Source organism: Streptomyces sp. NBC_00873 (assembly GCF_045207415.1).
GTDB lineage: Bacteria > Actinomycetota > Actinomycetes > Streptomycetales > Streptomycetaceae > Streptomyces.
The window spans coordinates 1,030,025-1,491,397 of the sequence record NZ_CP108803.1 but is presented as its reverse complement, the minus strand read 5'-3'; the positions used below and the strand labels follow the sequence as shown (position 1 = coordinate 1,491,397).

The window sequence follows — 461,373 nt, the reverse complement described above, 5'->3', positions numbered from 1 at the left end:
TGCTCACCATGTCCGGCATCACCAAGTCGTTCCCCGGCGTGCGCGCCCTCGACGGCGTGGACCTGGAGGTCCAGGCCGGCGAAGTCCACTGTCTGCTCGGGCAGAACGGCGCCGGCAAGTCCACCCTCATCAAGGTGCTCGCCGGGGCCCACCAGCCCGACGGCGGCGAGATCACCTGGCGCGGCGCACCCGTCTCGCTCAAGTCGCCGATCGCCGCCATGCGTCTCGGCATCGCCACCATCTACCAGGAACTCGACCTGGTCGAAGGCCTCTCGGTCGCCGAGAACATCTTCCTCGGCCACGAACCCACCGCCGCCCGCTTCGTCGTCCGCACCCGCGAAGGACGCGCGGCTGCCGCCGCACTGCTGAAGCGCCTCGGCCACCCCGAGATCGATCCCGCCCGTCCTGTCGGCGCGCTCTCCGCCGCCCAGCAGCAGATCGTCTCCATGGCGCGGGCGCTCTCCCACGACGTACGGCTCATCGTCATGGACGAGCCGTCCGCCGCCCTCGACCCCGACGAGGTCGCCAACCTCTTCCGTATCGTCGCCGGGCTCACCGCCGACGGGGTCGCCGTCGTCTACATCTCCCACCGTCTGGAGGAGATCCGCCGGATCGGCGACCGGGTGACCGTGCTCAAGGACGGGCGGGCCGTCGCCGTCGGGCTGCCCGCCGAGTCCACCCCTACGCCCGACATCGTTGCCATGATGACCGGCCGCAATGTCGAGTACGTCTTCCCGCAGCGCCCCGGGGCTCCCGCGGAGGACACCCGGCAGGACCCCGTGCTCACCGTCGAAGGACTCGCCAGGGAAGGTGAGTTCGCCCCCGTCGACCTGGAACTGCGGCCCGGCGAGATCGTCGGGCTCGCCGGACTCGTCGGATCGGGTCGCTCCGAGATCCTGGAGACGATCTACGGAGCCCGCCGGCCGAGCGCGGGCCGGGTCCTCGTCGGCGGGCGGCCGCTGCGCCCCGGCAGCGTCCGCGCCGCCGTCGCCGCGGGCATCGGACTCGCCCCCGAGGAACGCAAGGCGCAGGCCCTGCTGATGCTCGAATCCGTCACCCGTAACGTGTCGGTCTCCTCCATGTCACGCTTCTCCCGGGCCGGTTGGCTCGACCGCGGAGCCGAGCGCCGGGCGGCCCGCGCCGCCACCCGCGAACTCTCGCTGCGCCCCGACAACCCGGACACCCCCGTCCGCACCCTCTCCGGCGGCAACCAGCAGAAGGCCGTCCTGGCCCGCTGGCTGCTGCGCGGCTGCCGGGTGCTGCTGCTCGACGAACCGACCCGCGGTGTCGACGTCGGCGCCCGCGCCGAGCTCTACGCCGTGATCCGCCGGCTGGCCGACGAAGGCCTGGCCGTTCTGCTGGTCTCCAGCGAAGTGCCCGAAGTGCTGGGCCTCGCCGACCGGGTGCTGGTGCTCCGCGAGGGCCGCGTCGTGCATACGGCGGACGCCCGGGAGCTCGACGAGCACCGCGTACTCGACCTCGTGATGCAAGGGAGCCCGACGTCATGACTCAGCCCGTCTCCTCGGCGCAGCACGGTGGGCCGGACAAGGCGGCCCCGCCCGCCCCCGCCGCGCTGCCGCCCTCGAAGGGCGGCGGACTGCGCGCCCTCGGGGTGCGCGCGGACGTCCGCAACCTGTCGCTGCTCGGCGTCCTCGCGGTACTGATCGCCGTCGGCGGCATCACCGAGCCCGACGCCTTCCTGGACACCGGGAATCTGCAGCTGATCCTGACCCAGTCGTCCGTCATCGGCGTCGTCACCGTCGGCATGACGTTCGTCATCACCAGCGGCGGCATCGATCTGTCGGTCGGCGCGATGGTCGCGCTCGCCTCGGTATGGGCGACCACCCTCGCCACCCAGGAGTACGGCTTCGCGGGGATCCTCTTCACCGCTGTGCTCGTCGGCCTGGGCGCCGGACTCGTCAACGGGCTGCTGATCGCGTACGGGAGGCTGGTGCCGTTCATCGCGACGCTGGCCATGCTCGCCTCGGCCCGCGGTCTCGCCCTGCTGATCACCGACGGCAAGACACAGATCGTCACCGTCCAGTCGGTCCTCGACCTGGGGCTGCCCGACTCGTACGTCCTCGGCATCCCGCCACTGGTCATGGTCTTCGCCGCGGTCACCGGCATCGGCTGGCTGGTGCTGAACCGGACGACGTTCGGACGCCGCACGGTCGCGGTCGGAGGCAACGCGGAAGCGGCCCGCCTGGCGGGGATCGATGTACGGCGGCAGCGGCTCTACCTGTATCTGCTCTCCGGGCTCTGCTGCGGCATCGCCGCCTTCATGCTGATCATCCTGTCCGGCTCGGGACAGAACACCAACGGCAACCTGTACGAACTCGACGCCATCGCCGCCGCGATCATCGGTGGCACCCTGCTCAGTGGTGGACGCGGCACCATCGTCGGCTCCGTCCTCGGTGTCCTCGTCTTCACCACCATCACCAATATCTTCGCGCTCAACAATCTGCAGAGCGATGTCCAGCAGATCGCCAAGGGCGCGATCATCGTCGCCGCCGTCCTGGTTCAGCGCCGCACCTCGGCCCACGGGGAGACCTAGGGGTTGTCCAGCCCACGGGCTCTCCCCACTCCACTCCACCCCACCCCATCTCACCCGCAGTTCCGCATGCCACCCACGCACCGGATGAAGGGTTCGACAGCCATGCCAGAAACCAGCCGCAGAGGACTGCTCTTCGGCACCGCAGCCGTCTCCGCGGGCGCTCTCCTCACCGCTTGCACCAGCAATGAGCCCAAGAATTCGCAGACCGCGCAGAGCAATCAGCCGGCTGCCGACGACAAGCCCGGCAAGCCCATCACCATCGGCTTCGCCGGACCACAGGCCGACCATGGATGGCTCAATGCCATCAACGAGAACGCCAAGTCGCGGGCGGAGAAGTACTCCGAGGTGACCCTGGAGATCACCGAGGGATCCAACGACACCGCCGCCCAGATCGGCCAGGTCAAGACCCTCATCAACAAGAAGGTCGACGTCCTCGTCATCCTCCCCGCCGACGGCAAGGCGCTCACCCAGGTCGGTCTGGAGGCGATGAAGGCGGGCATCCCCGTCATCAACCTGGACCGCATCTTCGCCTCACCGCAGGCCTACCGCTGCTGGATTGGCGGCGACAACTACGGTATGGGTCTCAATGCCGGCACGTACATCGGCGAAAAGCTCAAGGACAAGCCGAACGCCAAGGTGGTCGAGCTCGCGGGCATCGACAACCTGGAGCTCACCAAGCAGCGCAGCCAGGGCTTCGCCGACGCCCTCAAGAATTACTCCAACATCAAGCTGGTGGCCCGTCAGGCCGCTGATTTCACGGTCGAGTCGGGCCAGGCGAAGATGGCTCAACTCCTGCAGGCACAGAAGAAGTTCGACGCCCTGTGGAACCATGACGACGACCAGGGAGTCGGCGCGCTGCGCGCCATCCAGCAGGCGGGCCGGGACGAGTTCCTGATGGTCGGAGGCGCGGGCGCGAAGTCCGCGATGGACGCCATCAAGGCCGACAACAGTGTCCTGAAGGCCACGGTTCTCTACCCGCCGACGATGGCCGCGTCCGCCATCGACCTGGCGCGTGCCCTGGGGCAGGGCAAGGGCATCGGCGGGCTCTCCGAACTGGAGATCCCGACCAGCCTCACCCTCTACTCGGCCGTCGTCACCAAGGACAACATCGACCAGTACCTGCCGACGGGCTTCAGCTGATCCGCCGTCCAGGAGGGTGCTGACCCTCCTGCCGTGCGCCCACCGAACGACCGAAGAGGAGGAAGCCCGTATGGCCCGTAGGGAAGAGACGGAGCAGGAGGCCGCAGCGCCGCCGACGACCGTGCCGAAGGCGACGCTCGGGGTCGGCATGGTCGGATACGCGTTCATGGGCGCCGCCCACTCACAGGGGTGGCGCACCGCCGGACACGTCTTCGACCTGCCGATGCAGCCGGCTCTCGCCGCGATCTGCGGACGCGACCGTACGGCGGTCGGCGCCGCCGCCGAACGGCACGGCTGGGCGGCGGCGGAGACCGACTGGCGCGCCCTGATCACCCGGGACGACGTCCAGCTCGTCGACATCTGCACGCCCGGCGACAGCCATGCGGAGATCGCCATCGCCGCCCTGGAGGCGGGCAAGCACGTGCTGTGCGAGAAGCCGCTCGCCAACACGGTCGCCGAGGCGGAAGCCATGACGGAGGCCGCGGAACGGGCCAGGGCCCGCGGCCAGGTGGCGATGGTCGGCTTCAACTACCGCAAGGTGCCCGCGATCGCGTACGCACGGACGCTGATCGCCGACGGCAGGCTCGGCGTCCTGCGGCACGTACGGGCCACCTACCTCCAGGACTGGCTGGTCGACCCGGAGTCGCCGCTCACCTGGCGGCTCAAGCGCGAGCATGCGGGATCCGGTGCGCTCGGCGACCTCGGGGCGCACATCGTCGACCTCGCCCAGTATCTGGCGGGGGAGCTCCTGGTGGGGGTGTCGGCGGTCGCCGAGACCTTCGTACGGGAACGACCGCTGCTCGCCGGCGCGTCGGCCGGGCTCTCGGGCACCGCGGACAGCGGAGCACGCGGGGTGGTCACCGTCGACGACGCCGCCCTGTTCACCGGCAGGCTCGCCTCCGGAGCACTGGCCTCGTTCGAGGCGACCCGGATGGCGGCGGGCCGCAAGAACGCGCTGCGGCTTGAGATCAACGGCGAGCGCGGCTCGCTCGCCTTCGATCTGGAACGCCTCAACGAACTGTCCTTCCATGACCACACCGAGCAGGCCACCACCGCCGGGTTCCGCCGCATCCTCGTCACCGAGCCCGCGCACCCGTACCTGGAGGCGTGGTGGCCGCCGGGCCACGCACTCGGCTACGAGCACACCTTCATCCACCAGGCCCGCGACCTGGTCATGACGATCGCCGAAGGGGCTGACCCCGTTCCGTCGTTCGCCGACGGACTTCAGGTGCAGCGGGTGCTCGCAGCGGTGGAGGAAAGCGCCGACAAGAGCTCCGTACACACCCCCGTACCGTCCTAGGAGGTTCCGCGCATGCCCCGTCCCTTCACGCTCTTCACCGGTCAGTGGGCCGACCTGCCGCTGGAGGAGGTCTGCCGGCTTGCCCGGGACTTCGGTTACGACGGGCTCGAACTCGCCTGCTGGGGCGATCACTTCGAGGTCGACAAGGCTCTCGCCGACCCCGGCTATCTCGACGGGCGGCGGCAGCTGCTCGACAAGTACGGTCTGAAGTGCTGGGCGATCTCCAACCACCTCGTCGGCCAGGCGGTCTGCGACAACCCGATCGACGAACGTCACCAGGGCATCCTGCCCGCCCGGATCTGGGGCGACGGCGAGCCCGAAGGGGTACGGCAGCGGGCCGCCGAGGAGATCAAGAACACCGCCCGCGCGGCCGCCGCCTTCGGGGTCCGTACCGTCATCGGCTTCACCGGCTCGTCGATCTGGCACCTGGTGGCGATGTTCCCGCCGGTGCCGCCGCGGATGATCGAGCGCGGTTACGAGGACTTCGCCGAGCGCTGGAACCCGATCCTCGACGTGTTCGACGCGGAGGGCGTGCGGTTCGCCCACGAGGTGCACCCCAGCGAGATCGCGTACGACTACTGGACCACGCACCGGGCCCTGGAGGCCGTCGGCCACCGGGCCGCGTTCGGGCTGAACTTCGACCCCAGCCATTTCGTCTGGCAGGACCTCGATCCGGTCGGCTTCCTCTACGACTTCCGGGACCGGATCTACCACGTCGACTGCAAGGAGGCCCGCAAGCGTCTCGACGGGCGCAACGGCCGTCTCGGCTCGCACCTTCCCTGGGGCGATCCGCGGCGCGGCTGGGACTTCGTCTCCGCCGGGCACGGTGACGTGCCGTGGGAGGACGTGTTCCGGATGCTTCGCTCGATCGACTACGAAGGCCCTATCTCGGTGGAGTGGGAGGACGCCGGGATGGACCGGCTGGCGGGCGCACCGGAAGCGCTTGCCACACTGAAGCGGTACGACTTCGACCCGCCCGCTGCGTCGTTCGACGCGGCATTCGGGGGCGGCGACTGACGGCCCCTCCCGGGGGCTCCACCCCCGGACCTGCGCTCCTCGATCGCGCCCTTTGAGCACGTCCGGCGTCTGAGGGCCGGGGTCCGGGGGCGGAGCCCCGGCGGGGCGGGGCGGGTAGCGGACAGGTCTGCGCAGCCCGGCGACACACGCGCCGCCGGGACGGTCCCCGCTGCTCAGAACCCCCTTTGTCCTGGCCCGGGAAAAAGTTCAACTTATCTCCTGCGCATGGGCTTTCCACCCCGGACGAACCCGTCTACCGTCCCCTTGGTGTACACGACATGACTCGCGTCACCGGAGCCCCACCAGGCCCTCGGTGACCTGCGCGGCAGTCCCCGCGCGGAACGGCACGGCAGCACTCGCCCGTACAACCGGCACTCTCCGGAGGACATTCGTGCACGGAACCAGAACCCGCCCCCGACTCCGTTCATCCCTCGCCCTGCTCACCGGTGGCCTGCTCACCGCGGCCACCCTCGCCCTGGGCGCCCCGCCCGGTGCGGCCGCATCGGGCCCGACCTCGCCGGCCGCGTCCGACGCGGCGGCGACCGAGGACTTCCAGCAGGTCACCCTCGCCAAGGGCGCCGCCGAGACCGGCGAACCCATGTCCTTGGCCGTGCTCCCCGACCGCAGCGTCCTGCACACCTCGCGCAACGGCGAGCTGCGGATCACCGACAGCGCCGGCAACACCAAGGTCTCCGGCGCCATCCCCGTCTACTCGCACGACGAGGAAGGCCTCCAGGGCGTCGGTATCGACCCGGACTTCGACAAGAACCGGGCGATCTATCTCTACTACGCGCCCCCGCTGGACACCCCGTCGGGCGACGCCCCGGAGAACGGCACCGCCGCCGACTTCGCCAAGTTCGACGGCGTCAACCGGCTCTCCCGCTTCGTCCTCAAGGAGGACGGCACCCTCGACCTGAGCAGCGAGAAGAAGGTTCTCGACGTCAAGGCGTCGCGCGGCATCTGCTGCCACGTCGGCGGCGACATCGACTTCGACGCGCAGGGCAACCTGTATCTGTCGACCGGCGACGACTCCAACCCGTTCGCCTCCGACGGCTACACGCCGATCGACGAACGCCCGGGCCGCAACCCGGCGTTCGACGCCCGGCGCACCTCGGGCAACACCAACGACCTGCGCGGCAAGCTCCTCCGGATCAAGGTCGCCGACGACGGCTCGTACACCATCCCCGAGGGCAACCTCTTCGCCCCGGGCACGGACAAGACCCGGCCCGAGATCTACGCGATGGGCTTCCGCAACCCGTTCCGCTTCAGCGTCGACAAGGCCACCGGCATTGCGTACGTCGGTGACTACGGTCCCGACGCGGGCGCGGCCGACCCGAAGCGCGGACCGGGCGGACAGGTCGAGTTCGCCCGGGTGACCAAGGCGGGCAACTTCGGCTGGCCGTTCTGCACCGGGAAGAACGACCCCTTCGTCGACTACGACTTCGCGACGAAGACGTCCGGCGCGACCTTCGACTGCGCCGCACCGAAGAACACCTCGCCGCACAACACCGGCCTGGTCGACCTGCCCCCGGCACAGCCCGCCTGGATCCCGTACGACGGCGGTTCCGTGCCCGAGTTCGGCAACGGATCCGAGTCGCCGATGGGCGGCCCCGTCTACCACTACGACCCGAACCTCGACTCGCCTGTGAAGTTTCCCGAGGCGTACGACGGTGACTTCTTCGCCGGCGAGTTCGGCCGGCGCTGGATCAAGCGCATCGAGCATGACGGCGACGGCACCGTCCAGTCCATCAACAACCTCCCGTGGTCCGGGACCCAGGTGATGGACATGGCCTTCGGCCCGGACGGGGCGCTGTACGTCCTGGACTACGGCCTCTCCTGGTTCGGCGGCGACGAGCACTCCGCGCTCTACCGCATCGAGAACGCCACCGGCGGCCACTCGCCCGTAGCCGAAGCCGCCTCCGACAAGACGTCCGGCACCACACCGCTGAAGGTGCAGTTCTCCTCGGCCGGCACCACGGACTCCGACGGCGACGCACTCACGTACGCCTGGAACTTCGGCGACGGCGGCACGTCGACCGCCGCGAACCCCACGTACACGTACCGGAAGAACGGCACCTACACCGCGACCGTCACCGCCAAGGACCCCACCGGACGCACCGGATTGGCGAGCGTCCATGTGACCGTCGGCAACACGGCACCCACGGTGAAGCTGGAACTCCCGGGTGACGGGCAGCTGTTCAGCTTCGGGGACAAGATCCCGTTCAAGGTGACCGTCACCGACCCCGAGGACGGCACGATCGACTGCTCCAAGGTCGAGGTCCGCTTCGTGCTCGGCCATGACAGCCACGGCCACCCGATCACCACGGCCAACGGCTGCACCGGCACCATCAGCACCCAGATCGACGGCGGACACGACCCGAACGCCAACATCTTCGGAGTCATCGACGCCTCGTACACCGACGGCGGGGGCGGCGGCCAGGCCGCGCTCTCCGGCCACGACCAGTCGCAGCTTCAGCCCCGCCACCGCCAGGCCGAGCACTTCACCGAGTCGTCCGGCATCAGGACGTACAACAAGGCGGCCGCGCACGGCGGCAAGACGGTCGGCGACATCAACAACGGCGACTGGATCGCCTTCAAGCCGTACCTCCTCGGTGACTCCACCAAGCTCACCGCTCGGATCTCGTCCGGCGGCGCGGGCGGCTTCCTCGAAGTACGGTCCGGCTCCGCGACCGGCAAGATCCTCGGCTCCGCACCGGTGCCGGTGACCGGTGGCTGGGAAAACTTCCAGGACATCGACGTACCGCTGCGCGGCGTCCCGGGCAACGCCACCGAACTCTTCCTGGTCTTCAAGGGCGGCGACGGGGCGCTCTACGACGTCGACGACTTCGAGCTCTCCAACAGCGCCCCCGACCGGACCGCCAAGCGGGTCCTGGTCTTCTCGAAGACGGCCGGCTTCCGCCACGACGCGATCCCCGCGGGCATCGCGGCACTGAAGGAACTCGGCGCGACCAGCAACATCACCGTCGACTCCACCGAGGAAGCAGGCCAGTTCACCAGCACCAACCTGGCCCGCTACGACGCCGTCGTCTTCCTCTCCACGACCGGTGACGTCCTCAATGCCGACCAGCAGAAGGCGTTCGAGAACTACATCGCCACCGGTGGCGGCTACATGGGCGTGCACGCCGCCGCGGACACCGAGTACGACTGGTCGTTCTACGGCGGACTCGTCGGCTCGTACTTCGCCGGACACCCCGCGATCCAGCCCGTCACCGTCCGCGTCGAGGACCACAAGCACCCGGCGACCGCCCACCTCGACGACGCCTGGAACCGAACCGACGAGCTGTACAACTACCGCACCAACCCGCGCGACAAGGTGAAGGTTCTCGCCACGCTCGACGAGACGACCTACACCGGCGGCACCATGAAGGGCGATCACCCGATCACCTGGTGCCAGGCCTACCAGGGCGGCCGCTCCTTCTACACCGGCCTCGGCCACACCAAGGAGTCGTACGCCGAACCTGCCTTCCGCCAGCTCCTCCTCGGCGGCGTCCGCTACGCGGCCGGACAGGTGAATGCCGACTGCAAGCCGGACACCGGCTACCGGTCGATCTTCAACGGCAAGACGCTCGAGGGCTGGAAGCAGGCGGGCCCCGGGAAGTTCAACGTCGTCGACGGTGAACTCCGGTCCGAGGGCGGCATGGGTCTCCTCACCTACCAGGCCAAGGAGCTGGGGTCGTACTCGCTGAAGCTCGACTGGAAGCTGGCGGGCGACGACAACTCCGGTGTCTTCGTCGGATTCCCGGAGTCCGACGACCCCTGGTCCGCGGTGAACAACGGCTACGAGGTCCAGATCGACGCCACCGACGCCCCCGACCGCACCACGGGATCCATCTACACCTTCAAGGCGGCGAACATCGAGGCCCGTGACGAGGTCCTGCGGCCGCCAGGCCAGTGGAACAGCTACGAGATCAAGGTCCAGGGCGAACGGCTCCAGGTCTTCCTCAACGGAGTCAAGATCAACGACTTCACCAACACCGATCCCGTCCGCAGCCTGAAGAACGGCTACATCGGCCTCCAGAACCACGGAGCCGACGACCATGTGTCCTTCCGCAACATCGAGTTGAAGGAGCTGCCCGCCGCCTAGGCGACAGCCGCAGTCCGACGGCGGGCGGGGCAAAGGCCCTACCTCGCCCGCCGTCACCCCTCACCCTCACCCTCACCCTTGTCCGCCTCGATTCGATCAGCGCCGCTCACTTTGTACTGCCCAGCCAGGATCCCCAGCCAGGGAGGCAGCCCGTGTCAGCACATCCCGTTCGTACCGGAGTCTGGTTCATCGGAGCACGCGGCTCCGTCGCCACCACCGCCACGGCGGGCTGCGCGGCCGTCGCGGCGGGGCTCCACCCGGCGGCAGGCATGGTCACCGAGACCGCGCCGTTCGCCGGCAGCGGGCTGCCGGCGCTGACCTCCCTGGTCTTCGGCGGACACGACACCATCGGCTGTCCGCTCCCCAAACGGGCGGAGGCACTGGCCGCCGGGGGAGTGCTTCCACATGGGCTGCCCTCCGCCGTACGGACCGAACTCGCGGCCGCCGACGCCGAGATACGCCCGGGTGGCCCGCTGCCCGGTGACACCCGCACCGACGAGGAACTCATCGCCGCGTTCGCCGCAGACCTCACCGACTTCGGCCGCCGGGGCGGCCTGACCCGCACGGTCGTCGTCAACGTCGCGTCGACGGAACCCGTCCCGGAACCCGGCGAGAACCGGCTGCCCGCCAGCTCGCTCTACGCCGCCGCCGCGCTCCGGGCCGGCTGCCCCTACATCAACTTCACCCCCTCCACCGGACTGCGCGCTCCCGCGCTCCAGGACGCCGTCGCGGACTGCGGACTTCCTCACGCAGGCCGCGACGGCAAGACGGGCCAGACGCTGCTCCGCTCCGTACTCGCCCCGATGTTCGTGCAACGCGCCCTGCCCGTGCGGGCCTGGTCCGGCACGAACCTGCTGGGCGGCGGGGACGGAGCGGCGCTTGCCGACCCGGGCGCGGCAGCGGCCAAGAACGCGGGCAAGGAGCGCGTCCTCGCCGACACGCTCGGCGCCGCGCCCGAGGGGGAGGTGCACATCGACGACGTGCCCGCGCTCGGCGACTGGAAGACGGCCTGGGACCACATCGCGTTCGACGGATTCCTCGGCGCCCGCATGGTCCTCCAGACGACCTGGCAGGGCTGCGACTCGGCGCTGGCCGCCCCCCTGGTCCTCGACCTGGCGCGGCTGCTCGCCCGCGCCCAGGAGGTGGGCCTGACCGGCCCGCGGCCCGAACTCGGCTTCTACTTCAAGGACCCGGACGGCGGCCCCGCCGCACTGTTCGAGCAGTACATGGCGCTGCTGGCCTTCGCCGAGCGGCTGCGGGGGGAGAAGTGACAGCCACCGTACGGGCCTGGGCCGAGCTGCTGCGGATCTCGGCGCTGTTCACCGTCCCCGGGGACGCACTCGCCGGGGCGGCGGCCATCGGACGGCGTCCCGGCCGCGGCACCGCGCTGGCCGTCGGCGCCTCCCTCTGCCTCTACGAGGCGGGCATGGCCCTCAACGACTGGGCCGACCGCGACGAGGACGCCATCGACCGCCCGCACCGCCCGATCCCCTCGGGCCGGATCACCCCGGGCGCGGCCCTCACGGCAGCAGGCGCGCTGACGGCCGCGGGCCTGACCCTCGCCGCCCGCGCCGGCCGCCCGGCCCTGACGGTGGCCACCGGCCTGGCCGCAACGGTCTGGGCCTACGACCTCCACCTGAAACACACCCAGGCGGGCCCGGCCGCGATGGCCACGGCGCGTGCCCTGGACCTGCTGCTGGGCGCCACCGCGACATGGGGGGCAGGCGCGAAGCCGGGGCACTCCGGTGCCGGGGCACTGCCCGAGCCGCAATCGACAGGATCTGGATCCGGTACGCGCATGGGCACCGCGCCCGCCGCAGCGGCCGGCCCCGTCCGGGCACCCGCGCCCATGCCGGGACCCGCGGGGAAGCGGCGCCGCGGACCGATCGCCCGGCTCGTCGGCAGGGGCGGCCGCGCCATGGCGAAAGCAGCCGGGGATGCGCAGCCGCGCCAAGGAGAGCCGTCCCGGCAAGCAGCCCTCCCGCTGCGCGCCGCACTCCCCGCCGCCGCCCTGCTCGGGGCGCACACCTACGCCGTCACCGCCGTCTCGCGCCACGAGGCGCAGGGCGGTTCCACCGTCGCGCCCCTCTCCGCGCTCGCGGCGGTCCTCGCGCTCGGCGCAACCGCGGCGCGCGAGCAGCGAGGGTCCGCGGACGTGACCCCGGTCCCGGGAAGAGGCGCGTCGGGCGGCAGCCACCGTCCCGTACCCGGAGCATCCGCACCCGCGGCCACCCCCGCCTCGCCCCGCATCCTCCTCACCGCACTCACCGGCGCCTACCTCCGGACCGCCGCCGAGCCGCTCCTCCACGCCACCTTGAACCCGTCCCCGCCGCTGACCCAGCGCGCCGTGGGCAGCGGCATCCGGGCGATGATCCCGCTCCAGGCCGCGCTCGCCGCCCGTGCCGGTGCGGCCGGCACCGGGCTCGCCGTCATGGGGCTCGTCCCTCTCGCCCGCACACTCGCCCGGAAGGTGAGCCCCACATGACCATCCGCCTCGGCTACGGCACCAACGGGCTCACCGACCTCCGCCTCGACGACGCCCTCGCGCTCCTCGCGGGCCTCGGGTACGACGGCGTCGGCCTCACCCTCGACCACATGCACCTCGACCCCCTCGCCCCGGACCTCGCCGCACGCACCCGCCGCGTGGCGCACAGACTCGAACAGCTCGGGCTGGGTGTCACCGTCGAGACAGGTGCCCGCTATGTCCTCGACCCGCGCCGCAAGCACGGCCCGTCCCTCCTCGACGCGGACCCGGAGGCCCGCGCCGCCCGTACCCGGCTCCTGGTCCGGGCCGTCGAAGTTGCCGCCGACCTGGGCGCCCACGCCGTGCACTGCTTCAGCGGCATCACCCCACCCCACACCACGCCCGATACGGCCTGGCAGCGGCTGACCGACGCCCTGGCGCCGGTGCTCGTAGCCGCCGACCGCACCGGCGTCCCGCTCGCCATCGAGCCCGAACCCGGACATCTCCTCGCCGATCTCTCCGACTTCCACCACCTGCGCATCCTCAGTGGCGACCCCGAACCACTCGGGCTCACCCTCGACATCGGCCACTGCCAGTGCCTGGAGCCGTCCTCACCCGCGGACTGCGTCCGGGACGCCGCACCCTGGCTGCGTCACGTCCAGATCGAGGACATGCGCCGGGGTATCCACGAGCATCTGCCGTTCGGCGACGGCGAGATCGACTTCCCGCCCGTGCTCGAAGCGCTCGACACGCTCGGCGACACCGGATACCGCGGCCTCACCGTGGTCGAACTGCCCCGCCACTCCCACGCCGGCCCCGAACTCGCCCGCACCTCCCTCGACTTCCTCCGCTCCCGCATCCCGTCGAGACTCCAGAAGGGAGCGACGTCATGCCGATGACCCCGCCGCCGACCGCGCCGGCCTCGCCGCCGACCGCGCCGGCCTCGCCGCCGACCGCGCCGGCCTCGCCGCAGACGCCCCCGCTGCTGACCCGTGGGCAACTCGACACCCGGCTCGGCGGCGCCGCACGCGCCTGGCTCGACGAGGCCCTCGCCGAGGCCGCGCACGCCGCCGACCACGAGGACACCGCACCCGCAGGCCCGTACGCCATACCTCCGTGGGAGCTGCGGTTCGCCGCCGCAGGCCGGCACTGCGGACTGGAGTACGCCGACTCCGTACGCGCCCTGCTGCTCCTCGAAGCCGGCGCCGCTCTCCCTGCCGTGACCAGGCTCTACGAACAGGGCACCGCCGCCGAGCGGCGCGCCGTCCTCCTCACCCTCCACCGGCTGGACCTCGGCCCCACCGCCCTCCACCTCGTCGAGGACGCCCTGCGCACCAACGACACCCGGCTGGTCGCCGCCGCCGTGGGCCCGTACGCCGCCGCCCATCTCGACACGCACAACTGGCGCCACGCCGTCCTCAAGTGCCTCTTCACCGGCGTCCCCGTCGAGGCCGTCGACAAACTGGCCCACCGTGCCCGCGGCGACGCGGAACTCGCCCGCATGCTGCGCGACTTCGCAGCCGAACGCAGCGCCGCCGGCCGCGCCGTCCCCGGCGACCTGCGCCACGCCCTCGCCCTCACGGCCCCCACACCAGCCGCCCCCACGGAGGAGTCCTGATGCGCATCTTCGACCCCCACATCCATATGACCTCCCGCACCACGGACGACTACCGGGCGATGTACGACGCAGGTGTCCGCGCCCTCGTCGAACCCTCCTTCTGGCTCGGCCAGCCCCGCACCTCACCCGCCAGCTTCTTCGACTACTTCGACGCCCTGCTCGGCTGGGAACCCTTCCGCGCCGCCCAGTACGGCATCGCCCACCACTGCACCCTCGCCCTCAACCCCAAAGAGGCGAACGACCCCCGCTGCACCCCCGTCCTGGACGCCCTGCCCCGCTACCTCGTCAAGGACTCCGTCGTCGCCGTCGGTGAGATCGGCTACGACTCCATGACCCCCGCCGAGGACACCGCCCTCGCCGCCCAGCTGCAGCTCGCCGCCGACCACGGGCTGCCCGCCCTCGTCCACACCCCGCACCGTGACAAGCTCGCCGGTCTGCACCGCACCGTCGACGTGATCCGCGAATCCCACCTTCCCCCGGAGCGGGTCCTGCTCGATCACCTCAACGAGACGACCGTGAAGGACGCCATGGACAGCGGCTGCTGGGCCGGTTTCTCCATCTACCCCGACACCAAGATGGACGAGGACCGCATGATCGCGATCCTCAAGACCCACGGCACCGAGAGGATCCTGGTCAACTCGGCCGCCGACTGGGGCAGGAGCGACCCCCTCAAGACCCGGAAGGTCGGCGACGCCATGCTCGCCGCCGGGTTCAGCGACGACGACGTCGACCAGGTGCTCTGGCGCAACCCCGTCGCCTTCTACGGCCAGAGCGGCCGCCTCCAACTCGACCTCGCCACCCCCGATCCGCTCCACGAGGGGAACTCCATTCTCCGTGGCGGGGAGTGACCCGATGCGCTTCCGCCACCCCGACGGCTCCACCGTCCACCTCGCCTACTGCACCAACGTCCACCCCGCCGAGACCCTGGACGGGGTCCGTGCCCAGCTGCGCGACCACTGCGAACCCGTCCGCAGACGACTCGGCCGCGACCGCCTCGGCATCGGCCTCTGGCTCGCCAGGGACGCCGCGAACACCCTGATCAACGACCCCGCCCAGCTGCGCTCCCTGCGCGCCGAACTCGACCGCCGCGGCCTCGAAGTCGTCACCCTGAACGGCTTCCCGTACGAGGGGTTCGGCGCGGAAGAGGTCAAGTACCGGGTGTACAAGCCGGACTGGACGGACCCCGAACGCCTCGCCCACACCACCGATCTCGCCCGGCTGCTCGCCACCCTGCTCCCCGACGACGTCACCGAAGGCACCATCTCCACCCTCCCGATCGCCTGGCGCACCCCGTACACCGGCGACCCGGAAGCCGCCCGCACCGCGCACACCGCGCTCGCCACCCTCGCCGAACGGCTCGACGTCCTCGCCGAGATGACCGGCAAGTCCATCCGGATCGGTCTCGAACCCGAACCGGGCTGCACGGTCGAGACCACCGCCGACGCCATCGCACCGCTCGCCGCCGTCGGACACGACCGCATCGGCATCTGCATCGACACCTGCCATCTGGCCACCTCCTTCGAGGACCCGGACACCGCCATCGACGCCCTTGCCGCAGCCGGCGTCCAGGTCGCCAAGGTCCAGCTCTCCGCCGCACTCCACGCCGAACACCCGCACCTCCCCGAGGTACGCACCGCGCTCGCGGCCTTCGCCGAACCCCGCTTCCTCCACCAGACCCGCACCCGCACCACGCACGGACTGCGCGGCACCGACGATCTCGACGAGGCGGTCACCGGCCGGGCACTGCCCGACGGAACCCCGTGGCGCGCCCACTTCCACGTCCCGCTGCACGCACCCCCCGCCCCACCGCTCACCTCGACCCTCCCGGTGCTCCAGTCCACGCTGACCCGCCTGGTCGGCGGAGCCCGGCCGCTGACCCGTCACCTGGAGGTCGAGACGTACACCTGGCAGGCGCTCCCCGCCGAGCTGCGTCCCCGCAGCCGGCCCCAGCTCGCCGACGGCATCGCCGCCGAACTCACCCTCGCCCGCGACCTCCTGGTCGACCTCGGCCTCAAGGAGCTCCCATGACACCGGTCGAAACGGGCACGTCACCCACCGGCGCCCCCACACCCCTCCTCGTCCTCGACGTCGTCGGCCTCACCCCCCGGCTCCTCGACCACATGCCGCACCTCGCATCCCTCGGGCAGTCCGGCACCCACGCCACCCTCGGCACCGTGCTGCCCGCCGTCACCTGCGCCGCCCAGTCCACCTTCCTCACCGGCACCACCCCGGCCGAACACGGCATCGTCGCCAACGGCTGGTACTTCCGCGAGCTCGGCGACGTCCTCCTCTGGCGCCAGCACAACGGCCTCGTCGCCGGGGACAAGCTCTGGGACGCCGCCCGCCGCGCTCACCCCGGCTACACCGTCGCCAACATCTGCTGGTGGTACGCGATGGGCGCCGACACCGACATCACCGTGACCCCGCGCCCCGTCTACTACGCCGACGGCCGCAAGGAACCCGACTGCTACACCCGGCCGCCCGCCCTGCACGACGAACTCACCGAGAAGCTCGGCACCTTCCCCCTCTTCCACTTCTGGGGACCCGGCGCCGACCTCGTCTCCTCGCAGTGGATCATCGACGCGACCCGGCACATCCTGGACACCCGCCACCCCGACCTGGCCCTGTGCTACCTGCCGCACCTCGACTACGACCTGCAGCGCTACGGGCCCGACGACCCCCGCGCGTACCGGGCTGCGGCCGAGCTCGACCGGGCCATGGCCCCGTTGCTCGACGACGCCCGCCGCGAGGGGCGCACCGTCGTCGCGCTCTCCGAGTACGGCATCACCCGCGTCGACCGTCCGGTCGACATCAACCGGGCACTGCGCCGCGCCGGCCTGCTGGAGGTCCACACCCAGGACGGCATGGAGTACCTGGACCCGATGGCCTCCCGTGCCTTCGCCGTCGCCGACCACCAGCTCGCCCACATCTACGTACGCCGTCCCGAGGATCTCGATGCGACCCGTGAAGCTCTCCAGGACGTCCAGGGCATCGAACAGCTCCTCGACGACGAGGGCAAGAAAGCCCACGGCCTGGACCACCCGCGCTCCGGCGAGCTTGTCGCCGTCGCCGACCCGGATGCCTGGTTCACGTACTACTACTGGCTCGACGACGCGCGCGCCCCCGACTTCGCGCAGCTCGTCGAGATCCATCGCAAACCCGGTTACGACCCGGTCGAACTCTTCCTGGACCCCCAGGACCCGTACGTCCGGGTGAAGGCGGCCACCGCCGTGGCCCGCAAGAAGCTCGGCATGCGCTACCGCATGGCGGTCGTGCCCCTCGACCCGTCACCCATTCGCGGCAGCCACGGCCGCCTCCCCATGAGCGACGAGGAAGGTCCGCTCATCCTCTGCTCCACCCCCCACGCGTTCACCGGACCCGTCCGGGCCACCGAAGTGAAGTCCTTGCTCCTCACGCTTGCCGGCCTCGCATGAGATCGGTCCGTGCACAGCGTTTCGAGCATCTTCGAGAAAGAGAGAGACCGTGACCGCGTACAACGACGAATCCGGAACGGACGGCGCCCTGCGCCGCAGCCTCGGCGTCAGTCGCCGCCGCTTTCTGAGCACGTGCACGGCCGCTGCGGCAGCGGCGATCGCCGCGCCCGCCTTCGGCGCGTCGCCGGCCCTTGCCCAGCCCGCCCCCGACCAGGGGCAGGGTGTCGGCCTGGCTCTGGTCCCGGCGGACAGACGAGGAATCATCCTGTACACCGTGCGCGATGCCACGGGCCGGGATCCGCTCACCACCGACCTTCCCTCGGGCTTCCGTGAGGTCTTCGGGGAGCTGGCCCGCTACGGCTACCAGCAGGTCGAGTTCGCCGGGTACGGCCAGCACGCCAACGCACCCGGTGGAAGCAACCTCGAATCGGTGGAAGGCGCGAAGCTGCTGCGCTCGTGGCTGGACGAGTACGGTCTGCGCGCCCAGGGCAACCACGGCTTCATCCCGTCGTCCTGGCCGCTGAACCAGAGCGACCTGGACCGGTTCAAGCTTCACCTCGAGATAGCGAACATCCTGGGCATGGAACACATGGGCACCGGTGGCGACCCCACCGGCAGTGCCTACCGTGCCGACTGGGACGTGGCCGCCGACAAGTGGAACACGCTGGGACAGATCGCTCAGGATGCGGGCATCAAGCTGTACACCCACAACCACGACGCGGCCTACGGCTTCCTGCTCGACGGCGGTCCGCTGGACGCACAGGGCCGCCCCACGCGCAGCTCCGGCACCCGCAAGCTCGAGTATTTCCTTCAGGTCACCGACCCGAAATCCGTATGGCTGGAGATGGACATCTTCTGGGCGCATGTCGCTCAGTACAAGTTCCACACCTACACGGCGCACGACGGATCGCAGCAGGAGAACATCTTCGACCCGGCGGCACTGGTCCGCGGCAACACCAAGCGCTACCCGCTGTTCCACGCCAAGGACGGCATCGTCAACACAAACAGCGGCAACGGTTACGACATGGTCCCCTTCGGTACCGGGGCCATCGACTACCGGACGTTCTTCCGCCGCGTCGGGGCGAAGAATTACCACAACCCGATGGTCGAGCAGGACAACGCCCCGAGCTCGACCGTCCCCGCGCAGTCCCTGAACCATGCGCGGATCGGTTACGACAACTTGGCGGCGCTGCGCAAGTAGGACCATCGGCGGCACCGGAGGGGCGGACCGCGCCTCACCCCGAATTCCTGACACCGGGGAACAGCGCAAACGCCCGCCCGGTGACGTCAGGCACCGTGCGCTCCACCGCCGTCACCAGGAGCGTACGGTGCCTGACCAGCGCGCCTTTCCGGTCCTCCGGCGCCAACACCAGCAGGTCATCGATGCCGGCCGGTATCCGCCGCGACACCTGCGGATTTCTCGTTGCGCACCACCGGATCTCCTCGAAAGCAAGATCCACCAGATCGGACCACCCCGGCCCCTCCTCCACGAGCCGCACCGCTCACCACACCGCGAAGGCGCACACCAGGCCCACCGTCGGAGCGAACCAGAACGTATCGCGCAGATGCTCACGCAAGGGGGACAGAGCACGGGGCCGCCGATAGCCGCGATCACTCATGGAGGCGACGCCGGCCCGATGGTCTTCGCGGCAGCCGGAACCTGCCTGGCGATCCGCCGGACGTACTGCACGTGCGCGAACGACGACAGACCGTACACGCGCCAGGCCCACCGCTTCCGTATGCCCGCCACACCCCACTGACCACCGAATATGCAGGTGAGAGGCACCCCAAACCCCTGGTATTGTTTTCTTTGTCGCCGCGGGAGACCGGGGCCGATCACCTAGTCCGGGTGGCGGAATGGCAGACGCGCTAGCTTGAGGTGCTAGTGCCCTTTATCGGGCGTGGGGGTTCAAGTCCCCCCTCGGACACCAGCTGAGACCCCTGTTCATCAGGGGTTTTCTGCATTTCTGGGCAGTGGCGTGACCAATGGCCCAGCGAATCCCCTGGTCAGACCAGGGACGACAGGCCGAGTCGGCCCGCACCAGGTATCGACCTTGAGCATGTGCAGCGAGGCGCCGTAGCCGGGCTTGATCGGGTAGTCGAGCACCTGGCTGCGCTGGGGCTCGGGGTAGTCGATCAGCAGCCGCGAGGTCGCCCCGCCGCCGCTGATCGCTCCTCCGTGCCCGCTGGATGGTGATGTCTCGTTCGGGCGGTACAGCGGTGTCAGTACTGGGGTGCTGACGCGGCTGGCCCGAGGTCGGGCGCGGACCGCAGTTCCACGGACAGTGGCACGGCGGCCCCGGCGAGGTCCAGCACCAGAACTTCGTTGCCGCCCGCCTGCCACAGGGGCGCCGGGGCGTAAAGGGTGCGCTGGGGGCCCTTCTCCGTCCGCAGGCGGCCGAGGAGGAAGCCGTTGAGCCAGACCAGGGTGCGGTCGCTGCCCGGGACGGCGAGGAAGGCGTCCGCCGCCTCGGGCAGGTCGACGACGGCGCGGTGGAAGGCGGGGCCATCGCCGGTCCCGGCGGCCGGGGCGGCAGGCAGGGCGGCCAGGTCGTCGAGGGGGAGCACGCGGATGTCCCAGCCGAACAGGTGCTGGTAGTCCAGGCGCACGCCTGCGACCAGGCCCTTGCGGTCGGCCAGGTGGGGGCCGTAGTTGACCCGGCCGAAGGGCTCGACGAGGATCTCCAGCTCCGCGCCACCCTCGGGGACGGACAGCTCGACGGTCGGAGACGGGGCGTCGCGTTCGAGCACGCCGACCAGGTGCCCGTCGAGGAAGACCTGCGCCAGGTCCCGGATGCCGTCGACGGTCAGCGTGGCCGGACCGGCGGGCCCGGTGATGCGGTGCCGGTAGTGGACGAGCCCACGATGGTGGCCGAGCTTCTCCATCGGTTCGGGCGCGGGGCGGTGCGTCGCCACGGAGAGCAGGTCCAGGCTGTCACTCAGGGCCGCCACCCGGGTGGCGAGGACGGTCTGCGGGTCGACCCGCGCCGGCTGGACGGGCAGCTCCCTGGCCGGCAGCGGCACGTAGCGGCCGATGACCTCGCGGAAGGCGTGGAACTTCTCGGTCAGTTCACCGGCCTCGCCGATCGGCGCGTCATAGTCGTAGCTGGTGACCGTGGGCATGTAGCCGGGGTCGGCGAGGGTCTTGCCGGTGTGGTTGGCGCCGGCCCACCAGCCGAAGTTGGTTCCGCCGTGGCCCATGTAGATGTTGACCGATCCCCCCGCGGCGAGGATCCCGTCGAGCGCCTCGGCGGCGTCCGCACTGTCCCGTACGTGGTGGGGGTCGCCGAAGTGGTCGAACCAGCCGTTCCAGAACTCCATGCACACCAGCGGCGCGTCGGGCTGGAACTTGGCGAGGGCGTCGAAGGCCTCGGCCGGGCGCGAGCCGAAGTTGGTGGTGGCCAGCACGCCCGGGAGGGTGCCGCCGGCGAGCATGCGCGCTTCCGGGCCGTCGGAGGTGAACAACAGGCAGTCGATGCCCCGCGCGAGCAGGCCGTCCTTGAGGTGCTCCAGATAGGCCTTGTCGTTTCCGTAGCTGCCGTACTCGTTCTCGACCTGGACGGCGACGATCGGGCCGCCGCGCGAGGTCTGGAGTTCGGCGAGGACAGGGATCAGCTGGTCGAACCACTGGTCGACCGCGGCCAGGTAGGCGGGGTCGGCGGTGCGCAGGCGCATCGACTCGTCGGCGAGCAGCCAGGCCGGGAGTCCGCCCAGGTCCCATTCGGCGCAGATGTAGGGGCCGGGGCGGGCGATGACGTCGAGGCCGAGCGCGTCGGCCTCGCGGATGAAGGCGGCGACATCGTGCCAGCCGTCGAAGCGGGCCGGGCCGGGGGCGGGCTGGTGGAAGTTCCAGGCGATGTAGAGCTCGATGGTGTTGCAGCCCATGGCCTGCAGGCGCTGCAGCCGGTCGTGCCAGAGCCCGGGGTGGATGCGGAAGTAGTGCACGGCGGCGGAGACCACGCGGTGCTCGCGGCCGCCGCGCAGGAAGCGGTGGCCGTCAACGGACAGGTCGGGTCGCGTGCTCATACGTGGCTGCTCTCGGTCGTCGTTGTTTGTGTGCGGCGCCAGGCACCGCCTGGGTCGGTGGGGTTTGCGGTCACTTGACGGCGCCTGCGGTGAGACCACTGCGCCAGAAGCGCTGCAGTGCGACGAAGGCGACGAGTAGCGGGACCAGTGAGACGAACGCCCCGGTGATCGGGAGCATCGGCGGGACGCCGTTGGCGAACTCCGAGCGCCACTGGACCAGGCCGACGGTGACCGGCAGCTTGGAGGCGTCGTTGATCATGAGCGCGGGCAGCAGGTAGTTGTTCCAGACGCTGACGAACTGGAACAGGAAGATCGTCACCAGGGCCGGGGCCATGACCGGCAGCGCGACGCGGAAAAAGGTCCGCTGCTCACCGGCGCCGTCGATGCGCGCCGCCTCCAGCAGCTCGTCGGGGACGGAAGCCGACGCGTAGATGCGCGAGAGGTAGACGCCGAAGGGGCTGACGAAACTGGGGAGCAGGACGGCCCAGTAGGTGTCGGTGAGCCGCAGCTCGGCCAGCATCAGGAACAGTGGCAGGGCGAACATCGGCGCCGGGATCAGCACCGAGGCCAGGATCACGTTGAAGATCGTCTCGCGGCCGCGGAACCGGTACTTGGCCAGGGCGAACCCGGCCATGACCGACAGCAGCGTGCTGACCGCCGCGCCGACCAGGCTGTACAGCGCGCTGTTGGCCAGCCAGGAGGAGAAGACCCCGCCCTGGAAGGAGAAGACGCGGCCGAGGTTGCCGCCCAGGTCGAAGTGGGAGAACCACAGCGGGCTGCCCTGGTGGAGGTACCCCTCGCCCTTGGTCGCCGAGACGAACAGCCACCACAGCGGGATGAGGGTGTACAGGGCCATCAGACCGAGCAGGGCGTTGACGACCAGGCGGCTGGTGAGCGGGCTGCGGGTGGTGGTCATGCGTCGGCCGTCCTTCGCTGAGTGAACTTCAGGAGCCCGAAGGAGAGGATCAGAGTCACGAGGGCCAGCAGGACCGATTCGGCGGCGGCGAGGTGCTGGTCCGCCTGGGAGGCGGTGAGCGTGGTGTTCATGATCGGGCTGAACTTGTTGGAGGCGCCGGGGATGCGAGCGGCCGCGAGTACGGCCGGCTCGGTGTAGAGCTGGGCGGTGCCGATGATGGAGAACACCGTGGTGAGGACCAGGGCGGGCCGCACCATCGGGATCTTGACGTACCAGGCCAGGCGCCAGCCGGTGCAGTTGTCGAGGGTCGCGGCCTCGATCACGTCGCCGGGCACGGCCTGCAGCGCCGAGTAGATGATCAGCATGTTGTAGCCGGTCCAACCCCAGGTGATCATGTTGCCGATCGACACCGGGATCCAGCCGGCCGACAGGAAGTCGGTGTGGATGCCGATCGCCGACAGCGGCCCGGTGAACGGCGAGAGGTCCTTGACCAGCAGGAACGACCACATCACCGCAGCGATCGCACCGGGCAGCGCGTAGGGCAGGAAGAACGTCAGCCGGAAGGTCTTCTTGAATCGGGCCGAGCGCGAGTCCAGCAGCAGTGCGAGGGCCAGTGCCAGCCCGAGCATCACCGGCACCTGGAAGGCACCGAGCAGTGCCACCCGGCCGAGCGAGGCTATGAAGTCGCCGTCGTGGAGGGCGCTGGAGAAGTTGTCGAAGCCCGCGAACCGCGTGGTCTGCGCACCGCCGAACAGGCCCTGGCGTTGGACCTGGTAGAAGCTCTGATAGATCGCGTAGCCGATCGGTGCGAGCATCATCGCGGTGAACAGGACGCCGAACGGAACCAGGAACCCGGCGGCGTTCAGCGCGGTCCGGCGGCGGTGGTGGCGGCTCGGCCCTGCCACCACGCGCGGAGGCGCCGGTGCGGGCGGTGATGCTGTCTGGGTGCTCATAGTGTTCGTTCCTCGCGCGCTTGCGGTATGGACGGGGCCCCGCGGCGCCGCACCCTCGAGCGGCACCGCGGGAATCCTCGGGCGACCTGACGTCCCCTCGACATCAGCCGCCGGTCACGGAGAGCCCCAGGCTCTTGATCTTCTCGACCGTCTTCTGCTGAACCGTGGCGGTGGCCTGGGTGTAGCCGCCCTTGCCGATCGCGTCCGAGTAGTCCGCCTCGACCTGACCGAACGTCGGCCCGACCACCCAGGTGGTGGGGATGTTCGCCGCGGACTGCTTGAAGACGTCGTAGATCTTCTGTCCGCCGAAGTAGGGGTCGCCCTGGGACAGCAGCGGGTTGTCCAGAGCTGCCTTCGCCGCCGGGTACAGGCCGCCGATCTTGATGCCGGTGCTGACCGCGTCCGGGTCGCTGGACAGGAACGCGGCGAACCGCGCGGCCTGCTTGGGCGTCTTGCAGCCGGTCAGGACGGAGGTGGCGGAGCCGCCGGAGTTCGCGCTGGTCCGGTCGCCTGCGGTCCAGGTCGGCATCGGGGCCACGGCCCACTTGCCGGCGAGGTCCTTGAGGTCCCCCTTGATGCCCGGGACGGCCCAGGCGGCGTTGACGAAGGTCATGACCTTGCCGGCCTCCGACGCCTTGTCGAAGGTCGGGTCCCAGGCGTTGCCGTTGTTCATCACCAACTTCTTGTCCTTCAGGTCCTGCCAGTACTTGGCGACCTGCTGCGTGCCCGGGTTGTCGATGGAGACCTGCCAGGATTCGCCCTGCGTGCCGAACCAGGACTTACCGGTCTGCCAGGTCAACGCGGCCATGTCGTAGGCGTCCTGGGGCGCGGTGCCGAAGGCGACCTTCGGGTCGGCCGCGTGGACCTTGGCGGCGTCGGCGGCGTACTCGTCCCAGGTCGCGGGGGGCTTGGCGATGCCGAACTTCTTGAACAGGTCGGTGCGGTAGTACAGGGCCATCGGCCCGGTGTCGACGGGGATGCCGTACATCTTGCCGCCGGCCGAGGACGCCGCGACGGTCCAGTCCAGGTACTTGCCGGTGTCGCCGGAGGCGTACGGGGTGATGTCCATCAGTGCTTTCTTGACCAGCATCGACGGGATGTCGTTATAGGTGACCTGCGCCAGACACGGGGCCTTGCCCGCCGTGATCGCGTTGGTCATCTGGTCGTAGCCGCCCTTGGCACCGGACGGGATCTGCTTGAACGTCACCTTGACGTCCGGGTGGGCAGCGTTCCACTGGGCGGTGATCTTGTCGTAGCCCGGGGCCCAGCCCCAGAACTCCAGCGACACCGGTCCGGCCTGCGACGAATCGCCGGTGTCGCCGGAGCTGGAACATCCGGTCACCAGCAGGGCAAAGGAGAGGGCTGCCGCACCGGCGGCGGATCTGGATGTGAACGTACGCATGACTTCCTCATGGGACGGCCGTGATGACGGGATGGCGGATAAAGCAGAAGAGACGAGACCGGAGAAGGCATCGAACAATCACGTTCGGGAATTACTGAGAATTATTCAGCGCATCACGGCGGGCTGGTCAATACCCTTGCACGCTGTTTTTCAGTGCAATGCAGACGGCTCAGTTTCAGGGCATACTTCGCCAACCCGCGGTGCTGACCTGCAGATTCAGGGAACAGTGGGGTGTGTTTCGGCGCATCAACAGAATTCGGCCGAGCAATAACCGGCGGACGACGTCAGGGGGTGAGCGTCGAATCTCGCGTCATTTGAATTCCGGCGGCGGCGGCTCTCTCCGCAATGATTCATGTCTTATCGGCTTCGCACGGCGGCTCCGGGATTTTCGGCGAAGGAGGCGGGACGGGGCGGTCACTCAGGACAACCGGGCACGGACGCTCTCCCTGATGACCAGACAGGCGGCACCCCGCGCCCACAACGTCTCACTTGCCTCATCAACCTTGATCACGCAGTCGCGGGCCGCGGTGGAGACGGCGTGGCGCTCCAACGCCGCAGTCATGGCCGGCCCGAAGTGCTCATAGGCCACCACGCCTTCTCCCGCGATCACGATCAGTCCCGGGTTGAGCAGGTTGCACAGGCATGCCAGTCCGCGTCCAAGCGCGTCGCCGGCCACGGCGAACGCATCGAGCGCGGCACGTCGTTCGACCTCCGACCCCGACCGCCCGAGCTCCACAACGGCGTCGTAGTCGGCCTCGGGCCGGCCACCGGCCTCGCGGAACATCCGCAGCACCGCATCGGAGGAGGCCAACGCCTCCACGCAGCCCCGGTTGCCGCAGGCGCAGTCGGGACCATTCGGGTCGATCGGCAGATGCCCGAACTCGACGGCCAGTCCACCGGCGCCGGAGTGGAGGACTCCATGGAGCATCAGCGCGCCACCGACGCCGCGCCCGACCGAGACCACGGCGAACGAGTCGACCTCCCTCCCCTCTCCGAACCAACGCTCGGCAATAACAAGGGCGTTGACGTCGTTGTTCACCACCACCGGAAGCCCGGTCGCCGCGCTCAGCGGAGCCGCGACGGCTACGTCGGTCCAGCCCAGCCGAACCGCTGAGCGGCACACGCCGCTCGCCGCGTCGACATGGCCGCCCACGCCGACACCGACACCCAGCACCTTTGCCTCGGCACTCGACGCCTCCGCGATGAGCCGAGCCGTCAGGTCTGCAGCTACCGAGAGCACATGGGCCGGCTCCAGGGAATCGAGCACATGCTCCAGGCGGAGCAGCGGACGGGCGCCGAGGTCGGTGAGCACAGCCGCGACGTGTGTGCGCGCGATCTGGATCCCGACGACCAGGTGCTGTTCGGTGTTGACCCGCAGCAGGCGCTGAGGTCGCCCCAGACCGGTCGCGCTCTGTTGCCCGGTCTCGCTCAGATAGCCGCCCTCGATCAGCGGCGCGAGCAGCCGGGTGACCGTGGAGGGCGACAGCCCGAGCCGCTGCGCGATCACCGTTCTCGAGATCGGGCCCGCGGTGAGCACCTGGGCGAAGATCTCGGCTCCTGTCTGATCCGGGACCAGAGCCGTCAAGGCGGTCACGTCATGCCTCCCCATCGCTTTGCTACCTCACTGATGGCGTGAGTTTGGCGAAGATATTTTCGTGTGTCAAGAAAAGAACTCAAGGGAGCAGGATCCGACCCTCGGTGCCCCTGGAACGCACCAGGCCCGCGCAAGCGAGGCACGGACCAGGAGGCCCGCGCCTCCACCTCCACGACGACGCCTCCGGGGCGCCCCTGCCGACTGGGCGCCTGTTCGATCCTCCGGGTGCCGGGCGGGTGTGCGGCCGCGAGCCCGCGGCGCCGAGACGAGCGAGATGCCCGACCACCCGCACGGCCGGATCCATGTCTTCGTGCACGACACGGTGCACGGCCACATCGCAACCTGTCCCGGCAGGTCTCCGCCGATGACGGGGCCGAATGCTTCGGTGGCCTCCGACCGTCAAAGGCCGCCCACGCCAAGGGTGTTGACTCTTGTTCCTTCCTGGGGCGGAATCGATGATCGAAGACAGAAGCGGTATGAAACGCCGGGGTGTGCTTGCAGCAGGCTTGGCTGGTATGGGCGTCGCGCTGGTGCCTGCCGGACAGGCCGGCGCCGAGCCGGCCGGTGCGGTGGCGCCACGTCTCGTCGAATCCGCCGAGGGCGGGCGTCGAGTGCTGAACTTCAACACCAACTGGGCATTCTGGCGTGACGATGCCCCAGATGCTCACCAGCCCGAATTCAACGACTGGGCGTGGGCCGCTGTATCGGTGCCGCACACGATGCGACTGGAGACCAAACGGCCCTCCTCGGCGTACGACGTCTTCGCGGCGCGATACCGCCAGGTGGCAACGCCCCCCGGCCGATCCCGGCCCGAAGATCGCCCGCGAGCAGATCAAGACGGTCACCGCGTCCAGTAACGCCGCCGGCTTCGAACCCGCCAAAGCCTTTGACGAGGACATCACCTTCGGCACCGGGTGGAGCGCCTCCTCCCCGGCAGTTCCCCAGACACTGACCGCGGAGCTGACCGCCGCCCACAATCTCAACGGTGTGCGCATCCACTGGGGCAAGGACAGCAGCTGGTACACCTTCGACCTGCAGACCTCCACTGACGGAGCCACCTGGAACACGGTGTTCTCCGGCTTGACCCGAGCCGGCCAGTACACCCTTCCCGAGGTCTGCACCGCAAAGGACGTGCGCCAGATCCGTGTGGTCGTCACCCAGGTGAGCGGCGGTGGCGCCCAAACCATCGCCGGCATCGCCGAGGTGATCCTCTACGGCACACCGGCATAAAGGCCCCGACGCAAGGCCCTCATCCACGTCGACTGGTGCGGCAGCAGGTGGTGGCCTCTAGTGTCCTGCGCCGGAGATCCGTCGTTAGTACCTGTATGAGTGTTTCTGCGGGTGTGCCCGCACCGCGTCGTGGTCCGAAGCTGGAACCGTTGTTGTTGTCCGTTGACGAGCGTGCGGTGTTGGAGCGTTGGGCCCGGCGGGCGACGTCTGCGCAGGCGGTGGCGTTACGGGCGCGGATCGTGCTGGCGTGTGCAGGCCCTGACGTTCCGCCGATTGTTGTGGTGGCGCGGGATCTGCGGGTAGCGGCGGACACGGTCCGCAAGTGGCGTCGGCGGTTCCTGGCCGCCCGGCTGGACGGGTTGGTGGACGAGCCCCGGCCGGGCCGGCCGCCCACCATCAGCGTCGACCAGGTGGAAGCGGTCGTGGTCAGCACGCTGGAGGAGATCCCGAAGAATGCCACCCACTGGTCGCGCAAGTCGATGGCCGAACGCAGTGGGCTGTCGAAATCGACCGTGGGCCGAATCTGGCGGAAGTTCCATCTCAAGCCTCATCTGACGGACACCTTCAAACTGTCGACGGACCCCTTGTTCGTGGAGAAGGTCTACGACGTGGTCGGGCTGTACTTCAATCCGCCCGAAGGGGCGGTGGTGCTGTCGGTGGACGAGAAGTCGCAGATCCAGGCGCTGGACCGGTCCCAGCCGGTGCTGCCGATGATGCCGGGCATGCCCGAGCGTCGCACCCATGACTACGTCCGTAACGGTCTGACCACCCTCTTCGCGGCCTTCGACGTCGCGACCGGCGAGGTCATCACCTCGCTGCACCGTCGGCACCGGGCAGCGGAGTTCAAGAAGTTCCTCATCAAGATCGAGAAGGAGGTTCCTGGGCACCTCCAGGTCCACCTGATCTGCGATAACTACGGCACCCACAAGACACCCGCCATCAGAGCATGGCTGGCCAAGCACCCCCGATTCCACCTGCACTTCACCCCTACTGGTTCGTCCTGGATCAACCAGGTGGAGAGGTGGTTCGGCTTCCTCGCCGACCAGAAGATCCGCCGCGGTGCACACAAAAGCGTACGTTCCCTGGAAGCCGACATCCGATCCTGGGTCAAGGAATGGAACGAAAACCCAACACCGTTCATCTGGACCAAGACAGCCGAAGAGATTCTCGACTCACTCGCCCGCTTCTGCCAACGGATCTCCGGCGCAGGACACTAGTGTCCTGCGCCGCAAATGTCGACTCTAAGTATGTAGAGTGTTTGTATGTCGCCTTCTGGTCCGCGTGCTGTGGAGATTGTTCTGTCCGGTGAGGAGCGCGCCGAGTTGTCTCGGTGGGCTGCCGGGGCGGTGTCGTCCAAGCTGGCGGAGCGGGCGCGGATCATTCTGGTCTGTGCGGAGGGTGCGTCAAATGCGGCCGTGGCGGCGGAGTTCGAGGTGACGTCGGCGACGGTGGCGAAGTGGCGTGGCCGGTTCGCGGTCCGGCGGCTGGCCGGTCTTGCGGACGAGCCGCGGGCCGGGCGGCCCAAGGCCGGACTCGTGCTCACCGGGGCCGAGCGGGCGGAGTTGACCCGGTGGGCTCGGCGGGCGAAGACGGCCCAGTTCCTTGCGCTGCGGGCGAAGATCGTGCTGCGCTGCGCGGAGGGCGGGACGAACAAGCAGGTGGCGGCCGAACTCGGTGTCGCCCAGGCGACGGTGAACCGCTGGCGTGCCCGGTTCGTTGAGGACCGGCTCGACGGGCTTGCTGATGAGCCGCGTCCGGGCCGGCCGCCGTCGGTCCTGCTCGACCGGGTCGAGGACATCGTGGTGGCGACCCTGGAATCCACGCCGAAGAACGACACCCACTGGTCGCGTGCGTCGATGGCCGAGCACAGCGGTCTGTCGAAGTCCACCATCGGGCGGATCTGGAAGAGGTTCGACCTCAAGCCGCATCTGCAGGACTCCTTCAAGCTGTCCACCGACCCGCAGTTTGTGGAGAAGGTCGTCGATGTCGTCGGGCTGTACCACAACCCGCCCGAGCGGGCCGTGGTGCTCTGCGTGGACGAGAAGTCGCAGGTGCAGGCACTGGACCGGTCCCAGCCCGTCCTGCCGATGATGCCGGGCATGCCCGAGCGCCGCACCCACGACTACCTGCGGCATGGCATTACCAGCCTGTTCGCCGCGTTCAACATCACTGACGGAACTGTCATCAGTGCCCTGCACCGGCGCCACCGGGCCACCGAGTTCAAGAAGTTCCTGATCACGATAGACAAAGCTGTGCCCGGGGAGCTCGATGTGCACCTGGTCTGTGACAACTACGCCACCCACAAGACCGACGAGATCCGCAAGTGGCTGGCCCGGCACCCCCGCTTCCATGTCCACTTCACCCCGACCGGCTCCTCATGGATGAACCAGGTAGAGCGCTGGTTCGGCCTGCTGACGGACAAACTCATCCGCCGCGGCGTCCACACCTCCATCCAGGCACTGGAACGCGACATCCGCGCCTGGATCCAGACCTGGAACGAGAACCCCAAACCCTTCACCTGGACCAAGAGCGCCGACGAGATCCTCAACTCCCTCGCCGACTACCTGGAAAAGATCAACCCGACAGTCAAGAAATCACGACACTAATTTAGAGTCGACATTTGCGGCGCAGAACACTAGTGCTGCCCCGCGCAAGTTCGTGGAGGGGTGTTGGGTCTGATCAGGCGGTCTTGAGTGGGCTGCCGTCATAGGTCCATCTGTACGGCTTCGCGGTCTCGTTGCGGCCGATGACGTAACTCTCCAGCTTGTCGATGAGGTCATCGCGGCTGGAGAAGTCACCGTGTCGCAGCACGCGGCGGGTCAGGACGGAGAAGAACAGCTCGTCGGGTAGGACCGCTGCATTGCTGCAGCGGTCCCCCCTCAGAACCGGCCGTGCCCGATTTCCAGGCAACCGGCTCAAGCAAGCTCTATGGCTCGCGGGTTGGTCAGAAGTGCTGGCGTCTTGCCGGTGTCGGTGGTCAGCCGACGGTGGCAGTGGGTGTGGATCAGGCGTGGGGCGGCGGGTTTGTCCGGCTTGCCGTTGCCCGCATCAGCGTTGATCGCGTGTTTGCGGATCGCGGTGCGGGTGACCTTGAGCCACTGTTCCCACTGGTCGGGGGTTTGCGGCTCGTGGTCGGCGTGCAGCAGCAGCCCTCCGCAGAGTGGGCATCGGCCTTCCTGCTTCTGCAGCAGGTGCAGGGTGCCTTTGCCCAGCGGGGGTTTGCCGCGGCGGCGCCGCTTGGCCCAGAAGTCGGCCAGGGCGGGATCGTCGGTCGACGCCGTTCCTGGCACCATTCGGTGCCGGACGATCGGCGTCCAGGCGAACTTGTAGAGGTAGAAACCGCTGGTGCGGTCCCCGAACACCCACCTGTCCTGCCTGAACGGGTTGAACATGCCGAAGTACCGGTCGGTCACCCAGCGCTTCGACTTGTTCGCGTGGGAGAACTTGGCCCACTTGTAGACCAGTCTCCACACGTAGGCGTCCAGCGAGTTGAACGCCCGCTTGGACACTCCGATCCGGTAGTAGGCAGCCCAGCCCTTGATGATCGGGTTGAGCTTGGCGATCACCGCGTCGGCGTTGGCCCCTCGCAGGGCCAGCACCTCGGCGGCGAGCCGTTCCCGGATCCGCCGCAGGGCCGCGTTGCTCGGCTTGGTCAGCAACTTGCCGCGATAGCGTCGGATGTTGAACCCCAGGAAGTCGCAGCCCTCATCGAGGTGGACAACGCGCGTCTTGTCCTCGTTGAAGGCCAGTCCCCGGGGCGCGAGCCACGCGGCGAGCTGTGCCTTGACCTCCTCGGCCTGTTCCTGTGAATGGCACAGGGCGAGGAGGTCGTCGGCGTAGACGACCAGGACCGGGGAGTCGCGCGCCAAAATCGCGGCATCGCTGCCGAGAGTCTGGTAGCGGACTCCAGCGGCCTTTCCCATTCCATGCAAGGCGATATTCAACAACGTGGGACTGATCACCCCGCCCTGGGGAGTTCCCTCCACCGTGGGGGTGAACCAACCTTTCTCCACCACGCCCGCCTTCAGCCATCCGGCGATCATTCCCCTTCCGGGAAATGAACCCAGCGACGCGAGTAGGTGATCGTGGTCGATTCGGTCGAATGCCGCTTTCAAGTCGGCGTCGAGCACCCACAGGCGTTTGGCGTTCTTGCCGCACGCCGTCGTGTGGATGGCCACGATCGCGTCATGACAGCCACGGCCGGGACGGAAACCGTAGACCTTCGGCTCCAGCCGTGCCTCCCACTCGGGCTCCAATGCATTCAGTGCCAGAGCCTGAAGGCATCTGTCGGCGATCACGGGAATTCCGAGCGGACGCTGTTTTCCATTCGCCTTGGCGATATACACCCGCCTGACGGGCTTTGGTTTCCACGGGGCCGCGCCGTGCTGCATCCAGTCGGCCAGCTCGGCCTTGCCCTGGGGCAGTAGGACGACTTTCCCGTCGATCCCCGCCGTCTTGCGGCCAGCGTTGACCTCCGTGACGCGCCGCACACTTGCGAGTGTGTTGGCGCGGGAGCGGAGTATTAACTTCTGCAGATTCCTGACCTTGGCCAGGTCTCCTGCCTGCGATGCCGTGAAGATGCGCTGCCGCAGACGCCGTACGTCGTCCTCGACCTTCCGCCAGTCGATCGACGGCCAGTCGGTGATCTCGTCCTCCGGTCCGTTCGCCATGCCGAGGTCGGTCGCTGCGGCTGGAGCCGCGTCGGCCGTCTGAATCGTCATGGCGTCCAACTTGCCCTTCGGTTCCGGTGTCTTCGGTCATCGTGCCTTCACAAGCTCACCAGACCCACGTCAGCACCCTTTCAGGTCGGGGCATCGGCCCCTATCCGGCCAGTTATGCGGGGACCGCCGACGGAGGCGTCGGCACGTGGTTCCCGGTTTCCTGCCGCCTTTCGGCCACCGGCGTTCGCTTGCTGGGTCTTCCTGCGCCCGCTGGAGAGTTGGGCCTTCCTTGCGGTCGGCTTACCAGGCCAGAATTGCATTGCCTGGACTCCATCGGGGTTGTCACGTTCCGCATGAGAGAGATACTTCCGGGGAGGGTGCCCTCTGCACCCCGGGGGACGGCGGTGCACTCCCGACCGGTCAGATATCTCCGGTCGGCGCCTGCCGATTTACAACGGCCAGTCCCTATCTCCCGCTGGAACAACCCATCGGCGGGAGTGCTCATGACGAGGCATCATCAAGGGTTCATTTGCATTCACCCGTCCGGCATTTCCCAGCCTGTAACCCCCGGATGGAACGGGAATCCTTGGGCACTTCCTCAGGCTTCGCACCCCGCGATTACTCGCAACGCACGCTGAGGCGGGAACGAGCCCTGCGCACTGGCTCGGGTCCTACACCTTCGACATCGTCGTACCTCCTTGGTGATTCCCACTCTTCTCAAGCGACCTCGTGTCGCACGATCTGGTTGAGCCAGGAGGCGTGCGGCGGGGTCCAGTGCACGTGCCAGCGCGAGTGGTCGGCCAGCCACGCCGTGGTGTGTTTGGCGGTGTGGGAGGAGCCGTTGTCCAGCACGACATGGATGTCCTGGTCTGGGGCGATGGCCGTGTCGAGCTGGTCGAGGAAGGCAGTGAACGTCGCTGCGTCGTTGCGGGCAATGATCTCGGTGAGGACCTCGCCGGTACGCACGTCCAGGGCGGCGACCAGTGAGGCGGTGCCGTGGCGGCGGTACTCGAACTCCTCGCGAGCGGGCTCGCCCGGCCTGGCGGGACGACCGGGGTGGCGCCTGGCGCGGGCGGCGATCGCGGTCTTCTCGTCGATGGACAGCACCACCGCCCCTTCAGGCGGGTCGCGGTACAGGTCGCACACGTCCGCGACACGGTCCCAGAAGTCAGGGGTGTCCCGGCGGGTGAGCCAGCCGCGGACCCGGTGCGGCTTGAGGTCCAAGTCGGCCAAGATCCGACCGACTTGGGAGGCAGAGATGGTGACGAAGACAGTGCCGGCGACCTGGGCGGCGATCGTGCGGTGCGACCAGGTCGCTTCCGGGTGCGGGGGCGCACTGGTGGCGGCGGCCACGATCGCCAACGCCACCTGGGGCCCGTATACCTTGGGCCGGCCCGAGCGGGCGGCGTCCTTCAGCCCGTCCCGGCCCAGAGCGGCGAACCGTCCGCGCCACTTACGGACCGTGTTCACGCTGACCGCCAGGTCCCGCGCGATGGCCCCATTGCTCAGGCCCTCAGCCGCCGCCAGCACGATCCGCGCCCGGAGCACCGCCCGCACCTGCGCTTTCAGGGAAACCGCTGTACGGATCAGACGCTCGCGCACCCTCTCGTCCAACACCACCACGACCGCCTCAACCATCCCGGCCACACCCTCACCCGCCCCGACCAAAGCGATGATCATGGCGTATGCGGGGGTGACCCAGCAGGATGGACCCGTGCCGAAGAATCCGCCCGAGTCCATGCAAGATCACCTGCGCCACCGTCTGAACGTCCGCGCCAAGGAACGCTGGCCCCAGCTCGCCCGCGTCCAGGTGCGCTTCCGCTCAGGATTCGCCTACGTGGCGGGGGAACTGCCGGGCGAGGAGGAACCGCTGTCGCTATGCCGCCTGCGCTTCACCGGCGTCCTGCACACCTGGGGCTTCGCCCTCTACCTCGCCAGCCGAGGCAAGTACGAGGACAACCTCCTGCCCACCGGCCTACCTATCGGCAGCCCCGAAGACTGCATGGACTGTGCCTGCTACCTCTACCTCGGTGACCAGCCGGCCTGACCAACACCCCTTCACGAACTAACGCGAAGGAGGACTACCGCGCATCGAAGGCAACCCATGTGTTCCCCGGCAGCTCGGGCTTCCCAGGCACCGGTCGCCGCTCCTCGGTCCAGGTCTCGCCCGCGACTTCGGAAGCGACGTGACGCCAGAAGCGTGCCGCGCCCGCGTTCTCCTCCTGAAAAGCGATCTCCCATCGGCCAGGGTGCGCGGCCAGGACGGCCTGCACCGCTCGCAACCCGAGGCCCGACCGGCGTGCCCCACGCACCACGAAGAAGCTGTTCAGCACGCGCGCATCGCTGTCCAGCGCGCGTACGAACGCAAAGCCGACCGGCCGGTCACCAGACCATACGAGATAAGCCGACCAGGTGGGATCGCCGATCGCCGACTCTAGCCACTCGCGGCGGTATGTTCCGTCCGGGTTCGGCAGGACGCCCCAGAACTCCGACAGGTCGTGCAGGAAAAGCGGCCAGAGTCGTTCCAGGACGTCGCGGTCCTCGGCGCCCGCTCTGCGGACAACAAAGTCTGCCATCTGATCCTCCTCGAGAACGCGAGAAGCCTTCCGGCAGACCGGAAGGCTTCGAACTATCGAGCGGACCTTATCGTGTCTACGACCTGGACACACAGCTCGCAGATCCAGGCCGCGCGGACGGTGTCTGCGTCGGCACCGTCACGTTCAGCCGACTTAGCGGACGCACGGAGGTTCACCTGCACCCCTCCACGAACTAACGCGGCACGGCACTAGGCCGGTGTTCGAAGCACCGGTCGGGAAGCGCTCCCGTGCTCGGCGTAGTCAACGCCGACGGCAGCACACCGAACGGCTCCCTGATCGACGAGATCGTCCGCGAGGGTGCGAGGCGGATGCTCGCCGCCACTCTCGAAGTCGAGGCCTACATAGTGGAGTTGGCTGATCAGCAAGGCGAGAGCGGCCGTCGTCTGGTGGTCCGTAACGGTCGTCGAGTCCGCCCAGGCCCGCTGGTGGGCCGTGAACGCACCCCACCTCGTCGCCCTCGTCCGCGCCGGAGCCCGCTTCGAATGCGGTCACCTCGTCGAGCGACCCGAGCCCGCCGCAGCATGAACAACCTCAACAGACCCATGGGTATTGGCAATTACTCCAATTAATCCGCTTCAGCATGGAAATGGCTCCATGCAGGCTGTCTAGTTCTAGCCATGCCGAGTTCGGTCAGGCAGAGGCCATTCACCACATGATCACTGGGCTTACATACTGGGCGACGCCCGCGGTCGTCCCTGCGGGCACCTTCGACAAGGAGTCCCTGTGAAGAAGACCCTCTCCATGACGGTCAGCCTGGCGATCGCCGCGACCTGTGCCGTCGGGGTGACGCTCCCCGCGCACGCCGCTGACACGACTGGAGCCACAACCGTCTCCAGCCAGTCGCTCCAGTCGATCATCGACACCTCCACGATGTCCCCGCGGACCAAGGCCCTCGCAGAGAAGATCCTGGCGAAGCTGCCCGCTGACTGGCAGTCCCGTGTCGAGGCAGCTGCCGCGAAGTACGGCATTGACGACTCGCCGTGGAGCGAGCTGCGCGACAGCGTGATCAACCCCGACGACTACCAGTGCCCGTCGACCGAGCTCAAAACCTGGGCCCGCTCTCTCCTCCAGGGCGCTGAGGACCCCTTCGTCATCTTCATGCTCTCCATCTTCGATGGCTTCAACCTTCCGACCTACGACGCACTGATCTTCGGCACGGAGTCGTCGTCCAACAAGTTCGGCATCAACGGTCAGTACACCCAGACGCTCACCGCCGAGATGAAGAACCTCAAGCGCTTCTGGGACATCGACTCGACGGACATCCAGCTGATACCCCTGCACGGGGCCGATGTCTTCTCCAGCCGCGAGCGGATTGCCCGCACGCTCTCCGCGCTGTACGGCGGGACGCCGGAGTCCCAGCTCGACCTGGCCGACATGTTCATCGAGCTCATCGACATGGAACCGATCCTGAAGGGCGGTGCCAACCCGATCTTCTCCTTCAACGCCTTCGCCTACACCGAGAAGAACGAGCCGGCACCGACAGGCATTTCCGACAGGATCATCATGGGTGACGGCATCCTGCAGGGCATGACGGCTGTGGGGCTGGGCGACGTCGCGCCGCAGGCGATCGAGGCCCACGAGTTCGGCCACCACGTGCAGTACGAGAAGGATCTGTTCGTGAGCGACCTGACCTGGGCTGAGGCCACCCGCCGTACCGAGCTCATGGCCGACGCGTTCGGGACGTACTACCTGACCCACGCCCGCGGCGAGGCGCTGAACACCAAGCGGCTTCTGGGCTCTGAGCAGTCGTTCTACGAGGTCGGCGACTGCGGCTTCGACAACCCGGGCCACCACGGCACGCCCAACCAGCGTCTCGCCGCGTCCAGTTGGGCCGCCGACGAGGCCAACAACGCCGCGAACCAGGGCCACATTCTGCCGGCACTCAAGTTCGCGGAGAAGTTCGAGGCCAAGCTTCCCGACCTGGTCAAGCCGGACGCCGGCTGACGGCTGCAGTCCGACCGCAGGACGGCGCTCCTCCGAGCGAGCGAGGATTCGCGTGGGGCGGGTCGGGCGGGGTCCCGCACCGGCCTGCCCCACGCGCACGTCACGCGTGGGCGATGTCGTCGGCACGAGGCGCAGCAAGGAGTGGTCGGCCGAGGCCGCGGTCTGCGAGCGGGGCGACTGTTCAGAGCCAGCCCTGGCGGCTGGCCTGGACACCGAGCTGGAATCGGGTCTGGGCGCCGAGTACTTCCTGCATGCGGGCGATACGTCGGGTGACGGTCCGTCCACTCACCCCGAGCTCACGGGCGATCGACTCGTCGGTGAGCCCGGCGCTGAGGTAGCCCAGGAGCTGTCGCGCCTCGTTCGTCGGACTGATCCAGCCCTCGGTGGGCTCTCCGGTCCGAGGAAGCGGGACGGCCACCCGCCAGTACGACTCGAAGACTCCGATCAGCCCATCGAGGAGGCCCGATGGCTGGACGACGACGCTGTGGTGTCCCGCGCGGTCCGGCGCGACGACGGACAACACGGCCAACCGATCGTCACAGAGCAAGAGATTCATGGCGATGTCGGGAAAGACCCGCGCCTGCTCCCCGCGGTCGACGCAAGCATGCGCCGCCTCCAAGGCCTTGGGTTCCTGCAGGATGTCGGCGCTGTACACCACTCGGTAGGCGATCCCGCGGGCCAGGGCGTCCAACGCATCGGTGTCGACCTCCGGCGCACGCTCGCCCCCGCCCACCGGCCCGATCGACAGCGCGCGTACCTGCGCCACTGCCTCGTTGTGGACCCGTCGCTGGATCGCGTCAGGGTTGTGGGATGTGTCGACGACCTCGATGTAGCCCGATCCCGAGGTGTGATCGAGCCAGAAACGTGAAAGGAGCGTCGCACTCTCGTAGGCGATCCGGGCCTCTCGTGCGCGCCGCTCGGCTATGGCTTCCAGCACGGCGCGAGGGGGCTGGGCTGTCAGCCTGTCATCCGTGCGGGACACCAAGCCGATACCGGTGAGCTCGTTGACCGCATCTTGCACCCCTTTCGCAGGCGATCCGGCCCGCGCCAACCGACCGGCGAGCTCGACTGGGGTCAGCGGACCGTGCTCCACAAGCGCAAGGTAGGCAGCCTCGGCCGTCATGGAGAGGCCGAGAGCCTGCAGCGGGCGCATCGTGCACTCCCAACCCAGCGGCGCCGCACGGCACCCGTCGCTGACTCCATCCCTACGGGGACTGTCCATCTGCCGAAGTTTGCCAGCCTAGCACCACGTGATCATGTGGCGGCCGAGCCGAACGCTGGAATGCGGCAGCGGCCACGGCCGTGGTGTCGTCCCGCTGGATGCGTGCTGGACAGGATCGCCCGAAGCCGTGGCCGACCGGTATGTCGCTCAGTGCCGACACGGTCGTCCTGGGTCTCACAACTGAGGACCTCGCTCCGAAGCCAGGCGCGTCGCAGGGCGGCCACGGAACTTCCACCACCACCCCCGCCATCGGCCTGGTCGACTACCTCTGCGACCGTTACACACGCTCGGACCGGATCCCCGACGCGGTCGCCCTGCGCCGCGCCCACTTCGCCGCCCACCGCACCCTCGCCGCGTACCAGCAGCTACACGCGGCGGCACATGCAGCCGACTGCTGGCAGGCCGAGAGAGGGGAGGCCCTGGCGCTGTTGCGCGCCGACGCGGCACAGCGCGAGCGGGGCTGGTACGCCGGCCCGGTCCTGGTCGACGCTCTGCTCGACGGCAAGGACGTCGACGCCGCCTGGCAGGCCGCCACCGCGACCGGCGCCGACGACCGGCAATGGCTTATCCTCGCTGACCAGGCCCAAGCCATCCGCCCCGCCGACGCGCTGCGCGTCTACCAGCGCCTGGCCGAACCCCTCGAGATGCAGACCGGCAACACGGTCTACGAGCAGCTGACCAGCCTGCTCCTCCGCATGCGAGACTGCTGCCGCCGCCTGGGTAACCCGGACGATTTCACCGCGCACCTCGCCACCTTGCGCGCCGGCCAGAAGCGCAAGCGGAACCTGATGCGGCTCCTCGACCAACACGGCCTGTGAAGCCGACGGGGAAGACGTAGAACTCCCTGCGGACAGAGATCACGGGACGTCACAGTCGGTCCAATCTGCGCGGTCCGAGTGACGGCCCCGCCCGGTCCGGTGGCCGGGTGGCACGGGAACGGCCCCGCGGAAGGAAGCCTTCCGCGGGGCCGTCGCCGGTACCGAGCAGTGTCAGGCGTCCTCGCGCTCCCGCGCCAGGACCTTCACCCGTCCACGGACCACGAACCATCCGCCGACCAGCGCCGCCGCGATCAGCGGCAGGCACATCACGGTCGTACGGCCCACTCCGCCGCCCCACCACATCAGGAACACGACCGCGGCGAGGAATGCCAGCGTGACGATCTGCGTGTACGGGGCCCAGGGCAGCCGGTATGAGGGGCGGGTGACCCTGCCGTCCTGCGAGCGGTGCCAGAACAGCAGCGAACAGAGCATGATCATGCCCCAGGTGCCGAGGATGCCGATCGACGCGAAGTTGAGAACGATCTCGAATGCCTGGCCCGGCATGACGTAATTGAGCACGACGCCCAGAACACCGAAGCCGGCGGTCAGCAGGATGCCGCCGTAGGGCACCTGGCCCTTGTTCATCCGGCCGGTGAACCTGGGTGCGGAGCCCGCCAGCGCCATGGAACGCAGGATGCGGCCGGTGGAGTACAGCCCGGAGTTCAGGCTGGAGAGCGCCGCGGTCAGCACGACCAGGTTCATCACACCGGCCGCGCCCGGGATGCCGAGCTTGTCCATGATGTGCCGCGGGCGATGGTGAACACCTTCGCGGAGGCGATGGCGTTCACACATCCGGTCCGGACACTGCGATATCGGCAGCGCGGAACCGTGGCGCACGTAGCGAGCGTTGCGATTTTCGCAACGTCCCCGCGGCGGTCGACCGTCCGAGCCTGCTGGAAAAGGTCCTGGACGGCCGCGGCCGCTGGACGCAGGCGGTTGCGGCGGAGGCCCAGCAGCCGACCCGGTACCGGCCGCGGCTGCGCCGGGTGACCGAGGACGGGTGGCTCGGCGATCCCATCGAGATCGACGACCCGGCCGAAACCGCACTCGTGGACCGCATGCGCCGCGTGGTGTTCGGCGGCTCACCGTCCCGGCCGCTGCAACACCCGGAAGAGGCCGAGACGGCGAGGACCCGCTGCTGGCCGAGGCGATCAGGCGCCGCCGCGCCAGGCCGTGTCACAGCAGTCCTCACCCTGCACCTGATCTGCTCAAACCGAGGTTGGAAAAGGTTCAGGGTGCACTGATCCCGCACGCGCGGGTCCTGAGGAGGGGTGCGGATCAGTAGGCGCCGGGCCGGGCGGTTGTGCGGGCCGAGGTGCGGCGCCGGGCGCGGGCGATCATGCGCCGGCCACGGTCGTGGCCCAGGCAGCGCAGCGCGTTCAGCACCGTTGCCACGCGGCCGCCGCGGCCGCCGCGGATGCCGCCGAGCACCGCGAAACGCGTCCCGTCGCCCTCCGGCACCGCGGCCATCCCGCCGACCACGTGCCGACTCTGCATCAGGCAGTACCCCGGCTGCAGCAGGACGTCGAACCTGGCCCGGTAGCCGAAGGGGCCGTGGGCCCAGCCCTGACCGCGTTCGGGAGCCCCAGGACGGTAGCCCGGGACCATGCGGAAGGTCCGCACGGTCGGAATGAGGTGCGGCAACTCACCCTCGAGGTCACTCGCCACGTCCCACACCTCGCTGACGGGCGCGTCGATGTACTCCTCCGCGTACATCACGGCGTTGAGTCCCGCGGCCATGACGCGCAGCCGCTGGACGGGGTCGAGTTCGGCAGTTGGCCAGCCGGTGGTCATCGCGTCCATGCCTTCCGAAAGCTGTTGCGGGCCCGGTGCAGCCGTGACTTCACCGTGCCACAGGGAATGTTGAGAATCTCGCTCGCCGACCGCTCGTCCAGGCACTCGAGCTCACGCAGCATCAGGACCGCGCGGTGTTCGGAGGACATCCGGCGCAGGACGTCGTGCACGTCGGAGGCCAGTTCCGAGTTGCGCGTCCCGGCGACGTCCTCGAACTCGCCCCACGCGGTCTCCCGCTGGGCGCGCCGCGCGACGCGGACGGCTTCGCGTACGGTGATGGTGCGCACCCACCCGTACAGGGCCGTTGGATCCTTCAGCTTGGGCAGGCCCTGGAAGACGGCGATCAGGGATTCCTGCACCGCGTCGGCGCTGTCGGTCAGGGCGATCGGGCGGCACAGCCGGTTGACGTAGGGGGTCAGCAGGTTGAGGAGATCGTTGACGGCCAGGGCATCGCCGGACTGAGCGGCCCTCACGAGCCTGGCAGCGGCTTCCCATGGATCCGGCTCCCGTGGCTGTGGGGTCTCCAGCTCCAGCCGCGGGATGCATGTCTCGACTGCTTTCATGTGCCGTTCTCCTCTCTCGCGTGGCATGCTCCGCCCGGGCGCCGGGCGGCGCTCGGTGCATGGAGCTTCATAGGGACAGAGGGGTCAAACGGAGCGGATACTCCCGCGGCTGCATATTTGCTCGGAGGAGTTCGGGGCTTCCGGGAGTGTCCCGGGTCCGGGCCGCCTCTTTCCTGGTGACGGCAATGCTGCTGGAGCTGCGAAGGGGCCGAGGACGTTGGAGAGAGAACTTCATCCCGAGGTGCGTACCGGCCAGGGTGTGGTACGTGGCCGGGTCGAGGACGGGATCGCCGTGTTCCGGGGGATCTCCTATGCGCAGCCTCCCTTCGGTGAGCTGCGCTTCGCCGCGCCGGAGCCCGTGAAGCCGTGGGACGGCGTGCGGTCCGCCGCCGAGTTCGGCCCCCCGCCTCCGCAGTACGACCGGATGAGCCCGGATGCGGCCGCCGGCCCCCGGGAGCAGGCGCCGGACTGTCTGACGGTAAATGTGTGGTCCCCGGCGCTCGGTGCCATCGGGCTGCCCGTGATGGTGTGGTTCCACGGGGGTGCCTACGTGTTCGGCCGGTCGGGGGAGCCGGTGTACGACGGCGCGCTGCTGGCCCGCCAAGAAGTCGTCGTGGTGAGCTTCAACTACCGGGTGGGCGTGGAGGGGTTCGCGCAGCTTGACGGGTGTCCGGCCAACCGGGGTCTGCTGGATCAGATCGCCGCCCTGCGCTGGGTGCGGGAGAACATCGCAGCCTTCGGCGGCGAGCCGGACGACGTGACGGTCTTCGGCGAGTCGGCCGGAGCCGGGTCGATCGCCGCGCTGCTGGCGATGCCCGCGGCGACGGGGCTCTTCCATCAGGTGGTGGCGCAGAGCGTGCCGGGTTCCTATTTCACTGCCGATCTGGCGGCCGACATCGCCGGGGCCGTCGGTGCGCGCGTGGGGTCGCCCGCCACGGCGGAGGCCCTGCGGGGCACCGATCCGCACCTTCTGGTGCGGGCTGCGGACGCGGTGTTCGCCACGATGGCGGACCGCTCGGAACGCTGGGGCACCGTTGCACACACGGAGACCATGTTCTCGCCCGTCGTCGACGGACAGTCGCTGCCGTGCACGCCTTGGGAGGCGGTCGCTCGGGGGGCGGCCCGCGATCTCGCGATGATGCTCGGTCACAACCGCGATGAGTACCGGCTGTTCATGGCGAAACGGGGCCAGTTCGGTGCCGTGACCCAAGAGCAGGCGTCCGAGGCGCTACGGGTGTTCGGACCGGAAGCGGGCGCCGAGCGCGCCTACCGCGACGCGTACCCGGGGGCCGGCGCGGAGGAGCTGTACGAGACGGTCATGTCGGACTGGCTGTGCCGGGTGCCGACCCTGCAGTTGCTGGAGGCCCAGGTCGCGGCGGGCGGTGTGGCGCACGCGTACGAACTGCGCTGGCCCGCTCCGGTGTTCGGCGGGCGGCTGGGGTCCTGTCACGGCCTGGACGTGCCGCTGGTCTTCGGCACGATGGACGCCCCTCTGGCGCGTCAGATGCTGGGGGACACAGCGTCGCCCGAGGCCGCCGCACTGTCGGCCCGGATGCGGTCGGCGTGGACGAGGTTCGCCGTCCATGGGGATCCGGGTTGGCCGGCGTACCGCTTCGCGGAGAGGCTGGCGAGGGTGTTCGACTGCGAAGACGGGCTGCTCGGGGACCCGTTGGTCGCGTCCCGCCGGATATGGGAAGGACACTCCTTCGGGGCGTTGGGACTGCGTTAACCTGCTGCCCTGCGGGTCCGGGGCTGCAATCTGCTTGAGTGGGTCATTTGAAGGCTATGTGCGGTGGGCTTCCCACGATGTGGAATGTGATTTGGATCCGTTCAACTGCCGCCGCCTGGTGCTAGGGTGACCGGGGTTGCTCGGAATCTGAGTTCAGGCGCGACGGGGGTTTATCACCTGAACTATCACTGCCCGCGGATTACTACTCACGGGTCGGGTGAGGAAGTGCAACAGGTCGGCAAAGTTCAAGCAAAAGCATCGTTGTGTTGGCATTGCAGAAGCGAATAGTTTGACGCCGTCCCCGTCCGGCGCTCGGGATACCGACAATGGGGGCGCAGTGGCTGAAACCGATGTTGCGCGGACGGCTGGCTGGGACATGGAGGAAGTGGCCCGGCTCGTGGAAGGTGCGCAACGGGGCGATGTCCTGGCCATGGATGAGCTGCTCGGCATCGTGTCGCCGTACGTCGGCCGTCTCTGCGGGCCGGTGGCCCTTCAGGACGGCGCAGACGCTGCACAGGAGGCACTCATAGCGGTTTTCCGCAACATCCGTCAGCTCAAGACACCCGCGGCCTTCCTGGGCTGGGTGCGGACAATCGCCGTCCGCGAAGCCCTCAAGTACGCGAAGCAGCGGCAGGGTTCCTTACCCGTGGACTGGGAGGAGGAGAAGCCCGTGCCCGAAGACCTCCAGCTGGCCTCGGACATCGCCGACGTCATGGGCAGGCTCGCCCCCGAACACCGGGTGGTGCTGACCCTGCGGCACATCGACGGTCTGAACGAACAGGAGGTCGCGGGGGTCCTCGCCGTACCGGTGGGGACGGTCAGGTCCCGGCTGTTCCGCGCCCGGCGCTCATTTCGTGACGCCTGGGAGTGAGCGGACGTCCACGCGCTGCTGCAAGCGGTCGAAGATCATGCTGGTCCGGCGCTCCGCTGAGAGCCTGCGCACGCGGTCGACGGTCTGGCCACCGGGGAAGCGCAGGCTGCTGAAGAACGCCAAGCGCGTTCCGTCGCCCTCGGCCACGGCGGCCATTCCACCGCTCAGCACCTTGCTCTGCATGAGACACCAGCCCGGTCTCAACACCACGTCGAAATGCTCACGGTGCCCGAAGGCGCTGACTGCCTGCCCCGTCAGCCGGTCCTTCTCGGATGAGGTGATGGCAAAGGAGCGCAGACCGGGAACAATGTGCGGGAGTTCGCGTTGCAAGTCGGACACGACGGCCCACAGCCGCTCGACCGGCACGTCGAAAAGGCGCTCGGCGTAACTCGCGTGCTTCGAGGCGGAGGCGATCACCTTCAGGCGCCGCAGCGGATCGAGTTCAACCGTCGGCCAGTCGCTGTTCAGTGGATCAGTCACTGGCTACTGCCCCCTCTGTCTCGTACGCGGGAGAGACTCTCAGCATCCCCGCTGCCTGGTCAAGCTATTCGAAATACCCATGCCGGGAGTCGTGGATGGCAACGCGTCAGGAGAAATCGGCTCCGCGCGGGATTGCATCTGCGCCGTAGTTCCTCTTACCCACTGAAGGAGCAGGATACGTGTGCATCGTACAAGGGGAGCAACGGCATGTGGCTGACTCAGTTGCTGGAGCGCAACCGGCAGGGCTTCGGCAGGCGGGTGGCCCTGGCCGACGCGCGGCGCTCGCTGACCTGGGAACAACTGGCGTGTCGCGTCGAGTCGTTGGCCGACCGGCTCAACGCGCGTGGCGTTCAGCGTGGAGACCGGGTGGCGGTCCTGTCGACGGACCGTAGCGAGGTGATGGAGACCTACTTCGCGCTGGGACACCTCGGAGCGGTCTTCGTACCCCTGGACCCGAGCCTGGTCTCCGGGGAGATCGCGGATATCGTCGACCACGCCAAGGTCGTGGGCATCATAGGCGAGGACGCGCTGCTGAAACACGCGAACCTGCACGCGTCCGCGAGTGGTTGGCGACTGGCGTTCGAGGACGCGTGGTTCCAGGACGACGAGGACGGCGCCCAGCAGGCCTTCGAACCCCACGTCAGGGCCGACGACCCCGTGGCCATCCTCTACACCTCCGCCACCGGCGGCCGCCCCAAGGGCGTGGTCGTGGACCACCGGTCGGTCAAGGACATCTCGCTCGGCTGGCTCGCGGCGACGGCCCCGACGTCCGACGGCGTACTGGTCACCAGCGGGCCGCTGTTCCACGGGACCGTCGTGCTGGCCTTCGCCCATCTCGCCGCGGGCGCCGCCGTGGTGGTGGCCGGCCCACGACCGCAGGACATCGTGGAGGCGGCCCGCACGCACCGGGCGACGCACCTGTGGCTGGTGCCCGAGACCCTGCGCGGCGTGCTCGACCACCTCGACGGGCACCCGGCCGAGGAGCTGCCCGATTCGCTGGTCGAGGTGCTCTACGGCGCAGCTCCGCTGAGCGTCGAGCTGTACACGAGGGCCGCCCGCACCCTCGGCTGCGGCTTCCGCCAGGTGTACGGGCTGACGGAGGCGGGCGGTCCGATCGTCACGCTCGGCCCTGGCGAACACCCGGACCCGCTCGGAAACCTGCCCGAGACGCTGCCCACGGGGCGGATCATCCCGGGGATGTCGGTGCGCATCGCGGACGAGAACGGCCTGCCGCTGCCGACCGGCCACACCGGGGAGATCCTGGTCCGCGGAGACGGCCGGATGCGCGGCTACTGGCGCGACCCCGCAGCCACGGCAGCGGCGACGGTCGCGGGCTGGCTGCGCACCGGGGACCTCGGCCGCCTCGACGGCGAGGGACGGCTGCACCTCGTCGACCGGCTCACCGACCTCATCATCAGGAACGGACGGAACGTCTACCCGGCCGAGATCGAGCGCGTACTGCGTCGGCACCCGGCCGTCGCCGACGCGGCCGTCGTCCCGGTCGGCGACAACGAGGAGGGCGAGGTGCCGCTGGCGCTGGTCGTCCTCGTCCCGGGTGCCACCGCGGACCGAACGGAGATCCTCGGGCACCTCTTCGAGCGGATGGCGGCGTACAAGGTCCCCAAGGACCTCCAGATCATCGAGGAGCTCCCGCGCAATTCCACCGGGAAGGTGCAGAAGAAGCTGCTCACCGCCTGAGTCGGCGACATTTGAGAACGCGAACGCGAACCGGGAACGGGGAAAGAACGCCGTGCATTCCATAGGAACCCTACTGACGCTGCCGCGCGCCCTGACGCATTTCCGGCCCCGGATACCGGGGCTGGGATTCGGCATCTCCTCCGTCCACGAGGGACCGCCGGTGGCGGTCCGCGAGGCCGAGCAACGGATGGCCAGGGCCATGCCGCCCAAGCGCAGGGCCGACTTCCTGATCGGCCGCAGCGCGCTCCACCGCGCGCTGCGCTCGGCGGGGCTTACCGCGGACGCGGTGCTCTTCGAGGGGCCGCGCCCGCTGCTGCCCGAAGGGATCTCGGCGTCCATCAGCCATTCCGACGGGGTCGCGGTCGCCGTGGCCGGGCCCTCGGAGCGGTTCCGGTCGCTGGGGGTGGACGTCGAACTGACCGGTCTGCCCCTCGAAGCCGCCCACCTGGTGCTGCGCGGAGCCGAGACCGCCGAGCTCCAGCAGGCCGGTGACGCGGCGCAGCAACGCCTGCTCGCCATGTACTCCGCCAAGGAAGCCGCCTTCAAGGCGCTCAGTCCGCTCCTCGGGCCCGAGCTGCCGGGCCTGCGCGACCTGCGACTCACTGCGGACGCCGACGGATATCTGGCCCGTGCCACGCGCCATTCGGAGCTGCGGGTGCGCGTGAGCGTACGCCGGCTTCCGCAGGGCGTCCTGTGCTGGGCCGTGCTCCAGGGCTGAAGCCGGCCCGCCCGCCCTGCCCGTCGCGTACCGCCCGTACTCGCCCCGCACCGCTACCGGCCCCCGCGCCGGTCACGCCCTCACGGGATCACACGCTTACGGAGGTCATGCCCTCATGCACGCACCCACTCTGCCCGCTCCGCCACGGCCGGCGGACTGGACGCCCTCGGACTGGCGCCTGCACCCGGCCGCGCAGCAGCCCGAATGGCCCGACTCCGCGCTGCTGCGCCAGGTCCGCGTCCGTCTGGCCGGCACCGCGCCGCTCGTCCTGCCCAGCGAGGTCCTCGACCTGCGCCAGGCGCTCGCCAGGGCCGCGCACGCGGAGGCGTTCGTGGTGCAGCTCGGCGACTGCGCGGAGACGTTCGACGCCCCCACCTTCGCCGGTACCGCCGCCCGCGTGGATCTGCTGCACAGCACTGCCCGGACGATCGGAGCTGCCCTGCACCGGCCGGTGATCCCGATCGGACGGATCGCCGGCCAGTACGCCAAGCCCCGTTCCTCGCCCACCGAGCGGGTCGGTGACCTCGTACTTCCCTCGTTCCGCGGGCACTTGGTCAACGATCCGGCGCCCGATCCGGCGGCCCGCATCCCCGACGCGATGCGGTTGCTGCGCGGTCACGGGCACGCCCGCGACGTCCTCGCCCTGCTGCGCGAGCTCGCCGAGTCGGGGATGGCCATGCGGGATTCGGCTCCGGGCGGCGCCCCCGCCGTGTGGACCAGCCACGAGGCGCTGCTGCTCGACTACGAGGAGCCGCTGGTGCGCCGAGACCCGGCGACCGGCAGCTGGTGCCTGACCTCGACCCACCTGCCGTGGATCGGTGCGCGTACCTGCGAGCCGGACGGAGCGCACGTACGGTTCCTGGCGGGGGTGGCCAACCCGGTCGGGGTGAAGGTCGGTCCCGGCACCGATCCCGGCCAACTGGCCGAGCTGTGCGCCCGGCTCGACCCGGACCACCAGCCGGGACGGCTGGTCCTCATTTCCCGGACGGGCGCCGACGCGGTGCGCGCAGTGCTGCCGCCCCTGGTGGAGAAGGTCGCCGAGCTCGGCCACCCCGTGGTGTGGGTGTGCGACCCGGTGCACGGCAACACGTACACCAGCGGTACGGGTCACAAGACCCGGCACGTCGACGTGGTGGGTGCCGAGATCCGGGGGTTCTTCGCCGCGGTGCGCGCGGCGCGCGGCTGGCCGGGCGGGATCCATCTGGAGGCCACGCCGGCCGATGTCACCGAGTGCGTCGGCGGCGTACCCGGGGTGGCGGAGCAGGACCTTCCGCTGCGCTACGAGACGGCGTGCGATCCGCGACTGAACGGTGCGCAGACCGTCCTCACTGCCGAACTGGTCGCCGAACTCTGCGCCACGCGCTGACCGGGCCGCCGCCGCACACACCCCGAAACACAGCCCCCGTCACGCATCCGCATACACCTTGAACAAACCCGCACACACCCACACACCCCCGCCCCCAACCCCGGTGCCGCCGGACCCGACCGGGTCCGGCGGCACAGGTGCGTCCGGTGCTGGAGGCCGCGGGTCCCGTGAAGGTTCCGATGAGTTCTCCCACATTCCCGGACGGAACGTCCGGCCCGGTCGCCGCCTCCTGACGAGCAACCCGACCGACCCGACCCTGTGGAGTCGCCATGCAGAACCAGACACCGCCGATGCCCGAACTCGAAGGCGTCCGCCATCACTACGCCGAGGTGCGGGGGGTGCGGCTGCACATCGCGGAGACGGGCGAAGGCACGCCCGTGGTCCTGCTGCACGGATTCCCGCAGCACTGGTACGGATGGCGGCGGCTGATCCCCCTGCTGTCCGGCGACCACCGGCTGATCTGCGTGGACCTGCGGGGCTTCGGCTGGTCCGACGCCCCGGCCCGGGGCTACGACACCGACAGCCGGGTGGCCGACGTGCTCGCGCTGATGGACGAGCTCGGGCTGGAGCGGGCCGCGCTGATCGGGCACGACTGGGGTGCCTGGACCGGCTTCCACCTCTGCCTGCGGGCGCCGGAGCGGTTCAGCCACTTCCTCGCACTGAACATGCTCCACCCCTGGCCGCTCCACCGCCGCCTGATGCCGCAGTCGTGGCGCTTCTGGTACACGGCACTGCTCGAGCAGCCGTTGCTGGGCCGCTGGATGCTGCGCAACCGGCCGGGCTTCACGCGGTACCTGATGCGCAAGGGGGTCACGGACACGGCGGTATGGGAGCCGGCGGTGATGGACGAGTTCGTACGGTCGAGCCAGGAGCCGGACCGGGCGCGGGCCGGAGAGGCGCTGCACCGGGCCTTCGCACTGCGGGACATCGCGAAGCTGCTCCTGGGCAGCTTCAAGAAGTCCCGGCTGATCACACCGACGGTGATCATGGCGGGCGCCCACGACTTCATGCTGCCGCCGAGCGTGCTGTCGGGCGGTGAGCGCCACGCCCGCGACCTGCGGGTCGAGGTGGTCGCCGGCTGCGGGCACTACCTGCACGAGGAGCGTCCCGACCTGGTGGCCAAGGCTGCCCGGGAGCTGTTCTCCGACGGCGGCTGAGCCCAGCCCGGCCCGGTCCGGGCGGGGCCTCGGCAAGGGCCCGCGGACCGGTCCGGGCGGGGCCTCGCGGCCGGAGTCGGCCGCTCCGGAAAATTATTCGAATTTCGGTGGAGTGCGGCAGCCGGATCCCGTCTCTTATCTGGTGTCGGCTGCTTTCAGCCGCTTGCTGAACATCCGGACCACCCCACAGCAATCCACCCGTGGCAGGGCTGTATTTGCGCTGCCCTCACGCAACCGCCAGGCCAAAAGCAGAGGGATGACGAATGCCCGACATTTCCGCACTCAACCTTGACGTGATACCTCAGCCCACCGCGTCCCTCGGAGTGCTCCCCACCGTCGCCGCCGAGAAGCACCCCGACACGCCTTTCCTCTCCGACACCGCCTGGCAGACCTACGACGGTCCGGTGCGAAACTTTGCCGAGTTCGCCCAGGCCATCGACGACTACGCCGACCGCCTGTGGGCGGCGGGAGTCCGTAACGGGGACGTGGTCGCGGTCGTCCAGCGCAACCACATCGAGGTCGAGGCCGTCATGTGCGCCCTCGGCAAGATCGGTGCGCTGCCCGCGCTGCTGTCCTCCGGCATGGAGGTCGGTGAGCTGCTCGAGTGCTTCGCACGGCTGGAGAACCCGTATCTTCTCGTCGACTCCTTCGGGCTCTCCCGGCTGACCGACGCCCGAAGCGCACTGAAACTGCTGGTCCGTAACGTGTTGTGCCTGGAGCCGACCGAGGAGAAGTGGGTCGTGCCGGTGCAGGACCGGCTGCCGCACGTGGCCAACCCGCGCGGCGAGGACGAGTGGTTCGTCATCACCCACTCCTCGGGCACCACCGGCGCCCCGAAGATGGCCGCCCATTCGACCCGTTCGCTGTTCGGCATGGTCGCCCCGATGATCATGATCTTCCGGGACCAGTACTCGACCGATGACCTGAACGCCAAGCACCTGTCGTTCGTACACGCCCGCACCTGCGCCGGCACGCTGGCCTCGCTGGAGACCGCGATGCCCGCGCTGGCGATCGCAGACCCGGACCCGGCCAACGTCAAGCGCCTGATGCTGGAGCACCGCCCGACCTCGCTGGAGACGCACCCGAACGTCTACATCCAGTGGGAGTCGCTGGCCGACGACCCCGACCGGCCCTTTCAGCACGTCGAGCGGTTCATCAGCACCTTCGACGCGATGCACCCACGCACCGTACGGGCCCTGCTGGGTGCCTCGGAGCGCCCCGACGCCCACTACTTCCAGGCGTACGGCCAGACCGAGTCCGGCCCGATCTGTCTGCGCATCGTCACCCGCGAGGAGGCCGCGGACTACTCGCCGCGCAACGTCGGCCACCCCGGCGGCGGCATGGAGATCCGCATCGTCGACGAGAACGGCCACCCGCAGCCGGCGAACACGCCCGGCATCATCGAGACCCGCTCGCCGGGCCGCATGCGCGGCTACGTCGGCGGCGACCCGATGCCCCCGGAGGACTCCTGGTGGCCGATGGGCGACATCGGTCGCCGGCTCGACGACGGTTCCCTCGAACTGCTCGACCGCATCGTCGAGCACGTCGACGGCGTCGGCAGCCTGCTCGAGAAGGAGGACCACCTCCTGGAGGCCCTGCCCGAGCTGGTCGAGCTGGTCCTGGTGAAGGCCGAGGACACGCAGGACAGCACGGTCTTCGCCGTCGCCTGCCCCCGTCCCGGCACCGTGCCCGACCCCGAACGATTCCGCTCCGTCGCCGCCGGGGCCGGACTGCCCGACCTGCAGGTGCGCTTCTGGGAGTGGGAGGCGATGCCCATCACCGGCTCCTACAAGGTCCGCCGGTCCGTGCTCCGCCGCAAGCTCGCCGGCCGCATCCAGCGCACCAACACGCCCGAGAAGGAGGCATGACCAAGATGGTCCAGCTGTGGAACCTGCTCTCCGAGTCCGTCCACGACGCAACGATGCTCCACACCCCCTCCCGCCAGGAGGAGCCGGTCTCCGGACCCGCGCTGTTCTCCCGCGCGGAGCGCACCGCAGGCACCATCCTGGCCGCCTGCGACGGCCGGCTCCCACGCCGGGCGGGCCTGCTCATGGCCAACGGCGAGCCGTGGGTGCGCGGTCTGCTGGCCTTGCTGCGGCTCGACGCCGCGGCGGTGCCGCTCGCGCTGCCGGTGGCCTTCGGCGGGGCGGACGCGTACGCCGCGCACATCCAGCGGATCGCGGCGGACGCCTCCCTGGACGCCCTGCTCGTCGACGGCAGCCTCGGCGACCGGATCGTGTCCCGGGTCGCAGCCGCCGTACCGCACCTGCCGGTCATCGACATCGCCGAACCGCCGCAGACGGGCATCGAGCTCCCGCCGGTACGCGGCGGCGGCGACGCCCCGGCCGTCATCCAGTACACCTCGGGCAGCACTTCGGCGCCCAAGGGCGTCGTGATCACCCACGACAACGTCAACGCGGGGCTCGACTCGATCGGGGACGGCACCCGATGGGGTCCCGAGGACGCGCTCGGCCAGTGGCTGCCGCTCTTCCACGACATGGGCCTGTTCACCATGCTGGCCTCGCTGCGGTACGGCACGAAGACCTCGCTGTGGCAGCCGGGCGACTTCGTCCGCCGCCCCATGCAGTGGCTGAGCGAGTTCGCCGCCTCGCGGTCCTCGATCCTGCCCGCCCCCAACTTCTTCTACGACTACCTGGTGGCGGCCGCGGCCAAGGGCATCCCCGACGACCTGGACCTCTCCGCCTGGCGCTACGGCGGCAACGGCTCCGAGCCGGTGCGCCTGAGCAGCCTGGAGGCCTTCCAGAAGACCTTCGCCCCCTACGGACTGCGGTCCCAGGTCGTGCAGCCCAACTACGGGCTCGCGGAGGCCACGCTGATCGTCAGCAGCGGCATCCCGCTGACCGGCTACCGCAGCCTGCTGGTGGACCGCTCCAGCCTGTCCGTCGGCGACCGGGTCACCGAGAGCCCCGAGGCAGGACCCACCGTGCGCTCGGTCGTCTCCTGCGGCCCGCCCGTGGCAGGCATCGAGGTCCGCATCGGCGACGCCGAGGGCACCGCAATGGCCGAGGGGGCCGTGGGCGAGGTGCAGATCGGCGGTGCGCCTGTCACCTCCGGATACCTCGGACTGCCCCCCGAGCAGCAGCCGTTCACGCCCGACGGGATGCTGCGCACCGGCGACATCGGATTTCTGCACGACCGCGAGCTCTACGTCATCGGCCGGATGAAGGCGATGGCCGTGGTCCGAGGCCAGAACTACTACGCCGAGGACGTCGAGGAAGTAGTCAAGGCCACTCCCGGGGTCGACCGCCGGCACTGCGCCGCGTTCGCCTGGGACGACGACGGCGAGGAGCGAATGATCGTGATCTGGGAAACGAAGCTCGACGCGGACCGCGCCGCCGCCGTCGGCGAGGCGATCCGCGCCCGGCTCATCGAGCAACTGGGCCTGGGCGCCGTGGAAACCGTCGCCGTCTCCCCGCAGAGCCTGCCCTTCACCAGCTCCGGCAAGGTCAAGCGCTCCGGCGCCGCCGACCTCTACCGCCAGCAGACCAAGCCCCTCTCCACCGCATCGGAAGGACGCAACCAGTGAGCGCCGACAAGACCCTGGACATCGTCGTACGAGCCCTGGCCACCCAGGCCAACGTCTCCGCCTCCACCATCGACACGGACAAGCCTCTCTCGGCCGTCGCCGGCATCGAATCGGTCAAGGCGCTGCGCGCGATCACCGACATCGAGGACGAGTGCGACGTCGTCATCCCCGACGACTTCCTCTTCGAGACCGCGACCGTGCGCGAGCTGGCCGACTTCGTCGCCTCCCTGGCGCGGGAGGGCAGCTCCATATGACGGTGGAGACCGCCGCGCCAGACGCGCTGCTCGGGGCGCTCGGCCGGTTCACGACCGTGCCCCGTGACATCGGGCGCTACGACACGGACGCCCAGACCGCGGCCCAGGCGCTGCGTGCCGCCCCGGAGCAGGTGGTCAGGCTCGCGGCCGAGGGGCTGCCGCACGTCGATACCGAACGCGGCCCGCTGTTCGACTACGACGACCTGATGAACGTGGGCATGTTCTGCGGCACCGGGCAGACGGTGCCGGAGCTCGGACTGCGGTTCCTGATGCGGTTCGCAGCCTCCTCCCGCAGCAGCTGGTACGCGCCGCGAGAGTGGGAGATCGGTGTCTACCCCTCCCGTACGGCGGGGGGTGAGCGTGCCGAAGCCGTCGTGGAACAGGGCGCGCGGCTGCCGGACGTCACCGTGCGCGTGCCCGACCTGTCCGCGCCCGGTGTGGAGCTCCTGTCGACCCAGTCCTTCGACGGACCGCTGCGGGTGGGCGGCTACGAGGCGACGGTCCGCCTGACCGGAGCCGACCAGACCATGCGCGACCCGCGGATCCACGAGGCGTGGAACGAGGTCGTCGAGGGCCTGGCCTCGCGCCGGGTCACCTACCAGACCGTGCCGGAGCCGTTGCGCGCCGACCACCACCGGGCCTGGGAGCTCGGCATCGCCGACTGCGTGGTGGCCTCGCGGCTGCTCGCGGACCGGCTGCGGGCGGCCGGTCTGCAGGCCACGGCCAGGCGCGGCTACCTGCTCGGCCTCTTCGGCAGCGACCACGCCTGGTGCGACGTCGTCGAGGACGGGGTGCACAAGTCACTGGACCCCGTGTTCGCGTTCGTGGCGACCGTCGGGGACGAGCGCGGTGTCGCCGAGTCCCCGGAGTTCGCCGCAGCCTGCTTCGGAAGCCGCTTCAACCGGCTGCTGCCATGCCGCACGGACAGCGCCGAACCCCTTGTCTACTTCGACGGCGAACCCGCCCCGTACTGGGCGATGGTCGGCGTCGGTGCCCGTCCGCGGAGGAGCTCATGAGCCTGGCCCGAACCCTCGTACGCAACAGCCTGGACCACCCCGCCCTGATCGACCGCATCACGGACGACGCCAGCCTGGCCGGTGCGGGCGTCAACTCCGGTGAGCTGATCCGGCTTGCACTGCGCATCGAGGACCACCTCGGGCGGCAGCTCGAGGACGACGAGCTCCTCGAGCTGACGTCGATCCTCGCTGTCGCCGAGCTGGTCGGGAACGAGGCGGCCTGACATGTGGCTCAGACACGTGGTGGGCCGCGGCCTGGACCGTGCCCCCGAGGCCCTGGCGCTGCGCGACGGTCGGCGGGACGTCAGCTGGCGGCGGCTGCACCGGGACGTGGAGGCACTGGCCTTCCGGCTGCGCACGGGTACGCCGCGCGGCAGCCGCGTCCTGGTGCTGAGCGGCAACCGGGTCGAGGTGCTGGAGACATACTTGGCCTGCGCCGCCGCAGGTCTGGTGGCGGCGCCGGTCAACCCGGCGCTCACCGACCGGGAGATCGCCGCGATCCTGGAGTCCGTCGAGCCGGCGGCCGCGGTTGCCGACGCCGAGGGTCTGGCCAGGCTCCGCGGGCTCTGCCCCGGGCTCCCGCTGACGGACATCACCGAGGTCGGCGAACTCCCGGACGCCGAGGAGGGTTCCACCGCCCACGAGGGCAGCAGCCTGACCGATCCGGTGATGATCCTGCACACGTCCGCGACGACCGGTACCGCCAAGGGCGTCGTCGTCGACCAGCGCTCGCTGCAGCTCAACGCGCTGTCCTGGCTGGCGGACGTAGGGCCCGAGCCGGGCACGGTGTTCCTCAACGCCGGTCCGCTCTTCCACGGCAGCGTGGTGATCGCACTCGACCATCTCGCGGCGGGAGGCACCGTCTGCGTCCTGGACCGGTTCACCCCGCAGGGCTGCCTGGCCGCCCTGGAGCGCTGGGAGGTCGAGCAGGCCTTCCTGGTGCCGTCCATGGTGCGCCTGGTCCTGGACACGAGGGCACTGGCCACCACCGAACTCGGTGCGCTGCGGCTGTTGCTGCACGGAGCGGCTCCGATGCCCGCGGAGCTGGCGAGCGAGGCGCGCGAACGCCTCGGCGTGGAGCTGCAGACCGTGTTCGGCATCACGGAGGGCGGCGGACCGGTGCTCTCCCTGGCCCCGTACGGTGCGGTCGGCGAGCCGCCCGTACCCGGCGCGGTCTGTGCCGGGCGGCCCATGCTCGGCACCGAGCTGAAAATCGCCGACAGCGAGGGACGCGAGGTGGCGACCGGCACGATCGGTGAGCTGCACGTGAGCGGTGACGGCCTGATGCAGGGCTACTGGAAGCGTCCGGAGGCCACCGCCGAAGTGCTGCACGACGGCTGGCTCAACACCCACGACCTGGGCTGCGTGGACGAGGCGGGCCAGGTCTGGGTGGTGGACCGGCGCAACGACCTGATCCTGCGGGGCGGGCAGAACGTGTATCCGGCCGAGATCGAGCACGTCCTGCGGCAGTCGCCGCACGTCGCCGACGTCGTCGTGGTGCCGGTGGTCTCGCCGATCTGGGGACAGGTGCCGGTGGCGTTCGTTGCGCCCGTCTCCGAGGAGGCCTTCGACGCCGGCGAGCTGCTCGGGCTGTGCATCGACGGGCTCGCCGCCTACAAACGGCCCAGCCACTTCCTGCCGCTGGAGAGCATCCCGCGCAACCCGGCCGGCAAGGCACTGCGGCCCCGGCTCCGGGAGCTGGCCCACCGTCTCATCATCGAAAGTGAGGGCACCCCATGACCACGACCGACTACGCGCGACCGGAGATCCTGACGGCGCTGGCCGGCGAATGGGCTGTCCCCGTGCACGGCAACGCCGTCATCCAGTGGGACTACGACCAGCGCAACGACAAGATGGTGCGCCTCTACAAGCAGGGCAAGCAGCGCCAGTGGGACATGGACGAACGGCTCGACTGGGACCACGAGGTGGACCCCGACGATCCGCTCGGCCTGCCCGACGACTTCATCTCCATCTCCGGGTCGAAGCTGTGGGACCGGCTGCCGGAGAGCGAGCGGAGCATCGTCCGCAAGCACAGCAGCGGCTGGCTGTACTCGCAGTTCCTGCACTCGGAGCAGGCCGCCCTGATCGCCGTGGGCAAGATCCTGCTCACGGTGAACGACTTGGACTCCAAGCTGTACGCGGCCACCCAGCTGATGGACGAGGCACGGCACGTCGAGGGGTTCAACCGCTTCCTGCACACCAAGATCGGTCTGCGCTACGGGCTCTCCCCGTCCATCGCCGCGATGTTCGAGCACGCGATGCGTGAGCCGCGCTGGGATTTCGGCGTGCTGGCGGCGCACATCCTTGTGGAGAACATGGGCCTGGCAACCTTCGGGGTGCACCGCGAGCGTCTGAAGGACCCGCTGGCCCGTGCGTTCAGCGCCTACGTGGCGCGCGACGAGGCCCGCCACGTGGCCTTCGGCCGGCTGCTGCTGCGCGAGTACTACCCGCAGTTGAGCGACACGGAGCTGAAGGAGCGCGAGGACTTCGTCGTCGAGGGCTGCTGGGCGCTGCGCGACCGGTACGTCGACGACGACATCTGGAACACCCTCGGGTACGGCGAGGAAGCCATCAAGGCGTCCCGCCGCTCGCCCGCCAAGCGGGAGTTCCGCCGGCTCGTGTTCATGCGGATCGTGCCGGGCCTCAAGGAGATCGGCATGTTCGGCCCGCGGGTGCAGGACGCGCTGCAGAAGATGGGTGTGCTCGGCTTCCAGTCGGTGGACGAGGCCGCGTTGCGCGAACTGGACGACAAGGCGGCCGTCGACGCGCTGACGCAGCGCGAGATGGACTTCCGCCGCCGCGACATCGAGTCCGTCGTGGACCTCGGCTCGCTCACCCCGGACGGCGCTCCCGCCGCCTCCTGAACCAGGTCCGTCGCGGCGCCGGGGATCCACCCTCGCCCCCGGCGCCGCGGCGGACCTTCCCTCCCGTCCCGCACCGCCACCTCCGGGACGCCCCGTCCCCGCCCCTGGACCAGCGGAGAGATCGCCATGCTCGAAACCACCCTGCCCCCTGCCCGGTCCGCCCGCATGCGCGGTCTCGCGGCGCCCGACGCCGACACCAGCGGCCGTCGGACGCTGAGCGGTCTGGCCGATGGAACGGTGCCCGACCCGCCCGCCGCGCACACCCTCGCACTGCCGCCGGCGACCTCCTGGCTGCCGGGACTGATCACCTGTGAGACGGAGTTCGACGAGGCCCTCACGCTCACTCCCGGAGTGGTCTTCGGCGGCTGGATCGCCTGCCTCGTCGACCACTTCGCCGGCCTGGTGATGCTGTCGGCGATCCCCGACGGGTCGGGCTTCCTGACCGCAGGGCTGTCCGTCGAATACCACGCACCGCTGGTGCCGGGTCCCGTGACGATCGAGACCGTGCTGACCAGCTGCTCGACCCGTCGCGCGGTCGCAGAGGTGCGCTTCGCACAGGGCGGCCGGCTCGCCTGCACCGGAACCGTCGAGCAGATCATCCACCGTAGGGGGAGCAGCAATGCGTGAAAGTGAACTGACGCCCGAGCACCTGGACTTCAGGGACCTGATGCGCGAGTTCGTGGAGCGGGAGATCGTCCCCTTCCACGCCGACTGGGAGCGCGCCGGACTGGTGGACCGCGAGGTGTGGCGCACCGCGGGGAAGCTCGGGCTGCTCGGCATCGACGTGCCGCAGGAGTACGGGGGCGGGGGTGTGCGCGACTTCCGCTATCAGGCGATCATCAGCGAGGAGATCATGCGGGTCGGCGCCACCGGCGTCGGGTTCGCCCTCCACAACGACGTGGTCGCGCCGTACCTGCTGGAACTCGCCACCGAGGAGCAGAAGCAGCGCTGGCTGCCGGGCTTCTGCTCGGGCGAACTGATCACGGCCATCGCGATGACCGAGCCGGAGGCCGGCAGCGATCTGCAGGCCGTCCGCACCACGGCCCGCCGGGACGGCGAGCACTACGTGCTCAGCGGCGCGAAGACCTTCATCACCAACGGCATCCACGCCGACCTGGTGATCGTGGTCGCCAGGACGGAGCCCGGGCGTGGTTCCCGGGGCCTGAGCCTCCTGGTGGTCGAGCGCGGCATGGCCGGATTCGAGCGGGGCCGCAAGCTGGAGAAGATCGGCATGGCTGCGCAGGACACCGCCGAGCTGTTCTTCGACGAGGTCCGGGTGCCGGCCGGGAACATGCTGGGCCGGGCCGGGCGCGGGTTCCTCTACCTGGCCAACAACCTGCCGCAGGAGCGGCTCGGCATCGCCGCGTACGCCGTCGCCGCGGCGGAGACGGCGTTCACGCAGACCCTCGAGTACTGCAAGGGACGCACCCAGTTCGGGCAGCCCATCGGCGGCTTCCAGCACATCCGCTTCGAACTCGCCGAGATGGCGACCGAGTTGGACGTCGCCCGTACCTATGTCGACCGGGCCATCGCGGAGCACAACGCGGGCCGGCTCGACGCGGTGAACGCGGCGAAGGCCAAGTGGTGGGCCACCGACGTCCAGCGGCGCGTCCTGGACCGGTGCGTACAGCTGCACGGCGGCTACGGCTTCATGCGCGAGACACCCGTGGCCAGGGCCTTCGTCGACAACCGCGTGCACCCGATCTACGGCGGCACCAACGAAATCATGAAAGAGATCATCGGCCGCGACCTCGGCGTCTAGTGCCCCTCCCGGCAAGCTCTGCCCCGTCGCGCCGCCCAGCGGACACCGCCGCCGCACACCCCAACTCGCCCACCGGAACGGAGAATTTACGTGAGCGACAGACCGCTGGAGGTCTGCATCGTAGGCGCCGGCCCCCGTGGCCTCTCGGTGCTGGAGCGGCTCTGTGCCGACGCACGCGAGCGGTCCGCCGGCACCACCGTCGTGGTGCACGTCGTGGATCCGGCCCGTCCGGGCGCGGGCAGCGTCTGGCGCACCCGGCAGTCGCACCACCTGCTGATGAACACGGTCGCCTCACAGGTGACGCTCTTCACCGATCCGAGCGTGGAGATGGCGGGCGAGCTCGCCCCGGGGCCCAGCCTCTACGAGTGGGCACGCGGCCTCGCTGCCGGTAGCGGGACGGCGCAGCACGAGGACCTGCGCTACGACGACCAGGCGCTGGCCGAGGCCAGGGACCTGACCCCCGACTCCTACCCGACGCGCGCCTTCTACGGCCACTACCTCGAGTGGGTGTTCCGCCACGTGGTGCGCACCGCGCCCGAGCGGCTCACGGTCACCGTCCATCCCATGCGTGCGGTCCGGTTGCAGGACGAGGAGGACGGCCGGCAGTGCGTCACCCTGGCCAACGGCACCCGCATCGGCGGGCTCGACGCCGTGGTCATGGCGCAGGGACACCTGCCGGTGACCCCCGACGCGGACGAACTGCGGCTGGCGGAGTTCGCCCGGACGCACGGGCTGCGCCACGCCCGTCCGGCCAATCCCGCCGACACCGAGCTGTCGGTGGTCGGTCCGGGCGAGCGGGTCGCACTGCGCGGCCTCGGCCTCAACTTCTTCGACCACATGGCGCTGTTCACCCTCGGCCGCGGAGGAACTTTCGAGCGCCGCGACGGAGCCCTGGTGTACTGCCCGTCGGGCCGGGAACCCCAGCTGTACGCGGCCTCGCGGCGCGGCGTCCCGTACCACTCCCGCGGCCGCAACCAGAAGGGCCCGCACGGCCGCCACCACTCCTGGCTGCTGACTCCCGCGAAGCTGGCGGAGCTGCGGGAGGCCGCTGACTGCGGTGGCCTCGACTTCGCCCGTGACCTGTGGCCGCTGATCGCCAAGGAGGTCGAGACCGTCCACCACTCGGCACTGCTGACCCGGCGGGTCGGGCCGCAGGAGGTGTGCCGGTTCCAGGAGCGCACCCTGGCGCAGCCCTGGGGGTCGGAGGAAGAGGCCGACGTACTGGACGAGTTCGGCATCGGCCCCGAGGACCGCTGGGACTGGAAGCGCATCGCACACCCCTACGGCGACCGGTCCTTCCGCAGCACCGACGACTACCGGGCGTGGCTGCTGGAGACCCTGCACAGGGACCTCGCCGAGTCCGAGGCGGGCAATGTCGACGGCCCGCTGAAGTCGGCGCTGGACGTGCTGCGCGACCTGCGCAACGAGATCCGTCTGGTCGTGGACCACGGCGGACTCACCGGCCGGTCGCACCGCGAGGACCTGGAAGGCTGGTACACCCCGCTCAACGCCTTCCTGTCGATCGGTCCGCCGCCCCGCCGCATCGAGGAGATGATCGCGCTCATCGAGGCCGGGGTACTGCGGATCCTCGGCCCGGGCATGCGCGTGGAACTGGACGAGCAAGCCGGGGTGTTCGCCGTCGAATCGCCCGAGGTTCCCGGATCCCGGACCGAGGTGACGACGCTGGTGGAGGCCCGGCTTCCGGAGCCCGACCTGCGGCGCACCGCCGATCCGCTGCTGCGGTACCTGGCCGCCGCCGGAGAGTGCCGCCCGTACGAGATCCACGACCGCGAGCACGGCGGGTACCTGACGGGCGGGGTGGCGGTCACCGAGCGCCCGTACCGCCTGATCGGCGCGGACGGCCGGGTGCACCCGCGGCGCTTCGCCTACGGGGTGCCCACCGAGTCGGTGCACTGGGTGACGGCCGCGGGCATCCGTCCGGGCGTGAACTCGGTGACGCTCGGCGACTCCGACGCGATCGCGATGGCCCTGCTCGACCTCGCCGCCCCCGTCCCGGCCCATGCCGCCGCCACGGCGCCGGTGGCGGCCACCCCCGGTTGGGAGGACTCGTGACGGCGCCCCGCGCGGGGTGGGACCCGGCGCTGGACGCCGGCCTGCTCTCGCCCGTACGGGCGGGCAGCGCGGCCGAGGCAGCGACCAGCGACGCCGCCTGCCTGCAAGCCATGCTCGATGCCGAGGCCGCCCTGGCCCGGGCGCAGGTCCGCCTCGGGGTCGTGCCCGCGGCGGCGGCCGAAGCCATCACCGCCGCGGCCCGCGCGGAGCTGTTCGACCTGCGGGAGGTGGCGGTGCGCGCCCGTGCGGCCGCCAACCCCGTGGTCGCGCTGGTACGGATGCTCGCGGAGGCGGTGGCGCGCGAGGATCCGGACGCGGCGCACTACGTGCACCAGGGATCCACCAGCCAGGACGTCCTCGACACCGCGCTGATGCTGGTCGCCGCCCGCACGGTGGACCTGATCCTGGCCGACCTGGACCGGACGGCCGTGGCGCTGGCCGCTCTCGCCCGTCGGCACCGCGGCACCCTGATGGCCGCGCGCACGCTGGGCCAGCACGCCGTGCCCACCACCTTCGGGCTCAAGGCGGCCGGCTGGCTGCAGGCCGTACTGGACGCACAGGAGCGGCTGCGCTACGTCCGGGAGGGCGGGCTGCCCGTCCAACTCGGCGGCGCGGCGGGCACGATGGCCGGATACCTGGAGTACGCGCGCCTCCACGGCCCGCACGGGGCGGACGGGGCCGCCGACTACGCACAGCGGCTGCCAGCGGCCGTCGCCGCCGAGCTGGGCCTCGGGGAGCCGCTCGTGCCCTGGCACACGGTGCGCACCCCGCTGGCCGACCTGGCCACCGCCCTGTGCCTCACGACCAGCGGGCTCGGCACCTTGGCGGCCGATGTCCAACTGCTGTCGCGGACCGAGACTGCGGAGGTCACCGAGCCGGCCGCCGAGGGCCGGGGCGCGTCCTCGGCCATGCCGCACAAGCGCAACCCAGCGCTGGCGGCGCTGATCCGGTCCGCCGCCTACCAGGTGCCGGGCCTGGTGGGCACCCTCGCCCAGGCCGCGGTCACCGACGACGAACGCCCCGCGGGCGCCTGGCACGCCGAGTGGGAACCGCTGCGCGCATGCCTGCGGCTCACCGGCGGAGCCGCCCGCACCGCGGCCGAACTTGCCGAGGGACTCAGCGTCCACGCCGACCGGATGCGCACCAATCTCGACCTCACAGGCGGTCTGGTGGTCTCCGAACGGCTCGCCGCCGTGCTGTCCCCGGAGCTGGGGCGGGCCACCGCCAAGAACCTGGTCGCCGCGGCGTCGGCAGCCGCTGCGGGCACCGGTCGGCACCTGGCGGACGTACTCGCCGAGGCACCTGAACTCGTCGGGCGGCACAGTGCGCAGTCGCTGCGCGAGCTGTGCGATCCCGCGCACTACACCGGGGCCGCCGGCGTCCTCGTGGACCGGGTCCTGGCCCGCTTCCGGGAGACCCGCCGCTGTGACTGACCTAGCTGCCCTCCAACTACGCAGAAGGACGAACACACGATGACGGCAATGACACGGCGGACCGCCGCGACCTTGCGATGGGTCACCCCGGCCGGGGTGGCAGTGACCCGTCTGTCGCAGGCCATCGACCCGGCCCGGGCCGATGCCGAACTGGCCCGCCTGGAGGAGGCGCTCGACTCACGGCGCGGCCTGCTGATGTCGGGGCGCTCCGAGCAGCCCGGCCGTTACCGGCCGTACGACCTGGGCTACGCCGATCCACCGGTGGAAGTGACCGCGGTCGGGGACCGGATCCAGGTCCGTGCCCTCAACGAGCGCGGCCGCGTCCTGCTGCCCGCCCTGGCCGACGTACTGGCCCCGCTCGGGGCGCGGTGGGACGCCGAGGCGGGCGTGGTGAGCGCGGTGGCGGTCGGCGAGGGCCGGAGCCTCGTCACGGAGGAGGACCGGACGCGTCGCCCGTCCGTCCTGGGCGCGCTGCGCACGGTCGTCACCGGCTTCGCCTCCCCGGAGGACCCCCTGTGGGGTCTGTACGGGGCCTTCGGCTACGACCTCGTCCTGGGCTTCGATCCCGTACCCCTGCACCGGGAGCGCGACCCGCAGGACCGCACCATGGTCCTGCACCTGCCCGACACGATCATGGAGATCGACCGGCAGCGCGGCACCGCTGTGCGGCACAGCTACGAGTTCACGTACGCGGGCCGCTCCACGGCCGGTCTCGACCGGGCCACACCCGCCGCCCGGTACGCTCCGGCGGCCGAACCGGCCGCCTACCGCGACCACGCGCCGGGTGAGTACGCCCAGTTGGTGCGCCGCGCGCAGCAGCGCTTCCACGACGGCGAGATGTTCGAGGCCGTTCCCGGCCAGAGCTTCCACCGCGCGAGCACCTCGCCACCCTCCGAGGTCTTCCGCAGGCTTCGCTCGCGCAATCCAGCGCCCTACGGGCTGCTGATGAACCTGGCCGGCGGCGAGCACCTGGTCGGGGCCTCGCCCGAGATGTTCGTACGGGTCGACCCGCGGACCCGGTCGGTCGAGTCCTGCCCGATCAGCGGCACCATCGCGCGGGGCCGCAGCCCCCTGGAGGACGCCGAGCAGGTCCGCACCCTGCTCGACTCCCGCAAGGAGGAGTCGGAGCTGACCATGTGCACCGACGTCGACCGCAACGACAAGGCCCGGGTCTGCGTGCCCGGCAGCGTGGAGGTGCTGGCCCGCCGCCAGATCGAGGTGTACTCCACGCTCATCCACACCGTCGACCACGTACGCGGCAGGCTGCGCGGCGACCGCGACGCGCTGGACGCCTTCCTCACCCACATGTGGGCCGTCACCGTCACCGGGGCGCCCAAGCGTGCCGCCATCGCCTTCATCGAGGAACACGAGCGCAGCCCGCGCCGCTGGTACGGCGGCGCCGTCGGCCGCATCGGCTTCGACGGCGGCATGGACACGGCGCTGACACTGCGCACCATCCAGATCCGGGACGGCGTGGCCACCGTCCGGGCGGGCGCCACCCTCCTGTTCGACTCCGACCCCGAGGCGGAGGAGAGCGAGACGGTCCTCAAGGCGCTCGCGCTGATCGACGCCGTGGAGAACACGGCGGGCGGGGCGCCGGCCGTGCCCGCCGCGGTCCACGCCCCGCAGGGCCCGGTGGGGGCCGCCGCAGGGGAAGACGGCAGGCCCCGGCGCGTGCTGCTCGTCGACCACCAGGACTCCTTCGTCCACACGCTCGCCGACTACTTCCGCCAGACCGGCGCCGAGGTCGTCACCTACCGTGCGGGTTTCCCACCGGAGCTGCTCGACGGCCTCGACCCCGACCTGCTGGTGCTCTCGCCGGGCCCCGGCCGCCCCGCGGACTTCGGGATGTCGGCCCTGCTCGACGCGGCACTGGTGCGAGGACTGCCGGTGTTCGGGGTGTGCCTGGGCCTGCAGGGCCTCATGGAGTACTTCGGCGGGACCCTCGGCGTCCTGCCGCTCCCCGTCCACGGCAAGCCTTCGCCGGTCGACATCGTCGACGGCGGCGGCACGGTGTTCAAGAACCTGCCCGCGCGCATCCATGCGGGGCGCTACCACTCCTTGTACGCCGAGCCGGCCACGCTGCCCGAGGTGTTCGAAGTGACCGCCCGTACGCCGGACGGGACGGTGATGGGCATCGAGCACCGTGAACTACCCATCGCGGCGGTCCAGTTCCACCCCGAGTCGATCATGACGTTGGGGGCCGGCCACACGCTGATCGCCAACGCGGTTGCCGGTCTCACGCGCGCCGCGGCGCCCCGGGTCGGCGCGTGGAGCCTGTGATGACGGACCGCAAGGACGACTCCACGGACGAGGACCGCCGCGCCCCGGTGCTGCGGCCCGCCCGCGACATCCCCCGTTCCCCCTTCACCCGCAACGCCCGCCTGGCCTCGCTGCCGCTCGGCTTCGCCGGCCGGTCCGCGCTGCGCATCGGCAAGCGCCTGCTGGGCCAGCCGGTCGAAGTCATCACCGGGGAACTCCAGCGCCGCACGGGCGAGCACGTGTTCCGGGTGCTCGGCGAACTCAAGGGCGGCGCCATGAAGTTCGGGCAGATGCTCTCGGTGTTCGAGGCGGCGTTGCCCCCGGAGGTCATCGGACCCTACCGGGCCGCCCTCACCATGCTGCAGGACGCCGCGCCCGCGCTGCCCGCCGCGCGCGTCCATGCCGTGCTCGCCGCCGAGCTGGGAGCGGACTGGCGCGAGCGCTTCACCTCCTTCGACGACGAACCGGCGGCCGCCGCCTCCATCGGCCAGGTGCACAAGGCGGTGTGGGAGGACGGCCGCCCGGTAGCAGTGAAGGTCCAGTACCCGGGCGCCGGGGAGGCGCTGCTCGGCGACTACACCCAGCTCGGCCGGCTGATGAAGTTCTTCTCCGTCATCGCCCCCGGCCTCGACGTCGAGCCGATGCTGGACGAACTGCGCGAGCGGGTGGCCGAGGAACTGGACTACCGCCTGGAGGCGGCGGCCCAGCAGGCGTTCACCGACGCCTTCCGCGGCGACGAGGAGGTTCTGGTCCCCGAGGTGGTGGTGTTCAGCGAACGGGTGCTCGTCACCGAATGGATGGACGGCACACCGCTCTCGAGGATCATCCGGGAGGGAACGCAGGACGAGCGCGACGACGCCGGGCTCAAGTACGCCCGCTTCCTCTTCTCCGGCCCCGAGCGCGCCGGGTACCTGCATGCCGATCCGCACCCGGGGAACTTCCGGATGCTGGCGGACGGCCGGCTCGGGGTCATCGACTTCGGGGCGGTCAAACACCTGCCGGACGGCTTCCCGGCCTCCCTGGGCACCCTGAACCGCCTCGCCCAGCTCGGCGACTGGGCCGCCGCCCATGAACTCCTCGTCGAGGAAGGCTTCATCCGGCCGGGCGCAGCGCCTGACGACGCCGCACTCGCCTCCTTCCTGCTGCCCATCGCGACCCCGTCGCGGGAGGACACCTACCGGTTCACCCGCAAATGGCTCCGTGAGGAAGTCGTGCAGGCCGTGGACCGGGGTCCGGGCAGCCTGCTGCGCCGCTTCAACCTGCCGCCCTCGTACGTCCTGGTGAACCGCGTCGTCGGCGCGGCCACCGCGGTCCTGTGCCAACTGGAGTGCGAGATCCCCTTCCGCGCCGAAGCCGTCCGCTGGCTGCCCGGTTTCGCGGGCGCGGAGCAATGACCCTCCGGGCGGCGGCGACCGTACGCGACGCCGCCCGGGGCGCCGCTCCGCCACGGGCAGGCACTCAGCCGAAGGGACGTACCCGTACCGTCACCGCGTGCCATCCGGCGTCCGTAGGGGAGCGAGCGTTGCGCTCGTACGCGCACAAGTCGGTTACGGCTGCGAGGCTTCCGCGATGAGTTCGGACAGGGCCGTCGCCAGGGCGCGGATGCCGGGGCCGGCAGGTCCTCCCGGCTCGGACATGTACACATCGCGGCGGATCTCGATCATCAGGGCGCTGACGCGCGGGTCCGTGCCGTAGTGCTTCAGCGGTACGTACGTACCGGCGAAGGGGCTGTTGATGCCGGTGCCCCCGAAGCCGACGAACGCCTTCTCGGCCTGGGCGAGGAGTTCCGGCGGGGTGTGGAAGGCGTCGGTACCCAGGCAGATCGGTGGGCGCGGTCCGGAGCCGTGGAGTTCGTACGGGAGCGGGCCCGTCGGGTAGGAGTGGACGTCGATGATGACGGCGCGGCCGGTGGCGGTCAGTCGTTCGTCGACGGCGGTGGTCATGGCTTCGGCGTAGGGGTGGAAGTAGCGGTCGATCAGGGGCTCCGGGTCCACGTCCGGTGAGCGGAGCTGCTCGCGATGCGTGGTCTGCGTATAGACCGCTCCCATGCCGACCGCCAGCATTTCCTCGCGCTCGTCGGGGAACCGTTCGGGATCGATGACGAGCCGCGACAGGCCGTTGACGAATTGCCAGGGCATGACGGGAGCAGCCAGAGCGGCTTCGGCGGTCAACTCGGCCGTGTGGGAGTCCGTGATGTGGTCGAGCTCCAGCTCCAGGGCCTCGTCGTCCAGCTCGATTCCGGTACGTACCTGCTCGGGGATGTGTCGAGCCGAGTGCGGAACATGCAGCAGGACCGATGAGGCAATCCCGCCGGGCAGAAGACGGAACGGCTGGTGCGCGTGGACCATGGAGGGTTCCTTCGGGGTGGATCGTCGCTGGGTACATCGACGAGGCGGAGTGCCGGACTTGCGGCACTCCGCCTGGTCATATCCGATTATCTACCGACGGTGTTCGAGTGGGGCGACTGGGGTGGCGGGCGTGCCGACGCCTGAGGGGCGTTGGCGATCAGCGTGACGGCGGCGAGCGCGGCGGACGGAGTCACGCCGGAGGTGCGGCGGAGCGCGGTGAGCGGCACGAGGTCTCCTGCATCTGCTGATGGGGGGTGGAACAGGCAACACACATCCAGTCAGCAAGAGTTGCTCATGGGTAGACGTCGGGTGTCGGGAGGCCTTCCATCGCGTACCAATGGTGGTGGAGGCCTCATCGGGTGTGCCGTCAGCGGGCGGTGGCGTAGACGATGAGGTTGTCCACCGGGTGGCCCTGGGCGTCGAATGCGCCGTCGCAGGTGATCAGACGGAGGGCGCGGTCGTCGGTCCCGCCGTACACCCTCTTTGTGGGGAACGCCTTCTTGCTCACGGACTCCGTGCCGGTGACGGTGAAGTGGGCTGCCTGGCCTCGCTCGTTGCGCACGACTATGTCCGCGCCCTTGCCGATCTTCTTCAGGTCGTGGAAGACGGCCCTGCCGAACCGGGTGTCGTTGTGCCCGATGAGGACGGCTGCTCCGCGCTCGCCCGGGATCGCACCTCCCGTGTACCAGCCTGCTGTCATGCCCTTCTCCGCCGGCGGGACCTCGACGGTGCCGTCCGCGTTGAGACCGAGCGGCATCAGGGAACTGGTCACTCCGATCGAGGGGATGGCCACCTGAATGGGAGCCGCGGGTTGATCCACCCCGGGGGAGCCGGGGGAGGCGGGGGCAGTGGGGGAGTGCGAGGGGGAGCGGGTGGGGGGTGGTGGCCCGACGGCGTGGGATGTGCAGCTGGTGACGAGAGCGAGGGTGAGACAGGCGAGAGTCGTCAGCGCGGCGGATCGCCGCGGTGTGTGGTGCGCAGGGGACATGCGGGCTCCAGAGCAGGTGACAGGAGAGGCGGAGACGGGCAGTGGCGCCGCCCATGAAGGGCGGCGCCACTGCGAGGGTCAGCCGTTGCGGTGTGCGGTCGCGCGGCGGCGCAGCACCAGAGTGCCCGCGCCCCCGAGCAGGGCCGCGGCGGCGACCGAACCCGCGACGGCGGCGGTGGTGTTGCTCGTCGTGCCGATCGGACGCTCGCCCGCGGCCACGCCGCCACGCGGCTCGGCGGAGCCCCCCTTCAAGCGCACGGCCGGGGCCGGGCTGGGCCTGTCGCCCGCGGCCACGCCGCCACGGGGCGTCACCGACGGCGCCTCGCCACGCGCGGGCCTGCTCGACCCGGCTTCCGGAGTGGGCGTCGGGGTCCGCTCGGTGGACGTCACCGAAGGGCTGGGCGTTGCGTCGGAAGGAACCGATGCGAGGGCCGTGGCGGAGGGGAGGAGTACTGCGCCCGCCGCGACGGCGGTGAGGACGGCGGTGCGCAGGATCGGACGGGGACGGTGGGACATACGTGGCTCCAGTTCCAGCCCGGCCTTGGTGGTGCCTGGATGCCGATTCGCACCAGGCGCCGGGCATGCCGTCACCCTCGCGTGAACTTATGAAGAAGCTGTCAGATCGCTGTGGTCATCGCATCAGTCCCGATGGTGCAGGGCGGCCTCGTCCGGACGGTCGGACGGCTTCGGTGGCCGGCCCGCCGGTGTGGGATGCGGACCCGTCGGCAGGCGCAGCGTGAAGACCGAGCCCTTTCCCTCCGTACTCGCGGCGCTCACCACGCCACCATGCGCCTCGGCAAGTTTGCGGACGATGGCCAGGCCGAGACCGCTGCCGCCGGTGCGGCGGCTCCGCGACTTCTCCGCGCGCCAGAAACGGTCGAAGACATACGGGAGGTTTTCGGGCGAGATGCCGCTGCCGGTGTCCTCGACGTCCACGACCACCTCGTCACCTGACTCGGAGCCGTACGCTCGCAGGGTCACGTGCCCTTCCGGAGGTGTGTGGCGTACCGCGTTGGACACCAGGTTGCCGAGGGCCTGCCGCAGCCGTACCGGGTCGGCGGTCAGGGAAAGAGGAGGGGGCCCGGGGTCCGCCGTGCGTACCGTCAGCGTCACTCCGGCCGTCTCGGCGCGGGCCTGGTGCGCCGCGACGACGTGGCCGAGGAGGTCGTCGATCCGTACCGGCGCCGGGTGCAGACGCAGCGCGCCCGCGTCGGCCGCGGCCAGGTCCTGAAGGTCGTCGACGATGTGCTGTAGCTGAACGGCCTCCTCCAGGAGCGAGGAGACGAAAGCCGGGTCGAGGTCCGCCACGCCGTCCTGCGCTGCCTCCAGCCAGCCGCGGATATTGCTCAGCGGGGTGCGCAACTCGTGCGCGACATCGCTGACCATCACCTTCCGCTGTTCCTCAAGGCGTGCACGATGCGCCGTCATATCGTTGAAGGCGGCGGCCAGTCGCCCGATCTCGTTGTCCGCGGTGACCGGCACAGGTGCCGATTCCTCGCCGTCCCGCATTCGCTGGGCGGCACCGGTGAGTGCCTGCAACGGCCGTACGAGCCGGACTCCTGCCAGCACCGAGGCGCCGACGGTGAGGGCGAGGACCAGGGCGGCGACACCTGCGATACGGGCGGTGTTCGCCGGTGAGAGATCGAAACCGGGGACGGTGGCGCCGCCCGCATCCCCGATGAACAGCAGCGCGGGCGAGGCGACGTACGAACTGAGCTGCTCGCGGCGGGCGGTGCCCACGCACGACGCGATCGCCCGGTCGTTGTCGCTGCTCTGGACGGTCGGCACCGGGGCGGGGGGAGCGGTGGAACGCCGACGGACCCCGGCGCTCGGTTCCGGCTCGGGGTCCTGGCCCCAGGAGAGGTCCAGGCGCAGGTGTACAGCTGCACGGCCCTGGCGGTCCAGGCAGGCGTCGGCCAGCTGATTGAGCGCGTCGAGTGCCTTCTTCTCGGTTCCGGTGGGTCTGTCCAGCGCGTCGGTCGAGCAGCTGGTGCCCAGGATCCGGTCGGGGTCGTTGCCGACGATCTGGATGCGGGGGCGCCCGCTCGGTTCCTCGACGACGTCCGAGGCGATCCCGGCGTCGTTCAGGCACGCCACGCCCCGGTCGGCGGTGCGACGCAATTGCGTACGTTCGGCCGGGGGCAGGCGGAACGGTCCCACGGCCCGCGGGTCGACGCGGTCGGCCGCGGTGCCGGTCGCTCCGGAGGACTGTGCCGCCAGAGCTGTGTCCACGGAGAGCGGGTCGACTATGGCCGACGCCTGCGTGGGAAGCGCGGGCGGGGACGCCCCGGTCGCGGAGTCGGCGATGATCTCCCGGCCCTGGGTGGTCAGGGCGATCCGGCGGCCCGACCGCGTTGCCAGATCGCGCACCGTCTCGTCGACGCCGTCCCACTGGGAATGGCCCGCCGCGTAGCCGAGCAGCTTGGTGTAGATCCGGGCATCCGCGGTGAGGTTCTGGCCCTGCTCCTGCTTGATGGCACCGGAGGTGGTCTGTACGGCGAGCCAGGCGGTGGCCGCCACCGAACAGGCCGCCACCAGCGCCGATACGGCCAGCAGCCGCACGAGCAGACTCTTGCGGAGCGGCAGCCGCCGGCGGTCCGGCCGGCCACGGCTACGCACGCGACGTGCCCCTTGCGGGGTCGGTCAGTTTGTATCCGACTCCGAAGACGGTGAGCAGCCGGGACGGCTTCCGCGGGGCGGGCTCGATCTTCTTGCGCAGGTTCATGATGTGCACGTCGACCGTGCGGTCGCTGATGTACCGGTCGAAGCCGTGCAGCTCCTCCAGGAGCCGCTGCCTGCTGAAGACCCGGTCGGGCTCGGCGGCCATCGCGGCGAGGATGCGGAACTCGCCCGGCGTGCACTCCACCGACGTACCGTCGACCGATATCTCGTGGCGGGCAGGGTCAACTCTGAGTGCGCCCACGGAGAGCACCTCATCAACGGCGTCCGTGGAGGGGTTCACCTGTCCTGGCCGATTCGTGCGGCGCAGGAGCGTGCGGACCCGGGCCATCAGTTCGCGCGGGCTGTACGGCTTGGTCATGTAGTCGTCCGCCCCCAGGTCGAGACCCAGCAGCAGATCGTCCTCGGTGGTCCGGGCCGTCAGCATCAGGACCGCCAGTTCCCGGTGCTCGGCGCGCAGGACACGCACCACATCGAGGCCGTCCGCCCGAGGCATCATCACATCGAGGACCAGCAGGTCGGGCTCCCCGTGCCGCACCTCGTCGAGCGCGGCGAGACCGTCCCCGACGACGGTGACCGCGTGGCCCTCGCGTTCGAGGTAACGGCGTACGAGTTCGGCCTGCTTCTTGTCGTCTTCGGCGACGATGACGTTTGCGCACACGCGGTCGATCGTAGGTGAGTTCGGGGCGCGGTCCGGCGTGCAAGCCGTCGGCGGAGATGCCTCTCGCCGACGGGCTGCCGTGCACAACGGGTTGGCGTAGCCGTTGACCCGCACGAAGCCGTCGGTGGTCGCGCGACCCTGTGCGCCGTGACGGGGTCCGGGGACGCACCGGTCGAGGCGGATTCCGGCCGGCCTGCTAGCTTTGCCCGATCGAACGAGAAGCCCGGGTGCGATCCCGCGGCGCGGGCAGGGCGGCGGTGGAAACCTTGGGCGTACCCCTCCACTGGCTGATCGGCCGCCCCGAGCTGCGGCTGACGGTGCTGGCCGGGCGGGACGGGCTCGATCGGGAGGCCCTCTGGGCCCACAGCATCGATCTGGCCGACCCCGTTCCCTGGCTGAGCGGCGGCGAACTGCTGCTCACCACCGGACTGCGACTGCCGGAAGCGGAGGCCGGGCAGCGGGCGTACATCCAGCGGTTGGCGGATGTCGGTGTGGCCGCTGTCGGTTTCGGGACGGGACTCTCGCACCGGCATGTTCCCGCGGCCGTCGTGGACGCGGCCGACAGGGTGGGACTGCCCCTGTTCGAAGTGCCGCTGCCCACGCCATTCGTCGCGATCACCAAGGCCGTGATGGAACGCCTGGCCGAGCTGCAGTACGAGGGAGTCGTACGGGCCTCCCGCGTCCAGCCCCGGATGACCCGGGCCGCGCTGCGCGACGGCGCCCGGGCCGTCGTACGGGAACTGGCCGTCTCGACGCACACCACGGTGCTGTACCTGGACGACGCCGGTGCGGTGCGCGCCGCCCATCCGTCCGGTTCGGCGGGCGTCGACCCCGGTGTGCTCGCCGAGCTGAGGAGCGCCGGCGGGAGCGACCGGGCGACGGAGGCGCTGAGTGCCGGACGGCACGGGGTGGTCGTCGCCCAACAGGTCCGCGTGGGCCCGCGCACCCACGGCAGACTCGTGCTGGCCGCCGACCGGGAACTGACCGCCGTCGACCACCTGTTGCTCGGACACGCGGCGTCGCTGATCGCGCTCCAGGCGGAGAAGCCCCTGCGCCTGCAGGACGAACAGCACCGGGTCAACAGCCTCTTCCTGCGCATGGTCCTGGACGGGACACTCCCCTCGCGCACCGCCCGCGACCACCTGGCGGAGGCCGGCTTCCCGGCCCGCAACGGCATCCGCGTCCTCGTACTGAGCGGGCCGAGCCCTCGGCAGGCCCTCGACACGGTGAGCCCCCGCCTCGCCGAGATCGGCCTGCCGCTCTTCGGCGCCGCACGTGAGGGGCGTGCCGTGCTCCTGCTGCCCGGGGACGGCTCCCGAGTGGGGATGCGTGCGGGTGGGGACGACGGTCCCGCAGAGAGCGACGGACGCGGCGGCGCCACTGGTATCGGTATCGCCCGGGGCCTTGTCGACGATGCGGTCGCACGGTTCGGGCCGCGCCTCTGGGCCGGGCTCAGCCTTGTGCACGAGCCCGATGCCGGGCCGCAGGCGCTCCAGGAGGCGAGCAACGCGGCCGCGGTCGCCGAGGCGCGTGGCCGGCCGGGGCTCGTCGCCTTCGAGTCGCTGGCCGGACACGTGCTCGTCAGCGCCCCCGAGACCCGAGAGGTCCTGCGCCGGCTGGCCGCCGAACGGCTCGCGCCGCTGGCCGCGCACGACCGGGACAACGGCACGGAACTGCTCGCTTCCCTCCGCGCGTTCCTGGAACATCACGGGCAGTGGGGTGCCGCATCCGCAGCCCTGGAGGTCCACCGGCACACGCTGCGCAGCCGGTTGGAGCGGATCCGGACACTGCTGGGCGTGGATCTCGACTCCGCGCACGTACGCGCCGAGTTGCTGCTCGCGCTGGCCGCCTGGGAGGGGATCGCGGACCAGTGACCGGGCGGCCGGCGGTCACTGGTCCGCGGGGCGGCGAGCACGTGGCCGGACGCGCCGAGCGCGATGCATGCGTTGAGCGCGCCGGACGAGCCCGACGAGTGGAACGAACCGGACGAGCCTGACGAGTTGAACGCACCGGACGCGCCGAGCAAGCCCGGCGCGCTCCGTGTCAGGCCGACGGCCCGGTGGTTTCCTCGGCGAACGCCGCCCCCAGGATCCCCAGGCCCTCCTTCAGCAGCTCGTCCGGTATCGACAACGGCGGCAGGAAGCGCAGCACATTGCCGTAACTGCCCGCCGTCAGTACCAGAAGCCCCTGCGCGTGGCAGCGGCCCGCGATTCTCGCCGCCAGCTCGGGCGCGGGGCTCCGGGAGCCGTCCGGCGTCACCAGCTCGACGGCTGTCATCGCGCCCCGGCCCCGTACCTCGCCGATCTCCGGGTGGGCAGCCCGCAACGCGTCGAGGGCGCCGAGCATGAGATCGCCGATCTCCCGTGCCCGCGCCAGCAGTCCATGCGTCTCGATCTCCTCGAAGACCCCGAGCGCCGCCTCGCACGCCACCGGGTTCCCGCTGTACGTACCACCGAGGCCACCCGCCGGAACGGCGTCCATCACCTCCGCGCGCCCGGTCACCGCTCCCAGTGGCAGACCGCCGCCGAGTCCCTTGGCCGTGGTCAGCAGATCGGGCTCGATACCCTCGTCCTCACACGCGAACATCCGCCCGGTACGTCCGATACCGGTCTGCACCTCGTCGGCGATCAGCAGAATGCCGCGCTCCCGGCACAGCTCGGCGACCCTGCGCAGGAAGCCGGGCGCCGGTACGACGAAACCGCCCTCGCCCTGGATCGGCTCCACCAGCACGGCGGCCACGTTCTCCGCGCCCACCTGCCGGTCCAGTAGGTCCGCGAGCGCCGCGGAGGCCTCCTCGGCGCAGCGTTCCGGACCCGACGGCCAACGGTACGGATAGGCCATCGGGGCGCGGTACACCTCGGGGGCGAACGGGCCGAACCCCTGCCGGTACGGGCGGTTCTTCGCGGTCAGCGACATGGTGAGCAGGGTGCGGCCGTGGAAGGCGTGGTCGAAGACGACGACGGCCGGCCGGCCGGTGGCCGCGCGGGCGATCTTGACCGCGTTCTCCACCGCCTCGGCACCGGAGTTGACGAGCAGGGTGCGCTTCTCGCCGGGTACCGGGGCGAGCCGGTTCAGGGTCTCGCAGACGTCGAGGTAGGAGCGGTAGGGGTTCACCAGGAAGCAGGTATGGGTGAAGCGCTCCAGTTGCGCGACGGCCCGTGCGACGACCCGGGGGGCGGCATTGCCCACCGTCGTCACGGCGATGCCACTGCCGAAGTCGATGAGGGAGTTGCCGTCCGCGTCCGTGATCACGCCACCGCCTGCGGACTCCACGAAGACCGGCAGCGTGGAGCCCACACCGGCCGGGACGAGTCCGCGCTGGCGGGCGAGGAGTTCCCGTGAGCGGGGGCCGGGGATCTCGGTGACGATCCGGCGTTCCTGTGAGAGCCGAGGGCCGCCGACCGGACCGGGAGTGGCAGGCATGGGATCTCCTCCTGGATGCATGGGCATGGGCCGCCGAGCCAACCGCGCCCTGGGGTCGGTGGCCATGGACGCATTGGAGCGCCAATGGCCCAGAAGGCGGGACATTCTGTCCACTGCGTGAGGGGCCGCGCATGCGGAGAATGACGGCCTCGTCATCCCGATGCGCTCCAGGCTGGTGCGTACGGACGCATACGGAAGGGAACGCCGATGCAGCAGCACGCAGGCACTGACCGCGCCCCGGAGGCCGCCGCTCCGCCGGAGGGAGTCCCGCGCCTGCGCCACCTGGTGGCGGGGGAGTGGCGCACCGGTGGGGGCGAGGAACTGGTCGACATCAACCCCGCCCGCCCCGACGAACCGGTCGCGGTGGGGAACGTGGCCCGGCCCGCCGATCTGGAAGACGCCGTGGCAGCCGCACGCAAGGTCTTCCCGGACTGGGCGGCCACACCCCATCACACCCGGGCCCGGATCCTTGCCCGCGCCGCCGACGTGCTCGAAGCACATGCGGCCCAGTGGGGCGAGGAACTGTCCAGGGAGGAGGGGAAGACCCTGCCCGAGGGCATCGGCGAAGTGCGGCGGGCCGCAGAGATCTTCCGCTACTGCGCAGCGGAGGCCGACCGGCCGGCGGGCGAGGTCTTCGCCTCCCCGCGGCCCGGCGAGCAGATTCAGGTGATCCACCGTCCGGTGGGTGTCGTCGCCGCGGTCACCCCGTTCAACTTCCCCGTCGCCATCCCCGCGTGGAAGATCGCCCCGGCGCTCGGATACGGCAACACCGTGGTGTGGAAGCCCTCCGGACTCGTGCCGCTGCTCGCCGTGCGCATGGCCGAGGCACTCGTCGAGGCCGGACTGCCGGACGGGGTGCTGTCGCTGTTGATCGGCGACGGTGAGCTGGGCGCGCGGCTCGTCGGCCACCCGGACATCGACGCGGTCACCTTCACCGGATCCACCGCCGTGGGCCGCGACGTCATGGCCGTCTGCGGCCGTCTCGCCCGGCCCGTGCAGACGGAGACGGGCGGCAAGAACGCCGCCGCCGTGCTGTCCGACGCCGACCTCGAACTCGCCGTCACCGAAGTCCTCGCAGGTGCGTTCCGCTCCACCGGACAGAAGTGCACCGCCACCTCCCGCGTCATCGTGAACGAGCGGATCGCCGACGCGTTCCTCGACCGGCTCGTCGCACGCACCGCCGCCCTTCAGGTGGGAGATCCCCTCGACGACGGAGTCCGGATGGGACCGGTGATCTCGCACCGGGCACGCGACACGATCCAGCGTGCCTTGGACGAAGGCGCCGCCCGTGCAGGCGTGAGGATTCTGACGGGTGGCCGCCCCTACGACGACGAGCGCTCCGCCGGCGCCTTTCTGCCGCCCACCGTCGTGGAACTCGCCGGGGACGACCCACTGTGGCGCGAGGAACTGTTCGGTCCCGTTGTCGTCGTACGTCGTGCACCCGATGACGAGACCGCACTCGATCTCGTCGGTGACAGCGAATTCGGTCTGGCCGCAGCCGTGTTCACCGACGACCTGCGGGCAGTGACCGCAGCCGTGCAGCGCCTCGACGTCGGGGTGCTGCACATCAACTCCGAGACCGCAGGGGCCGATCCGCACGTGCCCTTCGGCGGGGCGAAGGCGAGCGGCTTCGGCCCCAAGGAGCAGGGCCGTGCCGCCCGCGACTTCTTCACCACGACCACCACGGTCTATCTGCGCGCCTCCCGGGCAGGAACCCGATGACCGACACTTCTCGACTGCCGCTGTCCGGCGTGCTGGTGGCCGACTTCGGCCGGGTGCTCGCGGCACCGTACGCGACCATGCTCCTCGCCGACCTCGGCGCGGATGTGATCAAGGTGGAGCAGCCGGGAACCGGTGACGACACCCGGGCCTGGGGCCCGCCGAAGGCACAGGGTGAGGCCACCTATTTCCTCTCCGTCAACCGCAACAAGCGATCCTTCGCCGTGGATCTGCGCGACCCGACGGGCCGCCGCAGGGCGACGGAACTGATCCGCCGAGCGGACGTGGTGTTCGAGAACTTCCGCCCCGGCACGATGGACAAGTACGGGCTCGCCTACGAGCGGGTCCGCGAACTCAACCCCGGCCTCGTGTACTGCTCGGTGACCGGCTTCGGAGCGGGCAAGGGCGCGGCGCTGCCCGGCTACGACCTGCTGATCCAGGCCGTCGGCGGACTGATGAGTGTCACCGGACCGACCCCCGGGCAACCGGTCAAGACGGGTGTCGCGCTGGTCGACGTACTCACCGGACTGCATGCCGCGATGGGGGTCATGGCCGCCCTGCGTCATCGGGACGCGACCGGCGAGGGTCAGCACGTCGAGGTCAACCTGCTGTCGTCGCTGCTGTCCAGCATGGTCAACCAGTCCGCCGGCTACACCCTGGCCGGACAGGTGCCGGGCATCCTCGGCAACCGCCACCCGTCGATCGCCCCGTACGAGGTCTACGAGACGGCGGACCGGCCACTCGTCGTCGCCGTCGGCAACGACCGGCAGTTCGCCGCGCTGTGCCGGGGCCTGGACGCGGCCGGTCTGGCCGTGGATCCGCGGTTCGCCACCAACACCGACCGGGTGGCCCACGTCGACGCGCTCGCCGAAGAGCTGTCCGTACGGCTCCGGCGGCGCGCGGCGGACGAATGGTTCGAGCTCCTCACTCCGCTCGGCGTGCCGTGCGGTCCGGTGAACGACCTCGCCGGGGCCTTCGACCTGGCCGAACAGCTGGGGCTGGCGCCGCGCGTCACCCCGGACGACGCGTGCGCCGAGGCCGAGGGCGGGCACGACGGTCCGATGAACCTCGTGGCCAACCCGATCGGGCTGTCCCGTACCCCGGTCCACTACCCACGGCGCCCGCCCCGGCTGGGCGAGCACACCGACTCCATCGCCGACTGGCTCGACAGCTGACCCGGCCACCGCTGCAACCCGGCCCCAATCACCACGCACACCCTTCGTACACCCCTCCCAGGAGCACATGATGAGCGGCAACAAGCCGATGAAGGACCCTCTCGCCCTGCTGGACATCGCCTCGGTGCTCAGCGACGAGGAACGCGAAATCCAGGCCACGGTCGCCAAGTTCCTCGCCGACCGGGTGCGCCCGCACATCGGCGAGTGGTTCGAGAACGCGCACTTCGCCCGCGAACTCGCCCCCGAACTCGGCAAGCTGGGCGTTCTCGGCATGCACCTGGAGGGGTACGGCTGCGCGGGCGTCAGCGCCGTCGGCTACGGGCTCGCCTGCCTGGAACTCGAGGCCGCCGACTCAGGCTTCCGCAGCTTCGTGTCGGTCCAGGGTTCGCTCTCGATGTACTCGATCCGGAAGTGGGGGTCCGAGGAGCAGAAGCAGGAGTGGCTGCCCCGGCTCGCCGCGGGGGAAGCCATCGGCTGCTTCGGCCTCACCGAACCCGATTTCGGCAGTGACCCGGCGGGGATGCGTACGCGTGCAGTCCGCGACGGCGGCGACTGGATCCTGGGCGGCTCCAAGATGTGGATCACCAATGGCGGCATCGCCGACGTGGCCACGGTCTGGGCGCAGACCGAGGACGGCGTCCGGGGCTTCCTCGTGCCGCGCGGCACGCCCGGCTTCACCACCAGCGACATCAAGCAGAAGATGTCGCTCCGGGCCTCGATCACCTCCGAGCTCCACTTCGACAACGTGCGACTGCCGGATTCCGCCCGGCTTCCTGGGGCCCAGGGGCTGAGGGGCCCGCTCTCGTGCCTGAACGAGGCACGGTTCGGCATCCTCTTCGGCGCAGTCGGCGCGGCCCGTGACTGCCTGCAGACGGCCATCGACTATGCGGACGCGCGCGTCCAGTTCGGCCGACCGATCAGCGCCTTCCAGCTCACCCAGCGCAAGTTCGCCGACATGGCGCTCTCCCTCGGCAATGCGGCGCTGCTCGCCCTCCACCTCGGTCGGCTCAAGGACCTCGGCAACCTCCGCCCCGAGCAGGTGAGTGCGGGCAAGCTGAACAACGTACGGGAGGCACTGGCCATCGCCCGCGAGTGCCGGACCGTGCTCGGGGCCAACGGCATCTCCTTGGAGTACTCGCCGCTGCGGCACGCCAACAACCTCGAGTCGGTGCTCACGTACGAGGGCACGAGCGAGGTGCACACGCTGGTCGTCGGGCAGGCCCTCACCGGTCAGGCCGCCTATCGCTGAGGCGGCCCAGGACAAGGATGCGCACCCCCTGGCACACCGGCCGGCGGCTCCGCCGTGCGGCCGGGACTCCTGGTGATCAGTCTCAGTGACCGGAGGAATTCCCGATGACGCAAGCCGATCAAGACGTGCACGACAGTAAGAGGACGGAAGAGGCGCCCTCGCCGGCGAATCTTCAGCGTGGTCTGCGTCAGCGCCACCTGACGATGATCGGTATCGGGGGCGTGATCGGCGCGGGGCTCTTCGTGGGTTCCGGCGTCGTCATCAACGACATCGGTCCGGCCGCGGTGCTCACCTATGTGCTGGCCGGTGCCCTCATCGTGTGTGTGATCCGGATGCTGGGCGAGATGGCTTCGGCCCAGCCCTCGACCGGATCGTTCGCGGACTACGCGCGCACCGCGCTCGGCGGCTGGGCCGGGTTCAGCGTGGGCTGGCTGTACTGGTACTTCTGGGTCATCGTGGTCGGTTTCGAGGCCGTGGCGGGCGCCAAGATCTTGGGCCGCTGGGTGGACGCACCGCTGTGGCTGATATCCCTGGTGCTCCTCGCTCTCATGACGGCCGTCAACCTCATCTCGGTCCGTTCGTACGGGGAATTCGAGTACTGGTTCGCCTCGATCAAGGTCGTGACGATCGTCGTCTTCCTGATCGCGGGCACCTGTTTCGTCCTGGGCCTGTGGCCCGGACGGCACGCCGACCTGAGCAATCTCACCGCGCATGGCGGCTTCTTCCCCAACGGCGTCGGACCCGTCTTCTCCGGCATCGTCGTGGTGATCTTCTCCCTCGTCGGCGCGGAGGTCGTCACCATCGCCGCGGCCGAGTCCACGGAGCCGACCCGGGGCGTGGTCAAGGCCACGAACAGCGTGGTGGCGCGCGTCCTCATCTTCTTCGTGGGATCCGTTCTCCTCGTGGTCGCCATGCTCCCGTGGAACTCCAGCCAGGTGGGCGCCTCGCCGTACGTCTCCGCTCTCGACCACATCGGTCTGCCCGCCGCGGGCGACGTGATGAACCTGGTGGTTCTTACGTCGATCCTGTCCTGCCTCAACTCCGGTCTGTACACGGCGTCCCGGATGATCGTCGTCCTGTCCGGCAACCGAGAGGCGCCCGATTCGTGGCGCAAGGCCAACCGCAGGGGCGTACCGGTACGTGCCGTCCTCGCCAGCACCACCGTCGGCTATCTCTGCGTCGTCGCCGCCTACCAGTGGCCGGAGACGATCTTCATGTTCCTGCTCAACTCCTCCGGCGCCGTCATCCTCTTCGTCTACCTGCTGATCACGCTCGCCCAGCTGCGTACGCGTCGAAAGCTGGAAGCGGAGGCGCCCGAACGGCTCCAGGTCCGCATGTGGTTCTTTCCCTGGCTCAGCTACGCCACCGCGCTGGCCATCACCGCCACGCTCGCCTCCATGTACTTCGTCGCGGAAAGCCGATCCCAGCTGCTGCTGAGCCTGGTTGCCTGGGGCATCACGCTGCTTGCCTACGGCCTCAACCGCCGCTTCCGGGTGGCGCGTTCAGCTGACTGATCGGCGCCGTCGCCCACCGGACCGCTTCACCCACCCGCCGTACCCGCCCGGAATCGGAGCGAGCCGCTCGTAAACCGCTGTGAGCCGGCGGCGTCTGCGCCCCGATGGGCCGCTCGCGGTCTGCGTCCTTGCCCGCAAGGAGGTCCGCGCCGCCGCCGAAGGGCGCCCAAGAAATTGGCGAGTACACGCCCATTGTCAGGGTCGCGACGAACGGGTTACATGGTCCCCGCACGCGGACGAAAGCGCTTTCTGTCGATCGGGAAACCCCGGTCGACTGCCCCTCGCTCCCGCTGGGAGGCTGTATGACATCGCCCCGCACCAGACGCTACTCACTCGCCGTCGCCGCGCTCGCCGCGACCGCCTCGCTTGCCGCCGCCACGTTTCCGGCCCACGCGGCCCGTCCGTCAACCGCCCACACTCCGCTGCGAGCCCAGGCTGTGGCGGCGTACGACTTCGGGCACCCGGACCCCGCCGACCCCGGTCGCGAGCAGGACATCGGGCGCTCCGGCACCGCGCTCAGCTTGATCAACGGCGGTTCCGCGATGCGCGTGGCCGACGAGGCCTACCCGGGCGCTTCGCCCGCCCTGCAGGTACGTCAGCAGAACCCGGCCACCGCGGGCAACGATGACTGGAAGGCCGGGGCGTGGGACGCCAAGGGCATGTCGTCCCTCGGGGCCTTCCGTAGTGCCCGGGGTGCCACCGTCATGGGGTGGTTCAAGATGACGGGCGACAATCCCGCCCTCAACTCCAACACGGCCAACCCGAGCGACCGCTACAACGCGATCGGGCTGGCCGGCGTACTGTCCGGAACCTCTGACGGTCACGCGGTGCGTGCGCTGCTCGAACTCATCCAGGTCAACGGTGAGTTGAAGCTGGTCGCGCTGGGAAGACGCCTGGACAGCGGCGCCTCCCAGACCTTCGCTGCCGGCGCCCCCTGGGAAGAACTGCTGCCCCGCGGCGAATGGGTCCACCTGGCCGCGACGTTCGACTTCCGCGACGGCACCCTCGCCCTCTACCGCGACGGCAAGCCCCTGGACGGCTTCTACGTCACGCCGGGCGACCCCTGGGAACTCGCCACCACGCCTGCGCCCCACCGCGCCTCGCCCACCGATCCCCGCGGCATCAAGATCGGCGGCAGCTTCCCCCAGAACACCCGGGAGAACAACGCCTGCGACTGCCGCATGGACGACCTCCTGTTCCTGGACCGCCCGGTGCCGGCCGGAGCGGTGGCGACGGAGTACCGGCGCATGACGCGGGGCCGCTGACCATTGTCGTCCCTTGATCGTTCTTTCCCTGCCTATTTGTCGCGCCCGCCCGAAGGGACCCACATGGCGTCACGACGTACATATCGAAGGAACTGGGCGGCCGTGGCCGTCGGCGCAGCCCTCGCCCTGGGCGGTCTCGCCGCGCCGTCCCATGCCGACGAGCCCGCCACGGCGACAGCCGCCCTGACCGACCCCATTCCGCAGAAGCCCGTCCAGTCCAGGACGGGACTCGTCCTGCAGGAGTTCGCACAGTTCCCCAAGTCGGAACCCATTCCGGCGCCGACGGATCCGCGCCTGATGCGCCACGCACGGATCAACACCATCAATGAACTCCCCGACGGCTCCGGCCGGATGGCGACCCCCGACCTCAACGGCACCCTGTACCTCACCGACCCCGGCGCCGCGACGCGCACCTCCGGGGGCACCCCGCACCCCTACCTGGACGTCAAGGCGGCATTCCCGCACTTCTTCTCGGGCCGCGGTCTCGGTCAGGGCTTCGGGTACGCCGCATTCCACCCGGAGTTCGGAGCGAACGGGCGCTTCTACACCGTCCACACCGAGCTCGCCTCGCAGGCCACCGAGACTCCCGATTACCAGCAGGCCGGCACGCCCACCTATCACGGCATCATCACTGAGTGGACCGCCGACGACCCCTCCGCCGCCGCCTTCCACGGCACCCATCGCGAGGTGCTGCGTATCGGCTTCTCCGGCCAGGTCCACGGAATTCAGCAGATCGACTTCAACCCGACGGCCAAGCCCCACGACGAGGACTACGGCCTTCTCTACCTCGCGGTGGGTGACGGAGGGCAGGGTGCCGGAAACAGCGAGCCGCAGAACCTGACGCTCCCGCACGGCAAGCTTCTGCGGATCGACCCCGCGGGCCGTGACAGCGCCAACGGCCGGTACGGCATCCCCGCGTCCAACCCGTTCGTCGGTGAACCCGGTTCGCTCGGGGAGATCTACGCGATAGGCATGCGGGACCCGCACCGCTTCAGCTGGGACGCGGGCGGCAGCCACCGTATGTATCTCGGCCATATAGGCGAGCACGCCATCGAGTCGGTGTACGAGGTCAAGGCCGGGGACAACTTCGGCTGGAGCGAGCGCGAGGGCCCCTTCGCATTCGACAAGAAGACCACCGACCCGTGCGCCCGCATCCTCCCCCTCCCCGCCGACGATGCCCAGTACGGCTACACCTACCCGGTCGCCGCCTACGACCACGACCCGGCACCCGACTGGAACTGCCGGTCCGATGTGGGCCGCGCCATTGCCGGAGGCTTCGTCTACCGCGGCAAGGACGCGCCGGCGTTGCGTGGAAAGTACATCTTCGGTGACCTCGTGGACGGCCGGATCCTGACCGCGGACACCCGCGACATGCACCGCGGCGCCGACCTCGCGCCGCTCGAGCAGCTGATGCTCTTCGACAAGTCCACCGGGAAGGCGGTCACCATGCGCGACCTCGCCGGTGACCAACGTGTCGACCTGCGCTTCGGCTCCGACCGCAGTGGCGGCCTGTACATCGTCTCGAAGGCCAATGGCAAGGTCTGGAAGGTGACCGGGACCCGCACCTTCGCCGACTGCGAGATCGGCAACACCCCCACCACCCACACCACCGGTCCCGACAACTGGGCGCCGGTCACCCCGGCCAAGTGGGCATACACCGAACGCGAGACGATCCTGGCCGAGCCGGGCGTCGCCCGCCCGGGACCGCGCCGCCCCTTCGAGTACGCCGTCCTGACCGCGGGCCCGCGCTACTCCTCCGTCACCGTCGAGGCGGAGGTACGGATCGACACCCCCGTCGAGATCACCAACCGTGACGTCATTCTCATCTGGGACTACCAGTCCGACACCCGATTCCAGTACGCGCACCTGTCGAGCGACAACACCATCTACCCGCACAACGGTATGTTCACCGTCAACGACGCCGACCGGCTGCGCATTGACGACCAGTGGAACGGAACCTTCGGCGCATCTCCGGCGATCAAGGACGACGGATGGCACAAGGTGCGCCTCACCCACTGCGCCGACACCGGTGAGACCGCCGTCTACCTGGACGGCAGCCGCAACCCGCTGATCACGGCCACCGACCCGGTCTTCGCCTCGGGCCGGGTGGGCTTCGGATCCTTCGACAACGCGGGCCGCGTCCGTCACCTGAAGGTCACGGGCACTCAGGCCGACGACTGACCTCGCGGGAGCGGGCCGAGACCGTCGGCCCGCTCCGCACCGTCACGGAACGTCGGGGCTCAACGTGCATCACGCGGGTAGTGGGCGTGGGCGTGGGCAGCGGCGCGGGGATTCGGTCCGCTGCTGTGGTAGCGGGAGCAGTGTCGGATGAAGCGGGCGCGGGCCTGCCCCGACCGCGTAGTCCAGCCTGAGGAACCGTGGTTCGAGGTCGCCCGGCTCCTCGCCGAGTGCGAGCTGCGCGGCGGCCCAGGGGGCGTTCAGGAACCCGGCGGCGGGTGTGCTGGGGGTGATCGTAGGGTGCGCAGACTCACCCGACTGCTACGTCCGTGTTTCGGAATTCGCGGGCACGTGGTTGCATGCCGATTCGACGGGAGTCCTTGCACTTTCTTCCCACTCGGATTCGCCGAGCAGTGGCGCACTGCCTGAAACGTCCCGGAAGTCCCCTGTGCGCCGGAGGTTCTACGCTCGAGGAGGAAGCGAGGAAGCGGGGGAGAAGCAGACGGGAGACGAGCCTGTGGTCGGCGACCCAGAGCCTGAGCCACGCCCGCCCCGAGCGGGGCGCCTGCGCTCGGTGTCCGGGCAGGACGTGCCGCTGCGCCACCACATGGTGCACGGCTACCGCCGCGCGTACCGGATCGCCGGAGACGGTCCGGCGATCCTGCTCATCCACGGCATCGGCGACTCCTCCGCGACCTGGGCGGATCTGATCCCCGAATTGGCCCGCAGCCATACGGTCATCGCCCCCGACCTGCTGGGCCACGGGGCCTCCGACAAGCCGCGGGCCGACTACTCGGTGGCGGCATACGCGAACGGCATGCGTGACCTGCTGGGCGTGCTGGACATCGAGCGTGCCACCTTGGTCGGTCACTCGCTCGGCGGTGGCGTGGCCATGCAGTTCGCGTACCAGTTCCCCGAGCGCACCGACCGCCTGATCCTGGTCAGTGCGGGCGGCGTGGGGCGCGAGATCAACCCTGTCCTGCGGGCGGTATCGCTGCCGGGCGCGGACCTGATGCTGCACTCGCTCAGACTGCCCGGCATGCGCAGCCAGGTCGGCCTCTTCAGCCGCCTGATCAAGCTGCTCGACACCGACCTGGGACAGGATGCCGCAGAACTGCTCAACGTAGTGGACGCCCTCCCCGACGCCACGTCGCGCAGCGCCTTCATCAGCACCCTGCGGTCGGTGGTCGACTGGCAGGGTCAGGTGGTGACCATGCTCGACCGCTGCTATCTGGCGGAGGGCATGCCCACGCTGCTGCTGTGGGGATCGCGCGACAGCGTGGTGCCGGTCCGGCACGCCTACCGCGCGCACGCGGCAATGCCCGGCAGCCGCCTGGAGATCTTCGAGGGCGCGGGCCACTTCCCCTTCCACAGCGACCCCGCACGCTTCCGCGCCCTGGTCGAGGACTTCGTGCGCACCACGGCCCCGGCCGACTGGAGTCAGGAACGGTGGCGGGAGCTGCTACGGGTGGGGCGGCCAGGCAGCGGGGTGGGGGAGCCGGACTCGGCGTACCACCGGGCAGTGGAGGACGATCTGCGCGAGGCGAGTGAGCGGAGCGCTACGTGACGGGCGGAGAGCTCCGCCTGCCTGCGTGGCTGGCGGAGCAGGTCCGGCCGTTTCGGGCCCGCCCTCAGAGGTCGTCGGGCAGGAGCCGGAACGCTCCATGGGCGGTGAGTGGCCGCATCATCCGGAAGTGCCGGTCGGTGGTGAACAGGTCAGCGGTCTGGAATGCGGCGGCGAGCACCACGTTCATTGCGTCAGCCAGCCCCACCCCTTGGCCGCCGTCCGCGTCCTGGTACCCGCGCATGACCGCCATGGCGCTGCGCAGATGCGGTGCCACCTCGGGCACTTCGAAGCGCCGCGCCTCGACCTGGCGAGCGACGAAGTCGAGTGCGTTCATCGAGGCACCGGCACCGAGGCGGGCGGTCAGCAGATAGTCGAGTTCGGTGAGCACCATCGGCGACACCACAAGGTGGCCCATGGCACTGAGCGCATCTCGGTGCGCTGCATGGTGTGGGTCCTTGGGCGTGAACAGGCGGTACAGGGCGTTCGCGTCGGCGATCGCGACCGGAATCTCACTCATCGACCGCACCCATGCCCCGCAGTGTCTCGTCGATCTCGTCGTCGGTGAGCACGGGCCCACCCAGGTCGGGAAGATCCAGCGGCCCCATGGGGTCGGTACGGAAGGGATACGAGGGCCGCCCCAGACGGGAGCCGCGGGGAACGATGTCCCCTATGGGAACGCCGTCCTTGGTGATGGTCACGGTTTCCCCGGCCTCGACACGGGCCATGATGCGCGAGGTCTGCTGATTCAGCTCCCGGAGAGGAACGTCCCTGTTGTCGCTCATGACACCAGCGTACTACTCGTTCTACATCCCCGCCGGAATGCGAGCGGAGGACGCCATCGCATGACTGATGTCCGGAGGGGTATACCCGCGCGGGTATACCCCTCCGGCATGACCTCAGGCCGCTCCCGCTTCGACCAGGAACGGACTCGGCTCTCCCGACCAGGACACGTACAGCCCGTCGCGGGCCCGGGTGCAGGCGACGAAGAGCAGGCAGCGCTCAGTCATGAGATCCGCCTCGTGCTGGAGGCGGTCCACGTCGGCCGGCGTCACGGCGCCTGGGTAGGGCAGCGCTCCCTCGCGCGCCCCTATGACGGCCACGCACCGGAACTCCAGCCCTTTGAAGGAGTGCATCGTTCCGACTCGTACGGTTGGCGCGTCCTCGGAGGCGTCGGACCGCAGCTGTGCTGCGGGGATGCCTGCGGCCATCAGCCGTTCGATTGCCTTATCGCAGTTCTTGTTGAAGCGGGCACTGACGCCGATCTCGCCCGGGCTGACACCGGCCTCGGTCCACGTCCGGATCTGTGCGACGAGCGCGTCCAGTTCGGCCTCCTCCGACACGGCCGCGTACACGGCGGGGCCGCTGCCGTGGAGGGCCGAACGGTATCCCAGCAGGGTCTCGTTGCGGTCGTCGTCCTCCAGCTGCGCGATGGGACGGCCGACAAGCAGTGCGGTGGACCAGCTGAGGATCTCGTGCGTGCTGCGGTAGTTCTTCCGCATCTTCGTCGAGCGGCCCGCGACCTTGATACCGAGCGCCTTCAGCGACACCTTCGAGTCGTAGATCCGCTGGTGGGGATCCCCGGCGATGAACAGGTCGTCGGGGCGCGCGGGGACAGCAGCGCGCAGGAGGCGCCACTGGGTGGGGTGCAGGTCCTGGGCCTCGTCGACGACGATGTGCCGGTACAGGGGATCCTTCGCTTCGAGCAGGTCGGCGGCCTCCGCGCACGTTCCCAAGTACGTGCGCAGGCCGTCGGCGGCGAGCCGGTCGGAGAACGCCTGGACAGTACTCCACACCAGAGAGCGGTCGGCGGCCGGGAGGCGGCTGCCTCGCCCACGCCGGTCGGCGACTTCGTACCCCTCAGGACTCCGCAGGTTCTGGGCGAGGACGACGTGCTTGTACTCCTGGGCAAGGAACTGGGCGGTGCCCGTGAAGCCGGTGGCGCGCGCGGCCTGCTCCCAGCGGACCTCCTCCTCGCCGCCCCGAAGTGGGCGGCGTGACGTGGAGACGACCCGGCTGGCCAGGGCGTCGACGGTGGTGATGTCCACGCGGTCGCGCAGCTCCTCGTCCTCGACGAGGGCGGCGAGCCCACTGCGCAGCGCGGCAACGAGAGCGTTGGTGTACGTGGTCAGCAGGATGCGCTCGCCGTCGCGCAGGAAGGTCAGCAGGTGTCGTACACGGTGCAGAGCGACGACGGTCTTGCCGGTGCCCGGTCCGCCGGTCACCTGCGCCGGTCCGGAGTAGCTGGCCCGGTAGGCGACCTTGTGCTGGGAGGGGTGGAGGAAGATCCGCCAGGCCGTGAACGGCTTGTCGAGGATGTCGCGCAGCTCGTCGGAGGCGGTGATGAGGGCGATACGGGTGCGGGTGTGTCCGATGGCGGTCGCGTAGTCGCTCGTGTCCACCGGATCGGCTGAGGCTGTGGGGAGGTTGACGGACACCAGGTCACGCCAGACCTCCTCCACGGTGAAGCCCTCGGCGAGGTACTCCAGCACTTCCCGCTGGTCCTGCGGGAAGTAGGGCGCGAAGACCTCCAGCTGTTCCCTGCTGGTGAGGGCGCGGGCCTGGCGAAGAGTGGTCTCGTCGATGCCGAGGGCGGTCAGGTCGCCGTCGGAGACCTTGGAGAACAGCCGCTGGTCGGGTGCGGGTGCGATCCGCTCGTAGGCGGGGGTGAGTTCGTCGAGCATCTCGATGTCGCGGATCTCGACGGCGCGGGTGACCGCGTTGATGCTGGCCTTCTGCTTGATCGCCCAGTCGATGGCCTTGTCGTGCGGCATCACGCGCAGCAGGACGAAGGTGTCGCCACGGTCCGGGGCGAGGACGACGCCGCGGGTGCCCTGGGCGATGCGGATGGTCCGTATCTGCGGGTCCTTGGCCTGCTTCAGCGCCTCCAGTTTCAGCCCCTGGTCCTTGAAGAGCTGGTCCAGGGTGAGGCGCTCGAACTTCTCCCAGGCATCGAAGACCCCCTGCTTGACGGTGCCTTGGAGCTTGCTCAGTTGGGCGCAGAAACCTATGTCGAAGGCGAGGTGCGGCATGGTGTTCCGTTCCGGTTACGTGCTGCGTGCGTCCTATGAGTTCACGGTGTACGAGGTGTACGTGTCGCTCATCCGGCGCCGTCGCCGTCGAGCCCGAGGCGGATCACGGCGAGTGCCTCGGCGATCTCGACGCTCATCTCGTCCTTGGGGCCGAACAGCATGCACATGTCCTCGTGGAGCGGTTCGAGGATCTGCCGGGCCTCGGCGGCCCGCCCCTGGGCGAGCAGCAGCATCCCGATGTTGTGCCGCAGCTCGACGGCCTCCTCGCTGACGTCGCTGTCGAGGGTCCGTACGACGTTCAGTACGCCCTGGAGCGCGGCGAGGGCGTCGGTGACCTGACCCAGTTCGGCACGGCAGCGGGCGGCCTGGGCGCGGCAGGACCGTGCCTGCTCGCCTGTGGGGCCGTTGATGCGGGCGTAGGCGTCGGCGAGGCTGTCGAACTCGGGCAGAGCGGCCCGGTAGTCGCCACCGAGGAGGCGGACCGCCGCGCGCCGGCGGCGCAGTGCCAGGACCGGCTTGCTCTCGGAGCCGAGGGCGAGAGCGGCGGGCTCGATGACCTCGCTGAGCACTTCGGCCGCCTGCGCGAAGCGTTCCTCTTCCAGGAGGGCGTCGGAATGGTCGTACGCCTCCTTGATGTCCTGGCGCAGCTGGGCAGGGACAGGCACCGGCTGGGCGTGCGGGGCGGGGACAACGGGCGCAGCACCTCCGGCCGGCGACGCCTGGGCTCGGGCGCGGGGCGCGTACGGGTGGCGGAACAGGCCCGTCGGGTCGGGGACCCCCGCCGGTCCGGCCTCGGCCGCGGTGCGCTCCTGGCCGGGCGGCGGGAGGAACGGCAGCAGCCGCTCGTACACCTCCTGCGTGTCGGCGGGCCGCTGCTCGGGCGCCTTGCGCAGCAGGTGCAGCACCAGCTCCTCCAGCGCCTCGGGTACGTCGGGCCGCAGCTGCCGCAGTGGGGTGGGCGCGGCGTTGACGTGCTGAAACATCAGCAGGTAATCGCTCTCCGCCGTGAACACGACCCGCCCGCTGAGGAGTTCGTGCAGGACGCAGCCCAGCGCGTACAGGTCGGTCTGCGGAGTGATGCGCCCGCCCCGGACCTGCTCGGGCGACATGTACTGGTAGGTGCCGACGGGGCTTCCGGTCGCCGTCAGCTTGGTGACGTCGGTGCGCAGGATCGCCGCGATGCCGAAGTCGAGGACCTTCACGGTGCCTTCGCGGGCCACGAGGATGTTCCCCGGCTTGAGATCGCGGTGGATCACCGGCACGTCGTGCGCATGCGACAGCACGGTCGCGACCTGCGCGGCGACGGCGACCCCCCAGCTGATGGGCAAGGGGTGGTCGGGGTGGAGATAGGCGGACAGCGACATGCCGTCGACGAGTTCCATCACCAGGAACAGCCGCTCGTACGACTCGTCGAGCACCGCGTCGTACACCTGCGGCACCCCGGGGTGCTGGATACGCGCGGTGATACGGGCCTCGCGGCGGAACCGCTTGGCGAACTCCTCGGCCTGGTGCGGGGAGGTGATCGACGCCTGCCGGATGACCTTCACGGCGACGGGCCGGTCGAGGACGGCGTCATAGCCGCGCCATACGACGCCCATGCCGCCCTCGTTGAACTGCTCCAGCAGCTCGTAACGACCAGAGATCACCTGCTGCGGCACTTTGCCCCCGTGCGTGCGTGTGCTGGCCGGGGAGCGCTGCGGCGCTTGCCCCGACAGGGTCGGGGCCAAGTCTCTCTGGTACTGCGATCTCCAGTCCAGCGGGGGCGGGGTGGTGGGGGCTGAGGCGTCGCTTTCCGGTCAGCCGGATGGCTCGTTGCCAGGCCGGTCTCAGGTCCTGGCGTTCGGTCGATTCATGGTCAGGTGCGGGCATGTCGATGTCTATCCGCCAGTGTGATCACCAGCCCATCAGCGGCCCGTGAGTCCGAGGCATTCGCGGCTTGATTGCCACCAACATGCCATGCGTGTGAGCGGTATAGTCCCCAGCCGCCCTTAAGGTGGGCGCAGTTGTATCGAGACGTCTCGGGGGCGGACAGCGTGACCACTGCGTTAGGCACGAGCACCATCACCCTTGCTCTTGTCGCCGGATATGCCGGTTCGGGTAAGTCGGAGGCCGGCAAGCTCCTGGCGGCGGCGACCGGTTGGGCCATGCTCGACAAGGACACCATCAGCCGCCCCATGACCGAGCGACTGCTGCTGGCACTGGGTGGGGATCCGGATGATCGCCACAGCCCCGCCTACCTGGAGCACGCCAGGCCTCTGGAGTACGAGTGCCTGATGAAGGCGGTCTGGGAGAACCTTGAGTGCGGAACGTCCGTGGTCGCCGTGGCGCCGTTCCTCGCCGAGAGCGCCGATGCGCAATGGACTTCTCGGGTGGCACGCCGGTGTCGTAGGACCGGAGTCCGTTTCGAGACTCTGTGGGTGGACAGCGACCTGGAATCGATGCGAGACCGGCTGATCTCGCGCAATGCCTCACGCGATACGTGGAAGCTGACGCACTGGCCTACGTACACGACCGGCCTCGACCTCGGCCTCCGACCGGTGACGTCTCACCACGTCATCGACAACCGCATCGGAACCTCACGCCCGCTTGCCGAGCAGGTCGAGTCCATCGCGCAACGGCTTCTGGGGGTCTCGTGAGCGCGATCGTTCTGTACGGACCCCCCACGGCCGGCAAGGACACCGTGACGGCAGCTCTCTGCTCCGCCGACCCACGCTTCGAATCAGTCACCAAGCTCAAGCACGGAACCGGTCGGTCAGCCGGATACCGGTTCGTCACCGCCGAGGAACTCGATGACCTGCGCCACCAGGGCAGGATCGTGGCGGAGACCCGGCGCTACGGAAACATCTACGCGGTCGACGACCTCTCCCTCACGCAGCCGCAGGAGCGGGGCCGGATCCCCATCACTCACATCGGTAACGTCACCGATATGCGCACGCTGCTGGACCGCAGTCGGGCGACCTCGTGGCTGCGCGTCCTCCTCTGGGTTCCAAGGAACGTGTGCGAGGCACGGTCCCGCGAACGGGGAGACACCGATACGCCGAAGCGGCTCACCGCCTGGGACGAGACCGCACAGGACGTTCTCGACTCCGATGTACGGGACCTGTTCGACCTGGTGGTACGCACGGACCGTACGGATTCGGAGACGGCTGCCAGGCAGATTGCCCACGCGCTCGACGGGGCACCGGACGTCTTGGGTACGGAGGAGCTGTTCGCGACTCTCGGGCTCGGCACGGACGGAAGCGGGGCTCGCCGGAGCGCGACTCAGCGCCATGCGTGAGCACATCCGAGTACACGCACAGCGACATCAACGGCCACAAGCAGCAGGGGGATGCCGGTGGGAGTTGTCCGGACGTTAGAGGAGCTGGCGAGAATCGGTCGCCAGCGCACCGTCAGTGATCGCAGCGTGCATCTGCATCAGGACGAGGTCACGACGGACCTTCTGCTGGACACCGTATCGGCCGACCGTGTCTCCCTGGACCGTATGAGCATCGACGGGGCGCTCACCGTACGCTCCTGCCACATCGATGAACTGGTCGTCGATCACGTGGAAGCGGACGCGCTCCTGGTGGTGAATTCCCGGATCGGCCGACTGACCATCCGCAATGCGTCGATGGGCTGTGAGGTCACGATCATCGACTCCGCGCTCGACTTTCTTGCTCTGCACTCGTGCGGGCACACTCGGCTGGAGCGCCTCCGCGTGGAGGAGCTCGTACAGATCAACGCTCTGCGCGGGCCGATCCGGATTGGCAACACACGCGTATCCGCGCTCGCGGTCCGCAGCCAGGCCACGGGCGGCCGCCTCGGCCGACCTCGTGTGGTCGTGCGAGGACTGCGCGCCCGTGAGGACGTCACGTTCGACGATCTCTGGCTGTCCGCAATCGAACTCGACGATGTCGAGACACCTGAGCTCACCTTGCAGCGTGTGCGACTTGACGAGCCGCTGCGGGCGAACGAGCTTCGCTGCAGTGAGACGGTGCGAGTGAACGGGTTGGTCATTCCTGTCGAGGACAGCACGATCACGAACAGCACCGTCAGAGGTCCTGTGGAGATCCGCAATCTCGGGCTCTGTGACAGCTCGGGCGGCGGTCGGACCGATACGACCGCTCGCCTTGCCCTTCACAACACGACAGTCATGTCCCTCGCTTCGGCGTCCGAATCATCGTCGGTGATCAGCCTGCACGGTTCCTCGGTCACGGGCACCCTCGGACTTCCGTCCGGCAGCTCCCGCTACAGCCTCGACAGCTCCTCCAGCGTCGGTGACATGGAACTGGCCGGCGAGGTCTTCCGCAACGGCTCCCAAGCCCTTTCTTTCCTGGAGCGGTCCTTCACCGAAGTGACCGCTGTTGCTTTGGAGTCCGTACGGTCGGCACTGGCCAGAAGGAACCGGAACCGCGAAGTTGACGAGCTCTACTACCTTGCGCGACAGCGCGAGGCAGCGGTCTTGCCGCCGCTGCGGCGCGCCATCGGGCGGGGCATCCTCGGCGGGGTCCTCGGCTGGGGAGTGCGCGCACGCAACCCGGCGCGTGTGCTGGCGGTGGGGGTCGTGCTGACGGGCGTGGTACTCCATCTGGTGGGGGCAGTGCGCGAACCAGGACGAGATCTTACGGACGTGACCGTCGCCGGTAAGAGCTTCGTTCTGGCCCTCGCCCTGTGGTTGAACGTCGGCACCGGCATGCCGTCCGAGCTCAAGACGGCCGAATGGTCGGCGATTGCGGTCTCGTTCACAGCGGCGGGAATGCTGTTCACCACTCTCATTGTGGGCATCGTCATCCGCAAGCTGGTGCGTTGAGTCCCCGAGGATGTCCGGGTGACAGAGTGAGGCCCATGGACCAGCGTGAAGAGGCCGAGGAGAGCGCGGTGCCAGCACCGGCTGTCGCGTACGGACTGCGTGGCAAATCGTTCCTGGTGACCGGTGGCAGCAGGGGACTGGGGTACGCGGTCTCCCGACTCCTCGCCGCCGAGGGAGCGTCCGTTGCGATCTGCGGTCGCGACCCCGACACTCTGGCTCAGGCTTCGTCCGAGCTGCGCAAGGACTTCGACGCCCAGGTTGTGGCTGGATCTGTGGACGTCCTGGCGCCGGACGAACTGGAGGACTTCACCCGGCAGGCCGGGAGCGTGCTCGGCGGCCTCGACGGCCTGGTCGCCAACACCGGAGGCAAGCGGGGCGGCGGCCTCCTCGACTCGACCCGCGAGGACTGGCAGGCGACCTGGGAGCTGAACGGCGGCCACGCGGTGCGCACCGTGCGGTCGGCGCTGGACAGTCTGCGTCCGGGCAGCTCCGTGGTGATCGTCGCCTCCATCTCCGGCTGGAAGCCTCGCTTCCCGGCACAGTACGGGGCGGCCAAGGCGTCGGAGATCTACCTCGCGGGTGCCCTGTGTCAGGAACTTGCCCCGTACGGGGTCCGGGTCAACACCGTCAGCCCTGGTTCGATTCTCCTGCCGGGCAAGAGCTGGGACCGCCTGCGCCGACGTGACCCGGAGGCCTATGAGGCGTACGCAGAACGCAACCCTAGCGGGCGCCTGCTGAACGCTGAGGAGGTCGCCCGGGTTATCACCTTCCTCCTCTCACCGGCCTCCGGAGCGGTGAACGGTGCCCACATCCCGGTTGACGGCGGCCAGCCGCAGGCGGGGCTGGGAACGGTTCCGGGCCGACAGGGCGGGACGGCTACATGAGTGGATGAGCGCCTACGACAGTCCCACGTCCAGTACGGCCCACACCGTTTTGCCAGGTCCGTCGACGCACGGATACCAGCCCCAGCGGTCGGTGAGTGCGGCCACCAGGAGGAGGCCGCGGCCTTCGGCCAGGTCGTTGGACGGTTCGGCGAGGGTCGGGATGCTCTCGCCGCGTGAGTCGGTGACCTCCACGCGCAGGGTCGCGCCCTCGGCGGAGAGTCGCAGGCGGAAGTCGCGGCCGGGTACGCGTCCGTGGCGTACGGCGTTGGTGCTGAGCTCCGCCACGATCAGCGTCAGCACGTCGTGGGCGTCGCTGCCGTAAGGGATGCCCCAGGCGTCGAGGCGTTCCCCGGCCAGGCGTCGGGCGAGACGGGCGCCGCGTGGGGTGGAACTGAAGCGCATCGTGAAGTGATGCCACGGGAAGCAGGGTTGGCTGGGGCGGACGGCACATACGGGGAGGGGTGACGGGTTGCTGTTCATGCCTCGACGTTGCCGTTTGGTGGCGTAGCGTGAACAGTGGTGACGCGCCGTCGAGCGTTGGTTGTACGCGACGGCTTGCGGTGCGTACGTGGCACGCAGCGTGACAGAGTTCGGAGCGCGGCGTTGGACCGGTGAGGTGGTGGGGCCGATGGACTCTTCGGAACCGATGGAGCAGGGCGAGCCGGGCGTACGGGATGACGCCGGGCCCCGGCCGGAGGACGAGCCGGGGTCGGGCGTGGTGACGGCGTTCGGCCGGCAGTTGAAGCTGCTGCGGGTACGGGCGGGGCTGGAACGGCCGGAGTTCGGGAAGCTCACGGGCTACGCGGGCCAGTCGATCGCTTCCTTCGAGCAGGGGCGGCGTATCCCGCCGCCGAGGTTCATCGACCGGGCGGACGAGGTACTGGATGCCGGGGGCGTTCTGAAGGCGCTGAAGGGGGAGGTGGGACGGGCCCAATACCCGGCGTTCTTCAGGGGCATGGCGCGATTGGAGGCTGAGGCGGCCGAACTGTGCTCCTACGACACCCACGTGGTCAAGGGGCTGTTGCAGACAGAGGAGTACACGCGGGCGCTGCTCGCCATGCGTCGCCCTCTGCTGGACGAGGAGACGATCGAGCTGCGGGTGGCAGCCCGACTCGCTCGGCAGACGATCTTCGATCGCTGGCCTGCGCCGCTGCTCAGCTTCGTGTTCGAAGAGTCCGTGCTGCGTAAGCCTCTCGGTGGGAAGGCAGTGTTGCGAGGGCAGCTCGAACAGCTGCTGCTCATCGGCCAGAGGCGAAATGTGGAGATCCAGGTCATGCCGCTCGACCGTGAGGACAACGCGGGAGTGGACGGGCCGTTCACGGTTATCACGCGCAAAGGCGGAGAGCAGTTCACGTACATGGAGGTCCAAGGGCGAAGCAGCCTGTTGACAGACCGAGAAGAGGTACGTCTCGCCGCCGCGCGTTATGGGATCATCCGGTCCCAGGCTCTCACTCCGCGAGAGACCCTGGGATTCGTCGAGAATTTGCTGGGAGAGCTATGAACACCGCAGAGAGCTCGGATGCCGCTCTGGAAGTCGCCTGGTTCAAAAGCAGCTACAGCGGCGCTGAGGGGGGCGACTGTGTGGAGGTGGCGGCCGCCTTGGACGCCGTACACATCCGGGACTCGAAGGTCCGGTCGGGACCGGCCCTGACGGTTACCCCCCAGGCGTGGGCCGGGCTCGTCCGGCTGGCCGCCGACCAGACCATATGAGCCGTACATTCGTAACCCCCGTGGGTGCCCAGTCGCACAGGCGGCTGGGCACCCTCGTCTTGCACGGTTAGCTGAGGCAGAAAGGCGTCCCCGCTCCGAAGAGCCGGGGCCGACCACCAGATCAGATCCAGGTCACTTGACGACCGTGTACGCATTCATGCCGGGGAACGACGAAATAGACGCAGAATCCGCTGCCGATATGCGGCTCTTCGCAGTTGAGGGTCTAGTCGGGCTGCGCACGTGGCTGACGGTCGGCGTTCACTCAGCCTTCCTCGTCGCGTTCCACAACACCGTGATCAACAGGTGACCTCGCCCATGCATCGACGTCCTCACGAAACCTGCCGTCCCGTCAGATCGCAGAGTGAGACTGGAGTACAGGTCTGGCAACTGAGTCCGCAGTACCGGATCCGATGCAGCGTTGCTATTTCACATCTTTGGCCAGGACGGCGACGGCAACCTTGCCCACCACCGTCGTCAGGACGTAGTTGGTTGAGCTACTGAAAGCGACACCTATGCCGGCTGGAATCGCCTTGGCCATCGCCTTCTGGGTGAAGGTGATGGAAACCCGCTTGAACAACTGCTTGATCGTGACCAAGGCGGGCCCTTTCAGGTACTGGTAGACCAACTTCTCGGCGATCTTCTGGACCGCCGCCTTGCCACCCTTTGTCGCCATCTGTTCTGCCGAACCCGCCAACGCGATCGTGAAGGCGAGGTGCTTCTTGTCCTCACTGCTCAGCTCGGTCTCGTACACCTCGACCAGGCACATGCACATGTCGACCTGGAGCTTGAGTGCCACGGCGATATCAGTGACACCGCCGCCCAAGACTGCGACCGCCGTCCCGATACCTGGAATCACGCCCGGGGCTGCGGTAGCCGCCCCAGCGGCTGCCGAGAGTTTGGAGTACCGGCCTATGATCTTGGCCGCGATCCGGCGCCTGTCCTCCAGGCTCTCGGGCTCCCGCTTGAACTTGTCCTCGAAAGTCGCACGGTAACCGCTTACGAGCTTTGTGGCCGCCTCCGGTGTGATGACGATTGTCTCGACAGCCTTCTGGAGCCGAGATTCGTCGAACTCGCCCGCCGCATGGTTCATTATTGCCCCTCCCGATCCGCTGCACCTCATGAAGAGGGCGACTTGCACTGCGCACACTTTTGTACGCAGAAATCCAATGACATGTGCGGCCGATTACCGAGCCTGACTTTCACGAGTTCGGTCTCGCGGTGGGCCAGGCGAGGAATGGCCGCGGTTGATCCATCGCCGCATTGCCAAGGAGCGTTGCGCCGCTCCAACAGGGCGCACCGCGCCTCGACAGTCTCGACCTGCCACTGGAGCATCCCGAATGAATCTCGTTGTCCATCGCCCGCTCCTGGAGTGGCTTCTCGCAGTTGAGGGGAGACAGAAGGCGTAGCGACCCGCGCCAGCCTCCGTGCCGTGGTCCGGCTGTGCTTATTACGTTTTCCAAAGGGCGCCCCGGCCAGCATGTCCAGCCGGGGCGTACGCATCAGACGTCGTCGTCCAGGCCCTCCTCGCGGCGGATCATCCGCCAGGCGGCCTTGCGGGCGCTGCGGTCCAGGCTGGACTTGAAGCCCTTGTCAGGGCCGAAGTACTGACGGCCCATGCCCGCGATGGTGTCGATGTGGTCGGCCATCTTGTCCGCGAAGACGTTGTCGAAGACGAGCCCGAAGTTGTCCTCGTCGTTGACGACGGCTGCCGCCCGCACCTTGGGGTCGGCCTTGGCCTCCTCGAAGGGCCGGATGACGTCCTGCTCGGTGAACTCGGTGCCGAAGCGTTCGTTGAACTTGTCGATCAGCTGGGAGAGCAGCGACTTCTCCGCTTCTTTCGCGCCGCCCGAGCCGTCGCCGAAGCCCTGCATCATCGTCGGGCCCTCGGAGGTGAGGGAGACGTCGTACTCACCGGTCTTCTCCACCCGCATGTGGCTGAGGTCGACCTCGCCTATGTCCACGCCGCCGTCCGCGCGGCGCGGCAGCCGGTTGAGGAGATAGCGGCCGTAGAGGTGCAACCGCTCCAACTCGGCATCCCGGTAGGGGACGATCTGCGCGAGGAAGCCGTACTTCCTGACGTAGTCGTTGAGGTCGGCGCGAAAGTCCTCCGCCGCCTCCTGGTCGTCCTCGTCCTCGCTCTCCAACAGAGCCGTGAAGCGGGCCACCGCGGGAGAGAGCAGCCGGTACAGCTCGGCGTGCAGCTTTTCCCACTTGGACTGTGAGCCTGCCGCCCTCTCCTTAGCGGCGAAGTACGCGGCCGCGAACTCGTCCATCTCCTGCCCGGACAACATCGCCGCCTGCATGACCCTGCTCTGCGCGGTGTAGAGCAGGTTGGGGTCGGAAGGGAGGGTCATCGCCTCCTCGAAGTACGGGCGGAAGGACTCCTGGATGTCCTCGGCCTCGTTGACGAAGTCCAGTACCGCCAGGTCCCCCTGCGTCTTGCGTTCGGCGGTCCGGTTCAGCCGCGACAGCGTCTGCACGGCGGAGATGCCGGTCAGCGACTTGTTGACGTACATCGTCGTCAGGAGCGGCTGGTCGAATCCGGTCTGGTACTTCTCCGCTACGACCAGGATCTTGTACTCGCTCTGACCTGAACCGCCGGCTCGGGCGGCCTTGTCGTCGGCACGTGTGTACGCGAACGCCTTCGGCAGCGCGCTCTCGGACAGGCCGCCGTTCTCCTTCGGCTCGGTGGTCTCCTCGCCGTCGACGGTGAGTGATCCGGAGAAGGCGACGAGGACGCCAAGGTCGGGGTACTTGGTGTCGTAGTCCCGGTCCTTGATGTAGCTCTTGATGGCGCGCGCCATCTGCACGGCGGACTGCCGCGATGCGGTCACCACCATCGACTTGGCCCGCCCGCCGAGACGGCCCCGGCTGTGGGTCACGAAGTGCTCCACGATCACCTGGGCGTGCTGGGCGACGGTCGAGTCGTGGGTCAGCGCGTACCGGGCGAGCAGGGTGTTCGCCTTCGACGGGTCGACTTCCCGCTCGTCAGGGTTCTGGTTCACCAGCTTCCAGTACGTGTTGTACGTGACGTAGTTGCGCAGCGGATCGAGGATGAACCCCTCTTCGATGGCCTGCCGCATGGAGTACGTGTGGAAGGGCCGGTACGTCGCCTTGCCGTCGATGTTCTGGAGCGTGCCGAAGAGTTCGAGGGTCTTGGCCTTCGGCGTGGCGGTGAACGCGAAGTAGGAGAGGTTCGCGGCGCGGGAGCGCTGCTCGGCCCGCTTCTTGAGCTGCTCGTCGAGGCTGGCGGCCTCGGCCTTGACCGTGGTCGCGCCCGCGTCGTCCGAGTCGGAGTCCAGGCCGAGGTCGCGCAAAGCGGATCGTACGGCGGTGGCGGCGTCGCCGGACTGCGAGGAGTGCGCCTCGTCCACGATGATCGCGAAGCGGCTGCCCTGGATCTCGGTGGGGTTGCGCTGGACGTAGTCGAGCAGCGCCGGGAAGGAGTGCAGGGTGACGGTGACGATCTTCCCGGTGTCGCGGGAGAGGGCCTTGGCGAGCTGCTCGCCCTTCGCCCCGTGCTTCTCGTCGATCTTCACGACCAGGCCCGCGGTCTGCTCGAAATTGCCGACCGTTTCCCGGAGCTGGGCGTCCAGGTTGCGGCGGTCGGTGATGACGATGACCTTGTCGAAGACCGGGACGCCGGGCTTGAGGCCCTTGGAGACGGCTTCGGGGTCGAGTGCGCTGGGGTCGGTGGGGGTGTGCAGGTCGCTGAGGCGGTGGGCGAGCCAGCCGATGGTGTTCGACTTGCCCGATCCGGCCGAGGCCATGATTAGGTAGTCGTGGCCCGCGCCGTGGGTGGCGGCGTGCGCGGTGAGCTTCTTGACCGCGTCCCACTGCTGGAAGCGGGGGAAGACCATCGTCTTGGTGCTGCCGCCACCGGGCGTCTTGCTCTTGTGCAGGTGTACGAACCGCTGGAGCAGGTCCAGCCAGTTGTCCGGCTGCCAGACCTGCTCCCAGAGGTACGAGGTCGCGTACGCGCCGAAGGCGGTCGGAGCAGGGTTGCCCGCGCCGCCCGGCTGACCGGGGCCGTTGGAGCCGGTGTTGAACGGCAGGAAGCGGGTGTTCTTGCCCTTGAGCTGGGTGGCAACGAAGACGAGGTCCGGGTCGACGGCGAAGTTCGCGACGACGCGGCGGGTGAAGATCAGCTCCGTGGGGTCGCGGTCGGTGCGGTACTGCTCCTTGGCGTGCTCCACCCCCTGCTTGGTCAACGGGTTCTTCAACTCGGCCGTGGCGACGGGTATGCCGTTCAGGAACAGGGCGAGGTCGAGCCGGTTGCCCCAGTCGGCCTGCTTGGTCGCGTACTCGAGCTCACGGACGACGGTGAGACGGTTGGCGCGGTACCCGTCGAGTACGGAGTCGTGGGCGACGAGGTTCGGCTTGAAGTAGGCGACGCGGAGCAGGACACCGCGGTCCTTGACACCGTTGCGGAGCACGTCGAGAAGTCCGCTGGTGGCGATCGCCTGGTCGAGACGGCCGGCGAACCCGCGCTGGGCCTCGTTCGGGTCGCCGCCGTAGACGGTGAGCAGCTCGTTCCACTCGTCGGGCTGGGTCGCACCGATGAAGGTGAACAGCTCGTTGGTGTCCAGGCCGAGATCGGCCTGGTAGTCCTGCGGGCGCGCCTCGCGCCAGCCGCGCTCGGCCATGGCGGCGACGATGGCATCACCGAAGGCGGACTCCCCGTGGATAGGGCTCATGGCTACGCGCTCACTCCGTCCGTTACGTTGCGCCCGCTGGCGGTGGAGACGTCGAACTGACCAGTTACGGCAGCGCTGATCAGGGCCTGGCGGCGCTCATCCGCAAGCCTCTGAAACCTCAGGAACGCGTCTGTAATCTGCCGAACACGTACCATGTGGGAATCGAGCGTGCGCACCACTGTGTCTTGTTCGGCGCGCGAAGGAAGGTAGATCGGAAAGGATTTGAGTGAATCGTTGTTGATGATGCGAATACGCGAGTACTGTGCCCACTCGCGAATCTCCTGCTCAGCAGCCCAAAGTTGCCAGGCTATGAACTTTCCACTCACCCCGACCTGAGGGGTAATGGCTGTTAGCTGCTGATTTCCGGTTGCGACGTGGTTCAGGTGCGCAACTTTGCCCAGGGATTCACCGATGCCGGTAATGACCACGCTGCCAGCAGGAAAAAGTGGGGCGCCGTCTCGGTGAGTAGTCTTCTCGGCAGTTGCGATGGACATCCAGGAATCGATAGCGGCAGGCGTGTACCACGGAAGATTGTCCTCTGGTGCGCTCCCATCTGACAGATCATGCAGATCTGCGGGCGTGCTGCCAGTCTGCGTAGACATGGCCGCGCGTCGCAGTTGAACCATATTTTCAGTCGTGCCGCCACCTCGTCTAATGTGGGAACGACCGGTCAAGTCGACTGCTTCAGCCGCGATACCCTCACCGATCAGTGCCGACTGCTCACTTCGGAGGCGCACAAGCTTGTCGATGCGGGCGGTCTCGGCGTCGAGGAAGTCGGCGATGCGGCGCTGCTCCTCCAGTGAAGGGGGGACCGGAACGGCGACCTCATAGGCAGCCTCGCGTGCCAACCCGGGCACGCCCACATCCTGGGACGGTCCTCGAAGGTCTACAGCGTGCAGGACGTAGTAGAGCCAGCGGAGGTCTGCAGAGGTGAACCGCTCATCGATATAATAGGCGGTATCGATGGCGAATCCGCCATCGGGTAGCCAGTGCACAGAGCCGTAGCTGCCTTTCCGGCCAACTACGATGCCTGGCGCACGAAAATTATGCGCATTGTGTCTACCAGAGACTCCGCCGGAGCCAACGACCGGAAAATCTCCGTCGATCCGCGTATCGGTGGCCAGAGAGTCGCCATACGCCATCCGCGTAACGCGCTTCAGGGGAACGGTAGAGATCATTCGGTCACCTCACCCAACAACGCCTGAATTTCCGCCTCCAGTGACTTCAACTCCGCGTCGATCTCCGCCAGCGGCCTCGGCGGCTTGTACACGTAGAAGTGCCGCGTGAACGGGATCTCGTAGCCGATCTTGGTCTTCGTGTGGTCGATCCACGCGTCCGGGACGTGCGGCAACGCCTCGCGCTTGAGGTAGTCCTCGACGTCCTCGCCGAGCGGAACGTTCTCGTAGTCCCGGAGGTCCGCATCCGGCTCCGGCGTGCCCTTGATCTTCTGGACCTCGCCCTCCGGGTCGCGGACGCCGATCGTCTCCCGTACCGCCTTCGCGAACGGCGCGCCCGTCGGCCATGTCAGGCCGGCCGCGGCGACCGCGTCCTTGAGGGCGATGAACGCCTCTGTCTTCGTCGTCCACGACGAGCCGAGTAGCGTGCGAACCGCCGCCACGAACTCCTCGCTCTGCTCCAGCTTCGCCACCGGCTTGGCCTCCGCGAGCGCCGCCAACGTCTCCTCGGCGACCTCGAAGCGCAGCTTCAGCGGTCGTTCGACGGTGATGCGCTGGTAGCCGAAGTCCTCGTTGGCGAAGACCTTGACCTTGCCGTGCAACGGGTGCCCGGGGTCGTTCGCGACCTGGAGAGCCTCCGCGTACAGCCGGGTGATGTCGGCGATGTGGTCGGGGCGGCCGTTCGTCCCGATGCCGAGTTCTTTGCGCTTGTCGCCGAGCGACTTGCGCATCTTCTGCCATTGGTCGCGCGCGTCGAGAAGGACGACCTTGCCCTGGTAGTCGGCGTCCTTACGGTTGGTGAGGATCCAGAAGTACGTCGAGATGCCGGTGTTGTAGAAGAGCTGGTCCGGCAGGGCGACGACCGCCTCCAGCCAGTCGTTCTCCAGGATCCAGCGGCGGATGTTGGACTCGCCGGACTCGGCCGCGCCCGTGAACAGCGGGGAGCCGTTGAAGACGATGGCGATGCGGGAGCCGCCTCCGCCGTTTACATCCACCGGCTTCATCTTCGAGATCATGTGCTGGAGGAAGAGTAGCGAGCCGTCGTTGATGCGCGGCAGGCCCGCGCCGAAGCGGCCGACGTCGCCCAGCGACTTGTGCTCGTACTCGACATCCTCCCTGACCTTCTTCCACTCCACGCCGAACGGCGGGTTGGCGAGGATGTAGTCGAACTTCCGGCGGGCGTGGCCGTCGTCGCTGAAGGAGTTGCCGAAGGCGATGTTCTCCGGGTCCTGGCCCTTGATCATGAGGTCGGACCGGCAAATCGCCCAGGACTCGGGGTTGAGCTCCTGCCCGTACACCTCGACCGTCGCGTCTGGGTTGAGGGCCTTGATGCGGTCGTCGGCGGCGCTGAGCATGCCGCCCGTGCCGCAGGCCGGGTCCATGACCGTACGGACGACACCCGGCAGCATCAGGGCGTCCGCGTCCGGGGCCACCAGCAGGTTGACCATCAGCTTGATGACCTCGCGCGGGGTGAAGTGCTCACCCGCGGTCTCGTTCGACTGCTCGGAGAAGCGGCGGATCAGCTCCTCGAAGATGTAACCCATGTTGTGGTTGGGCACGACATCAGGGTGCAGGTCGAGGTCGGTGAACTTGCCGATGACCTGGTAGAGGAGGTTCGCGGAGTCGAGCTTCCTGACCTGCTGGTTGAACTCGTACTTGTCGAGGACCTCGCGGGCGTTGTCGGAGAAGGCGCCGACGTAGATCTGCAGGTTCTTCGCCGCGTTCTGCGGGTCGGCCGCGATCTTCCGCAGCGTGAGGTCGCTCTTGTTGTAGAAGGAGTGGCCCGAGGCGCGGCGCAGGAAGTGGTCGGTGTCGATCTCCTGGCCCGCGAACTTGGCGACGGTCTCGACGACCTTGTCGCGCGTCGGTTCCAGGACGCACTCCAGGCGGCGCAGCACCGTGAGCGGCAGGATGACCTTGCCGTAGTCGGACTGCTTGTAATCGCCGCGCAGGAGATCGGCGACGGACCAGGCGTGGTTCGCCAGCTCCGTGTGCTTACTGCTGTTCAACGCGTTCCCTTCGATGGCCCGCCCGGCTGGGGCGGTTGGGATCCAGTGTGATCGATGTGTGAAGACGGTGTTGCCGTTCAGGCCAACGGGCTCTCGAGCGGCGGGAGTAGCGCCCCGGCCGTCAGGCCGGTGAGCAGTGCCTGTGCCGTCTCCTCGGCGAGCTCGGCCGTCTGCCGGGCAGCGGTACGCAGTTCGTAGGCGCGGCGGAATGCTGCCCCGTACCGTCGCTGTTCCTCCAGCGGAAGGAGCGGCACGCGGAGCCTGCCTGGCGAGACATGCAGGATGGTGCTGCCTGTGGAGGCTCCGGCGATGTTGTCCTCGGCGCCGAGGAACCCTGCGAGGAACCAGGGATCGAGCCGTGCCGGGTCCGGTCGCAGCAGGTGAATGTGATGGCCGAGTAGAGCCTCGGCGTCCGCCTCATCCGCGACGCGGACCATGATGCCGCTGCCGCCGGCGACGCCGCGTACGAGAACATCACCCGCGGCGACGGTATGCGTCGCATCGGTACGCAGGTCCTCCGCAGTGCCCGACGGGCGTGCGCCGCTGCCGATGTCGGATGCGGTGAGCACCGGGCGTTCCGCACCGTCCGTGTTCGGGCTCCCGGTTCGGGCATCCCCACGGCCGGCAGGGACTGCCGCCCGCAGCAAGGAGAGCGCGCCTCCTCGGGCAAGGTCGGAGACGGTAGCCGTACGCCACGCCCGTGAGGACTCCGTGGCTGCCTTCCACGGTCCGTAACCCGCTGCGCTCTCAAGGGCGTTGAGGGAAGCGGCGAGCAGCTTGCGTCGTTCTTCCGTGCGCTGAGCCACCTCTGCCGGATCGATGTCGACGGGTGCGGCACGCACCTGTCGGGCCGGGGTGAGGTCGACGAGGTCGTCGACGAGGTCAATGGTCGGTACGGCGCGCGCGATGCCGGGTGCGTCGGTGAAGGATTCCGGGTCGTCCGTGTACGCGGTCCAGTGGCCGAGGACCTCTTCGGACAGCGTGTTCCAGTCCACGCCCGTGCGACGGTGCCGCAGCCGGGAGTACGCGTCCCGCGGTGAGCTCGGCGGGCCTTCGCGCTGGTCTCCGCTCACGTCCACGAACAGCACGGACTTGCTGTCCGTGCCACCCGGCTCGGGGCGCTGGAGGACCCATACGTGCATGCCGATGTGCAGAGGCGCGGAAGCGCCGATGGGAAGGCCGACGACGGCGCGCAGCGCACCACTGCGTACGAGTTCGGCGCGGATACGGCGGCCGGAGGCACGGGCGGCTGTGGCCGGCGGCAGCACCATCACCGCGTAGCCGCCGGGCTCCAGATGCGCCAGCGCGTGCTGCGTCCAGGCCAGTTCCGATTCGATCCGCGGCGGCACACCGTAGGCCCACCGCTGGTCGTACGCGAGCTCTTCGTGCCCCCAGTCGCGATCGCCGTACGGCGGATTGCAGAGCACGCCCCCGACCCTCAACTCCGGGAAGGCGTCGGCACGCAGGGTGTCTCCAGCGCGCACGGTGACCTGTGCATCGGGCGCTGACAGCAGCAGGCGTACGGCGCTGCGCTGAGCCTGTACGGGCAGCGAGTCCTGGCCGTACAGCTCGGTCGCGCCCTGTCGGGCCGCTGCCGCGAGCAGACTGCCACTGCCGCAGGCCGGATCGAGGACTCGTGTCGTGCGACCGGGCAGGAGTCGTGCCATGAGGTCCGCGAGCCCCAGAGGTGTCTGATACGTACCGCTGGAAGCCGTGTCGTCCAGTTCACGTTCGGCGAGGACGTCGAGAGTGCTCTGGGCGCCCTCATCGCGTACGCAGCGGATCAAGGCACGGAGAGCGCCGACGTCGTCCGTACGGAAGTGAACGGCCTCCGCCTCCGGGACCGAGCCAGCCAGCTCCGCTGTCGCGCTGTCGGCCTGGGCGATGACGTCGGAGTCCGGCAGTTCATCAAGAGCGGTGAGCTCGTTCGCGCTGCGCCGTGACGTCGCGAGGACGAGAGGGAACAGGCGTGCCGCGACGCCGGCCCCCGACCCGTGGAGCCGCAGCACGGTACGCAGCTCCTCGGACGGTGTGGCGGCCGACGACTGCCCGCGTGCCTCCAGCCATCCCCGTACCGCCTCCAGGTCGTAGAGCGGACTGGTGTCGGTGCCGCCGGACGGGGCCGGGAAGTCGTCGTGCCGACGGCGCCAGTTGCTGACAGTGGCGCGCGTGACACCCGCGATACGGGAGATTTCGGCGGCGGTCACCTGGGCTGATGGCTGTGGCATGGGTTCCTGGGCCTCTCGAGAGCGAACAGTAAACACCCTACAGCGGCCGTCAAATCCGTCAAGGCGTTTGACAGTGCTTTCACGGTAATGCTTATCTGGTTGAGCTTCCGGTTGGCAGCACCTTTCACGGCATGAGCCCGTGGGGTGGTCGCTGCCTTGCCGGCAGCGCGGTGCCGACACGTGCACCGCTCTTCTGATCCCGAGGGGGGACACGCCATGCACATCACCCTGCCGACCACGGTCGTCGAAGGCATCCAGCTCACCGTCATGCCGTTCCGCGCGGACGCCGTGATCGGGACCATGTCCGTGCCGACGCTCGTCCAGCTCGTGCCCTCGCCCCGCCGCGAGGAGGACGCCAAGACACTCAAGGCCGCGGCCGGCGCGGTACGGCGTCATGCCGAGCTGCGGGCCCTGGTGCAGCGGGCGCTGAAGTCCACGCAGAAGGGGAAGAACGTCGGCTCGTACGCCGAGTACATAGCCGACGGCGTGAAGGGGGAGCTGGGTGCCGGCTGGTCCACGCCGCCGATCACGTTCTGGCACGCCGGACCGCTCGCCGCGCTCAGCGACGAGCTGCTGCCCGGCACCGGACTGCGGACGTTGACCATCACGCCCGGCACCTGCGTCGTCGCCATCGACGGCGAGACGCAGACGACGGCCTGGCACGAGCTCTACGACGACCCCGAGCGGTACGGACTCACGTACGCCGAACTCGCCCAGGTGCGTGTCCCCTTCGAGCTGTACGTGGACCTGTCCGTCGCCGACGCGCGGCAGATCTTCTACGACCGCAATGTGCAGGGCGTCGTCGTCGCCAAGAACCTGGCCATGTCCATGGACCAGCGGGACTTCGCGACCCGGCTCGCGCACCGTCTCGCCGATGCTGTGAAGGTCGATGTCGACGACAAGCTCGTACCGTTCACGAAGCTCGTCAACGCCAGCAAGCGGCAGGTCGGCAAGACCGACCCGGAGGTCGTCACCCTCTCCGCGCTGCGCGCCCTCGTCATCACCGCGATCTACGGGCGTGCCGGACTGTCGCGCTCGGCGGAGACCGTCCACGAGGACGAGCTCCCCGCAGGTACGAACGCCGAGCAGGTGGAGGGGAGCGTCGTCCCCACGCTGGCCCGGCTGATCTCCGACCACTTCCCGCACTTCGCCTCGCGTAGTGCCATCACCGCGCCGGCCGTACTCGCGGGCCTCGGCATCGCCGTGCACCAGACCACCCCGTGGGCCGACCCGATGAACGCGCTGGGCGCCGAGGACCTGCACCGGCTCCTCGCCGACATCCAGTGGGACCGCGAGGCCCGCTACTGGGACGGCGTCGCGGCCAAGGCGAGTGCCACCGGACGCCTCAACTTCAGCGGCGGCGTCAAGGACTCCGGGGGCCGGGTCGCCGACGCGATCCTCTACCCCGGCACCGAGGCGGGGCGCAAGATCCGCGGCCAGTAGCACCGGATCTCACGCACAGCACCAGCCCGGCCCGCCATTACGGCGGGGTCGGTATCCCGAACCACCCCGGCATCACGCCTACTTGGAGCACGCCATGAACACTCCGCAGTATCAGGGCCCCGGTCCGTACAACACTCCCCAGTACGTCGTCCCGACCCCGCCGGTCCCCTTGCCGCGCAAGCCCTCGCGCGGCAAGGCATGGCTCACGCACGGCGCGGTCGCCTTCGTCGCCCTGTTCATCGGCACGGGTATCGGTTCCAGCGGGGACGCCGACGCGGACACCAAGGCCGGCGCCTCCGCGAAGCCCGGGCCGACGGTGACCGCGACCAAGACCGCCGAGGCCGGTCCCGCGCCGACCGTGACCGAGACGGTGACCGCCAAGCCGAAGAAGACCAAGGAGGCTGGTCCCGCGACCAGCTTTGGTGGGGACGGAGAGTACTTGGTCGGCGAGGACATCAAGGCAGGGACGTACAAGACCGCAGGCTCGGACGGTTCGTTCGGCTGCTACTGGGCCCGGCTGAAGGACGCCAGCGGAGAGTTCGACGCGATCATCGCCAACAACAACCTGAAGGGCCCGGGCCGAGTGACGCTCAACAAGGGCGAGTACTTCGAGACCCAGCGCTGCCAGGAGTGGAAGAAGGTCGGCTGACCGGCCGGCGCATCACCTTCGCCACCGCGACAGCGAACACGGCAACGCATCGACACGAGGGAGGGGCTGCTTGGACACGACTGGTGAGCCGGAACTGACTGTGTATCAGCGTCACCTGACACAGCTGCTCAAGGGTGATGACCGGCAGAACTTCCAGGCCCTGATGGTCCAGGCCCGGCATATCACCACCCGGTCGTACGAGACCAGTCTCTACGACCACCAGCAGACCTTCCGTCTCCTCTGGCACCACCTGGAGCACACCGGTCACCTGCGCCGCGCCCACCACGACGCCCGCGACCGTATTGCCACCGGACGGGTGACCGCGGAGGAGGCCGAGGAGCTCGAACTCTTCCTCACCCTCTACGCCCGAATCCGGGTCGGCACCACCGGCTGACGTAGCGCTGAGCGCCGCTTCAGTAGACGCCCGAAGTGCTGGGGACTCCACTGACATCAGGCGGGCCTGGGAACGAGAGCTGGCGTCGCTCGACACCGGCAACAAAGCCCTTGTGTTCATGAGGGCGGACGTGGACGAGGGCGAAGGCCGCGAGAGGTACTACGTGGGTCGCTGCGGCTTGCCGTGCCGGACGAGGACCTTCGCAGGCCTCCGGTGATGACGAAAAACGATATGGAGTCCTTCCCGGTTCTGTTGAACGGCTGAGGTGCGACGGGGCCGCTCGCGTGGGGCGGCCCCCGGCATGGCTCCTTCGCGCCCTTCCCTGGATTGTCATGCCCACGTACGGTGACTGGGTCCATTGTCAAGGGACCCGGGGCAACCGGGTCAAGGAAACGGGGGAAAGGCGATGCTGTCCTCGCGCGCGCGCAGCGCCCGGTCGCTTCTCATAGGTGCGGTGTTATTGGCACTGCCGGCGACCACTGCCTCACCGGCCGCTGCCTTACCGGCCTCCACAGGCACAACAACTGCGACCACCACCGACACTACCGGCGAAACCTCGAGGCCGACCCGGGCATCGAGCGGAGAACGGCCCGACCAGTCGTATCCGAACATCGATGTACGCGGCGACAAGAGCGTTCAGCCGACTGCCGGGCAGATACGCGCGGCAAAGGAACTGGACGGTGCCGCCGTCCGCTGGGGGCGTTACGGTACGCCGCGGCTGGTTTCCCCGGAGGGGAAGAAGGCCCTCACCGCCGCCAGCTCCACCGACCCGGGCACCATCGCGCTGAAGCATGTACGCGACCACGCCGACCTCTACGGTCTCTCCGCCGCCGAGCTCTCGGCCCTGAGGGTCGTCAAGTCCTACCGCACCGAACACAATGGTGTGCAGCACGTCTTCATCGGCCAGGCCGACAACGGCATCCCTGTCTATGGCGGTCGGCTCTCCGTCGCCGTGGACACGAGCGGCCGCATCATCACCGCCACCGGCAGCCTCATCCCGGACGCGCATGCGGACGGTACGGCGACGAAACTCGATCGCAAGGCCGCGCTGGGGCGCGCCGCTGCCTCCGTCGGGACCGATGACCCCGCCGGTACGAGTACCGCCACCCGGGTCACCTTCCCGCTCGCGGACGGTGCCCGGCCTGCCTGGCGGACCACTCTCACCGCGGACAACGGGCATCTGTACGACACCGTGGTCGATGCCGGCAGCGGCAGGATCCTGTTCCGCAGCGACCTCACCCACAACGAGGGCGAGGGCCGGGTCTTCACCGGGCAGAACCCCACCGCGGGCGACGCCTCGGTCGTACCGTTCAGCGGTCTCGGCCGGCCCTGGGTCAGCGGGAGGGTGACCACCGGCAACAACGCCGAGGCGTCCCAGAACCTCGACGGGGCCGAATCGCTCGGCTACCAGCCGCAGACTCCGGCCGCCGGGGACCCGGCGTACCAGCACTTCAACTACACCTTCACCGACGCTTTTCGCAGCAGCGGCGGCACGGACCTCACCACGGACCGGGACGCGGTCGTCACCCAGGCGTTCTACTACACCAACCGCATGCACGACTTCCTCTACGGACTCGGCTTCGACGAGGCGTCGGGCAACTTCCAGGAGGACAACCTCGGGAACGGCGGCGCGGGCGGCGACCGCGTCCAGGTCTACGTCGACTACGACGCCGACGGTGACTCCGCGTGCAACGCCAACTTCGGCACCCCCGAGGACGGCCAGAACCCCACCATGCGGCTCTTCGTCGGCCGGGACTCCTGCGGCCAGTTCAACACGCACCGCGGTATGAACGGTGACACGGTCGCCCACGAGTACAGCCACGGCCTGTCGAACCGGCTCGTCGGCGGTGGCGAGTTGGGTGACGGCGAGCAGACCGGTGCGCTCGGCGAGGGCTGGGGCGACGCCATCGCCACCTCGATGTGGAGCGACCCGGTCTACGGCGAGTACGCCAACGGTGAGCCGACGGGCGTCCGCCGCTTTGCCTACGACGACAGCCCGCTCACCTACGGTGACCTCTGCGAGGGTGGGTGCGAGGTTCACAATGACGGCGAGATCTGGGCCACTGCCATGTGGAACATGCGCACAGCCCTCGTTGGCGCGCACGGCAACGCCACCGGTAAGCAGCAGCACGAGCAACTCATGGTCGACGGCATGAAGATGACCCCGTCGACCCCGGACTTCCTGGACGCTCGCGACGGCATCCTCGCCGCCGACCGGGCCGACTACGGCGGCGCCAACCAGTGCCTGCTGTGGGGCGTCTTCGCCTCCCGCGGCATGGGCGCAAGCGCCTCCTCGCCCAGCCAGGGCGAGGCGAACCCGGCGACCGACTACCCCGCGAGCTGCGCACCCACCGCCGATGCGGGCGGACCTTACACCACCAAGGAGGGCTCCGACGTCCGGCTGGACGCGAGCGGCAGCAGCAGTCCGGCCGGAGGCGCCTCCTACGCCTGGGACCTCGACGGTGACGGCGCGTACGACGACGCCACCGGAGTCAGTCCGCTCTTCGACCGGGTGGGCCAGGATGGTACGTACACCGTCGGTCTGCGGGTGGGCAACGCCGCCGGATCGGACACGGACACCGCGACCGTGACCGTGACCAATGTCGCTCCCGCCATCACCTTCACGGTCAAGGGGCCGCGGGAGGAAGGCGGCAAGCTCACCGTCAGCGGTACGGTCACCGACCCCGGCTGGCTCGACCCGCTCACCGCCACCATCGATCACGGTGACGGCAAACCCGTACCCCTTCCCGGCCAGTTGGAGAACACCCGGCCGGATGCCACCCTCACCTTCAGCAAGGAACTGGTCTTCGGCGACAACGGCACCTTCACCGTGAAGGTGTGCGGCAGCGACGACGACACGACGACCTGCCAGGATGCCGAGATCACCGTGGTGAATGTCGACCCGACCGCAGCGATCGACACCTCGGAGGCGGTCCAGCTGGCCGGCGGGAAGACGATCGTCGTCCATGCCGGGGAGGGGAAGGAGTACGCCGGGCGGGTCACCGATCCCGGCAGCGACGATGAGACCATGACCTGGGCGTGGGGCGACGGCACACCCGACACCAGGACCACGTCGCTCGTCAATCCACCGGGCACCGACCCGGCCCGCAGCCCCAGTGTCCAGCCGCGCGACGTGACCGACACCCAGGGGCACACGTACGACAAGCCGTGCCTGTACGACCTTTCGTTCACGGCCCGCGACGACGACGGCGGCACCGGCTCCGACCGGACCCCGCTGATCGTCCAGGGCAACGCGCCGCTGTCGCTGCTCGCCGACGTCTGGTACGTCAAGTATCTGACCGGAGACCTCACAGGCCTCGGCAAGGAGCGGCTCGATTGCTACCTGAAGATCGTCCAGCACTCGAGTGCGGTCTTCTCCGAGACCCGCGACGTGTCCACGCAGGAGAAGGCGGCGCAGACACTCTTCCTCTCCCTGCTCGACCCGGAGCGCACCTTCGACCGCCAACTGCTGACTGCCTGGCTGAACTTCGCAAATGGGTCCTTCGACCCCGACGAACTGGTCGACACCAACAGTGACCTGAAGGCGGACACCCCCTTCCTGGAGGCGGTGCAGCATGCCGAGGCCGTACGGCTCGACCCGGATGCGACACGGCAGGAACGCGCCGAGCAGGTGGCGATCCTGACGTGCATCAACATCCCGCTCGTATGACGCGGATGCACATGTGCCGCGCGGCCGTCGTCACCCTGGTCCTCGGAGTGACGGCGGCCGCCTGTACGGGCTCGTCGGAGCCGGCTCCCGGTGGTGGAGGGACGACGGAGCCGAGCTCGGGATCCAGTGCCCCGGCATCCCCCGCGCCCCCTCGGACGAGCGAGCCCGGTCCGTCGGCCTCGACGAGCATCCTCACCGAGGGCGACAGCGGGCGCACGGTGACCGTCGGCAGGGGTGGAACGGTGCAGCTGCGGCTCTCCGGCCGATGGCGCTGGGAGGCTCCCTCGGTCGACGGCGACAGCATTGTGCTCGTACGGCTCGACTACGAATCCGATCCCGGCTTCCGTGCTTGGGAGGTGCGCGCGGTCCACCCGGGCGACGCTGTCATCCAGGCCAACGGACGGCCGGGGCCCAGGAGCTTCCGTATGGCCGTGCACGTCGTCGGCTGACCGGTCGGCGCATCACCTTCACCGTCGCCTCCGCATGACCATCGCCGCCCGACAGCGAACACGGCAAGGCGTCGACACGAGGGAGGAGCTACTTGCACACGACTGGTGAGCCGGAACTGGCTGTGTATCAGCGCCGCCTGACACAGCTGCTCAAGGGTGACGACCGGCAGAACTTCCAGGCCCTGATGGTCCAGGCCCGGCATATCACCACCCGGTCGTACGAGACCGGTCTCTACGACCACCAGCAGACCTTCCGTCTCCTCTGGCACCACCTGGAGCACACCGGCCACCTGCGCCGCGCCCACCACGACGCCCGCGACCGTCTCGCCACCCGACGGGTGACCGCGGAGGAGGCCGAGGAGGTCGAACTCTTCCCCACCCTCTACGCCCGAGTCCGGGCCGGCACCACCGGCTGACCAATCACCTGCAGCACCGGCAGGGGGCCCGGTGCCGCCCGTCCCACGCCCGACATTGCCTCGCCGCGGCCTGCCCCGCCATCGCCATCGTGACCAGGAGGACCACCACGGGACGCCGTTCCCCGCTCACCCACGCACCTCGCCCCGCGGCTGGGGCTCACCGCCAGGTGTGCTTGAACGACAACGCGCGGCAGGCTGTTGACCCCACAGGTCAGGGCGGATGTCGAAAGGCCCGGCCGCGGGGGATTGCGGGGGCGCGCTTCAGGAGTGCGCCCGGGTGGGCGACGCCTCGAAGGCGCCGTCCCGGGCCTGACCTTCATGGAACTTTTATCGGCACGCACAAGGTCACCAGCCATGGTCAGCCGCGCGAGGTGGTTTCCCGGACCCAGGGCAGTGCGAACCGCTCCGTCAGCACCAATGCGAAGTAGAGCAGTATGCTCATGAGCCCGATCAGGATGATCGCCGCCCAGGCAGTGGCGGTGTCGCCGACCCCGCCGGCCTGCACGATCAGATAGCCCAGCCCGCTCTCACCGGCCTGGAACTCGCCGATGACCGCGCCGATCGCGGCGAGCGGCATGGCCACCTTCAGCCCGACGAAGATCTGCGGCAGCGCGGCGGGCAACCGTACCTTCCGGAACGCCTGCCAGCGCGAGGCGTTCAGCGAGCGCGCCAGCTCGGCCAGGTCCGCCGGGGTCGACGTGAGGCCGGTCGCGGTGGAGAGCACGATCGGGAAGAAGCAGAGCAGAAAGACCATGGTCAGGACCGGCTTTGCTCCCCAGCCGAGCGCCCCCACGAGCAGCGGCCCGAGCGCGATCTTCGGAACTGCGTTGACGGCGACCAGCAGCGGCGTGAACATCCGCTCCAGTAATGGCGAGCCGGCCAGTGACAGTCCGATCAGAACTCCGGAGGCGGTGGAGAGCACGAAGCCTACAAGCGTCTCCACCGTGGTGTCGCCGGTGTGCTCCAGGAACCGGGCCGGGGCTGCTGTGAACGCCGAGAGCACGGCACCGGGCGGAGGCAGTACCACCGGGTGGACCACCTCCAGCACCGACGTGAGCAGCCACCACACCCCGAGGGCGACCAGCAGCCCGGCCGAGGGCAGCAGCACGGCGCCGGCCCCCGCCCCGCGGTGTAGGCCGGATCGCGGCACCGGCACCGGGCCCGCTGCTGAGGTCTGCTGCGGCGGCGAGAGTTCGGTCATCCCATCCTCCTCGGGCCGCCCCTGCACCTCCTTTTACTCGGGCCGCTCAGCGCGGAGTCGAGGCGGTAGTGCCGGTGTTCCCCGCCGGCCGCCGGCAGGGAACGCACGTTCGGGCAACCAGTGTGATCAGGCTTTCGGTACGAGGTCGAAGTCGATGATCTGCTCAGGGGTCATGCCCTGCGGCAGCGCACCCGCGTCCTGCAGGATCGCGATGCTTCTCGCGACCCGTCCGGAGTCCAGCGTCCCGATCGCGGTGCCGGAACCGCCAGGCGTGACGTACGCGGCCATCAGGTCCAACTCGGCTGCCGCAGCAGCCGGGTTCGTGGCGTCCACGTTCTGCTCCAGGATCTCGGCGGCCTCCTTCGAGTTGGCCAGGCTGTACTCCAGGCCCTTGAGCAGCGCGGCGGCGAACCGCTTCACCATCTCCGGCTTCTGCTCGGCGATCTTCGTCGAGGTGATCAGTACGTTTCCGTAGAGATCGGGCATCACGTCGCTGTACGGCAACAGGACGGCCTTCTTCTTGGTCACCGCCTCGATGGTCGGCTTGCCCACCACGAACTGGCCGATGCCGTCCACCGAGCCGCTGGCGAGCGTGCCCATCAGGGTCTGCGCGTCGCCGTTGACCCAGGTCACCTTGTTGGCGTCCATCCCGGCCAGTCGGGCGTACGTCGGGAAGAGGTTGCGTACGACGGAGCCGGGTGTGTCGGCGAGACGCTTGCCCTCGAGGTCCTTCGGGGCGGCGATGCCCTTGCCCTCGGTGGTCGCGATCGCGGCCATGGTGCGCTGCTGGATGGCGGCCACCGCGACGAAGTCCTTCGCCTGGCCGCTGCCCATCTGCAGCAGACCACCCGTCAGGTCGATCGGGCCGAACTGCGCCTGGCCGCTCACGACGGCCGGAATCACGCCGCCGGTGCCCTGGCCCGGCTTGATGTCCACGTCGAAGCCGGCCTCCTTGAAGAACCCCTTGTCCTTCGCGACCCAGGCGTACGCGTCCCGGCCGAAGTTGCCGAACGAGGTCAGGTAGGTCACCTTCTCCAACCCCGTGCCGCCCGCACCGGCAGCCGTGTCGGAGTCCGATCCGTCGCACCCCGACGCCAGCCCCAGCGCCGTGGCCAGGGCCACCGCGGCGACCGTACGGGCGAGTCTGTTCATGCGCACCGTATTGTCCTTTCCGACCGCGGACCTGCGTCGGCGGAGGGGGTCGTCGAGACAGGACGGCGTAACGGAACCGCCGGAGTACATGACGCTTCGCGCGGGTAACAGCGTACGAGAACCCCGCCTGTGTGACACCTGGTTCGAAGAATTTTCTGACAGGACGACAGGTACCGCTGAGCCGCCTGGTCCGGCTAACCTGACCGGGAGTTACGAACCGGCCGCATGGTTCATCGCCAGTGGATGGGGGAGACCGCCGGATGATCAGACTCGCCGGTGCGTCCCGGACCTTCACCAGCCGGTCCGGTTCGACGGTGGCGCTCCAGGGCGTCGACCTCCACATTGCCGAGGGCGAGTTCGTGGCGGTGGTGGGCCGGTCCGGATGCGGCAAGTCCACACTGCTCCGGCTGATGGCCGGACTGCTGCCGGCCACCGAGGGTGAGATCACCATCGGCGGCGATCGAGTCACCGGAGCCCGGCGGGACGTCGCCATGCTGTTCCAGCGGCCGGCCCTGCTGCCCTGGCGGTCCGTCCTCGACAACGTCCTGCTGCCCGTGGAGATCTTCGGCTGGAGCAAGGCCGAGCACCGCGCCCGGGCGTACCGGCTGCTGGAAACGGCTGGCCTGGGCGGCTTCGAGAAGCACCGGCCGCACGAGCTCTCCGGCGGTATGCAGCAGCGTGTCTCGCTGTGCCGGTCGCTGATCGGCGAGCCCCGCGTGCTGCTCATGGACGAGCCGTTTTCCGCGCTCGACGCACTCACCCGCGCGGAACTCGCGGTGGAGCTGCAGCGGGTCCACATGGAGAACTCCGCCACCGTCGTCTTTGTCACCCACTCGATAGACGAGGCCGTGCTGCTCGCTGACCGTGTGGTGGTGCTCAGCCCGCGCCCGGGCCGGATCCGCAAGGTGGTCGACGTCGACATTCCCCGGCCGAGGACGCTGGGCCGTACCGCGCATCTCGGCGAAGTGGCCCGGTGCAGCGCCGACCTGCACGAGCTGCTGATGGAACGGGACATGTCGGCGCCGACCGGAACGGAAGGGCGATGACCGTGCGGATCTGCGTCTTCACCGAGCCGCACCGCGGCGCCGACTACGACGATCAGCTGCGCTTCGTACGACTCGTCGAGGCCGGCGGATTCGAGGGCTTCTTCCGGGCCGACCACTACCAGGCGATGGGCGCCGATCCCGGGCTGCCCGGCCCTACCGACGCGTGGCTGACGCTGAGCGCGCTGGCCCGGGAGACCTCCCGGATCCGGCTGGGCACCCTGGTCACGTCGGCCACCTTCCGGCTGCCCGGCCCGCTGGCCGTGATGGTGGCGCAGGTCGACCGGATGAGTGGCGGACGGGTAGAGCTGGGCATCGGCGCCGGCTGGTACGAACGGGAGCACAGCTCGTACGGCATCCCGTTCCCGGCCGTCGGCGAGCGCTTCGACCAGCTGGAGGAGCAGCTGGCCGTGATCACCGGCCTGTGGCGGACACCGGTCGGCGAGAGTTTCAGCTACCGCGGCGACCACTACCGGCTGGTCGACGCGCCCGCCCTGCCGAAACCGGTGCAGGTGCCGGGGCCGCCGATCATCGTCGGGGGCCGCGGCCCCAAGCGCACCCCGGCGCTGGCCGCCCGGTACGCCGACGAGTTCAACATGCCCTTCAAGTCGGTGGCAGAGACGGCGCAGGCGTACCAGCGGGTGGCCGAGGCATGCGACCGGACCGGCCGGGCCGACGCCGGTCGGCCACCGCTGGTGCTCTCGGCCGGTGTCGTGGTCGCGATCGGCCGTACCGACGCGGAGGCGCAGCGGCGGGCCGCCCCGCTGCACGTCAAGAGCGCACTGCCGCCGGAGGATCCGGTGGTCGGATCCCCGGCCCAGCTCGTCGAGCGGCTCGGCGAGTTCGCTGCGATCGGCGCGAGTCGGATCCATCTGCGCCTGACCGACTTCACTGATCTCGACCACCTGGAACTCATCGCGAGTGAGGTGCTCCCGCAGCTGGAGGACGTGAAACCCGGGGCACCCTGAGCTTGCCGAAAACCTCATCCCCCAGGTGAAGAGCGCCCCGGTAGCCCCTGCGTTTCACTTGCGGCGGTGTCCGGATCTTGAGCGGGAAAGCGAGAGTGCCTCTGACGCGTAAATAGCAGCAGTTCAGGGTGGGTGTGGGCAGGGTTGGGTGCCCGGTGGCCGCGGAGGGGCGCCGGGTGTCCCGGTTGCCGGTGGCCCAGGGAGCTGAGGACCCGCCCAGCAGCCCCGGGGGTGAGCCGCCCGGAGTGAAGCGGGACGAAGTCCCGGACCACCCGGGCAGGGTGGACTTTCGGCCGGTGCTCCGACATTCTGTGCGGACCTTGATCGCGGTTCGGCGTCGATCCGCGAGTCCGTCCTTGCCTCCGTCCGCGAGTCCGTCCTTCGTGCACAAGGGGAACTCTCATGAGCTCGTCCCGCCTGCCCTCCCGCCGGATCGCCGTGATCTGCGCGGCCGTCGCGCTTGCACTCCCGCTCAGTGCCTGTAGTAGCAGCAGTGACGGCGCGACCGTCAAAGGTGCAAAGCTGGTCAAGTCCGGCCAGATAACTACCTGTACGCACTTGCCGTACGCGCCCTTCCAGTCCGAGAAGGACGGAAAGGTGGTCGGTTTCGATGTCTCGATGATCGATCTGGTCGCCGAGGATCTGGGTGTCAAGCAGGTCGTCGTGGACAAGTCGTTCGAGACGATCAAGACCGGAGCCGACCTCAATGCCAGTGTCTGTGACGTGGCCGCCGCCGGCATGACGATCAACGACGAGCGCAAGCAGAACCTGGACTTCTCCGTACCGTACTTCGACGCCACCCAGGCCCTGTTGGCCCGCAAGGGCGTCAAGGCGGCGACCGTCGAGGACATCACCAAGCAGAAGCTCAAGCTCGGTTCCCAGTCCTCCACCACCGGCGAGGAATTCGCCCATGAGCACGGCGCCGACCCGCAGTCCTTCGAGAGCTCCGATGCCGAGCTCAACGGACTGCGCACCGGCCAGGTCGATCTCATCGTGCAGGACTACCCGGTCGTGCAGAACTGGCTCAAGGACCCCGCCAACTCGGCCAAGTTCGAGATCGTGGGCAATCTCGACACCGGTGAGCAGTACGGCTTCGCGGTGCGCAAGGGTGGCAACCCCAAGCTTCTCGCGGCGATCGACCAGGCCATCAAGGACTCGAAGTCCGACGGCACGTACAAGAAGCTGTACGAGCAGTGGATCGGGCCCATGCCGAAGGGTGTCGACGCCCAGTGACCACCCTGATCACCGGTAAGGACCGGGAGGAGACGGCTGCGCGGCCCCGGATGTCACCGCGACGCCGGCGCCGTATCTCCCGTGGGGTGCAGTACGCCGTCTTCGTGGTCGCCGTGGTGGTCGTGGGCGCGCTGGCCGACTGGCAGCAGCTCCAGGAGCAGTTTCTGGACCTGTCGGTCGCCCAGCGGCTCTTCCCCGAACTCATCACGGTCGCCCTGCTGAACACCGTGGTGTACACGCTGACCGGCTTCGGCGTCGGACTCGTACTGGGCCTCGTGGTGGCCCTGATGCGGCTGTCGTCCGTTGCGCCGTACCGCTGGCTCGCGATGGCGTACATCGAGTTCTTCCGCGGCCTGCCCGCCCTGCTGATCTTCATCTTCGTCGGGGTGGGTGTTCCGCTCGCCTTCCCGGGGATCGTCTTCCCCGGGGAGACCTACGGGCAGGTTGCCTGCGCCCTGGGTCTGGTCTCCGCCGCGTACATGGCCGAGACCATCCGTGCGGGCATCCAGGCCGTACCGCGCGGCCAGCTGGAGGCGGCGCGCACGCTGGGCATGTCGCACGCCACCGCGATGCGGTCGATCGTGGTCCCTCAGGCCTTCCGGATCATCGTGCCGCCGCTCACCAACGAAATGGTCCTGCTCTTCAAGGACTCCTCGCTGGTGCTCTTCCTGGGCGTCACACTTCAGCAGCGTGAACTCACGAAGTTCGGGCGCGACTTGGCCAGTACGACGGCCAACACCACCCCCATTTTCGTCGCGGGCCTGTGCTACCTCCTGGTCACTGTCCCGCTCGGCTATCTCGTACGGCGCCTCGAGGCCCGTCATGCACAGGCGAGGTGATCACGGGATGGCGGACATGACTGCGGCGATCGAGATCCAGGGGCTGCACAAGTCGTTCGGCGACGTCGAAGTGCTCCGCGGTATCGACTTCACGGTCGCGCCCGGCGAGGTCGTATGCGTCGTCGGCCCCTCGGGGTCGGGGAAGTCGACCCTGCTTCGCTGTGTGAATCTTCTGGAGGAGCCGACCAGCGGCACGGTCACCGTCGGCGGTGTCGACATGACCGATCCGGACATCGATCTGGACGCGATGCGCCGCCGGATCGGCATGGTCTTCCAGCAGTTCAACCTCTTTCCTCATCTGAACGTCCTGGACAACCTGACGATCGCTCAGCGTCGGGTTCTCGGACGCGGCAGGGAGGAAGCCGACCGCATCGCCCGGGAGAACCTCGCCAAGGTCGGCCTGGCCGACCGCGAGGACAGCTTCCCCTCCCAGCTCTCCGGCGGCCAGCAGCAGCGTGTGGCCATCGCGCGGGCCCTGTCGATGGGGCCCGGGCTGATGCTCTTCGACGAGCCGACCAGCGCGCTCGACCCCGAACTGGTGGGCGACGTACTGGGGGTCATGCGCACCCTGGCCGACGAAGGCATGACGATGATGGTCGTCACCCACGAGATGGGCTTCGCCCGCGACGTCGCCGACCGCGTGGTCTTCATGGACGGCGGCCGAGTGGTGGAGGAGGGCGCCCCGGAGGATGTACTGGCCCGGCCGGAGCACCCCCGGACCAAGGCCTTCCTCGCGCGGGTCCTGCACCCGGACGCCGTGCAGCCCGAGGCCTGACACAACCGACTTCCGGACACGCGTCAGGGGCCGTCCGGAGACGGCCCCTGACACTGTCCTGTGATTGCTCCTTGCTACTTACGCAGCTCGACCGTGAAGCCGTGGTCCGTGGAGACGGACCGCGTCTTGATCTCCGTGATCCCGGTCGCCGGGTCCGTGTACCAGCCGGACTCGGCCGAGGCGAGCGCCGTCGCGGAGTCCAGTTGCTGGAGGCGGCCGCCGTTCATGACCACCAGCGACGGTGCGTCCTTGCCGTGCACGGTGAACCGGTATGCCCGGGTGGCCGGCTTTTCCTTGTAACTCCCCACGCTCGCACCGACCTTGATGAGGGTGCTCGCCTCTCCGTCGGTGGGTGCCTGCACGCGTACGTGTTGCGTCGCCGAGGCGCCCTCGGCGAACTTCCGGGTCACGCCGTCGTCCTCGTAGAGCGTGTACGTGCTCGTGCCCTGCGGGTACAGGTCGTAGTCCAGCTCGCTCCGGTCCCGGGTCTGCCAGGACGTCGTGCCCTTCGGCCACATCGGCACGATGGAGCCGCCCTTGACGAACAGGGGCAGGGTGTCGATCGGGGCGTGGTAGCCGTTGACCGTGGTCGGTCCCTCGTACGTCTTCCCCGTCCAGTAGTCGGTCCAGGTGCCCTTGGGCAGGTAGATGCCGTTACGGGTGTCGGAGTCCTCGTAGACCGGGGCCACCAGGAAGTCGGAGCCCGCCAGGTACTCGTACTTGGCGTTCGCGCCCAGGGTGTCGGGGTCGTCCGGGTACTCCAGCCACAGCGGGCGGACCGAGCCCACGCCGGTCTTCGCGGCCTCGGCGGACAGGGAGTAGAGATACGGCAGCAGCCGCTCCCGCAGCTGGAGGTACTTGCGGTTGATGGAGGTGTACGGCTCGCCGTCCACCCACGGCTGCTGGTTGATCTTCTTCTTGGTGGTGAGGTCCGTCGCCCAGCCGTCCATGGTCATCAGGGCCGGGAGGAACGACTTGGCCTGCAGGTCGCGGGCGTACATCTTGGCGTCGTGGCGGTAGATGCTGCCGACGTCACCGGTGTTGTACGCGATGCCGGACATGGTGGCCCCGGCGTACGTCGGGATCTGCCAGCGGACGAAGTCCCAGGACAGGGACTGGTCGCCGCTCCACAGCACGCCGCAGCGCTGCGCGCCCGCCCAGGAGACGGGCAGCCAGACGAAGCCGCGGGCGTCGCTGTTCTCCTCGATGCCGGACTTGGCCTTGTCGCAGGCGTCGAGCGCCTTGCCGTATCCCTGGCCGACCCAGGCGACGTCGAGCTTCGCGACCCGCTGGCCCGCCTTCACCTGGTCGGCGAGCTTGTCCAGGCCGTTCTGGGTCCACAGGCCCAGCTGGGCGTTGTGGTCCTGGAGGCCCTTGGCGGTCTCCTGCAGATTCTCGTAACCGCAGCCGTAACCGTCGTTGACGAGCATCCAGCCCAGCGGCATCTGGTTCTGCGTATAGCCGTCGGCGACCTTCAGCGCGTCCAGGGTGTGGCGCTCGCCCTGGTTGGCGTTGTGCAGGTAGCAGTCGGCGTCACCGGGTTCGAGGCCGTACACCGGCGGCATGAACGGCTTGCCGACCAGGGCGGTGTACTTGCCGATCACCTCCTTCGCGTCCCCGATGAAGTAGTACGCGTCGAGGCGCCGTTCCTGCTGACCGGTCTGGACCGGGGAGCCGAAGTGGTAGACGCCGGGCGCGAAGGTGTTGCGGTAGACGCCGTAACCGGCACTGGAGAGGTAGAAGGGCTGGGAGTTGTTGTAACCGCCCTCGTTCCAGTTGGTGTTGTTGGCGACGAACACCGTCTTGTCGCGGTGCGAGAAGCTGCCGTTCTGCTCGCCGCCACCGAAGAACTGCTCGTCCGCGCCGCGCTCCAGACTCTGCCGCATTCCTCCGGTGGACCAGCGCAGGGGCTTGTCCTCCTGCCAGATCCGGGTCCGGTTGTCGGCCTTGTAGAGGCCGAAGCGCAGCGGCTTCTTGTAGACGCGGAGTACGGCGTCAGGGGAGCGGACTCCGTAGTAGTCGCCCTTGTCGAAGGTGCTGGTGTGCTTCTCCAGGGCGGGTTGCTTGCGGATGATCGCCGCTCCGGCCGGGTCGGTGAACTCTCCGGACGGCGTGGCCTGGAGGCGCAGTTGACCACTGGTCAGGAACTCGGCTTTCGCCTTGAGCTCTCCGGCCTCGATGGAGTAGCTGCCGTTGCCCCCGCCGAAGGAGGTCAGGTTCCCCGAGTCGGTCGTCTCCGGAAGATACGCCTTGCCGGTGAAGGAGTTGTCGGTGACGTCGTACGGCACGACGATCACGTGGTACGTCCCACTGGCCCGGGGGATCACCGTGGCCTCGGGGTCGGCCGTGCCCGCGCTGGAGGCGACCTGCTTGCCGGCGGAGTTGTAGATGTACATGTCGAAGTCTTCGGCGGGCTTCTGCCACTCGATGGAGATCGGCACCCCGCCCTCCGGGTTGTCGTCCCAGTAGCCCTCGGGTGTCGACACGGTGAGGTCGAAGCGGTCGCAGACCTTGTTGTCCGGGTCCTCGGCGGCGGACGGGCACTCCTTGGGGCCGCCGACCGTCCCCTTGGGGTAGACGGGGCTCTGCCAGGTGACGCTCTTGTGGGCCTCGTCGAGCACGGCGCTCGCGGGGGTCGCCGCGTGGGCGGACTCGGCCGGGGCGCCGAGCAGGGCGGCGGCCAGGGCGGCGACGAGCCCCGTTGTGGCCAGGGCGGTCCAGCGGGACCGGTGTTGAAGTCTTCGCATGGGATGCATCCCTTTCGAACCAAGCACTGAATGTTTGCAAATGCTTGAACATGCGTGAGTTCGCGCAACTTATCGCACGAGGATTCACCCTTATGCAGGTGCATGTCAACGGTCCGGGGGCGGGATCGTCGGCGGTGTGGAAGGAGCGGTGCGCTGGGGGAGTTCGCCCCGCTTGTGATCAAACGTGCTTCACTGTCGGCTTCTTGTGATCGCCAAAGTGCCGAGATCGGTCGCGACTGACGCCTGAACCTTCACTCGACATCCCTATAGTGGTGTCGCGTTGATCTTGGGTCCGCAACGCGAAGCCGCCGCCACAGGAGTCAGTTCGATGACGCGCCTCTCTTCCGCCGTGCCCGCGCCCGACCCCGAAGCACCCACCGGCGGTGGCTGTCCGGTACGGCACGGCTCGGCCGCGGTGCCACTCAGCGGTCCCGAATTCCATACCGAGCCCCAAGCCCTCTACCGCACCATGCGACGTGATCACGGTCCCGTCGTCCCCGTCGAGCTGCCCGGCGGGTTCCCCGCCTGGCTGGTCATCGGATACCGGGAACTCCACCAGGTCACCAGTGACGGCGAGTTGTTCCCCCGGGACGTCGGGCTGTGGAACCAGTGGGAGAACATTCCCGAGGACTGGCCACTGCTCCCGATGGTCGGTCGCCCCATGCCGTCGATCTACTTCACCGCGGGCGCCGAGCACCGCCGCCACGCCGACATGGTGGGGCCGGCCCTGGAGCGTGCCGATCCGTTCGAAATCCGGCGCCACTGCGAGGAGTTGGCCGACCGGCTCGTCGACGCCGTCTGCACGCGCGGCGCGGCCGATCTGGTGGCCGAGTTCGCCGAGCCGCTGCCCGTCCTGGTCCTCGCCAGGCTCGTCGGCTTCCCGGACGCGGAGGGAGCGGACATCGCGCAGGTGCTGAAGGACCTCGCCGACGGCGGTCCCGAGGCGCAGAGTGCGCATGTGCGGTTCGGGGAGCACATGCAGCGGCTGGTCGCGGCCAAGCGTGCCGTGCCCGGAGACGATGTGACGTCCAGGATGCTGGCGTACCACGAACCGTTCACCGACGAGGAATACGTTCTCGACCTGATGGCCATCACGGCCGCCGGACATCTGACCACCGCCGACTGGATCAGCAACTCCCTGCGGCTGATGCTCACCGACGACCTGTTCGCCGACTCCCTGGCCGGGGGCCGGCACAGTGTGGCCGAGGCGATGAACGAGGTTCTCTGGGAGGAGAGCCCGACCCAGATCCTCGCCGGCCGCTGGGCCTCCCGCGACACCCGGCTCGCCGGCCGGAACATCCGCGCCGGGGACATGCTGCTCCTCGGCCTCGGGGCAGCCAACTCCGACCCGCACGTACGGCAGCGCATCGCCACCGAGGGAATGTCCGGACAGGGCGGCAACAGTGCCCACCTGGCCTTCAGTCACGGCGAGTACCGCTGCCCGTTCCCTGCGCAGGAGATCGCCGAGACCATCGCCCGTACCGGTATCGAGGTGCTCCTCGACCGGTTGCCCGACCTCGCCCTCGCGGTGCCCGCGCAGACGCTCGTCCGGCGGCAGTCCGCCTTCCTGCGAGGGATGACCTCGCTGCCCGTCCAGTTCACGCCCGTACGCATGACAGGAGACTTCTCTTGAACTGTCCTCACGCCGCCGCTCACGAGGCCACTCCGGGGGGCGGGGCCGTGGTCATCGACCCCATGGTCCAGGACCTGGACGGAGAGACGGCACGCCTGCGCGAGGCAGGGCCGCTCGCCAGGATCGAGCTGCTCGGGGTTCCTGCCTGGACCGTCACCCGACATGCCGAGGCGCGTCAACTCCTCGTCGACCCGCGTCTGGTGAAGGACCTCGACGCCTGGGGGCTCTGGCAGAGCGGTGCGGTGACGCACGCCTGGCCGCTGATCGGCATGATCGATGCCGGGCGGTCCATGTTCACCGTGGACGGCGAGGAACACCGGCGGCTGCGCACCAAGACCTCCCAGGCGATCACACCACGCCGGCTGGAGGCCATCCGCCCGGACATCGAGAAGTTCACCGAGGAGCTGCTGGACGCCCTGGCCGAGCAGGGCAAGGACGGTGTCGTCGACCTCAAGTCCGTGTTCGCCCAGCCGCTGCCCATGCGGGTGGTCGGCATGCTGATGGGTGTGGACGAATCCGAGCACCCCATGTTGACGAAGAGGTACAAGGCCTTCTTCTCCATGCTCACCCCGCACGAGGAGCGGCTGGCCCTGCTCGCCGAGCTGGACGTCTTCTACGCGGCGCTCGTCCGCAAGAAGACCGCCCAGCCGACGGACGACCTCACCAGTGCGCTCATCCTGGCCGACGAGGGCGGAGAGCCGCTCACCGAGGAGGAAGTGGTCGGCAACCTCAAGGCCATGGTGGCGGCAGGTCACGAGACCACCATCGGGCTGATCCTCAATGCGGTACGGGCCCTGCTCGCCCACCCCGACCAGCTGCGCATGGTGCTCGACGGCGAGATCCCGTGGGAGACGGTGATCGAGGAGACGCTGCGCTGGGACACCCCCACCACCCATCTGCTGATGCGGTTCGCGACGGAGGACATCCAGGTCGGCGACCAGGTGATCGCCAAGGGGGAGGGCGTCGTCATCTCCTACCGGGTCATCGGCCGCGACGTCGAACAGCACGGGCCGGACGCCGACGCCTTCGACATCACCCGGCCCACGCCGATCCGCCACATGACCTTCGGTCATGGCCCGCACATCTGCCCCGGCGCGGCGCTCTCCCGGGTCGAGGCGGGGATCGCCCTGCCCGCGCTGTTCGGCCGCTTTCCCGGGCTGAGGCTCGCCGTGCCGGACAAGGAGCTCCGCAAGCTGCCGGTGATGACGCAGAACGACATGGAGTCCTTCCCTGTGCTGCTGAACGGCTGAACGGGAAGAACACGGGCTGCCCGCCGTCGCCGCGCATCTCGGGGCGACGGGGGCAGCCCACACGGAACAGGGATGATCGCGGCGCCTCCGGCCGGGTCGGCGCGGCGATCAACAAGTCGGTGATCGCACTGAAGAAGCGGTGGGACGGCAGCTCCGCCGGATGCGGCACGGCCCCGAGCACGGCGGCCGATCAAGGGGTGTCCATGTGGTGCGCCGACCTGTGTGCTCGCGGGCACGGTCGGCCTATCGTGGGAGTGGGCCGCCCCGACCGCGCGCTACGTCTGCGGCCGGGGGGTGAGGAGGGCGAGGATGGGTCAACGGGCCTGGGAATGAACCTGGTTGCTGAAGATATGACGTGATAGCTTCGCGATCAGTTGTGGTGGAGGAAGTACCGGCTCAGCGGGGGATGGTCGGTGGTGGCACACGCGCCGCAAGGGCCGCGCGAGACCGATCCGTATCTGGTCGGGGCGCTGGTCGACGAATTATGCGCGCTCGACTGTGTGCGCGATCCGGATCAGTGCATCCACTTCGTGGCGCTGGTAGCCATGCAGCTCCGGATGGAGATCAACTACCTGCGCAAGAACCCGCGCGTCGACATGCTGTCCCTGGTCATGGATGTCCTGAAGCGCGAAGGCGGACTCGACGCGCTGGTCTTCGGTGTGAGTGTCGCCTCCGGCCCCGAGGACTCGGCGCGGCTGGCCAGGCTCGCCGGAACCGCCTGGCCCGACGAGACGGTTGCCGAGCTGCCCCTGGTGTTCGCTGACACCGCTGTTCAGGAGATCGGAGGGTTGCTCGCCGAGGTCCGGGACTTCGACGGCGGCCGCGTGCACGCGATCCTCGGTCATGAGCTCGGCGTCGACATTCCCTACGGGCTGAGCCCCCCCAAGTGCTTCGACTATCTGAGGGACGTCAACGCACAGGCCGACGGACTGCCCCCGGCTGTGGTTCTGGTGGAGGTGATCGCCATCGACCAGGAGGCGATCCTCGGCGAGAGGCTCAGGGACTGGTCGGACCGATGGGCCGCCGAGGCCGGTGCCGATGCGGTGGGCGCGCTTCAGGAGCGCCGGCGCGCGATCGCTGCTCTGCCGAGGACCGACCCGGAAGTGCCACGCTCTCTCGTCGTGATGGTGGAGCCGGCCGATGACGGTTCGGCCGATATATACGTACGTCATTGGGTCAATGCGGCACCGGGCTACTGGGAGCCGGTGGCGGGTGTTGTGGAGCGCGCGACTCTCGACACCCTGGCGGTGGCGGTCGAACGTGCCATCCACCGTGGTGAGGCCCGATGGGCCGATGTGCCGGACACGGAAAACGAACCTCCCGTACAGGTCGAGTTCGTACTTCCGTTCCAGTTACTCAATCACGACATGGCTCGGCTCGAGCTGGGTACGCGCTCTCATGACGCGCTGCCGATAGGCCTCCGCTACCATATTCACCTGCGGAGTCTGGAGCGTATGCGAACCCGTGACCCCGGGCAGCTGAGGCGGTGGCGGGCCCGATGGAAGCGGCTCAAAACGGCCGGTGCCGCCGAGGCGTTCCGCTGGCGCAGCTCGGAGGCCGGGCAACTCGACCGCTGGCGTGCCGCGCTGGCATCGGAGCCACAGCTGACCGCGGTCATACTCGACGTGCCCGCCCTACCTGGCCATGGTCTGGAGGCGCTCGTCGCCGCCATCGCCGAGGGGGTGGGCCTCGCCGCGTGGGACCGCAGGCCGGACAGTCCCGCGCAGTCGGGTGAGGTGCTGACGCTGTTGCTCGGGCACAATCCGGCCCAACTGGCGTCCAAAGTACGTCAGTTGCGTAAAGGCGCTGAGGAACTGGATGGCGGCAGCCTGCTATTGGGAAGACACATTGCGTTCTTCTGGGACGATCCCAACCGCCTGGTCGACTGTGAGGAGTTGACAGCATGACCGAGCAGGACACGACCGCCCTGCCTGTGATGCCGCCTTCCTGGAGGGTGTTCCACGCAACGGGACAGGCTCCTGCCGGAGAGCCGCCGGGGCTTCCGTCCCCGCCGCCCTGGAGAGTCTTCTCGGGGAGCCCCCTGCAGCCGGCGCCACCCGACGACGCGCAGGCCGCCCTGCGCCGCCTCGGGGTCGTACAGGACGGTCCGCAGCTGCGCGAGGAGGAGATCGACGCCGTCAATGCGGCGCTCCTGCTGCGCCGACCGTTGCTGATCACCGGACCGCCCGGGGTGGGCAAGTCGACCCTCGCGTATCTGATTGCCCGTGAGCTGGGGCTCGGGCGGGTGCTGCCGTGGAGCATTGTCAGCCGGACGACGCTGCGTGGCGGGCTCTACGAGTACGACGCCATCGGGCGGGCGCAGGCCATCGCGGCCTGGCGGGCAGGCGGCGAGACACGGGCCGATGTGCCGGAGGGCGACCACGGCAGCGCGCCCGACCTCGGGGACTTCCTGACCCTCGGCCCTCTGGGCACGGCGCTGCTCGCATACGAGCGACCGCGCGTCCTGCTGGTCGACGAACTGGACAAGAGCGACATCGACCTGCCCAACGACCTGCTGCACGTCCTCGAGAACGGCAGCTTCGACATTCCGGAACTGGTGCGCACCAGCGTGGCGGAAGTGTCGGTCTTCACTGATGATCCCGAACGCCGGGCCGTCGTGCGAGGAGGCCGCGTCGAGTGTGTGGAATTCCCCGTCGTCGTGATCACCAGCAACGGCGAACGTGAATTCCCGGCCGCTTTCCGGCGCCGCTGCCTGCCCCTGGAGATGCGCCCGCCCAGCCGGGAGCAGCTGATTGCCATCGTGGTCAGCCATTTGCGTCAACGACCGGAGGGAGTCGAAGTACTGGTGGACGAGTTCGAGAGGCGGCTGCACGGCGGTGGCACCCAGTCGGTGGATCAGCTCCTGAACGCCGTGCAACTCACCACGGCCAACGGATTCCAGGCCGATGCGGACGGGCGTAAGCTCATTGAGATGCTGCTCCGCGACCTCTCGAAAGGCCGCTGATGAACGGCTCGCCACGGGAGCGTGCTCCGGACGTGCCGGCCTTGTCGAGCCACACCGCCACCCATGACGCGGACGGCGGCCCGAGCTGGCAGGACATCGCCGACGCCGCCTGGCTGGCCGCGGCATGGCACGTGTCCGGGCGGACCTCGGGCCAGGAGCCGGACACCCCTGAACAGTTATCCGGTGAGCCGGAGCCGGACCTACCCTCCGATGTCGCCGCCCCTCCTTCGGGTGAAGTTTCGCCGGACGTGGTGGCCGCTGGGAGCATGATCGGCCTCGACCCGCGAGAGCTGGCGCTGAAAGCCGTCGAAGAGACCCGGAGCAGCCTGCCGAAGGCGGTGCTTCCGGCGGCGCCGCGACCGGTGCGACGCGTGGTGCCGCTGCCACTGGCGAAGGCGCTGCGGGGGCTCGGCCGACGTGTGCCTTCGCGCTACCTGAACCGTCTCGACGAGCCGCGCACCGCCGAGTGCGGTCTGAGTGACGGGCTGTGGATTCCCTACCTCGAGCCCGTACAGGAGCGTGCCTTCGACCTGATGCTGCTCGTCGACAATGCGCCCAGCATGCCCGTGTGGAACAGCACCGTCCGCCGATTGGCCGATGAGGCGGTGCGCAGCGGCGCGTTCCGCGACGTCCGTACGGTCGAGGTGGCGCTCCCCGGGCGGGGCATGCCGGTCCTGCGCTGGCCGGGCGACCGGCACGCCGACCCGGCGGAGCTGCTCGACGGGCGCGGGTCACGGCTGTTCCTCGTCGTCACCGACGGGCTGGCGGCGGGCTGGGCCGGGCGGGAAGCCGACGAACTGCTGGGGCGGCTCTCGGCCGGCGGTCCGACGGCCCTCGTCCATCTGCTTCCCCCGTATCTGCGCCACAGGTCCTCGCTCTACCCCTTCCGCGCCCAGCTGGACGCGGCCGGATTCGGGGCGCTCAACCGGCACTTCCTCTGTCGTCCTCCCCACGGCGTGCCCGATCAGGCGCACCTGCTGCCCGACCAGGACGACGGCTCCGTACCGGTTCCGGTGCTCAGCCTTCGCCCCGGCTCGTTCCGGGCCTGGGCCGATCTCGTCACCGGTGAACGCGGTGTCCGGCGTACGCTCCCGGTGGTCCTGGCCGGAGCGCTGGCCAAGGGCGTGCCGGCGCCGGGTCTGCGGGCACCGAGGATCGACGGGCCCCGCGCGGCGGCAGCCGCCGTACGCAAGTTCGTGTCGCTGGCCAGTCCGCTCGCGCGGCAGCTGGCCGTGCTGCTGGCCGTCGCCCCGCTGCGATTCGATGTCATCGAGGAGCTGCGCGACCGGGCCTTTCCCGAGTCCGGGCCCGATCATTTGGCCGAGATCCTCATGGGCGGCCTCATCGACTGGGAGCGCGACGGCGAGGGCCGCCCCGACTTCGCCGAAGGCGTCCGGGAGGCGCTGCTGGCGACCAGCAACCGCACCCAGCTGGCCCGGGCCGTCGGTCTTGTCGCGGAGTCGCGGGCCGGCCAGGCGCAGGGCATCAGGCTCCGGGCGGCGCTGCGGGACCCGGCGCAAGCGGCTCTCCCGGACACCACGGGCGGCCACACGTGGCTCCGCATCGAGCTGGCCGTACTGCGCGCCCTGGGAGGGCTGCCGTACCGACACCGGGCGGCGCGCCTGACCGACCGGCTGCGCGGTGCGGGGCAGACAACGGAGGCGACCAAAGATGATAAAGAGGCATTTGATGTGAATGCCCACGCGCCCCGGTCGCATCCGGCCGTTTCACCAGGAGGATCCGTGTCGCCCACGACACCCGTAACAGATGACCAGGATGCCCGGAGGGATGGCCCTGGAGTGGAAGTCACGACACCGGAGATGCGGTTCGTCCGGACCGGCCAGCCGAAGATCATGGGGAATGTACCGCCGAAGAACCCCAACTTCACTGGGCGCGAGAGCCTTCTGGCCGCTGTCGAACGGCAGTTGCAGGAGGACGAGACGACAGCCGTTCTCCCGCACGCGCTGCACGGCATGGGCGGTGTCGGCAAGTCCCAGATCGCCGTCGAGTACGTGTACCGCCACAGCGGCGAGTTCAACGTCATCTGGTGGATTCCGGCGGAACAGGAGAACCTGATTCTCGGCGCCCTTGCCGACCTTGCCCGCAGCCTGGGCCTGGAGGTGGGCCCCCAGGCCAACGCCGCGGTCCCGGCCGTGCGCGAGGCGCTCCGTACCGGCAAACCGTTCGACAACTGGCTGCTGGTCTTCGACAACGCCGAGGACATCGAGGTTGTGCGGGCCTACTTCCCCAACGGCGGCCCGGGAAAGATCATCGTCACCTCGCGCAACCGCGAGTGGGAACGGGTGGCGACTCCGCTCAGCGTCGACGTCTTCGACCGGGAGGAGAGCATCACCCTCCTGCAGCGCCGCGCCCGGGGCCTGAGCCGCACGGACGCGGACCGGCTCGCCGACGCCCTGGGCGACCTGCCGCTCGCTGTCGAGCAGGCGGGCGCATGGCACGCCGCCACCGGCATGCCCGTGGACGAGTACCTCGAACTGCTGGAACAGCACCGGCCCGAGATCCACGAACTCGCCCCGTCCCCCGACTACCCGCTGCCGGTCGCCGCAGTCTGGGACATCTCGCTCGGACGCCTGTCGCAGGACAGCCCGGCGGCCCGTCAACTCCTCGAGATCTGCGCGTGCATGGCGCCGGAGCCCATCCCGCTGAACATGCTCAGGGGCGGCCGGAACGTCGAGATCACGCCGGAGCTCGACCCGGTCCTGCGTGACCCGCTGCTGCTCGCCCGCGCCACCCGCGACCTGAGCAAGCTGTCCCTGGTGAGGCTGGACCACAAGACCGGCACGCTGCAGATGCACCGGCTGATGCAGAACGTCATCGTGGCCAGGCTGGATCCCGAGGAGCGGGCCAAGATGACACGAGCGGCCCACCTGCTGCTCACCACGGCCAAGCCCGGCGCCCCCGCGTCCCCTGACCAGTGGCCCGCCTACCAGGCGATCCTGCCACATGTCATCGCCTCCGGAGCGGTGGAGAGCTCCGATCCATGGGTCCGCGACCTCGTCTACGACATGGTGTTCTTCCTCTACTACTGGGGCGCGCACGAGTCGGGCGCGGCGCAGGCCCTGCAGGCGTGGACCGCCTGGCGCGCCCAGTCCGGCGACGAGGACCTGCACGTCATCAGGGTCACCAAGCTGCTCGGTTTCTATCTCCGGCTTCTCGGGCGTCCGGAGGAGGCGGTCGCCCACAACGAACGCGCCCTGGCGATCTCGCGCGGCGCGCAGATCCCGGACGAGGAACTCATCGACTCCATGTGGAATATGGCCGGGGCCCTGCGCCACCGGGGCGAGATCCAGGCGGCGTGCGATCTCGACGAGGAGGCCTTCACCAGGGCCAGCGATCTGTTCGGGCCGGAGGATCCGACGACCCTGAGCGCCGCGCACGACTACTGCATCTCACTACGGGCGAGCGGACGCTTCGAGACCGCGAGGGAGCTCGACGAAGAGACGGCGCGCCAGCGCGAGCTTCTCTACGGGCCGGCGAGCGGCCTCACTCTCAACACGCTGAACGGCCTCGCCATCGACTTGCGTGAGGCGGGCGACTACCTCGGCGCGCGCGCCCTCCAGGAGTCCAACTACCAAGCGTTCGTCACCCACTTCGGGGAGACCAACGCTGCCACCATTCGAGCGGCCCTGAACCTCGCCGTGTGCCGGCGCAGGGCCGGTGTGGTCGAGGGAGGAGCGGCCCTCGCGGAGCAGACGTTCGACCGGTTCACCACCCGGTACGGCCTGAACAACATGGACGCCCTTGCCGCCGCGGTCCACACCATGGTCGAGCGCAGGATGAACGGCGATCTCGCGGGCTCCCGGGAGCTGGGGGAGCGGACACTGGCCGCCTATCGAGCGGTATTCGGCGACCGCCATCCGAACACGCAGTGCGCCAAGGTGAACCTGGCGGCCACGCTGCGGGCGCTCGGGGAGATCGACCGGGCCGAAACCCTGGACACCCAGGCGTGGCAGCTTCTGGAGAGCGGGCTGGGCGAACACCACATCAACACCCTCACCGCTGCCATGAGCGGGGCCAACAATCACTACGCACGGCTGGACTTCGCCCGCGCCCAGGAAGCTGATGCCGCCATTCTTCCCCGGCTCACCGAGACCGCGGGCCCCGATCACCCGCTGACACTCGTCTGCACTGCCAACCTCGCCCTCGATCACCGGGGCCTGGGCCGGTCGTCGGAGGCCGACCGGCTCAACGCGGCAGCGATCGAAGGTCTTTCACGGGTGCTGGGGGACAACCATCCCTGGCAGGCAGCTGCGCGCCTGCACCAGCGCATCGAATGCGACATCGCACCGCTGCCGATCTGACCGGTGCGCGGCGCATCCGCAGGAAGAACTGCCGGACCGGTCCCGCCGTCCATGTGACGCCAGTGGGCCGGCCCCGGCAGCAACACAGCAATGGGGGCGGCAACATGACCACGGTGGTCTTCACTCACGGCACAGGTGTGCGTGAACCACACCTCACGGGCCTGCTCGCACAGGTCACCGAGGGCCTCGCCGAAGCAGCGCCCGACGTCCACCTGGTGGCCTATCGCTGGGGCGAGCAGTACGGGGCGAGCCTCGCGGCAGCGGGGGCCAGCATCCCGGACGGTCCTGGCGCCGGAGCCGGCCGGGGTGCCGAGGGCCCGGGAGATCCGGGTGACGAGGCGGAGGAGTGGGCGCGCCTCTACGACGACCCAACGGCCGAACTGGCCCTGGCGGCGGCCGGAGCCACCGCAGCGGCCACCCCGCCGGGCGCCGCGTTCCCGGACGAGCGCCCCAGGGCTCTGCTCCTCGAGCTCGCGGCCGAGGGCGAGGAACGGGCCGACCGGATGGGGCCCGGGCTCGCGCAGGCGGCGGCACAGCTCGCGCGCAGTCCGCTGCTCGCCCCGGCAGCCGAGGCACTGGACGCCGAGACACTGTCGTGGACGCTGGCGCGTGCGCTGACGGCCGCGGTCGTCGCGGCGGCCATCGAGGCCGACGCACCGGTGCAGGGCGCCGGCGATGCCCGGGACGACGCCGTGGCCGCCCTCGCCGCACGGCTCGGTGCCGCCCCGGCGGGGACCGGCCGCGGCCCGGTACTGCGCATGGCCGCGAAGCCCGTCGTACGCCTCGGCTCCCGTTACGCCGTGCGCCGCCGCCGGGCCCTCACCGACGCCGCCCATCCGGCCGCCGGTGACATCCTCAAGTATCTGGCCCGGGGCGAGCCCATGCGGCAGGGGCTGCGGGACCTGGTCACCTCCCTGGAACCCCCCGTCGTGCTGCTCGGCCACAGTCTCGGCGGCATCATCGCCCTCGACACCCTGATATCGAGCCCGCCGGCCGGCGTGGAACTACTGGTGACGGTCGGCTCGCAGGGCCCCTTCCTGTACGAGACCGGAGCGCTGCCCTCACTCGCCCACCCCGACGCCCTGCCCGGTCACGTCCCGCCGTGGCTGAATCTCTACGACCGGCGCGACCTGCTCGGTTACGCGGCAGAGCCGCTCTTTCCCGGACGGGCCACCGACATTCCCACCGACAGCCGGCAGCCTTTCCCCGTCGCACACAGCGCCTACTGGAGTGACCGGGCCGTCTACCGGGCGATCGGAGACCTGCTCCCGTGACCCGCCAACGGGTCGAGCCCGGCCGCGTCCTGGCACTGGTGGTCGGCATCGAGCAGTACGCGGCCGGCGACAGCTGGAACCTTCCCGGGCCGGTCCGGGACGCACTGCGCTTCCGCGACTGGCTGCTGGAACTCGGCGTCCCCGAGGAAAACGTCCTGCTGCATCTCGCGCCTTCGGGCGGCACCGATCCGGGTGTCCCGTACCGGCCGGCCGACCACGACACCCTGCGGCGTGCCTTCGTGACCGACATCCCCGCCCGCGCCGGAGACGTGCTGTGGGTGTGGTGGGGCGGCCACGGTGTGCTGGACCGCGACGAGCACCTGCGGCTCTACTGCACCGACGCCACCGAGCCGGACCGGCGCAACATCGACGTCGAATCGGCCCGCAGCACGCTGAGAAGTGACGCGGTGACGGGCTTCGGCAGGCAGATCTGGATGGTCGACGCCTGTCAGACGTTCGACGAACGGCACAACTTCCCGCGCTCTTTGCCCGGTGAGCAGTTTCCGGCCGGGCACCGGATCGAGGCCCACGACCAGATCCTGATGTTCGCGGCCGGCCGGGGGCAGCGTGCGGCCAACGATCCCGAGCGGCGGCTCGGTGTGTTCTCGGACATCGTGCTGGACGAACTCCCAGCCGATCTGCTGCCGGATCCCGACGTCCTGTTCGAGTCCGTGCGGACCCGGCTGGCCGCACTGCGAGCGGTAGGCCGCACCGACCAGTTGCCCAGCCTCCTCCTGCACAGACCCGGACGTACCGAGAGCAGTCCGGCTATGTCACCGCTGCCGCCACCGGTCGGCCCCGGTGGCACTCCGGCGGGCAGGCAGCTGGCCCGGCTCATCGAGGCCCTGCTGGCGTACCCGCTCATGAACGACCGTGATGAACGGCAGTCGCTGGTGAACGAGTTGCCGCCGGCCGTGGTAGCGCGCATGCCACGGCACCCGATGCCTCGCACCGACGTGATCGGCATCGTACGTACCCTCAGAACGCGGCCGGACAGGCTGTGGGAGCTGTACGGCGCGGTGACGCTTCTCGACGACGAACCCGCGCGAGCGGCTGAACTCGAGTCGGCCATACAGGACTTCCTCGGGGACACGGGGACGGGAATGTGATCCGCTGGCGTGATCACATGGGTTTCGGGAAGGGGTCCCGTTCGTCATCATGGAGTAAACGGTGGCATCCTGTGCCACCGCTCGCGAAGGGGGAGCGCGCCTTGTACCAGCCGGTACCCGCCGACCGCACAGCTGATCACCTCGAATCCGACGTCATGGATCTGGCCGCAGTGGGCGTCGCCGACCTGCGGCGCCTTCCAGGCCCGGGCCCACGGTTGCTGGAAGAGCTGCGGCGTGCGCGCACCAACGCCATGGGCAACCCCGAACCCGGGCGGGCCGAATAGCGCAGACGGTCCAGGAGGCACAGTCCATGACAGCAAGCGATGCGTACGCCCCGATCCGCATGCCCGGCGCGTTGTTCGACGAGATCGCCGCAGGCGGCGGCTCGCCCGAGGCCGTGGCGTTCCTGGTGAAGGGCGAGCGGACCCGCCGCCTGCTGCTGCTGCGCGAGCTCCTCGACCGGTTCGACGAACGCCCCGGCATCCTCGGCCCGCTGGACGCGGCGGCGATATGGCCCGCGCTGGAGGCTGCCGCCGCGCAGGCACCGGAGGCCGTCGAGGGGCTGTTGCTCAGCCCCCAGGTCGGCAGCTGGCTTGCCCACACCCTGCGCCGGCTGCACGGAACCACGTCCGGGCCGCCGCTGTGGGCGGACGCGGGACACATCGCCGCCGTGGCCGCGACGGCCGCCGTACACGCCGGTACGGATACCGAGCTGCTGCTGCCTGCCCGGGGCGCGGCTGTGAGTCTGCCGACGCTCGGGCTGGTCCGGCTCCCGGAACACGTCCAGGACGACTTCCACACGGTCCGTGCCGTGGTGTCCGCCGGGACGGTCATCCTTCGCAGTGAACGCCGGGACGGGCCGCACGGTGGCGACGTCGTCGTGCGGCCGCTCACCGACCCGGAAACCGCGTCCTGGTGGCCGGTGCACACGCTGCTCGTCGGGCCCGGGGCCCGTGGCGTGCAGCTCGACGACCTCGATCCCTACCGCGACCTGGACGAACCGATCGCCCCCGGCCGGCTGGATCCAGGCGAACTGCGCTCCTGGCAGGCGCTGTTCCGGGACGCCGTCTCGACTCTGCGACGCGGTGCTGCGGGGCCCGGAGGGCTGCGCCCCGAGGAGATCAGCCGGATCGTCCCCTGGCGCGCCAAGGACGGAGCGCACACGCTTCCCGTTCCGGCCGCCGGGCTCAGCGCCTCCACCGGCGACGCCTTCGCCTCCATGGTGGTGGCCCGCCCCCGGAACGGGCTCGCCCTGGCGGAAACCCTCGTACACGAGTTCCAGCACAGCAAACTGGGTGCCCTGCTCCATCTGTTCCCCTTGCTCGACGACGACCGGACCGAACTCCACTACGCGCCTTGGCGCTCCGACCCACGCCACCTGCCGGGACTCCTCCACGGTGCCTACGCCTTCGTCGGAGTGACCGGATTCTGGTTCGACCTGATCGGTGACACCGTGGCCGACCCCGAAGGACGCGCACCGTTCCTCTTCGCGCTGCGTCGGCTCCAGACGCGCATGGTGCTCCGAACGCTGGCCACCCGCGCGGAGCTCACCGTGCCTGGGCGACGGCTCGTCACACGCCTGTCCGAGACCGTCGACAGCTGGTTGCGGGAACCGGTGGACCAGGAGGCGGAGGGCCGGGCCAGGGCGGCGGCGGTCAGCCACCGCGTGGAGTGGCGACTACGCAATCTGCGCTGCGGCAAGGACGAACAGGAGGCACTCGTCAAGGCGTTGCGCTCCGGTTCGGAGCCGGTGCGGGGCGGTGAGCCGGTGGTCGTACCCGCGGGCGACCGCGGGCACTGGCAGGACGAGCGCGGACAGCTGTACCTGCGCAAGAAGCCAGGCCCCCCGTCGACGGCGGACGAGCTGTTGGTCTCAGGGGACGCGGGCGCGGCGCTGGAGGTGTACGCGGCACAGCTGGGCGGCACCGGCCCCTTCGACCGGCACGTGCTGGCCGGCTGGCTGCTCGCCCATGCGGCGCTGTACCCCGAGGACCGGCGCGTGCTGGCCCGGCCCGAGCGGTTCGCGGCGGTACTGGTGGAGGGCGGAGCCCGGAACGGGGCGGAGATCGCCCGGTGGCTGGCGGGACGCGTTCCGGTCCAGGACGGCCCCGCAGTCGTGCGGCACGGATGAGCCGGCCCCGCGAGGGAGCCGGCTCCGCAGGCGTACGGGCTTGCGTGCGGGGCAGCCTGCAGAGACGCTGAATCCGTTCGGCCCGCCGGCGGCCTGGTGCATGGGGTTGCCGCCGGGCCTTCCGCGAGACGTAGACCGTCGGCGGATCAGCCCACAGCGTCGGCCAGGGCCTCGGATGCGGCGGCCGCCGACACCTGCCAGAGCGTGGTGACCGGCTCCCAGACCCGGATCCCCCGGGGCATGCCCACGCCGGCCGCTCCGAACGTGACGCCGTAGTGGGCCGGATCCGCCGCCACGCTCACACTGCCGACCACATGCCCCTCGGTACCGGCCGGATCGGCGGTACGGAGGGCGGCATACGCCCGCTCACCTCGCGAGAGCACGTAGGGGGCGCTCTCGGCAGGCGGCACGGCCTGGGCGGAGCCGTCAAGACCTGCGAAGGTGATGGTCGGGATCCGGTCGACGACACAGCTGCGACTGCCACGGTTGGTGACACTGATGCGTACCACGTTCTGCTGACCGCCGGGCGCGGCCGTCACACTGAGGGCCTTCTCCTGGCACGTGCCGAGCCGGGAGGCTGCCGCAGGCGCGGCGGGCGCGGTACCGACCGCGGCCGCGGCGCCCGCGGCCGCCAGAACCACGGCGGTGGCGACGGCCGGGACGGTGAAGCCGGAGGCGATGGTGGGGCGCAGACGCATGGTGTTTCTCCCGGAATCTCGACCGCCGGTGATCGCGGCAGGGTGGCCGGTGTGTCCTCGCGATCGGCCGGCGCGGACGGACCAGATCAGTATCTGCCGTCCGGTTGCGACCCGCCCGCTGTGACGGCCATGAACCTTCTGCCGGTGAGGCGGGAATCGGGGAGCCGGGGCGCGGGGACGCGCCCCGCGTAGGCGGTGTCCCTGCGGCGGCCGGACGGAGCCGCGGCCGTACGCGGCGTGCGAGCCGGGTACGTCGGCGAACCGGCCGCGGCCCTGCGGCGGCGCGGCCTGACCGATCCGCTCATGGTGTCGACCGTCCTCGGCCCGGCAGGACGCCGACGCCGGTCGGGTACGGCTCGCGGTCCCGCAACTCGGTCACCGTCCCCTGCGAGGGGCTCGTCACTGGGTGAACCGCGGCAGCCACTTGGCCTGATAATCGGGGTGGCCGGCGTCCTCCGCCGCCATCTGCCGCACGACGAATCCGAGCCCGACCGCGCGGCCCGAGGGGAAGTCGTGGAGGGGGCGGTCGGTGTCCAGGGCGGCGACCTCCTCGTACTCGTCCAGGAGCACCCTGCTCGTCTCGATGCGGCGGAGCGTGCGCGCGGGATCCTGCAGGGCGATGTGGTCGTCGTAGCCATGCGTCCGCAGGCTGAACGTGATGGCGCCGGTCCGGTCGTGGACCTCGCCCGGCGCCTCGGCGGGGCACCGCCAACGCTCGCCGCCGGCCGCTCGCGCGACTTGTTCCTCCTCGGCCAGGCGGGCCCGGACAAAGGCCACCATGTCGGAGTTGTCAGTCATCGGGTTCCGCATCCTCCACCGTCGGGTACGGCCCCGAACCGGCATGATCACTCGCCGTTCCCGGGCCGGGCTGCTCGTTCAGCACGAGGATGCCGTACGGCGGAAGCCGAGGGCACATCGCGCCCGCGCGTGTCCGCCATACGGGCACGCTCCCCGCCGAGTTACCGCACCCGCACGGTGGCCAGCACGTCCCGGTCGGGCTGCAGGGTCAGCGTCGGCACGGGGTTGACGTCACCCGGGTCCACGTCCAGTTCGAACCGGCGCGCGAGTACCGCCAGGATCAGCACCGCCTCGACCATCGCGAACCGCGTACCGAGGCAGACCCGGGGTCCGCCGCCGAACGGGAACCAGGCGTACTCCGCGATGTCGTCGCCGCGGTCGGCGTCCCAGCGCTCCGGGCGGAACGCCTCAGGCTCCGGGAACCACCGCTCGTCGCGGTGCGTCGCCCACTGGCTGGTCCACACCCTCGTCCCCTTCGGCATGTCCACGCCGCCGATCCGCGCCCCGTCCTTGGCGACTCCGGTCACCAGCCAGATCGTCGGGTACAGCCGCAGCGTCTCCTTCACCACCGCCTGGGTGTATGTCAGGCGTGCGTAGTCGTCGAACTCCGGCTCCCGGTCGCCGAGGACACGGTCCAGCTCCTCGGTCAGCGCCGCGCGCGTCTGCGGATTACGCGACAGCAGGTACCACGCCCACACGAGCGTGGAGCTGGTCGTCTCGTGCCCGCCGATGTACAGGGTGACGGTCTCGTCGCGGATCTCCTCGTCCGTGAGGCGTGCGCCGGTCTCGTCCACCGCGGTCAGCAGCCGGCTCAGCAGGTCGGGACGCTCGCCGTCGCCGTCGCCGTCCCGGTGCCGGGCCACGACCCGGCCCACCTCGGCGTCGATGACCGCGGCGGCCTTCTTGATCCGGGCCCGGCCGGGCGTCGGCACCCAGTCGGGGAGCAGGGCGCCGATGCCGCGGAACTCCTTGCCGATCTCCTGCTGGGCGACATCCATCGCCCGGCCCATCGCCTCGGCGTCCGCCGGGGTGTCCACCCCGAAGATGGTGCGGACCGCGATCTTCTGCGTGAGCGCGGCCATCTCCCGCTTGATGTCGATGCGTTCACCGCCGGACCAGGTGTCCGCGAGCTCCACCGTGCTGCCCGCCATCGTCGCCGCGTACGATCGCACCTGCTTCGGCCGTACCGAGGGCTGCACCAGCGACCGCTTCCGCCGCCAGTCCGGACCACGCGCGACCACCACGCCGTTGCCCATCACGGTACGGAACGCGATGCCCAGCGCCGGCTGGTCGAAGGTGCGTTCCGTCTCGGTGAGCAGCTCGCCTATGCACTCCGGATCGGCTATGAACACACAGGGGTTGGGGCCGAAGCGCCACCGCACCATGTCCCCGTACCCGCGCAGCCGCTCGAAGAACTCCAGCGGGTTCTTCCCGAACTGCGGCAGATTTCCGAGGAACGGCAGCCCCTTCGGGCCCGGTACGGGCACGTGGCCGCGCGGCTCGGCATCGGCGGCCGGGCCGGTCTCCGTGGACATGAAAGGTCTCCGCTCGCTGGTGGCGCACCGGCATCCGGTACGCGGCGACGTGGCTGGACTCCGGAGTGCCGGCAGGGTCGGTGACCTCATCGGCCTTGTGGAGTACGTGAGTTGTCGAGGATATCCGGGTTTCGTTACGGGGGTGCGGTCGGCAGGGCGGTGCTGCGGACGGGATTCCTGCGTGCGGTCCCGTCCCCACGTGATGGAGAGGGGACGACCCCTCCGTGATCGCCGATCCTCTCGGTCCCCTCATGGTCCGGCCCCACGCAGCGGACGGCTCGGCACGGGAAACGCCGCGGCGCCTTCGCCCCATCGGTGTGGGGCGAAGGCGCCGCGTATGAGGGCCGGTTCGCGGCCGGGGCGGGTCAGGCGCCCGGCGGGACCCGGTACGGGCGGCCGTTGCCGCGGGTGAGGGAGTAGCCGAACACGGCCGCGAGCGCGCCGAGTACGCCGCCGCCCACGGTCCAGATCCAGCGGTCCGTCCACCAGCCGGAGGCCCAGCCGTCGTCCGGCTCGGTGTTGAGCGGGATCCGGAGCGGGGAGTCGCCGTCGTCCGAGGCGTCGCCCGTCGTCTGCTGCACCGCCGCGTAGGCGATGGGCGCCAGCGGTTCGCTCAGCTTGCCGTCGACGTCATGGGCGCCGCCCTGGTCGGCCGCCGTCACCTCGACGGCGGTCTGCACCGGCTGCCCGAGGTCGGCCGACGGCAGGTCGACGACCGTCAGGCGCACGTAATAGTTGCCCGGCAGCGGGTCGTTCGCCCACGGCTCGGACCAGGCTCGGACGGTCCGCAGGACGCAGGAGAGCTCGACGGTCGACGCGTCGGCGGCCGCCTTCCTGGTCTGGTGGCCGTACATGCAGGCCTGCCGGCGCCGCAGCCCGTCGTACACATCGACCTGCCAGGTCGAGGCGCCGTGCCGGGTGGTGGCCTCGGGCAGGGTGACCGTCGCCTTGACGGTGGCGCGCTGTCCCGCGTCGGCCGGGAACACCCAGTACAGGTAGTCACCTGTGGATGCCCCTGCGGTGGCGCGCTGGCTCGGCTGGATCACTGTCGCGTTACGGAAGGTGGTGCCCGCCTCGGTGGGTCCCGTACCGCCGTCGGAGGCGCTCGGGCTCGGGCTCGCGGACGGGTCGTCGGCCGCGGCCGACCCCGCCGACGTCAGCAGGGCCGTCCCGGCCAGCAGGGCACCCGCGAGTACCCGTTGTGTACGCACCATCAGTTGGTCCTCCATACGGCGAAGCGCCAGCGCGAGATCCAGCCGAAGAGCAGACCCGCGATCAGTCCGGTCAGGACGAGTACGCCCAGGAGCCACCAGCCGCGGCCGAGACCGAACGCGGCGGCATCGGCCGCGTCGTCCGGTGCGGCCACCACGTCGACGGTCAGCTCGACCGGCATGCCCGGTGAGGTCTTCACCGATGCCGGGGCCGAGAAGGAGTTGCTGAGCTGCAGGCAGACGGTCTCCGCGACCGGCTCGTCCCCGCTGTCCGTGCCGTCCTGCTCGGGCTTGGGGTAGCGCAGCCCGGACGAGATCGCGTCGGTGCGACCGGTGCCGGACTCCGAACCCCTGACGATCTCGCGGCCGTGCACGGTGACCGCGCGCAGCAGCACGCCGTAGTCGTTGTTGACGGCGCGGTCCGCGGACACGCTCACCGAGGCGCGCAGCTCCTGGCCGGGCAGCACATCGACCCGGTACCAGCGGTGCTCGCCGAACTTCTCGCGGTCGGTGTAGAGACCCGCCTTGAGCTGAGGCGCGGCGGAACAGCTGTCCGCGCCCTCGGTGGCCACGGGGGTGACGACGGGCTCGGCCGCCCGGTCCACCAACTGCTTGACGCGGCCGGAGAGTTCATCGGTGTGCTGAACGGCGGTGTAGGTGCCGCCGGTCGCCTCGGCGATGCAGGTCAGCTGCTCGCGGATCTTGGTGTTCGGCACCAGGCCGAGCGTGTCGATGACGAGGTGGATGCCGCGGGCGGCGATGTCGCGCGCCACCTCGCACGGGTCGAGCGGGCCGCAGGTGTCCTCGCCGTCGCTGATCAGCACGATCCGGCGGGTGGAGTCGCCGCCTTCGAGATCGTCGGCGGCGCCCAGCAGGGCGGGCCCGATCGGGGTCCAGCCGGTGGGGGCCAGCGTCGCGACCGCGGTCTTCGCTTCCACCCGGTCGAGCGGGCCGACCGGGTAGAGCTGCTTGGTGTCCTTGCAGCCGACCTTCCGGTCGTCGCCCGGGTAGTCGGCGCCGAGGGTCCGGATGCCGAGCTGCACCTGCTCCGGCACCGCGTCCAGGACCTCGTTGAACGCCTGCTTCGCCGCGGCCATCCGGGACTGGCCGTCGATGTCACGGGTCCGCATGGAACCGCTGACGTCGAGCACCAGCTCGACCTTGGGGGAGGCTTTGGTGGGGGTTTCATCGGCGGCGGCGGCGGGGAGGGCCGTGCCGAGCCCGGCGGTCAGGGTGGCGAGCAGGATGCCCACCCCGACCGTCAGCCTTCTTCTTATGATCATCGCCGGATACTAGTGAAGATCACAGGCCACCCCCAAACCGGTGCGGGGGCTGCCGGGATGCCGTTGTCCCGGGCCGGCGGAGGCGAGTGACAGCCAGTCAGCGGTCGTTGCGGGATGTGGCGGCGGGGTGGCTACCGGTCCCCGCCGAGCAGCGGTCCGGCGGCCCGCTCCAGCACCGAGTTGACCCGGTTCCAGGTGTTCATGTCCCGTTCCATGGGCGGCAGTTCGGTGTCCGCCTCGGATTCCCCGCCGGCATTCCAGCCGGTGGCGATCGCGACGGGGTCCTCGCCGCGGGCCGCCGCCGCGGCGAGCGCGGCCGCCCCCAGGGCCACCAGTTCGCCGCTGCCGGGCACGATCACGGGCCGCCCCGACAGCCGTCGTACCGTCTCCACCCAGGTGCGCCCCTGCGCGCCGCCGCCGATCAGGCGCAGCGGGCGGGCGGCGACCTCGGGGTCGGCCGGGTCGAGCCCGCAGGCCCGCAGCAGCTCGTCCAGGGCGCGCAGCACGGTGACGACCGCGCCTTCGTAGGCGGCGCCGAGCAGTTGCTGCGGGGTGGTGTCGTGCCGGAGTCCGGTGAGCAGACCGGAGGCGGTGGGCAGATCGGGGGTCCGCTCGCCGTCGAGATAGGGGAGGAGCACCGCCTCGCCGCCGGGCGCCGCGTCGTCGCGGTCCAGGCGGAGCAGGGCGGCGACCTTGTCCACGGCGAGCGTGCAGTTGAGCGTGCAGGCCAGCGGAAGGTACGTGCCGTCGGCCGCGGCGAATCCGGAGAGCGCCGCCGATGCGGGCCGGGTCCGGGAGGCGGCGAAGACCGTACCCGAGGTGCCGAGGCTGAGAACGGGGTGGTCCAGCAGTCCGGCGCCGCCGAGACCGAGGCCGACGGCGGCACTCATGTTGTCGCCCGTGCCCGCCGCCACGGCGATCCCGGCCGGCAGGCCGAGCGCCTGCGCCGCCTCGTCGGTCAGCGAACCGGCGCGGGACGCACCCGTCTCGGTCACCTCGGGCAGCAACGCGGCATCCAGGCCGAGCAGTTCGAGCAGCTCGGGGTCGTACGTGCCGGTGGCGGTGGAGTACCAGCAGGTGCCCGACGCGTCGCCGGGGTCGGTGACGGCCGCGCCCGTCAGTCGTTCGGTGAGGAAGTCGTGGGCGAGGCGGATCGCGGTGGTCGTTGCGGCGGTCTCCGGCTCGTTCTCACGCAGCCACTGCCACTTCGACGCGGTCATCGAAGCCACCGGAACCGATCCGGTGCGGGCGGTCCAGGCGTCCGCACCGCCCAGCGCGGCGGTGAGGGCAGCGGCCTGTGGGGCGGAGCGGGTGTCGTTCCACAGCAGGGCCGGGCGCAGCGGGCGGCCCACACGGTCGAGGACGACCAGGCCGTGCTGCTGACCGGCGACCGCGATGCCGGTGACGGCCGCGGCGGGCACAGCGGACTCCTTCAGGCCGGCGGCGACGGCGGTGCGCAGCGCCTGCCACCACACCTCGGGGTCGGTCTCGCGGGCCCCCGCCTCGCCCGTGACGACATGCGGGGCGCGTCCGACGGCGAGCAGCCGGCCGGTTGCGGCGTCGACGAAGGCCGCCTTGGTGGACTGAGTGGAGCTGTCCACGCCGATGACGACGGTACGCGGCGGCATGGGGATACCTCATTCTCGCGGTGCAGGGGGGCCACGGAGGACCGGAGGGCTGGTGCGACCTATTTGACCGTACGAAAAACAAATTACGCGATCGAGCCCGTCCGGAACAGGGGCCGCCCTCGATTCCCGGTGGTGGGGGGTTTACGTCTCCATGGCGCGCCGTGCATGATTAGTCATGACACTGAACAAATAGGGGTTCGGCGGCCTCCACCGGCCGCGGACCCGACGGCACCGAAGGTGGTCAGACAATGACGGAACGCTTCAAGCCCACCCCGGGGGACAAGTTCACCTTCGGCCTGTGGACCGTGGGCTGGCAGGGGCGCGACCCGTTCGGCGACGCGACCCGCGCGGCGATCGACCCCGTCGAGACCGTGCAGCGCCTCGCCGAGCTGGGTGCGTACGGGGTGACCTTCCACGACGACGACCTGATCCCGTTCGGCTCGTCGGACACCGAGCGCGAGAGCGTCGTGAAGCGGTTCCGGCAGACGCTGGACGCGGCCGGGCTGGTCGTGCCCATGGCGACGACGAACCTCTTCACCCACCCCGTCTTCAAGGACGGTGGGTTCACCGCCAACGACCGGGACGTACGCCGGTACGCGCTGCGCAAGACCCTCCGCAACATCGACCTCGCCGTCGAGCTGGGCGCCACCACCTATGTGGCGTGGGGCGGCCGCGAAGGCGCCGAGTCGGGCGGAGCGAAGGACATCCGGGTCGCTCTCGACCGGATGAAGGAGGCCTTCGACCTGCTCGGTGACTACGTCGTCGAGCAGGGCTACGACCTGAAGTTCGCCATCGAGCCCAAGCCGAACGAGCCGCGCGGCGACATCCTGCTGCCGACCATCGGCCACGCCCTCGCCTTCATCGAGCGCCTGGAGCGCCCGGAACTCGTCGGCGTCAACCCGGAGACCGGCCACGAGCAGATGGCCGGGCTGAACTTCCCGCACGGCATCGCGCAGGCCATCTGGGCGGGCAAGCTCTTCCACATCGACCTCAACGGCCAGTCCGGCATCAAGTACGACCAGGACCTGCGCTTCGGCGCCGGTGACCTGCGCCAGGCGTTCTGGCTCGTCGACCTGCTGGAGACCGCCGGCTACCAGGGCCCGCGCCACTTCGACTTCAAGCCGCCGCGGACCGAGGACTACGACGGTGTCTGGGCGTCGGCCGCGGGCTGCATGCGCAACTACCTCATCCTCAAGGAGCGCGCCGCCGCCTTCCGCGCCGACCCGGCGGTCCAGGAGGCGCTGCGCGCGTCCCGGCTCGACGAGCTGGCCCGGCCGACGGCCGAGGACGGCGTGGCGGGGCTGCTGGCCGACCGCTCGGCGTTCGAGGACTTCGACGTGAACGCGGCGGCCGAGCGCGGCATGGCGTTCGAGGTGCTGGACCAGCTGGCGATGGACCACCTGCTCGGGGTCCGCTGACAGCACGGGCGGATGCTGCGGGGCCTTAGACCGACCGGCAATTGGGGGGCGGCGTCACGGGGCTGGGGCACGCACCTCGCGGCGTTGTCGTCCATCACCATGTTCCCCGAGTTCTCGGCTTCGCTCGAGCAGGGGAGGCCCCATTCGCCATGGCTCAATCCTCCGCCTTGCGATGCACGCACCCCAGCCCCGCTCCTTCACCCACCCCCCAATTGCCGGTCGGTCTTACCTGTGTCAGGCAAGTCCGCCCCCGCGTTTGAGTCCGGGTCGTACCTGTGTCCGACGGGTGCGGCCCGGCTCCGGTTTCAGCCTGCCACCCGCGCCGCGTACGCCACCGGGTCGGTCAGTACGTCCTGCATCACCAGCGCCGCCGCACCCCGTGCCGCGTCGCCCGCGACCGACGAGGCGCGCAGCCGGCCGCCGCGCGGGGACCACAGCCCGGACACCACCCGGCCCGTCAGCTCCTCGTCGACTGGCGGCGACAGCCACGGCATCAGGCCCCGGTATATCCCGCCGAGCACCACCGCGTCCGGGTCGAGCAGATTCACCGCCCCGGACAGCACCCGTCCCAGCATCCGGCCCGCCTCCACCACGGCGGCCACGGCCCGCTCGTCCCCGGCCCGGGCGCGCCGCTCCAGCTCGGCCACCCCGCTGCCGCTGCCGGTCTCCTCGATCCCGGCCGCCCGCAGCAGCGCCGCCTGTCCCGCGTACTGCTCCAGACAGCCGCGCGAACCGCACCGGCACTCCGGCCCCTCCGCGTCCACCACCACATGCCCGATCTCACCGGCGAACCCGTGCGCACCGCGCAGCAGTTCACCGTCGATGACCAGGGCGCCACCGACGCCGATCTCGCCCGTCAGATACAGAAAGCTGCGGATCTCGTCGAGCCCGCCGAACCAGAGCTCGGCCAGCGCCGCCAGATTGGCCTCGTTCTCCGAACTCACCGGCAGTTCCGGGCGGCCGGGGCGCAGTGCGGCGAGCGACGCGCCGAAGAGTTCCTCCGCCGGGACCTGATTCCAGCCCAAGTTGGGCGCCTGGCGCACCGCGCCGCCGGACACCAGTCCGGGCAGCGCCAGGGCCACCCCGACCGGGAACAGTTCCTGTTCGGCCGCCGAATCCAGGGTGCGGGCCGCGATCCGGGCCGCCCGTGCCAGCACCTCGGCGGGCGGAGCGCCCCGGTTGTCGAGGTGTTCCGTGAGCCGGACCCGGCCGGTGCCCGCCAGGTCCACGACACAGACCGACACGTAGTCGATGTTGACCTCGACGCCGAGCCCGGCGGGGCCGGTGCGCGCCACCTTGAGTGCGGTGCCGGGGCGCCCGGCCTGCCCGCTGAACGTCTTGCCGGACTCGGTGAGGAACCCGCTGTCGAGCAGCTGCTCGACCAGCGAGGACACGGCGGCACGGGTCAGCCCCACGCGTGCGGCCACCCCGGCCCTGGTCGCCTCGCGCTCGCCCTCGTCACGGACGGCCCGCAGCACCAGGCTGAGGTTGCTCCGTCGCACGGTGTCCTTGTCGGCCTTGGGCCCCAGCATCGTGAGGTTGCTCTTCATATCGCTGCTGAGCCTATGTGATTGCGCACGTCAGTACGGTCCGGAGCGGGCACCGGCTCCCCTCGCAGCATGCAGCGGAACCCGCCGTGTTCGAGGTGTGGGCCGCCGGCCGGGAACGGCCGACGCGCGGGCGCCGTCCCGTCGTCGGTCGGTCCGTTCACCGAGTCCGGTCAGCCCCGACATCCTACGCAGTGTGTGAAGTTTCAACGAGTGTTGGGATGCTATTCATATGACGGGTGGGGGTGCTCTGTCGGATCGGCGGGATAGTGTGCCCCGGTGACAACGCACTCAAACGTATCTGCGGGCTGGTATCCGGATCCGCACGGCGCGCCCCAATTGCTGCGCTACTGGGACGGTTCCCAGTGGACCGAGCACACGAACCCGGCCGGCGGACAGCAGCCCCAGGCTCCCGCTCAGCCCCAGGCGCCCGCGCAGGCTCCCGCTCAGGTCCAGGTGCCCCACCAGCAGGCGGCCCCCCAGCACCAGCAGGGCGCGGCTTCCGGCGGCGCCACGCTCTTCAATCAGCAGGTCCTGGTCGTGAACCAGAAGGCCAAGCTGATCGAGCTGACGAACGAGTACCGCGTCTTTGATCAGCAGGGCAACACGATCGGCTCGGTCATCCAGGTCGGCCAGGGCGCGCTGCGCAAGGTGCTGCGGTTCGTCTCCAGCCTCGATCAGTATCTGACCCACAAGCTGGAGATCCGTGACGCGTACGGGCATCCGCAGCTGCTGCTGACCCGGCCGGCGAAGTTCATCAAGTCCCGGGTCATCGTGCAGCGCCCGGACGGGCAGCCGGTCGGCGAGATCGTGCAGCAGAACGCCATAGGCAAGATCAACTTCGCCATCATGGTGGACGGTCAGCAGGTCGGTGCCATCAAGGCGGAGAACTGGCGCGCCTGGAACTTCGCGATCGTCGACCACAACGGCGCCGAGATCGCCCGGATCACCAAGACCTGGGAAGGCCTCGCAAAGACGATGTTCACGACGGCGGACAACTACGTGCTGCAGATCCACTACCAGCTGCCCGAGCCGCTGCTCAGCCTCGTCGTGGCGACGGCTCTGACCGTGGACACGGCCCTGAAGCAGGACGCCCGCGGCTTCGGCTGACGGGATCCTGCCGCACGCACAGCCTGCGCCCCCGTACGTTCGCGTACGGGGGCGCAGGCGTGTACACATGCCGTCGGACGGCGCTGCCCCATTTCGAACTCAGCTCGATCCACGCCGAATTCCACCGCCAGATCGTGGTCATGTCCGGCAACCCACTGCTCCCGGACCTGATGGCACCGCTCGACGGACGACTGCGCCGACTGTTCGTTCTCACCGCGGTGCCGGCCGGGAGCAGCGGCCGGCCCTCCGTACAGTGGTGCAGAAGGCGGTCGGGCGGGGAAGTCACCGGCGGTCCAGTGCGCGGTCGGTGAGGGGGCCCGCGGATCCGGTGTACCGGGCGGGGTCGGTCAGTTCGGCCAGATCGAGACCGGCGAGCTCCGGCTCCTCGTCCAGGACGTCGAAGAGCACATCGGAGAGGTCGGTCGTCTCGGACCGGGCCCGGTCCGCCGCGCCCGCCAGGACGTCTTTGGCGCGGGCCCGGCCGATGCGTTCGGCGAAGGCGGCGGCCAGCCGCTCCGAGACGATCAGACCGTCGGTGAGGTGGAGGTTCTCCAGCATGGCGTACGGGACGATCCGCAGCCCCGCCGCGAGTTCGGCGCCGTCCCGCGCGGCGCCGCCGACGAGCCTCAGAAGATCGCGCAGCGGCTCCCACTCGGCGTGCCACGCCCCGGCGGGCCGCTCGTCCTCGGCGGCCAGCGAGCCGTACAGCGTGGCCGCCAGGCCGGGCGCCCGGCGGGCGGCGGCCGTGATCAGCGTGGCGCGCACGGGATTCGCCTTGTGCGGCATGGCGGACGAACCGCCGACCTGGCCCTCCTCGACCTCGCCGATCTCGGTACGGGACAGCGTGAGCACATCGGCCGCGGTCTTGCCGAGCGCGCCCGCGGTGAAGGCGAGCGCCCCGGCGAGATCGGCGACCGGGGTGCGCAGGGTATGCCAGGGCAACACCGGTTCCACCAGGCTGAGTTCGCCTGCGTAAGCGGCGACGAGGGCGAGTCCGTCCGCGCTCTCCTCCTCGAAGGAGAAGGCGGAGAAGGCGGCCAGGGTTCCCGCCGCACCCCCGAGTTGGGCGGGGAGGGAATCCCGTACGGAAGCCAGCCGGTCCCGCGCGTCGAGGATCAGCGCACGCCACCCGGCGGCCTTGAGCCCGAAGGTGGTCGGCACGGCGTGTTGCGTGAGCGTACGGCCCGCCATCGGTGTGTCGCGGTGCGCGGCGGCGTGCCGCGCCAGCTCGTCCGCCATCCGCACCAGATCGTCGAGCACCCCGGCCAGTGTGCGTGAGGCGACGAGCATCGCCGCAGTGTCCAGGATGTCCTGGCTGGTCGCACCCCGGTGCACATACGGCCGCACCTGCTCGGGCACCGCTGCCGTGAGGTCGGCGACCAGGGGGATGACCGGGTTGCCGCCGGAGCGCGCCCGGAGCGCCAGGTCCCGTACGTCGAAGCGGTCGGCGTCCGCCGCCTGCGTCACCGCCCGCCCGGCCTCCGCCGGGGCGAGCCCACATGCGGACTGGGCGCGGGTCAGCGCCGCCTCGGCGTCCAGCATCGCCTGCAGGACGGCGCGGTCGCCGGTGCTGGTCTCGGCGGGGGAGCCGGCCCGCCCGGGGGCGAGCAGGCCGGCATCGCTCTCGTACGTCACGTGAACTCCAGGAAGACCGTTTCGTCGGCGCCCTGCAGGCGGATGTCGAACCGGTGGGTGCGCCGGTCGGTGGGCGTCGCGATCAGTGTGGCCCGGCGTTCCGCGTCCAGCGACTCCAGCAGCGGGTCACCGGCCGGTACGGCGCCGTCCGCAGCCCGCAGGTAGATCCGGGTGTACAGGTGGTGGAGCAGCCCGCGGGCGAAGACGGCGACCGAGAGATACGGGACACCGCCCGGCGGCAGGGTCCGTACCGCCCACTGGCCGTCGGCGTCCGTCGGGACGCGGGCGAAGCCGGTGAATCCGACGCCGTCGCGGCCGATGACACGGCCGGTGACCGGGTCGTGCCGCAGTGAGCCGGGGCGGCCGGTGCGCGAGCCGTCGGGGGCGGGCTGCCAGATCTCGATCAGCGCGTCGGGGACGGGGTCACCGTTGCCGTCGAGCACCAGTCCGTGCACGGTGATCGTGTCCGGATGGCCGAGCGGCGCGATGTCGCCGCCACCGGCGAACGGCAGCGCGTACCCGTAGAACGGGCCGACGGTCTGGGACGGGGTCGGGGCGTGGGTCATCAGTGGTGGCCTTCCTCGATCCAGGTGGCGGACGGTCCGTCGAGAACGATGTCCCAGCGGAAACCGAGCGACCACTCGGCGACCGAACGGTCGTGGTCGTACGTCGCGACGAGCCGCTCCCGGGCGGCCGGGTCGGTGACGGACTGGAGAATCGGGTCGTACGGCAAGATCGGGTCGCCCGGGAAGTACATCTGGGTGACCAGGCGCTGGGTGAACGCCGTCCCGAAGAGCGAGAAGTGGATGTGCGCGGGGCGCCAGGCGTTGTCGTGGTTGCGCCACGGGTAGGCGCCGGGCTTGACGGTGGTGAAGCTGTAGCCGCCGTCGTCGTCGGTCAGACAGCGTCCGAACCCGGTGAAGTTGGGGTCCAGGGGTGCCGGGTGCTGGTCGTGCCGGTGCGCGTACCGCCCCGAGGCGTTGGCCTGCCACACCTCGACCAGCTGTCCGCGGACCGGGCGGCCCTCCCGGTCCAGGATCCGGCCGGAGACGGTGATGCGTTCACCGAGCGGCTCGCCCTGGTGCTGCCGGGTCAGATCGCGGTCGAACGCGGTGACGTCCGTGACGCCGAAAGCGGGTCCGGACAGCTCGACAGCCTCGGGATCGGCCAGCGGGATGAGTGGCCGGTGCGGGTGGCGGTAATGGCTGCTGCGATACGGAGGGTAGTCGCGCGGCGGATGGTGCGCACCGGCGGGCGCGTCGGCGTGGACCTTGGCGACTTCGGCGTCGATGTCCCTCTGACTCAGCCCGTCGGGCAGGGGATAGGTGGTCATGTCACGGCTTGTCATGTCGCGGCTCCGGAAGACGGGTGGATTCCGAGGGGAACGAGGTGCGCCGGACGCCCGGGTCACGCGGCCTCGAGGGCGCGCAGCGCGGTGAGCCCCTGGGGCATGGGCGGCGCGGTGGTGCCGATCGGGTCGGCGGTGTGCGGCTCCCGGCCGGTGGCGCCCGCGCTGCTGCGCCGTGACACCGGGGTGCAGCTCGGTGAGGACCAGCTCATCACCCTCTCCTCCTGTATTGCTCAGTGCACTGAGTATTTCTTGACGCGCCAGAAGCTATCCATGCTGAGGTAACGGGGTCAAGACCCTCAGTACACTGAGATCTGGAGAGGGAAGAAGCAGCAGAGAGGGCGATGTCCGTGTCCGCGGTCGACTTGAGCAGGCACCCCGGGCATCTGGCCCGCCGCCTCCAGCAGGCACACCACCTGCTGTGGAACACGATGGTCTCGGAGGAGACGACCTCTCCGCAGTTCGCCGTGCTCAATGCCCTGATCGCTGAGCCCGGCCTCGATCAGCGCACGGTGGGGGAGCGGGTCGGACTCGATCGCTCCACCATCGCCGAGGTCATCAGCAGGCTCTCGCGACGCGGGCTGCTGGACAAGGTGCGCGACCCGCAGGACGGCCGCCGCTCCCTGCTGCAGCTCACCGAGGACGGGGTGCGCACTCACCACAGGATCTCCCTGCGGGCGGCCAGGATGAACCAGGTCCTCCTCGGTCCGCTCTCGGCCGAGGAACAGGCTGTCTTCTTCGATCTGTTGCGCCGGGTCTCGGACGCGGCCGAGGGGCTCCGTCATCCTGAGGAGCCCCTCGGCGCCGGAGCGTCCGGCCTCTGACGTCCTCCGGCATACCCAGGGGAAAGTATTTTACGGGTGTAATACCTGCTAAGATATTTGGGTGAGTGATATGACCATGCGAACCAGGCAGCCCCCCGTCCGCAGACTTCCGCTGGCCCCCGCCCTGCGTCTGGCCCGCCCCTCGGACATGTGGTTCAAGCCGGCGCTGAGCGTGGTGGTCGCCTCCGCCGTGCCGAACCTGGTGCTCTTCGCCTTCGACCGACTCGACCTCGTCATGTACACGATGGCCGGTTCGCTCTGTGCGCTGTACGGCCACAGCCTCCCGTATGCCCGCCGCGCCCGTACCGTCGCCGGAGTCGTCATCGGCATGCTCGTCGGCATTGCGATCTCCCTGGTCACGGCCTCGCTCACCGACTCGACGGCCGTACTGATCGCCGTAGGCGCACTCCTCGCGGCCGGGCAGAAGGCGCTCTGCGACGCCACCCGCATCGGGCCTCCCGGGCATGTGATCTTCACGTTCGTCACCTCGGCCGCCCTCTTCGCCCCGCAGCACCTCGGCCAGGTGCCCGGGCACCTCGCGCTCACCGTGGCGGCGGGCGCGGTCGCCTGGCTGGTCACCGTCGGTCCCGCCCTGATGCGCCGGGAGGGCCCGGAGCGCCGCGCCACGGCCCGTGCACTGAACGCCGCCGCCGCGTACGCCACCGACCCGGGACACCGCACCCGGCACGCCGCGGCCGCCGCCGTGCACGCCGGCTGGCAGACGCTGCTCGCCGCCGGGCGCCCCACCCCCGTACGCCGGGCGCTGGAACGGCTCCTCGTGCACGCCGAAGCCGCCCTCGCCGAAGCTGCCCTCGGGTCCCGCACCGCCGACCCCGACCGACTGCGTGCCTGGGCGGAGCAGACCCGGGCCCGCGGACCCGTCCCCACCCCGCCGCCCGCCCCCGGTACCGCCGAGGAGCTCTTCGGGATCGACGCCGAACGCGCGGCCCGGCGGACCGGCAGCCGCCGCGACGCCCGCCGGGCACTGCTGCGCGCGTTCGCCCCCGGCTCCCCGCTGCTGCCCATCGCCGCCCGTACTCTCATCGGCTGCGCCCTCGCCGGATACGTCTCCATGGCTCTCGGCGTCGGCCGCCCCTACTGGGCGATCGTCACCGCGGCCTCCCTCTACCAGGCCAACGTCACGCTCTCCTGGAACCGAGCCCTGCAGCGCACCCTCGGCAACCTCCTCGGCGTGCTCGTCTTCGCCGCCGCCCTCCCCGTCACCCGCACGGGGCCGCTGGCGCTCATCGGCTGCTGCCTCTTCTTCAACTTCGCCGCCGAGGCACTGATCACCCGCAATTACTGGCTCGGCTCCATCGCCGTGACCCCGCTGGCCCTCCTCGTCATCGAGTTCGGCGGCACCCATCCGGCCGGTGAACTCATCGGCGACCGGGTCCTGGACACCGTCATCGGCGCCGCAGTCGGACTGCTCGCCGCCATGGCCGTCACCAACCGCCGGGCCGCCGGGCGCCTGGAACAGGCCCTTGCCGCCACCGACCGGGCCCGCGCCCACGCCGCACGGACCCTGGCCGCCCCGGCACCCGCACCCGCCGCGCTCGACGCCGCGCGCCGCAGGCTGACGGGATCGCTCGTCGAGCTGCGCGAGGCGGGCGACACCGCGGCGGGCGAATGGTGGCAGCGCGCCCTGCCCGAGGAGCGGGTCCTCGCGGCGGAGCAGGCCGGACACCGTACGCTCGCGGCGACAGCAACACGGCAGGGGCTTATCGTCCCCGCCCAGGAGAACGGAGCGGTGTGACCGACGACATCGTCGCCTCGGTGGTACGGCAGTGGCAGGCCGTCAACCCGGAGCTGGACACCGGACCGATGGAACTCATCGGGCGCATCAACCGCTGCGCCGCCCTGCTCCAGCAGGCGGAGGACGCCCCGCTGCGCTCCGCCGGGCTGAGTCGCGCCGAGTTCGACCTGCTCGGCGCGGTGCGCCGTACCAACCGTGAACTCACCCCCGGTGAACTGGCCAGGGAGACGTTCTCCTCCGGCGCCGCCGTCACCAAACGCCTCCGGGGCCTCCAGGAGCGCGGCCTGGTCGACCGCCGCAGCGACGCCCGCGACCGCCGCGTCGCGCACGTCCGTCTCACCGACGAGGGGCGCGCCCTGGTCGACCAGCTGCTGCCCCGGCAACTGGCGTACGAACGCACCGTGCTGTCCGGTCTCGACGAACGGACCCGTGGCGAACTCAGCTCCCGGCTCAGCGAGTTGCTGGTCCAGCTGGAGGGACGCCTCGGCGGGGCCCGGCACTGAACCACGCACCGGACCCTGCTTCGCACGGGTGGACGACGGCCGTCGGACGGCCTGCCTCGGCTGACGGTCCTGCTGGCGGTACATCCCGTGGTGGGCGCCCGAAGAAATGATCGGGGGGTGACGGCTCGGACCGCCGTATAGCCGCCGTCCACGACGAGTTCGGTGCCGGTCACGAAGCGGGCCTCTTCGGAGGCGAGGTGGAGCACGCCGTAGGCGATGTCCTGCGGGGAACCGCGGTGTTCCATCGGCGTGGAGTCCAGCATCCCTCGGGCGTAGGCGGCGGCCTCCGGGGGCGGGTCGGTGGAGAGCGACGGTGAGTCCACTGCCGAAGAAGGCATCGAATTCGTCCCTCAGCGCGGTACGGCCGAGGCTGCGTCGCGACACTTTCGGCGATCGTCACTCCTTGCGCACGGTCGGAGGCGGTGCGTGCAAAAACTCGTGAGTGTATTACCGCGGGAACGCTCGCGCAGAGGGTTGGGTGAATGTGCCGAAGCGCTGTTTCGATCTGACTAAGCTCACGCGCAGTGAAGTCGAGTTGATATGAATTCGAGCGCTTGTTCCGTCGTGCCCTACACGTGCGTATGTATCCCGAATCAACCGCCAGAGGTCTTAGATGGCTCGTGTTGAATCACCGCCGATCCGCCGAGAAATCCCCCTTGCCCGAGCCGCGTTGCTCCCCGTGCTCCTGGCGGCCGGCGCGACCGCCGCAGCCGCGGCGCTGGTTTCCGGGGCCGCCCGGATGCCAGTCGTCCTGTGCGGTGCGGTCGCCACCGTCGTGATCGCCTCGCTCGCCGTCGCGCTGGCCCGTCGCGCCCGTGCGATGCGCAGGCAGCACGCGGAGTACGAGCACCGCCTCGCCGTCCTGGAACGTCGCCTCGCCACCCATGACGAAGAGGCCGTCCGGATCAACAAGGAGCTCCTGCCGGCCGCGATCCACCGGCTCCGCGTGGGTAACTCGCCCGACGAGGTGCTGCGCGACATCGTCGACGCCGATGAGGTCTACCGCGACCTTCCCGACGCCCAACGCGCCCTCGTCCACACGGTGCTGGACATCATCGACAACGAAGAGGCGATGCGCGACTCCGCGCAGCGCGCCTTCGTCAACGTCGCCCGCCGCGTCCAGGCGATCGTCCACCGGCAGGCCAGCGAGCTGCGGGAGATGGAGGAGCACCACGGGCGCAACCCCGATGTCTTCGACGACCTGCTCCGCATCGACCACGGCACCGCGCTGATCGGCCGGCTCGCCGACTCCATCGCGGTACTCGGGGGCGCCCGCCCCAGCCGTCAATGGCCCAAGCCCGTACCGCTGTTCAGCGTGTTGCGCGGTGCCATGTCCCGGATCCTCGAATACCCGCGCGTCGACCTGCACTCGATTGCCCAGGTCGCCATCATCGGCACCGCCGTCGAACCGCTCATCCACGCCTGCGCCGAGCTCCTCGACAACGCCACCCGCTACTCGCCGCCGCAGACCCGTGTGCACGTCACAGCGGTCGAGGTCCAGACCGGCATCGCCATCGAGATCGAGGACGGCGGCGTCAGCCTCAGCGAGGAGGCCCGTGCGCGGGCCGAGAACATGCTCGCCCGGGCCCAGGCCGGGTCCAACATGAACGACCTCGGCGAGTCCCCCCGGCTCGGCATGGCCGTCGTCGGCCGGCTCTCCCGGATGTACGACCTCCAGGTCTCACTGCGACAGTCCGCGTACGGCGGCGTCCGCGTCGTACTCATCGTGCCCCGTGCCATGATCACCACCGGTCCCGCCCCGGGTATCGCCCACGGCATCGGCGCCACGTCGAGGCCCACCAGCGACATCGACCTGGCGGGCATGAAGCACGTCGTCCCGCCGCGCAGCAAGCGCCGCAAGCCTCTCGCGGTGGAATCCCGCCCGGCCACCGGACCGGTCGCCTCCGACTCCCGGCCGGTGGCAGCGTCGTCGGCCATGGGCGACGACGCCCCCGTGGTGACCGAGTGGACCGCGGGCGGACTTCCGCAGCGCCGCAGCCGCGGCCGCTTGCCGCTGGCTTCGCACAACCTCCCCATGCAGCCCGCCGCCCCGCCCTCGGGACAGCGCAACGGTCACGCCAACGGGAGCGACAGCGGCAACCAGCAGCCCCCCGGGCTCTGGCTCGAGGCCTTCACCAACGCCGTCAACGGCGTGCCGCAGGAGCCGAAGACCGGCGAAGACACCGAAAACGCGTGGGACAAGGGAGACCTGAAGTGATCCAGCAGCGGGGAAATATGGACTGGATGCTCAAGGAACTGGCCGACGACGTTCCGGACATCCATCAGATCGTGGTGCTCTCCGCGGACGGCCTGCGCATCGCCCAGCACGGTGGCGACCCCGATGTCGCCGACCGCCTGGCGGCCGCCTGCGCCGGACTGCAGAGTCTGGCGGCCGCCGTCGCCTCCGAAATCCCTTACAGCGATGGCCTGATGCGGCTCGTCGTCATCGAAGTCACCGGCGGATTCTTCTACTTGATGGCCGCGGGGACCGGTGCGTATCTCGCCGTCCTCGCCGGAGAGACGGTGGACGCGGGACTCGTCGGAGCACGGATGCGCGACATGGTCGTCCGGATCGGTGCCCATCTCACGAGCCCGCCGCGCCATGACGGGCAGGCCGGATGAGCTCTCCCCGACGAGAACACCGGGAGGCTGATCCGGCGCTGAGCGACCCGGAGCGGCTGTACGTCATCACCGGCGATCCCGATGGCGGCGAGCGGGCGGCGCTCGACCTGGTCACGATGGTCGTTTCGAAGGAGCAGCCGACGCCGACGGTCCAGCCCGAGCAGGCCGTGATCCTGCGGCTCTGCCAGGCACCGTTGTCCGTCGCCGAGATCTCGGCCTACCTCAGCCTGCCGTTCAGTGTGGTGACCTCGCTCCTCACCGAACTCCTCGCGAGCGAACTGATCGAATCGCGCGCGCCCGTCGTCCGCGCCACCCTCCCGGACAGGTCCCTTCTCGAAGCGGTGATGCATGGACTTCAGAAACTCTGACACGATCACCGGCCCCAGGACCGAGGACATCCTTCCGACCACGGCCACGGCCGCCGTGAAGGTGGTCGTCGTCGGGGGGTTCGGGGTCGGCAAGACGACCATGGTCGGTTCCGTCAGCGAGATCCGGCCCCTCACCACCGAAGAGACCATGACCCAGGCCGGGGTCGGCGTGGACGACAACTTCGGGGTGGAGAGCAAGACCGCCACCACGGTCGCCATGGACTTCGGCCGGATCAGCATCAGCGAGGAACTGATCCTCTACCTCTTCGGCACCCCGGGCCAGGAGCGCTTCTGGTTCCTGTGGAACGGACTCTTCGAGGGCGCCCTCGGCGCCGTCGTCCTCATCGACACCCGGCGTCTCGAGGTCAGCTTCGACGTGATCGGACGCCTGGAAGAACGCGGTGTGCCGTTCGTCGTCGCCATCAACACCTTCCCGGACGCCCCGACCCACCCCGTCGAGGCGTTGCGCAGCGCACTGGACCTGCCGGACGAGGTGCCGGTGATCGACTGCGACGCCAGACTGCGCGGCTCCGGCCGCGATGTGCTGATGGCCCTGATGCGCTATCTGCACAGCCTGGCCGTCCCACTCGGCTGACCACCCCCGCTCGAACGCCGTCTGATCATTCGCACTGATCCGTGGAAGCCTGATCCCTGGAGCGATCGTGACAACCCCTTTCCATCACGAGCCCGGAGCGGCCACGGGGCCGGTTCCGCCGCCCGAATGCCCGGCCCATGGAATCGGCGTCGGACCCGGCGGACTGCGCCGGTTCTACGGCCCCGAGGCCGAGCGGGACCCGGCAGGGCTGTACGACAAGCTGCGCGCCGAACACGGCACGGTGGCGCCGATCCTGCTGCACGGAGACGTACCCGCCTGGCTGGTGCTCGGGCACAGCGAGAACCTGCACATGACCCGTACCCCCTCGCAGTTCTCCCGCGACTCCCGGCGCTGGCGGGCCCTGCAGGACGGCAGCGTCGCCCCCGACCACCCGCTGGCCCCGATCTTCACCTGGCAGCCGGTCTGCGTCTTCGCCGACGGCGCCACCCACGAGCGACAGCGCGGCGCGGTCACCGACAGCATGGCGCGCATCGACCACCGCGGCGTCCGCCGTCACATCAACCGCCACAGCAACCGGCTCGTCAACGAGTTCTGCCAGGACGGCCGTGTCGACCTGGTCGGTCAGTTCGCCGAGTGGCTGCCGATGATGGTGATGTGTGAGATTCTCGGCATGCCCGAGGAGTGCAACGACCGGATGGTGCAGGCCGCCCGCGACATGACCCGGGGCACGGCGACCGCCGTCGCGAGCAACGCGTACGTGGTCGCCGCACTGAAGCGGCTCGTCCGGCGCCGCCGGACCGAACCCGCCGCCGACTTCGCCACCTGGCTCGTCGAGCATCCCGTGGGCATGACCGACACCGAGGTCGCCGAGCATCTGCGACTGATCCTCATCGCCGCGTACGAGGCGACCGCCAACCTGATCGCCAATGTGCTGCGGATGGTCCTCACCGACCCGCGGTTCCGGGCCAGGCTCAGCGGCGGCCACATGACGGTGCCGGAGGCGGTCGAACAGACGCTGTGGAACGAGCCGCCGTTCACCGCGGTCTTCGGCCGCTGGGCGGTCGGCGACACGGAGCTGGGCGGGCAGCGGATCAAGGCGGGCGACGCGCTGATCGTCGGCATCGCACCCGCCAATACGGACCCGGTGGTTCGGCCAGATCTGGCCGCCGACATGGAGGGCAACCGCGCGCACCTGGCGTTCAGCGGCGGACCGCACGAGTGTCCCGGACAGGACATCGGACGGGCGATCGCGGATGCCGGCGTCGACGCCCTGCTGATGCGTCTTCCCGACCTCGAACTCGCCGTCGAGGAAAATGAATTGAATTGGATCGGGAACATCATTTCCCGGCATCTGGTGGAGTTGCCGGCCGACTTCGCGCCACGCTCGCCGAAGGACGACGAGCCGCCGTCGACGGGGCGGCGCGAACCGCCGTGCGAGGACTGGGAGGTGCAGTCGCCGGTCCCGCACACGACGCCCGCGCCCGTTCCGGCGGGGGTGGCTGCGCAGACCGGGCAGAGCCACGCCGGCGGCGTGCGGACCGACGCATCGCCCCATGATGCGTCCGCCGGCCGGATCCCGCAGCAGCGCAGGCCGGCCGCACCGGCACGGCTGTGGCGTGCGGTGACACGGTGGTGGAGCGGCTACTGACCGGGCCGTCCGCGGGACGACATGCGTGACTGGCCGGTGGCCCGGGGCCCCTGGCTACGGGCCACCGGTCTGCGCGCCGCTGCCGTGGTGGCGGACACGGCGCGCGCACAAGGTCCCCCGTACCATGCGGAAGCGTGAAGCTGACAATTCTGGGCGGCGGCGGATTCCGGGTCCCACTCGTGTACGGGGCGCTGCTCGCCGACCATGCCGAGGGCCGTGTCACCGCCGTCACCCTGTACGACACGGACGCCGACCGGCTCACCGCCATTGCCCGGGTCCTCGCCGATCAGGCCGAAGGGGTGCCGGACGCACCCGCCGTCCTTGCCACGACCGAGCTCGACGAGGCACTGCGCGGCGCCGACTTCATCTTCTCCGCCATCCGGGTCGGCGGTCTCGAAGGCCGTGCCGCCGACGAAAGGGTGGCCCTCGACGAAGGCGTGCTCGGGCAGGAGACGGTCGGCGCGGGCGGCATCGCATACGGACTGCGCACCGTCCCCGTCGCCGTCGACCTCGCCCGGCGCATCGCCCGGCTCGCCTCGGATGCCTGGATCATCAACTTCACCAACCCGGCGGGTCTGGTCACTGAGGCGATGTCCCGGCACCTCGGCGCCCGGGTCATCGGCATCTGCGACTCCCCGGTGGGCCTGGGCCGCCGGATCGCCCGGACTCTCGGCGTCGACCCCGAGCGGTCCCGGATCGACTATGCCGGCCTCAACCACCTGGGCTGGGTCCGCGGGCTGCACGTCGACGGCCGCGACGAACTGCCGCGCCTGCTCGCCGACCCGCACCTGCTCGGCTCGTTCGAGGAGGGAAGGCTCTTCGGCACCGACTGGCTGCAGTCACTCGGTGCGATCCCCAACGAGTACCTGCACTACTACTACTTCAACCGGGAAGCCGTCCGCGCCTACCAGGATGCGGAACAGACCCGTGGCGCCTTCCTCCGCGATCAGCAGGAGGGCTTCTACGCCCGGATGAAGGACCCGGCCGCTCCTGCCTTCCCGGCCTGGGACCGGACCCGCGTCGAGCGCGAGGCCACCTATATGTCGGAGAACAGGGAGGTCGCCGGGGTCGGCGAGCGCGACGAGAGCGATCTGGAGTCCGGTGGGTACGAGCAGGTCGCCCTCGCACTCATGCGGGCCGTCGCGCGTGACGAACGGACCTCGCTCATCCTCAATGTCCGTAACCGCACCACGCTCTCCGTGCTCGACGCCGACGCCGTCATCGAAGTGCCGTGCCTCGTCGACGCGAACGGTGCCCGTCCCGTCAGCGTCGACCCCCTCCCGTACCACGCCGTCGGACTGGTCACCGCGGTCAAGGCCGTCGAACGCGCCGTCCTGGAAGCGGCCGCGAGCGGCTCACGCGCGACCGCCGTGCAGGCCTTCGCACTGCACCCCCTCGTCGACTCGGTCTCGGTCGCCCGCCGGCTGGTCGACGGGTACACGAAGGTCCATCCCGGACTCGCCTACCTGAACCGGCCTTGAGGCCCGGCCCCTCGGCTGTACCGGCCGGATCAGCCGGCGGGTACCGCGTGCGAACCACCGGACGCCGCCCAGGACGGCGTCACACCCGTGACCTGGCACACCATCAGGAAGAGCGGAATGGGCGGGGTGTACGGCGTGAGGCTGTCGGGTGCGTGGATCAGCCGCGGCCGCACGGCGGGGACGCATGCACCCCTGGCGTACGCGACCTGCGACGGCCAGTCCAGATCGAGGTCCGAGCCTGCCGGTACGATCCACCACCAGCGGTCGGCGTCCGCGAAGACGCAGCCGGTGCGCGGCAGATGGGACATGAGCCGGAAACCGTACCCGGCAGGCACGCCCACCGCGTCGCAGCCCAGGCTCGCCGACAGCGCGGGAGGCAGCGGCAGCTGCACGAGGCCACCCCCGGAGCCGGGCAGCGAGGACTCGCGGGAGAGGCGCGATCCGAGCAGATGGGACACCGCGTTCCTCAACATGACCGCTCCGTGCCGTGCGGCAGTTCTGCCCAGACGATCCGGCCCGATCCGTCGCCCGCGTCACGGGATCCCCAGGCGCTGCTCAGCGCGTCGACGAGTAGCAGGCCGCGTCCGTGCTCGTCGTCGGCAGTGCGGCACAGCTTCGGGCCGCCCGGCTGGTACCCCTGGTCCTGCACGGCTATGCGCAGCCGTCTCTCGAGACAGCGCAGCTCGCACACGACGCGCGCGCTCACGGTGTGCACCACCGCGTTGGTGACCAGTTCCGACACGATCAGGATCGCCGCGTCGTGCGCCTCCGTGTCCAGCTGCCACTCGTCCAGCCGGGTCCGTGTCAGCCGCCGTGCACCGGCCACCGACTCCGGGTGCGCAGGGAGCGCGAAGCAGTATCGGAGCGCTTCCGTCCCGGGGCTGAGGTCGATGAGCCGGGGGATGAGCGCACTGCCAGGTGCCACGACCGATTCCTCACAGTGGGGGGCTTCGTCACGCCTCGCATCCCAGGGCATGAGGGCGGGCATGACTACGTGAACTGGTTCACTCACCAACTCTCCCCCTGTCGTGAACACTTGGCAAGGGGCACTCTGAAAATTTCAGAGTGGCCGTGTCTTTGACGGCATATGCATGGCACACTGCTCGCAAACAGCATCGGGAGGTCTGAAGTGAGCGAACCGCGGTCCGCCCCGACCGTGGGTCAGGTCGTTCTCGGCAAGCGTCTGCAGGATCTGCGGGAGCGCGTCGGCCTGAGCCGTGACCAGGCTGCCAAGGTGCTCCGGGTCGCTCCCGCGACGATACGCAGGATGGAGACCGCCGAGGTCGCGCTCAAGATCCCCTATGTGCAACTGCTCCTGAAGGCCTACGGGATCACCGACGAGGAGGCCGAATCCTTCGTCGAGCTGGCCGAGGAGGCCAACAAGCCCGGCTGGTGGCAGCGGTTCCACGACGTCCTGCCCGACTGGTTCAGCATGTACGTCAGCCTGGAGGGCGCAGCGAGCCTCCTGCGTATGTACGAACCGCACTTCGTCCCCGGACTCCTGCAGACCGAGGACTACGCCCGGTCGGTGATGCGTAGCGGCGCCGTCGGCCAGACCCGGCCCGAGGACATCGAGCGCCATGTGGCGCTGCGGATGGAGCGGCAGTCCCTGCTGACGCGGCCGGATGCCCCGAAGCTGTGGGTGGTGATGGACGAGACGGTCCTGCGCCGTCCCGTCGGCAGCGTCGACGTCATGCGCGCGCAGATCGACCGGCTGCTGGGCGTCACCGAGATGCCCCGTGTGACACTGCAGATCGCGGAGTTCGCGACCGGTCACCACCCGGGCACCTACGGCCCGTTCGTCCTCTTCCGCTTCGGCGTCCCCGAACTGCCCGACATGGTGTACAGCGAGTACCTGACCGGCGCCGTCTACTTCGACGCGCGCCCCGAGGTGGCCTCCTACCTCGAAGTCATGGACCGCATGGCGGCTCAGTCCGCAACTGCACAACGCACGAAGGAAATCCTCCGGGACTTCCGCAAGGAGCTGTGACCGATGGACCCCATATACAACGGCATGCCGGCCGCCGAACTCGGCTCCGAAGGCTGGTACAAGCCGTGGAGCGGGGGGAACGGCGGCAACTGTGTCGAGGCCATGAAGCTGGCCGACGGCAGAGTCGCTGTACGCCAGTCCGCGGATCCCGACGGCCCCGCCCTGATCTACACCCACCGCGAGATCGCCGCCTTCATCCAGGGAGCCAAGGCCGGCCAGGCGGACTTCCTCCTTACCGGAATCTGACGCGTCCGGCGTCCGTCCTTGCCATACTCCCTCTCAGTTCGCCGATCCACGGACCCCAGGAGCGCGCCATGACCGGGCATGAGCCCATGGAGATCGACACCAGTAAGCCGCATCCTGCCCGGATGTACGACTGGTTCCTCGGGGGCAAGGACAACTATCCGGTCGACGAACAGATGGCGCAGCAGCTCCTGGCCCTCGACGCCCGCGGCCGTGACATGGCCCGGGTCAACCGGGCGTTCATGCACCGCGCCACGCGCTGGCTCGCCGACCAGGGCGTACGCCAGTTCCTCGATATCGGCACCGGCATCCCCACCGAGCCGAACCTCCACCAGATCGCCCAGCAGACGGCCCCGGACGCGCGCATCGTCTACTGCGACAACGACCCGATCGTCCTCGCGCACGCGGCGGCCCTGCTGCGCTCCACCCCCGAGGGCGCCACCGAGTACATCCAGGCCGACGCCCGCGAACCGGAGACCATCCTCGAACAGGCGGGCAAGGTACTCGACTTCAGCAAGCCGATCGCGCTGTCCCTGCTGGCCCTGCTGCACTTCCTCGACGACGAGGACGGTGCCGCCGAGCTCGTCGACCGGCTGGTGGAGAAGCTCCCCTCGGGCAGCTACCTGGTGCTCTCGCACACCACCGGGGACTTCAACCCTGAGGGTGCGGCGCAGGCGTCGGCCATGTACAGGGCCCGCGGGATGACGCTGCGTCCGCGCTCGCGCGCCGAACTCACCGCGTTCTTCGCGGGACTCGAACTCGTGGAGCCGGGCGTCTCGCTCTCCGCCGACTGGCACCCGGAGCTCGGCGAGGTCATCGACGTACCGGGCGCCGAGCCGATTCCCGGCTACGCGGGCGTGGCCCGCAAGCCCTGACCCGGGCCGTCACCTGCATGCTCACTGCCTGCTGACCGAACGGGTGATGCCCGCGGCGATCGTCGTCGCGAGCAGCCACCCGGTCGCGATGAGGAGGTACGACAGCCACTGGTACCAGCCCTGTGGATTGAACGCCCGCTCCTGCCCGAAGTCGACGATCGGCAGAAGCAGGTCCAGTGTGTAGACGAACGGACTGAACGGCGGAGCCTCGTCCACCTTCAGCGGGCTCGGATGATGCAGCGCGTACATCAGCGACCCGGCCAGCAGCAGCGAGAAGAGCCAGGCGGCGGCCCGCACCGGCCGGAAGCCGTACCCGACGGTGACATCCTGGAGATGCCCCCACAGCCGTGCGTACGCGGGCAGGGTGGCGCGGTGTCTGCGCTGCTTGGCGAGGAGTACCGTGCGCGCGGCGTCGTCGTCGCCGATCCGCCGGTACGCCTGCGTCAGCTGCTCGTACGCGTACGGCACATAGCCCTCCTCCTCCCGTTCGAGCAGCGGAAGCCGCCGCTCGGCGGGCAGATGGGGGAGGAGCGTGGTGTACGTGAGCCCGTCGAGCCGAATCTGCTCCGGCCAGACCGACGGGGTGGCATGGATGAGATCGGCCTTCGCCCGGCGCAGATTCACTCTGCCGTCGATCGGGGCGGCCTCCCGGAGCCAGAGTTCGCCGATCGTGCTACCGCTGGCGCGGAGCGCCACGCCGCCCGGGTTGGACAGCCGGGCGTACGCGAGGTTGAGCTGCCCCGGTATCCGGGCGCCGCGCAGATCGACCCGCCCCTGGACCCGGATCCGCATCCCGTGCAGGTCGGAGCCGACGCCGAGATTCTCGGCATGCAGTGCGGTCGCCCCGGGGTTGCGCAGGTGGGCGTCGTCGAGCCGGATCTGCCCGGTGACGGCGGCGCCGCCGAGCCGGGTCTCGCCGTGCACGACGAGACCGGGCCACCACAAGTCGTCCTCGACGACCGCGTGATTCAGCTGCAGCACCGCCTCGCCGTTGGGCGCGGTCGTACCGTCCGCGTTCACTCCGATTTGGGTCCGGTCGAAGAACAGGGCCTGGGCGATCTTCGAACCACCGAGCCGGACCGGGCCGGAGATCCGGCAGTCGGTGAGTCGCAGCACGCCGTCGATGTGGACGGTCGCCGCGGTCAGTCCCGGCAGGACCGAACCGCTCAGCGCCAGCTGTCGCAGCCGCGCGCCGTACAGGTTCGGAGCCTGCTCGAACCGGCATCCGGACAGCGCGACCGCGCACTCCGTGGTCGCGTACCGGATGTTCAGAGCGCCGGTGATCCGTGCGCCCAGCACCCGCAGCGCAGGCACCTGCCCGTCCTCCTGCGGGCCGCCGACCAGCAGCGCCCTGAGCACCTCGGCACGTACCGTGCGCTCAGGACCCCAGCTGTCTCCGGTCTCCGGATCGTCCTCGGCCGCCACCCCCGTACGGAAATCGACGGCTGTGCCGCGCGGGAAGGCGTCCCGGACACGGCGCTCGGCGGCGGTAAGCTCGGAGATCTCCATCGGCGGGACTCTGGCCCGCAGCCCGACAGAGTGTCAACCCCCACTGTCCCGCCTTGCGTTCAGCCGCCCAGAGCGTGCCCGGTCGTCGCGTCGACATGCCCCGGTACGTCGTCGTGCCGGTCGCCCACCGTCGACGTACCGGACGGCTCGAACAGCAGCAGCGAGGCGCCGTCCGCCGAGAACGGCTTGTGCCAGGTGGAGCGCGGGACGACGAACACCGCGCCCCGGTCGAGCGTGACCGTGCGCTCTCCGCCGTCCTCGCGCAGGACGATGTCCAGCGTGCCGTCGAGGACGAGGAAGAACTCGTCGGTGTCGTCATGGACGTGCCAGACATGCTCGCCCCGGACCTTGGCGACCCGTACGTCGTAGTCGTTGACGCGGGTCACGATCCGCGGGCTCCACAGGGTTTCGAACGTCGCGAGGGCCTCGCTCAGCAGGATGGGGTCCGGGCCGGCCTTCGTCGTGTCTTCGCTCATGGTTCCCATCCTCGGCGCTGGGCCCCACGAAGGGTGAGTGCTATGAATCGCATATGGCGCAAGAATCCTCGCATCGGGTCGTGATGATCGTCTCGGCCGGTTCCAACCCCTTCGAGATGGGCGTGGCCACCGAACTCTTCGGGCTGCGCCGCCCCGAGCTGCCCGTGCCCTGGTACGACTTCGCGCTCTGCGCCGAGACCCCGACCGTGCGGATGCACCACGGTTTCTTCCAGCTCAGCGGGGTCGCCGGACTCGAAGCCGTCGACCGGGCCGACACCGTCATCGTGCCGAACCGCCCAGACCCGGAAGCCGACCCCGCCCCGGCCGTCCTCGACGCGATCCGACACGCCGCCGACCGGGGCGCCCGACTGGTCAGCTTCTGTACGGGCACGTTCACGCTCGCCGCCGCCGGTGTGCTGGACGGGCGCCGGGCCACCACCCACTGGAGCTGGACCGACGCCTTCACCGCCCGCTTCCCGCAGGTCCGACTCGACCCCGATGTGCTGTTCGTCGACGACGGGCAGGTGATCACTGCGGCGGGCAGCGCCGCCGCCCTCGATACGGGCCTCCACATCGTCCGGAGCGATCACGGCGCGGAGATCGCGGCCGCCGTCAGCCGCCGGCTCGTCTTCGCGGTCCACCGCGACGGCGGCCAGCGCCAGTTCGTCGAGCACCCGCTGCCCGAGGTCCCCGACACCTCGCTGGGCCCGCTGCTCGCCTGGGCGGAGGAGCGCCTCGGGACGGAGCTCACGGTGACCGGCCTCGCCGCCCGCGCCGCCGTCAGCCCCGCCACCCTGCACCGCCGCTTCCGCGCCCAGCTGGCCACGACGCCGCTCGCCTGGCTGACCGAGCGGCGGATCACCCTGGCCTGCCGGCTGCTGGAGCGCGGCAAGGAGCGCCTCGATGTGGTCGCCCGTGCCAGCGGACTCGGTACGGCGACGAACTTGCGGGCCCAGCTGCGCCGCCGTACCGGGCTCACCCCCACCGAGTACCGGCGCAGGTTCACCCTGACGCACTGACCCGGTCCCGCCGCAGGTCACAATGGACGCATGTCCCGACGCAGTACACGTCCCCGGCAGTCCTCCGCCGCAAGTACCCGGACTGCCCCGGAGACCGCGATCACTCCGGCTTCGCCGTGCCCGTGCGGCCTGCCCGCCACGTACGCGGACTGCTGCGGAAGGTTTCACGCAGGGACGGCCGCCGCGCCGACCTGCGAGGCGCTGATGCGTTCGCGGTACGCCGCCTTCGTCGTCCGCGACGCGGTGTATCTCCTCCGCACCTGGCACCCGGACACCCGGCCGCCCGTCCTCGACTTCGATGCCGGCATGCGCTGGGTGCGCCTGGAGATCCTGGAGACGACGGACGGCAGCGCGTTCCACACCACGGGCACGGTCACCTTCCGCGCCCACTACATGGACCACGGCCGACCGGACTCGCTCCGTGAGAAGAGTCGGTTCGTCCGCCACGAGGGTGCCTGGGTCTACGCGACGGCGGTCTTCATCGACTGACGGCTGCCCGTGCCCGGCTCGGTTGAAGACGGACACCCGCGTGCGGTGGAGCGTCGGCTTCTCGGCCTCGTCCACCAGCGCCACCGCGGGATCCGCATACGACAGATGCGCCGACGGAGTCGCGGGCACGCCCTCACCACCGATCCGGTAGCGCCCCGTCCTGTCCTCGTCGGATCCCATCAGTGCGGGCGGGGTGAGCATCAGCCAGTCCACCGGGCCGGTCCTGCGCCTCACGGCCTTGGGGGGAATACGGACTCGGTTCGGCCGTGACATGAGAAGGGCCGTACGGGTTGGGTGAGTTGTGAGACTGGCCTGGGCCCGTACGGCCTGTACCCATCCTGCCCTGTCCGGGGTCTCCCGCGCACATTTCGGCGAGCTGCTCGAAGAACTCGCCCCGCGGTGGGCGGCGGCACGGGAGTCCGTCCTGCACGGTTGTCCTCGCTGTAGGGCGTCAACGTGACCGTCTCGCCCGACTCCGGTACGGCCGTAGGGCCAGGCGGCAGACCGCCGGGATCAGGGGTGAAGTTCAGGAAGTCATCGTGACGGCGAAAAGAAGTTGCTTGAAGTTTCACACACCAGCTAAGCCTGCAAGTAACGCTTGAAAGTTCAACTTCTACTCCCCGCAGAAGGGACGGAGAGGTGATGGCTACCGGGTGTCCGCCTCGTGTGACGCGCCGTGCCGGTCGGGCAGCGCGAAATCGGTGCGGATGACGCCCAGCTGTCGGGCCGGGCGCCGTTGTGATCCGGCGCTGCTCCTCGACCCACTCCGTCCGGGCGCCGGAGACGGTCCGGGCCCGCATGCGGGGGACGACCGGGCGGGTCAGCGCAGCAGCGACCGTACCGACGTCTTCATCCGGGCGACGAACACCTCCCGCACCTCGTCCGTCACCCGGTCCAGTGAGAGATACGGATTGAGGTTCTCCAGCTCGACGAGCAGCAGCTCACCGTCCGCCGTCCGGCACGCGTCGACGCGCTGGATGCCGTGTGCGAGGTCGTTCCACTCCACGAACCGGCGGGCAAAGTCCAGATCCGCCGTCGTCGGCTCGTACGGTTCCAGTACCCAGCGCTGCTCGGGGTGCGGTGCGTAGAGCGCGTACTGGAACTCGCGGTCGATGAAGAAGAAGGACACCTCGTAGCGGAAGTCGATCCTCGGCTGGATGAGCACGGTGCCGTCCGGCTCGCCGCCCACCTCGGCCGCGAGCTCGTCCGGCGTGACGAAGCGCAGCCCGACCGAGTCCGCGCCCAGCTTCGGCTTGATCACATACTCAGCCGCCCCGGGCAGCAGCCCCAGATCGCCCGCCCGGTCCACTGTCGCGATCACCGGGTACTTCGCTGCGCTCAGATCGACCAGATACTGCTTGCCCGCCATGTCGCCGCGGCCGGTCAGCGGGTTGTACACCGGCACCTTCCGCTCGCGGGCACGGGCGCAGAACGCGTCGTACGCCTCCTGGTGGTGCAGCACCGGACCGCTGTTGCGGACAACGACGGTGTCGAAGCCGTCGAGCAGTGCCGCCGCGTCGCGCGGATGACAGAGTGCGACATCGAATTCCTCGCGCAGCCGCGAGGTCAGAAAGATGTCCTCGTCGCAGTAGCGGCGGCCGCGCGCCTGGTACGCGAGGTCGGTGACGAAGAGGACGGACGGGCGCGGACCGGCAGGCATGAGGTTCTCCCAGGGGGTGCGGGGGCGGACAGCGGATCAATAACCTTAGGTCGCCATCGTCGCCTGCCCCTTGGCGTTCGAACCCTCGCGGGCGCGGGCGAGGCGCGCGTCGAGCTTCTCCTTGCCGCCGAGCAGACAGTGCCCAGGTATGCGCATGCCGTTGAGGAGGACGTTCGTCGTGTGCGAGGCGCGGAGCCCGAGCTTCTTGATGGTGCGGCCGGAGACCCAAGAGGCAGCGACCGTCGGGTCGGATGCGGGTGAGTCACCAGGAGCTGCCGGGGCGCACCGCCAGCCGGGGATGGTGGGCGGCCAGGACCTTGTTGGCCTGTGCCAGTTCGGACAGGGCCTGCTCGCGGTCCGCCTGGTCCTCGACGCAGAGCCGCGGGCCGCGGAACCTGCGGACCTCGCGGGCGGCGCACTCGGCGTCGAACTCTGCCTGCACGATGTGCGGCGGGATGCAGGACCCGATCAGTTCGGCGACCCGGTCCGGGATCGGCACGGGAACGAGGAGGTGTGAGGCGGTCATGGGGGGCCCTCTCGGATGGTTGACCAGGAGGTGGTGCTCCGCGGCCGCCGGGTGGGCGGTCGACTCCTCCTTATGTAACGGGAATCAGTTCCGGGTTTGTCATGGAGAACGTCTCCGTCTGGCAACCGTTTGAGAGTGATCGGCTATTTCTCCTTACGTGTAAGTAAGTTGACTTCGTGTGAGGTATGTGCTCGGTCGGAATCCGCGCTGCGCCGATCGGAGCGGCGCGTCGTCGCTGCGGGCGCGCAGCTGCATCGCACGCAGCACTGCCTCGGTCGAGAACCGCGACTCGGGATCGACGAGTTGCTCGCCGAAGATCGTCTCCAGATTGCGCATCCGGTAACGGACCGTCTGCGGGTGTACGTCGAGCAGCTCGCCCATCTGGGCTGCGGTACCGCGGGTTTCGAGCCGGATCCGCAACGTCTCGATCAGCCGCCTCGCGCCGGTTGACGCTGATCTCCGCGATGGGCGCGAGTTCGCGCCGGGCGAGCTGGTCGAGGAGGGCCGGGCCAGGTCCGCCGCCACCGCACCCCCGCTGTCATGAGCGCCCTGCGCGACCTGGCCCGCGCGACCCTCCACCGAGCCGGATGGGCCAACACCGCCAGCGGCCGGCGCGCGCACACCCGCCCCGCAGCCGCCCTCACCCTCCACGGCATCCCGTGATCAAACCCGGCAAACGCGGCTCTCCCCGGGGACCTGCCTCTACCCCCTGCCCGTCGACCATGCCGACGATGCCTGGCACGAAGTTGTGACGCCCGTCGACGATGGCGTCGTCGTCGGCGACGGTTCCTCAGCATCGGCAGGACCGGATCCGGGTTTGAGTAATCCGCCTACGTCGGAGGAGTCGCATCAACAGCGGTGACCCCATGCCGCTCGAGGGTCCCTGCACCGTCAGCCGGTAGTCCGGCCCCCCGGTACGAAGAGAACTAAGGTGGTAAACGGGTCATGTAGGAACGCCCCCGGAGGGGCCATGCGCCGACACCGAACCACCCATGCCGACAGCGCCCAGGAAGCCCTGCTCACCCTCGGGCGTCTTGTCGACCAGGCGCTGGAGCGGCTCAGGATCCAGCGGGCGCGTGCGGAACTGGCCGAGGCATTGCAGCGCCACCTGCTCCCGCCCCAGCTTCCGCAGCTGCCCCACCTGGCCATCGCGGCCCGTTACACCCCTTCGCATGACGGTCTCGATGTCGGGGGCGACTGGTACGACGCCTTTCCGATGACGAACGGGGCGGTCGGGATCGCCATCGGTGACGTGCAGGGTCACGACGTGGAAGCCATTGCCTTCATGGGGCAGGCCCGCACAAGCCTGAGGGCCCTCGCCTGCGCCACGACCGATCCGGGCGAGGTACTGAGCCGCGCCAATGATCTGCTCATTTCCATGGGCTGCGGCCTTTTCGCGACCTGCTGCTTTCTGACCTTCGACCCGCTCAGCGGCGCGCTCGCCATTGCCCGCGCAGGCCACATCCCGATGGTCTGGGCCACGTCCGCCAGTCACTTCGGCATCGTCCTCGACAGTGGCGGCCCGCCGCTCGGCATACTCCCCGGGGAGGTCTATCCGGTGACGCGACGATGGCTGACGGAGCCGGGATCGTTGGTCATGGTCACCGATGGGGTGGTGGAAGGACCGGCCTGCCCGATCGAGAAGGGGCTGGAGGAGGTGGTACGGCTGGTCTGCAGTGGTTACGACGGCGACCCCGACGACCTGGCTCGTGAAGTGGTGAAGGTGGCCGATCTGACGGGCCACTGCGACGATGCCGCAGTCCTTGTCGTCCGATATGCCGGCCTCCCCGGCCGGGGGTAGCCATGGCCCGCGCCGCATGCTCCGCGCTGCAACGACCGAGGTGGCTCCCGGCCCGTCCTGGCCGGTAGAGCCCTTCCAGGTGGTGTCCGATGACTGCCGTGCTGACCAATCCGGAGCTTCGGCGCAAGGGCGCCGCGACTCTCCTGGTCCTCGCTGTCGCAGCCGCCTACTACGGGGCCGCCCAGCTGGGTCTCGTCGAACAATTGGTGCGCGGACAGGTCACGCCGCTCTGGCCCCCTACGGGCATTGCCCTGGCCGGTCTGCTCGTCTTCGGGCTCCGCGTCTGGCCGGGCATTGCGATCGGAGCCTTTCTTGCGAACGTGTGCATCGGACCGACGGCTCTCACCGCTCTGGTCATCATGGCGGGAAACACGCTCGCACCGGTCTGCTCCTACCTGATGCTGCGGCGTGCGGGGTTCCACAACGATCTGGACCGGCTGCGCGACGCGCTGGAGCTGGTCTTCGTCGGTGCCCTGGGCGGGATGCTCATCAGCGCGACCGTGGGCAGCAGCGTGCTGGTGCTGTCCGGCGCCCTGAGCCCAGGAGATTTCTGGCCCACGTGGTCGGTGTGGTGGACGGGCGACGCCATGGGCGTGCTGGTCGTCGCACCGTTTCTGCTCGTCCTTCGCGAGGCGTGGTGGCCACGCGGTGTGGCACTCCGGCGGTGGGCCGAAGTGGCGGCCCTGTTGCTCGGCACCCTTGCGGTCACGCTCCTGGCGACGGGCAGCAGCAGTGCCTCCCTGCTCTTCCTCGTCTTCCCGTTCCTGATCTGGGCCGCGTTCCGATTCGAACGCGCCGGCGCCGCGTCGTGTGCGCTCGGAGTCTCCTTGCTGGCGATTCTGGCCGCCGGTCGTGGGGCCGGTCCGTTCGCCCATAAGGAGCTCTTCATCAATATGGTCACGCTCCAGGCCTTCAACGGCACCACTGCACTGACCGCGCTGCTGCTCGCGGCGGTCATCACCGAGCGGAACCGCACCCACGACGAGATCAAGCGGCTCTGCGGGCGGCTCACCGACATAGTGGCGGCCATGCCGGACCACCCGGTCACCGACCAGTGGCTGACGTCCGACGACCCCGACGACCCCGACGACCCGGACGGCCGCGCCGACGATCGTTAGGGGTGCCCGGCCGGCGCCCTCTCCGTACGCGCCCCGGTGGACATCAGGCAGAGCAGCCCACCGGGGATCTGCGTGGAGTCGGCGACGAGCGCGCCGCCCAGGAACCGGTATTGCGGACTCCTGCGCCACCCTGTCGGGCGCGACATCAGCGGGACAGCACCTCGGCCAGGTCGTACCGCACCACTTCTTCCAGCTGTGCGTAGGTACAGCTCCCGGGGGTACGGTCCGGCCGCCACCGGCGAAACTGGGCCGTGTGCCGGAACCGGTCGCCCTCCATGTGGTCGTAACCGACTTCGCACACCCGCTCCGGACGCAGCGCCACCCATGACTGGTCCTTCTTCCCGGACCAGCGGCTCGGTGTACCGGGCAAGCGGGCGGTTTCGTGGGCGGCGGCATCCGCCCACGCCGCCCACGGATGGTCGGCGAACTCCGTCCGCAACGGCTCCAGCTCGGCGGCCAGCTCCTCGCGGCGCTTCATCGAGAATGCCGCGCAGACCCCGACGTGCTGCAGGACGCCTTCGGAGTCGTACAGACCGAGCAGCATCGAGCCGACGACCGGGCCGCTCTTGTGGAAGCGGTACCCCGCCACCACACAGTCGGCGGTCCGCTCGTGCTTGATCTTGTACATGACGCGGACGTCCGGGCGGTACGGCAGATCCAGCGGCTTGGCGACGACACCGTCGAGCCCGGCACCCTCGTACCGTTCGAACCACTCCTGGGCGACGGCCGGGTCGGTGGTCGCGGGGGCGAGATGGACGGGGGCCGAGGCACCGGACAGCGCCGCTTCCAGCACGGCTCGGCGGTCCGCCTGCCGGGTGGAGAGCAGCGAGTCGTCGCCCACCGCGAGGATGTCGAAGACGACCAGACTGGCCGGGGTCTGCTCGGCGAGCAGCCGCACCCGTGAATCGGCCGGATGGATGCGTTCGCTGAGCCGGTCGAAGTCCAGTTTCCCGTCGTACGCGACGACGATCTCGCCGTCGATCACACAGCGCGGCGGAAGATTCTCCCGGACCGCGGTGACCAGCTCGGGGAAGTACCGGGTGAGCGGCTTGCCGGTGCGGCTGCCGATCACCACCTCGTCGCCGTCGCGGTGCACGATCGCCCGGAAGCCGTCCCACTTGGCCTCGTACTGCATGCCCGGCGGGATCCGGGACACGGACCTGGCGAGCATCGGCTTCACGGGCGGCATCACCGGCAGGTCCATGAACCGATTCTTGCTCGGATACCTCGACGCGGCTCCCGATATGCGGCATATGTGGGCCCGGCCTACCGTGGCCCCCATGGGCGCAGCGGTGGAGTTGGATGCAGACGGACGGGCAGTACGGCTGTCCAGCCCCGACAAGGTGTACTTCCCGCAGAAGGGCTACACGAAGAGGGACGTCGCCGAGTACTTCCTCTCCGTGGGCGCAGGAATCACGCGCGCCCTGCGCGACCGGCCGACCACACTCCAGCGCTTCGTCGACGGTGTCGACGGCGACTTCTTCTACCAGAAGCGCGCCCCGAAGAACCTCCCCGACTGGATCCCCACCGCCCGCATCACCTTCCCCAGCGGCCGGCCGGCCGACGAGATCTGCCCCACCGAACTCGCCGCCGTCCTGTGGGCGGCCAACCTCGGCACGCTCACCTTCCACCCCTGGCCGGTACGGAGGGCCGACACCGACCACCCGGACGAGCTCCGCATCGACCTCGACCCGCAGCCCGGCACGGACTACGCCGACGCGGTCACCGCCGCCCATGAGCTGCGCGCCGTCCTCGACGACCACGGTCTGCGCGGCTGGCCCAAGACCTCCGGCGACCGCGGCATCCACGTCTTCGTCCCCGTCGAACCCCGCTGGACCTTCACCGAGGTCCGTCGCGCGGCCATCGCGGCCGGCCGCGAACTCGAACGCCGGATGCCGGACCGGGTGACCACCGCGTGGTGGAAGGAGGAGCGCGGCGAACGCATCTTCGTCGACTTCAATCAGACCGCGCGCGACCGGACGATCGCCTCCGCCTACTCCGTGCGGCCCCGGCCGCATGCTCCGGTCTCCGCACCACTGCGCTGGGACGAGATCGACGACGCCGAGCCGCGAGACTTCGACATCCGCACCATGCCGAAGCGGTACGCGGAGGTCGGCGACGTGCACGCGGACATGGACGACCACGCCTTCCGGCTCGACCGGCTGCTGGAACTGGCGGACCGGGACGAGCGGGAGCGCGGGCTCGGTGACATGCCCTACCCGCCGGAGTACCCGAAGATGCCCGGCGAACCCAAGCGGGTTCAGCCGAGCCGCGCCCGGCACGACGAGAACGGGGAGGCATGAGCGCGCCCGATCTGGAGCCCGTCACGCCGTACGGGGAACACGCCCGCCCCCGGACCCGCGGTGACAGCTGGGCGGCGTTCAAGGAGTCCCCGTATCTGCCCGCCGTCGTACTGATGTTCATCATCGCGGCCGCGGCCGGTCTCTTCGCCGGCTCCTACACGTACGCGATGGCCAACCCGACTCCGCGCAACATCCCGGCGGCCGCGGTCGGCGATCTCGGCACTCCGCGCGACAAGTTCTTCCTCGACCGGCTGGAGGTCACGCTCGACACCTCGCTGGTGCTGCACGAGTACGCCACCCAAGCCGAGGCCCGCACCGCGCTGGAGGAGCAGAAGGTCTTCGCCGTCCTGCGGTCCGCGAACGGCGGGCTCGCCCTGGATGTCGCGAGCGCCTCCGGAGCCTCGGTCGCCCAGCTGCTCGCCGAGTCCGCACTGAAGGTGGCGGAAGCGACCCATGTGCCGGTGAAGGTCACCGATGTGAAACCACTGCAACGGGGTGATCCCCGTGGCCTTGCTCTCTTCTACATCTCGCTCGCCGCGGTGGTCATCGGCTTCGTCGGCGCCATCCAGCTGAGCGTGCACGCCAAGGGGCTGAACCCGCTGGAGCGGATCGGTTTCACCGTCGCGTACGCGCTGCTCGGCGGCTTCGCGATCGCCGCCGTGGTGGACTGGCTGCTCGGCTCCGTCGATCTGCCGTTCGTCCAGTCGTGGATGATCCTCGCCTTCACGATGTTCACCACGGGCATGGTCTTCACCATGTTCAACACCCTGATGGGCCGCTGGGCGATGATCCCCACCTGGGGACTGATGGTGCTGCTCGGCAACCCGTCCTCCGGCGGTGCGGTGTCCTGGCCGCTGCTGCCGTCGGTGCTGGGCTTCATCGGCCGCTGGCTCCCCCCGGGCGCTTCGGTCAACGCCCAGCACGCCGCCGTCTACTACCAGGGGCACCAGCGGATCTTCCCCTACCTGGTGCTCGCCGGCTGGTCACTGGTCTCCTGCACGGTGTTCTGGGTATGGCGCCACCGGCACCCCGGAGGCCGTGACCACATGCCTCAGCATGCGGCCACGGCCTCCTGACCTTCCATGGCCGGTCTAAAGCTCCTTGATCCGGATGTCGCGGTACGAGACCACGTCAGTGGTGCTGTGGACCTGGAGTCCGATGTAGCCGGAGGAGAACCTGCGGCCGTCGGTGCCCGGGTCGTCGCCGCCTGGGCCGACAGAACCCGGTCAGGGTTCCGTCGGCCCCGTCGCCAGACGCAGCTGTTCCTCCTCGACGATGCGCCTGGCCAGGCTCCCGTCCGACACGTCCACGGCGTCCGGCGTCGTCTCGGCGACGTCGCTGCGCCGCGCGTAGGCGTCGAACAGCCGCTCCTTGCGGGCCAGAATGTCCAGCATCCGCTGGTCGACGCTGTCCGTCGCGAGCAGCCGGTGCACCTGGACCGTGCGTATCTGCCCCATCCGGTGGGCGCGGGCCACGGCCTGGTGCTCCATCGTCGGTTTGATCTGCGGCTCGCAGAGGATGACAACCGACGCGGCCTGCATGTTCAGCCCGACGCCACCGGCCTGGATCTGGCTCAGCAGGACGGCGTGGCCGTCCACCGTGCTGAACTCGTCGATCAGCCCCTGCCGACGGGCGGCCGGGACGTTGCCGGAGACCGGCCCGAACACCCCGTTGCCCAGGGCCTCCCGGACCGTGGTGAGTACCTCGCGGAAGTAGGAGAACACGACGACCTTGAGCCCGTTGCCGGCGGCCTCCGTGACCAGCTCGCGCAGCCGGTTCAGCTTCGCGGAGGTCTCCGGCCGGGCGTACGCGGCCCGGCGCATCCGCATGAACTGTCCGGCGGCGACCGCTTCCCGGTAGGCGTCGAGATCCGCCTCGCTGAACTCCTCCCACTCGTCGACCTGCACCAGCGCCGGGAGTTCGGTCAGCACATCCTCCTGGTTGCGCCGCAGATAGGCGGGCGCGACGGCGCGGCGGAAGGCGTGCGAACCGGCGACCCCGTGGGTGGTCCTGATCGACGGTGCCAGTTCGGGCTGGAGATGACGGACCAGGCTGCGGAACTCCTCGACCCGGTTCTCCATCGGCGTACCGGTCAGGAACAGCACCCGTTCGGTGCGCCCCGCCCAGCCGGAGACCGCGCGCGAGCGGCGGGTGGCGGGGTTCTTGACGTAGTGCGCCTCGTCGACGACCAGCATGCCGGGCCGCTTCCCGCCGTCCCGGGCGGCCGGGAGGGTGTGCAGGGCGTCGAAGGTGGTGAGGGCGACCCCGCCGCGCTCGCCCCAATCGGCGAACGCCTCCTGTCGCTCGGGGCCGTGCACCGGCAGCACCCGCAGGGTGGACCGGGCCCGGAGCTCCCGCGCCCAGTTGATCAGCACGCTCGCCGGGCAGACCACCAGGAAGTGCGTCTCGCCCCGCGCCGAGAGGTGCGCGAGCGCGGCGATCGCCTGCACGGTCTTCCCGAGCCCCATCTCGTCGCCGAGGATCACCCGCTTCTGCGCGAGCGCGAAGCGCGCACCGAACGACTGGTAGCCCCGCAGGGAGACCCGCAGATGCGCATCGTCGAGCCGCAGCCCGCGCACCCGGTCCGCGATCCCCGACGGAAGGAACCCCTCGGCGGCGTCCTGGTCGGGCCGCGTGCCCGACATCTCGGCGAGCAGGCTGTAGTACTCGGCGGACCGCAGCTCGAAGTCGACCCACGCCGCGAGGTCCGACTCCGGGGCCCGCAGCAGATCGACCGACACCTGCCCGAACAGCAGCGGAAGCCCGCGATCCGTCGCCTCCGCGACCACGGTCCGGACAGAGGCGACGGCAGTGAGCGCCGCCGTACGGGCCTGCCGCCCGGCGAACAGCATGCGCAACCGCGCGCGGGCCGGTCCGGCCTCGGTGAGCAGCGGCTCCAGCCGCCCGACGAGCCACCGGGCCGCGTCCACGGCACGCCGGACGTCCGGACCGGCCTCGACCAGTCGGTGCAACGCCATGACCAGGGCGGTCGTGGACTCGTCCGGCGCCGCCACGTCGATCCGGACGGCGACCGTGTTCCGGACCGCGTGCGCGATCTGGCCCGCGGCGGCGAGCGCCTGATCGGCAGTCTGCGCACCGACGCCGGGGATCTGGCGGAGCTCGTACCGATTGGCCTCATGGACCTGACCGACCGTCGTGTAGCCGGCCTGCTCGACCGCGCCGAGGCGCAGGCGGCCCTCGGTGACGTCCTTGAGCCGGGATACCGGGATCGCGGCCAGCTCACGGTGGATCAGGAAGTCGAGGATCGGGGTGAGAGCGGCGTGTATGGCGTCGGTCGCGCGGGTGTGGTCGGCCAGCACGACACGCGCCGCGTCGAGCAGCCGTTCGGCTTCTGCGATCAGCTCCCGGGCTGCCTTCCCCGTCGGCGCCCCGGTGTCCCTCGCCCCGGTACCGGTCTCCCCGGCCTCTGTCATGTACGTACCTCTGTCCGCGCAGCCCCGCTGCCGCCTTGCCCGGCAGCTGCCCGAGTGAGGCATATCGTGCCATGGGCCGATGACAGTGCAGGCCCGGCGGAGCAAGAGCCCCGGTGTACGGTCAGGACGCGGGCGGACGGCGTTCGGCCGGGGACAGCAGCAAGGCATCCAGCGTCCTGGCGCAGGACCGCGCCTGCGCCAGGAACCACTCGGTGCGCGCCTCCGTGATCACCTCAGGCGTCGCCCGTACCGCCAGGGCGAACCACGCAGGACCGGCGCCGTCCAGCAGGCTGCGGCGGTCCTACTGGCCGAGGTCGAACACCGACCAGTCGGTGCCCTTGCGCTCCCGCACATAGATACGGGAGCCACGGCAGACCACTGTGTTCCGCTTCAGCACGCCGCCGTCCGGCCGGGCCAGCAGCGTCCTGCGCTCTTCCGGCTCGACAGCCGTCTGGGTGATCCGGCCGTGTTCCAGCGTTCCGTTGCCGGTCAGGAATACGACCCGTTCGCCGTTCACCGCGAGACCGTGCACACGGCGCACCGATGTGGGGCGCACGTGTACGGTCCCGTCGCCGCCCACCTCGATCAGCGGGTAGTGCGTGTACGGGCAGGCCCAGGCAGTCCCGCCGTCGACGTTCAGCGCCACGCAGTCCGACATGTCGATGAGCCCGGGGCCGGGGCGGAACGACCAGAGCGGCTCGCCGGTGCTGCTCCAGCGGCGCAGACCGGGATGGCTGAGTGGATCATCGCCGTAGACCCCCTCATCGAAATAGCCCACCCATAGATCACCCGCCTCGTCGGCGATCAGGTGCTCGATGCCGTCGCCCATCCGGAACGTCCAGGACGACCGTCCCAGCGCGTCGAAGACCTGCACGTGCTGCCTGTCGATGGTGCTGCGGAATTCCGCAAGTACGAATCCGCCGTCCGGGAGCGCGTCGAAGGCGGGGCGGTACAACTGCACCGCGCTGAGGTGTGTCTCGTGCACACGGCCGTCGTCCGCGGTGACCATCGTGGCTTCGTACGGATCGGACGTGGCATGCACGGGGATGTGCTCGCGCAGCAGCCAGTGCGCGCGGCCGTACGCGTCGACGGTGCTGCTCATCATGTGCAGACCCCGATAGGTGTGCGGCAGACGGGCGTACGGGGTCAGAGGTGTGGACTCCATGGTGCTCCTCGGCAGGAAAGCGGGAACGCGGAACGTGAACCGGGCGGCTGCGGACATGCGCAGGTGCCGGCGGCGCGTGGGCCGAGGGGCGGAGCAGGGGGCGCCTACGAGGCATGAGCCTTTCTGGTGGTCATGCGCCGATCATCCATGAGGACCGAGCCGAGGCGCAATGGTTTCCCGCGTTGCGCAGTCTGCGGTTGTCAGTGCCCGGTGCAAGACTCGGATGGTCAGGAGAAACCCCTGCAGTGCACACGCGGGACTCGCTGAAGGAGCGCACCATGCTCACCACCGGTTTTGTCACCGGATCCCCCAACTGGCTCGATCTCGGCACGCCCGACCTCGACCGGGTCACCACCTTTTACCGGGGCCTCTTCGGCTGGGACTTCGTCCCCGGCGGCCCCGAGACCGGTGGGTACGGGATGTTCATGCTGGACGGAAAATCGGTCGCGGGCGCCATGACCGTCACCCGGGAGCAGGCGAAGTCGTCCTGGTCGGTGTACTTCCAGACGCCCGATGTCGATGCCACCGCCAAGGCGGTCGAGCAGGCCGGCGGCGCGGTGCCCTTCCAGCCGATGGATGTCCTCGACTTCGGTCGGATGGGCGGCTTCACGGACCGGGGCGGCGCGTACTTCGGGACCTGGCAGCCGAGAAGGAACACCGGCCTGGGCGTGGTGGGCCTGCCGGGCTCGCTCTGCTGGACCGAGCTGTACACCCCGGACGTGCCCGCGGCCGCCGCGTTCTACGGCATGGTCTTCGGGTGGGAGACCCAACAGGTGGCGTATCCCGGCGGCGGTGGGTCCTACACTCTGATCCGTACCGAGGGCGGCGGCGAGCATGCCGACTTCGGCGGGCTCGTACCTCTCGACGCCGTTGCGACCCAGGGCGTTCTGGGACCGCACTGGCTGCCGTACTTCGAGGTCGACGACTGCGACGCCACGGTCGCGGACGTCGAGCGGCTGGGCGGCAAGCTGACGCTGGAGCCGATGGAGATGGAAGGCGTGGGCAAGTTCGCCAACGTCGCCGATCCGTACGGGGCGCAGTTCGCCGTGATCAAGAGCTCGGATACGTCGGAAAGCTGACCGGAGGGCGTACGGCCCCGCATTGATGCGGCGTTGAGCAGTCGTTTATCGCGACCGGGCATTGTGTGCGCCATGCTGATCAACACCGTGACCGACCCCGCACTCGCCTGGCAGGAGACGGCGCTCTGCGCGCAAGCGGGACCCGAGTTCTTCTTCCCTGCCCCCGGCAGCTCCACACGCGAGGCGAAGCAGCTGTGCAACGCCTGCGAGGGCCGGGTGGCCTGCCTGGAGTACGCCCTCGAAAACGACGAACGGTTCGGCGTCTGGGGCGGACTGTCGGAGAAGGAGCGGGAGCGGCTGCGCAGAGTTGAGCGCGACCGGGCCTGAACTTTCCCGGTAAGCCCCAGAATTCGGCCCTCCGGATTCCGGCCGCCTTCCCGAAGCTCCTCAAGACCGCCTGCGACTGGGACTGCGGCACGGTGGAGCAACCGGTCATCGACGGCCGTGAGCTGGGTCACAGGCCCCCGGCTGCGGGTGCGCGGCGTGCCGGAACTGTGGGTGGTCGACGCCTCGGTACCGTCGCGGTCCCGATGTGTGTGTGATGCCGCGTCACGAAGAGGCGACGGCCCACGAGTGAGCGGGCTCGTGGGCCGTCGGGCGGGCGGCGGGTCAGGCGTTCGCGCGGGCGGCCATCCGCGCCTTGCGCGCGGCCAGCTTCTCGTCGAACTGGGCCGCCTGGCTGTCCAGTCCGCCCATGTAGAGCCCCAGCTCTTCCTGCGCCTTCAGCCCGTCCGGGCCGAGCCCGTCGATGTCGAGGACCTTCAGGTAGCGCAGCACGGGCTGGATCACGTCGTCGTGGTGGATCCGCATGTTGTAGATCTCGCCGATCGCCATCTGCGCTGCGGCCCGCTCGAAGCCGGGCATGCCGTGACCGGGCATCCGGAAGTTGACCACGACGTCACGCACGGCCTGCATCGTCAGGTCCGGGGCGAGCTCGAAGGCCGCGCCGAGCAGGTTGCGGTAGAAGACCATGTGCAGGTTCTCGTCGGTGGCGATCCGGGCCAGCATCCGGTCGCAGACAGGGTCGCCCGACTGATGGCCGGTGTTGCGGTGCGAGACGCGGGTCGCGAGTTCCTGGAAGGCGACGTACGCCACGGAGTGCAGCATCGAGTGCCGGTTGTCGGACTCGAAGCCCTCCGCCATGTGCGCCATGCGGAACTGCTCCAGCTTGTCCGGGTCGACGGCGCGCGAGGTGAGCAGGTAGTCGCGCATCACGATGCCGTGCCGGCCCTCCTCCGCCGTCCAGCGGTGCACCCAGGTGCCCCAGGCGCCGTCACGGCCGAAGAGGGAGGCGATCTCGTGGTGGTAGCTGGGGAGGTTGTCCTCGGTCAGCAGGTTCACGACCAGTGCGATCTTGCCGATGTCGGTGACCTTGGACTGGTCGGCCTGCCACGCCTCGCCGTCCTCGAAGATGCCGGGGAAGTTCCGGCCGTCCGAGAAGGGGACGTACTCGTGGGGCATCCAGTCCTTGGCGACCTTGAGATGGCGGTCGAGCTCCTTCTCCACCACTTCTTCCAGGGCATACAGCAGTTGGGCGTCGGTCCACGCCTGTGAACTGCCGAGGTGGGGAGAGGTGATCGTCACGGGGGCTCCTGGGGACGGGAGAAGTACCTACGGCTTCGTAGGTTACGAGACCGTAGGTTAAAGCGGGAGTAAGGCCCCCGCCAAACCCGTCCACACGAAGTCCGACTACGTACCGTTATGTCTGCAGGTCACGCAGGCGCACCGAGAGGCAGGTCACGCACCCTTCCAACTTCTCGAACTCGCTGATGCCGGAACATCACCACGGTGTCCTCGACGAACACACTGTCCGGGTATCCGTCCGACGGCTGCGCCTCGACCGTCTCCCATCCGTACTCGCCGAGGACGGCGACATACCGCTCCGACTGCTCGACGGCGAGGCGGACATCGACGGGGGTGCGCTCGACATGGGTGACGAGATCCTCGGCGAGACGCGGGCCGGGGCGGCGGACCAGGGCTTTGTCCTCGCCAAGGCCGACCGGCTGCGCCTCCACGGGGAGCGGATCAGCGCGCGCATCGACCTGACCGCGTTCCGCCACCACAAGGCGCCCGACGACCGCACGTCGGGGTGGGCGTGGGCCACCTGCCCGAACCCCGCGTGCGGGTACAGCACCGGGCGGGACAACGCCGCCTGGCAGCGGATCGGTGCCCAGCCGGACGGGGCACGACTCGGGGCAGGCTTCCACCGCCATGCCCACACCACCCCCACCCGGGGGCAACCGGGTCATCTCCCGGGCGATCCCGCAACACCAGGATCACCCAGGAAACCCAAGCCAATCTGAGACGCTCCCTACAGTTTTCGGCGTGGGGTGGGGACGGCCCCCGGTGGCGGGTGCTCGGGGCTGTCGGCGTACTCGGAGCAACAGTGGCACAGGGGGCACGGGATCCACCCCGCGTCCCCCGCGGCTCAGAGCTCCGCGGCCACCTCCTCGGCCGTGGTGTCACGCAGTTCGCCGTCCAGCAGCAGCCAGCGCGTGATGCCGAGCGATTCCAGGAACGGCACATCGTGGCTCGCCACGATCAGCGCTCCCTCGTACGACTCCAAAGCCGCCGTCAGCCGGCGCACGCTCGCCATGTCCAGATTGTTCGTCGGCTCGTCCAGCATCAGCAGCTGCGGTGCCGGTTCGGCCAGCAGCAGCGCCGCCAGTGCCGCACGGAATCGTTCCCCGCCCGACAGTGTCCCCACGGGCCGGTCCGCCCGAGCCCCCTTGAACAGGAAGTGTGCCAGCCTCGCCCTGATCCGGTTGTCCGTGGCATTCGGTGCGAATCGCGCCACGTTCTCCACCACGCTCAGTCCGTCATCGAGCAGATCCAGACGCTGCGGCAGAAACCCCAGCGGCAATTGGGGTGCCGCCTCGCCGGACACCGGTGCCAGCTCACCGGCGATCGTCCGCAACAGCGTCGTCTTGCCGGCGCCGTTACGGCCCACCAGCGCGATCCGCTCAGGGCCCCGCAACTCGAACCCGCCGCTCACCCGTGCCCCGTACGCGAGTTCCAGATCGCGCAGGACGAGCACACCCTGGCCCGGATGCACCTTGGTGTGCGGCAGCTCGACCCTGATCTCGTCGTCGTCCCGCACCGCCTCGACGGCGTCGTCGAGGCGCTCCTTCGCCTCGGCCAGTCTCCCGGCGTGCATCAGGCGATGCTTGCCGGCCGACTCCTGGGCGGCCCGCTTGCGGTTGCCCATGACGATCTTCGGCTCACGCTTGTTGTCCGACATCTTCTGTCCGTAGCGCTTGCGTCGAGCCAACTTGACCTGGGCTTCTGCCAGTTCACGCTTCTGTCGCTGCACGTCGGCCTCCGCAACCCGCACCATGCGCTCGGCCGCCTCCTGCTCGACGGCGAGCGCCTCCTCGTACTCCGAGAGATTCCCGCCGTACCAGGTGACCGATCCGTCCCGCAGATCCGCGATCTGGTCGACCCGTTCCAGGAGTTCACGGTCATGGCTGACGACGACCAGGACACCCGCCCAGGCGTCGACCGCCTCGTACAGCCGCCTGCGCGCGTACAGATCCAGATTGTTCGTGGGCTCGTCGAGCAGCAGCACCCCGGGGCGGGCCAACAACAGCGCGGCCAGGCGCAGCAGCACGCACTCGCCGCCCGACATCTCGCCGATCGTGCGGTCGAGCCCGATGTGACCGAGGCCGAGCTGATCGAGCGTCGCGCGGGCGCGCTCCTCCACGTCCCAGTCGTCACCGACGGCTGCGAACTGCTCCTCGCGGACGTCACCCGCCTCGATGGCGTGCAGAGCGGCCCGGGTACCGGCGATGCCCAGGGCCGCATCGACCCGCAGCGCCGTGTCCAGGACCAGATTCTGCGGGAGATACCCGATCTCGCCCCGGGTCCGGATATGGCCATCGGTGGGGGTGAGTTCACCCGCGATCAGCCGCAACAGGGTTGACTTTCCACAGCCGTTGAGGCCGATGAGACCGGTCCTGCCGGGGCCCACGGCCAGCTGGAAGTCGTTGAAGACCTCACTGCCGTCGGGCCAGGCGAAGGAGAGCGACGAACAGGCGATATGAGTCATGGGGGTAGACATACGGATCTCCCGGTTGCGAGGAAGGGCAGAGGGGCAACGGGCGAGACACCGGTCACGGGTGTTCCACGGCCATGGCCAAGGAGGAGCCCCGGTTGCGGAGGACGGCTCGAAGAGCTGAGGTCACACTCGGGCGCGCAGACATGACAGACATGACAGACCTGAACGGGCATGCACTGTCCGGACACGGCGCGCAACACGGTGTCTCACGACCTCAGACGAGCAACGTCCTTCTCCGATCCGACGACAACAAGGACGTCACAAACGGTAGGACGGGACCTCGCGCCCCGGCAAACGATTTTTGCCTTTGCCGCCGTGAAGTCCGGCGCGGTGATGTACTGCGACGGCCGGAACCTGGTGGAGGTCAACGCCGTGAAGAAGGACTGACCGGGCTCAGCACGCTCCGCCGAGCAGGTCCGTCAGACGCCGGTCGAGATCCAGGAACCGGTGCTCCTGCCCCGACGGGACCAGCTCCTCGGCGCGCCCGAGGAAGCGACGCAGCTCCGCCGTGTGGACATGCACCATGGCTACGCCCTCGGCGGCATGGAACTCCAGGACCGTACGGTCGTAGCCGAACGGCCTGATCCGTACGTCCCCGATCCCGGCCGGTTCTTCCATTCCTGCCGCCAGCAGTTCGCGCGAGAACTCCCAGGACACCTCAATGCCCTCCAGGGTTGCCGGGGCAGGGAAGGCCATGCGCACGGCGAACGGATCCCTGCGGTCGTACTGCAAGGTGGCGGGAACGGTCTCCATCCGCGGCGCGGATGCGACCATGCGGGCCTGCACGGACTGCTCGATAACGCTGGACAAGACCTGCTCCCTCTTGCGGCCAGAAGAACGGTTCCCGGCACTGGCAGAGACGACGGAACTTCCCGATCCGTGCTCGGGCGAGGGGGTGAGCTGCGTCACCGCACCGCACTCCCTTCGATGCACGTGCTCGCATAGCGGCGGCGCACTCTGGACGGCGTACTGCCGGTGGGTTAGCTTCCTGCGCCATGAGGCCCAAGGGGAAGACGACACGACTGATGGCATGGGGACTGTGCGGGGCGGCGCTGACCGCGGCACTGGTGACGCCGGCAGCGCAGGCCGCGCCGGGGCAGCGGCACGGACCCGGCGACCGGACGGGCTGGACACTCACGGAGACAGGAACCGGCGCCCGCTTCCGCGGCCTCTCCGCAGTCAGCCGCCGCACCGCCTGGGCCGCGGGCTCGAAGGGCACGGTGCTGCGCACCTCCGACGGCGGCCGTCACTGGCGCGACGTGTCGCCGACGGGAGCGGCGGAGGCGGCACTGGAATTCCGTGACATCGAGGCATTCGACGGGCGGAGTGCGGTGGCGCTGTCCATCGGTGAGGGTGAGGCGTCGCGGGTGTTCCGTACGGACGACGGTGGAGCGACCTGGACCGAGTCCTTCCGCAATACCGATGCCCGTGCCTTCTACGACTGCTTCACCTTCTTCGACAGCCGCCACGGGCTCGCCATGAGCGATCCGGTCGACGGCAGGTACCGGATCCTGTCCACCGCGGACGGCGGCCGCAGCTGGAACGTACTGCCCACAGCGGGGATGCCGGCCGCCCAGGCGGGCGAGGCGGGCTTCGCCGCCAGCGGCCAGTGCCTGGTCAGCTCGGGGCCGAAGGATGTCTGGCTGGCGACCGGCGGGGCGGCCACCGCACGGGTGCTGCACTCCGCCGACCGGGGGCTGACCTGGGCGGCCACCGAATCGACGATTCCGGCTGGGGACCCGGCCCGCGGCGTCTTCGGTCTCGCCTTCCGCGACCGTACGCACGGCATTGCCGTCGGCGGCGACTACCGCGCCGGCCAGGCCTCTCCGGACGCCGCGGCCGTCACGGGCGACGGAGGCCGGACCTGGCAGCGATCCACCACCCCGCCGACCGCCTACCGTTCCGGCGTCGCCTGGGTCCCGCACACCCGCTCCACAGCACTCGCCGTCGGGCCGACCGGGACGGACCTGACGACGGACGGCGGCCACACCTGGCGCACCGTCGACACGGGTTCGTACGACACCGTGGACTGCACGCAGGACGGCGGCTGCTGGGCGGCGGGGGAGAAGGGGCGGATCGCCCGGATGAGTTAGGTCCTGTCGTCACGCTGCCGGCGTCGCCCGAAAGGCTGCCGCGCAATGTCCGGTCCACACCAGAGCCTGGCGCGTGCTGAATCGCTACGACAACTGCTGCCGGTACGGGGCGAGTTCGTCCGACGTCTTCGTCGCGATGAACTCCGTGATCCGGTACGCACACACGCCCTCGGTCGCGAACGGGTCGGCCGCCGTGATCTTCTCGATCTGCGTGCGGTCGTCCCCGACGGCGAGGATCACCCCGCCGTCGCGCGGGTTCTTGCGCCCGGACGCGATGAAGACCCCCGCCGCGTACTGCGTGTCCAGCCAGGCGACATGTGCCTCCAGGAGCGCGTCGACGCGCTCGACGGGGGCGGTGTAGGTCAACTCGAGTACGAACATGGGCCTCACCCTACCGAGGCCTCATCGAGGGAGGTCCGGTCGGTCTAATCTGGAAGGCACCATGACGACGCTCCGTACGCCGGCCGACGCAGCCGAAGCCCGCGCCATCCAGGACACCCTCCGCGCCCGCGTGGTGCTGGACGAGCCGGGACCGCCGCCCGGCACCGGACGGGTGACCGGTGTGGACGTCGCCTACGACGACGAGCGGGACCTCGTCGTGGCGGCGGCGGTCGTGCTCGACGCGGCCACCCTCGATGTCGTCGCCGAGGCCACCGCCACCGGCCGGGTGACCTTCCCGTACATCCCGGGGCTGCTCGCCTTCCGGGAGGTACCGACCGTGTTGGCCGCGCTGGAATCCCTCCCGATCGACCCTGGCCTCGTCGTCTGCGACGGCTACGGCAGGGCGCACCCGCGCCGGTTCGGGCTCGCCAGCCACCTCGGCGTCCTCACCGGACTGCCGGTCATCGGCGTCGCCAAGAACCCGTTCACCTTCACGTACGAACAGCCGGGCCCCCGGCGCGGCGACTTCTCCCCGCTCGTCGACGGGGACCAGGAGGTGGGCAGGGCACTGCGCACCCAGGACGGCACCAAGCCGGTGTACGTGTCCGTCGGCCACCGGACCGGTCTGGACAACGCCTGCGCGCACACACTCCGGCTGGCCAGGGACTTCCGCCAGCCGGAGACCACCCGCAGGGCCGACGCACTCTGCAGGCGGGTTCTCCGGGATGCGACCGCATGAGGGTCCGACGGCGCGCGCGTCCGAGTATCTGAGCTGAGTATGTGTACGGATACCGTTTGCCGATCATGAACGGCACTCTGGTGCATATGACCGATCATCGAACGTCCACACGTGCCGGAACCGTCTACGTCGCCCAGCGACGCGTCGCCATAGGGATGACTCTCGGGGTCCTTGCCGGGGTCGTCTGGACCGTCTCGATGATCTGCACGCTCGCGTCCTGGATGTTCTGACGCCGGGACGGCCCGCCGGACGCGGCCGTCCCGGCGCGAATCCGCTCAGCGCGTCGCCGCGACCCGGAAGCGCAGCCCGGCCCCGCGCAGCCGCTCCAGCAGTGCGTCGCCCATCGCGACGGCCGTGGTGACCTGCCCGGATGTGGGCGGAAGTTCGTCCAGAGCGAGGCAGAGCGCGGACTGGGCGAGCATTTTCGCCGTCTCGTCGTAGCCGGGGTCGCCGCCGGAGACCTCCGTGAAGACCCGGCGTCCGCCGCCTTCCCCGACGAACCGCACCGTGAACCAGCTCCGCTTCCGGCGCTCCGCGTCCGGGCCCTCACCCGGCTCGTACCGGTCCATCAGCCGGCTGCGCGCGGCGGGCAGCTGCGCGGCGCCCACGAGGGCGCCGATCGCGGCCGTGCCGCCCAGCGCCATCGGCAGCGTCTTCACCGAGGCGAAGTGGCGGTAGCGGAAGTCGGGGCCGTACCGCGCGAGCGCCCGCGCCGAGCGCTCGATGACCTGCGGGTCCAGTGTCGGCAGGGGCAGCGCCCAGGTGCCGGTCTCGGCGCTGAAGTGCGGGGTGCCGAAGCGGGCGCGGGCACGGCGTCCGACCAGGCGCGGTTCGTGCAGCCGGCGCTCCTGCGCGGCGCGCAGCATCTGCGGGCCGCGGCCCATCGCGGTGAGCGCCGAGGCGAACGTACCGCCGGAAAAGACGGCGTTGCTGCGGACGAACCCGTCGATGGTCAGCGGCACGTCCTGCGGCAGCTGCTGGACGGTGAAGTAGACCCCGAGGTCGTGCGGTACGGAGTCGAAGCCGCAGGCGTGCACGAGCCGCGCCCCGGTCTCGCGGGCCCGCGCATCGTGCTCCAGAAACATCCGGTCCACGAACTCCGCCTCGCCGGTCAGGTCCGTGTAGTCCGTCCCTGCCTCCGCGCAGGCGGCGACCAGCTGCTCCCCGTACCAGACGTAGGGGCCCACGGTGGTGGCCACCACGTGGGCCGATTCGGCGAGTGCGCGCAGTGAACCGGGGTCGTCGGCGTCGGCGTGCAGCAGCGGAAGGTCCGCGCAGCGCGGATCGATGGCGACCAGGCGTTCGCGCAGCTTCTGCAGCTTGGCCGGGCTGCGGCCGGCCAGCGCCCAGCGGCAGCCGTCGGGTGCTTGGGCGGCGAGATATTCGGCGGTGAGGACACCCACGAAGCCAGTGGCGCCGAAGAGGACTATGTCATAGGGGCGTTGCGCCCCGTTCTGCCTGTTCACAAGTGCCTCCGCAGGGGCCGGCGCCGATGTAGCAGGCAGAGGTTAGCGGAGGGGTTCGTGGCGGTGCGCAGGCGGGCGGCGCTCGTGGGGGAGGATCTTCGAGAAAGAACTAAGACCGATCGGCAATTGGGGGGCGGCGTCACGGGGCTGGGGCACGCACCTCGCGGCGTTGTCGTCCATCACCATGTTCCCCGAGCTCTCGGCTTCGCTCGAGCAGGGGAGGCACCATTCGCCATGGCTCAATCCTCCGCCTTGCGATGCACACACCCCGGCCCCGCTCCTTCACCCACCCCCCATTGCCGGTCGGTCTAAGCGCTTGCTCGGCCAAAAGGGTTGTGCGGAGCGCGGAGCATTCTTAGCATCATCGCTGTTACATCAGTTGTGTCACACCGCTGGGGGTTCGATGGCAACGACAGAGCACGGCCCGCTGGCGGGCGTGCGCGTGGTCGAGCTGGCGGGCATCGGACCCGGCCCGTTCGCCGCGATGCTGCTGGCCGACCTCGGCGCCGACGTCGTCAGGGTCGACCGGCCCGGCGGGGCGGGGCTCGGCATCGACCCCGCGTACGACCTCACCAACCGCAACAAACGCTCGGTACTCGTCGACCTCAAGGCCGAGGACGGCCCGGACCTCGTCCTGGACCTGGTCGAACGCGCCGACATCCTGATCGAGGGCTACCGGCCGGGCGTCGCCGAGCGCCTCGGCGTCGGCCCCGACGCCTGCCTGGCCCGCAACCCGCGGCTCGTGTACGGGCGGATGACCGGCTGGGGCCAGGACGGGCCGCTCGCAGAACGGGCCGGGCACGACATCGCGTACATCGCCCTCACCGGCACCCTCTCCATGATCGGCAGGCCCGGCGAGCCGCCCACCGTCCCCGCCAATCTGGTCGGCGACTACGCGGGCGGCTCGCTCTACCTCGTCGTCGGTGTCCTCGCCGCCCTCCAGCACGCCCGCACCCCCGGCGGCGCGGGCCAGGTCGTGGACGCGGCGATCGTCGACGGCGCCGCCCATCTCGCCACGATGATCCACGGGATGCTGGCGGCCGGCGGCTGGCAGGACCGGCGCGGCTCCAACCTCCTGGACGGCGGCTGCCCGTTCTACGGGTCGTACGAGACCTCCGACGGCCAGTACATGGCGGTCGGCCCGCTGGAGCAGCAGTTCTACGACGAGTTCATCAAGCTTCTCGGCATCGAGGACCGGGCCCCGGACCGCAGGGATTTCACCCGCTGGGAGGAGCTGCGCAGGGTCGTCGCCGACCGGTTCAGGACCCGGACGCGCGCGGAGTGGACCGAGGTCTTCGAAGCCACGGACGCGTGTGTGGCCCCGGTCCTGTCGCTCCGCGAGGCCCCGCACCACCCGCACCTCGCGGCCCGTTCCACCTTCGTCGAACACAGCGGCCTGACCCAGCCCGCCCCCGCACCCCGCTTCTCCGCCACCCCCGTCTCCGTACGCAGCGGACCCGCGCAGCCCGGCGCGGACACCGAGGGCGTCGCCCGGGACTGGGACGTACCGAGCATCCACCGGCCCCGGAAGGACCCCACCGACTGATGGAACTCTCCCAGCCGCTGAACTACGCGGGCGACCCGCGCGAGGTCTGCGACCAGGTCGCCGCGCTGGAGTCCGCCGGGCTTGACGCCGTCGCGTACGGGTACGAGAAGGAAGCCGCGCTCATCCAGGAGCTCTACCTCTCCGGGAAGAAGAAGCAGGAGCTCTACCTCTCCGGGAAGAAGAAGGAGGCCGAGGCCGCCGTCCCGGACGAGTTCTGCGAGCTGATGTCGCTGCGCGGGCCCGAGGGATACGTACGCGACCGCATCGAGGCGTTCCGCGAGGCCGGCGTCACCATGCTCAACGTCATCCCGGTCGGTCCCGACCCGGCCCGGCTGATCTCCACCGTCAATAACTGGCTCTAGGGGGCCCGCAGTGCAGCGGCAGATCTTCACCGAGGAGCACGACGCGTTCCGTGAGACCGTCCAAACCTTCCTGACCAAGGAAGTCCTTCCGCACTACGAGCAGTGGGAGAAGGACGGCATCGTCTCGCGCGAGGCCTGGCTCGCGGCCGGCCGGCAAGGGCTGCTCGGCCTCGCCGTCCCCGAGGAGTACGGGGGCGGCGGCACCACCGACTTCCGCTACAGCGCCGTCCTCGCCGAGGAGTTCACCCGGGCCGGCACCCCCGGGCTCGCGCTCGGCCTGCACAACGATGTCATTGGCCCCTACCTCACCGGCCTTGCCACCGAGGAGCAGAAGCGGCGCTGGCTGCCCGGCTTCTGCAGCGGCGAGATCATCACCGCCATCGCGATGACCGAACCCGGCGCCGGCTCCGACCTCCAGGGCATCCGTACCACCGCCGAGGACAAGGGCGACCACTGGCTGCTCAACGGCTCGAAGACGTTCATCTCCAACGGCATCCTCGCCGACCTGGTGATCGTCGTGGCGAAGACCACTGCGGAGGGCGGCGCGAAGGGGCTCTCGCTGATCGTCGTCGAACGCGGTGCGGACGGCTTCGAGCGGGGCCGCAATCTCGACAAGATCGGCCAGAAGTCCCAGGACACGGCCGAGCTGTTCTTCAACGACGTCCGCGTCCCCAAGGAGAACCTGCTCGGTGAGCGCGACGGCGCGTTCATCCACCTGATGACCAATCTGGCGCAGGAGCGGATGGGCATAGCGGTCGCCGGTATCGCCGCCGCCGAGTACCTCCTGGAGATCACCACCCAGTACGTCAAGGAGCGCGAGGCCTTCGGGCGGCCGCTCTCCAAGCTCCAGCACATCCGCTTCGAGATTGCCGAGATGGCCACCGAGTGCGCCGTCACCCGGGCCTTTCTCGACCGGTGCATCGTCGACCACTCGGACGGGAAGCTCGACGCCGTGCACGCGTCGATGGCCAAGTGGTGGGCCACCGAACTGCAGAAGCGCGTCGCCGACCGCTGCCTCCAGCTCCACGGCGGCTACGGCTACATGACGGAATACCGGGTCGCCAAGGCGTTCACCGACGGCCGCATCCAGACCATCTACGGCGGAACGACCGAGATCATGAAGGAGATCATCGGCCGCTCGCTGCTTGCCTGACCCCTGACGATCGACCACCCTCGAAAGGCTGCTGTCTTGAGTACCGAAGCGTTTGTCTACGACGCGATCCGCACCCCGCGCGGCCGAGGCAAGGCCAATGGCGCCCTGCACGGCACCAAGCCGATCGACCTCGTCGTCGGCCTCATCCACGAAATGCGCAGCCGCTTCCCGGGCCTGGACCCGGCCGCCATCGACGACATCGTCCTCGGCGTGGTCAGCCCGCTCGGCGACCAGGGCTCCGACATCGCCCGGATCGCCGCCATCGCCGCCGGACTCCCGGACTCGGTGGCGGGCGTCCAGGAGAACCGGTTCTGTGCCTCCGGTCTGGAAGCCGTCAACCTGGCTGCCGCGAAGGTCCGTTCGGGCTGGGAGGACCTGATCCTCGCCGGCGGTGTCGAGTCGATGTCCCGGGTGCCGATGGGCTCCGACGGCGGCGCCTGGGCGATGGACCCGATGACCAACTACGAGACCGGCTTCGCCCCGCAGGGCGTCGGCGCCGACCTCATCGCCACCATCGAGGGCTTCTCGCGCCGCGACGTCGACGAGTTCGCCGCACTCTCCCAGGAGCGGGCCGCCGAGGCCTGGAAGGACGGCCGCTTCGCGCGCTCCGTCGTCCCGGTCAAGGACCGCAACGGCCTCGTCGTCCTCGACCACGACGAGCACATGCGCCCCGGCACCACCGCCGACTCGCTGGCCGCGCTCAAGCCCTCGTTCGCCACCATCGGCGAGCTGGGCGGCTTCGACGCCGTGGCGCTGCAGAAGTACCACTGGGTCGAGAAGATCGACCACGTCCACCACGCGGGCAACTCCTCCGGCATCGTGGACGGCGCCGCACTCGTCGCCATCGGCAACAAGGAGACCGGCGAGCGGTACGGACTCACGCCGCGTGCCCGGATCATCTCCGCCGCGGTCTCCGGCTCCGAGCCGACCATCATGCTGACCGGCCCCGCGCCCGCCACCCGCAAGGCCCTCGCCAAGGCCGGACTCACCATCGACGACATCGACCTCGTCGAGATCAATGAGGCGTTCGCCGGTGTCGTGCTGCGCTTCGCCCGGGACATGGGGCTCTCCCTCGACAAGATCAACGTCAACGGCGGCGCCATCGCGCTCGGCCACCCGCTCGGCGCCACCGGCGCGATGATCCTCGGCACGCTCATCGACGAACTGGAGCGCCAGGACAAGCGGTACGGCCTCGCCACCCTCTGCGTCGGCGGCGGCATGGGGATCGCCACCGTCATCGAGCGTCTCTGACCGTCCCCGGCCACCCCTTGCCTACGGAGAACACAGCAATGACCGAGAGCACGACCATCCGCTGGGAACAGGACGAGACCGGCGTCGTCACCCTCGTACTCGACGACCCCAACCAATCCGCCAACACGATGAACCAGGCCTTCAAGGACTCCATCGCGGCCGTCGCCGACCGCGCGGAAGCCGAGAAGGACTCCATCCGCGGCATCATCTACACCTCCGCCAAGAAAACCTTCTTCGCGGGCGGCGACCTCAAGGACATGATCAAGGTCGGTCCCGAGAACGCCCAGGACGCCTTCGACGTCGGCACCGCCATCAAGAACTCGCTGCGCCGCATCGAGACCCTCGGCATCCCCGTCGTCGCCGCCATCAACGGAGCGGCCCTCGGCGGCGGTTACGAGATCGCGCTCGCCTCCCACCACCGCGTCGCCCTCGACGCGCCCGGCTCCCGCATCGGCCTGCCCGAGGTCACCCTCGGCCTGCTGCCCGCGGGCGGCGGCGTCACCCGCACCGTACGCCTCATGGGCGTCGCCGACGCGCTGCTGAAGGTCCTCCTCCAGGGCACCCAGTACACCCCGAAGCGCGCCCTGGAGAACGGCCTCGTCCACGAGGTGGCGGCCACACCCGAGGAGATGCTCGACAAGGCCCGCGCCTTCATCGACGCCCACCCCGAGTCCCAGCAGCCCTGGGACGTCAAGGGCTACCGGATCCCCGGCGGCACCCCGTCGAACCCGAAGTTCGCGGCCAACCTGCCCGCCTTCCCTGCCAACCTGAAGAAGCAGCTCGCGGGCGCCCCCATGCCGGCGCCCCGCAACATCCTGGCCGCCGCCGTCGAGGGCTCCCAGGTCGACTTCGAGACCGCGCTGACCATCGAGGCCCGGTACTTCACCGAGCTCGTCACCGGCCAGATCTCGAAGAACATGATCCAGGCGTTCTTCTTCGACCTCCAGGCCGTCAACTCCGGCGCCAACCGCCCCAAGGGCATCGAGGAGCGCCAGGTCACCAAGGTCGCCGTCCTCGGCGCCGGGATGATGGGCGCCGGGATCGCGTACTCCTGCGCTCGCGCCGGCATCGACGTCGTCCTCAAGGACGTCACCACGGAGGCGGCCGCCAAGGGCAAGGCATACAGCGAGAAGCTCCTCGCCAAGGCACTCTCCCGGGGCCGCACGACCGAGGCCAAGCGCGACGAACTGCTGGCCCGCATCACCCCGACCGGCGACCCGGCCGATCTGGCGGGCTGCGACGCCGTCATCGAGGCGGTCTTCGAGGACACCGCGCTCAAGCACAAGGTGTTCCAGGAGATTCAGGACATCATCGAGCCCGACGCGCTGCTCTGCTCCAACACATCGACCCTGCCGATCACGGTCCTCGCCAAGGGCGTCACCCGCCCCGCAGACTTCATCGGCCTGCACTTCTTCTCGCCCGTCGACAAGATGCCGCTGGTCGAGATCATCAAGGGCGAGCAGACCGGCAACGAGGCACTGGCACGCGCCTTCGACCTGGTCCGCCGGATCCAGAAGACGCCGATCGTCGTCAACGACTCGCGCGGCTTCTTCACCTCCCGCGTCATCGGCCAGTTCATCAACGAGGGCGTCGCCATGGTCGGCGAGGGCGTCGAGCCCGCGTCGGTCGAGCAGGCCGCGGCGCAGTCCGGTTACCCGGCCAAGGTCCTCTCGCTGATGGACGAACTGACGCTGACCCTGCCGCGCAAGATCCGCAACGAGACGAAGCGCGCGGTCGAGGAGGCGGGCGGTACCTGGGCCGGGCACCCCGCGGACGCGGTCATCGACCGGATGGTCGACGAGTTCGGACGCACCGGACGCAGCGGCGGCGCGGGCTTCTACGACTACGACGAGGACGGCAAGCGGACCGGGCTGTGGCCGGGGCTGCGCACGCACTTCACCAGGACGGATGCCGATGTCCCGTTCGAGGACATGAAGGAGCGGATGCTCTTCTCCGAGGCACTGGACAGTGTCCGCTGCCTGGAGGAGAACGTCCTCATCTCGGTCGCCGACGCCAACATCGGCTCCATCATGGGCATCGGCTTCCCGCCGTGGACCGGAGGCGTCCTCCAGTACATCGACGGGTACGAGGGCGGCCTGCCCGGCTTCGTGGCGCGCGCCCGGGAACTCGCCGAGAAGTACGGCGACCGGTTCCTGCCGCCCGCGCTGCTGGTGGAGAAGGCCGAGAAGGGCGAGACCTTCCACGACTGACCGGCACCCCCGCGGACCACGTACCGGCCCGAGGCTGCGCTATGCGCACCCTCCGGGCGGAAATACCGGGTGGACAGCGGGACACCCTGCTAACGTCGGCTGCATGAAGCGCGCTGCCATGACGACGACGCCGGAGAGTGTCCCGGCGCGCTGACAGATGTCTCAGTCCGAAGCCCCGGGGCGAGTGCCCCGGGGCTTCGGCTTGCGGTCACTCGCCCGATGACCGCGAGGAGACCGCCATGCACGACCACCGCAAGCTCGGCCGCGAGCTGGACCTTTTCGACACCGACCCGCTGATCGGCGCGGGACTTCCCTACTGGCTGCCCGACGGGGCGACCGTGCGGCACACCCTGGAGGAGTACATCCGCGCCGCCGAGCGGCGGGCCGGCTACCAGCATGTGTACTCGCCGGTGCTGGGCAAGCGGGAGCTGTACGAAATCTCCGGGCACTGGTCGCACTACAGCGACGACATGTTCCCGCCGATGGACCTGGGCTCGGAACAGGTCGTCCTGCGGCCGAGTCTCTGCCCCCACCACGCGGTGATCTACCGCTCCCGCTCCCACAGCTACCGCGAGCTGCCGCTGCGCATGGCCGAACTGGGCGGCATGTACCGCTCCGAACTCTCCGGCGTGCTCGGTGGACTGACCCGCGTCCGCGCCATCCAGCTGAACGACGCGCACATCTTCTGCACCCTGGAGCAGGTCGCCGACGAGGCACGGGCCGCCCTGGAGATGATCCGCCGTGCGTACGAGGCGCTGGGCATCCGCCCGGCCCGCTACCGGCTCTCCCTCCCCGGCCCCGGCGGCAAGTACGTGGCCGCGCCCGAGAAGTGGCAGCGGTCCACCGCCCTGCTCACCGAGGCACTCGACCGCTCCGGCCTGCCGTACGACTCGGCGGAGGGCGAGGCCGCGTTCTACGGCCCGAAGATCGACGTCCAGGTCACCGACGGTGCGGGCAGGGAATCCACCCTGTCCACCGTCCAGGTCGACTTCCACCAGCCCGAGCAGTTCGACCTGCACTACATCGGCGCGGACGGTGCGAAACACCGGCCGGTCATGGTCCACCGCAGCATCATCGGCAGCGTGGAGCGGGCCGTCGCCCATCTCATCGAACAACACGGCGGCGCGTTTCCGCCCTGGCTCGCCCCGACCCAGCTGGCGATCCTCCCGATCTCCGAGGCCGAGCTGCCCCACGCCGAGGCGCTGGCCCGGCGCTGCACCGACCTCGGGCTGCGGGCCGGCATCGCCGGACCGGAACGCGGCACCCTGGGCGCACGCATCCGCGAGGACCGCCTGGTGCCGTACCAGGTCGTGATCGGCGCCAGGGAAGCCGCCGACGACCACGTCGCCGTACGACTGCGCGACGGCCGCCGCCTCGACCCGCAGCCCGCCGACGCCTTCCTCGAACGGATCGGCGCGCTCATCGACGCCCACAGCACCGAGCTGTGGGACGACGCCTCTTGACGGACCGTCCACCGGCAGTGAGCCCCTGTCGGCGGCGGGCTCACTCCGCCGTGAACGCCGCCCGCAGTTCTTCCTTGAGCGACCGCTGGAACGCGGTCACCAGCGCCTGCAGCACCATCGGCTGCATATGGGCCGACAGCGACTTCATCGCCGCCACCTGCTCCGGGTCCGACTCCCGCTCCCGGTACGGATTCCACACCTCGTCCCGGAACAGCCGCGTCAGCTCGTGCGCGGCGGAACGGGTGTGCTCCAGCAGCACCGTGCGGGCCGCGAGGATCGTCTCGTGCGCGATCGGTACGTCGAGCAGCTCGACGCCGAGACGCAGCAGCCCGGGATCGACCCGGTAGCTGCCGGCCGCCGCCCCCGCACGCTCCAGGACGCCCATCGCGGCCAGTCGGTCGATGTCCCCCTCGGCCAGTGCCCGTCCCGCCCGCCGCTCCAGCTCCGCCCGGGTCGCGTGCTCCGCCGAGTCCGGTGCCCAGGACGCCACCAGCGCCCGGTGGATGGCCAGGTCGTGCGCGCTCAGATCGGGCGGCAGCTGCTCCAGGTAGCGTTCGATCGCGGCGAGGGTCATGCCTTGGTGCTGAAGCTCCTCGATCAGCGCCAGCCGCGAGAGGTGCTCGTGCCCGTAGTGACCGACCCGGCGCGGTCCGATCACCGGCGGCGGCAGGAGCCCCCGCGTGCTGTAGAAACGCACGGTGCGTACGGTGACTCCGGCGCGCGCCGCCAGCTCGTCGACGGTGAGCGTCGGCTCCTCGGTCCCGGTCGCCATGTCTGCTCCTCGCTGCTGACCGCTGGGCACTGCTGTCCTCGGTCACGGCTGTACGTGGGCACGACCGCTTCCGTTGCGTCAATCCGGTTCAACAGTATTGCTGTCTCACCACTGTTGTGAAAGTGTCCGGCAGCATCGAAGCGCAGTCCGTGATCCGCGACAAGTACGGCGTGCTCATCGAGGCGCTGTACGGGGACGGCTGAACCCGGCCGGTTGTCACTGGCGGCTCCTACGCTGGTGTCATGCCTGAGATCATGTATGTACGGGGGGGACGCCACGGCGCCGCGGGGCAAGGGCGTCAAACTGATCGCGCATGTCTGCAACGACCTGGGCGGGTGGGGCAAGGGGTTCGTCCTCGCCGTCTCCCGCCGCTGGCCGGAACCGGAGGCCGCCTACCGGCGCTGGCACCGGGAGCGCGCGGGCAATGACTTCGGCCTGGGCGCGGCGCAGTTCGTCCGGGTGGGTCCCTATGTGTGGGTGGCGAACATGGTGGGGCAGCGGGGAATGCGTACGGGCAGCAAGGGGGTGCCCGTACGGTACGAGGCGATCGACACCGGGCTGGGCCTGGTCGCCGAACGGGCTGTCGAGCTGGGGGCGTCGGTTCATATGCCACGGATCGGTTGCGGTCTCGCGGGCGGCAGTTGGTCCCGGATCGAGCCGCTGATCGAGCAGCGGCTGGTGAGCCGGGGGATACCTGTGACGGTGTACGACTACGGGGAGGGGTCCGTCGCGCACCGTGGCTGAACGCTCGTCACCGGTGAACGGGTGCTCGCCGCAGTCATCTGTGCATGCGATCCGACAGCGCTCCGGAAGCCCGCGCCCTTCTGATCACCGGCACCGTCGGGTCGGGCAAGACCTCGGTGGCCGACGCCGCGGGCGATCTGCTCACCGGTGCCGGGGTGCCCAACGCCGTCTGGAGGGCCACCACCTGCCGGGCTGGATCCCGCCGCCCCTGCCGCTCGCCGGTTCGCCGGAGATCGCATACTGGAACACACATCAGCCGCGTACCGATCCGCACGCCCGCCGACTGCTGGGAGCGCCCGCATGAGCAGCGAAGAATCCCGGGGGAGCGCCCCGGAGCCGCCCCCGCCCGGCGGAGTGCTGTGGAGCCTCGCCGGGGATGTCCGCGCCCTGCTGATGCTGCCCGCGGCCCTCACCCTCCAGGTCGCGCACCCGGCGGTCGGCGCGGGCGTCGACGAGCACTCGGTGTTCCGTACGGACCCGTGGGGGCGCGGCGAACGGTCCCTGCGCTCGCTCCAGCTCTGGGTGTACGGGGGCGAGGAAGCAGCCGAGGAGGGGCGCAGGCTGCGGAAGTTGCATCGCACCATCCAGGGCACGGACAGCCGAGGGCGCCGCTATCACGCACTGTCACCGGAGAACTACGCGTGGGTGCACGCCACCGGCTTCCCCATCTACCGGCACGCCACGCGCTATCTCGTTCGCCACCTCACCGACGCGCAGGAACGGGCCCTGTACCGGGAATGGCTCCAGGTCGGCCGGGTCCTCGGCATCCACGACCGGGACATGCCGCAGTCGATCGAGGAGTTCTGGCCGTACTACCGCAAGGTGCTCGCCGACGAGATAGAGGCGACCGTCGTCGTCGAGGAGCTGGTCGCCACCGACCGGCCGGTACCGCCGCCGGACCGGGGTCCGCGGCCGGTCAGGCTGCTGATCAAGGCCCTGTGGCCGGTCCTGTTCCCGCCACTGGCCCGGTTCCGCAGGTTCATCACCATCGGGCTGATGCCACCGGACGCGCGCGAGGCGATCGGTCTGGAATGGACGGACGCGCAGGAGCGGAGGCTGCGGCGGTTCTGCGGTGTCATCCGGGCTGTGGTGCCCGTACTTCCTGAGCGGCTGCGCTATCTGCCGTACGCGCGCCGGGCCCGAGCCGCCCACCGGGTGCGGGGCGCCTGCTGAGCGCACTCGGGCCCACGGTGCTCAGCGGCTCGATGCGCCCACGGCGACTGCGGGCGCCTGCGGGTCGGCCGCGGCCGTACGGGCCCTTGTGCGGACAGGGGCGCTGGGGAAGCCGCTCCCCGCGGGCGAGCGCCCTGCGCGGGCCGCCACGGCCTCCGGCGTGGGTCGGACATCGCGAGCGGAATCGGGGCTCGGACCGGGCAGGGGACGCTCCTCGTGCGCACGGGAACCGGCCGCGAGCGCCCGGGGCCGGCGGACCGGCACGAACCCCGCCGACCTATCCGGCGCCGTCACCCCAGCCCGGGGGTGACGGCGCCGACAGTGCCCCGGTGGATCAGACCGACCGGCAATTGGGGGGGGGGGCGGCGTCGCGGGGCTGGGCACGCACATCTGCCGCGTTGTCGTCAATCACCATGTTCCCCGAGCTCTCGGCTTCGCTCGAGCAGGGGAGGCCCCATTCGCCATGGCTCAATCCTCCGCCTTGCGATGCACGCACCCCAGCCCCGCTCCTTCACCCACCCCCCAATTGCCGGCCGGTCTCAGTCCCGGTCATGGATCGTGTTCGTCGCGGCGATCTTCTTCCAGGAGGCGGGCTGCCCGGCGCTCCGCACGGTCCGTGCCGCGCTCGGCGCCGGAGCCTCCGGCCGCGACGGCTGGTACAGCCAGGTGTCGAAGAATCCGGCAAGCGGCGTGCCCGACACCCGCTCCGCGTACGTCACGAAGTCACTGACCTTCGCGTTCCCGTAGGCATGCTCGGCCGGCCAGCCCTTCAGCAGCGCGAAGAAGGTCTCGTCACCCAGCTTGTTCCGCAGCGCCTGGAGGGCCAGTGCCCCACGGTCGTAGACGGCCCCGTGGAACTGGTTGTCCGGACCCGGGTCTCCCGGCTTCACCGTCCAGAAAGCGTCGTCCGCCGGATGGAGGGCGTACGTGTAGTCCGCCAGTTCCTGCGCCGTTCCCTCGCCCTCCTTCTCCGACCACAGCCACTGGCTGTACCGGGCGAAGCCCTCATTGATCCAGATGTCCTTCCAGCCGTCGACGGACACGCTGTCGCCGTACCACTGGTGCGCCAGCTCATGGACGACCACCGAGACATTCGCGCCATTGGCGAACTGCTTCGGGCTGTAGAACGGCCGGGTCTGCGTCTCCAGAGCGAAACCACTGGTCACATTGGGCACGTAGCCGCCGAGCGCGTTGAACGGATACGGACCGAAGACATCCGTGAGCCACTCGGCGACCTCGGTGGTCCGCTCGATGCTGGCGCGCGCCGCCCCGTCGTTGTCGCCGAGGTCCTTGCTGTACGCGTTGAGGACCGGCAGCCCGTCCGCCGTCGTGTCCCTGGTGATGTCGAACCTGCCGATCGCGAGCGTCGCCAGATACGTGGCCTGCGGCTTGTTGGAGCGCCAGTTGAAGCGCGTCCAGCCGAGCCTCGAACTCTGCGACTGCAGCACGCCGTTGCTGATCGCCTGGGTCCCGTCCGGGACGGACACCGACACGTCGTACGTAGCCTTGTCCAACGGGTGGTCATTGCTGGGGAACCACCACACGGCCGACTCCGGCTCCTGCGCGGCCACACCGCCGTCCGGGGTACGGGCCCAGGCGGTCCAGCCGCCGATCTTCAGCTCGGACGGCTTCCCGGCGTACCGCACGACCACCGAGACGGCCCGGCCCTTCGCCAGGGTTCCGGTCGGCGTGATCTCCAGTTCCTGGGTTCCGCTCTTCGCGTACTGTGCCGTCTTCCCGTTCACCCGCACCTCGGAGACGTCGAGCCCGAAGTCGAGGTTGAAGCGCGAGAGGTCCTGGGTGGGGGTGGCGAGGATCGTCGCCGTGCCCTCCAGGAGATCGGTCGCCGGCTGATACTTCAGCCGCAGGTCGTAGTGGGACACGTCGTAGCCGCCGTTGCCACTGGCCGGGTAATAGGGGTCGCCGATACCCGGGGCGCCCGCGGTGCCTTGGGCGGCCGATGCCGGGATCGCCAGCAGCAGCAAGGCCGCGAGTGCGCTCGGGACGATGAGTCTGCGGTGCACGAATGCTCCAAGTCTTCGGGGCGGATGATCTTTCCGACCGTTCCTTCGGCACTATTCAGCATTCCCCGGCCTGGTCGTGTCCATGGCCACTCCTGTCACACGATCGCCATTCGGCCGACATGACACCTTGACTGCCTTTCCGTCACATCGGCGTGCGATCGCCCCCTGTCGCACAGGAGTTGACCGGGGTACCTTCCGCAGATGCCGATACGTGCGCGGGGCACCCGCTTGACGTACAGATCACTGGTGGTGGCGGCCTCGGCCGCCCTGATGACCGTCCTGCTCTCGCCGGCAGGTGCACAGGGCTCGAGCCCGCGGGAGAGCAGAGCCGTCTACTCGTACGGGAGCGCCGTCCGTGAGTCCGTCTGGGTGGACACGGGACTGGACGGCGACGGAAACGGGAAGAGCGACCGCGTCGCCGTCGACATCGTCCGGCCGCGCGAACCCGCACAACAGGGCCGCAAGATACCCGTGATCATGGACGCCAGTCCCTACTACTCGTGCTGCGGGCGGGGCAACGAGAGCCAGTTGAAGACATACGACACCAACGGCGACCCCGTCCAGTTCCCGCTCTACTACGACAACTACTTCGTCCCGCGCGGCTACGCCTTCGTCGCCGTGGATCTGGCCGGTACCAATCGCTCCGACGGCTGCGTCGACGTCGGCGGCCGCTCCGACATCCAGTCCGCGACAGCCGTCATCGACTGGCTGAACGGCCGGGCCCGCGGCTACACGACCCGCACCGGCACCGAACGCACCTCGGCAGGCTGGTCCAACGGCCGCACCGGCATGATCGGCAAGAGCTACGACGGCACCATCGCCAACGGTGTGGCGGCGACCGGTGTCGACGGGCTGCGGACCATCGTTCCGATCGGTTCCATCTCCTCCTGGTACGACTACTACTTCGCCCAGGGTGCCCCCCTCTACGACGGTGGTCCCGAATGGCTCTCCGACTATGTCGAGAGCCCCGAGGCGCGGGCGCGCTGCGCGGCCGTGCAGCAGAAGCTCGTCGACGAGGCGCCCCGTACCGGCGACTGGACGAATCTCTGGAGCGAGCGCGACTACGTGAAGGACGCCCGCAAGGTGAAGGCCAGCGTCTTTGCCGTGCACGGGATGCAGGACCTCAACGTCCGCACCAAGCACCTCGGTCAATGGTGGGACGCCCTTGCCGCGCAGGGTGTGGAGCGCAAGATCTGGCTCTCCCAGACCGGTCATGTCGACCCGTTCGACTACCGGCGCGCCGAGTGGGTCGACACGCTGCACCGCTGGTTCGACCACTACCTCCTCGGTTACGACAACGGCATCGACCACGCACCGATGGCCGACATCGAACGCCACCCCGACCAGTGGTCCACCGACAAGGTCTGGCCGCCGCGCACCACCGCCGCCACCACCGTGCGCCCCGGCACCGGCACCGAACCCGGTGTCGGTACCCTCACCCGGAGGACCGCCCGGCCCGGAGCCACCGAGACGTTCACCGACGACCCGAAGCAGAGCGAGACGGACTGGGCCGCCGACCTGGACCGGTCCACGGGCGCCAAGGCCGGGTTCCTCACCGCGCCGCTCGCCCACGACCTGCGGCTCTCCGGCTCGTCGAAGGTGACCGTCACCGCGACCCCGACCACCTCGACCGCCCATCTCTCGGCCGTCCTCGTCGATGTCGGCCCCGACACCATCCGGGACTACGGCGCGTCCGGCGAAGGCATCACCACCCTCATCGACCGCACCTGCTGGGGCGCGAGCACGGCCGGCGACAGCTCCTGCTTCAAGGAGACGACGGCCAGGACCGCCGCCGTCGACCGGACCGTCTTCAGTCGCGGCTGGGCCGACCTCGGTACGTACGCCTCCGCAGGCAAGGGCCGCCCGCTCACCCCGGGCAAGCGCTACACGATCACGGTCGATCTGGCCGCGAGCGATCACGTGGTGCCGGCCGGACACCGCCTAGCCCTGATCGTCGCGGGAACCGACCAGGACCTCATCGACCCGCCGGCCTCCACACCCACGCTCACCCTCGATCTGGCCCGCACGTCCGCGAAGCTGCCGTTCGTCGGCGGCGCCGCAGCGTTCGTACGCGCCACCGCGGGCCCCGCGCACGCGACAGCCACCCCCCACGCATCCCGTCCCGAAGGCGTGGCACCGCCGAGTCCCGCACACCGCATCCCGGGAGGCAGCCGCTCATGACACCCCGTATCCCGCTCGTCCGCAACCTCGCCATCGCCGTCGCCGCGACGACGCTGGCCGTCCCCCTGGCCGCCGCGCCGGCCGAGGCCGCGCACACCCCGCCCCGTACCGGCTTCGAAACCAGCAACGGGGCCCACTGGACCGGCCAGCCCGAGGAGCAGTCCTTCCTCGCCGCCGTCGACCGGGGCAGCGACCGGGTCTCCGTCGACCGGATCGGCACGACGAAACAGGGCCGCCCGCTCCAGCTCGTCCGCATCGGCAACCACGGTCCCGCGGCCACCACGGTCCTGCTCATCTGCAGTCAGCACGGCAACGAACCGTCCGGCCGCGAGGCGTGTCTGACCACCATTCGCGATCTCGCGTACGCCGACGACCGGGCGACCCGCACCTTCCTCTCGCACACCGATGTCCTCGTGGTGCCTACCGCCAACCCCGACGGGCGCGCCGCGAACACCCGGGGCAATTCCGACGGCGTCGACATCAACCGCGACCACATCGCCCTGCAGACCGCCGAGGCGCGCGCCATGGCAGCGCTCATCCGCGACCGGAAGCCTGAGGTGATCTACGACCTGCACGAGTACGGTGCCACCCCGCCGTACTACGACAAGGACCTGTTCGTCCTCTGGCCCCGCAACCTCAACGCCACCGACCGGGTGCACAACGAGTCGCAGACCCTGGCGGAACAGTACGTGCGGCCCACGGCCAAGGACGCCGGCTACAGCAGCGGTCTCTACGGGATCTGGACCGACCCGGTCACCGGAGACCCGATCAAGCAGACGGCGGGCGACGGACAGGAGCGCATCCTGCGCAACACCTCGGGCATCAAGCACGCGGTGGGCCTGCTCATCGAGTCCCGCGTCGATGCGCTCACCGACGCCGAGAAGTCCGACCCGGCCCTCAACAGCCGGCGCCGCGTCGACTCGCAACTCATCGCGCTCGACGGTCTGTTCCGCTTCACCGACGAACGACGCGGTCCCATCGGCGCCGCCACCGCGGCGTCCCGTGCGGCCGGGTACGCCGACCGGGGTCCCGTCTACCTCGGGGGCGCGGACAACGAACCGGCCGAACCCGTCGAGATTCTCCAGGACCCACCGTGCGGCTATCGCCTGAGCGCCGCACAGTTCGCCGACGTCAAGGACGAACTCGCCCTGCACGGCGTCACCTCCCGGACCGACGGTGACGGAGCGTACGTACCGTTGCGGCAGTCGGCCCGGAACCTGATTCCGCTCCTCCTGGACGAGCGGGCGACATATCACCTCACAAGCGGTCAAGCCGATACGGCTTGTTGATCCCATGAACATGTGATGCGTGTGGTGCTGCCTACGGAGAGCGAAACTCAGCTTCCGTGAAAGGTGCCACTCGTGTCGCAGGACGAACGGAGAACGGGCGGCTGGGGGGATCTGCCGGTCACGGCGGATCTGCCCGGCGACCCGACGCGAGACCGGTACCCCACGACCGACCGGGTGGTGTTCGAGATCCGCATCGGCCCAGGCCCGGGCCCGATCACGGACCACCGCGATCACCCGTCCGAGCCTGGAACGCCGTCCGACTGAGGCCTCGGCGCCCCGGCGCCCGCCGCCGGGCCGCGCGCGCCTCACGCTCCGCGGCCCGGTTCAGGACAGGAGATCGGCCGCCGCCCGCGCGCAGCCCAGGGCCACCGTCACCCCCGCACCCCCGTGCCCGTAGTTGTGCACCAACCGCCCGCCGCCCGGCAGCGGTTCGGCCTCGATCCGCACACCGGTGTCGCGTGCGGGACGCAGACCCACCAGGTGCCCGATGACCCGCGCCCCCGCGATCTCCGGCCGGATCCGGGCACACCGGGCCACGATCTCCTCGGCGGTACGGGGGTCGGGCACCGTGCTCCAGTCGTCCACCTCGGCCGTGCCGCCGAGAACCAGCCTCCCGGGCTGCGGGAAGAAGTACGTCGTCGCGTCCGAGGCAGGGTCCGCCTCGGTGAACCACTCCTCTATCCCCGGGTTCTCCACCAGCACCAGCTGACCGCGGACCGGGCGCACCCCGGCATCGGGGACCAGCTCGCGCGCCCCGAGACCGGTGCAGTTGACCACCGTCGACGCCTCGGCGGCGGCTTCGTCGAACGAGGTGACGGTACGCCGCTCGACGACGCCGCCGGCCGCCGCCAACTGCCGCTCCAGCCAGCGCAGATGCGCCGGCATGTCGATCAGCGGCAGCCGGACCCGCAGCCCCTCCGCGACCTCGCTCACGTGTTTCAACTGCCCTGCCCACGAACCGAGAGCGGCGAGCCGCTCGCCCCCGTGCAGACCGGAGACCAGCCGCACTCCCGTCTCGTCCGGGCGTCCGGCCAGCTCCTCGTATCTCCGGAGCGATGTCAGCGACCAGTCGCCGACCAGCTCCTCCGGCTCGATCCGGTACGGCCACCACAACGCCCCCGCCACCGCCGACGTCGTCGCCGCGGCCGGCTCCCGGGACCAGACCCGCACCCGGTGGCTGCGCTCGGCCAGCACCAGGGCCGTGGTCAGCCCGCTGATCCCACCACCCACCACGATCACGTCCGGCACGTCCGTCCTCCCCGTCACCTCTGCCCGTGTGTCGCTCATGGCCGGACGCTAACGGAAAGTCCTGGCCAGTGGGGCCCGGCGACGTCTGGTCCGGCTGACGGCGGCGGACGGCACGGCCGAGGTCGACGTCACCTCGGCCTGCCGGGTCAGCCTGGTCGCGTACCGCCTCGACCGGCTGTACCGCACCCACGCGCAGGAGGTCTTCGACGGCGTACTGGAGCTGGGGCAGCACCGAATTCCACTGGACGCACGGGCCGTCAAGGGACAACCCTTCATCGTGGCACGCACCACAGGGAGCGTGCTGGTGGCACCCGTGATCCACCACTGAGCACGGAGTCGATTGCCCCGGCGAGCCGCCAATCGCCGCACACGATGCCTCGAACACACCACCAGTCGTCCAGGAGGTCCGCCTCCGTGCCGCGATGAACGGCGACCTGGGCGGGCCCGCCCCCGCGATCCGCACCCGCACTCGCGCGGAACTGCGCCGCCCCCGGCGCCCCCGCCGGCTTCTCTGACACCCGTCGAGAGCGAAGCCGTCCGCCGATTAGGATCGACACCCTGATGACTGCCACCCTCGTCGCCAAGGACCTCGCCGCCGGACACGGCGACCGCACACTCTTCGCCGGACTCGACCTCGTCGTCGCACCCGGTGACGTGATCGGTCTCGTCGGAGTCAACGGAGCCGGAAAATCGTCCCTGCTCCGGCTGCTCGCCGGGCTCGACCGGCCGGAGGAGGGCGAGCTGCGGCTCTCCCCGCCCACCGCCACCGTGGGCCACCTCCCGCAGGAGCCGGAGCGCCGCCAGGACGAGACCGTGCGGGACTTCCTCGCCCGCCGGACCGGCGTCGCCGACGCCCAGACGGCGATGGACGCCGCCACCCAGGCCCTTGTCGACGGGGCACCGGGGGCGGACGACGCGTACTCCGAAACCCTCGAGCGCTGGCTGGCCCTCGGCGGCGCCGACCTCGACGAGCGCGCCGAGGAGGTCGCCGCCGACCTCGGTCTGACCGTCGGCCTCGACCTGCCGATGACCGCGCTCTCCGGCGGCCAGGCCGCCCGCGCCGGACTCGCCTCGCTGCTTCTGTCGCGGTACGACGTCTTCCTCCTCGACGAGCCCACCAACGATCTGGACTTGGACGGACTGGAGCGACTGGAGCGGTACGTCTCCGGACTGCGCGCCGGCACCGTCGTCATCAGCCACGACCGCGAGTTCCTGATGCGTACGGTCACCAAGGTCCTCGAACTCGATCTCGCCCAGCAGCAGATCAACCTCTACGGCGGTGGGTACGCGGCCTATCTGGAGGAGCGCGACCGGGCCCGCAGGCATGCCCGCGAGGAGTTCGAGGAGTATGCCGACAAGCGCTCCGCCCTCGAAGGCCGCGCCCAGATGCAGCGCGGCTGGATGGACAAGGGCGTCAAGAACGCCCGCCGCAAGGCCACCGACTCCGACAAGCTCGGCCGCAAGTTCCGCAGTGAAGCGAGCGAGAAGCAGGCCGCGAAGGCCCGGCAGACGCAGCGCATGATCGAACGGCTCGATGTCGTCGAGGAGCCGCGCAAGGAGTGGGAGCTGCGGATGGAGATCGCCACGGCCCCGCGCTCCGGATCGGTCGTCGCCACGCTCCGCGAGGCGCAGGTCGTGCGCGGCGACTTCGCGTTCGGGCCGGCGTCCCTGCAGATCGACTGGGCGGACCGGGTAGCGATCACCGGCGCCAACGGAGCCGGCAAGTCCACTCTCCTCGCGGCGCTGCTCGGCCGCCTGCCGCTGGACTCGGGCCATGCGACGCTCGGCTCGGGCGTGGTGGTGGGCGAGGTGGACCAGGCACGGAAGCTGTTCCACGGCTCGGAGACCTTGCTGGAGGCGTTCTGCGGAGCCGTCCCCGAGACTGAACCGGCCGAGGTCCGCACGCTGCTCGCCAAGTTCGGGCTGCGCGCGGACCATGTGATGCGGCCCGCCACGACCCTCTCCCCGGGCGAACGGACCCGGGCGGCCCTCGCCCTTCTCCAGGGCAAGGGCGTGAACCTCCTGGTCCTGGACGAGCCGACGAACCACCTCGACCTGCCCGCGATCGAACAGCTGGAGTCGGCGCTCGACTCGTACGCGGGGACGCTGCTGCTGGTCACGCACGACCGAAGGATGCTGGAGGCGGTGCGGACGACGCGGCGCGTCGAGGTGGCCGACGGCAAGGTGACCGAGGCCTGACCCACTGGGGCCCGAGCAGGCGAAAGACCGAGCCTGTCCGGCGATTGAGGACAAAAAAGGGTCCGGGGACGGAGCCCCCGATTCGGGAAGGGGCGGGTGGGGGACAGCCGCGCAGCGGACCGCCCTCACCCGCCCCCACCGTCAGCGCTTCCTTCCGCCCTGCTTCGGATCCGCCAGCCCCGCCCGCCGCAACGCATCCGCCATGGCGCTGTTCACCGGCGCCGGCGCCTGACGCGCAGAGCCGCCACCACCGCCACCGCGCCGGTTACGCTCCTGACCGCCCTGACCCTGGCCCTGCCGCTGCCGCGGCGGCCGACCGCCCTGGCCACCTTCCTGGCCGCCCCGCTCCCGCTTCGTCCCGCCGCCCTGCGACGACGACTGTCCCTCCGACGCCTCGTCGTCCAGCCGCAGCGTCAACGAGATCCGCTTCCGCGGAATGTCGACGTCCATCACCTTCACCTTCACGATGTCGCCCGGCTTCACGACATCCCGCGGATCCTTCACGAACGTCTTCGACATCGCCGACACGTGCACCAGACCGTCCTGGTGCACACCGACGTCCACGAACGCCCCGAACGCGGCGACATTCGTGACGACCCCCTCCAGCACCATCCCGGGGACCAGATCACCGATCTTCTCGACGCCCTCCTTGAAGGTGGCCGTCTTGAACGCGGGCCGCGGGTCGCGACCCGGCTTCTCCAGCTCCCTCAGGATGTCCGTGACCGTCGGCAGCCCGAATTTCTCGTCCACGAAGTCGTCCGCCCGCAGCGACCGCAGCACACCCGAGTTGCCGACCAGCGACGCGACATCCCCGCCCACCGTCTTCGCCATCCGCCGCACCACCGGGTACGCCTCCGGGTGCACGCTCGAGGCGTCGAGCGGGTCGTCTCCCCGGATCCGGAGGAAGCCCGCACACTGCTCGTACGCCTTCGGGCCCAGCCGCGCCACGTCCTTCAGCGCCTTCCGGGACCCGAACGGCCCGTTCGTGTCCCGGTGCGCGACGATGTTCTCGGCGAGACCGGAGCCGATGCCGGAGACCCGCGAGAGCAGCGGGGCCGACGCGGTGTTGACGTCGACACCGACGCCGTTCACACAGTCCTCGACGACCGCGTCCAGTGAGCGCGACAGCTTCACTTCGGACAGGTCGTGCTGGTACTGGCCGACACCGATCGACTTCGGGTCGATCTTCACGAGCTCGGCCAGCGGGTCCTGCAGACGCCGGGCGATCGACACCGCACCACGCAGCGACACGTCCATGTCGGGGAGTTCCTGCGAGGCGAAGGCGGAGGCCGAGTAGACCGAGGCACCCGCCTCGGACACCATCACCTTGGTGAGCTTCAGCTCCGGGTGCCTCTCGCACAGTTCACCCGCGAGCTTGTCCGTCTCGCGGGACGCCGTGCCGTTGCCGATCGCGATCAGATCGACGGAGTGCTCCTTCGCCAGCCGCTCCAGCTTGGCCAGGGACTCGTCCCACTTGTTCGCCGGGACGTGCGGGTAGATGACGTCCGTCGCGACGACCTTGCCGGTCGCGTCGACGACGGCGACCTTCACACCCGTACGGAAACCGGGGTCGAGCCCCAGCGTGGCGCGCGTCCCGGCCGGCGCGGCGAGCAGCAGGTCGCGCAGGTTCGACGCGAAGACCCGTACCGCCTCGTCCTCCGCCGCCGTCCGCAGCCGCAGCCGCAGATCGATCCCGAGGTGCACGAGGATCCGGGTCCGCCACGCCCACCGCACCGTGTCGCCGAGCCACTTGTCGCCCGGGCGGCCCCGGTCGGCCACGCCGAAACGGCGGGCGACCATGTTCTCGTACGGCGAAGGGCCCGGTGTCTCCGAGGGTTCGTCCGGCTCCAGGACCAGGTCGAGCACGTCCTCCTTCTCGCCCCGGAGCATCGCGAGGACCCGGTGCGAGGGCAGCGCGGTGAACGGCTCGGCGAAGTCGAAGTAGTCGGCGAACTTCGCGCCCGCCTCCTCCTTGCCGTCCCGCACCTTCGCGGCCAGCCGCCCGCGCGACCACATGCGCTCACGCAACTCGCCGATCAGGTCGGCGTCCTCCGAGAACCGCTCGGCGAGGATGGCACGGGCGCCCTCCAGAGCCGCGGCGGCGTCCGCGACGCCCTTGCCGGCGTCGACGAAGGCGGCGGCAGCGGCGAGCGGTTCGACGGACGGGTCGCCCAGCAGGCCGTCGGCCAGCGGTTCGAGCCCTGCCTCCCGGGCGATCTGCGCCTTCGTCCGCCGCTTCGGCTTGAACGGCAGATAGATGTCCTCGAGCCGCGCCTTGGTGTCGGCGGCTCGGATCTGCGCCTCCAGGGCCTCGTCGAGCTTGCCCTGTTCGCGTACGGAGTCGAGGATCGCCGTCCGCCGGTCCTCCAGTTCCCGCAGGTACCGCAACCGTTCCTCGAGCGTGCGCAGCTGCGCATCGTCGAGCATCTCGGTCGCTTCCTTGCGGTAGCGCGCGATGAACGGCACGGTCGACCCGCCGTCGAGCAGCTCTACGGCCGCCTTCACCTGCCGCTCGCGTACGCCGAGCTCCTCGGCGATCCTGCCTTCGATGGACGTCGTCACGGTTCTACCGACTCGCCTTCTCGTACTGGCTGTGCTGGGCTGTACTAGCTGTGCTTACCGGGGCGGAGCCCCTTCCGCCTGCATTGTGCCGGGTGGCCGGGCGCCGTGTCGCCCGACCACCCCACTTGTCCGCCGGTCGGCGGGTCGGCGGGATCAGCCCTTGCCCATCAGATCGGCCGGGAACGCACCCGCAGAAACCGCCGTGAGGAGGAATCCGCGCGCCAGCTCGGTGAGCCGCTCCACGCCCTCTGCTCCCAGATGCTCGTACGGTGCCAGATCCATCCGGTCCGTGGTGTCCTCCAGCTCCGCCCGCAGTGCGACGCCCGCCTCCGTCAACTCGCCCTCGCCGTCCAGGAGTCCGCGCCGGCGCAGCCGTTCGGTCGCGTCCTCCCAGTCCGTGCGGTGCCAGCCGCGGGTGGCGAGCACCCAGCGCGGGGACATTCCCTTTCCGGTCGCGGTGTGGCTGACCAGGGCCTCGATCGGGTCGAGACCGGCGGCGAGGAGTGCGGCGAGATGGCCGTCACCGCGGTGTTCGCGCAGCAGCGTCCCGGCGTGCCAGTACGCCAGGTGCGGCTGCTCCGGCACCGGCAGATCGGCGTGGGCGGCGTAGAGCGGCCGGGCGTGTCGCGTGCACGCCTCCGCGGCGCGCAGCGCCAGCTCCGCGGCCTCGGCCAGCTCGGGGGAGTCGATGATCTCCGGGCCGAGCAGCCGGCGCAGCGTCGTGTCCGCGGCCCGCAGCCGGGCGTCCAGGACCGCCTGTGGCGAGGCTACGGACCACACCGCGGGGAGGTGCCGGGCGACGAGTTCGTGGTTGAAGTTGTAGAAGGTGGCGGTGACCGCGCCTGGTCCGACGGCGCCGAGCGCCGCTCCGCGTGCGACGAAGTAGGCGGCGTTCGAGTCGTGGATGCCGAGCTCTCCGAGCTCCTTGCCGAGGTCGGGGGAGAAGTAGACCGTCGAGTGCAGCGGGTTGACGGCGTTGTGGCAGCGGCGTCCGGCGCGCGGCGGCAGAGTACTCATGCCCGCACGTTACCGACTGGTCGGTACGTCCCGTAACCCCGCGGCCGCACCCAATTTCGACCGGGACCGGCATGGCAGGAAAGGTGGGTTCTTCGTCATTGCAGCCATCGTCGCGGCCGCCCAGGATGGCAGACATGACGCAGCGATCCGTACTCGTCGTCCTCTTCGACGGTGTTCAGCCTCAATCCTCCGCCTTGCAGCTGCACGCACCCAGCCCCGCTCCTTCTCCCACCCCCCAATGGCCGGTCCCCCTTTGCTGACACGCCCTGCCCACGGGATGTGCGGCGGATCATGGCCGGTGCTCAGGTCGTCCAGGTGAAGCGCGGCGCCCGCCCCTCCAGGAAGGCGGCGACACCCTCCGCGGTGTCGCCGCTGCGGCGCGCCTGCTCCACCCAGTACGCGTCCCGGTCCTCCCGCCCCGTGGCGAACTCCTTCGCCGCCGCCTGTGTCAGCTGGGAGCGCGATGCCAGGATCCGTACGTACGCCTCCACCCTCTTGTCCAGCTCGCCGGCCGGCAGCACCTCGTCCACCAGCCCGGTCCGCAGCGCCCGTTCCGTGCCGATCAACTCGCCGGAGAACAGCAGATGCTTTGCCGCGGCCGGTCCGATCAGCGAGACCAGCCGCCGGGTCGACGAAGCGGCGTAGACGATCCCGAGCTTGGCCGGGGTGACGCCGAAGGAAGCGCCTTCCTCGGCGAACCGCAGATCGCAGGCGGCCGCCAGCTGGCTGCCGCCGCCCACGCAGTAGCCGCGCACCGCGGCGAGCGTCGGCCGGGGGAAGGCGGCCAGGGCCTCCTCGGCCGCCACCGCCAGCGCCTGCGGATCGTACGACGGCTCGCTCGCCCGGTCCCGCAGTGAGGAGATGTCCGCGCCCGCACAGAAGGTGTCCCCGGCGCCGGTCAGAACCAGGGCGCGCACGGCGCGGTCGGCGGCCGTCCGCTCCAGCAGTCCGGGCAGCGCCTGCCACATGGCGGCCGTCATGGCGTTGCGCTTGGCCGGGTTGCTGATCACGACGGTGGCGATGCCGTCCGCGACGGTGAGCTGCAGCTGCGGTTCCGTACGGTCCATGCGCCGGATGCTATCCGTCCCGTTCGAACCTATGATCAAGAAGGGGCCGAGAAGCTCACGCACAGTGAGGGGGTCAGATGCCCGGTCCCGAACTCCAGGGCAGGAAACTGAGCCGCAGCTGCTCTTCGACGGGCTGGGCCTGATCGCGATCGGGGTCGGTGGCCGCCGCATCGTCTCGCTGGTCTCGGACCAGATGGCGGCCGAGACACTGCCGGACAAGCCCTCAGAAGAAGATCAGAACCAGTCCAAGAACTGACGCTGTCATACTCATTCGAAAAAATTCTGTCGATAGAGGTCGACTTCTGTGCAGTAGCACGGCCCGGACCGACTACTCCCCGCACTCTGTACTTCGACGTGCAGTGACTGTCGAGTCGAGAGCGGGTGCGGGAACTATGGAGAGCCGCGGGAGTGTCCCCGCCAGGCCCGTATCGTACGAGGGAGTCTGGCGGTTCACCGCGCCGGCCGTCGACGTCTCCGTACCGCAGGCCCGGCACGCCGTACGCGATCTGCTGAACCGCCAGGGCGTGCCGATGGACGAAGGCATCGCCCAGGGCCTGCTGCTCATCGTCTCGGAGCTGGTCACCAACGCCGTGAAGCACGCCGCGCTGCTCTCCCCGGAGCTCGCCGTCGAGGTGGCCGTCGGTGCCGAATGGGTCAGAGTCTCCGTCGAGGACAACCACCCGTACCGGCCCACGGCGCTGGAGACGGACTATGCGCAGACGGGCGGGCGCGGGCTGCTGTTGGTCCGGGAGATCACGAACGAGGCAGGCGGCACCTGCGATGTCGAGCACACCGCCGGGGGCGGAAAGATCATCTGGGCTGCGCTGCCGCTGAACCCGTACCTCTGACCGCCCCCGCCCGTCCCGCGCCCGCCATTCGGTTCGCCGCTACCAGCCCGCGGACGGGCCGGTCAGCTCCCTGATCGCCGGGCGCGCGGCATCGAGCACCGTCATGAACCACGCCGAGAACGGTGCCTCGGCATGCCGCTTCGCCAGTTCGTCGGCGGTCACGAACGCTGTCTCACCGACCTCCTCCGGGTCCGGCTCCGGCTCCGCCTGCGCCATCCCGACGAAGAGGTGGTTGAACTCCTGCTCCACCAGGCCCGAGGCCGGGTCGGGGTGGTTGTAGCGGACGGTGCCCGCCTCGGCCAGCAGCGAGGGTGAGATCCCGAGCTCCTCGTACGTACGCCGGGCGGCGGCGGTGAAGGGTGCCTCGCCCGGGTACGGGTGGCCGCAGCAGGTGTTCGACCAGACACCGGGGGAGTGGTACTTGCCGAGCGCCCGGCGCTGCAGCAGCAGTCTGCCCTGCTCATCGAAGAGGAACACGGAGAACGCCCGGTGCAGTTGACCAGGTGCCTGGTGGGCGGCGAGCTTCTCCGCCGTGCCGATGGTGGTGCCGTTCTCGTCGACCAGTTCGAGCATGATCGCTTCTGCTGTGCCGTTCGACGAGCTGTTCGCCGCGGTGGCTGGTGTGGTCGGCATACCCATCCTTCGCTATGGTGCCCGGCCTTGTACGCCGGTCCCCTCGAGTCTGCTCAAGTCTGCCGTACAAAAGCGGCTTGTCCGTACTTCGGGTCCTGGCATGTCCGGTCCCGCCGCACCTGGTGGATGCGGCGGGACCGGACGGCACGTCAGATCCCGAATACCGCCGGATACTGGATCGTGCCCGTCGGCACGGGCAGGGAATCGTCGAGGACCAGAGCCATCATCGCCTCGTCCGGCATCTCGAAGCCCGCCCGGATCCCGTACCGTACTGCGCTGAACCGTCGTTCAGTGACAGAGTCTGGCCTCGTGCTCCGCGTGCCCGCTCGGCTCCAGCTGGAACGTGCAGTGCTCGACGTCGAAGTGGTCGCCGAGACAGCCCTGCAGCTCGTGCAGCAGCTTCTCGTGCCCCATCGAGTCGAGCAGCTCCTGCTGCACCACCACATGGGCGGAGAGCACCGGCATCCCCGAGGTGATGGTCCAGGCATGCAGGTCATGGACGTCCAGCACCCCGGGCAGGCCGGTGATGTGGGCCCGTACCTCGCCCATGTCGACGCCCTTGGGGGCCGCCTCCAGCAGCACATTGAGCGTCTCCCGGAGCAGCTTGACCGTACGGGGGACGATCATCAGGCCGATCAGCAGCGAGGCGATCGGGTCGGCGGCCTGCCAGCCGGTGGCCAGGATGATGCCGGCCGAGACCAGCACGGTGACCGAGCCGAGCGCGTCCGCGAGCACCTCCAGATAGGCGCCGCGCACATTGAGGCTGTCCTTCTGTCCGCGCATCAGCAGCGACAGGGAGACCATGTTGGCCACCAGGCCGACGAGGGCGAAGGCGATCGTCAGCCCGCCCCGGGTCTCGGCGGGCGTGATGAAGCGCTCGACCGCCTCGTAGAGCAGATAGCCGCCCACACCGAGCAGCAGCAGGCAGTTGGCCAGCGCGGCGAGGATCTCGGCCCGGGCGTAGCCGAAGGTTCGGTTGAGCCCGGCCGGCTTGTTGGCGAAGTGGATCGCCAGCAGCGCCATGCCGAGTCCCAGCGCATCGGTCGCCATATGGGCGGCGTCGGCGATCAGCGCGAGCGAGTCGGAGAGCAGACCACCGATGATCTCCACGACCATCACGGTGAGTGTGATGCACAGCGCGATCCGCAGCCGTCCCTTGTACGCGGCGGCCGCGGTGCCGGTGGGCGGCGGCCCGCCGTGCGAGTGCCCGTGATCGTGCCCAGCCCCCATGGGGACGCCTCCGGTCGTCTTGCGGAACCGGACCAGTATCGGCCCGAGAAGGCCAGTGAACTACGGGTAGGGGGTATCGGGCAACACGGCACTGAACACCGTTGTCATATGCCCTGACCTGCGGAAACGATTGCAGGTCAGGGCGGTGGAGTGGTCAGGCGCGGATCAGTTGGCGAGGGCCTCGGGGTGGCGCAGGCACCAGCCTTCCCAGGCGGACTCGAGCATCTCCCGCACCCCGCGCCGGGCCGTCCAGCCCAGCTCCTCGGACATCCGTGCGGCGGAGGCGACGGCCCTGGCCGCGTCGCCGGGCCGGGGCGGCTCGGTCTCCGGCTTGATCCGGTGGCCGGTGACCTCGCCCACCAGATCGGCGAGCTCGCGCACCGAGACGCCCTCGCCGCGGCCGATGTTCACGGTCAGGTCCCCGGGGTCGCCCTGCTCCGCCAGTCTGCGGGCCACCGCGAGATGCGCGTCGGCGAGATCGGCGACGTGGATGTAGTCACGGATGCAGGTCCCGTCCGGCGTCGGATAGTCGTCGCCGAAGATCCGGGGGGCCTCGCCGCGGGTCAGCCGGTCGAAGAACATCGGAATGACGTTGAAGACGCCGGTGTCCGAGAGTTCCGGCTCGGCCGCTCCCGCCACATTGAAGTAGCGCAGACAGCCGGTGGACAGCGAGTGCGCCCTCCCGGTCGCCCGGACCAGCCACTCCCCGGCGAGCTTGGTCTCACCGTACGGATTGATCGGGGCACAGGGAGTCTCCTCGGTGATGAGATCCACGTCCGGTACGCCGTACACCGCGGCCGAGGAGGAGAAGACGAAGTTCCGCACACCGGCCGCGACCACGGCCTCCAGCAGGACGGTCAGCCCCGACATGTTCTCCCGGTAGTAGAGCAGCGGCTTCTCGACGGACTCGCCGACCTGCTTCTTCGCTGCGAGATGCACCACACCGGTCACCGCGTGCCTGGCGAGCGTACGGTCGAGCAGCGCACGGTCGGCGGCCGAGCCGCAGATCAGCGGTACATCGGCCGGGAGCCGGTCGCGGATGCCGGTCGACAGGTCGTCGAGCACGACCACCCGCTCCCCGGCAGCCGCCATGGCCCGCACCACATGTGCCCCGATATATCCCGCTCCGCCTGTGATCATCCATGTCATACCCGTCAGCCTAGGTCTATGCCGCTGCGGCGTGTGAGCCGAGGCAGAGCCCGGTACCCCCGCGGTTTGTGAGCCGGGGCCGGGATCGACGATGATGATCGCGGGCGGCGCCGCATGATGCCGGTCCACCCCGAACGGAGCACAAACGGGCAGTGAACTCCCGCTTCCGTTCATCCGATAGCCTCTGCCGACGTGCCGCCGGCCCGCATCCGGGCCGCACTGTCGCGCGCCGACCCTGTCAGCACCAAGGAGTGAGTTCGTCTGTCGACCGCCATCCTCACCGGTGCACCGGTACCCGGATCGTCGCTCGCGGACGATCTGAGGTCGCTGGGCTTCGACGTGCAGGCCGCCGCTGATGTCACCGAGGCCGCCGAGCTGCTCTCCGCGGCTCCCGCCGACGCCCGCGTCGCGCTCGTCGATCCCCGCTTTGTCGGACATGTCCACGCCCTCCGGCTCGGACTGACCGACCCCCGCTTCCCCGCCGCCACCGTCCCCGGTGCGCTCACCGCACAGCCGGAGGCGCGCCCCGCGCTCGTCCGCGCCCTGCGCAGTGCCACTGCGGCCATCGGTGCGGGCGTCCCCCTGGGGCCGGCCGGCGGCGCGGACACCGTGCCCGTCACCGACCGCACCGTGCCGGGCCGCCTCGCCGTCGCGCTGGAGGCCGAGGGCGCCGCCGTGCAGCGTCCGGAGCTCGGCTCGCTCGTCGCGGCCGTCCCCGTCGACCAGGCCACCCGCGCCACCGCCCAGTCCGCTGTGGACGCGGTCGACGACGAGGCGGTACGGCTGCGCAGCGCCGTGAAGGCCCGCGACGGCTTCTTCACCACCTACTTCATCAGCCCGTACTCGCGCTACATCGCCCGCTGGTGCGCGCGCCGCGGCCTCACCCCGAACCAGGTCACCACCGCCTCCCTGCTCACCGCGCTGATTGCGGCGGGCTGCGCGGCGACCGGCAGCCGCGGTGGGTACATCGCCGCCGGACTGCTGCTGCTCCTCTCCTTCGTCCTGGACTGCACCGACGGGCAGCTCGCCCGCTACTCGCTGCAGTACTCGACGATGGGCGCCTGGCTGGACGCCACGTTCGACCGGGCCAAGGAGTACGCGTACTACGCGGGCCTCGCCCTCGGCGCGGCCCGGGGCGGCGACGACGTATGGGCACTCGCCCTCGGCGCGATGGTGCTGCAGACCTGCCGCCATGTCGTCGACTTCTCGTTCAACGAGGCCAACCACGACGCGGTCGCCAATTCGAGCCCGACAGCAGCCCTCTCCGACAAGCTCGACAGCGTCGGATGGACGGTCTGGCTGCGCCGGATGATAGTGCTGCCGATCGGCGAGCGCTGGGCGATGATCGCCGTGCTGACGGCGGTGACGACCCCGCGGATCGTCTTCTACGCTCTGCTGATCGGCTGCTCCGTCGCCGCCTGCTACACCACCGCCGGCCGCCTGCTGCGCTCGCTGACCCGCAAGGCGAAGCGCACCGACCGGGCCGCCCAGGCGCTCGCCGACCTTGCGGACTCCGGGCCGCTGGCCGGCCTCGTCGCGGCGAGGGGACCCCGCATCCGGGGCGGATGGGCCGCCCCGGTGGTGGCCCTCGTCGGTGCGGCCGCGCTGATCGGCGCCGCTCTGCTGCAGCCGTTCGGCAGCCGGCAGATGATCGTCGCCGCGGTGTTCTACGCGGTCTGCTCCGGCGTCGCCGTCGCCCGCCCCCTCAAGGGCGCACTCGACTGGCTCGTGCCCCCGATATTCCGGGCGGCGGAGTACTGCGCGATCCTTGCTCTGGCCGCCCGCAGCGATGTCGACCAAGCCCTTCCTGCGGCTTTCGGACTGATTTCGGCCGTCGCCTACCATCACTACGACACGGTGTACCGCATTCGCGGGGGCACCGGCGCGCCGCCCCGGTGGCTGGTGCGAACGATCGGTGGGCACGAGGGCCGGACCCTGGTGGTGGCCGTACTCGCCGCCGTACTCACTCAGCATTCAGGCTTCACCGTGGCACTCACCGCTCTCGCGGTGGCCGTGGCCGTGGTGGTGCTCGCCGAGTCCATCCGCTTCTGGGTGTCCTCCGGAGCACCTGCCGTTCACGACGAAGGAGAACCCGCATGATCGGCCTCGTACTCGCAGCCGGTGCAGGACGGCGTCTGCGCCCCTACACCGACACGCTTCCGAAGGCCCTCGTGCCGGTCGACGGCGAGAAGACCGTGCTCGACCTGACGCTCGCCAACTTCGCGGAGATCGGCCTCACCGAGGCCGCGATCGTCGTCGGCTACCGCAAGGAGGCCGTGTACGACCGCAAGGCCGAGCTGGAGGCGAAGTACGGCCTGACGCTCACCCTTGTCGACAACGACAAGGCCGAGGAGTGGAACAACGCCTACTCCCTGTGGTGTGCCCGTGAGGTCCTGAAGCGGGGCGTCATCCTCGCCAACGGCGACACCGTGCACCCGGTCTCGGTGGAGAAGACGCTCCTCGCCGCCCGCGGCAACGGACAGAAGATCATCCTCGCCCTCGACACGGTGAAGAACCTCGCCGACGAGGAGATGAAGGTCATCTCCGACGGCGACAAGGGAGTCCAGCGGATCACCAAGCTGATGGACCCGGCCACGGCGACCGGCGAGTACATCGGCGTCACCCTGATAGAGCCCGAGGCCGCAGAGGAGCTCGCCGACGCCCTGAAGGCGACGTTCGAGCGCGACCCCGACCTCTACTACGAGGACGGCTACCAGGAGCTCGTCAACCGCGGCTTCACCGTCGACGTGGCCCCCATCGGCGAAGTGACGTGGGTCGAGATCGACAACCACGACGACCTCGCGAAGGGCCGTGAGATCGCGTGCCAGTACTGACCCGGCTCATCCCGTCCCCGGTCGTCGTCGACATCCGCGGCGGCGCCCTGGACGACCTGGCCGGCCTCCTCGCCGACCAGCGGATCTCCGCCTCCGGCAAGCTCGCCATCGCGATCAGCGGCGGCTCTGGCCGGGTCCTGCGCGAGCGGCTGTCCCCGGTGCTGCCGGGCGCCCACTGGTATCAGGTCGCCGACGGCACGATCGACTCCGCCGTGCGGCTCGCCGACGAGATCAAGGGCAACAGGTACGACGCCGTGGTCGGCCTCGGCGGCGGCAAGATCATCGACGTGGCGAAGTACGCCGCGGCGCGCGTCGGCATGCCGATGGTCGCGGTTGCGACGAACCTCTCGCACGACGGTCTCTGCTCTCCCGTGGCGACCCTGGACAACGACAACGGACGGGGCTCGTACGGGGTCCCCACCCCGATCGCAGTCGTCATCGATCTCGACATCATCCGCGAGGCGCCCGCCCGCTTCGTCCGCTCCGGCATCGGCGACGCGGTCTCCAACATCTCCTGCGTGGCCGACTGGGAACTCGCCCACGACGTCAACGGCGAGGAGATCGACGGGCTGGCGGCCGCCATGGCCCGGCAGGCGGGTGAGGCCGTGCTGCGCCACCCCGGCGGGGTCGGCGACGACGCCTTCCTGAAGGTGCTCGCCGAGGGCCTGGTGCTCACCGGCATCTCCATGTCGGTCGCCGGGGATTCCCGGCCGGCCTCGGGCGCCTGCCACGAGATCAACCACGCCTTCGACCTGCTGTACCCCAAGCGCGCTGCCAGCCACGGCGAGCAGGTCGGCCTCGGCGCCTGCTTCGCCATGTATCTGCGAGGTGCGCGCGAGGAGTCGCTGCTCATGGTGACGACCCTGCGCCGGCACGGGCTGCCGGTCCTGCCCGAAGACATCGGCTTCACCGCCGAAGAGTTCGTCCAGGCCGTCGACTACGCCCCGCAGACACGTCCGGGACGCTTCACGATCCTCGAACACCTCAACCTGTCCACCGACCAGATCAGGGACGCGTACGCCGACTATGCCAAGACCATCAGTAGCTGAACTCCGTCCGGTCGTTCACCCGGAGGGTGTGAAGGACCGGCGCAGCGGTGAACACTGGGCCGGGCGCATGTACATGCGGGAGATCTCGCTGCACATAGACCGGTACCTGGTGAACACCAAGATCACGCCGAACCAACTGACCTACCTGATGACGGTCTGCGGCGTCCTCGCCGCCCCGGCCCTGCTGGTGCCGGGGATCACGGGCGCCGTCCTCGGGGTGGTGATGGTCCAGCTCTATCTGCTGCTCGACTGCATCGACGGCGAGATCGCCCGTTGGAAGAAGCAGTTCTCGCTCGGCGGCGTCTACCTGGACCGTGTCGGCGCCTACCTCTGCGACGCCGCGGTGCTGGTCGGCTTCGGCCTGCGCGCCGCTGATCTGTGGGGCTCCGGGCGGATCGACTGGCTGTGGGCCTTCCTCGGCACCCTCGCCGCCCTCGGCGCTGTTCTGATCAAGGCCGAGACCGACCTCGTCGGCGTCGCCCGTCACCAGGGCGGACTGCCGCCCGTCAAGGAGGCGGCGTCGGAGCCGCGCTCGTCCGGTCTGGCGCTGGCCCGCAAGGCCGCCGCGGCGCTGAAGTTCCACCGCCTGGTGCTCGGGATCGAGGCGTCCCTGCTGATCCTGGTCCTGGCGGTCCTGGACGCGGTCAGGGGCGACCTGTTCTTCTCCCGGCTCGGCGTCGCCGTGCTCGCCGGTATCGCCCTCGTACAGACGCTGTTGCACCTGGTGTCGGTCCTGGCGTCGAGCAGGCTGAAGTGAGCACCCCCATGAAGCTCGGCGCGGTCGTCATCACGATGGGCAACCGTCCTGACGAACTGCGCGCCCTCCTCGATTCGGTCGCCAAGCAGGACGGCGACCGGATCGAGGTGGTGGTCGTCGGCAACGGCGCCCCGGTCCCGGACGTCCCCGCGGGTGTACGGACCGTCGAGCTCCCCGAGAACCTCGGCATCCCCGGCGGCCGCAACGTCGGCATCGAGGCGTTCGGCCCGTCCGGCGCCGACGTCGACGCGCTGCTCTTCCTCGACGACGACGGACTGCTGCCGCTGACCGACACCGCCGAGCTGTGCAGACAGGCGTTCGAGCAGGACCCGAAGCTGGGGATCATCAGCTTCCGGATCGCCGACCCGGACACCGGCGTGACCCAGCGCCGCCACGTGCCACGGCTGCGCGCCGCCGACCCGATGCGCTCGTCGCGGGTGACGACCTTCCTGGGCGGCGCCAACGCCGTCCGTACCCAGGTCCTCGCCGAGGTCGGCGGGCTGCCGGGCGACTTCTTCTACGCGCACGAGGAGACGGATCTCGCCTGGCGGGCACTGGACGCCGGCTGGCTGATCGACTACCGCGCCGACATGGTCCTCAACCACCCGACCACCGCGCCGTCCCGGCACGCGGTCTACCACCGCATGGTGGCCAGGAACCGGGTCTGGCTGGCGCGCCGCAATCTGCCCGCGCCTCTGGTCCCCGTCTACCTCGGTGTCTGGCTGCTGCTGACGCTGCTCCGCAAGCCCTCGGGCCCCGCGCTGAAGGCATGGTTCGGCGGCTTCCGGGAAGGCTGGACCAAGCCCTGCGGACCACGACGTCCGATGAAGTGGCGCACGGTATGGCGGCTGACCAGACTCGGCCGACCTCCCGTGATCTGAGAAGCTCTCCTCTGAGAGCATGAGGCGTATTTATTTCTTACGGGACCTGTCCGCCTGAACCGCGACCGCGACTGGCTGCGCATCTTGAATACGAGAGTTTCATCTGGTGAGTGACACAACCCATGACGGTGCGGTCGCGCTGAGCACCCCGCCATCCGCCGACGACGGCCTGAGCGCCGCCGCGCTGGCAGGCAAGTACGGCCTGACGGTGAGCGGTGCCCGGCCCGGGCTGTTCGAGTACGTCCAGCAGCTCTGGGGCCGCCGCCACTTCATCATGGCGTTCTCCCGGGCCAAGCTGACCGCCCAGTACAGCCAGGCCAAGCTCGGCCAGCTGTGGCAGGTGGCCACGCCGCTCCTCAACGCCCTGGTCTACTACTTGATCTTCGGGTTGATCCTGGGCACCAGGAGGGGCATGACCCAGGAGGTCTTCATCCCCTTCCTGGTAACGGGCGTCTTTGTCTTCACCTTCACGCAGAGCTCGGTGACCGCGGGCGTACGGGCGATCTCGGGCAACCTCGGACTGGTCCGGGCCCTGCACTTCCCCCGCGCGTCGCTGCCCGTCTCGTTCTCGCTGCAGCAGCTCCAGCAGCTGTTGTTCTCGATGATCGTGCTGGCGGTCGTGGCGATCGGCTTCGGCAGCTACCCGTCGCTCTCCTGGCTGCTGGTCGTTCCCGCGCTGGCCATGCAGTTCGTCTTCAACACCGGCCTGGCCCTGATCATGGCCCGGCTCGGCAGCAAGACCCCCGACCTCGCCCAGCTGATGCCGTTCATCATGCGCACCTGGATGTACGCGTCCGGTGTCATGTTCTCCATTCCGGTCATGCTCAAGGACAAGCCGGAGTGGATCGCGAGCGTGCTGCAGTACAACCCGGCGGCGATCTTCATGGACCTGATCCGCTTCGCGCTGATCGACGGCTACGGCTCCGAGAACCTGCCGCCGCACGTCTGGATCGTCGGGTTCGCCTGGTCGGTTTTCATCGGCCTCGCGGGCTTTGTGTACTTCTGGAAGGCAGAGGAACGGTACGGCCGTGGCTGAGGACAACACTTCGGGGCGCATCCCCACCGTCATCGCCGACGATGTGCACATTGTGTACCGGGTCAACGGCGCCGGCGGAGGCAAGGGCAGTGCCACCGCGGCGCTGAGCCGGATACTGCGCCGCGGCAAGGGCGAGGCGCGCGGAGTCCGGAAGGTGCACGCCGTACGCGGTGTCTCCTTCACCGCCTACCGGGGCGAGGCCATCGGCCTCATCGGCACCAATGGCTCCGGCAAGTCGACCCTTCTGCGGGCCATCGCGGGTCTGCTGCCGACCGAGCACGGCAAGGTGTACACGGACGGACAGCCGTCGCTGCTCGGTGTGAACGCGGCGCTGATGAGCGATCTGACCGGCGAGCGGAACGTGGTGCTCGGCGGGCTCGCGATGGGCATGACGCGCGAGGAGATCCGCGAGCGCTACCAGGGGATCGTCGACTTCTCGGGCATCAACGAGAAGGGCGACTTCATCACCCTCCCGATGCGGACGTACTCCTCCGGCATGGCCGCCCGGCTCCGGTTCTCCATCGCCGCCGCCAAGAACCACGACGTTCTCATGATCGACGAGGCGCTGGCCACCGGTGACCGCAAGTTCCAGATCCGCTCCGAGAAGCGCATCCGCGAACTGCGCAAAGAGGCGGGCACGGTCTTCCTGGTCAGCCACAGCAACAAGTCCATCAGGGACACCTGCGACCGGGTGCTCTGGCTGGAAAGGGGCGAGCTGCTGATGGACGGCCCGACCGACGAGGTCCTCAAGGCGTACGAGCGGGAGACCGGAAAGTAGGCCCTCCGCCGCCTCCCTCACCGCAGCGCCACGCTGCGGCAGCGGACCTGCCCGGCCTCACGGGCAGCCATCGTCTCCCGGCGGGCGTTCACCGGGCTCTGCGCCACGCCAGGGGCGATCTCCTCCCGCCGGATGACGTCAATTTCCTTGCGCACGGGGAAGGTTGGCGGGAAGGGCAGCGTTGTTGCAATGTGCACTGCACCCGGGCGTAGGGCCGAGCGTTGTACAACGTAAGCTGTACCGGTGCTGATTCGTAGCAAGTGGGGCGATACTGCCTGGGAGTACCGACCCTAGACGGTCCACCGCACTTGGGAGAGCGGGCGGCGTGTCCGGAATGGGATGTTTTGGGTCGGCAGTGTAGAACGGGAGATGTGACGGCAATGACGGAAAATCTCCAGCTCCGAGGTGTATATGCCGTCCCCGCGTCGGGCGGTCCGTGGTGACTCGTACCCGGCAGGCGCGCCATGACGTCGCCGTACCCGCCACGCTCGACAAGGCCGCGGACGAGAACTTCCCTGTGGCCCCGTTCTTTCTGCCGCGCGCGTGGCGTAACGATCTGATGGCCGTGTACGGATACGCCCGCCTCGTCGACGACATCGGCGACGGCGACCTCGCCCCCGGCGGCGCCGACGCCCGCCACCTCGGACTCGACCCGGCGCAGACCGACGACCGGCTCGCGATGCTCGACGCCTTCGAGGCCGATCTGCACCGCGTCTTCGACCCCGCCGGCGACGGCCCGCGCCACCCGTTGCTCCGTGCACTGCGCCCCACCGTGCGGCGCTGCTCGCTCACCCCCGAACCGTTCCTCGGACTCATCGAGGCGAACCGGCAGGACCAGAAGGTCCGGCGGTACGGGACGTTCGAGGAGCTGCTCGCCTACTGCGAGCTCTCCGCCAATCCCGTCGGCCGGCTGGTCCTCCAGATCACCGGGACCGCGAGCCCCGAGCGGATCCGCCGCTCCGACGCCGTCTGCACCGCCCTGCAGATCGTCGAGCACCTCCAGGACGTCACCGAGGACCTCGGCCGCGACCGGATCTATCTGCCGGCCGAGGACATGGCCCGGTTCCATGTCACCGAGGCCGACCTGGCAACCCTCTCCGGGGGCGCATCGGTGCGCGCACTGATTGCATACGAAGCAGAACGCGCCCGGAACCTGCTGAATGAAGGCACCCCCCTGGTGGGTAGCGTCCACGGCAGGCTCAAGCTGCTTCTCGCCGGATTTGTGGGAGGGGGGCGTGCCGCCCTCACCGCGATCGCGGCCGCCGGGTTCGACGTACTGCCCGGACCGCCCAAGCCCGCCAAGCCCAGCCTGCTGCGCGAGGTGGGAGATGTCTTGCGACGAGCGCGTAGAGAGGGGTGAGCCGGACCGTGGAGGAACAGACGACGTACATGTCGGCGCCGGTACAGGCCGCATACAGTTACTGCGAGGCCGTCACCGGACAGCAGGCGCGTAACTTCGCGTACGGAATCCGGCTGCTGCCTGCCGAGAAGCGGCAGGCCATGTCGGCGTTGTATGCCTTCTCCCGCCGGGTCGACGACATCGGCGACGGAGAGCTGGACCGGGAGACCAAGCGAACCCGGCTGGAGGGCACCCGCACTCTGCTGGACCGGATCCGGGGCGGCGCCGTCGACGAGGACGACACCGACCCGGTGGCTGTCGCGCTCGCCGACGCCGCGCGCCGGTTTCCGCTGCCGCTCGGTGGGCTCGACGAGCTGATCGACGGCGTGCTGATGGACGTGCGCGGCGCGACGTACGAGACGTGGGACGACCTCAAGGTCTACTGCCGGTGTGTCGCCGGAGCCATCGGGCGGCTCAGCCTGGGTGTCTTCGGGACGGAACCGGGTGCGCCCGGCGGGGACCGGGCCGCGGAGTACGCCGACACGCTCGGCCTCGCCCTGCAGCTCACCAACATCCTCCGCGACGTCCGCGAGGACGCGGGCAACGGGCGTACGTATCTGCCGTCCGACGACCTCGCCAAGTTCGGCTGTTCCGCCGGTTTCCACCGGGCCACACCGCCGCAGGGCTCCGACTTCGCGGGCCTGGTCCACTTCGAGGTCCGGCGCGCCCGCGCCCTCTTCGCGGAGGGCTACCGGCTGCTGCCGATGCTGGACCGCCGCAGCGGCGCCTGTGTCGCCGCCATGGCTGGTATCTACCGGCGGCTGCTCGACCGGATCGAGCGCGACCCCGAGGCGGTGCTGCGCGGCCGGGTCTCGCTGCCGGGCCATGAGAAGGCGTATGTCGCGGTGCGTGGCCTGTCGGGTCTGGACGCGCGGTACATTTCGCGCCGGACGGCCCGGGGGCGTGTCTGATGCGTATCACGGACAACTCGCGCAACATGTGCAGCACGGACCATCGGTCTCTTCGGCGGGCAACTCTCCGACGGGATGACGCGTCCCTGACTGAAACGACGTGCCTGACCGACATGACCAGCCCGGCCGGTTCGACCCGGCGGAAACGGAGGGAGGACGCATGACCGACGAGGCCCTGCGCTCCTCCCGCGCCGTCGTGATCGGCGGCGGACTCGCCGGCATCACCGCGGCCCTGCGTCTCGCCGACACCGGGCTTGACGTGACCCTGCTCGAAGGACGGCCCCGGCTCGGCGGACTCGCCTTCTCCTTCCGACGCGGCGAACTGACGGTCGACAACGGACAGCATGTCTATCTGCGCTGCTGCACCGCCTACCGCTGGTTCCTGGACCGGGTCGACGGTGCCCGTCTGGCACCCCTGCAAAACCGTTTGGACGTGCCCGTTCTCGACGTCGGACGCTCCTCGGGGCCCCGGCTCGGACGGCTGCGCCGCAATGCGCTTCCAGTCCCGTTCCACCTCGCCGCCGGGCTCGCCGGCTATCCGCACCTCTCGCTCGCCGAACGGGCGTCCGTCGGGCGCGCCGCGCTGGCACTCGGCCGCCTCGACCCGGACGACCCGGCGCTCGACACCATCGACTTCGGCAGCTGGCTGGCCCGGCACCGACAGTCCCCGCGAACCATCGAGGCCCTCTGGGACCTGGTCGGCGTCGCCACCCTGAACGCCACCGCACGGAACTCCTCGCTGGCCCTCGCCGCGAAGGTCTTCAAGACCGGACTTCTCTCCGGGCCCGGCGCCGCCGACATCGGCTGGGCGAGCGTGCCGCTCGGCGAGGTCCACGACACGCTGGCCCGCACGGCGCTCGACTCCGCAGGTGTACGGACCGAGCTGCGCAGCAAGGCCGACAGCCTCTCCCGTACCGACGACGGACGCTGGATCGTCGACACGGGCGCCGAACGGATCGAGGCGGACACCGTCGTCCTCGCCGTCCCGCAGCGCGAGACCCACGGCCTGCTGCCCGAGGGCGCACTCGACGCGCCGGACAGGCTGCTCGACATCGGCACCTCGCCGATCCTCAATGTGCACGTCGTCTACGACCGCAAGGTGCTGCGCCGCCCGTTCTTCGCCGCACTCGGCTCCCCGGTCCAGTGGGTCTTCGACCGTACGGACGCCTCCGGGCTCACCGGGCCCGGACAGTACCTCGCGATCTCCCAGTCCGCGGCCGACGACGAGATCGACCTGCCCGTCGCCGAACTGCGCAGCCGCTACCTGCCCGAACTCGAGCGGCTGCTCCCCGCCGCCCGCGGAGCCGGCATCAGGGACTTCTTCGTCACCCGGGAGAGGACGGCGACCTTCGCCCCCGCCCCCGGCGTCGGCCGACTGCGCCCCGGAACCCGCACTCGTATGCCCGGCCTCCATCTGGCCGGAGCATGGACGGCCACGGGCTGGCCCGCGACGATGGAGGGCGCTGTCCGCAGCGGATTCAGCGCCGCCGGCGCCGCGCTCTCCTCGCTCGGCCGCACCCATGAACATCCGCTGCAGGAGGCGGCATGAGCAGTACCACCGGAACAAGAGGAGAGTCAGTGACCCCGGCGAATCCGGCTTTCGACACCGCGGCAGGCACCGCGGATGTCACCGCGCTTCTGGAGCGCGGACGGGCCATGTCCGCTCCCGTGCTCCGGGCCGCCGTTGACCGGCTTGCACCGCCCATGGACATCGTCGCCGCCTATCACTTCGGCTGGATCGACGCTCAGGGCCGCCCTGCCGACGGCGACGGCGGCAAGGCCGTCCGCCCCGCGCTCGCCCTCCTGTCCGCGGAGGCGGCGGGCGCCGCCGCCGAGGCCGGCATCCCCGGCGCCGTCGCCGTCGAACTCGTGCACAACTTCTCGCTGCTGCACGACGACCTGATGGACGGCGACGAGCAGCGCCGTCACCGCGACACCGTGTGGAAGGTGCACGGCCCCGCCCAGGCGATCCTGGTCGGCGACGCGCTCTTCGCGCTGGCCAACGAGATCCTGCTGGAACTCGGCACGGTCGAGGCGGGCCGCGCGGCCCGCCGGTTGACCACCGCCAGCCGCAAGCTCATCGACGGGCAGGCCCAGGACATCTCCTACGAGCACCGCGAGCGGGTCACCGTCGAGGAGTGCCTGGAGATGGAGGGCAACAAGACGGGTGCCCTGCTTGCCTGCGCCGTGTCCATCGGCGCGGTGCTCGGCGGCGCCGACGACCGCACCGCCGACACTCTGGAGGCCTACGGCTACCACCTCGGCCTCGCCTTCCAGGCCGTCGACGATCTGCTCGGTATCTGGGGCGACCCGGAGTCCACCGGCAAGCAGACCTGGAGCGACCTGCGTCAGCGCAAGAAGTCCCTGCCGGTCGTCGCCGCGCTCGCCGCGGGCGGACCGGCCTCGGAGCGGCTCGGCGAACTGCTCGCCGCGGACGCCAAGAGCAGCGACTTCGACAGTTTCTCCGAGGAGGAGTTCGCCGCGCGGGCGGCGCTCATCGAGGAGGCGGGCGGCCGGGAGTGGACCGCCCAGGAGGCCCGTCGGCAGCATGCGGTCGCCATCGAGGCGCTGCACGCTGTCGCCATGCCGGAAACCGTGCGGGCGCAGCTCACGGCGCTCGCGGACTTCGTCGTCGTACGAAAGAGATGATCACTATCCGCATATGACTCGCAGTCGCCGGCCGGTGCCCGTACCGGGCGCCGGCCGACGGAGACCCCAGCACAGCAGAGGACCAACTGCACGAAGGGGAAGCCATGACAGCGACGACCGACGGAAGCACCGGGGCTGTGAACCCCCGCGCAGCCTCGGCCAGCGAACCGACCGAATCAACCATCGCCGCGGACGACGTGCTCGCCGCCGCGCGGCGGGCCGCGGAACGCTCGGTGGAGCATCTCCTCGGCAGGCAGGACGCCCAGGGCTGGTGGAAGGGCGACCTCGCCACCAACGTCACGATGGACGCCGAGGACCTGCTGCTCCGTCAGTTCCTCGGCATTCAGGACCCGGCCACCGTCGAGGCGGCCGGCCTTTTCATCCGCGGCGAGCAGCTCGTCGACGGCACCTGGGCCACCTTCTACGGCGGCCCGGGAGACCTCTCCGCCACCATTGAGGCCTACGTCGCGCTGCGGCTGGCCGGAGACCGGCCGGACGAGCCGCACATGGCCCGCGCCTCCGGATGGATCCGGGAACAGGGCGGTATCGCGGAGAGCCGCGTCTTCACCCGCATCTGGCTGGCCCTCTTCGGCTGGTGGAAGTGGGACGACCTGCCGGAACTCCCACCGGAGCTGATGTTCCTCCCGAAGTGGGTCCCGCTCAACATCTACGACTTCGGCTGCTGGGCCCGGCAGACCATTGTGCCGCTGACCGTCGTCTCGGCGAAGCGGCCGGTACGCCCCGCGCCCTTCGCACTCGACGAACTGCACACCGACCCGCTCGTCCCGAACCCGCCCAAGCGCCCCGCCCCGGCGGCCAGCTGGGATGGCGTCTTCCAGCGCCTCGACAAGGCGCTGCACGTCTACCGCAGGGTGGCCCCGCGCGGGCTGCGCCGGATCGCCATGAACGCGGCTGCCCGCTGGATCATCGAACGCCAGGAGAACGACGGCTGCTGGGGCGGCATCCAGCCGCCCGCCGTGTACTCCGTCATCGCCCTGCACCTCCTCGGCTACGACCTCGACCACCCGGTGATGCGGGCCGGCCTGGATTCGCTGAACCGGTTCGCCGTCTGGCGCGAGGACGGCGCCCGCATGATCGAGGCCTGCCAGTCACCGGTCTGGGACACCTGCCTCGCCACCATCGCGCTCGCCGATGCCGGAGTCAGCCCCGACCATCCCGCGCTCGTGAAGGCGGCGGACTGGATGCTCGGCGAGGAGATCGTCAGGCCCGGCGACTGGTCCGTGCGCCGACCTCAACTGGACCCAGGCGGGTGGGCGTTCGAGTTCCACAACGACAACTACCCGGACATCGACGACACTGCCGAGGTGGTCCTCGCGCTGCGCCGGGTCCGGCACCCCAACCCGGCCGGTATCGAGGCCGCCATCGAACGCGGGGTGCGTTGGAACCTCGGCATGCAGTCCCGCAACGGCGCCTGGGGCGCATTCGATGCCGACAACACCAGCCCGTTTCCCAACCGGCTGCCGTTCTGCGACTTCGGAGAGGTCATCGACCCGCCGTCCGCCGATGTCACCGGACATGTGGTGGAGATGCTCGCCATGGAGGGGCGGTCCGACCACCCCGCCGCCCGGCGCGGCATCGAGTGGCTGCTCGCCGAACAGGAGGCGAGCGGTTCCTGGTTCGGCCGCTGGGGCGTCAACTACGTCTACGGAACAGGGTCGGTGGTGCCCGCCCTCATCGCTGCCGGGCTGCCCGCCGCCCATCCGGCGATCCGCCGGGCGGTCGGCTGGCTGGAGTCCGTGCAGAACGACGACGGCGGCTGGGGCGAGGACCTGCGCTCGTACCGGGAGGAGAAGTGGATCGGGCACGGCTCGTCCACCGCCTCCCAGACCGCGTGGGCCCTCCTCGCCCTCCTCGCCGCCGACCGGCGGAACAGCACGGCGGTGGCCCGCGGCATCGCCTGGCTGACCGAGAACCAGCAGGCCGACGGGTCCTGGGACGAGCCGTACTTCACCGGCACCGGGTTCCCCTGGGACTTCTCCATCAACTACCACCTCTACCGCCAGGTCTTCCCTCTCACCGCGCTCGGGCGGTACGTGTACGGTGACCCGTTCGCCGCCCGCACGGCCACCCGCGAGGGGGCCTGATGGGCGATACCCCAGGGCCGCCCGGCCCCGTAGCGCCTCTGCTGATCGCCTGCGCGCTCGGTATCGAGCAACTCGCCCTGCGCAGTGGCAGAGGAAGGGCCGGCGACGCCCCGGGCCCGGTGACCGTGCTCCGTACGGGCATGGGCCCGAAAGCCGCAGAGACGGTCATGGAACGCGCGCTCGCCCAGGACCGGGCGCACGGCTCCGCGGTCATCGCCTCCGGGTTCTGCGCCGGGCTCGCCCCCGACATGCATCCCGGGGACCTGGTGGTCGCCGACGAGACCCGGGAAGCCGGGGACTCGACGGCCTGTACCGGCACGGGTCTGCTCGCCGAGGCCCTCGCCGGGGCGGTGCCCGGCCGCACCGTCCACATCGGTCCGCTGACCGGTTCCGGCCATGTCGTACGCGGACATGAGCGGGCCGAACTGCGGGCCACCGGGGCGATCGCGGTGGACATGGAGTCCGCCGCCACTCTTCGTACGGCCCTGCGCACCGGGCCGCGCCCGGTTGCGGCTGTACGGGTGGTCGTGGACGCCCCGGAGCACGAGCTCGTCCGCATCGGCACGGTCCGCGGTGGAATATCAGCCTTCCGTGTTCTTCGTGCCGTCCTGCCTGCTTTCTATGAATGGCACCGATCTTTGCTGCTCCCCAGGAGGTGAGCTAGATGGCCATGCCGCTCCGTCAGACCATCAAGGTTGCGACGTACCTCATTGAACAAAAGCTCCGCAAGCGGGAAAAGTTCCCGCTGATTGTCGAGCTGGAGCCTTTGTTCGCCTGCAATCTGGCGTGCGAGGGCTGCGGAAAGATCCAGCATCCGGCCGGAGTCCTGAAGCAGCGTATGCCGGTGGCCCAGGCCGTCGGCGCGGTGCTGGAATCGGGTGCCCCGATGGTTTCCATCGCGGGGGGCGAACCCCTGATGCACCCGCAGATCGATGAAATCGTGCGGCAACTGGTCGCACGGAGGAAGTACGTCTTCCTCTGCACCAATGCGATGCTGCTCCGCAAGAAGATCGAGAAATTCACCCCCTCGCCGTATTTCGCCTTCGCCGTGCACATCGACGGCCTGCGCGAGCGGCACGACGAATCGGTCGCCAAGGAAGGCGTGTTCGACGAGGCGGTGGCGGCGATCAAGGAGGCCAAGCGGCGCGGCTTCCGAGTCACCACGAACTCCACGTTCTTCAACACCGACACCCCGCAGACCATCATCGAGGTCCTCAACTACCTCAATGACGATCTGAAGGTCGACGAGATGATGATCTCGCCCGCCTACGCGTACGAGAAGGCGCCCGACCAGGAGCATTTCCTCGGCGTCGAGCAGACCCGCGAGCTCTTCAAGAATTCCTTCGCGGGCGGCAACCGGGCCCGCTGGCGGCTGAACCACTCGCCGCTCTTCCTGGACTTCCTGGAGGGCAAGGCGGACTTCCCGTGCACGGCCTGGGCGATCCCCAACTACTCGCTCTTCGGCTGGCAGCGACCGTGCTATCTGATGAGCGACGGGTACGTCCCGACGTACCGGGAACTCATCGAGGAGACCGACTGGGACAAGTACGGCCGCGGCAAGGACCCGCGCTGCGCCAACTGCATGGCGCACTGCGGCTACGAGCCGACCGCCGTCCTCGCCACGATGGGGTCGCTGAAGGAATCCCTGCGCGCCGCGCGGGAAACCGTCTCCGGGAACCGGTGACGTCATGACCGCTGGAGAACCGGTCGCACTGGGTCTCCCCGAGCTGCCGGCCCGGCCGCTCGCGATGCGCCGCCCCTCGCGGCGCATCCAGGTCGGGTCGGTGGCGGTCGGTGGGGATGCGCCGGTGTCGGTGCAGTCGATGACCACGACCCGTACGTCGGACATCGGTGCGACGTTGCAGCAGATCGCGGAGTTGACGGCGTCGGGCTGTCAGATCGTGCGGGTGGCGTGTCCGACGCAGGATGATGCGGATGCGCTCGCGACGATCGCCAGGAAGTCGCAGATTCCGGTGATCGCGGATATTCATTTCCAGCCGAAGTATGTGTTCGCGGCGATTGATGCGGGCTGTGCGGCGGTGCGGGTGAATCCGGGGAACATCAAGCAGTTCGACGACAAGGTGAAGGAGATCGCGCGGGCCGCGAATGATGCGGGGACGCCGATCCGGATCGGTGTGAACGCGGGTTCGCTGGATGCGCGGCTGCTGAAGAAGTACGGGAAGGCGACTCCGGAGGCGTTGGCGGAGTCGGCTTTGTGGGAGGCGTCGCTCTTCGAGGAGCACGGTTTCCGGGACATCAAGATCTCGGTGAAGCACAACGATCCGGTGGTGATGGTCAATGCGTACCGTCAGTTGGCGGCTCAGTGTGATTATCCGTTGCACTTGGGGGTGACGGAGGCGGGTCCGGCGTTCCAGGGGACGATCAAGTCGGCGGTGGCGTTCGGTGCGTTGCTGAGCGAGGGGATCGGGGACACGATCCGGGTGTCGTTGTCGGCGCCGCCGGCCGAGGAGGTCAAGGTCGGGCTGCAGATTCTGGAGTCGTTGAATCTGAAGCAGCGGCGGCTGGAGATCGTGTCGTGTCCGTCGTGCGGTCGGGCGCAGGTGGATGTGTACAAGCTGGCGGATCAGGTGTCGGCGGGTCTTGAGGGCATGGAGGTGCCGTTGCGGGTCGCCGTGATGGGCTGTGTCGTCAATGGTCCGGGTGAGGCCCGTGAGGCGGATCTGGGTGTGGCGTCCGGGAACGGCAAGGGGCAGATCTTCGTCAAGGGCGAGGTCATCAAGACGGTTCCCGAGTCGAAGATCGTCGAGACGCTCATCGAAGAAGCCCTGAAGATCGCTGAGGACATGGACGACGCAGGGACACCGTCGGGTGTCCCCGCCGTCACCGTGAGCTGAGACAGGACCGGAGAGGGGGCCCGAGCGTGACCATTCTGGAGACCATCCGGGGACCGCACGACCTGAAGGCGCTGAGCGGACCGGAACTCGACGAACTCGCCGAGGACATCAGGAAGTTCCTGGTCAAGGCGGTGGCCAGGACCGGCGGACATCTGGGGCCCAACCTCGGGGTGGTGGAGCTGTGCATCGCCCTGCACCGGGCCTTCGACTCACCGGTGGACCGCATTCTGTGGGACACCGGGCACCAGAGCTACGTGCACAAACTGCTCACCGGGCGGCAGGACTTCTCCAAGCTGCGCGGCAAGGGCGGCCTGTCCGGCTACCCCTCCCGCGAGGAGTCCGTGCACGACATCATCGAGAACTCGCACGCCTCGACCGTGCTCGGCTGGGCGGACGGCCTGGCCAAGGCGAACGAGGTGCTCGGCCGCCCCGACCACGTCGTCGCCGTCATCGGGGACGGCGCGCTCACCGGCGGCATGGCCTGGGAGGCGCTCAACAACATCGCGGCGGCCCGGGACCGGCCGCTCATCATCGTGGTGAACGACAACGAGCGCTCGTACGCCCCGACGATCGGCGGGCTCGCCGACCACCTGGCCACCCTCCGCACCACCGACGGGTACGAGCGCTTCCTGACGTGGGGCAAGGACGTCCTGCAGCGCACCCCGGTCGTCGGACAGCCGCTGTACGGGTCGCTGCACGGCGCGAAGAAGGGGTTCAAGGACACCTTCGCCCCGCAGGGCATGTTCGAGGACCTGGGGCTCAAGTACGTCGGGCCGATAGACGGGCACGACATCGCAGCCGTCGAATCCGCACTGAGCCGCGCGAAACGCTTTCACGGCCCGGTGCTGGTGCACTGCCTCACCGAAAAGGGCCGCGGCTACGCGCCCGCACTTCACGACGAGGCCGACCGGTTCCACACCGTCGGCGCGATGGACCCGCTGACCTGCGCACCGCTCGCACCGATGGTGAGTCCGTCGTGGACCTCGGTGTTCGGGGACGAGATCGCCGCGATCGGCGCCGAGCGGCCGGATGTCGTCGCCATCACCGCGGCGATGCTGCACCCCGTAGGGCTGACGAAGTTCGCCGAGGCGTTCCCCGAGCGGGTCTGGGACGTCGGGATCGCCGAGCAGCACGCGACGGTCTCCGCGGCGGGGCTCGCCACCGGGGGACTGCACCCCGTCGTCGCCGTCTACGCCACCTTCCTCAACCGCGCCTTCGACCAGCTGCTGATGGACGTCGCCCTGCACCGGTGCGGAGTGACGTTCGTCCTCGACCGGGCCGGGGTCACCGGCCCTGATGGCGCCTCGCACAACGGCATGTGGGACATGTCCGTGCTCCAGGTCGTGCCCGGGTTGCGGATCGCCGCCCCGCGTGACGCGGAACGGCTCCGGGAGGAGCTGCGCGAGGCCGTTGCCGTCGACGACGCACCGACCGTGCTGCGTTTCCCCAAGGAGTCGGTGGGGGAGCCGGTACCGGCGACAGGCCGCGTCGGTGCCATGGACGTACTGCACCGCGCCGACGCCCCCCACGTCCTCATCGTGGCGGTCGGTGTGCTCGCCTCCGTCTGCCTGCAGGCCGCCGACCTGCTCTCGGGCGGCGGCATCCGCTGCACGGTCATCGACCCGCGCTGGGTGAAGCCGGTAGACGAACAGCTCGCCCCGCTCGCCGCACGCCACCGGATGGTCGCTGTCGTCGAGGACAACAGCCGGGCGGGAGGCGTCGGTTCGGCGGTCGGGCAGGCGTTGCGCGATGCCGGTGTCGACGTACCGCTGCGGATCTTCGGTATCCCCGAGCAGTTCCTCGCGCACGGCAAGCGTGCGGAGGTGCTGGCCGACATCGGGCTCACACCGGTCGAGATCGCCGGCCGGATCAGCGGCGCGCTCGCCGCCAAGGAAGCGGTCCGGGGGATTGAGGAGAGCGAGGAATGAAGGACGACGGGCCCAAGGGTTTCGATCTGGCGCAGCTCCTCGCGGAACGCGGGGCCGAGCGGTACGAGCTGCACACGAAATACCTCAACCACCAGCTCCCGCGGATGCTGCACACCATCGGCTTCGACAAGGTGTACGAGCGGGCCGAGGGCGCCCACTTCTGGGACGCGGACGGCAACGACTACCTCGACATGCTCGCCGGCTTCGGCGTGATGGGTCTGGGCCGCCACCACCCGGTCGTCCGCAAGGCACTGCACGACGTCATGGACGCCTCGCTCGCCGACCTCACCCGCTTCGACTGCCAGCCGCTGCCCGGACTGCTGGCCGAGAAGCTGCTCACGCACAGTCCGCATCTGGACCGGGTCTTCTTCGGCAACAGCGGTACGGAAGCCGTCGAGACCGCGCTGAAGTTCGCCCGGTACGCCACCGGGAAGCCCCGCATTCTCTACTGCCCCCACGCCTTCCACGGCCTGACCGCCGGCTCGCTCTCGGTCAACGGCGAATCGGGCTTCCGGGACGGCTTCGCACCGCTGCTCCCCGATACCGCCGTCGAGCTCGGCGACCTCGACGCACTGCGGCGCGAACTGAGACGGGGCGATGTGGCAGCGCTCGTCGTCGAGCCGATCCAGGGGAAGGGCGTCCACGAGGCGCCGCCCGGCTACCTGCGCGCCGCACAGGAGCTGCTGCACCGGCACAAGGCGCTGCTCATCGCCGACGAGGTGCAGACCGGTCTCGGCAGGACCGGCGACTTCTACGCTTACCAGCACGAGGAAGGCGTCGAACCCGACCTGGTCTGTGTCGCCAAGGCGCTCTCCGGCGGCTATGTGCCGGTCGGGGCGACCCTCGGGAAGGACTGGATCTTCAGACGCGTCTATTCGTCGATGGACCGGGTCCTGGTCCACTCGGCGAGCTTCGGCTCCAATGCCCAGGCGATGGCGGCGGGGCTCGCGGTCCTGGCGGTGATGGAGGACGAGGAGACCGTCGCGAACGCCCGCCGCACCGGTGATCTGCTGCGCGAGCGGCTCGCCGCGCTCACCGGCCGCTACGAACTGCTGCACGAGGTCCGTGGCCGCGGGCTGATGATCGGCATCGAGTTCGGCCGGCCGAGCTCGTTGAAGCTGCGCAGCCGCTGGACCATGCTGCAGGCGGCCCGCAAGGGTCTCTTCGCGCAGATGGTCGTCGTGCCGCTCCTGCAGAAGCACCGGATCCTCACCCAGGTCTCCGGCGACCATCTGGAAGTGATCAAGCTGATTCCGCCGCTGGTCATCGGGGAGCCGGAGGTGGACCGGTTCGTGACCGCGTTCACGGCGGTGATGGATGACGCGCACAGCGGCGGTGGGCTGATGTGGGACTTCGGAAGAACGCTGGTCAAACAGGCCGTCGTCAATCGCTGAGACGAGGATTTTGCCTCAGAGGCAAGGCATTTGCCTCTGAGGCAGGATCCTGGCCCAATAGGTATATGAACGCTCCCGATGGAGGGGTGGCCGACGAGCTGCCCGGGGTCGCGCCACGCCTGCGCGATCTGCGCCGCCGCCGTGGTCTGACCCTGGAGGCCGCCGCCCAGCACGCCGGGCTCTCCCCGGCCCATCTGTCCCGGCTCGAAACGGGCCGGAGGCAGCCGTCGCTGCCCATGCTCCTCGGACTTGCCAGGATCTACGGTACGACGGTCTCCGAGCTGCTCGGCGAGATCGCCCCCGAACGTGACGCGATCGTCCGCGGTGGCCGGTTCGAGGGGGCCGAGGCCGACGGCTGGATGTACCAGCAGGCCGGCGGGTCCGGCCGGGCGATGCAGGCCCTGCGCGTCCGGGTCCCGTACGGCGCCCAGGGCGATCTTGTACGGGTCCATCCAGGCGAGGAGTGGTTGTACGTCCTTGCCGGGCGGCTGCGGGTGAGCCTCGGCGACACCGTGCACGATCTCGACCCGGGCGACAGCGCCCACTTCGACTCGCTCACCCCGCACCGGATCGCCGCCGTGGACCGCGACGGATCCGAGCTGCTCTTCGTCCACACCCTGTTGCAGAGCCCCGCCGCCGAGCTGTGCCTCGGCCGCGGCGCCCACCGTCGCTGAGACCGGCCCGGCCGGTCACCAGAGAGGACTGTCATGTCCGATTCAGAGAACTTCGATCCGCTCGGGTCCCGGAAGAACTACGAGGCGCAGGAGCGGAAGTTTCCGCGCGGCGTGGTGATCAGGCTGTTCGCCTATCTCATCGCCGGACACATCTTCGCGGCCTTCCTCTATCTGCTCTTCGCGGTGGCCGGAAAGGGCTGACCCAAGGGCTGTCCCGTCATCCCTGACGGGCGCACGACGACAACTATGGCACCTCGCCGCGTTGTCGGAACGTCCGAATCCATCCAGTATGCGGACGCCCCTCCGCCTTGCGATGTACCGCACCCGACGCCGTACGCTGTTCCGCCAGGGATCACGGGGCAGCCCTCAGGCCGGTGTACGGTCCGGCTACGCCTCGTCCAGGAGCCGTCCGCGCAGCCGCTCCAGGATCTCCGGAGTCAGCTTCAGGCCCTCGGCGAGATAGCGGTCCGTGCTGCCCCAGGTCTCCTCGATGGTGCTGAAGGCCTGGGCGAGGTACTCGGCGCGGGCGTCGAAGAGCGGGCTGAGCAGCTCCATCACCTCGGGCGACATCCCGGTCGCCGAGGTGTCGGTGCGCCGGACCTTGTACCGGCGGTGCGGATCGTTGGACTTCAGGTAGTCGGCCTCGATGGCCTCGCGCTCGACGCCGACCGCCAGCAGCGAAACCGCGATCGAGAGACCGGCACGGTCCTTGCCGGCCGCGCAGTGCATCAGAGCGGGAACGCTGTCCTCGGCCAGGGCGTGCAGCACCCGGCTGTGCTCGGCGGTACGGTCCCTGATGATCGACTTGTACGAGGCGGTCATCCGCGCCGCCCCCTTGCCGTCGCCAAGGATCGAGCGCAGCTGCGCGATGTCGCCGTCGCGGACCATCCGCCAGAACTCGGCGCCGTCGGCCGGGTCGGAGAGCGGAATGCTCACATTCCGCACGCCCGGCAGGTCCACGTCCGGGCCTTCGAGCCTATGGTCCGCCGCATTGCGGAAGTCGAAGATCGTGTGCAGCCCGAGGCCGCCGAGGAACGCGGCGTCCTCATCGGTGGCGTGCGCGAGGTGACCGCTGCGGAAGAGCCGCCCGTGCCGCACCCGGCGGCCGTCCACGGTCGGCAGTCCGCCCACATCGCGGAAGTTGCGCACACCTGCCAGCTCGGGTTCCGTCGACGGGACCTGCGGCACCTGCTGCGTCACGGTGTCTCCTGGAGTGTCTGGCGTCGGCGCGGCTCGCCGGCGAGGTCAGTTCCTGCGACGATACGACATTGAATTCTCAGGCAATCCTCTCGGCCGTCTCCTGCTGAACACCCCATGGAATTCGCCTCGCACGGGCGTTGCCCGGCCGTCGGTCGGCGGTCGATGATGTGCGGAACTGTGGGAATGCGGGGAAGACATGATCGAGACGGGTGACCAGGGTCGGACCTGGCTGCTGACCGGGGCGAGCGGCAGCTACGCGCTGCACCTCACCGGCCGGGACGAACTGCTGCATCTGCACTGGGGGCCGCAGATCTCCCTCGCGGCCGCCGAGGCCCTCGCCGCCGCGCCCGAGCCGCCCTTCCGGGGCTTCGAGTCGCAGCTGGACGGCCGCGAGGAGTACCCGGTCGAGGGCGGCCCCCGCTTCGTCCGGCCCGCTCTCTCCGTACGCACCCCCGAAGTCCGGGGCACCGAATGGGCGTTCGCCGGGGCCGCCGTGGACGGCGACGAACTCCGTATCGCGTTCGCCGACTCCGTGCAGCGGCTCGCGCTCACGCTGCACTACCGGATGCGGGACGACTCCGATGTCATCGAGCGCTGGGCCACCGTCACCCACACCGGTCCTGACGGTCCGCTGCTGGAGCTGCTGCGCGCCGACGCGGCGGCCTGGGCGCTGCCCGCCCGCGACAGCTGGCGGCTGAGCCAGCTGCACGGCCGCTGGGCGGCCGAGACACAGCTCGAACGGTCGGAGCTGACGTACGGCGAGAAGGTCCTCTCCAGCAGGCGTGGCCACACCGGACACCAGTTCCTGCCCTGGGTCGCGCTCGACGCGGACGGCGCCGCCACCGAGGAGGACGGCGAGGTGTACGGCTGCGCGCTCGGCTGGTCCGGCTCGTGGCGGATCGCGGTGCAGCAGCTCCCCGACGGGCTCGTACAGATCACCGGAGGCGCCGGATACGACGACTCCGGGCTGCTGCGGCTCGCACCGGGGGAGACGTACACCACACCGGTGTTCGCCGGGCTGTGGAGCGCCGAAGGGTTCGGCGGGGCGAGCCGGGCCTGGCACGCCTGGCAACTGGCCCATGTCGTCCCGGACGCCGAGAGCCTGCGGCCGGTGCTCTACAACTCCTGGGAGGCGACCGGCTTCGACATCGCGGAGGACCAGCAGCGCGCCCTCGCCGAGCGCGCCGCGGCGATGGGCGTCGAGCTGTTCGTCGTGGACGACGCATGGTTCGGGCAGCGCACCAGCGACCGGGCCGGACTCGGCGACTGGACCCCCAACGCCGAGCGATTCCCCGGCGGGCTGAAGCCGCTCGCCGACGAAGTGCACGGACTCGGCATGCAGTTCGGCATCTGGGTCGAGCCGGAGATGGTGAACGCCGACAGTGATCTGTATCGCGCGCACCCCGACTGGGTGCAGCACTTCCCTGGGCGGACCCGGACCGAATTCCGTCATCAGCTGGTGCTCAATCTGGCCCGGACCGATGTGCAGAACCATCTGTGGGAGCAGCTCGACACGCTGCTCTCCAGCGCTCCGATCGACTATGTGAAATGGGACTTCAACCGCTGCTTCACCGATGCGGGCTGGCCGGGCGAGGGCTATCCGCAGAAGCTCTGGATCGCGCATGTGGACGCGCTCTACGCGCTGATCGACCGGCTGCGGGCCGCCCACCCCGGCGTCGCTTTCGAGTCCTGCTCGGGCGGCGGTGGCCGGATCGACCTGGGGATCCTCGTTCGTACCGACCAGGTGTGGACCTCCGACAACACCGACCCGCTCGACCGGCTCGCCATCCAGCAGGGCTTCGGGCAGATCCATCCGGCGCGGGTGATGGCCGCCTGGGTCACCGACAGTCCGAATGTCCAGCTCAACAGCAGGGTCAGTTCGCTGCGCTTCCGCTTCGTCAGCGCGATGGCCGGGGTGCTCGGGGTCGGCGGGGATCTCACCGAGTGGAGTGACGAGGAGCTGACCGAGGCGCGGAACTGGGTGGATCTCTACAAGGAGATCCGTCCCGCCGTGCAGCACGGCGCGCTGTACCGGCTGCGTGCCCCGCGCGGTGGGCTCAGCGCGGTGCAGTACGTGCACGGCGACGAGGCGGTGGTGCTGATGTGGCTGGAGGCGCAGCGGTACGGGGAGCGGCCGCCGGCTCTGCGGCTGCGCGGGCTCGACCCTGCGGCGACCTACACCGACCTGGACACCGGGGCGGTCCACCACGGCGCCGTGCTGCTGCATCAGGGTCTGCACACAGGGCTGCGGGGGGATCTGGACGCGAAGGTGCTGAGGCTCCGGCGTGCAGAGCGCTTATGACATGTCCGTATTGGGGCATTTAGTGGAACACACCCCATTTTCCTAGGAGATGATGCCCTCCTCGTGAGCGGGATCATATCCGTGACGGTGTGTGGTGACGTCGGGGATGGGCATTCCGGGCGTCGCGCGGAAAGTCAAGATCCGTAATCCACGGAGGGTGACCGGAATTCCGCGCCGATTTCCCGGCGCGGATTCCCTCGAGTAATCGATGGCTTGTTTCCGTCGTCCTCACTCGCCTACGGTCACCCTCAATCCGGACGGACCGCCTAATCCTGCCGCTGTCCGGAATTCGCACCCACTCACGTGTGGCAGGAGCGGGGGAACCAGGTAAGCCGCCGTCCGGAGAGATCCGGCCGGCTCGGGGTGAAGTCGCGAACCGCGACCGGGCATCTCCAGCCCGAACCCGACAGCTCACCTCGTAGGCGCCGGAGAGGAAATTCTTCATGCCCACATCGGGTAAGCACCGCCGTACCAAGTCCAGCACGATCGCCCGTCGCGTCGCCGCAGTCGGCGCCGGTGGGGCCGTCATCGCCCTTCCGCTGCTCGGCGCCACCGGTGCCCACGCCGCGGAGCAGGCCGCGCCCACCGCGCAGTCGGCAGCCACGCACGTCGCCGTCGAGGCCGCGCCGGTCGTGAAGAAGCAGGCCGAGACCCGGACGTACTCCGTCGTCGCCGGTGACTACCTGTCGAAGATTGCCGCCGAGCAGCAGGTCAAGGGCGGCTGGCAGCAGCTGTACCAGGACAACCGCGCGGTCGTCGGCGAGAACCCGAGCCTTATCGTCCCGGGCATGAAGCTGACGCTCGGCGGCAAGCCGGCCGGCTCCGCCGCGACGACGGACACCACGCAGTCCGCCCCGGCTCCGTCGACCTCCTCGGCCGACAAGTCCGCGTCGCAGTCCAAGGCTTCGGAGTCCGTCAAGACCACCACGGCTTCCGCCTCGGCCGGTCAGAGCAACAGCTCCGGCTACGTCCACCCGGTCCCGGGCAACCACACCACCGCCTACCGTGCCTCCGGCTCCAACTGGTCCAGCGGCAGCCACACGGGTATCGACTTCCCGGTCGCCACCGGCACCAGCGTGAAGGCGATCACCTCCGGCACCGTCGTCACCGCCGGCTGGGGTGGCGCGTACGGCAACCAGGTCGTCATCAAGCACGCCGACGGCCACTACTCGCAGTACGGCCACATGTCCTCGCTCTCCGTCTCGGCGGGCCAGACCGTGACCGCCGGCCAGCAGGTCGGCCTCTCCGGTGCCACCGGCAACGCCACCGGCCCGCACCTGCACTTCGAGATCCGCACCGGCCCGGCGTACGGGTCGGACATCGACCCCATTGCCTACCTGGCCTCGCACGGGATCTACGTCTGATCCACGGCTGATTCGGTCGGCTCGGTTAAGGGGCGGTGCGCGGCGGCGCACCGCCCCTTAACTTAGACCGACCGGCAATTGGGGGGTGGGTGAAGGGCCTCTCTTTGGCCTCATCTGCCGGACGGGCCCGTTCCCTTTCCTGCCTCTCGGGGGCTTCAGGCCTGTCCGGCGGCGGGGGAAACCGGCAGGAACCGGCGCCCCGAGGGCGCCGGTATGCCCGGGCGTCGGGTTGGTATGCGCTCCAGGACGCCACCCGCGAAGACGTCGTACAACGGCAGCGTCTCCAGATGCACATAGCCGATGTGGCAGTCGCAGACGGCGAGCGGACAGGCCCGCGGACCGAGCGCACGCCGGTAGCTGCCGTCGTACAGGTTGCCCAGTTCGGCCGGGACGAAGTGGCAGCGACGCACCGTGCCGTCGCCGTCCACCGAGATGACGGACTCGCCGGTCCGGCACGGCATGCCTGCCGAGCGGTGCGGGTGACGGCTGTACGGGAAGAGGGGGTCGAGGGCCGTCCAGCGGTCCGCCTCCTCGTCCGTGTAGCTCTGCCCCTCAGCGGCATTGACCCAGAGATAGACCTCGTCGGGCAGGTCGGTACGGAGGCGCCGCGCCTCGTCGAAATGCTCCTCGAGACCGACGACACCGACGCTGTACCGGACACCGAGGACGGACAGCTCCCGGCACCTGGCGAGGAAACGGTCGTACGGTGTCTGCCCCGGGTGGTACGTGCACCACAGCGCGATCTTGTCGCGGCCGGCTCCACCGGCCTCGGCCAGCCACCGTGTACGACCGCTGAGATTGGTCTGGATCGCGACCCGGCCGATATGCGGCAGCTGCGCCAGTTCCACCAACGCGCGGCGGTACCAGGAACGGACCAGCCCCTCGCCCCACGGCGTGAAGAGCACCGAGATCCTGTCCCCGGTCTGCGCCGCAGCCCACGCGGTGAACCGCTCCAGCGCGGCGCGGTCGGCACGGAGCTGCTCCGGGCTGTCGCGCCGCTTGGCGAACGGGCAGTACGGGCAGTCGTAGTCGCACGACGCCAGGGGGCCCCGATAGAGGATCGTCAGATCCATGGGAGTGCTCACTTCAGTTCGTACGCGGCCATCGCGGCCCGTACAGCGGGGGAGAACAGTTCGGGACCCAGCGCGTCGGAGTGGGCGAGCCCCTCGGGCGAGAGCCGCAGCAGCCCGGACGCCACGGCGGACCCGTCCAGCCAGCCGCGCGCCTCGAACCGGTCCAGGTCACCACGGAAGTCGTCACTGGGAGCGGCGTCGAACCGCTCGCGGTATTCCGCCAGTTGCAGCCCCTCGGCCTGGAGGAGCGACTGCAGAAGGTGACGCCTGCGCGCCTCGTCGCCGTCGACATACCGCCCCACTTCCGCGCGGGAGAAGTCCTCGGTGGCGGTGTAGCCGTCGATGATCGCCCGCACTTCCCGCATCTCCACCGCGTAGTCGAAGGAGTAGTGCAGCCGACTGGTGTACGAGCGTGCGCCGCAGCCGAGCCCGATCATGCCGTCCGTCTGGCACGCGTAGTCGGCGGGGCCCTGCTGCGGGGCGTCGGCGCGGCGGAACATCCGCATCGACACCTGCTCGTAGCCGTGGGCGAGGAGATGGTCCCGGCCCGCCCGGTACAGCCGCAGCCGCTCCTCGTCCCAGGCCGCGTCCGCCGCTGCTTCGGCGTCGGCGCCGAGCCGGCCCAGGCCGGTCAGCGGGCGCACGTACAGCGGATAGAGATACAGCTCCTCCGGCTGCCAGGCGAGCGCCGCGTCCAGAGAGGAACGCCAGCTGACCTCGGTCTGTCCGTCGATGCCGTAGATCAGGTCGATGTTGAGGACCGGAATGCGCGCGTCGCGGATCCGGCCCAGCGCCGCCTCCACATCGGCGCGGCGCTGGGGACGGACCGCCGCGCGTGCCTCGGCGTCGACGAAGCTCTGTACGCCGATGCTGATCCGGGTCGTCCCGCGGTCGGCGAGGACGGCCAGCCGGTCGGTCGTTGCGGTCGACGGCGAGGTCTCGACCGACAGCGGCACGGACCGCAGGTCGGCGCCCATCCGCTTCTCCGCGATGTCGCAGAGCCGCTCCAGCTCGGCGGCCGTCAGGAAGGTGGGGGTGCCGCCGCCGAACGCCGCCGCGGCGAACCGTACCGGCTCGTCGTCACCCAGTGCGTCGCGGACGGCAGTGGCCTGCCGGTCCAGTGCGTCGAGATAGCGGGTCGTCAGCTCGTCGGGGGCGCCGATCCGGGTGAAGAGGTTGCAGAAACCGCAGCGGACCTCGCAGAACGGTATGTGGAGATAGAGCGAGAGCGCGTCCTTGCACTCTCCCGTCCACAGCTCGCGCAGCGCTGGCCGGCCGACGGGGTGGCCGGTGAGCGGGCGGTACGCCGTCTTGTGCGGATAGGCGTAGACGTAGCTCTGGTACGGGCGGACGGTGTGCGGACTGGTCATCGTGCGGTGGCCCCCGGTTCCAGGAAGAAGTGCGCGTACGGAACGGTCCAGACGGACTCGTGGCCGAGCCGGTGACCGTTGTAGCCGTCGTCCCCGTACGCCGTGCCGTGGTCGGAGCAGACGATGGCGAAGCAGCGCCGGCGGCTGCTCGCGGCGGCAAGGAGCCGGCCGATGTGTGTGTCGACGTACTCCAGGGCTGCGGCGTGCGTGGCGCGGGAGTCACCCGACTCGCGGGTGGCGCCCGGCTGGTGGAACCAGTTGGGCTGGTGCAGCGCCGACACATTGACGAAGAGGAAAAGCCGTTGTTCGGCGGGGAGCCCCGCGACGACCTGCTCGGCCCGTGCCACCTGGGCCTCGAAGGAGGTGGGTGACGCGACGCCGAACTCGGGTTCCCAGTGGCTCTCCTGGAACATGCCCGGCAGCACGGAACCGAGCGGGCCCTGCCGGTTGAAGAAGCCGACGCCTCCGATGCACACCGTGCGGTAGCCGGCCCCGGCGAGAGCGGACACCAGGTCCGGGGTGTCGAAGACGAAGGTCCGGGAAGCGGTGGTCTCACTGCCCGCGAAGCGTGCCGCGAACAGCCGGGGGTGCGGGCCGGGGGCGGCGGGCGTCGGCAGGAATCCCGCGAAGATCGCCTGGTGCGAGGCATAGGTGAAGCTGCCCGGGGCATGCCGCTTCTCCCAGATGCCGCCCGGGAGATGGCGGGCCAGATGCGGGATGCGTCCGGCGGCGGCCAGCTCCGCCGCCACGTCGTAGCGCAGGGTGTCGAGGGTGATGAGCAGCAGATCGTGACTGCCCACGATCTCGCTCATGTCCGGATTCCCGGCGTGTTCCGAGGGAGCGGCGTCCGCGTCGCGGATGTCGGCGACGGCCTGTCCGGTGTCAGGGGGTGGCGCTTGCACGGTGGTTCCTTGCTCTGTTCAGTACGGCGACGACCTGCGTCGCATAGGTGTCCAGGCCCTCGAAGCCGCTGCCGGGCAGCCCGGTCAGGCGTGGCAGCAGGTCGCCGAAGGCGTTGACCTCGCCGACGGCGAACCGCCGCCAGCCGGTCGCGGGCAGCAGATCGACGGCCACACACAGCGTGTCCGGGAAGCAGGCAGCGGCGCGCTCGCACACGGCCAGGGCCTCGGCCCAGCTGCCGCCCGCCGCCTCGACGGCCGCGCGGACCTCGTCGAGGCTTCCGCGCTCGCCGCCGAGGTGAAGATTGGTCATGGGGGAGTGGCTGGTCCGTACGACGGCATGGGTGGCGCGGCCCGCCACCACCAGAACCCGCAGGTCCGCCGAGCGCCCTCGCTGCGACGCCTTGGGCAGCCAGCGCTCGATGTGCAGCCCGTCCGGCGCGAGCGCGTCGACGATCGCCGCCACCTCGCGCTCCGTCGTACAGCGGTGCACCCGCAGCGAGTTGAAAAGCCGTCCGGACGTGTCGCGCTCCACCGACGTGGTCGCCCGCACCCGGCCGGGACCTGCCGTTTCCACGGCCAGCACCCCCGACGCGGACGAGCCGTGCGCGAGCTTCACGAAGGCCCGTGGCATGCGGTGCTGAGCCATCCGCTCGCGCACATCCGCCCAGTCGCGCACCACGGGCGCCGCGACGCCGGAGGTCGGCGAAGCCGGTACAGGGACCCCGGCGCCGTCCAGCACGGCATGGCACAGCCGCTTGTCGAACAGCACCGCGACATCGCCCGGGGCGTCGAGCAGGACCGCCCCGGCCGCCTCGGCCGCCCGCGCGACCGTCCGCACCGCTCCGGTGAACCGCGTGTACCAGAGGGCGGTGCCCTCGACCCTCGTCGGATCGTCCACCGACCGCAGCAACCGCTCGACCTCGGCGTCCTCACCGGGCGAGTCCATCCGTACGGTCTCGCCCGGCCGGAAAACGGCCTTGCCGCCCAGGACGTCGAGCCAGGGCACCACGCGCGCGGCAGGCAGCCCGGCGGCGCGTACGGCGTCCAGGAAAAGTGAGACCCGGCGGTTGCCGGGGACTCCCACGACGGCGAAGCGCACCGCCGGGCCGCCCGCCCTACTCGGTGACTGCGACATAGCGCTCGTCGTCTTCTTCCGGATCCCAGTACTCCACCTCGTCCGGTTCGGTGTTCACCCGGTCGGCACCGAGCAGTCCTTCGAGGCGGTCCACCAAAGGGGCACTGATGTAGTGGTGGTGCAGATCCAGCGAGGTCAGATGGGTGAGCGGCTGGCCCGCGAGCAGCGCCTCGGCTCCGAGGTCCCCGAGGGTGCCCATCGCCAGGGAGAGCGACTCCAGCTGGGCGACAACCGGGGCGGACGCCACCGCGGCCGCGATCTCGTCCTGGATCTCACTGTTCTGCAGACCCAGATGGCGCAGGTTCGGGAACGCGGCACCGGAGAGCAGCGGCGCAAGGTCCTCGACCGTCGCGTCCCCGCCGTACTCGGCCACGCCGAGCCAGAGTTCGAGGTGCTCCAGCGCGGGCAGCTCCGACGCCCCGACCGCCCGTACGACAGCCGACGGAAGCCCGCCGGACTCGAACCGCAGCGAGGTGAGCGCCTCGTGCCGCACAGGTCGCAGATCAAGGGTCTGCTTGCCGGCGATCGGCTCACCGCAGCCGCGCACCGTCAGCTCCTGCACCTGTCCGAACGCCTCGAGCACCGGGGTGATGTCTGCCATCTCCAGCCATGAGAGCTCGCACTCCTCGCTGACGACATCGGCGAGGAAGAGCGCCCGCAGGGACGGGAACCGGTCCGCGTGGCCCGCCAGCAGGTCGACGACGGGGGCGAACGGCTCGTACTCCTCCTGCCACCAGGGACCGATCACGAGGGCTCGCACCTGAGTGGTGTCGACCGTGTCGAGGAAGTGCTGCCACAGGGTGGCGAACGTCAGACTGCCCTGCCAGGCGCTCTCCAGCCGCCAGGCGACCGCGTCCGCCGCCGGAAGCGGACCGGTGCGCGACAGGCCGGGGCCGGGCAGCGTGAGGACCGGCAGGCCGTGGAACGTCTCGGGATGGTCGATGTCAGTCATGGGGTGTCACTCCGAAACCGTGGTGTAGCGGCCCTCGGCCCCGCGATCGCCCCATGGTTCCTCGCGTTCGGACACATCGACCTGTACACCGTGCGGTTCCAGTGCCTCCTTGATCCGGCGCTCCATCGGCGCGGTGAGGAAGTGATGATGCAGATCGAGCCGTTCGAGATGGGTCAGCGGCTGGCCTTCGAGCAGCGCGGCCGCGCCCTCGTCGCCCAGCGTCCCGTGCGACAGATCGAGGGTGCGCAGCTGGGCGACGACCGGGGCGCCCGCGACGGCCGTCGCGATCTCGTTCTGCACCTCGCTGTTGCGCAGACCGAGGTGGTGCAGGCGGGGGAAGCGAGAGCCGGAGAGCAGCGGTGCCAGGTCCGCGACATCGGCGTCGCCGCCGTACTCGGCCACGCCGAGCCAGAGATCGAGCCGCTCCAGCGCGGGCAGTTCGCTGTCCAGAATGCCGCGGATCACTCCGGCCGGCAGCCCGCCCGTCTCGATGGTCAGCGAACGCAGCCGCTCGTGCTTCGACGGGGAGAACTCCAGGTCCGTGCCGCCGCGCACGCCCAGTTCCAGCAGGCCGGGGAAGGCCCTCAGCAGCGCGGTGACGTCGGACTGCTCGATCCAGGAGATCTCGTTCTCCTCGGCCGTCATGTCGCCGACGAAGACGGCTTCCAGCGAGGTCAGCCGGTTGGCGGCGGCGATCACGAGATCGATCGGGTAGGACGACGTCGCCTCGTACGACTCGCCCCACTGGCCGATGATCAGGGCCCGCACGCCCGCAGGGTCGACAGCAGCGAGAAATGCCTGGAACGCCTGCTCCCAGGTCATCTCGGACTCGTCGTCGTACGGGTCGACCGCGATACGCCAGGCCGCGGCATCGGCGGCCTGCGCCGGCGCTTCGTTCGTCGCGTGCCGGAAGTCGACAGCCGGCAGGCCGAGCAACTCGTGCAGATGATCCACACCGGACATGACCCTGAGCTCCTGAGACTGGGGGACGGCTGATGTCCGCAAGGTTTATCAAGCCCCACTGACAGTGCGGCGGGCGGGGGAGCGGTTGTGACCGATTGTCAGTCCCTCCCCTTAGCGTTTTCTCCAGGGTCGGCACAGCGGGTGCCACCCTGGAGGGGAGACGTCTGTGTACCGGCAGGGCGATGTACTGATCGTGTCGTTGGACGAGTCCGAGGTGCCCGCACACCTGGCGGACGCGCCGGGGGAGCCGCGGGACGCCCGCGGGCGGATGGTGCTCGCGCTGGGCGAGGTCACTGGTCATGCGCATGCAGTCCAAGGGCCCGGCCGGCTGATGCGCGAGGCGGGCGCCTTCGGCCCGATGCTGCTCCATCTCCCCGACGGCGGGCGGGTGGTGCACGAGGAGCATGCGGCGATACCGCTGTCGAAGGGCTGGTACCGCGTCGTGCGCCAGCGGGAGTACGCGCCGGGTGCGGTCCGCATCGTCGCGGACTGAGCCGGCCGGTCCGGGCAGGCAGCGCGCGACGCAGCGGACCGGCACCGGGCGGCACGGCGAACACGCCGGACAGGCGGCGAACAGCAGAGATCCAAGAGAGTGAACAGGGGACGGGGACAACCGATGCAGTACGTGGACTCATGGCGGGCCGTGGCAGCGGCGACCGGTGCGGCGGACCGGGGAGCGGCCGAGGACGGGGTCCGCCTCGCCTACCGCAGCGCGGGACTGGCCGAGCCGGAGCAGATTGTCTGGGCCGACTCGCCGAAGGCGGCCGTCGAGGCGGTCGAGAAGCTCGTCGACGCGGGCCGCTCGGTGCGCGACGAGGTGCGGACCCGCCCATGGGCGGAGGAACGGCGCCGGATGTACGACGAGTTGGGCCCGGCAGGCTGGTCCTCCCTCTGGTCGGCCACGGGCGCCCACCTCTGGGAGACCACGGCCGCGCTAGCCGAGCGGATACGGACCGGTGTGGTCGCGGCCCTCGCCGAAAGCCCCGAGGACGAGTCGGATGTACGTCTGGTGCTGCTCGACGCGGTCCTCGGCCAGCACGACGCGGCGTGGCTCGCCGCGTTCGACGGCCGCGGGGACCGGCTCGACGGCCTGGCCGAGGTGGCCAGGCACGCGGGCTGGTGGTGGCCGTACGAGCGCACGGTGGTGATCAGCGAACGCCCGGAGACGCTCCACCGCGACGAGGCGGGCCGGCTCGACCGCGGGGACGGCCCTGCCCTCTCGTACCGCGACGGGTTCGCGCTCTACGCCTGGCGCGGCATGCCCGTTCCCGCCGAGTTCCTCGCGGAACTGACGGCCCTGACCCCGGAGCGGATACGCGAGGAGGAGAACGCGGAGCTGCGCCGCGTCATGCTGGAGTTCTACGGCTACGACCGCTACCTCACCGAGTCGGGCGCCGAGCCGGTGCACCGGGACGAGACGGGCGTCCTGTGGCGGATCGCGCTGGACGGCGACGAGGACGTGGTGATGGTCGAGGTGGTCAACTCCACCCCGGAGCCCGACGGGACCCATCGCACGTACTGGCTGCGGGTACCGCCCTCGACCAGGACCGCGAAGGACGGCGTCGCCTGGACCTTCGGCCTGGACGGAGAGGCGTACGCGCCGCTGCGCCAGACCTGATCGGCCGGCAGGGCGGAAGGAAGCGAAGGAGGCGGAGTGGCCGGCCGGGTCAGGCCGTCAGCGCCGCGTGGTCGATGCCCAGTTCGCGGGCGAGCGCCTCGTCGGTCCACGCCAGCATCGTGGTCTGGGAGAGCGGACCGGCGTACGACGTCATCTGGACGGCCAGGCCGTCCAGCAGGGCGGTCAGTCGCCAGGCCACGGACATCGGGTCGTCGCAGTGGAACTCACCCGCGGCGGCGCCCTCTTCGATGACCTCGGCCAGTTCCGCCTTCCACTGCTGGTCGAGATCGCCGGCCACATGGCGCAGCGCCGGGTCCCGGAGCGAGGCCGCCCAGCCCTCGATCCACAGCCGCCAGCCCTTGGCCTGCCCGGTCGGTGCGTACCAGCGGACGGCGGCGCGCAACCGCCGTACCGCACTCGTGCGGCGGCTCAGGAGCTTGCGCAGATGGGCGAGGTCCGCCTCGGCCGCATGCGCGAAGGCGGCTGCGACCAGCTTCTCCTTCGTCGAGAAGTGGTAGAGCACCAGGGCGTTGCTCACGCCGAGCACGGAGGCCACATCGGCGATCCGTACCGCCGCGACACCTCGCACCTCGATCTGTTCGACGGCAGCGCGGAGCAGCTCCTCGCGTCGTTCCGCCACGCTCAACCGCACTCTTGCCACGGCGTCACCCTAACCAATGCGCCGGTCCCGGACAGGTCGGGGGCGGGACCGCATCCGGCCCCGCCCCCTGCTCACCACCTGTCACCTCAAGGCTCCGGCGCAGGTCAGCACCAGATATCGGCGCAGCCGGAGTTGTACGCGTCGATCAGGGTCTCCGTCAGCGAGGCACCTGAGGTGTCCGTGACGGCGGTGCGCAGGTCGACCTTCGCGGTGCCCACCGCGGGCACCGTCACCTTCCACCTGCCGTCGGCCGTGCGCGCCGCCGCGGCCTGCTTCCAGTCGGTGCCGTCCGTCGCATACCAGACCTTCAACGAAGCGACGGCAAGCGCCCGCCGACTGCCCTGCGCGGTCAGCCCGACCGTGTAGTCGAGCGGCTTCCCCGCGTCGGCCGCGTTCTCGCCGGTCAGCGGCAGCCGGTAGTCGAGGTCCAGCAGTCGGGCCGCGGCGGCGGACTCCTCGTGACCGGAGCGGAACCGCCACTCGCTGGTGATCCGGGTGCCGAGCATCCACTTCACCGGATCCGGTGAAGTGCGGGTGGCGTCGACCGTCAGCCGGTACCAGTCGTCCTTCCGCGGCAGGTCGAACGTCGCGCGGCCCGGTACGTCGTTGCGGGCCAGCACCTTCCCGCCGTCGTCCGCCAGGACCGTGCTGCCGGTGTCCGCCACCGGCGCCGTCTCGGCACGGTGCCCCGCCGCGTCCGAGAACACCGGGAGCGCCACATCCAGCTTGTCGCCGTCCCGGGTGATCTGCGCCGCCCCGGCCTGCTCGCCGAGCGCCGGATTGAAGGGTGCGGACATCCAGTCGTCCCGGTAGTCACCGCCCGCGCGGTACACGGTGGGCGCGCTGACCAGCGTTCCCAAGGGATAGACTCGCTCGGAGATGTCGTACAGGTAGTGGAAGGTCGCCGTCGTCCACGCCACGTCCGGGCTGTAGTAGAGCGTCTGCTCCGACGGCGGCCGGTAGCGGGTGGACTGCTGGTAGAGCGTCAGCCCGTGCCAGGTCGTCCAGGCGTACATGCCCTTCGGGTCGGACGGGTAGCCGTGCGTGCGCTGCACCGTCTTCACCTTGGCGAGACGGGACCGCTGGTCGAACCAGTCGGCGCCGGCCGGGACCCTGCCGTCGACGGAGTGGTGCAGGAAGTAGGCGTCCGCCGAGGTGTTGATGCCGTCGACCGTCAGCGTCAGCGGCCCTTCGGCCAGCCGTGCCCGCAGGGCAGGCACACTGGCCGTGTCCAGCCTGAGTACCGGTGTCGGCCTGTAGACCGAGAGCCCGTAGCCGACATACATGATGGCGGCCGTGCCCGCGTCCGTCAGCTTCTGGTAGAGCGCGTTGTTGAACGCGGTCTGGCTGGTGGCCGGTGTCCACAGGACGATCTTGCCCTTGAGGTCCATGGCCGCCGGGTCGGTGGCCGCCCCGGTGCCGATGTCGACAACCTCGCCGGTGGCCGTGCCCAGCCAGCTGTAGATGCTGTACTGCGAGAGCAGCAGCTTCAGCGCGTCGGCCGAGGAGCCGGGCTCGTGTGCGTCGACCTCCCGCTGCTGCCAGCTCAGCCCGCCGAAGAAGCTGAGCCCGTCCAACGTCCCACCGGTGGTGGGCACCGCCTCCACGCGGTACTGACCGGCGGCGCTCGGCGCGATCAGACCGGTCTCCCGGGCGTCCGTAGCGGAACCGATGCGTGACACGATCCCGGTCGCCGACTGAAAGGACACCCGCGCGGACCCGTCGTCCACGCCGATCCTGACCGGCTTCGCCCCTTCGGTGTCCAGTGTGACGGAGCTGTCCTGGTCGACCGTCACCCGCCGGGCGAAGTGGATCGCCGCGGTTCCGACGACGGTGTTGCCCACCGTGTCGTACTCCCAGGTGTGTCCCAGGATCCGGTAACTGCCGCGCGGCAGCGTCACCGTCCTCGGCTTGGTGCCGTCCAGCCCGATCACCTGGGACGCGCCCGTCTTCTCGTTCTGCAGGACCGCACCCGTCGAGGTGCGCTCGGCGCCTTCGCGCGGTGCGGGACCGGTCAGGGTGAGGGTGTACGTCTCGGGATCGGCCGCGACCGAGACGGGCACCGTCGCCCGGCCGCTCCCCGGCCAAGTCGCGGTGACCGCCCCGCTGTACGTCGTCCCCGCCTCGACCTGTGACGGTTCGAGGGTGACATCCGTGACCGCGGACGAACGCGAGGGCACGGTCACCGTCTCCGCGCCCAGCCGGATCGTCCGGCCGGGCCCGACGGACAGGCTCAGCTTCACGGGCTTGTCCGTGGTGTTCGTCCACGTCACCTGGTGGCTCTGCGCTGCGGCGGAGGCGTTCGGGTACGTGGCGTGAGCGGCCAGTGCGGCGGGTGCGGCAACCACCTTCGCTGCCAGCGCGGCCGGTACGTCGGTGAGACCGGCGCCCGTGTCGCTCACCGTCGCACCCGCCACCGGGGCGGCGCTGCCGACGAGTGCGGCCTTCAGCTGCGCCCCTGTCCAGTCGGGGTGGCGTTGGGCCAGCAGGGCTGCGGCTCCCGCGACATGCGGGCTGGCCATCGACGTACCGGAGAGCGAGGCGTACTGCTCGGTGACGGCCGCGTCGCCCAGCGTGCCGACGGCGCGGGCGGCCACGATGGCGCTGCCCGGTGCGGAGATCTCCGGCTTGACCGCGGGCCTGCCCTGGCGCGGTCCGCGTGAGGAGAACGACGACATCTCACCGGACTTGGTGACCGAGCCGACCGTCAGTGCGGCATCGGCGGCGCCCGGCGCGCTGATCGTACGGTCGCCGCTGTTGCCCGCGGCGATCACGAAGAGCGTGCCGTGCTCGGCGGAGAGCCGGTCGACCGCGGCGGAGAGCGGGTCGGTGCCGTCGGAAGCCCGGTTCGACCCGAGACTCATGTTGACGATCCGGGCGTCCTGGTCGACGGCCCACTGCATGCCGGCGAGGATCCAGGAGTCGTAGCCGTAGCCGCCGTTGCCGAGGACCTTGCCCTCGACGAGCTCCGCGCCCGGCGCGACACCCGCGTACCGGCCCCCGGAGGCGGCACCGGATCCGGCGAGGATCGAGGACACATGGGTGCCGTGGCCCTGCAGGTCCTGGACGTCGCCGTCCTCGGTGAAGTCCTGCGAGGCGGTGACGGCATTCTTCAGGTCCGGGTGGGTGCGGTCGTAGCCGGTGTCGAGGACCGCGACCTTGGTGCCCCTGCCAGTGATTCCGGCGCGGTGAGCCGTGTCCGCGCCGATCTGCGGTACGGACCGGTCGAGCGTCGCCCGTACCCTGCCGTCGAGCCAGACCTTCCCGATGCCTTCGCTGCGGGCCCCGGACGCCGTGCCGAGCTGCTTCCACACGCTGCCGGCCGACTTCTTCGGCACGCTCAGCGCCGTGGTGCGTGCGGTGCGGAAGGCCGCGGCGACGCGGGCACCCTTCGGCGCGTCGGGGCTCGCGGCGGACGGCGTGTCGCCGGCGACCAGGACCCGCAGGGTGTCGGTGCTGCTGTCGGCGTAGCCCGAGGCGACCAGCTCGGTCACGTCGAACAGCCGTTGGTCGACGCGGCCCTGCGCGATCTGTCCGACGGCGTCGATCGGCACCGCGTACTCGTGGCCGTCCGCCCGGAACCGCGTGAAGCCCATGCCCTCGCGGCCGGAGCCCGGCACGATCGAGCTGATCTGCACGGCGTTCCCGCTGCCGGAGTACGTCACCACGTCGCCGGTCAGCAGCGTGACGGTGCGGGCCGCGCCACCCGCGGCCGGGGATGCGGCCGGGTCGGCGAAGGCGGGGGCGTTGTCGGCGGCGGCAGGGAGTGATCCACCGGCAAGGGCGGCGGCGAGCGCTGTGGCGCAGGCCGTCGCCCATCTGGTCCGTCTCATTCTCACCTCGTGAACTCGTGTGTTCCCAGGGGGTGGTGAGGCGAGAATGTCAGGAGCATGGCGGCATACGGCCGGTCGGTGCTGGCGGGAAGCTGCCATGGCAGCTATTCGCCGTAAACCCTTTCGATCAGCGGGAGTTGAGAGAAGTCCCGCAGAGTGTCACCGGTACCAGCCGAACCGTTCGGCCATCACCGGCAGCCGTTCGGCGACGAGCGCATGGGCCGCCGCACGGGGCGTGGAGCCGTCGGCCTCGGCGCGGGCCAGCATCCGGTCGATCAGGGCGCGCATCGAGCGACGGGTGTGCCCGAACGCCTCCTCGGCGTCGGCGCCGATGTCGCCGAACAGGGTCCACCACCACCAGGCGTTCGTACCGGAGTTGACGACCACATCGGGCAGCACGGTGATCCCACGCCCGGCGAGCAGCGTCTCCGCCTCCGGCAGCACCGGCATGTTCGCCGCCTCGACCACCCAACGGGCGGTGATCAGAGCCTGGTTCGAGGCGTCGATGGCGTACGAGACCGCTGCCGGGACGAGAACCTCCGCCTCCTGGGTCAGCCAGGCGTCGGCGGGCAGCTCGCGGTCCCCGTCCCGCAGCGCACCGCGGTCCACCGTTCCGTACGCGTCCCGGGCGGTGAGCAGCGCCTCGACGTCGAGGCCCGCCGGGTTGGCGATGGTGCCCTTGATGTCCGCGACCGCGACGACCTTCAGCCCGGCCCGCGCCAGGAACCGCGCCGTCGCCCCGCCCATCGTGCCGAGCCCCTGCACGGACACGCGCGCCTCCGGGTAGGCCACGCCCGCCCGGTCCAGCGCGGCGAGCGCCGACTCGGCGACCCCGCAGCCGCCGACCAGCTCGTCGAGCCCGATGCCGTCCACCTCGACGGCGAACGCGTCGGCGAGCCGCTGCCGCGCCGCCGTCTCGTCGTCGAGCAGCGGATAGACGGCCTGGACCGAGGAGACGAGCCCGGCCTCGGCGGCCGCCCGGTCGACGAGGTCCTGCGTCAGCCCGAGGTCCTCACCGGTCGTCCAGATGTTCTCGATGTACGGGCGCACGGCCCGCAGATAGCGCACCAGTACCCCGTACGCCTCCGGGGCGCGCGGGTCGCAGTCGATGCCGCCCTTGGCGCCGCCGAGCGGTATGTAGCGGGCCTGTGCGTCGTCGGCGTCGAAGTGCAGAGCCTCCTTCATCGTCATACCACGGGCGAGTCCGGCCACTTCGTCGAGCGTGCAGCCCTCCCGCATCCGCAGCCCGCCGCTGGACACACCGCGCACCAGCCGGTCGACGACCAGATGGCCCTGGCGTCCGGTGACATGGTCCGTCCAGGTCAGCGAGATCAGCGGAGCCGGCGGGGTGGTCGGGGACGCGGTCGTCGTCGGCGTCGTCATCGGGGGGTCTCCTCGGTCACAGTGATCAGGGTGGGCCCAGGGGTGGCCAGGGCCAGGGACAGGGTGCGGGTGAGCGCCTCGGGTGAATCGGCGTGGACACCGTGGCCGCCGTACGCGCGGGCCAGCGCCGGTAGGTCGACAGCCGGCAGATCGACCGCCGTGGGGGTGTCGCCGCGCGCCGCCATTTCGTCACGGATCTCGCCGTAACCGCCGTTGTCGAACACCACGACGGGCAGCGGCAGTCGCAGCTGGGCGGCGGTGGCGAGCTCCTGCACGGAGAACTGCAGCCCGCCGTCACCGCTCAGCGCCACCACCTGACGGGCGGGATACGCGGTCTTCGCGCCGATCGCGGCGGGCAGGGCATAGCCGAGCGTGCCGAAGCCGGTCGGATGGAGATAGCGCCCCACCGGACCCACCGGCAGATGCGGGATCGCGCCGTAATAGCAGCACTGCGCACTGTCCGAGGTCAGGATCGCGTCCGCGTCCAGGACGGTTCGTACGGCCTGCAGATACGGCAGCCGGTGGGCATCACGCTCCGCGGTCTCCGCGTCCCGCCCGGCGCGCAGCGCCCGTACGGCACCGGCCCGGTCCGGAACCCCGGAGGCCGGTGCGCCATGGGTCCCGGCGAGTTGCTGCCGCAGGGCTTCCAGGGTGGTGCGGGCGTCGCCGACGAGCGGCAGTTGCGCGGGCAGTCCCGCGTACATCTGATCCGGGTCGATATCGATCCGGATCAGGGTGGCGCGCAGCACGGGCGGCGCGGACCAGAGATCGGACTCGGCCAGTTCCGTGCCCACGGCCAGCACCGCATCGCACCCGGCCAGCCACTGCTGTACGGACGGGCTGTGCAGCGACACCCCGAGCGACAGCGGGTGCGTCTCGTCGACGATCCCCTTGCCGTTGGCGGTGGTGACCACCGGCGCACCCAGCTCCTCGGCCAGCGTCAGGCACTGCGCCGCGGCGTTCCTGGCACCGCCGCCGAGGACCAGTGCGGGCTGCCGGGCCGACCGCAGCGCCTGCGCCGCGTCCCGCAGCGCGGGCCCGGACGGGCAGGTCGCGGGCGTCGGCGGGGCGAGCCGCACCGGACCCGCCGGTTCAAGCGTCTCCAGCAGATCGAGCGGCACCTCGATGTGGGCCGGGCGCGGGCGCCCGGTGCGGAACAGCGTGAAGGCGCGCGCCATCGCGGAGAAGATCTCCTCGACCGTCGACACCCGGTGGCTGAATGCCGAGACCCCCCGCAGCGCCTCGGTCTGGCTGCGCATCTCGTGCAGCAGACCGGTCGACTGGCGCGGGTGGCGCAGTGGCATGCCGGGCGAGACGACCAGCAGCGGCACGCTGTCCGAGTACGCCTGCCCGACCGCCGCCGCGATGTTCAGCAGCGCCGGACCGGTGGTGGTGATCGCCACCCCGGGGCGTCCGGTGACCCGCGCGTACGCATCGGCGGCGTACCCCGCGCCCTGCTCGTGGCGCGGGGTGACATGCGCGATGCCGTACGGGTCCAGATGCCGGTAGATCTCCAGGTTGTGCGTTCCCGGAATCCCGAACGCCTGCGTCACACCATGCTCCGCCAGTGCGCGAACCACGGCTTCGCCACCGGTCAGTGAGGTCGGCCTCGGCTGCTCGTACACACTGCCTCCCTCCACCAACAGGTCGATTTACTGAATTGCCAGTCAGTATCGAGAGCCGGGAGCGCCCCTGTCCAATGTGATCTTTACTGACTCGGTGTTCAGTGGCTGAAGTGCGACCGTCAGGGGGCGGCGGGGCGCGGCAGCTCGCACTGGTCCTTGAAGCCCTGGCTGGTCAGACCCAGTGCGGAGTTCGTCCTCGAGCGCATGTTCTGCACGGCGACCATGGTCGTCAGCGGCTGCTGTCACGGATGCGACGTCCGGGGCTGCCCGATGTGACATCGGAGAGCGGTGGATCGCGGAATCCTGCGACGGGTACGGACGTTGGTTCCGGCATGACGGGATTCTATGCAGAGCAGGACGCGCTCCTCCGGCTGATCGCCGAGGAGGACGGCGGGGTGCTCGTGACGCTGAAGCGGGACGGCCGGCCCCAGCTGTCCAATGTCAATCACTTCTACTGTCCCGAGGAGCGCATCATCCGCGTCTCGATCACCGAGGACAGGGCGAAGACGCGGAACCTCCGGCGCGATCCCAGGGCGAGCTACCACGTCACCAGCAAGGACCGCTGGGCCTGGACGGTCGCGGACGGGACCGCCGAGCTGTCGCCGGTCGCCGCCGATCCGCACGACGCGACCGTGGAGGAGCTGATCACGCTCTACCGCGACGTGCAGGGCGAGCACCCCGACTGGGACGACTACCGAAGTGCCATGGTCCGCGACCGGCGGATCGTCCTGCGACTGCACGTGGAGCATGTGTACGGGCAGCCGCGTGGCTGAGGCGGCGGGCCGTCATTCCCCTGGCTGTCCCGTACTCGCATGGTCGTACCCCCTGCTCACAATGAAACGACACCGATTCCCTCAGGAGATGTTGTGACCGGCGCTGACTCCCTGCACCCGCTCCGCACCCGGCTCCGTACGCTGCGACCTGCCGCATTCGGCGCCGACCCCGACGGCGACCGCATGGAGCGCATCCGGCGCTCACCCAACTTCGCCGACGGCGTCTTCCAGAACCCCACGGGGGCGCGGAGCAGGCCGTCCGGCTCCATGCTGGAGTTCGCGAAGGTCTTCTTCCGCAAGGAGGAGCGGGCCCGCAGGACGCCGACCGGCACGGTACCCGTCCACGCCACCACGCTCGCCGACCTCGCCGCGCCGCCCGCCACCGGGCTGCGGCTCACCTGGATGGGTCATTCGAGCGTGCTGGCCGAGATCGACGGCCGCCGGGTGCTCTTCGACCCGGTGTGGGGCGAGCGATGCTCGCCCTTCGCGTTTGCCGGGCCCAAGCGGCTGCACCCCGTTCCTCTGCCGCTCGCCGCGCTCGGCCCGGTCGACGCGGTCGTCATCTCCCACGACCACTATGACCACCTCGACCTGCCGACGATCCAGTCCCTGGCGGGTACGGACACGGTCTTCGCCGTACCGCTCGGCGTCGGAGCCCACCTGGAGCGCTGGGGCGTGTCCGCCGACCGGATGCGCGAGCTCGACTGGAACGAGACCACGCACATCGCGGGGATCAGCCTGACCGCGACCCCCGCCCGGCACTTCTGCGGGCGCGGCCTGCGCAACCAGCAGCACACCCTCTGGGCGTCCTGGGCCGTCGCGGGCCCGGAGCACCGGATCTACCACAGCGGGGACACCGGCTACTTCCCCGGTTTCAAGGACATCGGCACCGAGCACGGCCCGTTCGACGCGACGATGATCCAGATCGGCGCCTACTCCGAGTACTGGCCCAAGAACCACACGGACTGTACCCCACTCCCCGGTGGGTGGCCCGACATACATATGACGCCCGCTCAGGGGATCCAGGCGCACCTTGACCTGCAAGGGGGCAAGTCGCACGGCGTCATGATGCCCATCCACTGGGGCACCTTCACCCTCGCCGTGCACCCGTGGGCAGAGCCCGGCGAGTGGACTAAGGATGCCGCCGAGGAAGCCGAGCAGCCAGCCGCATTTCCCCGGCCGGGCGAGCCCTTCGAACCCGCGGGAACGCTTCCCCTCGATCCCTGGTGGCGGTCCGTGGCTGCCCCGATCGCGCACCCCTGGCGCCGTCCCAAAGCAACGGACGTTGCTCAGGGCCAGGATAATCGCGATCTTGATCTCGCAGGTGAGCGGTGACTCGGAGCAGGGATGAAAGCCTGAACGCAATGACGCGGGCGTTCGGCAAGTTGACGGAGGCCGAACAAAAGCAGGCGATCCAGGCGCTCGACGGTCCCCCTCGACGGGGGAGGGCTGCTGAGGCACGGCAGCACATCCCACTGCCCACTTCACGAAAGCCATCCGGCATTCAAGTCGAGACGCGGATCGTCAAGTCCTGACACTGAGGCCCCACCCTTCCGGCCAAAACAGCGGGGTGGGGCTTCCGTATTTCTCACTTGACTCTGACGCGTAAATAACTGCAGGTAGGAGCTGTCTTGGGCAGGGCCGTGCGCCCGGTCGGGACCTCGTCCGCCGGCGGGCGGAGAGGATTTCCAGGATGGGCAGGTCGGCCAGGGGGGCCATAGCGTGCTGGAAGAGCTGGAGTCGGGCGGGCCCGGTCCAGGCGCCTTTGACGGGGGTCGGCGTAGATCAGCCGGGGGTTGAGGGGGGCCAGATCGTCGTATTCCAGGCCGAGCTTGGCTCGGGTGTGGGGCGGGAAGTTGCTTATCAGGACATCGGCCCATCGCGCCAGCCGCTCGAGTGCGGGCCGGGCGCCGGCGATTTCAGGTTGAGCTCGATGCTGCGCTTGTTGCGATTGTCCAGCTGCCAGGGGTAGTTGACCCCTTCGACGTGGGGGTTGGGGGGTACCCGGCTGAGGGCACGGTAGTTGTCACCGGTGTGCGGTGGTTCGACCTTGACGACATCGGCGCCGAAGTCACCGAGCACGGTGGCCGCGGCTGGTCCGGCGATGAAGCTGGCGAGATCAACGACGTGCAGTCCCTCCAGCAAGGGCGTGTTCTCCATGACTGGTTCCTCTTCCGCCTGCTGTCCGGCTGGGTGTCGGCGTCCTCCTCTGCGGCGCTGCCTCCCTGCGGGCCGCCGAGGGGGGTGCGCGGCGCACGGGTGCTAAGGCGTGTATCGAAAGTGCTGGTCGCAGCCGCCATCGTGCGTCTGCCTCTGATGCGGCCTGTGTCAGTGCCACCTCGTAGGCTCTCAGCAACGTGGTCGAAGGGATTGCCGTGGAAGACCCGATGGGTATTGCAGCGCTGGCCAAGGTCCTGCCTCCGGATCTCGGCGCGGACGAGGAGATCGACTGGTCGGCGGCCGAGGCGCGGTGGGGCACGCGGTTCCCGCCTGACTACATGGCCTTCATGTCCATCTACGGCGCCGGCTCCTTCGCCGAGGTCAGCATCCTCATGCCGTTGCCCAAGGAGTACATCCAGTGGGACCCCGGAACCTTCGAGGAGGAAACGGAGAACGCCCGTGGCACCTGGGAGATGTTGGACGGCCAAGAAGGCCTCGACATCGACCCGGACCACATCCTCGCCTGGGGCATCACCTCGGGCCCCGACATCTTGTGCTGGCTGACCACTGACCCCGACCCCGACAACTGGCCCGTCCTGGTCTGCGGTCGACACACCCAAGACGACTTCACTCTCTTTCCCTGTGGCATGGTCGAATTCCTCCGCAAGCTGCTCCTGGACGAGCACGACCCCTACCCCCTCAGCATCGACCTGCGCGACGCCTCGCCGCGCTACGTGCACTGGCTTGAACAACAGAAACGCTGGAAGACGGGCTTGGACTGCTACACCGGTGAACCACGATCAACCCACCATTAGGGTCCGTCGCGACCGTGCTGGTCACAGCCATTCGTTGATGGCTGCGATGAGGACGGTCGCTTCGTAGCGGACGGCGAGTTTCTCGAAACGGGTAGCCACTGCCCGGTTCCTCTTGAGGCGGTTGATGCCGCACTCGACCGCGTGGCGCTCCTTGTAGTCGGTCTTGTCGAACTTCGGCGGACGTCCGCCGCGGGAGCCGAGCTTCTTGCGGTTGCGGGCCTGATCGGCCTTGTCCGGGATCGTGCAGCGGATCCCGCGTCTGCGCAGGTAGGCACGGTTCTTTCGGGAGGCGTACGCCTTGTCCGCCCGCACTCGGTCGGGCCGGGGGCGCGGTCGGCCCGATGCGGTGCGGGGCACGCGGATCGCCTTCAGGGCAGGCTCGAACTGCGGAGAGTCCCCCCGATGTCCGGCCGTGATGACGATCGACATCGGCTTTTGTCCCTGCTCGACGGCCAGGTGCAGCTTGGTGGTCAGGCCGCCGCGCGAGCGTCCGAGGCCGTGGTCGTCCGGCTCGGTGGCGATGCCACCGGGCGGCTCTTTTTGCAGATCTCCCTGTTTCAGTGCCCCGGCGGCGTGCTGGTGGGCCAGGCAGACGGTGGAGTCAACGTTGACATCCCAGGTGATCAGGCTCTTCGCGTCTGCCTGAGCCTGTAGCCCCCTCCAGATCCGCTTCCAGGCGCCATCCCGCTGCCAGCGCCGGAACAGGTCGTACACCCGACCCCATGGTCCGTACCGCTCCGGGATGTCCCGCCAAGATGTCCCGGTGGATGCCGTGTTCCGGGGGAGTTGGGGGTGTGCAGGAGACGGCCGCCCCCCTGAGCGTCCACTCACCTGAATCGGAAGGCGGCCCTCACACGCCGAAGAACTGGTGGGATCACTCCGGCGGAGAACGACGTTGTGCGGGAGGCCAATCCCGGCCTTCGCGCGGTTCTTGCCGCTGGCGGCCCGGCCGAGGACCCTGTGACCCCCGCCGTCGGGGACGTTGCCGCGTTTCTTGATGTCGACGTGTAAGAGGTTCGTAGCGACGAATGTTACGGCCGGTGGCGCGGTCCAGGTGGGACAAGGGGGCCACCTTGTAGCGGGTCAGAACGCGGTGCACGGTGGCCGGGTTCAGCCTGAGCAGGTAGGCGATGCGGGCGGGCGTCAGCGGTGCAGGACGCGGACTTTGGTGATCCGCCGCTCGGTACGGGTCGGCGTTCGGCCCGGGCTGTGGTGCGGGCGGAGAAGCGGTCGGGCATCCCGGTTTTGCCCGGTTCGCGGTAGCGGCCGGCCCACCGCTGAGCTGTGGTGGGCGAGACCTGGAAAGCGTTTGGCAGCACGGCGCAAGGGCCAGCCGTCCTCGATCACGCAGCGGGCCAGACGCAGCCGTCCGGTCTCGGTCAGAGGTGCATTACGGTGGGGCATGAGGGCCTTCTGATCGTCCGGTGGAGATGTCGCAATCCACACGTCACGGAGGTCGCCCGGGAACTCGGGTCAGCTCGGAGAATCTGCGCAACTGGGTCAGGCGTGAGAAGGTCGACCGGGGCGAAAGTGACGCGGGTGAACCGACCGGTGACTGTGCCCCGCGCGGCAGGCGTGCCCCGGTCCGGGTTGAACGGCAAGCTGAGCGGTTCGTCCTCCCGATGCATACTGCGGAGCAGGCGCCTGGCACCGTGTCGGCGCCGACGGGGAACCTCCATGGTGTCCCGGTCAGCGGCATCGGCTGTCGGAGGTCACTTGCCGGGCGTCTTCTGGTGGGAGGTGTGGGGCGGGACGATGTCGAGGACGGACATCATGCCCATGTCCTCGTGGTTGAGGATGTGGCAGTGCAGAACAGTCCTGCCGGTGAAGTCCCTGAAGTGGACGCGGATGACGATGGCACCGCGCCTGGGCACGTTCACCGTGTCGTACACGCTGTGGGATGGGTCCTCAGCCTTTCCGTTGGTGCTCATCAACTGGAAGTGGTCGGTGTGCAGGTGGAAGCTGTGCTCCTCGTCGGTGTCGTTGCGGACGGTCCACTCCTCGACGGTGCCGAGGGTTGAGGTGAAGTCGGTCCGTTTCGGGTCGAACGTCCGGCCGTTGATGTAGAAGACGGTGCCCGCTGTGTTCTCCGTGTAGACCATCGTCTTGCGGGCCGCGATCTTCGCGTCGCTCAGGTCCTCTTGCGGGACGAAGCCACTCGGGATCGTCGTCCGTGGCATGGGAGTGCCGCCGGTGACGACGGTCGCGAGGTCGGCCTGGGGGAACTGGTTGCCGGCCGGGCCCGTGTTGTAGGGCAGCGTCTCCAGTCGGGTGGTTCCGGGAGCACCGCCCTGGACCAGGACGTCGAAGCGTGCGGCGGCGGGGATGAGCAGCGTGTCCTTGGCGTAGATCCTGCGCACCGGAACGCCGTCCTGGGCGATCACGTGGAAGCGGGCTCCCGGCAGGTGCAGCTTGTAGTAGATGTTGGCGCCGATGTTGGCCAGCCGCCACAGCTGGGTCTCGCCCGGCCGGATGCGGATCACGGGGTTGTGCTGGCCGTTGACGGTGCGGTTGGTGGGCGCGCCGATGCTCAGGGGATGGGTTTTGATCGCGTCACCCTCGACCTGGAAGTCCTTGAGCGCGATGGTGTGTTCGGTGATGTGGTGCAGCGACGGCGGCAGGTGCTGCCGCAGGCCGTCGACGATGATGACGCCCGACTCGCCACCGGCGACCTGGGGGGCGGACAGCATGTCGGCGTGTGAGTGGTACCAGTAGGTACCAGTGGGGTGATTGCGCGGGAACTTGTAGGTGTAGTGGTAGGACTGCCCGTACTTGATGGAGATGAAGATATTGTCGGCGGGGGAGCGCGGCGAGACCATGAGTCCGTGCGTGTGCAGGTTGGTGTACTTGTCGGTCTTGTTGGTCATGGTCAGGTCGATGCGGTCTCCCGGCCGCACGCGCAACGTGGGCGGCATGTAGGCACCGTTGTAGGCCGTCGCGTATAACCGGCGGTCGCCGACCTGGACCTTGCGCCGCTCCACGACGATGGTCGCCCTGAGTACGCCGCCGTGGCTGACGAGCTCCGGCGGGTCCTGGAGCAGGAGCCCCGCGCCCCCTGAGGCGGGGTGGCCGTCCTGCGTGGCGGGGCTGTATGCGGCGCGGTAGAACCCCGTCGGTGTGTGCGCAAAGCCGCCGGACAGCCCGGCCACGGTGAGCGCCAGGCCAATGGCCGTCAAGGTCGGCGGGAAACGGGTGTTGAGCCGGGTCACGTCTCTCCCCAGGGGAACCGTGCGACCGCGCGGGTGACGCCCGGCCGGGAACGAGTGTCGAAAAGATGGACGGTCCGTGATCCGGATCGTATGCACGGCGGAGGCGGGAATGCCCCCGGTCGCACCCGGACGGTGCCTCCGTTCACTTGAATGAACCCCGCAGCGGAGTTCACGCAGGAGGCGCCGGGTCTTGGGGGCGGCCGTGGCCCACCCGCCACCCGCCACCCGCCGCCACGCCCCGGACCGCAAGAGTGACTGCCGCGCCTGTGGTGGCCGGCGCGCGAACCGTCTCTGCCCCGATGCCGGAGGAGGCGCCGGTGACCACCACACGGCGGCCGGACACACGAACCCCGCGCCGTACGTCGACCGCCCCGGCATCCGGTGGCCGACGTTCGCGAGTTCGTCGAGAGCACTCCCGGCTTTTCGCCTTGCGACGCCGCCCCTCGGACGCGGCCCTTGTACGCACGCCGGGCCGCGTCGGTATCGCCCTTGGCCTACGCGATGCCGTCGGCCGCAGCGGACCGGCCTGTCGGACGCCGCGGCTGGTGGTAGGCGGCTGGGGGCGCCGGCAGGCCGTTCGGGTCAGACGGCTGTGCGGCCGCCGTCCACGGGCAGTACGGCGCCGTGGACGAAGCTCGCCGCGTCGCTGGCCAGGTAGGCGATCGCCTCGGCGATCTCCTCCGGCTCGGCCGGTCGGCCGGCCGGGGCCTGGGCGGCCAGGGCGGCGAGGCCCTCCTCGCCCATGCCTGCCGTGCCCGCCGTGCGCACCGGGCCGGAACGCACGGCGTTGAATCGCACCCCGCGCGGGCCGTACTCCGCGGCCCATGCCTTGGTCAGCAGCTCCACGGCGGCCTTGCTCGACCCGTACGGGGCCATGCCCGCGGCCCCGTACGCGGCAACGATGGTGCTCACGTTGACGATCGCACCGCCGCCGCCCTCGGCCATTGCCGGCGCGAGTTCCGCCACCAGGTGGAACGGTGCCTTCACATTCAGCGCGTAGACGGTGTCGACCTCGCTCTCTGTTGACTTCTCGGTGGGCCCGAACGGGTAGATGCCCGCGTTGTTGTTGGGGCCGCCATGAGTTCAGCGGCGTCCTGGTCGGTCGTGGTCCTCGCGGGAGGCGCCGGACCGCCCGGGGTGGGCACAGTTGCCTGCGGCCATAAGGGGCACATGGATGGCCGCGTCTGTGACTGCTACGGCCAAGGTATGACGTCGTGCGCGCACCGCGCGGTTACATGAGCCGGGGGTGTGGTTTTGTCAGTCCCGATCAGACGCGAGGGAGCAATGAGCGAAGCACGCGAGAACCAGAAGGACAGCGCCTACGACGTGGTCGTGCTGGGCGCGGGCCCGGTCGGCCAGAACGTTGCCGACCGCGCCCGCGCCGCCGGCCTCACCGTGGCCGTCGTGGAGCGTGAACTGGTCGGTGGCGAATGCTCCTACTGGGCTTGCGTCCCCAGCAAGGCCCTGCTGCGGCCGGTCATCGCGGTCTCCGACGCCCGCCGGGTGGACGGCGCCCGGCAGGCCGTCACCGGCCGGCTCGACACCGACCGGGTCTTCGCCCGCCGAGACCACTACGTCACCGACTGGGACGACACCGGACAGGCCGAGTGGGTGAAGTCCACCGGCGCCGACCTCTTCCGCGGGCACGGTCGACTCGACGGCCCCCGACGGGTCACGGTCACCAGAGACGACGGCGCTCGCCACAGTCTTGTCGCCCGCCACGCGGTGGCCGTCGCCACCGGCAGTCGGCCGCTGCTGCCCGACATCCCCGGCATCCAGGAGGCCCGGCCCTGGACGAACCGGCACGGCACCGACTCCAGCACGGTCCCCGGCCGGCTCGCCATCGTCGGAGGAGGCGGAGTCGCGATCGAGATGGCCACCCTCTGGCAGGGCCTGGGTTCCCAGGTCACCCTGCTCGCACGCCGCCGCCTGATTCCTCGCATGGAACCCTTCGCGGGGGAGCTCGTCGCACGCAGCCTCACCGAGGCGGGCGTGGACGTGCGGATCGGCACCCAGGTCACCGCACTGCGCCGTCCGGACCCCACCGGGCCCGTCACTCTCACCCTCGACGACGGCAGCGACCTGCAGGCCGATGAGGTCATGGTCGCCACCGGCCGGACCCCCGCGACCGACGACATCGGCCTGGACACGGTCGGCCTCACCTCCGGCACGTGGCTGGACGTGGACACCACCTGCCTGGTCCGCAGGGTCGACGGCACATGGCTGTACGCCGTCGGTGACGTCAACCACCGCGCTCTACTCACCCACCAGGGCAAGTACCAGGCGCGGACCGCCGGCGACGCCATCGCCGCCCGCGCCGCAGGTCTCCCCGTGGACGACGGACCGTGGGGTGACCACGCCACCACCGCCGACCAGCACGCCGTGCCGCAGGTCTTCTTCACCGACCCTGAGGCGGCCGCCGTGGGCCTGACCGCCGAACAGGCGGCCGGGGCCGGCCACCGCATCAAGACCGTCGACCTCGACTTCGACACTGCCCAGGGCGCCAACCTCTACGCCGACAACTACCAGGGCCACGCACGGATGGTGGTCGACCTCGACCGGGAGGTTTTGCTCGGGGTGACCTTCGTCGGCCCCGGAGTCAGCGAGTTGCTGCACTCGGCAACCGTCGCGGTCGCCGGCGAGGTCCCGCTCAAGCGGCTCAGGCACGCCATCGCCTGCTTCCCGACCGTCAGCGAGATCTGGCCCTTCCTCCTTGCCGCCTACCACCGCGACCGCGCCTGAGCAGTGGGAGGGCACCTCAGAGCGCGGGCGCCGAGGGGCACGGTTGCTGGGCCGGGTCGGCCGAACGCGGGAGGGGCCGTCGTGGCTACTCACGCTGAGCGGTAGCGGCGGCGGCATCGTGGAGACGCGCGACTACTTGTGCGTGCCCTCAGGACGCCATCGCGCCCCGGCGCGGGTAGGCATCCAGGGGCGTGGCGGTGGGCGAGCGGTCGGCCGGTGGGGCCGCTAGGCATGGTAGGCCGCGGAGATCTGACCGACCAGGACGGCGAACGGCATGTCGAGGGCGGCGTAGAGGGCGCCGGCGTCGGGGGAGGCATTGTCGGCCAGGGCCTCGACCATGAGGGTGGCGTTGTCGCTGACGATGACGCCCGCCTGCTGCATGCGCAGCAGTCCGGCCTCGCGCTTGGCCTGGCTGAAGGTGCCGGAGGCGTCCACAGCGACGAAAGCGTCGTAGCCTGCCGTGGACCGATCCAGCGACATGGGGTGCTGCCAGCATCACGACGCTGGCGGAAACCACCGTGGTCCGGCAGCGACGTGGGCCCTCAGTACACCTTCGTCCTGCAGCACAGGTGCCCGACACCCAACATGCTGGCGTTGGCGGTCCTGTGCGACGGGACGAGCTGTCGGGGACGGGGAAGGTCGAGCCGACGTTGCTCGACCGGGCGGTCGGAGGAGCCCCATGTGGTCATTCTGACTGCCCGGAGCTGCCCAACGCAGCACCCGGGCGCCTCGTCAGAAGAGCGCGAACGCTTACGCGTGGATTCGGCGGCCCCCAGGGCGGCTGTGTTCCTCCAGGTGTCCGAGAGCGGTGGCGGGCAGTTGCCGCTGCGCGGCCAGGAGGAGCACCGTGACTGCCGGCAGATCGATACCCATCAGGTCGGCAATGGCCTGCGGTGTCATCCGCATCCGCCACCGCAGGAGTGCGGCATCCGCGGCGTCATGAGGGAGGGCGCGGTACAACTGGACCACCGCGGGGTGCGGCTCGCCCGTCACAGGCTCTGGGCCGACGTGACCACCAGCGCGTTCGAGCGACTGTGAGCCCTGCCGAACCCTGGATGATCAGCGGAGAGACCGGCAAGGTTCGACGTGCGCCGCCCCGCTTGATGGGCGAGCCTTGACCCAAGGAGCCTTTCGCGTCTCGCCACGCCCGTGCCCGGGTAAGGAGGCACATGGTGTCCGACACTCTCGCCCGGCTGTCCGCGTCCGGGGTGTCGATCTGGTTGGACGACCTGGGCCGACAGCGACTGGTAGGCGGCAGCCTGGGCAGGCTCGTCGCGTACCGGAACGTCGTCGGCGTTACCACCCACCCGACGATCTTCGCAAGGGCCATGGAAACCAGCGACTGCTATGGCGACCAGATCGCCGACCTCTCGTTGCGCCAGGTCGGGGTGGAGGAGGTGCTGCGCGCGCTGACCACGTTCGATGTGCGCCGGTCCTGTGATGTGCTGCGACCGGTGTACGAGGCCAACGGAGGTGTGGACGGGCGGGTCTCGATCGGGGTCGACCCGCGGCTGGCACATGACACCGCGCGCACCATCGCCGAGGCCCGGGCGCTGTGGTGGCTGGTGGACCGGCCTAATCTGTTCGTCAAGACCCCCGCGGTCAAGCAGGGCCTGGAAGCGATAAGCGGATGTCTGGCCGAAGGCCTCAGCATCAACGTCACGCTGCTGTTCTCCCTGGACCGCTACGGCGCGGTGGCGGAGGCGTTCCTGACCGGGATGGAACGCGCACAGGACGCCGGGCGCGACCTGTCCAGGACCGCGTCGGTGGCGTCGTTCTTCGTCTCGCGGGTGGATACCGACATTGACCGGCGGCTTGACCGGTTGGGCGGCTTCCGGCCCGCCGCGCTGCACGGGTGTGCGGCCATCGCCAACGCCCGCATCGCGTACGAGCACTACGAACGCATGCTCGCCACCGGGCGGTGGAAGCAGCTGGAGCGGGCCGGCGCCAGGCCACAGCGGCTGCTGTGGGCGTCCACGGGCGTGAAGGACCCGGCATACGACGCCACGCGGTACGTCGTGGACCTGGTCGCCCCGGGCGTGGTCAGCACCATGCCGGAGGCGACACTGAACGCTGCCGTCGAGCACGGCGCGGTTCTGGTTGGCAGTATCCGCGACACCTATGGCGGAGCGCACAAAAGCTGGAGGAACTCGCCGCCCTCGGCGTCGATGACGCCGACGTCGTGCAGGTGCTGGAGGACGAGGGCATGGAGAAGTTCGACGCCAGCTGGAATGAGTTGGTTGAGAAACTCGCGGTCAGCCCGCACGAATCCGACAGCGGCCAGCCCCGCGGCACAGACCGCAGCAGGGAGAAGGTGTGATGGCGCAATCCACGTTCGTGATCGTCGGGGCGAGTCTGGCCGGAGCCAAGGCCGCTGAAGCGCTACGCGGGAACGGCTTTGACGGCCGGATCCTGCTCATCGGGGACGAGCCGGACCCACCGTATGAGCGTCCGCCGCTGTCCAAGGGTTACCTCATGGGCAAGCAGGACCGCGAAACGATCTTCGTCCATCCGTCGCAGTGGTATGCCGATCAGGGCATCGATCTGCGGCTGAACACCATCGTCACGGCCATCGACCGCGATCGGAAGGCGGTCACCGTCTCCGGTGGCAAGACGATCGGCTACGACAAACTGCTGCTGGTCACCGGCGCCTCCCCGCACCACCTGGCCGTACCGGGTGCGGACCTCGACAGCGTGCTTTACCTGCGCCGCGTCGGCGACTGCGAGCGCATCCAACGCACCTTCCGCTCCGCGTCCCGCATCGTCCTCGTCGGCGGGGGCTGGATCGGCCTGGAGGTGGCCGCCGCCGCACGGGAGGCAGGCGTCGAGGCCACCGTGCTGGTGGCAGGCGAACTGCCACTGCTGCGCGTCCTGGGCCCGCAGATCGCGCCCGTCTTCGCCGACCTCCACCGTGAGCACGGCGTAGACCTGCGGCTCGGTGCGCGGGTCACCGAGATCGTCGGCGAGAGCGAGAAGGTCGCGGGCGTTCGGTTGGCCGACGGCACCCGCATTGACGCGGACACGGTCGTGGTGGGCATCGGCGCCGCTCCCAACACCCAACTGGCCGCCGAATCCAGTCTGCAGGTCAACAACGGCGTCGTGGTCGACGCCTCCCTGCGGACCTCCGACCCGGACATCTACGCGGCCGGCGATGTGGCCAACGCCCTTCACCCGATGTTGGGCAAGCACATCCGCGTGGAGCACTGGGCCAATGCCCTTCACCAGCCTGGGACGGCCGCGCGGTCGATGCTGGGCGAGCCCGCGTTCTACGACCGCGTCCCGTACTTCTTCACCGACCAGTACGACCTGGGCATGGAGTACGCGGGCTACGCCGAGCCCGGTAGTTACGAGGACGTGGTGGTGCGCGGCGATCTCGCAAGCCGGGAGTTCATCGCCTTCTGGTTGGCCGACGGTCGCGTCCTGGCCGGCATGAACGTCAACATCTGGGACGTCAACGACGCGATCCAGCGCCTGGTCCGCTCCGGCGAGAAGATCAACCGGGACAGGCTCGCCGACCCGGATTTGCCGCTGGAACAGCTGACTGCCGGGTGACGTACGGCCGCGGGCCGCTTCACGGGCTCGTCGGGCGCCCGCCCGCAGGGATGGGCAAGCCGGCGATGCCCCGGCGAGGCTGAGTCCCCTGTTTCATGCCCTCTCGCTCCGGCCGGTCGCGGTGCTTCAGCCAGCTCCGCATCGGTCAGGTCCGACGGATACCGGCGTTGCCGATACGGACGGTTGCCCGCGTTCCCATACACATGCGCGAGGCAATCACGCGACCGGGCAGCCGAGTTGGACTCCACCCGCAGCGGCACGGAGGACTGCGACACCAGGGCCTCCTGGAACCTCGAACGGCGCGGCATCGACGGCACCGCCCCCACCAGTCGCTCCACCAACGACCTCCCCAAGCCGCGGAGACCGGCCGGGGAGCCCCCGTAGCCCCGCTCGGCAACCGCGTCCTGCGCACCCAGCAGCCGGGAGGGCGGCACTCCGCGGCTTCCTCGGCGTCGCGGTCGATCGACGCGGTGGATTCGAGTTCGATCGCGTAGCTACGCGCTACTGGTTCGATCAGCGGCACCACCCGGTCCCGTACCCGATGTGAGCCGCCGAGTCCCTGGATCACATGACCGGGGGTGCGTCGGACCGACAGGCGATCGCGGCTCCGGCGCGCATGACGCCACCAGTGCGGGCGTCGGCTGACGGTGCAGCAGGTCTTCGGTCGGGTCGAAGTGCAGTGTTTGTCTGCCTTCGCCTGCGGTCCAGTACGGACACCGCAGAGACTCTCCTGTCTCCACGCGTACGGTACCCGCCACCGCAGTGAAACAACGAAAACTTCGCTGCGGGATTCGTTTCGCTGAATGGAATCTACTGACCCCCACCTAAAGTGACCCACCGGGTTACGCCCCTTCAAATCCCCCCGGGAGGGGGCATAACCCGGTCGCCTGGCTGCCTGAAACTGGCCGATCCCGGATTGGTCTTGGATCACACCCGCCCGTGCGGCGGGGAATGCGTAGAAGGAACGATGATCATGAATGCGAACTCCTCTGTGCTGGTCCGGCGGGCGCGCACGGGCCTGGCCGCTGTCGCCGTTGCCGGAGCACTGGGACTCCTCAGTGCGTGCGGCGGATCGTCACAGCCCAAACCAGCGGGCGCACTGAGTCCCGGCACTGGCCAGACCCTGCCTGGAACGCCCGGTGTCTCCGGAACGGGCGGTACGGTCACCCCACCACCAAGCACGCCGTCGACCTCACCTACCGCCAGCCAATCGTCCGCTCCGGCGGCCGCCAACGCGGTGACGATCAAGAACTTTGCGTTCTCCCCGGCCAAACTGACGGTCAAGACGGGCACGAAGGTGACCTGGACCAACACCGACCCCGACACTCACACCGTCACCAGCAAACAAGGATCGGGCGGGCCGCTGAAGTCGGCAGGCCTGGCCACCAACGCCACCTACAGCTACACCTTCACCAAACCCGGCACCTACGCCTACTACTGCTCCATCCACCCGTTCATGACCGCCACCGTGGAGGTGACCCCATGACCGAACCGACACACGACTCGAACGGCGACGGCGAGCACGGTATGACTCGCCGTCAGCTCATGCGGCACTCTGCCTGGTTCGGTGGCGCCGTAGTCCTGACAGTCACCGGGGGAGCAGTGATCAGCCATATCGCCGGTTCGCCGGACCCCACCCCGGCAGGCAGCGCAGACCTGCGATTCGTGCAGGTCTCCGACAGCCACATCGGCTTCCATGGCCCGCCCAACATGAATGTCGCCGGAACGCTCACCGCAGCGCTCAACCAGGTCAACTCACTCGGATTCCGCCCCGACTTCGTCATGCACAGCGGCGACCTGACACACCTTTCCACCCCCGCCCAATTCGACCAGGTAAAGCAGATGCTGTCGCAGCTGCGCACAGACCGGATCTTCACCGTGCCGGGCGAGCACGACTCGATCGGAGACAACGGACGCGCATACCGACAAACCTTCGCCAAAAACACCCTCGGCGACGGCTGGTACAGCTTCGACACCCATGGTGTGCACTTCATCGCGCTGGTCAACACTCTGCACCTTGAGCAACTCGGCCACCTGGGCAGCGATCAGATCGACTTCGTCCGCAAGGACATCGCCGGCCTGTCATCGGACACCCCAATCGTCGTCTTCAGTCACATCCCGTTGTTCGCGATGTATCCGAAGTGGGGCTGGGGCACCGACGATGCGGTGCAGGTGCTGTCGATGCTGCGCCGTTTCTCCTCAGTCACGTGCCTCAACGGGCACGTCCACCAGCTGTTCGCCAAGACCGAGGGCAACATCACCTTCCACTCGGCCGCCCCCACCTGCTACCCGTTTCCCAAACCCGGCCAGGGCCCGGGCCCCATTCCGCAGGTGCTGCCCGCCGGACGCCTCAAGGACGCACTTGGCATCCGCACCGTCAACTACCGGCAGGGCAGCCACGCACTGGCGGTCAAGGACGAGAAACTCACATGAAAACCTGGAGTCCGCCCGCCCTCGCATTGCGCTTGGTGCTCGCCGCCACGCTCGCGGCAAGCGGATACATCCACGCCCAGCTCTACATCGACGGATACCGCTTCATCCACGTCATCGGCCCGCTGTTCCTGCTGCAGGCCAGCGCCGCCTTCGCAGTTGCCGCACTTCTCCTGTTGGCGGCACCCCTGATACTCCGAATCGCCGCTGCCGCAATCGCCATTGGCGCGCTCGCCGGGTTCGCCACATCCCGCACCATCGGATTGTTCGGGTTCACCGAACGCGGCCTGCAGCCCGCCCCGCAGGCGCTGCTCAGCCTCATCGCCGAGACGCTCACCCTGCTGACTGTCGTGGCCTGGCAGGCGTTCGAGGTCCGGCGACACCGTCGCACCCGGCCGCACCATGACGAGACCAGCCGAGTGCGGCCCGACCTCCGCACCGCGGCACCGGACAGCTGAATCAGACACCGACGCGCCTCCCACGCAGCGGACACCACCCAGCGCGGCGGCCCACCCGCCGGCTGACAAGTGGCAGGCTGGCTATCGAAGAGGGAGCGTGGACAGGAAGCGTGCGCATCATGCGCTGGCCGCGTGTCCGCGCGAACGGCAAAAATTTTTTAGACAGCGCACCGGACTGAGTTACTGGGCTCGAATTTCTTGCACGGGCCACGGGATGCATGCATTTTTGGGCTGACGTGATTTTGTTACCCTGAGACGCGCCCTGACGGTTCGCGACGCCAGCACAATAGGTGGTCACGAGCAGGACCGATGCGCGATTCGACCGTGCGTGTCGGTCTAAAACCAGAGCGGTTATCGGGTTTTGTTTTCGAGCGACGGGCGGACACGTCGATTCCAGGGCACCCCTCGAGGCTTGAGTGCCGTCTGCCGCACTTCGCCACTCCACCTGTAGGAATATCCCGAACATTTCGATCAGAAACGGGGCCTGCGCATGGGATGGCTCGCCTTCGGTTACTTCATGTCGTAAGTTCCGTACGCCATGCTGGTGAAGGCACTGGCCGGCGGAGTGACTCCGCTGTCGGGGAAGCCGCAGCCTTGATAACTGCGCATCGCCGCGCGCGAGGGCCACCTCCGCTGCAGGTTCCAGCCCGCACAACGCGCTCCGATCGCCGTCGTGCACCTGCGAAGGGCCGCTCTTCGGCGATTCCCGCCCGCTCGCCCTCGTCGTCCCGGCCGATGCCGTAGGCGGTCCGAAGACCCGGGCACCTATGGCTCTACGAACACGGCCCCTCCTTCACCTGGGTCGGCATGTCGCTCTCATCGGCCGTCCGGCCGAACCGCTCTCCTTGATTCGCGTACCTGCTGGCGCGCCGACTGGACCCGGCAGGGACTCTTCGGACGTACTGGCGAGATCGACCCGAAACGCCTGGAGATCCTGTTGAGAAACCCTCGCCTCGCGACCGCCTCGGTCGCCGCTGACGCCATGCGCGCCACGGTGCACAACGGTTGCTCCGGCGGCGGAAGGACGACGAATGCCGTGAGCCCGCAGCCCGCACCGGCGGCGGTCGCATCCGCCCGCACCGATCCTCGCTTTGTCTCCGGGCCGTCGGCCCGAACCACCGGCACTCCCAGCGCCGCGCTCGGCACCACGTGGTGTGCCGTCCAGCTCCAGGGCGGCAAAATCGAGAGCGGGGGCGGCTGATCACGTGGACGGCGTCGCACACCCTGCCAACCACCGACGGCTCTACGGCGTCCTGTGGATGCTCCTGCCCGTGGCGGTCACGGTCGGCCTCTACTGGTATGGCCGGGTACACACCCCCGCCTACGAGAACAGCCTCTTCGGGCAGCGCGGCGACGACGCCAGACTACTCAAAGCCCAACTCGGCTCCGCACTGCTGGGCCTGGCGCTGATTCAGCTACTTCTCGCCCTCTGGATGTACGGCCGCCTGCCCGCACTGCGAACCGCACCGCACCGGGTCAACACGACGCACCGCCTCATCGGTCTGACCGCCTTCCTCCTCTCCCTCCCCATCGCTCGGCACTGCATCACCACCTACGGCGTCCAGCTGACCGACACCCGCCTGGCGCTGCACTCGCTCACCGGCTGCTTCCTCTACGGGGCCTTCGTCGCCAAGGTCATCGTGGTCCGCCACCGCCACTGGCCCAGCTGGGCACTCCCTCTGGCTGGAGGCACCCTCGTCACCGCGATCGCCCTGATCTGGTACGCCGCCGCCCTCTGGTACCTGAACGGCTTCCAGGCACCCGGCCTGTGAGCAGAGCGCGAGACGTCTCTCCCGACGGCCAACGGCGGCCCCGGCCGGACCGACAACATCGCGGTGAGCGACACGCTGCCCAGTGACACCCTGTACTTGGGCGGTGCCTCCCGGTTCGGGCGAGGTCAGGCAAGGCTGGGGACATGAAGTCAGCCCTGCCCGCCCCTCTCAAGGGGTCCAGAGCCACCTTGGCCTGCAGCAAGGCCAGCCGAGCGGTGTCATGCTGCCGATCCACTGGGGAACATTCCACCTCTGGTTGCATCCCTGGGCCGAGCCTGGCGAGTGGACGCTGGCCGCAGCCGGGTCGGTCGGACAAGCAGTCGCCGTCCCCGTTCCAGGCCAGCCCTTCGAGCCCGCTGGAGACCTCCCCACGCGCCCCTGGTGGCGGGATGTGTCCCTGCCGCTGAACCGCGAGCGGCCCGTTCCGGAGTTCACCCCGGAGGCGTCTCATGACGACCTCGACCTTGTGGGAGAGCGCTGACCGTGGATGAGCTGAAGCGCGTGACGGAAGTCCTTGCAACCATGTCGGAGGCCGAGCGGGAGCAGGCCCTGTTGTGAGGCAGAGCCCCAATCCTGCTCAGCGGCCGCCTTCGGATCACCGGAGGAGGGCCGCGGGCGCGGTGACTGGCGGTTCGGCCGTCATCGCGCCCGCGGTGGTGTCCTCGTTTCCAGTTCTCAGGCGATATGTCAGGCGCCCGGCACCGGGAACGGGTCGAGGTCCGGCTTGAGGACCTGGCCGGGCTTCGGCGTGACCTGGTCCACCAGGTAGGAGGTCACCAGCCCGTTGAGCGCCTTGCTCCGGCCGACCGCGCAGTGCTCGATCACGTCGACCGTGACCAGCACGGCGTTGCCGAGCTCCCGCTGCATGTTCTGGGAGAACTTGTACTGGGTGGCCGGGTCGAAGGTGTTGCCGATGACCATGACCGGGTTGGCGGTCTGCTTGTTCCACGGGCCGGGGTACTGCTCAGCGGCACGTGCGGGCGACGGCCAGGTCGCGCATGCGGGCGCGTCGTAGACCTGGTAGCGGCCGAAGGTGGGGGCGTCATGCTCCCAGGGGCGGGCCAGGTTCGCAAACACCTTGGGGTTCGTCGGGTACGGCTTGTCCTGGCAGTTGACGCCGTAGTAGGAGTCGTCGGCGGTGTACGGGGAGTCGGCGGGGGCCTCACGCAGCGCCGCCGGGACAACCTTGGTCAGCCGGTCCGCCTCGTCCGCGGATACCGTCCCTGCCCCCGCGCCGAAGCCCTGCTGCGGGTTGATCGCCTCGTGCAGGGCCTGCAACGAGCGGGCCAGCGGCGCCAGTCGGGTCTGCGCGTACAGGGCGTCGGCGACCTGGCTGGTGAAGCTGCTCAGGGTGACCTGTGAACCGCTCGGCAGGGTCACCGGGCTGGTGCGAAGGTGGTCGCGGATCGCGTCGAACTTGGCGCGGGTGTCGCCCTCGGCGAACGCACAGCGCGGCGCACCGGCGGCCTTGCACCGCTTGAGGAACTCGTCCAGGGCGAGTTCGAAGCCGCCTGCGGCGCGCTGCCGGTCGTACTCCAGGCCGCTGTGCAGGCGCAGCTGCGGGTCGACGTTACCGTCGATGATGAGGGCGCGCACCTTGTCCGGGTACATGTTGGCGTAGGTGGCGCCGATCAACGTGCCGTAGGAGAACCCGGCGAAGTTGAGCTGGGCGTCACCGACGGCCTGACGCATGCGGTCGAGGTCGCGCACCACATTGATGGTGGACATGTGCTGGATGAGCGCACCCGCGTTACGGGCGCACGCGTCGGTGTAGTCCTTGGTGGCCGCGAGCGTGCCGTCCACCTCGGCCGGCGTGACGGGCACACCGGTGATTCGACCGAAGACCGCGTCGGCCTCTTCGTTGGTCTTGAAGCACCGCAGCGGGTTGCTCCGGGCTACGCCGCGGGGATCGAAGCCGATCAGGTCGAAGTGCTCCAGTACGCGGGGCTCGAACCGGGTCGTGGTGGCCCACAGGTAACCACTGCCGCCCGGGCCGCCGGGGTTGAGGAACAGCGAACCGATGCGCTTGGCAGGGTCGCCGGCCCGCCGCCGCATCATGGCGATGCCGATCTTCTCGCCCGACGGGTTCGCATAGTCCAGTGGCACCGGGTACACGGCACAGTCGTAGATCTTGGGATCGGGCTTGGACGGGTCCGGGTTGCAGGGCGTCCAGACCACCGGGTCGACCTGCTGCCCGGTGGTGGCCGGGGCGGTCGCGGGGGTCGTTGTTCCGGCGGGCATCGCGGGTGCGGCCGACGCCGTGACGGCGCTGCCGGAAATGAGGGCGAATGCGCTGGTGAGTGCCGCCGCCAGAATTGATATGCGAGACAAGGAACCTCCTTCGATTTCTCAAACCCGGTCAGCATGGCAGTACTTGAGGGGGTGGTAAAGATCGTGTGCAAGGCGTCGGGCCGGGGGCCGTTGCGTATCGTGGCGCCCTGTCACCTGTGCCGGGTTCATGCGGTACGCGCCGTGCGGCGGGCTGACCGATGGCGGAGATGGAGCAGCGTCAACGCCTGGTGGTGGACGTCGGTTGGGGGCGGGACACGGGTCGCCGAACCGTGGGGCCCCTGGGAACTCCCGGGCTTGCGCACCATCCGCCTCGACCTGCCCACGCGGACCACCGAACTGGACCTGTCGTTCCGTCTCACTGAGCGCTACGAACCCGCCCGGCGGTCCGGCTGCCGGCCTACCGATACCAATGCGGCGTTATCGGTCTCTTGTGCGAGAGCTCATACCGGAGCGGGACGGAGGGCGGGCAAGTTTGACAACTGCCTGTCGCGGGACCTCGATTGGCGACTACTGTGTGTGGCCGGTGATCAACGCTGGGCTCATATCGTTCGAGCATGGCCGAGCGTTGACCCGAGCCTGACCGACCACCGTAGGTGCCACCGCATGAACGCCGATTCCTGGTGCCCCATGTACCGAGGACGCTGATGTCTCAACTTCGCGCACCTGAAGCGCGACCGGAACGCCGAGAGGGCGCGCGGCACGGCCGGCCGGGTGCCCGTGCCCACTCGGCCGCGGCCAGGCCGCGCGCCGCACAGCCGTCTCCTGACGCCCGCCTGCGCCCCCAGATCCTGCGTACCGCCCTGCTCCCGGCCATCGCCGTGGTGCTGAGCGGTGCCGCAGCCGTCATCTTCACCATCCGTTCCACAGGTGCCCGCCCGACCACCCAACTCTGGGCCGCGCTGGGCGGGTCCGGGGCGCTGGCCGTCGCCGCCGTGGTTGCCGCATTCCTCGGCGCCAACCGGGTCACGACCACCGTCCTCGGCCGCTGCCTGGCCCTGCGCCGTGCCAGTGCCCAGGGCCAGGCCGACCTGCAGCGGCTGGTGGAGAAGCTCCGCAATGGAGAACCGGCTCCCGCGCGGCGCCCCCCGCGGCCCGTCGCCCCCGGCAGCGACGCCTTCGACCTGCTCGCTCAGGAAATGGGCCGGTCGCACGAAGGGGCCATCGCCGCCGTCGTCCAGGCAGCACAGCTCAGCAGCAACTCCGGCGAGGAACAGCGGGTCGAGGTCTTCGTCAATCTCGCCCGCCGCCTCCAGTCCCTCGTCCACCGGGAGATCCAGCTGCTCGACGAGTTGGAGCACGAGGTCGAGGACCCCGATCTCCTCAAGGGCCTCTTCCAGGTCGATCACCTCGCCACCCGCATCCGCAGGCACGCCGAGAACCTCGCCGTCCTCGGCGGGGCCGTCTCTCGGCGCCAGTGGAGCAACCCGGTCACCATGACCGAGGTGCTGCGCTCCGCGATCGCCGAGGTCGAGCAGTATCCGCGGGTCAAACTGGTGCCGCCGATCGACGGCACCCTGCGCGGTCACGCCGTGGCCGATGTGATCCATCTGCTTGCCGAACTCGTCGAGAACGCCACCGTGTTCTCCGCCCCGCACACCCAGGTGCTGCTGCGAGCCCAGCACGTCACCGCCGGGCTGGCCCTGGAGGTCGAGGACCGGGGGCTCGGCATGCCGGGCAACGAGCAGAAGCGGATGAACGCCCTGCTCGCCGACCCCGACCAGATCAATGTCGCCCATCTGCTCCAGGACGGCCGGATCGGGCTCTTCGTCGTCGCATCGCTGGCCCGCAGGCATGGCATCGCGGTCCGGCTGCAGAGCAACATCTACGGCGGCACCCAGGCCGTACTGGTACTCCCGCAGTCCCTGCTCGGCGCCGACACCGAGGCACCCACCACGGCCGACGCCGTCCCGGTCCCGCCGCCCGGGCCCGTACACCGGCCGCCCGCCCAGGACGCCACCGCGCACCAGCGGAAACTGAGCCCGGCCCCGAACCGGCAGACCCAGGTGCCCAGTCAGCCGCTCCGCCTGCACCAAACGTCCCGGCAACCGCGAAGGCAGGGTGAGGGGCCACCGCTGCCGCTGCGCGTCGAGCGTGTCACCCGACCCAACCCCGCCGATGCCCGACCCGGCATCCAGCGCCCGGACGACGCGCTTCCGGCCCTCCAGCCGGAGCCCGGAACTGTGCGCGGCACCATGGGCCGGCCCCAACTCCCCAGGCGCGCCCATCAGGAACACCTGGTCCCGCAGCTGCGCGAAGCACCCGCCCCCCGTGCCGAGGACGAAGAACCTCCTTTGCACGACCCGGGGCTGATGGCGTCATTCCGGCGGGGCATCGAGCTCGCCGACGCCCGGAGCGAAGCGGACGCCGACACCGCACAGCCCCCGGTCGGCGCCCTCGACGCGGCCGGGCCGCCGGCCCGGCCGCCTCTCGAACCGCTGCCCGTCCGCGGAAGCACCGCGACCGCTTCCCCGCTCCCTCCCGAACCCGACCCCCTCGAAACGAATACCTTGAAGGAGTAGATGCACCATGACGACCGATATGCCGTCCGGTCAGGTCGCCGACCTCGACTGGCTGCTGAGCGGGCTGGTACAGCGTGTGCCGTACACGCGCAGCGCGGTCCTGCTCTCCGCCGACGGGCTGGTGAAGTCTCTCCACGGCATGGACGCGGACAGCGCCGACCACATGGCGGCGCTGGCCGCCGGTCTGTACTCCCTCGGACGCAGCGCCGGGGCGCGCTTCGGGGACAACGGGGCGGTTCGGCAGGTGGTGGTGGAGCTCGACTCGACGTTGCTCTTCGTCTCCACCGCCGGTTCCGGCACCTGTCTCGCTGTCCTCGCCGGACGCGAGGCAGATGCCGCGGTGCTCGGCTACGAGATGACGATGCTGGTCAAGAGCGTCCGGCCGTATCTGACGACCCCGGCCAGGCAAGCAGCCGGGGCACCGAGCACCACGGGGCTGTGATAGTGCCAGCCGCGCAGGACGGGCCGTTGCTCGACGACGCCGCGGGCCGGCTCATCCGTCCGTACACCGTGAGCAACGGCCGTACCCGTCCGACCGCCGTGCTCGATCTGCTCTCCCTGGTGAGGGCCACCGGCACCGATCCGCAGACGCATCTCGGCCCCGAGCACTCCGTGGCGCTCGGGCTGTGCGGCGGGCCCACTTCGGTGGCCGAGATCGCCGCACATCTGCGGCTGCCCGCAGTCGTCACCAAGGTGCTCGTCTCCGATCTGGTCGACTGCGGCGCAGTCACCGCGCATCCGCCCGCCTTCCATGACATGCCCACCGACCGATCTCTGCTGGAGGCAGTGCTCGATGGCTTACGACGACAGCTCTGACGGCTTCGGCACCTCAGGCGGAGGGGATGTTTCCGGGGGCCCCGAGTGCTTCCCCGTCGCGCTCAAGGTGTTGGTGGCGGGAGGCTTCGGCGTCGGCAAGACGACATTCGTGGGCGCCGTCAGTGAGATCGCGCCGCTGAGCACGGAGGAGCTGCTGACCCAGGTCAGTGTGGCGACCGACAGCCTGGAGGGTATCGAGTCGAAGACCGCCACGACGGTCGCCATGGACTTCGGCCGCATCACCCTCGACGAGCGGCACGTGCTCTATCTGTTCGGCACCCCGGGCCAGGAGCGCTTCTGGTTCATGTGGGACGAGCTCTCCCAGGGCGCGCTGGGAGCGGTCGTGCTCGCCGACACCCGGCGGCTCGAGGAGTGCTTCCCGGCGGTCGACTTCTTCGAGCGGCGAGGCATCGGATTCATCGTCGCGGTCAACGAGTTCGACGGCGCCTACCGCTACGGCCCCGGCGAGGTACGGGCCGCGCTCGACCTTCCGCCCGAGGTACCGGTCGTCCTCTGCGACGCCAGGATCGCGAACTCGGGCACCGGAGCGCTGATCACACTGGTCCAGCATCTGATCAACGCCACTCCCGACCCCGCCCCGCTCTCCACCTTCGGAGCCCATCCGTGAACGGACGCGCCAACGGCCGGCTGCTGCTGACCCCCGTCGACCGAGATGCCCCCGTCCGAGCCCAGCGGCTGCGGACGCTCGGACTCGGGGAACGGGCCGGCGGATCGTTCGACAGCTTCGACGCGTTCGCGGACAAGGTGGCCGAAATAACCGATGTTCCTTTCTCGATGGTCAACTTCATCGACGGGAACCGGCAGTTCTTCGCCGGACTGCACACGCCGACCGGTACGCACACCGGTTCCGACCTGGGCGCCATGGCCGCGGGCAGTGGCCGTGGCGGGCGGTACGTGGCCCTCGATCACGGCTACTGCCCGCACGTCGTTGCACGGCGGAAGGCGCTCGTCCTGGAGGACGTCTGCGACTACCCGAGATTCGCCGGCAATCCGGTCGTCGACGACATAGGCATCCGTTCCTATCTCGGGGCTCCGCTCATCGACCGTACGGGCATCGCGCTGGGGGCGGTCTGCGCCGTCGACACCGTGCCCCGCCCCTGGGGGCGGGCGGGTCTCGACACGATCAAGTCCCTGGCGCAGGAACTCATCGGCCACATCCACCGACGGGAGGACAAGGCCCTGGGGAGTATCGGAACGGAAAACAGCGGTAGCCGCTGATGCCACCGAAGCCGGAACTCCTGTCGATACGCCCCCCGAGGCCACTGACGACAACCGGTCCAGCCAAGCGGGAAACTGACGTGCGATCGGGCCTCAGGAGTGTCAACCTGTCCCGGGTGACCTCAACCGAGATGACCTCCATCCTGGCGGCCGCAGCTCGAAACAATGCCGACTGGTGTGCTTCGGTCTGCCGGTCCCACGGCATTCCGGGGACCTTCGGCAAGACGGCATGGAGATCGTGCGCTGAGCCGACGTCGGCCCTGGTGAGCGGCTGGCGGATATGAACTCTGGGACATGGTCTGACTATGCGACGATCCTGGCAGGAACCGAGAGACTTGGTGGGTACATGGGCAAGATGCACGCGGACGAAGCGGAGACCGACGTCGCCCTGGTCCGGCGGCTGCTGCGCGCTCAGTTCCCCCAGTGGGCGGACCTGCCGATCACCCGGCTCGCCTCCGGAGGCACGGTCAACGCGATCTACCGGCTCGGCGAGGACCTGACCGTCCGGCTGCCACTGCTCCCCGGCGGCGCCGAGGCCATCGCGCTGGAGGCACGGCTGCTCCCCAGGCTGGCGCCGCTGCTGCCGCGGCCGATCCCGGATGTGATGGCGACCGGCGCCCCGGGTGAGGGGTACCCCCTGGCCTGGGCGGTGCACCGGTGGATCGAGGGCCGCAACCCGGTCGAGGGTGACCTGGCCGAGCCCGAGCTCGTGGCCCGTGACCTTGCGGAGTTCGCGGTCGCCATCCGCAAGATCGATCTCCCCGACGGTCCGCCCGCGCACCGGGGCGAGCCGCTGATCGCCGAAGACCAGGAGATGCGGGCGGCGATCGAGGCGCTGCGCCACACCGACGAACCCTTCGACGCCGACGAGATCACCGTGGCCTGGGAGGAAGCGCTCGCGGCACCACTGTGGACGGGCCCGCCCTGCTGGACGCACTCCGACCTCATGCCGAGCAATCTGCTGCTCGCCGACGACCGCGTCTCGGCAGTCATCGACTTCGGCACCGTGGGCATGGGGGAACCGGCCACCGACCTCATCCCGGCCTGGAACCTGCTGCCCGCCTCGGCGCGGCGGGTGTACCGCGAGGCGGTGGATGTGGACGACGCGACCTGGGCCCGCAGCCGGGGCTGGGCGCTGTCCATGGCGGTCATCCAGCTGCCGTACTACCGGACGACCAATCCGATCATTTCAGCCAACGCCCGGCACGTCATCCGGGAGATACTCGGGACCTCCGCATAAGGGAGATCAGGGGAGTTCTTGGCGAACACCTCCCGCCGGCGCAGCATCAGGTGGACCTGTTCCAGCACGCAGAAGGCGTACGCCTTCCAGTCGACCGTGCCCGGCTCCAGGTACGGCGCGGAGAGCACCAGGCGCCGTCACGACCCGGTGAGCAGACCGGTGTCGATCTCGGCGGGGACCACCTCCTTCCAGCCCATCAGGTCCGGCAGTGACTTCAGGCCTTGAGGACCGGCGGGCCCTCCGGGGTGGCGCCGAAGTCGATCACCGTCACCAACTTTTTCAGGAACGGCCGTACGGTGCCGGAGCGGGTGACGAGCTGGGCCCGCCAAGCCTCCGGCCCCCGGCGCAGCCGGTCCAGCTCCGACACCCGTGCCCCGGGCGGCACTGCCGGCAGCGAGTCCAGCACCATCCGCTGATCGGTGCTCAGCAGCCCGCGGGGGGTTTACCACAGCTGGTCGTTCACGGCCTCCCGCTCCGTGCCCACCTGCCGGGCCGGCCTGGTCACGCCGGGCAGCAGCACCCGCCGCTCGCGCAGCTATCCGGCCGCCGTGTCGAACAGCGCCTTCGGCCGGTCTCCGGTCGGCCAGGCCCGCACGTCCGGCCGCTTGCCCAGCTTGTCCCGCACCTCGGTGAAGTCAAGCGCCGCAACGTGCTGACCACCTTCGACTGGTCGGCGGAGATCCTCCAGCAGTGGAACGAGGAAGTGCGTCCGCTGTTCCCCACCGCCGGCTCCGGGGCTCTGTGGCCGTCGGAACGTTCAGCCCGGGTCGGCTTCTCCCAGATGAACGCCCGTTTCCATGCCTACCGAGATGCCCTCGGCCTGGACGACGGGCTGGACTTCCACTCCTTCCGCAGGTCCTACGGCACGCACCTGACCGAGAGGCCGCCGCCGGTTGGAGGCAGTTCGGGTCCGGCTCACACAGGCCGATTCCGGCACGGCGATGGGTCTGTGTGAGCCTGCGTGAGCGCGGCGACCGTTTCACACGGGTCGTCGGCGTGAAACCGGAGCGTACGGGCGAAGTCCTGCGCGCCGAGCGGTCGCACGAATTCGGTCGACGACCCAGTCGTCGGCGCTGTCCAGCGCGCGCATCACCTCGATGGCCTCGGCGCCCCGCCCGTGCCGGGCCAGCAGCTCCGCGAGCAGGAACGGGGCGTGCCAACGGTCGCGCTCCGCGTGCTCCCGGTACGCCTCGACCGCGCCCGCCACGTCGCCGTGGGCCTCCAGCACCTCCGCCAGACGACGGACAGCTTCCGGCCGGTCCTCACCCGCCGCATAGGCGCGCAGCTCATCGATCCGCCCGTGCCGCACCAGCAGTTCGGCCAGCGGGTCACGGTTGTTAACCGGCGTGGAGCCGTACGTGCGCAGCACCTCGACCGCCTCATCCGTGCGGCCCTGCCCCTCGCGGACGGACGCCAGCAAGTTCACCGCGTTGAACGGCTCCGGGTACCGCCCGCCGCACTCCGGGCTGCCGCACCGCGCGCACGGGCACCCCGGCGCGATACGGGCCGCCAGCAGCGCCGCAACCTCCTCGCCCCGGCTCAGCCCGATACCCACCTCGACCAGAGCCTCGGCGAGGGACCAGTCCGCGACGTGCGGCAGAAGTAGCGCGTAAGTCTCCTCGCCCCGCCCGTGCCGGGCCAACAGCAGGGCCAGGTCGTGCAGCGCGAACCGCTCCCCGTCCCGTGCGAAGGGGCGGACGAGGGAGATGGCCTCCTCGCCCCGGCCCCCCGCGTCCAGCAGCCGGGCGGCCTCCGCGGCCGCGATCCACCAGCCCGTCCCGACGTACGGGGCGAGCACCCCGAGTGCCTCCTCCAGCTCGCCCCGGTCGGCCAGGAGGCGTGCCCAGGCGCGGGCGCAGAACCAGTCGCCTTCCTCCGCCAATGCCTGTGCGCGCACCACGTCGGCGTGCCCGAGGGCGAGGAGACGGTCGACGAGATCCGGCGGTATGCACTCGTCGTGCATGCGGGTCCGGCGGTCGAGTACGGCGGCGTCCATGGCCGCACCCTAACGGGCGGCTCGCGCATTGTATTTGTGCGCCCGTGCAGTACGCCTTCCCGCGCCCGACCGTCTGCTCGAACCGCTGCTGGACGAGGACATCTGCAGAGGGCGGTGAGTCAGAGTGTCTCTCGGGACGCACTCCGCAGATTCCACGGCACCGCACTCGTCCTGGGCGCGAACAAGTTCGCCCACCGCCACGGCCACGAGGGGGTGTACCGCGGTGCTGACCGCTGAGAAGCCGCCCGCCACGTCCGTACCCACCACGGCGCCGGCGAAGAAGACTTCAAGGTGACGAACAACCGGATCACCGACGTCATGGAGGTCGCCCAGCAGCAGCGGCGCGATCGACACCCAGGGCGCCCAGCCCAGCCCAGCCCAGCCCGGCACGGTCGTCTCCAGTGCAACGCGCGAGGGTTCAAGCCCGTCCGGCACGATCAGGCCCGTCCGGTGATGGAGGACACAGCGGCCCCCGGACGCCCCCGGTCACCGCATCCCACCCCCCGGCACTCCCGTACTGCCCCGTAACACCACCTCACCCTCCACCCGCAGCACCCGGGCCCGTCTCCCGGCCCCCACCTCCCGCAGCGCCAGGGCGATCGCGTTCTCGCCCATCGATGTCAGGGGCAGCGCCACCGTCGTGAGCGGCGGCGACAACTCCTGTACCAGCGGGATGTCGTCGAACCCGGCCAGCGACACATCCTCCGGCACCCGTGCCCCCGCCTCCCGCAGCGCCGCCAACGCCCCGACCGCCATCACATCGGTCACCGCGAAGACACACGTCGGCCGGGCGCGGGACGGCGCCCGCGCCGCGGCGAGCAGCAGCCGCCGCGCCGCCTCGTACCCGCCGTCACGGGTGAACGCCCCCTCCATCACCTGGTCGAGCCCGATGCCCGCCTCGGCGAGCCCCTCCCGGAACCCTGCCAACCGGTCGGAGACCGTCGTCAGCTCGGGCGGCCCGCTGAGAACCGCGAATCTCCGATGCCCCAGCCCCACCAGTGCACGGGCCAGTGCAGCCGCCCCCGCCCGGTTCTCCGGCTGAACGGTGTCCACCCGCAGACTGCGGTGCCGGCTGACGACCGCCACCCGCCCGCCGGCCCTGACATACGGCTCCAGCTCGGTATCCATGGCCCGTTCCCACGCGCGGTCCTGGAAGCCCGAGCCGATCAGCAGGATCGCCCGCGCGCGCTGAGCCCGCAGCATGGAGACGTAACTGATCTCCCGCGCCGGCTCCCGGAACGTGGAGGCCAGCATGACGAGCAGCCCCCGTTCCGCAGCCGCCCGCATCACACCGCTGGAGATCGCGGCGAAGTACGGGTCGCTGACGTCATGACAGATGACGCCCACCGTACGGTTGTTGGCCGCGCTGGCGAGTGCCTGTGCATGTGCGTTGGGGATGTAGCCGAGCCGTTCCGCCGCCGCGTGCACCCGCTGTCGCAGATCGTCGCGGACCGTGGCCGTACCGTTGAGCGCCCGCGAAGCGGTGGCCGGTGAGACGCCGGCCTCCCGTGCCACGGCGTCGAGCGTCACATGGGCCGTGGCCGCGACGGCGCGGCGCGCTCCCGGACGGTCCCGCGTCGCCCGTCCGCTGGTCACGCGATCACTCAACTCGACCCCCAAGGGCGCGGTGGCGGCAGGGTCCCGAAACTTCAGGACGACCTATTGACCGTGCGTGCAGGCAGTCATTAGCGTGGCGGCACCTTATCAGAAAGCGCTTTCTGAAAGCGCCTTCTCCGTCATCGCAGGATCGCACAGCTCTCCACAACTACCACCGAAGTGCATGGAGTTCACCGTGAGCCAGAGCGCGTTGACCAGAAATCCCGCCGAAGTGGCGGGTGTTGCCCGGCGGGCTGGGCCGTCCGCGGGGGAGCGACTGGCGCGGGCGGCCGAGCAGAGCTGGCGCCCGGTCGCCCTGCTGCTGGTCTGCTTCGTCGTCTGGTGGGTGATCTCAGCAGCCGAGCTGGTGGAGTCGTATCTCGTGCCGTCGCCCGGTGCGACGCTCGATGTCCTTACGGGGAAGACGAGTTATCTCTGGCAGCACAGCTGGGTGACCACGTACGAGACGCTGCTCGGCTTCGTGATCGCCGTGGCCGTCGGCGTGCTGGCGGCCGTGGTCATGGTGTACTCCTCGACCGTCGAGCGCACGCTCTACCCCATTCTGCTGTTCGCCCAGGTCGTACCGAAGATTGCGATCGCGCCGCTGTTCGTGGTCTGGCTCGGCTTCGGCATCGCGCCGAAGATCCTCATCGCCGTCCTGATCGCCTTCTTCCCGGTGGTGATCTCCATGGTGACGGGACTCAAAGCGGTCGACCCGGAGATGCTCCAGCTGTCGGCGACGATGGGTGCGAAGCCCTGGCAGACCTTCCTCAAGATCCGTTTCCCGGCGTCCCTTCCGCATCTCTTCTCCGGTCTCAAGGTCGCGGTCACCCTGGCCGTCACCGGAGCCGTTGTCGGCGAGTTCGTGGGCGCCAACGAGGGGCTGGGCTATGTGATCCTGCAGGCCAACGGCAACCTCGACACACCGATGCTGTTCGCCGGGCTGCTGGTGATGTCCCTGATCGGCGTCGTCCTCTTCGTTGCCGTCGAGATCGCCGAGCGGCTCCTGCTGCCCTGGCACGCCAGCCGCCGCGACGCGCCGGCCACCACCTCGTACTGAACGCCACTCCGTCCCGTACCGAGCGCCACCCATTGATTGCTGTCACGGACCCCGTTGCGAGAAGGGCCAGCCCATGCACGCGCGCAGACTCCTGATCGGTGTCGTACCTCTCGTCCTGCTGGCCACGGCCTGCGGCGGAAACGACGCGTCGACCTCCACCAGTGACTCGGGCAAGAAGCTGGACAAGGTCACGCTGACGCTCAACTGGTATCCGTACGGCGAACACGCGCCGTTCTACTACGGCAAGCAGCAGAAGATCTTCGAGAAGCACGGCATCGACCTGACGATCCAGGCGGGCCAGGGCTCGCAGAAGACGGTGCAGGCGACCGCCGCCGGGCAGACCGACTTCGGCTGGGCCGACACCCCGGCGCTGCTGGCCGCGGTCGACCAGGGGGTGCAGGTCAAGAGCCTCGGCGTCTTCCTGCAGACCACCCCCGCGTCCGTGCAGTCCTTCGACTCCAAGGGCATCGGGTCACCCGCCGATCTGAAGGGGAGGACGATCGCCGGGACGGCCGGTGACGCGCTCTCCAAGACGTTCCCGATCTTCCTGAAGAAGAACAACATCGACGCGTCGGAGGTGAAGGTCCAGAACACCGACCCGGCGGGCAAGATCGCCGCGGTGATCTCCGGGAAGACCGACGGACTGCTCGGCTACGCCAGCGACCAGGGCCCGACCATGCAGGAGAAGGCCAAGAAAACCGTCTCGTATCTGCGCTTCTCCGAGAACGGGCTGAACTTCTACTCCAACGGTCTGCTCGCCGGGCAGAAGCTTCTCGCCTCCAGGTCCGAGCTGGCAGGCCGCATGGTGCAGGCGGTCAGCGAGGCATGGGCCGCCGCGGCCAAGGCGCCCGAGCCTGCGGTCGCGGCCATGGACGGGGCGTCGGAGCAACTGCCGCCGAAGACCGTGCTCGCGGAGCAGTTCAGGACGACGCTCACCCTGCTGCACACCACGTCGACCGAGGGCAAGGCACCCGGGGTCAACGACGAGGCGGACTGGCAGCAGACCATTGATGTCTTCGCCGAGGCCGGAATGGTCAGCAAGCCCAAGTCCGTGGCGGAGTACTGGGACGCGAAGACGGCGCTGAAGGGATGACGATGCCGAAGCAGGACGCGAAGCCCCGGGACCCGCTCGGTGCGAGCGACCGTCGCGCCGTCACCCCGGCCGTCGGCGTGTCGGACGTCTCGGTCCGGTTCCGCGGCAAGAACCGCGATGTCACCGCCCTGCGCGAGGTCTCGCTCGACGTGGCGCCGGGCGAGTTCGTCGCCCTGGTCGGACCGTCCGGATGCGGCAAGTCGACGCTGCTGAAGCTGGTCGCCGGACTGCTGAAGCCGTCCTCGGGCGAGGTCCGGCTCGGCGGCGAACGGGTCAAGGGCCCACGGCACGACATCGGTTACGTCTTCCAGCGAGCCGCCCTCCTGGAGTGGCGTTCCGCGCGCCGCAACATCCTGCTGCAGGCGGAGATCCGGAAGATGCCCGCGGCCAGGGCGCGCGACCGGGCCGACGAGCTGATCCGGATGACCGGGCTCGGCGGCTTCGAGGACGCGTATCCGCACGAGTTGTCCGGCGGGATGCAGCAACGGGTGGCGCTGTGCCGCGCGTTGCTGCACGAACCGCCGGTGCTGCTCATGGACGAGCCGTTCGGCGCGCTCGACGCCCTCACGCGTGAGCAGATGAACATGGAACTGAACCGCATCTGGCGGGAGACAGGCACCACCGTGCTGCTGGTCACCCACTCGATCTCGGAGGCGGTCTATCTGGCCGACCGGGTGGTGGTGATGAGCCCACGGCCCGGCACCATCACCGAGATCATCGAGGTGGGGCTGGACGCGGAACGGGAGTACGGCGAGACGGTGGGCCGCCCGGAATTCCGGGACGCGGCGGCCCACATTCGCGATCTGCTCGGCGCGGCGTCCGCCCACGACTGATCGGGGCGGTCCGCCCCGCCACCACACGAGGGCGCCCGGGCCCGCACGGCAAGGCGCCCGGCGCGGTACCGCTGTTACGGCCCGATCCGGCCGCGGCCTGCGGCGTTCCGGGCCGCCTCTCAGTGTGGTGGTGAACTTCCCGTCGGACAGCTTGCGCAGCCAGCCCCGCTCGGCCGGCCGGTTCAGCTTCGAGCGCATCGCCTCAGAGCGGGCCGGTTCGGTGGCGATCCCCAGCTCGCGGCAGATCTGCTTGACCATGACCGGCCCGTCCGCCCGCCGCACCACATCCGTGATCCGCTGGTAGTCCTCGGGCAGTACCGTCTCGTCGGCGCGCCGCTCGTGCTGCGGCACCAGCAGCACCGCACGGCCCGCGACCTGCCCGGCGGCCCGGGACAGCGTTGCTTCCTGCTCCGTCTCGGCGTGCAACTGCTCGGCCGGCCGACGCGCGACCCGCTCGGCGACGGTGAGCTCCTCAAGCTCCTCCCGCACTGCCTGGAGCTGCTGGCTCAACTTCTCGACCTGCAACTCCAGTTCGGCCCTGCGGGCCGTGATCAGCTCACGAAGGTCCGGCTCCGCGTCCAAGGCCACCTGACACATCCCGCCCGGATCGTACGGACGGACACCGCGCACACGCCGGAGAATCCGTGGACCTGTGATCGCCGAGGATTCCAGGCGACCTTGAGCTCCGACAGCCGCTCGCGACCAGAACGAGCAGTCGATCAATGACGCACACCAGCACCGTGACCAGCGGCTCAGGGTGGTGGATCCGCACTGGTCGACCGTCGCTGTCTTCACGTAATCCCAGCCTGGTATCCGCCTGTTGACGCCGACTAGATACTGAGTGTAGACACTGAGGTATGACCGTTCCTCTTGCGCTCCTCGGACTCCTCGAACGGGAGTCGAGCCACGGCTACGACCTCAAGCGCGACTACGACACCTACTTCGGCCGGGGTAAGCCGCTGCCCGCCGGGCAGGTCTACTCGACCCTGGGCCGACTCGCCCGCGACGGAAAGGTCGAGGGCGGCGAGACCGAGCCCGGGTCGGGGCCGGACCGCAAGCGCTACGTGATCACCGAGCTGGGGGTCACGCAGGTTGAGACCTGGCTGACCGAGCCGGTCGCGGGCGAACCGCACCTGCAGACGGTGCTGTTCACCAAGGTCGTACTGGCGCTGTTGCTGGAGCGCGACCCCCGCGCGTACCTCGACATCCAGCGCGCCGCCCACATGGAGCGGATGCGGGAGCTGACCGAACTGCGCCGGACTGGCAGCACGATCGACTCGCTGCTCGCCGACCACGGCGTGTTTCACCTGGAAGCCGATCTGCGGTGGATCGACCTGACCGTGGCGCGGCTCGCCGCACTGACAGCGGAGGTGCGCTCATGAGTTCGGACGAAGGCTTCCTCGTAGAAGCGCGGGACGCCGTCCTGTCGTTCGGGCAGACGCCCGCGCTGCAGGGCGCGAACCTCTCCGCCGTCGGCGGCGAGATCCTCGCCGTCACCGGCCCGAGCGGCTCCGGCAAGTCCACGCTGCTGCACTGCCTCGCCGGGATCCTCGTACCCGACTCCGGCGAGATCTGGTTCGACGGCCGCCGCATCGACACCCAGCGCGAGCCCGAGCGCAGCGCGATGCGCCGGGACCGCTTCGGCTTCGTCTTCCAGTTCGGTCAGCTCGTCCCTGAGCTGACCGCCGAGGAGAACGTCGCCCTGCCGCTGCTGCTCGCCAAGTCCCGCAGGGCGAGCGCGCTGGCCGAGGCGCGGTCGTGGTTCGGGCGGCTCGGCCTGGACGGTCTCGAGGGGCGCCGGTCCGGCGAGCTCTCCGGTGGACAGGCACAGCGTGTCGCCCTGGCCCGCGCCCTGGTCTCCCGGCCGAAGGTGCTGTTCGCCGACGAGCCGACCGGGTCGCTCGACTCGCTCACCGGCGAGCACGTGATGGACCTGCTGGTCGCCTCCGTACGCGAGGAGGGCACCACCGTCGTCCTCGTCACCCACGAGCCGCGGGTGGCCGCCTACGCGAACCGCGAAGTCATCGTCCGCGACGGCAAGGTGACGCCGCTGTCCGTCGAACGGCTCGCCTCGTGATCCGCCTCGGCCTGCGCCTCACCCTGAGCGGCGGCAGGGAGGCCGCCTCCCGCCTCGCCGTCATCGCGGCCGCCGTCGCCCTCGGCGTGGGCCTGCTGCTGAGCATCCTGGCGGCCATCAACGCCACCGCTGCCCAGAACAGCCGGAACGCCTGGCTCAACACCGGCTCCGGCAAGAGCGCGTCGAGCCAGTCGGCAGCGAAGGCGGACACGGACCCGCTGTGGTGGCTGCTCAGGGCGGACCACTTCGAAGGCCAGGTCATCGGCCGCGTCGACGTCGCTGCCATCGGCCCGAACTCGCCGGTCCCACCGGGCCTTTCACGCCTTCCCGCACCGGGCGAGTTCTACGCCTCACCCGCCCTCAGTAAGATCCTCCACTCCACCCCGGCCGCCGAACTCGCCGACCGCTACCCCGGCCACGAGGTCGGCACGGTTGGCAAGGCGGCGCTCCCGGGCCCCGACTCCCTGGTCATCGTCATCGGCCACAGACCCGACCAGCTCGCGAAGCAGCACGACGCCACCCAGGTCACCTCGATCACCACCGTCAACCCCAGCAACTGCAACGGCACGAACTGCACGGTCAGGGCGGGCATCGACAACAGGGGCACCAAGCTCATCCTCTCCGTCGTGGGTACTGCCCTGATCTTCCCGGTGCTCATCCTCATCGGCACGGCCACCCGGCTGGCAGCCGCCCGCCGTGAGCAGCGCTTCGCCGCGATGCGCCTGGTGGGCGCCACGCCGCGCCAGATCTCGATGATCTCGGCCGTCGAATCGACGGTCGCCGCGGTGATCGGCATGGCCGTCGGCTTCGGTCTCTTCTACCTGTTCCGTACGCAGCTGGCGGCGGTCAACCTCACGCGTACGCCGTACTTCGCCAGCGATCTCACGCTCCGGGCCGTCGATATCCTGCTCGTCGCCATCGCCGTCCCGGTGGGGGCCGCGATCGCGGCCCGGATCGCCCTGCGCCGCGTGCAGGTCTCCCCGCTCGGGGTCACCCGGCGCGTCACGCCGCGCCCGCCGCGGGTCTACCGCGTGATCCCGCTGGCCGCCGGTATCGCCGAACTCTCGTACACCATCGGCCGGGTGCCCAGGGGCACCAACGGCCAGATCTGGGTCTTCGTCCCGGGAATCCTGCTGGTCCTGACCGGACTCGTCATCGCCGGCCCCTGGCTGACCATGGCCGGAGCCCGCGTCCTGGCCCGGTTCACCAGCCGACCCGCGCTGCTCGTCGCGGGTCGGCGGCTCGCGGACGACCCGAAGGCCGGCTTCCGCGCGGTCAGCGGGCTGGTCCTCGCCCTGTGCGTCACCAGCGCGGCCGTCGGGATCATCGGCTCGCTGAACGCCGAGCGCGGCATCCCGAAGGGTAGCCCGGCGGCCGCCGGCGCCCTGATCGCCAACTACGTCCAGCGGATCAACCATTCTTCAGGGGAGTTGGTCGGAAGCGTGCCCCCGCTCTCGGAGGCCGCGCTCGGCGACCTGAACTCGGTACCGGGCGTCAAAGGCGTGCTGATGATCCACACGAACCCGCTTGGCACCACGGACCCGGCCTGGCGCGGCCCCCAAGGCGGCGGGACACCGCCGGTGGCCGGCCTGGCCTCGTGCGCGGAGCTCGCAAAGATGCCGGCCTACAGCGCATGCGCCTCCGGAGCCGAAGCGGCATCGGTCACCCAGAACTACGGCACCTTTGGCACGTACTACCGGGAGGACTGGCCTACGGCATGGCCCGCCGCCGCCATCTCCGCCCGGCGGCTCGCCCGCCTACCGGTCCAGGAGATCGTCGTGGCCACCACCGGGTCGACGTCGGCGATCGAACGCGCGCGCACCATACTCGCGAACACGTATCCCGACCAGGACGTCCCCTGGACCGTCCGCGAGGACCATGCCGTCAGGGGCGCACAGCTCGCCGGATACCAGCAACTGGCCAACGTGGTCATTTTGGTCAGTTTCCCCATCGCCGGCTGCAGCCTGGCGGTGAGCGTGGCCGGGGGCCTACGCGACCGCAAGCGCCCCTTCAGTCTGCTGCGGCTGACCGGCACGCAGCTCGGGGTGCTGCGGCGGGTGGTACTGCTGGAGAGCGCGGTCCCGCTCCTGGTGGTCGCGGTGGTGGCGATCGGGATGGGCTTCCTGACTGCCCAACTGTTCGTACAGGCACAGTTCACGTACTCGATCCGGGCGCCGGGGATCCAGTACTACGCGATCGTGCTCACCGGGCTCGTCGCCTCGCTGGCGGTCATCGCGTCCACGATGCCGCTGCTCAGACGGATCACGGGACCCGAAACGGCACGCAACGAGTAGCAGGTACGACGACGGCTCGGACCGGCTGACTGCAGCCGGTCCGAGCCGTCCGTCGTTCAGGGAGGCTGGATCGCGAACTCGTACTCGAGCACGGCAGGGTCCGAGGGCAACGGCGTCGTAACCCCACACGGCCTACACCTCATGCGCCGCCGCTCCCGCATCGCTCACACAACAGCCTGCAGATCCAGCCGCGGAATCGATCTTTCGCGAATTACGTGCAGGTCAGACCGGGCGATGTCCGCTTCCGATCGGGCGGTGAACGAAGTGATGGGGAACGGACACCTCGCTGCGCGCCGGTCCGCTCAGTACCGCAGCCGCGACAGATACGTATAGCTGGCGAGCGCCGAGGCGAACGGATCAGCCGGTGAGTCGTGCTCCACCAGCCACTGCTTCACTCCGCCCCGCCGCGCCGTGTCGAACATCGCCGGGAAGTCCAGCACCCCCGACCCGACATCGGCGAAGTCCCCGTTCGGCGCCATGTCCTTCACGTGCAGCGCCGGGAAGCGCCGGGGATGGCGTACGAACAGCTCGCCCGGCGCCGAGGCGCCACCGTTGGCCGCCCAGTACAGATCCAGTTCGAAGCCGACGAGTTCCGGATCGGTCTCGGCGAGCAGGATGTCGTACAGGCTGACCCCGTCCACCACCTGATGGTCCGTGCCGTGATTGTGGTAGAGCAGCTTCAGTCCGGACTCGCGGGCGGCCAGTCCCACCCTGTTGAACTCCCGGGCCACCTGCCGGTATCCGGCCGGACTGTGCAGCGATCCGGGCAGACTGGGTACGACGATCCACTTGCCGCCCAGCGTGTGGATGTCCTCCAGCGCCTGCGGCAGCCCGGCGCCCTTCACGATGTCGTACGCGACATGTTCGAGGACCGCCTTGAGCCGTGTTTCGTCCAGCATCCGCCGGATGTCGGCCGCGCTGTTGCCGTGCCGGCCGCTCACCCCGACCGTCGCGTACCCGATCTCCGCCAGCCGCTCCAGCGTGCCCCGGAAGTCCCTCGCCAGAGGGGTCCGCATGGTGTACAGGTGCATGCCGATCCCGGACGGCGGGATGCGGCGGCAGCGCCCGGATTCCGTGGCGGACGCCGGGGCCGTACCGAGCCCGGTGGCCGCGGCGACACCCAGAGCCGTACCGAGAAACGCACGTCGTGTGCCGTTCATATCGTTTTTCTCCTCTCAGCCGACGCGGCTCAGCCCACGTCGATGTGGATGGAACCGGTGCTCGTGTCGCCCTTGTCGTCGGTGACCGTCAGATGCGCGGTGTACGCACCTTTGCGGCCGTAGGTGTGCGCCGCCGTGGCGCCCTCGGGCCCTGCGGGTTTGACGTTGTCGCCGAAGTCCCAGTGGTACGAGGTGATCGTGCGCCCGGCTGCCGGCCTGACCACACTGCTCAGCGCGACGGTGAGTGGCGAGCTGCCTGTGGCCGGGTCCGCCTTCACCGTGACCTGCGTACCGGGTTTCTTCTCGACGCCGGACCCGTTGAAGTGCAGCCAGTCCACGGCGAACAGGTCGGCCTTGTCGCTCGACCACTCCGGGTTGGTGAACACCGCGTACAGCTTCACGCTGCTCCCCGGGTCCTCCAGGGCCGTGGTCGGCGAGACGACCTTGCCCCAGTCCCCGGTGTTCGGCACGGTCACCTTCCCGAGCAGTTGCCCCGTCGGGGAACCGGCTCGGAACTCGACACTCCCGCCGATCCCGCCGGAGGCCGCGCCGACCGTCACCGAGTCGATGTTCTTCAGATGCACCGGATCGAAGCTGATCCAGTCACCGTCCTCGATCTCCGTCAGCCGCTTCCCGCCGGAGGCGTCGGTCCTGTTGCCGACCACCACCCCGTCGTGCGCTCCGCCCGTCGCGGTGAAGTGCTCCGCCTCACGGAACGCGGTGCGCAGTGTCAACGAGGTCGAGCCGGTGAGCGCCGGGGCGTCCGGGGCGCCCTTGTCCTCGTAGCGGGCGGTGATCCCGTAGTACAGATTCTGGCCCGGGCCGTGGCTGTCCCCGGCATCCGTGACGATCTCGCCCGCGCAGCCGGTGTAGTTGTCGAGCGGATGCAGATGCGTGTCATGGCCGAGCTGGGACTGCACGACCACCCGCGAGCAGTCGATCGGCAGTCCGTTCCTCCCGTCCTCCGTGTCCTTCACCTTCACCGTGAACGGGATGGTGTCGCCGAAGCTGAACATCCCCCCGTTCGGTGGCTGTTTGATCGTCACTTCGGGCCGGGTGTTGCCGACGGTGATGTCCTGCACCGCCTGCGCGGTCAGACCACCGGGCCCGGTGACGGTCAGCCGCGCGGTGGTGAGCCCCTTGGTGCGGTATGTGTACGAGGGGTTCGGCTCCGTCGAGTCCGTGGTGCCGTTGCCGTCGAAGTCCCAGGCATACGTGACCGGCCGACCGTCCGGCAGCCCGGAACCGGCGCTGGAGAACGCGACGGTGAGCGGCGCCGGACCGTTGTCCCGGCTCGCGGTGATCTTCGCGTCGGGCAGCCGTCCGTCGCCGACGTAGTCGATCCGGTAGATGCCCGCCCCCTCGTTGCTGCCGCCGCGGCCGGTGCCGCTGCCGCGCCCGAAGTCGATGACGTACAGCGCCCCGTCGGGACCGAAGTCGGCATCGAACGGCTGGTTCCACTTCATGTCCGCGAAGACGCCGTTGATCGACTGGAGTTCACCGGCCTTGACGGGAGCGAACCGCGGATGGGTGAACGTCTGGTCCTTCTGCTGGAAGGAGAACGTCTTGAACCACTGCCGGGTCAGCTCGTAGGTGATCCACTTCCCCTCGAAGTACTCGGGGAACTTGGTGCGGTACGTGTTGTCGGGGTCGTAGTCGTACACGGGACCGCTCATCGGACCTCCGCCGCCGGTGCCGAGCTCCGGGAACTCGGCGGACGCGGAGTAGGCGTACCAGACCGTTGCGGGCTGCGCGGGCGGCAGATTACGCAGCCCGGTGTTGTTCGGCGAATCATTGACGATCGCCGCGCAGTCGAACTTCGGACCGGACGTCTTCGTCGTGAAGTCGTAGTCGCTGAACGGGGTGTTGTTGCCGACGCAGTACGGCCAGCCGAAATTCCCCGCCTTGGTGATCCGGGTGTACTCGACCGTGCCTTCCGGCCCGCGGTCGGCGACCGCAGCCCTGGCGTCCGGGCCGTAGTCGGCGACCATCAGCGCGCCGCTCACCGGATCCGTGGTGATCCGGAACGGGTTGCGCATCCCCATCGCATAGATCTCCGGACGGGTCCTCTCCGTACCGGGTGCGAAGAGATTGCCCTCGGGGACGGTGTACGTGCCGTCGTCCTTCGGGGTGATGCGCAGGATCTTGCCACGCAGATCGTTCGTATTGCCCGCCGTGCCCTGGGCGTCCCAGGCGCGGCGGCCCTCACCCTCGTCGATCGGGCTGAATCCGTCCGAGGCGAACGGGTCGGTGTTGTCACCCGTCGCCGCGTACAGATTCCCGTCCTTGTCGAAGGCGAGCGAACCGGCCATATGGGAGTTGGCCCGGCCCTCGCCGCGCCAGGTCGGAATGGTCAGCAGTCTCTTCTCCGAGGCGGGGTCGACCGTGTTGCCGGTGGCCGTGAAGCGGGAGAGGTTGAGCCGCTTCTCGGTCTTGTCGGAATGCAGCAGATAGAGCCAGTTGTTCGTGGCGAAGCCCGGATCGAGCGCGAGACCGAGCAGCCCGTCGGACTGGCTGGTCATCTCGGGCGTGTACGCGAAGTCCAGCGCGGTCGTGACCTTCATGGTCTGCTGGTCGATGACCTTGAGCTTTCCGGTGCGCTGGGCGAAGAACACCCGGCGGTCCGGTGTGACCGCCAGCTCGAACGGGTCGGCGAGGTCGCTGGTGGCCAGTGCCGTGCGCTGGAAGGAACCGGTCCGAGTCGCGGTGCAGTCACCCGACTTGGCACCCGCGGCCCACTCGATGCCGCCCAGCAGATGCTTGACGAAGCCCTCCTCCTGGAAGGCCGACGAGGCATGGCCGCCGGCGGTGAACCAGGAGCGGCCGCCGTCGTAGTTCTGGCACCAGGAATACGGATGGTCCACGCCCTCGTCCAGACCGGTGATGCCGTCGCGCACCTTGATCTGCGCGAGCGTGTGCACCTTGGAGGTCGGATTGGTACGCCAGTTGTACCACTCCTCCGTACGCTCCCAGAGGTCCGGAAGGCCCTTGGTGGAGGGGTGCGCATGGTCGAGCACCTTGACCCGGCCGGTCTGCACCGCGGGATGCTTATCGAAGATCGCGCCGACCAGGCCCTCGTACCAGTCCCAGTCGCGCTCACTCGCCGACGCGGCATGCAGCCCGACCCAGCCGCCGCCCGCACGGATGTACTTCTGCAGGGCGGCCCGCTCGTCGGCATTCAGCAAGTCGCCGGTCTGCGGAGTGGAGTTGGTGTTGTTGAAGACGATGGCCTGGAAGCGGGCGAGATCGGAGTCATTGAAGACGGCCGAGTCGTCGGTGGCCTCCACGTCGAAGCCGTTCTCGGCACCGAGCTTCTTGATCGCTTCGATCCCCGCAGGAATCGAGTCGTGCCTGAAGTTGGTGACCTCGGAGTAGACCAGAACCCGGAACGGGGCCGCGTGGGCGCGAGGCGGCGAAGCCACCAACAGGCCGAGGACCAGGGCGAGAAGTGCGGTGAGGGCGAGGAGAGATGAGGGTAATCCTCGCGACGGGTCTCTGCTGAACGGATGATGACTCATGGGCGCTCCCTGCGCGGTAGATGCCGACTGCGGGATGTAGAAAGCGCTTTCTGAAGTACGCCGTTCAGAGTAGGTTCACGTCTTCCACGGGGTCAATGGGTCGGCAGGGCTCTCTGTGACTCTGCTGCGAGGGGGGTGCGGCCCTGCTGCGGACGGCTCGGGGCGGCGGCCGGGTCCCGCGCTCCCGGCGATTGTCAGTGCCGGGCGCTACGGTCGAATCCGACCGCACCTGGCTGGTTCACCGGATCGGAGACCGTGGATGACCACCGCCGACGACGTCCGCACCATCGCGCTTGCCCTGCCAGGCACAGCCGAGAAACTGGCCTGGGGGCAGCCCACTTTCCGGGTGGCCGGGAAGATCTTCGCCGCACTCGGCGACGACGACACGACGATGGGCGTGAAGTGCCCGGTCGAGGACCGGACGGAGCTGATCGCCGCCGAACCGGAGAAGTTCTTCACGCGCGAGGGCCACGACGACACCTACGCGTGGCTCCGGGTGCGGCTCGCCGCACTGGACGACGTGGACGAACTGACGGCGATCCTCGCCGACTCCTGGCGCCAGGCGGCACCCCGAAAACTGCAGGACGCCCATCCGGAGCTGGGCCGGGCCATGGCCGACGGCGAGGGCGCCTGACTGCTTCCGGACCGGGAAGCGGGACGCGGTGGGTGCGGATCTGGAAAGGCACCGGCGGCGGATACGGCTGCCGTCGCCCCCGCGCCGGTCAGCCGCCCAGGAAGCCGCTGATCCGTTCCCGCAGCCCGTGCGGATCCAGGCCGTGTGCGGCGAGGTGTTCGTCCATCTGCCCGTACCGGCGAAGCTCTGCCTTCCCCACCCCGAGCCCCAGCACCCGGTGCGGCAGATCGACGAGCGCATCGTTGGCGGCGCCCGTCGACGTGCCCGCCAGGTACGGCTCGACGATCACCACGTCCGCCGTCTCCCGGCCCCCGACCGCGCGCCGGAGTCCCGCCGCGTCGAAGGGGCGCACGGTTGTCGCGTACAGCACCGTCACATCCAGGCCATCCGTCGCCGCCAGGACGTTGTCGAGCATGGGGCCGACGGCGATCACCGCCCCGTTGCTCCCTTCCCGCACCGGCGTGAACCCGCCACCGACGGCGACCGCCCGGGCCCGCTCGTTCTGCTGGAGTGAGAGCCGCAGGTAGACCTTGTCCTCCCCGGCGGCAGCCTGCCGCAGCAGGGCCTCCGCCTCGTCGGGGTGGCCCGGCACTTGCACCGTCCAGCCGTCGAGGGTGTCCATCAGTGCGACGTCGCCGGGCGCCATGTGGGTGACGCCGCCGGCGGGCCAGTCGTACGAACCTCCGGCGCTGACCAGTACCCCGGTCACGCCCTGATGCCCGAAGTCGAGCTTCACCTGCTCGAAGGGCCGCTCCACCAGGAACGGGGCGAACGTATGCATGATCGGTCGCATCCCGGTCAGTGCCAGTCCGGCCCCCGCGCCGACCAGCAGCTGCTCCCGGATACCGACATTGATCACCCGGTCCGGATGAGCGCGCTCGGCGCGGTCGAAGCCGTCCCGGCTGATCTCGGCCAGCACGACGGCCAGCCTGGGGTCGTCGTCCAGCAGCCGCGACGCGGTGGTGATGAAGCGGTCACGCATGGTGTCCATGGGTCGGTTCTCCCTCATTCTGAAATCGCTGAATCGCTGGTGTGTGGTGGTGCGGCGGTCAGTTCTTGGGGGAGACGCGGGCGACCACGGCCCGCGGCTGCCCGGGATGCGGTGCCGTGTATGCCGCGTACAGCGCCTCGTGGTCGCGCCCGTCCACGGTCGCGGCCGACCAGCCGGCCGCCTCGAACCGGGATGCGATGCCGCCGGGCCACCCGAAGGTGGCGGAGGCGTTGTCGATCACCAGGGTGTGCAGCTGCTCGAGGCCGGCCGGACCGGCGTAGGCGATCGCCTCGTGGTTGCTGCCCTCGTCCAGCTCGGCGTCCCCGATCAGCACCCAGACCCGGGGGCGGCTCAGCCCCTGTGCCCGGAGCCCGAGCGCACTGCCGACAGCCAGCGGCAATCCGTGTCCCAGTGAACCGCTGCCGATCTCGGCGCCGGGGACGAGCATGCGGTCCGGGTGATGCCCCAGCGGTGAGTCGTACCCCCCGAATCCGGGCAGCAACTCCTCGTCGAGGAAGCCGTGCGCGGCGAGGACGGCGTAGTACGCCATCGGTCCGTGCCCCTTGGAGAGTAGGAACCGGTCCCGGTCCGAGGCGTCGACGGTGTCGGGGGTGACGCGGAGCACCCGGTCGTACAGAACCCAGAGGGCGTCGAGGGTGGAGGTGGCGGCGGGCCCGTGCTTCTCGTCGCCGGTCATCAGGCTCATCAGGCGATTCAGGTCACGGTATGTGTGCGCCGGAGCGGCGGCCTTGATCGTCATTCATCCAGCATCCAACCTCAAGGATGGTTGAGGTCAAGCGCGGAAGGGGTTCACAACTGCTGAGCAAGCACATCGTTTTGGCGAACATGGACGCGATTGGGTGAACGGTGTGACGAGCTGCGGGTATGCCCGGCGGGGTGTGCGTAACGTATTCGGTGCGATCTGGGACGCCGGGTGTGGCGTCAGCAGTCGGGCCCCCGTGTCACCAGCGAGATGGTTCGGGGCCTCCCCGTCGCCTCTGGCCACACCCATATGGCCAGGTCGTAGGAATTCCGCCCGCCCGGGACGGACCGCATACGGGATATGCGTCGCCGACCGGAACGCGAAAGCGGAGGACCAGTGCGCCCAAGACCGTTCGGGGCGTACCGGTGAGCCGGGACTCACTCCTGCTCACTGCCCAGGAACGGTTCGTGAGCACCCGCTCAAGTGCGGTATTGTTCTCATGCGCGTTCGGCCAGGGGGAAAGACCAGGTCAGGCGAGCATCGGGACGTGGCGCAGCTTGGTAGCGCACTTGACTGGGGGTCAAGGGGTCGCAGGTTCAAATCCTGTCGTCCCGACTTATAGAAGTCGCAGGTCAGGGGCCGTTTCAGAGCAATCTGAAACGGCCCCTTGATCAGTTTTGGGGACCAGTTGGGGACCGGTTGGGTCCAACCCTCTTGACCGGGTCAGCGGGCGACGGCGATCGGGCTCGGCGGGGAGCTCAGCACGCTGAGGGGGCGGCCCCGGCGGGGGCGATCTTGTGTACGTCGGTGTGCAAGGGTGGAGTCCGGTATGGGAACTGCCTGAATATCCCCTGGTGTCGAGGGTTCTTGAGGAGCGGGGCTTCCTCTTGGGCCACCTGTGGTAGGCAAGGCGGGTGATCAGCCGACTCCCTCTTGACGAGCAACTTGAGTCCTTGCGTGCGGTGCTCTCCCGAAACGACGTGTTGACGGAGGTCCTGGCACGGACTGCGACGCTGGACCTGCCCGGGTGGTATCTGACGGCCGGGGGCCTGTTCCAGACCGTGTGGAACATGGTCACGGACAGGCCGCCGACCAGCGGCATCAAGGACTACGACGTCTTCTACTTCGACGCCGGCGATCTGTCCTGGGAGGCGGAGGACGCGGTGATCAAGGCCGGACGGGAGATCTTTGCCGATCTGCCCGCAGAGGTGGAGATCCGCAATGAGGCCCGGGTTCACCTCTGGTACGAGGACAAGTTCGGAGTGGCGTGTCCGCCTTATGAGTCCACCGAGGCGGCGATCGACAGTTTCGCCGCGACGACGTGCTGCCTGGGAGTGCGTCTGGAGGCCGACGGCCGGTGGCGCGTGTACGCGCCGCACGGCCTTTCCGACGTGTTCAACCTTGTTGTCCGGCCGAATCCGGTGCTCGCCCCGTCTCGTCGGCCTACGCGCCCGTGGGCCGGCTGACCCCGGTCGCCGGCGGCTACCGGCTCTCCGGCCGGTGGAGTTTCTCCTCCGGCTGCGGGCACGCCGGATGGGCGCTGCTGGGGGCCCTGGTCGTCGGGGCGCAGGGCCGTCCCGTCGACTTCATGACGGTGCTGGTACCCCGCTGCGACTACCGGATCGAGGACGTCTGGGACGTGGTGGGGCTGCGGGGCACCGCCAGCAACGACATCGTCGTGGAGCCGGTGTTCGTCCCGGCCCACCGCGTGATCCGCAACTACGAGCAGGCGCAGCTGAAGGGGCCCGGCCAGAAGGTCAACCCCGGGCCGCTGTACCGGCTGCCGTTCGCGGCCGCCTTCACCAGTGCGATCACCGCTCCGGTCATCGGCGCCGTGGCCGGCGGCTACGACTCGTACATCTCCTTGATGAAGGAGCGGGTCCGGCTCAGCCTGGGCGGCGGCAGGTTCGTCGAGGACCCCTTCGCCCAGGTCGCGATCGCGCGGGCGGCCTCCGACCTCGACGCGACGCTGCTGCAGATGGACCGCAACCTGCGCGAGCTGTCGGCGCTGGCGGCGGAGGGGCGGGAGATCCCCGTGGAACTGCGCCTGCGCACGCGCCGGGACCAGGTGCGGGGCACCGAGCGGGCCGTCGCCGCGATGGACCTGCTGTTCAAGATGGCGGGCGGCAACTCGCTGCGCCGGGGCAACCCCATCGAACGCGCCTGGCGGGACGCCCACGCAGGCAGTGTGCACGTGGCCAACGACGTCGAACGGGCGCTGGCGATGTACGGCCGCGGCGCTTTCGGGCTCACCGTCGAGGACAACCTGGTCTGAGACGACGAGGCGCCGCTGCCGGACTCCGGCGGCGGCGCCTCGTCGCGTCACGGCGAGACGGAATGTCCGGTCACGGCGAGACGGAAAAGGGAAACGGCCGCGCGGCACCCGCGCGGCCGTTTCCGTGCGGGCCACCACGGGGCCCGCACACAGACCTCAACCGACCCGTCCGCCCGGCCTCACCCTCACCCCGTCTCGCCGGACTTCACGGCGAGATACCGGGAAGGGAACTCGCCGCCGCCGTGCACCGCCAGGTCCGCGCCGTTGACGTAGGAGGCGAGGCCACCGGCGAGGTACAGACAGGCGCCCGCGACGTCCTGCGGGACGGCCATCCGCTCCATCGGGACGACCCGCGCCACCGCGGCCCCGCCGTCCTCGCCGTAGACGGCCGCGGCGCTCTCCGTGCGGATCAGGCCGGTGGTGATGTGGTTGACCCGCACCTTCGGCGCCCACTCCAGGGCCAGCGCCCTGGTCAGGGTGAGCAGACCGGCCTTGGCTGCGGAGTAGGCGGCCGTGCCGGGCTGCGGGTCGTGGGCGGAGACACTGCCGATGTTGATGACCGAGCCACCACCGCTCTGGGTCCGCATGACCCGGTTGGCGGCCTGGGCCACGTAGAACGGGGCCAGCAGATTGAGGGCGACGATCTTCTCGACGAACCGCGGCGAGACCGTGGCCGCTTCGGCGTCGGGAGAGCCGCCCGCGTTGTTCACGAGGACGTCCAGCCGGCCGAAGCGGTCCACGGCGCCGTCGACGAGCCGCGCCGCCGCCGCGGGGTCGCGGACATCCGCCGGGAGGAACACGGCGTGCCGCCCGTTCGAACCGGGCAGCGACCCCGGCTCGTTGCGGCCGCAGACGACCACATCCGCGCCCGCGCCGAGGAACGCCTCGGCGATCGCCGCACCGATGCTCTTGGTACCCCCGGTGACCACCACGACGCGTCCGGTGAAGTCCATCGGGTTGTTGCTGTCCATGATCCCGCCTTCTGTCAGGCTCCGGTCGGTCTTACTGGAATCCGTGGGTGGAACCACGGACCCGGGTGACCGGGCTTGTGCCCGGCCGGTCACGCCGCGGTCAGCCCCAGGCCGGTGGCGAGCCGGCCCCGGTGCCACGACGGCGGGCCGAAGAGCCGGCCGGAGCCGTGCGCGCGTTTGAAGTAGCGGTGCGCGGTGTGTTCCCAGGTGATGCCGATACCGCCGTGCAGCTGGATCATCTCGCCCGCCACCGCGGAGAACGCCTCCGAGCAGGCGGACTTGGCGACGGCCGCGGACCGGCTCAGCTCCGACGAGCCCTCGACGGCCGCGAAGGCCGCGCCGAGTGCGGCCGAGCGCGCCGACTCCACCAGCACGTACGCGTCAGCGAGCCGGTGCTTCACCGCCTGGAAGGAACCGATGGGCCGGCCGAACTGGACGCGGTCCTTGGCATACGCGACCGTGAGTTCGAGACAGCGTTCGGCCGCGCCGACCTGCTCCGCGGCGAGCGCTGCGCAGGCCAGGTCCAGTACGTGCCGCAGCACCCGGTCGCCCTCGCCGTCGGTGCCGATGAGCCGGCCCTCGGCGCCGTCGAGGACCACGCGCGCCTGTGGCCGCGTCAGGTCCATCGTCACCACCGCCTCGCGGCGTACTCCCGCACCGTCCACGGCTACCTCGAAGAGCGAGACCCCGGCCGCCGTGCGAGCCGCCACGAGCAGCACATCGGCCTCGGTGCCGTCCAGCACGTGCTCCTTGGTTCCGGTGATCCGCCAGGTGCCGCCGTCGCCGGGTCCGGCGACGGCCCCGGCCCGGATCGCCGCCGGGTCCCAGGAACCCTGCTCGGCCCACGCCAGCGTCCCCACCGCGCGGCCCTCGGCGAGCCGCGGCAGCAACCGGGTGCAGGCCGCCGCGTCACCGGAGGCGAGCAGCGCCTGCACCGCGAGCACCGCGGAGCCGAGACAGGGGACCGGGCTCAGCTCCCGCCCCAACTCCTCCATCACGACGTGGACTTCCGCCGCTCCGCAGCCCGCGCCGCCGTACTCCTCGGGGACGGCGAGCCCCGCGACCCCGATCTGCCCGGTCAGCGGTCGCCAGGCCGCCGCACCCTCGTAACGTGCCAGCAACGACCTTACAGCGGACCGCAGTTCCTCCTGTTCCTCCGTCAGTCTCATTTGTCTGCTCCCTGGAGAACGCGGGCCCGGCACGCGGCGGGGGTGCCCCAGGCGTCGCGCAGGGGGCGGGCCTTGCGGATCCACAACGACAGGTCGAGTTCGTCGGTGTAGCCGAGGGCGCCGTGCAGTTGCAGGGCCGTGCGGGACGCGGCGTACGCGGCCTCGCCCGCCGTGACCTTGGCCGCCGCGATCTCGCGGGCCGACGCCCGGCCGGAGGCCAGGGCCAGGGCGGCCGAGTGAACCAGCGGCTGGGCGAATTCGAGGGCGAGGAGGGTGTCCGCCAGTCGGTGCTTCACCGCCTGGAAGGAACCGATGGCCACCCCGAACTGGGTGCGCTGCCGGACGTATTCGACCGTACGCGCCAGCAGGGCGCGGCCCAGCCCGAGGGCCTGGGCGGCCGTGGCCAGCGCCGCGACGTCGGCGGCGTGCGCGGCCGCGGCGACGACCTCGGGCCCCCGCGCCAGCACGGTTGTGCCGACCGGCCGGGCCGGTCGGCGGGCCGGGTCGGCGGACGGCTGGACGGGGCCCGCCGACTCCGCCAGGCGCAGGGTGTCGCCGTCCACGACGAAGACGGCGTCGGCGGCACCCGCGTCCAGGGCGTAGGGGCTGTCGGGGGAGAGCAGGCAGAGCGAGGCGACCGTCTTGCCGGAGGCGATCACGGGCAGCCAATCGGCGGCAGCGGCCTCGTCGCCGAGCCGGTCCAGGAGCGCGGCGGCGGCGACGGTCTCGACCAGCGGTCCGGGGACGGCGTGCCGTCCCAGTTCGGTGAAGGCGACGGCCAGTTCGAGCGGGAGCGGGCCGAGGCCGTCGTGCTGCTCCGGCACGGCGAGGGCGAAGACCCCGGCCTGCGCGAGCCGGTCCCACAGGGCGCGCCCGGGGCCGTGGTCGCCGGACGCCCAGGCCCGTACGGCACCCGTGGTGTCGTACGAGCCCAGCATGCCGTCCAGGGTGCGGGCGAACTCCCGCTGTTCGTCGTCCAGGAGGAACCGCATCACCGGCGTCCCTTCGGCAGGCCGAGCAGCCGCTCGGCGATGATGTCGCGCTGGATCTCGTTCGTGCCGGCGTAGATCGGCCCGGCGAGGGAGAAGGTGTAGCCCTCGGCCCAACTGCCGTGTCCGGGCGCCTCCTCGGCGCCGTCGGCCAGCTCGCCGTACGGACCGAGGAGGTCCAGGGCGGTTTCGTGCAGGGCGATGTCGAGCTCGGACCAGAAGATCTTGTTGAGGCTGGACTCGGCGCCGATCGTTCCCGCCCGCCGCCCACCACCACCCTTGCTCGAGGGCCCTGCGGGCCCGCCCCCCTCTGCGGCCAGGCGCGAGGCGCCCGCGTAGGTGAACAGCTGGTAGGCGCGGGCGCCGATCACCGCGTCGGCGACCCGGTCGCGCAGAGCCGTGTCGGCGGGGTCGGCCCGCTCCCGCCACAGCGCGGTCAGGCGGTCGGCGGCCGCGGTGAAGCGGCCGGGGCTGCGCAGGGTCAGGCCGCGCTCGTTGCCCGCGGTGCTCATCGCCACCCGCCAGCCCTGCCCGGGCTCGCCGATGACGTCCTCGTCGGGCACGAACACGTCGTCGAGGAAGAGCTCGGCGAAGGCGGGCTTGCCGTCGAGCCGGCCGATGGGCCGTACGGTCACGCCGTCGGCGTCCAGCGGGAACATCAGATACGTCAGGCCCTGGTGCGGCCTGCCGGCATCCGGGTCGCTGCGGAAGAGGCCGAAGGCCCGGTCGGCGAAGGCGGCCCGCGAGGACCAGGTCTTCTGGCCGCCCAGCAGCCAGCCGCCGTCGGTGCGCACGGCCGTCGAGCTCAGGGAGGCGAGGTCGGAGCCGGACTCCGGCTCGGACCAGGCCTGGGCCCAGATGACCTCGCCGCTCGCCATGCGGGGCAGGATGCGGGTGCGCTGCTCCTGCGTACCGTGCTCGAAGAGGGTGGGGGCGAGCAGGTTGATGCCGTTCTGGCTGACCCGGCCGGGCGCGCCGGCCGCGTAGTACTCCTCCTCGAAGATCAGCCATCGAAGGATCGAACTGCCGCGTCCGCCGTACTCCTCGGGCCAGGAGACCACCGACCAGCGGTCCGTGAAGAGGGTGCGTTCCCACTGCCGGTGGGCGGTGAAGCCTTCGGCGGTCTCCAGGGAGGGCAGCGGGGTGCCGGGGACGTGTGCGGCGAGCCAGGCCCTGGCCTCGGCGCGGAAGGCGTCCTCCTGCTCGGTGAAATCGAGGTCCATCAGGATCCCGCCTTCTTCATCGCGCGGATGTCCATGCCACCCAGCGCGTCGGGGGCGGTCTCGGCGTTGTGCGCGTGTGCGAGGTGGTGCAGTCCGAAGACCGAGTCCATGCCGGTGTGCAGACCCTGCAGGTCCTCGGCCTGGTTGACCGCGCGCTTGGTCAGGGCGAGCCCCATGCGCGGCATCTCGGCGATCCGGGTCGCCACCTCCGTGACGCGTTCGGTCAGTTCGGCGCGCGGGACGACACGGTTGACCATGCCGACCTCGTACGCCCGCTGGGCGCTCATCCGGTCGCCGGTGTACAGGAACTCCTTGGCGATGCGCGGCGGCATCACCCAGGGGTGCGCGAAGTACTCGACGCCCGGGATGCCCATGCGGACCACCGGGTCGGCGAAGAACGCGTCGTCGGAGGCGATGATCAGGTCGCAGACCCAGGCGAGCATCAGGCCCCCCGCGACGCAGGCGCCCTGCACCGAGGCGATGACCGGCTTGGGCAGTTCGCGCCAGCGGCGGCACATGCCCAGGTAGACCTCGGACTCGCGGGCGAAGCGGCTTTCGGCTCCGGCCTTGTCCGAGTGGTCCCACCACAGTCCGGCCTTGCGGTCGAACGGCAGGTGGGCGTCCCGTTCCGGCGTGCCGATGTCGTGGCCCGCGGAGAAGTGCTTCCCCGCTCCGGCCAGGACGACGACCTTGACCTCGTCGTCGTCGGCGGCGCGGTAGAAGGCCCGGTCCAGGGCGTAGGTCATCGCGGAGTTCTGGGCGTTGCGGTAGTCGGGCCGGTTCATGGCGACGGTCGCGACCGGGCCTTGCCTCTCGTAGCGCACCGGTTCGTCGTGGGCAGCGGTCATCGTGCCCCCGCCTTCCCTAACAAGTGTTTGGTAGACTACCGTACGGCCATGAGCAGCGTCGAGGAGTTCCGTACCGAGTTCCGCAACTGGCTGGCCGCCCACCTCACAGGGGAGTTCGCGAGCCTGCGTGGCCGTGGCGGCCCGGGCCGGGAGCACGAGGCATTCGCCGAACGGCTCGCCTGGGAACGGCACATGGCGGCCGAGGGCTGGACGTGCGTGGGCTGGTCGCAGGAGTACGGCGGCCGGGGCGCGACCCTGGAGCAACAGGTCGCCTTCCACGAGGAGTACGCCCTGGCCGACGCCCCCGCCCGGGTGGGCCACATCGGGGAACAACTGCTCGGCCCCACCCTCATCGCCTTCGGCACGCCCCAGCAGCAGGAGCGGTTCCTGCCACCGATCGTGGAGGCCCGGGAGCTGTGGTGCCAGGGATACAGCGAGCCGGACGCCGGTTCCGACCTGGCGAACGTACGGACCCGCGCCGAGCGGGACGGCGAGGATTGGGTCGTCACCGGGCAGAAGATCTGGACCTCACTGGCCCACGAGTCCGACTGGTGCTTCGTCGTCGCCCGCACCGAAGCCGGATCGACCCGCCACCAGGGCCTGTCCTACCTCCTGGTGCCGCTGGACCAGCCCGGCGTCGAGATCCGGCCGATCAACCAGCTGACCGGCACCTCGGAGTTCAACGAGGTGTTCTTCGACGGTGCGCGCACCCGCGCCGGACACGTCGTCGGCGCCCCCGGAGAGGGCTGGAAGGTGGCCATGGCCACCCTCGGCTTCGAGCGCGGGGTCTCCACTCTCGGCCAGCAGGTCGGCTTCCGCCGCGAACTGGAGTCCCTCATCGAACTGGCCCGGCGCAACGGCGCGGCCGACGACCCGCTGATCCGCGACCGGCTCGCCCGCGCCTGGGCCGGCCTGGAGACCATCCGCTGCAACGCCCTGCGGATGCTCGACCAAGTCGCCGCGGGCGCCCCCGGCCCCGAGGCATCCATCGGCAAGATCTTCTGGGCGACCTGGCACCGGGAACTGGGCGAGCTCGCCATGGACGTGTGCGGCGCCGACGGCATGCTGGCTGCCGGTCAGCCGTACGACCTCACCGACTGGCAGCGGCTGTTCCTCTTCTCCCGCTCCGACACCATCTACGCCGGCTCCAACGAGATCCAGCGCAACATCATCGCCGAGCGCGTCCTCGGCCTGCCCAAGGAGGCCCACCCATGACCACACTGCCGCCCTATGTGTCCGGCCACGCCCTGCTCGACGGCCGCACCGCCGTCATCACCGCCGCCGCCGGTGCGGGCATCGGCGGGGCCACCGCCCGCAGATTCCTGGAGGAGGGCGCCCGGATCGTCATCGGCGACGCCCATGCGCGCCGACTGAAGGAGAGCGCCGAAGCGCTCGCCGAGGAGTTCGGCGCCGACCGGGTCGCCGCACTGCCGTGCGACGTCACCGACGAACAACAGGTCGCGGCCCTCTTCGACCTCGCTCAGGAGCAGCACGGCCACCTCGACATCGTCGTCAACAACGCCGGACTCGGCGGCACCGCCGACCTGGTCGAGATGACCGACGAGCAGTGGTCCACGGTTCTCGACGTCACCCTGAACGGCACCTTCCGCTGCACCCGCGCCGCGCTGCGACGGATGAAGGAGCGGGAGCGCGGGGGCGTCGTCGTCAACAACGCCTCGGTGATCGGCTGGCGCGCCCAGCGCGGCCAGGCGCACTACGCCGCCGCCAAGGCCGGCGTGATGGCGCTCACCCGCTGCGCGGCCGTCGAGGCCGCCGATTACGGCGTGCGCGTCAACGCCGCCGCGCCGAGCCTCGCGATGCACCCGCACCTGGTGAAGGTGACCACCCCCGAACTGCTTGCCGAGCTCACCGAGCGCGAGGCGTTCGGCCGCTACGCCGAGCCCTGGGAGGTCGCCAACGTGATCGTCTTCCTCGCCAGTGGCTACTCCTCGTACATGACTGGCGAGACGGTCTCGGTCAGCAGCCAGCGGGCGTGACGAGTGTTGACCGGATACCGAAGCGCAGCGCGCCCGGCAAAGGCGAGAAGACCACGATGAGCCCGTCCCCCGAGCGGCACAGCGAACTCCTGGCCACCGCCGCCGAGGTGTTCGCCGCACAGGGATACAACGCCACCACCGTCCGCAAGATCGCCGACGCCGCCGGAATGCTCGCGGGAAGCCTCTACTACCACTTCGACTCCAAGGAGTCGATGCTCGACGAGATCCTCTCCACCTTCCTGGACGAGCTGTGGGCCGGGTACGACGCCGTACTCGCCGCCGGACTCGGCCCGCGGGAGACCATCGAGGCCCTCATCACCGAATCCTTCCGGGAGATCGACCGGCACCGCGCCGCGGTCGACATCTACCAGAAGGAGTCCAAACACCTCTCCTCCCAGCCCCGATTCCACTATCTCGCCGACTCGCAGATGAAATTCGAGAAGGCGTGGCTGGCAACCCTGGAACGCGGCGTCGCCGCCGAGATCTTCCGTGCCGAACTCGACATCCGGCTCACCTACCGCTTCGTGCGCGACACCGTCTGGGTCGCCGCGTCGTGGTACCGGCCGGGCGGACAGCACAGCCCCGAGGAGATCGCCCGCCAGTACCTGTCCATGGTGCTGGAGGGCATCGCCCTGCGGGACTGACATGTCACTGTGAACACAGAACAAGGAGCAGTCATGGCCGAGGCCTATATCGTCGAAGCAGTCCGTACCCCGGTAGGCAGGCGGAACGGCGGGCTCGCCGCCGCGCACCCGGCCGACCTGGGATCACACGTGCTCACCGCGCTCGTCGAGCGCACGGGCATCGACCCGGCGGCCGTCGAGGACGTCGTCTTCGGCTGCCTGGACACCGTCGGCCCGCAGGCCGGGGACATCGCCCGCACCTGCTGGCTGGCCGCCGGGCTGCCGGAGGAGGTGCCGGGCGTCACCGTCGACCGGCAGTGCGGTTCCTCCCAGCAGGCCGTGCACTTCGCGGCCCAGGGGGTGCTCTCCGGCACCCAGGACCTGGTCGTCGCCGGCGGCACCCAGAACATGTCGCAGATCCCGATCGCCTTCGCCAGCCGCCAGGCCGCCGAACCGCTCGGACTCACCGAGGGGCCGTACGCCGGCTCCGCGGGCTGGCGGGCGCGCTACGGCGACCAGCCGGTCAACCAGTTCCACGGCGCCGAACTGATCGCCGCGAAGTGGGACATCACCCGGGAGCAGATGGAGGAGTTCGCGCTGCGCTCGCACCAGCGGGCGATCCGGGCCATCGACGAGGGCCGCTTCGACCGGGAGATCGTCGCCTACGGCGACGTGACGAGCGACGAGGGCCCGCGCCGGGACACCTCGCTGGAGAAGATGGCCGGCCTGAAGCCGCTGGTCGAGGGTGGCCGGCTGACCGCCGCCGTCTCCTCGCAGGTCTCGGACGGGGCCGCCGCGATGCTCATCGCCTCCGAACGGGCCGTCCGCGAGCACGGCCTGACCCCGCGGGCGCGTATCCACCACCTCTCGGTGCGCGGCGAGGACCCGATCCGGATGCTGTCCGCGCCGATCCCGGCGACGGCGTACGCGCTGAAGAAGACCGGGCTCTGTCTCGACGACATCGACCTGGTCGAGATCAACGAGGCGTTCGCCTCGGTCGTCCTGGCCTGGCTGAAGGAGACCGGAGCCGACCCGGAGAAGGTCAATGTCAACGGCGGCGCCATCGCCCTCGGCCACCCCCTGGGCGCCACCGGCACCAAGCTGATGACGACCCTGCTGAACGAACTCGACCGCACCGGCGGCCGGTACGGCCTGCAGACCATGTGCGAGGGCGGCGGCCAGGCCAACGTCACCATCATCGAACGTCTCTGACGCATCGTCAGGTCAGCATCCGTGCGGGGTGCGGCTCCCGGTCCGGGACGCCGCACCCCGCACGGCGTCGCCCGGATGTCCGGCGCACCGAAGCGCGAGTGCCCGCGGCCGTCAAGGCCGCGGGCACCCGCGCTTCGCCGTGCTCGTTCTCAGCGTGGCAGTGGAAGGGGCAGACCGCGGAGCGTGGCGTCCGCCTCGGCCATGATGCGGTCGACGAGTTCGGCGCACGACGGCAGATCGTCGATCAGCCCCGCGACCTGGCCGGAGGCCATCACCCCGAGATCGGTGCGCCCGTCGACCATCGAGGCCTTGAGCAGCATCGGGGTGTTGGCGGCCAGCAGGACCTGGCTCCAGGTCAGTTCCTTGCCGTGCTTCATCGCCAGGCCGTCGCGGATCATCCGCGCCCAGCCCAGGCCCGATTCCTTCTTGAAGGCCGTGGCGTGCCGGACCGCCCGCAGCAGCGCGGCGGCCCGTCCCGAGCGTTCCAGCGCGTCCACCATTTCGGTGCGCAGCATCCGGTGCGGCAGGCCGTCCACGGCGGTGGTGACGGTCACGTCCATCACTGCCGCGGCCAGATACTTCGCCTTGACCGCCGCGGGCACGGTGCTGTCGGAGGTGAGCAGGAAGCGGGTGCCCATGGCGATCCCGGCCGCGCCGTAGGACAGCGCGGCGACCAGACCGCGGCCGTCGTGGAAGCCGCCCGCCGCGACGACCGGGATGTCCACCGCGTCGACGACCTGGGGGAGCAGGACGGTGGTCGCGACGCTCCCGGTGTGGCCGCCCCCCTCGCCACCCTGCACCACCACCGCGTCGGCGCCCCACGCGGCGACCTTCTCCGCATGCCTTCTGGCGCCGATGGACGGGATGACCACCACCCCGGCGTCCTTCAGCCGCGCGATCAGTTCACGGGAGGGCGCCAGCGCGAACGAGGCGACCTTGACGCCCTCGTCGATGATGATCCGTACTCGCTCGGCCGCGTCCCCCGCGTCCGCCCGCAGGTTGACGCCGAACGGCGCGTCCGTACGGGAGGTGACCTCGCGGACGGCGGAGCGGAGCTGTTCGACGGTCATCGTGGCGGAGGCGAGGATCCCGAGCGCGCCCGCTTCGGCGGCCGCCGTGACCAGGCGGGGACCCGCGACCCACCCCATCCCGGTCTGCACGATGGGGTGGCGTACGCCGACCAGTTCGGTGAAGGGGGTGGTGATGCCGGCGCCGCTCATGCGGGGACCTCGCGCTCGCGCACGCCCTTCGGGTCGATGACCTCGCGGATCAGCCGCAGCTCCGCGGCGGTGGGCTCGCGGGTGTACGGCACCTCGTCGGGGATCGTGAGCGCGAAGCCGGTGGCCTCGGCGACCTCTTCGGCCGTGACGCCGGGGTGCAGGGAGTGCAGCCGCATCGTGCGGTCCGGGGTTTCGAAGTCGAAGACGCCCAGGTTGCTGATGACGTCCGGGATGCGGTGATAGCGGGCCGCGGCGGGGCCGGCCTCGGCGGCGCGGTCGTAGCCGACGCCGCAGACCATGTCGACCCGCTCGACGAACACCCGCGCCGAGTGCCTGGGGATCCAGTAACTCGTCGGGTTGTTCATGGTGTTGAGCGGGGCGCCGCGCACCCCCAGCAGCTGCCGCTTGGGGGCGGCCCAGTCGCCGATGCAGGAGATGTTCTGGTTGCCGTGGCGGTCGATCTGGGTCGCGCCCATCATCACGTGCCGCCGTCCCGTGGCGGTCATGGTCAGATGCTGACGGTACGGCAGCCACCCCTCCGCCACCTCGGACTTCGCACCGACCGCCGGCACGTCGCCGATGAGCAGCGCCTCGCCGTCGGTCAGCAGCAGATCGGGGGAGAAGGTGAGCTTCGCCAGCCGGGCCCCGATCGTGGGGACGGTCCCCATCGGGCTGGCCAGGACCTCGCCCGCGTCCCGCCATGCCTCGGCGCAGGCCACCACGCAGTATTCGGCCCGCGTCGCCGTCGTCGTCCCTGTGCTGCCGCTCACTTTTCCTCCTCGTGGAACGCCGCCACCGCGGCCTGGTACGCGGCCTCGTCCCCGGACAGGAACCGCTCGGTGAACGCCTGCCACGCCTCGGGGTCGCGGGCGGCCTGGACATAGGCCCGTTGGAACGTCTCGTCGCGGTCGTGGTCGGGCACGCACGACGTGAAGTGCGCGCCGTTCGGGGTCTCGACGACACCGTTCACGAACGCCCGCTTGACCAGCAGCGTCTGCGGTCCGTTCGCCTTGAGCAGCTCCGCGGTGTCCACGATTTGCTCGCAGGAGACGTAAGCGGTGTCGGCGGCCTCGCAGAACAGGTCGTCGAAGTACGGGTCGGGGCCGAGGTACTGGGCGTTGCCATGCGCATCGGCGCGGTTGAGGTGGACGAGCGCGGCGTCCAGCCGCAGTGCCGGGACCGCGACGAACTCCTCGCCGTCCTCGTACGGTGAAGTGACCGTCCGCAGCTGCGGGTTGACACGCATCACGTCCGAGGCGAGCCCCGCCCGCACCGGCATGAAGGGCAGTCGCTGCGTGGCGGCGGTCAGCCCCCACATGAACATGGCCTCGTCCAGCTCCACCATCTCGAACGCACCCCGCTGCCGGGCCGCACCGAAGTGCGGTTCGAGGGGGATGGAGTCGAGCGTGGCGAAGGCCGCGACCAGCTTGCGGATCCGTCCGGCGGCGGCGAGCAGCCCGACGTCCGGACCGCCGTAGGAGACGACGGTCAGGTCGGTGACGTCCGAGCGCAGCAGCGCGCGCACCAGCGCCATCGGCTTGCGCCGGGAACCCCAGCCGCCGATGCCGATCGTCATGCCGCTCTCCAGCCGGCCGACCACCTCGTCGGCGGTCATGGTCTTGTCCCTGCTCACGACTGCTGCTCCTGTTCCGTGCCGAAGGTGTCGCGGACGCGGTCGGCCACGCCGCTGAGGTTGGCCTCGAAGGTGAAGCCCTGCTCGAAGCGGTAGCTGCGGCGTACGTCGACCGGGTCGATGCCGTTGATCGCGGCCTTGGCGAAGCGGATCAGTGTCCCGTCCTTGGCGGCGATCTCGCGGGCCAGCTCCAGCGCCGCATCCGGCAGTTGCTCGCGCGGTACGACCCGCCACACGGAGCCGTGCTGGTGCAGCTCCTGCGCGGTGGCGGTCCGCGAGGTGTAGTACAGGGCCCGCATCAGGTGCTGGGGGACCAGCCGGGCCAGGTGGGTGGCCGCGCCGAGCGCGCCGCGGTCCAGCTCGGGCAGGCCGAAGGTCGCGTCGTCGGCGGCGACGATGGCGTCCGCGTTGCCGACCAGGCCGATGCCGCCGCCCAGGCAGAAGCCGTGCACGGCGGCGACCACCGGGACCTCGCAGTCATAGACCGCGGCGAACGCCTCGTAGCAGCCGCGGTTGGCGCCGATGAGGGCGTCGTGGCCGGTCGCGCGCTGCATCTCCTTGATGTCGACGCCGGCGTTGAAGCCGCGGCCCGTGGCGCTGAGCACCACGCATCGCACCTTCGGATCGGCCCCCGCGGCGCGTATCGCGGCGGCCAGGTCGTACCAGCCCTGTACGGGGAGGGCGTTGACCGGGGGGTAGTCCACGGAGACGAGGGCGATGCCCTCTTTTGGGGCGGAGGTGGAGACACCCATGAGCAGATCAGCTACCTTTCCACCAAGCGTTTGTTAGGTTGCAAGCTAGCAGTGATCGGCGTGCGGCGGGAGATGTCCATGGGCAGCGATCGCCGAACCGACCGGATGCGCCGCTTCCGACACCGGCCGGCGGGTTCTGGCCGCAGACCTGGTGCCGTGACCGGCAAAGCTCGCCGGGAGGGGCACTGGATTCGCTCACCGAAAGGACACACACCCATGACCGGACTGTGCACGGGACGCGTCGCCGTCATCACCGGGGCGGGCCGCGGGCTCGGGCGCGCGCACGCCCTCGCCCACGCCGCCGAGGGCGCCAAGGTCGTCGTCAACGACCTCGGAGTGGGCCTCGACGGCACCGGGGGGGCCACCGGGCCCGCCCAGCAGGTCGTCGAGGAGATCCGCGCACTCGGCGGCGAGGCGGTGGCACACGGCGGCGACATCACCACCACCGAGGGCGCGGCCTCACTGATCGCCACCGCCCTCGATGCCTTCGGCCGCCTCGACACCCTCGTCAACAACGCCGGATTCCTGCGCGACCGCATGCTCGTCAACCTGGACGACGACGACTGGGACGCGGTGATGCGCGTCCACCTCAAGGGCCACTTCCTGCCGCTCAAGCACGCCGCCGCGCACTGGCGCGCCGAGGCGAAGGCCGGCCGAACGCCCGAGGCGCGGGTCGTCAACACCAGCTCCGGGGCAGGTCTCCTGGGCAGCGTCGGACAGGGCAACTACTCCGCCGCCAAGGCAGGGATCATCGGTCTGACGCTGGTCGCCGCGGCCGAGATGGGCCGCAACGGCGTCCAGGTCAACGCCATCGCCCCGGCCGCCCGGACCCGGATGACCGAGCAGACCTTCGCCGAAACCATGGCGGCCCCCGAGGACAGCGGATTCGACGCCATGGCCCCGGAGAACGTCTCCCCCCTCGTCGTCTGGCTGGGCTCCGGCGCGTCCGCCGGGGTGAGCGGCCGGGTCTTCGAGGCCGAGGCCGGCCGGATCACCGTCATGGAGGGCTGGCGGCCGGGGCCCACCGCGGACAAGGGAGCCCGCTGGACGCCGGCGGAGGCGGGGGAGGCGGCGCTCAAGCTGCTCGCCGACTCCGAGCCCCCGCAGCCGGTGTACGGGGCGCGCTGACACACCGTCCGTGTCACAGCGCGGTGGTACCCGTCCGGCCGGACGGGTACCACCGCGCCGCGGGGCCTCTCGTCCGGATCACGGGGTCCACGACGCGTCGATGCCGTCACCGGTGCCGGTGACGGCAACGACGCGTCCGCTCAGCCGCGTGCCTTCTCGCCCCGCACGCCGTTGTGCAGCAGTTCGGGGGAGTCGAGGCGCCCGTCGAGGATGCGGTTGGTGCGGGTGGTGACCCGCCAGCAGGTCCCGGTGCGCCGCAGTTGCCAATGGTTGGCCGTGGCCCGGCGGACGATGTACCGGCCCTCCTCGTGCACGACCATCAGCGAGTGGCACACCGCGACCGCCTCGTCGCCGTCGACCGTGACGTGCGGGGGCCCCACCACGTGCGCGCATCCTCCTCGGATCCAGCTCCGGTGGGCATCGGAACGCACCATCGCCCGGATCTGCTCCTGACCGGCGAGGTGGACCTCGTCGATGTCGTACACGCCGTCCGGTTCCCAGAGCGCGGCGACCTCGTCCGCCGCCCCGCTGTCGACGAGCGGCCCGTACGACGCCAGCAGGCGGGCGATCTCCCGCTCGTCCTCCAACTGCCGCAGCCGTGCCTCGAGCGCGGCGATCCGGTCATCCATCATGTTTCTCCTGTCGGAACGGGGGCGGAGATCCGCGGAGTTCAGGTGAAATCGGCGGCGATCGCGGCCAGCGCCTCGACCTGCTCGACGTAATGGGCCGCCGACTCGGCGGCGAGGGAGACGCTCACCAGCGTGGCGCCGGCCTCGGCGACCTTCCGCAGCGCCACCGCCGTACGCTCCCCGTCCCCGGCCGGATCGAGCGGACGGCCTGCGCTGAGGACGACCTCGAAGCCCTCGGGCAGATCGGCCGCATCGACCATCTCCCGCAGCTTCTCCAGCGAGAGCCCGAACGGGACCCAGCCATCGCCGTACGTCGTGGCGCGGCGCAGCGAACGCGGTGTGCGGCCACCGATCCACAGCGGCACCCGCTCCTGCACAGCATGCGGCTCCACCATGAAGCCCTCGAAGTCGAAGTGCTTGCCGTGGTACGCCGGTTCGCGCTGCGACAGACCGGCCCGCAGCGCCGCGATGGCGTCGTCCGCGATCGCGCCCCGGCCCTCGAAGGCCGCGCCGAGAAGGGCGAACTCCTCCTCCAGGCTGCCGACACCGAGCCCCAGGACGAGGCGGCCGCCCGAGATCCGGTCGAGCGTGCCGTAGCGCTTCGCGATGGCCAGCGGATGGTGGTAGCCGAGCACCAGGACCTGGGTGGCGAACCGGATGCGGCTGGTGCGGGCGGCGAGGTAGCCGAACGTGGCGAGCGGGTCCCAGTAGGTCCCCCCGCGCTGCTCGGCGATGCCGGTGGGGACGGCCACGTGCTCGGAACAGGTCAGGTGGTGAAAGCCGAAGCGGTCCGCGGCCTCGGCGATCGCCCCGAGCTCCTCGATGCCGGCGGTGCGCTCCCAGGGGGAGTGGGCGCCGGGGACGGCCGTGACGACGGGACTGGTGATTCCGAGTCGCATGGGCACCTCTTTCGTACGGTACGGGAGCTCACATCCAAACCGGTGAGGCGGGCACCGGGCGGGCCTCGTCCCGGTGGGCGGGAGGCGTTCGCCGCCGTCCCGCCCGCTTCCCGGTCACCGGGAACGGGCGTCCCCGCTCCCGCACGCTCCCCGTAGCGTCGGATGCGGACCCGAGTCCCGGACGAACGGTCCGTCCGGTCCGGCCCGCCGGGCTCCGGTCGGACGGCGGTCCGCACGTCCGACCCTGGGATGTTTCGATGTGAGGAGATGCCATGACCCGCTGCGACGCCGTGACCGGAGCCGGCTCCGGGATCGGAGCGGCCCTCGCCGCACTGCTACGGGCGCGGGGCGACCGTGTGATCGGGGTCGACCTGCGGGGTGCGGAGATCGAGGCCGACCTGGCCACGCCGGACGGCCGAGCCGCGGCGGCCGAGGCCGCGGCTCGGGCGGCCGACGGAGTGGTGGACGCCGTGGTCACCTGCGCCGGCACCTCGGTGCCCGGCGAGGCCATGGTGACCGTGAACTACTTCGGCAGCACCGGGTTCGTGACGGCCCTGCGGCCCGCCCTCGCCGCATCATCGGTCCCGCGCGTGGTGCTGATCGGGTCCATCTCCGGCACCCAGCCGGCGGACCCGGCCGTCGTGGCGGCCTGCCTCGCCGACGACGAGGAGACCGCCCTGGTCCACGCCCGGGCAGCGATCGCGGACGGGCGGGAGCGGCAGCTCTACCCCTCGTCGAAGTCGGCACTGGCCCAGTGGGCCCGGCGGACCGCCGTCGCCGAACGGTGGGCCGATGCCGGAATCCCGGTGAACGTGGTGGCCCCCGGCGTGGTGCTCACCCCGATGAGCGCGGGACTCTTCGACGATCCGGCGAGCGATGGCCCGGGCACTGCTGCGGGAGCCCGACCTGGTGAACCGGATCCAGGCCGACGCCACCACCCCGTCCCTGTGCATCCACTGCAACAAGTGCATGCCGACCAACTTCACCGGCACCCGCTGCGTCCTGGTCGACCGCAGCACCACCCGGCGTCAGGACTGGGGCAGGCCCGCCGGTTACGTGTCGTGAGGCGCGCCGCCCGGGGACGGGCGTCCTGACCAGCGAGCGCGAGGGCTCGGACAACACAGCTGAGGAGGGGCCGATGACCGGCAGTTGGGACGCCGTGGGGACCGCAGCGGCGGTCAGGAGCGGTGAGGCGGACGCCCGCGCCGTGGTGGAGGACGCGATCACCCGCATCGAGCGGCTCAACCCCGAGTACAACGCGGTGATCCACACCCGGTTCGACCGGCGGGGCGGCGGTGGGGCGGCGACCGATTCCGATCGGTATCCGGCAGCACTCCCACCGCCACCGCCGCTGACCGCTTCGGCGGTGGGCAGTGCCGTCGGCGCGAACTGTCGGGGCGCGTGCGTGACGCGGCCCCGCCCGCGTACGGACGGGGCCGCGCCCCGCGGCTACCGGCCCGTCGGCCCGTGCGGCACCGTGGCAGCCGGGGCGTAACCGGTGGCCCGGGTGGTGAAGGTTCCCCGGCCCTGCGTCCGGCTGCGCAGCCGGGTCGCGTAGCCGAAGAGCTCCGCCAGCGGCACGGTCGCGGTGACCACCGACGTGCCGGCCCGCGCGGTCGAGCCCGAGACCCGGCCGCGCCGCGCCGCCAGGTCGCCGAGCACCCCGCCCACGGCGTCGTCGGGCACGGTGACGGTGACCTCCACCACCGGCTCCAGCAGCACCATCGCGCTGTTGCGCAGCGCCTCACGGAGCGCGAGCCGGCCGGCCGTCCGGAACGCCATCTCCGAGGAGTCATTGGAGTGGGTCGCCCCGTCGGTCAGCGTCACCCGCAGCCCGGTCACCGGATGACCGCCGAGCGGGCCCTCGGTCAGGGCATCCCGGCAGCCGGCCTCGACCGCCCGCACGTACTCCTGCGGCACCCGGCCCCCGACGACGGACGACCGGAACACGAAGTCCGCCCCGCCGCCGGCATCGTGGTCACCGACGGCCTCCAACGGCTCCACGTCGACGACGACATGAGCGAACTGCCCGGCGCCGCCGTCCTGCTTGACATGCCGGTACACCAGTCCGGACACGCCACGGACCACCGTCTCCCGGTAGGCCACCTGCGGCCGGCCGACGCCGACCTCCAGCCCGTGAGCACGACGGATCTTCTCCACCGCGACCTCCAGATGCAGTTCCCCCATTCCCGACAGCACCGTCTGACCCGTCTCGGGGTCGGTCCGGACCGTCAGCGAAGGATCCTCCTCGACCAGCCGCGCCAGCGCCGACACCAACCGGTCGGTGTCGATGCTCCTGCGGGCCTCGACCGCAACGGAGACGACCGGATCGGCCACGGAGGGCGGTTCGAGAACCAGGGGCGCCGCCGGTGCGCACAGCGTCGCCCCGGCACGTGCCGCCTTGAGCCCGATCACCGCGACGATGTCCCCGGCCACCGCCCGGTCCACGTCGGAGTGTTGCCCGGCCCGGACCCGCAGGATCCGGCCGATCCGCTCGTTGCGCCGCGCGCCCACGTCCAGCACCGCGTCCCCCTTCCGGATCGTTCCGGAGTACACACGCAGGTACGTCAGCCGCCCCGTCGCGGTCGAGTTCACCTTGAACACCAGCGCGGCGAACGGCGCGGCCGGGTCGGCGGGCCGCTCCTGCTCGGCGCCGTCCAGGGTGCCGCGTACCGCCGGCACATCCAGCGGCGAGGGCAGATAGGCCACAACGGCCTCCAGCAGCGGCTCGATCCCGCGGTTGCGGTAGGCCGAACCGCACAGCACCACGACACCCTCACCGGTACGGGTCAGGTCGCGCAGCGCGGCGGCCAGCGTCCCTGCGGAGACCGTCGACTCCGCACAGAACTCCTCCAACGCCACCGGATGGAGTTCCGCCACGGTCTCCGCCAGCAGCCGACGGCGCCGAAGTGCCTCTTCCCGCAGGTCGTCCGGCACCTCCCCCTCCTCGTACGCGCCCCGGCCGTCGGCCCAGACCAGCGACCGCATGCGCAACAGATCCACCACCCCGGTGAACCCGTCCTCCGTCCCGATGGGCAGCTGCACCACCAGCGGGACCGTGTGCAGCCTCTCCCGTATCGACGCGACCGCCGCGTCGAGGTCGGCACCGGCACGGTCCAGCTTGTTGACGAAGGCGATGCGCGGCACCCCGTGCCGATCGGCCTGCCGCCACACCGACTCGCTCTGCGGTTCGACCCCCGCCACGGCGTCGAACACCGCGATCGCGCCGTCGAGCACCCGCAGCGAGCGCTCCACCTCGTCGGAGAAGTCGACGTGGCCCGGGGTGTCGATCAGGTTGATCCGGTGACCGTCCCAGTCACAACTCACCGCCGCGGCGAAGATGGTGATGCCGCGGTCGCGTTCCTGCGGATCGAAGTCGGTGACGGTCGTGCCGTCATGGACCTCGCCCCGCTTGTGGGTGGTGCCGGTGAGGTAGAGGATCCGTTCGGTGACGGTGGTCTTGCCGGCATCGACGTGGGCGAGGATGCCCAGATTGCGAACGCCGGTCAGCGGACTGGTGAGTTGACGGTGCAGTTCGGTACGCACGGCCCATGGCCCTTCGGGGTGATCCGGATGCGGGGCGGCGCGATTCCCGGACGGACCGGCCTGCGGTCAGGCCACGCGTGAACCCCTGATGCGGCACACCGCATCGGTGCACGGCCGCACCGGCGGCCCAACACCTTTGGAAAGAGGCTCAGTTGTTCGTCACGGAGATCCGGTACCGGCCGCGCAGCGGGCACCGGACGCACGAAGACACCAGGATCACCTCGTACCGCGACGGGGGGACGACGGCGGCGGTGCGGTAACGCATGGCCGGTCTCCCCTCACTTGTCACGGTGCGCGCCGCGATGGTGGCGCAGCGGGCGATTCGTGGCGAGTGTAGTGAACCGGGTGCGGGCAGGTCACCGGGTTTTCCCGGCCGACGCTTCCTTCGCGCGCGCCGACCCGGTCGTGGCGACGGTGCCGCTGGACGTCGAGGACGTCGGCATCGTCCTCATGGGGCAGAAGGCAGCCGCGGGCGACGTACCCGGGGGCATCGCCGCACCACCAGTGCACCCGGGTGCTTGCAGGCGTTCAGCGGGCCTTCCACCGGCGCAGCGCGTGCCTGCCGCATCTGCGCCACTGCGCGGGCGGGATCGGCACGGGCTGCCCACCCCTGGTGACCATCGCGTTGAGTATGCCGATCCCGTCACCTGAGCCGACTGTTGTCGCAGCGCCGACGGCTCGTCGGGCTCCAGTTGCGCCCTGGCTGAGGGCGCCGCAGGCTGCTCACATGGACCGCACCCCGGAAGCCAGCGTTCTGCCCATTCTGGTGACGGGCGCGGCGGGCAGCGTCGGCGCCGTCGGACGATCCGTGGTCGAAGGCCTTCGGCAACGGGGCCTGCCTGTTCGGGCCATGGTGCGTCGCGATGACGAGCGGGCGCAGGCGCTGCGCGCGACGGGTGCCGAGGTCGTCGTCGGAGACCTGACGCGTGCGGGCGATGTCGCCGAGGCCCTGGCCGGCTGCGGACGTATGTACTTCGGCATGGGCGTGTCGGCGCAGTATCTGGAGGCTGCCGTGACGGTGGCGGCCGTCGCGCGTGCGTACGGGCGCCTGGAAGCGTTCGTGAACATGTCGCAGCTGACGGTCTCCGAGATGGACCTCACCAGCACTTCCGAGTCGGTTCAGCAGCGGCAGCAATGGCTGGTGGAGCAGATCCTCGGCTGGTCAGGCCTGCCCGTCGTCCAGATCAGGCCCACCGTGTTCCTGGAGAACCCGTTGTTCCGTGTCGGCTTCTCCTCGATCGCACGGAACGGCACCATCAGACTGCCCTTCGGCCAGGCGAAAACCTCCCCCGTGGCGGCCGGCGACGTCGCCGCGGTCGTGGCGGAGATCCTGGCCGATCCTGCCCCGCACATTGGCCGGATCTACGAGCTGACCGGCCCGCGCTCGCAGGACGTCGCCGCCACGGCGGCGGAGGTTTCCGCAGCTCTGGGCCGACCGGTCGGTTACACCGACGTCCCCCTGCAGGAGTGGATCGACGACGATCTCAGGCCGTTGGGGCTGCCGGACCACGTCTTCCAGCACATCTCCACCATGGCTCGCCTGCATGCGGAGAATCGCTACGACCGCAAGGCGGAAGGGGTCGAGCAGGTCATCGGGCGGCCTCCTGCGGGGGTGGCCGACTACGTCCGTGAGAACCCCAGCCTGTTCAGCCCCTGAAGCCGCGTCCTCGTCGTGCGTTGTCCAGCGTGTCCTGCGTTGCGGGCCGATCGTTGGAGGCGCCGGCCGACCATCGTGCACGGGTCCGGCCGCCACACGGGCACCGGATTGATTTCCCACGCCGAAACCGTCCCGGGAAGGACCCGGCCTGTGAGTGACGGACTCCTTGCCCCGGCAATCGCCACGACCGGTGGCAAAGACCGCCCGTACGGCGCATGCCGAGTGCACGACGGAACCCTCGTTCCGCAGTGCACTCGGCGGAGAGCAACCGGTGCTGCAGGACGTCGGCCGACGCCCCGGCCAAGACCTGTCCGTACCAGCGCAGAGGAGGAGAATCATGAACCGTCGTGTTGTCCACACCCGTGGCGGGTTGCCCGCCGACGTCCTGACCGTCATCGAGGAGCCGGAGCCGACAGCGCCCGGGCGCGGCCAGGTCCTCATCCGCACCACGGCCTTCACGGTGCATCCTGGTGATCTCCAGGCCATCGAGGCCTACCCAGGTAAGGCTGCACAGCCGGTTCCGGTCGGCCTGGAGGCAAGCGGCGTGGTGGAGGCGGTCGGCCCGGGAGCGCGCGTGGCGCCGGGGGTCGAGGTCGGTGGCCGCGTAACGGTCTTCCCACAGCCGGGGGCGTGGTCCCAGTGGATCGTGGCGGACGCCGAGGTGGTCGTCGCCGTACCGGACGGGTTGTCGGACGAGGTCGCCGCGCAGATGCTGGCGAACCCGCTCACCACGGTGATGCTGCGCCGTGAGGCGCAGGGGCACCTGGCCTTCGGATACGACGGTCTTCTGGTGCAGACTGCCGCGGGCTCATCGGTCGGTCGGCTGGTGACGGGCGTGTGCCAGTTTCACAACCTGATGCTTGTCAACCTCGTCCGCAGCGACCGCGGTGCCGCCGAGCTGCGCAAGCGGTTCCCCGACGTGCCGGTCGTGTCGACAGACCATCCGGGCTGGGCCGACGAGGTCCGCAAGGCAGCCGGCGGCCGTCCGGTCAGTGTGGCCTTCGACCCGATCGGCGGGAAGCTGGCGGAGAGCCTCGTGGACCTGTTGGCGCCGGGCGGGAAACTGGTCAGTTACGGGCTGATCGCCGAGGAGCCGATCTCGGTGCACGCGTCGACGCTGCTGAACAAGTCGCTGACGTTGCGGGGCACGAACATCGGCCGGTGGCTGTCGGAGGCATCTGCCGAGAGGCGGGCATCCGACGTCGCCACGGCGAAGCAGATCGCGCTGAAGCTCACGGACCAGTTCGAGGTGGCCGCCACGTACGGCCTTGGCGAGCTGGCCACCGCAGTGGAGCACGCTGTAAGGCCCGGCAAGGTCGGCCTCGTTCTCGTCCGCCCCTGATGGCCGCCGGAAGGCCCGGTGGCCCCCGGGTTCGGTGACCGTCAGTGGATGTCGATGCGGAGGAGGTCCGCGAACTGCCGCAGCGCCGCTGGCACGGTCCTCAACAGCGCCCGCCGCGCCGCCCTCGCCCAGGCAGAGCTCCGCGATTCCGATGACCGGCTGCTGGCCCGGGCCACCAGCGGTTGCATGCCCTTCCCGCTCCCTGCACGCTGACTGCCATACGCATCGCGACGGAAAGCACCCGGTCCATGAGTGACGAACTCCTCGATCTGGCCATCGCCACCACCGGCGGTCAAGAACTCTGGGACACCCTGCGTTGCCTGAAAGTCGACATTTCCATCGGCGGCCCGATCTGGGCGATGAAGGGCTGGCCGCCGGAGAAGACGTTCGACCAGGTCCTGACGCTCGACACGGTCAGAGAGCACATCGTCTTCAGCCCGTTCACCCGCCCCCACCAGCGGATGGTCTTCGACGCCGCCGCCGACAGCGTCACGATGCAGACCCTCGACGGCGAACCGGTCGAGACCCTTGCCCCTGCACGCGCCAGCTTCAAGGGAATGCTGCGCAACAGCACCTGGGACGCTCTACACCTCGGTTACTTCCTGGGTTACGCGTGCTGGAACTACTTCACCACGCCGTTCCTGTTCACCCGTCCGGACGTGCGGGTCCGCGAGATCGAACCGTGGCGTGAGGCCGGGCAGACCTGGCGGCGTCTGCAGGTGCGCTTCCCACCCGAGATCGCCACGCACAACCCCGACCAAGTGTTCTACTTCGACGCCCTCGGCATGCAACGCCGCATGGATTACATCGCCGAAGTCAACGGCAGCACCCTCGTCGGCCACTACACCAGCCGCTACCAGAGCTTCGACGGGCTGCTCGTGGCAACGCGGCGGCGAGTCTTTCGCCGGAACCCCGACAACAGCGTCAACCTCAACCTCCCTTCCATCACGCTCGACATCCACGATGTCGAGGTCGTCCACTCCGACCGCGAACAGGCACAGCCATGACCATGGACAATGCCGTCATCGACCACCCCGCCCGGCGGCTGGTTGTGGCGCTTCCCCGTCCCTACGACGCAGCCCGCGAGCACTACGAAACCCTCATCCCCGAGACCGATCTCCACCGCTTCTTCCAGATGGCCTCCTGGCAGGCCACGCTCGAGCTGGCCGAGATCAACGCCCCGCACGGGTTCATGCGCTACTACCGCAGCGACATCACCGCCGTCATGGCCGGCTCGCCGTCCCCCTGGAAGGCCACGCAGTATCTGATGGGCAACCACACCATCGCCGAACGCATGTTCCGCCACGACTCGTCGGTCATGCTGCACGCACCACTGCGGACCCTGCTCTACGCGGACCCCGACGGCGACACCAAACTCGCCGTCGACCAGCCCAGCCTGCTGTTCGCCAGCTACAGCAACCCGCGGATCGCCGACGTCGGCCGCGAACTCGACGCCCTACTCGCCCAGCTGATCACCCTCCTCGGCGGTGACGCGCCTCCCCAACTGTGACCCTCCCCGGTGCCCGGCCCCGGGCGCCCCGGCCGGCCCCAGCCTCCGTCGGCCCGCCGCGGACGTCGGCCCTGCGCCCCAGGGCTGCGCCTGGCCGCCGGCCGCCGGATCTTCGTGGGCACCTCAGCGGCCTCGGCCGCAGGATCCTGGTCGAGAGCGAGCCCGGTTTGTTCAACCCAGCCACGACCGTAACCGCCCAGCGAGCACACGACCGGCTCACTTGCCCCAACCGCAACGACGAAACGGAGATCAGCTCACGTATCGCCCTCTTCAGGCCGACGGGCGTGTCAGATAGAACGCTTACACGCCCCGGCCAGGTGAAGCGGGCGGACTGCAGCGGCAACGGCTCGAGAAATCTTCGGTCCGTTCGCAGGAGTCAGGCGGGTTGTCGCAACTCGATGGGCAGGTGGCGGGGTCCGCGCAGCATAGCGTTCTGCCGGTAGGGGGGCGGGTCCTGGAGGAGGGTTGCGGTGGTGAGGCGGGGGATCAGCGCACCGAGGGCGGTCTGGGCTTCGATGCGGGCGAGCGGTGCGCCGTAGCAGAGGTGGATGCCGCTGCCGAAACCGAGGTGCTGGTTGTCGGTGCGGCCGGGGTCGAACCGGTCGGGGTCCTGGAATCGTTTGGGGTCGCGATTGCCTGAGGCCAGGGCGAGGACGACGGAGGTGCCCTTGGGGAGGGTGATGCCGGCGATGTCCACGTCGTCGAGTGGGATGCGTTGGCGCATGTGGACCGGGGGTTCGTAGCGCAGCAGTTCCTCCACCGCGCTGGGGAGGAGGGCGGGGTAGCGGCGCAGTCGGTCGAGCTGGTCGGGGTGGCGCAGCAGGGTGAGTACGCCGTTGGTGATCAGGTTGACCGTGGTCTCGTGTCCGGCGATGAGCAGCAGCACGCCGGTTTCCGCCAGTTCCTCCCGGGTCAGCTGGTTGTCCGGGTCCGGTTCGTTGATGAAGGCGGAGAGCATGTCGCCGGTGGGGTGGCCGCGGCGCTGCTCGGCGAGGTTCACCAGGTATTGGCCCATTTCGATCCGTGCCTGGTCGCCGGCCCGGTCCTGCTCGGTGGTTTCCTCGCTGGCCCTGACGTCGGCGGAGGCGACCACGGCGTTGGACCATTCCCGGAACAGCGGCTCGTCCTCGCGCGGGACGCCGAGCAGTCGGCAGATGGCGGTGACCGGCAGTGGGTAGGCGAAGTCGTCGACGATGTCGATTTGTGTGCGGTCCTGGAGCCCGTCGAGCAGCTCTGTGGTGATTTCGGTGATCTGGCCGCGCATGGCGTCGATCCGGCCTGGGCTGTGCGGCGGCCCGAACGGCCGCATGGCGAGGGTGCGCAGCCTGTGGTGCTCGGGGTCGTCGAGGCGCAGGAACGGCAGCTTCGGAGCCTCCTCGGGCGAGTTGGTGAGGCTGCGGGGATCGGCACTGATCCGCGGGTTGTGGAGCAGAGCGGCGATCTGGTGGTAGGTGCCGACGAGGTAGCTGCCGTCCGCCTGCTGCACGACAGGACCGGCTTCGCGGAGTTCCGCGTACAGCGGGTAGGGGTTGGGACGGTTGGCGTAGTCGGTGATCCGTTGCAGCAGGGTCTCGGCGGACATGGGCTTCGGCTCCTCGGGGTTGGGCGGGTGAGCGGGTCAGCCCGTGGCCGCCACCATGATCAGCCGGCGGTCGGGCAGGTGACCGGTGAGCGCCACGGTGGGGCCGTGGGAGAGCCCCTTCGGGTCCGGCACATCGGAGGGAACCGGGATTTCGGCCGCGAGCGGGCGGTCGGACGCGCCGGGCGCGGGCGGGAACGGGGCCGCGGTTTCGATGAGGTGCTGGTAGTACTCAAGCGACTTGGCCATGTTGACGGTGACCGCGGCGGTGACCCGGCCCTTGTAGCCGTAGACCATCGCCAGGCGGCGCTCCTCCAGTGAGCCCTGGGCGAGGACCACCTGGTCGGAGAAGGTGGGCACGCCCACCGACTTGATGTTGAGCCCGAACTGGGTGGACCAGAACGTTGGGAGGGCGAGGTGCGGGCGGCGCAGCGGCCCGGTGTTGACCATGTTGTGGGCCGCCACCTCGGCCTGGACGACCGCGTTGCCCCAGTGCTCCAGGGAGAGCAGCTGGTAGTCGAAGAGCGGGTGGGGGAAGCGGGAGACGTCGCCGGCCACGAAGACGTCGTCGGTGACGATCCCGTACATGTCGAAGGCCCGGCACCCGGCGTCGCAGGTGATGCCGCGCGGGCCGGCCGCCAGTCCCGCGTCGGCCAGCCACTCGACGTTGCGGACCGCCCCCAGCGCCACGACGCACACATCCGCCTCGACGCGGCTGCCGTCGGAGAGTTCGGCGCCGGTGAACCGGCCGTTGCCGTCCCCGCGCAGGGCGGTGACCGTCACACCGCAGCGCAGGTCCACGCCGTGGTTTCGATGCATGGCGGCCGCGAGCTTGGACAGGGTGCCGCCGAGCGCGCCCACCAGGGGTGCGGGGCCGCGTTCGGCGACCGTGACCTCGATGCCCCGCTCCCGGCAGCCCGAGGCGATTTCCGAGCCAGTGAAGCCGCCACCGACCACCAGCACCCGCCGCGGCCCGGCGGCCAGCCGCTCGGCCAGCCCCGCGGCGTCCTCCCGGGTGCGCAGGGTGAACACGCCGTCCAAGGCCCCCTCCTCCGGATTGGGCCAGGGCCGCGCCCGGGTCCCGGTGGCGATCAGCAGCCGGTCGTACGGCAGCGACTCGCCGTTGGCCAGCGCCACTCGCTTCTCGATCGGGTCCAGTCCGGTGGCGGGGGTTCCCAGCCGCCACTCCGCCTCCGGGTCCCGGCGCATGGGCAGCCCGGTGGTGTCCGCCGCCGCCTGGCCGAGCAGAACCTGTTTGGACAGCGGAGGTCGGTCGTAGGGCGGATGGGGCTCATCCCCGACCACGGTCAGTGAGCCGGTGAAGCCCTCCTCGCGCAGCTTCTCGGCGGCCCGCAGCCCGGCCAGCGACGCGCCGACGATGACGATCCGGCCGTTCCGAAGGTCACCGGCCACTGGTGCTCACCTCGTCGCCCACGAGGATGGCCTGGACCGGGCACGCCGCCGCGGCCTGGCGCACGCGCTCCAGCTGGTCGTCAGGGACGGCCGGGGTGTACAGCAGTCCCTCCTCCCCGTGCAGCTGGAACACCTTCGGCGCGAGGAACACGCACTGTGCATAGCCCTGGCAGCGCGTGAGGTCCACAACGGTCCGCATTCCACTGCTCCCTTCGTCGCCTTACCCCCTGTCCGTGTCCAGAGTGAGGGAGGAATCGGGAGCTCGCCCGGCGAAGACACGGAGGCCACGGGACCGAACGGGTCAGCCCAGGGCGCGGTCGAGGTTGAAGGCGGCGCTGATGAGGGCGAGGTGGGTGAAGGCTTGGGGGAAGTCGCCCTGCTGTTCTCCGATGTGGCTGATCTCTTGGGCGTGGACGCCGAGGTGGTGGCGTAGGTGAGTATCTTCTCGAAGGCAAGGCGGGCCTCGTTGAGGCGTCCGTTGCGGGTGAGGGCCTCGACGTACCAGAAGGAGCAGATGGAGAAGGTGCCTTCCTCGCCTTCCAGGCCGTCCGGGCTGGCCTCGGGGTCGTACCGCCAGACCAGGGAGTCGGACACCAGCTCGTCGCTGAGTGCGTCGAGGGTGGACAGCCATACGGGGTCGGTTGGGGAGACGATCTTGGTCAGCGGCATCATCAGCACCGCGGCATCCAGCACGTCGCCGTCCTCGTACTGGACGAACGCCTGCCGGGCAGGCGACCACCTGGACACGCCGCGAAAGCGAACTTCGACGAGAGTCGCAACGGACCCGGCCGCATGCAGAGGCACTCGTGCTGACGCGGCGAGGCCCGGGCGCCCAGCCATGGTGCTGCCCAGGACCCCCTCTCTGGGACGTCCCACCGAGCCACCCCTGCGCGCGCTCGTCGGGCCGGGGCCGTGTGCACGTGGCGTGCTCCGTGCGTTCACGTCGCGATCGGAGAGCTGTTGCGGCACCGGGTTGCCCCACGGCCGGGCGAGGGTTGCCCCACCCGGCCGGGCGCGGTTCAGGCGCCGCGCTGGTGGAGCTCCAGGTCAGCGACCACGGGGCGGTGGTCCGAAGCGTCCGTCGCGACGTCCTGCGCACCGATCACGGTGATGTCGGGGGAGGCGGTCACAAAGTCGATGCGCTTGAACGGATTGACAGCCGGGTACGTCTTGCCGCCGTTCGGGGCGGCGTCCTGCAGCTCCTGCCACAGCGGCGCCAGCTCGGGGGCATTCGCCTCGGCGTTGAAGTCACCGACCAGGATCTTCGGACCGGAATCCTCGCCAAGCACATTGAGCATGTCCGTGACCTGCGCGCTGCGGACCGACGGGTTGGCCCGGTAGTCCAGGTGCGTGGAGTAGACGTGCACGTGCGAGCCGTTGACGTTGACCGTCACCTCGGCGAAGCCGGGCGCCGGGGCGGGCACCGGGTTGGGTGTCTGGGTGGAGAGCCGGGTGATGTCGTGGTTCTCGGCCTCGAGCACCGGGTAGCGACTCAGCACGGCGACGCCGTACTGCCGCCGGTCCCCGCCCTCGGTGGCGGGTTCATTGTCATAAATCGGAGCGAAGAATACCTTCATGTCCAGCTTGTCGGCCAGCTCCTGGGCCTCGTCAACGAAGTTGCTACGGGAGCTCCAGTGCACATCGACCTCCTGGAGGCCGATCACGTCGGCGTTCAGATCGCGGATCGCCGCCGCAGTGCGGTCCAGGTCGAAGACGTTGTCCTCGCCGGCCCCGGCGTGAATGTTGTAGGTCGCGACCCGCAGCGGCACCGCCGGGGCCGCCGCCCCGGGGACGTCGGTGGTCGCTGCGCTCGCCGGTGCCGCACCGGCGAGCACGGCGGTGACGACGAGCACGGCAGCGGCGGCGCGGCTGCCGCGGGCGGGACGTCGGGAAGTGAGCTTCATGAATTTCTCCGGATCAGATGGTGAGGCCGGCACCGAACGGGAACAGGGCCGTTCCCGGGTTGGCCGGATCAGGGATGGTCACGGGAAGGCGTCCGGCCGGCTTGATCGCTCCGGTCAGCACCCCGGCGAGGGAGCGCATCGCCACCTCGTTGAACGCATACGTGGTGAGGTAGGTGGGCGCCTCGGGGAAGCGCATCACGTCGTACGGATCGCGCACGGCCACCGTGACGACCCGCGCGCCGGACGCCAGCAGCGCCTGGACCAGCTGCTGCTGACCGGAATCGCTGGACGCGCGGTTGGTGAGCACCACCGTGGTGTCATGCGACAGCGCGGCCGCAACGGCGGCGTCGATGCGTGCGCGGGACGGCTTCGCCCCCGTGCTCAGGACGTCCACCGTCAGGCCCCGGTCGGTGAGCGCCCGGCCCAGCGCCGCGGTGGTTATCGGCGTCGCCGGGTCGTCCCATCCGGTGACCAGCACCCGGCCCGTCGGCCCCAGCGGGAGTGCGCCCGGCTTGTCACGCAGCAGCGTCGTCGTGCGGTCGGTGATCCGCTGGGCGACGGCGAGGTGGTCCGGGGTACCGACCGTGCCTGCGATGTCCGCAGTGTTGACGAAGGGTGAGCTGACGATTCCGCGGCGCCACTTCAGCCGCAGTATTCGGGTCACCGACTCATCGATGCGGCGCTCGGTGAGCTCACCGTTGCGGACCGCAGCCAGAACCGCGTCATAGGCGATGCGCATCACCGGCGGGTTGACGAGCACGTCGACGCCCGCCTTGAGCGCGAGCACCGGCACCCGCTCGTCGCCGTACTTCTGCCGCACGCCGGCCATGCCGAGCGAGTCGGTCACCACGACGCCGTCGTAACCGAGCTCCTTGCGCAGCAGCCCGGTGAGGATCGGGTAGGACAGGGTGGCGGGATCGCCGGACGGGTCGAGCGCCGGCACGACGATGTGGGCGGTCATCACCGAATCGGCGCCCGCGGCAATGGCGGCCCGGAACGGGGGCAGGTCGATCTGGTCCAGCTCCGCACGGGAGTGGCTGATGACCGGGAGTCCGCTGTGGCTGTCGACCGATGTGTCGCCGTGGCCGGGGAAGTGCTTGAGGGTCGCGGCCACACCGGCGTCCTGGTAGGCGCGCACCTGCGCGACCACCATCTCGGCGGCCATCTCGGGAGATTCGCCGAAGGACCGCACCCCGATCACCGGGTTGGCCGGGTTGACATTGACGTCGGCCACCGGCGCCAGGTTCTGGTTGACACCGACGGACCGCAGCTCCTGCCCGGTGATGCCGGCAGCGGTGCCCGCGTCGGCGACACTGCGCCCGGCGGCGAGGGCCATGTTGCCCGGGAACTGGGTGGCCGGCGGACCCAGCCGCACCACCGCCCCCTGCTCCTGGTCGATGCTCAGCAGCAGCGGCACTCCTGACGGCTGGTCGAGAGCCACCCGCTGGATGCCATTGGACAGCCCGGCGACCTGCTCGGGCGCGCGGGTGTTGCCGGCATAGGCGAAGTACACAAAGCCGCCGAGGTGGTAGCAGGCTATGGCCTGTGCCGCGTTGTCCACCCCGAGGAAGGACTGGTTGCTGCGGACCGCGTCCGGGTCGGTGGTGTCCGCGGTCTCGCCGTACACGCGGGTGGTGAACAGCTGGCCGACCTTCTCTTCCAGCGTCATCCGGTTCAGGGTGCTCTCCACCCAGCCGGTCTCGGCGGGCGGCGGAGGGACGGCGGCCAGAGCGCCGCGCGCGGACAGCATGGAGAGGGCGGGAATAGCGGCGACACCGGCCGCCAGAAGTGATCGACGGGAAGTGGGATATCTGGACAAGGGCATGCTCAGTTCCTTTCGTCGCGAGACGGTCGCCATTGCGGCGCTGGGGAGCTCGCGACGGATATGGAGCGTAAGCAGGTCCGGTGAATAATGCGCTCTTGCCTGATGACGGCAGGCGGACAACTCGGTGCCGCCGCAGGCGCGGTGCGCCGAGCTTGCCCCGTACTGAGACGGTTCATCTCCACTCGACCAAGACCGCCTTCGCACACTGGTGGGCCGTTATGGCTGCGACCGTGGTCGGCCCTTTGTAGAGGGGATGAGCTGCACCGAGTTTCGGAGAGTGTGGCATGCCCCGGAGCAGGTGCCCTCGACGCCGAAGCCGAGGACTGAGCGAACTGGGCGATCCAGACGTCGAGTTGTTTGCATCCCGCCTCGGTCGGTGGAGAGGATATCCGTACCGGGTTGCGCCTGAACAGAACAGCCTTACGACCGGCAGGGGTGGGGCACGTAAGCGGGAGAGGGATCACCATGGAGCCGGGGCTGTACGGGTACGGGCTGGCGGCAGCGCTCCAGGCCGGGTGCGCGGGGCTGACAGCAGCCAGGCGAGGATCCGGGGCCGTCTTCCTCGGCCTGGACGCCGGCAAGGGCGAACACCACGGGCGGGGCCTGACCCCGGCACTGGTGATCGTCGACCAGCCCGCCAACATCGGCGCTCTGCCCCTGGCCGTCGCCCGCGACGCCGGCTGCCTGGTCGCCTAGCCGGCTGCAGCGGGTGTTCTTCCGGTCCGCACTCATCAGCATCCGGTGCGACCCCAACTCCCGGACGTTCTACGACAGGAAGAGAGCCGAAGGGAAACGGCATGTCCAAGCCGTCCTAGCCCTCGCCCGCCGACGCGTGAACGTGCTGTGGGCGCTGATCCGTGACCGGCGATGCTACGAGGTCACCGCCCCTTCCGCCGCAGTGGCTTGACCTTGCGGCGGGATAGCCAGCCGCAAGGCTTCTGCCCGGCCCGGGCGTCGGTAGGGTTTGCCTATGAACGACGTGTCCACGGCAGATACAAAGACCGTATCCACCCCGTATGCGGCCTTCCTCCAGGGGTTGGGCCGTAAACCATCGGCAGACGAGTGCCGGCGGTGGGCCGCCGAGCACGTCGGCACCGCGGAAGAGCCACGTGCCCTGTCGGACGCCGGCTGGCATACCGCCCGTGAGGGCCGGCCCGAGGCAGCCCTCACACTCTTCCGCCGAGTGGTGGAATTCGGGGGCGAGTTCGCCAGGGACGCCCAGGTCGGCATTGTGGACCAGCTGTATGCGTTGGACCGTGAGTCAGAGGCCGACCAGGCCCAGCACGCGCTGCGAGCCGAACTCGACACCCAGCCCGCCGCCTTCGCAGACCTGAGGGTCTTCGACGACATGGTCGAGGTGCTGTGCGAGCACGAGCAGCACGAGCTGGCACTCACGTGGTGCCAGGCGGGCCTGGACCGTATCGCCGAGACCAACGACACCCCGGACGGGGAAACGGACAAGTACCGGCACGGACTGCTCATCGACCGCGGCTTCCTCCGTGGCGAGCTGGGCATCCCGCTGGACGAGGACGACCTGGCCGCCGAGGCCGAAGCCAACGCCGCCCTCACGTCGTTCCGCGCCCTGGTGCACGACAAGTCGGATGACCCCTTCCACGGCCGGGACGGGGAGGCGTACGACGGGATCGTCCTGCGCTGGGCCCGCGAGGACTTCACAGCGGTACGGGAACGCTGGCCCGAATCGACCGTGCACTACGGCGACGAGTACGCTACCTACACCGCACGGATCCAGCGCGAGGCCCGCGGCTACGACGAGTCCGGCGCTGCCCACGTGCACATGGTCACCGCCACCCTGGCCGACTTCGAGGCATACGCCCAGCGCACAGGCCAAGACCCGGCAGCACTACGGAGAATGGCACCACACGATCCACCCGGACCAGACGCTGACCTGGCCACCCGCCCGCAACGGGCCGTGCTGGTGCGAATCGGGCCGCAAGTACAAGAAATGTTGTGGCACCCCCGCCAAGAACTGATCACCCCGAACGCCAGAATCGCTTGACAACTCTATTGGGAAGCCAGGACCTGTCGGGCGTGGGCCTCGTTCATGATGAGGACATGGTCGAGTGCCTCACGCCGGATACTGCCGATCACCCGCTCGCAGTGGGCGTTCATCCGAGGAGCTCGCGGCGCACTCTTGAGGATCTCCGTCTCCTCGGCCTGGAAGACGGCGTCGAAGGACTGGCCGTATTTGCCGTCGCGGTCACAGAGCAGGAAGCGGAGGGAATCCATGCGCGTGCCCAGGTCGGCGGCGAGATTCCGGGCCTGTTGCACCGCCCATTCTCGGGTGGAGTGGGCGGTGAGTCGGGGACGGCGTATCAGGCTGGACAGTGCCCCGAGCCAGAATCGGTCCGCGGGCTCGTAGCGGACCGGGCCGACGAACTGACGGCGTAGCACCGCATTCTCATGCCGGAGCACGAGCAACTCGGCGTTCATGGCGGTGTCGCGGCGCAGCAGCACCCCGGGTACGGACAACAGCCTGCGGGCAATCTTGTACACCAGAGAGACGATCACGCGGACATGGTCCCAGCCGAGATCGTCTTACCCTGCCAGCTGCAGCGATGACTTTCTGAGCCCGACAGGGTTCTCCGCGGCCATCCGCAGCACCAGATCCCGCACGTTCGGCCGGGTCGGCGTACGGCCAGGACTTCGGCGCTGATACGTCCAGCGGCGCTTGACCAGGTCGGCGTGCCAACGCAGCAGCGTGCCCGGGGTGATGAACAGATGCCCGAGCAGTGCCTTGGGCAGTAGCCGAGCCAGTCCTGCGATCACCGCCCGGTCCGCCCACGAGAGGTGTGGCCGGGCGACCTGGCGCCTCAGGACGTCGAGTTGGTGTCGCAACACCAGGAGATCCGCGTTCTTCGAAGCCTCAGATCGTGCCCGGCGTCGGTCGTATTCGGCCTTGACCTGTGGGGAGGGCAGTGCCCCGAAGATCCATACGTAGCCTGCGGCGGCCAGCCGCTGGTTCTTCACCCGCCGGTGGCGCACGAGGTGGCTCTTGCCGCTGGCGATGGTGACCGGCGCCGAGCCGGCATACGCCTTCAGGGCGCGGGCGTCGGCGAAGCGGGTGGGCAGCCTCCCACGCGGTGATCGCCGGCTCGCTCAACGCCCGCCGCTCGTCGCCGCACCAGGGCCTCGCGAACGCCCGCCCCCTCCAGCCGCTGCCGGCCCCTATCGAGGATCCGGAGCAAATCGCGCGCCTCGATATACGACGACGCACGCGACTCGGCGGCACCCTCCACGAGTACGCACATGCGTCCTGACCAACATGGATGAGGTATTCGGCAAGCGCAGTCAGCTCCTCACGCTCGCCGCCGGTCAGGCCGTCGCGCTCGCCGGCGTCGACCTCGGCCTGCCTGATCCAGTCCCGCACCGCGGTCTCGGTCAGGTCGTAGTCCTTGGCCAACTGGCCCGACCCGTCCGGCCTTTGTCAGGCAAACGACCCCGACATCACGCACGTTGCCGCTCTGCCTTGAGGCGTCATACGCCCGGGCCTCTTGGGGCATCCGTGTAGCGTCCACGAGGCCGCCACCACCATGAGCACCAAGACCGCACACGCTGTCTAAAGCGAGGTGTTGCCCGCCCGGCAGCCACGAAGTGTCGCATTCCCGGCACTCGAACGCACCCAGGAACTACCGATCCTTCGGAACGTCCTCAACAAGGGATTAGGGCCTCTCGGTAGCTCGGGGATGCGACTCGAACCGAGCAACGCCGGGAGGCCCTGCTGCCGTTGTTGTACGCGCCCGCGCCCGTTGATTTCAACTCGACTGCCGTGTCATGCGATTGTCTCGCGCACGTGTACGGGAACGCGGCGCGGATCTCAGTCCTCGTGCAGGACAGCGGCCAGCCGGTCGCGGGAGCGGCGTATGTGGCTGCGCATCGCCGATTCGGCCAGCTCGGCGTCCTTCTCGTGCAGTGCCTCGAGAATCCGCGCATGCTCCTGGCAGGTTTCGGCCGCCAGCCCTTCACGGAAGTGCAGCCGGTACAGGTGGGCATGGGCGCGCAGCCGGTCGAGTGTCCCGCGCATCAGGGTGCTGCCGCATGCGCGGGCGATCCGGCGACACCTGGTAGGTGTGCCAGGAGGTCGTGTACATGGCGTTCCCCGGAGAGCCCCAGCCGCCGTTGGGCAGGTACTCGTAGTCCAGTTCGCTGTAGTTCGGGTCCATGGGGTGGGCGAGCGGGGAGAGGGTGAAGAAGGCCTGCACCACCTTGTCGCCGTCCGGGCCGTCCCGGAGGGGCTCGTCGCTGAAGCGGACCCGTGCGGCGTAGGTGCCGGAGAAGAACTTCCGCTGCTGGCTCAGCTGCGCCTGCGGATGGCCGACTACCTGCTGCGCACCGCGGACGACCCGGACGTCCTCAACACTCCCGGCCAAGGGACGGCCCTGCGGACCAAGTACCAGGCTGCCGCGGCCGATGTCGCCGCGGCGCGAGCGAAGACCGTCGGGACCAGCGCCGCCGCGATCGTCCTCAACCGGCTCGCCTGGGGCTGCGAACTCGCCCTGGCCGACATCGATATCACCCGGTACGCCCAGGCCAACGACCAGGCAGGCAAGCAGCAGGTGATAGCCCGCTACCGCCAGCTGACCCAGCGACACCGCTTCAACGGCATCCAGCTCGAGTCGCTTTACACCACCCCGCGCTACGGCGAACAGGTCACCCGGGCGCAGATTGCCAAGCAGTACCGCTCCCCGGCGTGGGGTTATCTGCCGCAGATCCGGTTCACCGTGCGCCAGGGGGCCTCCGTCGATGTGACGATCACGGCGCAGGACGTCGACTTCCAGGGGCACGACGTGGAGTGGACACTCATCACGCCCCAGGGACTCACCGCCGAGCGTACCCAGGGCCGTCTGCGAGCCTCGGGCCCGCTCGAGGCTGCGGAAACGGTCCGCCTGAGCGCCGGGACCGACGTCGCACCCGGGAACTACGCCGTCACTGTCGTTTTTGACGCCGATGGCGGTGAACTGACGTCGGCTCAGTGCTCCATCCCTGATCTTCGCAGGGAATCCCGGCCTTCTGGCCGGGCGGGAATGCGATCCCTGGCCCGGAGGCGCGGAGCTCCGGAGTGCCCTGCGCGTTGTCAGTGGCGCCAGCTATGTTGACCGGACTGACCGAAGGGGGGTGGGCTGGATGATTTGTGCGTACAAGTTCCTGATGCGGCCCACCGCTCGGCAGGCGGTCGCCCTGGGCGAGATGCTGCGGGATCACTGCTCCCTGTACAACGGGGCGTTGGTGCGCCACGAGGCGCCACTTTTCCGTGCAGGGGTGGAAGACCTCTGCCGTTCGCCTGTCGCAGCAGGTGGCTGAAGCTGGGGGCAGTCCGACCGCGGAGACGCGCGGAAGGATGGCAAGCGGCCCCGACAAAGCCGGGACGTGCTGGTACTGCCAGACAGCGCGGGTCCGGCAAGCGAGATGAGAAGCCGTACGAGAGGAACCAGTGTCTGAAGCCCCGTAATCGTTGTGCCGGCTCCAATCTGGTGGATATGGGCCGGGTGCAGTGCACGTCACCGCGATGCGCGGTGACGACTCCGAAGCCGGTTCAACGCGCCGGTGGGGAGGCCACGTTGAAAGCCTGCGGCGTAGGCGTGGCGATGCTGCCGGGGTAGAGCTGGGCGGCTCACTTGTCGAACGGATGGTGGTGAACGTGGGAAGCGCTCTGGTGCCGCCCTTAACCCCAGGCATCCAGCCTGGTGGAGGGCAGGCCCGTCGTCGGTTGACGGCATCAGGGCGTGGCGGAGTCCTCGTAGTAGTCCGAGCGCGCGAGAGGCGCGTACATGGCGAAGGGGGACAGCAAGTCGGCAGCGGAAGGACCGGAAAGCCAGGAGGGTGTCGTCGGTGAATACCGACGAGCTGGAGTACGTCTTGATGAAGGCGGAACGCCGGGTACTGGAGATCCAGACGAAGCTGCACCGTTGGGCTCGCGATGATCCTCATCGCAGGTTCGATGACCTGTTCAACCTCGTGACTGACCCCGCGTTCCTTGTGGTGGCGTGGGCTCGGGTGCGGGGCAACAAGGGAGCCCGCACGGCTGGAGTGGACGGCGAGACCGCCTACTACGTTGAAGCCGTACGGGGCGTCGAGGTCTTCCTCGACGGGCTGCGAACCTCCTTGAAGGACCGCAGCTTCTGCCCGGTGCCGGTGCGTGAGCGGATGATTCCTAAGTCGAACGGCAAGATGCGTCGCCTGGGGATCGCGACGGTCACGGACCGGGTGGTGCAGGCATCCCTGAAGCTGGTGCTGGAGCCGATTTTCGAGACGGATTTCCTCCCGTGTTCCTACGGGTTCCGTCCCAATCGCCGGGTCCATGACGCCGTGGCCGAGGTGCGCTACCTCACCTCCCGCTCCTACGAGTGGGTGGTAGAGGGCGACATCAAAGCCTGCTTCGATGAGATCTCGCACTCCGCTCTCATGGAGCGGGTGCGCGATCGCATTCGAGACAAGCGCGTCCTGACCCTGGTGAAGGCGTTCCTGAAGTCGGGCGTCCTCGATGAGGACCGCCAGCTGAGGAAGACCAGTGCTGGGACCCCGCAGGGGTCGATCTTGTCCCCGCTGCTCAGCAACGTGGCGCTCTCCGTCCTGGACGAGCACATCGCCAGGGCGTCGGGCGGACACAACGCCTGCCGCAACGACAGGGTTAAGCGCCGCCGTCGGGGACTGCCCAACTGCCGGCTGGTCCGCTACGCCGACGACTGGTGCTTGATGGTTTCGGGCTCCCGGGCCGATGCCGAAGCCCTGAGGGACGAGATCGCGGACGTCCTCTCCACGATGGGCCTGCGCCTGTCCGAGGAGAAGACGCTGATCACCCACATCGAGGACGGCCTCGACTTCCTTGGGTGGCACGTCCAGCGCCACCTCAAGCGAGGCACGAACCGGCACTACGTCTACACCTACCCCTCGCGCAAGGCCTTGAAGGCCGCGATGGCGAAGGTCAAGGAACAGTGCCGAAAGACAGGCATGAACCCTGCGCTCGACGCCCTGCTCATCCCGCTCAACTGGATGCTGCGGGGCTGGTGCGCCTTCTTCCGGCCGGGGGTATCGAGCACAGCGTTCCACTACCTGTCCCACTATGCGTGGATGCGGGTGGTCAGGTGGCTGCGCAAGAAGCACCCCCGGACACCCTGGAAGGAACTGCGACGCCGCTACGGCGGCGGTCGATGGTGGCCAGCAGGCGAGACCACGGAGCTGTTCAACCCTGCGGGAGTGCACACGACGCGCTACCGCTATCGGGGGGCGGCCATCCCCTCGCCCTGGCCACTGACCGGATGAGGAATCACAGGGAACACAAGGGGACTTGTGGAGCGCCCGTTGCGTTGAGAGGCGCACGGCGGGTGCGGGAAGCGGTCCGGAGAAACGGGCCGGTCGAAAGACCGGAACCGCGCTCCGGGCCGACTTCACCAGGAACGAAGGGATGCCTACCGGCATGTCTCGAGGACCACGGTCCGGTACGGGATGCAGTCGGCGCAGCTGAAGGGCATCCGGGCGTTCGATGCGGAGCGTCAGGGGCGTTGGTCGTTCTCCTCTCAGCAGGCGACGCTTCGCCGTCTGGACAAGGCGTTCGCCGCGTTCTTCCGCCGGATCAAGACTGGGCAGGCTCCGGGCTGTCCGCGCTTTCGTGGAGTGGGCCGTTTCGACACGGTGGACTTCCCGAAGGACGGTGACGGGGTCCGGTGGGACTCCACCCCGCACGACCCCGTGACCCGCGTCCGCTTCCAGGGGGTCGGGCATGTCAAGGTCAACCAGCACCGGCCCGTGGTGGGCAGGGTCAAGACCGTGTCGGTCAAGCGTGAGGGCCGCACGTGGTTCGTTGTGCTGACCGCCGAACAGGACCAGCCCGAACCGCTCCCGGCAACGGGCAGCATGGTCGGTATCGACCTGGGCATAGCTTCGTTTCTCACCGATTCGAGCGGTGTGCACATCTCCAACCCACGCCATGCCCGCAAGGCCGCTGCGAAGCTTCAGGCTGCGCAGCAGGCCCTGTCCCGGTTCCCGCGACGCAAGGCGAGGAACCGTACCCGCAACCACCAGCGGGCCGTGGACAAGGTCGCTGCCCTGCACCGCAAGGTGCGGCGTCAGCGCTTGGACCACGCGCACAAGACCGCCCTCGCTCTGGTCCGCGCGCACGACTTCATCGCGCACGAAGATCTCCAGATCCGCAACATGAGCAAGGCGCCCGCAGCGAGACCGGACCCCGACCGGCCGGGCGTCTTCCTGCCCAACGGGGCCGCGGTCAAGGCCGGGCTGAACCGTTCGATCAACGATGCCGGTTGGGGGGTGTTCCTGACGATCCTGCACGCCAAGGCTGAAAGCGCCGGACGGGAAGTGATCGCCGTGGACCCCCGCAACACCTCCCGGCGGTGCCCTGAATGCGGGCACACCGCGAAGGAGAACCGGCCCACACAGGAGAAGTTCCACTGCCAGGCCTGCGGCCACACCGCGCACGCCGACACAGTCGGAGCACTCAACGTCCTACGGGCCGGGCTGGTCCGTCGCCACGCCAACCAGGCATAGCGAGAAGCCCCGCCCCTTCAGGGCGGGGAGGAGTCACCACTGTGTTCCGGTAGAAACCTGCCGGTCAGCCCCGACCCGGCGACCTACTGGATCACTATGGACACCGAGCACCCGGCGTGGTTCCCTCTGTTCACAAAGACCAGCACCGCGTGGACGTCCAAGTCCGCCCGTCCGGAGAACGGTAAGGAGAACCTGGCGCTGCTCTGGCCGAGGCACGGCTTCGACCTGCACGCCGAGAACACCACCAAGGGCGGCACCACCGGCCACTTCGACCTGGCCTTCGCGACCCAGTCCGGTGCCCCTGCGGACACCGACAAGGCCGAGGCGGAGGCGTCCACCGAGGACGGTGCCACCTGGCGCCCCGCGACGGTGAAGACCGCCAGCGCGCGGTAGCCCATTGTCCGATCGACATGCCTCCGCAATCCTCGCCCGGTCGGCGATGGCTGCCTTGCCGGGCCGCCGGTCGACAGCGAACGCAGAAAGGAATTCACGTGACGCGCAGACGTCGCCAGTTGCTCGCCGCACTCGTGGCCGGGATACTCGCTATCTTGGCCTGTGTAGTGGCAACTTATCCGTCAGGAACCGCAGCACAGGTCGCGCTGGGCCAGGATCTGGACAAGCTGCACCGAGCCGACCCTGGTGACCCGCTCGAGGAAGGCTCGGAATCCGGCGAGGAAGGCGAGGGAGGCGAGGAAAACCCGGGATCCGCCGCGCAAGCCGCATTCCGCCAGCGCGCCTACCCCGGTGACACCATCACCGTGGCGCAGATGAACGGCGCGCGCGCCGCCTACCGCACGGCCAAGGGCCGCCCGTTGCCGACGGGCAAGGGACAGAAGGGCACCTGGGTCACGGTGGGGCCCAAGGAGGCGGTCTACCCGTACGCCCCGTACCGCGACTCGTCCAGCTATCTGCCCAACGAGTACGTCGCGGGTGGCCGTACCACCGCAGTAGCGATCAGCCCCACCTGCGTACCGGGTCGCTGCAAGATGTGGATCACGGCCGCAGGTGGTGGCATCTGGCGGACCGACAACGCGCTCGCCGACGAACTGCACTGGCGGTACCTCGGCGGGCCGCTGGGCATCAACGCCGCCGGTACGGTGACCATCGACCGCAACGACGCCACCGGCAACACAATCTACGTCGGCACTGGCGAGGCCAACGGCTGCTCCTCCGGTTGCGTGGCCGGCGTGGGCATCTACAGGTCCACCGACGCCGGCGAAACCTGGACCGGGCCACTGGGCCAGGCGGAACTCGGTGGCAAGGGCATCGGCCAGATCGCGGTCAAGCGGGGTGACCCCCGGACGATTTACGTCGGTACCTCCACCGCGATCCGCGGTATGTCGAGCACCTGCTGCTCCGGGATCACCCGTCCGGTGCCCGACTCGGCCAAGTGGGGCCTCTACAAGTCCACCGACGGTGGAGCCACCTGGGCCTTCGTCCACAACGGGTCGGCCGACGCCGCGGCCTGCACCGGCAGCCAAGCCGAGTACACCAACCAGACCGCCTGTTCGCCGGGGGGTGTCCAGGGCGTCGAACTGGACCCCAGCGACCCGGAGATCGTGTACGCGGCCTCGTGGGCGCGGGGCATCTGGCGGTCGCCGGACGGCGGCACCACCTGGAAGCAGATCAAGCCGTCGCTCAATGCGGCGAACGCCTATACCCGGCCCGCCTTCGACGTGACCCGGCTGCCGAACGGCAAGACCCGGATGTACGTCTACGAGGGCAACATGAGCCAGCCGGCCTCCCGGCTGTTCCGCACTGATGACGCGGCCACCGACACCCCGGCCTTCACCGATCTGACCAGCTCCGACGTCACCAACCCCGGGTTCGCCTGGCTCGGCCTCTGCGGTCAGCTGTGCTGGTACGACATCTTCGTCCACACCCCGGAGGGGCACCCGGACATGGTCTACGTCGGCGGTTCCTACGCCTACGGCGACAGGATCGCCAACAAGCGGGGATTGGTGCTCTCCACCGACGCCGGGGTGAGCGGCACCGACATGACGTTCGACGGCACCGACCAGCTGCATCCGAACGGCCTGCACCCGGACCAGCAGGCCCTGGCGACGAACCCCAACAACCCGTTCCAGTTCTTCGAGGCCAGCGACGGCGGCATGATGCGGTCCAGCGGCACGTTCGTCGACCGCTCGGCGTGGTGCGACGACCCTCGCCGGAACCTGGACGAGAAATCGAAATCCCGCTGCAGGCAGATGCTCTCCCGCATCCCGGCCGAGCTGCGCAGCATCAACAAGGGTCTGTCCACATTGCAGTTCATCAGCCTGTCGGTCAGCCCGCACAACAGCAACGTGCTACAGGGCGGGACGCAGGACAACGGCACCTGGCAGACCGACGGCAGCCCGAACCTGTGGCGGAACACCGCGATCGGCGACGGCGGCCAGTCGGGCTTCGACGTCGGCCGGCCGGAGTTCCGCTTCCACACCTTCAACAGCGCGTCTGTGGAGGTGAACTTCAACAACGGGAACAACTCCGACTGGATCTGGACCGGCGACCCGATCAACGGGAAGGGCTGGAGCGAGTTCTACCCGCCGGTCATCAGCGACCCGAAGGTCAGCGGCACGATGTTCGCCGGCGCGGGACGTTCGGTCTACCGGACCAAGACGTTCGGGCTCGGTGACCGGACGCTCGAGGAGGCCAATCGGCTCTGCAACTCCAGGACCCGCGACCGCACCGTGGTATGCGGCGACTGGGTCGAACTCGGGTCCGAACCGCTCAACTCCACTTCCTGGGGCGACCGGTCCGGGCACGGGGTGGTGGCCGTCGAGCGCACCACCGTCGACACCGCCACCGCCTGGGCGGCGACGGCCACCGGCCGTCTGTTCATCTCCCACAACGTCGACGCGGAGTCGGCGACCTCGGTCTCCTGGACCCGGATCGACGACGACGCGGTGACCCCGAACCGGTTCATCAGCAGCATCCACGTCGACCCCGCTGACGGAAACCACGCCTGGATCTCCTACAGCGGCTTCGACTCGGTCACGCCGACCACCCCTGGGCACGTGTTCGAGGTCCGGTTCGACCCGGCGACCGGCAAGGCCAGCTGGACGGACCGCTCGTACGACTTCGGTGACCTGCCGGCCAATGACCTGGTGCGCGACGACGCCAACGGTGACCTCTACGCGGCAACCGACTTCGGCGTGCTGCGGCTCGCGGCCGGGACCACGACGTGGACCAAGAGTGCCCCCGGGATACCCAACGTCGAGGTGGCGGGCCTGACCGTCGTGCCGGGCAAGCGGATCCTCTACGCCGCGACCCACGGGCTCGGAGCCTGGAGGCTCAATCTCGGCTCCGAATGACACCGAGGAAATACCACGCGAGGGGCCGCACCCGCGGCCCCTCGCCCTGCCCCATCACCTCCTGGAGGTGGCAAGGCTTAGCTGATGTGCAGCTGCGTACAGAGAAAAAAGTGAGAAAGATGATCAAGCGTCGAATGGCCCTCGCGGCAGGTGTCGCTGCCCTTCTGGTCGGCTGCGGAACCACTTCCACGCCCGCCACCGGCGGCGACACGACCATCCGTGTCCAGGTCTCGGGCGAGCCGGAGGAGACTGCCGGATACAGCGCGATAGCGAAATCCTACGAGCTGAGCCATCCCGGGACGAAGGTGCAACTCGTGCCCGTCGCGAATAAGTCCGATCACCTCACCCGCCTGTCGACGGCGTTCGCCGGCGGCGAGCCGCCGGATGTCTTCCTGATCAACTACCGGGAGTACGCCCAGTTCGCGGCCCGCGGCGCCATCGAACCGATCGGCCCCCGCCTGGCCGGCGTCGGCGTGGACACAGCGGACTACTACCAGCAGCCGATCAGCGCGTTCACGTACGACGGGCAGGTGCAGTGCATGCCCCAGAACCTCTCATCGCTGGTCGTCTACTACAACCGCACGCTGTTCGCCGAGGCGGGTGTGCAAGCCCCGAAGCCGGGGTGGACCTTCGAGCAGTTCAAGGAAGCGGCCACCCGCCTCACCGGCGACGGCGTCCACGGCCTGGGAATGGATCCCTCCATCGTTCGCCTTGCTCCGTTCGTCTGGAGCAACGGCGGCGACATCGTCGACGACCCCCAGCACCCGACGCGACTCACGCTCAACACGCCTGCTGCTCGGCAGGCCCTGGAGTCGCTGGTGCAGCTTGTGCGGAACGATGGTGCAGGACCGGACAGAACCGAGCTCGCGGGTCAGGACCTGCAGGCCCGGTTCGCCTCCGGCAAGCTCGCGATGTTCCTCGATTCCCGTAAGGAAACCCCGGCCCTGCGCGAAGTACAGGGTCTCGACTGGGACGTTGCCGCCCTGCCGGTGACCCGCAAGCCAGCCGGCGTCCTGCACTCGGACGCCTACTGCATCGCCCGCAAGTCGAAGCACCACAGTGAAGCCGCCCGCTTCATCGCCTTCGCCACCGGGAAGGACGGCCAGCGGATCACCTCGCTGAGCGGACGTGTGGTGCCGTCCCTGCGCGAGGTCGCCAACTCGTCGGCCTTCCTCGCCCCTGTCAAGAAGCCGGCCAACTCCCAGGCGTTCCTCGACGTCCTTCCGTATCTCAAGAGCCTCCCGGTCCTGGCGACCTGGCCGGAGATCGAGGACATAGCCGACGAGGAACTGGCCCGCGCCTTCCACGACGGCGCACCCCTGGATGACGTGATCAAGCGGATCGACGAGCGCACCCGGCCGTTGTTCACCTCCGGTGACGGCACCCGGTGAGAAGGCTTCGGGCAGTGCTGATCACCGCAGGGGCCTGCGTAGCCCTGCTGACGGCCTGCACCCCTACCACGGCAAACACCGAATCCGGGCCCGGCTCGGCAGAAGACGCTGCCATCTGCCCGGTTCCCAGCCCGGCAGCCAATATCTCGGACCTACCGTCCGGGTTCAAGGTCGGCGACCTCGGCGTGGTCACCACCGTCCGCAAGCAGCACGACTTCACCTCTATGGTGATCTCCACCCGGGAATCGATCCGGGAGGCCTTCGGACACGTGCACAAGCTGGCGGACCAGGCCGGCTTCACCGTCCTCAGCTCGCAGAATGACGGTATCGACGCGGAGATCTTCGTCAAAACGCCCCACGGCCAAGGGTTCGTCGGCATGAGCGAGGGGTCGTGCGGCCAGGTAATCGCGATCGTGGAACTACCGGAGCCCCCGAAATGACAGTGCATCAGGAGGCGCGTGTACGACGACGAGCCCGACTTCGTGGCAGCACGGCAGGACGGGCCGTGGCAGCCTGCATGGTCGGGGTCGTGTTCTCCTTCCCGCTGGCCATCATGGCCGTCGGCTCGCTGCGCAAGCCCGGACTGCCGCCTCCTGGCGGGCTCGAACTCCTGCCGGACGTGCTCTGGTCGGGGAACTACGAGACCGCTGCCGGGCTGATCCCGCTCGGCCAACAGCTGCTGAACTCGGTCCTTGTCGTGTCAACCGCGGTACCGGTCACCGTACTTGTCGCCTCCTGGGCCGGGTTCGCGATCGCCATGGCGCGCCCCGCCGTACGACGCCTGCTGATCGGCATCGCGCTGGTGATGCTCAGCATGCCCGCGTCCGCCATGTGGGTGCCGCGCAAGGTGATGCTGGAGCAGCTGGGGCTGACCGACCACGCCCTCGTCGTCGCGCTGCCCGCGGTCATGGGAACCACACCGTTCTACGTGCTGCTCTTCGCATTCGCCTACCACCGCATCCCACGGTCCCTGTATGAGGTCGCGGCAGTCGAACAGGCATCGGTGTTCCGTATCTGGAGGTCGGTCGCATTCCCACTCGCCCGGCCGACCATGTTCGCCGTGGCCGCGCTCGCCTTCGCCTCCTACTGGGGGAACTTCATCGACCCGCTCATCCTGCTCACCACGGAGGAGGACTGGCCGCTCGCACTCGGCCTGCGCGCCCTCTCCGCACTTGAGCCGACACTGCATCCGCTCTACATGGCAGCAGCCGTCATGGCCACCGCCCCCGCCGCGCTCGCCTTCCTCGCCGCACAACGATCGCTCGCCCCCCGCCGCAACTTGGAGACATGACCATGGGCATCGCAATCCACGGTGCGCACAAGTCCTACCGTTCACGCCGTAAGCAGCCCATCGCCGCCCTGACCGAGGTCGATCTGCACGTGGCCAGGGGCGAGCTCATGGTGGTCGTAGGACCGTCAGGTTCCGGAAAGAGCACTCTGCTCAGAGCGACCGCCGGACTCGAGGCACTCGACGCCGGCCGAATCGAGATCGGCGGACGCGACGTCACGACGGCCGCACCGGGCGATCGAGACATTTCCCTGGTCTTCCAGGACTACGCACTCTTCCCCCATCTCACCGTCGCCGAGAACATCGCCTTCGGCCAGCGCGCCCGAGGCGTGCCCAAGACCCAGATCACCACCGACGTCGCCCAGGCCGCAACCATGCTCGGCCTCACCGATGCTCTGGCCCGGTACCCCCGCGAACTGTCGGGCGGAGAACGCCAACGCGTAGCACTCGCCCGGGCCATGATCCGCCGGCCCAAGGCCTTCCTCCTCGACGAACCTCTCGCCAACCTCGACCCCGACCTGCGACTGCGCACGCGAGCCGAAATCCGCGAACTCCAGCGCCGTCTGGGCGTGTCGATGCTTTACGTCACCCATGACCAGACCGAGGCACTTGCTCTGGGCGACCGTATCGCCGTCGTGCGAGCAGGCCGCATCGAGCAGGTGGGCACACCTGACGAGCTCTACTCGCGCCCGAGCACGGCATTCATCGCACGCTTCATCGGAACTCTGCCGATGAACCTGCTGCCACCCGAAGCGCTGGGCCGCGAGAACGGTCCCGTGACCGGCATCCGACCTGAGCGCACACACCTGGCACAGGCCGGACACGGGCATCTGACGGGACGCGTCACCACCGTGGAGCCAAACGGCGAAGAGACGGTCCTTCACGTCGTGTGCCCCGACACCACGCGCATTCTGGTCAGGGTGCCGTCCTCGACCGGTGTGCCCCGGCCCGGAAGCGAGACCGGCATCACCTGGAGCAATGCCGACGAGCACCACTTCGCTTCGGCCGAAGGACCGCGCACCGCATGAACGAACAAGACTGCCAACCCACTCGGCCCGCCCCTCACCGCAGATGGGACAGGGCGCGCACACCCTCACTCAGACATCGGCCGACAGCACTGGCCCTGCCATGGCTCGCCGCCACAGCCCTTCTGGTGGGCGTCCCACTCATCGGCTCGGTATGGCTCGCCTTCACCGACTACTACGGCTTCGGCGCCCCCTCATTCACCGGCCTCGACAACTGGCACCGGCTCGCCACCGACGAAACCTTCTGGCACTCTCTCGCCAACTCGGCCAAGATCGCGGCCATAGCCATACCCCTGCGAACCGCACTCGCAGTCGGTTGCGCGCTCCTGCTCCACCGCCGCAGCAGCGTGAACAGCGCCGCCCGCACCGCGGTATTCCTGCCGTCCATCATTCCTGACGCGGCATGGGCTCTCCTGTGGCTCTGGCTGCTCAACCCTCTTTACGGGCCGGTACCTCTCACCCTCGAAGCATTCGGCCTCCCCTCACCCGGCTGGTTCACCGACCCCGCTGCCGCACGAGGCGGACTCGCGCTCGTCGTCTCCCTCCAGATGGGCGAGGGTTTCCTCGTCGCCCTCGCAGCCCGCCGCCTCCTGCCGGACTCCCTGTACGAAGCCGCCGCCATGGAAGGCGCGGGACGCACCTTCACCTTCAGACGCATCACGCTGCCGTTGATGGCACCGATCCTCATATTGCTCGCACTGCGGGACGTCGTCCTCCTCCTGCACACCACGTTCATCCCGGCCCTGCTGATCACAGCCGGCGAACCGCACTCCGCGACACTGGTGGCACCGCTCTACGTCTACCGCCGCGCATTCCTGTACGGCGAGCTCGGGTATGCCAGCACCCTCTCGATCACGCTGCTGATCACCGCTGCCGCCGTCGCGGCCGCTCAGCTGATCGTTCTTCGCCGTACGCGCCTTCTCGAGCTGCTCCGACAGTGAGGATGTGACGTGGTGACGTCGCTGGCGCCCTCTCTGACAGCCTTGACTGAGACGCCCGCTTTGCCAGGTTGGGCTGGAAGGGCGAGACAGGAGTACACCCCGGCATGGCCAGCACCACCCCCCGTAGCAGGCGGTCCTCGGCGACGTAGTCGAGGAACTGACCGGACTGCTCGGGGGTCCAGACCATGACCGGCGAAGGCTTCTCACCGGTCTCCTTCCACCGCGCGATGCACTCGTCGGTCCAGACGAGGGCCTTCGGCTTGGTGCCCGGCAGCAGCTCGACGTGTGCTCGCGGCCGGGGTCGACATCGAGGTTGTCTCCGAGGCCCTCGGCCACTCGGACACACGGGTCACCGGCGACATCTATCAGGCTGTCTTGGACGACCCCGCCCGCGACGCCGCAGAGAAGGTCGTGCAGCTCGTGCCTCGGGCGCGTGAGCCCCACACGGTGGTCCAGGATGCTGAGGCTGTCAGTGGACAAGACCGAGATGACGCTTCAGCCGGGCGAGGGCGTTGATGTCGCCGTGAGTTTCAACGCGAACGTCGCCGCAATCACACAGCCGGGCACGTTCACCACGCGGCTCACGATCGGCGCGAAGACCCCGTACAGGATCGCGCCGGTGCCGGTGACGTTCGTGGTGAATTCGCCCAAGACCTGGGGAAAGATCACCGGGACAGCCACCGGGGTCGGCTGCACCGGCACGTCGGCGCCGCTGAGCGGAGCGACCGTGCAGATCAGTTCGAAGACGGCGAGCTACACGCTGAAGACCGACCAAAGCGGTCAGTACGTGTTCTGGCTCGACGTCAGCGACAGCCCACTCACTGTGGTCGCGGCCAAGGGCGGCTGGGCGCCACAGACCCAATCGGTCAAGATCAAGGCGGGTGACGCGACCACGGCCGACTTCTCTCTCGAACCCGACCACACCTGCACCTGATCTGACGCACCGTGCGGACCGGGCCCGGCCCCGGCCCGCACGGACAGGTCGCGGCCCCGCCACCGATCCGATGGCGGGGCCGTGACCCTTCTCGGCCGTCCCCGGTCTGCCGCGGGCGGGTGTGAGCACGGCAGAGGGTCCCTGGTCGCCGCCCAGCCGGACGCACACCTGGCCGGGGGCAGTCGTCCCGGCCAGGTGTTTTTGCATGTTCAGGGGATATCGAGCCGCCGGGCGTCTGCATGATTCGACATTCGTCGGGCTGGCGCTGGGATCGTCCCGACATTCAACCGATGACGGAGCTGTGCCGCCGGCCGTAAAGTCCGCGCGGACCTGTCGTCCGGCAGAAGGGGCGAGCAAATTCTCGTGCACCGTTTCTTGTCGAATCCCTCGTGTCCCCGAGCACCACCTCGGGGCTAGAAAGTGCCACCCCCGTCCGGTTGGTCCAGCTTCTGGAAGCACGGTAATGAACATATTCTCGCGTTTCGTTATCGCATGAGGAGTGGCGAGGGTCACGATTCGTGAGCACGTGCTGGAACCTGCCGTGGACTATGGCGGCGACGGAAAGACCGACATGATCTCGGCCGAAATCATCCGGCCGAAAAGCTCCCCGTGATCACGGACCCAATTCCGTACTACAGCACGCTGGGCCGCGGAAACGAGTCGCAGCTGAGGAAGTACGGCTGAGCCGAGATCTGCCTGATTTAAGAATTCACGATTCGGGTTTGCATGCACCGCCTAGGAGAGCTGTACATGTCTCATCCCCCCTCCGCGAGACCATCCCGCCGCAGGCCGCGTCCGGTCGCGTTAAACACGACCCTCGGACGCGTCTGCGCGCTGATCGTGGCGCTCGCCGTCACCGCACTCACGGTGATCGCTGTGCCGACCGCGGCCTCCGCCTCCACCACCACCGCCTCCGCTACCTCCGCCAAGAATCCTGTCCCGACCACGAAGGCCGCCGCCTCGTCTGGCCGGCATCCCACCAATCAGGTGTGCGCCAAGCCGTCAAAAGCCGGTGAGATGTCGTGCTTCGCCATGGTCCGCACCGATGTCGTCGCGGCGAAGGGTCTCCAGGCTGATGCCGCTCCGGCCGGTTTCGGTCCGGCCGACCTGCAGAGCGCGTACAACCTGCCCTCTGCCGGATCCACTGAGACGGTCGCCATCGTGGCTGCGTACGACAGCCCGAACGCAGAGGCGGACCTGGCCGTCTACCGTCAGCAGTACGGGCTGCCGCCGTGCACCACGGCCAACGGTTGCTTCAAGAAGATCGACCAGCGCGGCGCTACCAGCTATCCGCCGGCGAACTCCGGGTGGGCCGCGGAGATCGCGCTGGACGTCGACATGGTCAGCGCGACCTGCCCGACCTGCAAGATCCTGCTGGTCGAGGCCGACAACAACAACCTGGACAACCTCGGCCCGGCCGTGAACCAGGCGGTCGCCCAGGGCGCCAAGTACGTCTCCAACAGCTGGGGCGGTTGGGAACTTTCCAGGAACCAGAGCGACGAAGCCTTCTTCAACCACCCCGGTGTCGCGATCACCTCTGCCAGCGGTGACAGCGGTTACCGCGTCGCATACCCGGCCTCGTCGCAGTACGTGACGGCGGTCGGTGGCACCTCGCTGGTCAAGGACACCTCCACCACCCGCGGCTGGACCGAGAGCGCATGGAGTGGTTCGGGCAGCGGCTGCTCGAGGTACGTGCCCAAGCCGTCGTTCCAGCAGGACACCGGCTGCGCGCGCCGTACGATCGTGGATGTGTCCGGGGTCGCGGACCCGAGCACCGGTGTGGCGGTCTACAACGGCGGATGGCAGGTCTTCGGCGGCACCAGCGCGGCCGCCCCGATCATCGCGTCGGTCTACGCGTTGGCGGGGACGCCTGCGGCGGGTTCGGCGCCCAACTCCTACCCGTATGTCCAGCCCTCCGCGCTGAATGATGTGACGTCTGGAAGCAACGGAAGTTGCACGCCTGCGTACCTCTGCAACGGAGGGCCGGGGTATGACGGGCCGACCGGGCTCGGCACCCCGAACGGGCTCGCGGCATTCCGCCCCGTTCCCTCCGGGCCGCGCGGCACTGTCGCGGGTACGGTGACCGACGGCAGCGCTCCGCTGGCGGCGGCCAAGATCACCGTGGGTGACGTCACGGCGACGACGGACAAGCAGGGGCATTACACCTTGACCGCGCCACCGGGAACGTATGACGTCAGCGCGAGCAAGTTCGGGTACGCCGGCAAGACCGTTTCGGGTGTCGCGATCGCCGACGGGCAGAAGGTGACCGAGAACTTCGCGCTGACCGCGAAGCCGAGCGTCAACGTCACCGGTACGGTCCATGACGGTTCCGGTCACGGCTGGCCGCTGTATGCGGCCGTGCGGGTCAAGGGCGAGCCGACGGCGGTTGCCTACACCGACCCCAAGACGGGGAAGTACACGCTGAGTGTGCCCGTCTCCGACACCTACACCCTGCAGGTCGACCCGGTGTATCCGGGTTACAAGCGGGATTCTCGGGATGTGCAGGTGGGTTCGGCGGATGTGACGCATGACGTCAACGCGCCGGTCGACCAGACGACCTGCACTGCCGCCGGGTACGGCTTCCACTACAACGTCACCACCGAGTCGTTCGACGGCACCACAGCGCCGGCGGGCTGGACCGTCGACGACAAGCTCGGCAACGGCCAGACCTGGGTGTTCAAAGACCCCCGTAATCGCGCCAACAGGACCGGCGGGTCCGGCGGCTTCGCCGTCATCGACAGCGATTACTACGGTCGCGACGGTTCACAGGACAGCTCGCTGATCAGTCCGGTCATGGACTTCAGCCAGCGAGCCCAACCGGTCCTGACGTTCCGCACCGACTACAACGGCATAGTGTCCCAGACCGGGGACGTCGATCTCAGCGTCGACGGCGGCCAGACGTGGAACACCGTCTGGCACCACGCCAACGACAGAGCCTGGGGGCCGCGGACCGAGCTCGTGGACCTGTCCCGGGCCGGCGGCAAGGCCGGCGTCCAGGTGAGGTTCCACTTCACCGCCGATTGGGGCCTGTGGTGGCAGGTCGACGACGTCTCCCTCGGCGACCGCACGTGCGATCCGGTACCGGGCGGCCTGGTCGTCGGCCGGGTGACGGACAAGAACACCGGGGCCGGGATCAACGGTGTCACGGTGACCTCGGCCGACAAGCCCGCGGAGAAGACGACCTCGGTGGCGACGCTGAACGACCCGAACCTGGGCGACGGCCTCTACTGGATGTTCTCCTCGCTCACCGGGGAGCACACCTTCTCCGCCACGGCGGCGAACTCCTACAGCGCACAGGACATCACCGTCAACGTGGCCCCGGACCAGGCATCTGACGGTACGTTAGCCCTGCCCGCACCCCGGATCGAGGTCCCGGCCCAGCTCAGCAAGACCGTCGACTGGCAGGGCCAGGGCAGCTCCACCATGACCTTGAAGAACACCGGAACCGCCCCGGTGACCGCCAAGATCAGTGAGTGGCCGGGCGGCAACCAGCCCGCCGCGGCGCAGAAGGGCGCTCCGCTGCAGGAGGTGAAGGGAGACTACAGCCCCGTGCCGTTCCGGCCCGGCAAGACCGGACGGGCGGCGGCCGCCAAGCCGTCGGCGACGCCGTACGCGGCGCCGTGGACGACGGTGGCCGACTACCCCGTACCGGTCATGGACAACGCTGTGGCGACCATCAATGGCAAGGTCTACTCGGTCGGCGGATTCGACGGCACGTACTTCCTCGACAAGGCCTATGTCTACGACCCGGTCGCCCAGGCGTGGAGTGCTCTGCCGAACCTGAGCGTCGCCCGGGAGGCGCCGCAGGCCGCCGCCTACGGTGGCAAGCTCTACGTCTTCGGCGGCTGGGACACACACGGGCAGCCGCTGGCCAAGACCGAGATCTACGACCCGGCGACCGGCGCCTGGTCCACTGGCGCCGACATGCCGAAGCCGTACGCCGGCGGCGCCGTGACCGTACTCAACGGCAAGATCTACATCGTCGGCGGCTGCTCGGCCGGGTCCGAGTGTGGCAAGAAGGATGTGCAGGTCTACAATCCGGCGGCGAACTCCTGGAGTTCGGGCGCGGCGTATCCGGAGCCGACCTCCTGGCTCGGCTGCGGTGCCATCGCGGACAAGCTGTACTGCGCGGGCGGGTTCGGCGTCGGCGGCGCGCACGCCTACAGCTACGACCCGGCATCCGCCACATGGACTCGCGTCGCCGACCTGCCGATCGACCTGTGGGGGATGGGCTACTCGGTGTCAGCCGGCAAGCTCCTCGTGTCCGGCGGCGTGACCAACCGCTCCACCACGCTCACCAACCAGGGCTTCGCCTACGACCCGGGTTCCGATACCTGGGCCGCGCTGCCCAACTCCAACAACGCTGTCTTCCGCGGCGGCTCCGCCTGCGGCTTCTACAAGATCGGAGGCTCCGCCGGACGCTTCTACGGTTCTGAGAAATCGGAGCTGTTGCCCGGCCATGACCTGTGCGCCAAGGCCGATGCCCCCTGGCTCTCAATGGACAAGACCGAGGTGACGATCCAGCCGGGCGAGAGCGTTGACGTCAATGCGAGTTTCAACGCGAACGTCGCCGAGATCACACAGCCCGGCACCTTCGCCGCGGAGCTCACGGTCAGCGCGAAGACCCCGTACGGGGCGATCCCCTCGGTGCCGGTGGCGCTCACGGTGAACCCGCCCAAGACCTGGGGAAAGATCACCGGGACGGTCACCGGGGTCGGCTGCGACAGCACGTCGGCGCCGCTGATCGGAGCGACCGTGCAGATCACCTCGAAGACGGCGAGCTACACCCTGAAGACCGACCGGAAAGGTCAGTACGCGCTCTGGCTTGACGTCAGCAACAACCCGCTCACGGTGACCGCGTCCAAGGACGGCTGGAAGCCGCAGACCCGATCGGTCGAGATCAAGGCGGGTAAGGCGACCACGGCCGATTTCCCCCTCGATCAAACCTGCAGCTGATCTGACGCTTCGTGCGGGCCGGGCCGGGCCCCGGCTCGCACGGACAGGTCGCGGCCCCGCCACCGATCCGCTGGCGGGGCCGCGACCCGTTTCGGCCGTCCCCGGTCTGCAGCGGGCGGGGTTGGCACGGCAGCCGGTCCTTTTCGCCGCCCGGCCGGACGTCGACCAGGCGTACGGCGACGTGGTGGGCGCCGTGCCGAGTTGGCCGGGGTCATAGGTCGCTGGGCACACCTGGCCGGGGCAGTTGTCCTGGCCAGGTGTTTTTGCATGTTCAGGGGGATGTCGAGCCGCCGGGTGTCTGCGTGATTCGACATTCGTCGGGCCGGCGCTGGGATCGTCCCGACTTTCGACCGATGACGGAGCTGTGCCGCCGGCCATAAAGTCCGCGTAAACCTGTCATCCGGCAGAAGGGACGAACAAAGTCTCGTGCACCGTGTCCTGTTGAACCCCTCGTGGTCATGGACGCCAGTCCGTACTACGGCACGCTGCGCCGCGGAACGAGTCGCAGCTGAAGAAGTGAGCCGAGATCTGCCTGATTTAAGAATTCACGATTCGGGTTTGCATCCCTGTAGGAGAGGTGTACATGTCTTATCCCCCCTCCGAGAGACCATCCCTCTATAGGTCGCGTCCGCTCGCGTTGATCACGACGGTCGGACGCCTCTGCGCGCTGAACGTGGTGCTTGCCGTCGCCGCAGAGGAGCTTTGATGTCAGTGATTGCACGTACCCGGCGCACCCTCAGGGTTGCGGCCGCGGTCACCGTCGCGGCCCTGGCGCTTGGCGTCGGTCCGGCGCTGCCCGCGACGGCGGCGAGCCAGGCAGAAGGCACGATCAAAAACGCGGGCGCGCCCGGTGCCATCAAGGATCGGTACATCGTGATCCTCGGCAAGGGTGCCGACGCCGACTCGCGCAAGGGCAAGGCGCTGGCCGCCAAGTACGGTGCCAAGGTCAAGAGGACCTACGGCACGGCGCTCAACGGCTATGCCATCGAGCTGACGGAGAAGCAGGCCAAGCGGTTCGCCGCCGATCCGGCCGTGGAGTCCGTCGTTCAGGACGCGACCGTCAAGGCGACCGGCACCGGCCCGAGCGGCACTCAGCCCGACCCGCCCTCGTGGGGGTTGGACCGGATCGACCAGCGGGCCCTGCCGCTCGATAACAGCTACACCTACGCGGGTACGGCGGGCGGCGGAGTCACGGCCTACATCATCGACACCGGTGTGCGCATCAGCCACGAGGACTTCGGCGGCCGCGCCAGCTACGGGTACGACTTCGTGGACGGCGACGACATCGCCGCGGACGGCCACGGCCACGGCACGCACGTCGCCGGCACGGTCGCGGGCTCGTCGTACGGTGTTGCCAAGGCAGCCAAGATCGTCGGGGTACGCGTGCTCGACAACAACGGCTCCGGCCCCATCTCCGGCGTCATTGCGGGCGTGGACTGGGTGACCGCCAACGCCGTCAAGCCCGCGGTGGCCAACATGAGCCTCGGTGGCGATGCCAACGCGGCGCTGGACACCGCTGTCCGCAACTCCATAGCCTCCGGGGTCACCTACGCCGTGGCGGCGGGCAACGAGAACACCGATGCCGCCACCAAGTCCCCGGCCCGCGTGACCGAGGCCCTCACCGTCGGCTCCACCACCGACGGCGACGCCCGCTCCGGCTTCTCCAACTTCGGCAGCACGGTGGATGTCTTCGCGCCCGGGTCATCCATCACGTCGGCGTGGTACACCGGCGACACCGCCAACCGCATCATCTCCGGCACGTCGATGGCGTCCCCGCACGTGGCCGGAGCAGCAGCGCTCTACCTGGCGGACAACCCCTCCGCCACCCCCTCGCAGGTCGCAGGGGCGGTGACCTCCTCAGCCACCACCGGAGTGGTGACCGGCCCGGGCACCGGTTCCCCCAACCTGCTGTTGAACGTCGAGGCGTTCCGTTCCGGGCCGCGCGGCACTGTCGCGGGTACGGTGACCGACGGCAGCGCTCCGCTGGCTTCGGCCAAGATCACCGTGGGTGACATTACGGCGACGACGGACAAGCAGGGGCACTACACCCTGATCGCTCCACCGGGAACCTACGACATCAGCGCGCGCAAGTTCGGATACGCCGGCAAGACCGTTTCGGGTGTCGCGATCGCCGACGGTCAGACGGTGACCGAGAACTTCGCGTTGACCGCGAAGTCGCGCGTGAACGTCTCCGGTACGGTCCATGACGGTTCCGGTCACGGCTGGCCGCTGTATGCGACGGTGCGGGTCAAGGATGAGCCGACGGCGGTCGCCTACACCAACCCCAAGACGGGCAAGTACACCCTGAGTGTGCCCGTCTCCGACACCTACACCCTGCAGGTCGACCCGTTGGATCCGGGTTACAAGCGGGACTCTCAGGATGTGCAGGTGGGTTCGGCGGATGTGACGCATGACGTCAACGCGCCGGTCGACCAGATGACCTGCACTGCGGCCGGATACGGCCCCCACCACGACGGCACCACCGAGTCGTTCGACGGCACGACAGCGCCGTCGGGCTGGACCGTCGACAACAAGCTCGGCAACGGCCAGACCTGGGTGTTCAACGACCCCGGCCGGCGCGGCAACGAGACCGGCGGGTCCGGTGGCTTCGCCATCATCGACAGCCAGCGATACGGCCTCGACAAGTCACAGGACAGCTCGCTGATCAGCCCGGTGATGGACTTCAGCCGGCGAACGCACCTGGCCCTGACGTTCCGCACCGACTACAACAGCGTCCCGGGCCAGACCGGGGACGTCGATCTCAGCGTCGACGGCGGTCAGACGTGGAACACCGTCTGGCACCACACCACCGACAGCGCCCGGGGGCCGCGGACCGAGGTCGTGGACCTGTCCCGGGCCGCGGGCAAGGCCAACGTCCAGGTGAGGTTTCACTTCACCGCCAGCTTTGGGTGGTGGTGGCAGGTCGACGACGTCTTCCTCGGCGACCGCACGTGTGACCTGGCACCGGGCGGCCTGGTCGTCGGCCGGGTGACGGACAAGAACACCGGGGCCGGGATCAACGGCGCCTCGGTGACGTCGGCCGACAAGCTTGTGGAGAAGACGACCTCGGTGGCGACGCCGAACGACCCGAATCTGGGCGACGGCTTCTACTGGATGTTCTCCTCGCTCACCGGGGAGCGCACGTTCAACGCCACGGCGAACTCCTACAGCGCACAGGACATCACCGTCAACGTGGTCCCGGACCAGGCATCTGACGGTACGTTCGCCCTGCCCGCACCCCGGATCGCGGTCCCGGCCCAGGTCAGCCGGACCGTCGACTGGCAGGGCCAGGGCAGCTCCACCCTGACCTTGAAGAACACCGGAACCGCCCCGGTGACCGCCGAGATCGGTAAGCAGCCGGGCGGCTACCAGCCCGCCGCGGCGCAGAAGGGTGCTCCGCTGCAGGAGGTGAAGGGACACTACAGCCCCCTGCGATTCCGGCCCGGCAAGACCGCGCAGACGGCGACCGCCAAGCCCTCGGCGATGCCGTACGCGGCGCCGTGGACGACGGTGGCCGACTACCCCATGCCGATCATGGACAACGGCGTGGCAACCCTCGACGGCAAGGTCTACTCGGTCGGTGGATTCAACGGCACGACCGCCGTCAACAAGGCCTACGTCTACGACCCAGGTACCCAGGCGTGGAGTGCCCTGCCGAACCTGGGCTTCGTCCGGGATGCGCCGCAGGTGGCCGCCTTCGGTGGCAAGCTCTACGTCTTCGGCGGTTGGGGCCAGGACGGGAAACCGGTCGCCAAGACCGAGATCTACGACCTGGCGACCGGCGCCTGGTCCACTGGCGCCGACATGCCGAAACCGTACGCCGGCGGCGCCGTGACCGTGTTCAACGGCAAGATCTACATCGTCGGCGGCTGCACGGACGCCTGCGGCAAGACGGACGTACAGGCGTACGACCCGGTGTCGGACTCCTGGAGTCCGGGCACGGCGTATCCGGAGCCGATCTCCTGGCTCGGCTGCGGCGCCATCGCGAACAAGCTCTACTGCGCGGGCGGATCGACCCCGGTCAGCGCCACCAAGCACGCCTACAGCTACGATCCGTCGTCCCACAGCTGGACCGCCGTTGCCGACCTGCCGACCGACCTGTGGGGGATGGGCACCTCGGCGGCAGACGGCAAGCTCCTCGTGTCCGGCGGCGTGACCAACGACTCCACCACGATCACCAACCAGGGCTTCGCCTACGACCCGGGTTCCAACGCCTGGACCGCGCTGCCCAACTCCAACAACACCGTCTACCGCGGCGGCTCCGCCTGCGGCTTCTACAAGATCGGAGGTTCCCCCGCAGGGTGGGACGCGGCCAAGAATTCCGAGCTGCTGCCCGGCTATGGCCAGTGCGTCGCAGTCCCCTGGCTCTCGGTGGACAAGACCGAGGTGACGATCCAGCCGGGCGAGAGCGTTGACGTCGACGTGAGTTTCAATGCGAACGTCGCCGAGATCACCCAGCCGGGCACGTTCACCGCGCAGCTGTCGATCAGCGCGAAGACCCCGTACGAGATCGCGTCGGTTCCGGTGGCGCTCACGGTGAACCCGCCCAAGACCTGGGGAAAGATCACCGGGACGGTTACCGGGGTCGGCTGTACCGGCACGTCGGCGCCGCTGACCGGAGCGACCGTGCAGATCACCTCGAAGACGGCGAGCTACACCCTGAAGACTGACCGGAACGGTCAGTACGTGCGCTGGCTCGACGTCAGCAACAACCCGCTCACGGTGATCGCGGCCAAGGACGGCTGGGTGACGCAGACCCGATCGGTCAGGATTACGAAGGGCATGGCGACCATGGCCGACTTCTCTCTCAAACCCGACCGCACCTGCAGCTGATGTGACGCTTCGTGCGGGCCGGGCTCGGCCCCGGCCCGCACGGACAGGGCTCGGCCCCGGCGCGCACGGACAGGGCGCGGCCCCGCCACCGATCCGATGGCGGGGCCGTCACCCTTTCTCGGCCGCCCCCGGTCTGCAGGGGCGTGGATGAGCAGTCGGCCTCGACGACTCACCGGGCGGACGGGCGGCTTTGACCTGGGCGGCGCCGGAGGCACTGCGGCACAACGCCACACTGCTCGTCGTGCACGCGGTCAGCCACACCGCGCCCGGGGTCGCCCCCTCGCCCGAACGGAGTTCGAGTACTGGGCGGACTTCCTGCGCTCGCAGGCCGAGGCCCTGCCGGCGTGCGACTTCCTGGAGACGGTCACCTTGTCCGGGGCGCGGCTGTTCGTGTTCGCGGTGATCGAGCACGGCAGCCGCCGGATCCGCATCCCGGGTGCGACTGCGCACCCATGCGGCGCTTCTCCGGTCGCTGTTCTCCCTTGCGGGTTGGGCCGGTCGTGACCAGCTGCCGACCGGTTCGACGAAGCTGCTCAGGAAGGCGACACCGGACCGGGCAGGCCGCATGAGCGTGCGGGTGCTGGGTGACAGTGCGCCAACGCGCTTGCTGGCGGCTTTATGCCGCCGTCGCCATCGGACGCGAACTGATCGGCACCGTGCCCGATGACATCACCTGCGAGCCCGGCCACGGGCGGACCAACCGGTGGACCACCGCCATCGACGACGGCATCGGCCTGCCTTACCGCCACCTGACTGGCAGTCATCCGCCGCGATGTGGCCGACCTGGCCGGACAGCCGATCAGCAAGCAGGTCGCGATCGTCGTCACCAGTCGTGCCCACCTGTCGGCCGCCGAGATCTCCGCCCGTGCCCGGATCTCGAGCATCGCCCCGCGACACCGTCTGGCGTGAAGACGACCACGATTCGACATTCGTCGGGCTGGCGCTGGGATCGTCCCGACATTCAGCCGATGACGGGGCTGTGCCGCCGGCCATAAAGTCCGCGCGAACCTGTCATCCGCCAGAAGGGACGAACAAAGTCTCGTGCGCTGTGTCCTGTCGAGTCCCTCGTGTCCCCGAGCACCACCTCGGGGCTGGAAAGTGCCGCCCTCGTCCGGCTGATCCATCTTCTGGAAGCACGGTAATGAACATATTCTCGCGTTTCGTCATCGTATTCGGAGCGGCGACGGCCGTAGTATCCGGCTTCCTGCCGGCAACGGCCGCTCAGGCGCAGGCATCTGCTGGCCCCGTCGTCGAAAACGACCTCATGCGGCCGCGTTCTCCTATCAGGATGCGATTCGTGAGTACGTGCTCGTGGAATCTGCCTTGGGCAATGACGGCGATGGAAAGCCCTACGTGATCGTGGCCGGCATCATCCGGCCGAAAGAGACCGAATAGGGCCTCAAGCTCCTCGTGATCACGGACCCCAGTCCGTACTGCAGCACGCTGGGCCGCGGAAACGAGTCGCGGCTGAAGAAATACAACTGAGCCGATATCTGCCTGATTAAGAATTCACGATTCGGGTTTGCAAGCACCCCGTAGGAGAGCTGTACATGTCTCATCCCCCCGCCGCGAGAACATCCCGCCGCAGATCGCGTCCGGTCGCGTTGACCACGACGGCCGGACGCGTCTGCGTGCTGGTCGTAGCGCTCGCCGTCGCCGCACTCACGGTGATCGCTGTGCCGACCGCGGCCTCCGCCTCCGCCTCCACCGCCTCCGCTACCTCCGCTACCTCCGCTACCTCCGCCAAGGATCCTGTCCCGACCACGAAGGCCGCCGGGCCGACCTCGCCTGGCCAGCACCCCACCAGTCAGGTGTGCGCCAAGCCGTCAAAAGCCGGCAAGATGTCCTGCCTTGCCATGGTCCGCACCGATGTCGTCGCGGCGAAGGGTCTCCAGTCCGATGCCGCTCCCAACGGTTTCGGCCCGGCCGACCTGCAGAGCGCGTACAACCTGCCCGCCGCTGGATCCACGGAGACGGTCGCGATCGTCGACGCGTACGACAACCCGAACGCAGAGGCGGACCTGGCCATCTACCGTCAGCAGTACGGGCTGCCGCCGTGCACCACGGCCAACGGCTGCTTCAAGAAGATCGACCAGCGCGGCGGCACGAACTATCCGTCACCGGACGCCGGGTGGGCCGCGGAGATCGCACTGGACATCGACATGGTCAGCGCGACCTGCCCGACCTGCAAGATCCTGCTGGTCGAGGCCGACGACAGCTACCTGGACAATCTCGGCGCGGCCGTGAACCAGGCGGTGGCCCAGGGCGCCAAGTTCGTCTCCAACAGCTACGGAGGTAGCGAAGGTTCCGACGAGAGCCAGGCCGACGACGCCTACTTCAACCACCCCGGTGTCGCGATCACCGTCAGCAGCGGTGACTTCGGTTACGGCGTCTCGTACCCGGCCGCGTCACCGTATGTGACGGCGGTCGGTGGCACCTCACTGGTCAAGGACACCTCCACCACCCGCGGTTGGACCGAAGGCGCATGGTGGGGTGCGGGTAGCGGCTGCTCGGCGTATGAGCCCAAGCCGTCGTTCCAGCAGGACACCGGCTGCGCGCGTCGTGCGGTCGCCGATGTGTCCGCGGTGGCCGACCCGAACACCGGTGTCGCGGTTTACCACCACGGCTGGAATGTCTTCGGCGGTACCAGCGCGTCCGCCCCGATCATCGCCTCGGTCTACGCGATGGCCGGGACGCCGGCGACGGGTTCGGCGCCCAACTCCTACCCCTACGCCCAGCCGTCCGCGCTCAACGATGTGACCTCCGGAAGCAACGGCACCTGCGGGTCTGCCTACTACCTGTGCCATGCGGGGTCGGGTTATGACGGGCCGACCGGGCTCGGCACCCCGAACGGGCTCGCGGCGTTCCGTTCCGGGCCGCTCGGCACCGTCACGGGGACCGTCACCGACGGCACGGCTCCGCTGGCTTCGGCCAAGATCACCGTGGGTGACGTCACGGCGATGACGGACGGGCAGGGGCATTACACCTTGACCGTGCCACCGGGAACGTATGACGTCAGCGCGAGCAAGTTCGGGTACGCCGGCAAGACCGTTTCGGGTGTCGTGATCGCTGACGGGCAGAAGGTGACCGAGGACTTCGCGCTGACCGCGAAGCCGAGCGTCAACGTCACCGGCACGGTCCATGACGGTTCCGGTCACGGCTGGCCGATGTATGCGACCGTGCGGGTCAAGGATGACCCGACGGCGGTTGCCTACACCGACCCCAAGACGGGGAAGTACACGCTGAGTGTGCCCGCCGGGGACACCTACACCCTGCAGGTCGACCCGTTGTATCCGGGTTACAAGCGGAACTCTCAGGATGTGCAGGTGGGTTCGGCGGATGTGACGCATGACGTCAACGCGCCGGTCGACCAGACGACCTGCAGCGCGGCCGGGTACGCCTTCCACTACGCGGGCCCCACCGAGTCGTTCAGCCGCTACACCACGCCGGCGGGCTGGACCGTCGATGACAAGGTCGGCAACGGCCAGACCTGGGCGTTCACCGACCCTGGCCGGCGCGACAACAAGACCGGCGGGTCCGGCGGTTTCGCCATCGTCGACAGCAGCTACTACGGTTACGGAAAGGCGCAGGACACCTCGCTGATCAGCCCGGTCATGGACTTCGGCCAGCGAAGCCACCCGTCCCTGATCTTCCGCACCGACTACAACGCCTTCCCGTTCGGGCAGACCGGGGACGTCGATTTCAGCGTCGATGGCGGCCAGACGTGGACCAACGTCTGGCACCACACCAAGGACAGCGCCCGGGGGCCGCGGACCGAGGTCGTGGACCTGTCCCAGGCCGCCGGCAAGGCCAACGTCCAGGTACGGTTCCATCTCACCGCCAAGTGGGGGTGGTGGTGGCAGGTCGACGACGTCTTCCTCGGCGACCGCACGTGTGACCCGGTACCGGGCGGCCTGGTCGTCGGCCGGGTGACCGACAAGAACACCAGGGCCGGGATCAACGGCGCCTCGGTGACGTCGGCCGACAAGCCCGCGGAGAAGACGACCTCGGCGGCGACGCCGAACGACCCGAACCTGGGCGACGGCTTCTACTGGATGTTCTCCTCGCTCACCGGGGAGCACACGTTCTCCGCCACGGTGGGGAACTCCTACAGCGCACAGGACATCACCGTCAACGTGGCCCCGGACCAGGCATCTGACGGTACGTTCGCCCTGCCCGCACCCCGGATCGAGGTCAGCCCGGCCCAGCTCAACGAGACCGTCGACTGGAAGGGCCAGGGCAGCTCCACCCTGACCGTGAAGAACATCGGTACCGCCCCGGTGACCGCCAAGATCGGTGAGTGGCCGGGCGGCCACCAGCCCGCCGCGGCGCAGAAGGGTGCTGCGCTGCAGGAGGTGAAGGGACACTACAGCCCCCTGCGATTCCGGCCCGGCAAGACCACGCAGACGGCGACCGCCAAGCCCTCGGCGACGCCGTACGCGGCACCGTGGACGACGGTGGCCGACTACCCCACGCCGATCATGGACAACGCCGTGGCGACCATCGACGGCAAGGTCTACTCGGTCGCCGGAACCGACGGCACGCATGTCCTCAGCAAGGCCTACGTCTACGACCCGGGCGCCCAGGCGTGGAGTGCCCTGCCGAACCTGAGCGTCGCGCGGGAGGCGCCACAGGCGGCCGCCTACGGTGGCAAGCTCTACGTCTTCGGCGGCTGGGGCTGGAACGGGAATCCGGTGGCCAAGACCGAGATCTACGACCCGGCGACCGGTGCCTGGTCCACCGGCGCCGACAACCCGAAACCGTACGCCGGCGCCGCCGTGACCGTACTGGGCGGCAAGATCTACATCGTCGGTGGCTGCACGTCCGGCTGCGGCAAGACGGACGTGCAGGTGTATGACCCTGCGTCGGACTCCTGGAGTTCGGGTGCGGCGTATCCGGAGCCGATCTCCTGGCTCGGCTGCGGCGGCATCGGGACCAAGCTGTACTGCGCGGGCGGGTTGTCGGGCAGTGGCGGCACCAAGCACGCCTACGGCTACGACCCGGCGTCCGCCGGCTGGGCTCCCGTCGCCGACCTGCCGATCGACCTGTGGGGGATGGGCTACTCGGTGTCAGCCGACAAGCTCGTCGTGTCCGGTGGCATAACCTACGGCGGCAGCACGCTCACCAACCGGGGTTTCACCTTCGACCCGGGTGCCGATACCTGGACCGCACTGCCCAACTCCAACCGAACTCTCTACCGCGGCGGCTCCGCCTGCGGCTTCTACAAGATCGGTGGTGCCACCGGAAACTTCTACGCTGTCCAGACCTCGGAACTGTTGCCCGGCTATGACCAGTGCACCACAACCGATGTCCCCTGGCTGTCAGAGGACAAGACCGAGGTGACGCTTCAGCCGGGCGAGAGCGCCAACGTCAACGTGAGTTTCAGCGCGAACATCGCCGAGATCACCCAGCCGGGCACGTTCACCGCGCAACTGTCGATCAGCGCGAAGACCCCGTACCGGATCGCCCCGGTGCCGGTGACGTTCGTGGTGAACCCGCCCAAGACCTGGGGAAAGATCACCGGGACGGTCACCGGGGTCGGCTGCACCGGCACGACGGCGCCACTGATCGGAGCGACCGTGCAGATCGTCTCGGAGAAGGCGAGCTACCCGGTGAAGACCGACCGGAACGGTCAGTACGCGTTCTGGCTCGACGTCAACAACAACCCGTTCACGGTGACCGCGGCCAAGGAAGGCTGGGCACCGCAGACCCAGTCGGCCAGGATTGGGCCGGGCAAGACGACCGTGGTCGACTTCGCGCTCAAACCCGACCGCACCTGCACCTGATGTGACGCTTCGTGCGGGCCGGCCCGGACCCGGCCCGCACGGACAGGTCGGGGCCCCGCCACCGATCCGATGGTGCATCCCGCAACCTCGCCCGCAAGGGCGAGGAAGCGTGGACACCGGAGCGTGAGCCAGGCGTCCCAGCCACCACCTAGGTGGCTCAGACGTGGGAGGCCACGCGGCAGCCAGTCGCGCCCTACCCACAAGCCCGGTTCCTCAGGGCCGGGTCAAGTTGACAGCTACGTCGAGGCTGTAGGGTTCAGCCGACAGGCCGGTAGCGGCCGGTGAACCGCGCGAGTTTCAGTCCGAGGTGCAGGCAGAGACGTTCATTGCCGTCTTTGAGGTTGGCGCCTGCCAAGTACTCAAAACGCTGAATGCGGGAGTACAGCGACGTACGATGCAGCTTCAGGCGTTCGGAAGTCGCGAGTGCGTTCCCGGAGAGATCAAGGTAGGTCTCCAGCGTCTGAAGCAGAGGCAGCGCCTCCGGATTGGTGAAAAGCCGCTCGAGCCCGGGATGAAGCACGAACTCGCCGAGGTCTTGACTGAACAGCTGCGCGAGCAACCGGTAGATGCCGAGCTGGGACCATCGGGCGATCCGGCTGACGTCGGGCATGAAAGCAGCGATGCGAGCGGCTTGGCCGGCCTCGAGATAGGAGCCACTTGCCTGCGCCAACTCCGACCGTGGCTGTCCGACGCCGATCACGGATGACGACACCTGGTCGAGTCCGGAAAACGCGGTTTGCAGGGCGTGGTCGAGGTGGGACACACAGCGGTTCACCGCTAGCTCGTCGACCTCCCCCTCCGTACCGAAGAGAAGTAACCCGTCGCTGTAAGAGACAAGGTGGACAGCGTGTCTTGCGGGCAGCCCGTGGCGGGTGTTGGCGAGCGCATGTTCGAGGGCGAGCCGCACTTGGTCATCCGGCTCGGCGTCGGGGGTGAGCACCGGCCTGGCCACCAGCACGACGACGCCGAGGGAGGGGTCGAAGTGCCCGCCGTCGATGAGGGTGCGCGCCGCATAGGCCTGGACATCGCTGCCACAAAGCAGCAGGTTCCTGATCGCCTCTGTCTCCCGGTCTGACGTGAGCTCGCCGGCCAGCACCTCACGATAGAGGGCGAGAGCGAAGTCTTGGGCGGCGAATTCGGCCAGCGCGATCTGCTCCGAGCTCATCGACTCGTCGGCATCGATGAGCCACAGATACCCCAGGAGAAGGTCGTGGTGCCGGATCGGTATGCATACCCGCGGCAGCATGCCGAGTGAGACGTTGTGGGGAATGCGGACCGGCTGTCGCGCCTTGGCCAGCTCGAACCGTCGCAGCCATGCCAGCACCTCGGCAGAGACGCAGCGCTGCAGAATCGAAGCATGGCGCACCGCGTCGGGCAACTCGCTGTGCCGGCTGTAGACCACCAGCCGCTGTCGGCGGTCCTCGACGGTCGCCGGGCGTGACAGCTTGGTCGCCAGCGAGTTGACGAGGTCCTGGAGCTTCGGGTACATGGAACACCTCCGGGGCCGGTGCAGCCCGTGCTGGTCGTCGAGCACTCTGGCGTCCGATGCCACGGGCGTGGCAACGCTTCCTATGCTTGTCGATGCCTCCGGATCGGTTGCGATCATAAAATGCGATGACATCGACGACGCGGTGGTCACGCCAGGAGGGGCGTCAGGAATGTCACTGACCGACGAAGTGATCTGGTCCGCCCCGGTCAGTCTCTGACCACCGTTCTGGTCGGCGGCGAACCGCAGGTCGCGGGTCGCCGCCGGTGATTCACCACCTTGGCACCCCACTCCATGCCGGCGAGGACCGCGTCGCCGGCGCGTGTGCCATCGTGGCCGCAGTCAGGTTGAGGGCGGTAGGGGCAGACGGGGCGGGGGCTGGGCTGGCGGCATTCGCCGAGGTGGTCGACAGGACCACCCCGAGGTCGGTGATGACGGCGACCGCGGCGGCCAACCGTCGCCCGAAACGCCTCATCGCCCAGGCCTCCTGAGATGCCGTTCTTTCGGGTTCACCTTGAATATGGCGGGGGATACATAAGTGCCTCCTCATTCTCGCGGCAAAGGAAGTCCTCGCCGCATCAGGTAGATGGTTGAGCTCGACACAGGGATGGGGCAACCGATTGTCAGTGGCGGATTTCCTCCATGGCACAAACCCGCCACAACAATCCGAGCGGCGCCGCCGATGTCCGCACGGGACGGTGCGATAAGCGGTGGAGCGCCGGGAACCTGGATGTTCCAGCCGGTCGTGGCCGTCGCAACGTAAGTAGTTCCGCCAGAGACGGAGGACGGTCAAACATGCTGCGCGCGCTGGGATGACCCGCTGAACCCCCTCACCGCGCAGACACGTTGCGCTCAGCTCGTCTGGGCCGCCGCCAAGGCCCGCGACAGGAAGCCGTCCATCGCGCCCCCGGTCAGCTGCTGCGGCAGGGCGACGGCCGCGGCCCGTTGCACGCGTACCTCGTCCGCCAGCGCGTCCGTGGACTCGCCCCGGGCCACCGCGAGCAGCAGCCGGACCGCCGCGTCGCCCGCCTTCCCGTACGCCGTCAGTTTGTCCAGCCACGGACCGGCCTCGGTCACGAACGCGTCGTCGTGCATGCGGGAGCGCAGGATCTCCGGGGCCCGCTCCATCTCCCCGAAATACGCGTCGAGTTGAGCGGCGGGTCCGCTCACGTCGCCCTTATCGTCCCACGCCGTCCACAGCGCCGCCGTGAGACCGCGCAGCCGCGCGGCATCCTTCGTGGACGTCAGCGGCCCGCTGCGTGAGTTCTCGGCGAACACTTTCAGCGCCGGGTACGCCGCCCCGCCCAGCTCCCGCAGCGCACGGTCCCAGGAGTCCTCGGGGTCGTAGGCGCCGCTGTTCCAGGTGAAGTCGGCCGATGTGAACAGGGCGATCAGCGACGGCGCTGCCTGGTTCATTTGATTGGTCGTCAGTCCTTCGACCGTGCCCGCGAGTGCCGGGTCCCGGTCCGTGAGCGGGCCCAGGTGCAGGCGGTTGGGCGCGTAGTCGTTCACGGGGTAGTTGTCGAAGATCAGCATGTTGCGGTTGCCGTAGGCGGCCTTGGCGGCGACGGCCTGGGCGTTCGTGATGGCGGGGGAGACGACCGCGGGCCCGGTCCAGTAGACCGACGTGTCCTTCTCCACCAGGGCGTCGTAGCGCCTCTTGTACGCCGACGCGGTCGCGCCCCAGTACTCGGTAGGGATCGTGATCAGCCGAGTGCCGGGGTGCGTTTTGACGAAGTGGTCGTAGACGTAGTTCGTGACATATGCCTGGGCTGCCGCCTTCGGGCTTGCGTCCGAGCCGAACTTCGCCGTGTCCGCCGCGCAGTCGAACTTGTTGCCCACGTCGTCCCAGCCGAGGGAGAGGTCCCGGACGCCGATGTCGTACAGCTGCTGGAAGCGGGCGAGCACCTTGGCGAGGTCGTCCTCGGACGTGTGGCAGATGCCGTGACCGGGGGCCGTCGGCGCCTCGGGGCCGAGGCGGTAGATGAACCGGATGTGGCGCGCCCGCGCCTCCTCGACGATCGTCGTCAGCTCGGCCAGCCGGTCACCTTCGTACGGCTCGCGCCACTGCGCGCCCGCGTTGTGCGGATCCCCGATGCGCGGGTGGTAGAGGAACGTGTTCTGCTTGTGCGCGCCGAGGAACTCGATCTCGCGGAGCTCGTCCTCGTAACTCCACTTCGCGCCGTAGAACGACTCCTGCCCGCCGCGCGTCGCGAAGTCCGGCCAGTCCCGCACCACCGCGCCCGTGATCACCCGGCCGCCGCCGGTCTTGAACACCTGCCGCAGCGACTCGGCCGCGTAGTAGGTCCCGGCCGCGTCCACCCCGTCCAGCACCGCGCCGCGCCCTGTCACGGCCAGCACATAGCCTCCGGCCGCAAGGCCGTCGGGTCCTTCGGCGCCGGGTGCGACGCGAGAGGGCGCGGCCGTGTCGACGTACACCGGATAGGCGCCGTGCCGCGCCGAGCCGGCCGTCTCCACCCGCCGTACCCCGGCCGCCCGCAGCGCCGCCACCGCCGCCTTTACGGCCTGCGGGTCACTGCCCGCGTCCTGTACGACGACGGCCCGCTCCGGCATCCGGAACGTGTCGGTCACCGTCTCCTGCTGCGGCGTCGGCGAGACCACGGGAGCCCGCACCCCCTGCTCCTGTTCCCGCGCAGCCGCCGCACCACCCGACCCCGGTACCAACACCGCCACCACACCCGTGGCGACCACAACTGCCGCCGCGCGTCCGGATATTTTCCTTATTGTGCCGAATCTCATGTCAACTCCCATGTGCGGTGGACGAGTGTTGCCAGAATCAGTACGACGGCGTCGCCGGGGTGTTCGTGGCGGCCTCCGCTTCGGAGGTGCTGGCCGGCCAGGATCCGCCGTCCTCCGGCGGGGCACTCTCCTTCACGGGCATGGTTGTTCCTTTCCTTCGCTGGTGCCGTCCTCGCCGGGGGGTACGGTCCGGTGCCGCTCCACCGCGCGGTAGGCGCGGCTTAACGCGGAGTTGGTGGCATCACGGCCTTCGGCCTGGGCCAGGCGCACATACAGGCAGTCCACGACGAACAGTTGGCCGATGCGGCTGACTGTTGCCCCGGTGCGGAAAGGGGCCTCCCGTCCCGCAGAGCACAGCACCAGATCGGCCAGTTCGGTGATGGGGGATCCACCGTCGTTGGTCAGCGCGAGGGTCGTCGCACCGTGCAGGGCCGCCTCGCGCAGCGGATCGAGGGTCTCCCGGGTGCGGCCGGAGTGCGAGATACCGACGGCGACATCGCCAGGCCGCAGATGGGCCGCATTCATCAGGGCACGGTGCACATCGCAAAACGCCGAGCAGAGCAGGCCCAGATGCTGCAGCTTGTACTCCATGTCCGCAGCCACGAGTGCGCTCGACCCGACGCCATACACCTCGATCCGCCGGGCTCGGGCAAGCAGCCGACTCGCCGCGTCCAACGCTGCGGTATCGAGTTGCTCCACACTGTCCTGAATGGCACCGGCGTCCGCGTGCGCCATCTTCACCACAACCTCGGCGGCTGTGTCGTCGTGCTCGATATCGCCCTGCATGCCGACACGCAGCCGCCACCCGGAGTGCGCGTGCTGCACCGCCGCAGCAAGCCCCAGCCGCAGCTCGGGGTAGCCGGTGAGCCCCAGCCGGCGGCAGAACCGGGTCACGGAGGTGTCCGATACCCCGGCCCGCTGGGCGACCTGAGAGATGCTCAGCTGCGCCACCCCGGCTGGATCCTTCAGCACCACGTCCGCGATCGCCCGCTCCTTCACCGACAGCGAGGGCAGCAGTCCGCGCAGCCGAACCAGGACGCCAGCGGTGGAGTCGTCTGGGGGGACGCCCTCATCATTCATGTGGAAGTTCCCAACGGCTAGTCAAGTTGACGGGAATCATCCACATGGCTGCGTGGGGGTGTCAAGGGTCCCTGCCTCGCGGGAGTTCCCGCAGACGGCCAGCGACCGAATGTCCGACCGGAATGACCGCTCAGGCAGACGGTGGGGAGCCCCCAGCGCGGCCCATGAGCCTCTTCCGATCTGATGGCGATGACCGCACGTTGGACAGTCCTGCGCAACGACGAAGCTCCTGGTAGACGGGTTCTCGACCGAGATCACCCGTGTCCGCCAGGAGCTTCGCGTGCTTGTCCACCCGTCCTCGATCGATCTGTCCAGCCGAACCTTGCGGTTCCTGACCGGGCACCTGACAGCCAGGCGGAAGAGGACCGGGAGCCGTTGGCGGTGACTGCCGTTCGGCTGTCAGGCCCTGCCGGCCTTGGCCCACCTGCGATGCGGTGACACCTACGCCCAACTTGCCGCGGGGATCGGCATCGAAATCGCGACCGTCTGCCGCTACATACGCGAGGCCGTCGATGTCCTGTCCGCCCTCACCCCGACCCTCACCGAGGCGATGGAGACGATCCGGACGAAGGCGTTCGTCATCCTCGACGGCACCCTGCTCCCCATCGACCGCATCGCCGCCGACACCCCGTACCACTCGGGCAAACACAAGCACCACGCCATGAACGTGCAGGTCCTCACCGACCCGTTCGGACGACTGCTCCGGGCCTCGCCCGCCCTTCCCGGATCGACCCACGACCTCACCGCCGCCCGCCGGCACGGAATCATCGAAGCCCTCACCGCGTCAGGTCTCCCATGCTGGGCGGACAAGGCGTACGCGTGCGTCAATGCCACCAAGCGTGGGAGCCTGTGGATCATCAAGAGCGGCAGGCTTGTGAGGAGCAACGCATGACAACCACGCTGGTCCGACACATCGCACCGATCCTGCTACTGGTGCAGGTCGCCTATCTGGCACTGCTTGAGGTGGCATTCACTGTCCTCCCGCCGGACACCGCGGAACTCGACCACACCGACGCCTCGGCGGTGAACATGGCGCTCGTCAGAGGGATCACGCTCGCCGTGATCATCGCAATGACCGGCGCGGCAGCCCTTCTGGGACTCGCCAAGATCCGCACGCGCGCCCCTCGTCCCATCCGCATTGTCTGGCTGGTGGGCGTCGCGCTCGGAGAGGTGGCCATCGCCGTGAAGGCCCTGCTCTCGATCCTCAGCCAGAACGTGGGTCCTGACACCGCGATCGGCGCGCTCATCGGGACTGCTGCACTTACCATCGCCGCAGCATGCGTCGCCGAGCTCCGCAGCGCAGCGCACATAACACAGCGCACCGCTCACGCATAAGACCGGCCGGCAATTGCCGGCCGGTCTAACCCCATCCCTTTGAACACCTGCACGGCGGACTGCGCGGCAACGACTCGGTGGGTTCGTCCGGGTGCCGACGCGCAGTCCGCGTTACGGGGGGGCTTCGGCTTGAGCGTCACATCGCTGGAATCGGTGCTCCGACAGGAGAAAGAGCTTGCTCGGCCCAGATGGTCTTGCCGTCGCGGTCGTAGCGGGCGCCCCAACGGGAGGCGAGCTGGGCCACGAGGAACAGGCCGCGGCCGCCCTCGTCGCCGGTGCGCGCGCGGCGCAGATGCGGGGCGTTGAGGCTGCCGTCGGAGACTTCGCAGATGAGGGCTGTGGCGTGGATGAGACGCAGGGCGATGGGGCCGCGCGCGTGCCGGATGGCGTTGGTGACCAGCTCACTGACCATCAGTTCGGTGGTGAAGGTGAGTGGATCCAAGCCCCAGCTGGCAAGCTGACGGGTGGTGAGGGTGCGGGCGTGGGCGACCTGCGCGGGGTCGACCGGCAACTCCCAGGAGACGACCCGGCCTGCTTCCAATACGCGGGTGCGGGCAAGGAGCAGGGCAGCGTCATCGGATCGGTGCTCCGACAGCAGGGGGGCCACTACGGCATCGCAGAGCTTCTCGAGCGGTCGGGTGGGGCCGGCCATGGTGCGGGACAGCTGGTCGAGTCCGGCGTCGATATCCCAGCCCGGTGCTTGGATGAGGCCGTCGGTGTAGAGCGCCAGGACAGAGCTGCCCGCGAGACGGCGTTCAGCGGTTTCGAAGGGGAGACCGCCCAGCCCCAGGGGCAGGTTGGGCGGGATGTCGTCGAGGACCTCCACCGCACCATCGGGCTGCACCAGGACGGGTGGGGGATGACCGGCGCGCGCGAAGGTGCAGATGCGGGAGATGGGGTCGTAGACGGAGTACAGACAAGTGGCGCCCTCGCAGTCGGGATCCTCCTCGGTGAGACGGATGACGAGGTCGTCGAGCTGGGTGAGGACCTCGTCGGGAGGGAGGTCGAGGCCGGCCAGTGTATGGACAGCGGTGCGCAGCCGTCCCATGATGGCCGCCGCGTGGAGGCCGTGACCGGTGACGTCTCCGACGACCAGGGCGACGCGGGCTCCCGACAGGGGCAGGACGTCGAACCAGTCCCCGCCCGCTCCGGCGTGGGCGGCAGCGGGCAGATACCGGTGGGCGGTCTCGACGGCGGGGAAGTCGGGCAGATCGTGCGGCAGCAGGCTGCGCTGCAGGGCCAGGGCGGTGTTGTGCTCGCGGGTGTAGCGGCGGGCGTTGTCGATGCATACCGCGGCGCGGGACGAAAAGTCCTCGGCGAGGGACAGGTCCCCTTCGTCGTAGGGCCGCGGATCCTGGTTGCGGCCGAAGGTGGCCACACCCAGCGTGATGCCGCGGGCCCGCAGCGGCACTGCCATGTACGAGTGGAAATGGAACTCGCGGACTTTCTCGGCCCGCCGGGCGTCGTGGGCGAACCACTCGTCCGCGTCCAGGTTCCGCACCAGTACCGATTGCCCGGTGGCCAGGCTCCGGACCTGTGGCGTGCCCGGGTGGAATGTCACCGTCTCGCCCACCACGAACACGGCCTCCGGGGCGTGCCCGCGTATGGAACGGAGCCCTGATCGGTGGGTATGCACCTCCCCGGCCACCTCCCCGGCCACCGGCCCGGGGGCCGGTTCCTCGCCCCGCACCGTCGCCTCCAGCAGGTCGATGGCGACGAAGTCCGCGAGTCCGGGAACGGCCGCGTCAGCCAGTTCCTGAGCCGTGCGCATCACGTCCAGCGTGGTGCCGATGCGCACGCCGGCCTCGGTCAGCAGCGCCAGCCGCTGCTGGGCCTGATAGCCGTCGGTGACGTCGATGTACATCTGGCACATCCCCAGGACGCGGCCGACCGGGTCGGTCAGCCGGAAGGAGGAGGCGGAATACACGTGCTCGCGGTCCGGATCGGACGCAAGGCGTCTGTGCACCTTGAAGTCGACCACCGGCTCGCCGGTGTCCCGTACCCGCCTCAGCACCCGGTCGATCGTCGAGGTCGAGTCCGGTGAGTCGTCGCCGATGCGCCGGCCGATGAGCCGCTCGGCGGGCAGGGCGGTGGCGCGCTCCGTCGCGGCATTCACCCACAGGTACCGCAGCTCGGTGTCCGTGACGGTCACCGGGATCGGGGACTGGCCGAAGAGCGCCTCCAGGATCGCGCGATCGACCTCCTCCCGTTTCACCTCTCGCGCGTCGGCGGCCCTGACGGACCAGCCGGCCTGGCCCTCCCTGCTGAGCAGGGGCCGCACGCGCACCGCAACCGACACCTCGTGCCCGTCGCGGTGCCTCATGCCCAGTACGCCGTCCCAGCTCTGCCCGGCTGTATGCCGTACCTGGGCAGCCACCGCCGCTTCCCGGTCCTCCCGGGTGGTCAGCAGGTCCACCGCCGGCTTTCCGCAGACGTCTTCCGCGGGGTATCCAAGAAGTGCTTCCGCCTGCGGGCTCCACAGGAAGATCGCGCCGTTGCCCGCCACGTATGCGATGGCCGTGCACGCACCCGGCAGCGAGTCTCCCGACCCTTCGTCGGGGCCCCCGGAAACCTTGGTTACGCGCACCGGCACCACCTCGTCCCAGGCCTCTCCCTGCCCATGATAGAGACCGGGGTGGTGCCTGACTCCTTGAGCGCGCCGTGCCCGGGTGGAACGCCGGACCCGGAACGGATTCCGCGGCCCGACGGTCGGCCCAGGGCCTTGTGTGCGCCGCCGTCGGGGATGTTGCCGAGTCTGTTGATGTCTCCGCGGACGTGGTGCCTCAGTGCGGCATGTCGGACAGAGCCGCGGCGATGGTGGTGACCTGCGCAGGCTCGATCACCATCAGGAGCACCGTTCCTCCGCGTACATCGGCCTCGGCCACCGGGCGGAGGCCCCCGGCCGTGTACTGCTCCTGCGCGGCGGTGTCCTCGATGGCGGGCGCCGTCATGATGCGGCGGCAGGACGGATCGGCGAAGAGGGCGGCTTCCTGCGCCACGCCGAGAACGCCGCGGCCCGCTACGGTCTCGACACCCGGGCCGTACTCGTAGCGGTCGGCCGCCGCAAGATGGTCGGCGGCCAGGAGGACATGATCACCGACATCGCCCTCGACCTGAAGGCCGCGGCGGAGGCCGGAACGGCGAACTGAGCCGGCCGGGCGGGGACATCCGACGCAGGCCGGATTCCGACGCAGGGTCCGGCCTCCGCCGGTACGGTGCGATATTCGATGAGACCATCCCGTGCTCGCCGGTCGGAAAGATTCTCCGCCGGGCCTTGCGGGACCCCCTCCGGGAGGGAAAATGACGACCGGACACCCCGCCGTACGGATCGAGCGCGACGGCCCCGTCTTCACGGTGGTCCTCAGCCGTCCCGAGGTCCGCAATGCCGTCGACGGACCGACCGCCCGTCAACTCGCGGCTGCCTTCCGGCAGTTCGAGTCCGACCCGGACGTATCTGTGGCCGTGCTGTGGGGCGAGGGCGGCACCTTCTGTGCCGGAGCGGACCTCAAGGGCATCGGAACGGAGCGCGGCAACAAGGTCCTCGCCGAGGGCGACGGACCCATGGGTCCCACCCGGATGCGGCTGAGCAAACCCGTCATCGCCGCGGTCTCCGGCCACGCGGTGGCCGGCGGCCTGGAACTCGCCGTCTGGTGCGATCTGCGCGTCGTCGAGGAGGACGCGGTCTTCGGTGTCTTCTGCCGCCGCTGGGGGGTGCCCCTGGTGGACGGCGGCACGGTGCGGCTGCCACGCCTGATCGGTGAGAGCCGCGCGATGGACCTGATCCTCACCGGCCGCCCGGTCCCGGCGGCCGAGGCGTACGACATCGGGCTCGCCAACCGGCTCGTCCCGACCGGAGAGGCCCGCCGTGCGGCGGAACAACTCGCCAGGGAGATCGCCGCGTTCCCGCAGCTGTGCCTGCGCCACGACCGGCTCTCCGTGCGTGAGCAGCACGGCCTGAGCGAGCCGGACGCCCTGGCGGCCGAATACCGGCACGGGATGGTCCCGCTGACCGCGGGGGAGACGCAGGCCGGTGCCGACCGGTTCGGCAGTGGCGCGGGCCGCCACGGGTCGTTCACCGACTGAGTCGAAACCCGGCTGACACCGGGAACGGGCTGGTCCTACGCTCGCCGGATGACGACCCTCAGCTACCCCGACAAGCCCCGCCCCGGCGACCGCGTCGCCGTCATCTCCCCGTCCTCCGGGCTGCCCGGAATCCTGCCCCTGCCCTACGAGTTGGGGCTGCGCAGGCTCCGCGAGGAGTTCGGGCTCGAAGTGGTGGAGTATCCGGCGACGCGCACCATGGGGTCGACTCCGGCCGAGCGGGCCGCCGATATCCACGCGGCGTTCGCCGACCCCGAGATCAAGGCGGTGATCGCCAGCATCGGCGGTGACGACCAGATCACCGTCCTTCCGCACCTGGACCGCGAACTCCTGCGCGCCAACCCCAAGCCGTTCTTCGGGTCCAGCGACAACACCAACCTGCTGGTCCTCCTCCGGAACCTGGGCATCGTCGGCTACCACGGCGGGTCGGTGATGGTCGAACTCGGACGCCCGGGCGCGATGCATCCGCTGACCGCCGACTCCTTGCGAGCCGCCCTCTTCACCCGGGGAACCTACGAACTGACTCCAGCGAAGGAGACCGACCACGTCAACCGCCCCTGGGGGGACCCTCGGACCTTCGACTCCGAGCCCGAGATGCGACCCGCCGACGGCTGGATCTGGCACAACGCCGACCGGGTCGTCGAAGGGAGCGGCTGGGGCGGCAACCTGGAGATCCTGTCGTGGCTGCTCATGGCCGACCGCGAGATCCGGCCGGTCGACGAGTACACCGGCAGCGTGCTCTTCCTGGAGACGTCCGAGGACATGCCCTCTGCCGACGAGGTCTACCGGATTCTGCGGAGCATGGGGGAGCGTGGGCTCCTCCAGCAGTTCCCCGCGTTGATCATGGGGCGGGCCAAGTGCTGGTCGTTCAGCCGCTCAGCGCCGCGGAGGGGGACCGGTTCCGCGCGGAGCAACGGCAGGCGGTCCTGCGCGCGTTGAGCGAGTACGCCCCCGACATGATGGCCGTCCTCGATGTCGACCTCGGCCACACGGACCCGCAGGTGGTGATCCCGTACGGCGGGCACATCCGCGTCGACGGGACCGCCCGCCGCATCGTCGTCACCTACTGAGGCCTCACCTGCCGAGCTGGGCTCCTTCCCCGTCGGCGAAGTATGCCGAAGGGGTCGAGCCCGGCGTCCGGCGGAACATCGCCGTGAAGGCACTGGGTGTCGCGTAGCCGAGCTTGTCCGCGTCCCGTGTGCGGCGGGAGGCAACGGAGGCAGCCGCGGTGCGCCGAATCTTTGGTCCGACCACATGACGTGTGTGACATAGTGGGAGGAAATTCGAGGCAGGGGGTGAACGGTGCCTGTCGAGTGGCAACCCGTACGGCAGTCCCGTACGCATGAGCTCGTGCTCCAGAGCATCGAGGAGCGGGTGTTCGCCGGAGAGCTCAAGGCGGGGGACCGGCTGCCGCCCGAGCGTGAACTCGCGCCGGTGCTCGGAGTCAGCCGATCCGCCCTGCGTGAGGCGCTGCGGGTGCTGGAGACGATCGGGGTGCTCGTCGCCCAGCCCGGACGCGGCCCGGACGCGGGGGCGCGGATCGTACGCAACCCCGACGACGCCCTCGGGCGGCTGCTGCGGCTCCACTTCGCCCTCGGCAGCTACAGCCTGGAGGACGTCCTGGAGGCGCGCGTCGTGCTGGAGCGGTCCAGCTTCGAGGCGGCGGCCACACACGCTTCGGCGGAGGATCTCGACGAGGCGGAGCACCTGCTCGTACGCATGGGGGAGCCGGGCGTCGGCGTGGCCGAGTTCAACGATCTGGACACCCGGTTCCACGTGCAGATCGCCCGCAGCTCCGGCAACGAACTGACCTCCACTCTCACCTCCGCCGTGCGCGAGTCCGTACGTCCCCTGATTCTGCGGGCGCTGGAGGCGGCCGAGGACTGGCCGGCCACGGCGGGCGAGCTCAACGCCCAGCACGCCGAACTGCTGCGGCTGGTGCGCGCGGGCAAGGGGGCGAAGGCGGCCGATCTGGTCGAGCGGCACATCCGCAACCTGCACGGAACACTGGTGGACGAGAACGAATAGCCCGTCGGGCGTCGGGCGATCAAGGGGCGGTGCACATGCGCACCGCCCCTCTCGCATGTCGCGGCCCCTTCACCTTCCGGACCGAGGCTAGTATGGTCTGACCATACAAAGGCCAGAATCGATCGGAGAGGCTCCATGCGCATCGGACTCTTCGCCACCTGTCTGGGAGACACGCTCTTCCCCGAGGCAGTGAAATCCACCGCGGTCCTGCTCGCCCGGCTGGGACATGAGGTGGTGTTCCCGCCGGAGCAGACCTGCTGCGGCCAGATGCATGTCAACACCGGCTACCAGCGCGAGCCCGTCCCCCTGGTGCGGAATTTCGCCGAGCAGTTCGGCGACCCGTCCATCGACGCCGTCGTCATGCCCTCGGGATCGTGCGCCGGATCGGTCCGCCACCAGCACGAGATCGTGGCCGAACGGTACGGCGACGCGGCGTTGCGCGCGGGCGTCGCCACGGTCAAGGCCAAGACGTACGAGCTTTCGGAGTTCCTCGTCGACGTCCTGGACGTCACCGAGGTCGGCGCGTACTTCCCGCACCGCGTCACCTACCACCCCACCTGCCACTCCCTGCGGATGCTCCGCGTCGGCGAGAAGCCGCTGAAGCTGCTGCGCGCCGTCGACTCCATCGACCTCGTCGAGCTCCCCGAGGCGGACTCCTGCTGCGGGTTCGGCGGTACCTTCGCCGTGAAGAACGCGGAGACGTCGACCGCGATGCTCCAGGACAAGATGCGCAATATCGCCACCACGGAAGCGGCCGTGTGCACCGCCGGGGACTCGTCCTGTCTCATGCACATCGGCGGCGGACTCTCCCGTATCAAGTCGGGCACGCGCACCCTGCACCTCGCGCAGATCCTCTCCTCCACCCGCACCTCGCCGTACGTCCTGACGGAGGCCGTCCGATGAGCAGCACCTTCCTCGGCATGCCCGCCACCCCGCCCCGCTCCCCGTACGGGACCGGAAATCTGCGCGGCGACCGGACGTTTCCCGCGGCCGCCCACGACGAGCTGCGCAACGAGCAGCTGCGCCGCAACCTGGGCAGGGCCACCCACACGATCCGCGCCAAGCGCCTGAACGTCACCGGCGAACTCCCCGACTGGGAGCAGTTGCGCGACGCCGGCTCGGCCATCAAGACCGACACCATGAACCGGCTCCCCGAGCTCCTGGAGCAGCTGGAGCAGAAGGTCACCGAGCGCGGCGGCACCGTCCACTGGGCGCGCGACGGCGTCGAGGCCAACGAAATCGTCACCCGGCTCGTCCGGGCGACCGGATCCACGGAGGTCATCAAGGTCAAGTCGATGGCCACCCAGGAGATCGGTCTCAACGAACACCTGGAATCGGCCGGCATCACCCCGTACGAGACGGACCTCGCCGAGCTCATCGTGCAACTCGCCCACGACAAACCGTCACACATCCTGGTGCCCGCGATCCACCGCAACCGAGACGAGATCCGGCAGATCTTCCTCAAGGAGATCCCCGGCGTCGACCCGCGGCTCGACAACGTGCCCGCCCATCTCGCCGCCGCAGCCCGCGCTTATCTGCGCGAGAAGTTCATGACGACGAAGGTGGCGGTCTCGGGCGCCAACTTCGGGATCGCCGAGACCGGCACCCTGTCCGTCGTCGAGTCCGAGGGCAACGGCCGGATGTGCCTGACCCTGCCCGACACCCTGATCACCGTCATGGGCATCGAGAAGGTGCTGCCGCGCTATCAGGACCTCGAAGTCTTCCTGCAGTTGCTGCCGCGCTCATCGACCGGGGAGCGGATGAACCCGTACACCTCGATGTGGACCGGCGTCACGCCCGGCGACGGACCGCAGGACTTCCATCTGGTCCTCCTCGACAACGGACGGACCGCCGCGCTGGCCGACCGGATCGGGCGCGAGGCGCTCAACTGCATCCGCTGCTCGGCCTGTCTCAACGTCTGCCCGGTGTACGAACGGGCCGGCGGTCACGCGTACGGATCGACCTACCCCGGACCGATCGGCGCGGTCCTCACACCGCAGCTCGCCGGGATGCATGCCGCCAAGGACGACCCCAACAGCTCCCTGCCGTACGCCTCCAGCCTCTGCGGCGCCTGCTTCGACGCCTGCCCCGTCAAGATCGACATCCCGTCGCTGCTGGTCGAGCTGCGCCACCAGCACACCGAACAGTCCGGTACGACAGCGGAGAAGCTGGCCATGAAGGCGGCGGCCGGCGTGATGAAGCGGCCGAAACTGTTCACGGCCGCGCAGAAGGCCGCGGGGCTCGGCCGGGTGCTCGGCGGGCGGGACGGGAAGATCTCGCATCTGCCGCCGCCGTTCAGCGGATGGAGCGACAGCCGTGACACCGCGGCGCCGCCGAAGCAGTCCTTCCGGTCGTGGCTGGCGTCGGACGAGGGTGCCGCGACCATGCGGGCCGCCGCCGACGAGTACGACGGGAACCAGCAGGAGGAGGAGAAGTGACGACCGCTCGCACCGCGGTGCTCGGCCGGGTCCGGGACGCCCTGGCCCTCGCCCCCACCCCGGACACCACCATCCCGCGCGACTACCGGACCGGCCGCACGCTCCCCGACGACGAGCGACTCGCACTCTTCACCGACCGGCTCGTCGACTACAAGGCGCAGGTGCACACCTGCACGGCCACCCGCACCGCCGAGGTGATCGCCCAGGTGCTGGACGGGCTCGGTGCGCGGAGGATCGGGGTGCCCGCCGGGCTCGACGAGCAGTGGCTCGGCGTGTACGACGGTGACGTCCAGCAGGACTCCGCCGGCATTCCGGCGCCCCGGCTCGATGCACTGGACGGAGTCGTCACCGCGTCGGCCGTCGGCTGCGCCGAGACCGGCACGATCTTCCTCGACGGCTCGCCCGACCAGGGGCGGCGTGCCCTGTCGCTCGTCCCCGATCTGCATGTGTGTGTGGTCGATCTGTCGGCCGTCGAGGTGGGGGTGCCGGAGGCGGTCGCGCGATTGGTGCCGGAGCGCCCGACGACGCTGATCAGCGGACCGTCGGCCACGTCGGACATCGAGCTGGAGCGGGTCGAAGGGGTACACGGTCCGCGTACGCTGGTGGTCGTGATCCGCGTCGACGCGTAGGGGCGTCCGCCGGACGGCCGGGAGGCCGTCCGGCGGACCGTACAGTCAGCGGTGCGCGACCGTCAGCGGTTCGAAGCCGATACGGGTCGTCGACCCGTCGTCGGCCCAGCCGACCTCGAGCGGTCGATCTCGCCGACCGCCAGGTCGTTGCTCGTGCTGCCCGACTGCGATCCGCCGTCGCTGCTGCCGCCGGCGCTGAGCGCGCCTGTCAGAGGCAGGGCGGCGATCGTGGCGAGCACGGATCGACGGCTCTGTCGACCAGGCATGGGTGCCTCCCGCGGCTCCTGATTCAAGAAACGGGGAATCCTGATCGGCTGATCGGTACGGGTCAATAGATCGCTCAGAAGAAAATGAAAGCGGTCAAACGCTCAATTCCTGACGAGGGATGACCTCCTGGGCCGAACCGCGCACCTTCAGCGACGGCAGCAGCTCCGTCCGGCGCACCGGTCCGGTCGTACCGGCGGGCCCGGTCAGCCGGTGCAGCAGCAGTTCGGCCGCCACCCGCCCGATCTCCGCCTTCGGCGGCGCCACTGCGGTCAGCGGCGTACTGCCCAGGGCCGCGACCACGTCGTCGTACGCCACCACCGAGCAGTCCCGCGGCACCTGGACTCCGCACTCCGCCATCCGCTGCACCAGCATAAGCGCGTCCACATCGCCGTGCAGCGTCTCGTACAGATACGAATGCTGCTCCGGTACGACGATGGCCACCGCGCGTCCGTCGCCGGCCGGCTCCGCGGTCCGCGCCGGCGGGACCGGGACGGGTTCCGCCGCGTCGACCACCGGCCGGGCCACCCCGTGCCCGCGCCGCAGCCTCCCGATCCGGGCCAGCTCCTCGACGTCCCGCCGGATCGTGACCACCGAGACATCCAGCTCGGCGGCGAGCACGCTGACCTTGACGGCGCCCCGCGACTGCACCACCGACAGGATTTGCTGACGCCTGAGTTCAACCGGCTCCCGCATGCTGATGGCCCCTTCGCCGTACCGCTGCGCATTGTTCGTTTGAACGCTTCCCGTGAACGCTTGGGTCGCAGCATAGTGATCACCCCCGTACTGTCCATGGCCGATCATGGCCGCCGTACGCCTCACAGGCCCCGCGGGCGTGCCGTGGCAGCCGCTCGAACTCCCCTCGCTCCAGGTGAGCCTGCTTCACTCACTGCTGAACCGGGTAACACGGCGGCGCTGCGCGAGGGGCTGGCTGTTGCGCGCGCGGAACCGCTGCTGGGCCGGCAGAATTTCGCCGGAGCCGGGTTCGATCTCGGCAGCGGGGCCGCGGACGCGCCCTTCGTCCTCTACGCATTCCGTCATCTCACCTGCCCGCCTGACAGCTGGGCACGGTCCGGGCCGCCTTCAGCGCCGCCACCGGAGCCACGAGTGCCGGATCCGCAGGCTGAGCCGGTCCAGGACGCCGGGTTCACGCCGCAGTTCTGCGCCAACCGCTCCGCGGCCGCGATCAAGCCCGTACGGACGAACTTCGTCCTGACTGCCTGTGCACTGAGTGCGGACCGGTACAGGGCGTGCAGGTCCGGTCCCGGAAGTTTGCCCCGTCGGGTGTCCGCAAGGAGGGCCGCTACGGGAAGCGGTACTGGTACGTGTGCCCCAAGGTGCGCTGCCACCGCAGGGTCGAGCTGGTGACGCAGACGATTTGCGCCCATATCGATCTGGACCGGCCGGGGACTTCCGCAATCTGACACCGCTGGTCCTGATGACCGCGCTGAAGCAGGCCGGCACCACGGTGTACGAGCCGATGCACCGGTTCCGGCTGGGGCTTACGGCGGGCATGCTCGGCCTGGCCCTGCCCGTACTCGTGCGCCTGCGAGCCGTGCTGTGGACACCGGTCGCGCAGAGGGTGTGTCATGCGTGCTGGAGGGTGAGATTCCGGCGGCTCAGGTCCATGAGCTGCAACAACAGCTCCCGGCGTTCACGTGGTGAAGGGGTCGTGGAGACGGCTTTCGACTCGTACCAGGCGGTCGTCGGCACGGTCCCGGACAGTCCGCCTACGGACCTCAACCCGCTCAACCGCAAGGAGTACCTGCTGCACACAGTGCGGAGGATCGCCGGGCAAGGGGACTCGCGGTGGCCGGCTCGTCCATGGGGCTGAGGCGGTCGACCGGGGCGCTGGGCCGGAGGTGTTGCGCGCGACCGCTGGTGGCGTGACGGTGCGACAGGTGATGGGTACTCACCCTCGCGCCTCCTGGCTTTATCGCCGTCTTATGTTCATATGGGTCCCGCTCTTGATGAACTCACCGTGACGATTCGTCACCGCGTGTGTTCGTTGAATATCCTGCGGTCTCCCGCTCCAGAGGACTCGGTGGCTCAGGTGGACATTCGTCACCTGATCAGCACCGGCTACGGGTCGGTAGCCGCAATCCACCCCGAAACAGGAAGGGCCACCTTCAATGGCTGTGGCTGCCACTCCGTCTGCCTTCTCGGAAGACGGGCGCAAGCGAGTGCGACGCAGGCGTATCTGGCACAGGGCATCCTTCGCCGTGCTGTCCGGTGTGACTGTGTTGAGCACGACCACGTACTTCACCACCGCCGCGTATGCAGCGGAAGCTCCGGTGCCACTGCATACCGACATCAGTTACGCCGTGCTGGCCGGCCAAGCGGTCACCAACACAGGGTTCACCGTTCTCAACGGAGACCTCGGGATCAGCCCGAATACCGGGTCTTCTGTGACAGGCTTCCCGCCCGGTATCGTCTACGGCGCTCAGCACCTGGGCGACGGTCCCGCCGGCACGGCGCAGGGCGACCTGGGCATCGCCTACGTCGACGCGGCCGGCCGCCCGGGAGTGAACGTGCCGGGCGGTCTACTCGGCGGAAATACGTATGTGTCTGGCGTCTACAACTCCGCGAGCTCACTGGATCTCACCGGGACCGTCACCCTCGACGCAGAGGGGAACCCCGGCGCCGTCTTCATCTTCCAGGCGGGTTCGACCCTGACCACAAGCACGGCGAGCAACGTCAGACTTGTCAATGGGGCTCAGGCCTGCAACGTGTTCTGGCAGGTGGGCAGCTCCGCCACGATCCAGACGACCTCCCACTTCAAGGGCACCATCCTGGCCCAGACGTCCATCACGGTAGACACCGGTGCGGAGATTGAGGGCCGGGCCCTGGCGCGTGATGGCGCGGTCACCCTGGACAGCAACACCATCACCGTGCCGTCCTGTGCCGGGGCGCCCGGGCCGACCGGGCCCACTGGCCCGACGGGCGGTACCGGACCTACTGGTGCGACGGGCGGTACCGGATCTACTGGTGCGACCGGGGGCGCAGGCCCGACCGGCGGGACAGGTCCGACCGGATCTACCGGTGCGACCGGGGGCGCAGGCCCGACCGGCGGGACAGGTCCGACCGGATCTACTGGTGCGACCGGGGGCGCAGGCCCGACCGGCGGGACAGGTCCGACCGGATCTACCGGTGCGACCGGGGGCGCAGGCCCGACCGGCGGGACAGGTCCGACCGGGGCTACCGGGGCTACTGGTCCGACCGGGGCTGCCGGTGGTGGTGGCCACGGTGGTGGCAAGGGTGACCACGGCAAGGGTGATCACGGGAAGGGCAAGGGTGATCACGGGAAGGGCAAGGGTGATCACGGCAAGGGCAAGGGTGATCACGGCAAGGGCAAGGGTGACCACGGCAAGGGCAAGGGTGACCACGGCAAGGGTGATCACGGGAAGGGCAAGGGTGACCACGGCAAGGGTGACCACGGCAAGGGCAAGGGTGACCACGGCAAGGGTGACCACGGCAAGGGTGACCACGGCAAGGGTGATCACGGGAAGGGTGATCACGGGAAGGGCAAGGGTGACCACGGCAAGGGTGATCACGGGAAGGGTGATCACGGGAAGGGTGATCACGGGAAGGGCAAGGGTGACCACGGCAAGGGTGATCACGGGAAGGGCAAGGGGAATCACGGAGGATAGGCTCGCGACCATCTGGCCGACCGGGGGCAAGGGCCGAACTGGCCGCTATGGCAGGTTCGGCGTGTCCCCTCACTCTGGGTGAGTCGGCCATCGTCGTCATGAAGAGGCGCCGCTCGCGTTCCACCATCTAGGCAGGTACGTCCGCTGTTCAGCGATCGAATCGGTCAGCAACCGCCTCTCGGTGCGTTGGTGGCCGATTCGGCCCGACGTGCGGGCCGCGCTCGACGCACTGTGGCCGCCGCTCATCGCGTGGCAGCTGCTGACGGACCTGGACGGAGATCGTGCCCGCATCGCCTCGGCCGTCCCCGGACTGACGTACCCGGAAAGGGAGTTGCTGCACCGGGCAGCGGGAGGTGGCTGGACGGCCGCAGACGCACCGCTGCTCGACGAGGCGGCCGAACTGCTCGGCCAGGACAGCCGCGCGGCCGAGGCCGCGGCCGCCGCCGCACGTGCGGAAGGGGTCGCGTACGCGCAGGGCGTCCTCGATGACTTACGCGGCGGAGACCCGGCGCAAGGTGGCGATCGGGCTGCACCGCTTCGGTGAGGAGCCGTTTCTGGTCGTTCTGCGCAACCACTGCACGGTCCAGTCGCTGGACGAGCCGATCGGTGCGATCACGGCCGAGGGCTTCTCGGTGTGATGCTGGCGGGCCGGTTCGCCGCGACCATCGGTCTGGGCCGGGCGACTCGGATCTGCGCCGTGGTGGCAGCGCTCGCCATCTTCCTGATCCCGGCCGCGTCCCTGGGGCCCGTTCCCCGCCCTGTTCACGTACGAGGTCCTGTTCGGTCCGTCCGCCACCGTCTGGGCGATCTCCATGGCCACCACACAGAAACTGGTCACACCGCCTCATCTCCAGGGCCGGGTCGCCGGGGTCCTGCAGGCCGCTCTGATCGGAACGGTGCCGGTCGGGGCACTCGGTGGCGGTGCGCGTCGGCGACCACTCGCGCTGGTTGACCGCGAACGAGGTCGCCCTCACGCCGCGCAGTCGGTGTGGCGGGGCGCGGTGAACATGCCCCAGTGGAGGAACAGACCGGCGGTGGACTCACGCATCCACTGCTGGCGCGGATGCTGGACCTCGGCGGTGGCGGCGGGCGCGCCGAGGAGCGCCGCTGTCACGGCGAGGACCAGGGAGAGACAGAACAGCCGCCATCTCTGTCCTACGGATGAGCTGTGCGGTACGAAGGCCATGGCCGTCGCTCTCTCGCCGGGGGCCGATGTGGGTGGAGGAAGGGGGAACCACTCACGAAGACATCCGATGCTTGCAACGCTGCTATCCGGGGTCAAGGCCTCCGGCAGTAAACTGGGCAGTAAATAGCGGCAATTGATGTGAGTGTCATGTGTGCGCTGCGCCAACACGTCGGATGATCCGATGCAAAGGTGGGCGTCGAGCAGGGGAGCCGGTTGGCGGTTCGGAAGTGCGTGCGATTAGCATCTGCTCCTGGCATGGACACCCTCACGCTCTGGCAACTGGCGGCGCTGGCCGCGGCATCCACGCTCGTCGGCTTCTCCAAGACGGCCGTCAGCGGTGCCAATACGATCAGTCTCGCGGTCTTCGCGGCCGTACTCCCGGCACGTGAGTCCACCGGAGTTCTGCTTCCGATCCTCATCGCGGGCGATGCGCTCGCGGTCTTCACCTACCGCAGGCACGCCCACTGGCCGACGCTGCTGCGGCTGTTCCCCGCCGTCGCCGTGGGCGTGGTGATGGGCACCGTCTTCATGATGTGGGCCGGTGACGACGCCGTGGGGACCTCGATCGGTGCGATCCTGCTCTTCATGGCGGGCGTCACCGTCTGGCCGCGCCGCACCGGGGCCGACGGCAAGGTGGCTCCGGACGAGTCCGGCGGCCCGTCCGGGGCAGGCAGGCTCAAGGCCCGCTCGTACGGGGTGCTCGGCGGCTTCACCACCATGGTCGCCAACGCGGGCGGCCCCGTGATGTCGCTCTACCTGCTGTCCGCGGGCTTCCGGAAGCTGGGCTTCCTCGGCACATCGGCGTGGTTCTTCCTGATCGTCAACACCTCCAAGGTGCCGTTCAGTGTGGGCCTCGGCCTCATCGACGCGCAGTCGTTGCTGCTGGACGCGGTCATGCTGCTGTTCGTCGTCCCGGGCGCGTACATCGGCCGGAAGTGCGTGGACCGGATCAACGAGAAGCTCTTCGAGCGACTGGTGCTCGGTGCGACCGTGCTCGGCGGACTCCAGCTGCTGCTGCGCTGACAGCACCCCATGACATGACGAGGCCCTCCCGGACCGGACGGTCCGGGAGGGCCCCCAAGGCGGAGGATTGAGCCATGGCGGAGCCATGGTGATGGACGACAACGCCGCGAGGTGCGTGCCCCAGCCCCGTGACGCCGCCCCCCGATTGCCGGTCGGTCTGAACCGGCCGGACGTCACGGGATCAGCAGCCAGTCCGAACCGATCGCCGCCACCAGGCCGACGGCCAGCAGCCAACTGCCCAACCGCGTACGGCCGTTCCGGCTGAGCTCGATCACGATCCCGCACAGGATCAGCGCCAGCCCGTACACCCCGACCACCAGTACGGACGACCGGCTCGCGATCCGCAGCGCCAGCACGACCGCCATCGCCGCCATGCCGGCTGAGGAGAGCACGACCCGCAACCGTCTGGCCTGACGCGGCGTCAATCTGCGGTCCCCGGCCTCCGCCCTCTCGACCTCGGCGTCAACCTCGGCCCCGGCGTCGGTTTCTGTGCCGTTTGTGTCGCTGTCGGGGGCGGCTATCGGGGTGTCCACGGACTGGTCCTGGTCAGAAGTGCTCATGACGCGGGATGGTAATAGTTTCGCGGCGCCCTGTTCGCCGCTCCGCGCGACGGTTGCCGAAAACGAACGTCGCCATCCGGCTCATCCGCCCTCCCGTCGCAGCCGGGGCGCCTCCTCGGCCGCGTCCACCGTCCGCCCGCCGCCTGTTTCCACCCGCCCGGCCAGCTCCTCCGCCCAGCCGGTCAGCGCATCGATCCCGATCCCGTGCGCCGACGCGTCCCCGTACGCCGAGAGGGCCGCCGCGCCCCGACGCAACAGCCGCGCCCCACCCGTCGCATTGCCGCGCGCCGCATGTGTCAGCCCCACCGCCAGCTGCGCGAGCCCGCGCCACAACTCCCGTTCCGCCTCCGGGCCCGACTTCCACGCGTCCTCGAACACCTCGTGCGCGTGGAACGGCATCCCCGCGTCCAGCAGCCGCTGTGCCTCCCGCACCGTCTCCTCGGGGGAGCGCACCACACCCTCCGGCTGCCGCTCCACCCCCGGCGCCCCGTACGGCAGGGGGCGCCCCAGCCCGTCACGGGGGCGCGCACTGCGCGCCCGGCCCTCGGTATCGCGGTCCCTACGAGTCTCGTCCACCCGTCGATTGTGCCCCGCACCTGCGGCGAACTGTCCGAACCACTGTCCGTGGGCCCCCGCGCACGATTAGTCTCGGCAGTAATCCGATCACTAGGGGAGGGTAGGCATGAAGCCGTCCCGGCCGCTGTACGAGCGCGAACCGGAACTCGCTGCCGCCGCACAAGCCGTGGATGCCCTTTGCGGCGCCCAGGCGGTCGGCGGGCTGCTGATCTTCAGCGGTGAGGCAGGCATCGGCAAGACAGCTCTGCTCACCGAGATCCAGGCCATGGCCGCGGACCGCTGCACCGTCTGGTCCGCACGCGGCGGCGAGACGGTCACATCCGTGCCGTTCCACGTCGTACGCCAACTCCTGCAGCCCGCGCTCGACCAGTTTCCGCCCGACGAGGTACGCGATATGTTCGGCGCGTGGTTCGAGATCACCGCACCCGCCCTCGGACTTGCCGAGCCCAGCGGCCCGCAGCCCGACCCGCAGGGTGTGCGCGACGGACTCGACCACGTCGTGTCGCAGCTCGCCTCCCGGCTGAGCCACCGTCCGCCGCTGCTGATCATCGACGACGCGCACTGGGCGGACGGCGAATCCCTTGCCTGGCTCGCCTCGTTCACCGCGCGCCTCGGCGAACTGCCCGTCCTCGTCGTCCAGGCGCACCGCCCGGAGGAACTGGCGGCGCGCGAGGGGGACGGCGGCAGCCACCCCGCCCAGGTCCGGGTCGCGCTGCGCGCGCTCACCCCCGAGGCCACCGCGGAACTGGTCCGGGCCATTCTCGGCGACCACGCCGACGACCCGTTCTGCCGCGAGGTGTGGGCCGTCACCGGCGGCAACCCGTACGAGGCGGTCGAACTCGTCGCCAAGGTGCAGGACCGCGAACTGGCACCCCTGGATGAGTCGGCCGGGCTGCTGCGCGAACTCGGCGCCTCGGCCCGCGGCAGCGGACTCGTCGCCCGGCTCGAACGGCTCGGCACCAACGCCAACCGGTTCGCCTGGGCCGCCGCCGTCCTCGGCACCGACATCTCCCAGGACCTCGCCGCCACCCTCGCCGGAATGAGCCCCGCCGAGGCCGCCGACTGCACCGCGCGGCTGCGCGACGCCCGTATCGTCAGCGGCTTCGACCCACTGGAGTTCGTCCACCCGCTGATCGCCACCGCCGTGTACCGCTCCATCCCGCCGGCCACCCGCACCGCCATGCACGGCCGCGCCGCCTGGGCGATCGCCCGCGCCGGACTCGGCGCCGCCGCGGCCTCCCGCCACCTCCTCGAAGTCCACCCGGACGACGACCAGGAACTGGTCGAGCAGCTCCGCGAGGCAGCCGGACAGCATCTCGCGGTCGGTGCCCCCGAAGCCGCCCGCCGCTGCCTGGAACGCGCCCTGCAGGAACCGCCGCGCCACCAGGTGCGGGCCACACTGCTGTACGAGCTGGGCTGCGCGACGCTGCTCAGCTCCCCTCCCACCACCGTCCAGCATCTGCGGGCCGCCCTCGATCTGCCCGGACTCGCCGACGAGGTGCGCGTCGACGCCACCTTCCGGCTCGCCGCCGCCCTCTCCCACAACAACCAGCTGAAGGAAGCGGCACTGGCTCTCGCCGCCGAGACCGGGCGCACCACCCCCGGACCGGGCCGGATGCGGCTCCAGGCAGCGCACTTCCTGTGGGAGGGCATGCAGGCCGCCGAGGACGACGGCCCCGGCCGCTCCCGCAGGCTCGCCGACAACGCCGACCACCTCACCGGCCGCGACAACGCAGAACGCGCCCTGCTCACGCTGCGCGCCTTCGACGCCATGCTCCGGGGCGAGGACTCCCAGCTCGTCGTCGATCTCTGCGAACGCGCCCTGGTCGACGGTCGCCCGGCCCGCGGGCTCGGGTGGACCGACACCGAATGGGGCTTCGAGTTCCCCACCACAGTGGGTATCACCTACGCCTTCACCGACCAGCTCGATCGGGCCGAGGCACTGTTCAGCGAGGCCGTCCGTGCCTTCGAGATCTCCGGCTGGAGCGGCGCGCACCTCGCCTTCGCCCACACCCTCCTCGGTCTCGTCCACCGGCGTCGCGGCAGGCTGGCCGAGGCGGAGGGCTTCCTGCGCGAAGGACTGCGGCTCGCCGACCGTGTGGGCAGCGGCCTGCCCGTCAACTGGATCGCCGCCTGCCTGCTCATCGACACGCTGCTGGCTCGGGGCCGGGTCACCGAGGCCCGTACGACAGCTGACCGGTACAACTTTGGGATGCCCTATCCCAGCGCGATGGTCATGCCGGACGCACCGAGCGTCCGTGGCCGCCTCCTGCTTGCCGAAGGCCGTACGAAGGAAGCCGTCGCCGAACTCGAAGCAGCCGGCCAGGCTCTTGAACCGCGCGGCCGGTTCAACGGCATCTGGGCACCATGGGCGGGCGACCTCGCGCGCGCCCTGGCCGACGAGGACCCGGGCCGCGCAGCCCAGCTCGCCACCTCGGCCCGGGTGCACGCCGAGCGCTTCGGCACGGACACCGCGATCGGCGAGGCCCTGCGCTGCGTCGCCCTGTTCGCCCGCCCCGAGGACGCCCACCCTCTGCTGGCCGAAGCCGTCCGGCACCTGGAGGCGTCCCCGTCCGCGTACGAACACGCCCTGGCCCGTGTCGACTACGGCATCGCCATCCGCTCCCCGCGCGAGCTCGCCCGGGCCCAGAAACTGGCCACCGCTTGCGGCGCCGAAGCGCTCGCGACCCGCGCCCATCAGGCACGGACGTCGATCCGGTCCGCGGAGTGAGGTAATGTTTGTCCTGCGAGGCCGCCCGGGAACACCGGGAGGAATCGCATCGGGACGTGGCGCAGCTTGGTAGCGCACTTGACTGGGGGTCAAGGGGTCGCAGGTTCAAATCCTGTCGTCCCGACTGGAGACAGTCGCAGGTCAGGGCCGGTTTCGGAGACATCCGAAACCGGCCCTTGGTCATTCTTGGGGACCAGTTGGGGACCAGCCTCCTTGACCGGCGTCAGCGGGTCATGACGATCGGGCCCGGCAGGGAGCGCGGTGCGCGCAGCACGCTGAGGTGCGCGGAGAGCGCTGCGCCGGCAGCCGTGATCTTGTGTACGTCCGGGTGTGATGGTGGAGTCGGGTATTGGAACTGTCTGAATGCCCCCGGTCTCGGGCACATGCGCCGCCCCCGACCGCGGTGTCAGTCGCCTGTGTGGACGTGCCAGGAATCGGTCAGACCTGTTCGAAGTGGAACGCCTTGATGAAGCAGTCGCGGGGCTGGGCGACGGCGAAGAGGATGCACTCCACGAGTGAATGCGCGGTGAGGGCGTTCTTGGCCTCGCGTGGCGTGGTCTCCCATTCCTCGGAGAGCGGGTCAGGGTTGTCGAAGTCGGGCGGGTAGAGGGAGATCACCCGGACTCCCTGCGGCCGCAGGCGCTTGGAGAGGATCTCGGCGAACCCTGCCTGGGCGCTTTTGGCTGCGTAGAAGGCTTCGTGGGCGTCCGAGCGGTGATGACCGGCCGTTCCGCAGGCGGAAACCATGGTCACCACGTCCGGCTTGTCCGAGTTGAGCAGGAGAGGGAGGAAGTTCTTCACGGTCAGGACGGTGCCGGTGGCGCCGGATGCGATGGTGTCGACGACGTCGGTGTCGGAGGCGGATTGGAGATCTGGGCTTTCGAGGTAGCGGGAGCCGTTGTTGATCAGCACGTCGATGTGGTCGGTGTGCTGGGCGACGTCGGCAGCGAAGTCGCGGATCGAGGCGGGGTCCGTCAGGTCGCAGGCGAAGGCGTGGACCTGTTGGTGCCCTCGGCCGCGAATCTCGTCGCGGACACGCTCAGCGGCGGCGAGAGTGCGCGCGGAGAGAAAGACCTCGGCGCCGAGGTCCGCGAGATGGATGGCCAAAGTGCGCCCGAAATCGCGGCCGGCGGCGGTAATGACCACTCGGTGATCGTCGAATCTCATGTCGGTACTCCTGGTTCGTGGATCGGATGTTGTGGTGAAGTGCGGCGGCGGCTGACCTCGGCGGCGTAGGCGGCCCAGTCTCCGGCGGCGGCTCGCTGCCATTTGACGGCGACGGTGATGTCGATGCCGAGGGTGCGGGCGAGGACCGCGGCGGGCAGTTCGGTGGCGAGCTGGAACAGGGCGGTTGAGCGGGCCTCGGCGAGGCGGATGCCGAGTTTGCGGAGTCGTTCGCCCATGGCCCAGGCGCTGATCGGGCGGCCGGGCCGGCCTCCGGGGAAGGGCCAGGGTGAGTCTGTGCGGCCGAGGACGGCATGGCTGCGGCGAACCTCGACCTGTTGGAGGGTCAGTTCAGCGACGGGTGCGGGAAGCTCGACTGGGACGGCGCCGAGGCGGATGCGGACGGCTCCGTCCGTCTCCTCGATGTGGTCGACGGTGAGCCGGGAGATCGCGGCGGGCCACTGGGCGTAGAGGAGCAACAGCAGGCCGGCGAGGCGGTCTTCGGGCTTGAGGGTGTTTTCGTGCAGCAGGCGTCGGGCAGTGTCCCAGCGGGCTTCGTCGTCCATCGGCTGGGAGGGGCCGTTCCATTGCTCGGCCGGGAAGCTGAGATCGCGGGTGATCTTCTGGGCCAGGGCCCAGCGCACGAAGTGGCCTGCCTCCTGGCGGAGGCGGACGTCGTCGCTGGTCATCCAGCGTTCGAGGCCGGTCTGTCGGCAGGTGGCAAGGGTCAGGTTCTGGCTCTCGAGCCAGTTCAGGAGATAGACGGCCGCCCGCAAGTGTTGTCGCGCAACCGTGAGTTGGTAGTGCGTGATCTCCTTGCCGCGGCTGCGACGGCGAAGCCGGCGCAGGAGGTGCCAAGTCGCGTACCGGTGCAGGATTTTCCGTCCCTCAGCCGTCGCATGGGAGGCGACGAGGTCCTTCGCGTGTCGTTCGAGGCGGACCATCTGCTCGTCCCGCTTGGGCAGGGCTCCGGTGGCGACGAGGACGCTGCGGATGTGCTCGACGACCTTACCTTCGGGGAGTTCGTCCAGGGCCTCGTGCATGCTACGGCCGACCTGCGGTTGATCATAGAGCTCTCCCCTTCATCGTGTTTGCCTTGGACTCCGTGGTTGGCTCCAGCGAAACGTAGCGACTCAAGTGGTCTAAGCCAATAGGTCGGACCTGTTGACAGTGAACTGAGTTTCAGCAGTAACCTTTTGAGGTCGTTATGGTCTAGACCGCCTTGGAGATCTTCATGGCAAGACGCAGGATCGCCGCCGGAATGTTCGCAATAGCAAGTGCCATGGTGCTCGGGGTGCTGCCGCACGCCGCCAGTGCCCAGTCGGTCCCGGACGCGGCCTCGGCCGATGCCGGCCCCCTGCCGCCGGTTTCCCCCACCCCGCAGTCCATCTCCCGAGCCGGACGCGACGCGACCGTAACGGGCCGGGTGCTCGTGGTCGCGGACGACCACACGGACGCGGCCGCCCGTGACCGGCTGATCCGCGAAATGAAGAAGCACGGCGCCGCGCGCGTCGATGTCGTCGCCCCCGGCGAAGTCCCCTCGGAGGCAGCAGGTTTGCTCACCATCAGGCTCGGATCCGCCGAACGCCCGGACATCGCACGCGCGCTGGGTGACACCGCCGTGTCCGACCACGCCGAGGGTTACGCCCTGCGCGTGTCGGGACAGGCCCCGAACCAGCAGATCGCCCTCGGAGGCACGGACGCGACGGGCCAGTTCTACGCGGTGCAGACACTGCGTCAGCTCTTCCAACGCCAGGGCGACGACTGGCAGGTGGCGGGCGCACAGTCGAGCGACTACCCCTCGATGCCCCTGCGCGGCACCATCGAGGGCTTCTACGGTCAGCCCTGGACGCACGCCGAACGGCTCGACCAGATGGACTTCTACGGCGACGTCAAGGCCAACACCTACATCTACGCGCCCAAGGACGACCCCTACCACCGTAACAAGTGGCGCGAGCCCTATTCCGCCGACAAGCTCGCCGAACTGGGCGAGCTTGTGAACCGGGCCACCGCGAACCACGTCCGCTTCACCTTCGCCGTCTCACCCGGCGGATCGATCTGCTACTCCGACCCCGACGACCGTAAGGCCCTCAAGGCCAAGCTCCAGGCCCTCTACGACCTGGGCACCCGGTCCTTCTCGATCCCGCTGGACGACATCAGCTACACCAGGTGGAACTGCGCGGCCGACCAGGCGGCGTACGGCCAGCCGGGGCGCACCGCCGCCGCGAAGGCCCAGGTCGACCTGCTCAACGACCTCCAGCGGAACTTCATCGCCACCCATGAGGGCGCCCGGCCGCTGCAGATGGTGCCGACCGAGTACGGCGACCTCACCGACACCAGCTACAAGCAGACGATGCGGGCCACCCTGGACCCGGCGGTCGTCGTCATGTGGACCGGTACCGACGTCGTACCGCCCGCGATCACCAACGAGCAGGCCGACGGCGCCTCGAAGCTCTTCGGCCGCAAGGTCTTCGTCTGGGACAACTACCCGGTCAACGACTACGGCAACACCAGCGGCCGGCTGCTGCTCGCCCCGTACGACAAGCGCGAGGCGGGACTCTCCGAGCATCTCTCGGGCATCGTCGCGAACCCGATGAACCAGCCGTACGCCAGCAAGATCGCGGTCTTCGGCGCCGCGGACTTCACCTGGAACGACAAGGCGTACGACGCGAAGGCGAGCTGGGCGCGCGCCATGGCCTACCTCGCGGGCGGTGACCGCCGGGCCACCGACGCGTTGCTCGTCTTCGCCGACCTGGAACACCTGGCCCCGACCTTCGGCACCACCCCCTGGCAGTCCCAGGCACCCGAACTCGCCAGCCGGGTAGCCGAGTTCTGGAAGGCATGGGACGCGGGCGACCGCACCAGTTCTATCAAGGCGCTGCGCACCTACGCGAACGAAATCGAGGACGCCCCGGCCGCCATCCGCGCCGGATCGGTGGAGCAGGGCTTCGCCGCCGATGCCAAGCCCTGGCTGGACGCCACCCAGCTGTGGGGCATGTCGATGGTGAAGACACTGGACGCGCTCGCAGCCCGGCAGGCCGGTGACAAGGAGAAGGCCGAGGTGCTGCTCGCCGACTCCGAGGCTCTGCAGAAGCAGGCCCGGGCCGTACGGGTCGATCCGGCGCGCAACACCTGGGGCAAGGTCCAGCCCAAGGTCGGCGACGGGGTGCTCGACTCCTTCCTCATCCAGGCGGACATCCGGCTTCAGCTGTGGGATGCCGCGGGCGGCTCGGAGAACCTCGCGCTGAAGGGCACGGCGAGCGCATCCAGCGTCGAGCAGAACCTCGACCGACTCTCGGCCCGGTACGTCAACGACGGTCAGCTCGGCACCCGTTGGGCATCCGGCTACAGCGACAACGAGTGGGTCCAGGTGAAGCTCGCCGCCCCCGCCGAGGTCGCAGCGGTAACCCTCGCCTGGGAGGGCGCCTGCGCGACGGAGTACCAGATCCAGACCTCCCTGGACGGGACGAACTGGAGCGAGGCGGCCACCCAGCACCCCGACAGCTGCGGCAATGACGTGATCAAGATCAACTCCGGCAGTGCGGTGCAGTATGTCCGAATGCAGGGCGTTAAGCGGAATACGACCTGGGGCTACTCGGTCTACGAGATGGGCATCTACGGCTCGCCCGCGGCGTGATTCGGCGGTAGCCGCCAAGGCGTAGTCAAGAGGCAGGAGGGCGGTCCGCCCGAGGCGGACCGCCCTTTTGTGCACCTCGTGATCCGCCGCCGGCGCCGCGGTGTGCGCGGCAGGGGCGGCGGCCGGTCTGGCCTTCACCCGGCACTGTCACGTTGGCTGATCGGGGTGAGATGATCTTGCGGCTGGTCGTGTTGGGAGGGGGTCGCTGGTGTCGTCCGCGTCGCCGTCGTACCGGGGTCACCGGTATCCGGTGGAGGTCATCGCGCACTGTGTGTGGCTGTACTTCCGGTTCCCGCTGCGCTTCCGCGAGGTCGAGGAGTTGATGCTGGAGCGCGGTGCCATCGTCTCCTACGAGAGCATCCGCCGGTGGTGCCTGAAGTTCGGCCAGACCTACGCCAACGGCCTGCGCCGCCGACGCCCGCGGCCCTGCGACAAGTGGCACCTGGATGAGGTCTTCATCTTCGTCGCGCCGAGCACGATGGCCACCGCCAGCTGGACCACCAGCGTCGCCCGGTCGCGCCAGCCTCGCCCGACACCCACCGGCAGCACAGCGGCGAGGGCGCCGGTCAGCCCCACCTTGTCCGCGCACCGGCGCAGCAGTACCGCCCCAGCGTGTCCGACCAGGTGGATGTGACAGCAGAGGTGTGCCTCGTCCGTCAGCACTCCGACGGTGGGGCCGTACTTCTGGAGGTCGTGGGCGAGATGCCGTGATAGCGCCGGAAGACGGTGGCGAACTGCTGCGAGGAGGAGAATCCCAGAGCGTGGGCCACGGCCGTGACGGACACCTCCGGGTCCCGCTGCAGCCACTCGCGCGCGTACTCGGTCTTCCGGCGCAAGAGGTAGTCCTTGGGGCTGGTGCCGGTGGCGGCACGGAACGCCTCGTAGAACCGGCTAGTGGACAACTCGGCCATGGCGGCGAGTTCTGCGGGAGTGATGGGCTCGGTGAGGTGCTCCTCGATCCACGCCAGCACCTGGGTCACGCGGTGGTGCGGCCATGCCGCAGCTGATGATCCGGCGCCGGTGAACCCGCGGGTCAGTTCCAGCATCGCCGTGGCCAGCGTGTGCTGCAGCAGCGCGTAGTTGATCCAGTCGCCGGTACGGCCGGTGAGGGCCAGGGCGCGCTCCAGTCCGTCGCGGGCCTGCTCCGTTCCATCGGCGGTGAGTTGCCCGGTCGGGGTGGCGAGCAGGTGCAGCGCCCTCTGGAGCGTGTCCGGGCCGGACTGTTCCGTGACGCGGGCGATGAGCCAGATCAGCGAGCCGCGGGGTTCGGCGGAAAGGCCGGTGCTGTAGACCGCGCCGGGTGGAACCCGGATGGCCTGGCCGGGGCGTGCCGGGTGGACCGTGCCGTCGATGTCGAAGGAGAACGTGCCGCGGACCGGCAGCGCGACCACCAGCAGGGTGCGATGCCGCTGCGGGAGACGGGGAACATGGGCATGCAGGTACCGGTAGCGGCCCAGGGCCAGGAGCGGTGCGAGGCCGAGCCCGGCCAGGTCCACGACGGTGCGTTCAGCGCTCTGGCCGAGGTCGACCTCGTCGTTGAAGGGCAGCGTCATGGTGGTCGTTCTCCTGCGATGGTTCAGAAATCCGCGTGCTGATGGTGCCATGGCCGGCCGCGCCCCGCACGACCCGACCCGACCCGCCCGCGATCAGACGGAACGGGCGGTGCCGCGGCCTCCGAAGGCGGCAGGCCGGGGTCCGCCGGGGCGGTCGGCCACAGGACCGTCGCGGGTCCGGCCCCGTCGGGATTGAAGCGGACATGGCGACCGCCCACCAGCCATTCGACGACGTGGATCCGCCCCGCCGCGTCGACGGCGACCGCGTGCGGACTGTTGAACCGCTCGGCCGGCACCTGCGGCGCGATCGTCGCACCACCGTGGCTCAGGGCGTTGGGCCAGCCCGGACGCTCGACGGCCGTGGCATCGGTACCGTGACGCCCCATCAGTCGGCCGTCGCGGTCCAGCAGGGCCACTGACGCCGACAACTCGCCGACCACGAGTGTCTCCTCCCGGAAGGCCAGGCAACTCGGCCTGCGCAGACCGTCCGCGAACGTGCCGATGAGCTGTCCTTCCGGATCGAGGGTCACCAGGCGGTCGTTCTCCCGGTCCGCCACAATGACCCGGCCGCCGTCCTGCACCATCGCGTGGGGACAGCTGAAGGCGCCGTCCCGGCTGGCCGGTGCGATCCCCAGATAGTCCCCGCCGGTGCTGTAACGGTGCACCAGGCCCGCGCCGTAGCCGTCGCTCACCCACACCTGGCCGAAGCCGGGCAACGGCAGCACGGCGGTCGGCTCGAAGCGCTGACTCTCGTAGACCGGCAGGGGCGGGAGCTCGAGTTCGCGTTCGATGCTGCCGTCCAGGCCCAGCGCCAGAACTCGTCCGTGACCGGGCCCGTACCAGGGCGAGTAGCCACCGTCCGGGTCGGGGCGCGGCGCGGACACCGTGTCCGCGATCCACAGGAGTTCCCGGCCGTCCTCGACGGCCGGGGTGACGCCGTGCGCGGTGACGAGTTCGGTGGCGTGTTCGGCCAGCAGCCTGCCGTCCGGATCGACGATCCGCATGACGTTGTTACCGGGGGTGAACGTCACGATCCGGCCGTCGGTGAGGGCCGCGAGTCCGTGGTGCGCCCAGGGGGTCTGCTGAGTGCCCGGCATCGCTGTCACCGCGCGGCCGAGTTCCGGACGGTTCGTACGTTCTCCTCCAGGCCGTGATCCATGCCCTGCTCCCGCTCCATCCTGACCATCTCCGCCGGGCGGTAGTTGAGGATGTACGCGCGGCGGTGTCCATCGGTCGTGTTGCCGCGGGAGTAGTGCAGGGTGCCGCCCGCGTGGGCCGCCGCATGGCCGGGAGCCAGCGGCACCGGCGTTGCGCCGGGCTCGTCCTCCGAGCACTCGCACTCGATCGCACCGCGACCGGTGCCGGCGGGCCAGTGCGCCCGGAGCGGGGTCTCGTGCGAGCCTCGGACGTACCACATGCAGCCGTTGTCCAGGGTCGACTCGTCCAGCGCGACCCAGATCGAAACGGCCCGGGTATCGGGGAGACCCACCCAGTAGGCGGCGTCCTGGTGCCAGGGCGTCGACACCCCGGTGTGCGGAGCCTTGTCGATCAGCATGTCGAAGTCGAGGACCGCGTCGTTGCCGATCAGCTCCCGGGCTACCGCGAGCGCCCGCTCGTGCAGGGGCAGCTCCAGCAGCTGGGGGTGGAGCGCGGAGGGCCACATGATCTGGGTGATGTTCTCAGCGGCATCGGTGCTGCGGGCACTGCCGGCGCCGAGGTCGGAGCGCTTGTCACCGCAGTCGATCCCGCCGCTCAGGAACCGGTCGTAGATCGCCCGGTACTGGTCGACCTCCGCCGGTGAGAGCAGCTCTCCGGTGAGCGCATAGCCGTCCTGGTGGAAAGTCGTGGTGCGCCGGGAGATTGGGTTCGTTGCCATGCGCACAAGCTAGGCCGGATGGACGCGGACCGGCGTTCCTGTACCGCCGCCGTAATTCCGGCCACGTCCCGCGTCCAGCCGGGCGCCGGCGATCAGGCTGGGACGGTGCGGATCCGCTTGACGCGGTGGCGGCGCTGGTGGTCGGCGGCGAACCGGAAGCAGGTCACCGGCGAGTCTCCCCGGCGAAATGGCCGGCCGCCCGGCGCGGGGTGTCCCGTTCCTCCTCCGGCTCGCGGATCCTCTTGCGGGCGGCGGCCGGCTCGGCCTCCACCGGGCTCGCGACCGGCTCCGGCACGGCCGGGCGGGGGCGCGGGTGACCGGCCGGGCGTCGTGCTTCGGCCGGGCGGATCCGGTTGCGCAGCGTCTGGGTGTTGACCCCGAGGTCCTCGGCGACCGGCCTGATCGTCGCCCCGGCCGGGACCGGTGCGACGCGACCGCCCGGCCTTGAACCGCGGCGGGTAATGCCTCATGGCCATCTGCGCGGGACTCCGTATCCACCCCGATCCTGAAGATCAGAGTGTCTCTGGTGTCCAACATCCGGGGGCCAAGCCCCCCGGTACTCAAAATTGGGCACCGCGGGTTCGGCTGAACCTGCGGTGCTACGCCGCTCCGACCGGTGGCTCGACGGGGTACCGTCCACCGGCCGGAGGGTGCGCCGCCGCCGACTGAGCCCCGGCGGAGGGAACCCGAATCGTCAATGAGGGTACGACTCAGGCTCGATGGTCAGGACCAGCAGACCGCGTTGCCGTCCGTGTTGCGGTTCAGGAAGAGCGCGAGGTAGCTGTGGGCCGCCAGGACGCCGATCCGCTGTTCGGCGCCGCCGTAGGAGTTCTCCGAAGAGTTCGCGTACGTTCGGCCGTCGGTGAAGCGGTTCTGGAGGTCGATCTGGGCGTTGTTGTGCAGTTCCTCCCAGCCGTCGGCCTTCTCCGCGACCTTTCTGTCGAGGCCGTAGAGGGAGGTGAGCAGGTCGTATGCCCCGAAGTAGCCCGGGAACTGGGTGCCCCAGTCGTTGCCTTGAGGGTAGTAGATCGACGCGGAGCCCGGTTGGTAGATGGTCGTGGCCGTGCCGTCGCTGTTGACGAACTCCTTGTCGACGAGCGCGTCGTACACGAATTGGAGGTTGTGCTTCGCGATCCTCGGAGCGCACCCACCCGCGAGGGCGAACACTGCCCCCTGGTCCAAGCTCTGGTCGAACGCGACCATGTAGAGCGGGTGGAGGATGTTGTGGTTGTAGAGCGTTCCGTCGTCGTTGATGTTGGTTCCCCGCAGCCAGGTCCCGGGCACGATGCCGTTGATCGAGTCCTTGCGGGTCAGGTCGGCGGGGCGAGCCGCCGCGGCCAGCAGCAGTTCGATGTTCCGGTCGCGCCAGTCGGCGGCGTTCCGGTGCTGCGGCATCATGGCCGCGGCGAGGCCGAGCAACTCCGCGGACCAGTTGTTCTCTTCCGCCTTGCTGTCGCCGGGAGTGACGGCGGTGCCGTCCCGCAGGGTCATGTAGAGCTTGTTGCCGCTCGTTCCGACCAAGTACAGGTCGTTGCCCGAGGCGAGCCGATCGGCCTCGGCGGCGATCATATTGGCCACCTTGGTCTGATCAGTGGTGGAGAGTTGGTCCCACATCAGCCACGCCGCGAGGCCGTCGTAGTAGGCCCACAGCGATGTCTGCCAGCCGTAACCCCACGCGGTCGACGTGTCCGTGTTGTTGGACTTGTGCCGGGCAGCGATCGTCCGGATGAGGTTGAGGTCCCGGACGGTTGCATTGGAGGTCGACAGCGACCGAGGGTCGTAGACGCCGAACTTCAGCGCGGTCGCCGTGGCGAGAGCCGTCATCGCCGGGTATCGGACATGCGCCTCGCCGGTACCTCCGAGGTTGAGGTACCCGTCCGGGGCATAGGCCGTGTAGGTGGAGGCGTACTTCGGGCCGATGAGGTAGCGGGTGCTGTTCTGGAGGATCGTCTTGTTGCGGGCGCCGGCGGGCTCGGATGCCGCGTACGTGCCGAACTGGGTCCAGTCGATCGGCACGACGGACGTCCCAGTGGTCGCCGCAGACGCCTGCGGCACGGCGGACGCACCGACAAAAGTGCCACACAGGACTATCCCGGCGACAGCGGAGCGAAGCAATCGGGCAAGCTGCACTGTGATTTCCGTTCAGGTGGCGGTTGGTGGCAATCTTGAGGGTTCGGGAATGTCACCACCTGCTCCGGAGATCGGCGTTCCGGTTCTTCCACCGGAATTTTTCGCGCGGAATTTTTCGCGAGTCACACAGCCGCCAAGAGCTCGCAACAAGATCTTGTGGGTGCGAGCCAGGACCCGCCCAGCGGGCCGTCCTCGCCAAGCTCGGCGTCACCGAGCCCAAGCGCATCACTGTCCCGTGTCCCTTCTGTACAAGGTGACCCGGAAGCTGCTCTCCGTGCCGTCGGCGCTGCTGCCCGGCAACGCGGCGAAAAACGCGGAACTTCTTGTGTTGCGGCACGAGAACGCGGTGCTGCGTCGGCAGTTGGCCAGCCCGGTCCGCTACGAGCCAGCCGATCGGTTCTGGTTCGCTGCCCTCTCCGGCCTTATACCGCGGTGTCGCCGGCGCGAGGTCTTCCCGGTCACGCCCGGCACCCTGCTCGGCCGGCACCGACAATTGATCGCCAGCAAGTGGGACTACAGCGCGCGCAGGCGCACCGGTCGACCGCCGACCGCCACGGCGCTCAAGAACCTCGTACTCCGACTCGCCAGCGAGAATCCGCGATGGGGGCATAGGCGGATCCAGGGGGAGTTGGCTCGGCTCGGGCATCGGATCGCAGCCTCGACGGTGTGGGAGATCCTCCACGTAGCGGGCATCGACCCAGCGCCGCGCCGCTCCGGCCCGATGTGGCGCGAGTTCCTCACCGCCCAGGCCAAGGGCATCATCGCAGCGGACTTCTTCCACATCGACACCGCGCTCGGCAGACGGCTGTACGCACTCGCCTTCCTCGAGCACGGCACCCTGATGGGGATCTCTGGAATCGGTCAGGGCCGCTCGTCGCCTCACTCGCTCCGTTCCTCAACGAACTGGGGAGCGAGCGCGAGCGCGCTCCAGGTCGTGAGTCGAGGCCGCCCGACCGCCGAGTGCGCGGGCCGCGCCGAGCGGTCGACCTCGTGGACGTTCTGCAGGCGACTGTCGAGGCTGTGCCGTCGTTCTCGGCGGGCCTCCGTGTTGCCAGGGGCGTCCTACGAGGCGGCCCGGGTCCGGAAGTCCTCCAGCCAGCGGCCCACCGCCTGGTCCAACGCGTCGCCGTCGATGCGGCCCGGCAGCCTCCGTACTGTCGTTTATGCAGGCAGGCACCGCTTCGGGAACACCGGATCGGGCCGCACGCCAAGGTGCTCCAGGACAGAGGACGGGGCGTCAGCGATCCACTCGCCGACCGCAAGCAAGGACAGCTTGCTCCGTCCTGCACCGCGCACGCGGTCAGCGCGAGCACGACGACCAGAGTGTGCCGCACGCCGCGCGGATCGCGTGGGTCGGGCACCTCGCCCAGCTGCTCCAGAAGGCCCGGGACATCCTCGGGCACGGCCTCGGGATGGCGGTGGAGTTGGTCAAAGGCAAGCGGGATCGGAGCTGATGCGTCAGCAGGCACGGTCTTCCACTCGGATCACGGGGCGTCGGGGACCACGGCGCGCGCTGCCGAATGGCGGGTCACCCGCGCACCGGTGACTTGTTTGCGATCGGGATCGCCTTGCCGGGTAAAGGACGCGTGAAAACCAGGGGCTACCGCCGGTTACGCGGTGATTCCGCTCAAGGTCGATTGCGTTTCGCCAGTCGTGGGGCGTCGGCGGATTTTGGCCGGGCGCTAAGTGTCGTTCAGCAAATCTAGGCCGGAGTGTGGCTGGACGAGCCCCGAAATGCGCCGCCGGCGGAGCCTGATAATGCCCCGAGGCCGTGACCCTATATGGATCCTGCGTCGCCGCCGTCCGCCAAGGATTCCAAAAGCGGACCAACGGATACCACTTGTTGAAGTCGGTAGTGGCTGTTGACGCGACCATGGCATGGGCGACACAATCCTCCCCGGTGGACGCGGGTAGCGATGCCCCACCGTTGAGAGGCGTACGATCCTGCGAAGGGACGATATGCAAACGATCGACCGTGCACCTCTGATGGAGATAAGACCCCGGCTGCGTAATGACGTGGTATTCCTTCGCGTCGACACCGGAATCTATCTCAGAAGTTCAGAGACTTCCTGCGTCCTCAAAGGCGCCGGCGCATATGAGTGGATGTCTGTCCTCGGTCCTCGAATGACTGGCGAATCCAGCATCGCGGAATTATGTGAAGGGCTGGACGACACCCGACGCAAAACCGCGGTCGGACTGATGCGCACCCTGCTCGACCGGGACTTCGCCCGCGCCGTCCCGCGCCCTGACGTGCAGCTGCTGCCGGCCGCCGTATCGGATCTGTTCGCGCCGCAGATCAATTTCGTGGAACATTTCATGCACGCGGACCAGCGGACGCCGCAGGAACTCTTCGCGCGGTTCCGCTCCTCCCGGGTCCTGGTCAGCGGCCCACCCGGGGGCGTAGCGGCGGCAGTGGTGCGCGGCCTGCTGCGCAATGGACTGGCCGAAATCGCGCTGGACGACGCCGTGTGGGGATCGGAATTCGACACCGAGGCGGCCCGGCTCGCGGACGCGGGCGCACCGGCACACGTCGTCGTGATGCCGTCGACCCCCGAGGATCTGACGCCGTTCGACGTCGTGGTGGCAGTGGCCGACGGATCGCGCAGCGGTGCGCTGCTCGAACTGGCCGAACGGCTGCACGGCGTTCCGCACGGCCCGCGCCTGGTCCCGGTGGTGGCCGACCCGGACCGCATGGTGGTGGGGCCGGTCTCCGGGCCCGCGGAGCAGCCGTGCTGGGTGTGCGCGCAGCTTCGGCTGTCCGCCAACTCCGATCCTCGGCTGACGGCCGACTTCTGGCGCTCACTGGCGGTCGGCCCGGCCGGCGGCGATGCCCCGGCCGGCGGCCTGGTGGCGCAGTCCATGGCCGGCAACGCCGTCGCGTTCGAGGTCTTCAGGCTGCGCACCGGCCAGTTGCAGCCGGACGACGAACGGCACGCCGTGATCCAGGATCTGACCACGCTGGAGGCCGGCCGCGAACGGGTGCTGCCGCATCCCGGATGCCCGATGCGGCACCAGCGGGTGGAGCCCGACGACGCCGTATACCCGCCCGCGGACGACAGTGACGCCTATGGGCGTGCGGCTGTTCTGGTCTCCCCGCGATTCGGCGTGATGTCCGGCTGGACGGACGACTCGATCCGGCAGATCCCGCTCAAGACCGGCCGGGTGCGGCTCGGGCCGGCCGGCTCGCTGACCGACGGGGCGCGTGAGATCGCCGCGTTCGACACCGACACGGTCCTGGTCGCCCGCACGCGCTCGGTGCAGGCGGCGGTCGCGTGCTACGTGGGCCGGCTCGGGCCCGTCGGGCTGCGGGACGAGGCGGCCCCCCGGGACGGGGAACTGGTTCCGCCCGAGCGGCTCGCCCTGTTCAGCGGCCTGCCCGCACCCGAGGAGGAGCCGGCGTTGCGGGCACGGCTGTCCGCGGTGTCACTGCACGACTCAAGCCGCTGGCAGGTGCCGGCCGCGGCCGTCCACCCGCTCTCCCCGGCCAACTCCCGGCTGCTGTTCGAGCCGAGCCCCGCGGGTGCGGCGGCCGGCTGGACCGCGGCGGACGTACAGGAACGCGGGCTGTGCTCGGCGCTGGCGCAGCGCGGGCTCGTCCGCGCGATCCGCGGCGAGGACCCGGCCCTGCCACTCACCGAGGAGTGGCTGGCCGGCGACGAGGAGACGGCGTTCGCGCTCGGCAGCCTGCGGCACATCGGCCACACCGCCCGGGTCTACGCGCTGCCCGGCGCCGCACCGGCCTTCGCGGTGCTCGCGGTGGTCGAGGGCGCCGACGGCGGGGCGGTCGACTGGGCGACGGGCTCGGCGCTGTCGGTGCGCGCCGCGGTACGCGAGGCGGTGCGGGACGCCGTCGGTCTCGCCGTCGGCCGGCACTACGAGGGCGCGCCCATGGACCCTGGCGACCCGCTGGTGGCCGACTTCGACCCCAGGACCCTCACCGAGGGCGACGCGAAGGCCGAGTGGTCCTTCGACCAGCCCGGTGTGCCGATGTCCGAAGCGCTCGGCCGGCTGGACGCCGACGGCACGCGCGCCCTGTTCGTCGACACGACGCCGATCGACCTGAGCGCGATCCGCGCGATGGTCACTGGAACGATCCTGCTCGCTGTGAAGTAGCGCGACAGCGAGCCGGTCCGCGCCCTCGAGGCGCGCCATGGTTCTCGGAACACCGGTTCCGGGTGCACATCCCACCATCACGAAGGGAGGATCGCCATGTCCGTTGAGCTGCGAGACGAACTGAGCGCTCTGGAGAGTGCGACGTTCGAGATCGAAGAGATGACTGACGAGTCCGTCGAGCTGGCGTGGTCCAGCTCGTCCTGCTCGTGCTCCAGCTGCTGCTCCTGCTCCACCAGCAGCTGCTGCTCCTGCAGCAGCAGCACCAGCTGACGCAGGCAGCTGACCGGGCCGGTGAGCACCTGCCGCCGGCCCGGTCGTTCGGCTGACACGTGCGGCTGCCCGACGCGACGGTCCCCGTCGCCGAGGCAGGCAGCCGCACCCCCATCTTCGGAGTGACTGGGTGGACGGATGAATGTGGTGTCGAACGCAGTGACCACCGCGACGGTCCTGGACGCCCCCCGGGTGACCGACGTCGTCCGCGACTATCTGGCCGGGCGCGCCGGCGCGGGCGTCACGGTCGACGTCGGGGTGCTCGGCCTGCCGGAGCGGCCGGCGCCGAGCAGGGAGCGGCCGGCCGAAGGACTCGTCTACCCGGTGCGCCTGTACGGCGGGACGGTGCTGATGGGGCCGCTGCACCGGGCCGACGGCACGAGCCGGCCGTGCGGCCGTTGCCTGGACCGCCGCTGGCTGGCGCTGCGCCCGGTCGAGGAGCGCGGGCCGATCGAGGACGGCGCGGACGCCTGGGTGGCGGGTGACGAATCGCTCACCGCCTTCGCCCTGGAGCAGATCGCGCAGATCGTGCACGCGGAGACGGCCGACGGCGAAGTCGCCCCCGGCGACCGGCGGATCGGACGGATCGTGGAGCTGCGGACCGGTGATCTGACGGTCGACCGCCACGACCTGATCCCTGACTCCGAGTGCGAGAGCTGCGCCACCCCGGTGCCCGACACCGCCGAGGGCGCGAGATTGCCGCTCGGCCCGCGACCGAAGCCGGGGCCGACCACCTACCGGGGTGCGTCGGCGTCGGACCTGACCCTGCCGACCACCGGCCTGGTCAACGAGGTGTGCGGAGCGCTGGCGAGCGCGGCCCGCCGCGTCTACCAGTGCAGCGCCACCCTGCCCGTCAGCGGGTACTTCCGGGTGCGCAGCAAGTACGACTACCACGAGATGTGGTGGAGCGGGCAGTCGCAGAGCTCGGCGAGCAGCGAGCGGTACGGCATTCTGGAGGGCCTGGAGCGGTACGCGGGCCAGTTCCCACGGGCCAAGCAGCCGGAGACGTACGGCAGTTACCGCGAACTGGCGCCGCAGGCCCTCGACCCCGCGACGATGGGCTCGTACCGTCCCGAGTTCTACGTCGGACACAACGACTACTACCAGCCCTACCATCCGGACACTCCGACCCACTGGGTCTGGGGCTACTCGTTCGGTGAGCAGCGGCCGCTGCTGGTGCCCGAGCAGTTCGTGTTCTACCTGGACCGCCGCCCGGACCGGAAGTTCGTCCAGGAGTGCTCCAACGGCTGCGCCAGCGGCAGCAGTGTCGAGGAGGCGCTGTTGCACGGCATGCTCGAACTCATCGAGCGCGACGCGTTCCTGCTGTGCTGGTACGGCGCGGCGAAGCTGCCGGAGATCGACCAGGCGACCGTCGTCGACGAGGAGGTCCAGTTCGTACTGGACCGGGTCGCGAGGCTCGGCTACCGGATGCGCCTGTTCGACATGCGCGTGGACGTCCCGGTGCCCGCGGTGATGGCGGTGGCCGAGCGGCTGGACGGCGGGATGGGCCGGCTGTGCTTCGCCGCCGGCGCGAGCCTCGACCCGGTGGAGGCGGTGCGCGCGGCGATCGCGGAGACCGCCTCCTACATCCCGGGCATGGACGAGCGGGTGGAGGCGAAACTGCCCGACCTGCGCGCGATGGTCACCGACTACAACCGGGTGCACGAACTCACCCACCACGCGCTGCTGTACGGCCTGCCGGAGATGGCAACGGCGGTCGACTTCCTGCTGGACGCGGCGCCGCCCCGGTCGATGGACGAGCTGTACGGCCCGTGGCTCGCGCAGCGGCCCGAGAGCCTGGACCTGGCCGAGGACGCGCGGTTCGTGATGGAACGGCTGCGCGAGGTGGGCAGCGACGTCGTCGCGGTGGACCAGACCTGCCCGGAGCAGGACGGCACCGGCATCCGCACGCTGAGCGTGCTGGCGCCGGGACTGGTGCCGATCGACTTCGGCTGGGAGCGGCAGCGTGTACTGCGGCACCCGCGGCTGAAGGCCTACCTCGACGGCGCGCTGGCGGAGATCCACGCCCGCGACGAGGGGTTCGGTCCCACGGGGCTGAACCGCAGGCCGCACCCGTTCCCGTGAGCTGTACCCGCTGCCTTCCGTGAGCCGTCCCCGCCGGCGCCAGCCCCGGCCGAAGAAGGAGATCCCGTGTCCGAGAACCGCACGCAGGTCGTGAGCGACTATGTGGAGTCGGTGTTCCGGCGCGGCCGGGAGCCGATGGAGCCGGTCGGATTCACCCCCGACTGGGAGGACCAGCCCTCCCGGCACAAGACCTACCTGGGGGTGCGTCGCTTCCCCCTGCCGGCGGGCACCGGCCTGCCGCTGGCCGGCGCCGCGGACGTACTCCTCGGCGAACCGCCCGCCGGCCAGGGCCCGCCCTGGACGCTCGACTCGCTCGCCGCCTTGCTGCGGCTGTCCTACGGCGTCCTCGACCGCAGGCTGCGGGTGAGCTGGAACCAGGACAGCCATGTGCGGGTGCTGTACCCGGAGGCGCTGTGGGGGAGGGGTACCGCATCCGGGGGCGGGATGTACCCGCTGGAGGTGTACTGGGTGGCCGGGCCGGGTGGTCCACTGACCCCCGGCGTCTACCACTACTCGACGGCGCACCATGGCTTCGAGCGCCTGCTGGCCGGTGATCTCACCGATGAGGTGCGCGCGGCGTGCGAGTCCGGGAACGGGAACGGGACCGGGGCCGGTTCCGGGGAGTCCGACGGCTTCCTCGTGGTGACCGTGCGATTCTGGAAGAACTCCTTCAAGTACAACAGCTTCTGCTACCACGTGGTGACCCAGGACGCCGGTGCGCTGCTGGGCAGTTGGGAGCTGATCGCGCGGGGCACGGGCCGACGCCTCACCCGCGTGCTGTGGTTCGACGACGAACGGCTGAACCGGCTGCTGGGACTCGAAACCGACCAGGAGTGCGCGCTGGCCGTGGTCCCGCTGCCGTTCGGCGGGCCCGCCGGCCCCGCGACCGGTCCGGCGGACCGCGACGGCCCGGTCGGTCTGATCGACCGGCCGAGCTTCGAGAGGTCGGCGCGGACCCGCACCTTCGAGCAGGTCGAGCAGGTGCACCATGCGGTCCTGGCGGACCGCCGCGAGCGCCCGGAGCCCGAGGCGGCGCGCGGACTCGTACCGGTCCCGCCCGCCGGGGGCGAGGACGTCGTACTTCCCGAGCCGCTGACCGACCGGCTGGGCCCGGACGTCGGCGAGACGCTGCGCTGCCGCCGGACCAGTTTCGGCTCGTTCATCCGCTCCCGCCCGCTCGGCCTCGACGAACTGGGGACCGTGCTGGCCGGAACGGTGTCGGGGCAGCGGTACGTCTCGGACGTGGTGCCCGACGACGTGGGGCTGACGGGGCTGTACGTACTGGCGAACCGGGTCGCCGGGCTGCCCAGCGGCACCTACCGCTACGACGGCGGCGGGCACCGGCTGCGTGTGGTGCGCGAAATGCCGCTCGCCGAGAAGCTGCAACACAGTTACTACCTGAGCAACTACAACCTGGAGCAGGTCGGCGCCGTGCTGGCGATCTCGGGACGGTGGCGCAGCACGCTCGACGCCTACGGCAGCCGCGGCTACCGGGTGCTCAACTCCGAGGTGGGCGCGGTGGCGCAGACTGCCTACACTGCCGCTGCCGCGCTGGGCGTAGGCTGCGGGGCGGTGCTCGGCTTCGACAACATCGCCATCGACGAGTGGGCCGGCCTCGACGACGGGGACGAGCGAACTTTCCTCTTCGTCCTGCTCGGCCACGAACGCGCGGACAGCGCGGACTTCGACTACCGGCTGGTCTGAGAGGGCTGATTCGTGAAATCCAGCGCGCTGCCGGCGCCGACGTCATGTGTGGCGTCGGCCGCGACCCTGCCCGACCACGAGAGCGCGGAGCGCGTGCGGTGGCACCTGGTGCCGAGGTTCATGCTGCGCGTCGGCGGTCTCCCCTTCGAAACCGCCGCCGCACTGGCCACTCCCGCGAGCGCGGCGTGGGCGGACGGCGTGCTCGACGCGCGGCGGCGGCTGCGCGAGCGCGGGGCCCGGCTCGCCGACTTCCTGCAGGAGCGGGTGGCACAGAGCCTCGACGACCCGGCGGCCCGCCGGACGCTGATCAACCTGCGCCGCGACGTCTTCAACGCCCGTGCGCCACGCGGCCTGGCGGCAGCCGAGCCGCTGCTGGCGGCCACCGAACTCGCCGAGCTGCGCGAGTGGTCCGCCGACCGGCAGCGGCACGAGGCGCTGCTGCGGACCGGCTCCGGCATCCTGGCCGAGGAGAGTGCCGCGGCCCGGCGGGAGCTGCGGCGCGCGGCGACGGAGACGGATCTGCGGCACGGCATCCAGCTGTCGTCCCCGTCGCTCGACGAGTATCTCGACGGTTACCTGCACCGCGCCGGCGGCCCGCTCAGCAAGCGGGAGAGGCGCATCGAACGGTCACTGCTGGAGTACCTGCTGCGCACCGCGTGCAAGACCAGCCCGTTCAGCACACTGACGGCGGTGTCCGCGGGCCACTTCGCCGAGGCCGGCGGCCGGCCGCTCGTCGCGTCCGTCGACGGGTGGGAGAAGCGGGGCAGCACCCGGCTGAACATCGCGGTACTGGCCAGACTCTCGGAACTGCTGACCACGAACCTCCGGATCCGTCATGACCTGCCGGTCCGGGCCACCAGCGGAACGCAGGTGCACCAGGACCGGGTCCGCTACCTGCGCAAGCTGCGTGGCGCCGACGGCAACGCGGACGCGGCGGTCACCCTGGACGCGGTCCACGAGAGCCTGTTCTTCCTGCCCGGCGGAGAAGCGCTCGCCGATGTGCTCAAGTTGTTCGGCGACGGCACGACGCTGCGGTTCGAGGACGCCGTACGGCAGTTGTGCGCGATGGACGCCAAGCGCCCCGAGCCGGAAGTGGAGCGGTATCTCGCCCAGTTGCTCAGGCTCGGCCTGCTCGTCGTGCCGGATCTGCACATCGACATCCACGACCCGGACCCGGTCTCCACCTACCGAAGCGGGCTACGGGGACTGGGGACGAGCTGGGCCGACGACATCGCGACGCTCGTCGAGCGGATGGGCGCGGACGTCGAACGGTTCGCCGGGGCCGGACTGGCCCGCAGGCGTGAACTGCTCGCCCACGTGAAGGAGTCGGTGGCCGAGACGCACCGCCTGCTGGGCCGCGACGACACACCGGTCCTGCGCACCCTGGTCTATGAGGACACCACACTGTCCGGGCTGGCGGTGACCGGCGACGCCTCGGCCTGGACCCGGCAGCTCACCCCCGGCCTGCGCCAACTGGCCCGGATCCTCCCGGCGTTCGACGGGAACGCGGTACGCAGGCTCGTCACCAAGGGGTTCTTCCGGGCGCGCTACGGCGAAGGCGGCCGCTGCGAGGACTTCCTGTCCTTCGCCCACCAGTTCAACCAGGACTTCTACGACAACTACAACCAGCGCCTGATGCGCCATCAGCGCTTCGACGGCACCACCTTGCGTCCGTACGACAACTGGTTCCGGCAGGAGGAGATCGCCGGCATCGACCGCGCCCGCGCCGCCGTGGCCGAGGAGATGAGAGTCCGGTACGGCGGAGCCCGCGCGCGGGGAGCCGACGTCGAGCTCGACGAGGACTTCCTGGCCACCGTGGAGGAGCTGCTGCCGCGGACGGAGGACCTGCGGTCGCTGTCGTTCTTCCTTCAGCTCGCCGAGAACGGCACTGAGGACCCCGTCGTGGTCGTCAACCGGGTCTACTCCGGACTCACCCTGCTCTTCTCCCGGTTCGCGCACTGCTTCGACGACGCCCTCACCGCGTCACTGCGCCGCTCGCTGGACGACGCCGTACCGGAGGGAGCCGTGTTCGCCGAGCTCAAGGGCGGCTACGACGCGACCAACCTGAACCTCCACCCGGTCGTCACCCCCTACGAGATCGTCTGCCCCGGAGAGACCAGCTTCCGCCCGCCGCACGAGCGGATCCCGGTGGAGGACCTGGTCGTCGAGCACGACGCGGCCGCCGACCGGATGCGGCTGCGCTCCCGCCGTCTGGGCGTCGAGGTGATCCCCGTCTACCTCGGCTTCCTGCTGCCGATGGCGCTGCCCGAGGTGCAGCAGGTGCTGCTGAACTTCTCCTGCACCACCATGGTCCAGCTCGACCTGTGGGAGGGCACCGGCGTCCAGGAGGGCGCGAGCGGTGTCCTCCCCCGTGTGCGGCTCGGCAATGTGGTGCTGCAGCGCAAGACCTGGCGGTTCGCCGCCGACCAGCTGCCTCCGGCGGTGGCCGGACAGCCGGACGAGGAGTGGTTCCTGGCGTGGCGGGAATGGCAGCGCGACGCGGGGCTCCCGCGTCATGTGTTCGCCTCGCTGGGCGGTGAACACAAGCCGCAGTACGTGGACTTCGACTCCTACGCGTGCGTCCGGCTGCTGGAGACCGCGGTCCGCAAGAGCGCCTCGGCGGTGGTGCTCACGGAGATGCTGCCCGGCCCCGACCAGATGTGGCTGCGCGACGGCCGGCACCGGTACGTCACCGAACTCACGGTCCAGCTCGACGGCGTCAACGGAACGGATACGGAGCGGTGATGGACGGCAGGCGAGGATCGAACGACGGCGGCACCGTCGACACGGAGCAGGACGGCGACGGCTGGATCAGCCTGCACGTCTTCTACGCCGCGAACGCCAACCCGGTACTGGTGCACTGCGTACGGCCGCTGATGTCACGCCTGCGTGAACGGGACCTGCTGCGCTCGTGGTTCTTCATCCGCTACTGGCTGGAGGGCCCGCACATCCGGCTGCGTCTGCTGCCGGCCGACGCTTCGGCGGCCGGCGAAGTCGCCCGCGCGGCGCGGGAGAGGCTGGAGGCGTACCTGCGCGAGCGCCCCGCCCTCTACGAGGAGGACCGCAACTCCAGCGGCGACCTCTACAAGAACATGTTCCTCGCCGAGTACACCGAGGAACGCTGGAACGAACGCTACGGCGCCGACGGCGAGATGCCGTTCCGGGACAACAACAGCGTCGCGCCCATCCCCTATGAACGCGAGCTGGACCGCTATGGTGGCCCGGCCGGCATGGAGCTGGCCGAGTGGCACTTCCAGGAGTCCAGTGAGACGGTGATGGCGCTGCTGGAGACCACCAACGTGCATGTGCGGACCGTACTGCTCGGCCAGGCCGCGCAGTTGACGGCAGGACTGTGCTTCGCCCTGCTGCGGGACGAGGACGCGGTGGCCCGGTTCCTCGTCCACTACCGCACCATGTGGGAGACCTCGTACCAGGAGCCGAGCGACAGCCAGCACGAGCGCTTCGACCGCTCCTACGAGCGGATGAAGGACCGGCTGGTGCCCCGGCTGCGGCATGTGCGCGACAGCGCCTGGGGCGACGTGGCGGCGTCGCCCACCCCGCTGGAGCGGTCCTGGCTCGCCCACTGCGCCGAACTCCGCGACCGCGTACTGAAACTGGCCGACGCCGGACACCTGACGTTCCGTGACGGAGCCGTACCGGACCCGCAGGACGCGTTGGCCATCGTGCTCAGCTCCTACGTCCATATGACCAACAACCGGCTCGGGGTGAGCATCCTGGACGAGATCTATCTCTCCTACGTCATCTGCAGAGCGCTGTCCGACATGGCACCCAAGGAGGCGCTGCGGTGACCGGAACGGCCTACGACAGGCCCCAGCTCCGGCCCGAGGTGGTACTCGGCCCCGCCCTGCGCTCCGGTCCGAAGACCGTGCACCACGTCAAGGACGCACGCACCGGCTGCTACTATCGGGTCGGCCCCCGTGAGCACTTCATCATGGGGCTGATGGACGGCGGTCACACCCTCGAGGACATCGGTCGCAGCTACACCGACACCTACGACCGTCGGCTCGGGCCCGCACACTGGCAGCAGATGTTCACCATGCTCGGCCGCTACCAACTGCTCGACGGACACGCCGACGACGCGGCCCTGGACAAGCTCAGACAGGCCCACGAGGCCAAGGAGTCGGCGCGGCAGAGCCGGCTGCGCCGCCGCTGGGTGATGCTGCGCCCCGACCGGTTGTGCGCCGCTCTGGCCACCCGGCTGGCGTTCGCCTTCCGTGCGGCGTTCCTGATCCCCGCGTTTGTCCTGGTGGCCGGTCTGCAGGTGTTCGTCTGGACGCACCTGTCCACCCTGACCCACGAGGCGACGCACCAGAGGTCCTGGGTGATCACCGTGCCGCTGTCGATGCTGCTGTTCTGGGGCATCACCGTGCTGCACGAGTTCGCCCACGGCGTGACCTGCCGCCATTTCGGCGGCACGGTCACCGAGATCGGGCTCAGCTGGCGGTTTCCGATGCTGACCCCATACTGCCGCACGGACGACATCGTGCTCTTCCACCGACGCAGGGCCCGGGTGGGCACGGCGTTCGCGGGCGTCTTCGTCAGTCTGCTGGCGCTCGTACCGGTGCTGGCCTGGTGGCTGCTGGCCCGTGACGGGGTGCCCGGGCGCTCGCTCGCCGCCGGGCTGCTGCTGTTCGGCAGCGGAGCCGCCGTGATGAGTCTGCTGCCGGTTCTGCGATCGGACGGTTACGTCATGCTCACCCACTCGCTGAACATCGTCGACCTGCGCCGCGAGTCCTACCGGTTCTGGCGGCTGCGACTGCGCCGGCGCGACCCCGCCGCCCGGGAACAGCTCAGCGCCTACCCGCCCCGCGACGCACGCGCCTACGCGATCTACGGCATCACCTCGCTCCTGCTCCTCGTGGCGGCCTACTGCGCGCTGATGTGGGTGTGGTTCGGCACCCTTCAGCGCTGGACGGGCCCGGGGTGGGCGATGGTGATCCTCGCCGTGGAGTCCGTGGTGGCGGTCGGCATCCTCGGGCTGGCCGCGCGAGGCCGCTCCGGTGAACGGCAGGCCGCCGATGCCTGACAGCGGCGACGACATCGCGATCCGCACCAGCGGGCTGACCAAGCGGTACGGCCCGGAAACCGGTGTGTTCGACCTCGACATGACGGTCCGGCGCGGCGAGGTCTATGGATTCCTCGGACCGAACGGGGCCGGGAAGAGCACCGCCATGCGGATGCTGGTGGGGCTGATTCGGCCCACCTCGGGGACCGCCACGGTGCTGGGCCACCGCGCGGGGACCCGGAGCAGCCTGCGCGGGGTGGGAGCACTGATCGAGGCACCGGCCCTGTATCCGCATCTGTCCGGCCGGGACAATCTGCGCGTCCTCGCCGGCTACGCGTCCGTACCCACGGCCCGCATCGAGCAGGTTCTCGAAGAGGTCGGGATGACGGCCAAGGCGGATGTCGCCTTCCGCGCGTACTCGCTCGGCATGAAACAGCGCATCGCGGTGGCCGCCGCGCTGCTGAAGGACCCCGCTCTGCTCATCCTCGACGAGCCGACCAACGGCCTCGATCCGGAGGGGATGGCGAGCATGCGCGAGCTGATCACCGGACTGCGCCGGGACAATCGCACGGTGCTGCTGTCCAGCCATCTGCTGGCCGAAGTGGAGCATGTGTGCGACCGGGTGGGCGTGATCCGGCACGGCCGGCTGATCGCCGAGGGAACGGTGGCCGAGCTGCGCCGAGGGGTCGGCGAGGGCGGTCTGACGGTGACTGTGGACTCGCCCGAGCGTGCCGCAGAGCTCGTACGGCAGTTGCCGGCGGTCCGCTCGGCGACCGTCGGCGACGGGGAGCTGCGCGTGGTCGTCGACCCGCGTGAGGCGGCCGCCGTCAACAGGCTGCTGGTGGTGAACGGGCTGGAGGTCAGCGAGCTGCGCAAGCAGGTCCTCTCCCTGGAGGACGTGTTCCTCGACCTGGTGGAGGGCCACCGGCCCACCGGACCGGAATCCATGGAGGTGGTGGGCCGTTGAACGGCGTCTTTCGGGCCGAACTGCTGGCGACACGCAAGCGTCCCGGTGTCTGGGTCGTCGGCGGGGCATGGGCCGGCCTGGCGGTGGCCTTCGGAATGGTGGTGCCGTACCTCGTCTGGCTGGCCATCAGGAACCGGCCGGTCGGCTCGGCGGGTGATCCGGAGCAGCTGATCGGCGGCGTGCTGCCGGACAAGTTCCTGTCCGGCACAGTCGACCTTTACCCGATGTTCGGCAGCGCGCTGATGCTGATCCTCGGCGCTGTCCTCGTCGGCGGGGAGTACCGGTGGGGCACCTGGGGCACCCTTCTGGTCCAAGGACCCGGCCGGAGCTCGGCGGTACTCGGGAAGGCCATGGCGGCAGCGGTGGCGGTCCTGTGCGTCACAGTGCTGGTGCTGGCGGCGAGCGCGGGGGCGAGCGGGCTCGTTGCGGGACTCACCGGCCGCCCCGCCCACTGGCCGGACGCGGCCACGCTGCTGGGCGGAATCGGCGCCGTCTGGCTGATCAGCATGGCCGCGGCGAGCCTGGGCATTTTCCTGTCGATCCTGCTGCGCGGCACCGGGGCGGCCATCGGAGTGGGCCTGCTCTGGCTGCTGGCGCTGGAGAACCTCGTTTCCGGACTGGCCGGCACCCTTCCCGCCCTCAAGTGGGTGCAACGGCTGCTGATCGGACCGAGCGCCGGGTCGCTCGCCACCGCCCTCGATCCGTCCGGCAAGCCGAACACCTCGATTCCCGGGGTCGTCTCGGTTTCGGGCCCCCTGTCCGCGAGCCTGGTACTCGCGGCGTACGTGGTGGTGTGCCTCGGCCTCTCCTGCCTGTTCGTCAACCGGCGGGACGTGACCTGAGCGCCATTGATCCCAGTCGGCGAAAAGGGAGTTGCGGAAAGTTTTTGCAACTTCTTGCCATGTGTGTGGCGGGCTGTTCGACTCTCTCAGCTCCCTGAGTCGACGAGAGGAGGCACCAGACCTGCATGAGCACCGAGACCGACGTCCTCGTCCTGGGCGGCGCCGGCGTCCGGAGCCGGCGTGCCGTGGCGGCTCACCATGGGCGGTGTGTGAGGGCGAGCAGCTGGTCAAGCTCGCGGCGAAGAAGCTGGTCGCGGAGCTGCTCCCGGATCGGTGCACAGGAGTTGAGCAGGTGCCTGACTCGGTGTGAGCGGAGCCGGTCCTGCCTCGGGCAGCGCGTTCAGGCACGCGTGCACCACGTCGTCGGGGCTGGGCAGGAGATCGGCCAGCTCGTCCGTGCTGAGATGCCAGCGCAGCCCGGTGGCGAGGTCGGCCATCTGTTCGGCGCGGCGGCCGGTCAACCGGGCAGTGCCCTGCCCGCAGTGGTGGGCGGTGGGTGGCTGTGGTCGGCACTGCCAAAGGAAGACGGCCTGTGCGCGGGGCTCGCAGGCGAAGGCTGATAGGGATGATCGGGGACGTAGGCGGGCTTGGGGGAGGCCGTTACGCGAAGCCGTCCGTGCGACAGGCTCGACAGCGGGCATGGGCGCACCGGGGCCGCCGTGGAGAAGCAGTCAGGATGTGTTCAGGTTCGCCGTGCCAGCCTCACCGTTCATGACGAACAAAACAGCTGCGTATCCGGCACACGCCGGGGCTCGGCAGATGCTGAACAAGGTCCCCGAAGTCACGGTCTACTTCTGGGTGATCAAGGTGCTGTGCACGACGGTGGGCGAGACCGCCGCCGATCTCCTCAACGAGAACCTGGGTCTGGGGCTGACGAACACGTCGCTGGTCATGGCCGTGCTGCTGGTCGGCACGCTCTGGTTCCAGTTCCGGGCCAAGAAGTACGTCCCCGGGCTCTACTGGCTCGCCGTGGTGCTGATCAGCGTGGTCGGCACGCTGGTGAGCGACAACCTCACGGACAATTTCGGGGTGGCGCTGGAGACGACGACGGCCGTCTTCGCCGTGGCGCTCGTCGCGGTGTTCGCCGCCTGGTACGCGAGCGAGCGGACGCTCTCCATCCACTCCATTCACACGGTCCGCCGTGAAGCGTTCTACTGGGCGGCGATCCTCTTCACGTTCGCTCTCGGCACCTCGGCGGGCGACCTCACGGCGGAGCGGATGGACCTCGGGTACTGGGTGTCCGCACTGCTGTTCGCCGTGCTCATCGCCGCCGTGGCCGCCGCCCACTATGGGCTCGGCCTCGCCGCCGTCCCGGCGTTCTGGATCGCGTACATCCTCACCCGCCCGCTGGGCGCCTCGTTCGGCGACTACCTCTCGCAGCCCCGCGCCGACGGCGGTCTCGGCCTCGGTACGGTCGGCACCAGCGCGATCTTCCTCGTCCTGATCCTGGCCCTCGTCAGCTATCTGACGGTGACCCGGCGGGACGCGACCCCCGCTCCCGTCAGCCCGTCGGCAGGCTGACCACGAACCGTGCCCCGGCGGCGGCCGGATCCCACTCGATGTCGCCGCCGGACGCGCGGGCCAGCCGCCGGGCAAGGGCCAGCCCGAGACCGGCCCCGTCATGACCGTCGTCCGGGTCGGCGCGGCGGCCCGGCTCGAAGACGTCCGCCCCGGTCTCCGCGGGTACACCTGGGCCGTCGTCGGTCACGGCGAGCTCGACACCGGCCGGGGTCTGGGCGTACGTCAGGGTGACGGCGGTGGCGGCGTAGCGGCGGGCATTGTCGAGCAGTGGCATGAGCATGCGTTCCACGAGCGCGGGGGAGACCCCTGCGGTGACGTCGGCGCCGCCCCGTACGGAGAGCGGCGGGGCGTCGGGGTGCTGCTGCGCGTACTGCTCGGCCACATGATGGGTCCATTCGGGCAGCCGGCAGCGGCCGGGCGGTTGCTCGGTGCGGGCGCGGGCTTCGGACAGCAGGGTGTCGCAGATGTGCCGCATGCTCGTGGCGGCGGCAGCGATCGCCTCGTGGGAGGCGTGCTGTCCGGCCGCGTCCCGTGGCCGGGCGGTGAGCCAGTCGGTCTCGGCCACGATGCGGGCCAGCGGGGTGCGCAGCTCGTGCGAGAGCTCGGCGGTCTGCAGCTGTTCGTGGCGCAGTACGGCGGCCAGCCGGTCCAGGAGTTCGTCGAGGTTGGTGGCGAGCGAGGCGAGCTCCTCCGGGCGGTGGCCGGTGCCGAAGCGTTCCGCGGCGCCGAGCTCACTCCAGCGGGCCGCCCGGGTGCTCATCTCGGCGACCGGGCGCAGGGCCCGCTCGACGATGGTGCGGGTGAGCAAATACACCCCGGCCAGGAGCAGCAGCCCGAGGACCGCTGAACCGGCGAGGGCGGCACGGGCGGTGCTGCGGTACGGGTCGAGGGAGACGGCGACGACGACGGTGCCGGTCTGCCGGTTGCCGGCGCGCACCGGCAGGGCGTACAGCCGGGAGGCATTCCTGCCGCCCGTCTCCTGGTATCTGATGCCCCGGCCGGTGAGCCCGTCCGCCTGCCGCTGGAGCGCGGCGGGCGCGCTCGGCCGCTCGACGGCCGTGCTGCCGCGGTAGATCCACGTGCCGACATCCAGGGCACGGTCGTCGGCCGGTTCGTGGACGACGATCCCGCCGTCCGGGCGCGCCTCGACGGTGGCGGCCACTGCCGCGGCACGGGTCTGCAGCAGGTCGGCGGCCTGGCTGTTCAGCCGTCCGGCGAGGACTATGTTGAACGCGACGGTGAGCGCGGCGACCCAGGCGGTGGCGGAGGCCAGGGCGAGCAGGGCGAGGCGGCCCCGCAGGGTGCGGGGCAGTGCGGCGCGGAGTCGTCCGATGACGCGGAACCGTCTCATATCAGTCGGTACCCGACACCTCGTACGGTACTGATCTCCTGCGGGCTGTCCGCCTCGCGCAGCTTCCGGCGGAGCCGGGTCAGGTACTGGTCGAGCGTGTTGTCGCTGACCTGGGCCCCGTCGGGCCAGGCCGCGCGCAGCAGTTCCCGTCTGCGTACGGTGGTTCCGGGCGCCGCCATCAGTGCGGCCAGCAGGCGGAACTCGGTGGGCGTGAGTGCCACCGGCTTGCCGCGCACCTCCAGGAGGTGGCGTACGGGATCGAGCCGGAGCTCCGCCAGCTCGACCACGGGGTCCGGTCCGGCGCGGCGCAGCGCCGCGCGGATCCGGGCGGCGAGTTCGGCCAGGTGGAAGGGTTTGGCGAGGTAGTCGTCGCCGCCCGCGGAGAATCCCGAGAGCCGGTCGGTGAGCGTGTCGTGCGCGGTGAGGAAGACCACCGGGGCCTGCAGCCCTGCCGAACGCATGGCCTGGCACACGTCCCGGCCGTCCGAGTCGGGCAGTCCGATGTCGAGGACGACGGCATCCACTCGGTCGTCGAGGGTGCGCAGGGCGCCGGCTCCGCTGGCGGCGGTCACGACGGCGAAGTTCTCCTCGCGCAGTCCGCGGGCGAGCACGTCGCGCAGCCCGTGGTCGTCCTCGACGACCAGGACGCGGCGTTGCAGAAGTTCCGTCACGGCAGTCGAGTCCTTCGTCGGGGGCCCGCAGCCCGGTCGCAGCAATATCGTCTACAGGACTGTAGACGAAACTGGTCGACTCATGCTCCGCCGTGATCGTGGCCGGCACCGTCGGTCTCCAGACGGTAGCCGTGTCCTCGCAGTGGGGTGATCCGCGGCAGGCGGAGGGGCGCCGCCGCGGCGTCGGCGGCCGCGTGGAGCCGGCTGCGCAGCGAGGCGATCGTCACGTCGAGGGTCTTGGTCGGACCGAACGAGTTCTCGTCCCACATTCCGATGCGGCGGATGGCGGTGCCGGACGATGTCGCGCGCGCCTGTCTGTACCTGCCTCTGCTGGTGCCGAACTTGTCGCCGAAATAAATCTACCAATCGTTTGTTTGGTGGATTGGACGGTGGGAGTCCCGGGAACACGGGCGGCCGGTGACTCCCGAAGAAGTCACCGGCCGGCCGGACGGTGCGCCGCCCCCGTCCCCACGGTGCGGCGCAGGCGGGCCGTCGTCATCCGCTCGGACGACGGCCCACGTTCATCAGGACCCGCCGGTGTCGGTCGGGTCCAGTCCCAGTGCGGGGAAAATGGCGCTCTCCACGAAGCGGGTGAGATATGCCTCATCCGCGATCTTCGCCTCCAGCAGGGGCCTGGCCCGCACCACGCCCAGCAGTTGCGCGGAGACGAACTCCGCCGCGGGGTTGTCCCTGGGGATCTCGTCACGCTCCATGGCCCGCCGGACCATGGCGTCGAGGGCTGCGAGTTCCGGCAGGATCAGCGCCTCGCGCAGCGCGCAGAGCAGCTCCGGGCTCTGCAGCGCGGCATGGCTGAGTGCGTGCATCAGCGGGGTGTCGTGTCCGGAGCCCGCGCCGATGGCCCGGGCCGCCTCGCGCAGGTCGCCGGCGAGCGAGCCCGTGTCGATGTGCGAGAGCAGCATCCGCCGGGTGCTGTGCAGCGCCGCGACGACCAGCTCGGGCTTGGAGCCCCACTGCCGGTAGAGCGTGGACTTCCCGCACCGGGTGCGGGAGGCGACCCCCTCCATGGTGAGCGATTCGTATCCGCTCTCCCTGAGCAGGTCGAGCACAGCCGTGTAGAACTCCTGCGCCCGCTCCGGCGTGATCTTCGAGCGGCGCGGAGCGTGGGCCTGGTCCTGCACGGAATCGTGCGATGACATGTGCTTTCCCTCTCTGCGACTGCGACGAGGTCTTCCGATACGCCAGTGTACCGAAACGCGCGTGTACCGATACGGTGCCGTATCGGTACACTGCCGTATCGATACGGCATGGACTGGACCATGCCGCCGTAACAGCGCTTCGTCAGCAAAGGGGCACCGGGTGATGTACGCCCGCAGCGAGCCCGCAGATCGGGAGCCGGACACTTCTGCCCGACCGCCCCTCGTCCGCGAGCTCCTTCTCGTCGTAGGGCTCTTCGTGGTCTACAAGCTCGGCCGGCAGGCCGCGAACGGTCACGTCGAGGCGGCGTACCGCAACGCCGGACACGTCTGGGACTTCGAACGCGCGGCGCATCTGCCGGGCGAGGGCGCCGTGCAGGGCGCGCTGCTGCACAGCGAGACGCTGATCCGCCTCGCGAACACCTACTACGCGACCGTGCACTTCCCGGCCACGCTGCTCTTCCTGGCCTGGCTGTACTGGCGCCGCCCGCGCCACTACGTCTGGTCGCGCCGGATCCTCGCCGTGCTCACCGGTGCCGCGCTCGCGCTCCACCTGCTGTTCCCGCTCGCCCCGCCGCGGATGCTGGACGCCGCCGGACTCGTCGACACCGGCCAGGTGTACGGGCCGACGGTGTACGGAGACACTCCGGCGACCGACTCGATGGCGAACCAGTTCGCCGCGATGCCCTCGCTGCACTTCGGCTGGGCTCTGATGGTCGCCGTCGGACTGATCGTCGCGACGCGCTCGCGGTGGCGCTGGCTGTGGCTGCTGCACCCGCTCGTCACCCTGCTGGTCATAGTCGGCACCGCCAACCACTACTGGCTCGACTCGATCGTCGTCAGCGCGCTGCTCGCCGTGGCGCTCGCGACTCTGCGGCTCCAGCGGACGGAGCCGGTCCGAGGGCATCTGTCGTGGTCCTCCGGCGCAGGGGGCGAGCCCGAGCTCGCCCGTACCGCGCTGCCGGTGTCGCGCGTTCCCGGCCCGGCCGCCTCCCAGGCGTACGCCTCGTCGTCCGGGGGCCGGCCATGAACGCCACGCTGATCGCCGTGGCCCTCTCCCTGGTCTCCGCCGCCGCGTACGCCTCGGCGGCGGTGGCTCAGGCCCGGCTCGCCGGACGCACCGATCCGGGTACCGGGGTGCTCCGGATGCTCGGGCGCGGGGCGTGGTGGTCGGCGGTCGGACTCAACGCCGGTGGCGCGCTGCTGCATGTCGCGGCGCTGAAGTACGGGCCCCTCACCCTCGTCCAGCCGCTCGGCGCGCTGACGCTGGTCGCCGCCGTACCACTGGGTGCGCGCGCCGCCGGGCGCCGGGTGACCGGGACCGAATGGCGCGGCGCGATCCTCACCCTGCTCGGCCTGGGCGCCCTGCTGCTGACGGCGGGCGGCTCCGCACCGCACGAGACGCTGAGCCTGGTCGAGGCGCTCGCGGTCGGTGCGGCGACCATGGCGGTCGTCGCCGGACTCAGCCGGCCGGGGGCCCGCCCCGGACTGAGGCACGCTGCGGCGTCCGGCATCACGTCGGGCGTCGCCTCGGCGCTCACTCAGACACTGACGGTGGCGGTCACGGACCACACGGGCCCGCTGTTCAGCTGGCGCCTGGTGACAGTGGCGCTGCTCGTCTCGGCCTTCGCGATGGGGGGCCTGCTGCTCTCGCAGACCGCCTACCAGGATGGTCTCGGCGCCCCGCTCGCGGTCGTGACCCTCGCCAATCCCGTTGCCGCCGCGGCGATAGGTCTGGCACTGCTCGGCGAACGCCTCCAGGGTGGGACGATCGCGCTGGTCCCGGCGCTGCTGGGGTCGGCGGCGGCGGTGCGGGGAGTCGTTCTGCTCAGCCGGGCGCAGGACGGGACGACGCCGTCGGCGTACCGGGCCGGGATCGAGGCGGAGCCGGCGCCGAGTGTGCCGTCGCGGGTCGTGATCGGCAGTGCCCGGACGACGGACCAGCTGACACTGCGCCCGGAACTCGGCAGGACGCCGGTCGGCGGGCCATGAGGGGACCGGCGCCGGGGGGTATCCGGCGGCTGTTTCCTCCTCGATCTCCCCCATGACCCCAAAGGCACGGGGAGAGATCCCCCTACCCGGCCGACGGGCTCGACCCGGTGGCCGGGATCCCGTCCAGAGCGCGTGTCAGCCAGCCGATCCAGAAGTTCTCCAGATCGATGCCGCCGCGGAGTACGAGATGCCGCAGCCGGTCCTCCTCCGAGTTCCGCTCCGGCGGGAAGTCCCGCTCCTCGATTGCCAGATACTCGGCCAGCTGCTTTCGGTGCAGCTCCAGGTGGCGGTGTAGTTCCGCGTCCAGGCCCGGTGCGCCGACCACCGCCGCCGCGCGCATCCGCAGCAGCAGCGGATCGCGGATCTGCTTCGGGTCCTCCCGGAGCGCCACCCATGCGGACAGTGCCGCGCGGCCGGCGGGCAGGACCTCGTACTCCTTCTTCTGCCCACGGGCCGGCTGTGTCGACGGCAGGGCCCGGATCTGCCCGGCCTGCTCCAGCTTTCCCAGCTCGCGATAGATCTGCTGGTGCGTGGACGACCAGAAGTAGCCGATCGACCGGTCGAACCTGCGGGTCAGCTCCAGCCCCGACGACGGCTTTTCGAGCAGGGCGGTGAGGATCGCGTGCGGGAGTGACATGGAGAGCATCCTAGGGACGGCCCGGGCGTCACAGGGCTGCCGCGAGCTCCGTTCCCTGGCGGATGGCCCGCTTGGCATCCAGTTCGGCGGCCACGTCGGCGCCGCCGATCAGGTGCGGCGTACGGCCCGCGGTGATCAGCTCCTCGTGCAGTTCGCGCCGTGGCTCCTGACCGGCGCAGAGCACCACCGTGTCCACCGGCAGAAGGCGCTGCTCGCCGTCGACCGTCAGGTGCAGACCGTCGTCGTCGATGCGGTCGTACGTGGCGCCCGCGATCATCGTGACGCCTCGGTGCCGCAGCTCCGTGCGATGGATCCAACCGGTCGTCCTGCCCAGCCCCGCGCCCACCTTGCTCGTCCTGCGCTGCAGGAGATGTACGGTGCGCGGCGGCTTCGGGCGCTCGGGGAGGCGCAGGCCGCCACGCTCCCGGTACGCGGTGTCGACGCCCCAGTGCCGGAAGAACACCTGCGGGTCGAGGCTCGCCGCATCGCCGCCGTCCGTCAGGAATTCGGCGACGTCGAAGCCGATCCCGCCCGCACCGACGATCGCGACCCGCTGTCCGACGGGCGCCCCGTCGCGCAGGACGTCGAGGTAGCTGACCACGCTGGGGTGGTCCAGGCCCGGGATCGCGGGGGAGCGGGGTGTGACGCCGGTGGCGAGGACGATCTCGTCGAAGCCGTCGAGCGTGTCCGGCGTCGCCTTCGTACCGAGCCGGAGCTCGACCTGCTGCTCCGCGAGCCGGGTGCGGAAGTAGCGCAGCGTCTCGTCGAACTCCTCCTTGCCGGGGATCCGGCGCGCCACATTCAGCTGGCCGCCGATCTCGTCGGCCGCGTCGAAGAGCGTCACCTCGTGCCCGCGCTCGGACGCCGATACGGCGCACGCGAGCCCGGCGGGACCCGCGCCGACGATCGCGACGCGCTTACGGGTCCGGGTCGGCGACAACGTGAGTTCGGTCTCGTGGCAGGCGCGCGGATTGACCAGGCAGGAGGTGATCTTGCCGCTGAACGTGTGGTCGAGGCACGCCTGGTTGCAGCCGATGCAGGTGTTGATCGCGTCGGCACGTCCCGCGCTCGCCTTCGCGACGAAGTCCGGGTCGGCGAGGAACGGCCGGGCCATGGACACCATGTCCGCCCGCCCCAAGGCGAGGATCTCCTCGGCGACCTCGGGGGTGTTGATGCGGTTGCTGGTCACCAGCGGTACGGAGACGGCCCCGCGCACCTTCTCGGTGACCCAGGTGTACGCACCCCGCGGCACGGACGTCGCGATGGTGGGGATGCGGGCCTCGTGCCAGCCGATTCCGGTGTTGATGATCGTGGCCCCGGCCGCCTCGATCTCCCGGGCGAGCTGCACGACCTCCTCCAGCGAGGAGCCGCCGGGCACCAGGTCCAGCATCGAGAGCCGGTAGATCAGGATGAAGTCGCTGCCGACCCGCTCGCGGACCCGGCGCACGATCTCCACGGGGAACCGGATGCGGTTCTCGTACGAGCCGCCCCAGCGGTCGGTGCGGTGGTTGGTCCCGGCTGCGATGAACTCATTGATCAGATAGCCCTCGGAGCCCATGATCTCGACACCGTCGTAGCCTGCCTGCCGTGCCAGCTCGGCGGTCCGCACGAAGTCCTCGATGGTCTCCTCGACCTCGTCGTCCGTCAGGGCGTGGGGGGTGAAGGGGCTGATCGGGGCCTGGATCGCGCTCGGCGCCACCAGATCCGGATGGTGCGCGTACCGGCCGAAGTGGAGGATCTGCATCGCGATCCGGCCGCCCGCCGCATGCACGGCGGCGGTGACCTGGGCGTGCTGCTCGGCCTCCGCCTCGGTGGTCAGCTTGGCGCCGCCGGGATAGGGACGGGCTCGGTCGTTCGGCGCGATGCCCCCGGTGACCATGAGCCCGACTCCGCCGCGGGCGCGGGCGGCGTAGAAAGCCGCCATCCGCTCGAAGCCGCGCTCGGCCTCTTCCAGGCCGACATGCATAGACCCCATCAGCACCCGGTTGGGAAGGGTGGTGAAACCGAGGTCCAGCGGGCTCAGCAGATTCGGGTACGGGATCATCCGGCGGCTCCTCGCGCAGTGTCGTTGCGCCAGTTGTAGACCACCGGAACGCCATTGTGCAACAAGTTGCACAATGGCGTTCGTCGCACCGGGCCGACCACCCGACACCACCCCCGGACGGAGTAGTACCGGGGTACGTCCACCTGCCGGGGCGCGGAGAGTGGATCCGTAACACGGATCACACCCACTACCCCGCGGAGACCCCCCATGACCTGCGTCAACCGGCGTGACCTCGGCCTTCTTGTCCTGCGCGTCGGCACCGGCGCGGTCCTGGCCGCGCACGGCACCCAGAAGCTGTTCGGCTGGTTCGGCGGCAGGGGCATCGAAGGAACCACCGCGAGCATGGAGGCCATGGGCTTCCACCCGCCCAAGCACAGCGCCGTCGCCGCCGGACTCGGCGAGGCGGGCGGCGGTGCTCTGCTGGCCCTCGGCCTCGCCACCCCCGCCGCCGGTGCGGCGGCGGCAGGCGCCATGGCGGGTGCCGTCGCCGTCCACGCGCCCGCGGGCTTTTTCGCGCAGGGCGGCGGGTACGAGTACCCGGCGTTCCTCGGCTTCACTGCCGCAGCGATCGGACTGACCGGCCCCGGCCGGTACTCCCTCGACCATGTCACCTGGCATGTGTTCGACCGGCCGTGGATGGTCGCGCTCGCCTTCGTGGGCAGCGCCGCCGGGGTCGTGGCCGTGGTCGGGAAGCGGTCCAGGGGTCTGAGGAAGAACGCGGACGCGAAGTGAGCCGACGGTGCATCAGGGCCGCCCTGGCCGCCCCTGATGCACCGTCGTCCCCATGGCTGCGTTTTCGGCCGTCGGGTGGTCGCAGGACTTTCCCCCTTTCGAGTGACTCCGCCGCCCTGTGGTGACGGAGCCCGTCGGGTGTGACCGAGGCTTGCAGGCGGCCGGACCTGCTCCGGTCGATAGCCGCAGAACCTCAGAGCCGCTGGGAGTCCGCCGTGCACATCCTGCTCGTCGCGAGTGCGTTCAACAGTCTTACTCAGCGCGTCCACGCGGAGCTGCGGGACCGGGGCCACAGCGTGGCGGTCGGACTTGCACTCTCCGACGGCCATCTGCGGGACGAGGTTCGACGGTCCGCACCGGACCTGATCGTGGCTCCGATGCTCAGGACGGCCATCCCGCGGGACGTGTGGTCGGCGCACACGTGCCTCATCGTCCATCCCGGACCCGTCGGCGACCGCGGACCGTCCTCGCTCGACTGGGCGATCCATGAAGGCGTCACCCGCTGGGGCGTGACGGTTCTGCAGGCCGACGAGGAGATGGACGCCGGAGACGTCTGGGCGTCGGCCGAACTCCCCGTACCACAGGTGGGCAAGAGCGACCTGTACCGCAACGAGGTCTCCGACGCGGCGCTGACGGCGGTGCTGCAGGCCGTCGACCGATTCGCCTCGGGAATGTACACACCCCGGCCCCAGGACAGCGCACGCGCCACCGACGGCACCCGGCCGTATTTCCGACAGGAACTCCGCCGGATCGACTGGCGGTCCGACTCCACCGAGAACGTGCTGCGCAAGTTGCGGGCGGCCGACTCGCAACCCGGCGTGCTGGACGAACTGCTCGGCGGCGAGTGGTTCCTGCACGGAGGACACCCCGAGGACCGGCTGCGCGGCCGCCCCGGAGAGCTGCTCGCCACGCGGGCCGGCGCAGTCTGCCGGGCGACCGCCGACGGCGCCGTATGGATCCCGGAACTGCGGGCCAGGCGGCGGCCGGGAGAGCCCGCCCCGCTCAAACTCCCCGCCGTCCTGGCGCTCGGCGACCGATTGCCTCCGCTGCCCGAGGACCCGGTCCCGCCGGACGCACCCGAGCGCCGCGGAACCTGGACCGACATCCGCTACGAGGAGACCGGCGCCGTCGGACATCTCATGTTCTCGTTCCCCGGCGGGGCGATGAGCACCAAGCACTGCACGCGCCTCCTGGACGCCTACCGGACCGCCTGCTCCCGGCCCACCTCGGTCCTGGTGCTGGGCGGCGGCCGGGACTTTTTCTCCAACGGCATCCACCTGGGCGTCATCGAGGCGGCGGCCGACCCCGCCGAGGAGTCCTGGGCCAACATCAACGCGATGAACGACCTGGTGCAGGCCGTCCTGACCACCACCGACCGGCTGGTGATCGCCGCCGTGGGCGGCAACGCCGCCGCCGGAGGAGTAATGCTCGCCCTGGCCGCCGACGAGGTCTGGTGCCGCAAGGGATCGGTCCTGAACCCGCACTACCGGCTGATGGGACTGTCCGGCTCGGAGTACTGGACCCGTACTCTGCCGCTCCGAGTGGGCCCCGAGGTCGCCGAACGGCTCGTCCACGAAGCGCTGCCGCTCGGCGCCGAAGCCGCCGAACGGCTCGGCCTGGTGGACCGGACGGTCGCCTGCCCGCCCCAGGACTTCCCGGGCGAGGCCCTCCGACTGGCCGTCCGGCTGGCCTCGTCGACCGACGTACAGGCCCGGATCGCCCGGAAGAAGCCGGCGCTGGAGCGCCAGGAGGCGGTCAAGCCGCTGGCCGTCCACCGGCAGGAGGAACTGGCCGCGATGCGGTCCATCTTCTTCGATCCGGACGCGCCCTACCACTCGTTGCGCCGCGCCTTCGTGCGCAAGGAACGCCCGGCCCGGACTCCGCACCACCTCGGCACCGGCGTTCCCGGCACGCGCACGGCGGATCCTTCCGCCGGCCGGGACCGCAATGTCACCGCAACGGCCGCGCTCGCCGTCGCACCCGGACCGGCTGACTGTTAGCTGGACATGAACGCCGAAATGCGGGCATTCATTGCAGAGCTCTCCAAGGAGGCATCCCCATGGATGCAGCAACAGCCAACACGGTCGGCGCCCCGGCAGAAGGTGCGGCCGCCGGCGAGGAGTCCCCGATCCACATCCTCTGGATCAATGCGGGGCTGAGCTGTGACGGCGACTCGGTGTCGCTGACCGCGGCGATGCAGCCCAGCATCGAGGAGATCGTGCTCGGTGTGCTGCCCGGGCTGCCCAAGATCCAGGTCCACTGGCCCCTGATCGACTTCGACAGCGGTCCGGTAGGCGGTGCGGACACCTTCATCGAGTGGTTCTTCAAGGGCGAACGCGGCGAGATCGATCCCTTCGTGCTGGTCGTCGAGGGGTCCATCCCCAACGAATCGATCAAGCAGGAGGGGTACTGGTGCGGCTTCGGCGACAACCCGGAGACCGGCCAGCCGATCACCACCAGTGAGTGGATCGACCGGCTGGCGCCCAAGGCCCTGGCGGTCGTCGCCATCGGAACCTGCGCCACCTACGGCGGCATCCACGCGATGGCCGGCAATCCGACCGGTGCCATGGGCGTACCGGACTACCTGGGCTGGGACTGGACCTCGAAGGCCGGCATCCCGATCGTGTGCGTGCCCGGCTGCCCGATCCAGCCGGACAACTTCTCGGAGACCCTCACGTACCTGCTCTACCAGGCGGCGGGCTCCGCTCCGATGATTCCGCTGGACGACAAGCTGCGCCCGGCCTGGCTCTTCGGCGCCACCGTGCACGAGGGGTGCGACCGGGCCGGTTACTACGAGCAGGGTCAGTTCGCCACCACGTACGACTCGCCCAAGTGCCTGGTCAAGCTCGGCTGCTGGGGCCCCGTCGTCAAGTGCAACGTTCCCAAGCGCGGCTGGATGAACGGCATCGGCGGCTGCCCGAACGTCGGCGGCATCTGTATCGCCTGCACCATGCCCGGATTCCCGGACAAGTTCATGCCGTTCATGGACGAACCGCCCGGCGGCAAGGTCTCCAGCGCCGCCAGCGGAGCGTACGGGGCGGTGGTCCGCAGGCTCCGGTCGATCACGGCGAAGACCGTGGACAAGGAACCGAAGTGGCGCCACAAGGGCTCCAAGCTGACCACCGGTTACCGGTCGCCCCGGTGACGGGCGCGGCGTCCGCCGCACCCCGCGATCGGTGACCGTCCCGTTTCCGCCCTGCTCGCTCCTCCATCAACTCCCACTCCCCAGAAGGGTCATGGCACACACAATGGCACCCACGACGAAGGCGGCCGGCGACGGCAGTGGCCTCGTCGAGATGGCCTGGGATCCGATCACCCGGATCGTAGGCAGTCTCGGCATCCACACGAAGATCGACTTCAAGCAGAAGCGGGTCGCGGAGTGCTACAGCACCTCGTCGGTCTTCCGTGGCTACAGCGTCTTCATGCGGGGCAAGGACCCCCGGGACGCCCACTTCATCACCAGCCGCATCTGCGGGATCTGCGGCGACAACCACGCCACATGTTCCGTGTACACGCAGAACATGGCCTACGGGGTGAAGCCGCCGAACCTCGGTGAGTGGATCATCAACCTGGGCGAGTCGGCGGAGTACATGTTCGACCACAACATCTTCCAGGAGAACCTGGTCGGGGTCGACTACTGCGAGAAGATGGTCCGCGAGACCAACCCCGGAGTCCTGGAGCTCGCCGAGCGCACCGAGGCGCCGCACGCCGGGGAGCACGGCTACCGCACGATCGCCGACATCATGCGCTCCCTCAACCCCATCGAGGGAGAGTTCTACCGTGAGGCTCTTCAAGTGAGCCGCTACACACGGGAGATGTTCTGCCTGATGGAAGGGCGCCATGTGCACCCCTCCACGCTCTACCCGGGCGGCGTCGGAACGGTCGCGTCCGTCCAGCTCTTCACGGACTACCTCAGCCGCCTCATGCGGTACGTGGAGTTCATGAAGCGGGTCGTTCCCCTGCACGACGACCTGTTCGACTTCTTCTACGAGGCGCTGCCCGGGTACGAGGAGGTCGGCCGCCGGCGGGTGCTGCTCGGCTGCTGGGGGGCGCTCAACGACCCCGAACACTGCGACTTCACGTACGCCAACATGACCGACTGGGGACGGAAGATGTTCGTCACCCCCGGCGTGATCGTGGACGGCAAACTGGTCACCAACGACCTCACCGAGATCAACCTCGGCATCCGGATCCTGCTCGGCAGTTCGTACTACGACGACTGGGAGGGCAAGGAACAGTTCGTCACCCATGACCCGCTGGGCAACCCGATCGACCCCCGCCACCCGTGGAACCAGCACACGATCCCCGCCCCGCAGAAGCGGAACTTCGACGACAAGTACAGCTGGGTGATGTCGCCCCGCTGGTTCGACGGCAAGGACCACCTGGCACTGGACACCGGTGGCGGCCCCATCGCCCGCCTCTGGTCCACCGCGCTGTCCGGGCTCGTCGACGTCGGCTATGTGAAGGCGACCGGTCACAGCGTCGTCATCAATCTGCCGCGCACGATGACCAAGCCCGAGACCACCTTCGAGTGGAAGATCCCGAAGTGGAGCAACGCGCTGGAACGCAACCGCGCCCGCACCTACTTCCAGGCGTACGCCGCCGCGATCGCGCTGCACTGTGCCGAGAAGGGGCTCGAGGAGGTCCGCGCCGGACGCACCCAGACCTGGGAGAAGTTCGACGTGCCGGACGAGAGCATCGGCGTCGGCTTCACGGAGGCCGTACGCGGTGTGCTCTCCCATCACATGGTGATCAGGGACGGCAAGATCGCCAACTACCACCCCTACCCGCCCACCCCGTGGAACGCCAGCACACGGGACACGTTCGGCACCCCCGGCCCCTACGAGGACGCGGTGCAGAACACACCGATCTTCGAGGAGAACACCCCGGAGAACTTCAAGGGCATCGACATCATGCGGACCGTCCGCAGCTTCGACCCCTGCCTGCCGTGTGGCGTCCACATGTACGTGGGCGGCGGCAAGACCGTCAAGCAGATGCATGTGCCCACCGGGCTGAGCGGACTGGCCGGATGAGCGCCGCAGCGACGGTCGTCGCACCGCCGAGGTCCCTCGACGCCGTGGAGGCCGGGCAGCGGGTCGAGGACCTGCTCGACCGCCTGAGCACCACCGGTGACCAGGAAGTGTGCGCCGCAGCAGAGGAGTTGGTGCGGGTCCTGATGGACTTCTACGGCGCCGGCCTGGCCCGGATCGTCGGCCGCCTCGGCATCCCCGCGGACCGCGGAACCGGCGACGGACCGCTCGCCGCGCTGCTCGACGACGAACTCGTGTCGAGCCTGCTGGCCCTGCACGATCTGCACCCGGAGGACGTCGGCACGCGTATCGCGCGCGCCCTGGACTCCGTACGCGACCCCGTCGAGGTCGTCGGCTTCGACGAGGAGACCGGCATCCTGCGGCTTCGCTCCTCGGCCGGGGCCGGTGACGGCGGTGGCTGCGGCTGCCCGAGTACGGGCGCGGCGACGCAGCGCAGCGTCGAGGACGCGCTGGCCTGCTTCGTACCGGAAGTGCAGCAGGTGGTGATGGAGCCGGTGACCACCGACCGGGAGCCACCCCTGCTCCAGATCGCCACCCGTCCGCCGGCCGGAACTGCCGGAGCCGGGGCGACCGTTGCCGCGACGGCACCGTGAACGCCCCCCCGACCAGGGCCGATCGTCGCCCGGCGCCCGTTGCCCGCGCCCGAGGCCTGCGCAGATTCGCCGCGCCGCCCGAACCCCGGCAGGAACGGTGCGAGCTGTGCGGCGTGCCCGTGACCGAGGGCGGTCACCGGCATCTCGTGGACACCGAGAAGCGTGCGCTGGCCTGTGCGTGCACCCCGTGCGCCCTGCTGTTCGAGCGGCCCGGCGCAGCCCACGGACGCTTCAGAACGGTCCCGGACCGCTATCTGTCCGATGCGGACCACCGTCTCGACGACGGTGCGTGGGAGCTTCTGCAGATCCCGGTCGGCGTCGCGTTCTTCTTCCGCAACGCGGCGCTGGACCGGCTGGTCGCGCTCTACCCGAGCCCGGCCGGAGCGACCGAGAGCGAACTCGACCCGGAGACCTGGCAGACCGTGCTCGGCGCCAGTCGTCTCGCCGCCCTCCTCGAACCCGACGTCGAGGCACTGCTGATGCGTCGCACGGAGGGCCGGGCCGAGTGCTACCTCGTACCGATCGACATCTGTTACGAGCTGGTGGGACGCATGCGCCTGCTGTGGCAGGGCTTCGACGGCGGCGCCGAGGCGAGGGCCGACCTCCAGGCGTTCTTCGCACACGTCGATGCACGCGCCCGGACCCAGGAGAAGGGGCACCCGCGGTGACGGAATTCGCCTTCACCTGCACCGGAGTCCGCGCCGACCCGTACGCGGCGGGCCCCACGCTGGTCTTCCGGCTGCGCATCACCGCGTCCGGGGAAGCCCGGGTGCACGCCCTCGTGCTGCGCTGCCAGATCCGTATCGAACCGGCCCGGCGGAGCTATGAGCCGGGCGAGGCGGACGGACTGCACGACCTCTTCGGGGACCGCTCACGCTGGGGAAACACGCTCCAGCCGCTGCAGTTCGCCCAGGTCTCCCTCACGGTTCCGTCCTTCACCACGGAGACCGAGGTGGACCTCGTCGTGCCCTGCACCTACGACCTGGACATCGCCGCGACCCGGTACTTCGACGCGCTCCAGGACGGCGAGGCGCCACTTCTCCTGCTCTTCTCCGGCACCGCCTTCACCGGGGACGGCGGCTTCCACGTCGAGCCGATTCCCTGGGACCGCGAGGCGCCCTTCCGGATGCCGGTGGCGGTGTGGAAGGACATGATCGAGCAGCACTTCCCGGGCTGCGGCTGGATCCGGCTGCCGCGCGACACCATGAACGCGCTGCTCGCCTTCCGCTCGCGGCAGGCCCTGCCGTCCTGGGAGGCGACCGTCCAGGCCCTGATCGACCTGGCCGGAGCCGCAGGCACTCCGCCCCCGCAGTCCCCCGAGCGCCCGGTGCACCGGGCCGTACTGCCCCGCGTCACCGAGAGGACGGCGCCGTGACCTCATCCCTCCTCACGCCCGCACTGGAGTCCCGGTTCGCCACCGCACGGCAGGTGGCCGACACCGTCCTCTTCGAAGGCTATGTGCTCTACCCGTACCGGGCCTCGGCGGCCAAGAACCGGCTCCGCTGGCAGTTCGGGGTGCTCGTGCCGCCCGGCTGGGGCGCCGACCGCGAGGAGCACGACTTCCAGCACACCGAGTGCCTGATGGAGCCGAAGCCCGGCGCGACGCTCGCCGTCGAAGCACGGTTTCTGCACGCTCAGCGGCGCACGGTGCAACAGGCCCGCGACGACGGCACGTTCGAGGACGTGGCTGAACTCGACCTCGCCGACCGGGTGCTGGTCCCCTGGGACGAGGGCGTCGAGGAACGCGTCGAAGTGGTCGTGGACGTCGCCGAACTGGCCGGGGACGGTGTCACCGTCCCCTTCACCAGGCCCGCCCGCGAGGAGACCGAACGGGTCCTGGACGCCCACGGGCGGACGGTGGGACGCCTGGTCCGCCGCTGCGAGGAGATCAGCGGTGTGGTGCGGCTCTCCGCCCGCGAACTCGACGGCCCCTACCGGGTCGTGCGGCTCACCGCCGTGGTCGAGAACTCCAGCATCTGGACGCCCGACTCCGCCGAGGCCGACCGGGACGCCGCGCTCCCACGGTCGCTGGTCGCCGCCCACCTCCTGATGGGGATCAGCGCGGGCTCGTTCCTGTCGATGACGGACCCGCCCGAGTGGGCGAAGGGCGCGGTCGCGGCCTGCCGCAACCTGCACACCTGGCCGGTGCTCGCCGGGGAACCCGGGCGCGCGGACCTGATGCTGTCGTCCCCGATCATCCTGGAGGACCATCCGGCCATCGCCCCCGAGAGCCCCGGAGCGCTGTACGACGCCACCGAGATCGACGAGATCCTCGCCCTGCGCACGGCGGCCCTGACCGACCAGGAGAAGCGCGAGGCCCGCGGCACCGACGCCCGGGCGGCCGCGGTCGTCGACCTGGCCGAATCGATGCCCCCCGAGGTCCTGGAGCGGCTGCACGGCGCGGTGCGGGCCCTGCGCGAGATCACCGGACCCGACCCGTCCCCGCCCGCCGCCCAGGACCCCCTCCCGGACGGCGTCGACCTCATCGACGCCCGCGGCGTGCTCCGCCCCGACACCCCGTGGTGGGACCCCGCGAGCGACGACACCGCCGACCCGGCCCGGGACCGGATCCTGGTGGACGGCCGGTCCGTGGGCGTGGGCAGCCGCGTCCTTCTGCGACCGGGACTGCGGCGCACCGACGCCCAGGACCTGTTCCTCAAGGGCCGCAGCGCACAGGTCGAAGCAGTGCTCCACGACGTCGACGGCGGAGTGCACCTCGCGGTCACGGTCGACGGCGACCCGGGCGCGGACATCCGCCGTGAGCAGGGACGCTTCCTGTACTTCCAGCCGGACGAGATCGCCCCCCTGGAGGATGCGTGAACGCCCCCGCGCAGGAACGTCCGAGAACCCTGGTCGCCGGGATCGGGAACATCTTCCTCGGCGACGACGGCTTCGGCGTCGAGGCGGTGCGCGCACTGTCCTCGCACCGTCTCCCGGACCACCTCGAGGTGGTCGACATCGGCGTACGGGGCGTCCACCTCGCCTACCAGATCCTCGACGGATACGACACGCTCGTTCTGATCGACGCCACCGAGCGCGGCGGCGCCCCCGGATCCCTGTACCTGATCGAGGTCGACGAACCCGGCGCCGTCGAGCCGCAGAACGCTCTGCTCGACGGCCACCGGATGTCTCCCGACGCAGTCCTGGCACTGCTGGGCACCCTGTGCGCGGGCACCGGAGCCGTACCGCCGAGGCGCACGCTCGTCGTCGGCTGCGAACCCGACAACGTAGACGAAGGGATCGGGCTGAGCACTCCGGTGGCCGCAGCAGTGCCACAGGCCGTACGGATGGTCCTGGACCTCGTACAGGAAGAAGACCACGCGGCCGCCGCCCAGCGGACGGCGGCCGGTCCCGCCATGAACTGAGCAGAAGGAACCCACCCCCATGAAGAAGACCCTCATCTGCGGCCTGACCGCCGCCGCTCTCGTCGCCCTTGCCGCGCAGGTCCTGCCCGACGTCAAGCGCTATCTGCGGATGCGCTGCATGTGACGGCGCCCGCCGCCCGCTCCCGGCCCCTGGCTGCACCGAATGGTGTATGTGCCGTACGGGTAACGGCGAGCCGGTCCGCCGGCCCCCGTCACCCGCCGCTGTAATGACGCACGGCAGGACGGAGATGCAATGCACGAGATGTCGATCGCCATGGCCGTCGTCGACCAGGTGGAGGAGGCGGCTCAGGCAGGCGGAGCCGCCTCGGTCGGGTCCGTCCGGCTCCAGGTCGGCGAACTGGCCGGAGTCGTTTCCGACGCCCTGTCCTTCTGCTTCGGACTCGCCTGCGCCGGGACCGTTCTGGAAGGCGCCGAACTCGTCGTCGAACCCGTGGCGGCCCGCGCGCGGTGCGAGCCCTGCACGGACGAATGGGCGGTCGGCATGCCACCCCGGCTGTGCTGTCCGGCCTGCGGCGAGCCGACCGCCGAACTCCTGTCGGGGCGCGAGCTGCAGATCGTCAGCGTGCACTGGCAGGACGGACCCGAACACGAACACACCCGCGAACCGATCTCCCAGGAGTGCTGAACGATGTGCCGTGAAGTCGACCTGCAGCAGGCGGTACTCGCCAAGAACGACGCGACGGCGCACAGCCTGCGAGCCGGGCTCACGGCGCGCGGCACCACCGTCGTCAACCTGCTCTCCAGCCCCGGCAGCGGCAAGACCGAACTGCTGGAACGCGAACTCGGCCGGGCCCGGGAGAGGGGAGTGCCGGTCGCCGCGCTCACCGCCGACCTCGCCACCGAGAACGACGCGGTCCGCCTGGCCCGGTCCGGAGCCCCGGTCAAACAGGTGCTGACCGACGGACTCTGCCATCTGGAGGCCGGGATGCTGCGCCGCCACATCGACGACTGGCTGCCCGACGGGACCCGGATCCTCTTCGTCGAGAACGTCGGCAACCTGGTCTGCCCCGCCTCGTACGACCTCGGGGAGACGCTCAGGGTCGTCCTCGCCTCCGTGACGGAAGGCGAGGACAAGCCGCTGAAGTACCCCACCGCGTTCGGACTGGCCCAGCTCGTCGTGGTCACCAAGACCGACATCGCGCAGGCCGTCGGATTCGACGAGGCCGCATTCCGTGCCCATGTCCAGCAGGTCAACCCCGGTGTGGACGTGGTCCTCACCGCCGCCCGCCGCGGTGAGGGGGTGGGCATGCTGCTCGACCGGGCCCTGGCCGCCGGGGAAGGCGCCCCGGTCCACACACCGGTGATGGCCCGGCAGCACCCGTCCCACCAGCACACGCACCCCCACCAGGACCACGGCACGCACGGAGGCCGGCACACCCACAGCCACACGCATACGGGCGTGCATACGCACACGCATCCGGACCTCGGAACCCACGATCACCCGCACACCGGCCCGCACGCCCACCCGCACCCCGACGAGCCGCTCGTCGCGACGACAGCACCCGCCTCCGCGGCGCAGCACCGCCCGTGACGACCCCACAGCCCGGGACCGCCGTCGCCGGAGCCGTGCAACGGAGGCGGGTCGTGGTCCGCGGCGTCGTGCAGGGCGTGGGCTTCCGGCCCTACCTGTACGCCCGCGCCACCGGGCTCGGGCTGGCCGGACACGTCACCAACACCACCGAAGGCGTCGTCGCCGAGGTCGAGGGCGCCCCCGCCGCCGTGGCTCTGTTCTGCGACCGGATCGCGGCGGACGCCCCGCCGCTCGCCCTGGTGGACTCCGTCGACCACAGGGAAGTCCCCGCCGCCGGCGGATCCCGCTTCAGCATCGAGGACTCCAGGACCGGCGGACCGGCCCGCACACTGGTCTCCCCGGACGTGGCCACCTGCGCCGACTGCCTCACCGAACTGGCCGATCCGGCCGACCGGCGCCACCGCCACCCGTTCATCACCTGTACGCACTGTGGGCCCCGCTTCACCATCGTCACCGGAGTGCCGTACGACCGCGCACACACGACCATGGCCCGCTTCCCGATGTGCGCCGACTGCGCCCGCGAGTACGCCGACCCCGCCGACCGGCGCTTCCATGCACAGCCGGTCGCCTGCCCCGACTGCGGCCCCCGGCTGCGGCTGCTCGTCGGGCAGCCGGACCGCGCACTGCCCGCACAGCCCGCAACCGGACGCGACCCGGTCGCGGAGGCCCGGCGGCTGCTGTCCGACGGCGCTGTCCTCGCGATCAAGGGACTCGGCGGCTACCACCTCGCGTGCGATGCCGAGAACTCCGCCGCGGTGTCCCTGTTGCGCCGCCGCAAGGCCCGCGGCGACAAGCCGTTCGCCATGATGACCCGCGGCATCGACGACATCGCGCACCTCGTGCAGCTGGGCACCGAGGAGCGGGCCCTGCTCGTCGGCGCTGTCCGGCCCGTCGTCCTGCTGCGACGCCGCACCGACGCCCGCCCGGGCCCCGGCACCCCATGGCCGTCCGACGCGGTCGCCCCGGGCAGCCCCGACCTCGGGGTCATGCTCCCGTACACCCCGCTGCACCACCTCCTGCTGGGCCTGCCCGGTGACCCGCCGGGACCGCGCCTTCTGGTCATGACCAGCGGCAACGTGGCCGGTGAACCGATCGTCACGGACGACGACGAGGCGCTGGAGCGACTGGCCCACCTCGCCGACGCCTGGCTCACGCACGACCGCCCGATCCATGTGCCGTGCGACGACTCCGTCGTGCGTGTCTGCGACGGGGAGCGGCTGATCGTACGGCGCTCACGCGGCTACGCCCCGCTGCCGCTGGCCCTGCCGCACCCGGTGCCGGCGACCCTCGCCACCGGCGGCGACCTGAAGAACACCTTCTGCCTCGCCGAGGAACACAGGGCCTGGCTGTCCGCCCATGTCGGCGACATGGACGACCTCGCCACCCAGCACGCCTTCGAACGCGCCGAACAGCACGTGGAGGCCATCACCGGAGTGCGGCCCGGCATCCTGGCCACCGACCGGCATCCCCGCTACCGCACCGGCCAGTGGGCCCTGCGCCGGGCCGACGGCCGGCCGGTCGTCCGTGTACAGCACCACCACGCGCATATCGCGGCAGCGATGGCCGAGCACGGAAGGGACGGCAGGCGCCGAGTGATCGGCGTCGCGTTCGACGGCACCGGTTACGGGGACGACGGCGCGGTGTGGGGCGGCGAGATCATGCTGGCCGACTACGAGACGTACCACCGCTTCGCGCACCTCGCGTACGTTCCCCTGCCCGGCGGCGACGCCGCCGTGCACCGGCCCTACCGGATGGCGCTCGCTCATCTGTACGCGGCAGGCATCGGCCGGACGGACGATCTGCCCTGCACGGCAGCCTGCCCTCCGGACGAACGACGCGTGCTGCTGCGGCAGTTGGAGCGAAACCTCAACTGCGTCCCAACCTCCAGCATGGGCCGGCTGTTCGACGCCGTCTCCTCGCTGGCGGGCGTCTGCCACCGGGCCGGGTACGAAGCCCAGGCCGCCGTCGAACTGGAGGCCGCCGCGGTCGGCGCCGCCGCGGACCCCGGACCCGGTTACGGCTTCGCGCTGCGCCCGGCGGGCACGGCCGACGGGCAGCGGTTGATCATGGACCCGTCGCCGGTACTGGCAGCCGTCGTCGACGACGTGCGCGCCGGTACGGCGCCGACACTTGTCGCCGCACGCTTCCACGGGGCCGTCGCGGACCTCGTGCTCCAGGTGTGTACCTCGGCCCGCGAACAGCACGGCCTGTACGAAGTCGCCCTGACCGGCGGCGTGTTCGCCAACACCCTTCTCTCCTCCCTGTGTGCCAGGACGCTGAGCGAGAACGACTTCACCGTCCTGCGCCACCGGGAGGTCCCGCCGAACGACGGCGGACTGGCGCTCGGCCAGCTCATGGTGGCCGCCCGCACCGGAGCGGCGCACACGAGCGCCGCCGACTGACGTCCTGCCCGGCAGAGCCGGGCAACGCCCCCACAGCAAGGAGCAGCCATGTGCCTGGCGGTACCCGGCAGAGTGATGGACATCGAGGAACGTGACGGTACCCGGATGGCCACCGTCGACTTCGGCGGTGTGGTCAAGGAAGTGTGCCTGGAATATCTGCCGGACCTCCAGGTCGGTGAATACGCCATCGTCCATGTGGGGTTCGCCCTGCAGCGACTCGACGAGGAGTCGGCACGGAAGACGCTCGACCTCTTCGCCGAACTCGGGCTGCTCCAGGAGGAGTTCGGAGATCCGTGGGAACTGGCCGCAGAGGCCGGCGGAACGTCCCCGACCGGTGGCGCCGAGGCGCCGCAGGAGGTTCAGCAGTGAAGTACATCGAAGAGTTCCAGAACCCGGACCTGGCGCGTCGGCTGCTCGACGACATCCACTCCGTCGTGACCCGTCCGTGGGCGCTGATGGAGGTCTGCGGCGGACAGACGCACACCATCATCCGGCACGGCATCGACCAACTCCTCCCGGACCAGGTCGAACTGATCCATGGTCCGGGCTGCCCCGTCTGCGTCACGCCACTGGAGGTCATCGACAAGGCACTGGAGATTGCCTCCCGCCCCGAGGTGATCTTCTGCTCGTTCGGGGACATGCTCCGGGTCCCCGGAACCGGCCGTGACCTGTTCCGGGTCCGCAGCGAGGGCGGCGACGTGCGGATCGTGTACTCGCCGCTCGACGCCCTGAAGGTCGCCCAGCAGAACCCCGACCGTGAGGTGGTCTTCTTCGGGATCGGATTCGAGACCACCGCACCGCCCAACGCCATGACGGTGTATCAGGCGCGTCGGCTCGGCATTCCGAACTTCAGCCTGCTGGTGTCCCATGTGCGGGTCCCCCCGGCCATCGAGGCGATCATGCAGTCGCCGAGCTGCCGGGTGCAGGGGTTCCTCGCCGCCGGCCACGTGTGCAGCGTGATGGGCATGCGGGAGTACCCGGAGCTGGCCGAACGGTTCCAGGTCCCCATTGTGGTCACCGGTTTCGAGCCGCTGGACATCCTCGAGGGCGTACGGCGGACCGTCCTGCAGCTGGAGCGCGGTGAGCACACCGTGGAAAACGCGTACCCGCGCGCCGTGCACCCGGACGGGAACCCCGCCGCGCTCACCATGCTGGAGGACGTCTTCGAAGTCACCGACCGTGCCTGGCGCGGCATCGGCACCATCCCCGACAGCGGCTGGCGGCTCTCCACCCGCTACCGGGACTACGACGCCGAGTACCGCTTCTCCGTCACCGGCATCGACACCAAGGAGCCCGCCGAATGCCGCAGCGGTGAGGTCCTGCAAGGACTGCTGAAGCCCCACGAGTGCGAGGCGTTCGGCACCACCTGCACCCCGCGCAACCCGCTCGGGGCCACCATGGTCTCCAGCGAGGGCGCCTGCGCCGCGTACTACCTCTACCGGCGCCTGGACACCAGGACCGCACCCAGGGAGACGAGCCCCGTTGCCTGAGACCACCGAAGCACTGAACACCGCCGTCACCGCGACCGCGGGCGTCCCCGGCGAGGCGCCCGCACTCGACCTCACGGCATGGACCTGCCCCGCACCGCTGCGCGACCAGCCGCGGGTGGTGATGGGCCACGGCGGCGGCGGCGCACTCTCGGCCGAACTGGTCCAGCACGTCTTCGCGCCCGCCTACGGGGGCGACGCGCTCGCGCAACTGGCCGACTCCGCCGTGGTGTCGCTGGGCGGCGCCCGACTGGCCTTCTCCACGGACTCGTACGTCGTGCGGCCGCTGTTCTTCCCCGGCGGCAGCATCGGCGACCTCGCGGTCAACGGCACGGTCAACGACCTGGCCATGAGCGGTGCCAGAGCCGCCTACCTCTCCTGCGGTTTCATTCTGGAGGAGGGCGTCGAGCTCTCGGTCGTCGCACGCGTGGCCAACGCGCTGGGTGCGGCGGCGCGCATGGCGGGCGTCGAGGTGGCGACCGGCGACACCAAGGTCGTGGACGCCGGTCATGGCGACGGCATCTTCATCAACACCGCCGGGATCGGCCTCGTCCCGGCCGGCGTCGATCTGCGTCCCCAGCGAGTGGTCCCGGGCGACGTCGTGATCGCGAGCGGTGCGATCGGCGTGCACGGCGTGGCGATCATGAGTGTGCGCGAGGGCCTCGAGTTCGGCGTGGAGATCGAGAGCGACTGCGCGGCCCTGGGCGGGCTCGTGGAGACCATGCTCGCAGTCACCCCCGACCTCCATGTCCTGCGCGATCCCACACGAGGCGGACTGGCCGCGGCACTCAACGAGATCGCGGTGGCATCGGGCACCGGTGTCGTCATTCAGGAGCGCAACGTTCCGGTCCCGCCGGCCGTGGCCAACGCCTGCGCCGTCCTGGGCCTGGACCCGATGTATGTGGCCAACGAGGGCAAACTCGTCGCGTTCGTCCCCCGTGAGCACGCCGAAGCCGTTCTGGAGGCGATGCGGGCGCATCCGCTGGGAGCGGAGGCGACCGTGATCGGCGAGGCCGTGGAGGCGCATCCCGGCATGGTCGTGGCCCGCACCGGGCTCGGCGGGACGCGCGTGGTCGACCTGCCGATCGGGGAGCACCTGCCCCGGATCTGCTGATCCGACGGTCCTGCGGACCGCTCGCGCGGATGCGGGAGCGGCGCCGTGTGGCGACCCTGGAGAGGTGGGGGTGACTCGCTGAGGAGGACCCATGTCCATGATGGACAAGATCAAGCACATGCTGAAGGGCCATGAGGACAAGGCGGGAAAGGGCATCGACAAGGCGGGCGACGCCATCGACACCGAGACGCAGGGAAAGTACACCGGCCAGGTCGACACGGCCCAGGACAAACTCAAGGACCAGTTCGGTTCGGAGCGGGGTGAGGACCGGCCGCCGCAGCCCTGACCACGCCGCCGTGCTCCTGCGGATCGCGCGGAGGCCCGACGATCACCACGGTCCCTTGTATTCCCGTGCCCGCTGCCGTTGAGGATGCGTAGGAGTCGTGCGCGGGCACCGGCTCCAGGGCGACGACGCCGCATCGGGCTCGCACGAGCCCGATGCGGCGCGCCGTTACGCGCCCGGACGCCGAGTGAAGCCGGTGGCCGGGCGTTCCATCCGCTCTCCGTCCACGAAGATGTCGACGGCTTCGTTGTAGAACGCGATGAGGTCCTTGACCGCCCCCGCTGCCGGGATGGGGTCGGGGTAGCTCCACGCCACATCCGCCGGTGTGTCGCCGGCCGTGTCGGTCAGGGACCAGTACACGGCCGTCCCCTTGTAGGGGCATCCCGTACGCAGACCGGTCGGGGTGAACAGATCGAGGCGGACGTCCTCGCGGGGGATGTAGTAGCGGACGGGCAGGCGTGTCTCGAAGAGAAGCACCGGGCTGCGGGTGTCCGCGACCAGTGTTCCGTTGATCTCGATCCGCACATGCCGTGAGCTGCGGAGCGCGTCCACGCGCGAGTACGGGTCGCGGGGGTGGACGAAGATCTCCTCGTCCTCCTCGTACCAGTGGTCGGGGCCCACGCCGACGCGTCCGAACCACTCGAAGGCGATGTGCCCGGCGAGCTCGGCGCCCTGGAAGGTCCATGCGGCGTTCGGCTCCGTGACGCCGTCCACGACGAGGTCGTAGAAGACCGTGGAGCCGGAGTGCGCACCCGCGTGGGGGGCGGCCGCAGGGCGGAGCAGATCGGTGCGGACGTCGTCCTGGGGGAAGGCGTAGAGCGGCACGGGATGGCCGGGTTCCCACACGAGGACCGGTCGGCGGCTGTCGACGACAACGGTTGTGCCCTTCTTCCCGCGCACCCGGCGCTCGCTCGGCTCCCAGGTGAGGGCGGCGTCCGGTACCGGGTGACGGCGCTCGACGGCAAGTGCGGGTGGAGTGGTCACTGAGTCCTCCTGTGCGAGGGTGCTGATCGAGGTGCGCGTCGAGATCTCTGCCACGGTCCACCGGGCGCGGCTCCAGGGCTCCATGCGCCCCGCCGGTCCGGTTCACCGGCCGGGCCGGTGCAGGGCCGTCCCCGTGCACCCGTAGCCCAGCGGGTACCGGACCGGCCTGTCTCAGCGTACGTCCGCACACGGGCCGGAGTGCCGGATCACGTCCCCGTACCGAGGACGGGCACGGGCCGTTTCGTCCGGGCCCACCACACCGGCCCTCTCGGCACGCCGCCTGATGAAGAGGTTCGGCGGTGCGGGCACCGAGCGGGAAAGCGGTGGTCGGGACGTCCAGCACGGGGAAGAGGCGTGAGCTGCTCGGGTTTTCGACGACACCGCGCGGCAAGCGACCACACGTGGTCGCGATTCCGTGCGGTGTCGGGCCCGGGCCGGGCACCCGGCGGGGTGTTCCGTGCGCTGGACCGGTCCACACCCCCGAGCGGAGTACCGACGAGCGGCCCACCCACCCGCTCGATCCCGGCAGGGACGAACCGCAAGGTCCTCGTGGGCGTACATGGGGGACTCGTCCGCCAGGATTCGGTGCGGCGACCGGAAGCCGCTCCTCCCGTTCATGTACTCGCAGCCCAGTTGTTGCCGCTGAGGCCCAGCTTCTCCCCACTCTCCGCAGCTAACTTGCAGTTGGTCCCCCGACGCTCGTCCTCCGCGGAGAATTCCATGTGCAGCCCGCTCCACCAGCCCGACGGTCCGCTCCTGCCTGTCGCCGCGCGCCGTACGATTCTGCGCGCCACCGCGCTGAGCGGCGCCGCGATCGCCACCGCAGGTCTCGCGGCCGCCGGCCCCGCTGCAGCCCAGCCGCGCCAGAACACCGCTGCCGGCAGCAGGTGGCGCCCCGACCCGGACGACGCGAGATTCACCGTCGTCGTGATGCCGGACACCCAGTACCTCTTCGACGGGGCCAGCATCAACAGGGCCCCGGTCGAGGCGTCGTTGCGTTACGTCCTCGATCACGGACACGACGAGAACATCGTATTTCTGTCCCATCTGGGCGACTTGACCGAAAGCGGCCACCCGGACGAATTCGGGCCCATCGGTGAGGCGTTCGCCCTTCTCGACCGGCAGCAAGTGGGCTATAGCGTCGTCGCGGGCAACCATGACATCAAGTCCTCCACCGACGACCGACGCGGCCGCACCCCGTACTTGGACACCTTCGGCCCCCAACGCATGCGACGCCTGCCGACGTTCGGCGGCGCGACGCCGGACGGCTACAACACGTACCACCTGTTCCGCGCCGCGGGGCGCGAGTGGTTGGTGCTGGCGCTCGACTGGCGGCCGTCGGCGGCCGGGCTCGCCTGGGCGAAGGAGGTCATCGCCGGACATCCGAACACGCCGGTCATCCTCACTACCCATGAACTGGTGTACGCGAACGCTGACGGCGACGAGGCCGAATTCTCCGATCACGGAAAGCATCTTTGGGACGAGCTGATAGCAGGGCACGACCAGATCTTCCTCACCCTCAACGGCCACTACTGGCCCGCCGGGCGCACCACCCGCAGGAACACCGCGGGCAACGACGTCCATCTGCACATCACCAACTACCAGAACCGCTACTACGGCGGCAGCGCGATGATCCGTCTCTACCGCTTCGACCTTGCCAGGAACACCATCGACGTAGAGACGATCTCCCCGTGGATCCTCGGTCGCGCCGGCGAGAAGCTCAACGACCTGGAACGCGCCGAGATCGAACTGACCGGCCCGCAGGACCGCTTCAGCATCCCCCTCGACTTCGAGCGCAGATTCGCGGGCTTCGCACCCGTCCCCGCACGTCAACCCCGCCCCGCTGAGCAACTACTGATACCCGGCACTGTCGCTTACTGGCGCTTCGATTCCCCGACGCACCCGGACGGCTCCGCTGCCGACGCGGCCCTGCGCGTCCCCGACCTGTCCGGAGACCGCAACGACCTGCTGCGCCGGACCGTCGCCGGCAGCGAGCCGGACACACTGCGCTGGTCGGACGACCACCACCCGGACCAACCGGGTCACGGCAGCCTCTACTTCGACGGAGGGAAGGGACCACTCCGCGGCTCGTACCTGTCCACGGAGAACAACGCCCCCCTCAACACCAAGACATTCCGCTCCGGATACACCATTGAGGCCTTCCTCCGGCTGCCTGCTGACTGGGATTCCCGACGCCACGCCTGGGGCGGCGTCCTGGGCCGACGAGGCACGCTCGGCTCCGCAGGCAAGACCATCGGCGACCTGGACGAGCCTGTGGCCACTCTGTCCCTGTCGGACGGGCCCGGGCTGCAATGGGCGGCCGCGCCGCTGAACCAGCCGGGCGTCGTCACCAACTGGAGCCATGAACTGCGGCGCGAACGGTGGTGGCACGTCGCCATCGTCAACGACGGATCGCACACCACCATGTACATCGACGGGTGCGTTGTCGCTCGTAACCCCGACACCCGGACCATTGGGCTGGCCACGGTCGGCTTGCCGTGGTTGCTCGGCGCGTACGAGTACGGTGGCGCTCTCGATCAGCTGATGCACGGCTGGATCGGCGACGTACGGATCGTCGAACGCGCACTACGGGTCAAGGAGTTCATGATCGCTTGACCCGTCAGGGACGCCGGAAGGACCGGGGCGGGGACTGTATCCCCGCCCCGGTTTTTGTGGTGCTCTTCCCCGTCCCGTGGCCGTGCCCGCATATCGGTGTCCGGACCTACCCGCCTTGGGAGCCAATGGGCGGCAGAAGTCGGCCAGGCGAACACGGGCATGCGCCAGGCCATGTCTGCCTTCCCGTATCCGGTCGTGCCGACCTGAGCAACCTGGTCGAGACACTTTCCAACCGGTACGGCGAGTACAAGGCCCTCGTCGAGATGTTCGACGAGGGCCTGTTCGACGGTTTCCGCCGCTTGTTCATGCCGGACGAGCTGATTAAGAGGTGCTCGCAAAATGGGAGTCCGATCAGCGAGCGTGCGTGCCAGGCCTCGTGAGCCGGGCGCCCATTTTGTGAGCTCCTCCAAGAGCACCGAGTCGGCGGCGAGGCTGGGCCAGGCGCGCTGGGAGCCGCATTCGCCGTTCCCGGCCCAGGACGGCCTGGTGCCCTGGATGGACAACGAGTACGAGAAGTCGTTCCACTGGATCGCTGAGGGCCGTGACCCCGGGCCGCGACACGACAGCGTATGCGCCCGCCCGCTTCTCGATGGCATCCGGATGCCGCGCACGGCCTTGGCCGGCCAGCTGCCGTCCTGCACCATGTCATCGCCGACAGGGCCTGCAGCTCCCGCGGATTCCGCGGCTACCTGCCCGCGAGCGCGGCATCGCGCACACGATCCCCGAGAAGGGCGACCAACAGCGTCACCGGCGGAAGCGCGGTCGACGTGGCGGGCGGCCACCAGACTTTGACCGGGAGACCTACCGCGACGTACTCGGGGAGTTTCGCGGCGGCCCGGCCGGCGACCACATTTCGCGCCGTCCGGGATGCGGCGCGCGCGCCTTCCGGAGAACGTGAGGGAGTGGTGCAGCAGAGTAGAGCCCTGTGGATCCCGGCCTGTGTCATCGTGCTGGCCGTGGTGATCGACCTGGCGACACCGCCCGATGTGACGTCCGCGCCGCTCCTGATGGCGGCGCCGGTCTCGGCCGCTCCGCTTCTGATGCCCGGGGGCATTGTCACAGTGGGTCTCGTGTCGATGGCGGTACACGCCGGGCTGGCGAGGGTGGACGGCACCCTCGGCTGGCACCACGGCGTCCCCAACCAGGTCACTCTCCTGGCCGTCACCGTGCTCGCCGTCCTCATCAACCGCACCCTGCACCGTCAGCACGCCAGGACCAGGCGCGCACTCCACATCGCGGCCGTGGCACAGCGCGCCGTTCTGCCCCGCCCACCGTCACGGCTGGACGGTCTGGAGATCGCGGCACGCTATGTGCCCGCCGAGAACGAGGCCATGATCGGCGGGGATCTGTACGTCGTGCAGAGCACCCCGCACGGCACCCGCCTCATGGTCGGAGACGTGCGCGGTAAGGGGCTGGGCGCGGTGAATGCGGTCTGCGCGGACATCGGCGCCTTCCGGTACGTCGCGGACGAGGCCGAGGACCTCGCCCAGCTCGTGCTCGCGCTGGAACGGGCCCTGCTGCGCGAGGGAGGACGGCGCGGGGGCCTGGAACAACAGGAGGGCTTCACCACCGCCCTGGTCGCGGAGTTCTCCACCGACCTGAATGTCGTACGGATGGTGAACCGCGGTCACCCGCCGCCGTTGCTCCTCGACGCGCACGGGACGGCGACAGTCCTGGAACCCTCGCAGGCAGCGCCTCCCCTGGGGATGATCACGCTGGGGGACTGGGCCTTCCCGGTCGACAGCTTCTCGTTCCCGCCCGGCTCGACCCTGCTCTGCTACACGGACGGAATCACTGAGTCCAGGGATGCCACCGGCACGTTCTACGACGCAGCCGCCCGTCTGCCCGTCCTGCTCCGGCGCGGCGCGCAAGCCGGAACACGTGTCACGCCGTCGCAGACCCTCGACGCACTGATCGGCGACGTACGACGTCATGCGGGCGGCAAACGCCAGGACGACCAGGCGCTTCTGGCCCTGCACCGCCCGTCGGCGTGACGTACGTCGTCGACGAGCCGCAGACCGACGACGGGGCGCTACCGGCAGGGGACGCCCAGCGAGCCTTTCGGCGCGTCTCGGAGAAGCCGGACCCCTGTCCGGGGAGACTCTCGTCATGACCAACGCAACGAAGGCAGTCCTTGAGGGCGGCCCTGACGATCTCCCCCAGCGCATCGTTCCCCTCACCACGCCCGGATCGGACCTCAAGATCCCGTTCCGCGGCGGGTACGAGCACTTCAAGGCAACGACGCGCCACCAGGAGACCGCCGAGGGGCAACTGCCCATCTACGAATGGTGGGAACGCACGGAAATCCCAGGGTAGGCGCCACACGGGTACGGCCTTCCCGCCCGCCCTGTACGAACGCACGGTTCCGTTCGACCGACGCGTACGCATGTCCCGCTCGGCTCCCGCACTGTCGATGGGTACGCCGAGGACTGCCGTTCGGCCGTCCACCGGCGGCGCGCCCGTACAGGTGGCTGCTTGCCGGGCCCAGGGTTCCCCCGGGAGAGGCTGCGAGCGCTCGTGGCGACACAGGGGAGGAAGGGGTACGTGCTGCAGACTCCACGGGCGGCCGGGCTGGCCGGGGCCGCCTTCGACTACGCGATGCGGACGGCCGCGGTGTTCACGCTCACGACATCGACCTTGGGGCATCGCCTCGGGGTCTTTCCGTGGTTGCTCACCCTGCTGGGTCTTCTCGTCGCCGTGGCGCTGCTCTTCGTCGCGGCCGACATCACCTGGGCGAGCACCGACCCCACCGGTCCTCCGATGCGGGCGTGGGGGAGATGACCACCGTCCAGGCGCCCCCGCCGAGTACGCGCGGAGGGTGCCGGACCGGGCCGCCGGAAGGGGCGGATCGTCGAGACGGACGTGGTGGTCGTCTCGCTCGGCGCGACCCGCAACACCGAATGGCCGGCCGGATCCGGGTTCGGAGCGGGACCCCGCCAGATCGCCTGCGACGCGGGATGCCGGGCCTTCGACTTCCGGGGCATCGTGGCCGACGACATTTTCGTCGCCGGTGATGTGGCCCGGTCCCCACATCCGCTCTTCGGCTACCAGTTCCTCTCCCTCGAGCACTGGGGCAACTCCGTCACCCAGGCGGAGGTGGCGGCGCACAACATGATCAGCGCCGGCACGGACCGCCGCCCGCACATGTGGGTACCGGGGCCTGCTTGCGGTGATGCGGGGTGCCTGCGGACGGCCCGGAGGTTGCCCCGGCGCTGTGTGCCGCAGGTCGCCACAGTTCAGGCCCACGGGGGTGTCCGGCAGGTGACCCGCCGCGTTGCCGTCGTGGGCCCGAGTCCACACGGCGCGGTGGGTGCTGATGACGGTCGTTCAGGGCGCTGGGGGCGTGGTCTTCGGCGTGCTGGAGTCCAGCGACATGCTGCCGACAGGGTGAGCGGACGTCAGCATGTCGCCCGGAAAGCCTAATCAGGTGCCAGGCAGGCATCCTGGCATACTTTTTGACTGAACATCAGATAATGGATCGGTGCGTGAACCGTGCCACGCGTACACCCGATCGGCCCCCTGGCGCCATGCCTTCGATAGGCCCGATATGACAGTTAAGCGGGCTGTAAGTACGTTCGTCACAGGTCGGCTGCCCGGCCGGCGTCTCTGAGAGCAGGGAGAAGTGACATGACCACGCGTACGTTCGCCGTTACCGCCGCTGTGGCGGGCGCGGCGGTCCTCGCCACCACCGGCATCACTTACGCCTCGGCAGCCGGGTCCACCCAGGCCGCCCCTTCTGTGCAACAGGCCGCTCCCGCCGCTGCCCCCCTCGGTAGCGGCGACAGCGGGGGCAGGGGGAACGAGGGCCGCGACAACGGCCGCGAAAACGGCCGCGAAAACGGCCGTGACAACGGCCGCGAAAACGGCCGCGGCTTCGGCCACAAGGAAGGGGGACGGATCCAATTCAACGAGCGGACGTACTCCGCTCACACGGACGGCTGCATCACCGTGGTCAGCGGTCTGGGCTCGCGGAGCTTCAACGTCCGCAACGACAGCCGGAGGACCGTTGAGGTCTTCAATGGGGCCACCTGCGACAACGGTTCCCCGGTTGCGACGGTCGGTCCTTGGAGCAGCAGCAACGGTGTCTTCACCCGCTTCGTCCGCGGCGGCCTGTGGGTCAAGCACGGTGTCGTGGGCAGCTTCCGGGTGGTCCGGGACCACCACGGCGAGTGGTAACAGCGTCACCCGCATCACATGGAAGCCCCGGCCCGTCGGAATCGGGCCGGGGTTTCCGGCATGGGGGACACCCCTCGGCGGATTTCCGGTCCCAGGTGGCGGCACACGTGCGCGGCTCCGCACTCGGTGCCCCATGCATCCGCCTCGCCCTGCCAGGTGTTCACCGAGTGCCCCGCGTGTCGCGCTGGGCGGACTCGGGCGGCTGAAGCCCTGCAAACCGGCTGGAGGGCGGTAGAACGAGCAGGCGCGCCGTCGCGGGTCGTGTCGGCAGAACAGGACGCCGCGTTCCGGTGGGCCTGCTCACCTTGTGACCGGCCGGCGTCTCTGCTCCGAACAGGCGCCACCCACCCGAGGCACCGGCCGGTTCGAGAATCCCGCACCCCGACAACTTTCGCGCACGCCGCACGGCGGAGGCCCCGTAATCGGTGCGGTCCGCCATTCGTACGCTCGCGACCCGGTCCGGTCGCCGCTCCCGCTGCCGGCGGTCCTTCTCACGGGTTCGAGAGCAGACTGGAAGAGGAAGGGCATGGTGTCGTACGGATCGGCTGGTTCTTCTGGTCGTCGTCCGTGCGTTGCAATGACGGCCTTGCCGCGGAGGGGGGTTCACGCCCGGACCGGTCGGGGGTCGATGCTGTTGGCATCCGGCGCCTCCGGTGTTGAGCATCGCCACGAGGAGAGGTACCCATGTCGACGTATCTGGTCAATCACCTGCGCATCCCCGGTGTGCCGCAGGAGGAGAACCTGGCCTATCTGGAGCAGGTCGAGGCCACCACGGCGCTCTACGGAGGCAAGTGGCTCGCGATTGACGGCGAGGTGCAGGTCCTCGAGGGCGCCTGGCCGGGCTCGGTAGTGCTGATCGAGTTCCCTGACATGGAGACGGCGCAGGCGTGGTACAACTCGCCGGAGTATCAGAAGATCATTCACCTGCGCACGGATCGGACCATCAATGATCTGGTCCTGGTCGACGGCGTCGGCTCGGACTTCACGGCTACCGGCTACGCGCAGCAGCTCCGTGCGACGATTGCGGCCGCCGAGTGCGGCAGCTGATCCGGCCGGTGCCGTACTGAGTTGAGAGACGGGTGGGTCCACCTGCGGTAGCCGGGCCTCACGCCGATCTCGATGGTTTCGGCACGTGTGCGTCGACGGACCGATGCGGCTCTATGTCGGGCGGGCCCGTCGGTCCGGGGGCGACACGTCAGTCCAGGCGGATGTCGCGTCATCGCCCGGGCGCTCTGGTCGTGACTTCCTGCATCAGCCAGCCGTTGCCATCCGGGTCGCTGAAGGCGGCGAACGACGGTGCGCCGCTTCACCGCTGCAGCGATCCGTGACGCGCCGATGAGGTGAGCAGCGATCTCCGGTGAGGAGTAGGTGAAATGACCACCCTGCTGGAATTCTTTCTCGCAATCCACGGTAGGCGTGATCGCTGGAGCGGCAATTTCCGTATGGGAAATTCCAGGGCGATTCAAGCAGATGGAGAGGGTGAGATTTTCTCCGGAGCGGAGCATCGGTGGCGGACCGGTGGGGGAGGGGCTTATTGGGGATTTGCTCGAGCCGCCTATGCCGGCAGCCATGAAACCTGGGGCTACTTGGCTGAGCCATATCTCTTCGCGTGGCCCGGCATCATTTTTTCCGTTCCTCTGCCTCAAGGTTCTGGGATTCCGGACGAACGTCACCTTGCCGGTTCGCCGGAGCGTTCCGGAAGTGTCCATCTGCCTGGTCCGCGGCGCGGACGGGAGGGCCGGCGTTAACGGCCTCCCCCCACGACAGGGAGTGGGCTTCCGACGCCCTGCGACTCCGCTTGCGGCGTTGTCGTCAGTCACCGACGCTCCGCGTCGACTCCGTCCTCGCCTTGCCCTCGAAGCCGCGTGACGCCGCTCGCTGATCTATTCCCTGTCGTGGGGGAGGCCGTAAGGGATGTCCCGTGCATCCCTTACGGGCACACGACGACAGCTACGGCACCTCGTCGCGCTGTGTTGTGACTGGGTGCTTCAGTTCGCCGGCAGGGTAGCGCCCGGTTCGCCAAGTGGGGCGAGTTCAAACAGTTGAGAGAACTCGTCTCACAGTGTCCGCGAGGGCCTCGGTCAGCTGCCGACGTAGGCAGCGAGGTGCTCGCCGGTGAGGGTGGAGCGGTCGGCGACGAGGTCGGCGGGTGTGCCCTCGAAGACGATCCGGCCGCCGTCGTGGCCGGCGCCGGGGCCGAGGTCGATGATCCAGTCGGCGTGCGCCATGACCGCCTGGTGGTGCTCGACGACGATGACCGACTTGCCGGAGTCGACGAGCCGGTCGAGCAGGCCGAGCAGGTGCTCGACGTCGGCGAGGTGCAAGCCGGTGGTCGGCTCGTCGAGGATGTAGACGCCGCCCTTCTCGGCCATGTGGGTGGCCAGCTTGAGCCGCTGCCGCTCGCCGCCGGACAGCGTAGTGAGCGGCTGGCCGAGGCTGAGGTAGCCGAGCCCGACGCCGGCGAGCCGGCCGAGGATGCGGTGCGCGGCCGGCGTGTGCGCCTCGCCGGCGCCGAAGAACTCCTCGGCCTCGGTCACCGACATCGCCAGCACCTCGCTGATGTCGCGGCCGCCGAGGTGGTAGTCCAGCACCGATGCCTGGTACCGCTTCCCCTCGCACTCCTCGCAGGTGGTGGCGACGCCGGCCATCATCGCCAGGTCGGTGTAGATGACGCCGACGCCGTTGCAGTTAGGACAGGCGCCCTCGGAGTTGGCGCTGAACAGCGCCGGCTTCACGCCGTTGGCCTTCGCGAACGCCTTGCGGATCGGGTCGAGCAGTCCGGTGTACGTCGCCGGGTTGCTCCGTCGCGAGCCGCGGATCGCGCTCTGGTCGATCGACACGACACCCGCGCCGACGGCCCCCGACTGCCCCGGCAGCGACCCGTGCACGAGCGAGCTCTTTCCGGAACCGGCGACGCCGGTGACGACGGCGAGCACCCCGAGCGGGATGTCGACGTCGACGTCGCGCAGGTTGTGCGCTGTCGCGCCGCGGATCTCCAGCGTGCCGGTGGGCGTCCGCACCGTGTCCTTGAGGGCGGCCCGGTCGTCGAGATGGCGGCCGGTGATGGTGCCGCCGGCCCGCAGCCCCTCGACGGTGCCCTCGAAGCAGACGGTGCCGCCCTCAGTACCGGCACCGGGGCCGAGGTCGACGACGTGGTCGGCGATCGCGATCGTCTCCGGCTTGTGCTCCACGACGAGCACCGTGTTGCCCTTGTCCCGCAGCCGCAGCAGCAGGTCGTTCATCCGCTGGATGTCATGGGGGTGCAGGCCAATGGTGGGCTCGTCGAAGACGTAGGTGACGTCGGTGAGCGAGGAGCCGAGGTGACGGATCATCTTGACGCGCTGCGCCTCGCCCCCTGACAGCGTGCCCGACGGCCGGTCGAGCGAGAGGTAGCCGAGGCCGATCTCCACGAACGAGTCGAGAGTGTGCCGCAGCGCGGCGAGCAGCGGCGCCACCGACGGCTCGTCGAGGCCGCTGACCCATTCGGCGAGGTCGCTGATCTGCATCGCGCAGGCATCGGCGATGTTGGTCCGCTTGATCTTCGACGACCGGGCCCCCTCGCTGAGCCGGGTGCCGTCGCATTCGGGACAGGTGGTGAAAGTGACCGCGCGCTCCACGAACGCCCGGATGTGCGGCTGCAGAGCCTCCTTGTCCTTGGACAGGAACGACTTCTGGATCTTGGGGATCAGCCCCTCGTAGGTGAGGTTCACGCCCTCGACCTTCACCTTGGTCGGCTCCCGGTAGAGGAAGTCCTGCATCTCCTTCTTGGTGTACTTGCAGATCGGCTTGTTCGGGTCGAGGAGGCCCGACTCGGCGTAGACCCGCACGGTCCAGAAGCTGTCCGACTTCCAGCCGGGGATGGTGAACGCGCCCTCGGCGATCGACTTGGAGTCGTCGTAGAGCTGGGTGAGGTCGATGTCGGAGACCGCGCCCCGGCCTTCGCAGCGCGTACACATGCCGCCGGTGCGGGTGAAGGTCGCTTTCACCGCCTTCTTGGCGCCGCGCTCGACGGTGATCGCACCGCTCGCCCGGACCGAGGGGACGTTGAAGGCGTACGCGCTGGGTGGGCCGATGTGCGGTTTGCCGAGTCGGCTGAAGAGGATGCGCAGCATCGCGTTGGCGTCGGTGGCGGTGCCGACCGTGGAGCGGGGGTCGGCACCCATCCGCTGCTGGTCGACGATGATCGCGGTCGTCAGCCCTTCGAGTACGTCGACCTCGGGCCGCGCCAGCGTCGGCATGAAACCCTGCACGAAGGCGCTGTATGTCTCGTTGATCAGCCGCTGCGACTCCGCGGCGATCGTGTCGAACACCAGAGAACTCTTGCCCGAGCCGGAGACGCCGGTGAACACCGTCAGCCGGCGCTTCGGGATCTCGATGCTGACGTCCTTGAGGTTGTTCTCGCGCGCGCCGTGCACGCGGATCAGATCGTGGCTGTCCGCACCGTGCAGCGCAGTCGACTGCGTGTCCGTCCTCTTGGCCATGCTTATCGTGTCTCCATCTGTTGGGTGGGGCCGCCTTCGCGGTCTCCGTCGGCGTCGCCCGGCTCGATCTGACCAGCTTCGAGGAGGAGGGGACAGCCCTTACGGCCTCCCCCGCGGTAGGCCGTAAGCCTGGATGCGGCGCGGGGTTCGCCCGCAGGGCAGCGTCCGGTTCGTGGGATCGGAGCTCACTGCCTGCGAGGCTGACTGAAGCGCAGCATGTTGCCGGAGGGATCGCGGAAGGCGCAGTCGCGGACGCCGTACCGATCGGCTCCTGCAGCACCTCGCCACCCCCGGCGCGGATGCGCTCGAAGGTGGCGTCGCAGTCGTCGGTCCTGACGATGACACCGCAGGCCCTTCGCCAACAGTTCCGCCATGGCCTCCTTGTCGGCGGGCGAGGCGTTCGGGTCCGCGAGCGGCGGCTCGAGGACGATCTCCACGTCCGGCTGCGACGGCGCGCCGACGGTCACCCGGCGCATCCCCTCGAACCCGACGTCGTTGCGCACCTCCAGGCCGAGAACGTCCCGGTAGAAGGCCAGTGTCCTGTCGTGGTCGTCGACGGCGATGAAGCACTGTGAAAGCTTGATGTCCATGCGTTTCACGCTACGGACGGGGTGCAGGTTTCGCTTCTCCATTCCTGACCGGTCGCATGGGGATCTTGGCGACGCAGGCGGGGATGGCGGCGCCCTCGTCATGGCGGCGGGCCCGATATGAGCTCGGGCTCTCGCCGACCCGTCGGTGAACCGCGAGTTGAACACCCCAGCGATGTGCAGCCGACCGCGAAGCAGACCTACGTCACACTCAAGTCGCCCCGCCGGCACCGCCCGCCGGCACCGCCCGCCGGCACCGCCTGGCGGCTACGCCCTGCGCGTCACCTTCTTGACCAGCCGGGCCAGACCGGAGGATCCGCCGCTGGGCTCGGCCGCGTTCAGTGCCTTCTCCAGCTGGGCGAAGTGGTCCTTGCGGGTCCGGCTCAGGTATTCGTTCGAGGTCAGCGGCTTGGCTATCTTCCAGGCGCGGGGGTGGTCACCCTCGTAGTGGGCGACATAGGCCTTGGCGAGTTCGATCACGGCCTTGAACGGGATCCCGTCGGTGTAGTCCCGGTCGACGACATCCTGGACGGCCGACATCAGCTTCAGCTTCTCGTCGGTGTCGAAGGCGTCCTCGGCTATGGCCCGCAGCACGTCCTGCGGGATCGGCTTGATCACCTCGAAGGCCAGTGTGGAGCGGATGGGCGGCCCGGCGATCTCGATGTACGGCAGCAGCAGACCGGTGCTGTAGTGCAGCCACGGCAGCCGGGGGCTGGCGAAGTCCTGGTGCAGCAGAACGGAGCCTGGCTCCAGGCGGGGCAGGAAGCGCTCGGCCACACAGCGGAAGACCCGCGCCGTCTTGGCGATGTCGACGTGCAGGAACTCGATGGGACTGTGGTCTTCGGGGTCGGAGGTCTGCCAGATGTCGCCGGGGTGCAGCTCGATGAAGTTGATGAACGGCTTCAGCTTGTCCTTGAAGTCGTCGAGGAAGGAGTTGGTGTCCTCGGGCGCGGCCCCGGCCGAGAAGAATTTCTCGGAGGCGAAGGTTCCCTTCCCAACCCGGAAGAAGTCGTACGCGTGCAGCTTGTTGGTCTTCTTGTCGAAGTCCGGGTTCTCCTGCAGACCGAGAGCGAGCGCGTACGTCGATCCGCCGCCGCCCGACCCGAGCTCGATCACCTTGCCCTCTCCAGTCAGCCGATGGCGTCCCAACAGGTAGAGAAAGCGCAATTCCCATGCGCTCACCTGGGAGTAAGGGATCACGTCCGGAAGTTCAACGTCGTCGAGCTGGAGGTAGAGCTTGCTGAGGGGCGCCACGGGTACCTCGCGGTCTCAATTGGATGCACGGGTCGCGATATTAACGTCGTGCGCCGGAGATCCGTCGGCGAAAACCGGCGATGGATTTGAGGATTTCCCCGGCCGTAACAGTCCGGATGAACGGTGTTGGGCCGACGTTCCCCTTCTGGATCCGAGCGCGGATGATCTCGGCTTCGAGCGACCGCGTGGCGAACACCGTACTCGCGTACCACGGCAGCCCGCGCACAAGCAGCCCCACCGCTCCTGACCAGGCATTACCTGTCGCGTTCCAGTTCGCCGACCACGACCAGGGGGCGGGCCCCGGTGGACCGGGAGTTGTATCTGCCCAGGTCCTGGACAGAGGATCCCGAGCGCTGCAAAGCCGCCCAGGTTCCCGAGAAGCGGACCTTCGCGACCAAGGGCGAGCCGGCCACCGCGCGTCTACCACTGGGCCGCCGCCAAGCTGCCGGCCAACATCGTCTTCGACCCGGACCCGGCCACCGACGAGGGCGGGGCCGTGCAGGCGGGCGATGTCGCGCATCGGGGAGGCGGAAAAGGGGGTCCGGGAATCAGCGGAGGAAGCCTTCGTAATCGTGCTGCTGGAGCTGGCTGTTGATCTGCTTTACCGTTTCCAGGCCCACGCCCACGATGATGAGGATGCTGGTTCCGCTGAGGCTGCTGGCACCGCCATAACTCGCAAAGGCAACTGTTGGTACCAATGCGATCACCCCCAGGTAAAGCGCTCCCGGCCACGTCATCCGGTTGAGGACATAGCCCAGATACTGGGCGGTGGGTCGGCCGGCTCGGATTCCTGGGATGAAGCCACCGTATTTCGTCATGTTATCCGCGACTTCCTCGGGGTTGAACGTGATCGACACGTAAAAGAAGGCGAAGAAGACCGTCAATAGGAAATAGGTGATTACGTAGTAGGGGTCGTCGCCCCTGACGAAGTTACGTTCGATCCATGCCTTCCACCCCGAGGTCGAACTGGAGAACTGTGCAATGAGCTGTGGAATGTAAAGCAGCGACGATGCGAAAATGACCGGAACTACACCTGCTTGGTTCACTTTTAGTGGGATGTATGTGGATGCGTGACCGTAGGATTTCCGGCCGATCACCCGCTTTGTGTACTGCACCGGGATACGGCGCTGGGCCT

Annotated in this window: 377 protein-coding genes, 3 tRNA genes, 36 pseudogenes and 1 riboswitch (2 of these 417 only partly in view); of the genes and pseudogenes, 263 read left to right on the top strand and 153 right to left on the bottom strand. The window is 69.7% G+C overall.

Annotated features, from left to right (window positions below; genetic code table 11):
* The 14 genes from OH809_RS06960 to OH809_RS06895 all read left to right on the top strand — a co-directional run.
* A protein-coding gene (locus OH809_RS06960; protein ID WP_406423215.1) for a sugar ABC transporter ATP-binding protein crosses the window boundary here: on the top strand, window positions 1-1,508 show its 3' portion. The gene continues 19 nt to the left of window position 1, outside the view; only the last 1,508 of its 1,527 coding nucleotides appear in the window; its start codon lies beyond the left edge, outside the window; it ends in the stop codon at window positions 1,506-1,508.
* Window positions 1,505-2,554, top strand: coding sequence for an ABC transporter permease (locus OH809_RS06955; protein ID WP_406423216.1), 1,050 nt, complete (start codon window positions 1,505-1,507; stop codon window positions 2,552-2,554). Before OH809_RS06960 ends, OH809_RS06955 begins: the two co-directional genes overlap by 4 nt.
* A gap of 102 nt (window positions 2,555-2,656) precedes the next feature.
* Window positions 2,657-3,694, top strand: a complete 1,038-nt coding sequence (locus OH809_RS06950) for a substrate-binding domain-containing protein (RefSeq protein ID WP_406423217.1) — start codon at window positions 2,657-2,659, stop codon at window positions 3,692-3,694.
* Window positions 3,695-3,764: 70 nt separating this feature from the next.
* Complete coding sequence (locus OH809_RS06945) at window positions 3,765-4,994, top strand: Gfo/Idh/MocA family protein (protein WP_406423218.1); 1,230 nt, start codon at window positions 3,765-3,767, stop codon at window positions 4,992-4,994.
* 12 nt (window positions 4,995-5,006) lie between these two features.
* Window positions 5,007-6,011 carry a sugar phosphate isomerase/epimerase family protein gene (locus tag OH809_RS06940; RefSeq protein WP_366136284.1) on the top strand — a complete coding sequence of 335 codons (1,005 nt, stop codon included), beginning with the start codon at window positions 5,007-5,009 and terminating at the stop codon, window positions 6,009-6,011.
* Window positions 6,012-6,402: 391 nt separating this feature from the next.
* Complete coding sequence (locus tag OH809_RS06935; protein WP_406423219.1) at window positions 6,403-10,116, top strand: ThuA domain-containing protein; 3,714 nt, start codon at window positions 6,403-6,405, stop codon at window positions 10,114-10,116.
* Window positions 10,117-10,268: 152 nt separating this feature from the next.
* A complete protein-coding gene (locus tag OH809_RS06930) occupies window positions 10,269-11,387 on the top strand; it encodes an inositol-3-phosphate synthase (protein ID WP_406423220.1) in 1,119 nt (372 codons plus the stop codon).
* The gene (locus OH809_RS06925) at window positions 11,384-12,601 is read left to right on the top strand and encodes an SCO3242 family prenyltransferase (RefSeq protein WP_406423221.1); all 1,218 of its coding nucleotides are present in this window, start codon (window positions 11,384-11,386) and stop codon (window positions 12,599-12,601) included. Before OH809_RS06930 ends, OH809_RS06925 begins: the two co-directional genes overlap by 4 nt.
* Window positions 12,598-13,479: a sugar phosphate isomerase/epimerase family protein gene (locus tag OH809_RS06920; RefSeq protein ID WP_406423222.1), complete on the top strand. Its 882-nt coding sequence runs from the start codon at window positions 12,598-12,600 to the stop codon at window positions 13,477-13,479. The genes OH809_RS06925 and OH809_RS06920 overlap by 4 nt, the downstream gene beginning before the upstream one ends.
* The gene (locus tag OH809_RS06915; protein ID WP_406425332.1) at window positions 13,476-14,198 is read left to right on the top strand and encodes an EboA domain-containing protein; all 723 of its coding nucleotides are present in this window, start codon (window positions 13,476-13,478) and stop codon (window positions 14,196-14,198) included. Before OH809_RS06920 ends, OH809_RS06915 begins: the two co-directional genes overlap by 4 nt.
* Entirely contained in the window at window positions 14,198-15,046 is an 849-nt protein-coding gene (locus OH809_RS06910) for a TatD family hydrolase (protein ID WP_406423223.1), read from the top strand. The genes OH809_RS06915 and OH809_RS06910 overlap by 1 nt, the downstream gene beginning before the upstream one ends.
* 4 nt (window positions 15,047-15,050) lie before the next feature.
* Entirely contained in the window at window positions 15,051-16,226 is a 1,176-nt protein-coding gene (gene eboE / locus OH809_RS06905; protein WP_406423224.1) for a metabolite traffic protein EboE, read from the top strand.
* A complete protein-coding gene (locus OH809_RS06900) occupies window positions 16,223-17,632 on the top strand; it encodes a nucleotide pyrophosphatase/phosphodiesterase family protein (RefSeq protein ID WP_406423225.1) in 1,410 nt (469 codons plus the stop codon). Before eboE ends, OH809_RS06900 begins: the two co-directional genes overlap by 4 nt.
* A 49-nt stretch (window positions 17,633-17,681) precedes the next feature.
* Entirely contained in the window at window positions 17,682-18,833 is a 1,152-nt protein-coding gene (locus tag OH809_RS06895; RefSeq protein WP_406423226.1) for a sugar phosphate isomerase/epimerase family protein, read from the top strand.
* Between the two features lie 34 nt (window positions 18,834-18,867).
* Here OH809_RS06895 and OH809_RS06890 read toward each other — a convergent pair.
* Window positions 18,868-19,131 (bottom strand): annotated as a pseudogene (locus OH809_RS06890) (DUF2254 domain-containing protein); the annotation flags it as partial.
* A gap of 344 nt (window positions 19,132-19,475) precedes the next feature.
* Here OH809_RS06890 and OH809_RS06885 point away from each other — a divergent pair.
* Window positions 19,476-19,563, top strand: a tRNA-Leu gene (locus OH809_RS06885).
* A 116-nt stretch (window positions 19,564-19,679) separates the two neighbouring features.
* On the opposite strand, the pseudogene OH809_RS06880 reads toward OH809_RS06885, so the two are convergent.
* From OH809_RS06880 to OH809_RS06855, 6 genes and pseudogenes are all read right to left on the bottom strand, one after another.
* A pseudogene (locus OH809_RS06880) lies at window positions 19,680-19,808 on the bottom strand (hypothetical protein); the annotation flags it as partial.
* 47 nt (window positions 19,809-19,855) lie between these two features.
* A complete protein-coding gene (locus OH809_RS06875) occupies window positions 19,856-21,658 on the bottom strand; it encodes a glycoside hydrolase family 35 protein (protein WP_406423227.1) in 1,803 nt (600 codons plus the stop codon).
* Window positions 21,659-21,728: 70 nt separating this feature from the next.
* Complete coding sequence (locus OH809_RS06870; protein ID WP_406423228.1) at window positions 21,729-22,574, bottom strand: carbohydrate ABC transporter permease; 846 nt, start codon at window positions 22,572-22,574, stop codon at window positions 21,729-21,731.
* Window positions 22,571-23,527: a carbohydrate ABC transporter permease gene (locus tag OH809_RS06865; protein ID WP_406423229.1), complete on the bottom strand. Its 957-nt coding sequence runs from the start codon at window positions 23,525-23,527 to the stop codon at window positions 22,571-22,573. Before OH809_RS06865 ends, OH809_RS06870 begins: the two co-directional genes overlap by 4 nt.
* Before the next feature lie 103 nt (window positions 23,528-23,630).
* Entirely contained in the window at window positions 23,631-24,929 is a 1,299-nt protein-coding gene (locus tag OH809_RS06860; protein WP_406423230.1) for an ABC transporter substrate-binding protein, read from the bottom strand.
* A 418-nt stretch (window positions 24,930-25,347) separates the two neighbouring features.
* On the bottom strand, window positions 25,348-26,523 hold the full coding sequence (locus OH809_RS06855; protein ID WP_406423231.1) for an ROK family protein: 1,176 nt from the start codon (window positions 26,521-26,523) through the stop codon (window positions 25,348-25,350).
* A 455-nt stretch (window positions 26,524-26,978) separates the two neighbouring features.
* Here OH809_RS06855 and OH809_RS06850 point away from each other — a divergent pair, with 455 nt between their 5' ends.
* The 4 genes from OH809_RS06850 (at window position 26,979) to OH809_RS06835 (ending at window position 30,359) form a co-directional block, all read left to right on the top strand.
* Complete coding sequence (locus OH809_RS06850) at window positions 26,979-27,380, top strand: hypothetical protein (RefSeq protein ID WP_406425500.1); 402 nt, start codon at window positions 26,979-26,981, stop codon at window positions 27,378-27,380.
* Window positions 27,340-27,753, top strand: coding sequence for a discoidin domain-containing protein (locus tag OH809_RS06845; RefSeq protein WP_406516233.1), 414 nt, complete (start codon window positions 27,340-27,342; stop codon window positions 27,751-27,753). Before OH809_RS06850 ends, OH809_RS06845 begins: the two co-directional genes overlap by 41 nt.
* Window positions 27,754-27,848: 95 nt before the next feature.
* Window positions 27,849-28,970, top strand: coding sequence for an IS630 family transposase (locus OH809_RS06840; protein WP_331743599.1), 1,122 nt, complete (start codon window positions 27,849-27,851; stop codon window positions 28,968-28,970).
* A gap of 45 nt (window positions 28,971-29,015) precedes the next feature.
* A complete protein-coding gene (locus tag OH809_RS06835) occupies window positions 29,016-30,359 on the top strand; it encodes an IS630 family transposase (protein WP_406417535.1) in 1,344 nt (447 codons plus the stop codon).
* 73 nt (window positions 30,360-30,432) lie between these two features.
* On the opposite strand, the gene OH809_RS06830 is transcribed toward OH809_RS06835, so the two are convergent.
* From OH809_RS06830 to OH809_RS06820, 3 genes are all read right to left on the bottom strand, one after another.
* Complete coding sequence (locus tag OH809_RS06830) at window positions 30,433-30,564, bottom strand: hypothetical protein (protein WP_406423232.1); 132 nt, start codon at window positions 30,562-30,564, stop codon at window positions 30,433-30,435.
* A gap of 104 nt (window positions 30,565-30,668) precedes the next feature.
* The gene (gene ltrA, locus OH809_RS06825) at window positions 30,669-32,474 is read right to left on the bottom strand and encodes a group II intron reverse transcriptase/maturase (protein ID WP_406423233.1); all 1,806 of its coding nucleotides are present in this window, start codon (window positions 32,472-32,474) and stop codon (window positions 30,669-30,671) included.
* A 657-nt stretch (window positions 32,475-33,131) separates the two neighbouring features.
* Window positions 33,132-34,094: an IS630 family transposase gene (locus OH809_RS06820; RefSeq protein ID WP_406423234.1), complete on the bottom strand. Its 963-nt coding sequence runs from the start codon at window positions 34,092-34,094 to the stop codon at window positions 33,132-33,134.
* Window positions 34,095-34,128: 34 nt separating this feature from the next.
* Between OH809_RS06820 and OH809_RS06815 the strand changes: the two genes are divergently transcribed.
* On the top strand, window positions 34,129-34,461 hold the full coding sequence (locus tag OH809_RS06815) for a hypothetical protein (protein WP_406423235.1): 333 nt from the start codon (window positions 34,129-34,131) through the stop codon (window positions 34,459-34,461).
* A gap of 34 nt (window positions 34,462-34,495) precedes the next feature.
* Here the strand turns inward: OH809_RS06815 and OH809_RS06810 are convergent, their stop codons facing one another.
* Window positions 34,496-34,990, bottom strand: a complete 495-nt coding sequence (locus tag OH809_RS06810) for a GNAT family N-acetyltransferase (protein ID WP_406423236.1) — start codon at window positions 34,988-34,990, stop codon at window positions 34,496-34,498.
* Between the two features lie 387 nt (window positions 34,991-35,377).
* On the opposite strand from OH809_RS06810, the pseudogene OH809_RS06805 reads away from it, so the two are divergent.
* Window positions 35,378-35,536, top strand: a pseudogene (locus OH809_RS06805) (IS256 family transposase); the annotation flags it as partial.
* A gap of 198 nt (window positions 35,537-35,734) precedes the next feature.
* Window positions 35,735-36,955 carry a hypothetical protein gene (locus tag OH809_RS06800; protein WP_406423237.1) on the top strand — a complete coding sequence of 407 codons (1,221 nt, stop codon included), beginning with the start codon at window positions 35,735-35,737 and terminating at the stop codon, window positions 36,953-36,955.
* A 181-nt stretch (window positions 36,956-37,136) separates the two neighbouring features.
* Here the strand turns inward: OH809_RS06800 and OH809_RS06795 are convergent, their stop codons facing one another.
* Window positions 37,137-38,108: a helix-turn-helix domain-containing protein gene (locus OH809_RS06795; protein WP_406514925.1), complete on the bottom strand. Its 972-nt coding sequence runs from the start codon at window positions 38,106-38,108 to the stop codon at window positions 37,137-37,139.
* 323 nt (window positions 38,109-38,431) lie between these two features.
* Here OH809_RS06795 and OH809_RS06790 point away from each other — a divergent pair.
* Window positions 38,432-38,995: pseudogene (locus OH809_RS06790) on the top strand (hypothetical protein); the annotation flags it as partial.
* Window positions 38,996-39,166: 171 nt separating this feature from the next.
* On the opposite strand, the pseudogene OH809_RS06785 reads toward OH809_RS06790, so the two are convergent.
* From OH809_RS06785 to OH809_RS06775, 3 genes and pseudogenes are all read right to left on the bottom strand, one after another.
* Window positions 39,167-39,736 (bottom strand): annotated as a pseudogene (locus OH809_RS06785) (amino acid permease); the annotation flags it as partial.
* Between the two features lie 537 nt (window positions 39,737-40,273).
* Window positions 40,274-40,798, bottom strand: coding sequence for a hypothetical protein (locus tag OH809_RS06780; protein ID WP_406423239.1), 525 nt, complete (start codon window positions 40,796-40,798; stop codon window positions 40,274-40,276).
* Window positions 40,786-41,352 carry an RNA polymerase sigma factor gene (locus OH809_RS06775; RefSeq protein WP_406514924.1) on the bottom strand — a complete coding sequence of 189 codons (567 nt, stop codon included), beginning with the start codon at window positions 41,350-41,352 and terminating at the stop codon, window positions 40,786-40,788. The genes OH809_RS06780 and OH809_RS06775 overlap by 13 nt, the downstream gene beginning before the upstream one ends.
* 217 nt (window positions 41,353-41,569) lie before the next feature.
* On the opposite strand from OH809_RS06775, the gene OH809_RS06770 reads away from it, so the two are divergent.
* Both OH809_RS06770 and OH809_RS06765 read left to right on the top strand, forming a co-directional pair.
* Window positions 41,570-43,081 carry a carboxylesterase/lipase family protein gene (locus OH809_RS06770; protein WP_406423241.1) on the top strand — a complete coding sequence of 504 codons (1,512 nt, stop codon included), beginning with the start codon at window positions 41,570-41,572 and terminating at the stop codon, window positions 43,079-43,081.
* Between the two features lie 337 nt (window positions 43,082-43,418).
* A complete protein-coding gene (locus OH809_RS06765) occupies window positions 43,419-43,952 on the top strand; it encodes an RNA polymerase sigma factor (protein ID WP_406423242.1) in 534 nt (177 codons plus the stop codon).
* Here OH809_RS06765 and OH809_RS06760 read toward each other — a convergent pair.
* Complete coding sequence (locus OH809_RS06760; protein WP_406514923.1) at window positions 43,929-44,432, bottom strand: hypothetical protein; 504 nt, start codon at window positions 44,430-44,432, stop codon at window positions 43,929-43,931. The genes OH809_RS06765 and OH809_RS06760 overlap by 24 nt on opposite strands.
* 207 nt (window positions 44,433-44,639) lie before the next feature.
* Between OH809_RS06760 and OH809_RS06755 the strand changes: the two genes are divergently transcribed.
* From OH809_RS06755 to OH809_RS06675, 17 genes are all read left to right on the top strand, one after another.
* On the top strand, window positions 44,640-46,130 hold the full coding sequence (locus OH809_RS06755; protein ID WP_406514922.1) for a class I adenylate-forming enzyme family protein: 1,491 nt from the start codon (window positions 44,640-44,642) through the stop codon (window positions 46,128-46,130).
* Window positions 46,131-46,182: 52 nt separating this feature from the next.
* On the top strand, window positions 46,183-46,848 hold the full coding sequence (locus OH809_RS06750) for a 4'-phosphopantetheinyl transferase (protein ID WP_406423245.1): 666 nt from the start codon (window positions 46,183-46,185) through the stop codon (window positions 46,846-46,848).
* 115 nt (window positions 46,849-46,963) lie between these two features.
* Window positions 46,964-48,214, top strand: coding sequence for a 3-deoxy-7-phosphoheptulonate synthase (locus OH809_RS06745; RefSeq protein ID WP_406514921.1), 1,251 nt, complete (start codon window positions 46,964-46,966; stop codon window positions 48,212-48,214).
* 269 nt (window positions 48,215-48,483) lie between these two features.
* On the top strand, window positions 48,484-49,371 hold the full coding sequence (locus OH809_RS06740) for an alpha/beta fold hydrolase (RefSeq protein WP_406514920.1): 888 nt from the start codon (window positions 48,484-48,486) through the stop codon (window positions 49,369-49,371).
* A gap of 263 nt (window positions 49,372-49,634) precedes the next feature.
* Entirely contained in the window at window positions 49,635-51,239 is a 1,605-nt protein-coding gene (locus tag OH809_RS06735; protein ID WP_406423248.1) for a class I adenylate-forming enzyme family protein, read from the top strand.
* Window positions 51,236-52,918: an AMP-binding protein gene (locus OH809_RS06730; RefSeq protein WP_406514919.1), complete on the top strand. Its 1,683-nt coding sequence runs from the start codon at window positions 51,236-51,238 to the stop codon at window positions 52,916-52,918. The genes OH809_RS06735 and OH809_RS06730 overlap by 4 nt, the downstream gene beginning before the upstream one ends.
* The gene (locus OH809_RS06725) at window positions 52,915-53,172 is read left to right on the top strand and encodes an acyl carrier protein (protein WP_406423250.1); all 258 of its coding nucleotides are present in this window, start codon (window positions 52,915-52,917) and stop codon (window positions 53,170-53,172) included. The genes OH809_RS06730 and OH809_RS06725 overlap by 4 nt, the downstream gene beginning before the upstream one ends.
* Window positions 53,169-54,188 carry a hypothetical protein gene (locus tag OH809_RS06720; protein ID WP_406423251.1) on the top strand — a complete coding sequence of 340 codons (1,020 nt, stop codon included), beginning with the start codon at window positions 53,169-53,171 and terminating at the stop codon, window positions 54,186-54,188. The genes OH809_RS06725 and OH809_RS06720 overlap by 4 nt, the downstream gene beginning before the upstream one ends.
* On the top strand, window positions 54,185-54,412 hold the full coding sequence (locus OH809_RS06715; protein ID WP_406423252.1) for an acyl carrier protein: 228 nt from the start codon (window positions 54,185-54,187) through the stop codon (window positions 54,410-54,412). The genes OH809_RS06720 and OH809_RS06715 overlap by 4 nt, the downstream gene beginning before the upstream one ends.
* Before the next feature lies 1 nt (window position 54,413).
* A complete protein-coding gene (locus OH809_RS06710) occupies window positions 54,414-55,928 on the top strand; it encodes a class I adenylate-forming enzyme family protein (protein WP_406514918.1) in 1,515 nt (504 codons plus the stop codon).
* Window positions 55,925-57,052, top strand: coding sequence for a ferritin-like domain-containing protein (locus tag OH809_RS06705; protein WP_406514917.1), 1,128 nt, complete (start codon window positions 55,925-55,927; stop codon window positions 57,050-57,052). Before OH809_RS06710 ends, OH809_RS06705 begins: the two co-directional genes overlap by 4 nt.
* Before the next feature lie 126 nt (window positions 57,053-57,178).
* Entirely contained in the window at window positions 57,179-57,679 is a 501-nt protein-coding gene (locus tag OH809_RS06700) for a PaaI family thioesterase (RefSeq protein ID WP_406514916.1), read from the top strand.
* Window positions 57,672-58,814 (top strand): acyl-CoA dehydrogenase family protein, encoded by a 1,143-nt coding sequence (locus OH809_RS06695; RefSeq protein WP_406514915.1) that lies wholly within the window; start codon window positions 57,672-57,674, stop codon window positions 58,812-58,814. Before OH809_RS06700 ends, OH809_RS06695 begins: the two co-directional genes overlap by 8 nt.
* A gap of 90 nt (window positions 58,815-58,904) precedes the next feature.
* Window positions 58,905-60,887 (top strand): FAD/NAD(P)-binding protein, encoded by a 1,983-nt coding sequence (locus OH809_RS06690; RefSeq protein WP_406514914.1) that lies wholly within the window; start codon window positions 58,905-58,907, stop codon window positions 60,885-60,887.
* Window positions 60,884-62,320, top strand: coding sequence for a 3-carboxy-cis,cis-muconate cycloisomerase (pcaB, locus tag OH809_RS06685; RefSeq protein WP_406423258.1), 1,437 nt, complete (start codon window positions 60,884-60,886; stop codon window positions 62,318-62,320). Before OH809_RS06690 ends, pcaB (OH809_RS06685) begins: the two co-directional genes overlap by 4 nt.
* Window positions 62,321-62,359: 39 nt before the next feature.
* On the top strand, window positions 62,360-64,603 hold the full coding sequence (locus OH809_RS06680) for an anthranilate synthase component I (RefSeq protein ID WP_406423259.1): 2,244 nt from the start codon (window positions 62,360-62,362) through the stop codon (window positions 64,601-64,603).
* Complete coding sequence (locus OH809_RS06675) at window positions 64,603-65,976, top strand: ABC1 kinase family protein (RefSeq protein WP_406423260.1); 1,374 nt, start codon at window positions 64,603-64,605, stop codon at window positions 65,974-65,976. The genes OH809_RS06680 and OH809_RS06675 overlap by 1 nt, the downstream gene beginning before the upstream one ends.
* A 153-nt stretch (window positions 65,977-66,129) precedes the next feature.
* On the opposite strand, the gene OH809_RS06670 is transcribed toward OH809_RS06675, so the two are convergent.
* The 6 genes from OH809_RS06670 to OH809_RS06645 form a co-directional block, all read right to left on the bottom strand.
* Entirely contained in the window at window positions 66,130-66,930 is an 801-nt protein-coding gene (locus OH809_RS06670) for an N-formylglutamate amidohydrolase (RefSeq protein WP_406423261.1), read from the bottom strand.
* A gap of 86 nt (window positions 66,931-67,016) precedes the next feature.
* Entirely contained in the window at window positions 67,017-67,157 is a 141-nt protein-coding gene (locus OH809_RS06665; protein WP_406423262.1) for a hypothetical protein, read from the bottom strand.
* A 140-nt stretch (window positions 67,158-67,297) separates the two neighbouring features.
* Window positions 67,298-67,918, bottom strand: coding sequence for a class F sortase (locus OH809_RS06660; protein ID WP_406423263.1), 621 nt, complete (start codon window positions 67,916-67,918; stop codon window positions 67,298-67,300).
* A gap of 78 nt (window positions 67,919-67,996) precedes the next feature.
* Complete coding sequence (locus tag OH809_RS06655; RefSeq protein WP_406423264.1) at window positions 67,997-68,434, bottom strand: hypothetical protein; 438 nt, start codon at window positions 68,432-68,434, stop codon at window positions 67,997-67,999.
* Window positions 68,435-68,557: 123 nt separating this feature from the next.
* Entirely contained in the window at window positions 68,558-70,537 is a 1,980-nt protein-coding gene (locus OH809_RS06650; RefSeq protein WP_406423265.1) for a sensor histidine kinase, read from the bottom strand.
* Window positions 70,530-71,258, bottom strand: coding sequence for a response regulator transcription factor (locus OH809_RS06645; protein ID WP_406423266.1), 729 nt, complete (start codon window positions 71,256-71,258; stop codon window positions 70,530-70,532). Before OH809_RS06645 ends, OH809_RS06650 begins: the two co-directional genes overlap by 8 nt.
* A gap of 257 nt (window positions 71,259-71,515) precedes the next feature.
* On the opposite strand from OH809_RS06645, the gene OH809_RS06640 reads away from it, so the two are divergent.
* A complete protein-coding gene (locus OH809_RS06640; RefSeq protein WP_406425336.1) occupies window positions 71,516-73,132 on the top strand; it encodes a PucR family transcriptional regulator in 1,617 nt (538 codons plus the stop codon).
* A 169-nt stretch (window positions 73,133-73,301) separates the two neighbouring features.
* Here the strand turns inward: OH809_RS06640 and gabT are convergent, their stop codons facing one another.
* Window positions 73,302-74,681 (bottom strand): 4-aminobutyrate--2-oxoglutarate transaminase, encoded by a 1,380-nt coding sequence (gene gabT / locus OH809_RS06635; protein WP_406423267.1) that lies wholly within the window; start codon window positions 74,679-74,681, stop codon window positions 73,302-73,304.
* A gap of 207 nt (window positions 74,682-74,888) precedes the next feature.
* Between gabT and OH809_RS06630 the strand changes: the two genes are divergently transcribed.
* The 7 genes from OH809_RS06630 (at window position 74,889) to OH809_RS06600 (ending at window position 85,348) form a co-directional block, all read left to right on the top strand.
* Window positions 74,889-76,403 (top strand): aldehyde dehydrogenase family protein, encoded by a 1,515-nt coding sequence (locus tag OH809_RS06630; RefSeq protein ID WP_406423268.1) that lies wholly within the window; start codon window positions 74,889-74,891, stop codon window positions 76,401-76,403.
* Complete coding sequence (locus tag OH809_RS06625) at window positions 76,400-77,575, top strand: CaiB/BaiF CoA transferase family protein (protein WP_406423269.1); 1,176 nt, start codon at window positions 76,400-76,402, stop codon at window positions 77,573-77,575. The genes OH809_RS06630 and OH809_RS06625 overlap by 4 nt, the downstream gene beginning before the upstream one ends.
* 70 nt (window positions 77,576-77,645) lie before the next feature.
* Window positions 77,646-78,824 carry an acyl-CoA dehydrogenase family protein gene (locus tag OH809_RS06620; protein ID WP_406423270.1) on the top strand — a complete coding sequence of 393 codons (1,179 nt, stop codon included), beginning with the start codon at window positions 77,646-77,648 and terminating at the stop codon, window positions 78,822-78,824.
* A gap of 104 nt (window positions 78,825-78,928) precedes the next feature.
* Window positions 78,929-80,338 (top strand): amino acid permease, encoded by a 1,410-nt coding sequence (locus OH809_RS06615; protein ID WP_406423271.1) that lies wholly within the window; start codon window positions 78,929-78,931, stop codon window positions 80,336-80,338.
* A gap of 302 nt (window positions 80,339-80,640) precedes the next feature.
* Window positions 80,641-81,603: a hypothetical protein gene (locus tag OH809_RS06610; protein ID WP_406423272.1), complete on the top strand. Its 963-nt coding sequence runs from the start codon at window positions 80,641-80,643 to the stop codon at window positions 81,601-81,603.
* 102 nt (window positions 81,604-81,705) lie between these two features.
* The gene (locus tag OH809_RS06605) at window positions 81,706-83,784 is read left to right on the top strand and encodes a PQQ-dependent sugar dehydrogenase (RefSeq protein WP_406423273.1); all 2,079 of its coding nucleotides are present in this window, start codon (window positions 81,706-81,708) and stop codon (window positions 83,782-83,784) included.
* Window positions 83,785-84,388: 604 nt separating this feature from the next.
* Window positions 84,389-85,348: an alpha/beta fold hydrolase gene (locus OH809_RS06600; protein ID WP_406425338.1), complete on the top strand. Its 960-nt coding sequence runs from the start codon at window positions 84,389-84,391 to the stop codon at window positions 85,346-85,348.
* A gap of 64 nt (window positions 85,349-85,412) precedes the next feature.
* Here the strand turns inward: OH809_RS06600 and OH809_RS06595 are convergent, their stop codons facing one another.
* From OH809_RS06595 to OH809_RS06580, 4 genes are all read right to left on the bottom strand, one after another.
* The gene (locus tag OH809_RS06595) at window positions 85,413-85,865 is read right to left on the bottom strand and encodes a PIN domain-containing protein (RefSeq protein WP_406423274.1); all 453 of its coding nucleotides are present in this window, start codon (window positions 85,863-85,865) and stop codon (window positions 85,413-85,415) included.
* Window positions 85,858-86,130: a type II toxin-antitoxin system Phd/YefM family antitoxin gene (locus tag OH809_RS06590; protein WP_406423275.1), complete on the bottom strand. Its 273-nt coding sequence runs from the start codon at window positions 86,128-86,130 to the stop codon at window positions 85,858-85,860. The genes OH809_RS06595 and OH809_RS06590 overlap by 8 nt, the downstream gene beginning before the upstream one ends.
* A 114-nt stretch (window positions 86,131-86,244) precedes the next feature.
* The gene (locus tag OH809_RS06585; RefSeq protein WP_406423276.1) at window positions 86,245-88,377 is read right to left on the bottom strand and encodes a UvrD-helicase domain-containing protein; all 2,133 of its coding nucleotides are present in this window, start codon (window positions 88,375-88,377) and stop codon (window positions 86,245-86,247) included.
* A 68-nt stretch (window positions 88,378-88,445) separates the two neighbouring features.
* The gene (locus tag OH809_RS06580; RefSeq protein ID WP_406423277.1) at window positions 88,446-90,035 is read right to left on the bottom strand and encodes a protein kinase domain-containing protein; all 1,590 of its coding nucleotides are present in this window, start codon (window positions 90,033-90,035) and stop codon (window positions 88,446-88,448) included.
* A gap of 375 nt (window positions 90,036-90,410) precedes the next feature.
* Between OH809_RS06580 and OH809_RS06575 the strand changes: the two genes are divergently transcribed.
* The 4 genes from OH809_RS06575 (at window position 90,411) to OH809_RS06560 (ending at window position 94,050) form a co-directional block, all read left to right on the top strand.
* Window positions 90,411-91,013: an AAA family ATPase gene (locus OH809_RS06575; RefSeq protein ID WP_406423278.1), complete on the top strand. Its 603-nt coding sequence runs from the start codon at window positions 90,411-90,413 to the stop codon at window positions 91,011-91,013.
* Complete coding sequence (locus tag OH809_RS06570; protein WP_406423279.1) at window positions 91,010-91,654, top strand: guanylate kinase; 645 nt, start codon at window positions 91,010-91,012, stop codon at window positions 91,652-91,654. Before OH809_RS06575 ends, OH809_RS06570 begins: the two co-directional genes overlap by 4 nt.
* Window positions 91,655-91,780: 126 nt before the next feature.
* Window positions 91,781-93,166, top strand: coding sequence for a hypothetical protein (locus tag OH809_RS06565; RefSeq protein ID WP_406423280.1), 1,386 nt, complete (start codon window positions 91,781-91,783; stop codon window positions 93,164-93,166).
* 35 nt (window positions 93,167-93,201) lie between these two features.
* Entirely contained in the window at window positions 93,202-94,050 is an 849-nt protein-coding gene (locus tag OH809_RS06560) for an SDR family NAD(P)-dependent oxidoreductase (protein ID WP_406423281.1), read from the top strand.
* 12 nt (window positions 94,051-94,062) lie between these two features.
* On the opposite strand, the gene OH809_RS06555 is transcribed toward OH809_RS06560, so the two are convergent.
* Complete coding sequence (locus OH809_RS06555) at window positions 94,063-94,530, bottom strand: ATP-binding protein (protein WP_406423282.1); 468 nt, start codon at window positions 94,528-94,530, stop codon at window positions 94,063-94,065.
* Between the two features lie 148 nt (window positions 94,531-94,678).
* Here OH809_RS06555 and OH809_RS06550 point away from each other — a divergent pair, with 148 nt between their 5' ends.
* Both OH809_RS06550 and OH809_RS06545 read left to right on the top strand, forming a co-directional pair.
* Entirely contained in the window at window positions 94,679-95,551 is an 873-nt protein-coding gene (locus OH809_RS06550; RefSeq protein ID WP_406423283.1) for a helix-turn-helix domain-containing protein, read from the top strand.
* Window positions 95,548-95,760, top strand: coding sequence for a DUF397 domain-containing protein (locus OH809_RS06545; RefSeq protein WP_406423284.1), 213 nt, complete (start codon window positions 95,548-95,550; stop codon window positions 95,758-95,760). The genes OH809_RS06550 and OH809_RS06545 overlap by 4 nt, the downstream gene beginning before the upstream one ends.
* Window positions 95,761-96,181: 421 nt before the next feature.
* Here OH809_RS06545 and OH809_RS06540 read toward each other — a convergent pair whose 3' ends face one another.
* The 5 genes from OH809_RS06540 to OH809_RS06520 form a co-directional block, all read right to left on the bottom strand.
* Window positions 96,182-96,898 carry an EcsC family protein gene (locus OH809_RS06540; protein WP_406423285.1) on the bottom strand — a complete coding sequence of 239 codons (717 nt, stop codon included), beginning with the start codon at window positions 96,896-96,898 and terminating at the stop codon, window positions 96,182-96,184.
* A gap of 361 nt (window positions 96,899-97,259) precedes the next feature.
* Window positions 97,260-100,457 carry a type I restriction endonuclease subunit R gene (locus tag OH809_RS06535; protein ID WP_406423286.1) on the bottom strand — a complete coding sequence of 1,066 codons (3,198 nt, stop codon included), beginning with the start codon at window positions 100,455-100,457 and terminating at the stop codon, window positions 97,260-97,262.
* Window positions 100,458-100,459: 2 nt separating this feature from the next.
* Window positions 100,460-101,635 (bottom strand): restriction endonuclease subunit S, encoded by a 1,176-nt coding sequence (locus tag OH809_RS06530; RefSeq protein WP_406423287.1) that lies wholly within the window; start codon window positions 101,633-101,635, stop codon window positions 100,460-100,462.
* Window positions 101,632-103,641 (bottom strand): N-6 DNA methylase, encoded by a 2,010-nt coding sequence (locus OH809_RS06525; protein ID WP_406423288.1) that lies wholly within the window; start codon window positions 103,639-103,641, stop codon window positions 101,632-101,634. Before OH809_RS06525 ends, OH809_RS06530 begins: the two co-directional genes overlap by 4 nt.
* 77 nt (window positions 103,642-103,718) lie before the next feature.
* Entirely contained in the window at window positions 103,719-105,869 is a 2,151-nt protein-coding gene (locus tag OH809_RS06520) for an N-6 DNA methylase (protein ID WP_406423289.1), read from the bottom strand.
* Between the two features lie 216 nt (window positions 105,870-106,085).
* On the opposite strand from OH809_RS06520, the gene OH809_RS06515 reads away from it, so the two are divergent.
* The 6 genes from OH809_RS06515 (at window position 106,086) to OH809_RS06490 (ending at window position 112,890) form a co-directional block, all read left to right on the top strand.
* The gene (locus tag OH809_RS06515; RefSeq protein WP_406423290.1) at window positions 106,086-107,312 is read left to right on the top strand and encodes a DNA sulfur modification protein DndB; all 1,227 of its coding nucleotides are present in this window, start codon (window positions 106,086-106,088) and stop codon (window positions 107,310-107,312) included.
* Between the two features lie 94 nt (window positions 107,313-107,406).
* Window positions 107,407-107,961, top strand: a complete 555-nt coding sequence (locus tag OH809_RS06510; RefSeq protein WP_406423291.1) for a hypothetical protein — start codon at window positions 107,407-107,409, stop codon at window positions 107,959-107,961.
* A gap of 70 nt (window positions 107,962-108,031) precedes the next feature.
* Window positions 108,032-108,355: a hypothetical protein gene (locus OH809_RS06505; RefSeq protein WP_406423292.1), complete on the top strand. Its 324-nt coding sequence runs from the start codon at window positions 108,032-108,034 to the stop codon at window positions 108,353-108,355.
* A gap of 454 nt (window positions 108,356-108,809) precedes the next feature.
* The gene (locus OH809_RS06500; protein ID WP_406423293.1) at window positions 108,810-112,025 is read left to right on the top strand and encodes a M36 family metallopeptidase; all 3,216 of its coding nucleotides are present in this window, start codon (window positions 108,810-108,812) and stop codon (window positions 112,023-112,025) included.
* Window positions 112,022-112,474 carry a hypothetical protein gene (locus OH809_RS06495; RefSeq protein ID WP_406423294.1) on the top strand — a complete coding sequence of 151 codons (453 nt, stop codon included), beginning with the start codon at window positions 112,022-112,024 and terminating at the stop codon, window positions 112,472-112,474. Before OH809_RS06500 ends, OH809_RS06495 begins: the two co-directional genes overlap by 4 nt.
* Window positions 112,475-112,566: 92 nt before the next feature.
* A complete protein-coding gene (locus OH809_RS06490; RefSeq protein WP_406423295.1) occupies window positions 112,567-112,890 on the top strand; it encodes a hypothetical protein in 324 nt (107 codons plus the stop codon).
* Window positions 112,891-113,248: 358 nt separating this feature from the next.
* Here the strand turns inward: OH809_RS06490 and OH809_RS06485 are convergent, their stop codons facing one another.
* Together OH809_RS06485 and OH809_RS06480 are read right to left on the bottom strand one after the other, a co-directional pair.
* Window positions 113,249-114,091, bottom strand: a complete 843-nt coding sequence (locus OH809_RS06485; RefSeq protein WP_406423296.1) for an ABC transporter permease — start codon at window positions 114,089-114,091, stop codon at window positions 113,249-113,251.
* 126 nt (window positions 114,092-114,217) lie between these two features.
* Window positions 114,218-115,243 carry an ABC transporter substrate-binding protein gene (locus tag OH809_RS06480; RefSeq protein WP_406425340.1) on the bottom strand — a complete coding sequence of 342 codons (1,026 nt, stop codon included), beginning with the start codon at window positions 115,241-115,243 and terminating at the stop codon, window positions 114,218-114,220.
* Window positions 115,244-115,503: 260 nt separating this feature from the next.
* Between OH809_RS06480 and OH809_RS06475 the strand changes: the two genes are divergently transcribed.
* From OH809_RS06475 to OH809_RS06455, 5 genes are all read left to right on the top strand, one after another.
* Entirely contained in the window at window positions 115,504-116,289 is a 786-nt protein-coding gene (locus tag OH809_RS06475) for an ABC transporter ATP-binding protein (RefSeq protein ID WP_406423297.1), read from the top strand.
* A complete protein-coding gene (locus OH809_RS06470; RefSeq protein WP_406423298.1) occupies window positions 116,286-117,254 on the top strand; it encodes an LLM class F420-dependent oxidoreductase in 969 nt (322 codons plus the stop codon). Before OH809_RS06475 ends, OH809_RS06470 begins: the two co-directional genes overlap by 4 nt.
* Window positions 117,255-117,656: 402 nt before the next feature.
* Entirely contained in the window at window positions 117,657-118,487 is an 831-nt protein-coding gene (locus OH809_RS06465; RefSeq protein ID WP_406423299.1) for a transporter substrate-binding domain-containing protein, read from the top strand.
* 50 nt (window positions 118,488-118,537) lie between these two features.
* Entirely contained in the window at window positions 118,538-119,326 is a 789-nt protein-coding gene (locus OH809_RS06460) for an amino acid ABC transporter permease (RefSeq protein WP_406425342.1), read from the top strand.
* 7 nt (window positions 119,327-119,333) lie between these two features.
* Complete coding sequence (locus tag OH809_RS06455; RefSeq protein WP_406423300.1) at window positions 119,334-120,101, top strand: amino acid ABC transporter ATP-binding protein; 768 nt, start codon at window positions 119,334-119,336, stop codon at window positions 120,099-120,101.
* Window positions 120,102-120,175: 74 nt separating this feature from the next.
* Here OH809_RS06455 and OH809_RS06450 read toward each other — a convergent pair whose 3' ends face one another.
* The gene (locus OH809_RS06450) at window positions 120,176-122,848 is read right to left on the bottom strand and encodes a TIM-barrel domain-containing protein (protein WP_406423301.1); all 2,673 of its coding nucleotides are present in this window, start codon (window positions 122,846-122,848) and stop codon (window positions 120,176-120,178) included.
* A 328-nt stretch (window positions 122,849-123,176) separates the two neighbouring features.
* On the opposite strand from OH809_RS06450, the gene OH809_RS06445 reads away from it, so the two are divergent.
* From OH809_RS06445 to OH809_RS06405, 9 genes are all read left to right on the top strand, one after another.
* Window positions 123,177-124,481, top strand: a complete 1,305-nt coding sequence (locus OH809_RS06445; protein WP_406423302.1) for a cytochrome P450 — start codon at window positions 123,177-123,179, stop codon at window positions 124,479-124,481.
* Window positions 124,478-125,731 (top strand): cytochrome P450, encoded by a 1,254-nt coding sequence (locus tag OH809_RS06440; RefSeq protein WP_406423303.1) that lies wholly within the window; start codon window positions 124,478-124,480, stop codon window positions 125,729-125,731. The genes OH809_RS06445 and OH809_RS06440 overlap by 4 nt, the downstream gene beginning before the upstream one ends.
* 413 nt (window positions 125,732-126,144) lie before the next feature.
* Window positions 126,145-127,638 carry an effector-associated domain 2-containing protein gene (locus OH809_RS06435; protein ID WP_406423304.1) on the top strand — a complete coding sequence of 498 codons (1,494 nt, stop codon included), beginning with the start codon at window positions 126,145-126,147 and terminating at the stop codon, window positions 127,636-127,638.
* On the top strand, window positions 127,635-128,696 hold the full coding sequence (locus OH809_RS06430; RefSeq protein ID WP_406423305.1) for an AAA family ATPase: 1,062 nt from the start codon (window positions 127,635-127,637) through the stop codon (window positions 128,694-128,696). Before OH809_RS06435 ends, OH809_RS06430 begins: the two co-directional genes overlap by 4 nt.
* A complete protein-coding gene (gene fxsT / locus OH809_RS06425; protein WP_406423306.1) occupies window positions 128,696-133,018 on the top strand; it encodes an FxSxx-COOH system tetratricopeptide repeat protein in 4,323 nt (1,440 codons plus the stop codon). Before OH809_RS06430 ends, fxsT begins: the two co-directional genes overlap by 1 nt.
* Before the next feature lie 104 nt (window positions 133,019-133,122).
* Window positions 133,123-134,292 carry a hypothetical protein gene (locus tag OH809_RS06420; RefSeq protein WP_406423307.1) on the top strand — a complete coding sequence of 390 codons (1,170 nt, stop codon included), beginning with the start codon at window positions 133,123-133,125 and terminating at the stop codon, window positions 134,290-134,292.
* Window positions 134,289-135,401, top strand: a complete 1,113-nt coding sequence (locus OH809_RS06415) for an effector-associated domain 2-containing protein (RefSeq protein ID WP_406423308.1) — start codon at window positions 134,289-134,291, stop codon at window positions 135,399-135,401. Before OH809_RS06420 ends, OH809_RS06415 begins: the two co-directional genes overlap by 4 nt.
* 101 nt (window positions 135,402-135,502) lie before the next feature.
* The gene (locus OH809_RS06410; protein ID WP_406423309.1) at window positions 135,503-135,685 is read left to right on the top strand and encodes an aldo/keto reductase; all 183 of its coding nucleotides are present in this window, start codon (window positions 135,503-135,505) and stop codon (window positions 135,683-135,685) included.
* A 26-nt stretch (window positions 135,686-135,711) separates the two neighbouring features.
* A complete protein-coding gene (locus OH809_RS06405) occupies window positions 135,712-137,532 on the top strand; it encodes an aKG-HExxH-type peptide beta-hydroxylase (RefSeq protein ID WP_406423310.1) in 1,821 nt (606 codons plus the stop codon).
* Between the two features lie 146 nt (window positions 137,533-137,678).
* Here OH809_RS06405 and OH809_RS06400 read toward each other — a convergent pair whose 3' ends face one another.
* The 6 genes from OH809_RS06400 to xylB all read right to left on the bottom strand — a co-directional run bounded on the left by OH809_RS06400 (window position 137,679) and on the right by xylB (window position 144,685).
* Complete coding sequence (locus tag OH809_RS06400) at window positions 137,679-138,230, bottom strand: DUF4232 domain-containing protein (RefSeq protein WP_406423311.1); 552 nt, start codon at window positions 138,228-138,230, stop codon at window positions 137,679-137,681.
* 399 nt (window positions 138,231-138,629) lie between these two features.
* The gene (locus tag OH809_RS06395; protein WP_406423312.1) at window positions 138,630-139,028 is read right to left on the bottom strand and encodes a DUF6221 family protein; all 399 of its coding nucleotides are present in this window, start codon (window positions 139,026-139,028) and stop codon (window positions 138,630-138,632) included.
* Window positions 139,029-139,189: 161 nt separating this feature from the next.
* Window positions 139,190-140,563, bottom strand: coding sequence for a cytochrome P450 (locus OH809_RS06390; RefSeq protein ID WP_406423313.1), 1,374 nt, complete (start codon window positions 140,561-140,563; stop codon window positions 139,190-139,192).
* A gap of 365 nt (window positions 140,564-140,928) precedes the next feature.
* A complete protein-coding gene (locus OH809_RS06385; RefSeq protein ID WP_406423314.1) occupies window positions 140,929-141,777 on the bottom strand; it encodes a hypothetical protein in 849 nt (282 codons plus the stop codon).
* A complete protein-coding gene (locus OH809_RS06380) occupies window positions 141,777-143,057 on the bottom strand; it encodes a VWA domain-containing protein (RefSeq protein WP_406423315.1) in 1,281 nt (426 codons plus the stop codon). Before OH809_RS06380 ends, OH809_RS06385 begins: the two co-directional genes overlap by 1 nt.
* A 131-nt stretch (window positions 143,058-143,188) precedes the next feature.
* Window positions 143,189-144,685 carry a xylulokinase gene (xylB, locus tag OH809_RS06375; protein WP_406423316.1) on the bottom strand — a complete coding sequence of 499 codons (1,497 nt, stop codon included), beginning with the start codon at window positions 144,683-144,685 and terminating at the stop codon, window positions 143,189-143,191.
* Between the two features lie 248 nt (window positions 144,686-144,933).
* Here xylB and xylA point away from each other — a divergent pair, with 248 nt between their 5' ends.
* Window positions 144,934-146,103: a xylose isomerase gene (xylA, locus tag OH809_RS06370; protein ID WP_406423317.1), complete on the top strand. Its 1,170-nt coding sequence runs from the start codon at window positions 144,934-144,936 to the stop codon at window positions 146,101-146,103.
* A 305-nt stretch (window positions 146,104-146,408) separates the two neighbouring features.
* Here xylA and OH809_RS06365 read toward each other — a convergent pair whose 3' ends face one another.
* Entirely contained in the window at window positions 146,409-147,653 is a 1,245-nt protein-coding gene (locus OH809_RS06365; protein WP_406423318.1) for an ROK family protein, read from the bottom strand.
* A gap of 276 nt (window positions 147,654-147,929) precedes the next feature.
* On the opposite strand from OH809_RS06365, the gene OH809_RS06360 reads away from it, so the two are divergent.
* On the top strand, window positions 147,930-148,760 hold the full coding sequence (locus tag OH809_RS06360) for a phospholipid scramblase-related protein (protein WP_406423319.1): 831 nt from the start codon (window positions 147,930-147,932) through the stop codon (window positions 148,758-148,760).
* 282 nt (window positions 148,761-149,042) lie between these two features.
* On the opposite strand, the gene pcaB (OH809_RS06355) is transcribed toward OH809_RS06360, so the two are convergent.
* From pcaB (OH809_RS06355) to OH809_RS06340, 4 genes are all read right to left on the bottom strand, one after another.
* Window positions 149,043-150,395 (bottom strand): 3-carboxy-cis,cis-muconate cycloisomerase, encoded by a 1,353-nt coding sequence (gene pcaB, locus OH809_RS06355; RefSeq protein WP_406423320.1) that lies wholly within the window; start codon window positions 150,393-150,395, stop codon window positions 149,043-149,045.
* Window positions 150,392-150,961 carry a protocatechuate 3,4-dioxygenase subunit alpha gene (gene pcaG, locus OH809_RS06350; RefSeq protein WP_406423321.1) on the bottom strand — a complete coding sequence of 190 codons (570 nt, stop codon included), beginning with the start codon at window positions 150,959-150,961 and terminating at the stop codon, window positions 150,392-150,394. The genes pcaB (OH809_RS06355) and pcaG overlap by 4 nt, the downstream gene beginning before the upstream one ends.
* A complete protein-coding gene (pcaH, locus tag OH809_RS06345) occupies window positions 150,961-151,728 on the bottom strand; it encodes a protocatechuate 3,4-dioxygenase subunit beta (protein ID WP_406423322.1) in 768 nt (255 codons plus the stop codon). Before pcaH ends, pcaG begins: the two co-directional genes overlap by 1 nt.
* A gap of 74 nt (window positions 151,729-151,802) precedes the next feature.
* Complete coding sequence (locus OH809_RS06340) at window positions 151,803-151,955, bottom strand: hypothetical protein (protein WP_406423323.1); 153 nt, start codon at window positions 151,953-151,955, stop codon at window positions 151,803-151,805.
* 138 nt (window positions 151,956-152,093) lie between these two features.
* On the opposite strand from OH809_RS06340, the gene OH809_RS06335 reads away from it, so the two are divergent.
* From OH809_RS06335 to OH809_RS06325, 3 genes are all read left to right on the top strand, one after another.
* Window positions 152,094-152,567 (top strand): MarR family winged helix-turn-helix transcriptional regulator, encoded by a 474-nt coding sequence (locus OH809_RS06335; protein ID WP_406425344.1) that lies wholly within the window; start codon window positions 152,094-152,096, stop codon window positions 152,565-152,567.
* A gap of 76 nt (window positions 152,568-152,643) precedes the next feature.
* A complete protein-coding gene (locus OH809_RS06330; protein WP_406425346.1) occupies window positions 152,644-154,323 on the top strand; it encodes an FUSC family protein in 1,680 nt (559 codons plus the stop codon).
* Window positions 154,320-154,826, top strand: a complete 507-nt coding sequence (locus OH809_RS06325) for a MarR family winged helix-turn-helix transcriptional regulator (RefSeq protein ID WP_406423324.1) — start codon at window positions 154,320-154,322, stop codon at window positions 154,824-154,826. The genes OH809_RS06330 and OH809_RS06325 overlap by 4 nt, the downstream gene beginning before the upstream one ends.
* A 146-nt stretch (window positions 154,827-154,972) precedes the next feature.
* On the opposite strand, the pseudogene OH809_RS06320 reads toward OH809_RS06325, so the two are convergent.
* Window positions 154,973-155,164 (bottom strand): annotated as a pseudogene (locus OH809_RS06320) (SDR family oxidoreductase); the annotation flags it as partial.
* A 275-nt stretch (window positions 155,165-155,439) separates the two neighbouring features.
* Between OH809_RS06320 and OH809_RS06315 the strand changes: the two are divergent.
* From OH809_RS06315 to OH809_RS06290, 6 genes are all read left to right on the top strand, one after another.
* Window positions 155,440-157,044: a sensor histidine kinase gene (locus tag OH809_RS06315; RefSeq protein ID WP_406423325.1), complete on the top strand. Its 1,605-nt coding sequence runs from the start codon at window positions 155,440-155,442 to the stop codon at window positions 157,042-157,044.
* Window positions 157,041-157,448 carry a roadblock/LC7 domain-containing protein gene (locus tag OH809_RS06310; RefSeq protein ID WP_406423326.1) on the top strand — a complete coding sequence of 136 codons (408 nt, stop codon included), beginning with the start codon at window positions 157,041-157,043 and terminating at the stop codon, window positions 157,446-157,448. Before OH809_RS06315 ends, OH809_RS06310 begins: the two co-directional genes overlap by 4 nt.
* Window positions 157,445-157,816 carry a DUF742 domain-containing protein gene (locus OH809_RS06305; protein ID WP_406423327.1) on the top strand — a complete coding sequence of 124 codons (372 nt, stop codon included), beginning with the start codon at window positions 157,445-157,447 and terminating at the stop codon, window positions 157,814-157,816. Before OH809_RS06310 ends, OH809_RS06305 begins: the two co-directional genes overlap by 4 nt.
* Window positions 157,797-158,411, top strand: a complete 615-nt coding sequence (locus OH809_RS06300) for a GTP-binding protein (protein ID WP_406423328.1) — start codon at window positions 157,797-157,799, stop codon at window positions 158,409-158,411. Before OH809_RS06305 ends, OH809_RS06300 begins: the two co-directional genes overlap by 20 nt.
* Window positions 158,412-158,478: 67 nt before the next feature.
* Window positions 158,479-160,020, top strand: a complete 1,542-nt coding sequence (locus tag OH809_RS06295) for a cytochrome P450 (RefSeq protein ID WP_406423329.1) — start codon at window positions 158,479-158,481, stop codon at window positions 160,018-160,020.
* A 134-nt stretch (window positions 160,021-160,154) separates the two neighbouring features.
* On the top strand, window positions 160,155-161,501 hold the full coding sequence (locus tag OH809_RS06290; protein WP_406423330.1) for a 6-phospho-beta-glucosidase: 1,347 nt from the start codon (window positions 160,155-160,157) through the stop codon (window positions 161,499-161,501).
* 29 nt (window positions 161,502-161,530) lie between these two features.
* Here the strand turns inward: OH809_RS06290 and OH809_RS06285 are convergent, their stop codons facing one another.
* Entirely contained in the window at window positions 161,531-161,974 is a 444-nt protein-coding gene (locus tag OH809_RS06285) for a hypothetical protein (protein WP_406423331.1), read from the bottom strand.
* Window positions 161,968-162,426: an ATP-binding protein gene (locus tag OH809_RS06280; RefSeq protein ID WP_406423332.1), complete on the bottom strand. Its 459-nt coding sequence runs from the start codon at window positions 162,424-162,426 to the stop codon at window positions 161,968-161,970. The genes OH809_RS06285 and OH809_RS06280 overlap by 7 nt, the downstream gene beginning before the upstream one ends.
* 204 nt (window positions 162,427-162,630) lie before the next feature.
* Here OH809_RS06280 and OH809_RS06275 point away from each other — a divergent pair, with 204 nt between their 5' ends.
* The 3 genes from OH809_RS06275 to OH809_RS06265 all read left to right on the top strand — a co-directional run bounded on the left by OH809_RS06275 (window position 162,631) and on the right by OH809_RS06265 (window position 164,609).
* Window positions 162,631-163,491 (top strand): helix-turn-helix domain-containing protein, encoded by an 861-nt coding sequence (locus OH809_RS06275; protein WP_406423333.1) that lies wholly within the window; start codon window positions 162,631-162,633, stop codon window positions 163,489-163,491.
* A gap of 3 nt (window positions 163,492-163,494) precedes the next feature.
* Window positions 163,495-163,737 (top strand): DUF397 domain-containing protein, encoded by a 243-nt coding sequence (locus OH809_RS06270; protein WP_406423334.1) that lies wholly within the window; start codon window positions 163,495-163,497, stop codon window positions 163,735-163,737.
* A gap of 68 nt (window positions 163,738-163,805) precedes the next feature.
* Window positions 163,806-164,609 carry an SAM-dependent methyltransferase gene (locus OH809_RS06265; RefSeq protein WP_406423335.1) on the top strand — a complete coding sequence of 268 codons (804 nt, stop codon included), beginning with the start codon at window positions 163,806-163,808 and terminating at the stop codon, window positions 164,607-164,609.
* A gap of 21 nt (window positions 164,610-164,630) precedes the next feature.
* Here the strand turns inward: OH809_RS06265 and OH809_RS06260 are convergent, their stop codons facing one another.
* On the bottom strand, window positions 164,631-166,118 hold the full coding sequence (locus OH809_RS06260) for a membrane-associated oxidoreductase (protein ID WP_406423336.1): 1,488 nt from the start codon (window positions 166,116-166,118) through the stop codon (window positions 164,631-164,633).
* A 59-nt stretch (window positions 166,119-166,177) separates the two neighbouring features.
* Complete coding sequence (locus OH809_RS06255; RefSeq protein ID WP_406423337.1) at window positions 166,178-166,594, bottom strand: cupin domain-containing protein; 417 nt, start codon at window positions 166,592-166,594, stop codon at window positions 166,178-166,180.
* A gap of 53 nt (window positions 166,595-166,647) precedes the next feature.
* On the opposite strand from OH809_RS06255, the gene OH809_RS06250 reads away from it, so the two are divergent.
* Both OH809_RS06250 and OH809_RS06245 read left to right on the top strand, forming a co-directional pair.
* Window positions 166,648-167,613 (top strand): helix-turn-helix domain-containing protein, encoded by a 966-nt coding sequence (locus OH809_RS06250; RefSeq protein WP_406423338.1) that lies wholly within the window; start codon window positions 166,648-166,650, stop codon window positions 167,611-167,613.
* Window positions 167,614-167,643: 30 nt separating this feature from the next.
* Window positions 167,644-168,102: a YchJ family protein gene (locus OH809_RS06245; protein WP_406423339.1), complete on the top strand. Its 459-nt coding sequence runs from the start codon at window positions 167,644-167,646 to the stop codon at window positions 168,100-168,102.
* 820 nt (window positions 168,103-168,922) lie between these two features.
* On the opposite strand, the gene OH809_RS06240 is transcribed toward OH809_RS06245, so the two are convergent.
* The 4 genes and pseudogenes from OH809_RS06240 to OH809_RS06225 form a co-directional block, all read right to left on the bottom strand.
* Complete coding sequence (locus tag OH809_RS06240; protein WP_406514913.1) at window positions 168,923-169,762, bottom strand: hypothetical protein; 840 nt, start codon at window positions 169,760-169,762, stop codon at window positions 168,923-168,925.
* A 48-nt stretch (window positions 169,763-169,810) separates the two neighbouring features.
* Window positions 169,811-169,984, bottom strand: a pseudogene (locus tag OH809_RS06235) (acyl-CoA dehydrogenase); the annotation flags it as partial.
* A 40-nt stretch (window positions 169,985-170,024) separates the two neighbouring features.
* Window positions 170,025-170,288, bottom strand: coding sequence for a hypothetical protein (locus OH809_RS06230; RefSeq protein ID WP_406423341.1), 264 nt, complete (start codon window positions 170,286-170,288; stop codon window positions 170,025-170,027).
* Window positions 170,289-170,522: 234 nt separating this feature from the next.
* Window positions 170,523-170,796, bottom strand: a pseudogene (locus OH809_RS06225) (helix-turn-helix domain-containing protein); the annotation flags it as partial.
* Between the two features lie 32 nt (window positions 170,797-170,828).
* Here OH809_RS06225 and OH809_RS06220 point away from each other — a divergent pair.
* The 3 genes from OH809_RS06220 (at window position 170,829) to OH809_RS06210 (ending at window position 173,207) form a co-directional block, all read left to right on the top strand.
* Window positions 170,829-170,951, top strand: coding sequence for a hypothetical protein (locus OH809_RS06220; protein WP_406423342.1), 123 nt, complete (start codon window positions 170,829-170,831; stop codon window positions 170,949-170,951).
* A 307-nt stretch (window positions 170,952-171,258) separates the two neighbouring features.
* Window positions 171,259-172,089 carry a PP2C family protein-serine/threonine phosphatase gene (locus tag OH809_RS06215; protein ID WP_406423343.1) on the top strand — a complete coding sequence of 277 codons (831 nt, stop codon included), beginning with the start codon at window positions 171,259-171,261 and terminating at the stop codon, window positions 172,087-172,089.
* A gap of 89 nt (window positions 172,090-172,178) precedes the next feature.
* Window positions 172,179-173,207 (top strand): MASE1 domain-containing protein, encoded by a 1,029-nt coding sequence (locus OH809_RS06210; RefSeq protein WP_406423344.1) that lies wholly within the window; start codon window positions 172,179-172,181, stop codon window positions 173,205-173,207.
* On the opposite strand, the gene OH809_RS06205 is transcribed toward OH809_RS06210, so the two are convergent.
* Both OH809_RS06205 and OH809_RS06200 read right to left on the bottom strand, forming a co-directional pair.
* The gene (locus OH809_RS06205) at window positions 173,204-173,353 is read right to left on the bottom strand and encodes a hypothetical protein (RefSeq protein WP_406423345.1); all 150 of its coding nucleotides are present in this window, start codon (window positions 173,351-173,353) and stop codon (window positions 173,204-173,206) included. The genes OH809_RS06210 and OH809_RS06205 overlap by 4 nt on opposite strands.
* On the bottom strand, window positions 173,353-174,411 hold the full coding sequence (locus tag OH809_RS06200) for an ATP-dependent DNA ligase (RefSeq protein WP_406423346.1): 1,059 nt from the start codon (window positions 174,409-174,411) through the stop codon (window positions 173,353-173,355). The genes OH809_RS06205 and OH809_RS06200 overlap by 1 nt, the downstream gene beginning before the upstream one ends.
* Before the next feature lie 76 nt (window positions 174,412-174,487).
* On the opposite strand from OH809_RS06200, the gene ligD reads away from it, so the two are divergent.
* Window positions 174,488-175,510 (top strand): non-homologous end-joining DNA ligase, encoded by a 1,023-nt coding sequence (gene ligD, locus OH809_RS06195; protein ID WP_406423347.1) that lies wholly within the window; start codon window positions 174,488-174,490, stop codon window positions 175,508-175,510.
* The gene (locus OH809_RS06190) at window positions 175,507-176,586 is read left to right on the top strand and encodes an ABC transporter permease (protein WP_406423348.1); all 1,080 of its coding nucleotides are present in this window, start codon (window positions 175,507-175,509) and stop codon (window positions 176,584-176,586) included. Before ligD ends, OH809_RS06190 begins: the two co-directional genes overlap by 4 nt.
* Window positions 176,587-176,736: 150 nt before the next feature.
* On the opposite strand, the gene OH809_RS06185 is transcribed toward OH809_RS06190, so the two are convergent.
* Window positions 176,737-178,944 carry a DEAD/DEAH box helicase gene (locus OH809_RS06185; protein WP_406423349.1) on the bottom strand — a complete coding sequence of 736 codons (2,208 nt, stop codon included), beginning with the start codon at window positions 178,942-178,944 and terminating at the stop codon, window positions 176,737-176,739.
* Between the two features lie 301 nt (window positions 178,945-179,245).
* A complete protein-coding gene (locus tag OH809_RS06180) occupies window positions 179,246-180,109 on the bottom strand; it encodes a hypothetical protein (RefSeq protein WP_406423350.1) in 864 nt (287 codons plus the stop codon).
* 278 nt (window positions 180,110-180,387) lie between these two features.
* Between OH809_RS06180 and OH809_RS06175 the strand changes: the two genes are divergently transcribed.
* Together OH809_RS06175 and OH809_RS06170 are read left to right on the top strand one after the other, a co-directional pair.
* A complete protein-coding gene (locus OH809_RS06175; RefSeq protein WP_406425348.1) occupies window positions 180,388-181,188 on the top strand; it encodes a VOC family protein in 801 nt (266 codons plus the stop codon).
* Between the two features lie 72 nt (window positions 181,189-181,260).
* The gene (locus OH809_RS06170; protein ID WP_393304751.1) at window positions 181,261-181,515 is read left to right on the top strand and encodes a WhiB family transcriptional regulator; all 255 of its coding nucleotides are present in this window, start codon (window positions 181,261-181,263) and stop codon (window positions 181,513-181,515) included.
* A gap of 282 nt (window positions 181,516-181,797) precedes the next feature.
* On the opposite strand, the gene OH809_RS06165 is transcribed toward OH809_RS06170, so the two are convergent.
* From OH809_RS06165 to OH809_RS06150, 4 genes and pseudogenes are all read right to left on the bottom strand, one after another.
* A complete protein-coding gene (locus OH809_RS06165; RefSeq protein ID WP_406423351.1) occupies window positions 181,798-182,772 on the bottom strand; it encodes an acyl-ACP desaturase in 975 nt (324 codons plus the stop codon).
* 185 nt (window positions 182,773-182,957) lie between these two features.
* Window positions 182,958-183,203 (bottom strand): annotated as a pseudogene (locus OH809_RS06160) (hypothetical protein); the annotation flags it as partial.
* Window positions 183,204-183,616: 413 nt separating this feature from the next.
* A complete protein-coding gene (locus tag OH809_RS06155; RefSeq protein WP_406423352.1) occupies window positions 183,617-185,248 on the bottom strand; it encodes an ABC-F family ATP-binding cassette domain-containing protein in 1,632 nt (543 codons plus the stop codon).
* A gap of 390 nt (window positions 185,249-185,638) precedes the next feature.
* Window positions 185,639-186,055 carry an SsgA family sporulation/cell division regulator gene (locus OH809_RS06150; RefSeq protein WP_406423353.1) on the bottom strand — a complete coding sequence of 139 codons (417 nt, stop codon included), beginning with the start codon at window positions 186,053-186,055 and terminating at the stop codon, window positions 185,639-185,641.
* Between the two features lie 185 nt (window positions 186,056-186,240).
* On the opposite strand from OH809_RS06150, the gene OH809_RS06145 reads away from it, so the two are divergent.
* On the top strand, window positions 186,241-187,338 hold the full coding sequence (locus OH809_RS06145) for a WD40/YVTN/BNR-like repeat-containing protein (RefSeq protein ID WP_406423354.1): 1,098 nt from the start codon (window positions 186,241-186,243) through the stop codon (window positions 187,336-187,338).
* Window positions 187,339-187,422: 84 nt separating this feature from the next.
* On the opposite strand, the gene OH809_RS06140 is transcribed toward OH809_RS06145, so the two are convergent.
* On the bottom strand, window positions 187,423-187,719 hold the full coding sequence (locus OH809_RS06140; RefSeq protein WP_406423355.1) for a YciI family protein: 297 nt from the start codon (window positions 187,717-187,719) through the stop codon (window positions 187,423-187,425).
* Window positions 187,720-187,780: 61 nt separating this feature from the next.
* On the opposite strand from OH809_RS06140, the gene OH809_RS06135 reads away from it, so the two are divergent.
* Both OH809_RS06135 and mmpA read left to right on the top strand, forming a co-directional pair.
* On the top strand, window positions 187,781-188,458 hold the full coding sequence (locus OH809_RS06135; RefSeq protein WP_406423356.1) for an endonuclease V: 678 nt from the start codon (window positions 187,781-187,783) through the stop codon (window positions 188,456-188,458).
* A gap of 86 nt (window positions 188,459-188,544) precedes the next feature.
* Window positions 188,545-188,688, top strand: coding sequence for a morphogenic membrane protein MmpA (gene mmpA, locus OH809_RS06130; RefSeq protein ID WP_393308459.1), 144 nt, complete (start codon window positions 188,545-188,547; stop codon window positions 188,686-188,688).
* 45 nt (window positions 188,689-188,733) lie between these two features.
* Here mmpA and OH809_RS06125 read toward each other — a convergent pair whose 3' ends face one another.
* Window positions 188,734-189,924 carry a saccharopine dehydrogenase family protein gene (locus OH809_RS06125; protein ID WP_406423357.1) on the bottom strand — a complete coding sequence of 397 codons (1,191 nt, stop codon included), beginning with the start codon at window positions 189,922-189,924 and terminating at the stop codon, window positions 188,734-188,736.
* 403 nt (window positions 189,925-190,327) lie between these two features.
* Between OH809_RS06125 and OH809_RS06120 the strand changes: the two genes are divergently transcribed.
* From OH809_RS06120 to thrS, 6 genes and pseudogenes are all read left to right on the top strand, one after another.
* Complete coding sequence (locus OH809_RS06120; protein WP_406423358.1) at window positions 190,328-191,470, top strand: CaiB/BaiF CoA transferase family protein; 1,143 nt, start codon at window positions 190,328-190,330, stop codon at window positions 191,468-191,470.
* 86 nt (window positions 191,471-191,556) lie between these two features.
* Window positions 191,557-191,832, top strand: a pseudogene (locus OH809_RS06115) (hypothetical protein); the annotation flags it as partial.
* Between the two features lie 10 nt (window positions 191,833-191,842).
* Window positions 191,843-192,985, top strand: coding sequence for an acyl-CoA dehydrogenase family protein (locus OH809_RS06110; RefSeq protein WP_406423359.1), 1,143 nt, complete (start codon window positions 191,843-191,845; stop codon window positions 192,983-192,985).
* Between the two features lie 36 nt (window positions 192,986-193,021).
* Window positions 193,022-194,236, top strand: a complete 1,215-nt coding sequence (locus OH809_RS06105) for an acetyl-CoA C-acetyltransferase (protein WP_406423360.1) — start codon at window positions 193,022-193,024, stop codon at window positions 194,234-194,236.
* Window positions 194,237-194,274: 38 nt separating this feature from the next.
* Window positions 194,275-196,446 (top strand): 3-hydroxyacyl-CoA dehydrogenase NAD-binding domain-containing protein, encoded by a 2,172-nt coding sequence (locus OH809_RS06100; protein WP_406423361.1) that lies wholly within the window; start codon window positions 194,275-194,277, stop codon window positions 196,444-196,446.
* A 137-nt stretch (window positions 196,447-196,583) separates the two neighbouring features.
* Window positions 196,584-197,909: a threonine--tRNA ligase gene (gene thrS / locus OH809_RS06095; protein WP_406423362.1), complete on the top strand. Its 1,326-nt coding sequence runs from the start codon at window positions 196,584-196,586 to the stop codon at window positions 197,907-197,909.
* Window positions 197,910-197,949: 40 nt separating this feature from the next.
* On the opposite strand, the gene OH809_RS06090 is transcribed toward thrS, so the two are convergent.
* On the bottom strand, window positions 197,950-198,681 hold the full coding sequence (locus tag OH809_RS06090) for a MerR family transcriptional regulator (RefSeq protein WP_406423363.1): 732 nt from the start codon (window positions 198,679-198,681) through the stop codon (window positions 197,950-197,952).
* 242 nt (window positions 198,682-198,923) lie between these two features.
* On the opposite strand from OH809_RS06090, the pseudogene OH809_RS06085 reads away from it, so the two are divergent.
* Window positions 198,924-199,425: pseudogene (locus tag OH809_RS06085) on the top strand (macro domain-containing protein).
* Window positions 199,426-199,725: 300 nt separating this feature from the next.
* On the top strand, window positions 199,726-200,598 hold the full coding sequence (locus OH809_RS06080) for an oxygenase MpaB family protein (protein WP_406423364.1): 873 nt from the start codon (window positions 199,726-199,728) through the stop codon (window positions 200,596-200,598).
* 539 nt (window positions 200,599-201,137) lie between these two features.
* Here OH809_RS06080 and OH809_RS06075 read toward each other — a convergent pair.
* Window positions 201,138-202,622, bottom strand: coding sequence for a M1 family metallopeptidase (locus tag OH809_RS06075; RefSeq protein WP_406423365.1), 1,485 nt, complete (start codon window positions 202,620-202,622; stop codon window positions 201,138-201,140).
* Between the two features lie 201 nt (window positions 202,623-202,823).
* Between OH809_RS06075 and OH809_RS06070 the strand changes: the two genes are divergently transcribed.
* The 3 genes from OH809_RS06070 to OH809_RS06060 all read left to right on the top strand — a co-directional run bounded on the left by OH809_RS06070 (window position 202,824) and on the right by OH809_RS06060 (window position 206,356).
* Complete coding sequence (locus OH809_RS06070) at window positions 202,824-204,803, top strand: Xaa-Pro dipeptidyl-peptidase (RefSeq protein ID WP_406423366.1); 1,980 nt, start codon at window positions 202,824-202,826, stop codon at window positions 204,801-204,803.
* Window positions 204,800-206,092 carry a M14 family metallocarboxypeptidase gene (locus tag OH809_RS06065; RefSeq protein ID WP_406423367.1) on the top strand — a complete coding sequence of 431 codons (1,293 nt, stop codon included), beginning with the start codon at window positions 204,800-204,802 and terminating at the stop codon, window positions 206,090-206,092. The genes OH809_RS06070 and OH809_RS06065 overlap by 4 nt, the downstream gene beginning before the upstream one ends.
* Window positions 206,093-206,164: 72 nt before the next feature.
* Window positions 206,165-206,356, top strand: a complete 192-nt coding sequence (locus tag OH809_RS06060; protein WP_406514912.1) for a hypothetical protein — start codon at window positions 206,165-206,167, stop codon at window positions 206,354-206,356.
* A gap of 60 nt (window positions 206,357-206,416) precedes the next feature.
* Here the strand turns inward: OH809_RS06060 and OH809_RS06055 are convergent, their stop codons facing one another.
* A complete protein-coding gene (locus OH809_RS06055; RefSeq protein ID WP_406514910.1) occupies window positions 206,417-207,379 on the bottom strand; it encodes an FAD-dependent oxidoreductase in 963 nt (320 codons plus the stop codon).
* A 37-nt stretch (window positions 207,380-207,416) separates the two neighbouring features.
* Between OH809_RS06055 and OH809_RS06050 the strand changes: the two are divergent.
* Together OH809_RS06050 and OH809_RS06045 are read left to right on the top strand one after the other, a co-directional pair.
* Window positions 207,417-207,668: pseudogene (locus OH809_RS06050) on the top strand (oxidoreductase); the annotation flags it as partial.
* A 233-nt stretch (window positions 207,669-207,901) separates the two neighbouring features.
* Window positions 207,902-209,539 (top strand): ABC-F family ATP-binding cassette domain-containing protein, encoded by a 1,638-nt coding sequence (locus tag OH809_RS06045; RefSeq protein ID WP_406423370.1) that lies wholly within the window; start codon window positions 207,902-207,904, stop codon window positions 209,537-209,539.
* Window positions 209,540-209,680: 141 nt separating this feature from the next.
* On the opposite strand, the gene OH809_RS06040 is transcribed toward OH809_RS06045, so the two are convergent.
* The 3 genes from OH809_RS06040 to OH809_RS06030 form a co-directional block, all read right to left on the bottom strand.
* Window positions 209,681-212,101 carry a Tex family protein gene (locus OH809_RS06040; protein ID WP_406514909.1) on the bottom strand — a complete coding sequence of 807 codons (2,421 nt, stop codon included), beginning with the start codon at window positions 212,099-212,101 and terminating at the stop codon, window positions 209,681-209,683.
* A gap of 153 nt (window positions 212,102-212,254) precedes the next feature.
* Window positions 212,255-213,118, bottom strand: a complete 864-nt coding sequence (locus OH809_RS06035; protein WP_406514908.1) for an SCO6745 family protein — start codon at window positions 213,116-213,118, stop codon at window positions 212,255-212,257.
* Between the two features lie 302 nt (window positions 213,119-213,420).
* A complete protein-coding gene (locus tag OH809_RS06030; protein ID WP_406423373.1) occupies window positions 213,421-214,185 on the bottom strand; it encodes an enoyl-CoA hydratase/isomerase family protein in 765 nt (254 codons plus the stop codon).
* Window positions 214,186-214,303: 118 nt separating this feature from the next.
* Between OH809_RS06030 and OH809_RS06025 the strand changes: the two are divergent.
* Both OH809_RS06025 and OH809_RS06020 read left to right on the top strand, forming a co-directional pair.
* A pseudogene (locus OH809_RS06025) lies at window positions 214,304-214,441 on the top strand (HdeD family acid-resistance protein); the annotation flags it as partial.
* A gap of 136 nt (window positions 214,442-214,577) precedes the next feature.
* Window positions 214,578-215,033 (top strand): ATP-binding protein, encoded by a 456-nt coding sequence (locus OH809_RS06020; RefSeq protein ID WP_359109076.1) that lies wholly within the window; start codon window positions 214,578-214,580, stop codon window positions 215,031-215,033.
* A gap of 39 nt (window positions 215,034-215,072) precedes the next feature.
* On the opposite strand, the gene idi is transcribed toward OH809_RS06020, so the two are convergent.
* The 4 genes and pseudogenes from idi to galE form a co-directional block, all read right to left on the bottom strand.
* Complete coding sequence (gene idi, locus OH809_RS06015; protein WP_406423374.1) at window positions 215,073-215,666, bottom strand: isopentenyl-diphosphate Delta-isomerase; 594 nt, start codon at window positions 215,664-215,666, stop codon at window positions 215,073-215,075.
* Window positions 215,667-215,815: 149 nt separating this feature from the next.
* A pseudogene (locus OH809_RS06010) lies at window positions 215,816-215,941 on the bottom strand (GNAT family N-acetyltransferase); the annotation flags it as partial.
* A 13-nt stretch (window positions 215,942-215,954) separates the two neighbouring features.
* A complete protein-coding gene (locus tag OH809_RS06005) occupies window positions 215,955-216,896 on the bottom strand; it encodes a cation diffusion facilitator family transporter (RefSeq protein WP_406423375.1) in 942 nt (313 codons plus the stop codon).
* A 165-nt stretch (window positions 216,897-217,061) separates the two neighbouring features.
* Window positions 217,062-218,045, bottom strand: coding sequence for a UDP-glucose 4-epimerase GalE (gene galE / locus OH809_RS06000; protein ID WP_406514907.1), 984 nt, complete (start codon window positions 218,043-218,045; stop codon window positions 217,062-217,064).
* Between the two features lie 339 nt (window positions 218,046-218,384).
* Here galE and OH809_RS05995 point away from each other — a divergent pair, with 339 nt between their 5' ends.
* The 7 genes from OH809_RS05995 to OH809_RS05965 all read left to right on the top strand — a co-directional run bounded on the left by OH809_RS05995 (window position 218,385) and on the right by OH809_RS05965 (window position 225,380).
* A complete protein-coding gene (locus OH809_RS05995; protein ID WP_406514906.1) occupies window positions 218,385-220,145 on the top strand; it encodes a DUF5941 domain-containing protein in 1,761 nt (586 codons plus the stop codon).
* A complete protein-coding gene (locus OH809_RS05990) occupies window positions 220,142-220,879 on the top strand; it encodes a sugar phosphate nucleotidyltransferase (protein WP_406423378.1) in 738 nt (245 codons plus the stop codon). The genes OH809_RS05995 and OH809_RS05990 overlap by 4 nt, the downstream gene beginning before the upstream one ends.
* Entirely contained in the window at window positions 220,867-221,928 is a 1,062-nt protein-coding gene (locus OH809_RS05985) for an iron-containing alcohol dehydrogenase family protein (RefSeq protein WP_406423379.1), read from the top strand. The genes OH809_RS05990 and OH809_RS05985 overlap by 13 nt, the downstream gene beginning before the upstream one ends.
* Window positions 221,906-222,685, top strand: coding sequence for a CDP-alcohol phosphatidyltransferase family protein (locus tag OH809_RS05980; protein WP_393308393.1), 780 nt, complete (start codon window positions 221,906-221,908; stop codon window positions 222,683-222,685). The genes OH809_RS05985 and OH809_RS05980 overlap by 23 nt, the downstream gene beginning before the upstream one ends.
* Window positions 222,682-223,566: a glycosyltransferase family 2 protein gene (locus tag OH809_RS05975; RefSeq protein ID WP_406423380.1), complete on the top strand. Its 885-nt coding sequence runs from the start codon at window positions 222,682-222,684 to the stop codon at window positions 223,564-223,566. The genes OH809_RS05980 and OH809_RS05975 overlap by 4 nt, the downstream gene beginning before the upstream one ends.
* A gap of 106 nt (window positions 223,567-223,672) precedes the next feature.
* Entirely contained in the window at window positions 223,673-224,602 is a 930-nt protein-coding gene (locus OH809_RS05970) for an ABC transporter permease (protein WP_406423381.1), read from the top strand.
* Window positions 224,595-225,380, top strand: a complete 786-nt coding sequence (locus OH809_RS05965) for an ABC transporter ATP-binding protein (RefSeq protein WP_406423382.1) — start codon at window positions 224,595-224,597, stop codon at window positions 225,378-225,380. Before OH809_RS05970 ends, OH809_RS05965 begins: the two co-directional genes overlap by 8 nt.
* A gap of 17 nt (window positions 225,381-225,397) precedes the next feature.
* Here the strand turns inward: OH809_RS05965 and OH809_RS05960 are convergent, their stop codons facing one another.
* The gene (locus tag OH809_RS05960; protein ID WP_406423383.1) at window positions 225,398-225,535 is read right to left on the bottom strand and encodes a hypothetical protein; all 138 of its coding nucleotides are present in this window, start codon (window positions 225,533-225,535) and stop codon (window positions 225,398-225,400) included.
* Between the two features lie 284 nt (window positions 225,536-225,819).
* Here OH809_RS05960 and hpnC point away from each other — a divergent pair, with 284 nt between their 5' ends.
* From hpnC to OH809_RS05900, 12 genes are all read left to right on the top strand, one after another.
* Window positions 225,820-226,740 carry a squalene synthase HpnC gene (gene hpnC, locus OH809_RS05955; RefSeq protein WP_406423384.1) on the top strand — a complete coding sequence of 307 codons (921 nt, stop codon included), beginning with the start codon at window positions 225,820-225,822 and terminating at the stop codon, window positions 226,738-226,740.
* A 29-nt stretch (window positions 226,741-226,769) separates the two neighbouring features.
* Window positions 226,770-227,690 carry a presqualene diphosphate synthase HpnD gene (gene hpnD, locus OH809_RS05950; RefSeq protein ID WP_406425350.1) on the top strand — a complete coding sequence of 307 codons (921 nt, stop codon included), beginning with the start codon at window positions 226,770-226,772 and terminating at the stop codon, window positions 227,688-227,690.
* 160 nt (window positions 227,691-227,850) lie between these two features.
* Window positions 227,851-229,239 carry a hydroxysqualene dehydroxylase HpnE gene (gene hpnE, locus OH809_RS05945; protein ID WP_406514905.1) on the top strand — a complete coding sequence of 463 codons (1,389 nt, stop codon included), beginning with the start codon at window positions 227,851-227,853 and terminating at the stop codon, window positions 229,237-229,239.
* Window positions 229,236-230,339 (top strand): polyprenyl synthetase family protein, encoded by a 1,104-nt coding sequence (locus OH809_RS05940; RefSeq protein ID WP_406423386.1) that lies wholly within the window; start codon window positions 229,236-229,238, stop codon window positions 230,337-230,339. Before hpnE ends, OH809_RS05940 begins: the two co-directional genes overlap by 4 nt.
* 104 nt (window positions 230,340-230,443) lie before the next feature.
* Window positions 230,444-232,444 (top strand): squalene--hopene cyclase, encoded by a 2,001-nt coding sequence (gene shc / locus OH809_RS05935; RefSeq protein ID WP_406423387.1) that lies wholly within the window; start codon window positions 230,444-230,446, stop codon window positions 232,442-232,444.
* A complete protein-coding gene (locus OH809_RS05930) occupies window positions 232,444-233,103 on the top strand; it encodes a 1-hydroxy-2-methyl-2-butenyl 4-diphosphate reductase (RefSeq protein ID WP_406423388.1) in 660 nt (219 codons plus the stop codon). The genes shc and OH809_RS05930 overlap by 1 nt, the downstream gene beginning before the upstream one ends.
* A 5-nt stretch (window positions 233,104-233,108) precedes the next feature.
* Window positions 233,109-234,128 (top strand): adenosyl-hopene transferase HpnH, encoded by a 1,020-nt coding sequence (hpnH, locus tag OH809_RS05925; protein ID WP_406423389.1) that lies wholly within the window; start codon window positions 233,109-233,111, stop codon window positions 234,126-234,128.
* Between the two features lie 4 nt (window positions 234,129-234,132).
* Window positions 234,133-235,299 (top strand): flavodoxin-dependent (E)-4-hydroxy-3-methylbut-2-enyl-diphosphate synthase, encoded by a 1,167-nt coding sequence (gene ispG, locus OH809_RS05920; protein ID WP_406423390.1) that lies wholly within the window; start codon window positions 234,133-234,135, stop codon window positions 235,297-235,299.
* A 26-nt stretch (window positions 235,300-235,325) separates the two neighbouring features.
* Window positions 235,326-237,227 (top strand): 1-deoxy-D-xylulose-5-phosphate synthase, encoded by a 1,902-nt coding sequence (gene dxs, locus OH809_RS05915; RefSeq protein ID WP_406423391.1) that lies wholly within the window; start codon window positions 235,326-235,328, stop codon window positions 237,225-237,227.
* The gene (locus OH809_RS05910; RefSeq protein ID WP_406423392.1) at window positions 237,224-238,621 is read left to right on the top strand and encodes an aspartate aminotransferase family protein; all 1,398 of its coding nucleotides are present in this window, start codon (window positions 237,224-237,226) and stop codon (window positions 238,619-238,621) included. Before dxs ends, OH809_RS05910 begins: the two co-directional genes overlap by 4 nt.
* A 65-nt stretch (window positions 238,622-238,686) precedes the next feature.
* Entirely contained in the window at window positions 238,687-239,295 is a 609-nt protein-coding gene (locus tag OH809_RS05905; protein ID WP_406423393.1) for a helix-turn-helix domain-containing protein, read from the top strand.
* 33 nt (window positions 239,296-239,328) lie between these two features.
* Complete coding sequence (locus OH809_RS05900; RefSeq protein WP_176729046.1) at window positions 239,329-239,496, top strand: DUF6126 family protein; 168 nt, start codon at window positions 239,329-239,331, stop codon at window positions 239,494-239,496.
* Between the two features lie 186 nt (window positions 239,497-239,682).
* Here the strand turns inward: OH809_RS05900 and OH809_RS05895 are convergent, their stop codons facing one another.
* Window positions 239,683-240,495, bottom strand: a complete 813-nt coding sequence (locus OH809_RS05895; RefSeq protein WP_406423394.1) for a tyrosine-protein phosphatase — start codon at window positions 240,493-240,495, stop codon at window positions 239,683-239,685.
* A gap of 196 nt (window positions 240,496-240,691) precedes the next feature.
* On the opposite strand from OH809_RS05895, the gene OH809_RS05890 reads away from it, so the two are divergent.
* A complete protein-coding gene (locus OH809_RS05890; protein ID WP_406423395.1) occupies window positions 240,692-242,797 on the top strand; it encodes an alpha-galactosidase in 2,106 nt (701 codons plus the stop codon).
* Window positions 242,798-243,079: 282 nt separating this feature from the next.
* Window positions 243,080-243,237, top strand: a riboswitch (cyclic di-AMP (ydaO/yuaA leader).
* A 3-nt stretch (window positions 243,238-243,240) separates the two neighbouring features.
* Window positions 243,241-244,161, top strand: a complete 921-nt coding sequence (locus OH809_RS05885) for a peptidoglycan DD-metalloendopeptidase family protein (protein WP_406423396.1) — start codon at window positions 243,241-243,243, stop codon at window positions 244,159-244,161.
* Window positions 244,162-244,316: 155 nt separating this feature from the next.
* On the opposite strand, the gene OH809_RS05880 is transcribed toward OH809_RS05885, so the two are convergent.
* The 6 genes from OH809_RS05880 to OH809_RS05855 form a co-directional block, all read right to left on the bottom strand.
* Window positions 244,317-245,234, bottom strand: coding sequence for an STM4011 family radical SAM protein (locus tag OH809_RS05880; protein ID WP_406423397.1), 918 nt, complete (start codon window positions 245,232-245,234; stop codon window positions 244,317-244,319).
* 8 nt (window positions 245,235-245,242) lie between these two features.
* Window positions 245,243-246,604: an STM4012 family radical SAM protein gene (locus OH809_RS05875; protein ID WP_406423398.1), complete on the bottom strand. Its 1,362-nt coding sequence runs from the start codon at window positions 246,602-246,604 to the stop codon at window positions 245,243-245,245.
* Entirely contained in the window at window positions 246,601-247,416 is an 816-nt protein-coding gene (locus tag OH809_RS05870) for an STM4013/SEN3800 family hydrolase (protein WP_406425352.1), read from the bottom strand. Before OH809_RS05870 ends, OH809_RS05875 begins: the two co-directional genes overlap by 4 nt.
* A 70-nt stretch (window positions 247,417-247,486) precedes the next feature.
* Window positions 247,487-248,641 carry an STM4014 family protein gene (locus tag OH809_RS05865; RefSeq protein ID WP_406423399.1) on the bottom strand — a complete coding sequence of 385 codons (1,155 nt, stop codon included), beginning with the start codon at window positions 248,639-248,641 and terminating at the stop codon, window positions 247,487-247,489.
* Entirely contained in the window at window positions 248,622-249,593 is a 972-nt protein-coding gene (locus OH809_RS05860) for an STM4015 family protein (protein ID WP_406423400.1), read from the bottom strand. The genes OH809_RS05865 and OH809_RS05860 overlap by 20 nt, the downstream gene beginning before the upstream one ends.
* A 6-nt stretch (window positions 249,594-249,599) precedes the next feature.
* Complete coding sequence (locus OH809_RS05855; protein ID WP_406423401.1) at window positions 249,600-250,556, bottom strand: STM4015 family protein; 957 nt, start codon at window positions 250,554-250,556, stop codon at window positions 249,600-249,602.
* A gap of 166 nt (window positions 250,557-250,722) precedes the next feature.
* Here OH809_RS05855 and OH809_RS05850 point away from each other — a divergent pair, with 166 nt between their 5' ends.
* Window positions 250,723-251,049 carry a hypothetical protein gene (locus OH809_RS05850; RefSeq protein ID WP_406423402.1) on the top strand — a complete coding sequence of 109 codons (327 nt, stop codon included), beginning with the start codon at window positions 250,723-250,725 and terminating at the stop codon, window positions 251,047-251,049.
* A 123-nt stretch (window positions 251,050-251,172) separates the two neighbouring features.
* Entirely contained in the window at window positions 251,173-252,174 is a 1,002-nt protein-coding gene (locus OH809_RS05845; RefSeq protein WP_406423403.1) for a DUF6745 domain-containing protein, read from the top strand.
* A 49-nt stretch (window positions 252,175-252,223) separates the two neighbouring features.
* On the opposite strand, the gene OH809_RS05840 is transcribed toward OH809_RS05845, so the two are convergent.
* The 4 genes from OH809_RS05840 to OH809_RS05825 all read right to left on the bottom strand — a co-directional run bounded on the left by OH809_RS05840 (window position 252,224) and on the right by OH809_RS05825 (window position 259,676).
* Window positions 252,224-252,835: a TetR/AcrR family transcriptional regulator gene (locus tag OH809_RS05840; RefSeq protein ID WP_406423404.1), complete on the bottom strand. Its 612-nt coding sequence runs from the start codon at window positions 252,833-252,835 to the stop codon at window positions 252,224-252,226.
* Window positions 252,836-252,939: 104 nt separating this feature from the next.
* Window positions 252,940-256,668: a S8 family serine peptidase gene (locus tag OH809_RS05835; protein WP_406423405.1), complete on the bottom strand. Its 3,729-nt coding sequence runs from the start codon at window positions 256,666-256,668 to the stop codon at window positions 252,940-252,942.
* A 159-nt stretch (window positions 256,669-256,827) separates the two neighbouring features.
* Entirely contained in the window at window positions 256,828-258,051 is a 1,224-nt protein-coding gene (locus OH809_RS05830) for a Glu/Leu/Phe/Val dehydrogenase dimerization domain-containing protein (protein WP_406423406.1), read from the bottom strand.
* Window positions 258,048-259,676, bottom strand: coding sequence for a thiamine pyrophosphate-binding protein (locus OH809_RS05825; RefSeq protein WP_406423407.1), 1,629 nt, complete (start codon window positions 259,674-259,676; stop codon window positions 258,048-258,050). The genes OH809_RS05830 and OH809_RS05825 overlap by 4 nt, the downstream gene beginning before the upstream one ends.
* A gap of 332 nt (window positions 259,677-260,008) precedes the next feature.
* Here OH809_RS05825 and OH809_RS05820 point away from each other — a divergent pair, with 332 nt between their 5' ends.
* Together OH809_RS05820 and OH809_RS05815 are read left to right on the top strand one after the other, a co-directional pair.
* Window positions 260,009-260,449, top strand: coding sequence for a PPOX class F420-dependent oxidoreductase (locus OH809_RS05820; protein WP_406423408.1), 441 nt, complete (start codon window positions 260,009-260,011; stop codon window positions 260,447-260,449).
* Between the two features lie 93 nt (window positions 260,450-260,542).
* Window positions 260,543-261,784, top strand: coding sequence for an MBL fold metallo-hydrolase (locus OH809_RS05815; RefSeq protein ID WP_406423409.1), 1,242 nt, complete (start codon window positions 260,543-260,545; stop codon window positions 261,782-261,784).
* Window positions 261,785-262,123: 339 nt separating this feature from the next.
* Here the strand turns inward: OH809_RS05815 and OH809_RS05810 are convergent.
* Window positions 262,124-262,231, bottom strand: a pseudogene (locus OH809_RS05810) (acetoacetate decarboxylase family protein); the annotation flags it as partial.
* A gap of 55 nt (window positions 262,232-262,286) precedes the next feature.
* Window positions 262,287-262,609 (bottom strand): annotated as a pseudogene (locus OH809_RS05805) (CoA transferase); the annotation flags it as partial.
* 227 nt (window positions 262,610-262,836) lie between these two features.
* Here OH809_RS05805 and OH809_RS05800 point away from each other — a divergent pair.
* The gene (locus OH809_RS05800; RefSeq protein WP_406423410.1) at window positions 262,837-263,424 is read left to right on the top strand and encodes an SMI1/KNR4 family protein; all 588 of its coding nucleotides are present in this window, start codon (window positions 262,837-262,839) and stop codon (window positions 263,422-263,424) included.
* A 21-nt stretch (window positions 263,425-263,445) separates the two neighbouring features.
* Here OH809_RS05800 and OH809_RS05795 read toward each other — a convergent pair whose 3' ends face one another.
* From OH809_RS05795 to OH809_RS05780, 4 genes and pseudogenes are all read right to left on the bottom strand, one after another.
* Window positions 263,446-264,261 carry an IS5 family transposase gene (locus tag OH809_RS05795; RefSeq protein ID WP_406425354.1) on the bottom strand — a complete coding sequence of 272 codons (816 nt, stop codon included), beginning with the start codon at window positions 264,259-264,261 and terminating at the stop codon, window positions 263,446-263,448.
* A 90-nt stretch (window positions 264,262-264,351) separates the two neighbouring features.
* A pseudogene (locus tag OH809_RS05790) lies at window positions 264,352-264,828 on the bottom strand (helix-turn-helix domain-containing protein); the annotation flags it as partial.
* A 308-nt stretch (window positions 264,829-265,136) separates the two neighbouring features.
* The gene (locus OH809_RS05785) at window positions 265,137-266,633 is read right to left on the bottom strand and encodes a multicopper oxidase family protein (RefSeq protein ID WP_406423411.1); all 1,497 of its coding nucleotides are present in this window, start codon (window positions 266,631-266,633) and stop codon (window positions 265,137-265,139) included.
* 582 nt (window positions 266,634-267,215) lie between these two features.
* On the bottom strand, window positions 267,216-267,686 hold the full coding sequence (locus tag OH809_RS05780; RefSeq protein WP_406425356.1) for an SDR family NAD(P)-dependent oxidoreductase: 471 nt from the start codon (window positions 267,684-267,686) through the stop codon (window positions 267,216-267,218).
* Between the two features lie 231 nt (window positions 267,687-267,917).
* On the opposite strand from OH809_RS05780, the gene OH809_RS05775 reads away from it, so the two are divergent.
* The gene (locus OH809_RS05775; RefSeq protein WP_406423412.1) at window positions 267,918-269,375 is read left to right on the top strand and encodes a dihydrolipoyl dehydrogenase family protein; all 1,458 of its coding nucleotides are present in this window, start codon (window positions 267,918-267,920) and stop codon (window positions 269,373-269,375) included.
* A gap of 225 nt (window positions 269,376-269,600) precedes the next feature.
* On the opposite strand, the gene OH809_RS05770 is transcribed toward OH809_RS05775, so the two are convergent.
* Window positions 269,601-269,855, bottom strand: a complete 255-nt coding sequence (locus OH809_RS05770; RefSeq protein ID WP_406423413.1) for a hypothetical protein — start codon at window positions 269,853-269,855, stop codon at window positions 269,601-269,603.
* A gap of 315 nt (window positions 269,856-270,170) precedes the next feature.
* Here OH809_RS05770 and OH809_RS05765 point away from each other — a divergent pair, with 315 nt between their 5' ends.
* The 9 genes and pseudogenes from OH809_RS05765 (at window position 270,171) to OH809_RS05725 (ending at window position 277,587) form a co-directional block, all read left to right on the top strand.
* Window positions 270,171-270,413 (top strand): hypothetical protein, encoded by a 243-nt coding sequence (locus tag OH809_RS05765; RefSeq protein ID WP_406423414.1) that lies wholly within the window; start codon window positions 270,171-270,173, stop codon window positions 270,411-270,413.
* A 134-nt stretch (window positions 270,414-270,547) separates the two neighbouring features.
* Window positions 270,548-271,695: pseudogene (tal, locus tag OH809_RS05760) on the top strand (transaldolase).
* Entirely contained in the window at window positions 271,692-272,927 is a 1,236-nt protein-coding gene (locus tag OH809_RS05755; protein WP_406423415.1) for an NAD(P)/FAD-dependent oxidoreductase, read from the top strand. The pseudogene tal and the gene OH809_RS05755 overlap by 4 nt, the downstream one beginning before the upstream one ends.
* Window positions 272,928-273,164: 237 nt before the next feature.
* On the top strand, window positions 273,165-273,311 hold the full coding sequence (locus OH809_RS05750; protein ID WP_406423416.1) for a hypothetical protein: 147 nt from the start codon (window positions 273,165-273,167) through the stop codon (window positions 273,309-273,311).
* Window positions 273,312-273,894: 583 nt separating this feature from the next.
* Window positions 273,895-274,413, top strand: coding sequence for a cupredoxin family copper-binding protein (locus tag OH809_RS05745; RefSeq protein ID WP_406514904.1), 519 nt, complete (start codon window positions 273,895-273,897; stop codon window positions 274,411-274,413).
* Window positions 274,410-275,360: a metallophosphoesterase family protein gene (locus OH809_RS05740; RefSeq protein WP_406514903.1), complete on the top strand. Its 951-nt coding sequence runs from the start codon at window positions 274,410-274,412 to the stop codon at window positions 275,358-275,360. Before OH809_RS05745 ends, OH809_RS05740 begins: the two co-directional genes overlap by 4 nt.
* Window positions 275,357-275,815 carry a hypothetical protein gene (locus tag OH809_RS05735; protein ID WP_406423419.1) on the top strand — a complete coding sequence of 153 codons (459 nt, stop codon included), beginning with the start codon at window positions 275,357-275,359 and terminating at the stop codon, window positions 275,813-275,815. Before OH809_RS05740 ends, OH809_RS05735 begins: the two co-directional genes overlap by 4 nt.
* Window positions 275,816-276,752: 937 nt before the next feature.
* Window positions 276,753-277,016 (top strand): hypothetical protein, encoded by a 264-nt coding sequence (locus OH809_RS05730; RefSeq protein WP_406423420.1) that lies wholly within the window; start codon window positions 276,753-276,755, stop codon window positions 277,014-277,016.
* A gap of 4 nt (window positions 277,017-277,020) precedes the next feature.
* Entirely contained in the window at window positions 277,021-277,587 is a 567-nt protein-coding gene (locus tag OH809_RS05725; RefSeq protein WP_406423421.1) for a DUF6529 family protein, read from the top strand.
* Between the two features lie 687 nt (window positions 277,588-278,274).
* On the opposite strand, the gene OH809_RS05720 is transcribed toward OH809_RS05725, so the two are convergent.
* The gene (locus tag OH809_RS05720) at window positions 278,275-279,918 is read right to left on the bottom strand and encodes an alpha/beta hydrolase (protein WP_406423422.1); all 1,644 of its coding nucleotides are present in this window, start codon (window positions 279,916-279,918) and stop codon (window positions 278,275-278,277) included.
* Between the two features lie 605 nt (window positions 279,919-280,523).
* Here OH809_RS05720 and OH809_RS05715 point away from each other — a divergent pair.
* From OH809_RS05715 to OH809_RS05690, 6 genes are all read left to right on the top strand, one after another.
* Window positions 280,524-282,398 (top strand): ATP-binding protein, encoded by a 1,875-nt coding sequence (locus tag OH809_RS05715; RefSeq protein ID WP_406423423.1) that lies wholly within the window; start codon window positions 280,524-280,526, stop codon window positions 282,396-282,398.
* Window positions 282,399-282,405: 7 nt separating this feature from the next.
* A complete protein-coding gene (locus OH809_RS05710) occupies window positions 282,406-282,840 on the top strand; it encodes a roadblock/LC7 domain-containing protein (RefSeq protein ID WP_406423424.1) in 435 nt (144 codons plus the stop codon).
* Between the two features lie 2 nt (window positions 282,841-282,842).
* A complete protein-coding gene (locus OH809_RS05705) occupies window positions 282,843-283,214 on the top strand; it encodes a DUF742 domain-containing protein (RefSeq protein WP_358861917.1) in 372 nt (123 codons plus the stop codon).
* A complete protein-coding gene (locus OH809_RS05700; protein ID WP_406423425.1) occupies window positions 283,192-283,842 on the top strand; it encodes a GTP-binding protein in 651 nt (216 codons plus the stop codon). The genes OH809_RS05705 and OH809_RS05700 overlap by 23 nt, the downstream gene beginning before the upstream one ends.
* Window positions 283,839-284,453 carry a GAF domain-containing protein gene (locus tag OH809_RS05695; RefSeq protein ID WP_406423426.1) on the top strand — a complete coding sequence of 205 codons (615 nt, stop codon included), beginning with the start codon at window positions 283,839-283,841 and terminating at the stop codon, window positions 284,451-284,453. The genes OH809_RS05700 and OH809_RS05695 overlap by 4 nt, the downstream gene beginning before the upstream one ends.
* 355 nt (window positions 284,454-284,808) lie before the next feature.
* Window positions 284,809-285,693, top strand: a complete 885-nt coding sequence (locus OH809_RS05690) for an aminoglycoside phosphotransferase family protein (RefSeq protein ID WP_406425358.1) — start codon at window positions 284,809-284,811, stop codon at window positions 285,691-285,693.
* Window positions 285,694-285,704: 11 nt separating this feature from the next.
* Here the strand turns inward: OH809_RS05690 and OH809_RS05685 are convergent.
* A pseudogene (locus OH809_RS05685) lies at window positions 285,705-286,330 on the bottom strand (hypothetical protein); the annotation flags it as partial.
* Between the two features lie 12 nt (window positions 286,331-286,342).
* On the opposite strand from OH809_RS05685, the gene OH809_RS05680 reads away from it, so the two are divergent.
* Window positions 286,343-286,648 carry a hypothetical protein gene (locus tag OH809_RS05680; protein WP_406423427.1) on the top strand — a complete coding sequence of 102 codons (306 nt, stop codon included), beginning with the start codon at window positions 286,343-286,345 and terminating at the stop codon, window positions 286,646-286,648.
* Window positions 286,649-286,672: 24 nt separating this feature from the next.
* Here the strand turns inward: OH809_RS05680 and OH809_RS05675 are convergent, their stop codons facing one another.
* On the bottom strand, window positions 286,673-287,689 hold the full coding sequence (locus OH809_RS05675) for a tetratricopeptide repeat protein (RefSeq protein ID WP_406423428.1): 1,017 nt from the start codon (window positions 287,687-287,689) through the stop codon (window positions 286,673-286,675).
* 486 nt (window positions 287,690-288,175) lie between these two features.
* Window positions 288,176-289,219: a LacI family DNA-binding transcriptional regulator gene (locus OH809_RS05670; RefSeq protein WP_406425360.1), complete on the bottom strand. Its 1,044-nt coding sequence runs from the start codon at window positions 289,217-289,219 to the stop codon at window positions 288,176-288,178.
* A 250-nt stretch (window positions 289,220-289,469) separates the two neighbouring features.
* Between OH809_RS05670 and OH809_RS05665 the strand changes: the two genes are divergently transcribed.
* From OH809_RS05665 to OH809_RS05630, 8 genes are all read left to right on the top strand, one after another.
* Window positions 289,470-290,345 carry an ABC transporter permease gene (locus OH809_RS05665; protein ID WP_406423429.1) on the top strand — a complete coding sequence of 292 codons (876 nt, stop codon included), beginning with the start codon at window positions 289,470-289,472 and terminating at the stop codon, window positions 290,343-290,345.
* A 73-nt stretch (window positions 290,346-290,418) separates the two neighbouring features.
* Complete coding sequence (locus tag OH809_RS05660) at window positions 290,419-291,438, top strand: ABC transporter substrate-binding protein (RefSeq protein ID WP_406423430.1); 1,020 nt, start codon at window positions 290,419-290,421, stop codon at window positions 291,436-291,438.
* Window positions 291,435-292,271, top strand: a complete 837-nt coding sequence (locus OH809_RS05655; protein WP_406423431.1) for an ABC transporter ATP-binding protein — start codon at window positions 291,435-291,437, stop codon at window positions 292,269-292,271. The genes OH809_RS05660 and OH809_RS05655 overlap by 4 nt, the downstream gene beginning before the upstream one ends.
* Window positions 292,272-292,401: 130 nt before the next feature.
* The gene (locus OH809_RS05650) at window positions 292,402-292,575 is read left to right on the top strand and encodes a hypothetical protein (protein WP_406423432.1); all 174 of its coding nucleotides are present in this window, start codon (window positions 292,402-292,404) and stop codon (window positions 292,573-292,575) included.
* 35 nt (window positions 292,576-292,610) lie between these two features.
* Window positions 292,611-292,997: a hypothetical protein gene (locus tag OH809_RS05645; protein WP_406423433.1), complete on the top strand. Its 387-nt coding sequence runs from the start codon at window positions 292,611-292,613 to the stop codon at window positions 292,995-292,997.
* 131 nt (window positions 292,998-293,128) lie between these two features.
* On the top strand, window positions 293,129-293,653 hold the full coding sequence (locus tag OH809_RS05640; RefSeq protein WP_406423434.1) for a PadR family transcriptional regulator: 525 nt from the start codon (window positions 293,129-293,131) through the stop codon (window positions 293,651-293,653).
* Window positions 293,650-294,348, top strand: a complete 699-nt coding sequence (locus tag OH809_RS05635) for an ABC transporter ATP-binding protein (protein WP_406423435.1) — start codon at window positions 293,650-293,652, stop codon at window positions 294,346-294,348. The genes OH809_RS05640 and OH809_RS05635 overlap by 4 nt, the downstream gene beginning before the upstream one ends.
* Window positions 294,345-296,642, top strand: a complete 2,298-nt coding sequence (locus tag OH809_RS05630) for an FtsX-like permease family protein (RefSeq protein WP_406423436.1) — start codon at window positions 294,345-294,347, stop codon at window positions 296,640-296,642. Before OH809_RS05635 ends, OH809_RS05630 begins: the two co-directional genes overlap by 4 nt.
* Before the next feature lie 302 nt (window positions 296,643-296,944).
* On the opposite strand, the gene OH809_RS05625 is transcribed toward OH809_RS05630, so the two are convergent.
* Both OH809_RS05625 and OH809_RS05620 read right to left on the bottom strand, forming a co-directional pair.
* Entirely contained in the window at window positions 296,945-297,802 is an 858-nt protein-coding gene (locus OH809_RS05625; protein ID WP_406423437.1) for a sugar phosphate isomerase/epimerase family protein, read from the bottom strand.
* A 29-nt stretch (window positions 297,803-297,831) separates the two neighbouring features.
* Window positions 297,832-301,320: a ThuA domain-containing protein gene (locus tag OH809_RS05620; RefSeq protein ID WP_406423438.1), complete on the bottom strand. Its 3,489-nt coding sequence runs from the start codon at window positions 301,318-301,320 to the stop codon at window positions 297,832-297,834.
* Between the two features lie 259 nt (window positions 301,321-301,579).
* Here OH809_RS05620 and OH809_RS05615 point away from each other — a divergent pair, with 259 nt between their 5' ends.
* Complete coding sequence (locus tag OH809_RS05615; RefSeq protein WP_406423439.1) at window positions 301,580-301,954, top strand: MmcQ/YjbR family DNA-binding protein; 375 nt, start codon at window positions 301,580-301,582, stop codon at window positions 301,952-301,954.
* A gap of 88 nt (window positions 301,955-302,042) precedes the next feature.
* Here OH809_RS05615 and OH809_RS05610 read toward each other — a convergent pair whose 3' ends face one another.
* Window positions 302,043-302,945 carry a transketolase family protein gene (locus OH809_RS05610; RefSeq protein ID WP_406423440.1) on the bottom strand — a complete coding sequence of 301 codons (903 nt, stop codon included), beginning with the start codon at window positions 302,943-302,945 and terminating at the stop codon, window positions 302,043-302,045.
* A gap of 58 nt (window positions 302,946-303,003) precedes the next feature.
* Entirely contained in the window at window positions 303,004-303,705 is a 702-nt protein-coding gene (locus tag OH809_RS05605; protein ID WP_406423441.1) for a transketolase, read from the bottom strand.
* Between the two features lie 484 nt (window positions 303,706-304,189).
* Here OH809_RS05605 and OH809_RS05600 point away from each other — a divergent pair.
* The 3 genes from OH809_RS05600 to OH809_RS05590 all read left to right on the top strand — a co-directional run bounded on the left by OH809_RS05600 (window position 304,190) and on the right by OH809_RS05590 (window position 305,923).
* A tRNA-Pro gene (locus tag OH809_RS05600) sits at window positions 304,190-304,263 on the top strand.
* Between the two features lie 299 nt (window positions 304,264-304,562).
* A complete protein-coding gene (locus OH809_RS05595; RefSeq protein ID WP_406423442.1) occupies window positions 304,563-305,114 on the top strand; it encodes a nucleotidyltransferase family protein in 552 nt (183 codons plus the stop codon).
* Window positions 305,102-305,923, top strand: coding sequence for an acyl-CoA dehydrogenase family protein (locus tag OH809_RS05590; RefSeq protein ID WP_406423443.1), 822 nt, complete (start codon window positions 305,102-305,104; stop codon window positions 305,921-305,923). Before OH809_RS05595 ends, OH809_RS05590 begins: the two co-directional genes overlap by 13 nt.
* Window positions 305,924-306,108: 185 nt before the next feature.
* Here the strand turns inward: OH809_RS05590 and OH809_RS05585 are convergent, their stop codons facing one another.
* The 5 genes from OH809_RS05585 to OH809_RS05565 all read right to left on the bottom strand — a co-directional run bounded on the left by OH809_RS05585 (window position 306,109) and on the right by OH809_RS05565 (window position 311,123).
* Entirely contained in the window at window positions 306,109-306,894 is a 786-nt protein-coding gene (locus tag OH809_RS05585) for an SDR family oxidoreductase (protein ID WP_406423444.1), read from the bottom strand.
* A gap of 89 nt (window positions 306,895-306,983) precedes the next feature.
* A complete protein-coding gene (locus OH809_RS05580) occupies window positions 306,984-308,063 on the bottom strand; it encodes an acyl-CoA dehydrogenase family protein (protein WP_406423445.1) in 1,080 nt (359 codons plus the stop codon).
* Window positions 308,060-309,055 carry an acyl-CoA dehydrogenase family protein gene (locus tag OH809_RS05575; protein ID WP_406423446.1) on the bottom strand — a complete coding sequence of 332 codons (996 nt, stop codon included), beginning with the start codon at window positions 309,053-309,055 and terminating at the stop codon, window positions 308,060-308,062. Before OH809_RS05575 ends, OH809_RS05580 begins: the two co-directional genes overlap by 4 nt.
* Window positions 309,055-310,275 (bottom strand): acyl-CoA dehydrogenase family protein, encoded by a 1,221-nt coding sequence (locus OH809_RS05570; RefSeq protein WP_406423447.1) that lies wholly within the window; start codon window positions 310,273-310,275, stop codon window positions 309,055-309,057. The genes OH809_RS05575 and OH809_RS05570 overlap by 1 nt, the downstream gene beginning before the upstream one ends.
* Window positions 310,275-311,123: an enoyl-CoA hydratase gene (locus OH809_RS05565; protein ID WP_406423448.1), complete on the bottom strand. Its 849-nt coding sequence runs from the start codon at window positions 311,121-311,123 to the stop codon at window positions 310,275-310,277. Before OH809_RS05565 ends, OH809_RS05570 begins: the two co-directional genes overlap by 1 nt.
* 48 nt (window positions 311,124-311,171) lie before the next feature.
* Here OH809_RS05565 and OH809_RS05560 point away from each other — a divergent pair, with 48 nt between their 5' ends.
* From OH809_RS05560 to OH809_RS05545, 4 genes are read left to right on the top strand one after another with little or no spacing between them, the layout of a single operon-like run.
* The gene (locus OH809_RS05560; RefSeq protein ID WP_406423449.1) at window positions 311,172-312,338 is read left to right on the top strand and encodes an acyl-CoA dehydrogenase family protein; all 1,167 of its coding nucleotides are present in this window, start codon (window positions 311,172-311,174) and stop codon (window positions 312,336-312,338) included.
* The gene (locus OH809_RS05555) at window positions 312,335-313,120 is read left to right on the top strand and encodes an SDR family oxidoreductase (RefSeq protein ID WP_406423450.1); all 786 of its coding nucleotides are present in this window, start codon (window positions 312,335-312,337) and stop codon (window positions 313,118-313,120) included. The genes OH809_RS05560 and OH809_RS05555 overlap by 4 nt, the downstream gene beginning before the upstream one ends.
* A 56-nt stretch (window positions 313,121-313,176) precedes the next feature.
* Window positions 313,177-313,764 (top strand): TetR/AcrR family transcriptional regulator, encoded by a 588-nt coding sequence (locus OH809_RS05550; protein ID WP_406425361.1) that lies wholly within the window; start codon window positions 313,177-313,179, stop codon window positions 313,762-313,764.
* A 33-nt stretch (window positions 313,765-313,797) separates the two neighbouring features.
* Entirely contained in the window at window positions 313,798-314,955 is a 1,158-nt protein-coding gene (locus tag OH809_RS05545) for an acetyl-CoA C-acetyltransferase (protein WP_406423451.1), read from the top strand.
* 149 nt (window positions 314,956-315,104) lie between these two features.
* On the opposite strand, the gene OH809_RS05540 is transcribed toward OH809_RS05545, so the two are convergent.
* The 4 genes from OH809_RS05540 to OH809_RS05525 are packed head-to-tail and all read right to left on the bottom strand — an operon-like array spanning window position 315,105 to window position 318,560.
* Complete coding sequence (locus tag OH809_RS05540; protein WP_406423452.1) at window positions 315,105-316,175, bottom strand: NAD(P)H-dependent flavin oxidoreductase; 1,071 nt, start codon at window positions 316,173-316,175, stop codon at window positions 315,105-315,107.
* Window positions 316,172-316,945, bottom strand: a complete 774-nt coding sequence (locus OH809_RS05535) for a CoA-transferase subunit beta (protein WP_406423453.1) — start codon at window positions 316,943-316,945, stop codon at window positions 316,172-316,174. Before OH809_RS05535 ends, OH809_RS05540 begins: the two co-directional genes overlap by 4 nt.
* On the bottom strand, window positions 316,942-317,790 hold the full coding sequence (locus OH809_RS05530; RefSeq protein ID WP_406425363.1) for a CoA transferase subunit A: 849 nt from the start codon (window positions 317,788-317,790) through the stop codon (window positions 316,942-316,944). Before OH809_RS05530 ends, OH809_RS05535 begins: the two co-directional genes overlap by 4 nt.
* A 14-nt stretch (window positions 317,791-317,804) precedes the next feature.
* Window positions 317,805-318,560 (bottom strand): enoyl-CoA hydratase family protein, encoded by a 756-nt coding sequence (locus OH809_RS05525; RefSeq protein ID WP_406423454.1) that lies wholly within the window; start codon window positions 318,558-318,560, stop codon window positions 317,805-317,807.
* A gap of 216 nt (window positions 318,561-318,776) precedes the next feature.
* Between OH809_RS05525 and OH809_RS05520 the strand changes: the two genes are divergently transcribed.
* Window positions 318,777-319,688 (top strand): SDR family oxidoreductase, encoded by a 912-nt coding sequence (locus tag OH809_RS05520; RefSeq protein ID WP_406423455.1) that lies wholly within the window; start codon window positions 318,777-318,779, stop codon window positions 319,686-319,688.
* A 140-nt stretch (window positions 319,689-319,828) separates the two neighbouring features.
* On the opposite strand, the gene OH809_RS05515 is transcribed toward OH809_RS05520, so the two are convergent.
* Together OH809_RS05515 and OH809_RS05510 are read right to left on the bottom strand one after the other, a co-directional pair.
* Window positions 319,829-320,317 (bottom strand): nuclear transport factor 2 family protein, encoded by a 489-nt coding sequence (locus OH809_RS05515; protein ID WP_406423456.1) that lies wholly within the window; start codon window positions 320,315-320,317, stop codon window positions 319,829-319,831.
* 41 nt (window positions 320,318-320,358) lie between these two features.
* Complete coding sequence (locus tag OH809_RS05510) at window positions 320,359-321,216, bottom strand: TIGR03619 family F420-dependent LLM class oxidoreductase (RefSeq protein ID WP_406423457.1); 858 nt, start codon at window positions 321,214-321,216, stop codon at window positions 320,359-320,361.
* 272 nt (window positions 321,217-321,488) lie between these two features.
* Between OH809_RS05510 and OH809_RS05505 the strand changes: the two are divergent.
* The 3 genes and pseudogenes from OH809_RS05505 to OH809_RS05495 form a co-directional block, all read left to right on the top strand.
* Window positions 321,489-322,070 (top strand): annotated as a pseudogene (locus tag OH809_RS05505) (NAD-dependent epimerase/dehydratase family protein); the annotation flags it as partial.
* Between the two features lie 19 nt (window positions 322,071-322,089).
* Window positions 322,090-322,281: pseudogene (locus OH809_RS05500) on the top strand (NADH:flavin oxidoreductase); the annotation flags it as partial.
* 73 nt (window positions 322,282-322,354) lie between these two features.
* A complete protein-coding gene (locus OH809_RS05495) occupies window positions 322,355-322,711 on the top strand; it encodes a hypothetical protein (RefSeq protein WP_406514902.1) in 357 nt (118 codons plus the stop codon).
* Here the strand turns inward: OH809_RS05495 and fusA are convergent.
* Window positions 322,666-324,762: an elongation factor G gene (gene fusA / locus OH809_RS05490; protein ID WP_406514901.1), complete on the bottom strand. Its 2,097-nt coding sequence runs from the start codon at window positions 324,760-324,762 to the stop codon at window positions 322,666-322,668. The genes OH809_RS05495 and fusA overlap by 46 nt on opposite strands.
* A gap of 727 nt (window positions 324,763-325,489) precedes the next feature.
* On the opposite strand from fusA, the gene OH809_RS05485 reads away from it, so the two are divergent.
* The 4 genes from OH809_RS05485 (at window position 325,490) to OH809_RS05470 (ending at window position 329,271) form a co-directional block, all read left to right on the top strand.
* Entirely contained in the window at window positions 325,490-326,419 is a 930-nt protein-coding gene (locus tag OH809_RS05485) for an NAD(P)H-binding protein (protein WP_406423461.1), read from the top strand.
* Between the two features lie 337 nt (window positions 326,420-326,756).
* On the top strand, window positions 326,757-327,761 hold the full coding sequence (locus tag OH809_RS05480; protein ID WP_406514900.1) for a zinc-binding dehydrogenase: 1,005 nt from the start codon (window positions 326,757-326,759) through the stop codon (window positions 327,759-327,761).
* A 248-nt stretch (window positions 327,762-328,009) separates the two neighbouring features.
* Complete coding sequence (locus tag OH809_RS05475) at window positions 328,010-328,768, top strand: hypothetical protein (protein WP_406514899.1); 759 nt, start codon at window positions 328,010-328,012, stop codon at window positions 328,766-328,768.
* Window positions 328,765-329,271: a DUF302 domain-containing protein gene (locus OH809_RS05470; RefSeq protein WP_406423468.1), complete on the top strand. Its 507-nt coding sequence runs from the start codon at window positions 328,765-328,767 to the stop codon at window positions 329,269-329,271. Before OH809_RS05475 ends, OH809_RS05470 begins: the two co-directional genes overlap by 4 nt.
* 376 nt (window positions 329,272-329,647) lie before the next feature.
* On the opposite strand, the gene OH809_RS05465 is transcribed toward OH809_RS05470, so the two are convergent.
* The 6 genes and pseudogenes from OH809_RS05465 to OH809_RS05440 all read right to left on the bottom strand — a co-directional run bounded on the left by OH809_RS05465 (window position 329,648) and on the right by OH809_RS05440 (window position 335,992).
* The gene (locus tag OH809_RS05465; protein WP_406423470.1) at window positions 329,648-330,853 is read right to left on the bottom strand and encodes a cytochrome P450; all 1,206 of its coding nucleotides are present in this window, start codon (window positions 330,851-330,853) and stop codon (window positions 329,648-329,650) included.
* A 36-nt stretch (window positions 330,854-330,889) separates the two neighbouring features.
* Window positions 330,890-332,263: an NAD(P)/FAD-dependent oxidoreductase gene (locus OH809_RS05460; protein WP_406423472.1), complete on the bottom strand. Its 1,374-nt coding sequence runs from the start codon at window positions 332,261-332,263 to the stop codon at window positions 330,890-330,892.
* Complete coding sequence (locus OH809_RS05455; RefSeq protein WP_406423474.1) at window positions 332,253-332,462, bottom strand: ferredoxin; 210 nt, start codon at window positions 332,460-332,462, stop codon at window positions 332,253-332,255. Before OH809_RS05455 ends, OH809_RS05460 begins: the two co-directional genes overlap by 11 nt.
* Window positions 332,463-332,564: 102 nt before the next feature.
* A pseudogene (locus OH809_RS05450) lies at window positions 332,565-333,001 on the bottom strand (glycoside hydrolase family 15 protein); the annotation flags it as partial.
* Window positions 333,002-333,282: 281 nt separating this feature from the next.
* Window positions 333,283-334,167, bottom strand: a complete 885-nt coding sequence (locus OH809_RS05445) for an endonuclease/exonuclease/phosphatase family protein (protein ID WP_406423476.1) — start codon at window positions 334,165-334,167, stop codon at window positions 333,283-333,285.
* Window positions 334,168-334,180: 13 nt separating this feature from the next.
* Complete coding sequence (locus tag OH809_RS05440) at window positions 334,181-335,992, bottom strand: glycoside hydrolase family 3 protein (protein ID WP_406514898.1); 1,812 nt, start codon at window positions 335,990-335,992, stop codon at window positions 334,181-334,183.
* A 465-nt stretch (window positions 335,993-336,457) separates the two neighbouring features.
* Here OH809_RS05440 and OH809_RS05435 point away from each other — a divergent pair, with 465 nt between their 5' ends.
* Together OH809_RS05435 and OH809_RS05430 are read left to right on the top strand one after the other, a co-directional pair.
* Complete coding sequence (locus tag OH809_RS05435) at window positions 336,458-336,688, top strand: hypothetical protein (RefSeq protein WP_406425502.1); 231 nt, start codon at window positions 336,458-336,460, stop codon at window positions 336,686-336,688.
* 1 nt (window position 336,689) lies between these two features.
* Window positions 336,690-336,899: pseudogene (locus tag OH809_RS05430) on the top strand (IS110 family transposase); the annotation flags it as partial.
* A 354-nt stretch (window positions 336,900-337,253) separates the two neighbouring features.
* Here the strand turns inward: OH809_RS05430 and OH809_RS05425 are convergent.
* Window positions 337,254-337,607, bottom strand: coding sequence for a hypothetical protein (locus OH809_RS05425; protein WP_406514897.1), 354 nt, complete (start codon window positions 337,605-337,607; stop codon window positions 337,254-337,256).
* On the opposite strand from OH809_RS05425, the gene OH809_RS05420 reads away from it, so the two are divergent.
* Window positions 337,594-337,983, top strand: a complete 390-nt coding sequence (locus OH809_RS05420) for an SEC-C metal-binding domain-containing protein (protein WP_406514896.1) — start codon at window positions 337,594-337,596, stop codon at window positions 337,981-337,983. The two genes, OH809_RS05425 and OH809_RS05420, sit on opposite strands and share 14 nt — an antisense overlap.
* A gap of 31 nt (window positions 337,984-338,014) precedes the next feature.
* Here OH809_RS05420 and OH809_RS05415 read toward each other — a convergent pair whose 3' ends face one another.
* From OH809_RS05415 to OH809_RS05405, 3 genes are all read right to left on the bottom strand, one after another.
* Window positions 338,015-338,521 (bottom strand): hypothetical protein, encoded by a 507-nt coding sequence (locus OH809_RS05415; protein WP_406514895.1) that lies wholly within the window; start codon window positions 338,519-338,521, stop codon window positions 338,015-338,017.
* A gap of 27 nt (window positions 338,522-338,548) precedes the next feature.
* Window positions 338,549-338,995, bottom strand: coding sequence for a hypothetical protein (locus OH809_RS05410; RefSeq protein ID WP_406423484.1), 447 nt, complete (start codon window positions 338,993-338,995; stop codon window positions 338,549-338,551).
* A gap of 832 nt (window positions 338,996-339,827) precedes the next feature.
* Entirely contained in the window at window positions 339,828-340,034 is a 207-nt protein-coding gene (locus OH809_RS05405; RefSeq protein WP_406514894.1) for an FCD domain-containing protein, read from the bottom strand.
* A gap of 142 nt (window positions 340,035-340,176) precedes the next feature.
* On the opposite strand from OH809_RS05405, the gene OH809_RS05400 reads away from it, so the two are divergent.
* From OH809_RS05400 to OH809_RS05350, 11 genes and pseudogenes are all read left to right on the top strand, one after another.
* On the top strand, window positions 340,177-341,106 hold the full coding sequence (locus OH809_RS05400) for a hypothetical protein (RefSeq protein WP_406514893.1): 930 nt from the start codon (window positions 340,177-340,179) through the stop codon (window positions 341,104-341,106).
* 28 nt (window positions 341,107-341,134) lie between these two features.
* Window positions 341,135-341,236, top strand: a pseudogene (locus OH809_RS05395) (RNA-guided endonuclease TnpB family protein); the annotation flags it as partial.
* Window positions 341,237-341,839: 603 nt separating this feature from the next.
* On the top strand, window positions 341,840-343,270 hold the full coding sequence (gene ltrA, locus OH809_RS05390; RefSeq protein ID WP_406514892.1) for a group II intron reverse transcriptase/maturase: 1,431 nt from the start codon (window positions 341,840-341,842) through the stop codon (window positions 343,268-343,270).
* 129 nt (window positions 343,271-343,399) lie between these two features.
* Window positions 343,400-344,512, top strand: a pseudogene (locus OH809_RS05385) (RNA-guided endonuclease InsQ/TnpB family protein); the annotation flags it as partial.
* A 96-nt stretch (window positions 344,513-344,608) separates the two neighbouring features.
* On the top strand, window positions 344,609-344,905 hold the full coding sequence (locus OH809_RS05380) for a hypothetical protein (protein ID WP_406423492.1): 297 nt from the start codon (window positions 344,609-344,611) through the stop codon (window positions 344,903-344,905).
* 98 nt (window positions 344,906-345,003) lie between these two features.
* On the top strand, window positions 345,004-347,823 hold the full coding sequence (locus tag OH809_RS05375; RefSeq protein WP_406423494.1) for a hypothetical protein: 2,820 nt from the start codon (window positions 345,004-345,006) through the stop codon (window positions 347,821-347,823).
* 119 nt (window positions 347,824-347,942) lie between these two features.
* Window positions 347,943-349,214, top strand: coding sequence for a sugar ABC transporter substrate-binding protein (locus tag OH809_RS05370; protein ID WP_266979703.1), 1,272 nt, complete (start codon window positions 347,943-347,945; stop codon window positions 349,212-349,214).
* Between the two features lie 14 nt (window positions 349,215-349,228).
* Window positions 349,229-349,654, top strand: coding sequence for a hypothetical protein (locus OH809_RS05365; RefSeq protein ID WP_406385127.1), 426 nt, complete (start codon window positions 349,229-349,231; stop codon window positions 349,652-349,654).
* Window positions 349,655-349,719: 65 nt separating this feature from the next.
* Window positions 349,720-350,505 carry a carbohydrate ABC transporter permease gene (locus tag OH809_RS05360; protein ID WP_406514891.1) on the top strand — a complete coding sequence of 262 codons (786 nt, stop codon included), beginning with the start codon at window positions 349,720-349,722 and terminating at the stop codon, window positions 350,503-350,505.
* A 2-nt stretch (window positions 350,506-350,507) separates the two neighbouring features.
* Window positions 350,508-351,530 (top strand): ABC transporter ATP-binding protein, encoded by a 1,023-nt coding sequence (locus tag OH809_RS05355; protein ID WP_406514890.1) that lies wholly within the window; start codon window positions 350,508-350,510, stop codon window positions 351,528-351,530.
* A gap of 125 nt (window positions 351,531-351,655) precedes the next feature.
* Window positions 351,656-352,468 (top strand): carbohydrate ABC transporter permease, encoded by an 813-nt coding sequence (locus OH809_RS05350; protein ID WP_406514889.1) that lies wholly within the window; start codon window positions 351,656-351,658, stop codon window positions 352,466-352,468.
* A gap of 127 nt (window positions 352,469-352,595) precedes the next feature.
* Here the strand turns inward: OH809_RS05350 and OH809_RS05345 are convergent.
* Window positions 352,596-352,763, bottom strand: a pseudogene (locus tag OH809_RS05345) (site-specific integrase); the annotation flags it as partial.
* Between the two features lie 162 nt (window positions 352,764-352,925).
* Here OH809_RS05345 and OH809_RS05340 point away from each other — a divergent pair.
* The 7 genes and pseudogenes from OH809_RS05340 (at window position 352,926) to OH809_RS05310 (ending at window position 368,977) form a co-directional block, all read left to right on the top strand.
* The gene (locus OH809_RS05340; RefSeq protein ID WP_406514888.1) at window positions 352,926-353,402 is read left to right on the top strand and encodes a carboxypeptidase-like regulatory domain-containing protein; all 477 of its coding nucleotides are present in this window, start codon (window positions 352,926-352,928) and stop codon (window positions 353,400-353,402) included.
* Window positions 353,403-354,242: 840 nt separating this feature from the next.
* Complete coding sequence (locus tag OH809_RS05335; protein ID WP_406514887.1) at window positions 354,243-358,358, top strand: carboxypeptidase regulatory-like domain-containing protein; 4,116 nt, start codon at window positions 354,243-354,245, stop codon at window positions 358,356-358,358.
* A gap of 705 nt (window positions 358,359-359,063) precedes the next feature.
* On the top strand, window positions 359,064-363,191 hold the full coding sequence (locus OH809_RS05330; RefSeq protein WP_406514886.1) for a S8 family serine peptidase: 4,128 nt from the start codon (window positions 359,064-359,066) through the stop codon (window positions 363,189-363,191).
* A gap of 190 nt (window positions 363,192-363,381) precedes the next feature.
* A pseudogene (locus tag OH809_RS05325) lies at window positions 363,382-363,435 on the top strand (hypothetical protein); the annotation flags it as partial.
* A gap of 24 nt (window positions 363,436-363,459) precedes the next feature.
* Window positions 363,460-363,650 (top strand): annotated as a pseudogene (locus OH809_RS05320) (IS481 family transposase); the annotation flags it as partial.
* A 315-nt stretch (window positions 363,651-363,965) separates the two neighbouring features.
* The gene (locus OH809_RS05315) at window positions 363,966-364,100 is read left to right on the top strand and encodes a hypothetical protein (RefSeq protein ID WP_406423509.1); all 135 of its coding nucleotides are present in this window, start codon (window positions 363,966-363,968) and stop codon (window positions 364,098-364,100) included.
* Window positions 364,101-364,741: 641 nt separating this feature from the next.
* The gene (locus OH809_RS05310; RefSeq protein ID WP_406514885.1) at window positions 364,742-368,977 is read left to right on the top strand and encodes a carboxypeptidase regulatory-like domain-containing protein; all 4,236 of its coding nucleotides are present in this window, start codon (window positions 364,742-364,744) and stop codon (window positions 368,975-368,977) included.
* Between the two features lie 256 nt (window positions 368,978-369,233).
* Here OH809_RS05310 and OH809_RS05305 read toward each other — a convergent pair whose 3' ends face one another.
* The 3 genes from OH809_RS05305 to OH809_RS05295 form a co-directional block, all read right to left on the bottom strand.
* Window positions 369,234-370,466 (bottom strand): PucR family transcriptional regulator, encoded by a 1,233-nt coding sequence (locus OH809_RS05305; protein WP_406423513.1) that lies wholly within the window; start codon window positions 370,464-370,466, stop codon window positions 369,234-369,236.
* 849 nt (window positions 370,467-371,315) lie between these two features.
* Complete coding sequence (locus OH809_RS05300) at window positions 371,316-373,223, bottom strand: beta-N-acetylhexosaminidase family protein (protein WP_406514884.1); 1,908 nt, start codon at window positions 373,221-373,223, stop codon at window positions 371,316-371,318.
* A gap of 132 nt (window positions 373,224-373,355) precedes the next feature.
* Window positions 373,356-374,303 carry a MurR/RpiR family transcriptional regulator gene (locus tag OH809_RS05295; RefSeq protein ID WP_406423517.1) on the bottom strand — a complete coding sequence of 316 codons (948 nt, stop codon included), beginning with the start codon at window positions 374,301-374,303 and terminating at the stop codon, window positions 373,356-373,358.
* 280 nt (window positions 374,304-374,583) lie between these two features.
* On the opposite strand from OH809_RS05295, the pseudogene OH809_RS05290 reads away from it, so the two are divergent.
* Both OH809_RS05290 and OH809_RS05285 read left to right on the top strand, forming a co-directional pair.
* Window positions 374,584-375,144 (top strand): annotated as a pseudogene (locus OH809_RS05290) (transposase family protein); the annotation flags it as partial.
* Between the two features lie 47 nt (window positions 375,145-375,191).
* A complete protein-coding gene (locus OH809_RS05285; protein WP_406514883.1) occupies window positions 375,192-375,638 on the top strand; it encodes a hypothetical protein in 447 nt (148 codons plus the stop codon).
* Between the two features lie 136 nt (window positions 375,639-375,774).
* Here the strand turns inward: OH809_RS05285 and OH809_RS05280 are convergent, their stop codons facing one another.
* Window positions 375,775-378,225, bottom strand: coding sequence for a SpoIIE family protein phosphatase (locus OH809_RS05280; protein WP_406514882.1), 2,451 nt, complete (start codon window positions 378,223-378,225; stop codon window positions 375,775-375,777).
* 394 nt (window positions 378,226-378,619) lie between these two features.
* Here OH809_RS05280 and OH809_RS05275 point away from each other — a divergent pair.
* The 7 genes and pseudogenes from OH809_RS05275 to OH809_RS05245 form a co-directional block, all read left to right on the top strand.
* A pseudogene (locus tag OH809_RS05275) lies at window positions 378,620-378,787 on the top strand (4-hydroxy-2-oxovalerate aldolase); the annotation flags it as partial.
* A gap of 151 nt (window positions 378,788-378,938) precedes the next feature.
* Entirely contained in the window at window positions 378,939-379,721 is a 783-nt protein-coding gene (locus OH809_RS05270) for a crotonase/enoyl-CoA hydratase family protein (protein ID WP_406514881.1), read from the top strand.
* A gap of 48 nt (window positions 379,722-379,769) precedes the next feature.
* A pseudogene (locus OH809_RS05265) lies at window positions 379,770-380,809 on the top strand (S66 peptidase family protein).
* Window positions 380,810-381,041: 232 nt separating this feature from the next.
* The gene (locus OH809_RS05260; RefSeq protein ID WP_406423525.1) at window positions 381,042-381,767 is read left to right on the top strand and encodes a FadR/GntR family transcriptional regulator; all 726 of its coding nucleotides are present in this window, start codon (window positions 381,042-381,044) and stop codon (window positions 381,765-381,767) included.
* A 135-nt stretch (window positions 381,768-381,902) separates the two neighbouring features.
* On the top strand, window positions 381,903-382,670 hold the full coding sequence (locus OH809_RS05255) for a (Fe-S)-binding protein (protein ID WP_406423527.1): 768 nt from the start codon (window positions 381,903-381,905) through the stop codon (window positions 382,668-382,670).
* A complete protein-coding gene (locus OH809_RS05250) occupies window positions 382,667-384,205 on the top strand; it encodes a lactate utilization protein B (RefSeq protein ID WP_406423529.1) in 1,539 nt (512 codons plus the stop codon). The genes OH809_RS05255 and OH809_RS05250 overlap by 4 nt, the downstream gene beginning before the upstream one ends.
* Window positions 384,202-384,834 carry a lactate utilization protein C gene (locus OH809_RS05245; protein WP_406423531.1) on the top strand — a complete coding sequence of 211 codons (633 nt, stop codon included), beginning with the start codon at window positions 384,202-384,204 and terminating at the stop codon, window positions 384,832-384,834. Before OH809_RS05250 ends, OH809_RS05245 begins: the two co-directional genes overlap by 4 nt.
* Window positions 384,835-385,194: 360 nt before the next feature.
* Here the strand turns inward: OH809_RS05245 and OH809_RS05240 are convergent, their stop codons facing one another.
* Both OH809_RS05240 and OH809_RS05235 read right to left on the bottom strand, forming a co-directional pair.
* The gene (locus OH809_RS05240; protein ID WP_406423534.1) at window positions 385,195-385,794 is read right to left on the bottom strand and encodes a substrate-binding domain-containing protein; all 600 of its coding nucleotides are present in this window, start codon (window positions 385,792-385,794) and stop codon (window positions 385,195-385,197) included.
* Window positions 385,795-385,980: 186 nt separating this feature from the next.
* Window positions 385,981-386,139 (bottom strand): hypothetical protein, encoded by a 159-nt coding sequence (locus tag OH809_RS05235; RefSeq protein ID WP_406423536.1) that lies wholly within the window; start codon window positions 386,137-386,139, stop codon window positions 385,981-385,983.
* Window positions 386,140-386,536: 397 nt separating this feature from the next.
* On the opposite strand from OH809_RS05235, the gene OH809_RS05230 reads away from it, so the two are divergent.
* From OH809_RS05230 to OH809_RS05220, 3 genes are all read left to right on the top strand, one after another.
* The gene (locus OH809_RS05230) at window positions 386,537-386,932 is read left to right on the top strand and encodes a hypothetical protein (RefSeq protein ID WP_406514880.1); all 396 of its coding nucleotides are present in this window, start codon (window positions 386,537-386,539) and stop codon (window positions 386,930-386,932) included.
* 406 nt (window positions 386,933-387,338) lie between these two features.
* On the top strand, window positions 387,339-388,748 hold the full coding sequence (locus OH809_RS05225) for an ice-binding family protein (protein ID WP_406514879.1): 1,410 nt from the start codon (window positions 387,339-387,341) through the stop codon (window positions 388,746-388,748).
* 485 nt (window positions 388,749-389,233) lie between these two features.
* Window positions 389,234-389,386 carry a hypothetical protein gene (locus OH809_RS05220; RefSeq protein WP_406423540.1) on the top strand — a complete coding sequence of 51 codons (153 nt, stop codon included), beginning with the start codon at window positions 389,234-389,236 and terminating at the stop codon, window positions 389,384-389,386.
* Between the two features lie 332 nt (window positions 389,387-389,718).
* Here the strand turns inward: OH809_RS05220 and OH809_RS05215 are convergent, their stop codons facing one another.
* Complete coding sequence (locus OH809_RS05215) at window positions 389,719-389,934, bottom strand: hypothetical protein (RefSeq protein WP_406514878.1); 216 nt, start codon at window positions 389,932-389,934, stop codon at window positions 389,719-389,721.
* Between the two features lie 255 nt (window positions 389,935-390,189).
* Here OH809_RS05215 and OH809_RS05210 point away from each other — a divergent pair, with 255 nt between their 5' ends.
* Window positions 390,190-390,957 (top strand): sulfite exporter TauE/SafE family protein, encoded by a 768-nt coding sequence (locus OH809_RS05210; RefSeq protein ID WP_406514877.1) that lies wholly within the window; start codon window positions 390,190-390,192, stop codon window positions 390,955-390,957.
* A gap of 173 nt (window positions 390,958-391,130) precedes the next feature.
* Here the strand turns inward: OH809_RS05210 and OH809_RS05205 are convergent, their stop codons facing one another.
* Together OH809_RS05205 and OH809_RS05200 are read right to left on the bottom strand one after the other, a co-directional pair.
* The gene (locus OH809_RS05205) at window positions 391,131-391,517 is read right to left on the bottom strand and encodes a hypothetical protein (protein WP_406423546.1); all 387 of its coding nucleotides are present in this window, start codon (window positions 391,515-391,517) and stop codon (window positions 391,131-391,133) included.
* An 81-nt stretch (window positions 391,518-391,598) separates the two neighbouring features.
* Window positions 391,599-392,093, bottom strand: coding sequence for a DUF309 domain-containing protein (locus tag OH809_RS05200; RefSeq protein WP_406423548.1), 495 nt, complete (start codon window positions 392,091-392,093; stop codon window positions 391,599-391,601).
* A gap of 106 nt (window positions 392,094-392,199) precedes the next feature.
* Between OH809_RS05200 and OH809_RS05195 the strand changes: the two genes are divergently transcribed.
* A complete protein-coding gene (locus tag OH809_RS05195; protein WP_406514876.1) occupies window positions 392,200-394,824 on the top strand; it encodes an ATP-binding protein in 2,625 nt (874 codons plus the stop codon).
* Between the two features lie 50 nt (window positions 394,825-394,874).
* Window positions 394,875-394,948, top strand: a tRNA-Pro gene (locus OH809_RS05190).
* A 314-nt stretch (window positions 394,949-395,262) separates the two neighbouring features.
* Here the strand turns inward: OH809_RS05190 and OH809_RS05185 are convergent.
* Window positions 395,263-395,991: an SDR family oxidoreductase gene (locus tag OH809_RS05185; RefSeq protein ID WP_406514875.1), complete on the bottom strand. Its 729-nt coding sequence runs from the start codon at window positions 395,989-395,991 to the stop codon at window positions 395,263-395,265.
* Window positions 395,988-397,031, bottom strand: a complete 1,044-nt coding sequence (locus OH809_RS05180; protein ID WP_406514874.1) for a hypothetical protein — start codon at window positions 397,029-397,031, stop codon at window positions 395,988-395,990. The genes OH809_RS05185 and OH809_RS05180 overlap by 4 nt, the downstream gene beginning before the upstream one ends.
* 218 nt (window positions 397,032-397,249) lie before the next feature.
* Between OH809_RS05180 and OH809_RS05175 the strand changes: the two genes are divergently transcribed.
* Complete coding sequence (locus tag OH809_RS05175; RefSeq protein WP_406514873.1) at window positions 397,250-399,625, top strand: beta-N-acetylglucosaminidase domain-containing protein; 2,376 nt, start codon at window positions 397,250-397,252, stop codon at window positions 399,623-399,625.
* A 208-nt stretch (window positions 399,626-399,833) separates the two neighbouring features.
* Window positions 399,834-400,106, top strand: a pseudogene (locus OH809_RS05170) (IS6 family transposase); the annotation flags it as partial.
* A gap of 175 nt (window positions 400,107-400,281) precedes the next feature.
* Here OH809_RS05170 and OH809_RS05165 read toward each other — a convergent pair.
* The 4 genes from OH809_RS05165 to OH809_RS05150 all read right to left on the bottom strand — a co-directional run bounded on the left by OH809_RS05165 (window position 400,282) and on the right by OH809_RS05150 (window position 405,070).
* Window positions 400,282-401,178, bottom strand: coding sequence for a helix-turn-helix domain-containing protein (locus tag OH809_RS05165; RefSeq protein WP_406514872.1), 897 nt, complete (start codon window positions 401,176-401,178; stop codon window positions 400,282-400,284).
* A gap of 23 nt (window positions 401,179-401,201) precedes the next feature.
* Window positions 401,202-402,275, bottom strand: coding sequence for a hypothetical protein (locus OH809_RS05160; protein WP_406514871.1), 1,074 nt, complete (start codon window positions 402,273-402,275; stop codon window positions 401,202-401,204).
* A 5-nt stretch (window positions 402,276-402,280) separates the two neighbouring features.
* Complete coding sequence (locus tag OH809_RS05155; protein WP_406423564.1) at window positions 402,281-403,054, bottom strand: phytanoyl-CoA dioxygenase family protein; 774 nt, start codon at window positions 403,052-403,054, stop codon at window positions 402,281-402,283.
* Window positions 403,055-403,777: 723 nt separating this feature from the next.
* On the bottom strand, window positions 403,778-405,070 hold the full coding sequence (locus OH809_RS05150) for a hypothetical protein (RefSeq protein ID WP_406423566.1): 1,293 nt from the start codon (window positions 405,068-405,070) through the stop codon (window positions 403,778-403,780).
* Window positions 405,071-405,419: 349 nt separating this feature from the next.
* On the opposite strand from OH809_RS05150, the pseudogene OH809_RS05145 reads away from it, so the two are divergent.
* The 13 genes and pseudogenes from OH809_RS05145 to OH809_RS05085 form a co-directional block, all read left to right on the top strand.
* Window positions 405,420-406,022, top strand: a pseudogene (locus tag OH809_RS05145) (integrase); the annotation flags it as partial.
* 487 nt (window positions 406,023-406,509) lie between these two features.
* Entirely contained in the window at window positions 406,510-406,638 is a 129-nt protein-coding gene (locus OH809_RS05140) for a hypothetical protein (RefSeq protein ID WP_406516333.1), read from the top strand.
* A gap of 670 nt (window positions 406,639-407,308) precedes the next feature.
* Window positions 407,309-409,297 carry a TOMM precursor leader peptide-binding protein gene (locus OH809_RS05135; protein ID WP_406514870.1) on the top strand — a complete coding sequence of 663 codons (1,989 nt, stop codon included), beginning with the start codon at window positions 407,309-407,311 and terminating at the stop codon, window positions 409,295-409,297.
* A 185-nt stretch (window positions 409,298-409,482) separates the two neighbouring features.
* Window positions 409,483-409,623 carry a hypothetical protein gene (locus OH809_RS05130; RefSeq protein ID WP_406423570.1) on the top strand — a complete coding sequence of 47 codons (141 nt, stop codon included), beginning with the start codon at window positions 409,483-409,485 and terminating at the stop codon, window positions 409,621-409,623.
* Between the two features lie 91 nt (window positions 409,624-409,714).
* Window positions 409,715-411,652, top strand: a complete 1,938-nt coding sequence (locus tag OH809_RS05125; RefSeq protein WP_406514869.1) for a TOMM precursor leader peptide-binding protein — start codon at window positions 409,715-409,717, stop codon at window positions 411,650-411,652.
* Between the two features lie 66 nt (window positions 411,653-411,718).
* The gene (locus OH809_RS05120) at window positions 411,719-413,356 is read left to right on the top strand and encodes a SagB family peptide dehydrogenase (RefSeq protein WP_406514868.1); all 1,638 of its coding nucleotides are present in this window, start codon (window positions 411,719-411,721) and stop codon (window positions 413,354-413,356) included.
* A gap of 12 nt (window positions 413,357-413,368) precedes the next feature.
* The gene (locus tag OH809_RS05115) at window positions 413,369-416,101 is read left to right on the top strand and encodes a lantibiotic dehydratase (protein ID WP_406514867.1); all 2,733 of its coding nucleotides are present in this window, start codon (window positions 413,369-413,371) and stop codon (window positions 416,099-416,101) included.
* Window positions 416,101-417,165 (top strand): thiopeptide-type bacteriocin biosynthesis protein, encoded by a 1,065-nt coding sequence (locus tag OH809_RS05110; RefSeq protein ID WP_406514866.1) that lies wholly within the window; start codon window positions 416,101-416,103, stop codon window positions 417,163-417,165. The genes OH809_RS05115 and OH809_RS05110 overlap by 1 nt, the downstream gene beginning before the upstream one ends.
* Complete coding sequence (locus OH809_RS05105; RefSeq protein WP_406514865.1) at window positions 417,162-418,403, top strand: hypothetical protein; 1,242 nt, start codon at window positions 417,162-417,164, stop codon at window positions 418,401-418,403. Before OH809_RS05110 ends, OH809_RS05105 begins: the two co-directional genes overlap by 4 nt.
* Window positions 418,396-419,349: an ATP-binding cassette domain-containing protein gene (locus tag OH809_RS05100; protein WP_406514864.1), complete on the top strand. Its 954-nt coding sequence runs from the start codon at window positions 418,396-418,398 to the stop codon at window positions 419,347-419,349. Before OH809_RS05105 ends, OH809_RS05100 begins: the two co-directional genes overlap by 8 nt.
* A complete protein-coding gene (locus OH809_RS05095) occupies window positions 419,346-420,191 on the top strand; it encodes an ABC transporter permease (protein ID WP_406514863.1) in 846 nt (281 codons plus the stop codon). The genes OH809_RS05100 and OH809_RS05095 overlap by 4 nt, the downstream gene beginning before the upstream one ends.
* Window positions 420,192-420,595: 404 nt before the next feature.
* Window positions 420,596-420,751, top strand: coding sequence for a hypothetical protein (locus OH809_RS05090; RefSeq protein WP_406514862.1), 156 nt, complete (start codon window positions 420,596-420,598; stop codon window positions 420,749-420,751).
* Window positions 420,752-420,902: 151 nt separating this feature from the next.
* Entirely contained in the window at window positions 420,903-421,712 is an 810-nt protein-coding gene (locus OH809_RS05085; protein ID WP_406423588.1) for a hypothetical protein, read from the top strand.
* Here the strand turns inward: OH809_RS05085 and OH809_RS05080 are convergent.
* From OH809_RS05080 to OH809_RS05065, 4 genes are all read right to left on the bottom strand, one after another.
* Entirely contained in the window at window positions 421,693-423,063 is a 1,371-nt protein-coding gene (locus OH809_RS05080) for a sensor histidine kinase (protein WP_406514861.1), read from the bottom strand. The two genes, OH809_RS05085 and OH809_RS05080, sit on opposite strands and share 20 nt — an antisense overlap.
* Window positions 423,060-423,722, bottom strand: coding sequence for a response regulator transcription factor (locus OH809_RS05075; RefSeq protein WP_393308708.1), 663 nt, complete (start codon window positions 423,720-423,722; stop codon window positions 423,060-423,062). Before OH809_RS05075 ends, OH809_RS05080 begins: the two co-directional genes overlap by 4 nt.
* A gap of 92 nt (window positions 423,723-423,814) precedes the next feature.
* Window positions 423,815-424,003, bottom strand: a complete 189-nt coding sequence (locus OH809_RS05070) for a hypothetical protein (protein WP_406423592.1) — start codon at window positions 424,001-424,003, stop codon at window positions 423,815-423,817.
* Window positions 424,004-424,258: 255 nt separating this feature from the next.
* Window positions 424,259-424,891, bottom strand: coding sequence for a TetR/AcrR family transcriptional regulator (locus tag OH809_RS05065; protein ID WP_406423594.1), 633 nt, complete (start codon window positions 424,889-424,891; stop codon window positions 424,259-424,261).
* Between the two features lie 163 nt (window positions 424,892-425,054).
* Here OH809_RS05065 and OH809_RS05060 point away from each other — a divergent pair, with 163 nt between their 5' ends.
* Together OH809_RS05060 and OH809_RS05055 are read left to right on the top strand one after the other, a co-directional pair.
* Window positions 425,055-425,918: a phosphatase PAP2 family protein gene (locus tag OH809_RS05060; RefSeq protein WP_406423596.1), complete on the top strand. Its 864-nt coding sequence runs from the start codon at window positions 425,055-425,057 to the stop codon at window positions 425,916-425,918.
* Window positions 425,915-426,880 (top strand): hypothetical protein, encoded by a 966-nt coding sequence (locus OH809_RS05055; RefSeq protein WP_406514860.1) that lies wholly within the window; start codon window positions 425,915-425,917, stop codon window positions 426,878-426,880. Before OH809_RS05060 ends, OH809_RS05055 begins: the two co-directional genes overlap by 4 nt.
* Window positions 426,881-426,962: 82 nt before the next feature.
* Here OH809_RS05055 and OH809_RS05050 read toward each other — a convergent pair whose 3' ends face one another.
* Together OH809_RS05050 and OH809_RS05045 are read right to left on the bottom strand one after the other, a co-directional pair.
* The gene (locus OH809_RS05050) at window positions 426,963-427,517 is read right to left on the bottom strand and encodes a PadR family transcriptional regulator (RefSeq protein ID WP_406514859.1); all 555 of its coding nucleotides are present in this window, start codon (window positions 427,515-427,517) and stop codon (window positions 426,963-426,965) included.
* Between the two features lie 28 nt (window positions 427,518-427,545).
* On the bottom strand, window positions 427,546-429,561 hold the full coding sequence (locus tag OH809_RS05045) for an FAD-dependent oxidoreductase (protein WP_406423602.1): 2,016 nt from the start codon (window positions 429,559-429,561) through the stop codon (window positions 427,546-427,548).
* Window positions 429,562-429,768: 207 nt separating this feature from the next.
* On the opposite strand from OH809_RS05045, the gene OH809_RS05040 reads away from it, so the two are divergent.
* The 17 genes from OH809_RS05040 to OH809_RS04960 all read left to right on the top strand — a co-directional run bounded on the left by OH809_RS05040 (window position 429,769) and on the right by OH809_RS04960 (window position 446,143).
* Window positions 429,769-430,293 (top strand): DoxX family protein, encoded by a 525-nt coding sequence (locus OH809_RS05040; protein ID WP_406423604.1) that lies wholly within the window; start codon window positions 429,769-429,771, stop codon window positions 430,291-430,293.
* Between the two features lie 215 nt (window positions 430,294-430,508).
* Entirely contained in the window at window positions 430,509-432,293 is a 1,785-nt protein-coding gene (locus OH809_RS05035; protein ID WP_406423606.1) for a hydrogenase maturation protein, read from the top strand.
* Between the two features lie 59 nt (window positions 432,294-432,352).
* On the top strand, window positions 432,353-433,438 hold the full coding sequence (locus OH809_RS05030; RefSeq protein WP_406423608.1) for a hydrogenase expression protein HypE: 1,086 nt from the start codon (window positions 432,353-432,355) through the stop codon (window positions 433,436-433,438).
* A 103-nt stretch (window positions 433,439-433,541) separates the two neighbouring features.
* A complete protein-coding gene (locus OH809_RS05025) occupies window positions 433,542-435,326 on the top strand; it encodes a nickel-dependent hydrogenase large subunit (RefSeq protein ID WP_406423610.1) in 1,785 nt (594 codons plus the stop codon).
* A complete protein-coding gene (locus tag OH809_RS05020) occupies window positions 435,323-435,937 on the top strand; it encodes a hypothetical protein (RefSeq protein ID WP_406514858.1) in 615 nt (204 codons plus the stop codon). Before OH809_RS05025 ends, OH809_RS05020 begins: the two co-directional genes overlap by 4 nt.
* The gene (locus OH809_RS05015; protein WP_406423614.1) at window positions 435,934-436,605 is read left to right on the top strand and encodes a DUF5947 family protein; all 672 of its coding nucleotides are present in this window, start codon (window positions 435,934-435,936) and stop codon (window positions 436,603-436,605) included. The genes OH809_RS05020 and OH809_RS05015 overlap by 4 nt, the downstream gene beginning before the upstream one ends.
* On the top strand, window positions 436,602-437,312 hold the full coding sequence (locus OH809_RS05010; protein WP_406423616.1) for a DUF6084 family protein: 711 nt from the start codon (window positions 436,602-436,604) through the stop codon (window positions 437,310-437,312). Before OH809_RS05015 ends, OH809_RS05010 begins: the two co-directional genes overlap by 4 nt.
* On the top strand, window positions 437,309-438,757 hold the full coding sequence (locus tag OH809_RS05005) for a hypothetical protein (RefSeq protein ID WP_406423618.1): 1,449 nt from the start codon (window positions 437,309-437,311) through the stop codon (window positions 438,755-438,757). The genes OH809_RS05010 and OH809_RS05005 overlap by 4 nt, the downstream gene beginning before the upstream one ends.
* On the top strand, window positions 438,754-439,302 hold the full coding sequence (locus OH809_RS05000) for a hydrogenase maturation protease (protein WP_406423620.1): 549 nt from the start codon (window positions 438,754-438,756) through the stop codon (window positions 439,300-439,302). Before OH809_RS05005 ends, OH809_RS05000 begins: the two co-directional genes overlap by 4 nt.
* Window positions 439,303-439,321: 19 nt before the next feature.
* The gene (locus tag OH809_RS04995) at window positions 439,322-439,426 is read left to right on the top strand and encodes a DUF6893 family small protein (RefSeq protein ID WP_376336220.1); all 105 of its coding nucleotides are present in this window, start codon (window positions 439,322-439,324) and stop codon (window positions 439,424-439,426) included.
* 129 nt (window positions 439,427-439,555) lie between these two features.
* Complete coding sequence (gene hypA / locus OH809_RS04990) at window positions 439,556-439,948, top strand: hydrogenase maturation nickel metallochaperone HypA (RefSeq protein WP_406423622.1); 393 nt, start codon at window positions 439,556-439,558, stop codon at window positions 439,946-439,948.
* Between the two features lie 3 nt (window positions 439,949-439,951).
* On the top strand, window positions 439,952-440,854 hold the full coding sequence (gene hypB, locus OH809_RS04985) for a hydrogenase nickel incorporation protein HypB (RefSeq protein WP_406423624.1): 903 nt from the start codon (window positions 439,952-439,954) through the stop codon (window positions 440,852-440,854).
* The gene (gene hypF, locus OH809_RS04980) at window positions 440,851-443,256 is read left to right on the top strand and encodes a carbamoyltransferase HypF (RefSeq protein ID WP_406423626.1); all 2,406 of its coding nucleotides are present in this window, start codon (window positions 440,851-440,853) and stop codon (window positions 443,254-443,256) included. The genes hypB and hypF overlap by 4 nt, the downstream gene beginning before the upstream one ends.
* A 48-nt stretch (window positions 443,257-443,304) precedes the next feature.
* The gene (locus OH809_RS04975) at window positions 443,305-443,625 is read left to right on the top strand and encodes a HypC/HybG/HupF family hydrogenase formation chaperone (protein ID WP_406423628.1); all 321 of its coding nucleotides are present in this window, start codon (window positions 443,305-443,307) and stop codon (window positions 443,623-443,625) included.
* Window positions 443,622-444,746: a hydrogenase formation protein HypD gene (gene hypD, locus OH809_RS04970; RefSeq protein ID WP_406423630.1), complete on the top strand. Its 1,125-nt coding sequence runs from the start codon at window positions 443,622-443,624 to the stop codon at window positions 444,744-444,746. Before OH809_RS04975 ends, hypD begins: the two co-directional genes overlap by 4 nt.
* 13 nt (window positions 444,747-444,759) lie before the next feature.
* A complete protein-coding gene (gene hypE, locus OH809_RS04965) occupies window positions 444,760-445,857 on the top strand; it encodes a hydrogenase expression/formation protein HypE (protein WP_406516232.1) in 1,098 nt (365 codons plus the stop codon).
* Window positions 445,858-445,948: 91 nt separating this feature from the next.
* Window positions 445,949-446,143, top strand: coding sequence for an antitoxin (locus OH809_RS04960; RefSeq protein ID WP_406423632.1), 195 nt, complete (start codon window positions 445,949-445,951; stop codon window positions 446,141-446,143).
* 165 nt (window positions 446,144-446,308) lie between these two features.
* On the opposite strand, the gene OH809_RS04955 is transcribed toward OH809_RS04960, so the two are convergent.
* Window positions 446,309-447,124 carry a DUF427 domain-containing protein gene (locus OH809_RS04955; protein ID WP_406514857.1) on the bottom strand — a complete coding sequence of 272 codons (816 nt, stop codon included), beginning with the start codon at window positions 447,122-447,124 and terminating at the stop codon, window positions 446,309-446,311.
* Between the two features lie 720 nt (window positions 447,125-447,844).
* On the opposite strand from OH809_RS04955, the gene OH809_RS04950 reads away from it, so the two are divergent.
* From OH809_RS04950 to OH809_RS04915, 8 genes and pseudogenes are all read left to right on the top strand, one after another.
* Window positions 447,845-449,740, top strand: coding sequence for a LamG-like jellyroll fold domain-containing protein (locus OH809_RS04950; RefSeq protein WP_406514856.1), 1,896 nt, complete (start codon window positions 447,845-447,847; stop codon window positions 449,738-449,740).
* Between the two features lie 902 nt (window positions 449,741-450,642).
* On the top strand, window positions 450,643-451,734 hold the full coding sequence (locus tag OH809_RS04945) for a PP2C family protein-serine/threonine phosphatase (protein WP_406423638.1): 1,092 nt from the start codon (window positions 450,643-450,645) through the stop codon (window positions 451,732-451,734).
* 115 nt (window positions 451,735-451,849) lie between these two features.
* Complete coding sequence (locus tag OH809_RS04940) at window positions 451,850-452,056, top strand: DUF5988 family protein (protein WP_406423640.1); 207 nt, start codon at window positions 451,850-451,852, stop codon at window positions 452,054-452,056.
* Window positions 452,057-452,284: 228 nt separating this feature from the next.
* Window positions 452,285-452,521, top strand: coding sequence for a hypothetical protein (locus tag OH809_RS04935; RefSeq protein ID WP_406423642.1), 237 nt, complete (start codon window positions 452,285-452,287; stop codon window positions 452,519-452,521).
* Between the two features lie 60 nt (window positions 452,522-452,581).
* Window positions 452,582-452,896: pseudogene (locus tag OH809_RS04930) on the top strand (FAD-dependent oxidoreductase); the annotation flags it as partial.
* Between the two features lie 471 nt (window positions 452,897-453,367).
* Complete coding sequence (locus tag OH809_RS04925) at window positions 453,368-453,916, top strand: hypothetical protein (protein WP_406423644.1); 549 nt, start codon at window positions 453,368-453,370, stop codon at window positions 453,914-453,916.
* 684 nt (window positions 453,917-454,600) lie between these two features.
* Window positions 454,601-454,963: a DUF1330 domain-containing protein gene (locus OH809_RS04920; protein WP_406423646.1), complete on the top strand. Its 363-nt coding sequence runs from the start codon at window positions 454,601-454,603 to the stop codon at window positions 454,961-454,963.
* 326 nt (window positions 454,964-455,289) lie between these two features.
* The gene (locus OH809_RS04915) at window positions 455,290-455,664 is read left to right on the top strand and encodes a hypothetical protein (protein ID WP_406423648.1); all 375 of its coding nucleotides are present in this window, start codon (window positions 455,290-455,292) and stop codon (window positions 455,662-455,664) included.
* A gap of 333 nt (window positions 455,665-455,997) precedes the next feature.
* Here the strand turns inward: OH809_RS04915 and OH809_RS04910 are convergent, their stop codons facing one another.
* The 4 genes and pseudogenes from OH809_RS04910 to OH809_RS04895 form a co-directional block, all read right to left on the bottom strand.
* The gene (locus OH809_RS04910) at window positions 455,998-458,403 is read right to left on the bottom strand and encodes an ATP-binding cassette domain-containing protein (protein WP_406425371.1); all 2,406 of its coding nucleotides are present in this window, start codon (window positions 458,401-458,403) and stop codon (window positions 455,998-456,000) included.
* 179 nt (window positions 458,404-458,582) lie between these two features.
* Entirely contained in the window at window positions 458,583-458,987 is a 405-nt protein-coding gene (locus OH809_RS04905) for a VOC family protein (RefSeq protein WP_406423650.1), read from the bottom strand.
* Between the two features lie 10 nt (window positions 458,988-458,997).
* A pseudogene (locus OH809_RS04900) lies at window positions 458,998-459,211 on the bottom strand (AraC family transcriptional regulator); the annotation flags it as partial.
* 40 nt (window positions 459,212-459,251) lie between these two features.
* The gene (locus tag OH809_RS04895; RefSeq protein WP_406423652.1) at window positions 459,252-460,238 is read right to left on the bottom strand and encodes a class I SAM-dependent methyltransferase; all 987 of its coding nucleotides are present in this window, start codon (window positions 460,236-460,238) and stop codon (window positions 459,252-459,254) included.
* 291 nt (window positions 460,239-460,529) lie between these two features.
* Between OH809_RS04895 and OH809_RS04890 the strand changes: the two are divergent.
* A pseudogene (locus OH809_RS04890) lies at window positions 460,530-460,649 on the top strand (transposase); the annotation flags it as partial.
* 137 nt (window positions 460,650-460,786) lie between these two features.
* Here the strand turns inward: OH809_RS04890 and secY are convergent.
* Window positions 460,787-461,373, bottom strand: partial view of a preprotein translocase subunit SecY gene (gene secY, locus OH809_RS04885; RefSeq protein ID WP_406423654.1) — the final stretch only. Its footprint extends 724 nt past the window's final position; the window shows 587 of its 1,311 coding nt (coding positions 725-1,311); its start codon lies off the right edge, out of view; it ends in the stop codon at window positions 460,787-460,789.

Excerpts from the sequence above, each read along its gene's own strand:
- OH809_RS06955 (WP_406423216.1), top strand. The coding sequence starts at position 1,505 with ATGACTCAGCCCGTCTCCTCGGCGCAGCACGGTGGGCCGGACAAGGCG.
- OH809_RS06950 (WP_406423217.1), top strand. The coding sequence starts at position 2,657 with ATGCCAGAAACCAGCCGCAGAGGACTGCTCTTCGGCACCGCAGCCGTC.
- OH809_RS06945 (WP_406423218.1), top strand. The coding sequence starts at position 3,765 with ATGGCCCGTAGGGAAGAGACGGAGCAGGAGGCCGCAGCGCCGCCGACG.
- OH809_RS06940 (WP_366136284.1), top strand. The coding sequence starts at position 5,007 with ATGCCCCGTCCCTTCACGCTCTTCACCGGTCAGTGGGCCGACCTGCCG.
- OH809_RS06920 (WP_406423222.1), top strand. The coding sequence starts at position 12,598 with ATGACCATCCGCCTCGGCTACGGCACCAACGGGCTCACCGACCTCCGC.
- OH809_RS06915 (WP_406425332.1), top strand. The coding sequence starts at position 13,476 with ATGACCCCGCCGCCGACCGCGCCGGCCTCGCCGCCGACCGCGCCGGCC.
- OH809_RS06910 (WP_406423223.1), top strand. The coding sequence starts at position 14,198 with ATGCGCATCTTCGACCCCCACATCCATATGACCTCCCGCACCACGGAC.
- eboE (WP_406423224.1), top strand. The coding sequence starts at position 15,051 with ATGCGCTTCCGCCACCCCGACGGCTCCACCGTCCACCTCGCCTACTGC.
- OH809_RS06900 (WP_406423225.1), top strand. The coding sequence starts at position 16,223 with ATGACACCGGTCGAAACGGGCACGTCACCCACCGGCGCCCCCACACCC.
- OH809_RS06875 (WP_406423227.1), bottom strand. The coding sequence starts at position 21,658 with ATGAGCACGCGACCCGACCTGTCCGTTGACGGCCACCGCTTCCTGCGC.
- OH809_RS06870 (WP_406423228.1), bottom strand. The coding sequence starts at position 22,574 with ATGACCACCACCCGCAGCCCGCTCACCAGCCGCCTGGTCGTCAACGCC.
- OH809_RS06865 (WP_406423229.1), bottom strand. The coding sequence starts at position 23,527 with ATGAGCACCCAGACAGCATCACCGCCCGCACCGGCGCCTCCGCGCGTG.
- OH809_RS06860 (WP_406423230.1), bottom strand. The coding sequence starts at position 24,929 with ATGCGTACGTTCACATCCAGATCCGCCGCCGGTGCGGCAGCCCTCTCC.
- OH809_RS06850 (WP_406425500.1), top strand. The coding sequence starts at position 26,979 with ATGATCGAAGACAGAAGCGGTATGAAACGCCGGGGTGTGCTTGCAGCA.
- OH809_RS06840 (WP_331743599.1), top strand. The coding sequence starts at position 27,849 with ATGAGTGTTTCTGCGGGTGTGCCCGCACCGCGTCGTGGTCCGAAGCTG.
- OH809_RS06835 (WP_406417535.1), top strand. The coding sequence starts at position 29,016 with ATGTCGCCTTCTGGTCCGCGTGCTGTGGAGATTGTTCTGTCCGGTGAG.
- ltrA (WP_406423233.1), bottom strand. The coding sequence starts at position 32,474 with ATGACGATTCAGACGGCCGACGCGGCTCCAGCCGCAGCGACCGACCTC.
- OH809_RS06820 (WP_406423234.1), bottom strand. The coding sequence starts at position 34,094 with ATGATCATCGCTTTGGTCGGGGCGGGTGAGGGTGTGGCCGGGATGGTT.
- OH809_RS06810 (WP_406423236.1), bottom strand. The coding sequence starts at position 34,990 with ATGGCAGACTTTGTTGTCCGCAGAGCGGGCGCCGAGGACCGCGACGTC.
- OH809_RS06795 (WP_406514925.1), bottom strand. The coding sequence starts at position 38,108 with ATGCGCCCGCTGCAGGCTCTCGGCCTCTCCATGACGGCCGAGGCTGCC.
- OH809_RS06780 (WP_406423239.1), bottom strand. The coding sequence starts at position 40,798 with ATGGACGCGATGACCACCGGCTGGCCAACTGCCGAACTCGACCCCGTC.
- OH809_RS06775 (WP_406514924.1), bottom strand. The coding sequence starts at position 41,352 with ATGAAAGCAGTCGAGACATGCATCCCGCGGCTGGAGCTGGAGACCCCA.
- OH809_RS06755 (WP_406514922.1), top strand. The coding sequence starts at position 44,640 with ATGTGGCTGACTCAGTTGCTGGAGCGCAACCGGCAGGGCTTCGGCAGG.
- OH809_RS06745 (WP_406514921.1), top strand. The coding sequence starts at position 46,964 with ATGCACGCACCCACTCTGCCCGCTCCGCCACGGCCGGCGGACTGGACG.
- OH809_RS06740 (WP_406514920.1), top strand. The coding sequence starts at position 48,484 with ATGCAGAACCAGACACCGCCGATGCCCGAACTCGAAGGCGTCCGCCAT.
- OH809_RS06735 (WP_406423248.1), top strand. The coding sequence starts at position 49,635 with ATGCCCGACATTTCCGCACTCAACCTTGACGTGATACCTCAGCCCACC.
- OH809_RS06730 (WP_406514919.1), top strand. The coding sequence starts at position 51,236 with ATGACCAAGATGGTCCAGCTGTGGAACCTGCTCTCCGAGTCCGTCCAC.
- OH809_RS06720 (WP_406423251.1), top strand. The coding sequence starts at position 53,169 with ATGACGGTGGAGACCGCCGCGCCAGACGCGCTGCTCGGGGCGCTCGGC.
- OH809_RS06715 (WP_406423252.1), top strand. The coding sequence starts at position 54,185 with ATGAGCCTGGCCCGAACCCTCGTACGCAACAGCCTGGACCACCCCGCC.
- OH809_RS06710 (WP_406514918.1), top strand. The coding sequence starts at position 54,414 with ATGTGGCTCAGACACGTGGTGGGCCGCGGCCTGGACCGTGCCCCCGAG.
- OH809_RS06705 (WP_406514917.1), top strand. The coding sequence starts at position 55,925 with ATGACCACGACCGACTACGCGCGACCGGAGATCCTGACGGCGCTGGCC.
- OH809_RS06700 (WP_406514916.1), top strand. The coding sequence starts at position 57,179 with ATGCTCGAAACCACCCTGCCCCCTGCCCGGTCCGCCCGCATGCGCGGT.
- OH809_RS06695 (WP_406514915.1), top strand. The coding sequence starts at position 57,672 with ATGCGTGAAAGTGAACTGACGCCCGAGCACCTGGACTTCAGGGACCTG.
- OH809_RS06680 (WP_406423259.1), top strand. The coding sequence starts at position 62,360 with ATGACGGCAATGACACGGCGGACCGCCGCGACCTTGCGATGGGTCACC.
- OH809_RS06675 (WP_406423260.1), top strand. The coding sequence starts at position 64,603 with ATGACGGACCGCAAGGACGACTCCACGGACGAGGACCGCCGCGCCCCG.
- OH809_RS06670 (WP_406423261.1), bottom strand. The coding sequence starts at position 66,930 with ATGGTCCACGCGCACCAGCCGTTCCGTCTTCTGCCCGGCGGGATTGCC.
- OH809_RS06660 (WP_406423263.1), bottom strand. The coding sequence starts at position 67,918 with ATGTCCCCTGCGCACCACACACCGCGGCGATCCGCCGCGCTGACGACT.
- OH809_RS06655 (WP_406423264.1), bottom strand. The coding sequence starts at position 68,434 with ATGTCCCACCGTCCCCGTCCGATCCTGCGCACCGCCGTCCTCACCGCC.
- gabT (WP_406423267.1), bottom strand. The coding sequence starts at position 74,681 with ATGCCTGCCACTCCCGGTCCGGTCGGCGGCCCTCGGCTCTCACAGGAA.
- OH809_RS06630 (WP_406423268.1), top strand. The coding sequence starts at position 74,889 with ATGCAGCAGCACGCAGGCACTGACCGCGCCCCGGAGGCCGCCGCTCCG.
- OH809_RS06625 (WP_406423269.1), top strand. The coding sequence starts at position 76,400 with ATGACCGACACTTCTCGACTGCCGCTGTCCGGCGTGCTGGTGGCCGAC.
- OH809_RS06620 (WP_406423270.1), top strand. The coding sequence starts at position 77,646 with ATGAGCGGCAACAAGCCGATGAAGGACCCTCTCGCCCTGCTGGACATC.
- OH809_RS06615 (WP_406423271.1), top strand. The coding sequence starts at position 78,929 with ATGACGCAAGCCGATCAAGACGTGCACGACAGTAAGAGGACGGAAGAG.
- OH809_RS06610 (WP_406423272.1), top strand. The coding sequence starts at position 80,641 with ATGACATCGCCCCGCACCAGACGCTACTCACTCGCCGTCGCCGCGCTC.
- OH809_RS06600 (WP_406425338.1), top strand. The coding sequence starts at position 84,389 with ATGGTGCACGGCTACCGCCGCGCGTACCGGATCGCCGGAGACGGTCCG.
- OH809_RS06595 (WP_406423274.1), bottom strand. The coding sequence starts at position 85,865 with ATGAGTGAGATTCCGGTCGCGATCGCCGACGCGAACGCCCTGTACCGC.
- OH809_RS06590 (WP_406423275.1), bottom strand. The coding sequence starts at position 86,130 with ATGAGCGACAACAGGGACGTTCCTCTCCGGGAGCTGAATCAGCAGACC.
- OH809_RS06585 (WP_406423276.1), bottom strand. The coding sequence starts at position 88,377 with ATGCCGCACCTCGCCTTCGACATAGGTTTCTGCGCCCAACTGAGCAAG.
- OH809_RS06560 (WP_406423281.1), top strand. The coding sequence starts at position 93,202 with ATGGACCAGCGTGAAGAGGCCGAGGAGAGCGCGGTGCCAGCACCGGCT.
- OH809_RS06555 (WP_406423282.1), bottom strand. The coding sequence starts at position 94,530 with ATGAACAGCAACCCGTCACCCCTCCCCGTATGTGCCGTCCGCCCCAGC.
- OH809_RS06550 (WP_406423283.1), top strand. The coding sequence starts at position 94,679 with ATGGACTCTTCGGAACCGATGGAGCAGGGCGAGCCGGGCGTACGGGAT.
- OH809_RS06545 (WP_406423284.1), top strand. The coding sequence starts at position 95,548 with ATGAACACCGCAGAGAGCTCGGATGCCGCTCTGGAAGTCGCCTGGTTC.
- OH809_RS06535 (WP_406423286.1), bottom strand. The coding sequence starts at position 100,457 with ATGAGCCCTATCCACGGGGAGTCCGCCTTCGGTGATGCCATCGTCGCC.
- OH809_RS06530 (WP_406423287.1), bottom strand. The coding sequence starts at position 101,635 with ATGATCTCTACCGTTCCCCTGAAGCGCGTTACGCGGATGGCGTATGGC.
- OH809_RS06520 (WP_406423289.1), bottom strand. The coding sequence starts at position 105,869 with ATGCCACAGCCATCAGCCCAGGTGACCGCCGCCGAAATCTCCCGTATC.
- OH809_RS06515 (WP_406423290.1), top strand. The coding sequence starts at position 106,086 with ATGCACATCACCCTGCCGACCACGGTCGTCGAAGGCATCCAGCTCACC.
- OH809_RS06510 (WP_406423291.1), top strand. The coding sequence starts at position 107,407 with ATGAACACTCCGCAGTATCAGGGCCCCGGTCCGTACAACACTCCCCAG.
- OH809_RS06495 (WP_406423294.1), top strand. The coding sequence starts at position 112,022 with ATGACGCGGATGCACATGTGCCGCGCGGCCGTCGTCACCCTGGTCCTC.
- OH809_RS06485 (WP_406423296.1), bottom strand. The coding sequence starts at position 114,091 with ATGACCGAACTCTCGCCGCCGCAGCAGACCTCAGCAGCGGGCCCGGTG.
- OH809_RS06480 (WP_406425340.1), bottom strand. The coding sequence starts at position 115,243 with ATGAACAGACTCGCCCGTACGGTCGCCGCGGTGGCCCTGGCCACGGCG.
- OH809_RS06475 (WP_406423297.1), top strand. The coding sequence starts at position 115,504 with ATGATCAGACTCGCCGGTGCGTCCCGGACCTTCACCAGCCGGTCCGGT.
- OH809_RS06470 (WP_406423298.1), top strand. The coding sequence starts at position 116,286 with ATGACCGTGCGGATCTGCGTCTTCACCGAGCCGCACCGCGGCGCCGAC.
- OH809_RS06465 (WP_406423299.1), top strand. The coding sequence starts at position 117,657 with ATGAGCTCGTCCCGCCTGCCCTCCCGCCGGATCGCCGTGATCTGCGCG.
- OH809_RS06460 (WP_406425342.1), top strand. The coding sequence starts at position 118,538 with ATGTCACCGCGACGCCGGCGCCGTATCTCCCGTGGGGTGCAGTACGCC.
- OH809_RS06455 (WP_406423300.1), top strand. The coding sequence starts at position 119,334 with ATGGCGGACATGACTGCGGCGATCGAGATCCAGGGGCTGCACAAGTCG.
- OH809_RS06450 (WP_406423301.1), bottom strand. The coding sequence starts at position 122,848 with ATGCGAAGACTTCAACACCGGTCCCGCTGGACCGCCCTGGCCACAACG.
- OH809_RS06445 (WP_406423302.1), top strand. The coding sequence starts at position 123,177 with ATGACGCGCCTCTCTTCCGCCGTGCCCGCGCCCGACCCCGAAGCACCC.
- OH809_RS06430 (WP_406423305.1), top strand. The coding sequence starts at position 127,635 with ATGACCGAGCAGGACACGACCGCCCTGCCTGTGATGCCGCCTTCCTGG.
- fxsT (WP_406423306.1), top strand. The coding sequence starts at position 128,696 with ATGAACGGCTCGCCACGGGAGCGTGCTCCGGACGTGCCGGCCTTGTCG.
- OH809_RS06420 (WP_406423307.1), top strand. The coding sequence starts at position 133,123 with ATGACCACGGTGGTCTTCACTCACGGCACAGGTGTGCGTGAACCACAC.
- OH809_RS06405 (WP_406423310.1), top strand. The coding sequence starts at position 135,712 with ATGACAGCAAGCGATGCGTACGCCCCGATCCGCATGCCCGGCGCGTTG.
- OH809_RS06400 (WP_406423311.1), bottom strand. The coding sequence starts at position 138,230 with ATGCGTCTGCGCCCCACCATCGCCTCCGGCTTCACCGTCCCGGCCGTC.
- OH809_RS06395 (WP_406423312.1), bottom strand. The coding sequence starts at position 139,028 with ATGACTGACAACTCCGACATGGTGGCCTTTGTCCGGGCCCGCCTGGCC.
- OH809_RS06390 (WP_406423313.1), bottom strand. The coding sequence starts at position 140,563 with ATGTCCACGGAGACCGGCCCGGCCGCCGATGCCGAGCCGCGCGGCCAC.
- OH809_RS06385 (WP_406423314.1), bottom strand. The coding sequence starts at position 141,777 with ATGGTGCGTACACAACGGGTACTCGCGGGTGCCCTGCTGGCCGGGACG.
- OH809_RS06380 (WP_406423315.1), bottom strand. The coding sequence starts at position 143,057 with ATGATCATAAGAAGAAGGCTGACGGTCGGGGTGGGCATCCTGCTCGCC.
- xylB (WP_406423316.1), bottom strand. The coding sequence starts at position 144,685 with ATGCCGCCGCGTACCGTCGTCATCGGCGTGGACAGCTCCACTCAGTCC.
- xylA (WP_406423317.1), top strand. The coding sequence starts at position 144,934 with ATGACGGAACGCTTCAAGCCCACCCCGGGGGACAAGTTCACCTTCGGC.
- OH809_RS06365 (WP_406423318.1), bottom strand. The coding sequence starts at position 147,653 with ATGAAGAGCAACCTCACGATGCTGGGGCCCAAGGCCGACAAGGACACC.
- pcaG (WP_406423321.1), bottom strand. The coding sequence starts at position 150,961 with ATGACCCACGCCCCGACCCCGTCCCAGACCGTCGGCCCGTTCTACGGG.
- pcaH (WP_406423322.1), bottom strand. The coding sequence starts at position 151,728 with ATGACCACCTATCCCCTGCCCGACGGGCTGAGTCAGAGGGACATCGAC.
- OH809_RS06340 (WP_406423323.1), bottom strand. The coding sequence starts at position 151,955 with ATGAGCTGGTCCTCACCGAGCTGCACCCCGGTGTCACGGCGCAGCAGC.
- OH809_RS06330 (WP_406425346.1), top strand. The coding sequence starts at position 152,644 with ATGCGAACCAGGCAGCCCCCCGTCCGCAGACTTCCGCTGGCCCCCGCC.
- OH809_RS06315 (WP_406423325.1), top strand. The coding sequence starts at position 155,440 with ATGGCTCGTGTTGAATCACCGCCGATCCGCCGAGAAATCCCCCTTGCC.
- OH809_RS06305 (WP_406423327.1), top strand. The coding sequence starts at position 157,445 with ATGAGCTCTCCCCGACGAGAACACCGGGAGGCTGATCCGGCGCTGAGC.
- OH809_RS06300 (WP_406423328.1), top strand. The coding sequence starts at position 157,797 with ATGGACTTCAGAAACTCTGACACGATCACCGGCCCCAGGACCGAGGAC.
- OH809_RS06285 (WP_406423331.1), bottom strand. The coding sequence starts at position 161,974 with ATGTTGAGGAACGCGGTGTCCCATCTGCTCGGATCGCGCCTCTCCCGC.
- OH809_RS06270 (WP_406423334.1), top strand. The coding sequence starts at position 163,495 with ATGGACCCCATATACAACGGCATGCCGGCCGCCGAACTCGGCTCCGAA.
- OH809_RS06265 (WP_406423335.1), top strand. The coding sequence starts at position 163,806 with ATGACCGGGCATGAGCCCATGGAGATCGACACCAGTAAGCCGCATCCT.
- OH809_RS06260 (WP_406423336.1), bottom strand. The coding sequence starts at position 166,118 with ATGGAGATCTCCGAGCTTACCGCCGCCGAGCGCCGTGTCCGGGACGCC.
- OH809_RS06255 (WP_406423337.1), bottom strand. The coding sequence starts at position 166,594 with ATGAGCGAAGACACGACGAAGGCCGGCCCGGACCCCATCCTGCTGAGC.
- OH809_RS06250 (WP_406423338.1), top strand. The coding sequence starts at position 166,648 with ATGGCGCAAGAATCCTCGCATCGGGTCGTGATGATCGTCTCGGCCGGT.
- OH809_RS06245 (WP_406423339.1), top strand. The coding sequence starts at position 167,644 with ATGTCCCGACGCAGTACACGTCCCCGGCAGTCCTCCGCCGCAAGTACC.
- OH809_RS06240 (WP_406514913.1), bottom strand. The coding sequence starts at position 169,762 with ATGCCTGCCGGTCCGCGCCCGTCCGTCCTCTTCGTCACCGACCTCGCG.
- OH809_RS06230 (WP_406423341.1), bottom strand. The coding sequence starts at position 170,288 with ATGACCGCCTCACACCTCCTCGTTCCCGTGCCGATCCCGGACCGGGTC.
- OH809_RS06220 (WP_406423342.1), top strand. The coding sequence starts at position 170,829 with ATGAGCGCCCTGCGCGACCTGGCCCGCGCGACCCTCCACCGAGCCGGA.
- OH809_RS06215 (WP_406423343.1), top strand. The coding sequence starts at position 171,259 with ATGCGCCGACACCGAACCACCCATGCCGACAGCGCCCAGGAAGCCCTG.
- OH809_RS06210 (WP_406423344.1), top strand. The coding sequence starts at position 172,179 with ATGACTGCCGTGCTGACCAATCCGGAGCTTCGGCGCAAGGGCGCCGCG.
- OH809_RS06205 (WP_406423345.1), bottom strand. The coding sequence starts at position 173,353 with ATGTCGCGCCCGACAGGGTGGCGCAGGAGTCCGCAATACCGGTTCCTG.
- OH809_RS06200 (WP_406423346.1), bottom strand. The coding sequence starts at position 174,411 with ATGGACCTGCCGGTGATGCCGCCCGTGAAGCCGATGCTCGCCAGGTCC.
- ligD (WP_406423347.1), top strand. The coding sequence starts at position 174,488 with ATGGGCGCAGCGGTGGAGTTGGATGCAGACGGACGGGCAGTACGGCTG.
- OH809_RS06190 (WP_406423348.1), top strand. The coding sequence starts at position 175,507 with ATGAGCGCGCCCGATCTGGAGCCCGTCACGCCGTACGGGGAACACGCC.
- OH809_RS06185 (WP_406423349.1), bottom strand. The coding sequence starts at position 178,944 with ATGACAGAGGCCGGGGAGACCGGTACCGGGGCGAGGGACACCGGGGCG.
- OH809_RS06180 (WP_406423350.1), bottom strand. The coding sequence starts at position 180,109 with ATGGAGTCCACACCTCTGACCCCGTACGCCCGTCTGCCGCACACCTAT.
- OH809_RS06175 (WP_406425348.1), top strand. The coding sequence starts at position 180,388 with ATGCTCACCACCGGTTTTGTCACCGGATCCCCCAACTGGCTCGATCTC.
- OH809_RS06170 (WP_393304751.1), top strand. The coding sequence starts at position 181,261 with ATGCTGATCAACACCGTGACCGACCCCGCACTCGCCTGGCAGGAGACG.
- OH809_RS06155 (WP_406423352.1), bottom strand. The coding sequence starts at position 185,248 with ATGTCTACCCCCATGACTCATATCGCCTGTTCGTCGCTCTCCTTCGCC.
- OH809_RS06145 (WP_406423354.1), top strand. The coding sequence starts at position 186,241 with ATGAGGCCCAAGGGGAAGACGACACGACTGATGGCATGGGGACTGTGC.
- OH809_RS06140 (WP_406423355.1), bottom strand. The coding sequence starts at position 187,719 with ATGTTCGTACTCGAGTTGACCTACACCGCCCCCGTCGAGCGCGTCGAC.
- OH809_RS06135 (WP_406423356.1), top strand. The coding sequence starts at position 187,781 with ATGACGACGCTCCGTACGCCGGCCGACGCAGCCGAAGCCCGCGCCATC.
- mmpA (WP_393308459.1), top strand. The coding sequence starts at position 188,545 with ATGACCGATCATCGAACGTCCACACGTGCCGGAACCGTCTACGTCGCC.
- OH809_RS06120 (WP_406423358.1), top strand. The coding sequence starts at position 190,328 with ATGGCAACGACAGAGCACGGCCCGCTGGCGGGCGTGCGCGTGGTCGAG.
- OH809_RS06100 (WP_406423361.1), top strand. The coding sequence starts at position 194,275 with ATGACCGAGAGCACGACCATCCGCTGGGAACAGGACGAGACCGGCGTC.
- OH809_RS06090 (WP_406423363.1), bottom strand. The coding sequence starts at position 198,681 with ATGGCGACCGGGACCGAGGAGCCGACGCTCACCGTCGACGAGCTGGCG.
- OH809_RS06080 (WP_406423364.1), top strand. The coding sequence starts at position 199,726 with ATGAGCAGCGAAGAATCCCGGGGGAGCGCCCCGGAGCCGCCCCCGCCC.
- OH809_RS06070 (WP_406423366.1), top strand. The coding sequence starts at position 202,824 with ATGCCGATACGTGCGCGGGGCACCCGCTTGACGTACAGATCACTGGTG.
- OH809_RS06065 (WP_406423367.1), top strand. The coding sequence starts at position 204,800 with ATGACACCCCGTATCCCGCTCGTCCGCAACCTCGCCATCGCCGTCGCC.
- OH809_RS06055 (WP_406514910.1), bottom strand. The coding sequence starts at position 207,379 with ATGAGCGACACACGGGCAGAGGTGACGGGGAGGACGGACGTGCCGGAC.
- OH809_RS06045 (WP_406423370.1), top strand. The coding sequence starts at position 207,902 with ATGACTGCCACCCTCGTCGCCAAGGACCTCGCCGCCGGACACGGCGAC.
- OH809_RS06035 (WP_406514908.1), bottom strand. The coding sequence starts at position 213,118 with ATGAGTACTCTGCCGCCGCGCGCCGGACGCCGCTGCCACAACGCCGTC.
- OH809_RS06030 (WP_406423373.1), bottom strand. The coding sequence starts at position 214,185 with ATGGACCGTACGGAACCGCAGCTGCAGCTCACCGTCGCGGACGGCATC.
- OH809_RS06020 (WP_359109076.1), top strand. The coding sequence starts at position 214,578 with ATGGAGAGCCGCGGGAGTGTCCCCGCCAGGCCCGTATCGTACGAGGGA.
- idi (WP_406423374.1), bottom strand. The coding sequence starts at position 215,666 with ATGCCGACCACACCAGCCACCGCGGCGAACAGCTCGTCGAACGGCACA.
- OH809_RS06005 (WP_406423375.1), bottom strand. The coding sequence starts at position 216,896 with ATGGGGGCTGGGCACGATCACGGGCACTCGCACGGCGGGCCGCCGCCC.
- galE (WP_406514907.1), bottom strand. The coding sequence starts at position 218,045 with ATGACATGGATGATCACAGGCGGAGCGGGATATATCGGGGCACATGTG.
- OH809_RS05990 (WP_406423378.1), top strand. The coding sequence starts at position 220,142 with ATGATCGGCCTCGTACTCGCAGCCGGTGCAGGACGGCGTCTGCGCCCC.
- OH809_RS05980 (WP_393308393.1), top strand. The coding sequence starts at position 221,906 with ATGCCAAGACCATCAGTAGCTGAACTCCGTCCGGTCGTTCACCCGGAG.
- hpnD (WP_406425350.1), top strand. The coding sequence starts at position 226,770 with ATGTCGGCGCCGGTACAGGCCGCATACAGTTACTGCGAGGCCGTCACC.
- hpnE (WP_406514905.1), top strand. The coding sequence starts at position 227,851 with ATGACCGACGAGGCCCTGCGCTCCTCCCGCGCCGTCGTGATCGGCGGC.
- OH809_RS05940 (WP_406423386.1), top strand. The coding sequence starts at position 229,236 with ATGAGCAGTACCACCGGAACAAGAGGAGAGTCAGTGACCCCGGCGAAT.
- shc (WP_406423387.1), top strand. The coding sequence starts at position 230,444 with ATGACAGCGACGACCGACGGAAGCACCGGGGCTGTGAACCCCCGCGCA.
- OH809_RS05930 (WP_406423388.1), top strand. The coding sequence starts at position 232,444 with ATGGGCGATACCCCAGGGCCGCCCGGCCCCGTAGCGCCTCTGCTGATC.
- hpnH (WP_406423389.1), top strand. The coding sequence starts at position 233,109 with ATGGCCATGCCGCTCCGTCAGACCATCAAGGTTGCGACGTACCTCATT.
- ispG (WP_406423390.1), top strand. The coding sequence starts at position 234,133 with ATGACCGCTGGAGAACCGGTCGCACTGGGTCTCCCCGAGCTGCCGGCC.
- OH809_RS05910 (WP_406423392.1), top strand. The coding sequence starts at position 237,224 with ATGAAGGACGACGGGCCCAAGGGTTTCGATCTGGCGCAGCTCCTCGCG.
- OH809_RS05905 (WP_406423393.1), top strand. The coding sequence starts at position 238,687 with ATGAACGCTCCCGATGGAGGGGTGGCCGACGAGCTGCCCGGGGTCGCG.
- OH809_RS05900 (WP_176729046.1), top strand. The coding sequence starts at position 239,329 with ATGTCCGATTCAGAGAACTTCGATCCGCTCGGGTCCCGGAAGAACTAC.
- OH809_RS05890 (WP_406423395.1), top strand. The coding sequence starts at position 240,692 with ATGATCGAGACGGGTGACCAGGGTCGGACCTGGCTGCTGACCGGGGCG.
- OH809_RS05885 (WP_406423396.1), top strand. The coding sequence starts at position 243,241 with ATGCCCACATCGGGTAAGCACCGCCGTACCAAGTCCAGCACGATCGCC.
- OH809_RS05880 (WP_406423397.1), bottom strand. The coding sequence starts at position 245,234 with ATGGATCTGACGATCCTCTATCGGGGCCCCCTGGCGTCGTGCGACTAC.
- OH809_RS05875 (WP_406423398.1), bottom strand. The coding sequence starts at position 246,604 with ATGACCAGTCCGCACACCGTCCGCCCGTACCAGAGCTACGTCTACGCC.
- OH809_RS05870 (WP_406425352.1), bottom strand. The coding sequence starts at position 247,416 with ATGAGCGAGATCGTGGGCAGTCACGATCTGCTGCTCATCACCCTCGAC.
- OH809_RS05865 (WP_406423399.1), bottom strand. The coding sequence starts at position 248,641 with ATGTCGCAGTCACCGAGTAGGGCGGGCGGCCCGGCGGTGCGCTTCGCC.
- OH809_RS05860 (WP_406423400.1), bottom strand. The coding sequence starts at position 249,593 with ATGACTGACATCGACCATCCCGAGACGTTCCACGGCCTGCCGGTCCTC.
- OH809_RS05855 (WP_406423401.1), bottom strand. The coding sequence starts at position 250,556 with ATGTCCGGTGTGGATCATCTGCACGAGTTGCTCGGCCTGCCGGCTGTC.
- OH809_RS05845 (WP_406423403.1), top strand. The coding sequence starts at position 251,173 with ATGCAGTACGTGGACTCATGGCGGGCCGTGGCAGCGGCGACCGGTGCG.
- OH809_RS05835 (WP_406423405.1), bottom strand. The coding sequence starts at position 256,668 with ATGAGACGGACCAGATGGGCGACGGCCTGCGCCACAGCGCTCGCCGCC.
- OH809_RS05830 (WP_406423406.1), bottom strand. The coding sequence starts at position 258,051 with ATGACGACGCCGACGACGACCGCGTCCCCGACCACCCCGCCGGCTCCG.
- OH809_RS05820 (WP_406423408.1), top strand. The coding sequence starts at position 260,009 with ATGACGGGATTCTATGCAGAGCAGGACGCGCTCCTCCGGCTGATCGCC.
- OH809_RS05800 (WP_406423410.1), top strand. The coding sequence starts at position 262,837 with ATGGGTATTGCAGCGCTGGCCAAGGTCCTGCCTCCGGATCTCGGCGCG.
- OH809_RS05775 (WP_406423412.1), top strand. The coding sequence starts at position 267,918 with ATGAGCGAAGCACGCGAGAACCAGAAGGACAGCGCCTACGACGTGGTC.
- OH809_RS05770 (WP_406423413.1), bottom strand. The coding sequence starts at position 269,855 with ATGTCGCTGGATCGGTCCACGGCAGGCTACGACGCTTTCGTCGCTGTG.
- OH809_RS05745 (WP_406514904.1), top strand. The coding sequence starts at position 273,895 with ATGATCATGAATGCGAACTCCTCTGTGCTGGTCCGGCGGGCGCGCACG.
- OH809_RS05740 (WP_406514903.1), top strand. The coding sequence starts at position 274,410 with ATGACCGAACCGACACACGACTCGAACGGCGACGGCGAGCACGGTATG.
- OH809_RS05735 (WP_406423419.1), top strand. The coding sequence starts at position 275,357 with ATGAAAACCTGGAGTCCGCCCGCCCTCGCATTGCGCTTGGTGCTCGCC.
- OH809_RS05715 (WP_406423423.1), top strand. The coding sequence starts at position 280,524 with ATGTCTCAACTTCGCGCACCTGAAGCGCGACCGGAACGCCGAGAGGGC.
- OH809_RS05710 (WP_406423424.1), top strand. The coding sequence starts at position 282,406 with ATGACGACCGATATGCCGTCCGGTCAGGTCGCCGACCTCGACTGGCTG.
- OH809_RS05700 (WP_406423425.1), top strand. The coding sequence starts at position 283,192 with ATGGCTTACGACGACAGCTCTGACGGCTTCGGCACCTCAGGCGGAGGG.
- OH809_RS05690 (WP_406425358.1), top strand. The coding sequence starts at position 284,809 with ATGCACGCGGACGAAGCGGAGACCGACGTCGCCCTGGTCCGGCGGCTG.
- OH809_RS05675 (WP_406423428.1), bottom strand. The coding sequence starts at position 287,689 with ATGGACGCCGCCGTACTCGACCGCCGGACCCGCATGCACGACGAGTGC.
- OH809_RS05665 (WP_406423429.1), top strand. The coding sequence starts at position 289,470 with ATGGAGTTCACCGTGAGCCAGAGCGCGTTGACCAGAAATCCCGCCGAA.
- OH809_RS05660 (WP_406423430.1), top strand. The coding sequence starts at position 290,419 with ATGCACGCGCGCAGACTCCTGATCGGTGTCGTACCTCTCGTCCTGCTG.
- OH809_RS05655 (WP_406423431.1), top strand. The coding sequence starts at position 291,435 with ATGACGATGCCGAAGCAGGACGCGAAGCCCCGGGACCCGCTCGGTGCG.
- OH809_RS05640 (WP_406423434.1), top strand. The coding sequence starts at position 293,129 with ATGACCGTTCCTCTTGCGCTCCTCGGACTCCTCGAACGGGAGTCGAGC.
- OH809_RS05635 (WP_406423435.1), top strand. The coding sequence starts at position 293,650 with ATGAGTTCGGACGAAGGCTTCCTCGTAGAAGCGCGGGACGCCGTCCTG.
- OH809_RS05625 (WP_406423437.1), bottom strand. The coding sequence starts at position 297,802 with ATGAACGGCACACGACGTGCGTTTCTCGGTACGGCTCTGGGTGTCGCC.
- OH809_RS05620 (WP_406423438.1), bottom strand. The coding sequence starts at position 301,320 with ATGAGTCATCATCCGTTCAGCAGAGACCCGTCGCGAGGATTACCCTCA.
- OH809_RS05615 (WP_406423439.1), top strand. The coding sequence starts at position 301,580 with ATGACCACCGCCGACGACGTCCGCACCATCGCGCTTGCCCTGCCAGGC.
- OH809_RS05610 (WP_406423440.1), bottom strand. The coding sequence starts at position 302,945 with ATGGACACCATGCGTGACCGCTTCATCACCACCGCGTCGCGGCTGCTG.
- OH809_RS05605 (WP_406423441.1), bottom strand. The coding sequence starts at position 303,705 with ATGACGATCAAGGCCGCCGCTCCGGCGCACACATACCGTGACCTGAAT.
- OH809_RS05585 (WP_406423444.1), bottom strand. The coding sequence starts at position 306,894 with ATGGACAGCAACAACCCGATGGACTTCACCGGACGCGTCGTGGTGGTC.
- OH809_RS05580 (WP_406423445.1), bottom strand. The coding sequence starts at position 308,063 with ATGAGACTGACGGAGGAACAGGAGGAACTGCGGTCCGCTGTAAGGTCG.
- OH809_RS05575 (WP_406423446.1), bottom strand. The coding sequence starts at position 309,055 with ATGCGGTTCCTCCTGGACGACGAACAGCGGGAGTTCGCCCGCACCCTG.
- OH809_RS05570 (WP_406423447.1), bottom strand. The coding sequence starts at position 310,275 with ATGGACCTCGATTTCACCGAGCAGGAGGACGCCTTCCGCGCCGAGGCC.
- OH809_RS05565 (WP_406423448.1), bottom strand. The coding sequence starts at position 311,123 with ATGACCGCTGCCCACGACGAACCGGTGCGCTACGAGAGGCAAGGCCCG.
- OH809_RS05560 (WP_406423449.1), top strand. The coding sequence starts at position 311,172 with ATGAGCAGCGTCGAGGAGTTCCGTACCGAGTTCCGCAACTGGCTGGCC.
- OH809_RS05555 (WP_406423450.1), top strand. The coding sequence starts at position 312,335 with ATGACCACACTGCCGCCCTATGTGTCCGGCCACGCCCTGCTCGACGGC.
- OH809_RS05550 (WP_406425361.1), top strand. The coding sequence starts at position 313,177 with ATGAGCCCGTCCCCCGAGCGGCACAGCGAACTCCTGGCCACCGCCGCC.
- OH809_RS05545 (WP_406423451.1), top strand. The coding sequence starts at position 313,798 with ATGGCCGAGGCCTATATCGTCGAAGCAGTCCGTACCCCGGTAGGCAGG.
- OH809_RS05540 (WP_406423452.1), bottom strand. The coding sequence starts at position 316,175 with ATGAGCGGCGCCGGCATCACCACCCCCTTCACCGAACTGGTCGGCGTA.
- OH809_RS05530 (WP_406425363.1), bottom strand. The coding sequence starts at position 317,790 with ATGACCGCCGACGAGGTGGTCGGCCGGCTGGAGAGCGGCATGACGATC.
- OH809_RS05525 (WP_406423454.1), bottom strand. The coding sequence starts at position 318,560 with ATGGGTGTCTCCACCTCCGCCCCAAAAGAGGGCATCGCCCTCGTCTCC.
- OH809_RS05520 (WP_406423455.1), top strand. The coding sequence starts at position 318,777 with ATGACCGGACTGTGCACGGGACGCGTCGCCGTCATCACCGGGGCGGGC.
- OH809_RS05515 (WP_406423456.1), bottom strand. The coding sequence starts at position 320,317 with ATGGATGACCGGATCGCCGCGCTCGAGGCACGGCTGCGGCAGTTGGAG.
- OH809_RS05510 (WP_406423457.1), bottom strand. The coding sequence starts at position 321,216 with ATGCGACTCGGAATCACCAGTCCCGTCGTCACGGCCGTCCCCGGCGCC.
- OH809_RS05495 (WP_406514902.1), top strand. The coding sequence starts at position 322,355 with ATGACCGGCAGTTGGGACGCCGTGGGGACCGCAGCGGCGGTCAGGAGC.
- OH809_RS05485 (WP_406423461.1), top strand. The coding sequence starts at position 325,490 with ATGGACCGCACCCCGGAAGCCAGCGTTCTGCCCATTCTGGTGACGGGC.
- OH809_RS05480 (WP_406514900.1), top strand. The coding sequence starts at position 326,757 with ATGAACCGTCGTGTTGTCCACACCCGTGGCGGGTTGCCCGCCGACGTC.
- OH809_RS05475 (WP_406514899.1), top strand. The coding sequence starts at position 328,010 with ATGAGTGACGAACTCCTCGATCTGGCCATCGCCACCACCGGCGGTCAA.
- OH809_RS05470 (WP_406423468.1), top strand. The coding sequence starts at position 328,765 with ATGACCATGGACAATGCCGTCATCGACCACCCCGCCCGGCGGCTGGTT.
- OH809_RS05465 (WP_406423470.1), bottom strand. The coding sequence starts at position 330,853 with ATGTCCGCCGAGACCCTGCTGCAACGGATCACCGACTACGCCAACCGT.
- OH809_RS05455 (WP_406423474.1), bottom strand. The coding sequence starts at position 332,462 with ATGCGGACCGTTGTGGACCTCACGCGCTGCCAGGGCTATGCACAGTGC.
- OH809_RS05445 (WP_406423476.1), bottom strand. The coding sequence starts at position 334,167 with ATGAAGCTCACTTCCCGACGTCCCGCCCGCGGCAGCCGCGCCGCCGCT.
- OH809_RS05440 (WP_406514898.1), bottom strand. The coding sequence starts at position 335,992 with ATGCCCTTGTCCAGATATCCCACTTCCCGTCGATCACTTCTGGCGGCC.
- OH809_RS05435 (WP_406425502.1), top strand. The coding sequence starts at position 336,458 with ATGGAGCCGGGGCTGTACGGGTACGGGCTGGCGGCAGCGCTCCAGGCC.
- OH809_RS05420 (WP_406514896.1), top strand. The coding sequence starts at position 337,594 with ATGACCCCTTCCACGGCCGGGACGGGGAGGCGTACGACGGGATCGTCC.
- OH809_RS05405 (WP_406514894.1), bottom strand. The coding sequence starts at position 340,034 with ATGCGCGGGACACTCGACCGGCTGCGCGCCCATGCCCACCTGTACCGG.
- OH809_RS05380 (WP_406423492.1), top strand. The coding sequence starts at position 344,609 with ATGGACACCGAGCACCCGGCGTGGTTCCCTCTGTTCACAAAGACCAGC.
- OH809_RS05370 (WP_266979703.1), top strand. The coding sequence starts at position 347,943 with ATGATCAAGCGTCGAATGGCCCTCGCGGCAGGTGTCGCTGCCCTTCTG.
- OH809_RS05355 (WP_406514890.1), top strand. The coding sequence starts at position 350,508 with ATGGGCATCGCAATCCACGGTGCGCACAAGTCCTACCGTTCACGCCGT.
- OH809_RS05340 (WP_406514888.1), top strand. The coding sequence starts at position 352,926 with ATGCTGAGGCTGTCAGTGGACAAGACCGAGATGACGCTTCAGCCGGGC.
- OH809_RS05330 (WP_406514886.1), top strand. The coding sequence starts at position 359,064 with ATGTCAGTGATTGCACGTACCCGGCGCACCCTCAGGGTTGCGGCCGCG.
- OH809_RS05310 (WP_406514885.1), top strand. The coding sequence starts at position 364,742 with ATGTCTCATCCCCCCGCCGCGAGAACATCCCGCCGCAGATCGCGTCCG.
- OH809_RS05305 (WP_406423513.1), bottom strand. The coding sequence starts at position 370,466 with ATGTACCCGAAGCTCCAGGACCTCGTCAACTCGCTGGCGACCAAGCTG.
- OH809_RS05300 (WP_406514884.1), bottom strand. The coding sequence starts at position 373,223 with ATGAGATTCGGCACAATAAGGAAAATATCCGGACGCGCGGCGGCAGTT.
- OH809_RS05295 (WP_406423517.1), bottom strand. The coding sequence starts at position 374,303 with ATGAATGATGAGGGCGTCCCCCCAGACGACTCCACCGCTGGCGTCCTG.
- OH809_RS05285 (WP_406514883.1), top strand. The coding sequence starts at position 375,192 with ATGACAACCACGCTGGTCCGACACATCGCACCGATCCTGCTACTGGTG.
- OH809_RS05270 (WP_406514881.1), top strand. The coding sequence starts at position 378,939 with ATGACGACCGGACACCCCGCCGTACGGATCGAGCGCGACGGCCCCGTC.
- OH809_RS05255 (WP_406423527.1), top strand. The coding sequence starts at position 381,903 with ATGCGCATCGGACTCTTCGCCACCTGTCTGGGAGACACGCTCTTCCCC.
- OH809_RS05250 (WP_406423529.1), top strand. The coding sequence starts at position 382,667 with ATGAGCAGCACCTTCCTCGGCATGCCCGCCACCCCGCCCCGCTCCCCG.
- OH809_RS05240 (WP_406423534.1), bottom strand. The coding sequence starts at position 385,794 with ATGCGGGAGCCGGTTGAACTCAGGCGTCAGCAAATCCTGTCGGTGGTG.
- OH809_RS05235 (WP_406423536.1), bottom strand. The coding sequence starts at position 386,139 with ATGACGGAATGCGTAGAGGACGAAGGGCGCGTCCGCGGCCCCGCTGCC.
- OH809_RS05230 (WP_406514880.1), top strand. The coding sequence starts at position 386,537 with ATGACCGCGCTGAAGCAGGCCGGCACCACGGTGTACGAGCCGATGCAC.
- OH809_RS05220 (WP_406423540.1), top strand. The coding sequence starts at position 389,234 with ATGACTTACGCGGCGGAGACCCGGCGCAAGGTGGCGATCGGGCTGCAC.
- OH809_RS05215 (WP_406514878.1), bottom strand. The coding sequence starts at position 389,934 with ATGGCCTTCGTACCGCACAGCTCATCCGTAGGACAGAGATGGCGGCTG.
- OH809_RS05210 (WP_406514877.1), top strand. The coding sequence starts at position 390,190 with ATGGACACCCTCACGCTCTGGCAACTGGCGGCGCTGGCCGCGGCATCC.
- OH809_RS05205 (WP_406423546.1), bottom strand. The coding sequence starts at position 391,517 with ATGAGCACTTCTGACCAGGACCAGTCCGTGGACACCCCGATAGCCGCC.
- OH809_RS05195 (WP_406514876.1), top strand. The coding sequence starts at position 392,200 with ATGAAGCCGTCCCGGCCGCTGTACGAGCGCGAACCGGAACTCGCTGCC.
- OH809_RS05185 (WP_406514875.1), bottom strand. The coding sequence starts at position 395,991 with ATGAGATTCGACGATCACCGAGTGGTCATTACCGCCGCCGGCCGCGAT.
- OH809_RS05180 (WP_406514874.1), bottom strand. The coding sequence starts at position 397,031 with ATGCACGAGGCCCTGGACGAACTCCCCGAAGGTAAGGTCGTCGAGCAC.
- OH809_RS05175 (WP_406514873.1), top strand. The coding sequence starts at position 397,250 with ATGTTCGCAATAGCAAGTGCCATGGTGCTCGGGGTGCTGCCGCACGCC.
- OH809_RS05165 (WP_406514872.1), bottom strand. The coding sequence starts at position 401,178 with ATGACGCTGCCCTTCAACGACGAGGTCGACCTCGGCCAGAGCGCTGAA.
- OH809_RS05160 (WP_406514871.1), bottom strand. The coding sequence starts at position 402,275 with ATGCCGGGCACTCAGCAGACCCCCTGGGCGCACCACGGACTCGCGGCC.
- OH809_RS05155 (WP_406423564.1), bottom strand. The coding sequence starts at position 403,054 with ATGGCAACGAACCCAATCTCCCGGCGCACCACGACTTTCCACCAGGAC.
- OH809_RS05135 (WP_406514870.1), top strand. The coding sequence starts at position 407,309 with ATGACTGGCGAATCCAGCATCGCGGAATTATGTGAAGGGCTGGACGAC.
- OH809_RS05110 (WP_406514866.1), top strand. The coding sequence starts at position 416,101 with ATGGACGGCAGGCGAGGATCGAACGACGGCGGCACCGTCGACACGGAG.
- OH809_RS05100 (WP_406514864.1), top strand. The coding sequence starts at position 418,396 with ATGCCTGACAGCGGCGACGACATCGCGATCCGCACCAGCGGGCTGACC.
- OH809_RS05090 (WP_406514862.1), top strand. The coding sequence starts at position 420,596 with ATGCCAGCGCAGCCCGGTGGCGAGGTCGGCCATCTGTTCGGCGCGGCG.
- OH809_RS05085 (WP_406423588.1), top strand. The coding sequence starts at position 420,903 with ATGACGAACAAAACAGCTGCGTATCCGGCACACGCCGGGGCTCGGCAG.
- OH809_RS05080 (WP_406514861.1), bottom strand. The coding sequence starts at position 423,063 with ATGAGACGGTTCCGCGTCATCGGACGACTCCGCGCCGCACTGCCCCGC.
- OH809_RS05070 (WP_406423592.1), bottom strand. The coding sequence starts at position 424,003 with ATGTGGGACGAGAACTCGTTCGGTCCGACCAAGACCCTCGACGTGACG.
- OH809_RS05065 (WP_406423594.1), bottom strand. The coding sequence starts at position 424,891 with ATGTCATCGCACGATTCCGTGCAGGACCAGGCCCACGCTCCGCGCCGC.
- OH809_RS05060 (WP_406423596.1), top strand. The coding sequence starts at position 425,055 with ATGTACGCCCGCAGCGAGCCCGCAGATCGGGAGCCGGACACTTCTGCC.
- OH809_RS05055 (WP_406514860.1), top strand. The coding sequence starts at position 425,915 with ATGAACGCCACGCTGATCGCCGTGGCCCTCTCCCTGGTCTCCGCCGCC.
- OH809_RS05050 (WP_406514859.1), bottom strand. The coding sequence starts at position 427,517 with ATGTCACTCCCGCACGCGATCCTCACCGCCCTGCTCGAAAAGCCGTCG.
- OH809_RS05045 (WP_406423602.1), bottom strand. The coding sequence starts at position 429,561 with ATGATCCCGTACCCGAATCTGCTGAGCCCGCTGGACCTCGGTTTCACC.
- OH809_RS05040 (WP_406423604.1), top strand. The coding sequence starts at position 429,769 with ATGACCTGCGTCAACCGGCGTGACCTCGGCCTTCTTGTCCTGCGCGTC.
- OH809_RS05030 (WP_406423608.1), top strand. The coding sequence starts at position 432,353 with ATGGATGCAGCAACAGCCAACACGGTCGGCGCCCCGGCAGAAGGTGCG.
- OH809_RS05025 (WP_406423610.1), top strand. The coding sequence starts at position 433,542 with ATGGCACCCACGACGAAGGCGGCCGGCGACGGCAGTGGCCTCGTCGAG.
- OH809_RS05020 (WP_406514858.1), top strand. The coding sequence starts at position 435,323 with ATGAGCGCCGCAGCGACGGTCGTCGCACCGCCGAGGTCCCTCGACGCC.
- OH809_RS04995 (WP_376336220.1), top strand. The coding sequence starts at position 439,322 with ATGAAGAAGACCCTCATCTGCGGCCTGACCGCCGCCGCTCTCGTCGCC.
- hypA (WP_406423622.1), top strand. The coding sequence starts at position 439,556 with ATGCACGAGATGTCGATCGCCATGGCCGTCGTCGACCAGGTGGAGGAG.
- hypB (WP_406423624.1), top strand. The coding sequence starts at position 439,952 with ATGTGCCGTGAAGTCGACCTGCAGCAGGCGGTACTCGCCAAGAACGAC.
- OH809_RS04975 (WP_406423628.1), top strand. The coding sequence starts at position 443,305 with ATGTGCCTGGCGGTACCCGGCAGAGTGATGGACATCGAGGAACGTGAC.
- OH809_RS04960 (WP_406423632.1), top strand. The coding sequence starts at position 445,949 with ATGTCCATGATGGACAAGATCAAGCACATGCTGAAGGGCCATGAGGAC.
- OH809_RS04950 (WP_406514856.1), top strand. The coding sequence starts at position 447,845 with ATGTGCAGCCCGCTCCACCAGCCCGACGGTCCGCTCCTGCCTGTCGCC.
- OH809_RS04940 (WP_406423640.1), top strand. The coding sequence starts at position 451,850 with ATGACCAACGCAACGAAGGCAGTCCTTGAGGGCGGCCCTGACGATCTC.
- OH809_RS04925 (WP_406423644.1), top strand. The coding sequence starts at position 453,368 with ATGACCACGCGTACGTTCGCCGTTACCGCCGCTGTGGCGGGCGCGGCG.
- OH809_RS04920 (WP_406423646.1), top strand. The coding sequence starts at position 454,601 with ATGTCGACGTATCTGGTCAATCACCTGCGCATCCCCGGTGTGCCGCAG.
- OH809_RS04915 (WP_406423648.1), top strand. The coding sequence starts at position 455,290 with ATGACCACCCTGCTGGAATTCTTTCTCGCAATCCACGGTAGGCGTGAT.
- OH809_RS04905 (WP_406423650.1), bottom strand. The coding sequence starts at position 458,987 with ATGGACATCAAGCTTTCACAGTGCTTCATCGCCGTCGACGACCACGAC.